The organism is Actinoalloteichus caeruleus, assembly GCF_049311605.1.
Classification (GTDB): Bacteria; Actinomycetota; Actinomycetes; order Mycobacteriales; family Pseudonocardiaceae; genus Actinoalloteichus_B; species Actinoalloteichus_B caeruleus.
This window is the reverse complement of sequence record NZ_CP186005.1, coordinates 749,731-1,211,103: the sequence shown is the minus strand read 5'-3', so window position 1 is coordinate 1,211,103 and position 461,373 is coordinate 749,731. Positions and strand designations below refer to the sequence as shown.

At 72.5% G+C, this 461,373-nt stretch carries 400 protein-coding genes, 7 tRNA genes, 3 rRNA genes, 2 other RNA genes, 1 pseudogene and 1 riboswitch (2 of these 414 cut by a window edge); of the genes and pseudogenes, 149 read left to right on the top strand and 264 right to left on the bottom strand.

The window, feature by feature from the left end:
- The 4 genes from ACOJVX_RS05410 to ACOJVX_RS05395 form a co-directional block, all read right to left on the bottom strand.
- Window positions 1-766: the 5' portion of a branched-chain amino acid aminotransferase gene (locus ACOJVX_RS05410; protein ID WP_026418203.1), read on the bottom strand. Its footprint begins 335 nt before the window's first position; only the first 766 of its 1,101 coding nucleotides appear in the window; its start codon is at window positions 764-766; its stop codon lies beyond the left edge, outside the window.
- 109 nt (window positions 767-875) lie between these two features.
- Window positions 876-1,550 carry a DUF402 domain-containing protein gene (locus ACOJVX_RS05405; protein ID WP_026418202.1) on the bottom strand — a complete coding sequence of 225 codons (675 nt, stop codon included), beginning with the start codon at window positions 1,548-1,550 and terminating at the stop codon, window positions 876-878.
- Entirely contained in the window at window positions 1,547-2,719 is a 1,173-nt protein-coding gene (gcvT, locus tag ACOJVX_RS05400) for a glycine cleavage system aminomethyltransferase GcvT (protein WP_081715337.1), read from the bottom strand. The genes ACOJVX_RS05405 and gcvT overlap by 4 nt, the downstream gene beginning before the upstream one ends.
- Before the next feature lie 76 nt (window positions 2,720-2,795).
- Entirely contained in the window at window positions 2,796-4,136 is a 1,341-nt protein-coding gene (locus tag ACOJVX_RS05395) for a hypothetical protein (RefSeq protein WP_155886077.1), read from the bottom strand.
- A 139-nt stretch (window positions 4,137-4,275) separates the two neighbouring features.
- Between ACOJVX_RS05395 and ACOJVX_RS05390 the strand changes: the two genes are divergently transcribed.
- Window positions 4,276-5,772, top strand: a complete 1,497-nt coding sequence (locus tag ACOJVX_RS05390) for a leucyl aminopeptidase (protein ID WP_026418200.1) — start codon at window positions 4,276-4,278, stop codon at window positions 5,770-5,772.
- 113 nt (window positions 5,773-5,885) lie between these two features.
- Here ACOJVX_RS05390 and ACOJVX_RS05385 read toward each other — a convergent pair whose 3' ends face one another.
- Window positions 5,886-6,239, bottom strand: coding sequence for an oxidoreductase (locus ACOJVX_RS05385; protein WP_026418199.1), 354 nt, complete (start codon window positions 6,237-6,239; stop codon window positions 5,886-5,888).
- Between the two features lie 281 nt (window positions 6,240-6,520).
- Here ACOJVX_RS05385 and lpdA point away from each other — a divergent pair, with 281 nt between their 5' ends.
- From lpdA to lipB, 4 genes are all read left to right on the top strand, one after another.
- A complete protein-coding gene (gene lpdA / locus ACOJVX_RS05380; protein WP_026418198.1) occupies window positions 6,521-7,903 on the top strand; it encodes a dihydrolipoyl dehydrogenase in 1,383 nt (460 codons plus the stop codon).
- A 56-nt stretch (window positions 7,904-7,959) separates the two neighbouring features.
- On the top strand, window positions 7,960-9,684 hold the full coding sequence (gene sucB, locus ACOJVX_RS05375) for a 2-oxoglutarate dehydrogenase, E2 component, dihydrolipoamide succinyltransferase (protein ID WP_026418197.1): 1,725 nt from the start codon (window positions 7,960-7,962) through the stop codon (window positions 9,682-9,684).
- A 225-nt stretch (window positions 9,685-9,909) separates the two neighbouring features.
- Window positions 9,910-10,800, top strand: coding sequence for a TIGR01777 family oxidoreductase (locus ACOJVX_RS05370; RefSeq protein ID WP_026418196.1), 891 nt, complete (start codon window positions 9,910-9,912; stop codon window positions 10,798-10,800).
- 96 nt (window positions 10,801-10,896) lie between these two features.
- A complete protein-coding gene (gene lipB, locus ACOJVX_RS05365; RefSeq protein ID WP_422647302.1) occupies window positions 10,897-11,685 on the top strand; it encodes a lipoyl(octanoyl) transferase LipB in 789 nt (262 codons plus the stop codon).
- Between the two features lie 9 nt (window positions 11,686-11,694).
- Here the strand turns inward: lipB and ACOJVX_RS05360 are convergent, their stop codons facing one another.
- Window positions 11,695-12,630, bottom strand: coding sequence for an LLM class F420-dependent oxidoreductase (locus ACOJVX_RS05360; protein ID WP_026418194.1), 936 nt, complete (start codon window positions 12,628-12,630; stop codon window positions 11,695-11,697).
- A 152-nt stretch (window positions 12,631-12,782) separates the two neighbouring features.
- On the opposite strand from ACOJVX_RS05360, the gene ACOJVX_RS05355 reads away from it, so the two are divergent.
- From ACOJVX_RS05355 to ACOJVX_RS05345, 3 genes are all read left to right on the top strand, one after another.
- On the top strand, window positions 12,783-13,709 hold the full coding sequence (locus ACOJVX_RS05355; protein WP_026418193.1) for an oxidoreductase: 927 nt from the start codon (window positions 12,783-12,785) through the stop codon (window positions 13,707-13,709).
- Between the two features lie 88 nt (window positions 13,710-13,797).
- Window positions 13,798-14,799 (top strand): lipoyl synthase, encoded by a 1,002-nt coding sequence (lipA, locus tag ACOJVX_RS05350; RefSeq protein ID WP_026418192.1) that lies wholly within the window; start codon window positions 13,798-13,800, stop codon window positions 14,797-14,799.
- Between the two features lie 127 nt (window positions 14,800-14,926).
- Complete coding sequence (locus tag ACOJVX_RS05345; protein WP_026418191.1) at window positions 14,927-15,688, top strand: DUF4191 domain-containing protein; 762 nt, start codon at window positions 14,927-14,929, stop codon at window positions 15,686-15,688.
- 397 nt (window positions 15,689-16,085) lie between these two features.
- Here the strand turns inward: ACOJVX_RS05345 and ACOJVX_RS05340 are convergent, their stop codons facing one another.
- Window positions 16,086-16,565: an RDD family protein gene (locus ACOJVX_RS05340; RefSeq protein WP_026418190.1), complete on the bottom strand. Its 480-nt coding sequence runs from the start codon at window positions 16,563-16,565 to the stop codon at window positions 16,086-16,088.
- 232 nt (window positions 16,566-16,797) lie between these two features.
- On the opposite strand from ACOJVX_RS05340, the gene glnA reads away from it, so the two are divergent.
- From glnA to ACOJVX_RS05325, 3 genes are all read left to right on the top strand, one after another.
- Entirely contained in the window at window positions 16,798-18,222 is a 1,425-nt protein-coding gene (gene glnA / locus ACOJVX_RS05335; protein WP_026418189.1) for a type I glutamate--ammonia ligase, read from the top strand.
- A 251-nt stretch (window positions 18,223-18,473) separates the two neighbouring features.
- Complete coding sequence (locus tag ACOJVX_RS05330; RefSeq protein WP_026418188.1) at window positions 18,474-19,301, top strand: NAD(P)H-binding protein; 828 nt, start codon at window positions 18,474-18,476, stop codon at window positions 19,299-19,301.
- 265 nt (window positions 19,302-19,566) lie between these two features.
- Window positions 19,567-20,493: an ion transporter gene (locus tag ACOJVX_RS05325; RefSeq protein ID WP_081715336.1), complete on the top strand. Its 927-nt coding sequence runs from the start codon at window positions 19,567-19,569 to the stop codon at window positions 20,491-20,493.
- Here ACOJVX_RS05325 and ACOJVX_RS05320 read toward each other — a convergent pair.
- From ACOJVX_RS05320 to ACOJVX_RS05285, 8 genes are all read right to left on the bottom strand, one after another.
- On the bottom strand, window positions 20,478-23,630 hold the full coding sequence (locus tag ACOJVX_RS05320) for a bifunctional [glutamine synthetase] adenylyltransferase/[glutamine synthetase]-adenylyl-L-tyrosine phosphorylase (protein WP_422647301.1): 3,153 nt from the start codon (window positions 23,628-23,630) through the stop codon (window positions 20,478-20,480). The two genes, ACOJVX_RS05325 and ACOJVX_RS05320, sit on opposite strands and share 16 nt — an antisense overlap.
- Window positions 23,631-23,796: 166 nt before the next feature.
- Window positions 23,797-24,555, bottom strand: coding sequence for a type 1 glutamine amidotransferase (locus ACOJVX_RS05315; RefSeq protein WP_026418186.1), 759 nt, complete (start codon window positions 24,553-24,555; stop codon window positions 23,797-23,799).
- 279 nt (window positions 24,556-24,834) lie between these two features.
- Window positions 24,835-24,951 (bottom strand): 5S ribosomal RNA (gene rrf, locus ACOJVX_RS05310).
- A gap of 89 nt (window positions 24,952-25,040) precedes the next feature.
- Window positions 25,041-28,161: ribosomal RNA gene (locus ACOJVX_RS05305) — 23S ribosomal RNA — on the bottom strand.
- Between the two features lie 373 nt (window positions 28,162-28,534).
- Window positions 28,535-30,049, bottom strand: a 16S ribosomal RNA gene (locus ACOJVX_RS05300).
- Together the 16S, 23S and 5S rRNA genes form the textbook arrangement of a ribosomal RNA operon.
- A gap of 1,342 nt (window positions 30,050-31,391) precedes the next feature.
- Window positions 31,392-36,353 (bottom strand): FkbM family methyltransferase, encoded by a 4,962-nt coding sequence (locus ACOJVX_RS05295; protein WP_422647300.1) that lies wholly within the window; start codon window positions 36,351-36,353, stop codon window positions 31,392-31,394.
- Window positions 36,354-36,419: 66 nt separating this feature from the next.
- On the bottom strand, window positions 36,420-37,763 hold the full coding sequence (locus ACOJVX_RS05290; protein WP_026417037.1) for a glutamine synthetase family protein: 1,344 nt from the start codon (window positions 37,761-37,763) through the stop codon (window positions 36,420-36,422).
- Between the two features lie 70 nt (window positions 37,764-37,833).
- Window positions 37,834-39,417: an alpha/beta hydrolase gene (locus tag ACOJVX_RS05285; protein ID WP_418154200.1), complete on the bottom strand. Its 1,584-nt coding sequence runs from the start codon at window positions 39,415-39,417 to the stop codon at window positions 37,834-37,836.
- A gap of 166 nt (window positions 39,418-39,583) precedes the next feature.
- Between ACOJVX_RS05285 and ACOJVX_RS05280 the strand changes: the two genes are divergently transcribed.
- The gene (locus ACOJVX_RS05280; RefSeq protein ID WP_418154201.1) at window positions 39,584-41,311 is read left to right on the top strand and encodes an NAD+ synthase; all 1,728 of its coding nucleotides are present in this window, start codon (window positions 39,584-39,586) and stop codon (window positions 41,309-41,311) included.
- Window positions 41,312-41,375: 64 nt separating this feature from the next.
- On the opposite strand, the gene ACOJVX_RS05275 is transcribed toward ACOJVX_RS05280, so the two are convergent.
- Window positions 41,376-41,900 carry a DinB family protein gene (locus ACOJVX_RS05275; protein WP_422647299.1) on the bottom strand — a complete coding sequence of 175 codons (525 nt, stop codon included), beginning with the start codon at window positions 41,898-41,900 and terminating at the stop codon, window positions 41,376-41,378.
- 235 nt (window positions 41,901-42,135) lie between these two features.
- Here ACOJVX_RS05275 and panB point away from each other — a divergent pair, with 235 nt between their 5' ends.
- On the top strand, window positions 42,136-43,008 hold the full coding sequence (gene panB / locus ACOJVX_RS05270; RefSeq protein WP_026417041.1) for a 3-methyl-2-oxobutanoate hydroxymethyltransferase: 873 nt from the start codon (window positions 42,136-42,138) through the stop codon (window positions 43,006-43,008).
- A 129-nt stretch (window positions 43,009-43,137) separates the two neighbouring features.
- On the opposite strand, the gene ACOJVX_RS05265 is transcribed toward panB, so the two are convergent.
- From ACOJVX_RS05265 to rnpB, 13 genes are all read right to left on the bottom strand, one after another.
- Window positions 43,138-44,130, bottom strand: coding sequence for a glutathione S-transferase family protein (locus ACOJVX_RS05265; protein ID WP_026417042.1), 993 nt, complete (start codon window positions 44,128-44,130; stop codon window positions 43,138-43,140).
- 684 nt (window positions 44,131-44,814) lie between these two features.
- Window positions 44,815-45,588: a helical backbone metal receptor gene (locus ACOJVX_RS05260; protein WP_026417043.1), complete on the bottom strand. Its 774-nt coding sequence runs from the start codon at window positions 45,586-45,588 to the stop codon at window positions 44,815-44,817.
- Window positions 45,589-45,635: 47 nt separating this feature from the next.
- On the bottom strand, window positions 45,636-45,827 hold the full coding sequence (locus ACOJVX_RS05255) for a hypothetical protein (protein WP_026417044.1): 192 nt from the start codon (window positions 45,825-45,827) through the stop codon (window positions 45,636-45,638).
- Between the two features lie 104 nt (window positions 45,828-45,931).
- Window positions 45,932-46,432, bottom strand: coding sequence for a hypothetical protein (locus ACOJVX_RS05250; RefSeq protein WP_026417045.1), 501 nt, complete (start codon window positions 46,430-46,432; stop codon window positions 45,932-45,934).
- A gap of 23 nt (window positions 46,433-46,455) precedes the next feature.
- Window positions 46,456-47,439: a C40 family peptidase gene (locus ACOJVX_RS05245; protein WP_026417046.1), complete on the bottom strand. Its 984-nt coding sequence runs from the start codon at window positions 47,437-47,439 to the stop codon at window positions 46,456-46,458.
- Between the two features lies 1 nt (window position 47,440).
- The gene (locus tag ACOJVX_RS05240; RefSeq protein ID WP_418154205.1) at window positions 47,441-48,097 is read right to left on the bottom strand and encodes a hypothetical protein; all 657 of its coding nucleotides are present in this window, start codon (window positions 48,095-48,097) and stop codon (window positions 47,441-47,443) included.
- Between the two features lie 13 nt (window positions 48,098-48,110).
- Entirely contained in the window at window positions 48,111-50,120 is a 2,010-nt protein-coding gene (locus ACOJVX_RS05235; protein WP_422647298.1) for a hypothetical protein, read from the bottom strand.
- Window positions 50,117-52,900 carry an ATP-binding protein gene (locus ACOJVX_RS05230; protein WP_245588656.1) on the bottom strand — a complete coding sequence of 928 codons (2,784 nt, stop codon included), beginning with the start codon at window positions 52,898-52,900 and terminating at the stop codon, window positions 50,117-50,119. The genes ACOJVX_RS05235 and ACOJVX_RS05230 overlap by 4 nt, the downstream gene beginning before the upstream one ends.
- A gap of 91 nt (window positions 52,901-52,991) precedes the next feature.
- The gene (locus tag ACOJVX_RS05225) at window positions 52,992-53,450 is read right to left on the bottom strand and encodes a hypothetical protein (protein ID WP_026417048.1); all 459 of its coding nucleotides are present in this window, start codon (window positions 53,448-53,450) and stop codon (window positions 52,992-52,994) included.
- Between the two features lie 3 nt (window positions 53,451-53,453).
- Window positions 53,454-53,723, bottom strand: coding sequence for a hypothetical protein (locus tag ACOJVX_RS05220; RefSeq protein ID WP_026417049.1), 270 nt, complete (start codon window positions 53,721-53,723; stop codon window positions 53,454-53,456).
- Window positions 53,724-55,117: 1,394 nt separating this feature from the next.
- Window positions 55,118-55,306 carry a hypothetical protein gene (locus ACOJVX_RS05215; protein WP_030107235.1) on the bottom strand — a complete coding sequence of 63 codons (189 nt, stop codon included), beginning with the start codon at window positions 55,304-55,306 and terminating at the stop codon, window positions 55,118-55,120.
- Between the two features lie 77 nt (window positions 55,307-55,383).
- A complete protein-coding gene (locus ACOJVX_RS05210) occupies window positions 55,384-55,977 on the bottom strand; it encodes an ArsR/SmtB family transcription factor (RefSeq protein WP_103055652.1) in 594 nt (197 codons plus the stop codon).
- Window positions 55,978-56,399: 422 nt separating this feature from the next.
- Window positions 56,400-56,796, bottom strand: an RNA gene (gene rnpB, locus ACOJVX_RS05205) — RNase P RNA component class A.
- Window positions 56,797-56,961: 165 nt separating this feature from the next.
- Between rnpB and ACOJVX_RS05200 the strand changes: the two genes are divergently transcribed.
- Window positions 56,962-57,438 carry a universal stress protein gene (locus ACOJVX_RS05200; RefSeq protein WP_035291326.1) on the top strand — a complete coding sequence of 159 codons (477 nt, stop codon included), beginning with the start codon at window positions 56,962-56,964 and terminating at the stop codon, window positions 57,436-57,438.
- Window positions 57,439-57,461: 23 nt separating this feature from the next.
- Here ACOJVX_RS05200 and ACOJVX_RS05195 read toward each other — a convergent pair whose 3' ends face one another.
- From ACOJVX_RS05195 to ACOJVX_RS05185, 3 genes are read right to left on the bottom strand one after another with little or no spacing between them, the layout of a single operon-like run.
- On the bottom strand, window positions 57,462-58,649 hold the full coding sequence (locus ACOJVX_RS05195) for a bifunctional RNase H/acid phosphatase (RefSeq protein ID WP_422647297.1): 1,188 nt from the start codon (window positions 58,647-58,649) through the stop codon (window positions 57,462-57,464).
- The gene (locus tag ACOJVX_RS05190; protein ID WP_026417052.1) at window positions 58,646-59,383 is read right to left on the bottom strand and encodes a zinc ribbon domain-containing protein; all 738 of its coding nucleotides are present in this window, start codon (window positions 59,381-59,383) and stop codon (window positions 58,646-58,648) included. Before ACOJVX_RS05190 ends, ACOJVX_RS05195 begins: the two co-directional genes overlap by 4 nt.
- A gap of 50 nt (window positions 59,384-59,433) precedes the next feature.
- Window positions 59,434-60,306 carry a Nif3-like dinuclear metal center hexameric protein gene (locus tag ACOJVX_RS05185; RefSeq protein ID WP_422647296.1) on the bottom strand — a complete coding sequence of 291 codons (873 nt, stop codon included), beginning with the start codon at window positions 60,304-60,306 and terminating at the stop codon, window positions 59,434-59,436.
- 214 nt (window positions 60,307-60,520) lie between these two features.
- Here ACOJVX_RS05185 and ACOJVX_RS05180 point away from each other — a divergent pair, with 214 nt between their 5' ends.
- From ACOJVX_RS05180 to ACOJVX_RS05170, 3 genes are all read left to right on the top strand, one after another.
- A complete protein-coding gene (locus ACOJVX_RS05180) occupies window positions 60,521-60,973 on the top strand; it encodes a low molecular weight protein-tyrosine-phosphatase (protein ID WP_418154227.1) in 453 nt (150 codons plus the stop codon).
- A complete protein-coding gene (locus ACOJVX_RS05175; protein ID WP_081715171.1) occupies window positions 60,970-61,914 on the top strand; it encodes a fructosamine kinase family protein in 945 nt (314 codons plus the stop codon). Before ACOJVX_RS05180 ends, ACOJVX_RS05175 begins: the two co-directional genes overlap by 4 nt.
- A gap of 128 nt (window positions 61,915-62,042) precedes the next feature.
- Complete coding sequence (locus ACOJVX_RS05170; protein WP_422647295.1) at window positions 62,043-62,882, top strand: SURF1 family protein; 840 nt, start codon at window positions 62,043-62,045, stop codon at window positions 62,880-62,882.
- On the opposite strand, the gene ACOJVX_RS05165 is transcribed toward ACOJVX_RS05170, so the two are convergent.
- The gene (locus ACOJVX_RS05165; RefSeq protein ID WP_422647294.1) at window positions 62,814-63,797 is read right to left on the bottom strand and encodes a cobalamin biosynthesis protein; all 984 of its coding nucleotides are present in this window, start codon (window positions 63,795-63,797) and stop codon (window positions 62,814-62,816) included. The genes ACOJVX_RS05170 and ACOJVX_RS05165 overlap by 69 nt on opposite strands.
- Before the next feature lie 424 nt (window positions 63,798-64,221).
- Between ACOJVX_RS05165 and ACOJVX_RS05160 the strand changes: the two genes are divergently transcribed.
- The 3 genes from ACOJVX_RS05160 (at window position 64,222) to ACOJVX_RS05150 (ending at window position 71,520) form a co-directional block, all read left to right on the top strand.
- Window positions 64,222-65,949, top strand: coding sequence for a DUF2397 family protein (locus tag ACOJVX_RS05160; RefSeq protein WP_030146965.1), 1,728 nt, complete (start codon window positions 64,222-64,224; stop codon window positions 65,947-65,949).
- Window positions 65,946-67,211, top strand: a complete 1,266-nt coding sequence (locus ACOJVX_RS05155) for a TIGR02678 family protein (protein WP_248783984.1) — start codon at window positions 65,946-65,948, stop codon at window positions 67,209-67,211. Before ACOJVX_RS05160 ends, ACOJVX_RS05155 begins: the two co-directional genes overlap by 4 nt.
- A gap of 91 nt (window positions 67,212-67,302) precedes the next feature.
- Window positions 67,303-71,520, top strand: a complete 4,218-nt coding sequence (locus ACOJVX_RS05150) for a TIGR02680 family protein (RefSeq protein ID WP_422647293.1) — start codon at window positions 67,303-67,305, stop codon at window positions 71,518-71,520.
- 384 nt (window positions 71,521-71,904) lie between these two features.
- Here the strand turns inward: ACOJVX_RS05150 and ACOJVX_RS05145 are convergent, their stop codons facing one another.
- Window positions 71,905-72,717 (bottom strand): SDR family NAD(P)-dependent oxidoreductase, encoded by an 813-nt coding sequence (locus tag ACOJVX_RS05145; RefSeq protein ID WP_422647292.1) that lies wholly within the window; start codon window positions 72,715-72,717, stop codon window positions 71,905-71,907.
- 108 nt (window positions 72,718-72,825) lie between these two features.
- On the opposite strand from ACOJVX_RS05145, the gene ACOJVX_RS05140 reads away from it, so the two are divergent.
- Window positions 72,826-73,446: a TetR family transcriptional regulator gene (locus tag ACOJVX_RS05140; RefSeq protein ID WP_035276052.1), complete on the top strand. Its 621-nt coding sequence runs from the start codon at window positions 72,826-72,828 to the stop codon at window positions 73,444-73,446.
- Between the two features lie 56 nt (window positions 73,447-73,502).
- On the opposite strand, the gene ACOJVX_RS05135 is transcribed toward ACOJVX_RS05140, so the two are convergent.
- The 3 genes from ACOJVX_RS05135 to ACOJVX_RS05125 form a co-directional block, all read right to left on the bottom strand.
- Window positions 73,503-74,786, bottom strand: a complete 1,284-nt coding sequence (locus ACOJVX_RS05135; protein WP_422647291.1) for an MFS transporter — start codon at window positions 74,784-74,786, stop codon at window positions 73,503-73,505.
- Window positions 74,783-75,247 (bottom strand): MarR family winged helix-turn-helix transcriptional regulator, encoded by a 465-nt coding sequence (locus ACOJVX_RS05130; protein ID WP_418154229.1) that lies wholly within the window; start codon window positions 75,245-75,247, stop codon window positions 74,783-74,785. Before ACOJVX_RS05130 ends, ACOJVX_RS05135 begins: the two co-directional genes overlap by 4 nt.
- Window positions 75,248-75,944: 697 nt before the next feature.
- Window positions 75,945-76,757, bottom strand: coding sequence for an SGNH/GDSL hydrolase family protein (locus ACOJVX_RS05125; RefSeq protein ID WP_422647290.1), 813 nt, complete (start codon window positions 76,755-76,757; stop codon window positions 75,945-75,947).
- 123 nt (window positions 76,758-76,880) lie between these two features.
- On the opposite strand from ACOJVX_RS05125, the gene ACOJVX_RS05120 reads away from it, so the two are divergent.
- The 3 genes from ACOJVX_RS05120 to ACOJVX_RS05110 are packed head-to-tail and all read left to right on the top strand — an operon-like array spanning window position 76,881 to window position 79,545.
- Entirely contained in the window at window positions 76,881-77,555 is a 675-nt protein-coding gene (locus ACOJVX_RS05120; protein ID WP_418154217.1) for a response regulator, read from the top strand.
- Window positions 77,552-79,069 carry an ATP-binding protein gene (locus ACOJVX_RS05115; protein ID WP_418154218.1) on the top strand — a complete coding sequence of 506 codons (1,518 nt, stop codon included), beginning with the start codon at window positions 77,552-77,554 and terminating at the stop codon, window positions 79,067-79,069. The genes ACOJVX_RS05120 and ACOJVX_RS05115 overlap by 4 nt, the downstream gene beginning before the upstream one ends.
- Complete coding sequence (locus tag ACOJVX_RS05110) at window positions 79,066-79,545, top strand: GerMN domain-containing protein (RefSeq protein ID WP_418154219.1); 480 nt, start codon at window positions 79,066-79,068, stop codon at window positions 79,543-79,545. Before ACOJVX_RS05115 ends, ACOJVX_RS05110 begins: the two co-directional genes overlap by 4 nt.
- A gap of 50 nt (window positions 79,546-79,595) precedes the next feature.
- On the opposite strand, the gene ACOJVX_RS05105 is transcribed toward ACOJVX_RS05110, so the two are convergent.
- The 4 genes from ACOJVX_RS05105 to ACOJVX_RS05090 all read right to left on the bottom strand — a co-directional run bounded on the left by ACOJVX_RS05105 (window position 79,596) and on the right by ACOJVX_RS05090 (window position 83,002).
- Window positions 79,596-80,903, bottom strand: a complete 1,308-nt coding sequence (locus tag ACOJVX_RS05105) for an acyltransferase family protein (protein ID WP_422647289.1) — start codon at window positions 80,901-80,903, stop codon at window positions 79,596-79,598.
- Window positions 80,904-81,910: 1,007 nt separating this feature from the next.
- Window positions 81,911-81,982: transfer RNA gene (locus ACOJVX_RS05100), tRNA-Val, on the bottom strand.
- Window positions 81,983-82,027: 45 nt separating this feature from the next.
- Entirely contained in the window at window positions 82,028-82,492 is a 465-nt protein-coding gene (locus ACOJVX_RS05095; RefSeq protein WP_026417062.1) for a peroxiredoxin, read from the bottom strand.
- Between the two features lie 90 nt (window positions 82,493-82,582).
- Window positions 82,583-83,002, bottom strand: a complete 420-nt coding sequence (locus tag ACOJVX_RS05090; protein ID WP_026417063.1) for a DUF3052 domain-containing protein — start codon at window positions 83,000-83,002, stop codon at window positions 82,583-82,585.
- 245 nt (window positions 83,003-83,247) lie between these two features.
- Between ACOJVX_RS05090 and aceE the strand changes: the two genes are divergently transcribed.
- The gene (gene aceE / locus ACOJVX_RS05085) at window positions 83,248-86,043 is read left to right on the top strand and encodes a pyruvate dehydrogenase (acetyl-transferring), homodimeric type (protein ID WP_026417064.1); all 2,796 of its coding nucleotides are present in this window, start codon (window positions 83,248-83,250) and stop codon (window positions 86,041-86,043) included.
- A gap of 26 nt (window positions 86,044-86,069) precedes the next feature.
- On the opposite strand, the gene ACOJVX_RS05080 is transcribed toward aceE, so the two are convergent.
- Window positions 86,070-86,411 (bottom strand): hypothetical protein, encoded by a 342-nt coding sequence (locus ACOJVX_RS05080; RefSeq protein ID WP_030107254.1) that lies wholly within the window; start codon window positions 86,409-86,411, stop codon window positions 86,070-86,072.
- A gap of 91 nt (window positions 86,412-86,502) precedes the next feature.
- Window positions 86,503-86,805 carry a hypothetical protein gene (locus ACOJVX_RS05075; protein ID WP_155886001.1) on the bottom strand — a complete coding sequence of 101 codons (303 nt, stop codon included), beginning with the start codon at window positions 86,803-86,805 and terminating at the stop codon, window positions 86,503-86,505.
- 186 nt (window positions 86,806-86,991) lie between these two features.
- On the opposite strand from ACOJVX_RS05075, the gene ACOJVX_RS05070 reads away from it, so the two are divergent.
- From ACOJVX_RS05070 to map, 7 genes are all read left to right on the top strand, one after another.
- Window positions 86,992-87,858, top strand: a complete 867-nt coding sequence (locus tag ACOJVX_RS05070; RefSeq protein ID WP_418154223.1) for a helix-turn-helix domain-containing protein — start codon at window positions 86,992-86,994, stop codon at window positions 87,856-87,858.
- Window positions 87,851-88,042 (top strand): DUF397 domain-containing protein, encoded by a 192-nt coding sequence (locus tag ACOJVX_RS05065; RefSeq protein ID WP_026417066.1) that lies wholly within the window; start codon window positions 87,851-87,853, stop codon window positions 88,040-88,042. The genes ACOJVX_RS05070 and ACOJVX_RS05065 overlap by 8 nt, the downstream gene beginning before the upstream one ends.
- 218 nt (window positions 88,043-88,260) lie before the next feature.
- Window positions 88,261-88,452 (top strand): DUF397 domain-containing protein, encoded by a 192-nt coding sequence (locus ACOJVX_RS05060; RefSeq protein WP_030107257.1) that lies wholly within the window; start codon window positions 88,261-88,263, stop codon window positions 88,450-88,452.
- Between the two features lie 244 nt (window positions 88,453-88,696).
- Window positions 88,697-88,885 carry a DUF397 domain-containing protein gene (locus tag ACOJVX_RS05055; protein WP_026417069.1) on the top strand — a complete coding sequence of 63 codons (189 nt, stop codon included), beginning with the start codon at window positions 88,697-88,699 and terminating at the stop codon, window positions 88,883-88,885.
- A gap of 262 nt (window positions 88,886-89,147) precedes the next feature.
- Window positions 89,148-89,921 (top strand): glyoxalase, encoded by a 774-nt coding sequence (locus ACOJVX_RS05050; protein WP_035291244.1) that lies wholly within the window; start codon window positions 89,148-89,150, stop codon window positions 89,919-89,921.
- 386 nt (window positions 89,922-90,307) lie between these two features.
- Window positions 90,308-90,562, top strand: a complete 255-nt coding sequence (locus ACOJVX_RS05045) for a DUF397 domain-containing protein (protein WP_081715172.1) — start codon at window positions 90,308-90,310, stop codon at window positions 90,560-90,562.
- A 654-nt stretch (window positions 90,563-91,216) separates the two neighbouring features.
- Entirely contained in the window at window positions 91,217-91,984 is a 768-nt protein-coding gene (gene map / locus ACOJVX_RS05040; RefSeq protein ID WP_026417071.1) for a type I methionyl aminopeptidase, read from the top strand.
- Between the two features lie 6 nt (window positions 91,985-91,990).
- On the opposite strand, the gene mgtE is transcribed toward map, so the two are convergent.
- From mgtE to ACOJVX_RS05020, 4 genes are all read right to left on the bottom strand, one after another.
- A complete protein-coding gene (mgtE, locus tag ACOJVX_RS05035; protein WP_026417072.1) occupies window positions 91,991-93,322 on the bottom strand; it encodes a magnesium transporter in 1,332 nt (443 codons plus the stop codon).
- A gap of 145 nt (window positions 93,323-93,467) precedes the next feature.
- Complete coding sequence (locus ACOJVX_RS05030; RefSeq protein ID WP_026417073.1) at window positions 93,468-94,814, bottom strand: M14 family metallopeptidase; 1,347 nt, start codon at window positions 94,812-94,814, stop codon at window positions 93,468-93,470.
- Between the two features lie 289 nt (window positions 94,815-95,103).
- Window positions 95,104-95,742: a nicotinamide mononucleotide transporter family protein gene (locus ACOJVX_RS05025; protein ID WP_103055658.1), complete on the bottom strand. Its 639-nt coding sequence runs from the start codon at window positions 95,740-95,742 to the stop codon at window positions 95,104-95,106.
- 76 nt (window positions 95,743-95,818) lie between these two features.
- Window positions 95,819-95,961: riboswitch (FMN riboswitch) on the bottom strand.
- Complete coding sequence (locus ACOJVX_RS05020) at window positions 95,921-96,652, bottom strand: GNAT family N-acetyltransferase (protein ID WP_422647570.1); 732 nt, start codon at window positions 96,650-96,652, stop codon at window positions 95,921-95,923. It overlaps the preceding riboswitch by 41 nt.
- Before the next feature lie 278 nt (window positions 96,653-96,930).
- Between ACOJVX_RS05020 and ACOJVX_RS05015 the strand changes: the two genes are divergently transcribed.
- The gene (locus ACOJVX_RS05015) at window positions 96,931-98,136 is read left to right on the top strand and encodes a PucR family transcriptional regulator (protein WP_051313240.1); all 1,206 of its coding nucleotides are present in this window, start codon (window positions 96,931-96,933) and stop codon (window positions 98,134-98,136) included.
- A 342-nt stretch (window positions 98,137-98,478) separates the two neighbouring features.
- Here the strand turns inward: ACOJVX_RS05015 and ACOJVX_RS05010 are convergent, their stop codons facing one another.
- Window positions 98,479-99,417 carry an aldo/keto reductase gene (locus tag ACOJVX_RS05010; RefSeq protein ID WP_026417076.1) on the bottom strand — a complete coding sequence of 313 codons (939 nt, stop codon included), beginning with the start codon at window positions 99,415-99,417 and terminating at the stop codon, window positions 98,479-98,481.
- Window positions 99,418-99,798: 381 nt separating this feature from the next.
- Here ACOJVX_RS05010 and ACOJVX_RS05005 point away from each other — a divergent pair, with 381 nt between their 5' ends.
- From ACOJVX_RS05005 to ACOJVX_RS04985, 5 genes are all read left to right on the top strand, one after another.
- Window positions 99,799-100,749, top strand: a complete 951-nt coding sequence (locus ACOJVX_RS05005; RefSeq protein WP_026417077.1) for an ACP S-malonyltransferase — start codon at window positions 99,799-99,801, stop codon at window positions 100,747-100,749.
- Window positions 100,746-101,732, top strand: a complete 987-nt coding sequence (locus tag ACOJVX_RS05000; RefSeq protein ID WP_026417078.1) for a beta-ketoacyl-ACP synthase III — start codon at window positions 100,746-100,748, stop codon at window positions 101,730-101,732. Before ACOJVX_RS05005 ends, ACOJVX_RS05000 begins: the two co-directional genes overlap by 4 nt.
- Window positions 101,733-101,892: 160 nt before the next feature.
- Window positions 101,893-102,132, top strand: coding sequence for an acyl carrier protein (locus ACOJVX_RS04995; RefSeq protein ID WP_026417079.1), 240 nt, complete (start codon window positions 101,893-101,895; stop codon window positions 102,130-102,132).
- Window positions 102,129-103,352 carry a beta-ketoacyl-[acyl-carrier-protein] synthase family protein gene (locus ACOJVX_RS04990; RefSeq protein WP_026417080.1) on the top strand — a complete coding sequence of 408 codons (1,224 nt, stop codon included), beginning with the start codon at window positions 102,129-102,131 and terminating at the stop codon, window positions 103,350-103,352. Before ACOJVX_RS04995 ends, ACOJVX_RS04990 begins: the two co-directional genes overlap by 4 nt.
- A gap of 52 nt (window positions 103,353-103,404) precedes the next feature.
- Complete coding sequence (locus ACOJVX_RS04985) at window positions 103,405-104,859, top strand: acyl-CoA carboxylase subunit beta (protein WP_418156005.1); 1,455 nt, start codon at window positions 103,405-103,407, stop codon at window positions 104,857-104,859.
- A gap of 301 nt (window positions 104,860-105,160) precedes the next feature.
- Here ACOJVX_RS04985 and ACOJVX_RS04980 read toward each other — a convergent pair whose 3' ends face one another.
- Complete coding sequence (locus tag ACOJVX_RS04980; protein WP_156038738.1) at window positions 105,161-105,760, bottom strand: hypothetical protein; 600 nt, start codon at window positions 105,758-105,760, stop codon at window positions 105,161-105,163.
- 615 nt (window positions 105,761-106,375) lie between these two features.
- Window positions 106,376-106,879 (bottom strand): DUF3145 domain-containing protein, encoded by a 504-nt coding sequence (locus ACOJVX_RS04975; RefSeq protein ID WP_026417083.1) that lies wholly within the window; start codon window positions 106,877-106,879, stop codon window positions 106,376-106,378.
- On the opposite strand from ACOJVX_RS04975, the gene ACOJVX_RS04970 reads away from it, so the two are divergent.
- Both ACOJVX_RS04970 and ACOJVX_RS04965 read left to right on the top strand, forming a co-directional pair.
- The gene (locus ACOJVX_RS04970) at window positions 106,872-107,102 is read left to right on the top strand and encodes a hypothetical protein (RefSeq protein WP_418156003.1); all 231 of its coding nucleotides are present in this window, start codon (window positions 106,872-106,874) and stop codon (window positions 107,100-107,102) included. The two genes, ACOJVX_RS04975 and ACOJVX_RS04970, sit on opposite strands and share 8 nt — an antisense overlap.
- Window positions 107,103-107,220: 118 nt before the next feature.
- Window positions 107,221-108,531 carry a hypothetical protein gene (locus tag ACOJVX_RS04965; protein ID WP_026417084.1) on the top strand — a complete coding sequence of 437 codons (1,311 nt, stop codon included), beginning with the start codon at window positions 107,221-107,223 and terminating at the stop codon, window positions 108,529-108,531.
- Between the two features lie 121 nt (window positions 108,532-108,652).
- Here ACOJVX_RS04965 and ACOJVX_RS04960 read toward each other — a convergent pair whose 3' ends face one another.
- The 3 genes from ACOJVX_RS04960 to ACOJVX_RS04950 all read right to left on the bottom strand — a co-directional run bounded on the left by ACOJVX_RS04960 (window position 108,653) and on the right by ACOJVX_RS04950 (window position 111,444).
- Entirely contained in the window at window positions 108,653-110,083 is a 1,431-nt protein-coding gene (locus ACOJVX_RS04960; RefSeq protein ID WP_026417085.1) for a dihydrolipoyl dehydrogenase family protein, read from the bottom strand.
- An 85-nt stretch (window positions 110,084-110,168) separates the two neighbouring features.
- Window positions 110,169-110,468 carry a DUF6343 family protein gene (locus ACOJVX_RS04955; protein ID WP_026417086.1) on the bottom strand — a complete coding sequence of 100 codons (300 nt, stop codon included), beginning with the start codon at window positions 110,466-110,468 and terminating at the stop codon, window positions 110,169-110,171.
- A gap of 184 nt (window positions 110,469-110,652) precedes the next feature.
- Window positions 110,653-111,444 carry a hypothetical protein gene (locus ACOJVX_RS04950; protein ID WP_051313244.1) on the bottom strand — a complete coding sequence of 264 codons (792 nt, stop codon included), beginning with the start codon at window positions 111,442-111,444 and terminating at the stop codon, window positions 110,653-110,655.
- Window positions 111,445-111,903: 459 nt separating this feature from the next.
- Here ACOJVX_RS04950 and ACOJVX_RS04945 point away from each other — a divergent pair, with 459 nt between their 5' ends.
- Window positions 111,904-113,091, top strand: coding sequence for a DUF2382 domain-containing protein (locus ACOJVX_RS04945; RefSeq protein ID WP_422647288.1), 1,188 nt, complete (start codon window positions 111,904-111,906; stop codon window positions 113,089-113,091).
- Between the two features lie 522 nt (window positions 113,092-113,613).
- On the opposite strand, the gene ACOJVX_RS04940 is transcribed toward ACOJVX_RS04945, so the two are convergent.
- From ACOJVX_RS04940 to ftsY, 8 genes are all read right to left on the bottom strand, one after another.
- Entirely contained in the window at window positions 113,614-114,204 is a 591-nt protein-coding gene (locus ACOJVX_RS04940; protein WP_418156044.1) for a DUF3558 domain-containing protein, read from the bottom strand.
- Window positions 114,201-114,626 carry a hypothetical protein gene (locus ACOJVX_RS04935; protein WP_418156043.1) on the bottom strand — a complete coding sequence of 142 codons (426 nt, stop codon included), beginning with the start codon at window positions 114,624-114,626 and terminating at the stop codon, window positions 114,201-114,203. Before ACOJVX_RS04935 ends, ACOJVX_RS04940 begins: the two co-directional genes overlap by 4 nt.
- A gap of 435 nt (window positions 114,627-115,061) precedes the next feature.
- A complete protein-coding gene (locus ACOJVX_RS04930; RefSeq protein ID WP_081715175.1) occupies window positions 115,062-115,601 on the bottom strand; it encodes a DUF3558 domain-containing protein in 540 nt (179 codons plus the stop codon).
- Window positions 115,602-115,654: 53 nt separating this feature from the next.
- The gene (locus ACOJVX_RS04925) at window positions 115,655-116,080 is read right to left on the bottom strand and encodes a hypothetical protein (protein ID WP_081715228.1); all 426 of its coding nucleotides are present in this window, start codon (window positions 116,078-116,080) and stop codon (window positions 115,655-115,657) included.
- Between the two features lie 863 nt (window positions 116,081-116,943).
- Window positions 116,944-117,282, bottom strand: coding sequence for a P-II family nitrogen regulator (locus ACOJVX_RS04920; protein ID WP_026417092.1), 339 nt, complete (start codon window positions 117,280-117,282; stop codon window positions 116,944-116,946).
- Window positions 117,279-118,616 carry an ammonium transporter gene (locus ACOJVX_RS04915; RefSeq protein WP_081715176.1) on the bottom strand — a complete coding sequence of 446 codons (1,338 nt, stop codon included), beginning with the start codon at window positions 118,614-118,616 and terminating at the stop codon, window positions 117,279-117,281. The genes ACOJVX_RS04920 and ACOJVX_RS04915 overlap by 4 nt, the downstream gene beginning before the upstream one ends.
- Window positions 118,617-118,854: 238 nt before the next feature.
- Window positions 118,855-119,586, bottom strand: a complete 732-nt coding sequence (locus tag ACOJVX_RS04910; RefSeq protein ID WP_026417093.1) for a D-Ala-D-Ala carboxypeptidase family metallohydrolase — start codon at window positions 119,584-119,586, stop codon at window positions 118,855-118,857.
- A gap of 300 nt (window positions 119,587-119,886) precedes the next feature.
- Window positions 119,887-121,410 carry a signal recognition particle-docking protein FtsY gene (gene ftsY / locus ACOJVX_RS04905; RefSeq protein ID WP_026417094.1) on the bottom strand — a complete coding sequence of 508 codons (1,524 nt, stop codon included), beginning with the start codon at window positions 121,408-121,410 and terminating at the stop codon, window positions 119,887-119,889.
- A 207-nt stretch (window positions 121,411-121,617) separates the two neighbouring features.
- Here ftsY and ACOJVX_RS04900 point away from each other — a divergent pair, with 207 nt between their 5' ends.
- The 3 genes from ACOJVX_RS04900 to ACOJVX_RS04890 are packed head-to-tail and all read left to right on the top strand — an operon-like array spanning window position 121,618 to window position 124,747.
- Window positions 121,618-122,826: an anhydro-N-acetylmuramic acid kinase gene (locus ACOJVX_RS04900; RefSeq protein WP_418155647.1), complete on the top strand. Its 1,209-nt coding sequence runs from the start codon at window positions 121,618-121,620 to the stop codon at window positions 122,824-122,826.
- A gap of 12 nt (window positions 122,827-122,838) precedes the next feature.
- A complete protein-coding gene (locus ACOJVX_RS04895; RefSeq protein ID WP_016699529.1) occupies window positions 122,839-124,410 on the top strand; it encodes a sodium:solute symporter in 1,572 nt (523 codons plus the stop codon).
- Between the two features lie 52 nt (window positions 124,411-124,462).
- The gene (locus ACOJVX_RS04890) at window positions 124,463-124,747 is read left to right on the top strand and encodes a GNAT family N-acetyltransferase (RefSeq protein WP_026417096.1); all 285 of its coding nucleotides are present in this window, start codon (window positions 124,463-124,465) and stop codon (window positions 124,745-124,747) included.
- Window positions 124,748-124,760: 13 nt separating this feature from the next.
- Here ACOJVX_RS04890 and ACOJVX_RS04885 read toward each other — a convergent pair whose 3' ends face one another.
- Complete coding sequence (locus tag ACOJVX_RS04885) at window positions 124,761-125,180, bottom strand: hypothetical protein (protein WP_155886005.1); 420 nt, start codon at window positions 125,178-125,180, stop codon at window positions 124,761-124,763.
- A 299-nt stretch (window positions 125,181-125,479) separates the two neighbouring features.
- Between ACOJVX_RS04885 and ACOJVX_RS04880 the strand changes: the two genes are divergently transcribed.
- Window positions 125,480-126,340: a helix-turn-helix domain-containing protein gene (locus tag ACOJVX_RS04880; protein WP_418155644.1), complete on the top strand. Its 861-nt coding sequence runs from the start codon at window positions 125,480-125,482 to the stop codon at window positions 126,338-126,340.
- Window positions 126,341-126,427: 87 nt separating this feature from the next.
- Window positions 126,428-126,628: a DUF397 domain-containing protein gene (locus ACOJVX_RS04875; RefSeq protein ID WP_026066128.1), complete on the top strand. Its 201-nt coding sequence runs from the start codon at window positions 126,428-126,430 to the stop codon at window positions 126,626-126,628.
- 36 nt (window positions 126,629-126,664) lie between these two features.
- Here ACOJVX_RS04875 and smc read toward each other — a convergent pair whose 3' ends face one another.
- Window positions 126,665-130,324 carry a chromosome segregation protein SMC gene (gene smc, locus ACOJVX_RS04870; RefSeq protein ID WP_081893324.1) on the bottom strand — a complete coding sequence of 1,220 codons (3,660 nt, stop codon included), beginning with the start codon at window positions 130,322-130,324 and terminating at the stop codon, window positions 126,665-126,667.
- 434 nt (window positions 130,325-130,758) lie between these two features.
- Window positions 130,759-131,076, bottom strand: a complete 318-nt coding sequence (locus tag ACOJVX_RS04865; RefSeq protein ID WP_030103974.1) for an acylphosphatase — start codon at window positions 131,074-131,076, stop codon at window positions 130,759-130,761.
- Between the two features lie 88 nt (window positions 131,077-131,164).
- On the opposite strand from ACOJVX_RS04865, the gene ACOJVX_RS04860 reads away from it, so the two are divergent.
- Window positions 131,165-131,947 carry a CAP domain-containing protein gene (locus ACOJVX_RS04860; protein ID WP_337662164.1) on the top strand — a complete coding sequence of 261 codons (783 nt, stop codon included), beginning with the start codon at window positions 131,165-131,167 and terminating at the stop codon, window positions 131,945-131,947.
- Window positions 131,948-131,950: 3 nt separating this feature from the next.
- Window positions 131,951-132,604 (top strand): hypothetical protein, encoded by a 654-nt coding sequence (locus ACOJVX_RS04855; protein WP_155886006.1) that lies wholly within the window; start codon window positions 131,951-131,953, stop codon window positions 132,602-132,604.
- 217 nt (window positions 132,605-132,821) lie between these two features.
- Here ACOJVX_RS04855 and ACOJVX_RS04850 read toward each other — a convergent pair whose 3' ends face one another.
- The 13 genes from ACOJVX_RS04850 to ACOJVX_RS04790 form a co-directional block, all read right to left on the bottom strand.
- Window positions 132,822-133,184 carry a response regulator transcription factor gene (locus ACOJVX_RS04850; RefSeq protein WP_051313253.1) on the bottom strand — a complete coding sequence of 121 codons (363 nt, stop codon included), beginning with the start codon at window positions 133,182-133,184 and terminating at the stop codon, window positions 132,822-132,824.
- Window positions 133,185-133,190: 6 nt separating this feature from the next.
- Window positions 133,191-135,809: an ATP-binding protein gene (locus ACOJVX_RS04845; RefSeq protein WP_422647287.1), complete on the bottom strand. Its 2,619-nt coding sequence runs from the start codon at window positions 135,807-135,809 to the stop codon at window positions 133,191-133,193.
- A gap of 38 nt (window positions 135,810-135,847) precedes the next feature.
- Window positions 135,848-136,516, bottom strand: a complete 669-nt coding sequence (locus tag ACOJVX_RS04840; protein WP_026417103.1) for a potassium-transporting ATPase subunit C — start codon at window positions 136,514-136,516, stop codon at window positions 135,848-135,850.
- Between the two features lie 5 nt (window positions 136,517-136,521).
- Window positions 136,522-138,615: a potassium-transporting ATPase subunit KdpB gene (gene kdpB / locus ACOJVX_RS04835; RefSeq protein WP_026417104.1), complete on the bottom strand. Its 2,094-nt coding sequence runs from the start codon at window positions 138,613-138,615 to the stop codon at window positions 136,522-136,524.
- Window positions 138,612-140,273 carry a potassium-transporting ATPase subunit KdpA gene (kdpA, locus tag ACOJVX_RS04830; RefSeq protein ID WP_026417105.1) on the bottom strand — a complete coding sequence of 554 codons (1,662 nt, stop codon included), beginning with the start codon at window positions 140,271-140,273 and terminating at the stop codon, window positions 138,612-138,614. The genes kdpB and kdpA overlap by 4 nt, the downstream gene beginning before the upstream one ends.
- The gene (gene kdpF / locus ACOJVX_RS04825) at window positions 140,270-140,380 is read right to left on the bottom strand and encodes a K(+)-transporting ATPase subunit F (protein WP_026417106.1); all 111 of its coding nucleotides are present in this window, start codon (window positions 140,378-140,380) and stop codon (window positions 140,270-140,272) included. The genes kdpA and kdpF overlap by 4 nt, the downstream gene beginning before the upstream one ends.
- Before the next feature lie 302 nt (window positions 140,381-140,682).
- A complete protein-coding gene (locus ACOJVX_RS04820; protein ID WP_422647286.1) occupies window positions 140,683-142,332 on the bottom strand; it encodes an HAAS signaling domain-containing protein in 1,650 nt (549 codons plus the stop codon).
- A gap of 2 nt (window positions 142,333-142,334) precedes the next feature.
- Window positions 142,335-142,655, bottom strand: a complete 321-nt coding sequence (locus ACOJVX_RS04815) for a PadR family transcriptional regulator (RefSeq protein WP_026417108.1) — start codon at window positions 142,653-142,655, stop codon at window positions 142,335-142,337.
- A gap of 274 nt (window positions 142,656-142,929) precedes the next feature.
- Window positions 142,930-143,850 carry a bifunctional DNA-formamidopyrimidine glycosylase/DNA-(apurinic or apyrimidinic site) lyase gene (gene mutM, locus ACOJVX_RS04810; protein ID WP_103055668.1) on the bottom strand — a complete coding sequence of 307 codons (921 nt, stop codon included), beginning with the start codon at window positions 143,848-143,850 and terminating at the stop codon, window positions 142,930-142,932.
- Between the two features lie 47 nt (window positions 143,851-143,897).
- Window positions 143,898-144,662, bottom strand: coding sequence for a ribonuclease III (rnc, locus tag ACOJVX_RS04805; protein ID WP_422647285.1), 765 nt, complete (start codon window positions 144,660-144,662; stop codon window positions 143,898-143,900).
- 24 nt (window positions 144,663-144,686) lie between these two features.
- A complete protein-coding gene (rpmF, locus tag ACOJVX_RS04800; RefSeq protein ID WP_016698863.1) occupies window positions 144,687-144,869 on the bottom strand; it encodes a 50S ribosomal protein L32 in 183 nt (60 codons plus the stop codon).
- Between the two features lie 2 nt (window positions 144,870-144,871).
- Window positions 144,872-145,471 carry a YceD family protein gene (locus ACOJVX_RS04795; protein ID WP_035273127.1) on the bottom strand — a complete coding sequence of 200 codons (600 nt, stop codon included), beginning with the start codon at window positions 145,469-145,471 and terminating at the stop codon, window positions 144,872-144,874.
- Window positions 145,472-145,651: 180 nt separating this feature from the next.
- A complete protein-coding gene (locus tag ACOJVX_RS04790) occupies window positions 145,652-146,407 on the bottom strand; it encodes a DivIVA domain-containing protein (protein ID WP_026417112.1) in 756 nt (251 codons plus the stop codon).
- A 174-nt stretch (window positions 146,408-146,581) separates the two neighbouring features.
- Between ACOJVX_RS04790 and ACOJVX_RS04785 the strand changes: the two genes are divergently transcribed.
- Complete coding sequence (locus ACOJVX_RS04785; RefSeq protein WP_051313412.1) at window positions 146,582-147,067, top strand: GNAT family N-acetyltransferase; 486 nt, start codon at window positions 146,582-146,584, stop codon at window positions 147,065-147,067.
- Between the two features lie 175 nt (window positions 147,068-147,242).
- Here the strand turns inward: ACOJVX_RS04785 and coaD are convergent, their stop codons facing one another.
- The 5 genes from coaD to ACOJVX_RS04760 all read right to left on the bottom strand — a co-directional run bounded on the left by coaD (window position 147,243) and on the right by ACOJVX_RS04760 (window position 156,282).
- Window positions 147,243-147,737: a pantetheine-phosphate adenylyltransferase gene (gene coaD, locus ACOJVX_RS04780; RefSeq protein ID WP_026417114.1), complete on the bottom strand. Its 495-nt coding sequence runs from the start codon at window positions 147,735-147,737 to the stop codon at window positions 147,243-147,245.
- Window positions 147,738-147,869: 132 nt separating this feature from the next.
- Window positions 147,870-148,430 carry a 16S rRNA (guanine(966)-N(2))-methyltransferase RsmD gene (gene rsmD / locus ACOJVX_RS04775; RefSeq protein ID WP_030103989.1) on the bottom strand — a complete coding sequence of 187 codons (561 nt, stop codon included), beginning with the start codon at window positions 148,428-148,430 and terminating at the stop codon, window positions 147,870-147,872.
- A 78-nt stretch (window positions 148,431-148,508) separates the two neighbouring features.
- Entirely contained in the window at window positions 148,509-151,886 is a 3,378-nt protein-coding gene (locus tag ACOJVX_RS04770; RefSeq protein ID WP_422647284.1) for a pyruvate carboxylase, read from the bottom strand.
- A 294-nt stretch (window positions 151,887-152,180) separates the two neighbouring features.
- On the bottom strand, window positions 152,181-154,430 hold the full coding sequence (gene recG / locus ACOJVX_RS04765; RefSeq protein WP_026417117.1) for an ATP-dependent DNA helicase RecG: 2,250 nt from the start codon (window positions 154,428-154,430) through the stop codon (window positions 152,181-152,183).
- A 187-nt stretch (window positions 154,431-154,617) separates the two neighbouring features.
- Window positions 154,618-156,282: a DAK2 domain-containing protein gene (locus tag ACOJVX_RS04760; protein ID WP_026417118.1), complete on the bottom strand. Its 1,665-nt coding sequence runs from the start codon at window positions 156,280-156,282 to the stop codon at window positions 154,618-154,620.
- 301 nt (window positions 156,283-156,583) lie between these two features.
- On the opposite strand from ACOJVX_RS04760, the gene rpmB reads away from it, so the two are divergent.
- Complete coding sequence (gene rpmB, locus ACOJVX_RS04755) at window positions 156,584-156,775, top strand: 50S ribosomal protein L28 (RefSeq protein WP_016698642.1); 192 nt, start codon at window positions 156,584-156,586, stop codon at window positions 156,773-156,775.
- 213 nt (window positions 156,776-156,988) lie between these two features.
- On the top strand, window positions 156,989-157,741 hold the full coding sequence (locus ACOJVX_RS04750) for an SDR family NAD(P)-dependent oxidoreductase (RefSeq protein WP_026417119.1): 753 nt from the start codon (window positions 156,989-156,991) through the stop codon (window positions 157,739-157,741).
- 85 nt (window positions 157,742-157,826) lie between these two features.
- Here the strand turns inward: ACOJVX_RS04750 and ACOJVX_RS04745 are convergent, their stop codons facing one another.
- From ACOJVX_RS04745 to ACOJVX_RS04730, 4 genes are all read right to left on the bottom strand, one after another.
- Complete coding sequence (locus tag ACOJVX_RS04745) at window positions 157,827-158,504, bottom strand: uracil-DNA glycosylase (RefSeq protein WP_081715181.1); 678 nt, start codon at window positions 158,502-158,504, stop codon at window positions 157,827-157,829.
- A 75-nt stretch (window positions 158,505-158,579) separates the two neighbouring features.
- Window positions 158,580-159,101 carry a gamma carbonic anhydrase family protein gene (locus ACOJVX_RS04740; RefSeq protein WP_103055672.1) on the bottom strand — a complete coding sequence of 174 codons (522 nt, stop codon included), beginning with the start codon at window positions 159,099-159,101 and terminating at the stop codon, window positions 158,580-158,582.
- A gap of 64 nt (window positions 159,102-159,165) precedes the next feature.
- On the bottom strand, window positions 159,166-159,666 hold the full coding sequence (locus ACOJVX_RS04735; protein ID WP_026417123.1) for a GNAT family N-acetyltransferase: 501 nt from the start codon (window positions 159,664-159,666) through the stop codon (window positions 159,166-159,168).
- Between the two features lie 81 nt (window positions 159,667-159,747).
- Window positions 159,748-160,713 (bottom strand): thiamine-phosphate kinase, encoded by a 966-nt coding sequence (locus ACOJVX_RS04730; protein ID WP_026417124.1) that lies wholly within the window; start codon window positions 160,711-160,713, stop codon window positions 159,748-159,750.
- Between the two features lie 102 nt (window positions 160,714-160,815).
- On the opposite strand from ACOJVX_RS04730, the gene ACOJVX_RS04725 reads away from it, so the two are divergent.
- On the top strand, window positions 160,816-161,049 hold the full coding sequence (locus ACOJVX_RS04725) for an Lrp/AsnC family transcriptional regulator (protein WP_026417125.1): 234 nt from the start codon (window positions 160,816-160,818) through the stop codon (window positions 161,047-161,049).
- 49 nt (window positions 161,050-161,098) lie between these two features.
- Window positions 161,099-161,674: a DUF3515 domain-containing protein gene (locus tag ACOJVX_RS04720; RefSeq protein ID WP_030103999.1), complete on the top strand. Its 576-nt coding sequence runs from the start codon at window positions 161,099-161,101 to the stop codon at window positions 161,672-161,674.
- 163 nt (window positions 161,675-161,837) lie between these two features.
- On the opposite strand, the gene ACOJVX_RS04715 is transcribed toward ACOJVX_RS04720, so the two are convergent.
- Window positions 161,838-162,092, bottom strand: a complete 255-nt coding sequence (locus ACOJVX_RS04715; RefSeq protein WP_418155868.1) for a hypothetical protein — start codon at window positions 162,090-162,092, stop codon at window positions 161,838-161,840.
- A gap of 281 nt (window positions 162,093-162,373) precedes the next feature.
- Between ACOJVX_RS04715 and ACOJVX_RS04710 the strand changes: the two genes are divergently transcribed.
- Complete coding sequence (locus tag ACOJVX_RS04710; RefSeq protein ID WP_026417128.1) at window positions 162,374-162,772, top strand: STAS domain-containing protein; 399 nt, start codon at window positions 162,374-162,376, stop codon at window positions 162,770-162,772.
- On the opposite strand, the gene ACOJVX_RS04705 is transcribed toward ACOJVX_RS04710, so the two are convergent.
- Both ACOJVX_RS04705 and ACOJVX_RS04700 read right to left on the bottom strand, forming a co-directional pair.
- Window positions 162,764-163,858, bottom strand: coding sequence for a D-alanine--D-alanine ligase family protein (locus ACOJVX_RS04705; RefSeq protein ID WP_030104001.1), 1,095 nt, complete (start codon window positions 163,856-163,858; stop codon window positions 162,764-162,766). The genes ACOJVX_RS04710 and ACOJVX_RS04705 overlap by 9 nt on opposite strands.
- 58 nt (window positions 163,859-163,916) lie before the next feature.
- Window positions 163,917-165,316, bottom strand: a pseudogene (locus ACOJVX_RS04700) (PLP-dependent aminotransferase family protein).
- 74 nt (window positions 165,317-165,390) lie between these two features.
- Between ACOJVX_RS04700 and ACOJVX_RS04695 the strand changes: the two are divergent.
- Entirely contained in the window at window positions 165,391-166,062 is a 672-nt protein-coding gene (locus tag ACOJVX_RS04695; RefSeq protein WP_418155870.1) for a pyridoxamine 5'-phosphate oxidase family protein, read from the top strand.
- A gap of 184 nt (window positions 166,063-166,246) precedes the next feature.
- Here the strand turns inward: ACOJVX_RS04695 and ACOJVX_RS04690 are convergent, their stop codons facing one another.
- The 4 genes from ACOJVX_RS04690 to ACOJVX_RS04675 all read right to left on the bottom strand — a co-directional run bounded on the left by ACOJVX_RS04690 (window position 166,247) and on the right by ACOJVX_RS04675 (window position 170,494).
- Window positions 166,247-166,741 carry a cysteine dioxygenase gene (locus ACOJVX_RS04690; protein WP_026417132.1) on the bottom strand — a complete coding sequence of 165 codons (495 nt, stop codon included), beginning with the start codon at window positions 166,739-166,741 and terminating at the stop codon, window positions 166,247-166,249.
- Window positions 166,742-167,484: 743 nt separating this feature from the next.
- A complete protein-coding gene (locus tag ACOJVX_RS04685; RefSeq protein ID WP_026417133.1) occupies window positions 167,485-168,633 on the bottom strand; it encodes a cystathionine gamma-lyase in 1,149 nt (382 codons plus the stop codon).
- Complete coding sequence (locus ACOJVX_RS04680; protein WP_422647283.1) at window positions 168,624-169,643, bottom strand: NAD(P)H-dependent glycerol-3-phosphate dehydrogenase; 1,020 nt, start codon at window positions 169,641-169,643, stop codon at window positions 168,624-168,626. Before ACOJVX_RS04680 ends, ACOJVX_RS04685 begins: the two co-directional genes overlap by 10 nt.
- Window positions 169,640-170,494: a lysophospholipid acyltransferase family protein gene (locus ACOJVX_RS04675; protein WP_422647282.1), complete on the bottom strand. Its 855-nt coding sequence runs from the start codon at window positions 170,492-170,494 to the stop codon at window positions 169,640-169,642. The genes ACOJVX_RS04680 and ACOJVX_RS04675 overlap by 4 nt, the downstream gene beginning before the upstream one ends.
- Window positions 170,495-170,618: 124 nt before the next feature.
- On the opposite strand from ACOJVX_RS04675, the gene cofC reads away from it, so the two are divergent.
- From cofC to ACOJVX_RS04655, 4 genes are all read left to right on the top strand, one after another.
- Complete coding sequence (gene cofC / locus ACOJVX_RS04670; protein ID WP_081715182.1) at window positions 170,619-171,299, top strand: 2-phospho-L-lactate guanylyltransferase; 681 nt, start codon at window positions 170,619-170,621, stop codon at window positions 171,297-171,299.
- 96 nt (window positions 171,300-171,395) lie between these two features.
- Complete coding sequence (locus tag ACOJVX_RS04665) at window positions 171,396-171,752, top strand: hypothetical protein (protein ID WP_155886008.1); 357 nt, start codon at window positions 171,396-171,398, stop codon at window positions 171,750-171,752.
- Between the two features lie 18 nt (window positions 171,753-171,770).
- Window positions 171,771-174,107, top strand: a complete 2,337-nt coding sequence (locus ACOJVX_RS04660; RefSeq protein WP_372492971.1) for an RNA degradosome polyphosphate kinase — start codon at window positions 171,771-171,773, stop codon at window positions 174,105-174,107.
- An 80-nt stretch (window positions 174,108-174,187) separates the two neighbouring features.
- The gene (locus tag ACOJVX_RS04655; RefSeq protein ID WP_422647281.1) at window positions 174,188-175,111 is read left to right on the top strand and encodes an NUDIX hydrolase; all 924 of its coding nucleotides are present in this window, start codon (window positions 174,188-174,190) and stop codon (window positions 175,109-175,111) included.
- 31 nt (window positions 175,112-175,142) lie between these two features.
- Here the strand turns inward: ACOJVX_RS04655 and ACOJVX_RS04650 are convergent, their stop codons facing one another.
- The 3 genes from ACOJVX_RS04650 to leuC all read right to left on the bottom strand — a co-directional run bounded on the left by ACOJVX_RS04650 (window position 175,143) and on the right by leuC (window position 178,179).
- Window positions 175,143-175,862, bottom strand: coding sequence for an HU family DNA-binding protein (locus ACOJVX_RS04650; protein WP_026417139.1), 720 nt, complete (start codon window positions 175,860-175,862; stop codon window positions 175,143-175,145).
- Window positions 175,863-176,112: 250 nt separating this feature from the next.
- On the bottom strand, window positions 176,113-176,715 hold the full coding sequence (gene leuD, locus ACOJVX_RS04645; RefSeq protein ID WP_026417140.1) for a 3-isopropylmalate dehydratase small subunit: 603 nt from the start codon (window positions 176,713-176,715) through the stop codon (window positions 176,113-176,115).
- 36 nt (window positions 176,716-176,751) lie between these two features.
- Window positions 176,752-178,179: a 3-isopropylmalate dehydratase large subunit gene (gene leuC, locus ACOJVX_RS04640; RefSeq protein ID WP_026417141.1), complete on the bottom strand. Its 1,428-nt coding sequence runs from the start codon at window positions 178,177-178,179 to the stop codon at window positions 176,752-176,754.
- A gap of 79 nt (window positions 178,180-178,258) precedes the next feature.
- On the opposite strand from leuC, the gene ACOJVX_RS04635 reads away from it, so the two are divergent.
- Window positions 178,259-178,960: an IclR family transcriptional regulator gene (locus tag ACOJVX_RS04635; RefSeq protein ID WP_051313255.1), complete on the top strand. Its 702-nt coding sequence runs from the start codon at window positions 178,259-178,261 to the stop codon at window positions 178,958-178,960.
- Window positions 178,961-179,086: 126 nt separating this feature from the next.
- On the opposite strand, the gene ACOJVX_RS04630 is transcribed toward ACOJVX_RS04635, so the two are convergent.
- The 5 genes from ACOJVX_RS04630 to ACOJVX_RS04610 all read right to left on the bottom strand — a co-directional run bounded on the left by ACOJVX_RS04630 (window position 179,087) and on the right by ACOJVX_RS04610 (window position 182,473).
- A tRNA-Glu gene (locus tag ACOJVX_RS04630) sits at window positions 179,087-179,159 on the bottom strand.
- 446 nt (window positions 179,160-179,605) lie between these two features.
- Window positions 179,606-179,678 (bottom strand) — tRNA-Glu (locus tag ACOJVX_RS04625).
- A gap of 46 nt (window positions 179,679-179,724) precedes the next feature.
- Window positions 179,725-179,796: transfer RNA gene (locus ACOJVX_RS04620), tRNA-Gln, on the bottom strand.
- Between the two features lie 179 nt (window positions 179,797-179,975).
- Window positions 179,976-180,707 (bottom strand): HAD family hydrolase, encoded by a 732-nt coding sequence (locus ACOJVX_RS04615; protein ID WP_418154358.1) that lies wholly within the window; start codon window positions 180,705-180,707, stop codon window positions 179,976-179,978.
- A 122-nt stretch (window positions 180,708-180,829) separates the two neighbouring features.
- A complete protein-coding gene (locus ACOJVX_RS04610) occupies window positions 180,830-182,473 on the bottom strand; it encodes a glutamate--tRNA ligase (RefSeq protein ID WP_026417144.1) in 1,644 nt (547 codons plus the stop codon).
- Between the two features lie 209 nt (window positions 182,474-182,682).
- Between ACOJVX_RS04610 and ACOJVX_RS04605 the strand changes: the two genes are divergently transcribed.
- Entirely contained in the window at window positions 182,683-184,002 is a 1,320-nt protein-coding gene (locus tag ACOJVX_RS04605; RefSeq protein WP_418154359.1) for an FAD-dependent oxidoreductase, read from the top strand.
- Here ACOJVX_RS04605 and ACOJVX_RS04600 read toward each other — a convergent pair.
- From ACOJVX_RS04600 to ACOJVX_RS04560, 9 genes are all read right to left on the bottom strand, one after another.
- Window positions 183,953-184,732 (bottom strand): fumarylacetoacetate hydrolase family protein, encoded by a 780-nt coding sequence (locus ACOJVX_RS04600; protein WP_026417146.1) that lies wholly within the window; start codon window positions 184,730-184,732, stop codon window positions 183,953-183,955. The genes ACOJVX_RS04605 and ACOJVX_RS04600 overlap by 50 nt on opposite strands.
- Window positions 184,733-184,812: 80 nt before the next feature.
- A complete protein-coding gene (gene cimA, locus ACOJVX_RS04595) occupies window positions 184,813-186,480 on the bottom strand; it encodes a citramalate synthase (protein ID WP_026417147.1) in 1,668 nt (555 codons plus the stop codon).
- A 627-nt stretch (window positions 186,481-187,107) separates the two neighbouring features.
- Window positions 187,108-188,172, bottom strand: a complete 1,065-nt coding sequence (locus tag ACOJVX_RS04590; RefSeq protein ID WP_026417148.1) for a 3-isopropylmalate dehydrogenase — start codon at window positions 188,170-188,172, stop codon at window positions 187,108-187,110.
- Between the two features lie 252 nt (window positions 188,173-188,424).
- Window positions 188,425-191,727: a S8 family serine peptidase gene (locus tag ACOJVX_RS04585; protein ID WP_418154361.1), complete on the bottom strand. Its 3,303-nt coding sequence runs from the start codon at window positions 191,725-191,727 to the stop codon at window positions 188,425-188,427.
- An 874-nt stretch (window positions 191,728-192,601) separates the two neighbouring features.
- Window positions 192,602-194,206, bottom strand: coding sequence for a phosphoglycerate dehydrogenase (gene serA / locus ACOJVX_RS04580; RefSeq protein ID WP_272500033.1), 1,605 nt, complete (start codon window positions 194,204-194,206; stop codon window positions 192,602-192,604).
- Window positions 194,207-194,422: 216 nt separating this feature from the next.
- The gene (locus ACOJVX_RS04575) at window positions 194,423-194,689 is read right to left on the bottom strand and encodes a DUF397 domain-containing protein (protein ID WP_081715185.1); all 267 of its coding nucleotides are present in this window, start codon (window positions 194,687-194,689) and stop codon (window positions 194,423-194,425) included.
- A gap of 168 nt (window positions 194,690-194,857) precedes the next feature.
- Complete coding sequence (gene ilvC, locus ACOJVX_RS04570; RefSeq protein WP_026417153.1) at window positions 194,858-195,871, bottom strand: ketol-acid reductoisomerase; 1,014 nt, start codon at window positions 195,869-195,871, stop codon at window positions 194,858-194,860.
- 58 nt (window positions 195,872-195,929) lie between these two features.
- On the bottom strand, window positions 195,930-196,436 hold the full coding sequence (gene ilvN, locus ACOJVX_RS04565; RefSeq protein ID WP_016697868.1) for an acetolactate synthase small subunit: 507 nt from the start codon (window positions 196,434-196,436) through the stop codon (window positions 195,930-195,932).
- Between the two features lie 61 nt (window positions 196,437-196,497).
- Window positions 196,498-198,243, bottom strand: a complete 1,746-nt coding sequence (locus tag ACOJVX_RS04560) for an acetolactate synthase large subunit (protein ID WP_051313418.1) — start codon at window positions 198,241-198,243, stop codon at window positions 196,498-196,500.
- 558 nt (window positions 198,244-198,801) lie between these two features.
- On the opposite strand from ACOJVX_RS04560, the gene ACOJVX_RS04555 reads away from it, so the two are divergent.
- Window positions 198,802-199,380, top strand: a complete 579-nt coding sequence (locus ACOJVX_RS04555; RefSeq protein ID WP_418154362.1) for a PH domain-containing protein — start codon at window positions 198,802-198,804, stop codon at window positions 199,378-199,380.
- Between the two features lie 338 nt (window positions 199,381-199,718).
- On the top strand, window positions 199,719-201,563 hold the full coding sequence (gene ilvD / locus ACOJVX_RS04550; RefSeq protein WP_422647280.1) for a dihydroxy-acid dehydratase: 1,845 nt from the start codon (window positions 199,719-199,721) through the stop codon (window positions 201,561-201,563).
- Between the two features lie 105 nt (window positions 201,564-201,668).
- Here the strand turns inward: ilvD and ACOJVX_RS04545 are convergent, their stop codons facing one another.
- On the bottom strand, window positions 201,669-202,232 hold the full coding sequence (locus ACOJVX_RS04545; protein ID WP_162147262.1) for a DoxX family protein: 564 nt from the start codon (window positions 202,230-202,232) through the stop codon (window positions 201,669-201,671).
- A gap of 93 nt (window positions 202,233-202,325) precedes the next feature.
- Complete coding sequence (locus tag ACOJVX_RS04540; protein WP_418154378.1) at window positions 202,326-203,237, bottom strand: 2-hydroxyacid dehydrogenase; 912 nt, start codon at window positions 203,235-203,237, stop codon at window positions 202,326-202,328.
- Between the two features lie 126 nt (window positions 203,238-203,363).
- On the opposite strand from ACOJVX_RS04540, the gene ACOJVX_RS04535 reads away from it, so the two are divergent.
- A complete protein-coding gene (locus ACOJVX_RS04535) occupies window positions 203,364-204,548 on the top strand; it encodes a PQQ-dependent sugar dehydrogenase (protein ID WP_035273159.1) in 1,185 nt (394 codons plus the stop codon).
- Window positions 204,549-204,740: 192 nt separating this feature from the next.
- Here ACOJVX_RS04535 and gatB read toward each other — a convergent pair whose 3' ends face one another.
- The 6 genes from gatB to gatC are packed head-to-tail and all read right to left on the bottom strand — an operon-like array spanning window position 204,741 to window position 210,467.
- Window positions 204,741-206,246 (bottom strand): Asp-tRNA(Asn)/Glu-tRNA(Gln) amidotransferase subunit GatB, encoded by a 1,506-nt coding sequence (gatB, locus tag ACOJVX_RS04530; RefSeq protein WP_418154364.1) that lies wholly within the window; start codon window positions 206,244-206,246, stop codon window positions 204,741-204,743.
- Window positions 206,243-206,482: a hypothetical protein gene (locus ACOJVX_RS04525; RefSeq protein WP_030104022.1), complete on the bottom strand. Its 240-nt coding sequence runs from the start codon at window positions 206,480-206,482 to the stop codon at window positions 206,243-206,245. Before ACOJVX_RS04525 ends, gatB begins: the two co-directional genes overlap by 4 nt.
- Before the next feature lie 49 nt (window positions 206,483-206,531).
- The gene (locus ACOJVX_RS04520) at window positions 206,532-207,185 is read right to left on the bottom strand and encodes a hypothetical protein (protein WP_422647279.1); all 654 of its coding nucleotides are present in this window, start codon (window positions 207,183-207,185) and stop codon (window positions 206,532-206,534) included.
- The gene (locus tag ACOJVX_RS04515) at window positions 207,186-208,610 is read right to left on the bottom strand and encodes an AAA family ATPase (RefSeq protein WP_422647278.1); all 1,425 of its coding nucleotides are present in this window, start codon (window positions 208,608-208,610) and stop codon (window positions 207,186-207,188) included.
- 25 nt (window positions 208,611-208,635) lie between these two features.
- Entirely contained in the window at window positions 208,636-210,171 is a 1,536-nt protein-coding gene (gene gatA / locus ACOJVX_RS04510; RefSeq protein ID WP_026417161.1) for an Asp-tRNA(Asn)/Glu-tRNA(Gln) amidotransferase subunit GatA, read from the bottom strand.
- Window positions 210,168-210,467 (bottom strand): Asp-tRNA(Asn)/Glu-tRNA(Gln) amidotransferase subunit GatC, encoded by a 300-nt coding sequence (gene gatC, locus ACOJVX_RS04505; RefSeq protein ID WP_026417162.1) that lies wholly within the window; start codon window positions 210,465-210,467, stop codon window positions 210,168-210,170. Before gatC ends, gatA begins: the two co-directional genes overlap by 4 nt.
- A 400-nt stretch (window positions 210,468-210,867) precedes the next feature.
- On the opposite strand from gatC, the gene ACOJVX_RS04500 reads away from it, so the two are divergent.
- Window positions 210,868-211,527, top strand: coding sequence for an amino acid-binding protein (locus tag ACOJVX_RS04500; RefSeq protein ID WP_026417163.1), 660 nt, complete (start codon window positions 210,868-210,870; stop codon window positions 211,525-211,527).
- Between the two features lie 65 nt (window positions 211,528-211,592).
- Here the strand turns inward: ACOJVX_RS04500 and ACOJVX_RS04495 are convergent, their stop codons facing one another.
- The 4 genes from ACOJVX_RS04495 to ACOJVX_RS04480 all read right to left on the bottom strand — a co-directional run bounded on the left by ACOJVX_RS04495 (window position 211,593) and on the right by ACOJVX_RS04480 (window position 216,546).
- Window positions 211,593-212,114, bottom strand: a complete 522-nt coding sequence (locus ACOJVX_RS04495; RefSeq protein WP_026417164.1) for a GNAT family N-acetyltransferase — start codon at window positions 212,112-212,114, stop codon at window positions 211,593-211,595.
- Window positions 212,115-212,229: 115 nt separating this feature from the next.
- Entirely contained in the window at window positions 212,230-214,308 is a 2,079-nt protein-coding gene (gene ligA / locus ACOJVX_RS04490; RefSeq protein WP_051313420.1) for an NAD-dependent DNA ligase LigA, read from the bottom strand.
- 351 nt (window positions 214,309-214,659) lie between these two features.
- On the bottom strand, window positions 214,660-215,367 hold the full coding sequence (locus ACOJVX_RS04485) for a hypothetical protein (RefSeq protein WP_035291263.1): 708 nt from the start codon (window positions 215,365-215,367) through the stop codon (window positions 214,660-214,662).
- Window positions 215,368-215,472: 105 nt separating this feature from the next.
- Window positions 215,473-216,546, bottom strand: a complete 1,074-nt coding sequence (locus ACOJVX_RS04480; RefSeq protein WP_422647277.1) for a methionine synthase — start codon at window positions 216,544-216,546, stop codon at window positions 215,473-215,475.
- Window positions 216,547-216,700: 154 nt separating this feature from the next.
- Between ACOJVX_RS04480 and ACOJVX_RS04475 the strand changes: the two genes are divergently transcribed.
- Window positions 216,701-217,588, top strand: a complete 888-nt coding sequence (locus ACOJVX_RS04475) for a serine/threonine dehydratase (protein ID WP_422647569.1) — start codon at window positions 216,701-216,703, stop codon at window positions 217,586-217,588.
- A 72-nt stretch (window positions 217,589-217,660) separates the two neighbouring features.
- Here the strand turns inward: ACOJVX_RS04475 and mnmA are convergent, their stop codons facing one another.
- Both mnmA and ACOJVX_RS04465 read right to left on the bottom strand, forming a co-directional pair.
- Window positions 217,661-218,758 carry a tRNA 2-thiouridine(34) synthase MnmA gene (gene mnmA, locus ACOJVX_RS04470; RefSeq protein ID WP_422647276.1) on the bottom strand — a complete coding sequence of 366 codons (1,098 nt, stop codon included), beginning with the start codon at window positions 218,756-218,758 and terminating at the stop codon, window positions 217,661-217,663.
- Window positions 218,759-218,761: 3 nt separating this feature from the next.
- The gene (locus tag ACOJVX_RS04465) at window positions 218,762-219,997 is read right to left on the bottom strand and encodes a cysteine desulfurase family protein (protein WP_030104036.1); all 1,236 of its coding nucleotides are present in this window, start codon (window positions 219,995-219,997) and stop codon (window positions 218,762-218,764) included.
- Between the two features lie 615 nt (window positions 219,998-220,612).
- Between ACOJVX_RS04465 and ACOJVX_RS04460 the strand changes: the two genes are divergently transcribed.
- Complete coding sequence (locus tag ACOJVX_RS04460) at window positions 220,613-221,794, top strand: helix-turn-helix domain-containing protein (protein WP_026417170.1); 1,182 nt, start codon at window positions 220,613-220,615, stop codon at window positions 221,792-221,794.
- A 342-nt stretch (window positions 221,795-222,136) separates the two neighbouring features.
- On the opposite strand, the gene ACOJVX_RS04455 is transcribed toward ACOJVX_RS04460, so the two are convergent.
- Together ACOJVX_RS04455 and ACOJVX_RS04450 are read right to left on the bottom strand one after the other, a co-directional pair.
- Window positions 222,137-223,096 (bottom strand): electron transfer flavoprotein subunit alpha/FixB family protein, encoded by a 960-nt coding sequence (locus ACOJVX_RS04455; RefSeq protein ID WP_026417171.1) that lies wholly within the window; start codon window positions 223,094-223,096, stop codon window positions 222,137-222,139.
- A gap of 24 nt (window positions 223,097-223,120) precedes the next feature.
- Complete coding sequence (locus ACOJVX_RS04450) at window positions 223,121-223,903, bottom strand: electron transfer flavoprotein subunit beta/FixA family protein (protein ID WP_026417172.1); 783 nt, start codon at window positions 223,901-223,903, stop codon at window positions 223,121-223,123.
- A 278-nt stretch (window positions 223,904-224,181) separates the two neighbouring features.
- Between ACOJVX_RS04450 and ACOJVX_RS04445 the strand changes: the two genes are divergently transcribed.
- On the top strand, window positions 224,182-225,762 hold the full coding sequence (locus tag ACOJVX_RS04445; protein ID WP_051313425.1) for a 1,4-alpha-glucan branching protein domain-containing protein: 1,581 nt from the start codon (window positions 224,182-224,184) through the stop codon (window positions 225,760-225,762).
- Between the two features lie 85 nt (window positions 225,763-225,847).
- Window positions 225,848-227,248 carry a glycosyltransferase family 4 protein gene (locus tag ACOJVX_RS04440; RefSeq protein WP_030104040.1) on the top strand — a complete coding sequence of 467 codons (1,401 nt, stop codon included), beginning with the start codon at window positions 225,848-225,850 and terminating at the stop codon, window positions 227,246-227,248.
- Between the two features lie 136 nt (window positions 227,249-227,384).
- On the opposite strand, the gene ACOJVX_RS04435 is transcribed toward ACOJVX_RS04440, so the two are convergent.
- A complete protein-coding gene (locus ACOJVX_RS04435; protein WP_026417174.1) occupies window positions 227,385-228,164 on the bottom strand; it encodes an acyltransferase in 780 nt (259 codons plus the stop codon).
- A 215-nt stretch (window positions 228,165-228,379) separates the two neighbouring features.
- Between ACOJVX_RS04435 and ACOJVX_RS04430 the strand changes: the two genes are divergently transcribed.
- Complete coding sequence (locus ACOJVX_RS04430; protein WP_103055686.1) at window positions 228,380-228,745, top strand: hypothetical protein; 366 nt, start codon at window positions 228,380-228,382, stop codon at window positions 228,743-228,745.
- A gap of 25 nt (window positions 228,746-228,770) precedes the next feature.
- On the opposite strand, the gene ACOJVX_RS04425 is transcribed toward ACOJVX_RS04430, so the two are convergent.
- The 3 genes from ACOJVX_RS04425 to ACOJVX_RS04415 form a co-directional block, all read right to left on the bottom strand.
- Window positions 228,771-229,949, bottom strand: coding sequence for a THUMP-like domain-containing protein (locus ACOJVX_RS04425; RefSeq protein WP_026417176.1), 1,179 nt, complete (start codon window positions 229,947-229,949; stop codon window positions 228,771-228,773).
- A 70-nt stretch (window positions 229,950-230,019) separates the two neighbouring features.
- A complete protein-coding gene (locus ACOJVX_RS04420; protein WP_051313427.1) occupies window positions 230,020-231,024 on the bottom strand; it encodes a class I SAM-dependent methyltransferase in 1,005 nt (334 codons plus the stop codon).
- A 32-nt stretch (window positions 231,025-231,056) separates the two neighbouring features.
- The gene (locus ACOJVX_RS04415) at window positions 231,057-231,836 is read right to left on the bottom strand and encodes an enoyl-CoA hydratase/isomerase family protein (protein ID WP_422647275.1); all 780 of its coding nucleotides are present in this window, start codon (window positions 231,834-231,836) and stop codon (window positions 231,057-231,059) included.
- A 503-nt stretch (window positions 231,837-232,339) separates the two neighbouring features.
- Here ACOJVX_RS04415 and ACOJVX_RS04410 point away from each other — a divergent pair.
- Complete coding sequence (locus tag ACOJVX_RS04410) at window positions 232,340-233,206, top strand: murein hydrolase activator EnvC family protein (RefSeq protein ID WP_026417178.1); 867 nt, start codon at window positions 232,340-232,342, stop codon at window positions 233,204-233,206.
- Window positions 233,207-233,261: 55 nt separating this feature from the next.
- Here ACOJVX_RS04410 and ACOJVX_RS04405 read toward each other — a convergent pair whose 3' ends face one another.
- Window positions 233,262-234,029, bottom strand: coding sequence for an ABC transporter ATP-binding protein (locus ACOJVX_RS04405; protein WP_051313430.1), 768 nt, complete (start codon window positions 234,027-234,029; stop codon window positions 233,262-233,264).
- A gap of 629 nt (window positions 234,030-234,658) precedes the next feature.
- On the opposite strand from ACOJVX_RS04405, the gene ACOJVX_RS04400 reads away from it, so the two are divergent.
- From ACOJVX_RS04400 to ACOJVX_RS04390, 3 genes are read left to right on the top strand one after another with little or no spacing between them, the layout of a single operon-like run.
- The gene (locus tag ACOJVX_RS04400) at window positions 234,659-235,240 is read left to right on the top strand and encodes a YbaB/EbfC family nucleoid-associated protein (RefSeq protein ID WP_422647274.1); all 582 of its coding nucleotides are present in this window, start codon (window positions 234,659-234,661) and stop codon (window positions 235,238-235,240) included.
- Entirely contained in the window at window positions 235,237-235,551 is a 315-nt protein-coding gene (locus tag ACOJVX_RS04395; RefSeq protein WP_035273165.1) for a WXG100 family type VII secretion target, read from the top strand. Before ACOJVX_RS04400 ends, ACOJVX_RS04395 begins: the two co-directional genes overlap by 4 nt.
- 9 nt (window positions 235,552-235,560) lie before the next feature.
- Window positions 235,561-237,489, top strand: a complete 1,929-nt coding sequence (locus tag ACOJVX_RS04390; RefSeq protein ID WP_422647273.1) for a hypothetical protein — start codon at window positions 235,561-235,563, stop codon at window positions 237,487-237,489.
- 209 nt (window positions 237,490-237,698) lie between these two features.
- Here ACOJVX_RS04390 and ACOJVX_RS04385 read toward each other — a convergent pair whose 3' ends face one another.
- From ACOJVX_RS04385 to ACOJVX_RS04375, 3 genes are all read right to left on the bottom strand, one after another.
- Window positions 237,699-237,953 carry a DUF397 domain-containing protein gene (locus ACOJVX_RS04385; RefSeq protein ID WP_418155904.1) on the bottom strand — a complete coding sequence of 85 codons (255 nt, stop codon included), beginning with the start codon at window positions 237,951-237,953 and terminating at the stop codon, window positions 237,699-237,701.
- Window positions 237,954-238,206: 253 nt separating this feature from the next.
- Window positions 238,207-238,935, bottom strand: a complete 729-nt coding sequence (locus ACOJVX_RS04380; protein WP_418155903.1) for a GntR family transcriptional regulator — start codon at window positions 238,933-238,935, stop codon at window positions 238,207-238,209.
- Window positions 238,936-238,965: 30 nt separating this feature from the next.
- Window positions 238,966-239,466, bottom strand: coding sequence for a GntR family transcriptional regulator (locus tag ACOJVX_RS04375; RefSeq protein WP_418155905.1), 501 nt, complete (start codon window positions 239,464-239,466; stop codon window positions 238,966-238,968).
- Window positions 239,467-239,767: 301 nt separating this feature from the next.
- On the opposite strand from ACOJVX_RS04375, the gene ACOJVX_RS04370 reads away from it, so the two are divergent.
- The 8 genes from ACOJVX_RS04370 to ACOJVX_RS04335 all read left to right on the top strand — a co-directional run bounded on the left by ACOJVX_RS04370 (window position 239,768) and on the right by ACOJVX_RS04335 (window position 246,409).
- Window positions 239,768-240,454, top strand: coding sequence for a 6-carboxytetrahydropterin synthase (locus ACOJVX_RS04370; RefSeq protein ID WP_418155902.1), 687 nt, complete (start codon window positions 239,768-239,770; stop codon window positions 240,452-240,454).
- Window positions 240,451-241,155, top strand: a complete 705-nt coding sequence (locus tag ACOJVX_RS04365; protein WP_418155901.1) for a 7-carboxy-7-deazaguanine synthase QueE — start codon at window positions 240,451-240,453, stop codon at window positions 241,153-241,155. The genes ACOJVX_RS04370 and ACOJVX_RS04365 overlap by 4 nt, the downstream gene beginning before the upstream one ends.
- A 145-nt stretch (window positions 241,156-241,300) precedes the next feature.
- On the top strand, window positions 241,301-241,927 hold the full coding sequence (gene folE / locus ACOJVX_RS04360; protein ID WP_418155900.1) for a GTP cyclohydrolase I: 627 nt from the start codon (window positions 241,301-241,303) through the stop codon (window positions 241,925-241,927).
- The gene (locus ACOJVX_RS04355) at window positions 241,927-242,742 is read left to right on the top strand and encodes a hypothetical protein (RefSeq protein ID WP_422647272.1); all 816 of its coding nucleotides are present in this window, start codon (window positions 241,927-241,929) and stop codon (window positions 242,740-242,742) included. The genes folE and ACOJVX_RS04355 overlap by 1 nt, the downstream gene beginning before the upstream one ends.
- Complete coding sequence (locus ACOJVX_RS04350; protein WP_418155898.1) at window positions 242,742-243,809, top strand: hypothetical protein; 1,068 nt, start codon at window positions 242,742-242,744, stop codon at window positions 243,807-243,809. The genes ACOJVX_RS04355 and ACOJVX_RS04350 overlap by 1 nt, the downstream gene beginning before the upstream one ends.
- Window positions 243,810-243,828: 19 nt before the next feature.
- Window positions 243,829-244,524, top strand: coding sequence for a dTMP kinase (locus ACOJVX_RS04345; protein ID WP_418155897.1), 696 nt, complete (start codon window positions 243,829-243,831; stop codon window positions 244,522-244,524).
- Window positions 244,525-244,556: 32 nt separating this feature from the next.
- A complete protein-coding gene (locus ACOJVX_RS04340; RefSeq protein WP_418155896.1) occupies window positions 244,557-245,477 on the top strand; it encodes a DUF2797 domain-containing protein in 921 nt (306 codons plus the stop codon).
- A gap of 71 nt (window positions 245,478-245,548) precedes the next feature.
- A complete protein-coding gene (locus ACOJVX_RS04335) occupies window positions 245,549-246,409 on the top strand; it encodes a class I SAM-dependent methyltransferase (protein ID WP_418155894.1) in 861 nt (286 codons plus the stop codon).
- 545 nt (window positions 246,410-246,954) lie between these two features.
- Here ACOJVX_RS04335 and ACOJVX_RS04330 read toward each other — a convergent pair.
- The 5 genes from ACOJVX_RS04330 to ACOJVX_RS04310 form a co-directional block, all read right to left on the bottom strand.
- Window positions 246,955-247,470 (bottom strand): NUDIX domain-containing protein, encoded by a 516-nt coding sequence (locus tag ACOJVX_RS04330; protein ID WP_418155893.1) that lies wholly within the window; start codon window positions 247,468-247,470, stop codon window positions 246,955-246,957.
- Window positions 247,471-247,711: 241 nt separating this feature from the next.
- On the bottom strand, window positions 247,712-248,185 hold the full coding sequence (locus ACOJVX_RS04325; RefSeq protein WP_026065829.1) for a GNAT family N-acetyltransferase: 474 nt from the start codon (window positions 248,183-248,185) through the stop codon (window positions 247,712-247,714).
- Between the two features lie 219 nt (window positions 248,186-248,404).
- Window positions 248,405-248,587, bottom strand: a complete 183-nt coding sequence (locus ACOJVX_RS04320; protein WP_418155892.1) for a DUF397 domain-containing protein — start codon at window positions 248,585-248,587, stop codon at window positions 248,405-248,407.
- Window positions 248,588-248,783: 196 nt separating this feature from the next.
- The gene (locus ACOJVX_RS04315; RefSeq protein WP_418155891.1) at window positions 248,784-248,966 is read right to left on the bottom strand and encodes a DUF397 domain-containing protein; all 183 of its coding nucleotides are present in this window, start codon (window positions 248,964-248,966) and stop codon (window positions 248,784-248,786) included.
- Entirely contained in the window at window positions 248,963-249,478 is a 516-nt protein-coding gene (locus tag ACOJVX_RS04310) for a DUF5753 domain-containing protein (protein WP_418155890.1), read from the bottom strand. Before ACOJVX_RS04310 ends, ACOJVX_RS04315 begins: the two co-directional genes overlap by 4 nt.
- 702 nt (window positions 249,479-250,180) lie before the next feature.
- Here ACOJVX_RS04310 and ACOJVX_RS04305 point away from each other — a divergent pair.
- Entirely contained in the window at window positions 250,181-250,993 is an 813-nt protein-coding gene (locus ACOJVX_RS04305; RefSeq protein WP_422647271.1) for a cysteine dioxygenase, read from the top strand.
- A 7-nt stretch (window positions 250,994-251,000) separates the two neighbouring features.
- The gene (locus tag ACOJVX_RS04300; protein WP_030104052.1) at window positions 251,001-251,393 is read left to right on the top strand and encodes a rhodanese-like domain-containing protein; all 393 of its coding nucleotides are present in this window, start codon (window positions 251,001-251,003) and stop codon (window positions 251,391-251,393) included.
- A gap of 202 nt (window positions 251,394-251,595) precedes the next feature.
- On the opposite strand, the gene ACOJVX_RS04295 is transcribed toward ACOJVX_RS04300, so the two are convergent.
- On the bottom strand, window positions 251,596-252,216 hold the full coding sequence (locus ACOJVX_RS04295) for a hypothetical protein (protein ID WP_016700191.1): 621 nt from the start codon (window positions 252,214-252,216) through the stop codon (window positions 251,596-251,598).
- A 467-nt stretch (window positions 252,217-252,683) separates the two neighbouring features.
- Here ACOJVX_RS04295 and ACOJVX_RS04290 point away from each other — a divergent pair, with 467 nt between their 5' ends.
- A complete protein-coding gene (locus ACOJVX_RS04290) occupies window positions 252,684-253,844 on the top strand; it encodes a hypothetical protein (RefSeq protein ID WP_016700192.1) in 1,161 nt (386 codons plus the stop codon).
- Between the two features lie 89 nt (window positions 253,845-253,933).
- Here ACOJVX_RS04290 and glgP read toward each other — a convergent pair whose 3' ends face one another.
- Window positions 253,934-256,492 (bottom strand): alpha-glucan family phosphorylase, encoded by a 2,559-nt coding sequence (glgP, locus tag ACOJVX_RS04285; protein ID WP_026066244.1) that lies wholly within the window; start codon window positions 256,490-256,492, stop codon window positions 253,934-253,936.
- A 567-nt stretch (window positions 256,493-257,059) separates the two neighbouring features.
- Between glgP and ACOJVX_RS04280 the strand changes: the two genes are divergently transcribed.
- From ACOJVX_RS04280 to bcp, 5 genes are all read left to right on the top strand, one after another.
- Window positions 257,060-257,263: a hypothetical protein gene (locus ACOJVX_RS04280; protein ID WP_026417182.1), complete on the top strand. Its 204-nt coding sequence runs from the start codon at window positions 257,060-257,062 to the stop codon at window positions 257,261-257,263.
- A gap of 552 nt (window positions 257,264-257,815) precedes the next feature.
- Window positions 257,816-258,571: an ATP-binding cassette domain-containing protein gene (locus ACOJVX_RS04275; RefSeq protein WP_418155064.1), complete on the top strand. Its 756-nt coding sequence runs from the start codon at window positions 257,816-257,818 to the stop codon at window positions 258,569-258,571.
- A complete protein-coding gene (locus ACOJVX_RS04270; RefSeq protein ID WP_422647270.1) occupies window positions 258,564-259,814 on the top strand; it encodes a DUF7224 domain-containing protein in 1,251 nt (416 codons plus the stop codon). The genes ACOJVX_RS04275 and ACOJVX_RS04270 overlap by 8 nt, the downstream gene beginning before the upstream one ends.
- Window positions 259,811-260,407: a hypothetical protein gene (locus ACOJVX_RS04265; protein WP_422647269.1), complete on the top strand. Its 597-nt coding sequence runs from the start codon at window positions 259,811-259,813 to the stop codon at window positions 260,405-260,407. Before ACOJVX_RS04270 ends, ACOJVX_RS04265 begins: the two co-directional genes overlap by 4 nt.
- A 237-nt stretch (window positions 260,408-260,644) precedes the next feature.
- Window positions 260,645-261,118 (top strand): thioredoxin-dependent thiol peroxidase, encoded by a 474-nt coding sequence (gene bcp, locus ACOJVX_RS04260; RefSeq protein WP_026417186.1) that lies wholly within the window; start codon window positions 260,645-260,647, stop codon window positions 261,116-261,118.
- A 387-nt stretch (window positions 261,119-261,505) separates the two neighbouring features.
- On the opposite strand, the gene rdgB is transcribed toward bcp, so the two are convergent.
- Entirely contained in the window at window positions 261,506-262,156 is a 651-nt protein-coding gene (gene rdgB / locus ACOJVX_RS04255) for an RdgB/HAM1 family non-canonical purine NTP pyrophosphatase (RefSeq protein WP_026417187.1), read from the bottom strand.
- Window positions 262,153-262,908, bottom strand: a complete 756-nt coding sequence (gene rph / locus ACOJVX_RS04250) for a ribonuclease PH (protein WP_026417188.1) — start codon at window positions 262,906-262,908, stop codon at window positions 262,153-262,155. Before rph ends, rdgB begins: the two co-directional genes overlap by 4 nt.
- A gap of 244 nt (window positions 262,909-263,152) precedes the next feature.
- On the opposite strand from rph, the gene ACOJVX_RS04245 reads away from it, so the two are divergent.
- Entirely contained in the window at window positions 263,153-264,238 is a 1,086-nt protein-coding gene (locus tag ACOJVX_RS04245) for a magnesium transporter CorA family protein (protein WP_026417189.1), read from the top strand.
- Window positions 264,239-264,413: 175 nt separating this feature from the next.
- Here ACOJVX_RS04245 and ACOJVX_RS04240 read toward each other — a convergent pair whose 3' ends face one another.
- From ACOJVX_RS04240 to ACOJVX_RS04230, 3 genes are all read right to left on the bottom strand, one after another.
- Window positions 264,414-265,187, bottom strand: a complete 774-nt coding sequence (locus tag ACOJVX_RS04240) for an MBL fold metallo-hydrolase (RefSeq protein ID WP_418155060.1) — start codon at window positions 265,185-265,187, stop codon at window positions 264,414-264,416.
- Window positions 265,188-265,288: 101 nt separating this feature from the next.
- Complete coding sequence (gene murI, locus ACOJVX_RS04235; protein ID WP_035273341.1) at window positions 265,289-266,107, bottom strand: glutamate racemase; 819 nt, start codon at window positions 266,105-266,107, stop codon at window positions 265,289-265,291.
- Between the two features lie 35 nt (window positions 266,108-266,142).
- Window positions 266,143-266,784 (bottom strand): rhomboid family intramembrane serine protease, encoded by a 642-nt coding sequence (locus ACOJVX_RS04230; RefSeq protein ID WP_026417191.1) that lies wholly within the window; start codon window positions 266,782-266,784, stop codon window positions 266,143-266,145.
- A 301-nt stretch (window positions 266,785-267,085) separates the two neighbouring features.
- On the opposite strand from ACOJVX_RS04230, the gene ACOJVX_RS04225 reads away from it, so the two are divergent.
- A complete protein-coding gene (locus ACOJVX_RS04225) occupies window positions 267,086-267,958 on the top strand; it encodes an SMP-30/gluconolactonase/LRE family protein (protein WP_026417192.1) in 873 nt (290 codons plus the stop codon).
- Between the two features lie 467 nt (window positions 267,959-268,425).
- Here the strand turns inward: ACOJVX_RS04225 and ACOJVX_RS04220 are convergent, their stop codons facing one another.
- From ACOJVX_RS04220 to clpS, 8 genes are all read right to left on the bottom strand, one after another.
- Complete coding sequence (locus ACOJVX_RS04220) at window positions 268,426-269,376, bottom strand: PLP-dependent cysteine synthase family protein (RefSeq protein WP_026417193.1); 951 nt, start codon at window positions 269,374-269,376, stop codon at window positions 268,426-268,428.
- Window positions 269,377-269,438: 62 nt separating this feature from the next.
- Complete coding sequence (locus ACOJVX_RS04215; protein ID WP_026417194.1) at window positions 269,439-269,711, bottom strand: MoaD/ThiS family protein; 273 nt, start codon at window positions 269,709-269,711, stop codon at window positions 269,439-269,441.
- Window positions 269,712-269,782: 71 nt separating this feature from the next.
- A complete protein-coding gene (locus tag ACOJVX_RS04210) occupies window positions 269,783-270,238 on the bottom strand; it encodes a Mov34/MPN/PAD-1 family protein (RefSeq protein ID WP_026417195.1) in 456 nt (151 codons plus the stop codon).
- A gap of 9 nt (window positions 270,239-270,247) precedes the next feature.
- Complete coding sequence (locus ACOJVX_RS04205) at window positions 270,248-270,892, bottom strand: hypothetical protein (protein WP_030104066.1); 645 nt, start codon at window positions 270,890-270,892, stop codon at window positions 270,248-270,250.
- A gap of 2 nt (window positions 270,893-270,894) precedes the next feature.
- Window positions 270,895-271,143 carry a hypothetical protein gene (locus ACOJVX_RS04200; protein WP_030146987.1) on the bottom strand — a complete coding sequence of 83 codons (249 nt, stop codon included), beginning with the start codon at window positions 271,141-271,143 and terminating at the stop codon, window positions 270,895-270,897.
- Window positions 271,144-271,749: 606 nt separating this feature from the next.
- Window positions 271,750-272,829: a P1 family peptidase gene (locus ACOJVX_RS04195; protein WP_422647268.1), complete on the bottom strand. Its 1,080-nt coding sequence runs from the start codon at window positions 272,827-272,829 to the stop codon at window positions 271,750-271,752.
- The gene (locus tag ACOJVX_RS04190; RefSeq protein WP_026417199.1) at window positions 272,826-273,389 is read right to left on the bottom strand and encodes a DUF2017 domain-containing protein; all 564 of its coding nucleotides are present in this window, start codon (window positions 273,387-273,389) and stop codon (window positions 272,826-272,828) included. The genes ACOJVX_RS04195 and ACOJVX_RS04190 overlap by 4 nt, the downstream gene beginning before the upstream one ends.
- 192 nt (window positions 273,390-273,581) lie before the next feature.
- Complete coding sequence (clpS, locus tag ACOJVX_RS04185; RefSeq protein WP_026417200.1) at window positions 273,582-273,881, bottom strand: ATP-dependent Clp protease adapter ClpS; 300 nt, start codon at window positions 273,879-273,881, stop codon at window positions 273,582-273,584.
- Window positions 273,882-273,989: 108 nt separating this feature from the next.
- On the opposite strand from clpS, the gene ACOJVX_RS04180 reads away from it, so the two are divergent.
- The 4 genes from ACOJVX_RS04180 to ACOJVX_RS04165 all read left to right on the top strand — a co-directional run bounded on the left by ACOJVX_RS04180 (window position 273,990) and on the right by ACOJVX_RS04165 (window position 279,305).
- Entirely contained in the window at window positions 273,990-275,288 is a 1,299-nt protein-coding gene (locus ACOJVX_RS04180; protein WP_418155056.1) for a nicotinate phosphoribosyltransferase, read from the top strand.
- Window positions 275,289-275,369: 81 nt separating this feature from the next.
- Window positions 275,370-275,939: an isochorismatase family protein gene (locus ACOJVX_RS04175; protein ID WP_418155055.1), complete on the top strand. Its 570-nt coding sequence runs from the start codon at window positions 275,370-275,372 to the stop codon at window positions 275,937-275,939.
- 142 nt (window positions 275,940-276,081) lie between these two features.
- Window positions 276,082-276,678 (top strand): biotin transporter BioY, encoded by a 597-nt coding sequence (locus tag ACOJVX_RS04170; protein ID WP_026417203.1) that lies wholly within the window; start codon window positions 276,082-276,084, stop codon window positions 276,676-276,678.
- Between the two features lie 494 nt (window positions 276,679-277,172).
- Window positions 277,173-279,305 (top strand): ATP-dependent DNA helicase, encoded by a 2,133-nt coding sequence (locus tag ACOJVX_RS04165; protein ID WP_418155054.1) that lies wholly within the window; start codon window positions 277,173-277,175, stop codon window positions 279,303-279,305.
- Between the two features lie 58 nt (window positions 279,306-279,363).
- Here ACOJVX_RS04165 and ACOJVX_RS04160 read toward each other — a convergent pair whose 3' ends face one another.
- The 5 genes from ACOJVX_RS04160 to ctaD all read right to left on the bottom strand — a co-directional run bounded on the left by ACOJVX_RS04160 (window position 279,364) and on the right by ctaD (window position 284,916).
- Complete coding sequence (locus tag ACOJVX_RS04160; protein ID WP_422647267.1) at window positions 279,364-280,374, bottom strand: MsnO8 family LLM class oxidoreductase; 1,011 nt, start codon at window positions 280,372-280,374, stop codon at window positions 279,364-279,366.
- 70 nt (window positions 280,375-280,444) lie between these two features.
- Window positions 280,445-280,675 carry a hypothetical protein gene (locus ACOJVX_RS04155; protein WP_156038275.1) on the bottom strand — a complete coding sequence of 77 codons (231 nt, stop codon included), beginning with the start codon at window positions 280,673-280,675 and terminating at the stop codon, window positions 280,445-280,447.
- A gap of 116 nt (window positions 280,676-280,791) precedes the next feature.
- A complete protein-coding gene (locus ACOJVX_RS04150; RefSeq protein ID WP_103055703.1) occupies window positions 280,792-281,565 on the bottom strand; it encodes a peptidyl-tRNA hydrolase in 774 nt (257 codons plus the stop codon).
- A gap of 168 nt (window positions 281,566-281,733) precedes the next feature.
- Entirely contained in the window at window positions 281,734-282,939 is a 1,206-nt protein-coding gene (gene serB / locus ACOJVX_RS04145; RefSeq protein WP_030104072.1) for a phosphoserine phosphatase SerB, read from the bottom strand.
- Between the two features lie 198 nt (window positions 282,940-283,137).
- Window positions 283,138-284,916 carry a cytochrome c oxidase subunit I gene (gene ctaD, locus ACOJVX_RS04140; protein ID WP_026417209.1) on the bottom strand — a complete coding sequence of 593 codons (1,779 nt, stop codon included), beginning with the start codon at window positions 284,914-284,916 and terminating at the stop codon, window positions 283,138-283,140.
- A gap of 362 nt (window positions 284,917-285,278) precedes the next feature.
- Here ctaD and ACOJVX_RS04135 point away from each other — a divergent pair, with 362 nt between their 5' ends.
- From ACOJVX_RS04135 to ACOJVX_RS04120, 4 genes are all read left to right on the top strand, one after another.
- Window positions 285,279-286,043, top strand: a complete 765-nt coding sequence (locus ACOJVX_RS04135) for a LamB/YcsF family protein (protein ID WP_418155050.1) — start codon at window positions 285,279-285,281, stop codon at window positions 286,041-286,043.
- Window positions 286,044-286,396: 353 nt separating this feature from the next.
- Entirely contained in the window at window positions 286,397-287,053 is a 657-nt protein-coding gene (locus tag ACOJVX_RS04130; protein ID WP_418155049.1) for a 5-oxoprolinase subunit B family protein, read from the top strand.
- A complete protein-coding gene (locus tag ACOJVX_RS04125) occupies window positions 287,050-288,021 on the top strand; it encodes a biotin-dependent carboxyltransferase family protein (protein ID WP_418155048.1) in 972 nt (323 codons plus the stop codon). Before ACOJVX_RS04130 ends, ACOJVX_RS04125 begins: the two co-directional genes overlap by 4 nt.
- A 288-nt stretch (window positions 288,022-288,309) precedes the next feature.
- Window positions 288,310-289,431: a hypothetical protein gene (locus ACOJVX_RS04120; RefSeq protein ID WP_418155047.1), complete on the top strand. Its 1,122-nt coding sequence runs from the start codon at window positions 288,310-288,312 to the stop codon at window positions 289,429-289,431.
- 1,128 nt (window positions 289,432-290,559) lie between these two features.
- Here the strand turns inward: ACOJVX_RS04120 and ACOJVX_RS04115 are convergent.
- On the bottom strand, window positions 290,560-291,405 hold the full coding sequence (locus ACOJVX_RS04115; protein ID WP_418155046.1) for a putative RNA methyltransferase: 846 nt from the start codon (window positions 291,403-291,405) through the stop codon (window positions 290,560-290,562).
- A 288-nt stretch (window positions 291,406-291,693) separates the two neighbouring features.
- Between ACOJVX_RS04115 and ACOJVX_RS04110 the strand changes: the two genes are divergently transcribed.
- Window positions 291,694-292,956: an MFS transporter gene (locus tag ACOJVX_RS04110; protein WP_422647266.1), complete on the top strand. Its 1,263-nt coding sequence runs from the start codon at window positions 291,694-291,696 to the stop codon at window positions 292,954-292,956.
- Window positions 292,957-293,277: 321 nt separating this feature from the next.
- Window positions 293,278-293,353, top strand: a tRNA-Ala gene (locus ACOJVX_RS04105).
- Between the two features lie 504 nt (window positions 293,354-293,857).
- Here the strand turns inward: ACOJVX_RS04105 and ACOJVX_RS04100 are convergent.
- The 3 genes from ACOJVX_RS04100 to ACOJVX_RS04090 all read right to left on the bottom strand — a co-directional run bounded on the left by ACOJVX_RS04100 (window position 293,858) and on the right by ACOJVX_RS04090 (window position 295,994).
- Complete coding sequence (locus ACOJVX_RS04100; RefSeq protein ID WP_026417216.1) at window positions 293,858-294,598, bottom strand: MBL fold metallo-hydrolase; 741 nt, start codon at window positions 294,596-294,598, stop codon at window positions 293,858-293,860.
- A gap of 578 nt (window positions 294,599-295,176) precedes the next feature.
- Window positions 295,177-295,521 carry an ArsR/SmtB family transcription factor gene (locus ACOJVX_RS04095; RefSeq protein ID WP_030104082.1) on the bottom strand — a complete coding sequence of 115 codons (345 nt, stop codon included), beginning with the start codon at window positions 295,519-295,521 and terminating at the stop codon, window positions 295,177-295,179.
- A complete protein-coding gene (locus ACOJVX_RS04090) occupies window positions 295,518-295,994 on the bottom strand; it encodes an SRPBCC domain-containing protein (protein WP_422647265.1) in 477 nt (158 codons plus the stop codon). The genes ACOJVX_RS04095 and ACOJVX_RS04090 overlap by 4 nt, the downstream gene beginning before the upstream one ends.
- Window positions 295,995-296,065: 71 nt before the next feature.
- Here ACOJVX_RS04090 and ACOJVX_RS04085 point away from each other — a divergent pair, with 71 nt between their 5' ends.
- Window positions 296,066-296,449 (top strand): VOC family protein, encoded by a 384-nt coding sequence (locus tag ACOJVX_RS04085; RefSeq protein WP_418154312.1) that lies wholly within the window; start codon window positions 296,066-296,068, stop codon window positions 296,447-296,449.
- A 204-nt stretch (window positions 296,450-296,653) separates the two neighbouring features.
- Here ACOJVX_RS04085 and ACOJVX_RS04080 read toward each other — a convergent pair whose 3' ends face one another.
- Window positions 296,654-297,625, bottom strand: a complete 972-nt coding sequence (locus tag ACOJVX_RS04080) for a LysR family transcriptional regulator (protein WP_418154313.1) — start codon at window positions 297,623-297,625, stop codon at window positions 296,654-296,656.
- A 96-nt stretch (window positions 297,626-297,721) separates the two neighbouring features.
- On the opposite strand from ACOJVX_RS04080, the gene ACOJVX_RS04075 reads away from it, so the two are divergent.
- Complete coding sequence (locus ACOJVX_RS04075; RefSeq protein ID WP_422647264.1) at window positions 297,722-298,999, top strand: MFS transporter; 1,278 nt, start codon at window positions 297,722-297,724, stop codon at window positions 298,997-298,999.
- 158 nt (window positions 299,000-299,157) lie between these two features.
- Here the strand turns inward: ACOJVX_RS04075 and ACOJVX_RS04070 are convergent, their stop codons facing one another.
- Window positions 299,158-299,604: an RrF2 family transcriptional regulator gene (locus tag ACOJVX_RS04070; protein WP_016698686.1), complete on the bottom strand. Its 447-nt coding sequence runs from the start codon at window positions 299,602-299,604 to the stop codon at window positions 299,158-299,160.
- 141 nt (window positions 299,605-299,745) lie between these two features.
- Here ACOJVX_RS04070 and ACOJVX_RS04065 point away from each other — a divergent pair, with 141 nt between their 5' ends.
- On the top strand, window positions 299,746-300,867 hold the full coding sequence (locus tag ACOJVX_RS04065; RefSeq protein ID WP_418154315.1) for an NADH:flavin oxidoreductase: 1,122 nt from the start codon (window positions 299,746-299,748) through the stop codon (window positions 300,865-300,867).
- A gap of 218 nt (window positions 300,868-301,085) precedes the next feature.
- Here the strand turns inward: ACOJVX_RS04065 and ACOJVX_RS04060 are convergent, their stop codons facing one another.
- Window positions 301,086-301,970: an alpha/beta fold hydrolase gene (locus ACOJVX_RS04060; RefSeq protein ID WP_418154316.1), complete on the bottom strand. Its 885-nt coding sequence runs from the start codon at window positions 301,968-301,970 to the stop codon at window positions 301,086-301,088.
- A 590-nt stretch (window positions 301,971-302,560) separates the two neighbouring features.
- Between ACOJVX_RS04060 and ACOJVX_RS04055 the strand changes: the two genes are divergently transcribed.
- From ACOJVX_RS04055 to ACOJVX_RS04045, 3 genes are all read left to right on the top strand, one after another.
- Window positions 302,561-306,100 (top strand): BTAD domain-containing putative transcriptional regulator, encoded by a 3,540-nt coding sequence (locus tag ACOJVX_RS04055; protein ID WP_422647568.1) that lies wholly within the window; start codon window positions 302,561-302,563, stop codon window positions 306,098-306,100.
- Window positions 306,101-306,553: 453 nt separating this feature from the next.
- Entirely contained in the window at window positions 306,554-308,257 is a 1,704-nt protein-coding gene (locus ACOJVX_RS04050; protein WP_422647263.1) for a PQQ-binding-like beta-propeller repeat protein, read from the top strand.
- 434 nt (window positions 308,258-308,691) lie between these two features.
- On the top strand, window positions 308,692-310,269 hold the full coding sequence (locus ACOJVX_RS04045) for a PQQ-binding-like beta-propeller repeat protein (RefSeq protein WP_422647262.1): 1,578 nt from the start codon (window positions 308,692-308,694) through the stop codon (window positions 310,267-310,269).
- Window positions 310,270-310,597: 328 nt separating this feature from the next.
- Here the strand turns inward: ACOJVX_RS04045 and ACOJVX_RS04040 are convergent, their stop codons facing one another.
- Together ACOJVX_RS04040 and ACOJVX_RS04035 are read right to left on the bottom strand one after the other, a co-directional pair.
- A complete protein-coding gene (locus ACOJVX_RS04040) occupies window positions 310,598-311,458 on the bottom strand; it encodes a hypothetical protein (protein WP_155886011.1) in 861 nt (286 codons plus the stop codon).
- Window positions 311,459-311,664: 206 nt separating this feature from the next.
- Window positions 311,665-312,765 (bottom strand): substrate-binding domain-containing protein, encoded by a 1,101-nt coding sequence (locus ACOJVX_RS04035; protein WP_016699885.1) that lies wholly within the window; start codon window positions 312,763-312,765, stop codon window positions 311,665-311,667.
- A gap of 215 nt (window positions 312,766-312,980) precedes the next feature.
- On the opposite strand from ACOJVX_RS04035, the gene ACOJVX_RS04030 reads away from it, so the two are divergent.
- The 5 genes from ACOJVX_RS04030 to ACOJVX_RS04010 are packed head-to-tail and all read left to right on the top strand — an operon-like array spanning window position 312,981 to window position 319,132.
- Window positions 312,981-314,303 carry an ABC transporter substrate-binding protein gene (locus ACOJVX_RS04030; protein ID WP_016699884.1) on the top strand — a complete coding sequence of 441 codons (1,323 nt, stop codon included), beginning with the start codon at window positions 312,981-312,983 and terminating at the stop codon, window positions 314,301-314,303.
- Window positions 314,300-315,244: a carbohydrate ABC transporter permease gene (locus tag ACOJVX_RS04025; protein ID WP_016699883.1), complete on the top strand. Its 945-nt coding sequence runs from the start codon at window positions 314,300-314,302 to the stop codon at window positions 315,242-315,244. Before ACOJVX_RS04030 ends, ACOJVX_RS04025 begins: the two co-directional genes overlap by 4 nt.
- Entirely contained in the window at window positions 315,241-316,098 is an 858-nt protein-coding gene (locus ACOJVX_RS04020) for a carbohydrate ABC transporter permease (protein ID WP_016699882.1), read from the top strand. The genes ACOJVX_RS04025 and ACOJVX_RS04020 overlap by 4 nt, the downstream gene beginning before the upstream one ends.
- Window positions 316,095-317,171 (top strand): hydroxyacid dehydrogenase, encoded by a 1,077-nt coding sequence (locus ACOJVX_RS04015; RefSeq protein ID WP_245588664.1) that lies wholly within the window; start codon window positions 316,095-316,097, stop codon window positions 317,169-317,171. The genes ACOJVX_RS04020 and ACOJVX_RS04015 overlap by 4 nt, the downstream gene beginning before the upstream one ends.
- Entirely contained in the window at window positions 317,168-319,132 is a 1,965-nt protein-coding gene (locus ACOJVX_RS04010; protein WP_422647261.1) for a DUF2264 domain-containing protein, read from the top strand. The genes ACOJVX_RS04015 and ACOJVX_RS04010 overlap by 4 nt, the downstream gene beginning before the upstream one ends.
- A 147-nt stretch (window positions 319,133-319,279) precedes the next feature.
- Here the strand turns inward: ACOJVX_RS04010 and ACOJVX_RS04005 are convergent, their stop codons facing one another.
- The 10 genes from ACOJVX_RS04005 to ACOJVX_RS03960 form a co-directional block, all read right to left on the bottom strand.
- Entirely contained in the window at window positions 319,280-319,600 is a 321-nt protein-coding gene (locus tag ACOJVX_RS04005; protein WP_418154349.1) for a gas vesicle protein K, read from the bottom strand.
- Between the two features lie 218 nt (window positions 319,601-319,818).
- The gene (locus tag ACOJVX_RS04000) at window positions 319,819-320,037 is read right to left on the bottom strand and encodes a gas vesicle protein (protein WP_030104098.1); all 219 of its coding nucleotides are present in this window, start codon (window positions 320,035-320,037) and stop codon (window positions 319,819-319,821) included.
- Between the two features lie 5 nt (window positions 320,038-320,042).
- Entirely contained in the window at window positions 320,043-320,900 is an 858-nt protein-coding gene (locus tag ACOJVX_RS03995; protein ID WP_418154322.1) for a GvpL/GvpF family gas vesicle protein, read from the bottom strand.
- Entirely contained in the window at window positions 320,897-321,325 is a 429-nt protein-coding gene (locus ACOJVX_RS03990) for a gas vesicle protein (protein WP_026066153.1), read from the bottom strand. Before ACOJVX_RS03990 ends, ACOJVX_RS03995 begins: the two co-directional genes overlap by 4 nt.
- A 51-nt stretch (window positions 321,326-321,376) precedes the next feature.
- Entirely contained in the window at window positions 321,377-322,510 is a 1,134-nt protein-coding gene (locus tag ACOJVX_RS03985; RefSeq protein ID WP_418154323.1) for an SRPBCC family protein, read from the bottom strand.
- Window positions 322,507-323,253 (bottom strand): hypothetical protein, encoded by a 747-nt coding sequence (locus ACOJVX_RS03980; RefSeq protein WP_418154324.1) that lies wholly within the window; start codon window positions 323,251-323,253, stop codon window positions 322,507-322,509. The genes ACOJVX_RS03985 and ACOJVX_RS03980 overlap by 4 nt, the downstream gene beginning before the upstream one ends.
- A 7-nt stretch (window positions 323,254-323,260) precedes the next feature.
- The gene (locus ACOJVX_RS03975; protein WP_016699676.1) at window positions 323,261-323,506 is read right to left on the bottom strand and encodes a gas vesicle protein GvpG; all 246 of its coding nucleotides are present in this window, start codon (window positions 323,504-323,506) and stop codon (window positions 323,261-323,263) included.
- A gap of 14 nt (window positions 323,507-323,520) precedes the next feature.
- Entirely contained in the window at window positions 323,521-324,258 is a 738-nt protein-coding gene (locus ACOJVX_RS03970) for a GvpL/GvpF family gas vesicle protein (RefSeq protein ID WP_418154325.1), read from the bottom strand.
- A complete protein-coding gene (locus tag ACOJVX_RS03965; protein WP_016699674.1) occupies window positions 324,258-324,698 on the bottom strand; it encodes a gas vesicle structural protein GvpA in 441 nt (146 codons plus the stop codon). The genes ACOJVX_RS03970 and ACOJVX_RS03965 overlap by 1 nt, the downstream gene beginning before the upstream one ends.
- 142 nt (window positions 324,699-324,840) lie before the next feature.
- Window positions 324,841-325,161 (bottom strand): gas vesicle protein, encoded by a 321-nt coding sequence (locus ACOJVX_RS03960; RefSeq protein ID WP_016701351.1) that lies wholly within the window; start codon window positions 325,159-325,161, stop codon window positions 324,841-324,843.
- 449 nt (window positions 325,162-325,610) lie between these two features.
- On the opposite strand from ACOJVX_RS03960, the gene ACOJVX_RS03955 reads away from it, so the two are divergent.
- Both ACOJVX_RS03955 and ACOJVX_RS03950 read left to right on the top strand, forming a co-directional pair.
- Entirely contained in the window at window positions 325,611-326,306 is a 696-nt protein-coding gene (locus ACOJVX_RS03955; protein WP_418154327.1) for a TetR/AcrR family transcriptional regulator, read from the top strand.
- Window positions 326,303-327,211, top strand: a complete 909-nt coding sequence (locus tag ACOJVX_RS03950) for an alpha/beta fold hydrolase (RefSeq protein ID WP_418154328.1) — start codon at window positions 326,303-326,305, stop codon at window positions 327,209-327,211. The genes ACOJVX_RS03955 and ACOJVX_RS03950 overlap by 4 nt, the downstream gene beginning before the upstream one ends.
- A gap of 279 nt (window positions 327,212-327,490) precedes the next feature.
- On the opposite strand, the gene ACOJVX_RS03945 is transcribed toward ACOJVX_RS03950, so the two are convergent.
- On the bottom strand, window positions 327,491-328,291 hold the full coding sequence (locus tag ACOJVX_RS03945) for a TetR/AcrR family transcriptional regulator (protein WP_016701169.1): 801 nt from the start codon (window positions 328,289-328,291) through the stop codon (window positions 327,491-327,493).
- A 236-nt stretch (window positions 328,292-328,527) separates the two neighbouring features.
- Here ACOJVX_RS03945 and ACOJVX_RS03940 point away from each other — a divergent pair, with 236 nt between their 5' ends.
- The 3 genes from ACOJVX_RS03940 to ACOJVX_RS03930 all read left to right on the top strand — a co-directional run bounded on the left by ACOJVX_RS03940 (window position 328,528) and on the right by ACOJVX_RS03930 (window position 332,122).
- Complete coding sequence (locus ACOJVX_RS03940; RefSeq protein WP_418154330.1) at window positions 328,528-329,751, top strand: FAD-dependent oxidoreductase; 1,224 nt, start codon at window positions 328,528-328,530, stop codon at window positions 329,749-329,751.
- Window positions 329,752-329,920: 169 nt separating this feature from the next.
- A complete protein-coding gene (locus tag ACOJVX_RS03935; RefSeq protein WP_418154331.1) occupies window positions 329,921-330,904 on the top strand; it encodes a bile acid:sodium symporter family protein in 984 nt (327 codons plus the stop codon).
- Between the two features lie 453 nt (window positions 330,905-331,357).
- On the top strand, window positions 331,358-332,122 hold the full coding sequence (locus ACOJVX_RS03930) for a nucleotidyltransferase domain-containing protein (protein WP_035273192.1): 765 nt from the start codon (window positions 331,358-331,360) through the stop codon (window positions 332,120-332,122).
- A 55-nt stretch (window positions 332,123-332,177) separates the two neighbouring features.
- On the opposite strand, the gene ACOJVX_RS03925 is transcribed toward ACOJVX_RS03930, so the two are convergent.
- The 7 genes from ACOJVX_RS03925 to ACOJVX_RS03895 all read right to left on the bottom strand — a co-directional run bounded on the left by ACOJVX_RS03925 (window position 332,178) and on the right by ACOJVX_RS03895 (window position 341,295).
- The gene (locus ACOJVX_RS03925; RefSeq protein WP_422647260.1) at window positions 332,178-333,035 is read right to left on the bottom strand and encodes an SGNH/GDSL hydrolase family protein; all 858 of its coding nucleotides are present in this window, start codon (window positions 333,033-333,035) and stop codon (window positions 332,178-332,180) included.
- Window positions 333,036-333,417: 382 nt separating this feature from the next.
- Window positions 333,418-334,056 carry a response regulator gene (locus ACOJVX_RS03920; protein WP_026417235.1) on the bottom strand — a complete coding sequence of 213 codons (639 nt, stop codon included), beginning with the start codon at window positions 334,054-334,056 and terminating at the stop codon, window positions 333,418-333,420.
- A complete protein-coding gene (locus ACOJVX_RS03915) occupies window positions 334,044-335,282 on the bottom strand; it encodes a sensor histidine kinase (protein ID WP_418154335.1) in 1,239 nt (412 codons plus the stop codon). The genes ACOJVX_RS03920 and ACOJVX_RS03915 overlap by 13 nt, the downstream gene beginning before the upstream one ends.
- 163 nt (window positions 335,283-335,445) lie before the next feature.
- On the bottom strand, window positions 335,446-336,231 hold the full coding sequence (locus ACOJVX_RS03910; protein WP_030104112.1) for a DsbA family protein: 786 nt from the start codon (window positions 336,229-336,231) through the stop codon (window positions 335,446-335,448).
- A 246-nt stretch (window positions 336,232-336,477) separates the two neighbouring features.
- Window positions 336,478-337,809, bottom strand: coding sequence for an MFS transporter (locus ACOJVX_RS03905; protein WP_026417238.1), 1,332 nt, complete (start codon window positions 337,807-337,809; stop codon window positions 336,478-336,480).
- Between the two features lie 333 nt (window positions 337,810-338,142).
- Entirely contained in the window at window positions 338,143-340,008 is a 1,866-nt protein-coding gene (locus tag ACOJVX_RS03900) for a bifunctional metallophosphatase/5'-nucleotidase (RefSeq protein ID WP_245588666.1), read from the bottom strand.
- 270 nt (window positions 340,009-340,278) lie between these two features.
- Window positions 340,279-341,295: a tryptophan--tRNA ligase gene (locus ACOJVX_RS03895; RefSeq protein WP_026417240.1), complete on the bottom strand. Its 1,017-nt coding sequence runs from the start codon at window positions 341,293-341,295 to the stop codon at window positions 340,279-340,281.
- Here ACOJVX_RS03895 and ACOJVX_RS03890 point away from each other — a divergent pair.
- Window positions 341,294-341,491 carry a hypothetical protein gene (locus ACOJVX_RS03890; RefSeq protein ID WP_155886013.1) on the top strand — a complete coding sequence of 66 codons (198 nt, stop codon included), beginning with the start codon at window positions 341,294-341,296 and terminating at the stop codon, window positions 341,489-341,491. The genes ACOJVX_RS03895 and ACOJVX_RS03890 overlap by 2 nt on opposite strands.
- Before the next feature lie 97 nt (window positions 341,492-341,588).
- Here the strand turns inward: ACOJVX_RS03890 and ssrA are convergent.
- From ssrA to ACOJVX_RS03860, 6 genes are all read right to left on the bottom strand, one after another.
- Window positions 341,589-341,962, bottom strand: a transfer-messenger RNA (tmRNA) gene (ssrA, locus tag ACOJVX_RS03885).
- Window positions 341,963-342,156: 194 nt separating this feature from the next.
- Complete coding sequence (gene smpB, locus ACOJVX_RS03880) at window positions 342,157-342,633, bottom strand: SsrA-binding protein SmpB (protein ID WP_026417241.1); 477 nt, start codon at window positions 342,631-342,633, stop codon at window positions 342,157-342,159.
- 57 nt (window positions 342,634-342,690) lie between these two features.
- A complete protein-coding gene (ftsX, locus tag ACOJVX_RS03875) occupies window positions 342,691-343,593 on the bottom strand; it encodes a permease-like cell division protein FtsX (protein ID WP_026417242.1) in 903 nt (300 codons plus the stop codon).
- 62 nt (window positions 343,594-343,655) lie between these two features.
- The gene (gene ftsE / locus ACOJVX_RS03870) at window positions 343,656-344,345 is read right to left on the bottom strand and encodes a cell division ATP-binding protein FtsE (RefSeq protein WP_026066196.1); all 690 of its coding nucleotides are present in this window, start codon (window positions 344,343-344,345) and stop codon (window positions 343,656-343,658) included.
- 145 nt (window positions 344,346-344,490) lie between these two features.
- Entirely contained in the window at window positions 344,491-345,594 is a 1,104-nt protein-coding gene (gene prfB / locus ACOJVX_RS03865; protein WP_026417243.1) for a peptide chain release factor 2, read from the bottom strand.
- 166 nt (window positions 345,595-345,760) lie between these two features.
- Entirely contained in the window at window positions 345,761-346,261 is a 501-nt protein-coding gene (locus tag ACOJVX_RS03860) for a PadR family transcriptional regulator (protein WP_026417244.1), read from the bottom strand.
- A 393-nt stretch (window positions 346,262-346,654) separates the two neighbouring features.
- Between ACOJVX_RS03860 and ACOJVX_RS03855 the strand changes: the two genes are divergently transcribed.
- A complete protein-coding gene (locus ACOJVX_RS03855) occupies window positions 346,655-346,993 on the top strand; it encodes a hypothetical protein (protein ID WP_051313276.1) in 339 nt (112 codons plus the stop codon).
- Window positions 346,994-347,261: 268 nt separating this feature from the next.
- Window positions 347,262-349,274, top strand: coding sequence for an MFS transporter (locus tag ACOJVX_RS03850; RefSeq protein ID WP_422647259.1), 2,013 nt, complete (start codon window positions 347,262-347,264; stop codon window positions 349,272-349,274).
- A 75-nt stretch (window positions 349,275-349,349) separates the two neighbouring features.
- Here ACOJVX_RS03850 and ACOJVX_RS03845 read toward each other — a convergent pair.
- The 4 genes from ACOJVX_RS03845 to ACOJVX_RS03830 all read right to left on the bottom strand — a co-directional run bounded on the left by ACOJVX_RS03845 (window position 349,350) and on the right by ACOJVX_RS03830 (window position 354,427).
- A tRNA-Met gene (locus ACOJVX_RS03845) sits at window positions 349,350-349,423 on the bottom strand.
- A gap of 665 nt (window positions 349,424-350,088) precedes the next feature.
- Window positions 350,089-350,685, bottom strand: a complete 597-nt coding sequence (locus ACOJVX_RS03840) for a GNAT family N-acetyltransferase (RefSeq protein WP_422647258.1) — start codon at window positions 350,683-350,685, stop codon at window positions 350,089-350,091.
- Between the two features lie 462 nt (window positions 350,686-351,147).
- Window positions 351,148-351,224, bottom strand: a tRNA-Met gene (locus ACOJVX_RS03835).
- A 233-nt stretch (window positions 351,225-351,457) separates the two neighbouring features.
- Window positions 351,458-354,427 carry a UPF0182 family protein gene (locus ACOJVX_RS03830; protein WP_418154344.1) on the bottom strand — a complete coding sequence of 990 codons (2,970 nt, stop codon included), beginning with the start codon at window positions 354,425-354,427 and terminating at the stop codon, window positions 351,458-351,460.
- Window positions 354,428-354,587: 160 nt separating this feature from the next.
- On the opposite strand from ACOJVX_RS03830, the gene ACOJVX_RS03825 reads away from it, so the two are divergent.
- Window positions 354,588-355,118 (top strand): PPA1309 family protein, encoded by a 531-nt coding sequence (locus ACOJVX_RS03825; protein WP_035273200.1) that lies wholly within the window; start codon window positions 354,588-354,590, stop codon window positions 355,116-355,118.
- A gap of 18 nt (window positions 355,119-355,136) precedes the next feature.
- Here ACOJVX_RS03825 and ACOJVX_RS03820 read toward each other — a convergent pair whose 3' ends face one another.
- Window positions 355,137-356,198, bottom strand: coding sequence for a YlbL family protein (locus ACOJVX_RS03820; RefSeq protein WP_051313277.1), 1,062 nt, complete (start codon window positions 356,196-356,198; stop codon window positions 355,137-355,139).
- An 86-nt stretch (window positions 356,199-356,284) separates the two neighbouring features.
- Between ACOJVX_RS03820 and ACOJVX_RS03815 the strand changes: the two genes are divergently transcribed.
- Window positions 356,285-357,703 (top strand): zinc-dependent metalloprotease, encoded by a 1,419-nt coding sequence (locus tag ACOJVX_RS03815; RefSeq protein WP_422647257.1) that lies wholly within the window; start codon window positions 356,285-356,287, stop codon window positions 357,701-357,703.
- Between the two features lie 75 nt (window positions 357,704-357,778).
- On the opposite strand, the gene ACOJVX_RS03810 is transcribed toward ACOJVX_RS03815, so the two are convergent.
- Window positions 357,779-358,327: a M48 metallopeptidase family protein gene (locus ACOJVX_RS03810; RefSeq protein WP_026417249.1), complete on the bottom strand. Its 549-nt coding sequence runs from the start codon at window positions 358,325-358,327 to the stop codon at window positions 357,779-357,781.
- Between the two features lie 469 nt (window positions 358,328-358,796).
- On the opposite strand from ACOJVX_RS03810, the gene ACOJVX_RS03805 reads away from it, so the two are divergent.
- The 4 genes from ACOJVX_RS03805 (at window position 358,797) to ACOJVX_RS03790 (ending at window position 363,420) form a co-directional block, all read left to right on the top strand.
- A complete protein-coding gene (locus ACOJVX_RS03805) occupies window positions 358,797-358,949 on the top strand; it encodes a DUF5679 domain-containing protein (RefSeq protein WP_016696985.1) in 153 nt (50 codons plus the stop codon).
- Between the two features lie 210 nt (window positions 358,950-359,159).
- Window positions 359,160-360,302, top strand: coding sequence for a hypothetical protein (locus ACOJVX_RS03800; RefSeq protein WP_418154080.1), 1,143 nt, complete (start codon window positions 359,160-359,162; stop codon window positions 360,300-360,302).
- Window positions 360,295-361,608 (top strand): ABC1 kinase family protein, encoded by a 1,314-nt coding sequence (locus ACOJVX_RS03795; RefSeq protein ID WP_422647256.1) that lies wholly within the window; start codon window positions 360,295-360,297, stop codon window positions 361,606-361,608. The genes ACOJVX_RS03800 and ACOJVX_RS03795 overlap by 8 nt, the downstream gene beginning before the upstream one ends.
- A gap of 189 nt (window positions 361,609-361,797) precedes the next feature.
- Complete coding sequence (locus tag ACOJVX_RS03790) at window positions 361,798-363,420, top strand: alpha/beta hydrolase (RefSeq protein WP_418154078.1); 1,623 nt, start codon at window positions 361,798-361,800, stop codon at window positions 363,418-363,420.
- 529 nt (window positions 363,421-363,949) lie between these two features.
- Here the strand turns inward: ACOJVX_RS03790 and ACOJVX_RS03785 are convergent.
- The 8 genes from ACOJVX_RS03785 to ACOJVX_RS03750 all read right to left on the bottom strand — a co-directional run bounded on the left by ACOJVX_RS03785 (window position 363,950) and on the right by ACOJVX_RS03750 (window position 372,775).
- Window positions 363,950-364,189 (bottom strand): hypothetical protein, encoded by a 240-nt coding sequence (locus ACOJVX_RS03785; RefSeq protein WP_030104121.1) that lies wholly within the window; start codon window positions 364,187-364,189, stop codon window positions 363,950-363,952.
- Entirely contained in the window at window positions 364,186-364,593 is a 408-nt protein-coding gene (locus ACOJVX_RS03780; protein WP_422647255.1) for a WhiB family transcriptional regulator, read from the bottom strand. The genes ACOJVX_RS03785 and ACOJVX_RS03780 overlap by 4 nt, the downstream gene beginning before the upstream one ends.
- 113 nt (window positions 364,594-364,706) lie before the next feature.
- A complete protein-coding gene (locus ACOJVX_RS03775; protein WP_156038277.1) occupies window positions 364,707-364,964 on the bottom strand; it encodes a hypothetical protein in 258 nt (85 codons plus the stop codon).
- A gap of 98 nt (window positions 364,965-365,062) precedes the next feature.
- Window positions 365,063-367,174 (bottom strand): ATP-dependent DNA helicase UvrD2, encoded by a 2,112-nt coding sequence (locus tag ACOJVX_RS03770; protein ID WP_026417252.1) that lies wholly within the window; start codon window positions 367,172-367,174, stop codon window positions 365,063-365,065.
- A 142-nt stretch (window positions 367,175-367,316) separates the two neighbouring features.
- Entirely contained in the window at window positions 367,317-368,297 is a 981-nt protein-coding gene (nudC, locus tag ACOJVX_RS03765) for an NAD(+) diphosphatase (protein ID WP_245588667.1), read from the bottom strand.
- Window positions 368,294-369,679 (bottom strand): M16 family metallopeptidase, encoded by a 1,386-nt coding sequence (locus ACOJVX_RS03760; RefSeq protein WP_030104124.1) that lies wholly within the window; start codon window positions 369,677-369,679, stop codon window positions 368,294-368,296. The genes nudC and ACOJVX_RS03760 overlap by 4 nt, the downstream gene beginning before the upstream one ends.
- Window positions 369,676-370,983: a M16 family metallopeptidase gene (locus ACOJVX_RS03755; protein ID WP_026417255.1), complete on the bottom strand. Its 1,308-nt coding sequence runs from the start codon at window positions 370,981-370,983 to the stop codon at window positions 369,676-369,678. Before ACOJVX_RS03755 ends, ACOJVX_RS03760 begins: the two co-directional genes overlap by 4 nt.
- 91 nt (window positions 370,984-371,074) lie before the next feature.
- Window positions 371,075-372,775: a DUF2207 family protein gene (locus ACOJVX_RS03750; RefSeq protein ID WP_422647254.1), complete on the bottom strand. Its 1,701-nt coding sequence runs from the start codon at window positions 372,773-372,775 to the stop codon at window positions 371,075-371,077.
- 448 nt (window positions 372,776-373,223) lie between these two features.
- Between ACOJVX_RS03750 and ACOJVX_RS03745 the strand changes: the two genes are divergently transcribed.
- Window positions 373,224-374,303, top strand: a complete 1,080-nt coding sequence (locus ACOJVX_RS03745) for a neutral zinc metallopeptidase (protein WP_051712629.1) — start codon at window positions 373,224-373,226, stop codon at window positions 374,301-374,303.
- 141 nt (window positions 374,304-374,444) lie between these two features.
- Here ACOJVX_RS03745 and ACOJVX_RS03740 read toward each other — a convergent pair whose 3' ends face one another.
- Both ACOJVX_RS03740 and ACOJVX_RS03735 read right to left on the bottom strand, forming a co-directional pair.
- Window positions 374,445-375,353 carry a hypothetical protein gene (locus tag ACOJVX_RS03740; RefSeq protein ID WP_422647253.1) on the bottom strand — a complete coding sequence of 303 codons (909 nt, stop codon included), beginning with the start codon at window positions 375,351-375,353 and terminating at the stop codon, window positions 374,445-374,447.
- Between the two features lie 69 nt (window positions 375,354-375,422).
- Window positions 375,423-376,523 (bottom strand): potassium channel family protein, encoded by a 1,101-nt coding sequence (locus tag ACOJVX_RS03735; RefSeq protein ID WP_026417257.1) that lies wholly within the window; start codon window positions 376,521-376,523, stop codon window positions 375,423-375,425.
- A 325-nt stretch (window positions 376,524-376,848) separates the two neighbouring features.
- Here ACOJVX_RS03735 and ACOJVX_RS03730 point away from each other — a divergent pair, with 325 nt between their 5' ends.
- Window positions 376,849-377,373, top strand: a complete 525-nt coding sequence (locus ACOJVX_RS03730) for a hypothetical protein (protein ID WP_026417258.1) — start codon at window positions 376,849-376,851, stop codon at window positions 377,371-377,373.
- A gap of 628 nt (window positions 377,374-378,001) precedes the next feature.
- On the opposite strand, the gene ACOJVX_RS03725 is transcribed toward ACOJVX_RS03730, so the two are convergent.
- The 3 genes from ACOJVX_RS03725 to ACOJVX_RS03715 form a co-directional block, all read right to left on the bottom strand.
- Window positions 378,002-378,622, bottom strand: coding sequence for a hypothetical protein (locus tag ACOJVX_RS03725; protein WP_026417260.1), 621 nt, complete (start codon window positions 378,620-378,622; stop codon window positions 378,002-378,004).
- A 50-nt stretch (window positions 378,623-378,672) separates the two neighbouring features.
- A complete protein-coding gene (locus tag ACOJVX_RS03720; protein WP_418154071.1) occupies window positions 378,673-382,143 on the bottom strand; it encodes an ATP-dependent helicase in 3,471 nt (1,156 codons plus the stop codon).
- An 85-nt stretch (window positions 382,144-382,228) separates the two neighbouring features.
- Window positions 382,229-385,591 (bottom strand): ATP-dependent helicase, encoded by a 3,363-nt coding sequence (locus ACOJVX_RS03715; protein ID WP_422647252.1) that lies wholly within the window; start codon window positions 385,589-385,591, stop codon window positions 382,229-382,231.
- A gap of 134 nt (window positions 385,592-385,725) precedes the next feature.
- On the opposite strand from ACOJVX_RS03715, the gene ACOJVX_RS03710 reads away from it, so the two are divergent.
- A complete protein-coding gene (locus ACOJVX_RS03710) occupies window positions 385,726-386,043 on the top strand; it encodes an MGMT family protein (protein WP_418154069.1) in 318 nt (105 codons plus the stop codon).
- Between the two features lie 105 nt (window positions 386,044-386,148).
- On the opposite strand, the gene ACOJVX_RS03705 is transcribed toward ACOJVX_RS03710, so the two are convergent.
- The gene (locus ACOJVX_RS03705; RefSeq protein WP_422647251.1) at window positions 386,149-386,991 is read right to left on the bottom strand and encodes a uroporphyrinogen-III synthase; all 843 of its coding nucleotides are present in this window, start codon (window positions 386,989-386,991) and stop codon (window positions 386,149-386,151) included.
- 177 nt (window positions 386,992-387,168) lie between these two features.
- Here ACOJVX_RS03705 and ACOJVX_RS03700 point away from each other — a divergent pair, with 177 nt between their 5' ends.
- Entirely contained in the window at window positions 387,169-387,966 is a 798-nt protein-coding gene (locus ACOJVX_RS03700) for an SAM-dependent methyltransferase (RefSeq protein ID WP_103055725.1), read from the top strand.
- Between the two features lie 22 nt (window positions 387,967-387,988).
- On the opposite strand, the gene ACOJVX_RS03695 is transcribed toward ACOJVX_RS03700, so the two are convergent.
- From ACOJVX_RS03695 to ACOJVX_RS03680, 4 genes are all read right to left on the bottom strand, one after another.
- On the bottom strand, window positions 387,989-388,786 hold the full coding sequence (locus tag ACOJVX_RS03695; RefSeq protein WP_211237449.1) for a TIGR02569 family protein: 798 nt from the start codon (window positions 388,784-388,786) through the stop codon (window positions 387,989-387,991).
- Between the two features lie 91 nt (window positions 388,787-388,877).
- Window positions 388,878-390,047 carry an adenylyltransferase/sulfurtransferase MoeZ gene (moeZ, locus tag ACOJVX_RS03690; protein WP_026417267.1) on the bottom strand — a complete coding sequence of 390 codons (1,170 nt, stop codon included), beginning with the start codon at window positions 390,045-390,047 and terminating at the stop codon, window positions 388,878-388,880.
- 178 nt (window positions 390,048-390,225) lie between these two features.
- A complete protein-coding gene (locus tag ACOJVX_RS03685; protein ID WP_418154082.1) occupies window positions 390,226-391,329 on the bottom strand; it encodes a DUF3152 domain-containing protein in 1,104 nt (367 codons plus the stop codon).
- 27 nt (window positions 391,330-391,356) lie between these two features.
- The gene (locus ACOJVX_RS03680) at window positions 391,357-392,535 is read right to left on the bottom strand and encodes an alpha/beta fold hydrolase (protein ID WP_026417268.1); all 1,179 of its coding nucleotides are present in this window, start codon (window positions 392,533-392,535) and stop codon (window positions 391,357-391,359) included.
- Between the two features lie 193 nt (window positions 392,536-392,728).
- Between ACOJVX_RS03680 and ACOJVX_RS03675 the strand changes: the two genes are divergently transcribed.
- Complete coding sequence (locus ACOJVX_RS03675) at window positions 392,729-393,364, top strand: TetR/AcrR family transcriptional regulator (RefSeq protein ID WP_026417269.1); 636 nt, start codon at window positions 392,729-392,731, stop codon at window positions 393,362-393,364.
- Window positions 393,365-393,443: 79 nt separating this feature from the next.
- Here the strand turns inward: ACOJVX_RS03675 and ACOJVX_RS03670 are convergent, their stop codons facing one another.
- Window positions 393,444-393,671 carry a DUF3107 domain-containing protein gene (locus ACOJVX_RS03670; RefSeq protein ID WP_026417270.1) on the bottom strand — a complete coding sequence of 76 codons (228 nt, stop codon included), beginning with the start codon at window positions 393,669-393,671 and terminating at the stop codon, window positions 393,444-393,446.
- 186 nt (window positions 393,672-393,857) lie between these two features.
- Complete coding sequence (locus ACOJVX_RS03665; protein WP_026417271.1) at window positions 393,858-394,565, bottom strand: ferritin-like fold-containing protein; 708 nt, start codon at window positions 394,563-394,565, stop codon at window positions 393,858-393,860.
- A 458-nt stretch (window positions 394,566-395,023) separates the two neighbouring features.
- On the opposite strand from ACOJVX_RS03665, the gene ACOJVX_RS03660 reads away from it, so the two are divergent.
- From ACOJVX_RS03660 to ACOJVX_RS03650, 3 genes are all read left to right on the top strand, one after another.
- Window positions 395,024-396,688: a DEAD/DEAH box helicase gene (locus tag ACOJVX_RS03660; RefSeq protein WP_035291288.1), complete on the top strand. Its 1,665-nt coding sequence runs from the start codon at window positions 395,024-395,026 to the stop codon at window positions 396,686-396,688.
- Window positions 396,689-396,744: 56 nt separating this feature from the next.
- Window positions 396,745-397,956: an Rv3212 family protein gene (locus ACOJVX_RS03655; protein WP_337662181.1), complete on the top strand. Its 1,212-nt coding sequence runs from the start codon at window positions 396,745-396,747 to the stop codon at window positions 397,954-397,956.
- A 227-nt stretch (window positions 397,957-398,183) separates the two neighbouring features.
- Window positions 398,184-399,038, top strand: a complete 855-nt coding sequence (locus ACOJVX_RS03650) for an alpha/beta fold hydrolase (protein WP_030104332.1) — start codon at window positions 398,184-398,186, stop codon at window positions 399,036-399,038.
- A gap of 159 nt (window positions 399,039-399,197) precedes the next feature.
- Here the strand turns inward: ACOJVX_RS03650 and ACOJVX_RS03645 are convergent, their stop codons facing one another.
- From ACOJVX_RS03645 to ACOJVX_RS03620, 6 genes are all read right to left on the bottom strand, one after another.
- The gene (locus tag ACOJVX_RS03645; RefSeq protein WP_211237450.1) at window positions 399,198-399,569 is read right to left on the bottom strand and encodes a hypothetical protein; all 372 of its coding nucleotides are present in this window, start codon (window positions 399,567-399,569) and stop codon (window positions 399,198-399,200) included.
- Window positions 399,566-400,399, bottom strand: a complete 834-nt coding sequence (locus tag ACOJVX_RS03640) for a RecB family exonuclease (RefSeq protein ID WP_422647250.1) — start codon at window positions 400,397-400,399, stop codon at window positions 399,566-399,568. The genes ACOJVX_RS03645 and ACOJVX_RS03640 overlap by 4 nt, the downstream gene beginning before the upstream one ends.
- 106 nt (window positions 400,400-400,505) lie before the next feature.
- On the bottom strand, window positions 400,506-401,366 hold the full coding sequence (locus ACOJVX_RS03635; protein WP_026417275.1) for a PHP domain-containing protein: 861 nt from the start codon (window positions 401,364-401,366) through the stop codon (window positions 400,506-400,508).
- Between the two features lie 21 nt (window positions 401,367-401,387).
- The gene (locus tag ACOJVX_RS03630; RefSeq protein WP_026417276.1) at window positions 401,388-401,957 is read right to left on the bottom strand and encodes a PH domain-containing protein; all 570 of its coding nucleotides are present in this window, start codon (window positions 401,955-401,957) and stop codon (window positions 401,388-401,390) included.
- 127 nt (window positions 401,958-402,084) lie between these two features.
- Window positions 402,085-402,243, bottom strand: coding sequence for a hypothetical protein (locus tag ACOJVX_RS03625; protein WP_169533952.1), 159 nt, complete (start codon window positions 402,241-402,243; stop codon window positions 402,085-402,087).
- Between the two features lie 527 nt (window positions 402,244-402,770).
- Window positions 402,771-403,898 (bottom strand): DUF2332 family protein, encoded by a 1,128-nt coding sequence (locus tag ACOJVX_RS03620; protein WP_026417277.1) that lies wholly within the window; start codon window positions 403,896-403,898, stop codon window positions 402,771-402,773.
- A gap of 1,392 nt (window positions 403,899-405,290) precedes the next feature.
- Here ACOJVX_RS03620 and ACOJVX_RS03615 point away from each other — a divergent pair.
- The 4 genes from ACOJVX_RS03615 to ACOJVX_RS03600 all read left to right on the top strand — a co-directional run bounded on the left by ACOJVX_RS03615 (window position 405,291) and on the right by ACOJVX_RS03600 (window position 408,578).
- Window positions 405,291-405,815 carry a SigE family RNA polymerase sigma factor gene (locus ACOJVX_RS03615; protein ID WP_026417278.1) on the top strand — a complete coding sequence of 175 codons (525 nt, stop codon included), beginning with the start codon at window positions 405,291-405,293 and terminating at the stop codon, window positions 405,813-405,815.
- The gene (locus ACOJVX_RS03610) at window positions 405,815-406,960 is read left to right on the top strand and encodes a hypothetical protein (protein ID WP_422647249.1); all 1,146 of its coding nucleotides are present in this window, start codon (window positions 405,815-405,817) and stop codon (window positions 406,958-406,960) included. The genes ACOJVX_RS03615 and ACOJVX_RS03610 overlap by 1 nt, the downstream gene beginning before the upstream one ends.
- A 94-nt stretch (window positions 406,961-407,054) precedes the next feature.
- Window positions 407,055-407,714 carry a metallophosphoesterase family protein gene (locus tag ACOJVX_RS03605; RefSeq protein WP_026417280.1) on the top strand — a complete coding sequence of 220 codons (660 nt, stop codon included), beginning with the start codon at window positions 407,055-407,057 and terminating at the stop codon, window positions 407,712-407,714.
- 18 nt (window positions 407,715-407,732) lie between these two features.
- The gene (locus ACOJVX_RS03600) at window positions 407,733-408,578 is read left to right on the top strand and encodes a hypothetical protein (RefSeq protein ID WP_026417281.1); all 846 of its coding nucleotides are present in this window, start codon (window positions 407,733-407,735) and stop codon (window positions 408,576-408,578) included.
- Between the two features lie 34 nt (window positions 408,579-408,612).
- On the opposite strand, the gene ACOJVX_RS03595 is transcribed toward ACOJVX_RS03600, so the two are convergent.
- From ACOJVX_RS03595 to ACOJVX_RS03570, 6 genes are all read right to left on the bottom strand, one after another.
- Window positions 408,613-409,791 (bottom strand): ABC transporter ATP-binding protein, encoded by a 1,179-nt coding sequence (locus tag ACOJVX_RS03595; protein WP_026417282.1) that lies wholly within the window; start codon window positions 409,789-409,791, stop codon window positions 408,613-408,615.
- A 7-nt stretch (window positions 409,792-409,798) separates the two neighbouring features.
- The gene (locus tag ACOJVX_RS03590) at window positions 409,799-410,644 is read right to left on the bottom strand and encodes a carbohydrate ABC transporter permease (protein WP_026417283.1); all 846 of its coding nucleotides are present in this window, start codon (window positions 410,642-410,644) and stop codon (window positions 409,799-409,801) included.
- Complete coding sequence (locus tag ACOJVX_RS03585; protein ID WP_026417284.1) at window positions 410,644-411,666, bottom strand: carbohydrate ABC transporter permease; 1,023 nt, start codon at window positions 411,664-411,666, stop codon at window positions 410,644-410,646. Before ACOJVX_RS03585 ends, ACOJVX_RS03590 begins: the two co-directional genes overlap by 1 nt.
- The gene (locus ACOJVX_RS03580; RefSeq protein ID WP_026417285.1) at window positions 411,663-412,931 is read right to left on the bottom strand and encodes an ABC transporter substrate-binding protein; all 1,269 of its coding nucleotides are present in this window, start codon (window positions 412,929-412,931) and stop codon (window positions 411,663-411,665) included. Before ACOJVX_RS03580 ends, ACOJVX_RS03585 begins: the two co-directional genes overlap by 4 nt.
- A gap of 342 nt (window positions 412,932-413,273) precedes the next feature.
- Entirely contained in the window at window positions 413,274-413,798 is a 525-nt protein-coding gene (locus tag ACOJVX_RS03575; RefSeq protein WP_026065638.1) for a general stress protein, read from the bottom strand.
- A gap of 161 nt (window positions 413,799-413,959) precedes the next feature.
- Entirely contained in the window at window positions 413,960-414,817 is an 858-nt protein-coding gene (locus tag ACOJVX_RS03570; protein ID WP_026417286.1) for an LLM class F420-dependent oxidoreductase, read from the bottom strand.
- A gap of 1,033 nt (window positions 414,818-415,850) precedes the next feature.
- On the opposite strand from ACOJVX_RS03570, the gene ACOJVX_RS03565 reads away from it, so the two are divergent.
- Entirely contained in the window at window positions 415,851-416,225 is a 375-nt protein-coding gene (locus tag ACOJVX_RS03565; protein ID WP_051313290.1) for a hypothetical protein, read from the top strand.
- Window positions 416,226-416,262: 37 nt separating this feature from the next.
- Here ACOJVX_RS03565 and ACOJVX_RS03560 read toward each other — a convergent pair whose 3' ends face one another.
- Window positions 416,263-416,754, bottom strand: coding sequence for a MarR family winged helix-turn-helix transcriptional regulator (locus ACOJVX_RS03560; RefSeq protein ID WP_026417287.1), 492 nt, complete (start codon window positions 416,752-416,754; stop codon window positions 416,263-416,265).
- A 194-nt stretch (window positions 416,755-416,948) separates the two neighbouring features.
- Between ACOJVX_RS03560 and ACOJVX_RS03555 the strand changes: the two genes are divergently transcribed.
- Window positions 416,949-418,130 carry an Mrp/NBP35 family ATP-binding protein gene (locus ACOJVX_RS03555; RefSeq protein WP_418154055.1) on the top strand — a complete coding sequence of 394 codons (1,182 nt, stop codon included), beginning with the start codon at window positions 416,949-416,951 and terminating at the stop codon, window positions 418,128-418,130.
- 96 nt (window positions 418,131-418,226) lie between these two features.
- On the opposite strand, the gene tatB is transcribed toward ACOJVX_RS03555, so the two are convergent.
- The 5 genes from tatB to sigE all read right to left on the bottom strand — a co-directional run bounded on the left by tatB (window position 418,227) and on the right by sigE (window position 426,034).
- Window positions 418,227-418,631, bottom strand: a complete 405-nt coding sequence (gene tatB, locus ACOJVX_RS03550; protein WP_026417288.1) for a Sec-independent protein translocase protein TatB — start codon at window positions 418,629-418,631, stop codon at window positions 418,227-418,229.
- A gap of 83 nt (window positions 418,632-418,714) precedes the next feature.
- Window positions 418,715-419,941 carry a S1C family serine protease gene (locus tag ACOJVX_RS03545; RefSeq protein WP_422647248.1) on the bottom strand — a complete coding sequence of 409 codons (1,227 nt, stop codon included), beginning with the start codon at window positions 419,939-419,941 and terminating at the stop codon, window positions 418,715-418,717.
- A 664-nt stretch (window positions 419,942-420,605) separates the two neighbouring features.
- A complete protein-coding gene (gene hrpA, locus ACOJVX_RS03540) occupies window positions 420,606-424,520 on the bottom strand; it encodes an ATP-dependent RNA helicase HrpA (protein ID WP_418154053.1) in 3,915 nt (1,304 codons plus the stop codon).
- A 111-nt stretch (window positions 424,521-424,631) separates the two neighbouring features.
- Window positions 424,632-425,453 carry a zf-HC2 domain-containing protein gene (locus tag ACOJVX_RS03535; RefSeq protein ID WP_422647247.1) on the bottom strand — a complete coding sequence of 274 codons (822 nt, stop codon included), beginning with the start codon at window positions 425,451-425,453 and terminating at the stop codon, window positions 424,632-424,634.
- On the bottom strand, window positions 425,450-426,034 hold the full coding sequence (gene sigE, locus ACOJVX_RS03530) for an RNA polymerase sigma factor SigE (RefSeq protein ID WP_422647567.1): 585 nt from the start codon (window positions 426,032-426,034) through the stop codon (window positions 425,450-425,452). Before sigE ends, ACOJVX_RS03535 begins: the two co-directional genes overlap by 4 nt.
- A gap of 384 nt (window positions 426,035-426,418) precedes the next feature.
- Between sigE and ACOJVX_RS03525 the strand changes: the two genes are divergently transcribed.
- Window positions 426,419-427,066: an O-methyltransferase gene (locus tag ACOJVX_RS03525; protein ID WP_026417292.1), complete on the top strand. Its 648-nt coding sequence runs from the start codon at window positions 426,419-426,421 to the stop codon at window positions 427,064-427,066.
- On the opposite strand, the gene ACOJVX_RS03520 is transcribed toward ACOJVX_RS03525, so the two are convergent.
- Complete coding sequence (locus tag ACOJVX_RS03520) at window positions 427,038-428,333, bottom strand: MFS transporter (protein WP_422647246.1); 1,296 nt, start codon at window positions 428,331-428,333, stop codon at window positions 427,038-427,040. The two genes, ACOJVX_RS03525 and ACOJVX_RS03520, sit on opposite strands and share 29 nt — an antisense overlap.
- Window positions 428,334-428,396: 63 nt before the next feature.
- Here ACOJVX_RS03520 and ACOJVX_RS03515 point away from each other — a divergent pair, with 63 nt between their 5' ends.
- On the top strand, window positions 428,397-429,308 hold the full coding sequence (locus ACOJVX_RS03515) for a LysR family transcriptional regulator (RefSeq protein WP_418154048.1): 912 nt from the start codon (window positions 428,397-428,399) through the stop codon (window positions 429,306-429,308).
- 64 nt (window positions 429,309-429,372) lie between these two features.
- Here ACOJVX_RS03515 and ACOJVX_RS03510 read toward each other — a convergent pair whose 3' ends face one another.
- The 6 genes from ACOJVX_RS03510 to ACOJVX_RS03485 all read right to left on the bottom strand — a co-directional run bounded on the left by ACOJVX_RS03510 (window position 429,373) and on the right by ACOJVX_RS03485 (window position 434,551).
- On the bottom strand, window positions 429,373-429,807 hold the full coding sequence (locus ACOJVX_RS03510) for a hypothetical protein (RefSeq protein ID WP_155886019.1): 435 nt from the start codon (window positions 429,805-429,807) through the stop codon (window positions 429,373-429,375).
- Window positions 429,808-429,863: 56 nt separating this feature from the next.
- On the bottom strand, window positions 429,864-431,288 hold the full coding sequence (locus tag ACOJVX_RS03505; RefSeq protein WP_422647245.1) for a hypothetical protein: 1,425 nt from the start codon (window positions 431,286-431,288) through the stop codon (window positions 429,864-429,866).
- A gap of 43 nt (window positions 431,289-431,331) precedes the next feature.
- Window positions 431,332-431,658, bottom strand: coding sequence for a hypothetical protein (locus tag ACOJVX_RS03500; RefSeq protein WP_026417295.1), 327 nt, complete (start codon window positions 431,656-431,658; stop codon window positions 431,332-431,334).
- Window positions 431,659-431,839: 181 nt separating this feature from the next.
- Window positions 431,840-432,406, bottom strand: coding sequence for a hypothetical protein (locus tag ACOJVX_RS03495; RefSeq protein ID WP_026417296.1), 567 nt, complete (start codon window positions 432,404-432,406; stop codon window positions 431,840-431,842).
- A 235-nt stretch (window positions 432,407-432,641) separates the two neighbouring features.
- Window positions 432,642-434,180 (bottom strand): leucyl aminopeptidase family protein, encoded by a 1,539-nt coding sequence (locus tag ACOJVX_RS03490; protein ID WP_422647244.1) that lies wholly within the window; start codon window positions 434,178-434,180, stop codon window positions 432,642-432,644.
- Window positions 434,181-434,383: 203 nt separating this feature from the next.
- Window positions 434,384-434,551, bottom strand: a complete 168-nt coding sequence (locus ACOJVX_RS03485) for a DUF3117 domain-containing protein (protein ID WP_016699112.1) — start codon at window positions 434,549-434,551, stop codon at window positions 434,384-434,386.
- A gap of 173 nt (window positions 434,552-434,724) precedes the next feature.
- On the opposite strand from ACOJVX_RS03485, the gene ACOJVX_RS03480 reads away from it, so the two are divergent.
- Both ACOJVX_RS03480 and ACOJVX_RS03475 read left to right on the top strand, forming a co-directional pair.
- Window positions 434,725-435,525 (top strand): PaaX family transcriptional regulator, encoded by an 801-nt coding sequence (locus ACOJVX_RS03480; protein ID WP_418156092.1) that lies wholly within the window; start codon window positions 434,725-434,727, stop codon window positions 435,523-435,525.
- A gap of 64 nt (window positions 435,526-435,589) precedes the next feature.
- Window positions 435,590-436,393 (top strand): enoyl-CoA hydratase-related protein, encoded by an 804-nt coding sequence (locus ACOJVX_RS03475; protein WP_026417299.1) that lies wholly within the window; start codon window positions 435,590-435,592, stop codon window positions 436,391-436,393.
- A gap of 63 nt (window positions 436,394-436,456) precedes the next feature.
- Here ACOJVX_RS03475 and ACOJVX_RS03470 read toward each other — a convergent pair whose 3' ends face one another.
- The 6 genes from ACOJVX_RS03470 to dapE form a co-directional block, all read right to left on the bottom strand.
- A complete protein-coding gene (locus ACOJVX_RS03470; protein WP_026417300.1) occupies window positions 436,457-436,909 on the bottom strand; it encodes an SRPBCC family protein in 453 nt (150 codons plus the stop codon).
- Window positions 436,906-437,304, bottom strand: coding sequence for a DivIVA domain-containing protein (locus ACOJVX_RS03465; RefSeq protein WP_418156090.1), 399 nt, complete (start codon window positions 437,302-437,304; stop codon window positions 436,906-436,908). Before ACOJVX_RS03465 ends, ACOJVX_RS03470 begins: the two co-directional genes overlap by 4 nt.
- 78 nt (window positions 437,305-437,382) lie before the next feature.
- Window positions 437,383-437,721, bottom strand: coding sequence for a PadR family transcriptional regulator (locus ACOJVX_RS03460; RefSeq protein WP_026066040.1), 339 nt, complete (start codon window positions 437,719-437,721; stop codon window positions 437,383-437,385).
- 347 nt (window positions 437,722-438,068) lie between these two features.
- Complete coding sequence (folP, locus tag ACOJVX_RS03455; protein ID WP_418155420.1) at window positions 438,069-438,908, bottom strand: dihydropteroate synthase; 840 nt, start codon at window positions 438,906-438,908, stop codon at window positions 438,069-438,071.
- Between the two features lie 104 nt (window positions 438,909-439,012).
- A complete protein-coding gene (locus ACOJVX_RS03450; protein WP_026417303.1) occupies window positions 439,013-439,804 on the bottom strand; it encodes a TIGR00730 family Rossman fold protein in 792 nt (263 codons plus the stop codon).
- 165 nt (window positions 439,805-439,969) lie between these two features.
- Complete coding sequence (gene dapE, locus ACOJVX_RS03445; protein ID WP_418155398.1) at window positions 439,970-441,046, bottom strand: succinyl-diaminopimelate desuccinylase; 1,077 nt, start codon at window positions 441,044-441,046, stop codon at window positions 439,970-439,972.
- 130 nt (window positions 441,047-441,176) lie between these two features.
- Here dapE and dapD point away from each other — a divergent pair, with 130 nt between their 5' ends.
- Entirely contained in the window at window positions 441,177-442,160 is a 984-nt protein-coding gene (dapD, locus tag ACOJVX_RS03440) for a 2,3,4,5-tetrahydropyridine-2,6-dicarboxylate N-succinyltransferase (RefSeq protein WP_026417305.1), read from the top strand.
- Window positions 442,161-442,477: 317 nt separating this feature from the next.
- On the opposite strand, the gene dapC is transcribed toward dapD, so the two are convergent.
- Complete coding sequence (gene dapC, locus ACOJVX_RS03435; RefSeq protein WP_026417306.1) at window positions 442,478-443,590, bottom strand: succinyldiaminopimelate transaminase; 1,113 nt, start codon at window positions 443,588-443,590, stop codon at window positions 442,478-442,480.
- 4 nt (window positions 443,591-443,594) lie between these two features.
- A complete protein-coding gene (gene fdxA / locus ACOJVX_RS03430; RefSeq protein ID WP_026417307.1) occupies window positions 443,595-443,915 on the bottom strand; it encodes a ferredoxin in 321 nt (106 codons plus the stop codon).
- 215 nt (window positions 443,916-444,130) lie between these two features.
- On the opposite strand from fdxA, the gene ACOJVX_RS03425 reads away from it, so the two are divergent.
- Entirely contained in the window at window positions 444,131-444,979 is an 849-nt protein-coding gene (locus tag ACOJVX_RS03425) for a GNAT family N-acetyltransferase (RefSeq protein ID WP_422647243.1), read from the top strand.
- Window positions 444,980-444,999: 20 nt separating this feature from the next.
- On the opposite strand, the gene ACOJVX_RS03420 is transcribed toward ACOJVX_RS03425, so the two are convergent.
- The 12 genes from ACOJVX_RS03420 to ACOJVX_RS03365 form a co-directional block, all read right to left on the bottom strand.
- On the bottom strand, window positions 445,000-445,410 hold the full coding sequence (locus tag ACOJVX_RS03420) for a hypothetical protein (RefSeq protein ID WP_026417309.1): 411 nt from the start codon (window positions 445,408-445,410) through the stop codon (window positions 445,000-445,002).
- Window positions 445,407-446,321, bottom strand: a complete 915-nt coding sequence (gene mshB, locus ACOJVX_RS03415) for an N-acetyl-1-D-myo-inositol-2-amino-2-deoxy-alpha-D-glucopyranoside deacetylase (RefSeq protein ID WP_418155402.1) — start codon at window positions 446,319-446,321, stop codon at window positions 445,407-445,409. The genes ACOJVX_RS03420 and mshB overlap by 4 nt, the downstream gene beginning before the upstream one ends.
- 138 nt (window positions 446,322-446,459) lie before the next feature.
- On the bottom strand, window positions 446,460-447,512 hold the full coding sequence (locus ACOJVX_RS03410; protein WP_026417311.1) for an ABC transporter ATP-binding protein: 1,053 nt from the start codon (window positions 447,510-447,512) through the stop codon (window positions 446,460-446,462).
- A complete protein-coding gene (locus ACOJVX_RS03405) occupies window positions 447,509-448,645 on the bottom strand; it encodes an ABC transporter ATP-binding protein (RefSeq protein WP_418155403.1) in 1,137 nt (378 codons plus the stop codon). Before ACOJVX_RS03405 ends, ACOJVX_RS03410 begins: the two co-directional genes overlap by 4 nt.
- The gene (locus tag ACOJVX_RS03400; RefSeq protein WP_245588670.1) at window positions 448,645-449,571 is read right to left on the bottom strand and encodes an ABC transporter permease; all 927 of its coding nucleotides are present in this window, start codon (window positions 449,569-449,571) and stop codon (window positions 448,645-448,647) included. Before ACOJVX_RS03400 ends, ACOJVX_RS03405 begins: the two co-directional genes overlap by 1 nt.
- On the bottom strand, window positions 449,564-450,559 hold the full coding sequence (locus tag ACOJVX_RS03395; RefSeq protein ID WP_026417314.1) for an ABC transporter permease: 996 nt from the start codon (window positions 450,557-450,559) through the stop codon (window positions 449,564-449,566). The genes ACOJVX_RS03400 and ACOJVX_RS03395 overlap by 8 nt, the downstream gene beginning before the upstream one ends.
- Before the next feature lie 144 nt (window positions 450,560-450,703).
- Window positions 450,704-452,500: an ABC transporter family substrate-binding protein gene (locus ACOJVX_RS03390; RefSeq protein WP_418155406.1), complete on the bottom strand. Its 1,797-nt coding sequence runs from the start codon at window positions 452,498-452,500 to the stop codon at window positions 450,704-450,706.
- Between the two features lie 343 nt (window positions 452,501-452,843).
- Window positions 452,844-454,598 (bottom strand): ABC transporter family substrate-binding protein, encoded by a 1,755-nt coding sequence (locus ACOJVX_RS03385; RefSeq protein WP_422647242.1) that lies wholly within the window; start codon window positions 454,596-454,598, stop codon window positions 452,844-452,846.
- Window positions 454,599-454,853: 255 nt separating this feature from the next.
- Window positions 454,854-456,755, bottom strand: coding sequence for a translational GTPase TypA (gene typA, locus ACOJVX_RS03380; RefSeq protein ID WP_026417317.1), 1,902 nt, complete (start codon window positions 456,753-456,755; stop codon window positions 454,854-454,856).
- A gap of 108 nt (window positions 456,756-456,863) precedes the next feature.
- Entirely contained in the window at window positions 456,864-457,292 is a 429-nt protein-coding gene (locus tag ACOJVX_RS03375) for a hypothetical protein (RefSeq protein WP_418155409.1), read from the bottom strand.
- Between the two features lie 262 nt (window positions 457,293-457,554).
- Window positions 457,555-457,752: a DUF397 domain-containing protein gene (locus ACOJVX_RS03370; protein ID WP_051712638.1), complete on the bottom strand. Its 198-nt coding sequence runs from the start codon at window positions 457,750-457,752 to the stop codon at window positions 457,555-457,557.
- Window positions 457,752-458,597, bottom strand: a complete 846-nt coding sequence (locus ACOJVX_RS03365; RefSeq protein WP_418155410.1) for a helix-turn-helix domain-containing protein — start codon at window positions 458,595-458,597, stop codon at window positions 457,752-457,754. Before ACOJVX_RS03365 ends, ACOJVX_RS03370 begins: the two co-directional genes overlap by 1 nt.
- A 741-nt stretch (window positions 458,598-459,338) precedes the next feature.
- Between ACOJVX_RS03365 and ACOJVX_RS03360 the strand changes: the two genes are divergently transcribed.
- The gene (locus tag ACOJVX_RS03360) at window positions 459,339-459,821 is read left to right on the top strand and encodes a hypothetical protein (RefSeq protein ID WP_422647241.1); all 483 of its coding nucleotides are present in this window, start codon (window positions 459,339-459,341) and stop codon (window positions 459,819-459,821) included.
- 130 nt (window positions 459,822-459,951) lie between these two features.
- On the top strand, window positions 459,952-460,452 hold the full coding sequence (locus ACOJVX_RS03355) for a hypothetical protein (RefSeq protein ID WP_418155412.1): 501 nt from the start codon (window positions 459,952-459,954) through the stop codon (window positions 460,450-460,452).
- A 500-nt stretch (window positions 460,453-460,952) separates the two neighbouring features.
- Here the strand turns inward: ACOJVX_RS03355 and ACOJVX_RS03350 are convergent, their stop codons facing one another.
- On the bottom strand, window positions 460,953-461,373 hold the end of the coding sequence (locus ACOJVX_RS03350) for an NUDIX domain-containing protein (protein WP_103055740.1). Its footprint extends 443 nt past the window's final position; 421 of the gene's 864 nt are visible here — the last part of the coding sequence; its start codon lies beyond the right edge, outside the window — the gene reads right to left on this strand; it ends in the stop codon at window positions 460,953-460,955.

Here is a 461,373-nt window from a genome sequence, read left to right as displayed (position 1 = left end):
GTCGCGCCCCCGCCCCCTCGCCGAAGACGAAGGCGAGGTTCATGCCGCCCATCTCCTCGATCCAGCGACGCTCCACGGCGTCCAACCAGACGACCTGGTCGCAGCCCTGCGCGGCCGCCTCGGCCTGCGCGAGCAGCGAGGCCGCGTAGTTCCCCGCGAACTTCGCGGCGCCCGTCCCCCCGGGGGCGGCCCGCACGTACTCGGTGGACAACCAGACGCTGACCGGTTTCACCCCACCCGTGAAGTACGCCCCCGCCGGCGAGGCGATCAGCAGGTAGGAGTAGCGGTTCGCCGGTCGCACGCCGAGCCCCACCTCGGTGGAGATCATGAACGGCCGCAGGTACAGCGACTCCTCCCCGCCGAGGGGAACCCAGTCGCGGTCCACGGTGACGAGTTCGGTGAGCGACCCGAGGAACAGCTCGTCGGGGAGTTCGGGCATCGCGAGCCGGCGGGCCGAGGCCCGGAACCGCTCGGCGTTCAACCCGGGGCGGAAGGTGGCGACCGAACCGTCGGGCTGGTGGTAGGCCTTGAGCCCCTCGAAGACCGCCTGCCCGTAGTGCAGCACCATGCTCGCGGGGTCCAGGGCCAGGTCCTGGTAGGGCAGCAGCGCCGCGTCGTGCCACCCGAGGTCCTCGTCCCAGTCGACGCGCACCATGTGATCGGTGAAGAACCGACCGAAACCCGGGTTCTCCAGTACCTTCGCCCGCTCCGCGGCAGAGGCCGGTCGGTCGGTGAGGGTCCTGGTGAAGGGCGTCTCGGGCGTCATGGCGTGCAGACTAGTACTTTCTCCCCTCTCCGAGAATCGAGTCTCGGAGTGTCGGAGGTCCGAGTATCCCGTCGTGCCCCGAAGGCGCTGGTCACCGCCCTGGTGCGGCTCAACTCGGCAGCGGGTCCACCTCCGGGGGGCACGTCCACGCCGGCAGCTCGGGACGGGGCCAGTCCGGGTCGGGCGGATCGAGGTGGCTGCCGTCGAAGGGGAACGCACCGGCCTCGGCGAGCGCGATCATGCGTTCGCCCTCCGCCCGCAGCAGCACCGCCTGCTCCTCGGTCACCCGCCCCGCCGCGAGGGCGGCGACCAGTTCGTCCTCGTCCTTCCACTCCCACGTCCGATCCGGTCGGACGAAGACGTCGAGCACCCCGTCGAGGCGGTCCACGCCGAACGGCGTCCGACCACACGGGATCTCCAGGTTCACGTACCAGCCGAGGAAGTCGCCGTCAGGGCCGAAGAACCACCACACCGAGGCCCACTGGCCCTCCGGTACCCAGCGGAGGGTGGAACTGCCCGTCCAGTGCGACCGGCAGGGACGCCGACCCAACACGAAGCGCTGCTCGAGCGGCGCCTCCCGCACCAGCCGGCCGTCCGGCAGGCGGGTCGCGACGATCTCGGTGCCGCCGAGTACCCAGCAGAGCACGGCGGCACCGTCGTCGGAGACGACCCGGGCCGGGTGCACCGCGCTGACGGTGCCGTCGGGGCGCAGGAAACGGAACAGGATCTCCGCGCCGGCGGCCCAGCGCGTACCCGGCCCCGGTCGTCCCTCGTTCGTCCTCATCGGACGTGGGACGGCACGAACGGAGGCTTGACCACCTCACACGGCAGCGGGCGGCCCCGAACGTCGACCACGACCTCGGCACCGAGGTCGACACCGGCGGCGGAGTCCACCAACGCCAGGGCGATACCGACCCGCAGGGACGGGGAGAAGGTCCCCGACGTCGTGCGGCCGATCACCGCGCCCTGCCCGTCCAGCACCGGCATCCCCGAGCGGGGGATGCCCCGACCGGTGGCCCGGAGTGCCCGCAGCCGGCGCCTCGGCCCCTCGGCCTTCTCCCCGAGCAACGCCTCCCGCCCCCAGAACGCGTCCTTCCGCCAGCCCACCGCCCACCGGGCACCGCCCTGCAGCGGGCTGATCTCCCGGGACAGGTCCTGGCCGTGCAGCGGGTAGCCCATCTCGGTCCGCAGCGTGTCCCGCGCGCCCAACCCGCAGGCCCGGCCGCCCTCCTCGCCGGCGGCGGCCAGCAGGGCCTCGAAGAGGTCGGAAGCCCCGTCGCTGTCGACGACCAGCTCGTAGCCGTGCTCCCCGGTGTAGCCGGTGCGGCAGATCCGCAGTCGCCGGCCCCCGTGCTCGACGTCGACGAAGGCCATGTAGTCCAGGTCGGCCGGCAGGCCGGTCGCCTCCAGCACCGCCCGCGAACGGGGCCCCTGCACCGCGAGGACGGCGAGGTCGGTGTGCTGGTCGGTCACGCTGATCCCGTCGGGGGCGACCCGGCGCAGCCGGTCGGCGACCTCGGCGGTGTTGGCGGCGTTGGGCACCAGGAACACCTCGTCGTCGTTCACCAGGTAGGCGATCAGGTCGTCGACGACCCCGCCGTCCTCGGCGCAGCACAGGGTGTACTGGGCCTGCCCCGGTCCGATCCGGCCGAGGTCGTTGGTCAGGCACGCGTTGACGAAGTCCGAGGCCCCCGCGCCGGCCACGGTGGCCTTGCCCAGGTGGGAGACGTCGAACACGCCCACCGCCTCGCGGACCGCCGTGTGTTCGGCGACCACCCCGCCGTCGGCGTACTGGATGGGCATCTCCCATCCGCCGAACGGGGCGAAGGTCGCGCCCCGCCGCTCGTGGTTGGCGTGCAGCGGCCCCCTCCTGGGCCCCCGCGCTGAGTGCGTCCCGGCGGGCTGGCCGGTGTCGTCGGAACGGGACTCGGGCGATGGTGTTGGCGAAGTCACGGGCCGAACGCTACCCGTGGCGCGCCACGCGGCGCCTCCCCCGGAAAGTCGAAGGTCGTGTGACCGCGGAGGTGCGTCACGGGCTCCGGTGCCGCCACCTCGCCCACAGGGCGAGGACGGCCGATCCCCCCAGCAGCACCAGCCCGCTCGTCACCAGCGCCACCACCGGAAGGCTCAGCGCGAGGATGACCGAACCGAACATGCCGGTGCAGGCGAGACGCATCGGCCAGTTCCGCTCATCGGCCATGAGCACCCGTGCCGCGGCGTTGACGAAGGCGTAGTGGACGAGCAGGAGGCACGCGGCCACCGCCATCGAGATGGCCGGGTCGAGGACCAGCAGCGGCGGTAACACCAGGACCGCCACGGCGAGTTCGGGAGGCCGAGCGGCGCCGCCCCGCCCCCGCCCCGCCAGGACCAGGGGGAGGTCCCGTTCGATGGCCAGCACCCGCACCCCGTCCCGGAGCCGGCGCAGCACCGGGACCAGGACGGCCAGTGCCGCCAACGCGGCGGCCAACCGCACGAGACGGGACAGGGGCGTGGCGTCGGACGCGACCAGCAGGTCGAGCAGCGGAGCGGGCGCCAACGCCAACCGGTCCGCGCCGAGCTGGTGCAGCGCCCCGGCCAGCACCGCCGCCTGGACCAGCCCGACCACCCCCAACCCGAGGGCGACCGCGCCCCTGCCCGGCATCCCGCCGCCGAGGACGGATCCCTCGTCCTCGGGGCCGGACGGGCCGTCGTCCCGCCGCTCGGTGGAGGGAACCACCCGGTCGAAGCCGGCGATGGCGAAGAACCACAGCCCCGCCGCGCCCGCCACCCCGCCGAGCAGCGAGTCGTAGTCCCTCCCGACGACGGTGGCCGAACCGGACGCCACCGGGTCCACCCCCACGGCGGCGGCCACCACCAGGCCGAGGACGCCGACCACGAACAGCGGGAGACCCCAACGCACCCCCCGGGGCCGTTCGAGCCGGGCCGCGACTCCCGACAGGGCCGCCACCACGAGGCCCGCCGACGCGATCAGCGGCCGCTCCGGCCAGACGTACCGGCCCGCCGCGCCGGCCACCGCGGCTCCGGCGAGGCCGTACCCGACCAGGAAGGCGACGTTGCCCAGCCGGGACGGCACCTCCCCCAGCTGGTCCCGGGTCGACAGGTAGTCCCCCGAGGAGTGGGCCACCGAGGCCCGCATGACCAGGGCGGAGGAAGCGCAGCACAGGGCCACCAGGAACGCGACGGGCAGACCGGCCAGCGCCCACCACCCGGCCGCGCCGGCCAGCGAGGCGACACCGAGCAGGGCACCGGCCCCGACCGACGCCGCCACGAGGTCGGCGACCACTCCGGGCGAGCCCCACCGCCGGCCGGAGCGACGCCGCGACCTCGTCCCCGCGTCCACGGCCCCACCCCCTCGCGCCTCGCGGTCCATGTTCCCCACTCCCCCACCGTTCTCGTCGGCAACGGTCTCACCAGCTCACGGCTGGTCCGGCGCTAACATTCGCAGATCCGCCGGCCGGCGCCCACGGCGCCGACGGCGGATGACCAAGACGACAAGCGAAGGAGCCGCCGTGACCGCACCCACGCTCGCCATCACCGACAGTGACCCTATCGGTGCCAGTGCCGACGCCCTGATCATCGGGACGCTCGCCGGACCGGACGGGCTCACGCTCGCCCCGGGTTCCGCCGAGGTGGACTCGGCCTTCGGCGGTGGACTGGTGGACCTGTTGGCCGCGGTCGGCGCCAAGGGCAAGGCCGACGAGGTCGTCAAGATCCCCGCGCGCGGCGCGGTGCCGGCCACGGTGGTGGTGGCGACCGGTCTCGGGTCGTCGTCGGGGCCCGAGGAGCAGGTCACCGCCGAGCAGGTGCGGCGGGCGGCCGGGGCGGCCGCCCGCGCGCTGGCCGGCACCGGCCACGCGGTCAGCCTGCTGTCGCTGCTGGACCTCGGGGCGGCGGCGCAGGGCACGCTGCTCGGCGCCTACCGCTTCACCCGGTACCGCACCGAACCGGGTGATGGCCCGGTCGGGCGGGTGGAGTTCGCGCTCCCCCCGGGCGTCGAGGGTGACCCGCAGGCCACGCTGAAGGCGGCCACCGCCATCGCCTCCGCCGTGAACACCGCCAGGGACCTGGTGAACACCCCGCCGAACGACCTGTTCCCCGAGTCGTTCGCCGAGCGGGCCGCCGACCTGGCCAAGGAAGCCGGGGTCGACATCGAGGTCCTCGACGAGAAGGGCCTGCGCAAGGGCGGGTACGGCGGCATCCTCGGCGTGGGCGGCGGCTCGACGCGCGGGCCGAGGCTGCTGCGCCTGCGCTACGCCCACCCTCGGGCCGTGAAGAAGGTCGCGCTGGTCGGGAAGGGCATCACCTTCGACAGCGGCGGCATCTCCCTCAAGCCGCCGGCGGACATGGACCAGATGACCTCGGACATGTCCGGCGCCGCCGCCGTGGTGGCCAGCGTCGTGCTCGCGGCGCGGTTGAGGTACCCGCTGGAGGTCATCGCGCACGTCCCGCTCGCCGAGAACCTCCCCTCCGGCACCGCCTACCGGCCCGGTGACGTGCTCACCATGTACGGCGGCAAGACCGTCGAGGTGCTCAACACCGACGCGGAGGGACGCCTTGTCCTCGCCGACGCCATCACCCGGGCCGCCGAGGACGACCCCGACTACCTGATCGAGACCTCCACCCTGACCGGCGCGCAGGTCGTGGCCCTCGGCAAGCGCACCCCGGGCGTCATGGGCGAGGACGAGTTCCGCGACCGGGTCGCGGAGATCGCCAGGGCCACCGGTGAGGGCGGGTGGGCGATGCCGCTGCCGGAGGAGCTGCGCGGGGACCTCGACTCCAAGCTCGCGGACCTGGCGAACGTCACCGGCCACCGCTGGGGCGGGATGCTGTCCGCCGGCCACTTCCTCCGGGAGTTCGTGAAGGACGGCCTGCCCTGGGCGCACATCGACATCGCCGGCCCGGCCTTCAACGACAAGGGCCCCTGGGGCTACACGCCCAAGGGCGGCACCGGGCTGCCGGTGCGCACCATCGCCGCCGTGCTCGCCGACATCGCCGAACACGGCTGACCCGACCCGCCGGCGGCACGCCCGGGGTCGCGAAGTTGAGCCAGATCACTTCGCGACCCCCGCCACCCGCCGCGTGGTCGTCCCCTCGGGGTTCGGGAGGGCGGACCGGGCGTTCAGTCGGTCCGCCCCTCCCGCTCGGATCGCTTGCGTAAGGCGCGCTGCCGGGCCGTGTAGTCGCGCATCCGCTGCGGATACCCGACGAGGGCTACGTCATAGACCGGCATGCTCAGCTTCCTGGCGAACTGCTTCGCGCCCTCGGGGCCGTCGATGCGTCTCCGCGTCCACTCCCCGTCGTGCGCGATCAGGACCACGGTCGTCTCGGTCACCGCCGTCCTCGGCTCCACGTACGCCTCGACGCCGCGCCGGGACGCCGCCCACTCCTCCAGGTGGCTGGTGTCGGCTTTGGACGAGGTACGCAGCGTCCCGGGACGCTGGCGACGACGTCGGAACCGATCGAAAAGACCCACAACGGACACCTCCTGTTCGCTTGTCCCGATCCTGCCAGCAGGGCTCGGGCCACGGGTCCCTCCTCCGCAACGGTTTCGGCGGACGGCCCGTTCCCGTCGACCACCACGCGCACGACCCGGCGCGTGCACCCTGGGTGATCTGATCCCGCCGAGGGGGGCCGCCCAGCCGGACCCCTTCGCCAACTGGCGATACGTGGTGACAAGATGGCACCGGGTACCCCGCCGACCGGCCTAGGGTGTATCCGTAAGCGATTCGCCAACCTGCCTGTCAAGGAGATCCCGTGACTGACACCTCCGCCGATCTGGTGATCCTCGGCGGCGGCTCCGGCGGCTACGCGTGCGCGCTGCGCGCGGCAGAGCTGGGTCTGTCCGTTGTCCTGGTCGAGAAGGACAAACTCGGAGGAACCTGCCTGCACCGCGGCTGCATCCCGACCAAGGCGCTGCTGCACGCCGCCGAGGTGGCCGACTCGGCCCGGGATGGTGATCAGTTCGGCGTGAAGAGCTCCCTGGAGGGCATCGACATCGCCGGGGTCAACTCGTACAAGGACGGTGTCGTCAACCGCCTCTTCAAGGGCCTCCAGGGCCTGGTGAAGTCGAGGGGCATCACCTACGTCAACGCCGCCGGCACGCTGACCTCCCCGACCACCGTCGAGGCGGAGGGCGTCACCTACACCGGCCGCCACGTCGTGCTCGCCACCGGTTCCTACGCGCGCAGCCTGCCCGGCCTGGACATCGGCGGCCGCGTGGTCACCAGCGACCAGGCGCTGAACCTGGACTTCGTGCCGGAGCGGGTCGTCGTGCTCGGTGGCGGGGTCATCGGCGTGGAGTTCGCCAGCGTGTGGCGGTCCTTCGGCGCCGAGGTCACCGTGGTCGAGGCCCTGCCCCGCCTGGTGCCCAACGAGGACGAGTACCTCTCCAAGCAGTTGGAGCGCGCGTTCCGCCGCCGGGGGATCACCTTCAAGACCGGGGTGCGCTTCACCGGGGTCACCCAGGACGACACCTCGGTGTCGGTGAACCTGGAGTCCGGGGAGCAGCTGGACGCGGACCTGCTGCTGGTCGCCGTGGGGCGTGGCCCCAACAGCGCGGGTCACGGCTTCGAGGAGGTCGGCGTCGCGACCGACCGGGGCTTCGTGGTGACCGACGAGCGCCTGCGGACCAGCGTGCCGGGCGTCTTCGCCGTCGGCGACCTGGTCCCCGGTCTCCAGCTCGCGCACCGGGGCTTCCAGCAGGGCATCTTCGTCGCGGAGGAGATCGCCGGGCTGAACCCGTCCACCATCGACGAGGCCGGTATCCCCCGGGTCACCTACTGCGAGCCCGAGGTCGCGTCCGTCGGGCTGACCGAGACCGCCGCGAAGGAGAAGTACGGCGAGGTCCAGACCCTCGTCTACGACCTCGGCGGCAACGGCAAGAGCCAGATCCTGAAGACCTCCGGGGCCGTGAAGCTGGTCAAGGCCGGCGCCAAGGGCCAGGACGGTCCCGTGGTCGGCGTGCACATGATCGGCGCCCGGGTCGGCGAACTGATCGGCGAGGCACAACTGATCTACAACTGGGAGGCGTTCCCCGGCGAGGTCGCCGAGCTGGTGCACGCCCACCCCACCCAGAACGAGGCTCTCGGGGAGGCACATCTCGCCTTGGCCGGTAAGCCCCTGCACGCGCACGGCTGAAGCCGGAGCGAGGAACTAAGTCCCACGAGCGACTAGCACGAGGAGTCAGCGAAAAGATGGCCTTCTCCGTCCAGATGCCGGCGCTCGGTGAGAGTGTCACCGAGGGCACCGTCACACGGTGGTTGAAGAAGGAAGGCGACCGGGTCGAGGTCGACGAGCCCCTGCTCGAGGTCTCCACCGACAAGGTCGACACCGAGATCCCCTCCCCCGCCGCCGGAGTACTGCGGCGGATCATCGCCCAGGAGGACGAGACCGTCGAGGTCGGCGCCGAACTGGCCCAGCTCGACGACGGTTCGGGTGAGGAGCCGGCTTCCGCCCCCGCCGCCCAGGAGCAGCCGGCCGAGTCCCCAGCGCCGACTCCCCAGCCCGCCGAGCAGCCCGCCCCGGCCCCGCAGCCGGCGGCGTCCGGGGCCGGCAACGGCGGCGGCTCCGCCGAGGGCACATCGGTGGAGATGCCCGCACTGGGTGAGAGCGTCACCGAGGGCACCGTCACCCGGTGGCTGAAGAACGTCGGGGACAGCGTCGAGGTCGACGAGCCCCTGCTCGAGGTCTCCACCGACAAGGTCGACACCGAGATCCCCTCCCCGGTCGCCGGCACGCTGCTGGAGATCGTGGCGGGCGAGGACGAGACCGTCGAGGTGGGCGGACGACTCGCGGTCATCGGGTCCGGCGCGCCGGCCCAGGCCGCCGCCCCGGAGCCCGCCCCGGCGCCCGTTCAGGAGGCCCCCGCCCAGGAGGCCCCCGCCGAGGCACCGGCTCCCGCCCCTCGGCCCTCGGCCCCGTCGGAGGAACCCGCTCCGGCGCCCGCTCCGGCCGCGCCGCAGCAGGCGCAGCCGAGCGCGGACGGCGGGGGGAACCCCTACGTCACCCCGCTGGTGCGCAAGCTCGCCAACGAGAACGGCATCGACCTGAACACCCTCCAGGGCTCGGGTGTCGGTGGCCGGATCCGCAAGCAGGACGTGCTCGCCGCCGTCGAGGCCAAGAAGGCCCCCGCGCAGCAGGCGCCCGCTCCGGCCACGGGCTCCGCGCCCACGCCGGAGCCCGTGCGGGAGAGCGAGCTCCGGGGCCGGACCGAGAAGCTGTCGCGGCTGCGGCAGGTGCTCGCCACCCGCATGGTCGAGTCGTTGCAGACCGCCGCGCAGCTCACCACCGTCGTCGAGGTCGACGTCACCCGGATCGCCCGGCTGCGGGCCAGGGCCAAGGCGGCCTTCGCCGCCCGTGAGGGCGTGGGCCTGTCCTTCCTCCCGTTCTTCGCCAAGGCCACGGTGGAGGCGCTCAAGCAGCACCCGCAGCTGAACGCCTCCATGAACCTGGAGAAGAAGGAGGTCACCTACCACGGTGCCGAGCACCTGGTGATCGCGGTGGACACCGATCGCGGCCTGATGGTCCCGGTGGTGCACAACGCTGGTGACCTGAACCTCGCCGGGCTCGCCCGCAAGATCGCGGACGTCGCCGAGCGGACCAGGACGAACAAGATCACGCCCGACGAGCTCAGCGGTGGCACCTTCACGCTGACCAACACGGGCAGCCGGGGCGCGCTGTTCGACACGCCGATCTTCGCCCAGCCGCAGGTCGGCATCCTCGGCACCGGGGCCGTCGTGAAGCGGCCCGTCGTGGTGAGCGACGAGTCCGGCGGCGACACCATCGCCATCCGGTCGATGGTCTACCTCGCGCTGTCCTACGACCACCGCCTGGTGGACGGCGCCGACGCCGCCCGGTTCCTGGCGACCATCAAGCAGCGGCTGGAGGAGGGCGCGTTCGAGTCCGACCTCGGTCTCTGACGCCGCCACCCCGCTGACCCCGGGCCCCGCCACCACCGGTGGCGGGGCCCGGCGCCGTTCGATGCCGGGACGGCGGGAGGGCCACCCCGACGCTGTGCTCCGACAGCGGTCGACCGGTTCGCCTGCCCGCCACGATCCCGTCGCTCCCTCCGTGCCCGCCGGCGGGGCGACCGACCGGAGCGGGACGGAGTCGCGTCGACGACGCCGATGCGTCACGATCAAGGAATGCGCGTCGTGGTCGCTGGTTCCTCAGGTCTTGTCGGCTCCGCCCTGGTCTCCGCTCTCGAGGACACCGGTCACGAGGTGGTGCGCCTCGTCCGCCGACCGGCGAGGGCGGCCAGCGAACGGAGTTGGGACCCGCCCGCCGGCCACGTGCCCCACGACGCGCTGGAGGGCGCCGACGCGGTGGTGAACCTGTGCGGGGCGTCGATCTTCGGGCGCCGGTGGAACCACGCCAGGAAACAGGTGCTGCGTGACAGCCGGCTCGTGCCCACCGAGGTCCTCAGCACCGCCGTCGCCGAACACCGGATCCCGGTGCTCGTCAACGCCTCCGCCGTGGGCTACTACGGCGACACCGGGGACCGCGCCGTGGACGAGACCGCCCCGCTCGGGTCGGGGTTCCTCGCGGAGCTGTGCCGCGACTGGGAGGACGCGGTGCGCCCCGCGCGGGAGGCCGGCGCCCGCGTCGTCCTGGCCAGGAACGGCATCGTGCTCAGCTCCGGAGGTGGACTGCTCGGCACGCTGCGGCCGCTCTTCTCCCTGATGCTGGGGGGCCGGCTGGGCAGCGGCGGCCAGTACCTGTCGTGGATCGGCATGGACGACGAGCTGGCGGCGCTCCGGTTCGTACTGGAGACCGACGGCCTCGACGGCCCCGTGAACCTCACCGCGCCCGCGCCGGTGACCAACGCCGAGTTCACCCGCGTGATGTCGACCGCGTTGGGGCGCCCGGCGCCCTGGGTCGTTCCCGGGGTGGCGCTGCGCGCCCTCCTGGGCCAGATCGCCGACGAGTTGGTGCTCACCGGCCAGCGAGCCGTGCCGAAGGCCCTCTCCGAACACGGGTTCCACTTCCACCACCCCGCGCTGAACTCCGCCCTCGTGGCCGCGTTGAACGACTGAACCGGGAACGCGGTCGCACGTCCTCGCCTGTGGCGTCGGGCGCACCACGCCGGCCACGCCTGCGACCCGCGCGCGGCCGGGCGTAGGGTCAGGTCCGTGCGCAGCAACGACGAACCCCTCCGCTCCGCCCCGTCCACCTCGTGCCGGTCGGCGAGCGACCAGGTGGTCGTGCGGCATCTCGGGCTCATCGAGTACCAGCGGGCCTGGGACCTCCAGCGCGAACTGGTCGCTGCCAGGCAGGCCGGTGACGGGCCCGACACCCTCCTCCTGCTCGAACACCCCTCCGTGTACACGGCGGGCAAGCGGACCCGGCCGGCGGACAAACCGCAGGACGGCACCCCGGTCATCGACGTCGACCGGGGCGGGATGATCACCTGGCACGGCCCCGGTCAGCTGGTCGGCTACCCGATCGTCGAACTCGCCGAACCGGTCGACGTCGTGGACTACGTCCGGAGGTTGGAGCAGGCGCTGATCTCGGTGTGCGACCAGCTGGGCGTGCGCACCGGGCGGGTCGAGGGCCGCAGCGGCGTCTGGGTGCCCGCCGACGAGCGGGGTGGCGAACGCAAGATCGCCGCGCTCGGCATCCGGGTGCAGCGGGGCGTGACCATGCACGGCCTGGAGATCAACTGCGATCCCGACATGTCGGCGTGGGACCGCATCGTGCCCTGCGGGATCAGCGACGCGGGCACCACGTCCCTGACCGCGGAGCTCGGGCGGACCGTGAACGTCGCCGAGGTCCTGCCGCTCGTCGAGCGGGCGGTGCTCGACGCGCTGGAGGGCGCGCTGCCGGTGACCCACCGACCCGCCCGGCCGGAGCCGGCGGAACCGGCCGGGGCCGGAGCGGTCACCTTCGCCCTCGACTCCCGGATCCAGTCCGCCGGCTGAGGCGGGCCATCACCCGAGCTGGGGCGCCACCTCCGAGGCGACCAGCTCCAGGTGGTCGAGGTCAGCCAGGTCGAGCACCTGGAGGTAGAGCCGACGGACACCGGTCCGCTCGCGCCACTGCCCGATCCGGTCGACGATCTCGCCCGGCGTGCCGGCGAGCCCGTTCTCCCGCAGTTCCGGCACCTCCCGGCCGATCGCGGCGGCGCGGCGGGCCACCTCCGGCTCGTCCCGGCCGACGCACAGCACCAGCGCGGCCGACCGGAGGATGTCGCCCGCGCGCCGCCCGGCCGCGACGGCGGCCCGGTCCACCCGTTCGAACTGCTCCGCCGCCGTCTCCATGTCGACGAAGGGCAGGTTGAACTCGTCGGCGAACCGGGCGGCCAGCTCCGGCGTGCGCTTCTTGCCCTTCCCGCCGAGCACGAGTGGCGGCCGTGGCCGCTGCACCGGCTTGGGCAGCGCCGGCGAGTCGCTGATCTGGTAGTGCCGTCCCTCGTAGTCGAAGGTCTCACCCTCCGGCGTGCCCCAGAGACCGGTGATGATCTCCAGCTGCTCCTCGAAGCGGTCGAACCGTTCGGCCAGCGGCGGGAACGGAACACCGTAGGCGGCGTGTTCCTCGGCGTACCAGCCGGTGCCCAGGCCCAGGTCCACCCGGCCGCCGGACATCTCGTCGACCTGGGCGACGGTGATGGCGAGCGGACCGGGCAGGCGGAAGGTCCCGGCGGTCACGAGGGTGCCCAGCCGGATCGTGCTGGTCTCCCGCGCGATGCCGCCCAGGGTCACCCAGGCGTCGGTGGGGCCGGGCAGGCCGGAGACCGAGCCCATCTTCAGGTAGTGGTCGGAACGGAAGAAGGCGCCGTAACCGGCCGACTCGGCGCACCGCGCGACGCGGAGCAGGTCGGTGTAGGTGGCGCCCTGCTGGGGTTCGGTGAACACCCGGAGTTCGATGCGATCGTTCACGGGCTCCAAGGGTGCAGGGCGGCCGGAGCGAGGGCCAACCGGGGGCCTCGACACGGCGGAGGGCGCGGTCCCGGCACGGCGGTGGTCTCCGGTGCCGGGCCGCCGTGGCACCACGGATCGCCACACGGTAGTTGTGAGCTATGTCCAGATGGAGCGCAACCCAGATCCCCGACCAGACCGGCCGCAACGTCCTGATCACCGGAGCGAACTCCGGGTTGGGGCGCTACTCGGCGGTCACCCTCGCCAGCCGTGGCGCACGAGTGTTGTTGGCCTGCCGCTCGGCCGAACGCGGGCGGCCGGTGGTGGACGAGATCCGCGCCGCCGGCGGTGAGGCCGAACTGGTCGAGCTAGACCTCGCGGACCTGTCCTCGGTGCGGCAGGCCGCCAGCACGGCCAGGGCGCTCTGCCCGGAGGGCATCGACATCCTGATGAACAACGCGGGCGTGATGGCGCCGCCGTTGACGCGGACCCTCGACGGGTTCGAACTCCAGATGGGGGTGAACCACCTGGGCCACGCCGCGTTGACCTGGTTGCTGATGCCCAGCCTCATGCGGCCGGGGGCGCGGGTCGTGACCCTCAGCTCCATCGCCCACCGCGCCGGTTCCCTCGATCTGAGCGACCTGAACTACGAGTACCGCAAGTACAACGCGGGCCGGGCCTACGGGCAGTCGAAGCTCGCCAACCTCCTCTTCGCCTTCGAGCTGGACCGCCGTGCCAGGGCGGCTGGCCTGGACCTGCTCAGCGTGGCCGCGCACCCCGGCATGACGGCCACCGAGCTCGGCGGGAACATGGCCAGGGCCCGGGGCAGCTCCTGGATGGAGAAGGGGTGGGGGCTGGTCAACCGCGTGATGACCCAGCCCGTCGCCGACGGGGCCAGCCCGCAGCTGTACGCGGCGACGATGCCGGACGTGCGGTCCGGTGACTACTACGGACCCGACGGCCCCGGCGAGGCCAGGGGCGGTCCGAAGAAGGTGTCCTCCACGGCGGCGGCCCAGGACACGCGGGTCGCGGCCGAGTTGTGGGACCTCACGGCGACGCTCACCGGAGTGACGCCCGATCCACGCTGAGCGCACGCCTGGTGCCGGGTCCACGTCCTCCGCCGGATGCCCGACCGGATGGCGTGGACCACAGCACGACGACGCGTAGGGTGGGCGTGTGACGGTCGCACCGGAGGGGCGCAAGCTGTTGCGACTTGAGGTCCGCAACAGCCAGACGCCCATCGAGAAGAAGCCATCCTGGATCAAGACGCGCGCGCGCATGGGTCCGGAGTACCGCGAACTGAAGGGCCTGGTGCGGCGCGAGGGCCTGCACACGGTCTGCGAGGAGGCCGGCTGTCCCAACATCTACGAGTGCTGGGAGGACAGGGAGGCCACGTTCCTCATCGGCGGTGACCAGTGCACCCGCCGATGTGACTTCTGCCAGATCGACACCGGGCGGCCGGCGGCGCTGGACCGCACCGAACCGCGCAAGGTCGCCGAGTCGGTCCAGGCGATGGGCCTGCGGTACTCCACGGTCACCGGAGTGGCCAGGGACGACCTGCCCGACGGCGGCGCCTGGCTGTACGCCGAGACCGTGCGCCAGATCCACGAGCTCAACCCGGGGACGGGTGTCGAGCTGTTGATCCCGGACTTCAACGCCGACCCGGACCAGCTCGCCGAGGTCTTCTCCAGTCGTCCGGAGGTCCTCGCGCACAACGTGGAGACCGTTCCTCGGATCTTCAAGCGCATCCGGCCGGGCTTCCGCTACGAGCGGTCGCTGCGGGTCATCACGGAGGCGAGGAACGCGGGTCTGGTGACCAAGTCGAACCTGATCCTCGGCATGGGCGAGGAGCCCGACGAGGTGACCGAGGCGCTCCAGTCGCTGTACGACGCGGGTTGCGAGATCATCACCATCACGCAGTACCTGCGTCCCAGCGTCCGCCACCACCCCGTGGAGCGGTGGGTCAAGCCCGAGGAGTTCGTGGCGCACAGCAGGACCGCCGAGGAGATCGGCTTCACCGGGGTCATGGCCGGCCCGCTGGTCCGCTCCTCCTACCGCGCCGGTCGGCTGTACGCGGGCGCGGTGCGCCGCCGAGGCGAGGAACTGCCCGAGAACCTGAGCCACCTGCTCAGTGAGAGCCCCGCCGCGCAGGAGGCCAGCGCCCTGCTGGCGCGGTGAGAACCCTGGCCGCCCCCGTGCCGCACGGGGGCGGCCCGTTCCGGGCCGGCTGAGGGCGAGGCTCCGGTCCCGGCTCGGCCGTCTCCCCACGGGCGGCCGGCCGCGACCTCCCCCGTATCCTGGTCGTATGGCCCCCAAGCAGGAGAAAGCGGCTGGAAAGCCGGACAAGGCGGCCGCCAAGGAAGCGTCCAAGGCGGCGAAGAGCGCCCGGCGGCAGGCATCGAGGGAACGCCGCAAGCAGATCTTCGAGGCGTTCAAGATGCAGCGCCGCGAGGACAAGCGGCTCATCCCGTGGATGCTGGTCGCCTTCCTCGGCACCGCGCTCGTCGTCTTCGGCCTGGGCTTGCTGCTGGGGCTGCAATGGTTCTTCCTGCCGGTCGGCATCGCCTTCGGCGCCCTCGCCGCGGTCATCGTGTTCGGCCGCCGCGTCCAGCGCACCGTCTACCAGCGCGCGGACGGGCAGCCGGGTGCCGCCGGCTGGGCGCTGGAGAACATCCGCGGCCGCTGGCGCGTGACGAATGCCGTCGCCGGCACCACCCACCTCGACGCCGTGCACCGGGTCATCGGGCGCCCCGGCATCATCCTGGTCGCGGAGGGCGCCCCGCACCGCGTGCGGGGACTCATCGCACAGGAGAAGAAGCGCGTCGCCCGGGTGGTGGGCAGCACTCCGATCTACGACTTCACGGTCGGTAACGGGGAGGGGGAGGTCCCGCTCAAGAAGCTCCAGCGCCACCTCATGAAACTCCCCCGTAACATCAGCGTCGCGCAGATGGACGTGTTGGAGACGAGGCTCGCCGCGCTGGCCAGCAAGGGCAACGCCATGCCCAAGGGGCCGATGCCCCAGGGGGCGCGGATGCGGAACATGCAGCGGGCCATCCGCCGCCGCTGAGCTCCTCCCACGGGCCAGGGCCACGCATCGAGGCGGGGAACGCCCTCCGGACCAGGTTCCGGGGGGCGTTCGACCGTCTGGAGGGGCCGACGTCCCTCGCGCGCGGGAGAGGGACCCGGCGACGAACCGGGGCGGTCTCCTCGGACGGCCTACGCGGGCACGTGCGGAACCGACCCGTGGAGCGCGATCGGCGCGGCCTCCTCGACGGCCCGCCTCCGAACGACTCGACCGAGCCGGCGCGTCAGCGAGCCCGCGGTCGCGGGGACGGACGATGTGACAGGTGCGCGGCGGTCGGCACCACCGGTCCCCCGGACCCGGTCCAGGACGCCCCCGGGGAGGCGGGACGCTCCGTCGGCGCCCGGGTCACGATCACAAGGACATCGGCCGGACGACCAGGTCAGCGGGTGTTCACCACGACCGTGCCCAGTGCCCGGTCGTGCAGACCCCGGTAGTCGAGGTCCCACACCACGGCGGGGATCAGGAAGAAGATCATCACGGTGCGACCGGCGGCTCGGGGCAAGCCCACCCGGGCGGCCCCACCGAGCCGAGCGACCCGGATGCCCAGCAGCGCCATGCCCGGCGTGAAACCGGCGACGGCGACCGGGACCACGGTCAGCAGCACCCAGGCCAACAGGCTCCAGTTCCGGGGCAGTTCGGGGGCGGTGAACAGACCGGCCACGAGGGCTGCCATGATCAGGTCGACGAGCAGCGCCGCGAGCTTGCGCCGGGGTCGGGCGACTGAGCCCGGACCCGTCTCGGGTAGGCCGAGGCGCTCGCCGCGCCACCGCTGGTTCTCTGCCTCCGCCGCGGCCCGCCGACCCTCCGGGTCGAGCGCCGCGCTGGGGCCGGACAGCCACGAGCCGGTCCACCTGTTCACGGACCCCAGCGTAACGACCGATTCGCGGCGTTTCGGTCCGGGGCCAGGTCAGACGGCCGCACATATCATGTCAGTCACATCCTGCTGTGTTAACAGCCGCGAAACATGCGGTTGATGGCAGGGCAATACGTCCCACTTAGCGTCGCTGGCGCACTGCTGCTAGCGACCGGTGATGGCTTCCGCCAACTGGGGGCCACTCGATGTGTCTGACCCGTGTAAGGAGCCAGCGAGGGTGTTCAAAAACTCCGACGAGGTCCTGAAGTACCTCTCCGACGAGGACGTGAAGTTCGTCGACATCAGGTTCTGCGACCTGCCCGGCATCATGCAGCACTTCACCGTGCCCGCCGCGGCGTTCGACGCGGACACCTTCGCTGACGGCCTCGCCTTCGACGGTTCGTCCGTCCGCGGCTTCCAGTCCATCCACGAGTCGGACATGCTGCTGCTCCCCGACCCGTACACCGCGCGCCTGGACCCCTTCCGCGCCGAGAAGACCCTCATCGTCAACTTCTTCGTGCACGACCCGCTGACCCGCGAGCCCTACAGCCGGGACCCGCGCAACGTCGCCCGCAAGGCCGAGGAGTTCCTCGCGGCGTCCGGCATCGCCGACACCGCCTTCTTCGGCCCCGAGGCGGAGTTCTACGTCTTCGACTCGGTGCGGTTCGACACCACCGCGAACGCCTCCTTCCACGAGATCGACTCGGAGGCCGGCTGGTGGAACACCGGCGCCGACGAGGAGGGAGGCAACAAGGGCTACAAGGTCCGGTACAAGGGCGGCTACTTCCCGGTGTCACCCACCGACCACTTCGCCGACCTGCGCGACCGGATCTCCCTCCAGCTCATGGAGTCCGGTTTCACGGTGGAGCGCGCGCACCACGAGGTCGGTACCGCCGGCCAGGCCGAGATCAACTACAAGTTCAACACCCTGCTCCACGCGGCCGACGACCTGCAGCTCTTCAAGTACATCGTCAAGAACGTCGCCTGGCAGGCCGGCCGCAGCGCGACCTTCATGCCCAAGCCGCTGTTCGGCGACAACGGCTCCGGCATGCACTGCCACCAGTCGCTGTGGGCCGGCGGCAAGCCGCTGTTCCACGACGAGTCCGGGTACGGCGGCCTGTCGGACACCGCGCGGCACTACATCGGCGGGCTGCTCCACCACGCGCCGAGCCTGCTGGCCTTCACGAACCCGACGGTGAACTCCTACCACCGCCTGGTCCCCGGCTACGAGGCCCCGGTCAACCTGGTCTACTCGCAGCGCAACCGGTCGGCGTGCATCCGCATCCCGATCACCGGCAGCAACCCGAAGGCCAAGCGGGTCGAGTTCCGCTGCCCGGACTCCTCGGGCAACCCCTACCTCGCCTTCGCCGCCATGCTGATGGCCGGCCTCGACGGCATCAAGAACAAGATCGAGCCGCCGGCCCCGATCGACAAGGACCTCTACGAGCTGCCGCCCGAGGAGGCCAAGAACGTCCCGCAGGTGCCGGCGACGTTGTCCGAGGTCATCGACAACCTGGAGCGGGACCACGAGTACCTGCTCGCCGGCGGGGTCTTCACGCCCGACCTGATCGAGACCTGGATCTCGCTGAAGCGGGAGCAGGAGATCGACCCGATCCGCCTGCGGCCGCACCCCTACGAGTTCTCGCTGTACTACGACGTGTGACGGGAGGGGGTGTCCACCACCCGCGTGGTCGACACCCCGTCCCATGGATCGCCGGCTGAGGGCCGGGTGACCGCCGTGGTCACCCGGCCCTCGCTGTCGTCGGCCCCGGGCCGGCTCCCTGGTGACCGAGCTCCACCTCGGTCCCCGTGGCGGAACCGAGAGACGTGCCTTCCTCCTAGGCGAGACGATCGGACATCGCACCAAGACCTTGAACGGTTCCGAGTCTCGGTACGTTCGGATTGACTCGTCCCATGACAGCGAAAACGATCCTGGTGCTCGGCGGTACGGGGAAGACCGGCCGCCGGGTCGCCGCGCAGCTGACCGAACGGGGCCACACCGCGCGCGTGGCGTCCCGCGGCGCCCCCACCCGATTCGACTGGAACGACGACACCACCTGGCCGGCAGCGCTGCGCGGCGCCGACGGCGTGTACGTCGTCCCCGACGACGCCGGGCCGCTCAGCCACTTCGAGTCCTTCATCAGCCTCGCCACCCGGGAGGGGGTGCGCCGCCTCGTGCTGCTGTCGGCGCGGGAGGGGATCGAGACATCCAACCCAGCGGTGATCAGCCGGGAGGACACCGTGCGCGGGTCCGGCGTCGAGTGGACGCTGTTGCGCCCGGTCTGGTTCGCCCAGAACTTCAGCGAGGAACCGTTCCTGGCCGAGGGCGTGCGCGAAGGTGAGGTCCGCTACGGCACCGAGGACGGTCGGCACCCGTTCATCGACGCCGAGGACATCGCTGCCGTCGCCGTCGCCGCCCTCACGGAGGACGGGCACGCCGGCCGGGTGTACACGATGTCCGGTCCTCGGGCCCTCAGCATCCCCGAGGCGCTGGACACGATCGCGGCGGCGACCGGGCGCACGATCCGGAGCGTCCCCCTCCCCCTCGACGAGTACGAACGCCACCTCACCGACCGCTACTACCCGGCCGGTGCGGCGCGGGCGGTCACCGGTCTCAGCGAGCTGGTCCGCCGACATGCGGACGACCACCTCTCCGACGGAGTGCGGGAGGCGCTCGGCCGGGAGCCCCGCGACTTCGCCGACTACGTCGCCACGACCGCCGACGCCGGCGGCTGGGGATGATCACGGCCCGTCCCCCCGCCACGGCGGGGGGACACCCGTGCCCATCCGGCGCCCCGCCGCTCCCCACCGAGGCGAACTCCCGTAAAACGCCGACCCACCATTCCTGGACGACGGTCGTGTGCTTCTCCCAACCGGTCCGGAAACGGTTCAACGGTGGTTCACGCCAATCAGTGCACTAGTGGTTCACCATTTTATCGACGCGTTTTCCCCCGCGTTCTCCAGTAAGCTGGCGTCCCGTTCACGTGCACGGGACAACGGGGGATGCATGGCGCTTCGCGACCGGGTCCGCGCGGTGGTGGAAGCCAGGAGATTCAACCAGTTCATCATCACCGTCATCCTCGTGAACGCGGCCGTGCTCGGGATGGAGACATCCCCGTGGCTGACCAGCCGGTACGGCGAGACGATGCTGCTCATCGACCACACGGCGGTCGCCGTCTTCACCGTCGAGCTCCTGGCCAGGCTCTACGTGTACCGGACCGGCTTCTTCCGCAGCGCGTGGAACTGGTTCGACCTGATCGTGGTGAGTGTGGCCCTCGTCCCCACCACGACGTCCTTCAGCGTCTTGCGGGTGCTGCGCGGTCTGCGACTGATCTCCGCGGTCCCCGCCATTCGTCGGATCGTCTCCGCGTTGTTCAGCGCCGTCCCCGGCCTGCTTTCCGTCCTCTCCCTGCTGTTGCTGGTCCTCTACATCAGTGCCGTGATCAGCGTCCACCTCTTCGGCGATATCGCCCCCGAACTCTTCGGGCACCTCGGTATCGCCCTGTTCTCGTTGTTCAAGGTGCTGACCACCGAGAACTGGCCCGACATCGCGGACACCGTCATGGTGGACCAACCGATGGCGTGGATCTTCTTCGTCTGCTACATCGTGTCCACCACCTTCGTCGTGCTCAACCTGCTGATCGCGGTCCTCGTCAGCGCGGTGGAGATGCAGCTGTCGGCCGCCAGGTGGGCGGAGGACCAGAGCCTGGAGGCGGTCCAGCACGCGGCGGTCATGGCCGAGCTCCGCGCGCTGCGCGGCGAGCTGGCCACCCTGCGGGCCAGCACCGGCCCCGGGACCGCTGCTGGCACCAGCGCTCCTGCCCAGGGCACACCGGACGGCGAGCCCCCGCCCGCGCCACCCGCACCACGACGGCCGGAAGGGGACGGGACCCGCGCCGACGAGCCCGGGGGCCCGGGTCAGCCCGTTCCGTAGAAGACCCGTTCCATCACGGCCCTGGCCCGCCGCGTCACCCGCCGGTAGTCGTCGACGAACACCCCGGGGTCCTCGGAGACCGAATATCCCAGCGTCCTGGCTACCGCCGCGAGGTCCCGACCGTGCCCCGGCAGCTGGTCCGACGCCTTGCCCCGGACCAGCGTCGTCGCGTTCCGCGCCTGGCTGGCCATCGTCCACGCGGCCCGCAGCGCCTCGGCGTCGGCCTCGTCCAGCAGTCCAGCCGCCGCGGCGCTCCGCACGGCTCCCAGGGTCGAGGTCGTGCGGAGCCCCGGCACCTCGTGCGCGTGGCCGAGCTGGATCAACTGCGCGGTCCACTCCACGTCGGACAGCCCGCCCCGGCCGAGTTTGGTGTTCGTGGTCGGGTCGATCCCCCTGGGCAGGCGTTCGTGCTCCACCCGAGCCTTGATCCTGCGGATCTCGATGGTCGAGGCCTCGTCGAGCCCACCGGCCGGATACCGCACGGGGTCGATCAACTCGGTGAACCGGCGGCCGAGCTCCTCGTCCCCGGCCACCCGTCGTGCCCGCAGCAGCGCCTGCGCCTCCCAGGTGTCCGACCACTTCTCGTAGTACATGCGGTACGACTCCAGCGTCCGCACCAACGGGCCACTCCGGCCCTCGGGACGCAGGTCGGTGTCGACGTGCAACGGGGGGTCCTGGCTGGGTGCGCTGAGGAGCCGGCGCAGCGTCTCGGCCACGGCGGTCGCGTAACGCACGGCGTCGTGGTCCTCGACGCCCTCCACGGCCTCGCACACGAACAGGACGTCCGCGTCCGAGCCGTACCCGAGCTCGTCACCCCCCAACCTGCCCATGCCGATGACTGCGACCCTGGCCAGCGGCTCGGGACCGAAGCGGGGCGCGACGGCGCCCGCCGCGGCCCGCAACGCCGCCTCCAGGACGGCGGACCAGATCCGGGACAGGGCGTGGGACACCGACGGGAGTTCCATCAGCCCCAGCAGGTCCGCGCACCCCACCCGCAGCAGCTCGTGCCTGCGCAGCGACCGGGCGGCCAGCACCGCCTGTTCGGGGTCGCCGTGCCTGGCGACGGCGCTGCCCAGCGAGTGCGCCACCTCCTCGGGGTCCCGCCCCACCAGCTCCGGGGTGTCGACCAGCAGCCGCAGCACCTCGGGCGCGCGGACCAACAACTCGGGGACCATCCTGGACGTCCCCAGCAGGAAGGCCAGGCGTTCCGCGACCGCGCCCCTGTCCCGCAGCAGCCGCAGGTACCAAGGAGTGTCCGTCAACGCCTCGGACACCCGGCGGTAGGCGAGCAGGCCGCCGTCGGGGTCGGTGGTGTCGGCGAACAGGTCGAGCAGCACCGGCAGGAGCGCCCGCTGGATCGACGCGCGGCGCGACACCCCCTCGGTGAGCGCCCCGATGTGGCGCAACGCGCCCTCCGGGGAGGTGAACCCGAGGGCGGCCAGCCGGGCGGTCGCCTCGTTCGGGGTGAGCCGCAGCGCCTCCGACGGCACCCGGGCCACCGCCTCCAGCAGCGGGCGGTAGAACAGCTTCTCGTGGAGTCGGCGGACCCGGGCGGCGTGCCGGCGGAACTCCGACAACAACACCTCCCCCGGACCTCGCCGACCGTCCGAGCGCAGGCCGGCCGCCCTGGCCAGCCAGCGCAGGCCGGCGACGTCGTCGAACGCGGGGAACAGGTGGGTGCGCAGCAGGCGCTGGAGCTGGAGCCGGTGTTCGAGCAGCCGGAGGAAGCAGTACGACTCGGTGAGTTCGGCGGCGTCGACCCGCCCCACGTACCCGCCGGACCCCAACGCGCCCAGCGCCGGCACCGTCCCGGGAACCCGCAGTTCCTCGTCCGAACGACCGTGCACCAGCTGGAGGAGCTGGACGGCGAACTCCACGTCGCGCAACCCGCCGCGCCCCAGCTTCAGCTCCCGCTCGGTGAGCTCGGCCGGCAGGTTGTCCTCCACCCGCCGGCGCATCTCCTGGACGTCGGAGACGAAGTCGTCCCGGTCCGCCGCCGTCCACACCATCGGCGTGACGGCGTCGAGGTACGCCTTGCCCAGCGCGGCGTCACCGGCCACCGGCCGAGCCTTGAGCAACGCCTGGAACTCCCAGGTGCGCGCCCACCTCCGGTAGTAGCTGAGATGCCCTTCCAGGGTCCGCACCAGGGCACCGGCCTTCCCCTCCGGGCGCAGTGCGGCGTCGACCTGGAAACATGCCTCACCGGCGATCCGCATCGCCTCGGCGGCGACCCTGGTGGCGGTGGCGAGCGCCCGGTGCGGCGCTGCATCCCCCTCGTCCCCCGCACTCCCGGCGTCCACCTCCTCCGCCGGGGGGCGCGGTTCCGCGACGAAGACGACGTCGACGTCGCTGACGTAGTTCAACTCGCCCGCTCCGCACTTGCCCATCGCGATGACGGCCAGGCGGAACGGCAGCTCGGCGTCCGACGGGTCCTCGTCCTCGGAGGGTGGGCCCAGCACCTCCGTCACCGCGACCGCGAGCGCGGCACGCAGCGCCGCGACCGCCAGGTTGGACAGCGCGCCGGCGACCAGGCGGTACCGCTCGGGTTCCCAGCCGATGCCGCGCTGGCTCAGGTCGGTGGCCGCGATGTCGAGCATCATGCCCCGGTAGGCGGTGCGGAGGGCGCGGACCGCCTCGATCCCGACCAGGGTGGAACGTACGGCCCCGGCACCCGCTCCCCACGCGGGTGCCGGGTCCCCCGGGTCCTCCGAGCGGGTTCCCGGCCCCACCGCCCCGACGGAGGACCACAACTCGGTGGTCAACTCGCGCTCGCTGGGTGGGTCGTCGAGCAGTTCACCGTCGAGGCGCCGCCACTCCGCCGGGTGAGCCACCAGGTGGTCGGTCAGGGCGGTGCTGGCGCCCAGCACCGCGAACAGCCGCACGGCCAGGTCGTGGTCCGTGCGCAACGCCTCGTCCAGCTCGGGCCAGTCCGCGCCGAGGGACTCCCGCAGCCGGTCCAGACCGCGCAGCGCGAGGTCGGGGTCGGCGGAGGCGGACAACGCGCCCAGCACGGGCTCCAGCCCGGGGGGAACGCGGTCGGCCTCCCACCACCCCGCCGCCGCGAGCATCGGGTGGGTTCGGGCGTCGGTCAGCCCGAAACGGCCCAACCAGGGTGCTGGTCGCGATTCCTCCGCCATCACAGGTCCTCCAGACTGCCGTCCCGCCGGATGCCACGTCCCGGGGCTCCGCCGGTTGTCCTGCACTCGGGATCGGGCGGCCTCGGTGTGCCGGCGGCCCCGCCGACACCGGCGCGCGGCCGGGAGCACCGAGGCCCGCTGTCCTCCGCCACCTCCGGGTCCGCCGTCAGACCAGCGGGAGGCGACGCGGGCCCGGCTCCCGGGGTTCCAGTCCGGCGCGTCGCGCGGCGATGCGGACGAACCGGGTGACGATCGGCTTCCAGGTGGCCTCGATCTCCTCGTGCGCCTCGGCGAGCGCGGCGGTGGAGTGCGCCCGGGCCGGCGCCGCGGCGGCCAACTCCGGGTCGGCGTCGAACCAGTCGCGGATCATCTCCGGGGTCGTCTCGATGTGGAACTGCGTGCCCCAGGCCGCCGTTCCCACCCGGAACGCCTGGTGTGGGCAGTTCGGTGAGGCGGCGAGCAGCGTCGCCCCGGGAGGGAGGCGGGTGACGATGTCGCGGTGCGCCTGCACGACCAGGGGCATCAGGACGAGGTCCTCGAACAACTCGTCCTCGACGGCGGCGTCCCGCTTCGCGACGAGCGTCGGCCCAGCCGCCGGGCCGGTGGGGCTCGCCTCCACCCGGCCACCGGCGGCAGCCGCCAGGAGCTGAGCGCCCAGGCAGACCGCGAACGTCGGTAGTCCCTTCCCGACCGCGGTGGTCAGCCGGGCCCGCACGTCCAGCAACCACGGGTGCGCGATGACGTCCTCGGCCTGAACCCGCCCTCCCAGGCACACGAGGGCGTGGTACTCGCCGAGTTCGGGCACTTCCTGCTGATCCGGGTGGATGATGTCGAGTTCGGCACCCGCGGAGCGCAGCCACTCACCCAGGCGGGCGGGCGGATCGGACGGGTCGGGTTGCAGAACAAGAACTCGCACACTCGTCACGACGACGATGCTATGCCCGACGGCCCCGAGAACGCCGCTGCCCCCGACGCCCTCCACCACATCGAATTCAGAACGTTGCCGTCGTGGGACGAGAGAGCGGTCCAACCGCCCGCCGAAAGCCCGTCGAGAAGCCGCACCCGCCGCGAACGAGGGACCACCGCGTTCCCGGCCCCGGTCGGTGGCGGGTGCCCTGGGCGCACAAAAAAAGTGGGTGGAGAAGAACCGGGAGCACCCACCAGGTGCTCAACCACATTCCCCTCCACCCACCGGTGAAAGAAAGTTCGGCGGCGTCCTACTCTCCCACACCCCCACAGGTGCAGTACCATCGGCGCTGAAAGGCTTAGCTTCCGGGTTCGGAATGGGACCGGGCGTTTCCCTCTCGCTATCACCACCGAAACACTCTAACCAACACCCCACCCCAACCAACCCCAGGGCAGGGAGCCAGTTGCACTCCCAGAATCACACAGTGGATGCGTAACACCTTCGTAGACAAGCCCTCGGCCTATTAGTACCGGTCAACTCCACACGTTACCGTGCTTCCATCTCCAGCCTATCAACCCAGTCGTCTACTGGGGGCCTTACCCCAACAAAGTGGGTGGGAGACCTCATCTTGGAACAGGCTTCCCGCTTAGATGCTTTCAGCGGTTATCCCTTCCGAACGTAGCCAACCAGCCATGCACCTGGCGGTACAACTGGCACACCAGAGGTTCGTCCGTCCCGGTCCTCTCGTACTAGGGACAGCCTTCCACAAGTCTCCAACGCGCGCGGCGGATAGGGACCGAACTGTCTCACGACGTTCTAAACCCAGCTCGCGTGCCGCTTTAATGGGCGAACAGCCCAACCCTTGGGACCTACTCCAGCCCCAGGATGCGACGAGCCGACATCGAGGTGCCAAACCATGCCGTCGATATGGACTCTTGGGCAAGATCAGCCTGTTATCCCCGGGGTACCTTTTATCCGTTGAGCGACACCGCTTCCACCAGCCAGTGCCGGATCACTAGTCCCGACTTTCGTCCCTGCTCGACCCGTCAGTCTCACAGTCAAGCTCCCTTGTGCACTTACACTCAACACCTGATTGCCAACCAGGCTGAGGGAACCTTTGGGCGCCTCCGTTACCCTTTGGGAGGCAACCGCCCCAGTTAAACTACCCACCAGGCACTGTCCCTGAACCAGATCATGGTCCGAGGTTAGACACCCAGTACGACCAGAGTGGTATTTCAAGATTGACTCCACGACCACTAGCGTGACCGCTTCCCAGTCTCCCACCTATCCTACACAAGCCGAACCGAGCACCAATACCAAGCTATAGTAAAGGTCCCGGGGTCTTTCCGTCCTGCCGCGCGTAACGAGCATCTTTACTCGTAGTGCAATTTCGCCGGGCCTGTGGTTGAGACAGCGGAGAAGTCGTTACGCCATTCGTGCAGGTCGGAACTTACCCGACAAGGAATTTCGCTACCTTAGGATGGTTATAGTTACCACCGCCGTTTACTGGCGCTTAAGTTCTCAGCTTCGCCCCGAAGGACTAACCGGTCCCCTTAACGTTCCAGCACCGGGCAGGCGTCAGTCCGTATACATCGTCTTACGACTTCGCACGGACCTGTGTTTTTAATAAACAGTCGCTTCTCCCTGGTCTCTGCGGCCACACAACGCTAGCCCGCGAAGGGCTTCACGCCACACGGCCCCCCTTCTCCCGAAGTTACGGGGGCATTTTGCCGAGTTCCTTAACCACAGTTCACCCGATCGCCTTGGTATTCTCTACCTGACCACCTGTGTCGGTTTGGGGTACGGGCCGCGTAGACACTCGCTAGAGGCTTTTCTCGGCAGCATGGGATCACCCTACTTCGCCTCATTCGGCTATGCATCACGTCTCACCATTAACAGAGAAGCGGATTTGCCTACCTCTCCTGGCTACACGCTTACACCAGTACTACCACTCACTGGCGGGGCTACCCTCCTGCGTCACCCCATCACTTGGCTACTACCAGCTCAGATCCCGCGCATGGCCACCACCCCACCCGAAAGCAGGACAGCACCACGGGCGGTTAGTATCACCAGCCTCGCCAGGGACGCATCCACACGGGTACGGGAATATCAACCCGTTGTCCATCGACTACGCCTGTCGGCCTCGCCTTAGGTCCCGACTTACCCTGGGCGGAATAACCTGGCCCAGGAACCCTTGGTCATCCGGCGGCAGAGTTTCTCACTCTGCTTTCGCTACTCATGCCTGCATTCTCACTCCCACACCGTCCACACCCGCTCACGCGACTGCTTCACCCAGTGCAGGACGCTCCCCTACCCATCCACACACCTACACCCACCCCCCAAAAGGGACAGATGGAGCTCTACATGTGAATGACACGGCTTCGGCGGTGCGCTTAAGCCCCGCTACATTATCGGCGCAGGACCACTTGACCAGTGAGCTATTACGCACTCTTTCAAGGATGGCTGCTTCTAAGCCAACCTCCTGGTTGTCTGGGCGACCCCACATCCTTTTCCACTTAGCGCACACTTAGGGGCCTTAGCCGGCGTTCTGGGCTGTTTCCCTCTCGACTACGAAGCTTATCCCCCGCAGTCTCACTGCCGCGCTCTCACACACCCGCATTCGGAGTTTGGCTGACGTCAGTAACCTTGTCGGGCCCATCGGCCATCCAGTGCTCTACCTCGGATGAGAAACACACGACGCTGCACCTAAATGCATTTCGGGGAGAACCAGCTATCACGGAGTTTGATTGGCCTTTCACCCCTACCCACAGCTCATCCCCCAGGTTTTCAACCCTGGTGGGTTCGGGCCTCCACGCGGTCTTACCCGCGCTTCACCCTGGCCATGGGTAGATCACTCCGCTTCGGGTCTAGGACACGCGACTCTGACGCCCTGTTCAGACTCGCTTTCGCTACGGCTACCCCACCCGGGTTAACCTCGCCACGTATCACTAACTCGCAGGCTCATTCTTCAAAAGGCACGCCATCACCCCACAACGGAGGCTCTGACGGATTGTAGGCACATGGTTTCAGGTACTATTTCACTCCCCTCCCGGGGTACTTTTCACCTTTCCCTCACGGTACTAGTCCGCTATCGGTCATCAGGGAGTATTTAGGCTTAGCGGGTGGTCCCGCCAGATTCACAGCAAATTCCACGAGCTCGCTGCTACTTGGGATCCCCTCCAGGAGACACAGTGCTTTCACGTACGGGAGTATCACCCTCTACGCTGACGCTTTCCAGACGTCTTCCGCTAACACCATGTTTTCTGACTCCTCGCCGAGATGGCAGCCTCGACCGGTGGGTCCCACAACCCCGCATACGCAACCCCTGCCAGGTATCACACGTACACGGTTTAGCCTCATCCGCTTTCGCTCGCCACTACTCACGGAATCACGGTTGTTTTCTCTTCCTACGGGTACTGAGATGTTTCACTTCCCCGCGTTCCCTCCACACACCCTATATATTCAGGTGTGGGTGACCAGACATGACTCTGGCCGGGTTTCCCCATTCGGAAATCCTCGGATCACAGCTTGGTTGACAGCTCCCCGAGGCCTATCGCGGCCTCCCACGTCCTTCATCGGCTCCTGATGCCCAGGCATCCACCATGTGCCCTTACTTACTTGACCACAAAGATGCTCGCATCCACTGTGTAATTCTCAAAGAACAACCGGCCACCACCCCCACACTGAGTACCACCAACCCCGCACACCCACCAGGGGCACGCCAGACGGTATGGCACTCGGGGACAGCACCACCAGAAGACCCACGCACCACGCGTGTTCCCTCAGGACCCAACAGTGCACCGACCACACCACCACCCCACCACACAGCAGCTTTCCCCACCCCCACCCGAAAGCAGGAGCCGTACTCACCACCACACAGCAGAACAGCCATGCGGGTAACCAGCAGTCCACAATTCCACTGAGCAGTCACCCCCAGAACACACGCCTGAGACAGTGACCACCCCACCACCGAAGCAGTGGGATACATGCTCCTTAGAAAGGAGGTGATCCAGCCGCACCTTCCGGTACGGCTACCTTGTTACGACTTCGTCCCAATCGCCAGTCCCACCTTCGACCGCTCCCCCCACAAGGGTTGGGCCACGGGCTTCGGGTGTTACCGACTTTCATGACGTGACGGGCGGTGTGTACAAGGCCCGGGAACGTATTCACCGCAGCGTTGCTGATCTGCGATTACTAGCGACTCCGACTTCACGGGGTCGAGTTGCAGACCCCGATCCGAACTGAGACCGGCTTTAAGAGATTCGCTCCACCTTGCGATTTCGCAGCCCTCTGTACCGGCCATTGTAGCATGTGTGAAGCCCTGGACATAAGGGGCATGATGACTTGACCTCATCCCCACCTTCCTCCGAGTTGACCCCGGCAGTCTCCCATGAGTCCCCACCATTACGTGCTGGCAACATGGAACAAGGGTTGCGCTCGTTGCGGGACTTAACCCAACATCTCACGACACGAGCTGACGACAGCCATGCACCACCTGCACACTGACCTTACGGAAACCCCATCTCTGAGGCGATCCAGTGCATGTCAAACCCAGGTAAGGTTCTTCGCGTTGCATCGAATTAATCCACATGCTCCGCCGCTTGTGCGGGCCCCCGTCAATTCCTTTGAGTTTTAGCCTTGCGGCCGTACTCCCCAGGCGGGGCGCTTAATGCGTTAGCTACGGCACGGAGGACGTGGAAATCCCCCACACCTAGCGCCCACCGTTTACGGCGTGGACTACCAGGGTATCTAATCCTGTTCGCTCCCCACGCTTTCGCTCCTCAGCGTCAGTATCGGCCCAGAGACCCGCCTTCGCCACCGGTGTTCCTCCTGATATCTGCGCATTCCACCGCTACACCAGGAATTCCAGTCTCCCCTACCGAACTCAAGTCTGCCCGTATCGACTGCACGCCCACAGTTAAGCTGTAGGTTTTCACAGTCGACGCGACAAACCGCCTACGAGCTCTTTACGCCCAATAATTCCGGACAACGCTCGCACCCTACGTATTACCGCGGCTGCTGGCACGTAGTTAGCCGGTGCTTCTTCTGCGCCTACCGTCACTTTCGCTTCTTCGGCGCTGAAAGAGGTTTACAACCCGAAGGCCGTCATCCCTCACGCGGCGTCGCTGCGTCAGGCTTTCGCCCATTGCGCAATATTCCCCACTGCTGCCTCCCGTAGGAGTCTGGGCCGTATCTCAGTCCCAGTGTGGCCGGTCGCCCTCTCAGGCCGGCTACCCGTCGTCGCCTTGGTAGGCCATTACCCCACCAACAAGCTGATAGGCCGCGGGCCCATCCTGCACCGCCGGAACTTTCCACCCACCCCCATGCGGGGGAAGGTCGTATCCGGTATTAGCCCCGGTTTCCCGAGGTTATCCCAGAGTGCAGGGCAGGTTGCCCACGTGTTACTCACCCGTTCGCCGCTCGTGTACCCCGAAGGGCCTTACCGCTCGACTTGCATGTGTTAAGCACGCCGCCAGCGTTCGTCCTGAGCCAGGATCAAACTCTCCATAAAGGTTTGATTCTGTTACATTCGACGCATGACACTCACACCCACCCCGGAGGGCAGGGAATGCCACCGTCACTCAAAGGAACTCCTCTAACGAGGGTTCATATTTAGCTCTACTGGCTATTATATCGGTACACTGTTGAGTTCTCAAAGAACACACGCCACACCAGAACCCCACACCCACATCGTGGGCCCGTCGTCCTGGGACGCACTCTTCTCGTATCTGAAGCTTGTGTCCGGCAACCCCCACCACCACGTTCCCGTGGTGTCCCATCCGGTGTTTCAGAGGGTTTCCGTTTTTCGCTGGAACCAGCCTAGCATTTCCGTTTCCACCGGGTCAAATCCGGGGTTTCCGTGGAAACCGCCGTTTTCTCAGCGGAACCGGAATCACCGTTGACCACCCTTCCAGGAAGGCCGTCGCTGTTTCCGTCGTGTTGTGTTGTCAACGCTACCAGACCGTGTTTCCGGTGTTTCCCGGGGGGTGTCGGTGTCACCGTGGTGAACCGTGCACCGTTTCCGGTGGACCGGTGTTTCTTTCCGGTCTGGCCGTTCCACCGTATCGGTCGGTGTTTCCTGGTGTCAAATCCGGTGTTCACCGGGTTTGGCCTGGTCACGACCGTTTCCGAATATCGTGGAACTGTGTTGTCAATGTGTGGTTCCGGGCAGCACCGTGTGTGCGGTGTTTTCCGGTTCCGGGTCAACGTAACCGATCTTCGTTCGTTCCGTCAACTCGGCGCTTTCGACCGGTTGGCGGTGAACTCCTGGCTTTGTTGTTGTCAATGTGGAGCCTAGTGGAGCGTACTGGGCTGCTTTTCCCTGTCGCGTTCGGGGGCCGCGTCTTGGCCTCGCCAGATCCGTGTCAGGTCCGAGCTGCTCAGTGGTGTTGCTGTTTTCAACGCCCGGGAACGCTACCAGGCGGAGATCCTCACCCCCGATGGGGGTGGCCCCTCCTCCGAGTACCGCACCCGACGAGTAGCACCGCTCACGCGATGTCCTCGCACTGGACGAGATACGCCAGTCAGGTGGACCACGCATGACGATCCCGTCCCTGTCGAACCTTGGGAGTGGGAGTCGCCAGTCCGTGCTCATCCCACGACTACCGTCGTGGTCCCTGCCTGGCTGCCGCGCAACAATACCGGGTCCGTGATCGCGATGTCAACCCGCTCGGCCCCAGTCGCTCGTCGCCGTCCTCGCCAGGCTCCGAAGTCCTGTTCCGTCCGACGCGTTCGCGGCGTGGGCAAGACTAGCCAGCCAGCCCACTCCCCGTCAAACCGACCGCCGCTCCGACCGCCTCCCGGCCGGTCGGAGCGGGTCCCGGGGCAGCGCGTGCCCCGGGACCCGCTCCCCCTCACACGCCTGGTGCCCGCGTCTCCCGGGGACGCAGCAACAGGCGAACCCGGCCGCCGGCCTCCCGCCCCCAGCGGAGCACCTCCGCCGGTTCCAGCGCCGGGCCACCGTCCAACCGGGCCAGCTCGTACCCCCAGGACCGCATCTCGTCCAGGGCGGCTGCCGGGTCGTCTCCCAGCTCGCTCCCGTCCACGACCGACATCGAGCAGACGACCGAGGGGTGGTCCCGCCGGAGCAACCGCGACAGCCCGCGCAGCGCGCGCCAGGTGCTGCCCGGGGTGTCGACCCGCACCACCGACAACCGGCCGTGTTCGAAGGCCTGGAGACCGACCAACTCCTCGTCGAGCCGCACCCCGCGCACGGTCTCGGGGACTGGCACCGCACCGGGAGCCGTGGTCCCGGTTCCGTCCGGAGTGGACGCGGGGCCTTCGGCGGGGAACCCGTTCTCGTCCCGCTCCGGGTCGCCCGGTGAGGTGGTCGGCACCCCGTCCGCCCCGGAGCGCACGCGCAGCCCCCCGCCCGGGTCGGGCTCGGCGACCAGCCGCGTCGCCTGGTCCCACGCCGCCGCCTCGACGACCGTCAGCCTCCCCGCGTTCTCCGGCACGATGTTCAGCTCCACGTTGTGCCGCAGGAGCGCGCCCGCCTCCGGGCAGGGCTCGACCGCCACCACCCTCCCGTTCGCGCCGAGCCTGCTCAGCACCCTCGTCGTCTGGTACCCGACGTGCGCTCCCACGTCGAGGAACACCCCGTCGGGTTCGAGCAGCCCGTCCAAGGCGGTGGAGACGTCCGGTTCCCACACGCCGTGGCTGGACAGCCACGGCAGCATCACGCCGTCGTGGGCGGGCAACCGGAACAGCCCGGCGTCGCAGAGCACCATCGAGGTGGCGCCCTCGACGGGTGCGGGGTGTTGCCGCTGGTGCTCGCGCACCACCACGCGCCGCAACGCGTCCGAGGTGCGCACGGCGTGGTCGACGTGGCGCATCCGGGACTCGAGGCGACCGTCCCGGTCCCGCATGGCCTCGGTCAACCGCGCCTCGACGGCGTCGATCCGGTCCAAGGTCCGGTCGAGGACCCCGGCCAGCCCGTCGAGGCGTTCGGCGAGCAGCTCCACCTGGCGATCGCGGCGCTCCGAGTCGGTGGTCACCGCCTCCTCCACGACACGCAGCCGCTGCTGCTGGGCGGCGAGGTCGGCCCGCGCGCGCACCACCGCGTCGTCGGCGCCGACGAGGTGCTCCGCGAGGTCGCCCTGCCGGCCGACGACGGTGGCGAGCTCGGCGCGCAACGCCTCGACGTCGACGGCGTTGGTGTCCCGGTCGGCGTCGTCCTGCCGGGCGACGAGGTCGCGGGCCGTTCGCTCCACCCCGTCCACCAGCGCCGTGAGCAACTCCCGCATGTGGGTGTCGTAGTGGTGGAGCACCCGGAGGACCGCCTTGCGGAGGGCCGGGGCGATCGGGACCTTGCTCGTGGTCCCCCCGACGTCGACGGGACGCAGCAGCGCGTGGCGCGCGACCACCAGCGCCCGCAGCGGGTCCTCCGCCACGACCGGCGCCTGTGCCCGGCCCGCCCGCCACGCCCGGTAGGTCTGCTCGACCATTCCCCGCACGGCCTCCCCCGTCGGGTGAGCCCCGTACCGGGCGGTGACGTCGGAGCGCCCAGCCTGGCCCAGTTCCACCCGGACCTCGGGGCTGTCCGCGAGGTGCCGGAGCAGGTCGGCGGCCGACCGGCCGTCCGGCTCGGCCCCGCCGTCCAGGCAGGGCACGAACGCCGCGCTCCGCCGGCCCAGCTGCTCGGTGGTCGCGCCCTGGTCGGTGCAGACCACGGGCACTCCTCGGGCCGCGACCCCCAGGAGCCAGGCGGCGACCGCGTCGCCAGCCCCGTCGCCACCGCCCCGGTGCAGGGAGACGACGCAGTCGGCGATGTCGACGAGGTCGTCCGCGGTCAGGTCCGCCGCCGCGAAGAGGAGGACCCTGGGATCGTTGGCGGTGGCCAGCCGGAGCCGTTCGGCGGACTCGGGGAAGTCGGCCGCGCCGGACACCCGGAGCACCAGACGGACGTCCCTGCGGTCCGGGAAGGCCGCGAGGAAGGCCGCGACCACGCCGAGCGGGTTGGTCCGCCGTTCGTCGGCGTGGTCGGCCGACGAGCAGAACACGGTCCCCTCGGGGATGCCCCACCGTGCCCGGGCCGCGGCGCGGGCCGTCTCGTCGATCTCCCCCCGGTCGGCGACGGGGAGCACGACCGTGCGGACGGGCCGGTTCGTCCCCCGGGCGGCCAGCCGGCGGGAGGCTTCGGAGAGCACCCACAGCTCGGACACCCCAGGGGCGAAGGGCGCCCCGTCCGCACTGATCCGGATGACCGAACGGTCCGAGGGGACCGGGGCGTCCGGCCCGCAGGCCAGCACCACCGGGTACAGGGGTTCGTCGGCGGTCGGCAGGCCGGAGTGCTCGACCGCCAGCCGCACGCGGTCGGCGAGTTCCCCCGCACCGAGGACGCACACCCCGAGCTGGTCGAGCAGCGTCGGACTGGCGCCGGCCCCCGACGCGGGCAACACCTCGGGGTGGATCCGCCCGGCCGCGACTCCCGGCCCGGCGCACCAGTCCCGGTAGGCGGCGCGGTCCGTTCCGCAGGGGTCGGGGAAGTCAACCTGGAGTCGGCGGTCGGCGAGCCAGACCGCCCAGGTCCACCGGCTGACGCCCGAGGTGTCGCGGCGTCCCGTCCGGTCGTCCGGCTCGGGGGGCTGGGCGGCCCACCGCAGGAACGCGGTGGCAGCGGCCACTCCGCCGCTGGGAGCGCCGAACGCGGGTGGTGGGGCCTCACCGCCGGTGGCCAGTGCCCGTCGCCAGCACTCGTGGAACTGCTGTCGCAGGTGTGGCGGGATCTCCAGCCCGCTGCCGTCCGGCACCTCCCGGAACCCGAGGTGCGCCTCGGCGGGATCGGCCGCGCGCACCAGGCGAGCGCGGTAGGTGGCGCACAGCGCCGCGAGTTCCGGGTGTTCGGAGAGGAGGACCCGGGGCCGGTCGCCGAAGACCGTGGACAGCAGCCAGGGGCGGTGCGGGTCGAACCCTCCGAAGTGGATGGTCCGCAGTGGTCGCCCGTCCACCGTCACCCGGCCGTCGATGTCCCGTCCCAGCGGTCGACGGTCCGCGTTCCACACCGACAACCCGATGCCCCGGTCGCGCAGTACCCGGTGTTCGACGAGTCCGGGTGCCGCGTCGAGGGCGCTGGACGCGCCCGGCACCGCCCGAAGCTGCGCGGCCCAGTCGGTCAGGAACCGTTCGGCGCCGGGACCGACGGCCACGAGCCCCGGGTCGAAGGTGCCCGCGGAGGCGAACTCAGCCGGGGTGGGACGGAGTCCGTCCGAGGGCACTGGGTCCAGGGTCCTGGGCACCAGCACCACCGGGCGCTCCGCGACCGCCTCGGCCACCGCGTCGAGCACCGGGCCCACGACCAGCACCCAGGGGTCGAGGCACAGCACCGGTTCGCCGCCGCGCACCAGGTGGGCGAGCAGGCGGGGCCGGAGCACGGCTCGCAGCTGCTCGGGATCGCAGGACGTGGCGAGGCGGTGGAACTCCTCCACGCCGAGTCCGATGTCGGTGGGGGTGAGCACGGGGTCGTCGCCGGTCTCCGGTGGGGCCGTGGAGATCGTGAGGGTGACGAACCGGGCCTCTGGGTGGTGGTCCCGAAGGGAGTCCCGGAGCACGCTGGCCGCCGCCCGCTCACCGGGGAGCGCGACCGTGCACACGGTGACGGGACGTCGTGGCGTGTCCCGGGGGCGGTCCGCGGGTTGCTCGGCCAGTTCGAGGCTGTCCTCCGTGGAGTCGTCCTGGGAGTCGTCCAGGGAGTCGACGTCCGCCGGCGGCCACCGGCGCAGCATCTCGGTGCGGGGTTCCGGTTCGGAGCTCACCTGCTCCGGCTCGGGCGGCCGGGTGTCCTCGGTGGGCACCGGTCCGGCCGCTGCGCCGGCCGAGGGCTGGGCGGGCTGGGCGTCCCGCACCTGCCCGTTGCCCGTCGTCCCCTCCCGGGGCGCGGGGGGTGGGGCCGGCTCGGCCTGGTGCGGCGCGGTGGCGCTCGGTCGCGGTGCCGCCGGGGGCGGCGGGGTGGGCGGCACCGCCCCGGTGTGCGGTGGGGTGGCGGGTGCCGCCGTCGCGTTCGTCGGAGCTGCCGGTGGAGCCGCCGGCGGCGCGTTCGTCGGAGCGGCGACGTCCGTCGTCGTCGCGGGTGGCGCGGCCGACGCTGCCGGTGGCGGTCCAGGCACTGCCGGTGGCGCGGCGGGGCGCGCAGTGGGCTGGGCGCCCGGGGTGGCCGGCGTGGCGCCGCCGGGACCAGGGCGCGGTTCGGTGTTCCTCGGCGCGGGAGGGGCGTGTTCCTCCCTGGACGGTGGGGGGACCACCGGCGTCGGGGGGAAGGCGGGCAACGGCTCGGTGGGAGCCGTTCCGGTCGCCAGCGGTGGCTCCGGGCGCCGCGCACCCCGTTTGGGCAGCGGCGAGGTGACGGCGTCGGGCGGCGGTTCCACGGGGGTGGGCGGCCGGGACGGCGGACCGGCCGGGGCTGGCCCCGGTGGCCGACCCGCCGCGCGGGCCGGTGGGGCCTGCTGGGGCGCGGGACCGGGTGGGGCGGGCAGCCCGGGCCCCGGAACGGTGCCGGGCGGCGGGGGCATGGGCGGTCCGTCGACGGGCATCGCCGGGGTGAACAGCGAGGACGTCCGCTGCTCCTGCCTGGGATCACCGCCCTGCTGGTCGGCGGGTGGGCGCGGTGGCAGGGTTCGTCGCAACGCGCCGAAGGCGTTGGGCGGTGTCCCTGCCGGCCCCCGGTGCGCTCGGTCGGCTGCGGGTTCCCCGTTCGGAGCGGTCGAGTGGTCGAACCAGGCCGCCGACTCGTCGTCCGTGGTCGGCTGGTCGGCGGGCACGGGTGACGCCGAGGGCGACGCCCCGGCGGGATTCTTGCCGTTGGCAGGGAGCTCGCTCACGGCGCCGAATCTATCGTCCGCGCGGGACCGTTGGTCGTGCTGAGCCGGTTTCCCCTGGTCCGCCCCTCACAGCACCGGCAACAACGTCCTCAGCTCGTAGGGGGTGACGTGGCTGCGGTAGGCGTCCCACTCGGCGCGCTTGTTCCGGAGGAAGAAGTCGAACACGTGCTCGCCGAGCGTCTCCGCGAGGAGTTCGGAGGACTCCAGCTCGCCCAGGGCCTCGTTCAGGTTCTGCGGCAGGCTGGCGTAACCGGCCGCCCGGCGCTCCGACTCCGTCAACGACCACACGTCGTCCTCGGTGGCCGGTGGGAGCTCGTAACCCTCCTGGATGCCCTTGAGCCCGGCGGCGAGCGTCACCGCGTAGGCGAGGTACGGGTTGCACGCCGAGTCGAGGCTGCGGATCTCCACCCGCCGGGACGAGGCCTTCCCCGGGGAGTACATGGGGACGCGGACCAGCGCGGAGCGGTTCGCGTGCCCCCAGCAGACGGCGGTCGGGGCCTCTCCCCCGGCGACGAGCCGCTTGTAGGAGTTCACCCACTGGTTGGTGACGGCGGTGATCTCCCTCGCGTGGCGGAGCAGCCCGGCGACGAACGCCTTGCCGGTGCCCGACAGTTCGTAGGGGTCCTCGCTGTCGTAGAAGGCGTTCCGGTCACCCTCGAACAGGCTCATGTGGGTGTGCATCCCCGAGCCCGGGTGCGCGGTGAACGGTTTGGGCATGAAGGAGGCGCGGACCTGCTGTTTGATCGCGACCTCCTTCACCACGTAGCGGAAGGTCATCACGTTGTCGGCCATGGTGAGCGCGTCGGCGTAGCGCAGGTCGATCTCCTGCTGGCCGGGTGCCGCCTCGTGGTGGCTGAACTCGACGGAGATGCCCATGTCCTCCAAGGCCTCGATGGCGTGACGCCGGAAGTGGGGGGCCGCGTTGTGGCTCGCCTGGTCGAAGTAGCCGCCCGAGTCGGCGGGGACGGGCTCGTTGCCGTCGTCGGGCAGGTCCTTGAGCAGGTAGAACTCGATCTCGGGGTGGACGTAGCAGGTGAAGCCGGACTCGGTGGCCCGGGACAGCGTCCGGCGCAGGACGTGCCGGGGGTCGGCCCAGCAGGGGGAGCCGTCCGGCATCGTGATGTCGCAGAACATCCGCGCCGAGTAGTGCTGGCCGTCGGCCGTCTCCCAGGGCAACACCTGGAAGGTCGAGGGGTCCGGCCTGGCGACCATGTCGGACTCGTACACCCGGGCGAAGCCCTCGATGGCCGATCCGTCGAAGCCGATGCCCTCGGCGAAGGCTCCCTCGAGCTCGGCCGGCGCGATCGCGACGGACTTGAGGAAGCCCAGCACGTCGGTGAACCAGAGCCGCACGAAGCGGATGTCGCGCTCCTCGAGCGTCCGCAGCACGAAGTCCTGCTGGCGATCCATGGGGGCAGCCTAGGCAATGGCGGTTACCCGGGTGTTGCGCCCCGCCGAGTCCGGCGGGGCGGCACCCGGGTCAGCAGGTGACGTCCTCGGCGGGCGCGTCGAGGTCGACCAGGTAGTCGGTGGCGATCTCGTCGACGCAGTCCGACCCCTGGAGGACGACGCCGTGCTGGTTGCCCTCGTAGGTGAGCAGTCGTCCGCCCAGGGCGTCGGCGAGTTCGACCCCGGCCTCGTAGGGGGTCGCCGGGTCACCGGTGACCGAGACGACGAGCGTGGTCGGGAGCCGCTCGGCGTCCGGGGCGGGCGGGGCCTCGTTCGGGGGCACCGGCCAGAACGCGCAGGCGTCCCGCAGCGGGCCCGGCTCGCCACCGTCGTCGAGGAACGGGGCCGCCTCCCGAGCGCGCCGGTCGAGTTCGGTGAGGACCTCGTCGTCGGTGATCGGCGGGTCGTCCACGCACCGCACGGCGGTGAACCCGTCCATCATGGTGCTGTAGGAGCCGTCCGTCGGCGATCGCCCGTTGTAGACGTCGGCGAGCAGCAGCAGGGTGCTGCCGTCACCGACGGAGAGCTGCATCAGCCCCTGGTTCAGCACCGGCCAGAAGTCCTGGGCGTACAGGCTCTGGATGGTGCCGGTGATCGCGTCGGGGTAGGACAGCAGCCGCTCGCCGGCGGCCGCGGGTTGGTCGGCGAGCGGGTCCACCAGCTCCCGGAACACCTCGACCGCCTGGTCGGGGTCGGAACCGAGCACGCACGGGCTCTGCTCGGCGCACCAGTCGGCGAAGGCCTCGAAGGCCTGTTGGAAGCCGGCCTGCTGGTCCACGCGCTGTTCGACCGGGTCCGCGTCGGGGTCGAGGGCGCCGTCGAGGACCAGGGCGCGCACGTTGTCCGGGAAGAGGGCGGCGTAGGTGCTGCCCAACCGGGTCCCGTAGGAGTAGCCGAGGTAGGTCAGCCCCTCGTCTCCGAGGGCGGAGCGCAGGACGTCCAGGTCGCGGGCGACCGTGGTGGTTCCGAGGGAGGCGAGGAACTCGGCGCCGTTGCGCTGTTCGCAGGCCTCGGCGTAGGCGCGTTGGTCGGCGTCGTTGCGGGCGACGGCCTCCGGGGAGGCGTCGGCCACCTGGTCGACCCGGTAGGCGTCCCGTTCCTCGGTGGTCCAGCACCGGAGGGCGGGTTCGCTGGTGCCGAGGCCTCGCGGGTCGAACCCGACGAGGTCGAAGCGGCGTCCGAGTTCGGTGTCCGCGACCTCGGGGGCCAGTGCGGCCGCCGTCGGGACCCCGCCCGCGCCGGGGCCGCCGGGGTTGACCAGGAGCGACCCGATGCGGGTGCCGGGGTCCTCGGCCGGCCGCCGCAGCACCCCGAGGCGGATCTCCTCGCCCTCGGGGTCGTCGTAGTCCAACGGCACCCGCAGGTGGGCGCACTCGAGACCGTCCGCGCCGACGGCGGTCTCCTCCTCCGGGCTGGTGGCGAAGTCCTCGCAGCCCCGCCACTCGACCGGCTGGCCGTAGTAGTCCTCGAGGCCGTCGGGCACCGCTCCCGCCGGGCCCGGCTGCGCGGCCGAGGGCTCCGGCGTCTGGTCGTCTGTCGGCTGGCTGGTGCACGCGACGCACACCGCCGCCAGGGCTATCGCGCCCCATGTCCGGATCTTCCCCACCCGGCTCATCCTGCCAGGGTGGCACGCACGTCCACTGGCGCGGCGAAAGGTCCACTGGCCCCCGATGTGACGACGACGGACCGTGGGACCGTCGAACGGACGAGCCGGCCATGAGGTGGGCCACTCCTCGCCGCCCGGTAGGCCGGCCGTCCCCCGACTGGCGGAAGATGAACGCATGGCGCAGCTCCGGATAGCCCTGGCTCAGGTGAACGCTCAGGTCGGCGACGTGACGGGTAACGCGGGATTGGTCCTCGACTGGTCCCGCCGGGCGGTGGCGGCCGGCGCCCACCTCGTGGCCTTCCCGGAGATGGTCCTCACCGGGTACCCGGTGGAGGACCTGGCGTTGCGGTCCTCCTTCGCCGCCCGCTCCCGGGGCGAGCTGGACCGGCTGGCCGTCCGGCTGCGGGAGGCCGGCTGCGGCGAGGCCCTGGTGGTCGTCGGCTACCTGGACCGCGACGAGGAGGGGCCGAGGAACGCGGCGGCACTACTGCACGGTGGTGAGGTCGTGGCCCGCTACGCGAAGCACCACCTGCCCAACTACGGCGTGTTCGACGAGTTCCGGTACTTCCGCCCAGGCCGCCGACTGCCGGTGGTGCGCTTCCACGGGGTCGACCTCGGCGTCGTGATCTGCGAGGACATCTGGCAGCGCCCCGGACCGGCCGACGCCCTGGCGGCCGAGGGCGCGGACCTGGTTGTCTGCGTCAACGGCTCGCCCTACGAACGCGCCAAGGGGGACGCGCGGGGGGACCTGGTCTCGGGCTACGCGAGCAGGACCGGCGTCCCGATGGCCTACGTCAACCTCGTGGGCGGTCAGGACGAACTGGTCTTCGACGGTGACTCCCTGGTGTGCGGTGGGGACGGCGCCGTGCTCGCCCGGTCCCCCCGCTTCGAGGAGGACCTGCTGGTGGTGGACCTCGACCTGGCCAGCAACCCCGGAGGGGGGCCGGACGGGGAGGGCTTCGAGGTCGTTCGCCGGGTGATCGGCGACGACCCGCTCCCCCCGTACCCGGCGGCGGCCGCCCCCACCCCCGCGGCGCCCCTCTCGGAGTCCGCCGAGGTGTGGGGCGCGCTGGTGACGGGCCTGCGGGACTACGTGGAGAAGAACGGGTTCCGCACCGTCCTGATGGGGCTCTCCGGCGGGATCGACTCCGCGGTGTGCGCGGCGCTGGCGGTCGACGCGCTCGGCGCCGACCGCGTGCACGGCGTCTCCATGCCCTCCAGGTACTCCTCCGGCCACTCGAGGGACGATGCCGCCGACCTGGCTGAGCGCACCGGCCTGCACTACTCGTCGCAGCCCATCGTCGACAGCGTCGCCGTCTTCGTCGACCAGCTCGGCCTGACCGGGCTCGCCGAGGAGAACGTGCAGGCCCGCTGCCGAGGGGTCACGCTGATGGGGCTGTCCAACCAGGACGGCCACCTTGTGCTCGCGACGGGCAACAAGTCCGAGCTGGCGGTCGGCTTCTCGACCATCTACGGGGACGCGGTCGGCGGCTTCGCCCCGATCAAGGACGTCCCCAAGACGATGGTGCGGCGGCTGGCGCTGTGGCGGAACGAGGAGGCGGAGCGCCGGGGGGAGACCCCGCCGATCCCGCCGAACTCGATCAGCAAGCCGCCGTCGGCGGAGTTGCGCCCCGGCCAGGTCGACACCGACTCGCTGCCCGACTACGAGCTGCTGGACGCGGTCCTGGAGGGCTACATCGAGGGCGATCGGGGGCTGGCCGAGCTGGTGGCCGACGGGTTCGACGCCGAGCTCGTGGAGCGGGTGGTCCGGTTGGTGGACCGGGCGGAGTACAAGCGGCGCCAGTACCCGCCGGGGACGAAGACGACCTTCCGGGCCTTCGGTCGGGACCGGCGGCTACCGATCACCAGCGGCTGGCGGGAGCCGCTGCCGAACGGGTCCTGACCCGGATCGGCCCCCCGCACGGGTGGTGGGTGGGGAGGGCGGGCGGCTGCCCGGTGGCCGCCAGTCACTCCCCGACCGTGCCGTCCAGGGCCTCGCGGAGCAGGTCGGCGTGGCCGTTGTGCCGGGCGTACTCCTCCACCACGTGGACCAGGATCCAGCGCAACGAGACCTGGCGGCCGTCCCCGGGCGGGCACTGGCGGAGCGCGTCGAGATCGGTCGCCTCGACCAGGGACCTGGCGTGGTCGACCTCCTCCCGCCAGGCGGCCCACGCGCGCTCCACCTCGGCCTCGGTGACGTTCTCCGGGGTGATGTCGAGGAAGTCCCCGTCGCGGTTGGCGGTGGAATAGAAGCGCGCGGGCAGGTCCTGCTGGCCGAGGACGCGGCGGAACCAGTACCGCTCGACGTCGGCGAGGTGGCGGACCAGGCCCAGCAGGGACAGCACCGAGGGCGGGGCCGAGCGGGTGGCCAGCCGATCCGGGCTCAGCCCGTCGCACTTGAGCCGCAGGGTCGCCCGGTGGAAGTCGAGGAACTGCGTCAACAGCTCCCGGTCGGTACCCGATTCGGCGGGGTCCTGCCGGTCGAGGGTCACGTGTCCTCCTCTGACGTGCGCGGAGGGGCCCGCCCCGCCGCCGGGGACACGAGGCTAGTCGCACGGACCGTCCCCGGACGAGGCTTTTTCCCCTCCCCTTCCTGCCCGGGTCGACCCGTGCTGTGAGGTCCCTCGCAACCCGGGCGTAGGGGGCGCGCGCCCGTGCCACCCTTCGGGGGAACCACTTCGCGACGACCCAGGGACCCGTGGTGGCCTTGAGGGAGGACGGTCGACGATGACTGCTGTTCGTGATTCGGCGGAGCGGGAGCAGCCCGCTCCGTACGGGACGGGCGCCGGCGCCAGGAGCAGGCCCCACCGCCGGGTGCGCATCCACCACCTGCGGGAGATGAAGGAGCGCGGCGAGACCTGGCCGATGCTCACCTCCTACGACATGTACACCGCCCGGATCTTCGACGAGGCGGGTATCCCGGTGCTGTTGGTGGGTGACTCCGCGGCCAACAACGTGTACGGGTACGAGAGCTCCCTCCCGGTGAGCATGGAGGAGATGCTGCCCCTGGTCCGGGCCGTCACCCGCTCGGTGAGCAGGAGCCTGGTGGTGGCGGACCTGCCGTTCGGGACCTACCAGGCCTCGCCGGAGCAGGCGATGTCCAACGCGACCCGTCTGATGAAGGAGGGCCTCGCCCACGCCGTCAAGCTGGAGGGCGGTCGGCCGTTCGTCCGCCAGGTCGAGGCGCTCGTGGCGGCCGGCATCCCGGTGATGGGACACCTGGGCTTCACGCCGCAGAGCGAGCACGGCCTGGGCGGCTACCGGGTGCAGGGCAGGGGCGACGGCGCGGAGGAGCTGCTGGCCGACGCGCTGGCCCTCCAGGAGGCCGGGGCTTTCGCGGTCGTCCTCGAGATGGTGCCGGCCGACGTCGCGCAGCGGATCACCAAGGAGCTGGCCGTGCCCACCGTCGGCATCGGCGCCGGACCGCACTGCGACGGCCAGGTGCTGGTGTGGCAGGACATGGCCGGCCTCAACCAGGGCCGGAAACCCCGTTTCGTGAAGCGGTACGCGGACGTGGCCGGGGTGCTGGGTGGCGCGGCGGCCGAGTTCGCCGAGGAGGTGCGCTCGGGGCGGTTCCCGGCGGAGGAGCACTCCTTCTGACGTCACGTCCCGGTCCTCGGGCCTGGCCCCCGTCCGGGCCCGGGGACGGCACCGCCGTCCCCGGCTGGCCGAGGCGGCCAGCGGCAGGCGCACCGGGGCCAGGGGCGCCAGGTCACGGCCGACCCGCCGTCAGATCAGCGAGAGCCCGGTCGGCGGGGTGCCCTCCCCGAAGGGCGTGCCGCCGAGGGAGGCGCGGCCGTGGGGGTCGTGCCAGCGGGTGAGGTCGGGCCCGGCCGGCACGATGCGGTTCGGGTTGAGCTGCTCGTGGGTCTGGTAGTAGTGCCGCTTGATGTGGTCGAAGTTCACCGTCTCGCCAAACCCGGGGGTCTGGAACAGGTCCCTGGCGTAGGCCCAGAGCACCGGGAGCTCGCTGAGCTTCTGCCGGTTGCACTTGAAGTGGCCGTGGTAGACGGCGTCGAACCTGACCAGGGTGGTGAACAGCCGGATGTCGGCCTCGCTGATCGAGTCACCGACGAGGTAGCGCTGGCCGAGCAGCCGGTTGGACAGCCGGTCGAGCTCGCCGAAGAGGTCGTGGAAGGCGGCCTCGTACGCCTCCTGCGAGGTGGCGAACCCGCAGCGGTACACCCCGTTGTTCACGTTCCGGAAGATCGGCTCGCTCACCTGGTCGATCTCCGCGCGGAACGGCGCGGGGTAGAGGTCGGGCGCGCCGGGCCGGTGCAGGTCCCGCCACTCGGTGGCGAGGTCCAGGGTGATGCGCGGGTAGTCGTTGGTGACGACCTGGCCGCTGCGCACGTCGACCAGGCAGGGCACGGTCACCCGCCCCTGGAATTCCGGGTCGGTGGCCAGGTAGGCCTCGGAGAGGTACTCGATGCCCAGCACGGGGTCGCGGCCCCCCTCGTCCAGGCTGAAGCGCCAGCCCCGCTCGTCCCGGATCGGGTCCACCACCCCGAGCGAGATCGCTTGTTCGAGGCCGAGCAGGCGACGCACGATCAGTGCCCGGTGGGCCCAGGGGCAGGCCAGGGACACGATGAGCCGGTACCGCCCCGCCTCGACCGGCCAGGGGGACGAACCGTCCGACGTGATCCGGTGGGTGAACCTGTTCGGCTGACGGACGAACTCGCCCCCGGTCGAGGTCTCCGCACCGAATTGCGCACGCGCCATGTCCTCACCTTACGTTCGCGCCGGTGGGAACGCTGGCGGCAGCTCCGGTCGCACCCCCGCGACCAGGAGCTCATCACCACTGGTCAGCAGCGGTCACTCTCCGTTCGCGGGGTGGCGCTGCGCCGGCCGGGCGCGGCGACCACCACCGCTCGGAGCAGCGCGCCCGCGCGATCGACGGTCGTCGGCCCGCCAGCCGGAGCAACCGAGTCGCCCGCACCGCGCTCGTCCGGTTCGCTCGGGGACGCCGTCGCGACCCCGGCGCGGCGGCGCGCCAGCCAACGGCCGGCTCCCGATCGCGGACCTCGGCGGGGCCGGCGGACCCCGGGGGCGTCCGCGACGGCTGGCACCCCGGGGCGTCGTCCGGCGGCTGGACCCCGGCCGTGCCCTCCGGCAGAGCCCCCAGCACGCCCGTCGCCGTCCCGAGAACGGCGTCGCGACCTGGCGGCCTCCTCTGACCGCCACGCCAGGGGTCGGCGGCGAGCCACGCCGTCCTCGCGGGCGACCGCGACCAGGAGGCCCGGCTGCGGGAGGAGCGCGGGGGCAGGTGCCGCGGGTCGCCAGGCCGCGTTCGGTGCGCGAGCCGAGGGGACTCGGCCACGGCGACGCGGGGCGGGCCACCGAGGCCACCACCCACGAACCGTCGTCCCGGCCACGGGGACCCCGTCCCGGCGGAGCGCCGGCTCCTCAGCGGCCGGCGGCGGCGAGCTGGTCGAGCAGGACGTCCGGTGCCTCGACCAGCGAGGGCCCGTACCAGGTCAGGTGGCGTCCCGACACCAGGGCGCTCGGCACCCCGGGGAAGGCCTCCGGGCCGTCCGTTCCGGTGAACCGGTAGGGCTCGTCGGGCAGCACCAGCAGGTCGGCGGCACCGCTGTCGAACCGGGCGACCAGCTCGGGCAGCTTCGGCCGGGGATAGCGGTCGGCCAGGTCCGCGTAGGCGTTGGCGACGCCGAGCCGCCGGAGCACGTCGGTGGCGAAGGTGCGACCGCCCAGCACCACCCAGGGACGTCGCCACACCGGTATGACGGCGGTCCAGCGGCGGACGAGCGTGCCCTCCCAGCGGGACGCCGCCTTCCACCACCAGTCCGGCACCCCGAGCCCGAGGCAGTCCACCAGGACCCGGCGGAGGGACTCCAGTCCGGCGGGCACGCTCTCCGGCGCGGCGGTCACGAAGACGGGCACACCCCGCTCGCGGAGGCGCGCGACGTCGTCGGGGCGGTTCTCCTCGGCGTTGGCGAGGACCAGGTCGGGGGCCAGGGCCAGCACCGACTCCACCACCGGGTACTTCGACCCACCGACCCTGCTCACGTCGAGGTCGGCCGGGTGCGCGCAGTACTCCGTGGCCCCGACCAGCCGTCCCGGCGCGCTGACGGCGACCGCCTCGGTGATCGAGGGGACCAGTGACACGACTCGGCGGGGCGGGCCGGTCAACGGCACCTCGGCCCCCAGTTCGTCACGCACCCGCCGCCCCCTCCGCGCCACCCGTCGGCGTACCGGAGCCGGGCGGCTCAGTCCTCGTCCTCGTTCCAGGCCCGGTCCGCCTCGTCCGCCTCCTCGGTCCGGCGGCGCGCGATCTCCAGGGCGTTCGCGGCGCTCGCCGCGTCGGGGTACGGACCGAGTCGGTCCAACGCGCGACACCCGGCGCCGCGCTCCACGTCACGGTGCTTCAGGCAGTAGTACCAGCCCTGCGGATCCACCACGCGCTCCAGCGTGGCACGGGCGGAGCCGGTTGTCAGCCGACGCACGGCCGCCCGCCGGGCAGCGGGCGGCTGGACGGGCGCCCCGCGTCGCGGCGGGGCGCCGGTCACCAACCCGCGGCGGGGGCGTGGTCGCCCTGTTCCGGGATGCCCCCGGCCGGCGTGGCGGCCCCTCGCCCGGGGGCCGGTCGGCCGGAGGTCAGGGGATCCGGGCAGGCGACGAGGACCTGCTGCTGCTCCGGCTCCTCGATGCGACGCCCGTTCCGCTCGCGGTAGACGATCTCACCGACGGCGTCGATCTCGACCAGGGCACCGATCTCGGCCAGTTGCTCCTCGTCGAGATCCACCAGCCGCTCCGACCGGGACGGCACGACCCGGTAGAGCGGCCAGGGGCGGTGCCCGGTGGCCTGGTGGAACTCGGCGAGCAGGTGGACCATCTGTTGTTGCCAGGGCAGGGGCATCGACTCCACCAGGACCCGGGGCAGCACGGCGTAGGCCGGGTCGACCCCGGTGTTGGCCCGGGCCTGCGTCGAGGCCAGGTAGTCCCGGAGCGGTGAGCTCGACGCCGGCGGGCTCGGCGGCCGGGACAGGGGATCGGACGGGAACATGCGCCTCCTCCAGTCAGGTGCGATTACACAAGGGACACGTTCGGCCCGGGACGGATGGCGGTCGCGACGAGCTTGCCGCCGTCCCAGATCTTGGCCCGCTTCACCACGTCACCCGGCTGCGGGGCGTGGATCACCTCGTCGTTGCCGATGTAGAGGGCGACGTGGTCGATGCTGGAGGGCTGCCGACCACCGCCCCAGAAGATGAGATCGCCCGGTCTGGCCTGGTCCAGCGGGATCTTGGTGCCGCCCTGGAAGTACTGGCTCTGCGAGTACTTGGGGATGGTGACCCCGGCGGCCTCCCAGGCCCGCATGGTGAGCCCGGAGCAGTCGAAGGTGTTGGGGCCGGCGGCACCCCACACGTAGGGCTTGCCGATCTGGTCGACCGCGTACTGGATGGCCAGCGTGGCCCGCTCGTCGGCGGGCGGGAGTTCCTCGCAGGTGGAGATGTCGTCCACGCCGCCGAGCTGGTCGATCAGGAAGACGGCCATCGACTCCCAGCGGTGGTACTTGTCCGGGTAGGCGGATCGTTCGACGGCCTGCGCGGCGTCACCGGGGCGCATCGCCTCCCACCGCTCGACCCGCTCCAGGGTGTCGTAGAACCAGGTGATCTGCCAGGCGATGTCGAGCCGGTCCTCCAGCGACCCGTGCATGCCCCGGATCTGGAAGATGCCGACCGAGTCGCGGTCGCCGTAGGTCAGGTTGCGCAGCCGCGACTCCTGCATCCCGGCCTGGATCGCGATCTGCCAGGCCCGGGGGGAGAGGTCGCGCTGCTTGCCCATCGTGATGATCTGACCGGTGATCGTCAGCGACTCCTCGGTGAGACCGGCGGCGTCCCGCTCACCGAGGCCGGCGTCGGTCCCGCCCCAGGTGCCGAGCGCGGGACCGCAGTAACCGTAGGTGCCGGCCTGGGCTGCGATGTTCTGCCGCATCACCGTGTTCAGGCCGTACACGACGACACCGGCCGCGATGACGACGACGGCCAGCAGGGAGATGATCGCGGTCTTCATGTCACTCCACCGGGTTGTGGCCGGACACCCGCCACCCCTGGTCCGTGGTCATCAACAACAGTTCGACCTCCCCGACGTCGGTCGGCACCCGCACCCGCATCGAGGTGGTCGTGGACTCCACCGGCACCGGGTCCCCGGTGACGGCGTCCGCGAGCACGCTGTCCGGATCGGACAGACCGACGATGGTGAGGTACTCGTCGGTGGTGTACTCCTCCATCCCGGCCAGCCACTGCTCGGTGGTGTCCCCGGGTGCGTGTGTGACCCAGGCCCGCATCCACGCCTCGGCGACCGCCAGCCCCTCGGGGTCGGGAGCGGCTGACTCCGGGGGCAGGTCCGGCACGGAGATGCTGGGGGGCTCGGCGCTCTCCCACGGCGTGGTGGTCGTCGTGGCGGGGGGCTCGGCGGTCCCGATGCGGGTCGGGAACGGCCCAGCGCCCGGTTCCTCCCCGGCCGGCGGGGTCGGGCTGGCTGAGGGGCCGGCCTGCCCCTGGTCGGCGTCGCCGGCGAAGGGCATCCCGTCGGAGACGACCACCCCGACACCGACGACGGCGGCCAGCAGCAGGACGACGGTCGCCGTCAGGTGGCGGGGTGACCGCAGCGGCCACCCCCACAGCTTGCGGTAGACGGCGGCGCGGCCGCGGTTGGTGCGGATGGGCACGGTCGCTCCTTCCTCAACTCGGGTGACTGCCGCCGTCGTCCCTGACCTCCAGTCCTCTGGACGGGCGGTAGACGACGAACACCGGGCGCCCCGCGACCATCTCCATCTCCGCCCGGCGGGGCTGGCGGGCGGCGGGCGAGGTCGGGTGGGTGGGTCCGGGGCTGGTCGGGACCTGCGAGGGGATGATCACCGCGTCCTCGCCGACCCGGTCCCAGCCGCGGTCGGTGACCGGGGAGGTGTCGGTGATCCGGCTGCGCCGCCCCGGTGGCAGCGCCGGTGAGCTGGTACTGGCCCGGACTCCTCCCTCGGGGGGGACGTTCGGGTCCGCGCGCGCCGCCGTGGCACCCACGGGCAGGGCCGCGGCAGCCGCCCGGCGGTCCAGCCGTTCGACGGCGGCGTTGACCGGGGGCACGGTCCCCTCGGGACGCACCCGTCCACGGCCCTGGGCTGGCCCCGGCGTGGCGTCGTCCTCGCCTTCCCTGACCTGTTCCCAGAACCGGTCCTGCGGAGTGGTGTCCGGACGTTTGCGCCACCGGGAGAGGAGCCCCTGGGGGGCGCCGGGGACACCGGCGCCCACGGCCCCGGCGGAGAGCTCGATCATCTGCCAGATCCGCCGGACGGGTTTGGCGATCATGAACAGGACCAGGGTGATCAGGCCGGCCAGCAGCATCTGGGTGAGCAGGTCGAACCCTCGGGCCGGGCTGAACAGCCAGTTGAGCACCATGGTGTGCAGGCCGGCCAGCGCGGCCACGACCACCACGTTGAGCAGGGTGGCGCCGGCGGCGCGTCCGATCCGCCGGAGGATGTCGTGGTGGATCATGGCGACGAGACCGATGATCGGCCCGGCGAGGATGAGCACCCGCAACAGCACCTGGGCGAGGAGGATCGCCGCCTTGGCCAGCAGTTGGAACAGGGCGTAGGCGACGGACTGCACCATCGCCAGGAACCCGGCGCCCATCCGGCTGCCGTCCACGCCCTGGAAGTAGCCGTAGGTGCTGCCCATCTGGGTGGCCAGTTCGTGGAACTCGGCCTTCTTCTCGTCGGGCGAGCCCGCGTCGAGGTTCTGGGCGACCTCGTCCTTGGTCCAGGCCTGGGCCCGCACCAGGTCCCTCCCGAGCTCCTCCGCCTGCGGCGCGTCGTTCGCCCCGAACTCCCCGCGTAGCCAGTTGTCGTAGATGACGTGTTGGTGCAGCACGCTGGGCAGCGCGTTGCGCTCGTCGACCCCGACCTCCTCCAGGAAGCCGCCCTGGATGGCGGAGGTGCCCTTGATGAGCAGGTCGTCGAGCAGGTGGGTGTAGATCAGCGGGGTCAGGTAGGTGGCGGCGGCCAGCCACATGCCGGCCAGCGCCCAGAGCCCCCGTTTGCTGATCGTGGCCAGTTCGCCCCGCCAGATGTACCGGAACAGCAGCACGCCCAGCACGACGGCGACCAGGCCGAACCAGGGGGTGTAGACGGTGTTGTAGAGGGCGTTGGTCCCGGTGACCACGAGGTCGTCCAGGGGGGCCATCATGGTGCCGGTGAGCAGGGCGTAGTGCAGGCCGATGGTGGCGCCGACGATGTTCTTGCCCACGTTGAAGAGCTGGTTGCCCGCCCAGGTGTCGATGACCGCGTTCGGGTTGCGCATCCCCTCCGGGCCGCAGCCGAGGTCGTAGGTGTGCCAGACCAGACCGGCGTAGCCGACCTCGTCGTAGACCGTCCCGGGAACGCCTCGCCCGATCGGCGCCGGGTCGAGGGCGCCCACCATGCCGGCCCCGGGCCGCTCCGGGTTGGGGGCGATCCGGCAGCCGCTGTCCTGGGCGTGGGCCTGGCCACCGAGCACGACCTGCCCGGCGAGGATGAGGACGACGACGCCGAGCACCCCCCGACGGCGTCGTCCGGTGCGCCGTGCCAGCACTTCCTCCGGGGCCGGTGCGGTCGTGCCCGGCGGCGGGGCCTCCGCCCGCCGCGTGTCCCGTGCCCGCGTCCGCAGGGCCGCGAGGGCGACCAGCGCCCCCACGACCGCCAGCACGAGAACCGCCGTCACGTCGGATCCCCGCGGTTGTCCCGGCGGGGCCGGCTGCCGGTGGACGGGGAGCCACCCGCGCCGACTCCGTTGAAGTACATGCTGTCCAGGCTGTCGTCCGCTCCGCCCGGCACGGTCGGGTCCAGGCCGTCCGTCTCGACCGGGTCCACCGCGGGTCGCGCCGCCTTCGGTTCCGCGGTGTGCCCCGGCGTGGTGTCCAGGGCGTCCCGCAGGTGCGCGAGGTGGGGGCCGGAGAAGTCGATGCGGATGCGCTCGACGCCGCCGGCACCGTCACCGAAGATGAACTGCCGGGGCGCCTGGTCCCGTTCGGTCGCCATCCGCTCGCCGCCCGGCCGGCGGCCCAGGCTGGCGACCACCTGCTCGTAGCCGGCTCCCACCGGCACCTTGAGCAGTCGCAGGGCGTCGGCCTGGGCGTCCTCGTCGTCGAGCCGTCCGATGAAGACGGAGTCCAACAGCGAGACGAATCCCTGGATCTTGAGGAAGTCGCCGGGGATCTGGCTGGACAGCAGCACCCGGACGTTCCACTTGCGGGAGTCCCGGGCGAAGCGGTTCATCAGCACGCGCCCGGTGGGCACCTCGGAGAGGAAGAAGGCCTCGTCGATCCAGACGCCCTTCCGTTCGGCCTTGGGGCGGTCGTAGATCGAACGCTGGGTGAGCCAGGCCGCGAGGTTGAGCAGCTCGACGCCGAGTGCCTCGGCGTCGGTCCAGTGCTCCCGGCCCACCCCGTCCTTCGGCATGGTCAGCCCGGCCATCGTCAACACGGTGAGCCGGTCGTCGCGCTGGTGGGAGTAGGGGTCGTCGTCGTACTCCGGGATCAGCAGCGACATGCGCTCACGCATCTCGTCCAGGAAGTCCGCCACGGCGAGGGCGTGTTCGCGGTGTTCGGTGGCGTCCCGCCGCAGGGCCTCGAAGACCAGGCCGGGGTGGGCGTCCGGCCGGCCGCCCACGTTCCGGACCGCGCGCAGCAGCACGATCCTGGTCTGGGCCAGGCGGGACACCTCGTAGGGCAGCAGTCCGGTGAGGACGTCCAGGACGAGGCGCCGCCTGGTCGCGGCGGACAGCGCGCGTTCCCTGCGCCAGGCCCGCTCCGGGTCGTCCTCGTCCGCGAAGTGTTCGAGCTGCGGCTCCGCGACCACCCGGTAGGGGTTCAGGATGCCGGGCTGGGCGTTGAGCAGGTTGATCGGCCGGGCGTACGGGCGCAGCTCGGGGAGTTCGCAGAGCGCCGCCAGCGGCCCGGACGGGTCCAGCAGGGTCCAGTGCGCGCCCGCGCGGAGCGTCTTGTAGACGACGCCGCCGCCCAGGAAGGACTTGCCGCCGCCGAGCCCGGCGACCAGGGCGGACAGCCCGGAGCCGTCCCGCACCTCCTGGGCCATCCAGGGGTCCCAGGCGACGGGGCGGCGGGTCGCCGTGCAGGTCTCGCCGAGCAGGATGCCCCGGCGGTCGCCGACGTCGGCGGTGGCGGCCGGGACCGCCGAGGCCGCCCAGATGACCGAGCCCCGGCGGAGGTAGGCGCTGGAGGCCAGCGGTTCCCCGGGGATGAACTCCCTGGCGAGGGCGTACTGCCCCTCCGGGTGCTCGATGGCGATCTTGGGCTTGTAGAGGTCGAGGATCTGCTGGGCCAGCCGCAGCGCGTCCCGTTCGGTCGGTCCGGACACCGCGAGCCGCCACCAGGACCGCACCCGGGTGGCCAGGGCGGTGAACCCGGTGGTCATCTCGTCGTCGATCTCCAGCACCCTCGACGCCTGCCGGGCCAGCGACTGGGGCGGCTCCAGCTCGTGCTCGTCGGTGTAGTGCCGGACCTGCGACCGCACCTTGTTCATCTGGCGCTGGAGTTCACCGGAGACGTCCTCCGGGCGCCGCACGTAGATCCGCGCCGACCACTCCACCGGGGCGGGCAGCCGGTCGGAGCGCTGCATCCACGGGTCGTCGACCTCGGGGATCTGGAGGCCGTGGGTCATCCCCACCGTCAGGACGGCGACGTGCCGGGTCATCCCCGCGTTGGACCCGGTGCGGCCGCGCACGGTCACCGTCGGGGAGTAGGGCTCCTGGTGCAGGTCGGCGGCGTCGGTGAAGGAGGCGAGGTCCTCCGGCTCCCAGGTGGAGCCCGGCACCGCGGGCATGTTGCGCGGTGCCGGCAGCCCCAGCGAGCAGGAGCGGTGCATCAGCCAGGACATCTCCTCGGCCGTGACGGGAGCGCCCTCCAGCCCGCTGCCGCCGATCACCTGGTCGAGGTGTTCGATCTCGCTGTCGAGTGCGACGAGCTCGGCGTCCACGGCCTCGGGGAAGATCCGGCGGAGCACGGGGGCGGCGCGTTCGACGGCCCGGTCGAGGGCGTTGCGGGTCTGCACCTGGACTCCGATGTAGACCTCCTTCTCCGCCATCGACCGGCCCATCAGCTGCTGCTGCTCGCCGACCATGTAGTCGTCGAAGGACATCGCGCCGGGGCTGTCCGGCGGCCGGCCCACCGCGTTGTGGACGTGCGCCTCGGCCCACATCCGGATGGGGTAGGGCCGGGTGGTGACGCGCAGGTGCAGCCACCGGCCCTGGAGTTCGGAGTACTGGCCGGCGATGGCCTGGATCAGGTCCTGCCGCTGCGAGTCGGAGCGGAAGGACCACCGCTGCGGGGCGAGCCGGTACCACGCGTAGACGTCCTGCCCGGTGCGCAGCAGGTGGCCGTCGATGCTGCGCGCGTTGATGGACGGCGTGTAGCTGGGGATCACCGTTTCCCCGGGCAGCCGGCGCGCCTTCTTGCCCGAGGGGCGGCCGCGCTGCTGCTCCACCGGTGGCAGCGGTGGCTCCGCGTGCCGTCTCGCGGTGTTGCCGCCGCGAGCGGTCTGCCGCTGGGCGGCGCCCCCTCGGGAACCTCGGTTCCTATCGCGCCGACGTCGGAACACCACGAACCTCCTTGGTCCGGGAGCGGCCGCGCGCCTGGCGCCGGCGGGCCGACTTCCTGGTGGCCCGCTTCGGTCGCGGGCGGCCGTTCCTGACCCTCACCCGCGACGCGCTCACCGCGCCGCCCCTTCCGGAATGTCGTTGTCTGGGTGCGGTCAGTTCTCGCGCCCACAGCGCCATGACCGAGCCGAACGGCCGTTCGTGGCTGATCCGCGAACAGATGATCTTGGTGAGCACGATCGTGATCACCACGGCCCAGGCCGTGGAGAAGAACCCGAACCCGATCCCCATCTGCCGTTCGACGGTCAACACCGCGAGGAAGACGAACAGGCCGACTCCCCACGCGACGTACCGCGCGCGCCAGGGGAAGGTCGCGCGGGGCGGGCCGAGCCAGACGGCATCGACCCGGTAGATCTCGTCGTCAGTGCGGATGCGCACGGCTCACCCTGGGCTGGCGGCGAACAGGCCCGCGATCCACTCACCGATGCTCACACCGGCTCCCGTCACGGCGAGCCCGATGACACCGAGCGCGATCAGGACACCGCCGACCCGGCGCATGACACCGGCGTTGTCACCCTGCCCGCCGCCCAACCACAGCATCAGGATGGCCACGGTGAGCAGCAGGAGCGGAACGATGTTGCCGATGATCCAGTCGGTGAGCCCGGTGGTCTCCAGGCTGGTGGCGATCATCGTGGAAGCCGTGGCGGTCATGGTCCTAACTCCTGAAGGCGAGGAGCGCTGTCGGCGTCACCGGGACTGGTGGCCTCGGCGACTGTGGGCACTGTCGAGTACAACACGCCACTGTGACAAGGGGTAGTGGCGCCAGTGCCGGCTGTCGGCCCAACGGCGTCCCCTCCGACCCAGGTCACATGCATTTCTGGCTCCACCCATCATCGGCACGGCGGACGGCGACGTCACTGCTCGGCCCGGGATTCTCCCGACTGCCGGGCGGTTTCACTCACTTGCGAGCTGGTGGTGACCCACCGTGGTAGGACCGGGTGGCTCGTGGTGTGGCGGCCAGAACGCCGCCGCATCCCCTGCCACCGCCAGTCGTCCACAACGGCCTGGTCGCGGACGCGCGCGGTTGTTTCGGGCACCCCGAAGCCGTGGAACGATCGGGGTCCCCGTGCGTCCCACTGGTTCCGGATCCCCTGCCGGGCAACGACGGGAGGCCGTTCCTCCGGCCGGGAACGGTTCCAGGCTACCTGAGACGATCTTCACACCGCACGACTCCAACCAGGGCTACCTGGTCCCGATGGGACGGTCACGGCGGGCGATGTCCGGCGGCGGTGGGGGTATCCGCGCAGTTCCCGGGCATGCCGGCGCTCGCTCGGCGGCGGATCGTCCCGAGTTCGGCTTTGAGCCAGCCCACACTCAACCACCCGGATGGCCCAGTACACCGGGCCGGACAGCGCATTCGGTGCTGATCCACCGCACCCGGGGGAGCTCGTGGTCGTCGGGAGCCTCGGGTGGGACGGCCCAGCCGCCCGCTCCCGGTGGGACGCGGAGACCGGGGGAACCGGCGGGCGGTGTCCTCTGGGGCCGAACCCGGGCCCGGGAGACCCGGCCGACACCACGCCGGGCACGCACCGCCCCGAGGAGGAACCGGCTTCGGTGGGCCGGGGACGGCGTCCGCCAACCTGGATGCCGAAGGGGCGACCACCGTGGTCGCTCCCTCGTGCCTCGGTAGGAAAGCGGTGCTCCGAGGGCCGCGTGACCGGAACCGCCTCCGCCTCGACGCACGTCCCCGGGATGTCGGGTGCCGGCGGGCGGCGGGCGAGAGGTCCCGGCACGTGGCCGACCCCTCGACCCGGGCCCCGACGGCCCCGGACCGCGTCATCGGGAACCGCTGGACCCGGTCCTCGGGGGTTCGGCCCGGCACACCGGCCCGGCACACCGGCTCGGCACACCGGCGCCGTTCCCGGGGCTGGGCCGCGCGGCGGCGGGCCTCCTCGTCGGGGTGCGCCGTCTCCCCCGGTGGGCACGGTTCTCGCGCTCCCTCCCCGGGCGGCGGTGCGTCTCGTCGGCGGGGACCGAGCCCGGCGGGGAGGGGACGACGCGGACTCCAGCGCGGAGTTCCCGGGGCGCGAGGAACGAGCTGCCGGTCAGAGCGCGAGTCGCCGGGCGTGCCACCACGACCACTGGTGGTGCGCCGGTCTCTCCTCCCTGTCCCTCGTCGCTCGGGGAGTGCGACCGGGGCCGCCGTGCCCACCGCGCGCGTGCGCGTCGCTCATGGGCCGGTGGTGCCGGCTCGTGGTGGCGTCGATCAGGGCGAGTTCCGTCCAGGCGTCCATGGTTCTCTCCGGTTTCTCCGGTGTGGGGTGGCCCCGAGTGGGTGCCACGGTGGGCAGGGGTGTCGAGGGGGCGCGGTTCAGCCGCCGTTGGGCGGCGACGGCTCCGGCCCGACACCGGGCCGGCGCGTCATACCGAGGACGAGGCGCACCTGGCTGGCGCCATCGGGGCGGGCGTCGCGGTTCTCCAGCCGGTCGGTGAAGCGTTCGAGGACCCGCATCAGGTCCCGGCGGAGCTCGCGCATCTCCTCGAGGGTGACGAAGGTGGTGGCGCTGACGACGCCCGTCGCCTCCCGCCACCCCTCCGGCTCGCGGGCCCGGGTGCGGATGCCCTGCCGGAGGATGTCGAAGTCGTGTTCGAGGAACGCCTCGGTGGCCGCCTCGCTCGCCAGGTCGGACTCGTCGTCGGCTCCGTCGATCACCAGGGTCTGGTGGAAGCTGGCGAGCCGCCAGGGCTTCTCCCTGCCGCCGTCACCGGCCTGCTCGACGTAACCGTGCCTGGCGAGCGTGCGGAGGTGGTACGAGCAGTTCGCCACGCTCTCCCCCAGCACGACCGAGCACTGGGTGGCGGTCCGATCGCGTTCCGCCAACAGGTCCATCAGCGCGATGCGGACGGGGTGCGCCAGTGCCCGGAGCGCCTTCGGGTCTCGGCGACCCTCCCTGTTCTCTGCCATGACCACAGACTACTTCTCGCAACACTTGTTGCGCAACACTTCTTTCGCAACAGGTGTTGTTCATGCCGGTTCCCCTCCCCAGGAGGGCACGGAGGGGAGCGCACCGGGGACCGGCCAGGAGACGCGACCACTGCTCACCACCACCGACGCGCGGTGGGACGTCCGGCGGACCGGCGGAGGTGGGACACGGGGGCGACGGGGGCGGCGATCCGCGGCCGCGGTCGACCCGCCGCCGCCCGAGGGGCCGCGCCGCCAGCTCCCGCACGGCACGGGAGGACGACGGGGGGAGCACGGGGGGTCGACGGGCACTCGGCTCACGGCGGGGCCGGGGAACACTCCCCTCGGCACCAGGCCGGCCGCCACCCGGCGACGGACGACGGCGGGCGATCGCCCGCCGCTCGCGGGCGCACGGACCGAGAAGGGGGACGAGTCGACCTGTAAGCCGGATTCTGTGACCACCGGACCTCTCGGTCCGACGGCCGGCGGCCATCCATCTAGACCTGCCGTCACCGACAGGCTCCAGCGGCCTACCCGCGAACTCGGGCGGGCAGCCCTCGAACGTTCGCGCAGGCGGTCTCCCGCCCTCTTGGCCTTGCTCCGGGTGGGGTTTACCGAGCCACCCCGGTCACCCGGGGTGCTGGTGGTCTCTTACACCACCGTTTCACCCTTACCCGGTCCGCCGAGGCGGACCGGGCGGTCTGTTTTCTGTGGCACTGTCCCGCGGGTCGCCCCGGGTTGCCGTTAACAACCACCCTGCCCTGCGGAGTCCGGACTTTCCTCGACGACGCGGCGCGCCGTCGCGGCCGCCCGGCCGACTCATCCCCCCGTTCAGTCTAGTGGCCGGGCGCGGAGCGAGCGGCACGCGGCCGACCGGCCCACCCCGCCAGGAGATCCGACGCGGAGCGGCGGACCGCGTCACAAGGCCGCTGCGATCCGACCGTTCACCCTGTGGATGGTCCGACCCGGTGCGGCAGGATGACCACCATGAGGCGAATCGTGATCTGGGTCACCGATTCGGGGTGGCGATCGTGTCTGTCCGCCGCCACCCACTTCACCCACGACGCGGAGTCCGTGGTGCTCCTGCACGTGATTCCCCCCGACGGGGACACCCCGGCCGGTGGGTTGCGCGGGTTCCTCGGCCGGGGACAGGAACGCGTGCCGACCCAGCAGGTCAACGAGCTCGCCCAGGCAGCCGCGCACCGCCTGCTCGCCAGGGGGCGCCGCCTGCTCGGACGCGGCTGCGAGACGGTGTCCAGGGTCGGCCGCCCCGAACGGGAGGTCCTGTCGGTCTGCGCCGGAGCGGACCTCCTCGTGTGCGGACGGGACGGGCGGTTGCGGCTCACCGGCCCCAAGAGCCTCGCACCGGCCACCCGCTTCGTCGTGGGTCACGCGCCCTGCGCGGTGTTGCTGGTGTGGCCGGACGAGGAGGTCCCGGCCGCCCGCCCCGGGCGCTGCGGATGAGCGGCGGGGCGGACCGGCGGCGGTCAGCCGAGGGCCGGGTGGAAGGTCGTGTCGTTGACCAACGTCACCGAGGCGTGCCCGTCGGGGTAGAAGTTGGCGACGGAGATCGAGGCGACGTCGAGGTGCAGGCGGTACATCAGGCTCGGCCCCACGTCCAGTGCCATCCGCAGCAGCGCCTTGATCGGTGACACGTGGCTGACCACGACCACGGTGCGCCCACCGTGCTCGGCGATCAACTCGTCCCTGGCCCGCCGCACCCGGCGGTGCACCTCGTCCAGGCTCTCCCCGCCGGGCGGTGCGACGCTCGCGTCCCGCAACCACCTCGCGTGGAGGTCCGGGTCCCGCTCGGCCGCCTCACCGAAGGTGAGGCCGTCCCACTCCCCGAAGTCGCACTCGACGAGCCGCTCGGACACCGTGACCTGCCCGCGTACCGCGTCCGCCACGAGCTTCGCGGTGTCCAGGGTCCTGCTGAGCGGGGAACTGACCACCGGGACCGGCGCCGAGTCCCCGTCAGCCACCAGCCGCGCGACGCGGCGACCGGCCGCGGCGGCCTGCTCGTGACCGAAGTCGGTGAGGGGGACATCCCCTCGTCCCGCGTACCGCCGCTGGCGGGAGTACTCGGTCTCCCCGTGCCGCACCAACACCAGGCGGGTGGGCACCCCGGTGGCCCCCGACCACCGCGCGGCGGTCGGCGCCGCCCGGGCGCTCCCTCGGTGGGCCTCGTCGTCCCGACTGGACGGTGCGCGGTCCCGGGCGGGGGCACCGCCGCCGGCCGACTCCCTCGCCGCGCCCCGACCGTTCCCGGCCTGGGCGTCCATCGCCTGGTTGGCCAACCGGTCGGCGTGCGCGTTGCGGGCCCGGGGGATCCACTCGTAGCTCACCCGGTCGAACCGGCGGGCGAGGTCCCGCGCGGTGAGCGCGAGCGGCTGGAGCTGCGGGTGTTTGATCTTCCAGCGACCCGACATCTGCTCGACCACGAGCTTGGAGTCCATCCGCACCGCCACCTCGGCGGCCCCCAGCTCGTCGGCGGCCCGCAACCCGGCGATCAGGCCCTGGTACTCGGCCACGTTGTTCGTCGCGACACCCAGCGCCTCGGCCCGCTCCACGAGCACGGCACCCGTGTCGGCGTCGAAGACGACGGCACCGTAGCCGGCGGGCCCCGGGTTGCCCCGTGAACCACCGTCGGCCTCGACGACCACCCTCGAGGTCACAGCCCGGACTCCCCGGTGCGCACCAGGATCACACCGCACTCCTCGCAGCGGACCACGTCGTCGGGGGCCGCCTTGCGCAGTTCCGACAACGCGGTGCGGTCCAGTTCCAACCGGCAGGCGCCGCAGCGGCGGGCCCGGAGCAGCGCGGCCCCGGTTCCCTTCTGGGCGCGCAACCGCTCGTACAGCGCCAGCAGGCCCTCGGGAACGGACCCGACCACCGCCTCACGGGCCTCGGTCCGCCGCGTCTCGACCGTGCCGAGGTCGGCGAGGGCCTCGTCGCGGCGGCGTTCGGCGTCACCCAACCGTTGGCGGACCTCCGCCAACTCGCCCTCGGCCACCGAGACCTGCGTCTCGGCCGCCTCGATGCGTTCCATCAGCTCCAGCAGCTCGTCCTCCAGCAGGGCCTGCCGGCGGCGCACCGACTCCAGTTCGTGCTCCAGGTCGGCGACCTGCCGGGCGGAGACGTTCCCCCCCTTGAGCAGGTCCTCGTCCCGCTTGCCCCTGGCCCGGACCTGGTCGACCTCCTTCTCCAGCCGGTCGGCGTCCCGGCGGAGGTCGGCGAGCACGGTCGCGGCGGCGGTCACCGCGTCCCGGCTGGTCGCCGCCTCGGCCTCGATCCCGGTGATCTCGGTGAGCTCGGGGAGTGACCCCCTGCGGTGGGCGACCCGGTTGAGTTCGATGTCGATCTCGGCGAGATCGAGCAGTGTGCGTTGGACCGCGGGGGCTGCTTTCACGCGACGTCCTCCCTGGTTCGAAAGCGGGCTGGGGCGACCGGACGGAGGAGTCAGCCTGTCACATCCCGGACGTCGGGCTCCCGGGACGGTTCGGCGCGCAGCGTCCACGGATCGGTGCGCAGCAGGGAGACCTCCACCTCGACGTCCGAGGGCAGTCCGGCGCTGATCACCTCGGCCGCCTGAGTACACCAGGGCCACTCGCTGGCCCAGTGCGCGACGTCGACCAGCGCGGGCGCCCGCCCACCCGGCACCGTGCCGGCCGCGAGGTGGTCGGAGGCGGGGTGGTGCCGCAGGTCGGCGGTGACGTAGGCGTCGACGCCGGACGCGGCGGCCAGGCCCAGCATCGAGTCGCCCGCGCCGCCGGAGACCGCGACCGTGCGGATCACCCGCTCGGCGTCGCCGGCGGCCCGCACTCCCCAGGCGGTCGTGGGCAGGGACTCCGCCACCAGTTCCACGAAGCGGGCGAAGGGCAGCGGCTCGGGCAGTTCACCCACCCGGCCGATGCCCAGGGGCCGGGGCGCGCCAGGGTCGCCGACCGGCCGCAGCGCCGAGGTGACGCGCAGCCCCAGGGCCGCCGCCAAGGCGTCGGACACGCCGGGGTTGGCCGCGTCGGCGTTGGTGTGGGCGCAGAACAGGGCGACGTGGTGGCGGATGAGGCGGTGCACGAGGGAGCCCTTGACGGTGTCGGCGGGAACGCCGTGCACGCCCCGGAGGAGCAGGGGGTGGTGGGCGACCACCAGGTCGACGCCGCTGTCGACCGCCTGCCGCACCGTCTCCGGGGTGACGTCCACGACGACCAGCACCCGCCGGACCGGTTCCGCCGGGTCACCGCAGACGAGACCGACCGCGTCCCAGTCCTCGGCGAGTTCCGGCGGGTAGGCCGCCTCCAACACCTCGACGACGTCCGCGACCCTGACCGTCACCCGTCGACCTCCTCCGGCGGCGCGTGCCGCCTGCCGTTCTCTCCTGCCCGGCTCCGAACCGGCTCCGGTGCGCCAGCCTAGGCCGGAACGCGCCGGCCCCGGCGTGCCGACCGCTCCCGTCGAGGCGTTCGGCCGGTGTCGGTGGCCGTCGGGCCGGCCCGCACCCGCCGGCCGGCCCTTCCCGGCGCTGCCCCTGCCTAGGGTGGTGGGCGTGGTGCACGTGTGCTTCGTCTGCAGCGGGAACATCTGCCGGTCGCCGATCGCCGGTCTCGTCCTCGAGGAACGGTTCAGGCGGGCCGGCCTCGCCGACCAGGTCCGGGTGAGCAGCGCCGGCACCGGGTCCTGGCACGTCGGGGAACCCGCCCAGCCCCACGCGAGGGCTGTGCTGGCGCGCGCCGGCTACCCCACGGCGCACTCGGCCCGCCAGATCGGGGGCGAGCAGTGGGACGCCGACCTCCTCGTGGCGCTGGACTCCGGCCACCAGCGGGCCCTGCTCCGGCGTGTGCCACCCGAGCGGGTCCGGCTGCTCCGGTCCTTCGACCCGTCCGCCGACGGCCCGGACGTCCCGGACCCCTACGGCGGGCCGGTGGAGGACTTCGAGGAGGTGCTGGCCATGGTGGAGGCGGCCGTTCCCGGCCTGCTGGACTGGATCCGGGAGCGGACGTGACCTCGGCCGAGGCGGCCAGGAGGGCCGTCTCGCACCTGCTCGGCGCCGACGCGGTGACCGCTCGGTCACTGCCCGGCGGGGACATCGGCGCGGTCTTCGTCGTCGACCTGGTGGACGGCGCCCGCGTCGTCGCGAAGCTCCCGGTCCGCCCTGGCTCCGAGGCGCCGGGCGAGGCCCCGGAGGTCCACCGGGACCGGGCCGGTCGGGCGGTGGCGGCCGAGGACGCGGGGCTGCGGTGGATCGCCGACGCCGTGCCTGGCCTCGCGCCAGGGGTGGTGGCGGCCGGCGAGGGGTGGTTGGTGCTCGACTTCGTCCCACCCGGTGCGCCCAGCGCGGCGGCCGCCGAGGAGCTGGGCCGTGGGCTGGCGGCCCTGCACGCGGCCGGCGCTCCCGCCTTCGGCGCCGCCCCACCCGGCGGGCCGGGGCGGGCGGTGGTCGGCGCCCTGGACATGACGAACGAGCCGGCCCCCGACTGGCCGACGTTCTACCGGGAACAGCGCCTCGAGCCCTACCTGCGCCGCGCCGTCGATCTCGGTCGGCTCGACGCCTCCCAGCGGGCGGTGCTGAGCCAGGTCCAGGAGCGGTTGCCCGACCTGGCCGGCCCCACCGAGCCGCCCGCGCGGCTGCACGGCGACCTGTGGAGCGGCAACCTCCTCTGGACGGAGCGGCGGCGCCGTCCTGGTGCGGTGCTGCTGGACCCGGCCGCCCACGGAGGCCACCGGGAGACCGACCTGGCGATGCTCCGCCTCTTCGGCGCTCCCCACCTCGACCGGCTGGTGGACGCGTACGCGGAGGTGCGCCCGCTGGCGCCCGGGTGGCGGGACCGCGTCGGCCTGCACCAGGTGTTCCCACTGCTGGTGCACGCGGTGCTCTTCGGTGGCGGGTACGGGGCGCGGGCGGCCGAGGCCGGCCGGGCCGCGCTGGGCGGGAGCCGGCACTGACCGCACCGCCACCCGTGCCCACGTGGTGGGGTCGCGGCGGGGTGGCCGGGCGGGCCGGGGGCGTGCCGCGCGCCTCATCTGGCGGGACGCGGTTCGGGCCGGTCCTGGCGGTGACCTACCGTAGGGGCGTGCGTTTCCGGTTCATGCTGCGGCCGGGGTGGCTCGGGCTGACAGCCGGGGTCCTCATCTTCGCCGCGCTCTCCTTCGCGCTTCTCGCGCCGTGGCAGTTCGGGCGGCACGCGGACAAGCGGGCCCAGAACCAGGCGATCGAGTCCTCCCTGCACGGTGCCCCGGTACCGGTGGAGGACGTCCTGCCGGGGGGTTCCGCCCCGGGGCCGGAGGAGGAGTGGCGCCGGGTCGTCCTGACCGGCACCTACCTGCCCGAGCACGAAGGCGTGGCCAGGCTGCGCACCGTGCACGGCGAGCCCGCCTACGAGGTGCTGACGCCGTTCCGGCTCTCCGGCGGTGACGTGGTGCTCGTGAACCGGGGCTATGTCCGTCCCGTGGAGGGGACGGACGTCCCCGACTACGCACCGGCGCCCGGTGGGGAGGTGAGCCTGACGACCCGCGTCCGCCTGGACGAACGGGACGGGCGGGGCCGCCCCGGGTTCGAGGAGGACGGCCACCTCCAGCTGTACTCGGTCAACGCCACGACCCTCGCGGACTCGACCGGCGTGGACATCCGGCCGGGCTACTTCATGCTCGCCGCCGAGCAGCCGGGCGTTCTCGGCGCCCTCCCGCTGCCCCGCCTGAACTCCGGCCTGAACCTGGCCTACGGCTGGCAGTGGTTGGCCTTCGGGGCGATGGCCCTGGGCGGGCTCGTGTACTACGTGTGGCGGGAGGCCTACCCGGACCGCCAGCGGGCGGGCGGCCGCCGCTCCGCCCGCGAGGAGCTGACGCTAGCCCTGCGGGAGGACGAGGCCGCGCCGGCGGCGCAGCTGGCCCAACGCTACGGCCGCGGCCGCTGACCCCGCCGCCGCGACGATCCCGACCACGCGGGAGAGCTCGACGCCCCGGGTGACGTCACCCGCGTCGGGGGTCCGGCCGTCGCCCAGCATCGGTCGTTCCTCCGCCCCTTCGTGGTAGGCGGCGCCGCCACCCAGCCGGACCTCCAGGGCGCCGGCGAAGGCGGCCTCCGCCTGTCCGGCGTTCGGGCTGGGGTGCGCCACGGCGTCCCGCCGCCACGTCCGCCACGCTCCAGGCCCCGAGCCGCCGACGACCGGCGCGCACACCGCCGTCAACGCGGCGGTCAACCGTGACGGAACGAAGTTGGCGAAATCATCCGAACGAGCGGCAGCCCACCCGAAGTTGCGAAAACGCGCCGTCCGGTGGCCCACGCGCTCGTCGAGCAGGGTGACCACGCGGTGGCCGAGCAGTCCCGGCACGCCGGCGAGCGCGCCCCACCACAACGGGGCCACCGAGGACTCGGAGGCCTGGCGGGCCACGGTCTCCACCGCCGCCCTGGCCAGCGCCGGGCCGTCCAGCTGGCCGGGCGGGCGTCCCCACAGCGCGGCCAGGCGCGCGCGGGCCTCCGGCAACCGGCCGGCGTCGAGGTGCCGGGCGATGGACGTCCCCTCGTCGGTCACCGCCGTGGCGCCGAGCACGGCCCAGGTGGCGGCGGCGGTGGCGGTGGCCTGCACCAGTGGACGTGACCGACCGACGCGTTCCACGGCGACGCCGAGGGTGACGGCCCCACCGGCGAGCAGACCGACGTAGGCGAGGCCCCGTCCCCTGTCGTCGGCGTGCAGCCGGCGCTCCGCACCGGCGGCGAGCCTGCGGAGGGCCGAGTTCACCCCGTGCTTCCTGGCATCCGCGAACGCCGCGTCGGCGGCGACTCCCAACAACAGTCCGATGGCGCGCGCCGCGCTCAACCCTGCCCCCATTTCCCGGTCCGCCGACGGGGTGGCCGGCCCCGGCCCCCGGCCTACGGGCGAACCCCACTCGGCGCACCGCTCCCAAGCCGACGGGGACGCGGCGCGTCGCCGCATCACCCCAGGCGTCCTCGCAGTGCGTCACCGTAGCGTGGCGTCGTCAGCCGATCGGTGGGGAGGTCCGGCGGGCCGACGCCCCCGGTGGGGCGATCGTCTAGGGTGACCTGCCGTGCCGGGTCCGGGCCCGTCACCTCTAGATTGTCCTGACAGCGGGCCTCGGCGCGGTGGGCGGCCGGCGCGGTGTCCGGGAACGGGCCGCTGGTTCCACGGTGGCCGCGCCGGACGGCGGGGACGTGCCCCGGAGTGCGATCAGCGAGCCGGGTCACCGCACGGCGACCCCACGGGCAGGACGACGACGAGATTCCAGGACGGCGTGATGGATCAGGCGGTGCCCCCCGCGACCCCGGTCGACGCGTCTCCGGGGGCGGCACCGGTCGCGCCCCCCGCCGCCGAGGTCAGCGCGTCCCCGTCACCACCCGAGACCACCGACGCCACGTCCGAACCGGGCGCGCGGACGACCGGGCGGCGGGCACCGGGCGGGCAGGCCGCCCGGCTCCAGCTCTACGCGTACCTGACCGCCCGCGACTACCGGCGCACCTACCTGGCCATCATGCGGCTGTTCTCCTCCACCCTCCTCGCCGACCTCTCCGCCGGCGAGGTCGCCGGGGCCCTGGCACCGGCCGAGCGGGCCGGGCTGATCGACGAGGGCGAGCACCGCATCGACAACGTCATCGTGCGGCTGCGCCAGCTGGTGGAGTGGGGCAACCTCGTGCACGGCCGGCGCGAGATGGTGGCGGCGAGCATCGCGGAGTTCCAGCACGGCAGCGTCCGCTACCAGATCAGCAAGCTGGCCCTCCGGGTCCAGCGGGAGGCCGACGCGTTGCTCCAGGTCCCCGAGGGGGCCCGGGAGGTGTCGCGCGAACTGCTGCCGGCGATCGAACGCGGACTGGACCAGCTCGGCTCCACCCTGGCGCGGACCCTGCTCGCCGAGACCGAGGACCCCTCCAGCCGGGCTGCCAGGCAGGGGCGGGAGGAACTCGCGGAGCAGGTCACCACCCTGTTCCTCCAGCACGCCGAACTCGCCGACACGGTCCGCGACTTCTACGCCTACCTGGGGCAGATGGTCGCGCGCCACCAGTTGGAGCCGGCGGACATCTCCGGGTTCCGCTCCGTCCTCGTCGAGTACATCCAGATGGTGGTGGAGGACGTCCTCCGCTACACGCCCGGCATCGCCGACGCCCTGGCCGGGCTGCGGCAGGCCAGGAGCGAGCTGTTGCGGCTGGTGGGCCCGGCGCGGAGCTGGACCGAGCAGTGGGGCGACACCGTCGAGCGGGGCCGCGGGCGCACCGAGGCCGACTGGCGGGAGTTGACGGACTGGTTCGTCGACGGCCCCGGGCGTCCCAGCCAGGTGACGGCGCTGCGGGAGGCGACGACCCGCGCCATCGGCGCCCTGCTGGCCAACGTCAAGCGGGCGACCACGGGCAGCGCCGGGCTGCCGGGCCGGCGGTCCGACCTCCTCCGGCTGGCGAGCTGGTTCGACGGCGCGGACCAGGCGGGGGCGGACACGCTGTACGCGGCGGCCTTCGGCCTGTACCCGTCGCGGAACCTGCTGCCCTCGCCGGAACTGGACGGGGACGACGAGCACACGCCGTGGCGGGACGGGCCGGTCATCGACGTGACGGTCAGCGTGCGGTCCAGGGGCGACCGGGGGGCGCGGGGGCGCACCTCCCGGGTCGTGTTCGACCCGATCACCGAGCAGACGTTGCTCGCGCAGGCGAGGACCCAGGCACGGGAGCAGGAGGACGCCGTGGCGGAACTGGTCGCGGCGGCTCCCCGGCTGACCGAGGTGCCGCTGTCCCCGCCGGCGCTGGGCGTGCTGTGCGAGCTGTTGACCCTGGCGATGGCGCAGCGGGAACGCGACGGCGACCCCGGGTCGGTGCGGGACCCGGTGCGGGGTCTGCGGCTCACCGTGACGCCGGAGGCCGACGCCCGCACCACGATCACCAGCACCAGCGGCTCGTTGACCCTGCACGGTTCCACCGTCAGCCTGTGCGCGGAACCGGCGGTCAGGGGCGGTTCCCACGGGGCGGGGGGACACCGGTGAGCGCGCCGAGGGGGGACCGCACCCGGCGGTCGACCAGCGGGCGGCACGCGGGTCTCGCCCTGTTGGACGAGTTGCCCGACATCGACGCGGCGGACGTGGCGCGCTGCGCGCGGGTGCTGCTGCGCCGCCCGCTGCTGCGGGCGGACGGCCCCGACGGCGACCTGCTCCCGCTCGTCTACCGGCACCGGGCGGTGCTGGTGGAGCTGTTCACGACCGTGCTGGGGTACCGGCTGGTGGTGGAGCGCCGGTTCGCCCGCCTGTACAAGACGGGGCCCGGCCAGGACGCCACCCGCGGTGAACCCGGCCTGACGCCCCGGGCGTACGCGTACTTCGCCCTCGCGGTGGCCTGCCTCACCGGCGCGGGTCGGCAGATCCTGCTGTCCCGGCTGGTCGCCGACATCAGGGCCGCCGCCGTCGAGGCGGGCATCGCCGTCGTCGACGACTACGCCGACCGGCGGGCGCTCACGGCGGGTCTGCGGCACCTCGTGGCGCTCGGCGTCATCACGGAGACCGAGGGCACGGTGGGCCCGTGGAGCAACGAGGCCCCCACCGAGGCGCTGATCACCGTGGACACCGACCTGCTCGCGCTCCTGGTCGCGGGCCCGCTGCGGGAGGCCGAGGACGGCGCGGACCTGGTCGTGCTGGCGGCCCGGCCGGGAGCACGGGGAGTCGAGCACACCCTGCGACGTCGGCTCGTGGAGGACCCGGTGATCACCCACGCGGAGCTCACCGACGCCGAGTCGACGTGGCTGCGCCGCAACCAGCGCCGGGAGTCGGTGCTGCTCGACCGGGCCTTCGGCCTGATGACCGAGACCAGGGTCGAGGGGGTGGCGGTCACCGACCCCGAGGAGTACCTGACCGACGTCGTGTTCCCCGGCACCGGAACGGTGGCCCGCATCGCGCTGCTCGCGCTGCCCGAGCTGCTCGGCCTGCGGGAGCCGGACGCCGACGGCACCCACGCGGTGACCACCGCCGAGGTCTTCCAGACCTGTGACGACCTGGTCAACGCCTACCCGGCGGCCTGGTCGCGCCAGGCGACCGAGGACCCGCACCAGCTGTGCCGCGAGGTGCTGGCGCTGCTGGAACGGCTGGGGCTGGCGACGAGCGACGGCCGAGGTGGGTGGTCGCTGAGCCCGGCGGCGCACCGCTGGGCTCCGACGGCGGACGACCAACCCCTCTCCTCGGGTGCCGGCCGGGCGCTCCGGGAGCCAGCCGAACCACCGTCCGCCCCACCGGTCTGGTCGCTCTTCGACGAGGGGTGAGCACCGTGCGGCAGCAGCTTCCCATCAGCACCAGCACGCCTCGCGGCGTGTCGAGGCCGGCGAGCACCGCGCCGGCGGCAGGAGGTCAACAGTGAGCGAGCCCGACCGCTGGCGGCTCAACCGAGGCGGGATCGTCAACATCTGGCAGTACGCCGAGCAGACCTTCGACTTCTCCGGTGGCCGCGCCATCTTCCAGGGCACCAACGGGTCGGGGAAGTCGCGGACGCTGGAGCTGCTGCTGCCGCTCTGCCTCGACGGTGATCTCCGGCAACTGGGGTCGAAGGGTTTCGACACCGTCAGCATGCGGCGGCTGATGCTCGACGACTACCAGGGCGGGCCGAACCGGATCGGCTACGCGTGGGTGGAGCTGGTTCGCCGCACTCCCGTCGGCCCCGAGTTCCTGACCTGCGGCCTGGGGGTCAAGGCGTCGAAGGCCGCGCAGCAGATCACCGACTCGTGGCGGTTCATCACCCCCCGTCGGGTGGGTTTCGAGCTGCGGCTGGTGGGCGCCGACGAGGTCCCGCTCGGCCCGGCGCAGCTGCGGGAGACCCTCGGGGCGGACCGGGTGCTGGACGATGCCGGGTTCCGGGCCCGCGTCGCCGACCTCGTCTACCAGGTGCCCGCCGCTCGGTACGCGGACCTCCTGCACCTCCAGCGCACCCTGCGCAACCCCGACGTCGGGCTGAAGGTGTTGGAGGGGCAGCTGGAGCAGATCCTGTCCGACGCGCTCCCCCCGCTCGACCCGGCCGTGATCGACAACCTCGCCACCTCCTTCGACGACCTGGAGTCGATCCGGGAGAACATCGCGCGGCTGAGCACCGCGGACGACGCGCTGGGAGCGTTCGTCACCACCTACGCCAGCTACGTGCGGGGTGCCCTGCTGGGCCTGGGCCAGCGGATGACCTCGGCCGACCGCGCCCTGGCGTCGCTGCGTTCCGAGATCAGGCGGCTCACCGAGCAGCGGAACGAGGCCGACCAGGAGTGTTCCCTCGCCACGGCCAGGGTGGCCTCGGCCGAGGACCGGGAACGCGAGCTGGAGTCGGCGATCGCGACCCAGATGGCGTTGCCCGGCTACCAGGGCCTGCGTGATCTCCGCGACCGGGAGGCACTGGTGACCTCGGCGGGTCGGGCCGCCGAGGCCGCGTTGGAGGGTGCCGCTCGGCAGCGCGCCCAGGAGGACCGGGCGGTCGACGCGGTGCTGGCCGCGACACGTCGGCTCACCCAGAACCGGGACGCGGCGGCCGAGCTGGCCAGCGCGGCCCGGACCGGCCTGCGGCACGCCGGCCTCGACCCCGAGATGTGCCCCCGGGTGCCCGGCCTGCCCTCGGCACGCGTCACGGTGCGCCAGGAGTCCGTCCTGGCCAAGCCCGACCCGGACGCGGAGCCGGTGGTGGTGGAACGCCGGCTGCCGCCCGTCGTCGACGCCGAGGAGCTGGCGGCCGGGTTCCGCTCGGCGGCCGGGGGCGCCGATGAGGTCGCTGGTGCGGGTCGCCGCCGGGCCGCGCTGGTGTCGACGCTGCACCGGCAGGCCGTGGCCCTCGACCAGGAGGCGTCCCGGGTCGAGCACGCGGCCCGGGACGCCCGCGCCGCCCAGGTGGCGGCGACCGAGGCCGCCGGCCGCCGCAACGAGGCCGAGCAACGGCTGGTGGAGTCGGCGGAGCTGTGGCGGGAACGGGCGCTGAGCTGGTTCTCCGAGTCCGTCCCGCTCTCTGGTGCTCGACAGCCGGACGCGGCCGTGCTCGAACTGGTGGAGGTCGAGCACCTGCGGGCGGTGCGGGACGGGGCGAGGTCGGCGGCGGAACGCGCCCGCCTCTGGCTCACGCCGTCGCGGCAGGCCGCGTCGCAGTCGACCGTCGAGGCGGAGCACGCGGTGGCCGAGGTCAGGCGCGAGGTCGACAGGCGCGACGCCGAGCTGGCGGCGCTGCGGAGTGGGGAGCAGCGGAGGCCGGCGGGATCCCCGGATCCGGACACCGCCCCGCCGGGTGCCTCCTTCGCGGAACTGGTCGACTTCCGGCCGGAGGTGGCTCCCCCGGCCCGCGCCGGCGTGGAGGCCGCCCTCGCCTCCTGCGGGTTGCTCACCGCGTGGGTTCCCGTGGACGCCCGTGCGGCGGACCCGGTGGTGCGGACCCTGCTGGCGACGGCGTGGTCCGACCCCGCACCGGAGGAACCGGCGGCCGACGGCCGCCGCACCCTGGCCGAGGTGCTGGTCCCGGCCGTCGATCCGAACGGCCCGGTGCCCGAGGAGCTGGTGCGGCGCCTCCTGTCGTCCGTACCGCTGACCGACCGGGCGCCGACGGGGCCGACCCCGCTGAGCGTGTCCGAGGACGGCAGGTGGTGGTCGGGGGTGCTGTACGGGGCGGGCGCGAAGGACACCGCCGAGTTCGTCGGCGCCGGCGCCAGGCAGGCGGCCAGGACTCGACGCATCGGTGCGCTGGAGGAGGAGCTGCACGAGCTCCGGGGGGCGTTGGCCGCCGCCGAACGCACCGAGTCCGAGGCACGGGCGAAGGTGGAGCTGCTGGACCGGCAGCTGGCGGCGTTCCCCGACTACGGTGAGCTCGTCGCGGCGCACGCGGCCCTCGCGGGGGCGGCGGGCGCCGCCTCGGACGCCGAGGACAGGGCGCGGCGGCTCCGCGAGGAGCACCGCCGCGCCGAGGAGCGGTGGGGCGCGGCCGAGACCGAACTCCGGCAGCGGGCCACCGAGGCGGGGCTGCCCTCGGACGCCGCCGGTCTCGACGCGGCGCACCGGCACGCCACCGAGGCCAGGGATCGGGTCGAGCAGTTGCGGGACGTGCTGGTCGGTCGGTGCGTCGGCGCCGTGGACGACCTGGCGGAGGCGGGCACGCACCACCAGGCGGCCGTCGCGGACCGCGCCGAGGCCGAGGAGCTGGCGCTGCGCGCCTGCCGGTCCTACGGGGAGCAGCGGCGGTCACTGACCGAGTTGACCAGCAGCGTGGGTGGCGAGGCTGAGAACGCCGCCCGCCGGATGTCCGATCTGGAGCGGCGGCGGGCCGAGGTCCGGGAGGAGCTGCCGGCGGCGCGGGAGGCGGTGATGACCGCCAGGGAACGGCTGGCCACGTTGGCCACCCTGTTGGAGACGAAGCAGGGCCAGCTCGGGGAACGGGAGACCGAGGCGGACCGCGCGTCGACGGCCTTCACGGCCGCGCTGCGTTCCCCCGGCACCTGGGCTGCCGCCCTCACGACGACCTCGCGGACCCGAGGGGACGCGCCGGTCGGCGCCCCGGGCACGGAGCGGGCCGGGGCCGCCCCGGCCGAACCGCCGCCCGACCCCCGCGCCGCGCTGGCGCTGGTGTCCGAACTCGCCGAGAGCCGCCCGGCGAGCGAGACCACCGTCATCACCCGGCTCCAGACCCTCCAGGTGGCGTTGGCCGGGACCCACGACATCACGGCGGCGGAGAACGCGGGCGTCCTGGGCATCACCGTCAGCGGGGAGGACGGCCCCCGGCCGGTGGCGGTGGCCGCGCGGCAGGTCCGCGACCGGTTGGCCACCCAGCGCGGCTACCTGAACGAGCGGTACCAGACGGTGTTCGCTGACTACCTGATCCGGGACCTCGCGGAACGGCTGCGCGGGCAGATCGCGGTCGCCGAGGACCTGTGCGCGCGGATGAACGCGGTGTTGGACCGCGCTCGTTCGTCGCAGGGGGTGCACGTCCAGCTGGAGTGGAGCCCCTCCCCCGCCCTGGACGACGCCACCCGTCAGGCGCTCGACCTGGTGCGCACGCCGTTGGGTGAACGGGACTCCGACCAGGACGCGCTCCTCCGCAGGGTGGTGACCGAGCGGATCGAGTCGGAACGGGACGCCCACGCCAGGGGGTACGCGGAGATCCTGACCCGCGCGCTGGACTACCGGGGGTGGCACTCCTTCACCGTGCGGGTCCGGGACGACGGGCCGGACGGCCGGCCCCGGGTGCGCCGGCTGCGGCAGTTGTCCTCCGGGGAGACCCGGCTGGTGTCCTATGTCGCCCTCTTCGCCGCCGCCGCGTCCTTCTACGACGCGGTGGACGTCGGCGAGGGTGACGGTGCGGGAGCCGGCGGCGCGGGTGCGCCGCTGCGGCTGGTGCTGCTCGACGAGGCGTTCGAGCGGCTGGACGATCCGACGATCGCCCGGATGCTCGGGCTGCTGGTGGACCTGGACATGGACTGGTTGATCACCTGGCCCAGCGGCTGGGGTGTCTCCCCCAAGATCCCCCGCATGCACATCTACGACGTGCTGCGCCCGAAGAGCGGCGCTGGCGTCGCCTGCACGCACACAACCTGGGACGGGGCGGACCTCACCCAGCACGACGCCTGAGCCCCCGGTGGCGGGTCCGGTCCGTCTCCGCGGGGTCCTCGCCGTGCGTGGCGGGTCCGCCGGGGGCGCGACGTGTAGGAAACGTGTAGCCGGGTTTGCGAGGCTGGGCCCGGCTCGGTGGTGATGGGGGTCATCGCCGCGTCATGGCCGGTGGGCCAGCGGAGACGGCGGGCCGCCCCCGGCCCGCCCATCCGGACGCCCTACCGAGCCGGGGTTGGCCGGTCCGGCCCCCTGTGGACGGTCGTGCGAGGCCACCGGTCCCTGGGGGCGCGGTGGTGTCGGGCCGGTCATCGGTTCGCCCGGCCCGTTGCCGGCGCACCGGCGACGGCGCGCGCGGCGTGGTCGCCAGCCACATCCGCGCGACGCCGTGGCCGTCGGTGGTGCTCAGTCCTCCGCCACCAGGTGGCGGGTGAGGTCGAACAGGCGCCGGGCGTCGTCGGGGTCGAGGGTGCGCAGGCCGAGGTCGACGGGTTTGGTCCGGTCCCAGGCGATCAGCCGTTGGTCGGAGGGTTCGTCGATCAGCCTGATGATGGGGACGATGCTCCTGGACACGGACCGGGCGAAGAGCGCGCCCATCACCGCCATCAGGGCCTTGGTCGGCTGCGGGACGCCGTTGAGCCCGCTGTTGGTGTACCCGGGGTGGACGAGGACGAAGCGCGTGCGACCGTCCGGGTGGTTGAGCGGGTAGCCGACGCCGAGGAGGTCGTTGGCGCGGCCGCCCTGGAGGGTGGCGCGCAGGATGCCCCAGCCGTTCCGCAGCGCGAGGTCGTCCCAGTGCAGTCGTCCCTTGGTCATTCCCGTGCCGCCGATGCTGACGATCGCCGGGTTGTCGCCCTTCTCGAGCAGGTCGGTCAGGCCGTAGCTGAGCAGGAAGCGGCTGACGTAGTAGAGGGAGAAGGCGCCCTCGTACCCGTCCGGCGTCTCGACGCGGCGCTGGAACGGCACCATCGCCGACAGGACGAGGGCGTCCAGCGAGTCGTGCCGTTCCCGGATCTCGCTGATCACCCGCCGGTTCTCGGCCACCGAGGTGAGGTCGGCCCTGATGGCGTGCGCCCGCTCGCCCGCCCCCATGCTCGCGGCCTCCTCGAGGAACCGCCGGCCGCGTTCGGGGTTCCGGCCCACCACGGTCACCCGCGCGCCGGCCGCCAGGTAGTGCCTCGCCAGTGCCGCGCCCATGCCGGTGGTGCCGCCGGACACGACTAGATCCTTGACCATTTCCACCCCAAAAGTCATCGGTCGATGACTTTGTACGCTAGTCAGAACCAGCCACATTTGTCAACGCTTGATGACTTATGGGAGGACGCCGTGGCCGAGCCGCGCAGAAGGAACCGTTCCGCGACCCGGCAACGCCTCCTGGAGGCCGCTCGGCACCGGTTCGCCAAGGAGGGCTACGAAGCGGCCAGCGTTCGGGACATCGCGGGGGACGCCGGGGTCGACGCCGCACTCGTCTTCCGCTACTTCGGCTCGAAGAAGGGGCTCTTCGAGGAGGCCGCCGCCGCCAGGACGCCCACGACCCCGCTCGACGGGCCACCGGAGGAGCTGCCCGCCCGGCTGCTGCACTCACTGCTCTTCGAGGACTGGTCCGCGTACGCCGGCGAGCACCCCCTGGTGGCGATGCTGCGCTCCTCCGCGCACGACGAGGCGCGGGACCACCTGCGGGAGGAGTTGTGCGGCACCTACGTGCGCGCCCTCGAACGGCTCTCGGACGCGCCGGACGCGGCACTGCGGGCGGAGCTGTTCAGCGCCTGGATGCTCGGCATCGGCGTCCTGCGGTCCGTGGTGGGCACCCCCGCCATCAGCGCCGCGACTCCGCAGGACCTCGCCCCGCACCTCGCGGCCGTGGCGTCCGCCCTGTTCGACCGACCCGTCCTCGGCACACCACCCCCACCACCGGAGGCCACCGACCACCCCGGGTCTCCTGGCTGAGCGACCAGGGCCGTCCCGGTTCCGGTGGGATCGCGGCCCGCGCCGTTCCATCGTCGTCAGGTGCCCGGTCCCGCCCCGGCACCGGCGGCCGGGGTGGTGCCCTCCCGCCGCTCGCTGACCCGGAAGGAACGCAGCTCCCGGTTGCGCAGCCCGATCCACAGCACGCCGACGACGCAGAGCAGGCCGCCGGACACCAGCGCGAACGAGGCCGAGGTCAGCCCCATGACCACGCCGGCCCTGGCGTTGCCGAGGTCCGGGCCGGCCGCGCCCACCACGTGCTCCGCCGAGGAGACCCGACCCCGGAGGCCGTCGGGGGTCGCCAGCTGGACCAGCGCCGCCCGCGAGACCACCGAGACGGTGTCGGCGGCACCGGCGACGGCGAGCATGGCCAACGCGAGCCACAGCGGATCGGCCAGCCCGAAGCACGCGAGGGCCACCCCCCACGTGCCGGCCGCCCACGACTGGACAAGGCCGGGCCGGTCCGCCCTGGTGACCAACCCCGACACCAGGCCGGCCGCGACTCCCCCGACCGCGACGGCGGACAGGAACAGCCCGAGCGTCTCCGGGGCTCCCCCGAAACGGGCCTCGTTCACGACCGGGAAGAGCGCGATCGGCATCGCCAGCAAGGTGGCGAAGAGGTCGGTGCCGAACGCGCCGCGCACGACCGGCGTTCGCGTGATGTGGCGCACACCCTCGACGATGGACCGGATCCCCGGCCGGTGCTCCTCCGCTCCCCTCGGCGGCAGCGACGGCAGACGCAGGACGGCGTACAGGGAGACGAGGAAGGCGACCGCCTCGACGGCGTAGCAGGCCGTCAGCCCCCACCGGCCGATGACGAACCCGGCCACGGCGGGCCCGAGGAGCATCGCGGCCTGGAAACTGAGGTGCTGGAGGGCGATCCCGGCGGAGACGAGGTCACGGGGCAGCAGCCGCACCGGGAACGTGCGGCGGGCGGGGGCCCCGAGCGCGGCGGCGGCCGACTGCGCGGCGACCAGGCCCAGCAGGACGGGCAGGCTCTCCAGCTCGACGAGCGCCTGCCCCGTGAGACCGAGGACGACCACCACCTGGGCGAGGGTCGTCCAGCGCACCAGGGTGCGGCGGTCGAGCGAGTCGGCGAGGGAGCCGCCGACCACGCCGAACAGGACGAGCGGAATGGCGGAGGCGAGCCCCACGACGCCGGTCCACACCGGGCTCCCCGTCATCCGCCACACCTGGAAGAGCACGGCGACCACCGTCATCTGGTGACCGAGCGAGGTCAGCGACGTCCCCACCCAGAGCCGGCGGTAGGCGGCGCTGGCGGCGAGGGGGCGGAGGTCGACCAGTCCGGACCTCCGACTCATCGCCCGGCGCCGTCGCCGTCGGTCCGGGACGTCTCGCCGATCCCGGAGCGCCAGTCCAGGTGGTCGAGCAGGCGGGCGTGGAACCCGCGTTCGGTGAGCCGCGCCCGCATCGCCGCCACGTACTCGGCCAGGCCCGAGGCGAGCTCCGCGTCGAGCTCGGCGCAGGCGTCCTCGGTGGCGTTCCACTCCGCTTCGAGGAAGGGCAGCAGGTCGCGGGCGCGGTCGGTGAGGTGGATGACCCGGGTGCGGGCGTCGGGCCCCGGCTCGGTGGTCACCAACCCCTCGCCCCGCAGCGCGGTCACGGTCTGGCTGACCGCCGAATGGGTCCGGCCCAGGCTCCGAGCCAGTTCGCGGATGGTCATCGGGCCCTGGTGGGCCAGTCGGATGAGCGGGTAGGCGAAGCGGGGGCGCACCCCGGCGAGGTCGTGCTCGGCGTAGAGACGCGCGATCTCCTCGTCCATGTCCTGCTGGAGGGCGATGAGATCGCGCCAGTAGCCGCGAGTGGTCGGGTCAGGTGATGTCACAGCGCTAACATAACAGCACTGTTGCGTCTTGGGTATCACGCGGACGGCCAGGGGGCATGGGGTCGGGAACGGTGTCTCCCGCGCTGCCCGTCGGACGCCCCTGCCGCCCGACGTCCGGTCCCGCGTGGGTGAGGGAACGACGGCCGCGCTCCACCGCGCGGTCACGACCTCGACGTGCGGGGAAGCGCTGGCTGGCGCAACGGCTGCCCGGAACCCCCCAGGACCATGCGGTACGTCGGCCACGACCGCGAACTCCTGACCAGGACGACCCCCGTGCCGTGGCCACCGCGCAACCTCGGGGCGGCGGGGAACACGGCCTCGGAACGGCCCGCCGGCTTCGGCACCTGCCGGCCGGGGAGCGCCGGGTCCAGCGGTGGGACGAACGGCGCCGGCGGTGGGACGAGGACACGGGACACCGCGCCCTGGGCCGGACGGTCCGGTAGAAGGGGGCCTACGACTCGGGCACGACCTCCCCGCGCGGTACCACCTGCCCAGGTCCGGGGACGCGGGTCCGCCCGAGGCGCGGCCCCGCGAGCCGGCGTCGGCGATGCGGTTTGCGGAGAGGCCGGACGGCCATCCGCCAGCCGGCCCGCGCCGATCCGCTACCGGTGCCGCCGGCACCCCCGGGACCGGGTCAGCAGCCGTGGAACACGTCGCTGTCAGCCCAACCCGTGTTCGCCCAGGTGTCCGGTTCGGCGGGGACGAAGCCGTCGTAGAGGTCGGCGAGCCGCGCGAGGGCCCAGTTGGTGAACCGAGCGGCGCCCTGGGGGCAGGTGTGGATCCCGTCCTCGCTGCGGTCGATCCTGCCATCCCGTTCTCTGGTGTACTCCTCGCCCCAGACCTCGGAGGCGTCGAGGTACTCGACCTCGTCGAGGTCGTCCGCGACCTGCCGCGCGGCCTCCCCGGCCGCAGCGAGCTCGTCCATGTGCGGTTCGTAGAACTCGTCCGGCCGGATGGGGGGCATGGACACGAGGAGCAGATCGGCGTCGAGATCGGCGGTGCGCTCCGCGAGGTCCTCGTAGGCGGCGCGCTGTTCGTCAGGAGTACCCCAGTCGTAGGTGGTGATCTGGTAGATCACGACTCCTCCCGCCGCCTCCGGGAGTTCGGTGCCCAGGCGCTCCCGCCGTTCCTCGGCGTTGGGGCCGACGACGTTCCCGCCCCCCGTCGAGGTGGCGTCGATGAACTTCACGCCGCTCTCGGCGAGGCCCTGGCGCAGCGCGACCGCCTGACCGGCGGCCACGGAGTCACCGAGGAAGAGCACGGGCGACAGGCCAACCTCGGCGGTCTGGAGATCTTCGGTCCACCCCTGGCCACCCGCGTCGTCACCCTGGCTGGCGCCACAGGCGGTGAGCGTGACCGCCATGACGGCGAGCGCCGCGATCCCGATCGGTCGTCCCGGCTGACGTCGGCGGCCCGTCGAAGAGGTGTGAGCTGTTCGTGTTCGCATTCCCCGACTCTCACAGGCCGGTGTCGCGGCGGGTGGCCAGCCATGTCGCAGTCGTGTCGCGGAACGCCGTCATCCGCTCCTGGACCCCGGTCCGCGACGGGTGCCCCTCCTAGGATCGACGGCATGGCCGCTGTCCTGCTGGTGGAAGACGACGCTCTGGTCAGACGCGGGTTACAACTCGCCCTGGGACGTCACGGGCACCGCGTCGAGGTCGCCGACGACGGCGAGGACGGTCTGACCCGGTTCGCCGCCGGCGAGGTGGACGTGATCGTGCTGGACCTGATGCTCCCCGGCCTCGACGGTTTCGAGGTCTGCCGCCGCGTCCGCACCTCGTCGCAGGTACCGATCATCATGCTGACCGCCCGAGGCGACGACTTCGACGTGATCACCGGGCTGGAGGCCGGCGCGGATGACTACGTCGTCAAACCCGTTCGCCCGACCGTGCTGGACGCGCGGATACGCGCTGTCCTGCGCCGTGCGGTGGGCGGCTCCGACGGTGTGCGCGTGCACGGTGGTCTGCGTATCGACACCGAGTCGCTCAGGGTCACGGTGGACGGCCAGGAGGTCAACCTCACGCCGACGGAGCTGCGCCTGCTGCTGACCCTGTCGCGGGCCCCGGCGCGGGTGTTCACCCGTGAGCAGTTGCTGGAGGAGGTGTGGGAGCACGGGTACCTGGGTGATTCGCGGCTGGTGGACAACAGCGTGATGCGGTTGCGGGCGAAGATCGAGCGGAACCCCGCGCGCCCGGAGTACGTGCAGACGGTCCGCGGATTCGGCTACAGGTTCGGCCCGGTATGAGACCGCCGTCGCCACGACGGTTCCCGCGCGCCCCCACCGGGCTGCGGGGACGGCTGCTCATCACCGTCGTCAGCGTCACGGTGCTCGGGGCCATCGGCGCGGCCTGGGCGGGTGTGCAGCGGTCCGAGACCGCGCTGCTCAAGATCACCCGGGAGCATCGCGCTGAGGACCTGGTCAGCCGGGTCACCCAGGTCGCCCCGTCCGTGCGGTACCCCCCCGACGCCGACGCGCTCGACCAGCTGCGGAGGGAGATCGGGGAGAACGCTCTCGTCGTCTACCAGGACGCGGCCGCCGGAGAGGGCATCTTCGCGGCCGGCGCGGCCCCGGTTCCCGCTCGGCTGCGCGAGACGATGGACGCCCAGGCCGCCGGGAACCACGGCCGCGTGCTGACGCAACGCGTGGAGATCGACGGGACCTCGTGGTTGGTGGTTGGCGCCCCGGTGATGGTCACGGGGCCCGACGGAGCACGATCCCCGTCCGGGATCGAGGTGTACTCGGCCCACGACCTCACCTCCGTGCGAGAGCAGGTCGACGCCCTCGTCCGGGGCGCGGCCACCACGACGGCGGCCATGCTGCCGTTGGCGGTGCTACTCGCGCTGCTGGCCTCCCGGAGCGTCCTGCGCCCCGTAGCGCGGTTGCGGGAGACCGCTCAACGCCTGGCGCGGGGGGAGCTCGACGCGCGCCTGGAACCAACCGGGGTCGACGAGCTGGCCCAGCTCACCCGCACGATCAACGAGATGGCCGCGTCCCTGCAGAACTCCATGAACTCGATCGCCGCGATGGAGGAAGGGTCCCGTCGCTTCGCCGCGGACGTCTCCCATGAACTCCGCACACCCCTGACGACCCTGACCGCCGCAGTCGAGGTCCTCCAGGACGTGCTGTCGCACGCCGAGGCCTCGGGGGCCTCGGACGAGGCGGAGGCGCGGGAGTCCGCGCACCTGGCGGTCACCGAGACGCGACGGCTGATGGAGCTGGTCGAGGACATCATGGAGATCGCCCGGTTCGACGCCGGTACCGCTCAACTGCGGTGGGAACACACCGACCTGGTCGAGGTGATCACCGCCTGTGTCCGCCATCGGGGGTGGGGTCGAGACGTCGTCATCTCCGCACCGGACGCCGAGGACGATCGCACGCTCGTGGCCGATCGCCGCCGCGTCGACGTCATCGTGGCCAACCTCGTCGGCAACGCGCTCACGCACGGGGGAACTCCGGTGCGGGTGGACGTCCTGGCCACGGACGAGGGGCTGACCGTCCGGGTCACCGACCGCGGGCCGGGGATACCGGAGGACGTTCTGCCGCATGTCTTCTCCCGGTTCTACAAGGCCGACGCCTCGCGCTCCCGCACACCCGGCAGCGGCCTCGGACTGGCGATCGCCCGGGAAAACGCCCTCCTCCACGATGGGGTGATCAGCGCCGCGAACGCCCCGGACGGCGGTGCGGCCTTCACCCTCTGGCTCCCCCGACATCCGACGAGAGCCACCGGCCACCTCCGCGACGAGGAGCAGGACACGTGAGACATCGACCGTTCACCTCGGCCTGGGCTGGACTCGCCCTGATCGCGTTGACGAGCTGCGGGCCACAGCGCGCGATCGTCGAGGAGGGCCCATCCGCCCCGACCGGGATCGCGGCGGGAACCACCCTCTACTTCCTCGACGATGACGGGCGGCTCACCGCTCAGCACCGGGAGACCGGCCGGTTGGGGACGGTCGCCGAGGCCGTCTCCCTACTGCTGACCGGCCCCGGCGGTTCCGGACTGCGCACCGGCATCGGGCCGACGGCGGTGACCAGGACGGAAGTGACGATCAACGGGGAACTGACGAACGTGCGCGTGCCCCTCTCCTCGGCGGAGGTGAGCGCCGAGGGCATCGACCAGATCGTCTGCACCACATTCGCCAGCCGAGTCCAGTCCGGCGGTTCCGACCGGACCCGCGTCGGCATCGAGTTCACCGACCGCCCCGAAGCACCGAGGAGCTGCCCCGCCCTCGGTTGAGGTGGTCCCCGGTCGTCACCGGCCGGGGTGTCCACGCCGATCGGCCGGTGTCACAGCTCATCGATGTCGATCGGCGGGGCGGAGGGTGCGGGCAGCCCGAACCACAAGAGCAGCAACGCGGCCGAGGAGGCGCCGAACAAGACCAGGCCGGTGCGTCCGCGCGCCCACCGGGCCCGGAACCGGATCGGGTCCTCCACCAGGCGCTTCGACGCGACGGCGAGTGCGAGCGAGATCCCGATCACGAAGGTGGCGTGCGCCCAGGCCGGCAGGGCCGGGTACTGGTGCGGGGGCATCAGGACGATCACCGGCCAGTGCCACAGGTACAGGCTGTACGAGATGCCGCCGACCCACGTCATCGCGCGCGCCCGCAGAACCCGTACCGGAAGCGGCGAAGGCGGCATCGCCCCCGGGTCCCGCTCACCCGAGGTCGTCACCGCCGCGCACAGGCCGACGAGCACCGCACAGGCGGCCGCGTGCCCGAACAGGCCTCCCGTGAACAGTCCCGGCGTCGCGGTCCCGTCGGCGAGCACCCAGAACACGAGGATCCCCAGCGCGAGCGTTCCGATCAGCCACCCGGACAACGCGTGGTGCGCCTCCACGAGGTGTTGGAACCAGCGGCGGGCGGCAGCGGTGGCCGCCGCGCCCCCCAACAGCAGCGAGAACGCGCGGGTGTCCGTGCCCGTGTAGACCCGCGTGGGGTCGGCGGGATCGACCATCATGATCATCAGCAGCAGCGAGACCCCGGCGCCGGCGAGGGTCAGGGTGAACACGGCGCTCGCGGACCTTCCCGGGCGGCGCGACCAGAACCGCGACACCGCCCAGAGCACCGCGCCGACGAGGACCGGCCACACGAGGTAGAACTGCTCCTCGACCGCGATGCTCCACAGGTGCCCGAAGACGCGCGACTGGCCGAACGCGTCCCAGTAACTCGCGTCCTGGGCCAGCAGGTGCCAGTTCACCAGGAACGACTGGGACCACAGGGCGTCGGACAGGGTCGTGGAGACCATGCCTCGGTCCGCTACCGGGGCACCGAGCCGCTCCAGCACCCACACGACCAGCGTCACCCCGGCCAGCACCAGCGCCAGCGCCGGGAACAGCCGCCGTAACCGCCGCCCCCAGAACGGCACCAGGGCGATCCGGCCCGTGCTCTCGACCTCACGGAGGAGAAGCCCCGTGATGAGAAACCCCGAAAGCACGAGGAACAGGTCCACGCCAAGGAAGCCACCGGGCATCGCGCCGGTGTGGAACAGCAGCACACCCGTCACGGCCGCTCCACGCAGCCCGTCCAGAGCCGGGACGTGGGAGGGACCAGGACCAGTGGGCGGGCGGGGGGAGGTCGGGTACGCCGGAGAACGCATGTCCGCGACGGTGCCGCCCCTGGTTCACCGTTCCGCCCCCGTCGCGTCGCGATCCTGTCGCAGGGCCGGCGGCCGCGCGGACCAGCCCGGGACCGCCCACTCGGTGGTGGTGCTGCCTCCCCGGGTGCGCGGCCTGGGGGCCGGGTCCAGTGCCGGCGCGCCTACCAGGAAGGTGTTCCGGAGCGCGGGCGCGCTGTTCCCCGGCGCTCCTCCCGGTTCGGGTGGTCGGGTGCGCGCGGGGGCCTCGCGGGAGTTCTCCGCACCGCGGGCGCGGGCGCCTCCACGGCCCGTGACGACCACCGCGACCACGTGCGCGGTTCCGCCCGCCGCCCCGCGGCCCGGGGATACCGACGGGCGGGGACCCGCGTGCCGGAGGACTTCGGCTGAGCCCGGCACAGGATGGTCCGGGAGCCGGCCAGGGCGGCTCCCGCTGGGAGCCGAGCAGGTGAGCGCTCCGCGCCGTTCGCTGGCTCTCCGCCCACGACGCGGTCCACGCGGCGTGCCGCATCGGCCACGAGGTCGACGGCCCGCCCACAGCCGGGGGGACGACGCGAACCGCCCCGCCCCCGGAGGAGCGGGCGTGCCGAGGGGCCGCCCACCGCGAACACCGGCGGCACGTCACACACGATCGCGAAGTACCGCTCCAATGGCCGAGCCCACGAGGTCTCCACGGGACGCGCCAGCACCCGGCACCGACCGTGGGCCGGGCCCCGGCGAGTTCGTGCGCGCTCGGCCCGCTGCTCGCCTGACGTCCCTGGTGGTGATCCCGGCCGCCCGGTCGGAACCGGCTGGAACTGGCCCGGCCACCGGTGTCGGTACACGCCGTGTCCCTCGGCCCCCTCGGGCGCGAACGGGACCGCCCCGAGGCGAGGAGGAACACCGCCAACGGGGCTGGGACTGGGGCCGTTCGACGTGGTGACCGTGGCTTCGGGCGAGGTGCCAGCCAGCGCCGCGCTCACGGCAGCCCATGGAACCACCCTCGGTTCCCGCAGGCCAGGACGTGTTTGTGGGCGCAGTAGGGTTCGAACCTACGACCCCTCGCTTGTAAGGCGAGTGCTCTCCCACTGAGCTATGCGCCCGATCGACGCTGGACAGGTTACCGCCCGCCCAGCGCCAGTCGGTCATCAGGCCGGCAGCGCCGCGATGGCCTTCTTCCAGGCTTCCTGGTCCCGGGGCTCGCCCGGCTGGTTCACCTCGGCGAAGCGGATGACACCGGCCTTGTCGATCAGGAAGGTGCCCCGGTTCGCCAGGCCACCGGCCTCGTTGAAGACGCCGTAGGCCTTGGCGACCTCGCCGTGCGGCCAGAAGTCCGAGAGCAGCGGGAAGGTGTAGCCCTGCTGCTCGGCCCACACCTTCAGGCTGAAGGTGGTGTCCACCGACACACCGAGGACGGTCACGTCGGCGTTCTGGTACTCCTGGAACTCGTCCCGCACCTGGCACAGCTCGCCCTGGCAGAGGCCGCTGAACGCGAACGGGTAGAAGACCAGCAGCACGTTGCTCTGGCCGCGGAACGACGACAGGGTGACCTGCTGCTTGTTGTAGTCGTTGAGCGTGAAGTCCGGGGCTTCCGAACCGACGTCGAGCGCCATGAGGCCGCCTTCCGAGGTCTAGGGGTGCGGTGGGGCACGTCGACCCGACGTGCCCCAACCACCCTAGTCATCGCCCCCGGCGGCTGATGTTCACCGCTTCGGGCGTACCAGGCGCGTCGCCGACCATTCGCCCGGCAGGCTGACCGTCGAGGTCTGCGACAGACCGGCCGTCGTCACCGCCTCGGCGACGACGGAGGGCTCCACGTGCCCGTCACGGCCCGTCTTGGGTGTCAGCACCCAGATGAAGCCGTTGTCGGCGAGGGGGGACGTCGCGTCGACGAGCGCGTCGTCGACGAGATCCCCGTCACCATCCCGCCACCACAGCAGGATGACGTCCACCACTTCCTGGGCGTCCTCGTCGAGCAGCTCACTGCCACTGCGTTCCTCGACCGCCGCACGAAGCGCGTCGTCGACGTCCTCGTCCCAACCGATCTCCTGGACGACCATGTCGGGCTCGATACCGAGCTTTTCGGCGACACCGACCTTTGCGGCGTCTCCCGCGGCGACCACGGCTTCCTCACTCCTCCAAGTCGTGTGGTTGCGACGGCCGGCAGGCCCCCGCACACGTGCTGTTGCGATCGTTGCGATCCCTGGCCACTTTTTCAAGCGGCGGGTCCAACCTAGTGCGGTTACTTCACCACAACTACCCACCGGTAGTAGTGACGCCACGCGCGGGTAACGAGGAAGATGGTGGAGGATGGGACAGTTGGGTGAATCCCAATGACCAGGACTGTCGACGTTGGCGAGGAGATCCCTTGGCCCCGCAGAGCAACGGCAAAGGTGCCGCGGACGCCCCCCAGCGGGTACGTGTCATCCGTGACGGCCTTGCCGCACACCTTCCGGACATCGACCCGGAGGAGACCACCGAGTGGCTCGAAAGCTTCGACTCGGTGCTCTCCGCCGCTGGTAAGCAGCGTGCCAGGTATGTGATGTTGCGGCTACTCGAGCGGGCTCGGGAGAGCGGCGTCGGGGTGCCGCCGCTGACGAGCACCGACTACGTGAACACGATCCCGACCGAGGTCGAGCCGTGGTTCCCGGGTGACGAGGAGACCGAACGCCGCTACCGGGCCTGGCTGCGCTGGAACGCCGCCATGACCGTGCACCGCGCCCAGCGACCGGGGGTGGGTGTCGGAGGACACATTTCGACGTACGCCTCATCGGCGACGCTGTACGAGGTCGGCTTCAACTGGTTCTTCCGAGGGAAGAACCACCCCGGAGGCGGCGACCACATCTTCATCCAGGGCCACGCCTCGCCCGGCATCTACGCCAGGGCGTTCCTGGAGGGCCGCCTGTCCGAGGACCAGCTCGACGGCTTCCGGCAGGAGTTCTCGCACGCCGGCCCCGGCGGCGGACTGCCCTCGTACCCGCACCCCCGGCTGATGCCGGACTTCTGGGAGTTCCCCACGGTCTCGATGGGCCTGGGTCCCATGAACGCCATCTACCAGGCGCGGTTCAACCGCTACCTGCAGGCCCGGGGCATCAAGGACACCTCGGAGCAGCAGGTCTGGGCGTTCCTCGGCGACGGCGAGATGGACGAGCCGGAGTCGCGGGGCCTGATCCACGTCGCCGCGAACGAGGGCCTGGACAACCTGAACTTCGTCATCAACTGCAACCTGCAGCGGTTGGACGGGCCGGTCCGGGGCAACGGCAAGATCATCCAGGAACTGGAGTCGTTCTTCCGGGGCGCCGGCTGGAACGTCATCAAGGTCATCTGGGGTCGCGAGTGGGACGGCCTGCTGCACGCCGACAAGGACGGCGCGCTGGTCAACCTCATGAACACCACCCCCGACGGTGACTACCAGACGTACAAGGCCAACGACGGCGCGTACGTCCGGGAGCACTTCTTCGGCCGGGACCCGAGGACGAAGGAGCTGGTCAACGACTTCTCCGACCAGCAGATCTGGAACCTCAAGCGCGGTGGGCACGACTACCGGAAGGTCTTCGCGGCCTACCAGGCGGCGGCCAACCACCACGGCCAGCCGACGGTGATCCTGGCCAAGACCATCAAGGGCTATGGCCTCGGCCCGTCCTTCGCCGGTCGCAACGCCACGCACCAGATGAAGAAGATGACCCTGGACGACCTCAAGCAGTTCAGGGACAGCCTGCGGATCCCGATCAGCGACGAGCAGCTCGAGGCCGACCCGTACCGCCCGCCGTACTACCACCCGGGCAAGGACTCGGCGGAGATCCAGTACCTGCTCAAGCGCCGCCAGGAGCTGGGCGGGTTCCTGCCGGAGCGCCAGGTCAAGGCCAAGCCGCTGGTGCTGCCGGGCGACAAGGTCTACGACGTGCTCAAGCGGGGTTCGGGCAAGCAGGAGGTCGCCACGACGATGGCGTTCGTCCGGCTGCTGCGCGACCTGGCCAAGGACAGCGAGATCGGCCCGCGCCTGGTGCCGATCATCCCGGACGAGGCCAGGACCTTCGGGATGGACTCGATGTTCCCGACCCAGCGGATCTACAACCCGCAGGGCCAGATGTACACGTCCGTGGACGCCAAGCTGATGCTCGCCTACCGCGAGAGCGAGCAGGGCCAGATCCTGCACGAGGGCATCAACGAGGCCGGGTCCACCGCGTCGTTCACCGCCGCCGGCACGTCGTACGCGACGCACGGCGAGAACATGATCCCGATCTACATCTTCTACTCGATGTTCGGGTTCCAGCGGACCGGCGACGGGCTGTGGGCGGCGGCCGACCAGATGGCCAAGGGCTTCGTGCTCGGCGCCACCGCCGGCCGCACCACGCTGACCGGTGAGGGCCTCCAGCACAACGACGGCCACTCGCTGCTGCTGGCCGCGACCAACCCGGCCGTGGTCGCCTACGACGCGGCCTGGTCCTTCGAGCTGGCGCACATCGTCAAGAACGCGTTGCAGCGGATGTACGGGGAGAGCGAGGACTACCCGAACGGGGAGGCCATCTTCTACTACCTCACCGTCTACAACGAGCCGTACCAGCAGCCGGCCGAGCCGGAGAACCTGGACATCGACGGCCTGCTCCGGGGTCTGTACCGCTACGCGGACGCCCCGGCCGGGGAGGGCCTGCCCGCGCAGATCCTCGTCTCCGGTGTGGCGATGCCCTGGGCGCTGCGCGCCCAGGAGATCCTCGCCGAGGAGTACGGCGTGCGGGCCGCGGTGTGGTCGGCCACCTCGTGGTCGGAGCTGCGCCGCGAGGCGGTGGAGACCGAGAAGGCCGCCCTGCGCGACCCGGGTTCCAGCCGGCACGTGCCGTACGTGACCAAGGCCCTCCAGGGGGCCTCGGGTGGCCCGGTCGTGGCGGTGTCCGACTGGATGCGTGCCGTGCCGGACCTGATCCGCCCCTGGGTGCCGACGGACATGCTGACCCTGGGCACCGACGGGTTCGGCTTCTCCGACACCAGGCCGGCCGCGCGTCGCTTCTTCAACGTCGACGCCGAGTCGATCGTGGTGGGAACGCTGTTGGCGCTGGCCAGGCGCGGCGACCTGGACTACTCGGTGGCGGCGGAGGCCGCGCGCCGGTTCCAGATCGACGACGTGCAGGCCGCCGGTCCGCAGACCTCGGACCCGGGGTCCGCCTGATCCCACCCACTGATCGCGCTGCGTGATCAGTGCGCTACACTGTGCAGCAGAAGCCCCCTCGGGCGCACGGAGTCCGAGGGGGTTTCGCCATGTTCGGGCCCGGACGCGCCGCCCCGCGGGCGGACCGGCGCGCGTTCGTCCCAGTAGCCGGGAGAATCGTGTCCGGTGCCGGCCACTCCCGGCGACCGACCGAAGTGGACCGGGGCGCGGACCAGGACCTCCGACCCCAGCTCCAGCTCCAGGGCCAGGGCCAGGCCCAGTAGCCGGGAAGCTGCCGCCGGCCGGAGACCCAGGGGCACCGGCGCGACCCGCCCGCCCAACTCCAGGGAACGGTCGTCGGCGACCGCGTGGCCCTCGGGCCAGGGCATCGTGCCCCGACCGCGACGGACCACACCACCCGAACGGCCGGCCGCGCACGGGCGGAGCCTGGCTCGCACCCGCCCCGCCCGTGCCGCCGTGTCAGGAGTGCGGCCAGACGAGCCGGGTGGGCCGCACGATCGCGGCGAGCCGGCGGGCTTCCTCCGGTGTCCCACTGGAGGCGAAGAGATTTCCGTTGGGGAAGGCCAGCAGCGAGGAGTCGCCCAGCGACATCCCCCAGTACCGGACCGAGGACGGGTCGGGGTCGACCGTGGAGCGGTCCGCGTCGCACAACGCGAACACCCGAGGCGCACAGGCCGCGAGTTGCCGAGCCGTGGGGACATCCCCGCCGAACCAGCGACGACCCAGCCAGGCCAACGAGCGGTGAGGTGGCAGATCCGACATGACAGGAACCCTTCCAGTCGTGGATGTGCTACTCCGATCAAGCATGGCGAACCTATCGCGAAACGTTTCGTGGAACGATCACCCAAACGAGCGGTGGTGTGATCCGCATCCCGCACGCCAGGCTGAGTGCGCCAGCCACGTCGGCTGCGCGAAGATCTGGTGATGCGCGAAGGGGAGATCCGACCCATGGCTGACCGCACCGACCCGTCGGCACTGCGTTGGTTGATCGGCGTGGAACTCGCCAACTACCGGCGGCAGACGGGACTCTCGCTGTCGAAGGTGGCCGCTCAGCTTCCGTTCACGAAGTCGAAGCTCGCGCACATGGAGAGCGGCAACCACCAGCAGTACCCGGACGACGTGGCCACGGTCCTCGCCTTCTACGGGGTGCCGCAACGGGACATCGACCGCTTGTGCTCGCTCGCGGGCAGCTCGGACAGCCGCGCCTGGTGGGCCCCTTGGTCCCATGTCATGCCCGACTGGCTTCGGACCTTCATGGGCCTGGAAGGACTTGCCGAGTCCGAGTTCGTCTACGAGCCGACGGTCATCCCCGGACTGCTGCAGACTGAGGAGTACGCGCAGGAACTCACGCGCGCGACCGGCTTCGTCCGGGCCGACCACAACGAACGCTTCTCCGGGTTCCGACTCGCCAGGGCTCAGCGGCTCACCGGGCCGGCTCCGCTGAAACTGCAAGCGGTTGTTGGCGAGGCCGCCCTCCGCCTTGCCGTTGGCACCGAGCAGACGAGGCAGGACCAGTACAAACACCTGCTCGAACTCGCTCGACTCCCCAACGTGACGCTCCAGTTCGTGACACCCGAGCGCGGACCACACGCGGCCCTCCTGGGGCCGTACTACACCTTCGACTTCACCCTGGCCCGATCGATCGCCTACGCGGAGCTGCTCGACGGCGCCGTCTACGTGCAGGATTTCGACCAGGTCACGTCCTATAAGATGGCTGCGGAGAGCGCACGGTCCGTCGCGCTCTCCCCGGACGAGTCCATCACTCTCCTCCAGGACATGATCGAGGCAAGTGAGCCAGGAGGCCACCATGAATAGCACCAACCTTGCTGATGCTTTCTGGCGCAAGTCCTCCCGCAGCACCAATAACGGAACATGCGTCGAAGTTGCTGGTGGGGTTGGCTGGGCGGCCATCCGGGACTCCAAGAACCCGGAGGGTGGCGCACTCATCCTCCGCCCCGCCCAGTACCGGAGCTTCATCCACTCCGTCAAGCGGGGCTAACCGAGTCCACCTACGACATCCGCCGGGAAGCCGTTGCCCGCGTATCAGGGGCAGGAGCGCGACCGAGAACGCACGATACGGGCTTCCCGGCGGCGGTCCTGCTGCCGCACACTGGGATGTGCCCTGCCCGCACCGCGCCCCGAACGGCGAAGCCACGGTCGCGTTAGCGGCATCCCGCTGACGAGGCCGGTCTCGCAGCAGGAAGGACGGCAGCCGACATGCATCCCCTCCAGCTCCCCACCGCACGCTGGCGGAAGTCCAGCCACAGCACCAACAACGGGAACTGCGTCGAGATCGCCACCGGCACCCGCTGGGCCGCCATCCGAGACTCCAAGAACCCGGACGGCGGCGCACTCCTTCTCGGCCCCACCCAGTACCGGAACTTCCTCCGCTCCCTCAAGAACAGCTGACCGAAGCTCGGCGTCGACAACAGCAGGAAAGCGGCCCACACTGCCCGCCCCGCCGACAGCGGCGCGGGTCATGAGCTTTCCTCCTGCCTCCCCAGCACCGGGAGCCGTCCCGTCCTGCCCACCCGGCGACGCCGCCCACTCGCGATCGCCCGAAGCCGGGGAGGCACCGGTAGGGGCGAGCCTTCGTCGCCGACGACATCCCGCAGCCGCGTCCCCATCCACACCAGGAAGGGCGGCAGCCCACATGAACCCTCCCCACCTCCTCACCGCCCGCTGGCGGAAGTCCAGCCACAGCGCCAACAACGGCGCGTGCGTGGAGATCGCCACCGGCACCGACTGGGCCGCCATCCGAGACTCCAAGAACCCCGGCGGCCCCGCCCTCCTGCTCACCCACACCCAGTTCCGGAGCTTCCTCGCCGCCCTCCGACGCTGACGGGGAAAGGCGAGCACCCGGCAGGCGAACGGCGGCCGCCCGCGTGCGCGGACGTGGTGGCCACGGCCGGGCCCGCCTCCCCGCTCTGCCGCCCCCGCGCCTCCTCGGCTCCCGCCGCGAACGAGCGGCAACGCGACGCCTCCGGCGCCGCATCCTCCCCGCTCGTCCGTCCTCAATGGACTCTCTATGTGCGCGACGGCACCCTGGCAGGCCAGACTGGCCGCCGGCTCGCCCCTGGGCCACGAGCGGAAGGCGGACGAGAGTGACCGAGACGACGACACGACCCACCGAGACGATGGTGCCGACACTGCCCTGCGTCTCCGTGGACGAGACGGCGGACTTCTACGAGGCGATCGGCTTCACCGTCACCTTCCGGCAGACCAAGCCCTACGTCTACCTGGCGATGAACTGGGGCGGCGTGGTGGTGCACTTCGGTTCCGCGCCGCCCGGCACCGACCCCGCCCGGGAGGACGCCGGCGGTTGCCTGGTCATGGTCGACTCGGTGGCCCCGTACCACGCGGCCATCACCCAGGCCATGCGCCAGGCCTACGGGAAGGTGCTCGCGAAGGGGCGGCCGAGGATCACCCGCTACCGGCCGGGCGCGACCCGGTTCACCCTGGTCGACCCCACCGGGAACTCGCTCATCTTCATCCAGCGCGACGAGCCGGAGGAACTGGAGTACGGCGGCTCGAAGAAGCTGACCGGGCTGGCCAGGGTGTTGGACAACGTGCGGAACTTCCGCGAGTTCAAGAACGACGACCAGGCCGCCGTGCGGGCCCTGCGGTCCTGGCTTCGCCGGCACGGCGACCAGGCCCCGCCGGTGGAGCGGGCGCTCGCCCTGGCCACCCTGGTGGAAGCACTGGTCGCGTTGGAGTCGCGCGAGGAGGCGGAGGACGCGATGGCGACGCTGCGGACGATCCCGCTCGGCGAGGAGGAACGTCGCCGGGTGGAGGCGGAGTTGGCCCACGTGGCGAACCTGAACCGCTGGCTCGACGGTGACGAGCCGACCTCCGGCCCGGACACCGGGAAAGACTGACCCCGATCACGGGCCAGGGCCGCCCGCCGGGGCACCCGCGCCCGGCACCGACTCGTCGTCGACCTCCGTGCCGGCGGCGGGGTGGTGGGAGTAGCGGCCCTGACCGGGTTCCCGGCTCCGCCGGCACTGCGACCACGTCCCGTGCCGGCGGAACGGGTCACCTCGTCGCCGCTCCGCTGGGCGTGGCCACGGGGTCGGTGGTCGAGGAGTCGAACGACAGCCGCTCCACCCGACCCGCGTCCCCAGGGATGACGCGGGCCGTCGGACGACGATCTCACTCTATAGATACTGGTAACTGGCGGTAACACTCTGGTAACACAGAGGGTGTTAAAATCCCTGCCCCCTGCTGACGGCGTTGTCAGCAGGAAACCGATCAGGAGCCCGCCATGGCCGTCCTCTCCGCCGCCACCACCCGCCCCCTGTCCGCCACCGCCGAGCAGACATCCCGGACGACCGACGGCCACCACTGGCGGAAATCCTCCCGGAGCACCAACAAGAGCGCGTGCGTGGAGATCGCGACCGATCCACGCGGAGCGGCCATCCGGGACTCCAAGAACCCCTCCGGCGGCATCCTGACCCTCACCGCCACCCAGTACGGCCAGTTCCTGGCCGCCGTGAAGGCGGGCCACGCACTGCGCTGATCGAGCCGTCCTCGGGGCCGCCGCGCTTCGGCGGCGGCCCCACGCCGTGTCGACCTCGCCCGAGTCCTCAACGACCACCCCCCTCAACGACCCCTTCGACCACCCGACCCTCGACCGCCCGGGGCTCGGCGGGCCGGTAGCGGGAACGCAGTCAGCGCTGTCCGGCCCCCACCCCGGTTGGCCGGGTGCCGCGCACCAGCTGGTCCGGCGCGAGGCCGCTCGGAGCACCTCCCCGACTCCCACGAGTCCCGTCCACCCCGGGCTCCGGAGGGCCGCCGCACCCGATTCCCGGCCCGGACGCCCAGCGGTGGGGCGGGAGCGCCCTCCGGGCGGCGGCCCGGCCTCCACCCCCTGGTCCCGTGATCGCCGCCGGGAGCCGGCCAGCGGGGCACCGCCCCCGGCCGACGTCCGAGGCAGACCGGGCCGGGTCGCCGGCCGCCGACCCGACGCGGAAGGCGATCACGACGATGCGACCGACCCCGGACCGCCCCATGCCCCACCGGCGGTGGCGCCCGCTCCGCGACCCGCCCCGCCCCGATCGGCACGCGGCCCAGCCAGCCGCGCGCTCGACCACCCCGTCCGAACGGCGGACGCCCTCCGCGCCTCGGCGGTACCGGTACTACTGTTCGCCTGGCGACGAGGAACGGGGAGAACGTGGTCGAGCTGAAGACACCCGGCGAACTGGAGGCCATGCGGGAGGCCGGCCGGGTGGTGGCCAGGGCGCTCGCCGCCGTCCGCCAGCACGTCCAGCCGGGGGTGCACCTGCTGGAACTCGACGCGATCGCGCACACCATGATCAGGGACGCCGGCGCCCAGCCGTCCTTCCTCGGCTACCGCCCGCACTTCGCCCCCACCCCGTTCCCCGGCTCCATCTGCACCTCGGTGAACGACGTCATCGTGCACGGCATCCCGGACCGCTCCCGGCTCGCCGAGGGCGACCTGCTCAGCGTCGACTGCGGGGCGGTGCTCGACGGCTGGCACGGTGACTCGGCGATCAGCCTCGTCGTCGGCGAGGCCCGCCCCGAGGACCTCGAACTCATCGACAACACCACCCGTGCGATGGAGGCCGGGATCCTGGCGGCCCGGGTGGACGGGCGGCTCGGCGACATCTCGGCCGCGATCGGGGCGATCGGTCGGAAGGCCGGGTACGGCATCCTGCGGGACTTCGGCGGGCACGGCGTCGGTCGCGCGTTGCACGAGGCCCCGCACCTGCCGAACGACGGGACGCGCGGGCACGGTCCCCTGCTGCGGCCCGGTCTGGTGCTGGCGATCGAACCGATGTTCACCGCCGGTGGTTCCCACGACCACACCACGGACGCGGACGGGTGGGCGCTGCGCACCGCCGACGGTTCCCGCGCCGCCCACGTCGAACACACCGTCGCGGTGACCGACGACGGGCCCGTCGTCCTCACTCTCCCGTGAGGACGATCAGAGCCCGAGCACCACGCGCGCGGTCATGAAGTAGATGATCAGCCCGGTGGCGTCGACCAGGGTGGTGACCATCGGGGCGCTGACCACCGCCGGGTCCACCCCGAGCTTCTTCGCGAGCAGGGGCATGCTCCCGCCCACGATCGCCGCCCAGGTGCACACCACCACCAGGGACACCGCGACGACCGCGGCGAGGTCGAAGCCCACGAGCAACCCGCCGATCAGCAGACCGATGAGGGCGAGCGCGACACCGAGGAGCAGGCCCACCCGGCCCTCCCGCCACACCACCTTGGGCAGGTCGCCCAGCCGCACGTCGCCGACGGCGATCGCCCGGACGATCGAGGTCGCCGACTGGGAGCCGGCGTTGCCGCCGCTGCCGGTGATGAGCGGGATGAACAGGGCCAGCGCGGTGACCTCGGCGAGGTTGTCCTCGAAGTACTGGAGGACGTTGACGGTGAGGGTCGCCGCGACGATGAGCAACAGCAGCCACACGACCCGGGACCGGGCGAGCTTGACGACGCTGGCCGACAGGTAGGGCTGGCCCAGCGGGCTGGCACCGGCCTGCCGTTCGACGTCCTCGGTGTCGGCCGCCTCGATGACCTCCAACGCGTCGTCGAAGGTGAGCAGCCCCAGCAGCCGGTTCTCGCTGTCCACCACCGGCAGGGCCAGCAGGTTCGCCTCCTGCATCAGCCGGGCGGCGGCCTCGGCCTCATCGGTGGCCGCGGCGGTGGGCACCTCCACGTCGGTGAGGTCGTCGATCCGTTGCTCGGGGTGCCCGGTGACCAGGCTCCGCAGTGAGATGACGCCGATGAGGTAACGGCCGTCGTCCACCACGGGCAGCGTGTAGACGGTCTCCGCCGAGCGGCCCTTGGTCCGGACTACGCGCAGCGCCTCGGAGACGTCGAGGGTGCGGTGCAGCGCGACGACCTCGGGCGTCATCACCCGGCCGACGGAGTTCTCCGGGTAGCCGAGCAGGGCCGCCGTCATCTGCCGCTCGCGGAAGCTCAGCCCGGCGAGCACCTTCTTCGCGACCTTCGCCGGCACCTCGTCGATCAGGCGGGCGCGGTCGTCGGGGTCCATCCCCTCCACCAGCTCGCGGGCAGCGCTGTCCCGGAGCCCGGTCAGCACCTCCTGCTGGTGGACCGGATCGAGTTCCTCGAAGACGTCGAGGGCACGTTCCTTGTCCAGCAGCCGGAACGGGACCGCCATCTCGGCGGTGTCCAGCCTGGACAGTTCGGCCGCGATCTCGTGCGGGGGTTGCTCCCGCAACCAGCGCTGGAGTCCGACCAGGTCCTGTCGGTCGAGAAAGTCACGCAGCTGCTCGTCGGTCACGATCTCGCCTCCCGTGTGCCCCAGGGCCAGTCTCCTGCCGTACTGGCCGTCGTCCCGCCAACCGGGCCGCGAGGCGTGGCGCACCGGTCGGGAGCTCGTCAGTGCTCCCGACCGGCAGGCGTCGTCGTCCGCCGAGGTGGTGCCGTCAGCAGCGGCTCAGGGGTTCTCCCACGGTGAGAGAGAAGTCGGCACGCTCGTCGAGCAGCAGCGGAACGAGATTCCGGAGTTGCTGTGCGAGCGGAACCACCGCGCCGTCCGAGTCCTGCCGGACCCGGAGGCCGTGGAGTTGGAGCACCTCACCGTGTTCAGCGAGCTGTTCCGAGGTGAGCCGGTACCCACAGATGCGGTCGCGCTCGATCTCCTCCGGCGCGGGTTCCTCGTTGTCCGCACCACCGAAGTAGACCGGGCCTCGGTTGGCGATGCCCAGGTTACGCGCCATGCCCACCGTCGCGGCCGCTCGGGCACCCCGTTCGAGGACGAACTCGAACGCGCCGTCGATCCCGGACAGCTGGGAGTCGACGCGCCGGCGGTTGTTCAGGGCGGGGTCGGCCAGCTCCTCCTCGGTCAACGCCCTGGTCCGGGTCTCCACGAGCAGCCCGACGGCGTTCTTCACCCCCGCCGCGTTGCGGAGGATCCGCTCCTGGCCGTCGCCGGCGACCTGCCGGATCGGCTCGCCGGTCTCCGGGTCGGTCCACAGGCCGTAGACGCCGCTGGAGAAGCCGTCGGTCTCCACCCGGGGGCGGACGTAGTCCTCGGACAGCTCCTCGGCGAGCGCCCGCACGTCCGGGTGGGCGTTGAGGTTGCGGGGCCAGAGGGAGAGGAAGTCCCGGTCGTAGTAGGGCGGGGTGGGGCCGTACTCGTGGAGGTCGTAGACGATGTCGGGCTGGTGGTCCCGCAGGACGGCCGCGATGGTGCGCGCCTCCCCCGTCTCCAGGGCCAGGTGGTCGCGGTTGATGTCGACGCCGTCGCCGTTCCCCCGGGTGTTGGCGGCACGTCCGTCGGGGTTCGCGGTGGGCATCACCAGGACGGAGGCGGTGCTCAGCAGCCGTTCGACGGCCGGGTCGTCGCTGAGCGCGAGGTCTCGGACCGTCGTCAGGCAGGCCTCCCGTCCGGAGGGCTCGTTGCCGTGCTGGAGGCAGAGCAGGAGGACGGACACCCGCCCCTGGGTGCCGCCCCGGCCCGCCTCCGGCACCGGGTCCCCGATGCGGACGAGGCGGATCGGCCGGCCCTGCTCGGTCGTGGCCAGGACGTCCAGCTCGGCGCGGTCGCTGGTGGCGACGACGGTGTCGAGGAAGGCGGTCTCCTCGTCGAGGGTGGTCCACCGCTCACCACCGGACAGCTCGAAGCCGGTGCGGGGCGTGCCGTCCACACCGGTGTCGCCGCCGGTGTCCTGGGCCGCGGCCGGACTGACTCCGGCCAGGGCGAGGGTGGCCGCCACCGCCACGGTGGCGCTGAGGGAACGGACCTGGGTTCTCCGTGTCGGGATCCGCACGATGTGCTCTCCTCTCCGTGACCGCGCGCTGGGACGATCACGGAGCAAAGCCACCAAACCACGGGGTTCGGGTCAAGACTTGACGCGCACCACACGCTGTGCCTGACCCGCCACCCACCACTCAGGTGAGACCGGCATCACATCCCGGGTTGGGTCGGTGGGGTGCCGCCGGCGGGCGGGCGGCACCGCCGAGCACACGCGCCCGCGCACCCTCGGAGGACGTCACTCCGGACCCCAGCCCGGTCCGCCAGGGTGGGGTCCGCGCGCATCACCCGCGGCGGCGGGACGCTCAGCCGGACGCCGCCGGGGAGGCCGCGCTCCGCTCGATCGCGGACGCGCTGCGCCGCCAGCTCAGCCAACCGCGCACGACCAACACCGCGAAGACCACGTAGACCAGCGCGCTGAACCAGAGCCCCGACGCGAACTGGAGCGGGACACCGACCGCGTCGACCGCCAACCAGACCAGCCAGAACTCGGTGAGCCCTCGGCCCTGCGCGGCGAAGGCGACCACGGTGCCGACGAAGATCCAGGCGTCGGGCCAGGGCGCCCACGAGGCGTCGAGCGCGTCGAGCAGCAACGCGACGGCCGCCGTGCCGCCGACCATGGCGAGGGCCAGCACGACCCGTTCCACACCGGTGGCCGAGCGGACCGTCACCCCGTAGACCGGGTCCCGGCGCCTGGTCCACGCCCACCAGCCGTAGACCGAGATCAGCAGGATCACCACCTGGCGGACGGCCAGGCCACCGAGCTGCGCCGACAGGTAGACGCTGAAGAGCAGCACCGTGGCCGCCACCTGGACCGGCCAGGTCCACAACGTCCGCCGCTGCGCCAGGTACACCACCGCCAGCGCGCACAGCTGCCCGATCAGCTCCGCCCACGAGACCTGCTGCCCGAACAGCGTCAGCTGGTGCTCCACCAGAACGTTCACGCGTCCTCCTACGGCCGTCCCCGGCGGTCGGCACGACGCGACTCGGGCACGCCGATGGCACGACGACACCCGCCCGCGTGCGCTGCCTCCCATCCGGACTGTCACCGTCGGTTCCGGAATCCCACCGGATCAACCGGCATCCCGTGCTGGTCGCACGGCGACGCCGGGTCGCGGACTCTCACCGCCGGTTCGGAATTCCACCGAGCCCCGGAGCGCACTCTGCTCGGCATCTCGAACCCGTGCCGCGCCTCCGATATTCCACGGTCCCCCGTGACCGCGGCCACGGGTCGACGTGCGCGCCGCGACGGGGACGCGAGGACGGCGGCCATCCTCCGTCCCTGCCACCAGGACGGGGACGAGTGGACCAGGCCGGGCCAGCCGCCGGGCGCGCCGCGGAACACCAGGATCGGGAGCGGGACCATCGGGCACGACGGGAGAAGTCCACCACCACACGGTCAGCGCGCCACCAGGGGCGGGAGAAGGGTCGGCGACGACGCGACAGGGCACTCCCCCTGGGTGAACCGTCCTCCCGCCGCCCGCTCAGCCAGCGGCCCCGGCACCGCCCCACCGCTCGGTCCACTCCTCCCGGAGCACACCCGTGATCACCGCGTCGTGCACCCAGCCCGCCCACCGCCGGGCCCGCCACGGGCGGCGCTCCTCCCGGTAGCCCCAACCGCTGGCCCACCCGGATCGTGCCGGGGTTGCCCGAGTAGGTGGCGTAGTCGAGGCGGAGCGCGTCGGTCGCGGCGAAGAGGTAGTCGGTCCACAGCCGCAGGGCGGTCGTACCGCACCCCCGGACCCAGCTCGTCTCGTCGAAGAGCAGCGGACCGAGCCGACGCCAGTCCGTCAACTCGCACTCCCGGTACCAGCTGACCTGGCCGAGGAGCTGGTCGGTGCCGCCACCGGCCACCACGAGACCGCTCCGGGGCGTCGGTCTCGCCGCCGGGTCCGCTCGGCCACCCGGCGCGCCGGTCGACCCACCGCTCGGCGTCCCCCGGCGTCGGCGGACCGCCACCCCCGCGACGCCGGGAGGTCGTCGATCCGCCAGCCACGCAGCACGACGCCGTCGGTGTCGGCACCGAGTCGAAGGTCCATCGCGTCATCGCCACCCCGGCCCCACCTCGGGGAGGACCGGGTCCGCGATGCCCCTGCCGCAGCGGTCACCGGCGACGTGGGATTCTGGCCGTTATGCGCACGGCCGACGACCCCGGGCACTCCGCGTCCGGAATGTCCGGGAAGACGATGCGGAGCCTGGAGTACGCCTCCGGGGAACTGGCCACCGCCAGCGTCACCGCCATGGAGCGGAAGCTCCCGTGGTTCCGACGGCTGCCCGCCGACCAACGCGCCAGCGTGCTCCTGATCACCCAGATCGGGGTGTCCGGTTTCCTCGAGTGGCTCCGCAGCCCCGACGCGGCCCTCCGACTGAGCACCGAGGCGTTCCGCGCGGCTCCCCGCGACCTGTCCCGCTGGATGAGCCTGCGGCAGACGGTGGAGCTGGTGCGCACCGCGATCGACACCTTCGAGAAGCGGTTGCCGGAGTTCGCCGGCAACGCCGAGGAGAAGGCCGTCCTCACCGACGCGATCCTCCGCTTCGGCCGCGAGATCGCGTTCTCCGCCGCGACCTCCTACGCGGCCGCCGCCGAGGCCAGGGGCGCCTGGGACGCCCGGCTGGAGGCGTTGATCGTGGACGGCATCGTCCGGGGCGACGCCGAGGAGTCGCTGCTCTCCCGGGCGTCCGCGCTGGGCTGGGACCAGCCGGTCGCGGCGACCGTGCTCGTCGGCAACCCGCCGTCCACCGATCCGCAGGAGGTCCTGTACGAGGTGCGGAGCCGGGCGGCCCGGTTGGGGCGGCCGGCCCTGCTGGGCGTGCAGGGCTCCCGCCTCGTCGTGGTCCTGGGTGGGACGATCGACGAGGCCGACGCCGACGCGGTGCTGCCCCGGATCAGTGAGGCCTTCGGTGAGGGTCCGGTGGTGGCCGGCCCGACGACCGACAGCCTCGCCGAGGCGCACCGGTCGGCCGACGACGCGCTGTCCGGGCTGCGCGCCGTGGTGGCCTGGCCCTCAGCTCCCCGCCCCGTCCGGTCGATCGAGCTGCTGCCGGAACGGGCCCTCGCCGGCGATCCGGAGGCCGAACGGCAGCTGGTCGAACAGGTGATGCTGCCGCTCGTGGACAGCAGCGGCGGGCTCCTCGACACCGTGGAGGCGTACCTGGAGGTCGGTGGCGTGCTGGAGAGCTGCGCACGCGCGCTGTTCGTCCACCCCAACACGGTCCGCTACCGGCTCCGCCGGATCAGCGAGGTCACCGGCTACAACCCGGCGGACCCCCGCGACTCGCTCGTGCTCCAGGTCGCGTTGAAGGTGGGACGGCTGGCCCAGGCGCGGGGGCTCTGGTGACCCGACCCCGAGGCGCGGACGGCCGCACCAGCCGCGCGACGGGACCACGGACGGCTGATCGACGTCCTCCACCCGGCCAGCCCGGCCCCCGCGCGAACCGCTGACACGAACGCCGGGGTGACCTGGTGCCTCGCCGACGCCCCGCACCGGCACCGGGCGGGAACCGCGCTCCACCCCGAGCCGCGCTCCACGACGAGCCTCCCGTCGCTCCGACGCGGCGCCCGACCGGGCGCCCGGGCCGGGGCGGTGGGGCACCCGGGCGACCGCCCCCACCGGCCGCTACCCCGGTCGGTGCGCGAACCTGGACGGCGGCACAACCCCGGCAGCCAGCCCGAACCGGGCTCAGGACGAGGCGCTGGTGAGCGCGGCCACCTCGTCCTCGCTCAGCTCGACGTCGGCCAACGGCAGCAGCTCGGCGAGCTGCCCGGCCGTCCGGGCACTGGCCAACGCCGAGGTGACGGTGGGTTGGGCCACCAACCACGCCAAGGACACTGCTGCGACGGGGACACCCCGGTCCGCGGCGACGCGGTCCAGCTCGGCCAGGACCCGCTCCCCCCGTTCGTCGAGGTAGGCGAGCGCCCCGGACGCCCTCGGGCTGGAGTGCTCCTGCCCCGACGCGGACCGGTACCGGCCGGTGAGGAAACCCTTGGCGAGGGAGAAGTAGGGGAACACCGCCAGCCCCTCCCGCCGCGCCAGCGCCTCCAGCTCCCCCTCGAAACCCGACCGCTCCACCAGGTTGTAGTGCGGCTGGAGCGCGACGTACCGGGCGAGTCCCGACTCGTCGGAGATCCGCAGCGCCTCCGCCAGCCGGTCCGCCGTGTGGTTGGACGCGGCGATGTGGCGCACCTTGCCGGCCCGGACGAGCTCGTCGAACGCGGTCAGCGTCTCCTCCAGCGGCGTCTCCTGGTCGTCGACATGCGCGTAGTAGAGGTCGATCCGGTCGGTGCCCAGCCGGCGGAGCGAGTCCTCCGCCGCCGCGCGGATGTTCGCCGCCGAGAGGCCGGGACGTTCCGACCACATGCCCACCTTGGTGGCGATGACCAGGTCGTCGCGGTTGCCCCGGGACGTCATCCAGCTACCGAGGACCCGCTCCGACTCTCCCCCCTCGTGACCGGGTATCCACGCCGAGTACACGTCGGCGGTGTCCACGAAGTTCCCGCCCGCCGCCACGTAGGCGTCGAGCACCTCGAACGAACGCCGCTCGTCGGCCGTCCAGCCGAACACGTTCCCGCCCAGGTTCAGCGGGTGCACCACCAGGTCCGTGTCACCGATTCTCCGCATGCCGTCACCCTACGGACGGAGATCACGACCAGAGCCGTGCCCGCCGGCCGGCCCACCCGACCCCGCCGTTCGCCCGCCCGTCCGAGGCGCCACGCCGGGTGGGGACCAGAAGCCCTGGTGCCGCTGGCCGTCGCGCGCGGAGCCGGCGCACCGGGCCGGGGCGGCCGGGATCCCCTGGCGCGCTGCCGTGGTGGCGCGGACGCCCGGCGGCGGTCCGAACCGACCCCAGCCCAGGACCCCAGGGCGTGACCCCTGTCACCCCTGAGTCACCTCCCCCGGCTCCCCTCCCAGGGAGGACGGAGGGGTTGTAGGTATTCCACAACATCGCGGGACGGACTTCGTCTCCCCCGGCATCCCAGCCGCCCGGGCGTGCCGTGTTCAGTGAATGACGTGATCGCGCTCCTCGCTCCGGGACAGGGCTCCCAGGCCCCCGGCATGCTCTCGCCGTGGCTGGAACTGGACGGTGCCCGTGACCGGATCGAGGCCTGGTCGGAGGCGACCGGCCTCGACCTCGTCCGGCTGGGCACGGAGGCGGACGCCGACGAGATCAAGGACACGGCCATCACCCAGCCGCTGATCGTGGCGTTGTCACTGCTGGCGCTGGAGGAGCTGCGGCGTCGCGTGGACCTGCCGCCCGGCGTGCCCGTCGCCGGCCACTCGGTGGGCGAACTCGCGGCGGCGGCCGCCGCCGGGGTGCTCTCGCCGGCGGACGCCGTCGAGCTGGCCGCCGTGCGGGGCCGGGAGATGGCCGGTGCGTGCGCCCTGGAACCCACCGGGATGTCCGCCGTGCTCGGCGGGGACCGCGACGAGGTCCTCTCCGCCCTGGCCGAACTCAGCCTCGACGCGGCGAACCACAACGCGACCGGCCAGATCGTGGCGGCGGGCAAGATCTCCGCGTTGCAGGAACTGGCCTCCGAACCCCCTTCGGGTGCCCGGGTCCGCCCGCTGGCCGTCGCCGGCGCCTTCCACACCCGCTTCATGGCGCCCGCCGAGGAGGCCCTGCGGCTCCGGGTCGAGGCCCTGTCGGTGTCCGACCCGGTGACGCCCCTGTTGTCGAACGCCGACGGCCGCCCGGTGGAGAGCGGCGCGGACATGATGTCCCGGCTCGTCGCGCAGGTGACCCGTCCGGTGGACTGGTACTCGTGCATGGCCACGCTGGTGGACCTGGGAGTGGCGGCGGTGGTGGAGCTGCCGCCGGCCGGCACGCTCGCCGGGCTGGTCAAGCGGGAACACAAGCTCCCCACCCTGCCGTTGAAGACGCCGGACCACCTGGACCGGGTGGCTGCCTTCATCCACGACCATCACACCGACCTCTCTGGTGGTAACGCGTGACCAAACAACGTCCACGGCTGAGTCTGCGCACCGGACCGGTCGGCACCCGCCTCCTCGGCTTCGGCAGCAGCACCGGGAACCGGGTCGTCACCAACCACGATCTGACGAAACGACTCGACACCTCCGACGAGTGGATCCGCGAACGGGTCGGCATCGTCAGCCGAAAGCTGGCGGACCCGGACCAGTCGTTGGTGACGATGGCGATCGAGGCGGGTTCCAAGGCGATCGCCGACGCCGGTCTGTCGCCCTCCGACCTCGACGCCGTCGTCTTCGCGACCTGCACGATGCCCGGTCCGATCCCGAACGCCGCCGCCCAGACCGCCGACGCGATCGGCATCAAGGCGGGAGCGGCCTTCGACCTGAACGCGGCCTGCGCCGGCTTCAGCTACGCCGTGAACACGGCCTCCGACCTCGTCCGCGGCGGCTCCGCCCGCCGGGTGCTGGTCATCGGCGCCGAGCGGTTCACGGACTGGGTGGACTGGGACGACCGCGCGAACGCCATCATCTTCGCCGACGGCGCGGGCGCGGCCGTGGTGGGCCCGGCGGACGAGCCGATGATCGGCCCGGTGTCCTGGGGCAGCGCGGGTGACCTGTCGCACCTGATCTACCTGCGTGAGGGCCGGTACATCTTCCAGGAGGGGCAGTCGGTGTTCCGCTGGGCGACCACCCAGGTGGCGCCGGTCGCCGAACGCGCGGTCGAGGCGGCGGGGCTCCAGCTGTCCGACATCGACGCGCTGGTCCCGCACCAGGCGAACGCGCGCATCGTCGACGCGATCGCCAAGCGCCTGCGGTCGAAGGGCGCACGGGAGGACCTGGTGGTGGCCAAGGACATCCAGCACACCGGGAACACCTCCGCCGCCTCCATCCCCATCGCGATCGACCACATGCGGTCCGCGGGGGAACTGAGCAAGGGCGACGTCATGTTGCTCGTCGGCTTCGGCGCGGGCCTGTCCTACGCCAGCCAGGTGGTGGTCTGCCCGTGAGGCGGGTTCCTCCGACGACGCGCCGGGCGCCCCGCGGCCGGTGAGTCCCGCCGGGGCGCACCGCCCCGTTCTCCGTGCGGGTCACCGCACACCACGGACAGCCGAGTCGGGCCACCCGAGCGCCCGACCAGCGGAAAAGCAAGCAGGAAGGACAACGCCAGTGGCGAACGAGGACATCCAGAAGGGTCTCGTCGACATCCTCGTCGAGGTTGCGGGTGTGGAGGCCAACGACGTCGACTTGGACAAGTCGTTCGTCGACGACCTGGACGTCGACTCGCTGTCGATGGTCGAGGTGGCCGTCCAGGCCGAGGACAAGTTCGGGGTGAAGATCCCGGATGACGAGCTGGCCAACCTGAAGACCGTCGGCGATGCGGTGAACTACATCGCCAACAACGCATGACCTCTCCCGAGGTGGTCGTGACCGGGCTCGGCGCGACGACCCCGCTCGGCGGGGACGTCGCGTCGACCTGGGACGCCCTGCTGGCCGGCCGCAGCGGGGTGGGACCCATCAACGCGGACTGGCCGGAGCGGTTCGACCTGCCGGTTCGGATCGCGGCCTCGCTGGCCGTCGAGCCGACCGACGTGCTCGCCAGGGTGGAGGCCCGCCGCTGGGACCGCTGTGAGCAGGTCGCCGTCGTCGCGGCCCGCGAGGCGTGGTCCGACGCCGGCGCCCCCGAGCTGGACCCCGAGCGCCTCGGCGTGGTCGTGGGCACCGGGATCGGCGGGGCCAGCACCCTGCTCGCGCAGGACGACCTGCTGGAGACGGCGGGGCTGCGCAAGGTGTCCCCGCTGACCGTCCCGATGCTCATGCCGAACGGCCCGGCCGCCTGGGTCGGCCTGGAGCTCGGTTCCAAGGGCGGCGTGCACGCCCCGGTGTCGGCCTGCGCCTCCGGCGCCGAGGCCATCGCCTGGGCGTACCGGATGCTGGTGGCCGGTGAGGTGGACGTCGTCGTCGCCGGTGGCGCGGAGGCCGTGATCACGGCACTGCCGGTCGCGGGCTTCGCCCAGGCGCGGACGATGAGCACCCGCAACGACGAGCCGGAGCGGGCGTCGCGGCCCTTCGACACCGGTCGGGACGGGTTCGTGCTCGGTGAGGGCGCCGGGATGATGGTCCTCGAGCGGGCCGAGTTCGCGGCCGCGAGGGGCGCGAAGGTCTACGGGCGGCTGGCCGGCATCGGTACCAGCGCCGACGCCCACCACATCACCGGCCCGGAACCCACGGGTGAGGGCGCGGCCAGGGCGATCCGCAAGGCGATCCGCACCGCCGGTCTCAGCCCGGAGGACGTGGGGCACGTCAACGCCCACGCGACCTCCACCCCGGTCGGCGACGTGGCCGAGGCCGCCGCGATCCGGTCGGCGATCGGCGAACACCCCGTGGTCACCGCCCCGAAGTCCGCGCTCGGGCACATGTTGGGCGCGGCGGGTGCCGTCGAGGCGATCGTGACCGTGCTGTCGCTGCACCACGAGGTCATCCCCCAGACGCTCAACCTCGAGGACCTCGACCCCAAGGTCCAGCTCGACGTCGTGGCCGACGAACCGAGGAAGGCGGGCCTGACGGCCGCCGTGAACGACTCCTTCGGGTTCGGCGGGCACAACGTGGCACTCGCGTTCACCCCGTGATCACCCGTCGTGTCGGGGCGTCGAGCCCCAACACCTGTCGCGAGGAGATTCGATGACCGCCCTGGCAGCTCGTCCGGAGCCGGTGGTTCCCGCCGCCGACTCGGACCCGAGGGACCCGGAACTGCGGTTGTCGCAGCTCCTCGACGCCGGCACGCTGGCACCGATCACGACCCGCGACGCCAGCGGCGTGTTCACCGCCCGCGGTCGGATCGACGGGGTCGACGTGATCACCTACTGCACCGACGCGGCCAGGATGGGCGGCGCGATGGGCACCGAGGGGTGCCAGCGCATCGTGGACGCCATCGACACCGCGCTCGAGGAGGGGTGCCCCGTCATCGGGCTGTGGCACTCCGGCGGAGCGCGGCTGGCCGAGGGTGTCGAGGCCCTCGACGCCGTTGGGCAGGTGTTCGCGGCGATGATCCGCGCCTCCGGCAAGGTGCCGCAGATCTCGGTCGTGCTCGGCCCGGCGGCGGGCGGCGCCGCCTACGGCCCGGCCCTGACCGACGTGGTGATCATGGCGCCGGCCGGCCGCGTGTTCGTCACCGGCCCGGACGTGGTCCGCAGCGTGACCGGCGAGCGGATCGACATGGAGGCGCTCGGCGGTCCGGAGGCGCACGGGAAGAAGTCCGGCGTGGTGCACGTCGTCGCGAACGACGAGCCGGACGCCTACCGGCGGGCCCGGCGCCTGACCGGCCTGTTCTCCCGCCCGGGGGTGCACGACCCGGAGTCGGTGCGGGAGGAGGACGACCTCCGGGCGCTGCTGCCCGAGCAGGCGAAGCGGGCTTACGACGTGCGTCCCCTGGTCCGCGCCATCCTCGACACCGAGGAGGACGACGAGGGCGTGGTGGGCACCTCCTTCGAGGAGCTCCAGGCCAAGTGGGCGCCCAACATCGTCGTCGGGCTGGGCCGGTTGGGTCAGCGGTCGGTCGGCGTCATCGCCAACAACCCGCTGCGGCGGGGCGGCTGCCTGGACTCGCTGAGCGCGGAGAAGGCGTCCCGTTTCGTGCGGATGTGCGACTCGTTCGGCATCCCGCTGCTGGTGCTGGTCGACGTGCCCGGCTACCTGCCCGGCGTGGGCCAGGAGTGGGACGGCGTGGTGCGGCGCGGCGCGAAGCTGCTGCACGCCTTCGGGGAGGCGGTCGTCCCCCGGGTGACCCTGGTGACCAGGAAGGCGTACGGGGGTGCCTACATCGCGATGAACGCCCGGTCGCTGGGCGCCAACACCGTCTTCGCCTGGCCGGAGGCCGAGGTCGCGGTGATGGGCGCGAAGGCGGCGGTGGGCATCCTCCACCGCAAGGCGCTGGCCGCCGCGGCGGAGGAGGACCGCGAGGAGCTGCACGAGCGGCTCGCCGTGGAACACGAGCGGATCGCCGGCGGCGTGAACCGCGCGATGGCGATCGGGGTCGTCGACGAGGTGATCGAGCCCTCCCAGACCCGACGTCGGGTCGCCGAGGCGTTGGCGGCGGCACCCGCCGCACGCGGCCGGCACGGGAACATCCCGCTCTGACCGCCGCGCGGGGTTCGTCGGCCCCGGTACGGCCGTGCCGGTGAGCCGCCCTCCGCGTTCGTGGGTGGGTGGGGCGATGCCCGGGCCGTCCCGGTGCGCGCCCGCCCTCCGCATGGCCGTCCCGCGCGCGGCCGTGGGGTGTCGGGGAACTCGGCCGACCACGCCCCCGTCTCGGCGCGCTCACGGGGGTCAGCGCACCGGGATCCCCCGCCGGACCCACCTCCTTGCCGTGGGGATCCCCTTCCACCGTCCGCCGCGAGCGGCGGGACCACGACCGCGCCCGTCCGCCTCGTCGCCGTGCTCAGCCGCAGGCGCCCGGGCTCGAACTCCCCGGGCGGCCGCTGTCGAGGCGCAGCTCGCCGCCCTCCACGACCAGCGGGTACACCACCCGCCAGTGGACGCACTCGGCGGGCATCTCGGGTGGGGCGTCGGCGAGGTCCTGACCGCTGACGAAGGTCATCAGAACCCGCAGGCTGTCCTCGGGGCCCTGTTCGACGCGGTGGACGACGACGTGGTCGTCCCGGGTCGACCGGTACCTGCTGAGCCAGTCCTCCTCGGAGGTGTCGCGGACCCGGCGTTCCACCACCGTTGTCGCCCACGAGCCGTAGTCACGCGCGTTGATGGACTCGAAGTGGGCGCTCACGAGAGCGAGGATCGCCTCGTGATCCGGATGTGCCCGCGCGTCGGGGGTCAGCTCGACCCGGACCGGGCCGTCCGGTGCGGGGGGTTCGACCGGCGAGGTGGCCTCGCCCGCTGGCGCCTCGCCCTCGTCGTCCCCCGCGTACCAGCTCCGCCCGAGAGCGCCGACGAGCGCTCCGAGCACCACGGCGATCACCGCGAGCGACACGATCAGCAGGGGAAAGCCGCTGGTCCTCGGGCCGGCTGACTGTCTGGGTGCCACCGGCAAAGGGTGTCACACGTGGCGGGCCCCCTCGATGGACGAGTCGGGGTCCGGTGGATCGTCCGCCCGCCTCGCGGCGTGGGGCGGCCTGCGTCGGCGTCGCGCGGCTGGACCGTGCCGGGTGCCTCCGTTCCTTCCGCGTCGGGCGGACCCGGACGAGGGAGTGGCGGGACGGGAACCGCTGTCGTGCTGGGGAATCCCCCGCTCGGGTGGTCCCGGGCCATCCCCGGTCGGGGGGCGTCCACATCGGGTTCTGGCGCGCTCGCGTCGGCAGGACCGGAGTAGGGAGGTGAGGTCCGCGCCGAGGAACGCGGGCAGCGTCGGACGGGACGGTCGGCGATGGCGGGGCCGCCGGCCGCCGGGGCGGCACGGGAACGGGCACCTGGGTCCTTTCCCGCGCCACCACCGTGCGGGGCAGGACGAGGTGGCGGGGCCGGCGGTGCCAGGACGGGGACCGGTCGCGGCTCGGGCCGGTTGCCCGGTGAGGGCCGCCGGGCTCGCGCCGCCCGTGCGGACCGACGGGACGGGAGCACGCTCGGCGACGGGAGACTTGGTCGGTCACGGGGGACTGATCGGTCACGGGAGCCCGCTCGCTCCCCGCGCGGGGAGTGGGGCTCAGCCGACCCGGTGCAGCCAGCGCACGCCGGCGCCGTCGGCGGCCCGGCGGAACGGCTCCAGGGCGTCGTCCCATGCGGTGCCCAGCACCTCGCCCACCCGGTGGTTGAAGCGCTCCGGGGAATCGCTGAGCGCCGTCATGGACCTCAGCTGGTCCTCGGTGACCATGATGTCGCCGTTGGCGCTGGTCCGGGCGCGCCACAGGCCGAGGCCGGGGACGTAGCAGAACCGTTCGCCGTCCACGTGCCGACTGGGGTCCTCGGTGACCTCGAACCGGAGCATCGGCCACGCGCGCAGCGCGGTGACCAGGCGACCGGCCGTGCCGGCTGTCCCGGTCCACTCGTGCTCGGCGCGCAGCTGACCCGCGACGGCCGGCTGCGCCGTCCACCGCAGTTCCACCCGCCCACCGAGCGCGCCCGACAGCGCCCACTCGACGTGCGGGCAGACCGCGGACGGCGACGAGTGGACGTAGATGACGCCACTGGTGCTGCCACTGGTGCTCACTGCTGACCTCCGCTGCTCGACGAGGGACGTCTTCCCCTACGACCTCTTCGAGCGGGCGTTGGACCACACCGATGGCCTAACCGCTCGGTCATTCTGCACCGGACGGCGCAGTGCCCGCCACACGAACGCGATCGAGGGGCGGCGCGACAACCCCGAACCGTCCCCCGGTCGCTTCACCCTCTGCTGGCCCATGTACCCCGGTGGTTCACTGTCGAACCAGTGATCACGAGCACAGAGATCGGTATACCGGGCAGTAACATGAACCGTCCTCATGTCAGCGCTACCGTGAGACGGCCCGCGCGAGGTCGGGGCGGGAAAACGACGTCCGAGGAGGTGGCCGCGTGAGGCTGGTCAGACTGGGCGAACCCGTCAGCGCCGTCGGCAACGACCTGCGAGCGGCGCTCGTCGCGTGTGGAACGGGGCGCGCCCTGCTCGGCGGCGTCGGAGTCCTCGGCGGACGCCCGGCCGGTTCGGCCGGCCAGGTCGACGCCGTGCTGGTGCTGCCCAGGGCGGTCCTGGTGGTCGTCGGTGTCGACCTGCCCGAACCGGTGCGGGCACTGCGAGCCCCCCTGGACGCCCCGTGGAACCTGGACGGCACTCCCCTGCCCACCCAGGCAGGAGGACCACATCCGGCGGCCGCCGCGCGGACGCTCACCGCCGAGATCCAGTCCCGCCTGAACCGGCTACCCGGCACCGTGCCGCCCGTCCGGACCCTGATCGCGGTTGGACCGTTCGTCGAGCGGGTGGAGCAGGCCCCCGGCGACCGCGACGCGGGCGTCCGGGTGTTCCACCCCAGCCCCGCCACGGTTCTCGGAGCGGCCCGGGAGCTGGCCGACCACCCCGCGCCGTGCCAGCCAGCCGACGCCAGACGCGTCCTCGACCTGCTCTTCCCACCCGGGTCGGGTCTGGCCGCCGGCATGACCGACCTGGCCGGCCTCACGGAGGAGGACCTGGCACGCGAGGGTTTCGGGTCCGACGCGACCACGACGGGAACGACGTCGACCGGCCGGTCGGGTGTGGGGCCGACTGGCACCACGCGAGAACCCCCGCCGAGCAGCGGCCCGCACCGCCCCACCACCGGCCGCACCAGGCTGACCTGGCAGGGCTGGGCCGCCGCCGTCGTCGGGGTCGGGGTCCTCGCTGCTGGCGGAGTGGTCCTCGCCCTGTCCGGCTCGGACCAGGACGTGAACGCCGACCAGCCCGAGAGTTCGGCCGGCGAGAACACCGCCGAGTACCGCGAGGTCGCCGCCGACTCGGGCACCGGGTGCGCCGACAACGCCTTCGGGGACGTGCGGACCTGGTTGCGGGAACACGACTGCTCGACGCTCTCCCGAGGTCTCCTCGACCTCTCGGTGAACGGTCGAGCCGTCGGGGTCTCCCTCGCCGTGGCCACCTTCGCCGACGAGGACACCGCCGGTGCGTTCCAGGACCTCGTCGAGTCCCCCGGCCGAGGCGGGGTGGACGACCTGCTGCGCGACGGGCACGAGTGGCCGACCGGGCCCGACGACTTCCACGGCGCGGCCTTCGTCACCTCGCGGGAGGGGGCCGAGGTCAGGATCGCGCAGGCCGTGTGGTCCGAGGGCGGGGCGGATCCGCAGGACGCCACCCTCCAGGCCGCCGCCAGGAACGCGTTGCGGGTGAACCTCCGCTGAGCCCGGCCCCCTATCGTCCTCGGAACCCTGATCTCCGTGCCGTGCCGCCCGCTGGCCCGGCATGCCGCGCGCCGGGTCGCGCGGCGTCCACGAGAGGCGGACCCGGGTTCGGCTGCCCGGGTCAGAGACCGTAGCTCTCCAACAACCGCAGCCACACCTCGCTGATCGTGGGGTAGGCGGGAACCGCGTGCCACAGCCGGTCCAGCGGGATCTCGCCCACCACGGCCACCGTGGCGGCGTGCAGCAGCTCCGCCACGTCGTAGCCCGCGAAGGTGACCCCGACCAGCACCCGCCGCTCCTCGTCGACCACGATCTTCGCGGTGCCCCGGTAGTTCGCCGCGTGCAGTGCCGAACCACCGACGGCGATGTCCAGTTCCACCACCCGAACCGGCAGGCCCGCTCTCCGCGCCTCCTCCTCGGTGCGGCCCACGCTCGCCACCTCGGGGTCGGTGAAGACCACCTGCGGTACCGCGACGTGGTCGGCCGACGCCCGGTACCGCGTCCACGGCTCCGGCTGGTCGGCCTCGCCCACCCCGGAGGCGCGGGCGGCCACCACGTCCCCCACCACCCGGGCGTCGTACTTCCCCTGGTGGGTCAGCGGAGCTCGCCCCGTCACGTCACCGGCCGCGTACAACCACCGGCCCGGCACGCCGTGCACGAGCCCGCTGTCGTCGACGGTCAGCGCGCCGCCCTCGGTGAGCCCCACCGAGTCCAGGCCGAGGTCCGAGGTGGCCGGCCGTCGTCCCGTCGCCACGAGCAACTGGTCGGCCGCGACCTCGCGGCCGTCCGAGAGGTGCAGGAGGATCCCTCCCCCGCTACCGCTGACCCGGTCGAGCTCCGTCCCCAGCAGCAGTTCCACCCCCGACGCCCGCAGACCCTCCGCCACCAGCTCACCGGCGAAGGGCTCGAAACGGTTCAGCACCCGCTCGCCCTTGACCACCATCACCACCTGCGAGCCCAGCGAGGCGAAGGCCTGCGCCAGTTCCGTACCGGCCACACCGCCTCCCAGCACCGCGAGGCGGTCGGGAACGGTACGGGCGCTCGTCGCGTCGCGGGTGGTCCAGGTGGGGACATCGGCCAGCCCGGGGACGGGCGGCGTGACCGGCTGGCTGCCGGTGCACAGGATCACCGCGTGGCGCGCCGACACCTCACGTCGCTCCCCACCGGTGACGACCTCCAGTTCTCGCTCACCCACCAGCCGGGCCCGTCCGCGCAGGACGGTGAGCCCGACGCCCTCCGCCCACTCGACCTGCCCCCCGTCGTCCCAGTGCGAGGTGAAGGAATCCCGGTTGGCCAGGACCTCGGCGACGTTCAGCCCGTCCCCCGCGGCCTCACGCGCTCCGGGGACCCGACGCGCCGCCGCCAACGCCTGTCCGGGGCGGAGCAACGCCTTGCTGGGCATGCACGCCCAGTAGGAGCACTCCCCGCCCAGGAGCTCCGCCTCCACGATGGCGGTGCGAAGACCACCGGCCGACGCCCGAGCGGCGGCGTTCTCCCCGACCGCCCCACCACCGACGACCACCACGTCGAACTCGTCCCTGCCCGCTGCCATGCCCAGCACCTCTCCCCTCGACAGCCCGGCGTCGCGCGCTGGGCCTCGTCGTCGCTCGCCGGCCCCGAACGGCCGGCGCGGTCCCTCAGCCCGGCTCGCCACGCCGCTTCCGGTGCAGGACCCAGCCGAAGTCGACGACCGCGACGACCGCGAGAACGACGAGGACGACCCCGAACGCCACGAACCCGTTGAGGAGGAGCAGCACTCCCACGACCCCGCAGAACAGCACGCCGAACCCGGCCAGCCACAACCTGAGGGTCAACGCGCTGCGAGCGGGAGCCGCCCCGCCGAACCCCCCGGTCGGGTCGTGGTAGTCGTACAACCCGCGCTCGTACTCCTCCCGCGTCCGGCGCTTCCTCGAACCGTCGTCATCCCGGTGTGTCATGGTCCTCGGCTACCCGGGAGCACGGCGGTCGATACCTCCCGTAGCTCCTGGCCCCGACGCGCCGCTCCCCCGGCCGGCCGGCACGACCTGACAAGGGCACGGGGTGCGGCCCCGACCGCACGGAGGTGTGGGAGTTCGCGGAGGAACCGCCCCCTGCCTGTGACGCGGGCACCAGGAACTCGACTCACCTGTCCGGGGAGTGGGGAGCGCCCTCGGCGGCCCCGTCCGGGAAAACCGCCACGATCTCGCCGGACCCCGGGTCCCGGGGCCGGACGAACCCCTCGTTCGCCGTCACCGGCGGTGACGGATCGACGGGGATGGGCTCCTCCGCCGGCGGACGTGGCGTGGGGACCACGGGAGGCAGGTCGGCCGACCGCAGGCGAGGTGGCAACGTCAGGTAGGGGCGGAGCACCCGGCGCAGGACGGCGGCGGGGAGCAACAGGGGAACGACAGCGGCCAGTGCGGCGGCGAGCGACCCCGCCGACAGGACGTCCGGGGGGAGCAACCGGGCGGTGCGGTCGACCACGGCACGCCGGAAGGGGAGCGCCGCCAGGTAGAGCACGGTCATGAACAGCAGCATCCCGAGCACCGCTCGGTGCACCGCCGCGTGGTAGCCCAGTCCCTCGGCGGACACCATCACCGCGACCCACCCGAGCAACGCGGAGAACTGCGCCCGCCGGGTCGTCGCGGCCCAGGCCACCCCCGCCAACCAGCCCAGGGTTCGCAGCAGCGGCGCCCTGGAGTCCTCCGCCAGCCACCCGCGCACCGCCGAGGACACCCCACCCAGATCGGCGCCCAGACCGGCCAGGGCAGCCTCCGGCACCCGCAGCGGACTCCAGCCGTCGCCGACGAGGTAGTGACCCACGATCCAGGCCAGGGTCCAGGCCGAGATCAGCAGGGCGAGGGCGAGGTGCCAGGGCGGGCGGCGCAGGGCGATGCGGAACAGTCGAAGGACATCCTGCCGGCTCGACCACATGGCTTTCCTCCCCCTCACCCCGCCCGTCGGTCACCTGGGCGCTGTGATCGATAGTGGCCCTGCGGGGCGAGGTTGGGAAGGCACTCAGCCGACCGGCGGCGCGGCCGCCGACATGGTCACCGAGAGTGATCGCGGGCGTGGGTGGGAAGCCGTCGCACGGCATCCGGGGCCGGCGGCACGCGCCCGCGACACGCGCGCGGAACAGCGATCACGGGCCGGCCTCACCGCTCCCGGGCGCGCGGCCCGGGTGGGCTCGGCGTCCGAGTCCCCGGCCGCGTCCCCACCACCGGGTGGGTGTCGGGAGGAGGCCCGGCGTCCCCGGCCCCGGAGAACCCCTGTCACGGCAGGAGGACGAGGTCCCCCGGAACCACCGACGGCTGCTCACACCTTCGGGTATTTCGCCTGGCAGAACCACCCCGCGGGTACTCCAATCAGAGTAGTCGTCTGGAGGTGGCAAACATGACCAGTGACGTGCAGGACATCAGGGAGCTTCCCGGCCGGACCGTCTACGGGGCGGACGGTCAGAAGATCGGCAAGGTCGCGCAGGTCTGGTTGGACGGCCCATCCGGCGAACCTTCCTGGCTGACGGTGCACACCGGCCTGTTCGGCATGCACGAGATCTTCGTGCCGATGGCCGGGATGCACATGACCGAGAACGGCGGCATCGAGGTGCGCTACAGCAAGAACCAGGTCAAGGACGCGCCCCATGTCTCCCCGGAGCGCGGCGAGCTGCCCTTCGAGGAGGAGCGCAGGCTGTACGACTACTACGGCCTGCCGCGACAGCGGGAGAGCGGCGAGCAGCTGTCCGGCGCCGAGGAACGGACCGCGACGTCGCAGGACACGGCCACCGAGCCGCCAGGACCCGTCCACGCGCCCACCCCGCCCCAGCAACGCTCCGAGAGCGGCGAGGTCGCCGCAACACCCCCCGTCGGGCCGCCGCCCCCTGGGGAGGCCACCGCCGGGGAACCGCTCCAGACGCCGAGCCAGCGGCCAGCCGAGGCGTCCGCGGCCGGAGCGACCACCCCACCACCGCCGCCCGCCGCCGACGCCATGGCGCAGGCCGCTGACATGCCGCTGGCCACGAACCGGGCCGAGACGTGGCCGGAGCGCAGCACCGAACGGACCGCACCCACCCCGACCGTCGCCCCGCCACCGCCGATCACTGCCGACGCCCCCGGCACGCCCGTCGACCCGGGGGCCGTCACGGCACCCGTGCCGGTCGAGGAGGCGACCGGTAGGGAACAGGCACCGTTGACCACCGACGAGGAAAGCACCATGACCCGCTTCGAGGAGCGGCTCCTGGTGCGGACCGAACGGGTACGGGTCGGACGCGCCCGGCTGCGCAAGTACGTGGTCAACGAGACCGTGCAGGTCAACGTGTCGCTCAAACGGGAACGCGCCCGCCTGCGGACCGAGGCCGTGTCGGAGACCGAGCGAGCGGCCTACGGAGAGCACCTGGACCTCGGGGAGGAGGAACAGGAGATCGTGCTCTACGAGGAGCGGCCGGTCATCTCCCGCGAGATCGTGCCCGTCGAGCGCGTGCGGTTGGCCAGTGAGGTCTACCTGGAGGAGGAGACCATCACCGAACGCGTGCGCGCCGAGCGGATCGAGGTGGAGGAGGAGACCACGGAGACCCGCCCACGCTGACCCCGGGACGGGGCCCGTCCGCCTGATGCTGGGACGGGTCCCGCAAAGGCCAGTCGGAACGGCTCCTCCACCCGAGGGCGCGAGGAACACGAGGCGCGAGCTGGCTCCGGTCGCTGTTCAGGGGATCACCCGCCCGTCGGCCCTCGCCGAGCGGGAACCAGCAGCCGAACACAGCGGTCTCGGGTGCCTGTCACACCTCGGCGATGCCCCCGCTCACCTCCTGCGCCAGCGCGGAAGGCAGGCTTCGGTTCGCACCCGCGTCCCACCCCTACCGTGAGCCCCCGGCCTCGTCACCGAAGTGGACCAGCCTCCCAGGGCGGTGAGGCTCGCCAACCACCGCCCGCGAGGTCACCTCCGCCCGCCCCGCTCCACTCCTGCGCACGCGCGTCGCGCACCCCGTACGGGACATCGACCAGCGACCGCGCCGCAACCACCGGAACAACGGGGCAGTGGCACCGTTACCCCTCGCGCCGCGGACGGCGCCACCCCCACCAGTCTCGGACAAGCCGCCGATCGGCGGGACTACCGCGCCTCACGCGGCAGTTCTGGTTCGAGGACTCCGGCCACCCGCTCAGCGGACTCACACGCCTCCTCCCGAGACTCCGTGAAGCTGACCACGACCGTCGCGTGGGCTGATTCCCCGAGTTCCATCGAGATCTGGCATTTATTCGGCTCACGGTCATCCGTAATCAACAACGCGCGCAGCGGACCAACCTGGTATTCGGTCAGGTTGTAGTCGGTCAGGTTGAGCTCGTCCAAAGCTCGATCAACGCGAATGTTGATAGACAACAGCGGGGTCTCCAACGGCGCCACCGTATAACTACACGCATAAATAACGCCGACGTCTTCGAAGTCAGCAGTAGAAGGGTCGAACCCCAGGTCAGTAACTTGCTCGGCGTCGAGGACCTCGCAAGGCAGCACGCTCGCCAACTCCTCCTCAGACGACGGCCCATCTTCAACAGCCCTACCCGCCGTATCAGAACTACCTGGAACCGGCGTGGGGACGGAGAGAGCTTGCCCAGGGGTTTCCGAGGTGCAGCCCGTCACAACGGCGAGCAGGGCAACACCAGCAGTAGCCACAGCACAGCGATGACGGGGTGTCCAACCGATCATGGAAGGTCGTCTCCGGTGTTGGTCAGCAGGGTAGCGTTCTCAGCATCCCGATTCTGGGTGTTACGGGCGGAAGCCCTGATCGCTGCGGCAAGGTCCTCGAGCGCCTTGATGTAGAGCACGAGGTTCTCCCTGGCCGAAGTAGGCGTGCCCATCGCTGTCACCCGGTCCTGCTTGGCCATCGTCAACGCCACCGGACTGGAACCAAGCCGAACGTCCTGCTCCAGAAACTCGAAGTACCTGAGCCGCTTGCGGGCTCGGACGGCGATGGCGTCGATCTTGGCGGCCATGCTCTCGGCGCTCTCCGGGTCGATCGAGACCTTGCCCGCCGCAGCGGCCGCGCCGAACGCCGCGACACTGCCCGTCATCTTCGCCGTCGAGGGAAACGCGGAACCAGCACCGCCGCCGTCGCTCTCGATGTGCACACTGCCTCCCACATCCTCCTCGCGGACCGACCTCAGCCGGCACCGCACCGGCCAACGCTACCAACGGCGGTACCACGAACCGGAGAAAATCGGTTCACCTCCGCCGAACGGAGCAGGGACGGGCGAACAGCGCACCCAGATCAAGCGCAATCCTCCCGGCCACCCGAACCGAGAGACCGCCCCCCACCAGCCGGCATCACCGTCGCGGTGATGACGTGGCTCTCCAGCACCACAAGGAGCACGCACCCGAAAGGAGCGGAGACGCCGAACCGCGTGCCGCTCGGGCAAGGGTCCTCAGGAAGCACTGCCGCCCTCGGCCGCCATCCAACAACAGTCATGCCCCCACAGCACAGGGGTAGCCCGGTTCGAACACCCAGTTGCCTTGCGTGTCCTTACCCTCAGTGCCGCCGACGACTCCACCAGCCCGACGGGGAATCACGGCGTCTCGCGGGGCAGTTCGGGCTCCACGGCAGCAGCCAGCCGCTCTACTGCCTCACACGCCGCTTCCCGTGAGTCGGTGAACATCACGCGAACCGTGGCGTGGGCGTTTTCCCCGAGTTCCATCGAAATCTGGCACTTGTTCGGATCACGGTCGTCCGTGATCAACAGTGCTCGCAGTGGGCCGACCTGGTGATCAATCGCGTTGAAGTTGGTCAGATTCAGCTCATCCAATGACTGGTCCACGCCGATGTTGATAGACATCAAAGGACGCTCCGAAGGAGCCGGCCTGTACTGACAAAGGTTGAGAATGCCGACATCATCGAACTGGGCAGTCGAGGGGTCAAACCCCAAGTCGATTATCTGATCGTCAGCAAGAATACCACAGGGCAAGATGGCCGCCAACTCATCGTCGAAGTTCGCCCCGGCCTCGACAGGGGATGCGTCCGCCGGATGAGGACTATTCGGCGCCGATTCGGAGGCAGAAAGAGCTTTCCCAGGGATTTCCGAGGTGCAGCCCGCCACAACCACGAGCATGGCAACAACTCCCATAACACCCGCAGCTGAATTCTGACGGCGTGTCCAACCGGTCATACGAGGTCGTCTCCGATATTGGTAAGCCGGGTGGCGTTCTCAGCATCCCGACCTCGGGTGTTACGGGCGGAAGCCCTGATGGCCGCGGCGAGATCCTCGAGTGCTTTGATGTAGAGCACGAGGTTCTCCTTAGCCGAGGTGGGCGTGCCCACTGCCGTCACCAGGTCCTGCTCGGCCATAGTCAAAGCTACTGGACTGGAACCGAGACGAACGCCCTGCTCCAAAATCTCGAATCTGCCAAGACGCTCCTCGGCGCGTGCCGCGATCGCGTCGATTTTGGCGGCCATGCTCTCGGCGCTCTCGGGGTCGATCGAGACCTTGCCCGCCGCAGCGGCCGCGCCGAACGCCGCGATGCTGCCCGTCATCTTCGCCGTCGAGGGAAACGCGGAACCGGCACCGCCGCCGTCGCTCTCGATGTGCACACTGCCTCCCACATCCTCCTCGCGGACCGACCTCAGCCGGTACGCCGCACCGGCCAACGCTACCAACGGCGACGCCACGAACCAGCGGGAATCGGCGCACCTGCGCCGAACGGAGCAGCAACGCCGAACAGCAAGGAGCGGAGACGCCGAACCGCGTGCCGCGATGACCCGGGTCCGCAGGAGGCACGGCCGCCCTTGGCCCGCACGGGTGTGCCGACGGACGGTTCCCCCTTCGCACCATCCGTCGGCCCCTTCCCACACCCTCACCCCTCGCCCCGACGCCTTTCCGCTGTCGGGGCCGTGGTCGTGTCGGACGTCCCGTCGCCGCCCACCCCCCGGTGGGACAGCGGGTCCGCCGGCACGACCGGGGCCCGGCACCCCGGGGTGACCGACCCCTCGTACGGCCACCCCGGAAGCAGACGCCGGTTCGACAGGGCGGTGGTCCTCCTCCCCCGGAGGACCCGCCCGGTCACCGCGCCGTCAGGCCGCGACCGGTGCCGTGCGGGTTTCGCCCCACCCCCTGTGGGGGCGAAACCCTCGGCTCCCTCGCAGGCCCGGCTTCCCGGCCTGACGTGATCAATGGTGGCGTCCGCGATCTTCTGGGGGCAGCGTGAAGGCCCTTCATTCGGGCTGTGTAGTCCTACGCATCCGGGTCTGGGGGCGGTCACCGGGGTCGCCGTGCGGAGTCCGGGCGGTGTTGTCACCGTAGACCGCCGAACGGCGGAACGGGGCCAGGCGCGCGGGCTCGTCCAGGAGGACGCACCGCCGGGACGTGGAGGACGGCGGACGTGGCAGGGCCCCGTTCCCTGGACGGGAACGGGGCCCTTCGGGTCTCCTGGCGGCGGTGGTCGTCGCGCGACGGTCTAGATCGCCTCGGAGTCGCGTTCGCCGGTGCGGACCCGCACGACGGTCTCCACGGGTGTCACCCAGACCTTGCCGTCGCCGACCTCACCGGTGCGTGCCGCTTCGACCACGGTCCTGATGACGTCCTCGGTCCTGGTCTCGTCGACCAGCACCTCCACCCGGAGCTTGGTGATGTAGTCGACGGCGTACCCCGCACCCCGGTACACCTCGGTGCGGCCCTTCTGCCGGCCGTAGCCGCGCGCCTCGCTCACGGTCATGCCGAGCACGCCGAGGCGGTCGAGGCCCGCCCTGATGTCGTCCAGCGCGGCCGAGCGGACGATGGCGGTGACCAGCCTCATCGGGAACTCCTCTCGGCGATCACCGGGCCGTCGGTGGAGCCCGAGGGTGCTGCTCCAGGGGACTCGGTCCGGCTCGCGGTCGCGGGTCCGGCCAGCGCGTACGCGCTCTCGGCGTGTTCGGTGCGGTCGACGCCGAGGTCCTCGTCCTCCGGCTTGGCGCGGAACCCGATCGTCGCCTTGATGGCGAGTGCGAGCAGGAGGCTCACGACGAACGAGAAGGCCAGGACCGCGAGGGCGCCGACGGTCTGCCGCCAGAGCAGGTCGAGGCCACCGCCGTAGAACAGCCCGGCGACTCCGCCCGCCTCCTCCGAGGCGAGGAGGCCGATCATGACGGTGCCGATCATGCCGCCGACCAGGTGGACGCCGACGACGTCGAGCGAGTCGTCGTACCCCAGCCGGTACTTCAGACCGATGGCGAGCGCGCACACGGCGCCGGCGAGGACACCCAGGGCCACCGCGCCCACCGGGCTGACCGAGGCGCCGGCTGGGGTGATCGCCACCAGACCGGCGACGATGCCCGAGGCGGCGCCGAGGGTGGTGGCGTGGCCGTCGCGAATCCGTTCGACCAGCAGCCAACCGAGGATCGCGGCTCCCGTGGCGACCAGCGTGTTCACCATGACGAGTCCGGCGGTGGCGTCGGCGGCCAACGCGGAACCCGCGTTGAAGCCGAACCAGCCGAACCAGAGCAGGGCGGCGCCGAGGACGACGAACGGCAGGTTGTGCGGTCGCCCGGGGTCCTGCGGCCAGTTGCGGCGGCGGCCGAGCACGAGCGCCAGGGCGAGTGCGGCGGCCCCGGCGTTGATGTGGACGGCGGTCCCACCGGCGAAGTCGATGGCCTCCAGGCTGTTGGCGATCCACCCGCCGACGTAGCCGGTCTCCTCGTCGTCGAAGGAGAAGACCCAGTGCGCGGCCGGGAAGTAGACCAGGGTCGCCCACAGGCCGGCGAAGACCAGCCAGGGGCCGAACCGGGCGCGGTCGGCGATGGCGCCGGAGATCAACGCCACCGTGATGATCGCGAACATCGCCTGGAAGGCGACGAACACGATGGTGGGGATCGAGCCGGACATGGCCGATCCGTCGATGAGACCACGGAGCCCGAGGAACTCGGTGGGGTCACCGAGCAGGCCACCGCCGACGTCCTGCCCGAACGCGATGGAGTAGCCGTAGAGAACCCACAGCACGCCCACGACGGCCATGCTCCCCAGGCTCATCATGATCATGTTGAGCACGCTCTTCGCGCGGACCATCCCGCCGTAGAAGAACGCCAGGCCGGGCGTCATCAGCATTACCAGGGCAGCGCTGGTGAGCACCCACGCGGCATCGCCACTATCCATGTCGCCTCCATTAGACCGAACTGGCGCGAGCATTGATGCCGGCTATTTCCGTCGTCGTCCCTGGAGGTTTCGGCGCCGTGAAGTGTGAATGTTCCTCGTTACGACGGCGTGTCCCCTGATCGTCTTCCTCCGGGCGTCGATCTCCGCCGCGCGGGGGCGGGGCACGCGACGGGGCGGGAGCGCCCCGCGCTCCCGCCCCGCGACCTGGTACCCGGTCCCACCTGGGGTTCCCCGTGGGTCAGACGGCCCAGTAGTACCCGCCACCGCCGTAGGAGTACTCCACCCTGCTGTCCACGTGGGTGAAGGTCGAGTACCGGATGATTCCGGAGAAACCGGACGTCTGCGCGTAGCCGATGACCTGGCTGACGGAGCGTCCGCTCACCACGATGTCCGCGGCGATGCCGTAGGTGTGCTGGCTGTTGGCCGCGCCACCGACGGCCGAGTTGTGCGACCGGCTGCGGAAACCGGAATTGATCGTGATGGGCCGGTCACCCGCCTTCTTGCGGATCGCTTCCAGCTTGTACATCAGCCGCCGGACGTTCTCCCGAACGGTGGATGCCCCGACGTTCCCGCCGCTGAACCCGGCCCCGTCCTTCGAGTGGAACTCGGAGAAGTTGAAGTGCCGGGTGGAGCCGTCCGAGGCCTCGAGCCAGTTCAGCTGGGCCTGGGTCGCCGGGCCGACGATGCCGTCCGACGCGAGGCCGTATGCCGACTGGAAGCGGCGGACCGCCCCCTCCGTCGCCGGGCCGAACTGACCGTCGATCGCGATGTGGGTGCGGGAGGAGCTGCCCGCAGCCCATCCCGCGACGCGGATCTGGAGTTCGCGGACGTCGGCGCCGCTGTCCCCCACCCGCAGTGTTCTCGTCCAGTTGTAGGCGTGCGCCTCCGGCGCCGTGGCCACCGACACGGTGCCGGTGAACAGGGTCAACGCCAGCAGCGCGACCGCGACCCGCCCCAGTATTCGCAACATTCGTCCGTCCTCCGTCGTGAGGTTGGACCGCCGTCACCCAGCCGGTGCCGGCGGGTGGACCAACACTGCACACCTGTTCCCGGTAAGGACAGACCGGACGGCGAGAATTCACGGTGAGATCACCGATTCGGCGGAGTAGTCACCACGGACGGAGTAGGGACACCCGGCAGATGACGGAACGCCGTGCCACCGCACGGCGTCAGCGGTTCACCGGAGGATGACGCGCTGCTCCTCAGCCACTCGCTGGAGGGCGACACCGGTGGAGGGGCCCGCGACCGCCTCCACCGGTGTCGTCATCGCTCAGTCGAGCAGCGCACGCACGAAAGCACCGGGTTCGAAGGGCGCGAGGTCGTCCGGCCCCTCACCGAGGCCGACCAACTTGACCGGGACGCCCAACTCCCGCTGGACCTGGAAGACGATCCCGCCCTTCGCCGTGCCGTCGAGTTTGGTGAGCACGATCCCGGTGACGTCGACGACCTCGGAGAACACCCTGGCCTGCACCAGCCCGTTCTGACCGGTGGTCGCGTCGAGCACCAACAGCACCTCGTCGACCTCGGCCTGCTTCTCCACGACCCGCTTGACCTTGCCCAGCTCGTCCATCAGCCCGGTCTTGGTGTGCAACCGGCCCGCGGTGTCGACGAGGACGGCGTCGGCCTCCCGCTCGATGCCCTGGCGCACGGCGTCGTAGGCCACGCTGGCGGGATCGGCCCCCTCACGTCCCCGGACGACGACGGACCCGACCCGTTCCGCCCAGGTGGCGAGCTGGTCCGCCGCGGCGGCCCGGAAGGTGTCCGCCGCGCCGAGCAGGACCTGACGCCCGTCGGCGACGAGGACCCTGGCGAGCTTGCCTGTCGTGGTGGTCTTGCCCGTGCCGTTGACCCCCACCACGAGGACCACGGCCGGCCGCCCGCTGTGCGGCAGCGCGCGAACGGACCGTTCCCAGCCCGGCTGGAGGGCCTCGACCAGCACCTCGGACAGCATTCGCCGCACCTGGTCGGCGTCGCGCACCCCGCTGGTCGCGATCCTGGCGCGCAGCTTCTCCACGATCTCGGCGGTGGCGGAGGCCCCCAGGTCGGCCAGCAGCAGCGTGTCCTCGACGTCGGTCCAGGAGTCCTCGTCGAGATCACCGGCGCCGAGCAGGCCGAGCAGGCTCTGCCCGAGGGTGGACCGCGACCGGGACAGGCGTCCTCGGAGCCGCTCCAGTCGGCCGGTGGTGGGTGCGATGGGCTCGGTGGGAGCCGAGGGCTCCTCCGGCTCGGTGACGGAGGTCTCGGCCGGGGGGACCGGGGGGGACGGCGGCTCGACCGCCGGTGGCGTCGTGCTCGGCGGTTCGGGGGCACGGCGCGGTGGGATGTCCGTGGTGGTCCCGGGGTCGGTGGTCGCCTGGTCACCGTCCTCCGGGAGCTCGACGTCCACCACGTCCCGGCGGGCGGTGTCGCGGGGAACCGAGGCGTCGTCGCCGACCCCGGGTTGGCCGTCGGTCTCCGTCCGCTCGGTCACCGGGTGCTCGGCGGCCTCGCTGGGCGCCTCCGCCGTGGGCGGTGGCGTCGGCGGCCGTTCCTGGTCGGTGGCGGGAGCCGTGGCCGGGCGGTCCGGGGACTCCGTCGTCGGCGGGGCCGCCGAGCCCGAGGACAGGCTCACTCCCCCGCCGGCCTGGTACCCGCCGCCCCGCGCGCCCGGGCGGCCCTGATCGAGCTCCTCGGAACGCCGGGCTTCCTCGCGCAGGCTGATGCGCCTTCGGCGTGCCAGGAGCAGACCGGTCACCAGCGCGACGACCAGCACCACGGCAACAGCGGCAATGATCCAGATCAGGGTGGTTGACACCGCCCCATCCTCGCACTGGACGCACGTCACCCGCCGCACGGTCGGGGGCGGGGTGGGTGTGGTGGGCCGGGGGCCGGGGGCCATCAGGCCGGAAGCCCCGCCCGGGGTTCACCTACCGCGATCAACCACTTGCGCGAAGCAGCGAAGTGCTCTAGACCACATCAGGTGAAGAGTTCTCGGGTGGTCGGGTTGATCTCGGGGACGTCGATGGACGCCGTCGACGTCGCGGTGGTCGACCTCGCCCTGTCCGGGGACGCGGTGCGGCTGGACACCCTGGGGACCGACGCGGTCGAGTACCCCCCGCGGCTTCGTGCGCGCCTGGCTGCGGCCCTCCCGCCCGGCCGGTGCGACACGGCCGAACTCTGCCAGCTGGACACGGAGGTCGGGCAGGCCTTCGCCGCCGCCGCGCGACATGGCCTCGCCCGGTGGGGAGGCGGCGCGGCCGGGCTGGTCGGCTCACTCGGGCAGACGATCTACCACTGGGTGGACGGGGGCCGCTGTCGCGGGACGTTGCAGATCGGGCAGCCAGCCTGGATCGCCGAGGCCACGGGCCTTCCGGTGATCTCCGACCTCCGTGCCAGGGATGTCGCGGCAGGGGGGCACGGTGCGCCGCTGGCGGCCCTGCTGGACTCGTGGTGGTTGGCGGCCGTGTCGGCCGGCTCCGACCAGCCACCCAGCCGAGGGACCACGGTCGCGCTGAACCTCGGTGGGATCGCCAACATCACCGTGGCCTCGGGCCCGGACGTCGTCGCCTACGACACCGGCCCGGCGAACGCACTGCTGGACGCGGCGTGCCTCGAGTTGACGCGGGGCCGGCACGACCACGACCCGGGGGGAACCCTGGCGGCGGACGGCAGGGTGCTGGACGGGCTGCTCGACCGGCTGCTGGCCGATCCCTACTACGCGGCCCCGCCGCCGAAGTCGACCGGCAAGGAGTACTTCAACGGCGACTACCTGCGCACCGCGCTCGCCTCGTGGTGGGGGGACCGCCATGATGACGGGCGGCCCGGGACCGCTGACCTGCTGGCCACCCTGGTCGAGCTGACGGCTCGCACCGTCGCGGACGCGTGCGCGCGGCACCGGGCGGACCGGGTGGTGGTCTCGGGCGGCGGCGTCGGCAACCGCACCCTGATGTCCGCCCTGGCCAGGGCCGTCGCACCCGCCGAGGTGGTCACCGCCGAGGCTCTCGGTCTCCCCTCCGACGGCAAGGAAGCCTGCCTCGCGGCGCTTCTCGGGTTCCTCGGCTGGCACGGCCTCCCAGCCAACCTGCCGTCGGCCACCGGTGCCTCCGGTCCGAGGCTGCTCGGGTCCATCACCCCGGGTGCGGACCCGTTGACCCTGCCCCAACCACACCCCCAGCGGCCCCGACGCCTCCTACTCGGTGAGGTCGACCGGCAGCTCCCCACCGCGATCTGATCGGGAGGCACCGTGCACACCCTGGACCTTGCCGTCATCGTCGGATACCTGCTGCTGATGCCGGTGCTCGGCGTCCTGTTGGCGGGCAGGCAACGCTCATCCTCCGACTACTTCGTGGGTGGCCGGAACCTGCCCTGGTGGGCCGTGTGCTTCTCGGTGGTGGCCACCGAGACGTCCGCGCTGACGGTCATCAGCGTGCCGACCGTCGCGTACCTGGGGTCCTTCACCTACCTGCAGTTGGCGATCGGTTATCTGATCGGTCGCATCGTGGTGGCCTTCGTGCTGCTGCCCCGCTACTTCCGGGGGAACCTGGTCAGCGCCTACGCCTTCCTGGGGAAGCGCTTCGGCGGCGGGCTCCAGGGCGCGACCTCGGTGACCTTCCTGGTGACCCGGCTGCTGGCGGACGGGGTGCGCCTGTTCGCCACCGCGATCCCGGTCAAGATCCTCCTGGCGACCTTCGGCGTGGAGGCCGAGTTCTGGCAGATCATCCTCGGCCTGTCCCTGTTCACCGTCGTCTACACCTACCTCGGCGGGATCAGGGCCGTGATCTGGGTGGACCTCGTGCAGATGGCCCTCTACACGGCGGGCGGGTTCGTCGCGGTGGCGCTGCTCGCCGGTCGGCTGCCGGACGGGTGGTTCTCGGGGCTGGTGGAGGCGGGCAAGCTCCAGTTCCTCGACTTCGGCTCGCACGTCCTGACCAACCAGTACGCCTTCGTCACCGCGGTCCTGGGCGGGGCGGTGTTCGCGATGGCCTCCCACGGCGCGGACCAGTTGATGGTGCAGCGGCTGCTCGCCTGCCGCGACGTCCGCGACTCCCAGCGCGCCCTGATCGTCAGCGGCGTCGTGGTGTTCTTCCAGTTCGCCCTGTTCCTGCTGGTCGGGGCCATGATGTGGATGTTCTACCGTGGCGCGGCGCCGGCCGAGCTCGGCATGGCCACCAACGACGACCTGTTCCCCACCTTCGTCATCACCGAGTTCCCGCCCGGCCTGTCGGGGTTGTTCGTCGCCGGCATCCTCGCCGCCGCGATGAGCACCCTGTCCTCGTCGCTGAACTCGTTGTCCACCTCGACGGTGAGCGATCTCTACCAACGGTTCAGCCGGCGACCGCTGGCGGACTCCGTGATCCTGCGGCACGGCAGGATCTGGACGCTGGTGTGGGCGCTGGTCTTCGTCGTCTTCGCCTCGCTGTTCACGGGAACGGACAACCCCGTGGTCGAGATGGGTCTGAGCATCGCGAGCTACACCTACGGGGCGCTCCTCGGCGCCTTCCTGCTGGGGCTGCTGGTGAAGCGGGCCCGTCAGGGCGACGCGCTGGTCGCCTTCGGTTGCACTGTCGTGGGGGTACTGCTGATCGCCTTCGGGGTGAAGATCCCGGTCGGGGGAGAGGACCTGGCGCTGGCCTTCCCGTGGTACACGCCGCTGGGCGTGCTCATCACCCTGGTGGTGGGTGGCCTGCTGTCGTTGCGGCACCGCGACGACGTCCCCGCTCCCGCCTCCGGCGACGACGACCCAGTCTCGCCCGACGGCGGAACGGGGACCCGCCCCCGGGTGTCGGACGCCGACACGGCGGGTACCTCCTCCTGACGGGACGATCGGGGTGGGGCCGCGCGGGAGCGACGGGAAGGGGTGGCACGGCGTGGACATCGAGGTGCGGGACGTGTGGGAACGATCGCGTTACGAGGTCCTCGTGGACGGGAGGCCCGGCGGCTTCCTCGACTACCAGCGGGAACCCGGGTTGTTGGTCCTCACCCACGCCGAGGTGCGACCGGAACTCGGGGGCCGAGGCGTCGGTGGGGAGCTGACCAGGCGCGCGCTCGACGACATCCGGGGCCGGGGCCTCGCCGTGCGCCCGCGGTGCCCCTTCGTGGAGCAGTGGATCCGTCGGCACCCCGAGTACGGGGACCTGGTCGCGGGCGGGTGAGGTCTGGCGGCTCTCACGGGCCGCGCAGCAGGTCCAGGCCGCCGCGCAGGTGCCCGAGCAGTTCCTCCCGCTGGTGGGAGGTGAACACCACGCTGATCTCGTCGTCGCCCGGTGCGAGGGTGAGCGTGACCGCGCGGCCGTCGGCCGGGCGCGTGACCCGCATCCGCATGACGCCGTGAAGATCGTGCGTGCCCGTGACATCGCTCGGTGCGGGTCCGGCGGTGTCCGCCACCGCGTCGATCAGTCCAGTGACACCTGATCGGTTCAGAAGGATGGAGAATCGCGCGGTGGATGCCAAACGTAAGAACAGTCCACGTCTGTCCTCACTCAACTCCACCTGATTGGTGCAAGGACCACTGCGAATATCACTGCCTGTCACACGTCGGTAGAAAGTGAAGGTGCGCGTCTCAGCCATTCGCATGATGCCTGTCACCTCTTCTGGTTACTGACCTAGTCAGTACCGCGAGCCGCGCAGCCGACCCTCTAATGTGGTGGCGCGTCGAACGGGACCGACGGGTGACGCGCAACGCGGGATCGCGGTTGTCGACCACCCCGCGAATGCGGCGCACCCGGCACCGACCTACCATCCCGTGAAATTTTCAACCAGACAAGAGCCCAACGGACACTTTCGATGGTTTCACCCGAACGAGTAACGCGATGGGGTCCCACCCCTCCGTAGAGTCCAGTAGGAACGGGGCTTGATCATTCGTAGGGGTGACAAAGGAGGCACGGGTGACCCAACGTGGCAACCCGACCGCACGGAGGCGCCAACTCGCCCGGGAGTTACGGCGACTCCGCGAGCAGGCCAGGCTCACCCTGGAGGCCGCGTCGCCGCTGCTGAACTTCTCCCCGGCGAAGCTGTCCAAACTGGAACGCGCCCAGCAGGCGGCCCACCCCAACGACGTCACGGTGATGCTCGCGGCTTACGGCGTGACGGGCGACCGCGCCACCTCCCTGGTCGAGCTCGCGAAGGAGGGCCGGCGGAAAGGGTGGTGGGAGATCTACGGCGACGCCGTGATCGACTGGTTCGAATCGTACATCGGGCTGGAATCCGACGCGTCCGAGATCCGCACCTTCGAGATCGACCTCATCCCCGGGCTGCTCCAGGCCGAGGACTACGCGCGGGAGGTGATCCAGGCCTGGCGCTCGGACATCGACGTGGACACCATCGAGCGCCGCGCCAAGCTCCGCGCCGCACGGCAGTCCCGGCTCAGCGAGGAGGACCCGCTCGCGCTGCACGCGATCGTCGGGGAGGCCGCGTTGCGGCAGCTGATCGGCGGTGCGAAGGTGATGGCGCGTCAGCTGGAAGGGCTCCTGGAGAAGGCTGAGCTGGACAACGTCACCATCCAGGTGCTGCCGTTCAGCGCCGGAGTGCACTCCTCCCTCGGCACGGCCTTCACCACTCTGTCCTTCCCCGACGACGAAGGCGATGTCGTGTACCTGGAGACCCTGAGCAAGGGGCTCTACATCGAGGTCGCCGAGGACGTGGCGCGGTACAACGAGATCTTCGACCACCTTCGCGACACGGCGCTGTCGCCCGGGGACTCCGCGAGCCTGATCCAACGTCTGATCGACGAGTTCCTGGAAGGCTAGCTCGTGTGGCGGGGCGGCCTCGGACGGTGGTCCGAGGCCCGTTCTCTGCTGCCGCCCGCGGACGAGGGATAGCAAGGAGGAGAGTGAGTGAGCACACAGTTGCCCGGTGTGCGCTGGCGGAAGAGCAGCCGAAGCAACGGGGGCGGGAACTGCGTCGAGATCGCACGACGGCCCGACGTCATCGACGTCCGGGATTCCAAGAACCCCACTGGGCCGGTGCTGACCTTCGAGTCGGCGGAGTGGCGTCGCTTCCTCAGCGGCATCGCCACCACCCGCTGCCTCGGCTGAACCGAGGGACCCACCGGAGCGGAGCCGGAACGACCCTCACCCGCCAGGCGTCCCCACGCCGGTCTCCTCCCCACCCGAGTCGAGTGTCGCCGCCACCGCGGCGAGCGCGCCCGCCCGGTCGGTGGCATCCCGCAGCCGCTGCGAGATCACCGTCGTGATGCCGTCGCCCCGCATGCTCACCCCGTAGAGCGCGTCAGCGATCTCCATGGTCGGCTTCTGGTGCGTGATGATGATCAGCTGCGAGGTCTCCCTGAGCTGTTCCAGCAGGCCGATGAGCCGGCGCAGGTTCGTGTCGTCCAGGGCCGCCTCGACCTCGTCCATGACGTAGAAGGGCGAGGGCCGGGCCCGGAAGATCGCGACCAGCATCGCCACGGCGGTCAGGGACTTCTCCCCGCCGGAGAGCAACGAGAGCCGTTTGACCTTCTTCCCCGGGGGGCGGGCCTCGACGTCGACCCCGGTGGTGAGCAGGTCGTCGGGGTCGGTGAGCACCAGTCTGCCCTCGCCACCGGGGAACAACGTGGCGAAGACGACCTCGAACTCCCGGGCCACATCGGTGTAGGCGGTGGAGAAGACCTCCAGGATCTTCTCGTCCACCTCCTTCACCACGGTCAGCAGATCGCGGCGGGTGGCCTTGAGGTCCTCCAGCTGCGTCGACAGGAAGCGGTACCGCTCCTCCAACGCGGCGAACTCCTCGAGGGCGAGCGGGTTGACCCGGCCCAGCAGGGAGAGGTCCCGTTCCGCCCGCTTGGCGCGCCGCTGCTGGGTCGCCCGCTCGTAGGGCACCGGGGCCGGCGCGACCACCTGCTCACCGCGCTCGCGCGCGGTCTCGAACTCGGCCAGTTCCGCCGGGCTCGGCGGAACCGGGACCGTCGGGCCGTACTCGGCGACCAGCTCGTCCAGCCCGATGCCGAAGTCCTCGGCGATCTTCGCCTCGAGCTGCTCGATCCGCAGACGGCGCTCGGCCCGCACCACCTCGTCCCGATGGGCGGCGTCGATCAGCTTCTCCAGCACCGTCCCGAGTTCCCGCGCCCTGTTGCGGACGGCGGTCAGCGCCTCCTCGCGTTCGGCGCGCCTGGCCTGGGCGACGTCCCTGGCGTGCGCGGCGGCGGTCACGGACACCGCGAGCCTTCCCAGGGCGCTCTCACCCGCCCTGGCGACCACCCTGGCCACCTCTGCGGCCCGCGCCCTGGCCGCCCGGGCGGCCTCGGCCCGAGCCCGGGCCTCCCGCTCGGCGTGGGCGGCGCGCCGCAGCTGGTCGGCCTTGCCCTGGACGGAACGGGCTCGCTCCTCCGCCGTGCGCACGGCGAGCCGCGCGTCCAGCTCGACCTCGCGCGCCTCGGCCAGGCGCCGGGCCGCCGCGTCGCGTTCCTCGGTGTCCGGCTCCTCGGCCTCGGGTTCGCCCTGCGCCGAGGACAGCCGCCGTTCCAACTCCTCCAGGTCGCGCACCGCGTCCCGGCGCGCCTGGTCGGTCTTGTCCCGCTGCGTCGTCAACCGGCCGACCTCCGCCTGCGCGGAGGACGCCGCCTGGCGCAGCCGGTTCAGCCGCTCCCCACCCCGGGCCCGGTGCACGCGGGCCTCGTTGACCGCCTCCTGGGTGCTCCTGACCAGGTCGCGGGCCGCCTGTTCCGCCTCCCTCGCCTCCGCGACGGCGGCGGTGGCCCGGTCCACCCGCTCGGCCGCCGCGTCCCGCTCCCGGCGTGCCTCGTCGAGCGCCGCCTGCACCTCGATGACGCTCTGGTCCCGTTCCGAGCCACCACTCGCCCAGTCGCCCCCCAGGACGTCGCCCTCGGAGGTGACGGCGGTCAGCCCGGGCAGCGCGTCGAGCACCGCACGGGCGGCGGGCAGGTCCGCCACCACCACCACGTCACGCAACGCGCGTTCCACCGCGGGCCGCAGCGACGCCGGGCCGCTGATCCGGTCGGCCGCCCAGGTCGCCCCGGCGGGCAGGGGTGGTCGCGGCGACGACCCGGTGGGTGGTCCGCCGGCCAGCAGGAGCCCGGCCCGTCCGGCGTCCTCCTCCTTGAGCAGTCGCAACGCCTCGAGTGCCTCCTCGCGGCCGGCCACGGCGACCGCGTCGGCCACCGGGCCGAGCGCCGCGGCCAACGCGACCTCGGCGCCGCTGTCCACGGTGAGCAGCGATGCCACCGACCCGAGCAGCCCGGGGACCCGGTCGGCCGCGGCCAGCAGGGCCCCGGCGCCGTCCTTCCGGCGGAGCCCGAGGGACAGCGCCTCGACCCTGGCCCGCCACGAGGCGACCTCGCGTTCGGCTGTCCTCTCCTCGGCCACGAGTTCGGCCACCCGGTCCCTGGCCAGCTGGCGTGCCCGGGCGGCCTCGGTGGCCCGGTCGGCGAGCTCCCGCTGGTCCAGGGCGGCGCCGTCCTCGGAGGACTCGTGTTCGGCGTGCTCGGCGGCGGCGAGCTCGGCGCGCTCGACGGCCTCCTCCAGGGCCTCGGAGAGCCGCCCGAGCTCCTCGGTCGTGTCCCCGACCTTCCCCCGGAGCGCGTCCACCCGACCGCTGAGTCGCGCCAACCCCTCCCTGCGGTCGGACACGGCTCGGACGGCGGCGAGGTGCGCGCGTTCGGCCGCCTTCACCTCGGCCTCCAGGTCGGACCGGACGAGTTCGGTCTCGGCCATCCTGGTCCGCGCCTCGACGACCTCCTCACGCAGCTGTTCCTCCAGCTCCGCGGTCCGCTCGGCCTCGGCCTCCAGTTCCTCCGGGTCCCGTCCCGGGCGCTGGTCGGCGCTGGCGGAGGACAGGTGCCGCAGCCGCTCCTGGGCGAGCCGGACGGTGCCGCGCAGTCGTTCGTCGAGTGCGGAGAGCTGGTACCAGGTGTCCTGTGCCCTGGTGAGGCGCGGGACGTCGGCCGCCAGCCGTTCCTCCAGCTGGGTCTGCTCCGCCTGCGCGTCCTGGAGCATCCGCTCCACCTCGGACCGGCGGTCGCGGACGGCGGCCTCGTCCTGCTCGTCCCTGGCCAGCTCGGCGCGGGCGGTGACGAGGTCGTCGGCGACCAGCCTGAGCCGGGCGTCCCGGAGCTCGGCCTGAACGGTCTGGGCCCGGCGGGCGATCTCGGCCTGCTTCCCCAGCGGCTTCAGCTGCCGGCGGAGTTCGCTGGTCAGGTCGGTGAGCCGGGTGAGGTTGGCCTGCATGGCGTCGAGTTTCCGCAGCGCCTTCTCCTTGCGCTTGCGGTGTTTCAGTACGCCCGCCGCCTCCTCGATGAAACCCCGCCGCTCCTCCGGTTTGGACTCCAGGATCGACGACAGCTGCCCCTGTCCGACGATCACGTGCATCTCCCGCCCGATCCCGGAGTCGGAGAGCAGCTCCTGGATGTCGAGCAGCCGGCAGGAGTCGCCGTTGATCTCGTACTCGGTGGCGCCCTCGCGGAACATCCGGCGGGTGATGGACACCTCGGTGTACTCGATCGGCAGCGCGCCGTCGGAGTTGTCGATCGTGAGCGTCACCTCGGCGCGACCGAGCGGGGGGCGCCCGGAGGTCCCGGCGAAGATGACGTCCTGCATCGTCGCCCCGCGCAGGGCCTTCGCGCCCTTCTCCCCCATCACCCAGGTCAACGCGTCGAGCACGTTGGACTTCCCGGAGCCGTTGGGACCGACCACGCAGGTGATCCCGGGTTCGAACCGCAGGGTGGTGGCCGAGGCGAAGGACTTGAAGCCCTTCAGCGTCAGGCTCTTCAGATGCACGGGGAAACGGACCTCTCGATCGCCACCGGGGGCGTCGGCGCGCCCTGCTCGTCACGGAGCCGGCTGCACGCCGGTCCCGGTGGACGGGAGCGGCGGGCCGGTCGTCGACGGCCGCCGCGGGAGTGCCCTTGCCGGGCGCCTCACCCACGCTGACCTGGCGGAGCGACCACGCCTCTTCGGCCGTGGCGCGGGTCGGCACCGCGCTGCGAGCATACCCATTGAGCCCGAGGTGAGCGTCGTCGAACGGGCTCCGCGCCGCTCGGCGTCGGCTGTCAGAGGACCCACTCCCACGGTCAGGCGTCCTTCGGACCGGTGAGCGGGTACACGGCCCGCAGTCGCCACCGGGTACCCCCCGCCGTCGCGCACCCGGTCCGGGCGCACCGGTCGGACGGCGGTGGTCCCGGTGTGCGCGGATTCCTCCGGCCCGTCTCGGCTCAGTCCCGCTCCGCCCGCTCCTCGAAACCGGTGAGCCCGCCCGCCGCCTCGGCCCAGCGCACCACCACCGTGTCCACCGCCCCGGGTGTCGTGCCGGATCGCAGCGACTCGAGCAGTCGGACGGCGGCGGCCCGGTCCCCCTCGGCGACGACGGCCACCCGACCGTCCGCGAGGTTCGTCGCATGACCGGTCAGCCCCAGTTCCAGGGCCCGGCACCTCGTCCACCACCGGAAACCGACGCCCTGCACCCGTCCGGCCACCCACGCGTTCAGCCGGACGGCGTCCTCCCTGTCCCGCGTACTGTCCACACCCGACATGCTGCCTGATCGAGTCCACTCGAACCGGGTGGAGTACGCGACGCTGAGTCACTGCATGGTCGCCTCATCCGTGGTACCGTCCCTGCCCGTGATCGGGCCACCGAGCAGACGCGGCGCCAGCACCACCGCCGGTCTGGTCGCTCTCACGATCGGCGCACTCACCGCGGGAGCGCTGTCCCTCCCCTCGCTGTTGACCGGTGAGGGGGACGGTGAGGCAGCCGGACCCGACGTCGCCGCCTTAGCCACGGTCGAGCCACCGGCTCACACCACCTCCCCCGCACCTGTCTCCTCGACGGGGAACGAGCCCAGCGGAGAGCCGTCGGCCCCGGCCAGCGGCATTCCGGCGAGCCAGGAGCCGGAGGAGACGACGGGAGCGGCGGAGGACGGGGAGACCACCGAGGTGACGCCCGAACCCCCGGCGGCTCCCCCCGTGCGCGAGCCCGCCGACCCGCCGGTGACCGAGCGGCCGCCGGAGCCGGAGCGACCGGCGCCCCCTGGTGGCGGCCCTCAGGTGGCCACCGTGGTCGACCTGGTCAACGAGGCCCGGCGGGAGGCCGGCTGCGCCACCGTGCAGGTGGATCACCGGCTCGTCGTCGCGGCGCAGCGGCACAGCGAGGACATGGCCAGTCAGAGCTACTTCTCGCACTCCTCCCCGGACGGCCGCGGTTTCGTGGAGCGGGCGAACGAGGCGGGGTACCCGCGCGCGGCGGGCGAGAACATCGCCATGGGGGCTCGCGACGCGAGACAGGTCATGGACATGTGGATGGAGTCGCCGGGCCACCGGCAGAACATCCTCAACTGCTCGGTGGTCGCCATCGGAGTCGGCCTGGACACCGACGGTTGGTACTGGACCCAGGTTTTCGGAGGATGACGCTTGTCCACTCCCACTGAGGACGAGGAGCGGCCGACCGCCGCTCCCAAAGTGCTCCTGGCCGCGGTCGGCGTGGTCACCGCGACCGCCTTCGCGACCATCGCCGCGCTCGGTTCGAACTCCGGCCAGCTGGCCGAGCCCGAGCCGGTCAACCGGCACGACGTCGTCGTGCGCAGCGACTTCCCCCAGCCGTCCTCGCCGCCCTCGGCGACGCCGAGCCGGAGCGCCGCTCCCTCGGCGCCACCGTCGTCGCAGCCGAGCGGCTCCGCCGTCCCCTCCACGGTGGAGGCTCCGGCGAACACCCAGGACGAGACGGGGGTGGGCGAACCCGGCGGCGGGGAGGCCGACACCGGCCGCCAGCCGGGTTCCCCCCACCAGCCGCCGCCCGACCCGCCCCCGAACACCGGCGGTCCCGGCGGCGGTTCGACCAACCCGGGCCCGACGAACCCGGGGCCGAGCAACCCCGACACGAGTGACCCCGAGCCGGACCCCGACCCGGAGGAGCCGCCCGGCGGCGACGACGGGGGTGGTGGCGGGGACGACAGCGGGGCGCCCCCACCGCCCGACCCGGGTGCGCCCAGCAGCAGTGGGGCCAGCCTCCCCTCCGTGAGCACCGGTCCGGGAGCGCCGGAGACCGACGGCGCCGACGAGCGCTGACCCGGGCGTTGCCCCTGGCGGGGACACCTCCGGGGTCGAGGCCCGGTGCCACCCACCCTCGACCCCGGCCGCGTCCCCACCGACCGCTCGCCCGGCGGGGCACCCCGAACCGCACGGTGCCCGACCACGCCCCTCGGACCGGTACCGCGCCGAGGGGATCGGTCCTCGCGCACGCCTCCCACCGCGGGGAGGCCCGGGTGCCCGCGTGCCAGTCTGGTCAGTCCTGGGGTGTGGCGGCGGCTCCCAGCACCGCCAGCAGCTCGGCCACCGCGAAGGGTTTCACCAGGCAGCCCACCGCCCCGGCGTCGAGGATCCGCGCCTCGTCGCGAACACCGGGTGGCCCGGTGAGCACGACCACCGGGCAGTCCACGGCGGACCGCAGGGACCGCACCGCCTCCGACCCCGAGTCGCCCGGCAGACCGATGTCCAGCAAGGCGGCGTCCGGCGGGTCCTCGTCGGCTAGGTCCCGGACTCCTCCCAGGTCAGCGGTGCTGACGACCCGCAGGCCGTGCGCGTCGAGGGTGATGCGCAGCGCACGGACCAGGAGTGGCTCGTCCACGACGAGCAGGACCGTGGTCATCGCTCGTCACCCACCTCGGCTCGTCGCTGGGTCCGTGGTGTCCCCCGCACCGGCGGGCGTGGGCCCGGAGCCGCCGCGTCCCACGTCCCCGGGCCCCGCTTCCGGCGCCGCCTGGGCCACGGGCAGGACGATCACCACGGTGAGACCACCTCCGGGGGTGTCCTCGGCGCGGATCGACCCGCCCATCGCCTCGACGAAACCCCTCGCCACGGTCAGCCCCAGGCCAGCCCCGATCGGGCGACGAGCGCCGTCGGGGTGCGGCAGCCGCCGGAACGGCGCGAACACGGTGTCCACCGCCTCCGGGGGCAGGCCGGGCCCGGTGTCGACGATCCGCAGCTCCACCCGGTCAGCCAGCCGGCTGGCGCGGACCGCGGCGTCGGGAGGCGGTCCGCCCCGGCCGTGGCGGAGCGCGTTGTCCAGCACGTTCGCGACCACCCGGCGGAGCAGGTCGGGATCGGCCGACACGGCGGGCAGGTCGTCGGTCAACTCCACGGACACCCGGTCCGCTCCGGCGATGCCGGCCGTGGCCCGGTCGAGCACCTGGCCGAGCCGCACGGGACGGGACACGGGGTGGACTCCGCCGACCGAGAGCCGGGCGGTGTCGAGCAGGTTGTCCGCCATCCCCACCAGCTGGTCGGTCGCGGCGACGGCGGTGTCGAGCAGTTCGGCGCGGTCCGCGTCCGACAAGCCGCGGCGGTCGCCGGAGAGCGTGTCGAGCACGGTGCGCACCGTCGTCAGCGGGGTGCGCAGGTCGTAGCCGAACGCGGCGAACAGTGAGGCGCGGAGCTCGGCCGCCGCCGCCTCCTGCCGCGCCTCGGTGGCCGCCGCCTCCGTGCGGCGCTGGCGGAGCGCGCCGAGGGCCTGCCCCGCGGCGGCCTCCAGCACCTGTTGGTCCTCGGCCGGCAGCGGGCGGCCCCGCAGCACGAGGCGGACGGTGTCGGTGAGGGCGAGTGTGGCGTCCACGTCCTCGGGGTGGCCACGCAGCTCCTCCCCCGACGCGGCGACCTCGACCCACTCGCCGTCCACCCGCTCCACCAGCGCCGCGGAGGAGAGGCCGAAGCTCTCCCTGATCCTGCCCAGCAGCAGCTCCGGGGAGTCGGGTCTGGAGAGGACCGTGCGGGCGTAGGAGGCCAGCAGGGTCGCCTCGGTACGAGCGCGGGCCGCCTGCCTCGCCAGCCGTGCGGCTTGGTTCACGACGGCGGCGACGAGCACCGCGAGGACGACCATCGCGAGCAGGACGACGAGCTGTTCCTGGCCGTTGAGGGACGAGGGGCCGCCACCGGGCCGGACCCCGACCAGGACCCCGCCGAGCACCGCCGCCAGCAGAGCGGGGGCCACGCCGCCCACGAGGGCGACGACCGTGACGGCGAGCAGGTGCCCGACGACGTCGGAGACCAGGCCGACCCTGCCCGCGACCACCGACGCGAGGACGCTCACGACCACCGGCAACCCGGCGGCGAGCACCCACCCGGCGAGGCGCTGGTGGTGGGAGACCAGCCCGTCACGCCGGTCGCGCCGTCCCCGTCGTTCCTCCCGGTGGGGCACCAGGTGCACGTCGATCGTTCCCGAGCGGGAGACGACGGCCCGCCCGACGCCCTCCCGGAGCAGCCGTGCGAGCCGGGACCGACGGGAGGCACCGAGGACCAGCTGGGTGGCGTTCGCGCCCCCGGCGAAGTCCAGCAGCGCGTCCGTCACGTCGTCTCCCACGACGGTGTGGAACGTGCCGCCCAGGTCGGCGGTGAGCTGGCGGTAGCGGTGCAGCCGTTCCATCGGCGGATGGACGAGACCGTCCCCCCGCAGCACGTGGACGACGAGCAGGTCCGCGCCGGCCCGGCTGGCGATTCGGCGGCCGCGCCGGATCAGCGTCTCGCTCTCGGGCCCGCCGCTGACGGCGGCGACAACTCGTTCCCGTGCCTCCCAGGTGTCGGTGATGTGCTGGTCGGAGCGGTAGCGGAGCAGCGCGACGTCGACCTGGTCGGCCAACCACAGCAGGGCCAGTTCCCGCAACGCCCCGAGGTTCCCGGGCCGGAAGAAGTGGGAGAGCGCCGCATCCACCCTGCTCGCCGGGTAGATGTCGCCCTGGGCCATGCGCCGCCGCAGTGCCTCGGGGGTGAGGTCGACCAGTTCGATCTGCTCGGCCTGGCGCACGACCGAGTCGGGCACGGTCTCCCGCTGCCGGACCCCGGTGATGGTCTGGACGACGTCGTTGACGCTCTCCAGGTGTTGGATGTTGACGGTGGAGAGCACGTCGATGCCCTCGGACAACAGGGTCTCGACGTCCTGCCACCGCTTGGGGTGGGGGCTCCCCGGCTCGTTGGTGTGCGCGAGTTCGTCGACCAGGACGAGTTCCGGCCGGCGCCGCAGGACCGCGGCCACGTCGAGTTCCGCGAATCCCTGTTCCGGCCCTCGGGGCAGCCGGACCGGGAGTGCCTCGAGGCCGGCGGCGAGGCGCCGCACCGCCGGGCGGTCGTGCGTCACCGCCAGGCCGACGACGACGTCCACCCCCTGGTCCCGCCGCCGGTGTCCCTCGGCGAGCATGGCCGTAGTCTTGCCCACGCCCGGCGCCGCGCCGAGGTAGATGCGGAGCTCCCCTCGACGGGTGTCGCCGTTCCGCCGTCCGTCCACGTGTCCAGTCTGCTCCCTCCTGGGGTGTTCGCCGCTGGTCAGCGGCCCCCGACCTCGTCGTGGCCGCCCCGTCGTCCGCCCTGGTCCGCGGCCAGCTGGACGGCCAGGTTCAACAGCGGGACGTTCACCGTCGGCTCCCCGAGGAAGCCCAGCCGGCGGCCCCGGGTGTGCTGGGCCACCAGCTCGTGGACTCGGGCTTCGGGTAGCCCGTTCGTCCTGGCGACCCGGGGGACCTGGAGGGTGGCGTACTCGGGCGAGACGTGGGGGTCGAGCCCCGAGGCGGAGGCCGTCACGGCGTCGGCGGGCACCTCCTCGACGGGGACCCCCTCGCGGTCCGCGACGAGTCGGCGGCGTTCCTCGACGAGCGAGACGAGTTCCGGCGCGGTGATCGAGTAGGGCGTCGCCCCCGAGCCGTCGGGTCCTCCTGGGCCCAGGGGCGTGGCGGCGTTGCCGGCGGGCCGCGTGTGGAAGTACCGGTCGGCGGTCGGTTCGGCTGCGAGCGGGTCGACCGGGTCGACCCCGAGCAGCGCGGAACCCACCACCGTCCCGTCGTCGGTCACGGTGGGGGAGCCCTCCGCGGCGGCGCGCAGCGGAGGCAAGCGGCTGACCGCCCACACCGCCGCCGGGTAGCACAGGCCGGTCAGCGCGGTGAGCACGAGCAGCAGCCGCAGGGCCGCCACTGCCGGACGCGGTAGCCAGGCGGGCACGGTGTTCACCCCAGCCCTGGGAGGTGCCTGACGGCCAGGTCGAGCGCCCAGATGCCGAGGAAGGGAGCGACCAACCCGCCCACGCCGAACAGGAGCAGGTTCCTGCGCAGGAGGGTGGCGGCACCGAGCGGCCGGTACCGCACGCCGTGCAGGGCCAGGGGGATGAGAGCGACGATCACGAGGGCGTTGAAGACGACAGCCGACAGCACGGCCGAGTTCGCGGAGGCCAACCCCATGACGTTGAGCGCCCCCAGCCCGGGGTGCACGGCGGTGAACATGGCGGGGAGGATCGCGAAGTACTTGGCGAGGTCGTTGGCGATGCTGAAGGTCGTCAACGCCCCCCGGGTGATCAGCAGCTGCTTGCCCACGCCGATCACGGCGATCAGCTTGCTGGGGTCGGAGTCGAGGTCGACGAGGTTCCCGGCCTCCTTCGCGGCGGTGGTGCCGCTGTTCATCGCCAGCCCCACATCGGCGGCGGCCAGTGCCGGTGCGTCGTTGGTGCCGTCGCCGGCCATCGCCACCAGCCGTCCGCCACGCCGCTCCTCCCGGATCAACCGCATCTTGTCCTCCGGGGTGGCTTCGGCGAGGTGGTCGTCCACGCCGGCCTGCTCGGCGATGGCCGCCGCCGTGACCGGGTTGTCCCCGGTGATCATCACGGTGCGAACCCCCATGCGCCGCAGTTCGGCGAACCGCGCCGGCATGTGCGGTTTGACGACGTCCGCGAGCCGCACGACTCCGAGGATCTCGGCGTGTCCCCCCTCGGCTCGTGCGCACACCAGGGGCGTGCCCCCCTGCCTGGCCACGGCGTCCACGATCCCCGGGAGGCCGGCCGGCGGGTGCCCGCCGCGGTCCCGCACCCACTGGACGACCTCGGCGGCGGCGCCCTTGCGGATGAGGACCGGTTGGTCCACCGCACCGGAGGGCAGGTCGAGGCCGCTCATCCTGGTCCTGGCGGTGAAGGGCACCCGGACGGCCGCCCGCTCGTCGGAGGTGGTGTCCGCGCTCAACCCGTGCTCCCGGGCGCACAGCTCCACGACGCTGCGCCCCTCGGGGGTGGGGTCGGCGAGGCTCGCGAGACGAGCCGCGGCCGCGAGCCGCTCCACCCCGACGCCGTCGACCGGGACCAGTTCGGTAGCCATGCGGTTGCCGAAGGTGATGGTTCCGGTCTTGTCGAGCAGCAGCGTCGCCACATCGCCGGCGGCCTCCACCGCCCTCCCCGAGGTCGCCAGCACGTTCCGCCGCACGAGCCGGTTCATCCCGGCGATCCCGACGGCGGGCAGCAGCGCTCCCACCGTGGTGGGGAGCAGGCACACCGCGAGGGCGACCAGGACGAGCACCGGCTGGCGGGCACCCGAGTAGGCCGCGATCGGCTGGAGCGCGGTGACCGCGGCCACCAGCAGCACGGACAGGGTGGCCAGCAGGACGGTGATCGCCACCTCGTTCGGGGTTGGTTGGCGGCGGGCTCCCTCGACCAGGCGAATCATCCGGTCCACCACGGACTGGCCGGGAGCCGCCGTGATACGTACCAGCAGGCTGTCGGAGAGCACGGTGGTGCCGCCGGTGACCGAGGACCGGTCGCCACCCGCCTCCCGCACCACCGGGGTGGACTCGCCGGTGATGGCCGATTCGTCCACTGAGGCCAGACCGCTGAGGATCTCGCCGTCACCGGGGACGACCTCGCCGGGGCCCACGACGACCAGGTCGCCCGGGACCAGGTCCCCGGCGGGAACGCGATCACCGGAACCGGCGGGCGGGACTTCCTCCACGTCCGGGGAGACCCGCCGGGCGACGGTCTCGGTGCGGGAACGCCGCATCGCATCCGCCTGGGCACGACCCCGACGCTCGGCGACCGCCTCGGCGAGGTTGGCGAAAAACACCGTGAGCCACAGCCAGGCGGTGACGAGCACCCCGAAGACGTTGGGGGCGAGTGCGACGAGGACCGTGACCAGCACCGAGGCCACCCAGACCACGAACATCACCGGGCGACGCACCGCCGACCTGGGGTCGAGCCGCCGCACCGCGTCGGGGACCGCTCCGAGGACCTGACCGGCGGTGATGGCGGTACCCGGCGGGGTGTGCGGGCGCACGTCGGTGTTCATCCCAGCGCCCCGGCCAGCGGGCCGAGCGCGAGCGCCGGCAGGAAGGTGAGCGCCGCGACGAGGACCGCGACTCCGGCGAGGAGTGCCCCGAAGAGCGGGCCCGTGGTGGGAAGGGTTCCAGCGGTGACCGGGCTCCGGCCCTGTTCCGCGAAGGCGCCGGCGAGGCGGAGCACGGCCAGTGCGGGCAGGAACCGGCCGAACGCCATGACGAGTCCGACCGTCACCTGGACGTAGCCGCCCCCGACGTCCAGACCGCCGAAGGCGCCGCCGTTGTTGTTGGCGGCCGAGGCGTAGGTGTAGAGGACGGCGGTGACACCCGCCGGCCCGTCCTCCGCGAGGGCGTCCCGCGTGGTGGGGAGCGCGAGGGCGGCGGCGGTGCCGGTGAGGACCAGCAGTGGCATGGTCAGGACGGCGACCGAGACCGCGCTCAGCTCCACCCTGCCGATCTTCTTCCCCAGGTACTCGGGCGTGCGCCCGACCATCAGGCTGGCGAGGAACACCGCGAGCAGGGCCACCACGAGCAGCGCGTGGAGGCCGTTGCCGACGCCACCCGGCGCGATCTCGCCGAGCACCATGTTCACCAGCAGCCCGGCGACGGCCAGGCCGCCGAAGGTGTTGTGCGCCGCGTTCTCGGCCCCGGTGGAGGTCCCGGTGGCCGCGACCGCGAACAGGGCGCTCCCGAAGACGCCGAAACGGCTCTCCCTCCCCTCCAGAGCGGCCCCGGCCACCTGGGCGGCGCCCCGCGGTACGCGGGACTCGACCGCCCAGACCAGGCAGAGCACCGCGGCGGCCACGACCGCCACCACGGACACCAGCGGCCGGCTCTGCCGGTGGTCCCCGACCATCACGCCGAAGGTGCGCAGCAGCGCGACCGGGACGAGCAGCATGAGGTAGACCTGCACGAGGTTGGTCAACGCCGAAGGGTTCTCGAAAGGGTGGGCCGAGTTGGCTCCGTAGAGGCCGCCCCCGTTGCTGCCGAGCAGCTTGACCGACTCGATCGCCGCCACGGGTGCCAGTGGCACCCTGTGTTGGGCGCCGTCCAGCGCGGTCACCACCACCGGCCCGGCGAAGCTCATCACGACGCCGCCGACCAGGAGCACGACCGCCCCGAGGAACGCCAGAGGGAGGAAGACCCGCACGACGCCCCGGGTGACGTCGACCCAGACGTTGCCGATCCGGTCGGTACGTTCCCGCGCCAACCCGCGAACGAGGGCCACGGCGACAGCCACCCCGACGGCGGCGGACAGGAAGTTCTGCACCGTCAGCCCCGCGAGCAGCAGGGTGTTCCCGGTGGTGACCTCGGGAGGCTGGGACTGCCAGTCGGTGTTGGTGGCGTAGCCGATCGCCGTGGTGAAGGCCGTGTCGGGTGGTACCGCCGGACGTCCCTGCCCTCCAGGCAGGACGCCCTGCGCCCGCTGGAGGGCGTAGAGGAGGAATGCCGAGACGCCGAACAGGCACAGCACCCCGGTTGCGTACCCGGTCCACCGCTGCTGGGCCTCGGGGTCGACACCGCAGATCCGGTACACGACCCGCTCCGCCCGGTTGTGCACCGGGCTGTCGTACACCCGGGCCAGGTAGGAGCCGAGGGGCCGGTAGGACAGCGCCAACGCCACCAGCAGCAGCGCGATCTGGAGCAGACCGGCGGTCGCGGGGTTCATCGGAAGCGGTCTGGTCGCAGGAGCACCCGGACCAGGTAGGCGATGAGCGCCAGCGCGAGCAGCCCACCCACGACGTTGGCCGGGGTCCCGGCTGCGATCCCGCTCACAGCCGGTCCAACCCCCGGAGGGCGGCGAACAACGCCACCTGCACCGCTCCGAGGATCAGGAGGTAGGCCACGTCCCCCATCGCCCGGACTCCCTTCTCCGCCCCGTCCCCTCTATGGAGGGGGTGGAGGAGGGAGTCCGCAGCGCGAGTCACCCCAACGGGCGGGTGGGGATCCTGGTGACGATGTCACTGGTCCCGGTGGACGGACAGGCGAGCGTCCACCGGCACGTCCCTCGGGGGCCCGCTCGCGGTGCGCCTGGCGTCAGCCGGGAGAAGGGGACCGAACGGACCACCCGCCGGAGGTCAGGGCGCCTCGACGTCCCCCGTCCCGGGCTCCCCGGAGGACGGCGACCGGCGGTCGTCCTCGGGTCGTGCGTCTCGCCCGGAGCCCTCGTCGTCCTCGGGCCGCGCACCACTCCCCGACCCCCCGTCCTCCTCGGCCGGGTCGTCGGTGGCCAGGGGGCCGTCCTCGGGGTCGCCGTCCACCGCGGTCCCCTCGTCGCTGGTTCCCACCGGTTCGTCCCCGTCCTCGTCGGCGGAGGGAGCGTCCTCCGACGCCCCCGGCCCGCCGGTCGCCCCGGCGCCCTGTTCCTCCCGGTCGTCGTCGGCCCCGCTCACCTCGGAGTTCGCGGGCGCGTGGGGCACGTCGGGGATGATGGCGGCGGGCCGGTCGACGGGCCGTTCCACGCACTCCCCGTGGAGCAGGATCTCCACCTCGGGACGGGGGAAGAGGTTGTCCCATGACCGCTCCGACCACCCGTACCTGGTGCAGTACTCCCTGGCGAGCTCGATCGGGTTCCCGCTCCCGTCGAACAGGTACACCTCGTCGAGCAGCTCACCGTTCCGGTCGAAGGGCAGGATGTTGCCCGACTCCGGGAGAACCCACCCGGCGCTCTGCTGGTGGCTGGCGTGCTGGATCGGCGTGCTCGGCGACGGGTTCACCGCCACGGCCAGCAGGCCGCAGAACAGCCCGACCGCCAGCCCGTTCAGCGGAGCCGCCACCCAGCACAGCCGCCGGTCGCGCTTCGACCGTTCGCCCAGCACGACCGAGAGCGGCAACAGCAGCGCGGTCGCGACCAGGACGCCGAGCACACCGGACCCGGTCAGTACCGCTCCCGCCCAGCCCAGGAGCACCGCACGGATCAGCCACCACCCCGGCTGCAGCCTCACGGCGAAGGCGGCCACGGGGGAGAAGGAGGAGGAGGAGGAGGCCGCGGCGGCGAGCAGGAGCGCTCCCCGCCGGGCGGCGGGGGTGTCACGGGCCGAGGGCACCTCGGGTTCCTGCCTGGCCAGCCAGCGAACCGGGAGCGCCCCCAGCAGGGCGCCCACCGCGGTCAGGACGCCCATCAGTTCCGGTTCGGTCGGTCCCGCGACCCCGGCACCGACGAACACCAGGGTGGCGAGGGCTCCGGACAACAGGGCGAGCGACGCCGGGGACGGCCCCCGCCGCGACTCGTCCGGCCCCCTGGCCGCCGCGCGGGCACGGTACGCGACGACGAGGCGACCGGCCGCGATCCCCAGCCCCGCCAGCAGGACCACGACGAGGAAGATGGCGGTCCACTGGCGGAGGGTGTACCTGTCGAGGAAGAAGGGGATGTCGTGGATGGAGAGGACATCGGTGAGGAACAGGACCAGCACGGTCGCGGCGATCCCGCAGGTCACCAGCGCGAGCCCAGCGGACACCGGCAGCCTCCGCCGTGGGGCGTCCTGGCCGGCGGCGGAGTACCCGCCGGCGGCGAGCAACTCCCGCGCGTAGCGCTCGGGTGGCCCCATCCGGGACTCCAGGCGCTCGGCGTCCACGTCCGGGCCCAGTTCCGCCACGACCTCGGCCAGGTTGAGCTCGACGTCCTCCAGGACCTCCTCGCGTTCGGGCTCCCCCAAGCCGCGCAATCCGGCCGCGACCCGATCCCGGTAGTCGACCGCCGCGGCCGGTAGCTGTGTCCTCGCTGGCACGCTCATTCCTCCTCGACCAGTCGCGCCATGATCCCGGCGAACCGCCGCCAGGTGTCGCCCGACTCCTTCAGCCGGGCCCGCCCGGCGGTGTTCAGGCTGTAGTACTTCCGATGCGGCCCCTCGTCGCTGGGCACGACGTACGAGGTCAACAGACCGGCCTGGTAGAGCCGGCGCAACGTCCCGTAGACCGAGGCGTCCCCCAGCTCGGTCAATCCGGCCGTCCGCAGACGACGCAGGACCTCGTAGCCATAGCCGTCCTCCTCGCGGAGCACCGCGAGCACCGCGAGGTCAAGGACACCCCGTAGCAGCTGACTCGTATCCACGACCGCACCTCCGCTCCGGACACTACCACGCACCGCGCAGTAGTTCGGGCCGGAGAATCGACGGACGGGTTCCCGCGCCACCACGAGGGACGCGAGCACGACGGAGTGCGGGGCAGGGAAGGGAGCGCCGAGCTGGGCCGCGCTCAGCTCACCTCGGGAACCGCGCGGTCACAGCCGGGGCCCCGTCCACGCGGGGGCGAGCGAGGCACGGTGAACCACGGGCGCCGCGCGACACCGGAGAGCGCAAGGCCGGCAACTTCGCTGGGGACCCGCGTCAGAAGTGGGCGTCGGCCGGCACCGGTTGGCAGGCCGGGCAGGAGAAGGAGGAGCGGTTCATGAACGGGTCGCGGCGGACGGCGGCCCCACACCGGCGGCAGGGGCGGTCCTCCTGCCCGTACACCGCCAAGGTCCGGTCGAAGTAGCCGGACTGACCGTTGACGTTGACGTACAGCGCGTCGAAGGAGGTTCCGCCGGCGGCGAGCGCCGCCCGCATCACCCGCGCCGCCTCGTCCAACACCCGACGGCAGTCGGCGGCGGACAGCACCGAGGTCGGGTACGCCCAGTGCAGCCCGGCCCGCCACAGCGCCTCGTCCGCGTAGATGTTGCCCACACCCGACACCAGCGTCTGGTCGAGCAGGGCGCGTTTGATCCCGGTACGACGCCGTTGGATCGCCGACACGGCGGCGTCCAGGTCGAAACGGGGGTCCATCGGGTCACGCCCGATGTGGGACAACGGCACCGGGAGCGACTCGCCGTCCACGGCCACCGTCTCGGCGAGGAAGAGACCGCCGAAGGTCCGCTGGTCGACGAAACGCAGTTCCGGCCCGCCATCGGCGAAACGGAACCGGACACGCAGGTGCTTCTCGTCCGGGGCGGCCCCGTCCTTGACCAACAGCTGCCCGCTCATCCCGAGGTGGACCAGCATGGCCGTGGTCGCGTCGGCCCGGACGGCGGTACCCGCGAGCTCCGACCCGGTCACGGAGTCGGCCTCGTCCAGTTCCAGCCACAGGTACTTGCCACGCCGCCTCGCGGCGGCCAGCACGGCCCCGGTGAGCCGCCCCTCGAAGTCCGCTGGCCCCGGCAGGTGCCGGCGGACCGCCCTGGGGTGCAGCACCTCGACCTCGGACACCCGGCGGCCGACCGCGTGCTCGGCGACACCCCGCCGGACGACCTCCACCTCGGGCAGCTCTGGCACGCGACACGTCTCCCGGTCCTGGGCGGCGACCCCGCCGGACCAGCGGGTCAGTCCCCTTCGGTCGGCTCGGCGCCGGCGCCCTCGTCCTCGCCGCGCAGCTGGTCCGAGAGCAGCCGCCACGCGGCCTCGGCCGAGCGCTGCTCGGCTTCCTTCTTCGTGCGGCCCACACCACTGCCGGAGGGTTTCCCAGCCACCAGAACAGTGGCCGTGAACTCCTTGCGGTGGTCCGGACCTTCCTCCTCGACGCGGTACTCGGGCACCCCGAGACCCGCGGCGGCGGTCAGCTCCTGAAGGCTGGTCTTCCAGTCCAGGCCGGCGCCACGCAGCGGCGCCTCCTCGAGGAGCTGGTCGAACATGCGGTGCACGGTCTGCCTGGCGATCTCGATGCCGTGTTGCAGGTACACCGCGCCCAGCACCGCCTCCAGGCCGTCGGCCAGGATGCTCGCCTTGTCGCGCCCGCCGGTCAGCTCCTCACCCCGGCCGAGCAACAGGTGGGCACCCAGCCCACCCTCGCCCAGCTGCCGGGCCACGCTGGCCAGGGCCTGCATGTTGACCACGCTCGCGCGCAGCTTCGCGAGCTGCCCCTCGGGCAGCTCCGGATGCCTGCGGTAGAGGTGATCGGTGATCACCAACCCGAGCACCGCGTCGCCCAGGAACTCCAGCCGCTCGTTCGGCGGCAGCCCCCCGTTCTCGTAGGCGTACGACCGGTGCGTCAGAGCCAGCATCAACAGCTCGGCGTCGAGCTCGACGCCGAGCGCGTTCAACAGCAGGGCTGGGTCCACCGACCGGCCCCTGTCTGCCTTTCCCCCCACGAACTACTCGTCGGCTGACAGCGGTCAGGCCGGACGAGCGACCTGACGGCCGTCGTAGGTGCCGCACTCGGGGCAGACGACATGCGGCAGCTTCGGCTGGCGGCAGGTGCGGTTGGAGCAGGCGACCAGGGTCGGCGCGGTGGTCTTCCACTGGGCGCGACGGGAGCGCGTGTTGGACCGCGACATCTTGCGCTTCGGGACGGCCACGGCTAGTTCTCCTCTGGTTTGTCTTCTTGGCCGCTGGTCCGCTCCAGCAGAGCGGCCCAGCGAGGGTCAATCGTCTCATGGCGGTGGCCGGGCTCGAGTTCGGCCCATCTCCGACCGCATTCCACGCACAGACCCTGGCAGGTCTCCGCGCACAGCGGAGAGGATGGTAGCGAAAGCAGCAGCGCGTCCCGGACGACGGGTTCCAGGTCGACGAGTTCGTCCACCATCCGCGAGACCTCGTCGGGGTCCGTGCTCTGTTCGGTGGCGCTGTCCGGGTAGGCGAACAGTTCGGTGATCTCCACCTCGACCGAGTCCTCGATGGGCTCCAGGCACCGCGAGCACTCACCGGTCAGCGGCGCGCTCGCCGTCCCCGCGACGAGGACGCCCTCCATCACGGAGTCGACGCGCACGTCGAGGGTGATCTCCTCGCCCCTCGGAACCCCGATCATGTCGAGCGAGAAGCTGTCCGGCGCGGGGATGGAGCGGTGGTAGCGCCGGCTCATGCCAGGGCGTCGACCGACATCACGGGTGTCGATCACCCAGGGCCCGGTCGGCAGCGCGCCGCCACCGGAGGAGGAACGGGATACGGGTTTCTGCGACATAGTGGTTGCCATCATGCACGTAGTCGGGTCGGGTCGGTTGCCGACCGTCCAGCGTACCGCCGCCGAGGGTGCCAGGGCCAGGTCCCGGCGCGGGCGAACGACCTGGTGGCCGGGGCCGTCGGGCCCGCAGACGAGCGGACCGGGCTCCCGTGGGGGCGCGCCGAGGAGCGGCGGGGGTGCTCAGTTCGAGACCGTGGGCGTGTTCTGCTCCCAGTCGGAGGGCCCCCGGTCCCAGTCCCCGTAGTCGAAGCTGGTGCGCGAGGGAGCCCGCAGCTGCTGGCGCCCCTTGCCCACCGTCCGCAGGGTCCGGTTGAGGAGTTCCTCGAAGTCGGCGAGCTTGGCGTCGACGTAGGCGTCGCACTCCGACCGCAGGCGTTCCGCCTCGGTGTTGGCGCGGTCCACGATCTGCGTCGACTCCACGTGCGCCGCGTGCACGACCTCGGTCTGGGAGACCAGCCGGGACTGCTCGGCCTGCCCCTCGGACACCGCCTGCTCATAGGCGGCCCGGCCGGCCTGGATCATCCGGTCGGCCTCCGAGCGGGCCCTGGCCACGTACTCCTCGTACTCGTGGTTGCCGGCCTTGACGACCATGTCCGACTCGGAGTGGGCCTCGGCGAGCATCCGTTCCGCCCGCATCCGGGCCTCGGTGACGAGGCGGTCGGCCTCGGCGCGAGCCTCGGCGAGGGTCTGCTCGGCCTCGGCCCTGGCGGTCTCCACCGACTGCTGGGCGCCCTGGGTGGCCTCGTTGACGATCTGGTCACGGTGGTCGAGGACGTCCTGCGCGTCGTCGAGCTCGTTCGGCAGGGCATCCCTGACCTCGTCGAGCAGCTCCAGGACATCGCCACGGGGGACGACACATCCCGAGGTCATGGGGACACCGCGAGCGTCCTCGACGATCGTCACCAACTCGTCGAGCGACTCGAACACCCGGTACACGTCTGTCTTCTCCCCAGCGACCCAGTCTGTGATCCAGCGTCCAGTCTGCCCTGACAGGACGCGGATGTCAGGGATGTGGTGGGAATGCGCGTGTCCGATACCGTCCTACCCCCCGAACGGAGCAGTCAGGCGAGTTCGGAGCACCCCGTCGTCGATGAGGAGCAGGAGGACGCCATGTCGTCGTCATCACCGGCCCGGACCCCGGCCACGTCACCGCCGGTGTTCCGCCGAGCCAGGAGCGAGGACCTGCCGGCGATCATCGGCCTCCTGGCCGACGACGAACTCGGCGCGGGGAGGGAGGCGCCGGGGGACCCGGTCTACCGAGCCGCGTTCGAGGACATCGACGCCGACCCCAGGCAGCTCCTGGTGGTCGCCGACCTCGGGGGCGAGGTGGTCGGCACCCTCCAGCTCACCCTCATCAGCGGGCTGTCGCGGCGAGCGGCGACGCGAGCGCAGATCGAGGCGGTGCGCGTGCGGGAGGACCAGCGGGGCGGCGGGTTGGGCAGGGCGCTGCTGGAATGGGCTCTCGACCAGGCGCGGCAGCGGGGGGCCGTCCTGGCCCAGCTCACCACGGATGTCCGGCGGGTGGACGCGCTGCGCTTCTACGAACGGCTGGGTTTCCAGGCCAGCCACCACGGGCTGAAGCTCCCCCTGATCTGACCCGAGGTCCGGGTGCCAGGAACGACCGCTCGCCGGGGCGGCACCTGGTCGTCGCCGCGTCGGGACCGTCGCCGGCACCTCCCGGTGGGCGGTGTCGCCCACGACCGCCGTCGCGGTGGGGCGGCGCCGTTCCGGGGGCAGCGCCTCGGCGTCGCCCCGCACGGCGCACCGGTGGTCAGTCGCGCTGCGCCGCCCGCTCGGCGAACCGTGCCCGCAGCCGGCGGTCCACCTTCGGCGGCACCAGCGGGGAGACGTCCCCGCCGTAGGCGGCGACCTCCTTGACCAGCGAGCTGGCCAGGAAGCTGTAGAGGGGGTTCGTCGGCATGAACAGGGTGTCGACCCCGGAGAGCCGCTGGTTCATCTGAGCCATCTGGAGCTCGTAGTCGAAGTCGCTGACCGCGCGCAGTCCCTTCACGATGGCCTTGATGTCGTGCTCCTTGCAGTAGTCGACCAGCAGGCCGGGCCAGGAGTCGATCCTGACGTTCGGCCAGCGCGCGGTCTCCTCGCGGAGCATCTCCATCCGCTCCTCGACGCTGAACAGGCGGTGCTTGCTCGTGTTGTAGAGGACCGCGACATGGACCTCGTCGAACAGCCCGGCGGCCCGTTCCACGATGTCCAGGTGGCCGTTGGTCACCGGGTCGTACGAGCCTGGGCAGACGGCACGTCTCATGGGCCGGACGCTAGCAGCAGGAACCGGGGAAACCCCGGTTCCCGACCGCAGGGTGATCGGCATCACCTCCGCCGAGGACGGGCCGCCCGGGCCGCCGGGCGACGCGGGGGCGCCCCGACCCCCTCGGCGCCCTCAGCCGTCCCGTTCGGCCCAGTACAGCACCGTGTCGCCGTACTTCGCGGCGCGGAGGGCGCGGTGGTCGGCCGGCCACTCCGGTTCGGGCGAACGCGCCGCGCGCTCGATGACGAGCAGCCCCTCTGGGACCAGCCAGCCGCCGGCCGCGAGCGCGGCCAGGGTCGCGTTCAGGTCGCCGGGCGGGAGGTCGTAGGGCGGGTCGGCCAGGACCAGGTCGTAGCCCTCGGCAGGTGGACCGGCCAAGGCCGCCGGCACGGTGCCCAGCACCACCTCCGACCTCGCCCGCAACCCGAGGTCGGCGACGTTCCGCCGGAGCACGTCCGCCGCGCGCCGGTTGGCCTCCACGAAGGTCACGTGCTCGGCGCCCCGGGACAACGCCTCGAGCCCCAGCGCTCCACTGCCCGCGTAGAGGTCGAGGACCCGGGCTCCCTCCAGTTCCATCCGAGCGGCGAGCGCGCTGAAGAGCGCCTCCCGCACCCGTTCCGAGGTGGGTCGGGTCCCCCTGGGCGGAACCGCGATCCGCCTACCTCCGACTGTTCCGGCGACGATCCTGGTCACCGGCCCATCATCGCCGGCCGGGCTCGCCGCTCCCGGCCGGGGCCGGCCCGGGTGCGCCGGGTCCGGCCCCGCCGCCGGTCACGACAGCTCGATCAGCAGGTCGCCCCCTTCGACCTGCTGCACCCCGCCGATGGCGAGCCGACGGACCGTTCCGCCCTTCGGGGCGGTGATGCCAGCCTCCATCTTCATCGCCTCGATGGTCGCGACGGTCTGACCGGCCTCGACGGTGTCGCCCTCGACGACCGAGACCGTCACGACCCCGGAGAACGGCGCCGCGACGTGACCGGGGTTCCCCCGGTCCGCCTTCTCCGCGGCGGGCACGTCCGAGGCGATGGACCGGTCCCGGACCTGGATGGGCCGCAGCTGCCCGTTGAGGGTGGCCATCACGGTCCGCATGCCGCGCTCGTCGGCCTCGCCGATCGCCTCCAGGTGGATGAACAGCCGGACACCGCGTTCCAGGTCGACCGAGTACTCCTCGCCCGGGCGCAGGCCGTACAGGAAGTCCTTGGTCCGCAGGACGCTGGTGTCACCGAACGCCTCGCGGTGCTGGGCGAACTCCTTCACCGGCCCGGGGAACAGCAGCCGGTTCAACGTCGTCCTCGGGTCCGAGCCCAACCCGGCCCGGTCCTCCTCGGTGAGATCCACCACCGGGCGGGGCTCGGCGCGGCCCGCCAGCGCCTTGGTCCGGAAGGGCTCCGGCCACCCGCCGGGCGGATCGCCCAGCTCTCCGCGCAGGAACCCGACGACCGAGTCCGGGATGTCGAACCGCTGCGGGTCGGCCTCGAACTCGGCCGGGTCGACACCCGCCCCCACCAGGTGCAGGGCGAGGTCCCCGACGACCTTGGAGGAGGGGGTGACCTTGACCAGGTGGCCCAGGATCCGGTCGGCGGCCGCGTAGGTGGCCTCGATCTCCTCGAACCGGTCGCCGAGCCCGAGGGCGATGGCCTGTTGCCGCAGGTTCGACAGCTGCCCACCCGGGATCTCGTGCCGGTACACCCGCCCGGTCGGGGACGGGAGCCCCGACTCGAACGGCTGGTAGACGCGGCGCACTGCCTCCCAGTAGGGCTCGAGGTCGCAGACCGCCCGCAGGTCGAGGCCGGTCGACCGCTCGGTGTGGTCTGTCGCGGCGACGATGGCGGACAACGGGGGTTGGGAGGTCGTGCCAGCCATCGAGGCCGCGGCCCCGTCCACCGCGTCGACCCCGGCGTGGACGGCCGCCAGCAGGGTGGCGAGCTGCCCGCCCGGGGTGTCGTGGGTGTGCAGGTGCACCGGCAGGTCGAACTCGCGTCGCAGCGCCGAGACCAGGGTCGCCGCCGCCGGTGGGCGCAACAGCCCCGCCATGTCCTTGACCGCCAGGACGTGCGCCCCCGCCGCCACGATCTGCTCGGCGAGCCGGAGGTAGTAGTCCAGCGTGTAGAGGCGCTCACCCGGGTCCGAGAGGTCACCGGTGTAGCAGAGTGCGACCTCGGCCACGGCGGAACCGGTCTCCCGCACCGCGTCGATCGCCGGCCGCATCTGGCCCACGTCGTTGAGCGCGTCGAACACCCGGAAGATGTCGATGCCGGTGGCGGCGGCCTCCCGGACGAAGGCGTTGGTCACGTCCGTCGGGTACGGCGTGTACCCCACGGTGTTCCGTCCCCGCAGCAGCATCTGGAGGCAGACGTTGGGCACGGCCTCCCGCAGCGCGGCCAGCCGCTCCCAGGGGTCCTCGGAGAGGAACCGCAGGGCCACGTCGTAGGTGGCTCCGCCCCAGGCCTCCAGGGAGAGCAGCCGCGGGGTCATCCTGGCCACGTGGGGAGCGACGGCGACCAGGTCCCGGGTCCGGACCCGGGTGGCCAGCAGCGACTGGTGCGCGTCCCGGAAGGTCGTGTCGGTGACCGCGACCGCGTCGGAGGACCGCAGCCACCGGGCGAACCCGACCGGCCCCAACTCGGCCAGCCGCTGCCGGGAACCCGGCGGGGCCGGTTCGGAGAGGTCGGTCTCGGGCAGCTTGTGCGCGGGGTCCAACAGGGACGGCCGCTCCCCGTGCGGACGGTTCACGGTGACGTCGGCGAGGTAGGTCAACAGCCTGGTGCCCCGGTCCGCCGAGTGGCGGGCGGTCAGCAGGTGGGGGCGTTCCTCGATGAAGGAGGTGGTGACCCGGCCCGCCCGGAAGTCCGGGTCGTCGAGGACGGCCTGGAGGAACGGGATGTTGGTCGCGACGCCCCTGATCCGGAACTCGGCGACGGCCCGGCGGGCCCGGGAGACGGCCGTGGGGAAGTCGCGTCCCCGGCAGGAGAGCTTCACCAGCATCGAGTCGAAGTGGGCGCTGATGTTGGTGCCGGCGAAGGTCGTTCCCCCGTCGAGGCGGATGCCCGACCCACCGGGCGAACGGTAGGCGCTGATCAGGCCGGTGTCGGGGCGGAAACCGTTGGTCGGGTCCTCCGTCGTGATCCGGCACTGCAGGGCCGCGCCGCGCAGGCTGACCGTCTCCTGGCTGAGCCCCAGGTCCGCCAGGGTCTCGCCGGAGGCGATCCGGAGCTGGGACTGGACGAGGTCGACGTCGGTGACCTCCTCGGTCACGGTGTGCTCGACCTGGATCCTCGGGTTCATCTCGATGAACACGTGCTCGCCGCGTTCGTCGAGCAGGAACTCCACCGTGCCGGCGTTGACGTAGCCGATCTGCCTGGCGAAGGCGACCGCGTCGGCGCAGATGCGCTCCCGCAGCGCCGGGTCGAGGTTCGGGGCCGGCGCGATCTCGATGACCTTCTGGTGCCGTCGCTGCACCGAGCAGTCCCGCTCGAACAGGTGCATGACCTCACCGGTGGCGTCGGCGAGGATCTGGACCTCGATGTGCCTCGGGTTGACCACCGCCCGCTCCAGGAAGACGGTGGGATCACCGAAGGCGGACTCGGCCTCCCGCATGGCGGCCTCCAGCGCGTCGCGCAGCGCCTCCGGCCGTTCCACCCGGCGCATACCCCGCCCGCCACCGCCCGCCACCGCCTTGACGAACACCGGGAACGTCATGTCCTCCGCCGCGCGGAGGAGGTCCTCGGTGCGCGAGGAGGGCTCCGACGACGCGAGCACCGGCAGGCCGGCGGCGCGGGCCGCCGCGACCGCCCTCGCCTTGTTCCCCGTCAGCTCCAGCACCTGCTGGGTGGGGCCGACGAAGGTGATCCCCGCCTCGGCGCAGGCCCGCGCGAGTTCCGGGTTCTCCGAGAGGAACCCGTAGCCGGGGTAGACGGCGTCGGCGCCCGCCCGGCGCGCGGCCTGCACGATCTCCGGCACCGACAGGTAGGCGCGCACCGGATGGCCGGGCTCGCCGATCTCGTAGGCTTCGTCGGCTTTCAACCGGTGCAGGGAGTTGCGGTCCTCGTGCGGGAAGACGGCCACCGTCTTCGCTCCGAGCTCGTAGCCGGCTCGGAATGCCCGGATCGCGATCTCCCCGCGGTTGGCGACGAGGACCTTCCGAAACATGCGCGCTCCCTCCGATGGGCCAGTGTCGCGAGCAGGGACGTTACCCGCTTCGTCCTACTTTTCGGGAGTGCCGTTCCAGTGGCCAGACGCGGCCGGAGTGGTGCGCCCCCGGCCACCGGCGCGTCGGGGGAACCGGGTGGCGGCGGAGGCGCGTGGTCGGGGACCGTGCTGGTCCCACCTCCCGTGACGCCCTGGTCAGGGCCCCGGTCGGCGGGCGGCGTCCCGCCCGGTCTGGCGGGCTCGTCGCCCGGGGTGGTGGGGCGGTCGCCCACCCGAGGTCGGGATGCGGCGAGCTCAGGTCTTCTGGAGGTACTCGGCCCGTTCGTCGTCGACCATCGCCGCGACCAGCCGGGCCAGCCCGGGGTGGTGGGTGAGGTGCGGGTCCTCCCCCACCAGCCGTTCCGCCTCGCCCCGCGCCTCGGCGATGAGGTCCTCGTCCGAGATCAGGGACAGCAACCGCAGGGTCGAACGGCGGCCGGACTGGGAGACGCCGAGGATGTCGCCCTCCCGACGCAGTTCCAGGTCCAGGCGGGCGAGTTCGAACCCGTCGGTGGTGGAGGCGACCGCGTCCAGTCGCTGCATGGTCGAGGTGCCGGACGGTGCCTCGCTGACCAGCAGGCACAGTCCCGGCGCCGAGCCTCGGCCGACGCGGCCCCGCAGCTGGTGCAGCTGGCTGACGCCGAAGCGGTCGGCGTCGAGGATGACCATGACCGTGGCGTTCGGGACGTTGACGCCCACCTCCACGACCGTCGTCGCCACCAGCACGTCGAGCTCGCCGGCGGCGAAGGCCCGCATCGCGGTGTCCTTCTCCTCGGCGGGCAACCTGCCGTGCAGGACCCCGATCCGCAGGCCCAGCAACGGCCCCTCCGCGAGGCGGGGGGCGACGTCGAGCACGGCGACCGGTGGTCGCCGCGCGCCTCCGCCCTCGTCCGGCGGGGCGAGCTCGTCGAGGTCCTCCTCGGCGTCCCCGCCGCGTCTGCCGCCCTGTCCCGCCGTTCCCGCCGCTCCGTCCTCGCCGATGCGGGGGCAGACGACGTAGACCTGGTGGCCGGCGGCGACCTCCTCCCGCACCCGCTGCCACGCCCGGTCCAGCCAGGACGGTTTCTCCGCCACCGGCACGACCGAGGTGCTGATCGGGGAGCGCCCGCTGGGGAGTTCCCGCAACGCGGACACCTCCAGGTCGCCGTACACGGTCATCGCGACCGTCCGGGGGATCGGGGTGGCGGTCATCACCAGCAGGTGCGGGCTGGTCCCGCTGTCGTCCCTGCTGCGCAGCGCGTCACGCTGTTCCACCCCGAACCGGTGCTGCTCGTCGACCACCAGCAAGCCGAGGTCGGCGAACCGCACGCGGTCCTGGATGAGGGCGTGGGTCCCGACGACGATGCCGGCGGCGCCGGACACCGCGTCCAGGAGGGCCTGCCTGCGCTTCGCGGCGGGCAGGGAACCGGTGAGCAGGGTGAGCCGGGTGGCGTGCTCAGGGGCGCCCAGCTCGCCCTCGGACGCCAGGTCTCCGAGCAGTTCCGCCAGCGACCTGGCGTGTTGGGCGGCGAGCACCTCGGTCGGGGCCAGCAGCGCCGCCTGCCGACCGGCGTCCACCGCCTGGAGCATCGCCCGCAGGGCCACCACCGTCTTGCCCGACCCCACCTCGCCCTGGATCAGCCGGTTCATGGGGTGCCGGGCGGCGAGGTCCTGGGCGACCGCGCCACCCACCTCCCGCTGCCCCGCCGTCAGCGTGAACGGGAGCCGCTCGTCGAAGGCGGCCAGCAGGCCGTCGCCGACCGGGGGGCACGGCGGGGCGGGCCGCTCCTCGACGAGGTGCCGACGTCCCACCAGCGCGAGCTGGACGGCCAGGGCCTCGTCCCACTTGAGCCGCTTCCTGGCGACCGCCAGCTCCCGGTGGTCGGCGGGCCGGTGGATGCGCCGGATGGCCTCCTCGAAGCCCAGCAGGTGGTGCCGGCGGCGGAGGTCGGCGGGCAACGCGTCCTCGCTCCCCTCCCACACGTCCAGCACCTGGCGGACGCAGCGGGCGATGGACCAGGAGGGGAGCCCCTGGGCCGCCGGGTAGACGGGGATCAGCGCGGCGGCGAACTCCTCGGCCGCCGCCTGTTCGTCGCCGTCGGCTCCCCCGGCCTCGGGAACCCCGATCAGCTGGTACTCGGGGTTGGCGAGTTGGAGCGCCCCCCGATAGCTGGTGACCTTCCCCGCGAAGAGCCCGCGCCGGCCCGGGAGCAGCTCGCGTTCGCGCCAGGCCTGGTTGAAGAAGGTGCAGTTCAGGGTGCGTTGCCCGTCGGTGATCCTGACCTCGAGGATCGTCCCGCGCCGCGAGCGCATGGTGCGCCTGTTGACCCGGTCGACCTGGGCCAGGACGGTGGCGTGCTCGTCGGTCTCCAGCCCGGCGATGCGCGTCAGCTCGCCGCGCTCGGCGTACCGCCGAGGGAAGTGGTAGAGCAGGTCACCGACGGTGCCGATCCCCAGCGCCGTCTCCAGGGCCTTGGCGGTCTTGGCCCCGAGCAGGGGCTCCAGCGGGGCGTCCATCGAGGTCACTGTCCCACCTCCCGCCGACACCACCGTGACGAGGTGCCCGGTGGTCGCCGCCGCGTCCGACCAGCGCCGGCGACCGCGGCGGAACGCCGTCCCGGCGGCCGGCGGGCGCTGGGGGCCCGTGCTGCCCGGGGACGCCCGAAGGCGCCGGCACCGGAGGCCGAGCCGGTGGTGGTCGGGCGGGCCGGGGTCATTCGACACCCACCAGGAGGATCGCGTCCGGGACCCGCACGTCGTACCCGGTCAACTCCACCTCCGGGTGGTCCGCCCGCAGCCGCCCGGTGATCGAACCGAGCAGCGTGGGGGGCGCGTCCTGTCCGGTCAGGGCGGTCACGATCTCCGCTCCGTTGGTCAACATGCGGTCCAGCAGCCGGGCGGCGGCGGAGGGGACGTCGTCGGCGATGAGCACGACCTCGCCGTCCACCAATCCCAGCACGTCTCCCGGTTCGCAGCGACCGACCCAGGTCAGGGCGGCGCGCCTGGCCACCATGAGTTCTCCCCTCCTGGTCGCGGCGGCGGCCTCGGCCATGCTGACCGCGTCATCGGCGGGACGTCGACCGGGGTCGTGGACCGCGAGCGCCGCGAGGCCCTGCACCGGGGAGGCGGTGGGTACGACCACCACCTCCCGGCCCCGTTCCCAGGCCCGGCCGGCCGCCTGCTCCACGGTTGCCGTCAACCCCCGGCCGTTGGGCAGCAGCACGACGTGCCGGGCGCCCGCCTCGAGCAGCGCGTCATCCAGTGCGGCGTCCAGCTCGGGCCCCGCGCTGTTCCCCGGCACCACGACAGCCCCCTCCGCCCGGAAGAGCTCAGCCAGCCCCTCACCGGCCACGACCGCGACCACCGCCCTGCCCTCGGTGACGCCGGACGTCGACGTCGGCGCGCCGGCCCCGGCGGCCGCCGCCCCGGAGGCCGTCACCAGACGACGGACCCGCACCCGGTGTGGTCGACCCAGCTCGATGCCACGCTCGACGGCGGCCCCGACGTCCGCGCAGTGCACGTGCACCGCCCAGTGGCCCGCGCCGTCCCCGGCCACCGACACGCAGTCCCCGATCGCGGTGAGCGCCACGCGCAGCTCGGCCACGCGGTCCTCGTCGGAGTCCGCCAGCAGGTACATCACCTCGTGGTCGTAGTCATCCCCGAGCTCGTCCGCGTCGGGAGCGGCCCCTCGGGTCGTGGAGTCGCCGGAGCCGGTGCGCAGCGGAACGCGGGACAACGCGTCCCGCCTGGCGCCGTCCGCGCTCGGTGGCCGGTCCTCGACCAGCGCCAACAGGGCGTCGAGGATCACCAGGACACCGCAGCCACCGGCGTCCACCACTCCGGTGGCGGCGAGCGCGTCCTGCTGCCCGGGGGTCGCCAGCAGCGCCCGTTCCGCTCCCGCCACCGCCGCCGCGAGCACGTCGAGCAGGGTGTTCCCCGAGGAGGTCTCCACGGCCTCGACGCACCCGGCCAGCACGGTGAGCATCGTGCCAGGAGCGGGTTCGGTCACGGCTGTCCTCGCGACCCGCTCCACGCCGGCCAGGGCGTGCGCCATCCGAGGCGCGTCGACCAGGTCGAGGTCCCGAACCGCCTCGGCGAGCCCTCGCAGCATCTGGGACAGGATGACGCCGGAGTTGCCCCGCGCGCCGAGCAACGCGCCGGTGGCCAGGGCGGACGCCACCTCGCCGAGGGTGGCCCCGCCGGGCAGAGGGGCGACCCGCTCCGAGGCGGCGCGCATCGTGTTCAGCAGGTTGGTGCCGGTGTCGGCGTCCGGGACGGGGAACACGTTGATGCCGTCGATCCGCTCCCGGTGGAGCTCCAACGCGGCGACACAGTCCTCCGCCCACCTCCGGAGTAACAGCACGTCCAGGTTCCGCACCGAGGAGCTCCTCCGCTTCCACCGTCCCGGCCCGTCGCGGGGACCGGGAAACTGGGCTCGGTCTTACACCATCCTCGCCGGCTCCTCACCTCCGCGCCCCCGCCCGGCCGGCGGGCGTTTCCCCGGGGTGCCCCAGCTTCGGTGCTGGCCACCCGGCCCTGGTGCGGCGGGGTCCCGGTTTGGAGCCGCTCGCGGACAGCGGTTAACCTGTTGTGGTTGCCCGGCCCGGCCCGGGTTCTCATATCGCCTCCGGCGGCACGACCGCCGGGAGCGCGCGTACCCAACGTAAGGAGTGTCTGACGTGGCTGCCGTCTGCGACGTCTGTGGCAAGGGGCCGGGCTTCGGCAAGTCGGTCTCGCACTCGCACCGCCGTACCAACCGTCGGTGGAACCCGAACATCCAGACCGTGCACGCGAAGGTGGGCGTCTCCCAGCGCCAGCGCCTGAACGTGTGCACCGGCTGCCTGAAGGCAGGCAAGGTCGTTCGCGGCTGACAGGCCGAGTGCTCGACGGGAGCCCGGAACTCGGACGTGCCAACGTCGGAGTTCCGGGCTCCCGCGCGTCCGGGGGTGGGTGGGGGCCGGCGCGCTCCGCCTCCAGCGCCCGCCCAGGCCAGGCGGTCCCAGGTCCCCGGCTCCGGCCCTGCGCCGTCGTCGCTTCGCTGTTACACAGGTGGGCAGCGGTCCCGACCGGTCGGAGGGCAGGCCATGCGGTTCGAGAACAGGGTCGTGTTCGTCACGGGCGGGGCCTCGGGCCTCGGACTCGCCATCGCCAGCCGGTTCGGCGCGGAGGGCGCCCGGGTCGTCATCGCCGACATCGCGCTGGACGCGGCCAGGGAGGCCGCGCGGAGCGTGGGTGACGCGACCGCCGTCCGGGTGGACGTGTCCGACCCGGAGTCGGTGCGGCAGGGGTTCGAGCACGTACTCGCCGAGGAGTTGCGGGTGGACGTGGTCGTCAACAACGCCGGCATCGACGGGGAACAACGCATCACGCACGAACACCCGCTGGAGAACTGGCGCCGGGTGATGGCGATCAACGCGGACGGGGCGTTCCACACCCTGCGGTACGGGCTGGACGCCCTGCTGCGCTCCGGCGGTGGCTCGGTGGTGAACATGGCCTCGACCGCCGGGCTGACGGCGTTCCCGAACATCCCCGCGTACACGGTCGCCAAGGCCGGGTTGGTGGGCCTCACCAGGGCGACGGCGATCGAGTACGCGGACCGGCACATCCGGGTGAACGCGGTCGCGCCGACGATGGTGCTCACGGCCCTGGTGGAGAACTTCATCGAGAACGCGGAGGACCCGGCGGCGATGCGGGCCCAGCTGACGGGGATGAACCCGCTCCCGGGTGCGCCGGAGCCGGCCGACGTCGCGGCGGCGGTCGCGTTCCTCGCCTCGGAGGAGGCCCGGTTCATCACGGGCGTGACCCTGCCCGTCGACGGCGGTTACACCGCCCGCTGAGCGCCGGCAGCCGGCGAGGACCCCGGCCGGCGGGCCGCACCGCCGTCCCGCGCACCCGGTCTCGGACCGCGCCGGGAACGCCCGGTCAGGGCAGCTTCCAGTCCACCGGCTGCGCCCCCTGCTGCTCCAACAGCGCGTTGACCCGGCTGAAGGGACGGGATCCGAAGAAGCCGTAGTGGGCGGAGTTCGGGCTGGGGTGCGGCGACTCCACGCAGGGCACGTCGCCGAGCAGCGGCGCGAGGCTGCGGGCGTCGCGCCCCCACAGCACGGCGACCAGTGGGCCACCCCGCGCGGCCAGGGCGCGGATCGCCTGCTCGGTCACCTGCTCCCAGCCCTTGCCTCGGTGGGAACCGATCCGGCCCGCCTCCACGGTGAGCACCCGGTTCAACAGCAGGACGCCCTGCTGCGTCCACGGGGTCAGGTCTCCGTGGGACGGCTTGGGGTGGCCGAGGTCCGAGACGTACTCCTTGAAGATGTTGTTCAGGCTCGGGGGGAGGGGGCGGGTGTCCTCCGCGACCGAGAAGCTGAGGCCCACGGCGTGGCCGGGACGCGGGTAGGGGTCCTGGCCGACGATGAGCACCCGCACCTCGTCGAAGGGCTGCTGGAAGGCGCGCAGCACGTTCGGCCCCGGCGGGAAGTAGCCCCGTCCGGCGGCGACCTCCTCGCGCAGGAAGTTCCCCATTCGGGCGATCTGCTCGGCGACGGGTTCGAGAGCGGCGCTCCACCCGGCTTCGACAACCTCGTTCAACGGACGTCCAACCACGGCCGGGACTCTAGCGATCAGGGCCGACGGCTCCGCGCACCGCCCGGGTGCCCGCCGCCGGAGCGGGGGCGTCGGTCAGTCGAGGCGTCGAAGGCCCTTCCGGTAGCGGGCGGCGTTGCGGACGTACTTCTCCACGACGTGCCGCCACGCCCCGGGGGGAACCTCGCGCTCCGGGCAGATCTTGGCGGGCACGCCGAGCACCATCGCCCGAGGCGGCACGACCATGCCGAAGGGCAGGACGGCGCCCGCTCCCACCACGGCACCGGCTCCGACCTGGGAGCCGTTGAGCACCACCGCGCCGGAGGCCACGAGGGCACCCTCCTCGACCACGGCGCCCTCGATGTGGGCGTTGTGCCCGAGAACGCAGTCCTGCCCGACCAGCGCCGGGTGTTCCTCGGTGCAGTGCACCACCGTGCCGTCCTGCACGTTGCTGCGGTCTCCGATCTCGATCCGGCCGTAGTCGCCGCGCAGGACGGCGCCCGGCCACACGGAGGTCTGCGCGCCGAGCCGGACCTGTCCGATCACGGTCGCGTCGGGGTGGACGAAGGCGGTGGGGTGGATCTCGGGCACGGCGTCGTCCAGGGCGTACACGGTCATCCGGTCGTCCTCCTCGGACTGGCTTCTCGGTCGGCCCCGGGACCGACCCGACCGCTGCTGGCGGTCAGCCGACGGCGGGCAGACCGGCCACGTCGAGGAGGGACTTGGCGAAGCAGCGACTCAGCGGGTGTTCCCGGTAGGTGCCGAAGTTCGGGATGGGCTCGTACCCTTCCGAACGATAGAGGGCCATCGCCTCCGGCTGCTCGGTTCCGGTCTCCAGCACCATCCGGTGGCAGCCGGCGTCGCGTGCGGACACCTCCAGGTAGACCAACAACGACCTGGCGAGACCGCGCCCCCTGGCGTCGGGGAGGACGAACATCCGCTTCAGTTCCGCGTCGTCGGGCCCGACCCCGTCCTCCGCCTCGGCCACCCGCCGCCACCCACCGCAGGCGACCGGTCGGTCGTCGAGGTACCCGACGGCGAACAGCCCGTTGGGCGGGGCGAACTGCGCCGGTTCGACCGGCGTGACGTCCTCCTCCCCGTACCGGACCACGTACTCCCGTTGCACGGCGGCGGTCAGCGTCAGGGAGTCGGGGTGGTCGAAGGCCAGGAGACGAAGCTGCATGCGTGTCAGCCTACGTATTTCGACACGCCGTCCACCACGGGCGTTCGGTTGGGCGTGTCCAACCTCCGGCGCCGGTCGTGGTCAGCGCCAGTGCTCCCAGCCGACGGGCCGTTCGTAGGCCCGTCCGTTCACGGTCACCCCGCTGCCCTCCTTGACCGTGCCGACCACGCGCCACCCCGGGGGCAGCGCGGCCGCCGACGGGAAGGTCGCGGCCAGCGCGTGGTCCTCGCCGCCGGTCAGCACCCAGTGCAGGGGATCCGAGCCCAGGGCGGAGGCCACGTCGACGAGGCGCTGGTGCACCTCCATCCGCTCCGCCCAGACGTCGATGGCGACCGACGAGCTGACCGCGATGTGCCCGAGGTCGGCCAGGAGCCCGTCGGACACGTCGATCATCGCGGTCGCGCCGGCCAGGGCCGCCTCGGGGCCTGCCTGGTAGGGGGGCTGCGGGCACCGGTGCGCACCGACGACCGTTCCCGGCGAGCGGAAGCCTCGGCTGAGCACGGCCAGGCCGGCGGCCGACCAGCCGAGTCGCCCTCGGACGGCGACCACGTCACCGACCCGGGCGCCCGACCTCGTGACCGGCTCCCTGCCCTGCAGACTCCCTAAGGCGGTGACAGAGATCACAATGCTCCCGGCGGAGACGACGTCACCGCCGACGACACCCACGCCCGCCCTGGACGCCTCCTGCCACATGCCCTCGGTCATGCGGTCGGCGATCTCGGCGGTGAGCGTGGGCGGGCAGGCCAGCCCGACGAGCAGCCCGGTGGGAACGGCTCCCATCGCGGCCACGTCGGCGACGTTGACGGCGACCGCCTTGGCCCCGACCTGCTCGGGGCTGGACCAGTCCAGCCGGAAGTGCACCCCCTCGACCAGGACGTCCGTCGACGTCACCACCCGCCCGTCCGGCGCGGCGACCACGGCGGCGTCATCGCCGGGGCCGAGCAGGGTGGTGGACGGTTGCGGCCGACCGCCGGTGATGCGCTCGATGAACCCGAACTCTCCGAGCCCGGCGACCGTGTCCGGGTTCTGCGCCGGTTCCGGCTGCACGCGGACCTCCAAAGTCTCCAAGCCCCGACCGCGTCGGCGGCTGGGGTACCTTGCTGCTCACGTTCCTACCCCGAGCACACTGACGACACGAAGGGGCACGCCGTGGTCAAGGCATACATCCTCATCCAGACCGAGGTCGGCAAGGCAGCCGCGGTGGCTGAGCAGATCTCCGGTATCCCCGGTGTCACGACCGCCGAGGACGTGACCGGCCCCTACGACGTCGTCGTCCGGGCGGAGGCGCCGAACGTGGACGAGCTGGGGCAGCTCGTGGTGGCCAACATCCAGAACGTCCAGGGGATCACCCGCACGCTGACGTGCCCGGTGGTCCGCCTCTGACCCTCCCCCGCCGTGGTCGCGACCCACTCGGCGTGCTGTCATGGATCCCATGTCGGACAAGCCGTCGAGTGGGTTCCCCCGTGCGGTGGTGGTCGTGGCCATCGCGCTGCCCGTCGCGCTGGGTGTCGGCGCCGCCGGCATCGCGATGTCCTCGCCCCCCGTCGAGGAGGCCACCGACGAGTACGACGGACAGGGCCAGCGCCGGACGGGTCCGCTACCGCTCTCCAGCGTTCCCGCTCCCGACGCCGAGTCGGCCGAATGCGCGGCCCTGCTGGCCGAGCTCCCCGAGGAGACCGTCTCGGCCGGGCAGACCCTGACCGTCCGGGAGCTGATGGATCCCGCCCCGGCCGGCGCGATGGCCTGGGGCAACGCCGACCACGACCCGGTGGTCGTGCGGTGCGGGCTGGGGGCACCGGCCGATCTGGAACCGACCTCCGAGCTGGTGGAGGTCTCGGGTGTCCAGTGGCTGGAGATGCCGGGGGACGGGATGACGACCTGGGCGGCGGTGGACCGGCCGGTGGGGGTGGCCCTCACGGTGCCGGACGACACGGGAAGCGGTCCGATCCAGGACGTCTCCGAGGCCATCTCCGCCGTGCTGGAAGCGGTCGACGTCGAGGTGGGGTGACCCCGACCTCGGGTGCGGTCCCCCGGGCGGCGGAGCGCCACCGGTGGCGGGCGGCTTGTCCGGGAGGTCCTCGTCCACCGGCCAGCGCGGTTCGCCGGCTCGTCCCGCGCCGCCACGCGCCGTTCCAACTCCCCCGACCCGCCCGGTGCCAGCCGCACCGTGGTCAGACCCCGGCCAGCCGGGCGAGCACCGGCGCGACCGCCATCGCCGACCGACCGCCCGCCGGGTCGCCGTGCGCGGCGCTCCACAACGCACCCTCCACCGTCCTGGCCAGCGCCCACGCCGCCACCCGGGCGGGATCCAAGCCCAGGACGTCGGCGAGCAGTCGGAACCGGCTGGCCAACACCGACGGCCGGTCACGTGGGTCGTCGACCTGCTCGACCAACGGCCAGAGCTCGTAGGCCGGGTCGCCGAGCACTAGCCAGCGCCAAGCACCGGGCCCAGCGCCGAGCAGCCTCACTCGGGAGGGTGGGTTCGGCCGAGGGGATCGCCCCACCGGTCCCGGTGCCCCGGACACGGCGCACCGACCGTCGAGCACGTCCCGGTACCACGAGCCGCCAGGGACCGACGGCGGGCGCGCCCCTCGCCGGCTCGCCCCGACCGAGTGAGGACACGGTTCGGGAAGGGCGCGAGCGGGCACTTCTCATCACAGGACGGGGTGCCACGGTCATCTCGCCCCGGTGGTGTGAGGAGGCGGGTATGACGACGCGGCCGATGGTGGACGAGGCGGACGGGGACACCTGGGATCTGCGGCTCCGCCACGGACTTCGGTACGGCTGGGTCGTCGTCGAGGTCGTCGGCGAGCTCGACACGACCAATGCCGAGATGTTCTGGGGATTCCTCGCCGACTGCCTGCGGACCGGGGCGACCCGCATGGTGGTCGACCTGGGCAACGTCGACTTCGTGGGCCGGGCGGGCGTGTACGCCCTGGTGTCCACCTACCAACGGCTCCGGCGGCGCGGCGGGGAGCTGAACGTCATCTCCGACGACGCCAACACCCTGCGCCGCTTCCACCAGGCGGGGCTCGGCACCCTGATCACGGTGTTGCCGAGCGTGCCGTGGCCGTCCGACGCGCCCGCCGGCCCACCCTCACCGTAGGCCGGTCCCCCTGGCCAGGGCGGTGTCCACGAGGATGTTGGTGAGCGTGCCGATGTCGATGCCGGTGTGCTGCCACATCTTCGGGTACATCGAGATCGGCGTGAAACCGGGCATGGTGTTGAGCTCGTTGACGATCAGCTCGCCCTCGTCGCTGACGAAGAAGTCGACACGGGCCAGTCCCTGGCAGTCCAGGGCGGTGAACGCCGTCACCGCCTGGTCCCGAAGCCGTTCGACGACCGCGTCGTCGAGCTTGGCGGGGATGTCGAACTCGCACACGTCGTCGAGGTACTTCGCCTCGAAGTCGTACCAGTCGACACCCTCGGCCACCATCCGGATCTCGGCCGGCAGCGAGGCACGGACCTCCCCGTCGGGGAACTCCAGCACCCCGCACTCGACCTCACGGCCCCGGACCGCGGCCTCGATGATGACCTTCGGGTCGGTGCGCCGGGCCTCCGCGATGGCCTCGTCCAACGCGGACCAGTCGGTGACCCGCGAGATGCCCAGCGACGAACCGGCCCTGGCGGGCTTCACGAAGACGGGGAGACCGAGGTCCGCCCGCTGGTCCTCGGTCAGCGTCGCCTGGTCGCGGCGGAGCACGACGTACCGCCCGACCGACAGCCCGGCAGCCGCCAGCAGCTTCTTGGTGAACTCCTTGTCCATCGCGGCGGCGCTGGCGAAGACACCCGGTCCGACGTAGGGGACCCCGGCCATCTCCAGCAGCCCCTGGATGGTCCCGTCCTCGCCGTAGGCGCCGTGCAGCACGGGGAACACCACGTCCACCCCGGAGAGCAGCTCCCCCTCGCGCCCCGGGTCGAGTCGGACGAGGTCACCACCGGCTCCTCCAGGCAGGACCAGGGACGCGCTGGTCCCGTCCACCTCGGGCAGCGCCCGGTCCCGGATCGCCAGCTGCTCCGGATCGTCCCCACCCAGCACCCAGCCACCCTCGCGGGTGATGCCGACGGGGACGACCTCGAAGCGTTCCCGGTCCAGGTGCGCGAGCACGCTGCCCGCCGACACGCAGGAGATGGCGTGCTCGTTGCTCTGGCCGCCGAAGACGACCGCGACCCGGATCTTGCGCTGCGTCATGGCTCTGGACCCTACCGGCCGGTCGCTCCACCCACTCGGCGCAATCCGGTATTCCGCGTCACCACGCCCTGGCGACGAGGTGGGTCAGAACGGGGATGGCCGAGGCCAGTTCCCGGGGGGAGCAGGCCGCGTATCCGAGGGCGATTCCGTAGTGCCCGGCGGGGCCCTGGTGGTGCCGGCCGAGCCCGTCCAGGGCGAGGCCCGCGCGCCGCGCCGAACCGATCACCCGTTGTTCCTCGGCGGCCGAGGGCAGCGGGAGCACGAGGTGGGCACCCGCCTCGTCCCCGAGCACGGGAAGGCCGGCCGAGGTGAACGCCTCCACGAGAGCGCCGCGGCGGCGGGCGAACTCCCGCCGCGTGCGGCGCAGGTGCCGGCCCAGGTCTCCGTGCCTGGCGAGCTCGACCAGCACCCGTTGGCCCGCCGCGGCGGGGCCCACGCCCGACCGGTCGCGCGCGTCCAGCACCGCCCGGCGCACCGATCCGGGGGCCACCATCCACCCCACCCCCAGCGTCGGCGTGAGGATCTTGCTGGTGGTGCCGAGGTGGACGACGTGTTCCGGGGCGAGCGCGGCCAGCAGGGGCAGCGGCGCGACGTCGTAGCGCAGCTCGCCGTCGTAGTCGTCCTCGATGACCAGGAAACCGTCGTGCCGCGCCCGTTCGACCAGGGCGACCCGGCGCGCCGCCGGGAGCCGCCCCCGAGCGGGTACTGGTGTGCCGGCGAGCAGTACACGGCCCGCACGCCGGCGGGGACGCGGTCGACGAGCAGGCCGTCCCCGTCGACCGGCGCGGGCACGACGCGCAGACCCGCCGCGAGGAGCGCGCTGACCGCCCGCTGGTACCCGGGCTCCTCGACGGCGACGACGTCCCCGGGCCGCAGGACGGCGCGGACGGTCTCGACCAGGCCGGCGGTCGTTCCCGCGGTCGCGATCACCGGGCTGTCGACCTCGTGAGCCCTCGGGACCGCCAGGCCCCGGTGCCGCAGCAGGTGTTCGGCGACGGCGGCCCGGTACTCGGGCAGCCCGGCCCGCCGGGGCCGGGTCATCGGCGGGACCTCCGCCGCCGCGCGCCAGGCCCGCCGCCACGCGGCCCGGTCGATGCCCTCCGACCACGGGGCTCCCGGGGTGAGGTCGACCAGCTCCCCCACTTCCGGCTCGGCGGCGTCCACGGTGGTCTCCTGGGCCGCGCCGCTCGGGGGGCTGGTGGTGACGTAGGTGCCCGAACCGTGCCGCCCGGTCAGCCAGCCCTCGGCGTGCAACTGTTCGTAGGCGGCCGTGGTCACCGTCCGGCTCACCCCGAGGTGGGCGGCCAGCCTCCTGGTCGCCGGCAACCGGTCCCCGGCCCGCAACAGGCCGTCCACCGCGGCCGCCCGGAGCGCGTCGGCCAGCTGCACCGCCAGCGGCGTTCCCGCCCCTCGGTCGAGGCTCACCGGGATCTCGGTCGCGGGTTCACCACGCGTCATCGACGAAGTGGCCTTTCCAAATCGCTGTTCTGTGGCCCTTCCAGAATGCCATTCGGGGTCAGCACACTCGTGCCATGACCACACAGCCGCTGTCCCCCACCCCCCGCAGCACCGTACGACGCGGCCGGCGGCGGTCCGTCACCGACCGCGAGACCCTGTACTCGATCCTGGACGCCGGCCTGGTCTGCCAGCTCTCACTCGTCCTCGACGGGAGCCCGGTGGTGCTCCCGACCTGTTACGGACGGGTGGGGGACACCCTCTACCTGCACGGATCCACGGGCGCGGCGAGCCTGCGCGCCCTGGCGGAGGGCGCGCGGGCCTGCGTCGCGGTCACCCTGCTCGACGGCGTGGTGTACGCGCGTTCGGTGTTCCACCACTCCGTGAACTACCGGTCGGCCGTCATCCACGGCACGCCCGCGCTGGTGGACGACCCGGGCACGAAGCTGGCGGGGTTGCGCGCGGTGACCGAGCGGCTGGCTCCGGGCTCGTGGGACCACGCCAGACCTCCCACGCAACGGGAACTGGCCGCGACGGCGGTCCTCGCGCTGGATCTGGCGGAGGCGGCGGTCAAGGTCCGGGCCGCTCCTCCCGGCGACGACGAGGAGGACGTCGCGGACGGCACCCGGTGGGCCGGGGTGCTGCCCCTGGACCAGCGGTGGGGCGAGCCCGAGCCCTGTCCGCTGCTCCCCGGGGACAGCGGTGTGCCCGACCACGTCCGGCGGCGAGCCGGCCAGGCCCTGGGCTGAGGGCCGCGTCACGGCGGGCACGGGGGAACGGAACGCCACCACCAGCCCGGACCTCTCCCTCGGCGTCCGCTCCTCCCCCACGGCGGGTCCCGCCCGCCGCCGAGGGGCCGGGCGGCCGTTCCCACCCCGGGCCGCCCGGGTCCCGGTGGTCAGGCGGGCGGCGCCGGGCGGTGGTGGCGGGTGCTCACCAGTTCCGCCGACCGGTCGGGACGAGCCCCGCGACCGGGTCGAGGCGGTACTCCGACATCGGCTGCCGGGCCCGCCGGTAGACGTGCACCGACACCGCGGGGTCCGGTCCCTCGTTGACGACCTGGTGCACGTAGTGCGGACCGAACACCCGGGACTGGCCGGCGACCAGCGGGGAGATCACCTCCAGGTGGTTGTCACCCGGCTGTTCCCGGACCACCCGTTCGGTGAGGACACCGTTGACCACGGTGAACGCGCCGACCGCGCCCCCGTGGTCGTGCAGCTCGGTCCGCTGGCCCGGGAGCCAGGACAGCAGCCAGATCTCCTGGTCGTCGGTGCGTTCCAGCAGGTCCGACCAGCGGCGTTCCGGGTCGTAGCGCAGGCGGTGCGCCCAGTGCGCGCGGTTGGCGACGGTCTCGAGTGCGACGCGGACGGGGTGCGCGGCCGACCGCTGTGCGGGCGGCGCGATGGTGTTTGCAGGCACGGCGAACAACAGAAGTCCTCTGCTCGGTAGGGAAGTCTCATCCCCGGTGGCCCCGGGGGCGGGCGAAAACGGTCCGGCCCTGCGCCGGCGGACGAACGTCAGCCCTGACGACACAGCGCGCTGGCGGCACGGCCGAGGTCAAGGGGACCTCTCCGCTCACGACCACCGCGCTGGTGCATGTTCCTCCTCGGATGCGGCCCGAAGCCCCGTCGACCGCACGGGGGCGGGGTCCTGGTGACGCCGTCCGTGACCGGGCGGGCTCCTGGGCCGTGACTAAGAAAACCAAGACCGGGGTTGGGCGTCAACCTGGCACACGCCAACCTGGTCAAGAATCCTCCACTTTGGTGACTAAACCTCGAACGGGCGAGAAACTGATCACCGGGAGTATCGGTGGCCGACGCGGGTGACCCGCCGGCTCGGCCCCCCGGGATCGCACCGCCGGCCACCCGGCGGCCACGCCCGTCGTCGCTGGTGGAACCACCGCACAGCCTGTCCCCGCACCTCTCGCGCGTCCGCCCTGTCACTCGCGCGGTCATACCCGTCGAGGACCGAGCCCAAACCACCCCGAGGCCAGGAAGATCACCCTTCCGGCAGCGGCACGCGCGAACCGGCCTCCCGCCAGGTGGGACAGGACGGCCGCCACCGCTGCCGGCGGGTCGCGGGCGCACCCGGGGCACCCTGCGCCTCGGCCCCACCACCAGCGCCCCGGAGCCCCTTGGCAGGCCGGGTCGGACCCCGGGCCCGCCGGGCGGTCAGTCCCGCGCCACCCCGTCGAGCGCGGCCACCACGTCCCGGACGAGGTCGTCCGAATCCTCGCAGCCGGCGGAGAACCGGACGAACCCCGGCGCGACGGCGTCGCCCCACTGGGCTCGTCGGTCCACCGTCGAGTGCACGCCGCCGAAACTGGTCGCCTCGGCGAGCAGCGAGCTGCGCCGGACCAGCTGGGAGACGCAGGAGGCGTCCGGCAGTTCGAAGCGGAACACGCCGCCGAACCGGCGCATCTGCGCCCTGGCCACCGCGTGGGACGGGTCGCCGGGAAGCCCTGGCCACCGCAGGTTCGTGACGAGCGGATGTCCCTCGAGCGCCGCGCACAGCGCCGCCGCGTTCTCCGCCTGCCGGGCCAGCCGGAGGTCGAGCGTGCTCAGGCTGCGGTGGGCGAGCCACGCCTCGAAGGGGCCGGGCAGGGAACCGTCCCGCCCGCGCCCGGCCCGGAGCCGGTCGGCCAACTCGGGATCGGCGGTCGACACGTGCCCCAGGAGCAGGTCGCTGTGCCCCGTCAACGCCTTGGTGTCACTGGCGACGACCACGTCCGCCCCCAGTTCGAGCGGCCGCTGGCCCAGTGGCGTCGCGGTCGTGTTGTCGACGGCGACCAGGGCACCGACCCGCCGCGCCATCGCGGACAGCGCGGCGATGTCGCACACGTCGAGACCGGGGTTCGCCGGCGTCTCCAACAGCACCAGGCACGCGCCGGCCAGGACCTCGTCCGACCAGGGTCCCCTGGCCGGTACCTCCCGGACCGTGACGCCGGTCCTGGCCAGGTCGGCCGCGGCGAAGTTCCTCGTCCCGTAGTACCCGTCAGCTGGCAGCACGACCGTGTCCCCTGGCCGGGGGACCGCGCGGAGCAGGGCGCTGATCGCGGCCATCCCCGACGGGAACAGCACGCACTGCCCACCGTCGAGCGAGCCGATGGACTCCTCAAGAGCGGTCCAGCTGGGGTTTCCCGACCGGCCGTACTCCACCGCACCGGGGACGGCGGGCATGTCCTCCGCTCCCGCCAGGTGGTACGGGGCCGCGAAGACCGGCCCGGGGCGCAACGGCGCGCCCGTCCTCGGTGGTTCGTGCCCGGCGTGCACGCACCGGGTCCCGTCGCCCCACTCCGCTGCCCCTGAACTCACGACCACTCCGCCTTCCTCGCCCTACCGAGCAGGGCGGACGCCATCGCCCGAGGAGCGAGCCCCTCGTGGCAGACCCGGTGCACCGCGTCGGTGATGGGCATCTCGACGCCGTGGCGCATCGCGAGTTCCCGGATCGACGAGCACGACTTCACACCCTCGGCGACCTGTCCGTTGCCGGCGGCGGTGGCCTCGGTCAGCGTGGCGCCGCCGCCCAACCGGCCCCCGAAGGTGCGGTTCCGCGACAGCGGGGAGGAACAGGTCGCGACGAGATCCCCCATGCCGGCCAGGCCCGCGAAGGTCTGCGGGTCGGCGCCCAGCGCGGCACCGAGGCGGGCGATCTCGGCGAGACCCCGGGTGATCAGCGTCGCCGCCGTGTTCTCCCCGAAGCCGAGGCCGCCGGCGATCCCGCAGGCGAGGGCGATCACGTTCTTGCAGGCGCCACCGAGCTCGCAACCGACGACGTCGCTGTTGGTGTAGGGCCGGAAGTAGCCGGTGGAGCTGGCGCGCTGGAGCGCGAGCGCCAACGCCGGGTCCTCGGCCGCGACCACGCTGGCCGTGGGCTGCTCGTCGGCGATCTCCTTCGCCAGGTTCGGCCCCGTGACGACCGCCACCCGGTCACCACCCACCCCGGCGACCTCGCTGATGACCTCACTCATGCGTTTCAGGCTGCCCAGTTCGACGCCCTTGGCCAGGCTGACCAACGGAGCCGCCGGCGGCAGCAGGGAGCGCCACGACTCGAGGTTGGCCCGCAGCGTCTGGCTCGGCACGGCGAGCACCACCGCCTCGGCGCCCCCGAGCGCGGCCTCCGGGTCCGCGGTGGCCGTCAGGTTCGCCGGCAGCGGGACCCCGGGGAGGTAGTCGGGATTGGAACGGCTGGTGGTGACCGCCTCCGCGACCTCGGTGCGGCGCGCGCACAGCACGACCTCCCGACCGGCGTCGGCCAGCACCTTCGCGAACGCGGTACCCCAGGACCCGGCGCCGAGCACCGCGACGCGGTGCGGGACGGGGGCGTTCACGCCCGCTCCACCGGGGAGTCCCCGTCCTTCCCCGGCCGTCGTTCGGCGTCGGTGGCCGCGTCGGCCGCGCCGTCCACCGGGTCGGTGGCGCTCCCGGCGGCGTCCCCGTCGGAGGCGGCGGAGTCGGTGCCGCTCCGGCCGCCGGGCCGGTGGAAGGCCACCGGGGGTGTCTCGTTCCGCACGGACCCCAACAGGTCGCGCACCCCGCTCATCACGGCGTCGGTCACCTCGCGGAGCAGCGCCGCGTCCCGGGGGCGTCCCCGGTAGGCATCGAGGTCAACGGGTTCCCCGAACTCGACGACCACCCGACGACGGCGCGGGGAGGGGCGGAACTTCTTGGTCTGGTAGTCGTGCACCTCGTGCGTGCCCCAGTTCACGGCCGGGATCACCGGGACGTCGGTGTCCAGCGCGAGCCGCGCGACACCGGTCTTGGAGTACATCGGCCATCGTTCGGGGTCCCGCCCGACGGTCCCCTCCGGGTAGATGACGACCACCTTCCCGGCACCCAGTCCCTCGACCGCCGCGCGCAGGCTCCGCTGGGCGTCCCCGGAACCCCGGTACACCGGGATCTGGCCGGCACCGCGCAGGAGCGATCCCACCACGGGCACCTTCCACAGGCTGTGCTTGGCCATGAACCGCGGAACCCGGCCGGCGGAGTGCACGGCGACGGCGTCGTACACCGGGTCGATCTCGGAGATGTGGTTGAACACCACCAGGGCGCCGCCCTCACGGGGGAGACGATCACCACCACGGAATTCGTTGCGGGAGAACAACCGGATCGCCGGGTAGAACACGGCTGCGGCGAACCCGACCCAGAACCCCCCCTTTTCCCTGGTCACCTTGGTGGTCACCCAGCCCTCCCTCGTCCTCGGCCGGCGGTGGGTCGCGCATCGGCCTGCCGCGAGTGTGCCCACCGCCTGTCCGACAGGTTAGGCGGGGGTCTCGCCAGAACACCACGACGTCGGTCAGGATGGTGTGGTGGATGGCGGTGTGGACCTGTTGATCCCGGTCAAGATGCTGCATGCGGCCAAGTCGCGGCTGCTCGGCGCGCTCGATGGCGGCGCGCGGGACCCGCGCCTGCACTCCTCCCTGGTCATCGCGTTGGCGTTGGACACGGCGACAGCGGCCAGGGAGGCGGTGGGCGTGCGGCGAGTGCACGTGTTGACCGCGGACTCGACCACGGCGGCGGCGGTGCGGGCGGACGGGTTCTCCGTCGTGACCGATCACCACGACGCCGGGCTGAACGCGGCGCTCAGGCACGGGTCGGAGTGGCTGCGCAACCACGTCGGGGCGGACCGGATCGGCGCGTTGCAGGCCGACCTGCCGGCCCTGACGGCGCTCGAACTCGGTGCCGCCATCGCGGCGGCCGGCCAGAGCCGGGGGTTCTGCCCCGACCGACAAGGCACGGGCACGACCTTCCTGCTGGCCGCGCGGGGTGAGGCCCTGGACCCCCGGTTCGGGGTCGGTTCGGCCCGCCGGCACCGGGAGGCGGGAGCGGTGGAGCTGCGCGGGAGCTGGCCGACGCTGCGCTGCGACGTGGATACCGCCGCCGACCTGGGTGAGGCGGCGAGCCTCGGGCTGGGCCCCAGGACGGCGGAGCTGTTCGAGCGGGCGGACCAGGTGGGCGCGCGTCGGCCGGCGCGCCGGGGAGCATGACCGGCCCGGCGCCCACCGGACGGCGGGGCGAGCGGCCACGGCCGCCCCTCGCCGCCACCCGGAGCGGTGCGCACCGGGGCTGGCTACGGTGGCGCGGTGGCCACCTCACCCACCCCGCCGCCGGGAACCTCGCCCACCGGTGGGACGACCTCGCCCCACCACCCCGACGGCACCGGGTCCCCGTCACCGCCGCCGAGGCGGGCCGAGCAGGCCACGGTGTGCGACATCCTCGACGACGGTTCGCTGACGGTGCTGCGGGACGACGGACTCCTGGTGGACGTGCCGGCGGTCGCGGTGACCTCGGGCGGCTGGATCGCGCCGCGGAGCGGCCAACGCGTCACGGTGTGGCGCGCCGCCGACGGCACGGTCGCCCTCGTTCTCCCACCCGCCGTGCCGCCGTCGCCGGATGTTCACCCCAATGCGCGTATCTCCTGGCCCGTTGGGGGTCGTTGAGGAGGACAATGGGGACTCGTGGAAGCGGAGCGTGGGACGGGTCGACGGGATCGGGCGGACGAGCGGACGGACATCGGCGCGGGCGCCGAGGGGCGGTCGGAGCGGACCGGTCCATCGGGTTCCCCGGCTCCGGGGGCCGACCTGGCGGCGGTGGTCGCGCCACGCCCCGTCGCCGCCGGAGCGGAGCGACCGCGTCCCGCCGGTGACGCCCAGAGCGCCGCGATCTCCCACGGCGGCCACTCCGGTCGCGCCTTCCCCCCGGCTCCCCCCGCGGCGACCCCGACCGAGCCGACCTCGACCGGGCTGCCGGAGGACCGCTACCTGAACCGGGAGCTGTCCTGGCTCGACTTCAACGCGCGAGTGCTGGCGCTGGCCGAGGACGACTCCCAGCCGCTGCTGGAACGCGCGAAGTTCCTGGCGATCTTCGCCGAGAACCTCGACGAGTTCTACATGGTGCGGGTCGCCGGCCTGAAACGCCGCGACGAGACGGGGCTCTCCGTCCGCAGCTCCGACGGGCTGTCGCCCCGCGAACAGCTCGCCAGGATCTCCGCCCGGACGCAGGAACTGGCCGAGCAGCACGCCAACGCCTTCCTCGACGACATCCGCCCCGCGTTGGAGACCCACGGGTTGCGCATCGTCCGGTGGAGCGACCTCAGCAGGGCCGAGCAGCACCTCATGTCGATCTACTTCGGCGAGCAGGTGTTCCCGGTGCTGACGCCCCTCGCGGTCGACCCCGCCCACCCGTTCCCCTACATCTCCGGGCTGTCGCTGAACCTCGCCGTCATCGTCCGGGACTCCTCCAGCGGCGCTCCCCGCTTCGCCCGGGTCAAGGTGCCGAACAACGTGCCCCGGCTGATCCAGGTGCAGCCCAGCGGCGAGACGACCGCGATCACCTTCCTCCCGCTGGAGGAGCTGATCGCCGCTCACCTCGACCGGCTCTTCGCCGGCATGGAGGTGATGGAGCACCACGTGTTCCGGGTGACCCGCAACGCCGACCTGGAGGTGGAGGAGGACCGCGACGAGGACCTCCTCCAGGCCCTGGAACGGGAACTCGCCCGTCGCCGGTTCGGACCGCCGGTGCGGCTGGAGGTCTCCGACGCCATGAGCCCGCACACCCTGGAGCTGCTGCTGCGCGAACTGGACGTCGACCCGAACGACGTCGTCCGGGTCCCGGGGCCGCTCGACCTGTCCTGCCTGTCGTTGCTCCACCGGGTCGACCTCCCCCAGCTCAAGGACCGCCCCTTCGTCCCCGCGACCAACCCCGCCTTCGGCGAGGGTGAGACGCCCAAGGACGTCTTCGCGATGCTGCGCCGCCGGGACATCCTGGTGCACCACCCCTACGAGTCGTTCTCGACGAGCGTGCAGCGCTTCGTCGAACAGGCCGCGGCCGACCCGAAGGTGCTGGCGATCAAGCAGACGCTGTACCGCACCTCGGGCGACTCCCCGATCGTCGACGCCCTGATCGACGCGGCCGAGGCGGGCAAGCAGGTCGTGGCGCTGGTCGAGATCAAGGCGCGCTTCGACGAACAGGCCAACATCCGGTGGGCCCGGGCGTTGGAGCGGGCCGGGGTGCACGTGGTGTACGGGCTCGTCGGCCTGAAGACCCACTGCAAGGTGGCGTTGGTGGTGCGGCAGGAGGGCACCACGATCCGCCGGTACTGCCACATCGGCACCGGGAACTACAACCCGAAGACGGCGAGGACCTACGAGGACATCGGGCTGCTCACCTCGGAACCCGACCTCGGCGCCGACCTCACGGACCTGTTCAACTCCCTCACCGGCTACGCCAGCCAGACCGCCTACCGCAGCATCCTGGTCGCGCCGCACGGTGTCCGGCGCGGCATCATCGAACGAATCGACGGGGAGATCGAGCGGGCCAGGGCCGGTGAGCTCAGCGGAGTCCGCATCAAGGTGAACGCCCTGGTGGACGAGCAGGTCATCGATGCCCTGTACCGCGCGTCCCAGGCGGGCGTCCCGGTGGAGGTCGTGGTGCGCGGCATCTGCGCGCTCCGGCCGGGGATCCCCGGGTTGTCCGACCGGATCCACGTCCGATCCATCCTGGGCCGGTTCCTGGAGCACTCCCGCATCTACCACTTCGTGGGCGCGGGTGAGCGCTGGATCGGCAGCGCGGACATGATGCACCGCAACCTGGACCGGCGGATCGAGATCCAGGTGCGCATCACCGACCCGGACCTCGTCGACCAACTCGACTCGGTCATGCGTTCGGCGTTGCACCCGTCCGTCCGCTGCTGGGTGCTGGGGCCGGACGGGGAGTGGGACCCCTCACCCACCGAGGGCGAGCGGGTCCGGGACCACCAGTACGAACTGCTGCGCCGGTACCAGGCCACCGGGTGAGACGCGCGCTCCCCAGGTAGGTTCTCGTCGGCGCGGAGGAGCGCGCCGGACGGGTTGGCGCACACGGGCTGGTAGGGGCAGTGGCGAGCAGCAGGGATACGCGAACGGTGCGGGCGGCCGGCGCGGTGGTGTGGCGCTGGCGGTCGACCGGGCACGGGGCGGAGGTCGCCGTGGTGCACCGCTCCCGCTACGACGACTGGTCGTTGCCCAAGGGGAAGCGGAACCCCCGCGAGACCCGGCAGGCCACCGCCGTCCGGGAGGTCGCCGAGGAGACGGGTATGGCGGTCGCCCTGGGCAGGTCGCTCGGCTCGGTCCGCTACCGGGTCCTCTCGCCGGACGGCGCGGGGCGCAAGGTGGTCGAGTACTTCAGCGCCCACGCCCTCGGTGGGGACTTCAGGCCGGGGGACGAGGTCGACGACCTGCGGTGGCTTCCCGTCCACGAGGCGAGGGCCGTCCTGACCAGGGAGGCCGACCGGCAGGTGCTGGACCGCTTCGCCGCCGCGCCACCAGACCTGCGGACGGTGCTGCTGGTCCGGCACGCCAGGGCGGGGAGCCGGGAGGAGTGGGCGGGCGCCGACGAGTTCCGGCCGCTCAGCGGACGTGGCCGGAAACAGGCCGAGGCGCTGGCGGACCTGTTGCCGGTGTTCGGGCCGACCCGGGTGCACTCGGCACCGATGACGCGGTGCCTCGACACGGTGTCGCCGGTGGCGAGGGCGCTGGGCGCGGCGGTGGTCGCGGAACCCGCGCTGACCGAGGAGGCGTTCGCTCGGGAGCCGGCTGCGGCCGAGGACCGCCTGTTGGCGTTGGTCGGGCTGCCGGAGACCGTGGTGGTGTGCAGCCAGGGCGGGGCGATTCCCAGCCTGCTGTCCCGGCTGGCGGCCGACGGCGGGGTGGAACTCCAGGCCCCGCGCAGCCGCAAGGCGAGCACCTGGGTGTTGTCGTTCCTGCCCTCGCGGCCGGTGCTGGTGGCGGCCGACTACATCTCCAACCCGAGGGGCTGGTGACGGGCCGACCGGCCGCGAGGGCGCCGAACGCTCAGCCGCCGCTGCGCGAGGTGGTGCGCCGGCTGGAACCCCCCGTGCGGGACTTGGTGCCCCCGGAGGTGGACCGGCTGCCCGACGTGCTCCTCGTCGACGTCGACGTGCTCCGGGTGGTGCCGGACGAACCGGAACGTCCGCTGCCGCTCTTCGTGGAGGACGAGCGGGGCTGGGGCACGCTGGACCGGGTACCGGTGCTCGTCTTGCGCCCCGTGGTCGACGTGGTGGACCGGCTCGAACCGCTGGTCCTGGTCGTCCCGGTTCGCCCCGTCGTCTGCCGGCTGGTGGTGGACTTCGTGGCCGTGGAGCGGCCGGTGCTCGTCCGCCCGGGCCCGGTCTTGCCGGTTCCCGTGGTCTTCGTGGGGGTGGTCCCACCACGGCCCCGGCCCGTGGTGGTCGTGGTGGTCGTGGTCGCCCTGGCGGCGGGCACCCTGGGCAGTTTCCGCTGCCCGCCCACGACCTCCCGGAAGTTGGTGCCGGGCCGGAACGCGGGAACGTTGGTGCGCTTCACGCGCACCGCCTCCCCGGTCCGGGGGTTGCGGGCGGTGCGTGCCGCCCTGGCCCGCTTCTCGAAGACCCCGAAACCGGAGATGTTGACCTTCTCGCCCTTCTGCACGCGGCGGACGATGAGGTCGAGGACTCCGTCGACCGCCGCGGTGGCGGTCTTGCGGTCGCCGATACGCTCGGCGAGTGCGTCGATGAGTTCGGCCTTGTTCATCTTCAGTCCCTCTCCCGAGACAAACACAGCGCCCTCGGCGATGCGCCGATTCTGTGCCTGTCAGGACAGGCACCTGCGCCACGGTAAGCCGAGGTCGCGGGGGTCGCCATTCTGCGACAGGGGAAAACCGCGGTCATCGGGGCGGGAGTTGGCCCTGGCAGCGGGGAGTTCCGCCTCGCCTCGGCCGTGATCGGGACGCCCGGTGGACGCCGGTTCCCGTTGCGGCACAACGAGAACCGGCGCCAGGCCCTCAGGAACCGGCGACGGGGGTGGTGGTCGGCAGCCAGCCGGGCCGACTCCCCTCGAAAGTGTCGATCGTGCCGACCTCGCGCAGGGTCAGCGCGATGTCGTCGAGACCTTCCAGCAGCCGCCACCTCGTGTAGTCGTCGATGGTGAACGGCAGCACGAGTTCCCCGGCGGTGACGGTCCGCTCCCGCAGGTCCACGGTCACCTCCGTCCCCGGCTCCTGCTCCAGCAGCTTCCAGAGCAGTTCCACGTCCGACTGGGCGCACTGGGCCGCCAGCAGGCCCTGCTTTCCGGCGTTGCCCCGGAAGATGTCGGCGAAACGGCTGGAGATGACGACCCGGAACCCGTAGTCCCCCAGCGCCCAGACGGCGTGCTCCCGGGAGGAACCCGTGCCGAAGTCGGGGCCCGCCACGAGGACGCTCCCGGCGGAGAACCTCGGGTCGTTGAGGACGAACCCCTCGTCGGACCGCCAGGCGGCGAAGAGGCCGTCAGCGAATCCGGTGCGGGTCACCCGCTTCAGGTAGACGGCGGGGATGATCTGGTCGGTGTCGACGTTGGAACGGCGCAGCGGCACGCCGACCCCGGTGTGCGTGGTGAATGCTTCCATGTTCGGTCACCTCTCCTGGGAAGTGGTCGGGTGCGCTCAGCTCGCCGCGGCCAGGTCGGCTGCCGGCAGGTCCTCCGGCGAGGACAGCGTTCCCCGCACCGCGGTCGCGGCGGCGACCAGGGGTGACACCAGGTGGGTGCGACCGCCCTTGCCCTGGCGGCCCTCGAAGTTCCGGTTGGACGTCGAGGCGCTGCGCTCACCGGGGGCCAACTGGTCCGGGTTCATCCCCAGGCACATCGAGCACCCGGCGGACCGCCACTCGGCCCCCGCCTCCAGGAACACCTCGTGCAGTCCCTCCGCCTCGGCCTGGCCCCGCACCCGCATGGAACCGGGTACGACGAGCATGCGCACCCCACCCGCGACCTTCCTGCCCCGCAGCACCTCCGCGGCGGCGCGGAGGTCCTCGATCCGGCCGTTGGTGCAGGAGCCGAGGAAGACGGTGTCCACCGCGACCTCCCGGAGCGGGGTGCCCGGCGTGAGGTCCATGTAGCTGAGGGCCTTCTCCGCCGCGAAGCGCTCGTTCTCGTCCGCGATGCCGGCGGGGTCTGGCACCCGCTCGCCCAGCGGGAGGCCCTGCCCGGGATTGGTGCCCCAGGTGACGAAAGGGGTGAGGGCGTCGGCGTCGATGGTCACCTCGGCGTCGAACTCGGCGTCCGGGTCGGTCCGCAGCCCGCTCCAGTACTCGACCGCCGCGTCCCAGTCCGCTCCGGTGGGCGCGTGCGGCCGCCCCCTGAGGTACTCGAAGGTGGTGGCGTCCGGGGCGATCATGCCCGCCCGCGCGCCCGCCTCGATCGACATGTTGCAGACGGTCATCCTGGCCTCCATGGACAGCGCCTCGATGGCGCTTCCCCGGTACTCCAGGATGTAGCCCTGCCCGCCGCCCGTTCCGATCCTGGCGATGACGGCGAGGATGATGTCCTTGCTCGTCACTCCGGGCCGGAGCGTTCCCTCCACGTTGACCGCCATCGTCCTGAACGGCTTCAGCGGCAGCGTCTGCGTCGCGAGGACGTGTTCCACCTCGGAGGTGCCGATACCGAAGGCGATGGACCCGAACGCACCGTGGGTCGAGGTGTGGCTGTCCCCGCACACCACGGTCATCCCGGGCTGGGTCAACCCGAGCTGCGGCCCCACGACGTGCACGATCCCCTGGTCGACGTCGCCCATCGGGTGCAGGCGAACCCCGAACTCGGCGCAGTTCCGGCGCAGGGTGTCCACCTGGGTGCGGGACACCGGGTCCGCGATGGGCAGGTCGATCCCGGTCGTGGGGACGTTGTGGTCCTCCGTGGCGATGGTCAGGTCGGGTCGGCGCACCGGCCGACCGGCCAGCCGAAGACCGTCGAAGGCCTGGGGGCTGGTGACCTCGTGCACCAGGTGGAGGTCGATGTAGAGGAGGTCTGGCTCGTCACCGCTCCCCCGACGCACCACATGGGCGTCCCAGACCTTCTCCGCGAGCGTGCGGCCCATTGCTCCTCCCAGCACGAGATGTCGACGTGGTGATCCCAACATCTGGACATCCCAGATGACGAGATATTAGTATCGGGACGTGGGACAGCATAGCGGCATCGGCGTGCTTGACAAGGCGGTGGCCGTCCTGAGGGCGGTCGCCCAGGATCCGTGCGGGCTCGCGGAACTCTGCACCAGGACGGGCCTGCCCAGGGCCACCGCGCACCGCCTGGCGGTGGGCCTGGAGGTGCACCGCCTCCTCCGGCGGGGAGCGGACGGCCGCTGGCGGCCGGGAGCGGCGCTCACGGAACTGGCCGGGGCGACCAGCGACCCGCTCATCGAGGCCTCCGCCACGGTACTTCCCAGGCTTCGGGACATCACCGGCGAGAGCGTGCAGTTGTACCGGCGCGACGGGATGCAGCGGATCTGCATCGCGACCGCCGAACCGCCCAGCGGGCTCCGCGACACCGTTCCGGTCGGCAGCCGGCTACCGATGACCGCCGGCTCGGGAGCGAAGGTCCTGGCGGCGTGGTCCGACCCCGGAACCCAGCGGGCCATCCTCGTCGACGCGGTCTTCGGCGAGCGCACGCTCCTGGAGGTGAGACGTCGCGGGTGGGCCCAGAGCATCGCCGAACGCGAGGCGGGGGTGGCGAGCGTCTCCGCTCCCGTCCGGGACGCCAACGGCGTGGTGACCGCGGCCATCTCGGTGTCCGGCCCGGTGGAACGGATCGGGCGCAAACCCGGCGCACGGTGGGCCGCCGACCTCCTCGGGGCGGCCGAGGCCCTGCACGTGAAGCTTTGAGGCGACCGGGGAAGGGCGCGGACGAGGTCCCGGTTGCGCGCAGGGCGGACGCCGGAGACCGGCGGGACCTCCCCGAACGGCGAAAAACCCGGGGCTCCGTCACGGAGTCCCGGGTCCTTCGTCCTGTAGCCCCGACGGGATTTGAACCCGCGCTACCGCCTTGAGAGGGCGGCGTCCTAGGCCGCTAGACGACGGGGCCTCGAACCAGGTGGAAGCCTAACAGAGCGGTTCCTCCGCCCCACACCGGCCCCCTCGGCTCGCCGCGACCGGGGAAGGGGCGCGGGGACCGGTCCGGATCGGGAGTGGTCCTCGCACGGGGATCACCAGCTCGGCAGCGCGGGCCGGGGTACGTCCGGCGGGCCAACGGTGCGGCGGGGGAGGTCGACCAGTGAGCCGGTCCGCCCACGGTCCGGCCGGAGCCCCGCACCCGCGCGACGAGTGGCGGACCACACCCGCGAGAGCGGGGAACGGGTGAGGGCGTTCGGCCGCACGACGCCGTCGCGGGCCGTCACGTCCTCTCCTGGCGAGCCGATCGACGAATAGCGATCGGGAAATCGTCGTACCGGCGGCGTGCGTCGCGCGGCGAAGCGGAGGGAAACGACGAAAAACCGGGGATTCCGAAAACGGAATCCCCGGTCATCACCGTAGCCCCGACGGGATTTGAACCCGCGCTACCGCCTTGAGAGGGCGGCGTCCTAGGCCGCTAGACGACGGGGCCGTAGAACCGAGAGCGATCCACACGGTATCGCGTGGAACTCTCTCCGCTGGGGTACCAGGACTCGAACCTAGACTAACAGGGCCAGAACCTGTCGTGCTGCCGATTACACCATACCCCATTGCCCGGAGGACAATTGCTTCGAACTCCGGCCTGCCTCAGCATACCAAAACGTTCGGAGCTTCTTCCGGTCAGACTCTCTCGACTCTCACCGGGGGACTCACCCTGCCGTTGGTGAAGATATTAGACCACCCGCCAGAGCGAACGAGAACCGGGTCCCCCCAAGCGGGGAAGGTGCCGTCAGGAGGCCGGGGTTCCGAGCCGAAACAGCAGGTCGGGCAGCTCGGCCAACCCGGAGATCACCGAGATGCCCGACGGCACCGGGTCGCCCAGGGAACGCCGGTCCAGCCACACCCCGTGCAGACCGGCGTCGCGCGCCCCGAGGGCGTCGAGCGTCACCTTGTCCCCGACGTGCACCGCCTCCTCCGGTCGGACCCCGAGCTCGGCGCAGGCGGTGTGGAAGATGAGGGGGTCGGGCTTGGCCACTCCCAGCTCACCGGAGATCACCAGGCGGTCGAAGGCGTCGCCGAGACCCACCGCCGCGAGTTTGCGGCGCTGGTACGCCCCAGCTGCGTTGGTGATGGCGGCCACCCGCAGACCCGCGCTCCGCAACCAGCGCAGGCACGGCACCGCGTCGTCGAAGAGGGTCCAGGTGCGTTCCGTGGCGGTGAGGCGCCGCTGCTCCCATGCCGCGGCCTCCTCCTCGTCGACCTGGCGCCCCAGGTCGGTCAGGAAGGCGCGGGTGCGCTGACGGCGCATCGTGTCGAAGTCCACCTCGCCGGCGGCGTACCTGGCGTGGTGCCGTTCCGAGGTTCGTTGCCACATGGGCCAGGACTGGTCGTCGCCCAGCAGTTCGACCAGACCGGTCCGCGCGGACGTGCAGTAGTCGACCAGGGTGTCATCGATGTCGAGGCAGACCGCCCGAACGCGGTGCAGCCGAGTGCCCGAGGAAGTCGCAAGCGCGGATGTCACCCCGTGAGACTAGGTACTGGCGCAGCGTGCGAATGCCCCCCAGCGGAGTGATTTGGCCCCGACCTGCATCGATCCAGGGAATCACCGCCCGTGACCGGCCTTCCGGCCGGTCACGGGGTGGTTCACGCGGCGAGGGCGCGGACCCGCCGCAACACCTCGTCCGACCCGAGCGCACGGGCCACCGAGGCCAGGTCCGGGCTCCTGGTGGACCCGGTCAGCGCGACCCGCACCAGCTGGGAGGCTTCCCTGATCGAGCCGGGGTAGGCGTCCGGGTCCTTCTTGAACTCCTTGGCGTTCCTCGCGAAGCCGTGCCGGGCGGCCAGCTCCCTGATCTGCCCGAACCACTCCTGGGGATCCTCAAGGGGCTGGTATCCGTCCGCGAAGTCGGCCGCCAGCGTGCGCACCAGTTCGGGGTCGAGGCCGCCGAGGCGCTCGTCGGCCGGGTCGTCCACCACCGCGAACAGCTGGGGGAAGAAGAAGCCGTACACGGGGCGGAAGTCCGACCACTTGCGGAGGTCCTTGCGCGGGTTCTCCACGCCGTCCCGCTCGACGGAGAGCGCCCGCAGCGCGAGGTCCCGGTCAGCGTCGAGCACCGCGACCAGGTCGGGGTCGTGGGTGGCGGCCCACGCCGACACCGCCTCGACGATGGTCTCGCCGGACAACGTCGCGATGTGGTCCGCGCTGATGTCCTCCAGTTTGACGAGGTCCACCAGCGGGCCGGCGACCCCGCACTCGGCCAGCCTGATGGGCTCGGCCAGCGCCTGCTCCAGCGGCAGCTCCGCGAGGCGCCCGTTGGCGAGTCCGCGCAGGTAGTAGCGGACCGCTTCGGACGGGTACCCGGCCTCGACGTAGAAGTCGACAGACGCCTCCGGGTCCTTGCGCTTGGACAGCTTCCGCCTGCTCCCCCCCTGCTGCTTCATCAGGGGAGCGATGTGGGCGTACTCGACCTGGTCGAAACCGAGGGCCTCGAAGAGCTGGAGGTGCAGTGGCACCGAGGAGATCCACTCCTCGCCGCGGATGACGAGGTTGACCCGCATCAGGTGGTCGTCCACCGCGTGCGCGAAGTGGTAGGTCGGCAGCCGGAGGGGCTGGTCCGAGGACTTGAGGATGACCGCGTCGTTCCTGTTGGCCTCGTGTTCGAGCTCACCGCGGATGGCGTCGGTGTAGTGGACCCGGTCCTGGGGGCCGGCCTCGGCGCGGAACCGCACCACGTACGGCTCACCGGCGTCGAGCTTGGCCTGGACCTCGGCCGGGTCGGCGTCCCGCCAGATCGCCCACCGCCCGTAGTACCCGGTGGGGAGCTTCGCCGCCTGCTGGGCCGAGGTGATCTCGGCGAGTTCGTCCTTCGTGGCGAAGCACGGGTAGGCGCGGCCCCGGCGGAGCATCTCCCGCACGTAGGTGAGGTAGATCTCCGAGCGCTGGGACTGGTGGTAGGGGCCGTAGGCGCCCGAGTCACCGGCCTCGTCGGGCTGGATGGCGAAGTACTCGAAGGCGCGGTCGAACTGCTCGACCGCCCCGGCGACCTCCCGGGACTGGTCGGTGTCCTCCACCCGCACCAGGTAGGTCCCCCCGCTGTGCTGGGCGACGTCACTGTCGATGATGCCGACGTACACGCCGCCGATGTGCATGAAACCCGTGGGCGAGGGACCGATCCGGGTGACCTTGGCCCCCTCCGGGAGGGCACGGGGCGGGTAGCGCCGCTCCCAGTGCTCCGGCTCGGGCAGATCGGACGGGAACAACGCGTCGACGGTGGCTCGATCGAGCATCAGCGGAGATCTCCAACACACACCTGCGGAACGGACACGTGAGGCTATCAACTCCGCTGGTGGGACGGGCGGACGCTCGCGCGGTCCCGCCCCGCGACCCCGCCCCGACCGGTGGGATGGGCTGGCTACCCATCCGACGATGAATTGACGGTCCTCGCGACCGCTCAGGACACTGGTAGGTCCGAGGGGCGGCGGAGGCGGGGGGCCGGATGCGGACCACGGACTGCGTGGTGATCGGCGGCGGGCCGGCGGGGATGGTGCTCGGGCTGCTCCTGGCCCGGGCGGGCGTGGAGGTCACCGTCGTGGAGAAGCACGGCGACTTCCTCCGCGACTTCCGGGGCGACACCGTGCACGCCTCGACCCTCCGGCTGCTGGACGAACTCGGTCTCGGACCCGCGTTCGAGGCGGTGCCCCACCGGTTGGTCGAACGCTTCCAGCTCCTGACCGACTCGGGTCCCGTCGTGCTGGCGGACCTGCGCCGGCTGCCGGGGCCGCACAAGCACATCGCCTTCGTGCCGCAGTGGGACTTCCTCGACATGCTGGCCGCCTCGGCCTCTCGGGAGCCCACGTTCGAGCTGCGGATGAGCACCGAGGCCGTCGGCCTGGTCCGACGGGGCCGGCAGGTCACCGGAGTGCGGGTGCGGGAGGCGGACGGTCGGGTGCGGGAGATCGCGGCCCGGCTCGTGGTGGGCTGCGACGGGCGGGACTCCCGCCTCCGCGAGCAGGCCGGCCTCCGGGCCCGTTCCTTCGGTGTCCCCCTCGACGTGCTGTGGTTCCGGCTCCCCCGACGACCCGGCGACGTCGAGGGAGCGACCGGTCGGTTCGGGCGGGGCCGCGCGATGGTCCTGATCGACCGGGGCGACTACTTCCAGTGCGCGTTCCTCATCCGCAAGGGCGAGCACGACCGCGTCCTCGCGGAGGGGCTGCCGGCCTTCCGAGGACGGGTGAGCGATCTGCTGCCCTGGCTCGGCGACCGGATGGACTCGCTGACGTCGCTGGAGGAGGTGCGGCTGTTGTCGGTCCGCCTGGACCGGCTGCGCACCTGGGAGGCGCCCGGCGTGCTCTTCATCGGGGACGCGGCGCACGCCATGTCGCCGGTGGGCGGGGTCGGCATCAACCTCGCAGTCCAGGACGCGGTGGCCGCCGCGCGGTACCTGGCCGCCCCCCTGCTGACCGGGCGGCCGCGCACCGCCGACCTCCGCAGGGTCCGACGCCGTCGGTGGTTGCCCACGGCGGTGACCCAGGGCATGCAACGGACGCTGCACGCCGGGTTCCTCCAGGACGCGCTGGACAGCGACCCCCGCGCCCCCTCGACACCCCCGCCGCTCCTGGTGAGGGCGCTCCGCCGGTTCCCCCTGTTGCGGGCCGTCCCCGCCTACCTGGTGGCCGTCGGCCTCGTGCCGGAACACGCGCCACCGTTCGCCCGCAGATCACCCGCGCGGCGGGACGGGGCGGTGGACCGAACGGCCACCAGACCCGTCAACGGGAGACGACCGGGTTGGTCAGTGTTCCGATTCCCTCGACGGTGATCGACACCGACTGCCCATCTCGGATCTGACCGACCCCGGCCGGCGTTCCGGTGAGGATCACGTCGCCCGGCAGCAGCGTCATCACGCGGGACACCCACTCGACGAGCGCCGGAACGTCGTGCAGCAGCTGCGAGGTGCGGCCGTCCTGGCGCAGCTCGCCGTCGAGCTCGGTCCGGACGGCGAGGTCGGAGGGGTCGATCTCCGTCTCGATCCACGGGCCCAGCGGGCAGAAGGTGTCGTGCCCCTTGCCCCGCGTCCACTGCCCGTCCGCCCGCTGCTGGTCCCGCGCGGTGACGTCGTTGGCCACGGTGTAGCCGAGGATGACGTCCTTCGCCTTCGCTCGGGGGACGTCACGGCACGGCTGCCCGATGACGACGGCGAGCTCGCCCTCGAAGTCGACGTGCGTCGAGTCGGCTGGCAGCCGGATCGGCAGCGCGGGGCCGACGACGGAGGTGGACGGCTTGAGGAACATCACCGGGTCGGCCGGGGGCTCGCCCCCCATCTCCCTGGCGTGCTCGGCGTAGTTCTTCCCGATGCACACCACCTTGCTCGGCAGGATGGGCGCGAGCAGGCGAACGTCGGCGAGCGGCCACTGCCGGCCGGTGAAGTCGGGCGTGCCGAAGGGGTGCTCCCTGATCTCGGCCGCGACCTCGTCGCCTTCGTCGTTCCGCTGGATTGCGACGAAGGGAAACCCGGTCCCCTCGGGATGAGCGATCCGCCCCAAACGCACGTGTCGTCCTCCTGTTCCAAGTGCTGGCACGACCTGCACACCGTAGGACAGCGCGCCGGCGCCGCCCACGGCCGCCACGTCTAGCCCACCGGCTGGCGCGTCGACCGGTAGACGAGCGCGTCGCACAGCGCGAGCCAGCTGGCCTCGACGATGTTCCCGTGCACCCCGACCGTCGTCCACTCCCGCTCGCCGTCGGTGGAGTTCACCAACACCCTGGTGACGGCGCCGGCGCCCCCCTCGGCGACCGCGTCCTCGGTGAGGATGCGGACCTTGTAGTCCACGAGTTCCACCTCGTCCACCCAGGGCAGTCGGCCGGCGAGTGCCTTGCGGAGCGCGGCGTCGAGCGCCTGGACCGGGCCGGTGCCCTCGGCGGTCGCGATCACCCGCTCGCCCTCGACGTGCATGCGCACCGTCGCCTCGGCCACCACGGTCCCGTCCGAGTGGTGGTCGAGGACGACCCGGTAGGACTCGAGGCGGAACGGCTGTTCCAGCGGGGCAGTGGCGTGCTCGGCGCCGCCGGCCAGCTCCTCGTGCTGGTCCCGGTCCAGTTCGCCCCGGAGCAGCAGTTCGAGCGAGGCGTCGGCCGACTCGAAGGACCAGCCCCTGGCCTCCAGCTCCTTGACCCGGCGCACGGTGCGCCCCACCGCGTCGGAGCGGCCGGCCAGCGACAGCCCGAACTCGCGTCCCTTGAGTTCGATGCTGGACCGGCCGGCCATCTCCGTGACCAGGACCCGCATCCGGTTGCCGACCACCTCGGGGTCGAGGTGGTTGTACAGCTCGGGATCCACCTTGATCGCGCTCGCGTGCAGCCCCGCCTTGTGGGCGAAGGCCGAGGACCCGACGTAGGCCTGGTGGGTGTCGGGCACGAGGTTGGCGATCTCGGCGATGGCGTGCGAGACCCTGGACAGCTCCGCCAGCCGGCCCGGGGGCAGGGCGGGGACGTCCATCTTGGTGACGAGGTTGCCGAGGACGGCGAAGAGGTCCGCGTTGCCGGCGCGTTCCCCGTAGCCGTTCGCCGTGCACTGCACGTGGCTGGCGCCGGACCGGACGGCGGCCAGCGAGTTGGCCACCGCGCAGGAGGTGTCGTCCTGGCAGTGGATGCCGACCCGGAACCCGGTGCGGTCCACCACCTCGGCCACCGCCTCCCCGATCCGACCGGGCAGCCAGCCGCCGTTGGTGTCGCAGAGCACCGCCACGTCCGCGCCGGCCTCCACGGCGGCGGTGAGCACGCCGAGGGCGCAGTCGGGGTCGTGGGCGTAGCCGTCGAAGAAGTGCTCGGCGTCCACGAAGACCCGCCGGCCCTCGGAGACCAGGTGCCGCACCGTGTCGGCGACCATCGCCTCGTTCTCGGCGACATCCGTGCGCAGCGCCCGTTCGATGTGGCGGCGGTCGGCCTTGGCCACGAGGGTGACCACCGGCGTCCGCGCGTCGAGCAACGCGGCGACCTGCTGGTCCTCCGCGACCGGCACCCCGGGGCGCCGGGTGGCCCCGAAGGCGACGAGCACCGCGTGCCGCAGCGGCAGTTCGCCCGAGGCCGCCCTGGCGAAGAACTCGGTGTCCTTGGGGAGGGCGCCCGGCCAGCCGCCCTCGATGAAGCCCACTCCGAGCGAGTCCAGCAGGCGAGCGACCGCCAGTTTGTCGTTCACCGAGTAGGAGATGCCCTCGCGCTGCGCGCCGTCACGCAGCGTCGTGTCGTAGACGTGGAACGAGTCACCGAGGGGCGTTGCTGCCGGGGCGAAGCGGGTCACGGGGAACTCCTGCCGTGCTCATCAGGGATCGCGGTTCGGGTTCTGCTGCGGTCAGGGCCGGGAAAAACAAAAGACCCCTCGCCGGAATGCGAGAGGTCTGCGCGCCGAGGTGCTTGTGCAAGCACTTACTCGGCGCGCCGGGGAATAATGATCACGCTGCGGTGAGACATGCGGAGCATGATGTCACACGGAGTGCTCGGGGTCCACATGGGGGTCACGAGTTCCCAGTATCCGGGAGGCGGTCGCGTCGGTCCCGGCGGAGGTGGCGGGGGTGCCTCTCTCGGCGGGCGAACGCGTCCGGTGCCCGCGCGCCCACGGGACGAGAACCACCGGGGCCGCCGGCCGGCGGCCACCTCGAACGGAGCTGCTCGCTCGACGGGCGGGTGTCGGTCCGGCTCCGCGGCTGGCCGGCGTGAGCGGGTTGGCCGTGGTCGACGACGGGCGGTCGGGCTGGTCGCCACGACGGGGATTCCCGGGGACGCCGCCGGGGTGCCGAACGCGGTGATCCGGTCATGGTGGTCACGTCGGACGAGCCGGGTGGCGTGGCGTGGGGCCGGCGACGACCAGCCCCGGCATCACCGCCGGGGCGCGGTCCGTCCCCGGCGGCGCCGGGGACGGACCCGCCGATCACGCGCTCGGCGGCAGCTCGACCGAGCGCGAGACCCGGTCGTTGGACGAGACCAGCGCGGCCAACCGGTCACCGATGGCGTAGGTGGCACCGGGGGACGCGTGGTCGCGGGTGGCGAGGTCGAAGGCCACCGAGGCCTCGATGCGCTTCGCCGACTCGCGGTAGCCGAGGTGGTCGAGCATCAGCGCGACCGAGAGCACCGCGGCGGTGGGGTCGGCCACGCCCTGGCCCGCGATGTCCGGAGCGCTGCCGTGCACCGGCTCGAACATGCTGGGGTTGCGCCGGGTGACGTCGAGGTTCCCGCTCGCGGCCAGGCCGATGCCCCCGGTGACCGCCGCCGCGAGGTCGGTGAGGATGTCCCCGAAGAGGTTGTCCGTCACGATGACGTCGTACCGGCTCGGGTCGGTCACCATGTGGATGGTCACCGAGTCGACGTGCTGGTAGCTGACCGACACCTCGGGGTGCTGGAGGGAGATCTCCTCCACCACCCGGGACCACAGCGAACCGGCGTGGGTCAGGACGTTGGTCTTGTGCACGAGGGTGAGGTGCTTGCGCGGCCGACCAGCGGCACGCGCGAAGGCGTCCCGCACCACACGCTCCACGCCGAAGGAGGTGTTGATGCTCACCTCGGTGGCCACCTCGTGCGGCGTGTCCTTGCGCAGGAGCCCGCCGTTGCCGGCGTAGAGTCCCTCCGTCCCCTCGCGCACCACCACCATGTCGATGTCGGACGGATCCGCCAACGGCGACCGCACGCCCGGGTACAGGCGGGCCGGTCGCAGGTTGACGTGGTGGTCGAGCTCGAAGCGGAGGCGCAGCAACAGGCCGCGCTCGAGGATGCCACTGGGTACCGACGGGTCGCCGACCGCGCCGAGCAGGATCGCGTCGTGCTGCCGCAGTTCGGTGAGCACCGACTCGGGTAGCAGTTCCCCGGTGGAGTGCCAGCGCGCCGCCCCGAGATCGTAACGAACGATCTCGGCATCCGGAACAACCTCGCCGAGCACCTTCAACGCCTCGGCGACGACCTCGGGCCCGATCCCGTCGCCTGGGATCACAGCGAGCCGCATCCACACACCTCCTGGGTCGCGATCCCATTTCACGGGACCATTTCGCACCGCGCAGGCTACCTGCCCGGCAATTGCCACTCACATACCGGACACCCGTTCGAGGTGATCTTTCCCGCGCCGCGGGCGATCACTCGACCAACAATCCCCCTTCCGAGTTAACACAGCAAGGGTGCTCGGGCCCGCGACCGGACCCGAGCACCCCCGCCGGGTGAGAGTGGCGGCCGCTGGGGGACCGTCCACTCGGTCAGGTGATCAGGACACGATCGGCGGGGTGCTGCCGACCGTCACGACCTGTGCCCGCTGGCCACTCGCGTTGTGCTGGTGCAGCAGGAGGAGGCTGGCGTCCCCGGCCACCTCCGCGTCCCGGTTGACCACCAGGGCGGTTCCGGGCCTCGCGTGGTAGGACACCGCCGCGTCGCCGCCACCCTGCACCCACAGGCCCGGGTTGAGCGGGTCGAAGGCCATCGGCTCGTCGATGAGGTCGATCAGGGTGGACCCCGCCTCGTACTGGCCGTACCGCCCGGAGACCCCCGCCGTGTAGGACAGCGGGGCGGCCTCGGCGGTGGGGTCGATCCCCAACGCCGCCAGCGACACCGGCAGCACCAGCACGTTGGTGTCGAAGACGTTGGTGTCCACGTCACCGAACCGCGTGTTGACCGGCTGGACGTCGACCACCGGGTGGTTGGGGGCGTTGAGGTCGACGGTCGCCGCGACCAGCACGTCGCTGCTGGTGTACTTGGTCACGTAGGTCTCGAAGTCCGGCACCCCGTCGCCGTCGACGTCGATGTCCACGAAGGGCGTCGTGTTGCTCCCGACGTTGTACCAGTTGCTCCACGTCGTGATGCCGAAGGCGAGCATCGCCGACTCCGGCCGTCCCTGGGCCACGGCGAGCGGAGCGGTGGAGGTCGCGCCCACGTACCGGAGGTCACCGCCCTTGGCGGTCTCGTTGACCGTGCAGCCGACGACGACCTCCTCGGTGCACTCGGGGAGCCGAGGGCTCTCCCCGTGGAGCTCGAGCGCGGTGACCAGCGAGCGGTAGGCCTCGCTGCCCTCACCCTGGTCGAGGCCCGTGCCGGTCAGGTTCAGCACCCCCTGGTCGGCGCCCTCGGGCACGCGGACCCAGGACGAGGCCTGGATCTCGGCGACCGGCTTCGGCGCCGCGTACACCGGCACCCGCAGGTCGACGCCGTTGCGGCTCTTGGGAGTCAGCAGCAACCGACCCGAGGCGTCGGAGACGTACTGGCGGGCCTCGCCGGCCTGCTCCAGGGCGATGGTCGGATCGGCGGTCCTGGTCAGGGCCGAGGGATCGTCGATCCTCAGGGTCACGTCCAGCCGGACCTGGCCCCCGGGCGGGACCGTGACGTTGCGGCGGGACAGCTCGTAGCGGACGCCGGGGATCTCGGTGGCGGCCTCGTAGGACACGTCGTAGCTCTCGGCCCGGCCGCCCTTGTTCTCGATCTTGACGGTCTTGCTCCGCGCGATGGGGCCGGCGACCTCGACCACGCCGAACGACACGCTCACCGCGCCGGGGTCGTCCTCGACGTAGGCGAGGACCTGGTTGTCCAGGGCGGCGGCCGCGTCGATGCGCCCGGAACCGACACGGTTGGGCCCGTAGACGGTCCCCTCCGCGCCACCGGTGGTGATGTCCGCGCCGGCGGTGTTCATCAGCGCGGCCTTGATCTCCTCGGGCGTCCAGTCCGGACGGGTCTCGCGGAGCATCGCGGCGACACCGGTGGTGTGCGGAGCGGCCATCGACGTTCCGCTGAGGACGGCGGGCTTGTCGCCGCTGCCCGAGAGCGCGGAGGCGATGGTGTCACCGGGGGCGGCGATGTCCGGCTTGACGACCGGACCACGTGTCCCCCGCGAGGTGCTGGGGCTCGGGGTGTCGGTGAGGGCCTCGTCGTAGGTCTTCACCGAGGTGCGCAGCTCCTCGGCGAACCGCATCTCCAGCTCGCCGCTCTCCAGCGCCGGCCGCAGCCGCTCGGTCGCGGTCCCGGTGAACTGGATGACGGGGATCCCGGCGTTACCGGCGATGCCGGCCGAGAAGTGCTCCTCGGTGGAGGAGAAGATGGCCCCGGCGGCCCCGGCGGCCTCCGCGTTGTCCGTGCGGCCGGCGGACCCGCAGCGCCGGGTGCTGTCGTCGTCGTCCCACTCCAGCCAGGCGATCTTGCCCGCGACCTCGGCCGCGTCGGCCTCGGAGAACGGCTGGCAGCCGTCGAGGTTGGACTCGGTGGTCAACGGCACGACCGGCGCGGTCAGGTCGAGGCCGGCGTAACCGGCGTAGTCCTGGCTGTACTGGCCCGCGTAGTCGCCGGCCACCGACTCGGGGGCCGTGGCGCGCGCGCCGTCCCGCAGGACGTAGGAGTCACGCGTGTTGGCGACGGTGATCGCCTCGGCGGTGTTCCCGGGCGAGCCACCGATGTCGTAGAGGTCGGAGCCGTTGCCGGCCGAGAAGACCGTGACGACGCCGTGCTGGTTCAGCTTGCGGACGAACAGGCTGTTGGGGTCGTCCGGCGCGCCGTAGTTGCTCCCCAGCGAGAGGTTGACGATGTCCAGCCGGTCGCCGAAGTCGCCGTCCTGGTCGGGGTCCAGCGCCCAGTCCAGGGCCTGGGCGGTGACCGCGGTCGATCCGGCGCAGCCGAAGACCTTGATCGAGTAGATCAGCGCCTCGGGCGCGGTGCCCGGTCCGATGCGCATCTCGTCGAGTGCCTCGGGAGTCAGCTCGGAGTAGTCGCCGTCGAAGGTGCTCCCGTCGGCGTTGACCCCGAAACCGGCGGCGCTACCGGCCACATGGGTGCCGTGCCGGCCGCAGGAGATCGGGTTGTCGTCCGGTTTCGGCGTGTTCAGCGCCGGATCGGCGCTGCTCGCGTCGTAGTCATCCCCGACGAGGTCGATACCACCGACGACCTTGTCCGTGGGGTAGTACGCGGGGTCGGCGACGTCCCGGTCGACGGCCTCGTAGGCCTCGCGGGTCCCCGGCCCGCCGAACATGGCGTGGGTGTAGTCCACGCCGTCGTCGATGATGCCGATCCGGATGCCCTCACCGAAGCGCCCGGTGTTCTGCCAGGCCTTGACGGTGTTGGTGAGGGCGGTGGCGGTGGAGTTGGTGCGTTCCTCCGGCGTGATCTGCCGGATCGACCGGACGTCCTCCCGTTCGGCGAGCTGGCGAACCCGCTCGGCGTCGGCGGTGACCGCCACCCCCGGGACGGCGTTCGAGGTCGTGTAGAGCACCTGGGCGCCCTGGTCGCGGGCGGCCAGGTCGTCCACCACGATGTCCGCGGTGCGCTCGGTGCGGGTCCTGGCGCGGACGGCGGCGTCCTGCGCCGCGTCGTCCCCCGCCCCCGCCTGCTGCTGCTCGACGAAGACGTCGACGGCGGCCCGGCTCTCCAGCTCGATGAAGACCGCGATGTCGCCGGCCGCGGCGGCCACGGCGGGCGCCACCTTGTCCAGCGGCGTGTCCGTCGAGCCGCCGGCTGCGGCGGCGAGGCCGTCGGCCAGCGGCAGGTCGGTCTCCACCGAGTCCTGCGCGACCGCGGTTCCACTCAGGCCGGTCACCGCCAGGACGGCGGTGAGCGCCACGGCGGACCGCGCCCCCCGCCGTGGTCCGGCGGCGGCGGAACCCGTCCGGGCTCTCAGCCCTGTTCTTCGGGTACGACTCACTCTGGATACCCCTAGCGAGGCCTTCTCCGACCATCGCCAGTTCGCGACGTGTCACGACGTCGTTCCCGAACGGACGCCCTCGTCAGCGGGAACTGGCCCGGCGTCGCGCCCTCTACGACACCTGGTCCTGCCTCAAGGAGGGAACTTAACGCGATTGCCAGGCCCTTCAGCTACGCCGAAAGGGTGAATACTCCACACTGATTTGAACAGAATTGTCACGGCTTGAGGCAGAATCCGTGGCACAGCCGGCCACCGGGTGATCACGGTAGTGGGAGCGAGGACGACCGGAACTGGTCGAGCGCCGGACCGCCCCTCACCCGGTGGTGGGGCCGCTCTCGGGGGACGCGCCGAAGGGGGGCCACCCGGTCGGCCGAGCCGGCGACGACCGCGCAGCTCACGGCGGGCGGCGCGACGACCGCGCCGCGCCGCGCCCAGGAGCGGGCGCAGCCGAGGCTGGCGTGGTGGGCGACGACCTCCACCGGCCGCTCGACCGAAGAGGACACCGCGCTGACCGGGGCGGGGCGAGCGGAAACCCGCCATCTCGTCACACCGACCCGGCGCGGGCGGTCCCGGGCGGGCGGCCGTGACCGCCGCCGCGCGGTCCGACTAAACCGCGCCCGCGACGGCATGGCGGCGCCGGCGACGGACCGGCCCTGGGTGCCGGGGCCACGCGTCGCCGGAGAAGGTGCCCGGGCGGGGGACGCGTCCACTCGCGGACCGCGAGTCCCGGCCGGGACGGCAGTCCCGCCCCCGCCCAGGCGGCCCGGTCTCAGTCGAAGGACACCGCGTGCACGGTGCGGGCGCCGATGGCGGCGCCGGTGGGCTCCAGGACGTTGCCGGTCACGGGGCGGTCCACCCGGAGGAGCATCGTGGCGTCGGTGCCCTCCGTGGTCTGCGAGATCTGCGCGGCCTCGATGTTCACCCCGGCCTCGCCGAGCAGCGTGCCCACGGTGCCCATCACGCCGGGCCGGTCGCTGTACTCCAGCAACACGATGTTGCCCTCGGCGCGGAGGTCGAAGTGGCGGCCGTTGATCTCCACGAGCTTCTCCACCTGCCCCCGGCCGGTCAGCGTGCCCGAGACGCTCAGGGAGGAGCCGTCGGGCAGCGCGGCCCGGAGGGTCACCAGGCTGCGGTGGTTCGCGCTCTCGCTCTCCTTGCGCACGTCCACGGCCACGCCCAGTTCGGCGGCGAGCCGAGGCGCGTTCACGAAGGTGACCTGGCTCTCGACCACCTTGGAGAACACGCCCCGCAGGGCCGCGAGCGGCAGGACGCTGACGTCCTCGGCCGCGAGCTCGCCCCGCACCTCGACGGTCACCGAGGCGGGGGAGGCGGCGGCCAACGCCGTCAGCACGACCCCGAGCTTCTGGGTCAGCGGCAGGTAGGGCCGGACCTCCTCCCCCACCGCGCCCTCGGTCTGCACGTTCACCGCGTCCGGCACGAAGTCGCCGCGCAGGGCGAGCAGCACCGAGCGCGCCACGTCCGTCCCGGCGCGGTCCTGCGCCTCGGCGGTCGAGGCGCCCAGGTGCGGGGTCACCACGACCTGGGGCAGCTCGAAGAGGGGGCTCCGCGTGATCGGCTCCGTCGAGAAGACGTCGACGCCCGCGCCACCCACCTGACCGGACCGCACGGCCTCGGCCAGGGCGTCCTCGTCGACCAGGCCGCCCCTGGCGGCGTTGACCAGCAGCACGCCCTTCTTGGTCCGGGCCAGTTGCTCCGCACCGATCAACCCCTTGGTCTCGGGGGTCTTGGGCAGGTGGATCGAGATCGCGTCGGCGCGGGAGAGCAACTCGTCGAGGCTCACCAGCTCGATACCGAGCTGCGCGGCCCTGGCCGCCGAGACGTAGGGGTCGTAGGCGATCAGCTCGGTGTCGAAGGCGGCCAGCCGCTGCGCGACGAGCTGACCGATCTTGCCGAGGCCGACGACACCGACGGTCTTGCCCCGCAGCTCCACCCCGGAGAAGGAGCTGCGCTTCCAGGCGCCACCACGAAGGCTGGCATCGGCCGCCGGGATCCGGCGCGCGACGGAGAGCAGCAGCGCCACGGCGTGCTCCGCGGCCGAGACGATGTTGGAGGTCGGGGCGTTGACGACCATGACGCCACGCTCGGTGGCGGCGGGGACGTCGACGTTGTCGAGACCGACGCCCGCCCTGGCCACCACCTTCAGCCTGGTGCTCGCGGACAGCACCTCCGCGTCGACCTTGGTCGCGGAACGCACGAGCAACGCGTCCGCCTCGGCCACCGCGGACAGCAGCGCCGGCCGGTCGGTCCCGTCGACGTGACGGACCTCGACCTCGTCACCAAGCGCTTCCACCGCCGAAGGAGCCAGCTTCTCGGCGATCAGGGCAACAGGACGGCTGGGGGTGCTCACAGACATGCTCCAGGGTTGCGATCCTCGGCCACCCCGTCGGTGGAGCGGCACGGGCAGCTTAGCCCGAGCTTGTGAAAGGATTCTCAAAGGGTGACGGAGCTGACTGCCCACGACCACGACCCGTCCACATGCCGGGACGAACGACGGGGAGAACCGGACTCCCAACCGGAAACGGGACGGACCACGCCCTCCCACTCCCTGGGAAACCCGGCCGACCGCCGATCACGGTTCGTCGAACTCGCCGTCCTTGGCGCCCTCCACGAAGGCGTCCCACTCGGCCTGGGTGAACACGAGCACGGGCCCCTCCGGGTCGGCTCCGTTGCGCATGAGGATGTACTCCTCGACGAAGGCGATCTCCACGCCCTTCTGGTCGTCGTCCTCCGTGCTGGTGATCCACTCCGCGTTGGAGATGTCCAGCTTGCCCCGGACATGCGCCTTGTCGTCGTAGATCGGGACCTCGTTGCCCTCGCGCTGGATCTCGTGACTCACCGGGCACTCTCCCTGCGTTGGCGGTGGAGGACGTCCTCGGGACGGCCCACCGGAGCTGTCACCTTGCGCGACGAACCGTATACCCGCAGGAGATGGCTCCCGCACGAGGTGCCGGCGGTCCGGGGGTGACCACCCGTCCGGACCGCCGGCTGATGACCACGACCGGGGTCAGTTGGTCTCGGTGATCGGGCGGTCCACCCAGGACATCAGGCCGCGCAGCTTCTTGCCGACCTCCTCGATCGGGTGAGCTTCGCCCTCGGCCCGCAGGCGCTTGAAGTTCGGGCGCCCGGCCTCCTCCTCCGCGACCAGTTCCTTCGCGAAGGTCCCGTCCTGGATCTCCCCCAGGATGCGGCGCATCTCCTCCTTGACCGCCGGCGAGATGACCCGGGGACCCCGCGTCAGGTCGCCGTACTCGGCGGTGTCGGAGATCGAGTACCGCATCCGGGAGAGGCCACCCTCGTAGAGCAGGTCGACGATGAGCTTCAGCTCGTGCAGGACCTCGAAGTAGGCGATCTCCGGCTGGTAACCGGCCTCGGTCAGCGTCTCGAACCCGGCCTGGATCAGCGCCGTGGTCCCCCCGCAGAGGACGACCTGCTCACCGAAGAGGTCGGTCTCGGTCTCCTCCTTGAAGGTCGTCTTGATGACACCGGCGCGGGTGCCGCCGACGCCCTTCGCCCAGGCGAGGGCGAGGGCCTGCGCGTTGCCGGTGGCGTCCTGCTCCACGGCGATGAGCGCGGGCACGCCCTTGCCGTCGACGAACTGCCGGCGCACCAGGTGACCGGGGCCCTTCGGCGCGACCATCGCCACGTCCACGTCCGCCGGGGGGGTGATGAGCCCGTAGCGGATGGACAGGCCGTGCCCGAAGAACAACGCGTCGCCGGGCTTGAGGTTGGGAGCGATGTCCTTCTCGTAGATCCCGGCCTGGAGGTGGTCGGGAGCCAGGATCATGATCACGTCGGCCTCGGCGGCGGCCTCCGAGGTCGTCACGACCCGGAGCCCCTCCTCCTCGGCCTTCACCCGCGACTTCGAGCCCTCGGCGAGGCCGATGCGGACGTCGACGCCGGAGTCGCGCAGGCTCAACGCGTGGGCGTGGCCCTGGCTGCCGTAGCCGATGACGGCGACCTTCCTGGCCTGGAGCACCCCGAGGTCGGCGGCGTCGTCATAGAAAATCTCGGCACTCATTCCTGGTTCCTTCTCTGTGGTGTTCTGTGGTGTGCTTCCACGAGCGCGAGCGGTCGGCTCAGCGCACCGCGGAGGCGGTGATGGACCGCGCCCCCCGACCGAGCGCGACCATGCCCGACCGGACCATCTCGCGGACGCCGTAGGGTTCGAGCATCCGCAGCAGCGCGTCCAGTTTGTCCGCCGTCCCGGTGGCCTCCACCGTCACGGCCTCCGGCGCGACGTCGACGACCTTGGCGCGGAAGAGCTGCACGGTCTCGAGGACCTGCGTGCGCACCGTGGCGTCGGCGCGGACCTTGACCAGCAGCAGTTCACGCTGCACCGAGGCCACCGGATCCAGTTCGACGATCTTGATCACGTTGACCAGCTTGTTGAGCTGCTTCGTGACCTGTTCGAGCGGCAACTCGTCCACCGCGACGACGATCGTCATCCGGGAGATGTGCGGGTACTCGGTCTCCCCCACGGCGAGCGACTCGATGTTGAAGCCCCGTCGGGAGAACAGGCCGGCCACCCTGGCCAGCACACCCGGCTTGTTCTCCACCAGCACGCTGAGCGTGTGCCGACTCATCTGCCCTGCTCCTGTTCCTCGGAATCCCGTCCGGCTGTCCGACCGTGGCGCGTGTGCCGGCTCATACGTCCGACTCGTCGAAGTCCGGCCGGATGCCCCGGGCCGCCTGGACCTCGTCGTTGCCCGCGCCAGGGCCGATCATCGGCCACACCTGGGCGTCCTTGCCGACGACGAAGTCGAGCACGACGGGGCGGTCGTTGATCTCCAGCGCGCTGGTGATCGTCGCGTCGACCTCCTCCCGGGACTCGCAGCGGAACGCGGCGCAGCCCAGTGCCTCCCCGAGCTGGACGAAGTCCGGGATGCGGTGCTTGTGGGTGCCCAGGTCGGTGTTGGAGTAGCGCTCCGAGTAGAACAGGCTCTGCCACTGGCGGACCATGCCCAGGTTCCCGTTGTTGATGACGGCGACCTTGATCGGGATCCCCTCGATCGCGCAGGTCGCCAGTTCCTGGTTGGTCATCTGGAAACAACCGTCGCCGTCGATCGCCCACACCTCGGTGTCCGGCCGGCCCATCTTGGCGCCCATCGCCGCCGGCACCGCGTACCCCATCGTGCCGAGGCCGCCCGAGTTGATCCAGCTGCGGGGCGACTCGTACCGGATGAACTGCGCCGCCCACATCTGGTGCTGCCCGACGCCGGCCGTGTACACGGCGTCGGGCCCCACGAGCGCACCGATCCGCTCGATCACGTACTGCGGCGACAGGGTCCCGTCGGCCGGCCACTCGTAGCCGAGCGGGAACCGCTGCTGCCAGTTCGCGACCTGGGCGCGCCACGGGGCGAGGTCCGCCCGTCCGCCGTGGTCGAACTCGTCCCGCAGCGCGTCGAGGAGGTCGACGATCACCTCCCGGCAGTCACCGACGATGGGCACGTCGGCACGGCGGTTCTTCGAGATCTCGGCCGGATCGATGTCGGCGTGGATGACCTGCGCCTCGGGCGCGAAGGAGGAGAGCCGGCCGGTGACCCGGTCGTCGAAACGGGCTCCGAGCGCGATCAACAGGTCCGCCCGCTGCATGGCGGTGACCGCCGAGACCGTGCCGTGCATCCCGGGCATGCCCAGGTGCAGGGGGTGCGAGTCCGGGAAGGCCCCCCGGGCCATCAGGGTGGTGACGACCGGGATCCCGGTCAGGTCGACCAGGTCGCGCAGCTGCGCGACGGCCTCGGCCTTGAGCACGCCGCCGCCCACGTACAGCACAGGTCGGCGGGCGGCGCTGATCATCCTGGCCGCCTCGCGCACCTGCTTGCCGTGCGGACGCGAGGTGGGGCGGTAGCCGGGCAGCTTCATCTCCGGCGGCCACGCGAAGGAGGTGGTCTCCTGGAGGACGTCCTTCGGGATGTCCACGAGGACCGGCCCCGGGCGTCCCGTGGAGGCGAGGTGGAACGCCTCCGCGATCGTCCTGGGGATGTCGGCGGGGTCGGTGACCAGGAAGTTGTGCTTGGTCACGGGCTGCGTGATCCCGCAGATGTCCGCCTCCTGGAAGGCGTCGGTGCCGATCAGGCCGCGCGTCTGCTGGCCGGTGATCGCCACGACCGGGACGGAGTCCATGTTCGCGTCCGCGAGGGGCGTGACGAGGTTGGTGGCGCCGGGACCCGAGGTGGCCATGCACACCCCGACCCGCCCGGTGGCCTGCGCGTAACCGGTCGCGGCGTGACCGGCGCCCTGCTCGTGGCGCACGAGCACGTGGCGCACCTTCCGCGAGTCCAGCAGCGGGTCGTAGGCCGGGAGGATGGTGCCGCCGGGGATTCCGAAGACGACCTCGCAGCCCACCTCCTCCAGGGACCGGACGAGCGACTGGGCGCCCGTCACCTGCACGGGCGCGCCGGTGGGCGGCGCCGGCTTGGGCCTGGCCGGACCGGCGGGGGCCGGAGCCGGGGCTGGTCGTGCGTTGGCGCTGGTCATGTGCTCTGCCTCGTTGATCTCGAGAGTGCGGGGCCGTCAAACAAAAAACCCCCGGTAGCCCCGGAGGGCCACGCGAGGGTTGGCGCGTCGACGCTGCGATTCCCTAAGCGTCGACGCGCCAGGGAAGTACGAGAACGTCAATCAGTCGCAGCACGGGTCGTAGGTTGCCACAGTCGGTCAGTGGCGTCAACTCTGCGGGACACCGTCCCGAATGGTGGACACCACGGGCGGGACGCGACTCGCCGACCTGCGCAAACTCCCCTCACCGGCAGTGAGGACGCTCCGCTGACCGGGCGACCCACTCATCCCCGGAAGGCCGAACCCGCTGCTGGACCAGCCGTGCGCCCCCGGGCGCACGCGGCACGTCGTCACCGCCCCCGGTGGTGTGCGTCGCGCGGGGGCGGGACGGGAGCACCGGGCGGGTCGGGACCAGGCCGTTCCCGGGCCCGGCACCGGTGGGAGTATCGGGGCATGAGCGCGGTGGACGAGAAGCAGCCAGCCGAGACGGACGTCGAGCGGAGGCCGGTGACGTTCCGCCTCTCCCCCGTGGCCTACCTCGGCATCGGATTCCTCGCGCTGTGCGCGACGCCGGTCGCCTTCGGGGCACCCGGCCTCCAGGTGGTCTACCTGGTCCCCCTGGCCCTGGCCTTCGCCCTGCACCGGTGGCGGACGGTCGCCACGACCTCCGGGCTGACGGTGTTCCGGATGATGGGCACCATCGAACTGCACTGGTCCGAGGTGACCTCGCTGCGCATCGTCGGGGAGTCCACGGTGCGGGCGGTCCGGTCCGATGACTCGGAACTCCCACTGCCGGCCGTCCGGCCACGGGACCTCCCGCTGCTCTCCCTCGCCAGCGGCGGCCAGGTTCCCGACCCCCTCGCCGCCGCCGACACCGACACGAACACGTCCCCGGCGGGCGAGAACGCGGAGACCCCCGAGGCTCCGGCCGGCGACGCCGAGGCCTCCCCCACCGAGGGCGGCTCGGGCGAGGCCGCCCCGGACTCCGCCGGGACCGCCCCGACCTCGAGGACCGGGGACTCCGGACGCTGAGAGCCCGCACCGGGCGCGACCGGCCAGGACGCCCCGCGCCCCGACCGGAGTAGTGTCGGGGACACCGCCCATCCACCACTGGGCTGTCGGTGACCGGCCGGTCGCCCCGGGTCACCACCCGGGCACGGGTCGGTGCGCGGTGGAAGAGCGACCCCCGGAGGGATCGCCGGTCACCGCGTCCGCTCATGGGTACCGCCCCGGCGGCGCGCCTGGCCCCACCCCCGCCCGGGGAGCCACCGCCCCAGTCCGACAGTTCGACACCGAGCCCACCTCCGGGCTCCCGGGCCGGCGAACACGTCGACCCGGACCACGACAGACGCTGGTTCCTGGGAGGAGCTGTGCCCCAACTCCGCTCCCGCACCACCACCCACGGCCGCAACGCCGCGGGGGCTCGTGCGCTGTGGCGTGCCACCGGCATGACCGACACCGACTTCGGCAAGCCGATCGTCGCCATCGCCAACTCGTACACCCAGTTCGTGCCCGGCCACGTGCACCTCAAGGACATGGGCGACCTGGTGGCCGGCGCCGTACGGGAGGCCGGCGGGGTCGCCAGGGAGTTCCACACCATCGCCGTCGACGACGGCATCGCGATGGGCCACAGCGGCATGCTCTACTCGCTGCCCTCCCGCGAGGTCATCGCCGACGCCGTCGAGTACATGGTCGAGGGACACCAGGCCGACGCGCTCGTCTGCATCTCCAACTGCGACAAGATCACGCCGGGCATGCTCAACGCGGCGATGCGGCTGAACATCCCCACCGTGTTCGTCTCCGGTGGTCCGATGGAGGCCGGCAAGGCCGTCGCCGTCGACGGTGTCACCCGGGCACCCACCGACCTGATCACGGCGATCTCGGCGTCGGCGAGCTCCGAGGTCGACGACGCCGGCCTCTCCGAGGTGGAACGCTCGGCCTGCCCGACCTGCGGCTCCTGCTCCGGCATGTTCACCGCGAACTCCATGAACTGCCTCACCGAGGCGCTGGGCCTCGCCCTGCCCGGCAACGGGTCGACCCTGGCCACCCACGCGGCCCGCCGGGAGCTGTTCCTGGCCGCCGGTCGCACCGTGGTCGAGATCTCCCGACGCTGGTACGAGCAGGACGACGACTCCGTCCTGCCCAGGTCGGTGGCCAGCAGGAAGGCCTTCGAGAACGCGATGGCCCTGGACATGGCGATGGGCGGCTCGACGAACACCGTGCTGCACATCCTGGCCGCCGCCCAGGAGGGCGAGGTCGACTTCGACCTCGCCGACATCGAGGCGATCAGCAGGCGGGTGCCCTGCCTGTCGAAGGTCAGCCCCAACTCCGACTACCACATGGAGGACGTGCACCGGGCGGGCGGCATCCCCGCCATCCTCGGTGAGCTGGACCGGGGTGGGCTGCTCCACCGGGACGTGCGCTCGGTGCACTCGCCCACCCTGGCGAGCTGGCTCGCCGAGTGGGACATCCGCTCCGGCGAGGCGTCGGAACGCGCCGTCGAGCTCTTCCACGCCGCACCAGGCGGCGTGCGCACCACCAGGGCCTTCTCCACCGAGAACCGGTGGGTCTCCCTGGACACCGACGCCGAGGGCGGCTGCATCCGCGACGTCGAGCACGCCTACACCGCCGACGGTGGCCTCGCCGTGCTGCGCGGCAACCTCGCCGAGGACGGCGCCGTCATCAAGACCGCCGGGATCGACGAGGAGCTGTGGCGGTTCCAGGGGCCGGCCCGGGTGGTCGAGAGCCAGGAACAGGCGGTGTCGGCGATCCTGTCCCGTGAGATCCAGCCGGGAGAGGTGCTGGTCGTCCGGTACGAGGGGCCGGCCGGCGGCCCGGGGATGCAGGAGATGCTGCACCCGACCGCCTTCCTCAAGGGTTCCGGGCTCGGCAAGAAGTGCGCCCTGATCACCGATGGCCGCTTCTCCGGTGGTTCCTCGGGCATCTCCGTCGGCCACATCTCCCCGGAGGCCGCCGGTGGCGGGTTGATCGGCCTGGTGGAGAACGGTGACCAGGTCCTGATCGACGTGCGGGAACGCAGGTTGGACCTGCTCGTGGACGAGGCCGTCCTCGCCGAACGACGCGCCAAGATGGAGGCGTCCGAACGTCCGTGGCAGCCGGTGGACCGGCAGCGGAAGGTGTCCACGGCGCTGCGCGCGTACGCGCGGCTCGCGACGCCCGCCTCGATGGGAGCCGTGCGCGACCCGCGACTCTGAGCCCCCGCACCGGGCGAGGACCTGGAACGGCCCGGTCACCCATGATGGGTGACCGGGCCGTTCCTCGTGGTGGGGGGTGGACGGCGGCCGGGGCCGCCGACGGCGTCACCGGAAGACGAACAGCACGACGGCCGTGGCGATACCACCGAGCACCAGGAAGATCAGGGCCGTGCGGAACGGGAACCGGAAGTAGGGCCGCCCGCTGTCCAGGGAGAACCGTCCCGGCCCCGTGAAGACCAACGCGGCCGCGGCGGCGGCCAGCAGCAGCTTGTACTCGAAGCCCCCGGCCTGGGTCAGGAAGAAGCCCTCGTCGAAGGTGAACACCACCGACGCCACCGCGAGCCCGAGCAGCGGCACCGAGGCCAGCGAGGCCAGCAGACCGATGACCAGCAGCCCGCCGGCCACGATCTCGGTGATCGCCGTCGTCATGGCGAGCGCGTCGGTGTTGGTGAAGCCCATGTCGGCCAGGCTGTCCGCGAAGCCGTCGAGCCCCGGGGTGCCGGCCCAGGTGAAGAACTTCTCCAGTCCGTGCGCGATGAAGATTCCCCCCACCACCAGGCGGAGCAGGAGCAGACCGAAGGCCGGCCCCGGATCCGCGCCCGCGTGGTCCGCCGCGCCGGGAGCCCGCATCGGAGTGGTGTTACCGGAATCGCCATCGTTGTAGTGCACGAGGCCAGGGTAGACACCGGTGATCGGCGGTGGCGCGGAGAACCACCAGATCGCCATGAACCCGTGACGCCCCTCCGCCGGCCGGGCGAGGGGTCAGTAGGCGCCCCGCACGACGTTCGTCGGCTCCTCACCCGCCACGAAGAGCTCGATCTGCCGGGCGGCCACCGCCCAGCTCCGCTCCCGCGACCCGCTCACGCTGCCACCGACGTGGGGTGTCAGCACCAGCCCCGGTACCTCCCACAACGGGTGCCCCGCCGGCAGCGGCTCGGGGTCGGTCACGTCCAGGGCGGCGCGCAGCCGCCCCGAGGACAGCTCGGCGACCAACGCGTCGGTGTCCACCACCGGGCCCCTGGCGGCGTTGACCAGCACTGCGCCGTCCGGCATCGCGGCGAGGAACGCGGCGTCGACCAGCCCGGTGGTCTCGGGTGTCAGCGGCACCATCAGCACCACCGCGTCGTGCCGGGGGAGTTCCGCCGGCAGGGCGTCCAACCCGAGGACTCCCGCCCGTGGGGTGCGCGCCACGAAGGTGCAGCTGGCGTCGAAGGCGAGGAGCCGGCGTTCCAACTGCCTGCCGAGGTCCCCCGCACCCACGACGAGGACCCGCTTCCCCTGCACGGTCTCCGTCGGGTGGTAGTCCCACTCTCCCCGGGCCCGCGCGTCCTGGAACCGGGGCAGGTCGCGGTAGATGGCCAGCAGCACCGCCATCGCCCACTCCGCGGTGCTCCCCCCGTGGGCGCCCCGACCGCTGGAGAGCGTGACCCCGGAGGGCAGTCGACCAGCCAGCGGCTCGACCCCCGCCGTCAACAGCTGCACCAACCGGAGCCTCGGTAGCCTCCCGACGAGGTCCAGCACCCCCTCCGCCGCGAGGAAACCGGGCACCAACACCTCCGCCTCGGCGGCCTCCGCCGGCAGCTCGGTGGACTTCGGGTCGAAGAGCACGGGGACGACACCGGGAACCCGGCCGAGGACCTCGGCGCCGAACGCGGTGGGAACCAGCACGGTCACAGTCACCCGAGCACCCTAACGAGTGAGCGGCGGGCTGACACCTCCGAGGATCGGCCGGGTTCGACGGGCGACCGCCGGGAGCACGCTCACCACGCGCTCACCGTCCAACGCCTAGGCTGCGTACCTATGCTCCGCAGCTCACGACCACCGCGTCCACGCCGCCAGGCGACGTGGGGCCTGCTGTGCGCACTGCTGGTGACCGCCGGCTGCGCCGACTTCTCGGAGCAGGACCAGCGAGGCGCCGAATGGTCGGAGCCGAGGACGCCGACCCCGGTGCAGCCCACCCCGTTCGACTCCACCCCGGAACGCCAGCGGCGGGACCAGCCGGACGAGTCGACTCCCGTGCCACCACCGGAGGGGTGCGTCGACCACCACGTCGCGGTCGTCGCCACCTGCCTCGACCCGGTCGGCGGCATCGCCGTGCTCCCCGACGGGGAGCACGCGCTCGTGGGTGAGGCCACCACCGGCCGGATCGTGCGGGTCGCCATCCAGGACGACCCGGAGCGCAAGGACCGGTACGAGGAGTTCGCCACCGTCGACGTCGACCCCTCCGGGGGCGGCCTGCTCGGGATCGCCCTCTCCCCGGACTACCTGGAGGACGAGCTCGTCTACGCCTACGTCAGCACCCCGGAGGACAACAGGGTGGTGCGCGTCGCGCGCGGGGACAGCCCGAGACCGGTTCTCACCGGGATCCCCCGCGGCGGGCCGGAGACCGGTGGGGCGCTCGCCCTCGACCCGGCTGGCGCGCTGCTCATCGCCACCGGGGCCCCCTCGGGTTCGGAAGCCACCGACCCCAGCTCCCCCGCCGGCAAACTGCTGCGCTTCACCCCGGGCACGGACACGCCCGAGGGAACGGCGGGCACGGCATCGCTGGCCGTCGCCAGCGGCCTGAGCTCCCCGCGCGGGATCTGCGTCGCACCCGAGACCGGTCAGACCTGGGTGACGGACCGGGCCGACGGGCTGGACCTGCTGCACCGGGTGGAGTTCGACGGCCCGCTCGGGGAGGCGGCGTGGAACTGGCCGGAGCGGCCCGGGGTCGCCGGGTGCGCGGCCTGGGAGGACATGGTGGTGGTCCTGCTCACCGAGGACTCGGCGGCGGCGAACTTCCCACTGGGCCCGGAGGGCGACTTCCTCGGTGCCCCCGAGCCGAACATGGTCGACCTCTTCGGCCGGCTGGGGCCACTGGTGAGGAGCGGTCAGGACGAGATGTGGCTGGGCACCCGCAACAAGGAGGGTGGGGAACCGGAGTCGTCCGACGACCGCGTCCTGGTCACGATCCGGCCGGAGACCGCCGTGGGCGGTCAGGACTGATCGGACCCGGCACCGGCCGGGGTCGACCCCCTCGCCCGGGGCGGCACCACCCGGCCGGCCGGAGCCCTCGGGTGGCGGCCGACCCCGAGATGCCGGCACCAGCCGGCTCGTCCACCGACGCCGCGCGGACGAACACCGGGCCGCGCCCCGGGCCACCGATCCCGGCGGTCGGGGCACGACCCGGCGACCGGCTCAGGCGGACACGGCCTCGACGACCAGCTCACGAACGCGTTTGGCATCAGCCTGGCCCTTGGTGGCCTTCATCACCGCGCCGACGATGGCCCCGGCGGCCTGGACCTTCCCGCCCCGGATCTTCTCGGCCACGTCCGGGTTGGCCGCCAACGCCGCCTCGACGGCGGTGCGCAGCGCCGACTCGTCCGAGACCACCTTCAGGCCACGGGCGGCGACGACCTCGTCGGGCTCGCCCTCACCGGCGAGGACACCGTCCACCGCCTGCCGGGCGAGTTTGTTGGTCAGGGTGCCCGTGGTGACCAGTTCGATGACCCTGGCCACCTGGACCGGCGTGATGGGCAACGCCGCCAGCTCCTCGCCCCGCAGGTTCGCCTGCTGGAGCAGGTAGGACACCCACCAGGACCGGGCCTCCGCCGAGGACGCGCCCGCCTCGACGGTCGCGGCGATGAGGTCGACGGCCCCCGCGTTCAGCAGGTCCCGCATCTCGGCGTCGGACAGCTCCCACTCCTGTTGGATGCGCCGACGGCGCTCCCACGGCAGCTCGGGCAGCGTGCCCCGCAGCTCCTCCACCCACTCCCGGGACGGCGCCACCGGCACCAGGTCGGGTTCGGGGAAGTAGCGGTAGTCCTCCGAGGTCTCCTTGCGACGGCCGGCCGAGGTGCTGCCACTGGACTCGTCGAAGTGGCGGGTCTCCTGCACGATCGATCCGCCACCCGAGAGCACGGCGCCCTGCCGGGACATCTCGAACCGCACCGCCCGCTCCACGCTGCGCAGCGAGTTCACGTTCTTCGTCTCGGTGCGGGTCCCGAAGGTGTCGCCGCCCTTGGGCATCAGGGAGACGTTCGCGTCGCACCGCAGCGAGCCCTGGTCCATGCGCACGTCGGAGACGTCGAGCGCGCGGAGCAGGTCACGCAGCGCGCTCACGTACGCCCTGGCGACCTCGGGTGCCCGCTCGCCGGCGCCCACGATCGGCTTGGTGACGATCTCGATGAGCGGAACACCGGCCCGGTTGTAGTCCAGCAGCGAGTGCGCCGCGCCGTGGATACGACCGGTGGCACCGCCGACGTGCAGCGACTTGCCGGTGTCCTCCTCCATGTGGGCCCGCTCGATGTCCACCCGGAAGGTCTCACCGTCCTCCAGCACGACGTCGAGGTAGCCGTCGAAGGCGATCGGCTCGTCGTACTGGGAGGTCTGGAAGTTCTTCGGCTGGTCCGGGTAGAAGTAGTTCTTCCTGGCGAAGCGGCACCACTCGGCGATCTGGCAGTTCAACGCCAACCCGATGCGGATGGCCGACTCCACCGCCTTGCCGTTGACCACCGGCAGCGCGCCGGGGAGGCCGAGGCAGGTCGGGCACACCTGCGTGTTGGGCTCGCCACCGAAGTCGGTGGGGCAGCCGCAGAACATCTTGGTGTTCGTGGACAGCTCGACGTGCACTTCGAGCCCGAGGACCGGGTCGTAGGTGGCCAGGACGTCGTCGTAGTCCATCAGGTCAACGAGAGCGCTCACTTCTTCCTGCCCCTCCGCACGCTCCGGAACAGCAGGCCGGCGGAGGTCACCAGCGCTGCCAGGTGCAGCACGGCGTTGACCAGCGACAGCCGGTCCGACTCCTGCCGGGCCTTGCGCAGTTCCGACAGCGAGCCCACCGCGCCGAACACCAGACCCCCGAGGTTGAACAGGATCTTGATCAGGCTCTGCCGCTCGTCGTCGTCCAGCTTGTCGGTTATCTCGCGGTCACCCGCCACTTGTGCGTCTCCTCATCCCATTCGGTCCGACTGTCGACCCTTCACGACTTCACCGGAGAAAGCCCAGGTCGCGGAGCTTGTCGGCGGTACGTCGCCGCCACCTATCGTAGGAGGGAACCCGGCTGAGCTCAGTGTGGCGGGCCCGCTCCGCCAGCAACGGCAGGTACTCCTCGACGTCCCGCCTCCGACGACGCCCACGCCCGGCGTTCATCGCCTCGGTGAGGGTCTTCTTGGGGTCGCTGAGCCGCTCGACATCCCGAAGCCGGTCCGCCTCGAAGACGTCACCCGCGCTCGGCGCGCGGCGGGCGAGCCGGTTGACCAGCTCGGTGTCGGCGAGCGCCCACGCCTCCATCTCCCGCACCGGGGCCAACTCCACCAGCGGCGGCAGCCCGGGACCTCCGCCGCGCCCCGCCGTCTCCCAGCACGACAGCATCGGGGCCCAGCTTCGCTCACGTTCCTCGCCGTTCTTGTCGTCGTAGTGGAAGAACACCAGGTCGGGGCGGGGAGTGAGCTCGGCCACCTGCTCGGTGAACCGCTGCCAGGGCCTGTCCCCCCGCCGTTGGAAGGTGAGGGGTTCGGCCAGGTCGAAACCAGCGCTGGTCCCGGTACTTCCGATGTCACGCAGGGCGCGGAACACGATCACGCGGAAGAACGTCTCGTCCGTGGGCCCCTCCACGAGGATCGCCGTGTTGAGCGGGCGCACTCAGTCATCCTCCAGCAACTGCCGAGCGTGCTCCCGGTCGATCCCGGGCAGCGCGCGTCGCTCGTGCCGCGACACCGGATGAACCCCGAGGTCGAGCTCGGCCTGACCGGCCCGGCCGCCACCCCGGCTCCTACTCACCCGGGAGGGTTCGTCCAACGAACGGGCCCGCGAGACCCGGCTGCTCCCGCCGCCGGGCTCGACCCTGCTCACCCAGTCCATGACGATGATGTCCGAGGGATCGACCACGAACAGCACCAGCGGCGAGTGACTGGACAGCACCAGTTGCGCGAGGGGCTCCTCCCCCGCGTCCGCCTCCGCCGGGTGCGTGACGAGCTTCCGGAGCAGCTGCACCAGCGCCCTGAACCGCTGCGGGAAGATGCCGTTCTCGGGCTCCTCGAAGCAGATCAGGCCCCGGTACTTCGGGTCGTGCAGCGCGGCGAGCAGGGCCAGCACCCGCATGGTGCCGTCCGAGGCGATGCGCGCGCTCACCCGGCCCTCGTCGCTGGTGTCGAGGTGGATCTCCCACTGACCGGTCGCCGGGTTCTCCTCCACCTCCACCCCGCTGAACCCGCGCACGACCCGGGCGAGGTCCACGGTGATGTCGTCCAGCACGCTTCCCTGGTCGAGGGTGGTCTCCCGTTCGATCCTCCGGAGCACCTTGGCGAGGTTCCCGCCGGCTGGTTCGAGCTGGTCGCCCCGTTGCTCCGGGGTGCTGGGGCTGCGCAGGGCGACCGGGTCGAGCTGGAGGAAACGCCACGACTCCATCTCGCGGCGCAGCGCGTAGAGCAGGGGGAACTCCACCGTGGAGGTGATGCTGGAGAGCACGGTGGCCTCCGCCGCGTGCGCCGGCAACTGCCGGGCCCGTCCCTGGTTTCCCTCCTGCCGGATGGAGAAGACCGCGTCCCCCGCGCTGTTGGTCTCGGTGACGAGGAGGGCCGAGGTCCGCCGGTACGCGAGGTTGGCGTCGCGGAACTCCCGGCTGACCCGCTGGTCCCGGACCCAGTCGTCATCCTTGCGGCGGATGGGTCGCGCCTCCTCGGAGACGACGAACAGGCGGGGAGAGCCGTCCTCGACGGTGCGGCGCTCGATCTCCAGCTCGTACCGCAGCCGGGTGTGCGTGACCCGCACCTGCCGGCCGAAGGGGTCGACGACCGTGGGCTCCAGCAGCACCTCGACGGCGAAGCGCATCTGGTTGACGGCCGTCCCGTCGCCCTTCCAGCGGAACAGCTCGGAGAGGTCCCCCCTGGCCCCGGTACAGGCGTCGTAGAGGGACGGGGAGCTGGCGAGCCGCCCCAACAGCTGGATCGCGTCGAACAGGTTGGACTTCCCGCTGGCGTTCTGGCCGAGGATGGCCAGGAACGGCGGGATGTCCAACCCGAAGTCGGCGAACGACTTGAAGCCGTCGACCTCGATCCGGGTCAGCACGACGGCCGTCCCGGAACCGGAGCCATCAGGCGGTCACCGCCAGGTCGGGGACCCGGTGGATCAGCGGCCCGCCCTGCGCGGCGTCCCGCGCCACCTCGAAGGCGGCGCTGACCCGGTACATCCGGTCGTCGGCCTGCGCGGGAGCCATGACCTGGAGGCCCACCGGCAGCCCGTCCTCGTCCGAGAGCCCGGAGGGCACGCTCATGGCGGCGTTCCCGGCGAGGTTCGCCGGGATGGTGCACAGGTCCGCCAGGTACATGGCCAACGGGTCGTCCACCCGCTCCCCGATCCGGAACGCGGTGGTCGGGGTGGTCGGCGACACCAGCACGTCGACCTTCTCGTAGGCGGCGGCGAAGTCGCGGGCGATGAGGGTGCGGACCTTCTGCGCCTGCCCGTAGTAGGCGTCGTAGTAGCCCGAGGACAGCGCGTGCGTCCCGATCATGATGCGGCGTTTGACCTCCGGGCCGAAGCCGGCCTCCCGGGTCAGCGACATGACCTCCTCGGCGGAGAGCCTGGCCCCGTCGTCGCCGACCCGCAGGCCGTAGCGCATCGCGTCGAACCGGGCGAGGTTCGACGAGCACTCGCTGGGCGCGATCAGGTAGTAGGCGCCCATCGCGTAGTCGAAGTGCGGGCAGGAGACCTCGACGATCTCGGCGCCGAGTTCGGCGAGCAGCTGCACGGCGGCGTCGAAGGACCGCAGCACTCCGGGCTGGTAGCCCTCCCCCGCGAACTGGGTGACCACGCCGACGCGGACGCCGGTGAGGTCGCCGCTGGCGCCCTGCCGGGCCGCCGCCACCACGGGCGGCACGGGCGCGTCGATGGAGGTGGAGTCCAGCGGGTCGTGGCCGCCGATGACCTCGTGCAGGAGCGCCGCGTCCAGGACCGTCCGCGCGCAGGGGCCGGCCTGGTCCAGGGAGGACGAGAAGGCCACCAGCCCGTAGCGGGACACGCCCCCGTAGGTGGGCTTGACGCCGACGGTGCCGGTGACCGCGCCGGGCTGGCGGATCGAGCCGCCGGTGTCGGTCCCGATGGCCAGCGGGGCCTCGAACGCGGCCAGTGAGGCCGAGGAGCCGCCGCCGGAGCCGCCGGGGATCCGGTCCCGGTCCCAGGGGTTCCTGGTCACGCCGTACGCGGAGTTCTCGGTGGAGGAGCCCATCGCGAACTCGTCCATGTTCGTCTTCCCGAGGACGACGACGCCCGCCTCGCGCAGCCGGCGGGTGACGGTCGCGTCGTAGGGCGGCAGCCAGCCCTCGAGCATCCGGGAGCCGCAGGTGGTCGGCACTCCCTTGGTGGTGAGGATGTCCTTCAGCGCCAGGGGGACGCCGGCCAGCGGGGACGCCGGCGCCTCACCCGAGGCGAGCGCCGCGTCCACGGCCTCCGCCGCCGCGAGGGCGCCCGTCCCGTCGACGTGGAGGAACGCGTTGATCTCGGGGTCCACCCCCGCGATGCGGTCCAGGTGGGCCTGGGTCACCTCGACGGCGCTCACCTCGCGGCGGTGGATGCGCTCGGCCAGCTCGGCGGCCGTGGACCGGGTGATCTCGTCGGACACGGGGTTGCTCACTGCTCCTCCCCGAGGATGCGCGGAACGCGGAAACGGTTCTCCTCCACGGCGGGGGCGGCGGCGAGCGCCTCCCGCTGCGTCAGGCCCGGGCGGACCTCGTCGGCGCGGAAGACGTTGGTGAGGGGCACCGCGTGCGAGGTGGGGGGGATGTCCCCGGCCGCCACCTCACCGACCTTGGCCACCGACTCCAGGATCACGCCGAGCTGGGAGGCGAAGGTGTCCAGTTCCTCCTCGGTCACGGCCAGCCTGGCCAGCCGGGCGAGGTGCGCGACCTCGTCACGGGAAATGGCGGGCAAAACGAGAACCCCCTGATCGTGGTTCGCGATGGTGGACAGGGAATGACCTCGCCATTCTATGGGTGGGCGGGTCCCACCCCGTACCGGCCCGCGTCCACCGCCACGAGCGTCGGGAAGGGGGCTGACCGGCCGGCCCCGCCATCACCCGTCCTCGTCGAGCTGCCAGACTGGACGGGTGGACGGCCCCGCCCGAACACGCGCCCGAACAACGGGTCACGGCGATTTCACACGAATTCGCGGCGGGGGCCTTTTCCGCGTTGACGGCGAGTGGGATGCTTGATCGACAGCGCGGGCGGCGATCCCGTCCCAGGGCGCTGATCTGTCACCATTCGGCGGCGACGTGCCGTGCACCGCGCGGGCGGCGAGGTTCCGCGCACAGTAGCAGGAGGCTGTGGATTCAGTGTCCTTCCTGATCCGCGTACAGCTGCCGGACGAGCCCGGCAAGCTGGGCGCGGTGGCCACCGCTCTGGGAGAGGCGGGGGCCGACATCCTCAGCGTCGACGTGGTGGAGCGCGGCTCCGGCGTCGCCATCGACGACCTGGTGGTCGAACTGCCCTCGGGTCGGCTGCCGGACGTGCTGATCACCGCCGCCGAGTCCATCGACGGCGTCGAGGTCGACGCGGTCCGCCCCTACGCGGGGGTGCTCGACACCTTCCGCGAACTGGAACTCGTCGAGGACATCGCCTCCGATCCCAGCACCGGTCTTGACGTCTTCGTGCAGGGCGTGCCACGGATCGTCCGCTCCGGGTGGGCGATGATCGTGGGCGACAACGGCGAGGGCGCGTTCCGCCTCGCCGCGAGCGCCGCCGCACCGGAGACCAGGGCGCTGCGGCTGCCGTGGTTACCACTGGACCACGCCGCCATCCTGGACGGTGAGGAGGAGTGGGTGCCGGCGACCTGGCGGGAGCTGGGCACCGAGCTGGCGGCCACCCCGCTGGGCAAGCCGGACCGGGTCCTGCTCGTCGGGCGGCCCGGCGGGCCGATGTTCCGGGCCTCGGAGCTGGCGCGGCTGGCCCACCTCACCGGCATCGTCGCGACGATCCTCGTGGACGGGCGCTAGCCCGGCCGGAACCCAGACGGGCGGCCGCTGGCCGCCCGCTGGTCGTCCGACGTCCCGAACGCTGCTCAGTTCCCCCCGCCGAGCGGGTGTTCGAAGGACAGCAGCCGGATTCCGTCGACCGACCAGTCCCGTGCCGGCAGGCGGCGGAAGCCGAGGCGTTCGTACACCCGGTGCGCGGTGGTCATGCGCTCCTGGGAGCAGCACACCACCCGTTCCACGCCCAGTTCACCAGCCCTGGCCAGCACCGCCCTGGTCAGGGCCGCTCCCACCCCGCGCCCCCTCGCCTCGGGGCGCACGGCGAGCATCCGGAACTCGAGCTCTCCGTCGCGGGCCATCTCGGCGAAGGGGGTGCCGGCGGCGGCGACGGTGACGGTGCCGAACACCCGGCCGTCGACGACGGCGACGAGGAGTTCCGCCTCCCGGTCACGGCGGCCGGTGTCCCGGAGCTCCTCCGCGTACTCCTCGTTGCCGACGAGGAACCGCTCCTCGTCGTAGGCGGCGACGGTGAGCTCGCCCACCTCCGCCAGTTCGGTCGCCAGGGGGCGACGGATCACGGGTAAGCCGCTGTGCACCATGCTCCGCATCATCGTTGTCCTCGTTCCGTGCCTACCGGCAGGTGTGGGGTCGGCCGGCGCCGGACCCGTGTCCGGCCGGTCCTGGTCCTCAGCCGCCCGGGAGCGACCCGGGCGGTACGGGCCCGGGTCAGTCGGCGGCGTCCCCCGACTCGTCGGCGCGCTCGGCCAGGGCCGCTGCCGCGTCCGGCCCGTCGTCGAGCAGCACCCGGAAACCGGGTTCCCGCAGCACGGGCACGCCCAGCTGAACCGCCTTGTCGTACTTCGACCCCGGGGAGTCACCGACGACCACGAAGGCCGTCTTCTTGGACACCGATCCCGCCGCCCGGCCGCCCCGGGCCATGATGGCCTCCTTGGCCTCGTCACGCGACAGGGTTTCCAACGAGCCGGTGACCACGATGGACAGCCCCTCCAGGTGGCGGGGGACGCTCTCGTCCCGCTCGTCCTCCATGCGCACCCCGGCCCGCCGCCACCGGGCGACGACCTCGCGGTGCCAGTCGACCGCGAACCACTCGCGGACGGAACGCGCGATCGCGGGGCCGACGCCGTCGACGGCGGCGAGTTCCTCCTCGGAGGCGTGCTCGATGCGGTCCACCGTGACGAACTCGCGCGCCAACGCCTGCGCGGCGGTGGGTCCGACGTGCCGGATCGACAGGCCGACCAGGACCCGCCACAGCGGCTGTTCCTTGGCCGTCTGAAGGTTGCGCAGCAGTTTGTGCCCGTTCGCGGACAACTCGCCGGCCTTGGTGCGGAACAGGTCGACCCGGAGCAGGGTGTCGGCGGTGAGGTCGAACACCTCACCCTCGTCCTCCAGGACGCCGGAGGCCAGCAACGCGGTGGCCGCCTCGTAGCCGAGCACCTCGATGTCGAAGGCCCCGCGCCCGGCGAGGTGGTGGAGCCGTTCCCTCAGCTGCGCCGGGCAGGAGCGGGCGTTGGGACAGCGGATGTCGACATCGCCCTCCTTCTCGTACCGCAGTTCCGTACCGCACTCGGGGCAGTGGGTGGGCATCGTGAACTCGCGCTCCGTGCCGTCGCGGGCCTCGACGACCGGGCCGAGCACCTCCGGGATGACGTCCCCGGCCTTGCGGATCACCACGCGGTCCCCGATGAGCACCCCCTTGCGGCGGACCTCGTCTCCGTTGTGGAGGGTCGCGAGGCTGACCGTCGACCCGGCGACCTTCACCGGTTCCATGAGCGCGAACGGGGTCACCCGGCCGGTGCGGCCGACGTTGACCCGGATGTCCACCAGCTTGGTGGTGGCCTCCTCCGGCGGATACTTGTAGGCGATCGCCCAGCGGGGCGCCCGGGAGGTGCTGCCGAGGCGCCGTTGGAGGGCGACCTCGTCGACCTTGATCACCACGCCGTCGATCTCGTGCTCGGCGTCGTGGCGGTGTTCGCCCCAGTAGGCGATCTCCGCGCGGACCTGCTCCACGGTGTCGAGGACCTTCGCGTTCGCCGAGGTGGGCAGGCCCCAGGCCTCCAGCGCCGCGTAGGCCTCGGACTGGCGGGTGGGCTCGAAACCCTGCCGGCGGCCCATCCCGTGGCTGATCATGCGCAGCGGGCGGGTGGCCGTGACCCGGGGGTCCTTCTGCCGGAGGGAGCCCGCCGCCGCGTTGCGGGGGTTGGCGAAGGGCGCCTTGCCCGCCTCGACGAGCCGGGCGTTGAGCTCCGCGAACTCGGACACGGCGAAGAAGACCTCGCCCCGGACCTCGACGAGGGCGGGCACGGGGAACTCGTCGCTCGGGCTGAGCCGTTCGGGGACGTCCCGCATGGTGCGCACGTTCAGGGTGACGTCCTCACCGGTGCGGCCGTCACCCCTGGTCAACGCCCTGACCAGCACGCCGTCCCGGTAGAGCAGGTTGATGGCCAGCCCGTCGATCTTCAGTTCGCACAGGTAGTGCGCCTGGTCCCCGACCTCGCGGCCGACGCGGTCCGACCAGGCGGAGAGCTCCTCGTCGTCGAAGGCGTTGTCGAGGCTCATCATCCGTTCGAGGTGGTCGACGGCGGTGAAGTCCGTGGAGAACCCTCCCCCGACGGCCTGCGTCGGCGAGTCCGGGGTCGCCAGGCCCGGGTGGTCCTCCTCCAGGCGGAGCAGTTCCTGCCAGAGCCGGTCGAACTCGCCGTCGGCGATGGTGGGCGCGTCGAGGACGTAGTAGCGGAACTGGTGCCCTCTGATCTCCTCGGCAAGCCGCTGGTGGTGCTCACGCACCTCGGTGGGAACGTCCTCGACGCCCTGCCGCTCGGCGACCTCCGGCTGGTCGACGGTCGTCGGCGAGGCCGGGTCGGCGGCGACCGGGCTGGACGTCGCCGGGTTCACGGGTTCCTGGGGCAGCTCGCTGGTCACGCGAAGAGGCTAGAACGAGCACCTGACACCGGCTGGGTGACGTCGGGGCGAGCCGCCGCGCGGGTCGACGCGAGCGGGGTCCGCCGGGCCTCGGGTCGGGCCCGTCCCGGCCCGGGGAGGGGCGGCACGCCCGGCCGAGCTCTCGACGAGCTCACCGGCACACCCGGGCCGGCCACCCGGGTTCGGCCGGCCGTGGGGCGGGGCGGGTGACGCGGATCAGGTGGGTCGGCGCTGGCTCTCGTCCAGCTCACGCACCATCTCGCGGAACTCGAGCAACCCGATCGCTCCGTGCGGCTCGCGCTCGGCGGTCTCGACCCGGCCGAGGCGGTCGGCCGCCAGCCGCTCCCCGAGCGTGGCGTCCAGGGGGAGGAAGGTCATGGCCGCCTTCGCGGCGTCGGCGAGCTCGGCCATCAGGGGGTGGAACACCGCGACGTCGACCAGCCCCGCGGACTCGTCGACCAGCGGAGCGACCCGGACGTCGGCGAGTTCGATGCGGTGGGCGCCGAAGTTGACGGTGACACCCGTCGGGTCGGGGACCGGCGGAACCGCGTCGTGGTATTCCCAGATCGCGCTCTGCGGCGGCGCGGCGGCCATCCAGGCGTCGGTGTAGGTGCGCAACGCGGGGTCGCCCTGGCCGCTGATCACCAGCGCGTAGATGGCGTGGACGCCCCGCTCGACCGAGAAGTGCAGGTCGGGGTGCAGCAGTTCGACGGCGGAGCAGAGTTCGTGCTCCACGCGGTGGGGTTCGCCGTCACCGAGTGCGGAGCTCAGGACCGGCAGCAGTTCCTCCCAGCGTCGCCAGAAGGCCGCGGCCGCCACCTCGGGTTCGGCGCCCGTACTGGACGGATCACCGTCGGACAGTTGGTCGCCTGGGTCGGGTTCGGAGGACCAGACCCGGCGGAGGAACCTCTTCACAGCGCCCATTGTGCGCGACCTCGGCGCCGATGGCACCACCCTGTCGTGCGGCCCGCCCAACTCGTCGGCCGTGTCACCCGTTCCGGTCGCCGCGCCCTGGTCCCGTCGCGGGCCTCACCCGCCCCAGCTCTCCGGCGGCTCGACGAAGGCACGTCCGAGGTCCCGCACCAGGGTGAGGGCCGTCCGCGCCCAGTCCCGCGTCGCGCCGGCCAGCCCGCACGCGGTGGCGGGGACCAGCAGGTCAGCCAGCCGTGGCCGGGCGAAGCCGAGGCGGTCGGCCAAGGCCAACGCCGGTGCCGCGGCGGACCGGAGGTCGAGCGGACCGGTGGGCGGGGTGCCCGGGACCAGGCCGAGGGCCAGCCTCGTCCCGCCGTCCCAGGTCTCGCCGAGCTCGTCCCAGAACGCGGTGTCCGCGCCGTCGAGGGAGGCCGCGTCGAAGGACACGACGTCCACCCCGGCCTCGGCGAACAGGCGCACGGGAGGACGCCGGGCGCAGCAGTGGGCGAACACCGGCGCGCCGGTCGCCTCCCGGGTCGTCTCGACCACCTCGTGGAGGAGTCGGACGGCGTCCGGCTCGGAGACGGCGGACACGGTCCCGTACCCGGAGGGGGTGGGCAGGCTCCCCCGCAGGACCGCCGGCAGCGTGGGCTCGTCGAACTGCACGACCAGGTCCGCGCCGGTGCGGGACCGCAGCTCGCCGAGGTGCTCCCGCAGTCCCTCCAACAACGACTCGGTGAGGTCCCGCAGTGCCCCCTGGTCGGTGAGGACCCGGTGGCCCCGGGGGAGTTCCAGCCCGGCTGCGAGCGTCCACGGGCCCGCCACCTGGACCTTCAGCAGGGACGGGCGGTGCCCGGCCTCCTGGAGCGCCTGGTCCAGCCCGTCGAGGTCCCGGTGGTGGAGGTCGACGGCGCGCCGGTGGTCCGCCCCGGGGCGTCCGGTGAGGCGGTAGCCGGAGGGCACCGATTCGAAGGGCATGCTGACGAGGAGCCCGGCCGCGCGGCCGATCAGGTCGGCGCCGAGTCCCCTGGCCGGCAGTTCCGGGAGGTGGGGGAGGTCGGGCAGTTCCCCCAGGACCGTTCTCGCGGCCTCCACGGGGTCGGTGCCGGGCATCGACCCGACGGCGGTGGCCGTGCCGGCGGGCCAGGGGGCGGTGCGAGCTGCCGAGTTCACGATCGCACTACCTACCATCCGGCGGGAACCACCGGAAGGGCGGCCCCCGCCCCCGGTTGCCGTTTCCCGGCGGCGCGCCTGGCAGAGTGTGCCGATGAGCACCAGCCAGTCCGCCGGTCATCGCGCGTCCGCGTCCCGTCCCGCCCGGTCCGGGCCGGTCCCCACCAGGGAGATGGTGTGGGCCGCGGCTAGCCGCATGCGCCCGTACCTGCGCCGCACCCCGTTGCTCCGGGTGGAGGTCGACGGGCGTCCCCTGGTGTTGAAGTTGGAGCACCAGCAGCTGACCGGCTCGTTCAAGCTGAGAGGCGCGCTGAACGCGCTGCTCGCGGGCGACCGGCCGCGCCGGGTGGTCACGGCCTCGGGCGGCAACCACGGCCTGGGCGTGGCGACGGCGGCCCGGCTGCTCGGGGTGCCGGCCGAGGTGTACGTGCCCACGACCGTCCCCGACGGGAAGGCGCGGCGGATCGAGGCGACCGGGGCGACCCTGGTCCGGCACGGGGACCGGTACGCGGAGGCCGCTGCGGCGGCCGTGCTGGCCGCCAGCGGCGAGGGCGTGCGGTACGTGCCGGCCTACGACGACCCGGAGGTGGTCGTGGGCCAGGGGACGGTCGCCGCCGAGGTCGTGGCGGACCTCCCCGAGGTGGACACGGTGGCGGTGGCCGCCGGAGGTGGTGGGCTCGCGGCGGGGACGGTGCTCGCCGTCGGGCCGGAGCGGACGGTGGTGGCGGCGGAGCCGGTCGGCTGCGCGTCGCTGGGCCACGCGTTGGAGGCCGGCGAGCCGGTGGACGCCCCGGTGAACTCCGTCGCCTCGTCAGCGCTGGGGGCGACCCGCGTCGGGGACCACCCCTTCGCGGTGCTCGGGTCGGCCGAGAACCTGCGGTCGGCGCTCGTGGAGGACGCGCGGCTGTTGGCGGCGCGGGACCGGCTCTGGGAGGAGTTCCGCATCGCCGCCGAGCCGGCGGCGGCCGTTCCCTTCGCGGCCTGGCTCGACGGGGACGTCCCCGGCCGGCTGCCGTGCGTGGTGGTCTGCGGCGCCAACACCGACTGGGCCCCGGTCTGACGGTCCGCGCGCCGCGCCGTGGGCGGTGGGCCGGCTCCGAGGGGTCCCGTCCCAGCGCCCGGCGGGGTGACCTCAGGAAGTGGCGCTGATGCGGCCCGCGCCCAGCACCAGGTCACCGGCGTCCGCGTCCGGCCGGTACAGGACGGCGACCTGCCCGGGAGCCACCCCTCGGACGCTGTCCCGCAGCCTGATCCGCACGCGGTCCCCGTCCCGTTCGGCCACCGCCGGGGCGACGCCGCCGTGCGCCCGGATCTGCACGACGCACTCGACCAGCCCGTCCAGCGGCCGCCCCGTCGGCCACACCGCGTCGTCGGCGACGATCTCCGTCACGGCCAGCCGTTCGGAGGCGCCGACCCGGACGGTGCCGGACACGGGTTCGAGCGAGAGCACGTAACGCGGCCGCCCGTCGGCCGAGGGGCGGCCGAGCCCCAGGCCCTTGCGCTGCCCGACGGTGAAGCCGTGCACCCCGCCGTGCTGGCCCAGCACCTCCCCCGTCTCGTCGTCCACGAGGTCACCCGAGCGGTTGCCGACCCGGGCGTCGAGGAACGCCCGGGTGTCGCCGTCGGGGATGAAGCAGATGTCGTGGCTGTCCGGTTTCCTGGCCACGGCGAGGTCCTGCCGTTCGGCCTCGGCGCGGATGTCCGGCTTCCGCGTGTCCCCGACCGGGAACAGCGCGTGCCGCAGCTGGTCGGGGCGGAGGGAGGCCAGGACGTACGACTGGTCCTTGTCCGGGTCCACCGCCCGGCGCAGCTCGACGCCCGCCCCGTCGGCGGTGGGCGCGATCCTGGCGTAGTGGCCGGTGCAGACCGCGTCGAAACCGAGGGCCAGGGCCTTCTCCAGCAGGGCCTCGAACTTGATGCGTTCGTTGCACCGCATGCACGGGTTCGGGGTCCGCCCAGCCTCGTACTCGGCGACGAAGTCGTCGATGACGTCCTCGCGGAACCGCTCGGCGAAGTCCCAGACGTAGAAGGGGATGCCGAGGAGGTCAGCCGCGCGGCGCGCGTCGCGGGAGTCCTCGATGGTGCAGCACCCCCTGGCCCCGGTGCGGAGGGTGCCGGGTTTGGCGGAGAGCGCCAGGTGCACGCCGACCACGTCGTGGCCGGCCGCGACCGCCCTCGCCGCGGCCACCGCCGAGTCCACTCCCCCACTCATCGCCGCCAGGACTCGCAAGGTTCACACCTCCGCCGAAGTTCGCAGTGTCCGTCCGCCGCGCCGCCGCGCCCCGGCCAGGCCCGCGCTGCGCGCCCGGGCCACCACGGGCCCGATCGCCTCCCGCACCGCGGCGATGTCCTCGGCCGTGGAGGTGTGCCCCAGCGAGAAGCGCAGGGAGCCCCGCGCGGTGGCCGGGTCGGCGCCCACGGCGAGCAGCACGTGGCTGGCCTGGGCGACGCCGGCCGTGCAGGCCGAGCCCGTGGAGCACTCGATGCCCTTCGCGTCGAGGAGCATCAGGAGGCTGTCGCCCTCGCAGCCCGGGAAGGTGAAGTGTGCCAGCCCCGGCAGCCGCCCCGGGTGGGGCCCGGTGGCGGGGCCGTCGCCGTCCCCGTTGAGCACCGCGTCGGGGACGGCGACGCGCACGGCGGCGACCAGGTCGTCCCGCAGGGCCGCGAGCCGGGCGGCCTGTTCCCGCTGTTCGCCGACCGCCTCCCGGACCGCCACGGCCAGGGCGCTGATCGCCGGGACGTCGAGGGTCCCGGAGCGGACGTCCCGTTCCTGCCCTCCTCCGTGCAACAGCGGGGTACACGAGGTCTGCCGGTCGAGGAGGAGCACGCCCACGCCGGCGGGGCCCCCGACCTTGTGCCCGGTCAGGGTGAGGGCGTTCGCCCCGCTGGCCGTGAAGTCGACCGGGACGGCTCCGACCGCCTGCACGGCGTCGGTGTGCAGCGGGATCCCGTGCGCGGCGGCGGTCCTGGCGAGGTCGGGGACGGGGTTGACCGTGCCGATCTCGTTGTTGGCCCACATGACGGTGGCCAGGGCCACCGCGTCCGGGTCCTCGGCGATGGCCTCGGCCAGGACCTCGGCGTGCACCCGCCCGGTCGGGTCGACGGGCAGCCAGGTGACGTCGGCGCCCTCGTGGTCGGCCAACCACTGCACGGCGTCGAGCACGGCGTGGTGTTCGACGGCGGAGGCCAGGATGCGGCGCCGGCGGGGGTCCGCCGCGCGGCGCGCGTGGAAGATCCCCTTGACCGCGAGGTTGTCGCTCTCCGTCCCACCGCCGGTGAAGATCACCTCGGAGGGGCGGGCGCCGAGGGCGTCCGCGATCGCCTCCCGGGACTCCTCCACGGTGCGGCGGGCCCGACGACCGGAGGCGTGCAGCGACGAGGCGTTGCCCAGGGTCAGCAGCGCCGCGCTCATGGTGGACACCGCGCCCGGTCGCATCGGGGTCGTCGCGGCGTGGTCGAGGTAGGCCATCGTTGACCCAGCCTAACGGGGGTCGCGGGCCGCTCGGCAGGCACGCGACGGCCGACGGGGGCGAGGCGGGTCACCCACCGAGGGTGGGACGGCCCCCGCCCGACGCGGAACCGGACTGGGGCCGCCGACTGGGTTGGGGGAAACAACGTTGCTCGGGCGTGATGATTCATCTTCCGAGTCTGTCGGGCACCTCACCCTCTCGGTCGGCAGACACCGCTCCTCGATGTCGCCGGATGCGGCGAGGCAACCCGCACCCCCGAGGAGGGGGACAACCCGTGGCCGGCCGAGCGTGTGACCTCACCCGACCCGGCCTCCGCTCGCCCGCCGGCCCGTTACCGCAGTCGGCCGAACTGACCGGCTGCGCGGACTGGCACCGGCGGGCGTGAACCAGGGCGGAGCACGAACGGAGCACGAGCGGAACGCCCGCCCGAGCCATCAGGAACGGCAAGAGTCGAAGTCCGGCCTGCTTCATGAACCGCGCGATGGAACCTGGACGAGCTTCTTTCGCTCCGCTCCCCCGTGGGTAGCCTGTTCGCGAATCCCCGCCCAACGTGACCGCTACACGCGACCAGGTGGAGGCACCGGCGGGGACGATTCCGGGGAGAAGAGGGAATCATGCCCGACTTCGGACGGATGTTGCGGCGCCTGCGCCAAGAACGAGGCTGGACACAGACCGAACTAGCACGCCGTGTGCACGTCGGGCAATCCGCTCTCAGTCGTTACGAATCCGGGCGCTCGCAGCCAAGTCCTGATGTCGTGGAAGCACTCGCCGAAGTCCTGGGAGACGCACTACGCACCGCCGCACCCGCAATGGCCCTCAACCAGGTCGACGGTGGCGCTGGTGATGCGCTCGCCGCGATCGAACTCGCCCGCCGCGTCGAAGCCTCCGATGTTGGCGACAGCACTCTCCAGCAGTTGGAGGAGGGGTTCGACCAGATGGCCATCGCCTATTCGTCCGCCGCTCCGTCGCTGCTGCTACCTCAGGTCACCAGTCACCTCGGGTACGTGTCCGAACTGCTGGACGGCCCCAAACTCTCGCTGTCCGCACACCGGCGGCTGGTCGTTGCCGGGGCCTGGTACTCCCTGCTGGCCGCGACGATCCACATCGACCTGAACCAACACGACGCGGCCACGGCCAGACTCCGTGCGGCAGCGTCACTGGCGAGACACGCTGGTCATGACGAGATCCGGGCATGGGCGGCGGAGACCGAGGCCTGGCGTCAGCTCACTGCCGGCCAACTACGTCGCGCCTACGACCTCACGAAGGCCGCGCGGTACCTCGCTCCGGTCGGTTCGTCGATTCATGTCCAGGCCACCGCCCAGCAGGGCCGCGTGCTCGCGCGCCTCGGTGATTCCGAGAGTACCTACCACGCCGTCGACTCCGTGAACTCCCTAGCTGCTGATCTGCCGACGCTCGACGCGGACGAACGGGAACACCATTACCGGTACGACGGAACGAAACGCCGCGCCTACACCGCGACCACCCTGTCGTGGCTGGGAGATCCGGCAGCAGCGGGACACGCTGAGCATGTGATCGACCAGTTGACACCGAAAGCTGGTGAGTCAGGCCGATGGCCCAGGAGACTCGCCAGTGCCTACCTGGATCTGGCTTTGGTGCAGGTGAAGACTGGAGAGGTCGACTCGGCGGCCGACTCCGCGCTGACCGCGATGCGTACGGGCAGCGTCGTGCCCTCCAACTTCTGGCGGGCTGCCGAAGTCGTGCGCGCGGCCGAGGCTCGCCGGATGCCGCAGGCTCGGGAACTTCAGGCCGCCTACAGACTGATGACCCAGAGCTGACGGCACTATGCGCGCTATGCGACCACGACGCCCTTAGGCCTATTACAAGGTTAATCGTCCGCTGGGCTCACCTCCTCCTACGCGCCCGCCCGGATCAGCCGACACCGACACCGGAGCCGCGAAAGGCGCCCACCCGTCCCCGGTCAGTACGGACTCGATGACATCCGTGGCAGGACGAGCCGAGGGGCGTTCGCCCGGCTCGGGGTGGGCTCACGTCGTGAGCGCCCGTTCCCCGGCGAGCGGGGCGGGAGCGGGAAGCACCGACCGCGTGCGCACGACGTGGCCCCGGGCGGCGGGACGCCGACCGGGGCCACCGGGGTGCTCGTCACCGAGCGGCGGGCGTCAGCCGCGCCGCTTGGCGACCTCCTGCGACAGCTGCGGCGCCACGGTGAACAGGTCGCCGACCACGCCGAAGTCGGCGATCTCGAAGATCGGCGCCTCCGGGTCCTTGTTCACGGCCACGATCGTCTTGGAGGTCTGCATGCCGGCCCGGTGCTGGATGGCCCCGGAGATGCCGAGCGCCACGTACAGCTGGGGCGACACGGTCTTCCCGGTCTGGCCGACCTGGAACTGGCCGGGGTAGTAGCCCGAGTCGACCGCCGCCCGGGAGGCTCCGACGGCGCCGCCGAGGGCGTCGGCGAGTTCCTCGACCACCGAGAAGCTGTCGGCGCTGCCCACACCGCGCCCACCCGAGACGACGACCGACGCCTCGGAGAGTTCGGGGCGGTCACCGGCGACCACGGGTTCGCGTCCGGTCACCCGGACCGGCTTGGAGGCCTCCGCCACGGGCACCTCGACCGCTTCCTCGGTCGCCGCCCCCTCGGCCGCCTCGGCGTCGATCGCGCCGGGTCGCACGGTGATGACCGGCGTGCCGGTGGTCACCTTCGACTTCACCACGTAGGCGCCGCCGAACACCGACTGGGTGGCGACGCCGTCGGCCGCGATGTCGTCGACGTCGACCAACCACCCCGATCCGGTGCGCAGCGCGACCCGGCCGGCGATCTCCTTGCCCTCGGCGGTGGCGCTGACGAGCACCGCCGCCGGGGAGGTCCGCTCGGCCAGCAGGGCGAGCGCGTCGACCTGCGGCGTGACGAGCAGGTCGGTGGCGGTGTCCGACTCGACGACGTACACCTTGGCGGCGCCGTGGCCGGCCAGGCTCTCCCTGATCTTCGCCGAGGTGCCGGGGGCGCCGACCACCACGGCCGAGGGCTCACCGAGCCGGCGGGCGGCGGTGAGCAGTTCCAGGGTGGACTTCCTCACGGCACCGTCGACGTGGTCCACGAGGACCAGGACTTCGGACATGACTGCCTTCCTCTCCTCGTTGGGTCAGACGAGCTTCTGCGCTGCCAGGTACTCGACGATGCGCACGCCACCGTCGCCCTGGTCCTCGACGCGCTCTCCGGCGCCGCGCGGGGGCTTGGGTGCCGACTCGACCACCGAGGTGAACGCGGCGGCCAGCCCGACCTCGGAGGGGTCGATGCCGAGGTCGCCAAGACCGAGGGTGGTCACCGGCTTCTTCTTGGCCGCCATGATCCCCTTGAACGAGGGGTAGCGCGGTTCGTTGATCTTCTCGCCAACGCTGACCACGGCGGGCAGTTCGGCGGCGAGGTGGGTGATGCCGTCCTCGGTCTCCCGCTCCACCCGGACCTCGGTGCCCTCGACCTCGACCCGGCGGGCGTGGGTGAGCTGCGGCAGCCCGAGGAGTTCGGCGAGCATGGCGGGGATGGCGCCGGCCCGGCCGTCGGTGGCCTCGTTGCCCGCGACGACGAGGTCCACGCCCTCGATCGTCCGGATCGCCGAGGCGAGCACCTTGGCCGTCTGGATGGTGTCCGAGCCGTGGAGGGCGGCGTCACTGATGTGGACGGCCTCGTCGGCGCCCATCGACAGCGCCTTGCGGATGGCATCTGTCGCCCGGTCGGGGCCCATGGAGACGACGGTGACCTTGCCGCCGTGGGCCTCCTTGAGCAGCAGCGCCTCCTCGACGGCACGCTCGTTGATCTCGTCGATGACGGCGTCCGCCGCGTCGCGGTCGAGGGTGTGGTCGGTGTCCGTCAGCTTCCGCTCGGACCAGGTGTCGGGCACCTGCTTGATCAACACGACGATGTTCATGGTCTCCATCGACCTCCTGCGGGTCACGGGGTGTTCGCGCACGGCGGATCAGTTGGGCATGACCCTGCCAGGTCGGCACCCCCCTGGCACAGTGGCACTGTCCGTCACCTGGTGGACATCAACACCACTCATGTTACTCACCGGTAGCTTCTCGCGGTGACGAGCGGCACGCCACCAGACGTGACGGTGCTCACTGCCTCGTTCCGGGTGCCGGTGCCGTCACCACCCCGCCGGTCGACCGGGCCGGGCCGGTGATCTTCTGCCGGTACGGTGACCCGATGAGTACGACCGCGCGGCAGCCGATCGGCAGTGTCTGCCTGGTCCTGCACAGCCACCTCCCGTGGCTGGCCCACCACGGGCGTTGGCCCGTGGGCGAGGAGTGGCTGCACCAGGCCTGGGCCGCCAGCTACCTCCCCGTGCTCGACGTCGTCACGCGCCTCGCCGAGGAGGGGCGGCGCGGCCTGCTCTCGCTCGGGGTCACCCCCGTGCTCGCCGCGCAGCTCGACGACCCGCACTGCCTCCGCGAGTTCCACTCCTGGCTGGGGAACTGGCAACTCCGCGCCCAGTACGCCGCCGGCCGCTGGCGCGGCCACGACCCGGCGCTGCGGGAGGTGGCCGCCGCCGAGTACCGGCGCTCGGCGTGGGCGCTGGACCGCTTCGAGTCGCGGTGGCGGCACGGCGCCAGCCCGGTCCTGGCCGGGTTGCGCTCGGCCGGGGCGCTGGAGGTGCTGGGCGGACCGGCCACCCACCCCTTCCAACCGTTGCTGGGTCGCCGGCTGCGACGTCACGCGCTGCGGGTGGGGTTGGCCGACGGCCGGCATCGGCTGGGCGGGACGCCGGGCGGGATCTGGGCGCCCGAGTGCGGTTACGCGCCGGGCATGGAGCACGACTACGCCGCCGAGGGCGTCACCCACCTCGTGGTAGAGGGCGCCGCGCTGCCGGACCTCGCGGGGGACGACATCCCGGTGCGGCTGCTCGGGGACTCCGAGGTCGTCGCCTTCGCCAGGGACACCGAGCTGTCGCTGCGGGTGTGGTCGGACGACGGATACCCCGGGCACGCCGACTACCGGGACTTCCACACCTTCGACCACCCGTCCGGTCTGAAACCGGCCAGGGTCACCGGGCGGGACGTCGCCCCGGAGGACAAGCTCCCCTACGACCCGGCGCGCGCCCTCCACCGGGTCGGCGAGCACGTCGACGACTTCGTGACCTCGGTGCGGGACCGGCTGCTCCGCCAGGCCGAGGCCACGGGTCGGCCCGCGACCCTGGTGGCGGCGTTCGACACCGAACTGTTCGGGCACTGGTGGCACGAGGGCCCCCAGTGGTTGGAGGGGGTGCTGCGGGCGCTGCCGGAGGCGGGGGTGCGGGTGCGCACGCTGGGCGAGGTGGTGGCCGAGGACGAACCGGGGCCGGCCATCCAGCCGCCGCCCTGCTCCTGGGGCGTCGGCCGGGACTGGCGGGTGTGGAACGGCGACCGCGTCGCCGACCTGGCCGCCGCCAACCGGGAGGTCGAACGGCGGCTGGTCGACCTCAGCGACCGGCACCGCACCCCCTACCGCGACCCGGTGCTGGACCAACTGGACAGGGAGGCGCTGCTGGCGGTCTCCAGCGACTGGGCCTTCATGGTCACCGGCGACTCCGCAGCCGACTACGCCCTCCACCGGGCCCACGAACACGCCGGGCACTTCCACCGGCTGGCCGACCTCGTCGAGCGCGGCGACCGGGCCGAGGCGACGCGCCTCGCCGAGCGGCTGCGGGGACACGACGGCCCCTTCGGCCACCTCGACGCCCGCGACCTGGGCGCCGCCGACCGTTCCGTGAGGTCGTTCCCGCCGTCGGTGGTGGGCCTGACGGGCTGATCCACCACCCCGACCGGGCGTCGGCCGACCAGACGACCCTCCACGCGGTCCGCGACGGACCGGACGCCGGTGGGAGGATCAGCGGGTGCGGGTCTTGATGCTGTCGTGGGAGTACCCCCCGGTCGTGGTCGGCGGTCTGGGGCGGCACGTGCACGCGCTGGCCACCCGCCTGGCCCGGCAGGGACACGAGGTGGTGGTGCTCGCCCGGCATCCGGCGGGCAGCGACGCGACCACCCACCCCACCGTCGAGGAGCGGCGGGAGGGGGTGCGGGTGCTGCGCGTCGCGGAGGACCCACCCCACCTGACCTTCGAACGGGACCTGGTCGCCTGGACCCTGGCGATGGGCCACTCGATGGTCCGGGAGGGCATGCGCCTGCTCCGGGACTGGCGGCCGAGGGTCGTGCACGCCCACGACTGGCTCGTGGCGCACGCCGCCACCGCACTGGCCGACGCCGCCGACGTCCCGCTGGTGGCGACCCTGCACGCCACCGAGGCCGGCCGGCACAGCGGCTGGCTCTCGCACAGCCTGAACCAGCAGGTGCACTCGGTCGAGTGGTGGCTGGCGAACAGGGCGGACCTGCTGATCACCTGCTCGGCCGCGATGCGCCGCGAGGTCACCCACCTGTTCGACGTGGACGCCGAGCGGGTCGTGGTCCTGCACAACGGCATCGACTCGCACCGCTGGACCGGGCGGCCGGGAACGGCGGCCCTCGCGGCTGCCCCGCCTCCGGTCCCCGCGACCGGCGGTGCTGGCGCGTCGCGTGACGACGCCGGCGGCCAGCGGCCCTCCGCCACCCGAGTCGCCCCCGGCACCCGAACCGCCCTCCCCGCGCCCGACGGCGCCGGTTCCCCGGTCCGGACGGCCGCCGGGCGGGCGCGACCGGCCACCCTGGTCTTCTTCGGACGGCTGGAGTGGGAGAAGGGCGTGCAGGACCTCATCGCCGCGCTGCCCGAGATCCGCCGCCACCACCCGGGCACCACGCTCGTCGTGGCGGGCAGCGGCCGGCACGCGACCGAGCTCGTGGCCGACTCCCAGCGGCACGAGGTGGCCGAGGCCGTCCGGTTCGTCGGGCACCTCCCCGACGAACAGCTGGCGGCCGTGCTGTCCACCGCCGACGCCGCCGTCTTCCCCAGCCGGTACGAGCCCTTCGGGATCGTCGCCCTCGAAGCGGCGGCCGCCCGCGTGCCGCTGGTCACCTCCACCGCCGGCGGCCTCGCCGAGGTGGTCCGGGACGGGAGCACCGGCGTCTCCTTCCCACCCGGGGACATCCCCCGGCTGGCCGAGGCGGTCCGCCAGGTCCTCGACGACCCGGCCGCCGCGCGCCAGCGAGCGGACGCCGCGTTCGCCCGCCTGGCCACCGACTTCGACTGGGACCGCATCGCGGCGGACACCGCCCGCGAGTACGAGGGCGCCAGCCGGCGCCCCGCCACCGTGCTGGGACGTCCGAAGATCCCCTCGGGCAACGTGTTCGGCGCCGGGGCCTGACCGGCCCGGGACGGGGCAGGCCGGGCGCGCCCCGCCACACGCCGCCTGGGGCCAGCGCGGACGCCCACCTCGACGGAGTGGCGCGGCGTCGGCCACCAGCCGGCGGGCCCGCCCTCGGGGAGCTCGGTCCGGTCGGTCAGCCCGCGACCGGTGTCCCCGCGACGCCCTCGGCCCCGGCCCCGCCGGCGGCCGAACCGCCAGTGCCCTCGGCGCCACCACCGGCCGAACCGCCGGTGGCCTCGTCGCCACCGCCTGCCGGCCCGTCCGGGACCCGGCGACGCACCACCCGGGCGGGGATCCCGGCGGCGACCGCGTAGGGCGGGAGCTCGCCCCGGACGACCGCGTTGGCCCCCACCACCGACCCCCGGCCGATCCGGCTGCCCCGCAGGACGGTGGCCTTCGTCCCCAGCCAGCAGTCCTCCCCCACCCGCACCGGGGTCTTCACGATGCCCTGGTCCTTGATGGGGCGGTGCGGGTCGGTGGTGACGTGGTCGAAGTCGCAGACGTACACCCCGTCGGCGACCAGCGAGGCGGCCCCGATCTCCACGTCGAGGTAGCAGTTCACCGTCACCCGCTGGGCGAGGACGGCCTTGTCCCCGATCCGCAGGGATCCCTCGTGGCACCGCACGGCCGTCCCCGCGCCGACGTGCACCCAGCGCCCGAGCTCCAACCGCCCGTGGCCCGCGCGGCACTCGATGCTGACCCCCCGGTCGAGGAACACCATGCCGCGCAGGACGACCTGCGGTCGGCTCACCCGGAGGCGGAGGAGCCGCAGGTAGCGCACCAGGTACCACGGGGTGAAGGCCCGGTTCCGGATCACCCAGCGGAGGGATTCCCGGGTCAGGAACCTCGCCTGCTCCGGGTCGCGGCGGAACCACGACCGGATCGACACCAGGGACTCCCAGAGCGCGCTCACCCAGCGGAAGATACGCGCCGGCCTCCGCCGCCCCAACCTCCCCAGGGGGCCACGAGCCCGGCGGGGCGAGCACCGGGGGCGGGTCGGAGGACTTGATCGGCTCCTCCGGGGCACTCCCCAACCGGCGGACGTGCCCGGACACGGGTCCCCCCGGGGCCGCCCCGGGTGGAGGTCTCCGGGACCACCGAGTCACGACCAGCGGAAAGGGGTCCAGGATGCGTATCGGCCCTCGGGGGCTCGCCCGGTGCCAGGGCGCGTTCACCCTGCTCGGCGGCCTGTGGCCGCTGGTGAGCATCAGGAGCTTCGAGAGTGTCTTCGGCCCGAGGAAGGTCGACGACTGGTTGCAGTACACCACCGGTGGGCTGCTGGTCGTCGCGGGACTCGGGCAGCTGCGGACGGGGCGGAGCCGGGAGAGCCACCGCCAGGCGCGGATCCTCGGGGTGGGCACCGCCGCGACCCTGCTCGCCGTGGACCTCGTCTACGTGCGCCGCGGTCGCATCTCCCCCGTCTACCTGTTGGACGCCGTTGCCGAGACGGGCTGGCTGGTGGCCTGGGCCTGCCAGCGCCGGCGGGAACGGTAGGAGGGCCGGTCGACCGGGAGCGGCGTCAGGTGCGTTCGGCCTCGCACAGGAAGGCCACCGGGGTATCCCCGATCCGGGTGAGCACCGCCGTCGCCTCCGCCGGGCCTCGGAGCCGCAACCGCTTCCGCAGGGCGTCGGGGTCCACGGACACCCCTCTGGTGAGGATCTCCAACCGCCCGACCTCCCGTTCGCGCAGCCGGGCGCGCAGGGTCCGCTCGCCGTAGCGGCCGTGCTCCAGCACCCGGAACGCCCGCACCCCCTGGGGCGGCCGGTCCCCGGTCAGGTAGGCGATCCGGGGGTCGAGTTGGCCGAGGCCGTGCCGGGCGGCGTAGTGGCGGACCAGTCCGGCCCGCACCACCGCGCCGTCCGGGTCGACCAGCCACTCCCCCGGTTCCCGGACGGGGCATTCGTCCGGATCGGCGTCGGTCAGCTCCCAGGCGCTCCCGTCGCCGCCGAGGACGCTCGCGCGGCGGCGCACGCCCGGTGTCGCCAGCCCCTCGGACCACAGGGCGGCCTCCCGCACCCCGCCGTCGAGGGAGACGAGCTCCACCTCCCTGGCCCACGGCACCAGGTCGGGGTCCAGCCCCGGGGCCGCCTTGACCACGAGGTCGCGGCCCCGGGCCGCGGCGACCAGCTCCGGGAGCGGCGGTGCCAGCTCCTCGGGGCGCCAGGTGCGGCGGCCACCGGCCTCCCGCCTCGCCGGGTCGGCGAGCAGCACCGCGTTCCGGCTGACCGGGCGCACGGCGTCGGCCCTGACGAGCAGCGGTGCCACCCCGGCCACGGCCGCGTTGTGGGCGGCCATCGCCAGGCGCACCGGGTCGAGGTCACTGCCGAGGCAGCGGCGCGCCGACGCGGCCAGGGGCACGAGGTCCGCACCGACCGAACAGGTCAGGTCGTGCACGTCGCGGTCGGCGAGTCGGCGGGCGCGGTGTTCGGCCACGACGGTGGCGGTGGCCTGTTGGACGGCGTCCTCGGTGAACAGCCAGTCGTCCGCCCACCGCAGCCGCCCGGCGGCCCGGCGGCGCAGCACGGCGGTCTCGAGCAGCGCGGCGGCCCGGTCGTCCCCGACCAGCGACCTGGCCGCGGCGACGTCCGCCAGCCGGGTGGCCGCCGTGAGCGGGCGGTCGGCGAGCGCGGCGAGCGCGGCCCGCCCCCGTTCGCAGGCCAGGAACCGCACGTCGTCGAGGGTGAAGGTGTAACCCATCAGCGTTCGGTGCCCCACCGGCGGTGGAACGGGTGCGGCGGGCGGCGGGCGGTGCCGCGCCGGGGGGCGCTCACCCGCGCAACCGGACGGGCCGGTCCGGCTTCACCCCCGTCACGGACACGTTGTAGAAGAGTTCCCGGGGCAGGACCCTCGCGAGCACCCGTTCGTCGAAGCGGCTGAGCCGCTGCCAGGTCCGGTAGGCGAACATCGCCCAGTCCCACCCGAGTTTGCCGGGGGGCACGGCGGCCTCGAAGGTCCGCACCGGCCACCCGAAGAGGGCGGCGGTGAACTCGTCGGTGCTGGCGCGGACGTCGACCGCGCCCGCCGCCAGCGCGGTCCGCTCCAACTCGGTGGGATCGAAGGTGTGGAGGTCCACGACCGCCTCCAGCGCGGCGGCGCGGGAGGACTCGTCGAGCTCCCGCTGCGGCCGGCGCCAGTCCCGCAACGCGGGCAGCCGGGTCAGGTTGGTGGTCAGCCACCAGGTGGCCCGTCCCAGCCTCCGCGCGTAGAAGTCGCCGATGCGGGTCGGGTCGCCGGCGAACACGAAACGGCCGCCAGGGCGGAGCACCCGCAGGACCTCCCGCATGGCCGCCCGGACGTCCGGGATGTGGTGCAGGACGGCGTGGCCGACGACGAGGTCGACGCTGTCGTCGGGGTAGGGGATGCGTTCGGCGTCCCCCACCCGGCCGTCGACGTCCAGCCCCAGCCGGTCGGCGTTGGCCAGCGCCGCCTCGACCATCCCCGGGGACAGGTCGGTGACCGAGCCGCGTTCGATGACGCCGCCCTGCATCAGGTTGAGCAGGAAGAAGCCGGTGCCGCTCCCCAGTTCCAGCGCCGTCGGGTAGGGGCGGCCGACGTCACCGGCCACGGCCCGGAAGCGGGAGACCGCGTAGTCGATGCAGCGCTGGTCGTAGGAGATCGACCACTTGTCGTCGTAGCTGGCCGCCTCCCAGTCGTGGTACAGCACGTTGGCGAGCTTCGGGTCGTTCCAGGCCGCGTCGACCTCCTCCGCGCTGGCGTGCGGGTGGGGACGGGGTTGCTGGGCGTCCGGTTCGCCGGTGAGCTGATCGGTCACGTCGACCTCCCTGGTCGTCCCGCGCGGGCGGGTCACTTGCCGTCGAAGACGGCCTTGCCCGGCCCGTTCTCGACGAAGGAACGCATTCCGGTCTTCTGGTCCTCCGTCGTGAAGAGCCCGGCGAACACCTGGCCCTCCAGGCGGAGCCCGCTGTCGAGGTCGCCGTCGAGGCCACCGTCGATCGCGGCCTTGGCGGCGGCGAGGGCGACGGCCGGCCCGGTCGCGAACTGGCCGGCCCACTCCACCGCCCGCGCGTGGACCTCGTCGGCCCCGACGACCCGGTCGACCAGTCCCATCTCCCTGGCCTCCGTCGCGTCGACGTAGCGGCCGGTGTAGATCAGGTCCTTGGCGCGGGCCGGGCCGACGAGGCGCGCCAGCCGCTGGGTCCCGCCCCCACCGGGGATGACCCCGAGCAGGACCTCGGGCAGGCCGACCCTCACGTTGTCGCCGGCGATGCGGTGGTCGCAGCACAGCGCCAGTTCCAGCCCGCCGCCCAGCGCGTACCCGGTGACGGCGGCGACCGTGGGCTTGGGGATGGCGGCCACCGCGTCGAGCGCGGCGGCGAGGTTCCGCTGCCCAGCCAACGCCTCCGCGTACCCGGAGTCGATCATCTCCCTGATGTCCGCGCCGGCGGCGAAGACCTTCTCCCCGCCGTACACGACCACGGCCCGGACGTCGGAGCGTTCCGAGGCGTCCTCGGCGGCGGTGCGCAACTCCCGCTGGAGCACCCTGTTCAGGGCGTTGAGCGGTGGGCGGTGCAGCCGGATGGTCCCCACCCCGGCAGTGGCCTCCAGTGTGACGAACTCACCCACGCCAGTGTCCTCCTCACGAGCCCTGGGCCGTCCGATCTCCGGCCCCCGCCGGGACGAAGGTTACCGTGCGGTAGAGCGTTCGTGGCCCCCGGCGACCACCGGGTGGAGGGGCGGCACGGTCGGGGCCGGCGGGCGCGGGACGCGGTGGCGGGCGACTCGGGATCCCGGGCCGACGCCCGGGGATTCGGCGGTCCCCCCTCGATCGGCGGTCCGGCGAATCCGTCGGGCGTCGGTCCCCACCGCCGGACCGCCCCCGTTATCCCCGCGTCGAGCGCACGTCCCCCACGGAACCGCAATTCCCCGGCCCGAACGGTCGAATTCCGCCGCTCACTCACGCGTGCTCCGGCGTGGCGCGCGGAACACGCTGCTCGCAGACTGGTTGACGCGGAATTCCAGCACAGCCGACTGGCGCCATATCGACTTCCTGCACGGCACCTCCTGCTGAGAAGGACTGATCGATGAACCCAGAAAACTGTTCGGGCCGTGGGAGCACGAGAAGACGGATGGGAATCCTGGCGGCCTCCGCCGCCGTCGTCGCCGGCCTCGCGACGGCACCCACCGCACCGGCCGTCGACGGCGGGGCACGCGCCGTGTCCGCCCCCCACCCGCTCTTCCACCTCCCCTTCCCGTGCGGGGAGACCTGGCGGGCCTACACCCACACCGGGCACGCCTACCCGGACGCGCAACTGGACTTCGGTCAGGGCAGCCCGCCGGACGGCCGGCAGGTCGTGGCCGCCAGGGCCGGGACGGTCGCCGAGAACGGCGTGTACGGCGACGGGTCCTCGTACCTGGTCCTGGACCACGGGGACGGGTGGTCCACCCGGTACGTCCACATGCGGACGGCCTCGATGGCGCGGACCGGCAGCGTCGTGCGGTCCGGCGATCCGATCGGCGAGGTGGGTGATGTGGGCTCCGCCGGCCAGTTCCACCTGCATTTCGAACAACGGCACGACGGCGTCCCGGTTCCGATCCGCTTCGACGACGAACCGGTGACCTACAAGTACTTCCCGGAGTACGTGACCCTGGTGAGCGGGAACTGCGGCGGAGAACCCTCGGAACCGGAGCCGGTGGCCCCGCCGGAACCGGCTCCGCAACCGCCGGCCCCGGAACCGGTCGCCCCGCCCCGGCCGGCGGACGACCAGGTCCAGGACGCCCGTCCTCCCGCCCCGGCGGCCCCGCTCCCCGCCCACCGCCCGACGTCCGCTCCCGAACCCGACGTGCCCAGCGGGGCCGGAGCCGGTGGCGACACGGCCCCACCGGCCGCCCCGGCCCGGCCGGCCCTCGACCACCTTCTGGGCCAGCGCGACGCCTACCGCTTCACACCGACGATGCCCGAGTTCGCGCGCCCCTGGGAGGGGACGGAGGGCTGACCGGCCGACCGGGGTGGGACGGCGGCGCGCCGTCGTCCCACCGGCTCGTCCTCGCTCAGCCCCGGCGGCGGGCGAAGAACCGGTCGCCGGACCGTTCGAGGCTCAGGTCCTGCCCGAAGGTCGCGCTCAGGTTCTCCTCGGTGAGGACCTCGTCGAGCAGGCCCTGCGCGACCACCGCGCCGTCCCGCAGCAGCATCGCGTGGGTGAACCCGGGCGGGATCTCCTCCACGTGGTGGGTGACGAGCACCATCGCGGGGGCGTCCGGGTCGAGGGCGAGCTGGCTCAGCCGCGCGACCAGGTCCTCCCGGCCGCCCAGGTCGAGGCCGGCCGCCGGCTCGTCGAGCAGCAACAGCTCCGGGTCGGCCATCAGCGCCCTGGCGATCAGGGTCCGCTTGCGCTCCCCCTCCGAGAGGGTGCCGAACGGGCGGTCGGCGAGGTGCCCGACGCCGAGCGCGGCCAACAGCTCCTCCGCCCGACCGGTGTCGAGCTCGTCGTACCGCTCGCGCCACCGCCCGATGACGGCGTAGCTGGCGCTCACGACCACGTCCCGGACGATCTCCTCGCCGGGAACCCGCTGCGCGGTCGCCGCCGAGCACACGCCGATCCTCGGTCGCAGCTCGAAGACGTCCACTCCGCCCAGCCGCTCCTCCAACAGGTGGACCGTGCCGCTGGACGGGTGCATCTCCGCCCCGGCCAGCCTGATCAGCGTGGTCTTGCCCGCGCCGTTCGGCCCGAGGACCACCCACCGCTCGTCGAGTTCGACGCTCCAGTCCACCCCGGACAACAGGTCGTTGCGGTTGCGCCGCACCCCGACCCCGTCCATCCGGATCACGAGGTCGGTCACGTCCACCGCCTCGGCGTCGCTGCCCTCGCCGCGCTGCCGCGGCCCTACGTTCGTCGCGCCCTGCAAGCCCCGGTCGGTCACCCACCCATTGTGACGGCCGGGCCCAGCGCACTTCCCGATCGGGTGCCCCACTGCTCCAGGTAGCCGCCCCGACACGCCGCCGCACCGGCGCGGCCCCCGGTGCCCCCGCCGGGCCAGGCGCGCGGGCCCGACGGCACCGGACCGCTCCACCCCCGCGCCAGGAGCCGGCGACGGCCAGCGACGGGGACGCCGCACCAGCACGCCTCCCCCCGCCCTGCCCACGAAGAGCGGCCACCCGCCCCGGGGTGGCACCCGGAGTCGCGGTCACGGAACGGAGCCGGGCAACCGCACCGCGAGAAATGGGAACAACGCGGAACGGGTGTCGGACGAACCACGTCCCACCCGAGAACGACCGCCGCGAAACACGACCCCGGTAGAAACGGCCACCACACCGGCCACGTCGTCGACTCGACGCACGGAGCGCTGGATTCCGGCACACGAACAGGATCACCGGACCAGCAGGTCACGGGCCCGGAACAGGCACGACCTGCCCACCAGGTCACCACGAACGACGGAAAGGACGCCGTGTGGAAAACCACGGGAACAACATCGCGAACCTGGAGGCGCGCAATTCCGCGATGCGTCAGACGATGGATTCCCTCCTGAGCACTTTCCGCCAAAAACAGGAGGAGATCAGGGAGGTCCAGGAACAGGCCGCCCAGGCGAACGCGGAGGTCACCTCGCGGGACGGGCTGGTGACGGTGCGGGTCGGCTCGACCGGGACCGTGGAACAGATCGTCCTGGCCCCGACCGCCTTCGGCAGGAGCACACCCGAGAAGCTCTCCCGCACGTTGACCGAGGTGATCCAGCAGGCCGGCGACCAGGTGCGGCAGCAGGTGAGCGACCTGTTCGCGCCGCTGCACCGGGGTGTCCCCGACCTGCCGGACCTGGTGGAGGGGGCCCCGTCCCTGCGGACCCCCGGGACGCTGCCCGAACCACCGCCGGAGCGCGCCGAGCGGGCCGAGGGCGGCCCCGCGCCCAGCCCCTCGACCAGCCGAGGAGGAGTTCCACCGAACGTCGGCGGCGCGCCCCTCACCTCGCGCGGCAGGCCCGAGGACGATGCCGAGGACGACACCGGCGGCTCCGTCATGCGGGGAGGCCGCTGGTGAGCGGCGGGTACGAGGTCCGGACCGCCGAGATCCGGACGGAGAACACGAAGTTCGAGAGCACGGCAGCGCAGCTGGAGGACGTCCTCACCACCCTGCGGGCCGCGATCGACGCCGAGGGCGACTGCTGGGGCGCCGACGAGTCCGGCCAGGCCTTCGCCCAGGAGTACGCCCCGACCGCCCCGGCCGTCGTCGAGTACTTCGGGACGCTCGTCGAGGGGATCCGGGAGATGCGGACGCAGATCGACGCGTCCGCCGACACCTGGGACCAGATGGACGAGGAATCAGCCGACCACTTCGACCGGATGGCCTAGGAGTTCGACATGTCCAAGTGGGACAACCTGATCCCCGAGGAGTGCCGGTGGCTGCTGCCGATCGTGGTCGGCTCCAACTGGCCGGAGGGTGACGAGGAGGCGCTGCGCCGGCTGTCGCAGGCGTGGGTGACGGCAGCCGACGGGGTCGCTGAGGTGGCCGCGAGCGGGGACGCCGCCGCGACCGCCGTGCTCGCGCAGATGGAGGGCGAGACCGCCGAGGCGATCCGCGCGGCCTGGACGGAGTACACCGGTGGCGGCGAGGAGCGGCTGCCGACGCTGGAGGAGATCTGCCGGGCACTGGCGGAGAAGTGCGACGCGGGCGCGCTCAACGTCGAGTACACCAAGATGATGATCATCGCCCAGCTGGTCATCCTCGCGATCGAGATCGCGATCATGATCGCCGCGGCGGCCGGGACCTTCGGCGGCAGCACCGCCGGTATCCCCCTCGCGCAGATGGCCACCCGCGAGATCGTCAAACAGCTGTTCATCCTGCTGGTCAAGGAGCTGACGAAGGCATACCTGAAGAAGGTGCTGCCCGACGTCGTCATCCAGTCGATCCAGATGGCCGAGGGCAACCGGCAGGAGTGGGACTGGGGGCGGACCGGGACCGCGGCCGCCGAGGCGACGGCCGACGGGGTCGTGAACGCCGTCAGCGGGGGCGCCGGGCAGCTCACCGGCGGCGGGGGCGGCGCCACGGACGGGGTGGCCAACCAGCTCCTGGACGCGGCGGGCAAGCCGATCACCGAGGGCATCAAGGCCGGTGCGAAGACCGCGCTCGGCGACGCCCTCCAGGGCAACTTCGACGCGGACCGGATCACCGAGTCGGCGGCGGGGGGCGTCGTCAGCGGCGCGGTCGGCGCGGCCAGCGGGTCCCTCTTCCCGAAGGGCGACACCCCCGCGCCCGGCGGCTTCGACGCGATGGCCGAGGGAATGGCCCGGGGCGCGGCCGAGAAGGTCGCCTCCAACGCGCTGAACGAGGTCCGCCAGGGCAACAACCCGTTGAGCATGGACTCCCTCAGCGGTGCCGGGGGATCGGCGGTGAGCGGTGGCACGTCGGCGGCGAACAGCTGGCACCAGACGGCCAACGAAGCGCGGTCCACCCCGGTGCCGGCGGTCACCAACCTCACGCCGGACGCCGGGTCCAACGAGACGCACACGTTCCAGCGCGGCGGTGAGGCGCCCTCCCAGGTCCCGCACGTGCAGAACCTGACCCCGAACGCGGGGGCCAACGAGACGCACACCTTCCACCGGTACGAACCGTCCGCGCCGTCGGTCAGCCCGCAGGGCGCCTCCGACGCCCCATCGGTCAGCCCGCAGGGAGCGGGCTCCGGTGCCCCTGGGGTCAGCCCGCAGGGCGCGGGAGCGGCTGGGCCTGGCGTCGGGGCACCGGCCGCCGCACCAGCGTCGACCGGCCCGGCGGGGGGCGCGGCCGGCGGGATGGGCTCGTCGTTCGGGTCCGCCCCTCCCGGGCAGGGGCCTGCCCGGCGGATCCCCCAGCCCGGGAGCGGCGTGCCCGCCGGCCCACCGGTGCGCGCGCCTCGCCCGAGCGGGCCTCCCAGAACGATCCCCGGCGCGCCTCCCGGTTGGCGCGGCGCGGAGCCGGCGGCACCCGCCGCGCCCCCGGGCCGGGCCGGCGGGCCGCCACCGGGTTCGTGGTCACCGGCTCCCGCGCCACCGCCGGCCGGGTGGGCGGCCCCCGCCCCGCACACCTCGCCGCCGGCCGCTCATCCCTCCACTGCTCCGGGTCCCGTTCCCGGCGCCACCCCGGCGGCCGGATTCGAACCGGGCGGGTTCGGGCCGGGTCGTTTCGGACCGACCGGCGTGGGGCCGGGCGAGTTCGGACCTGGTGGTCCGGAGGACGTCGGGCCCGCGGGTGCCCCGCTCGACTTCGGGCCTCTCGGCTCAGAGCCCGACTCCGGGCACGGCACCCGGCGGTAGTCCACGTGGGGCGGAGGTCCTCCTCCGCCCCACGCGCCCGTGTGCCGCTCCGGCGTTGTCCGCCGGTGCCGGGCACGGTGGCGACATGTGGGGTCGGGGTGCCCTCTCCGTGCGACCGCGCCGCACGCCGTGTTCCTACGGATGGGACGAGAACCCCTCGGGGCACCAGCACAGCCCCCCGGCCCGGAGTCGGGGGGCTGCTGGGACTGTCAGCGCAGACGATCGGCCTTGACGGCGTCGACCAACGCGGCGAAGGCAGTCCGGGGGAGGAGGAGTGTTCCGCCGTCCCGGTTCTTGGTGTCCCGGATGCCGACGACCACGCTCGCTGCCGTACCGATCTCGACGCAGTTGGCCTGCACGCCGCTGCGCGTGCTCGTCCGCCACGTGGACTTGCCCTGCCCTGGCTGAAACCGACATCGCCCGTTTGACCACCGCGTGGCGACAGTTGCTCGACCAGCACGCACTCGACGCCCGCGGCCAGTGCGCCCGCTGCTCGTGCCGATGGCGGCACAGCGAGTGCACCGTGTGGGAGACGGCCCACCAGCAGCTCATCGGCGACGAGGCATCGTCCGGCGCTGATCGAGCCGGATGACACCGGCTCCGCCTCCTGCCGCGTTGAGGTCTCGGACCGTTTCGTAATTCCAGGGCGCGACCGATGAGGAGGTTGTCACCGATGCAGTAGCTATGGCTGAACTCCAAACCGTTGCCATCGTGGCCCTAGCCCAACTCGGTCTCTACGGTCTGCCGGTACAACAGCTCGTACAGGTGTGCGCCCTTGATGAGGACCGAGGCTTCGACGGGGCGTTCGTTGTCGCTGTAGATGACACGCAACTGCCGGATGACCGGCGTCCCATCAGGGAGGTCCAGCGTCTCGGCTTCCTCCGTCGTCGGGGGGCGTGCCGAAATCCGATCGACGAAGGTCCGCTGAGGAAGGCCGAGGTCGGCGAGGGCATGAGGTGCGCCGCCGCGGATCTTCGCGGCCTTGGCCAGGCTGCTGTTGGCGGCGATCTCGGCGGGATAGTACGACGCGGACAATTCCACGGGCTGCTCGTCGTGAAGGAGGATTCTGGTGCGGACGATCGCGGGAGCGCCCGGTGCCAGTCGCAATCCGTCGGCGATGTCCGCCGGTGGGACGGCGTTGTCGACGTTGAGCAACTGGTAACGGAACCGGCCGGGTTCAGGCTTGATGTAGGCGGAGGCGTCAATGATGAACGGCTGCCGATCGCGGACGTAGACGCCTTTGCCGACACGGCTGTCGAGGAAGCCTTCGTCCTTGAGCGCCTTCAGTGCGCGCTGGATGGTGGCGTTTGCCGCGCCGTACCGCTCGACGAGTTGCGCGGTGGACGGCAGTTGCGTACCTGGGCTCAGCTCGCGGCGCATGATGAGATCGCGCAGTTCCGCTGCGATCTGCTGATGCCGGGGCCGGACGTCATGGGTGCGAGGCAAGTCCGACTCCTGGGGACGCGGTCGGGACGGTCATGGCGTCAGCTCGTATCGCAACCTTCGCCCGTTGGCCACCATCGTCATCACGCTGGCTTCGACGGGCAGATCGTTCCCGGTAACAAGCGCACGGGCGAGCAGCAGCACACATGACGGGTCGTCTAGCTCCAGCATGGCCCGTTCGTCTGGTGTGGCCAGGCGTGCGCTGACGTCTTCGCGGACGCGGCGAGGTGGATGTCCGAGGTCGACCAGGAGAGCGACAGCACCGCCGGGGATCTTGCGGGGCTCGGCCAGCCGGGTGCCCCGAGCGATGTTCGCGGGGTAGTACGAGTCGACAAGTTCGACCGGATGGTCGTTGAACAGCATGAGGCGGCGCCGGACGACCACCGCCTCGCCCTCATGCAGACCCAGCATGTCGGCGACCGTCGCGGAGACGGCCGTCTCGTCAACGCTCAGCAGCTTCTGAGTTCCCGTACCGCCGTGCTCTGCTGCCTCGGCGCCCCAGGCGTTGCCCCTTTGGCCGCTCACGTAGGGCATTGACACGCTCGTCCACGGGCCCGCGCTCGTCATCGCTCGCCCTCCTTGTGCCTCGCGGTGGGAGGTGCTCCACCCGTTGACCTTAGTCGTAAGGCAGCAAGGCGACGCTCCACGCCCGTCCGCCTTGTCACCTTTCAGATATCGCAGTAAGGTTGCTGTAGTGAGAGAACTACAGATCGTCACCGAATCCGTTCAACCTCCAACCATTCCGGCCACTGCGCCATCCGGGCCGGCAAGACAGTTCGCCCGCCAGCGCACATCGTCCGAGTGCCGTTCGGCATGACCGAGGAGGGAGGGCTACATGAAGGCCACTGAAGAGAAGCATGTGGCGAACAGCCAGATCACCATCTCGCAGTCGTTCGGTTTCAGCGCCAGCCACGAGCTGAGGCAGCTACCGGCCAGTCACAAGTGTCGCCGCAACCACGGCCACAACTACACGGTGACCGCTTCGGCGCTCGTGCACGATGACGCCCCCGGAGACCTGTCGCCGCTCGGGGACCATCTGGCCGCGACATTCGACCACCGATTGCTCAACGAACAGGTCACCTTCCATCCGACGAGCGAGCTTCTCGCTACGCACCTTGCCGAGTGGTTCCGGGACAACATGGAATCGGCGATGCCGATCACGCTGGTCGAGATGGTGGTGTCGGAGACCGCGACCACGTCAGCGCGCTGTGACGGCGTCACCGGCGAGGTAACGATCTCGAAGACCTTCAAGACCAGGAACGGCGACGTCGCGCTGGTGCTGGGGGCGGACGGACTCAACGAGGTTGGATTCATCACTGATTTCGGTGATCTAAAGCCGTTCGGGACGTACCTCCAGGCACCTGACGCCGACGCGCTACGTGCTGCTGGCCCTGCATTGGTCGCCCAGCTGGCTGGCTGGTTCGTCGACAACGTCGAGCCCAAGATCCGCGGTTGGCTCGTATCGCTACGGGTCGACTCGGGGACCATCACCGGCCTGTGGGAACGAGGCGATGCCTCATGAACACGCTGACCTTGACTCCCGAACGGGTAGAGGGTTCCGCGATTCTCACGGAGAAGTTCGAGTCGTTCCAGGGCGAAGGCCCCTGGACAGGACAGCGCTGTGTGTTCGTCCGATTCTCCCGCTGCAACCTCCGGTGCGGCTACTGCGACACCCCGGAGAGCTGGGACTGGAGCAGGTACAACCCGGCCGAGGTCAGCAACCGAGTCCCCGTCGCCGAGCTGGTGTCATGGGTGCGCGAGCGCGGCGTCGACATGATGGTGATCACCGGCGGGGAACCGATGTTGCAGCAGCCGGCCATGACCGCCCTCGCCCGCGGCCTGGCCGGCACCCGGGTGCAGGTCGAAACCAACGGCACAGTCGCACCCACAACGGAACTCACCTCCTTGGTCGATCTCTGGGTGGTGAGTCCGAAACTCGCGAACTCCGGCATGACTTACTCCACCCGCATCGAGCCCGACGCCCTCTCGGCGTTGGTCGCGACAGACCGTGCAGTGTTCAAGTTCGTTGTCACCAAGCCGGACCGCGACCTCGACGAGATCGCCCGGCTCGTCGAGGAACACCAACTGGCTCCGGTGTGGGTGATGCCCGAAGGCACCACCCAGGAGAAGGTTCTGGCCGGCATGGACGCGCTCTACGACCGGGCTACTGAACGCGGATGGAACGTCTCCACCCGCCTGCACATCCTGACCGGAGCGCGGTAACACCGAGCCCTGGATCGCGGCGATCGCGGTCACTGTCGCTGCGCCCGACATGTCGTTCCCGCGCCTGGGGGCAATGGCGCTATCAGGAGCCGCCGCCGCTGACGTCCTTGACCCATTCACCACCTCCGGAAGCGAGGCGAAGTCCGTGACCAACACCCTCGACACGCTTACTCCCCGCGAAAGCCAGGACCTGGTGTCGCCGGGCCCGGTCGACACTGAGCGCGTCACCGACCTTGTTGGCCAGCTCCTCGCCGCGATCGGCGAGGACCCCGGACGGGAGGGCCTGTCGGACACTCCGGCCAGGGTCGCCGCTTGGTGGCGCGGGTTCTTCTCCCCGGAGCCATCGGCCGCCCCGACCTGCTTCCCCGAGCAACACCTGGTTGGCCAACTGGTCGTGATCGGCGGCATGAGCACTTGGTCGCTGTGTGAGCACCACCTGCTGCCCATGAACCTGGACGTGGCCATCGGTTACGTACCAGACGGCGAAGTAATGGGCCTGTCGAAGTTCGGTCGAATCGCACAGCAGTGCGCGGGCCGCCTTCAGGTGCAGGAGCGCTTCACCCGGCAGGTAGCCGACGAGATCGCCGTCGTGATCGGCAGTACCGACGTGGCCGTCGCGGTCTGCGGCACGCACCTGTGCATGAGCGCGCGGGGAGTACGGATGGAGGCAGCTCGTACCACCACACTGCAGGCCCGCGGCCGATTCGAGAGCGATCCTGTGCTCTCCCAACAATTCCTCACCCTCGCCACCGACAGGTGGAGGGCCGCCTGATGGCCAAGAGCATCGCCTTCTCCGCGATCGCCCCACCCGACTACCTGAACGACTTCGTCGCCCAGGAACCCGCCAGCGTCCACCACGTGGCAGCCCACCGTGTTCTGACCGACGCCGCCTACCGCGCGTTCTTCCACCGCGAGGCCCAGCGGGGTGCAGAGATCATTGTCGACAACGGGGTCTTCGATCTCGGCCACGCCCTGCCGGCCGCCGACCTGATCGCGGCGGCCCGCATAGTCGATGCCCGCGAGATCATCCTCCCGGACGTCATGCGCGACGGGCTCGCCACCATCAAAGCCAGCGACGAAGCCGCCCGCGAACTCCTCGACCTCAGCGACGAATTCCGCCTGTGCGTCGTGCTGCACGCGGTCGACGATCAAGAGTGGCTGCGCTGCTACGATTACTTCGCTTCCAGCGACTACGTCGGAGCGATCGCGCTACCGGCCTCCCGGCGCCCCGCGCCCGAAGACCAGCTCTGCCGCACCCGCTGGGCGGCCACCCGGTACCTGGAAGACCACGGCCTGATCGAAAACAGCATTGTTTATCGGCTGCTCGGGCTCGGCCGCACCGGGCACTTGGAACTCGTCGAACAACGCGAGCACGTATGGATCGCCTCGGTCGACGGCGCCGCCCCGGTCATCCTCGGCGCGATGGGCATCGAGATGCTGCCCGACGGCCCCTACGAGAAACCCCCAACCCCTAGAATCGAGAATCTAGGTCGGATCCCCGAAGAGCGGTTCGACTTGATCCGACGGAACATCGCCGTCGTGCGTGAAGCGGCGGGTAGTAGCGTGCGGATCCCGGAGGCAGCCTGATGAGCTTCCTCGCCAACACAGTCCCGACCACGGGAACCAGCTCGGCGTTGCAGACGTCCCCCATCGCGGTGGACGGGCACACGATGGCCCCGGACCGCCTTCTGCGCTACCTACAGATCAAGGTCCACCACCTCATCCAGGACCACGATTGGGACAACGTCCACGTCATCGGCGGCTACGACCGCGAGGCCGTTATTTCCACGCGCGAGAAGACCGGCAAGCTGTTCAACTTCGAGCGCCCCACCGCCGAGGTCCACGGCCGTGACCTCATCGTCAAGGCATTCCCCGGTGCCGACTACGTCCACCACTACGCGCTGATCATCGCCACGTACCTGTCCATGACTGGAAAACCGACCGATACGGTCACCTACGAGTTGCCCGACCCGACGTTGTCTCGCGAGGCGGTGGCGAAGCTCGACCTCGAACTTGATGGGGACCTCGTGATCGTCGGCTGGGGCCTGGCGCACCTCGCCCCTACCGACGGAGCGTGGACATACGGGCACGGCTATGCCTGGCAACGCGCGCAGATCCACGGCCGACGAGTGGTCTACCTCGGGTTCCTCCACAGCATCTGGGGCGACGTCGCCGGACGCGTGGTCACGCGCCTGGCCGAGATCGGTGCCCGCGACGTCGTCTACGTCGGCAAAGTCGGTGCGCTGAACCCCGACATCGAGCCCAACACGTGGCTGGCCACCGGAAACACAAGCCTCGTAGGCGGCAGCCTCGTCACGTGGCCCGACTTCTTCGGTGACTTCGCCACCGCTGAACCAGGCGTGCACACCGGCATCCACGTCACCTCACCCTCGACCCTGCTGGAGAACAGGGACTGGTTGAGCGAGCACGCCGAGCACGCCTTCGTCGATCCCGAGATCGGCCCCATGGGAGTCGCAGCACGCGATGCCGGGATCGATTTCGGCTACCTGCATGTCATTTCCAACAACCTCGCTCGCCACTACCCTGCGGACTTGTCCAACGAGCGTCACAGCGACGTTGTCCGGCGGCGCACCATCCTCATTAGCCAAGTTCAGGACATCGTCGCCAACCGACTGGCCGCCCGGCCGATCTGAACCCCTTGGAGCGCACCACATGACGAACGCAGCACCACTTTTCAACCCTGCGCGCGGGCGCGAGATCACGGTCGTCGGTATCGACGGCGCGGGCAAGTCCACCCTCGCCACCCGCCTACACCAAGCGCTCAACGAGGCCGGCCACGAAACGATCCTGATCGGCAAGCACAGCACCGAAGTCCCGATGGACGCTGAGTTGTCGGCCTACGTCAATCAGCTCAACGCGCTGGTCTATCGCCGCGACGCGCGCGTCGCCCAGGCATGCGGCGATCACTACTGGCTGCTGGCGCTGGCCGCCTGGTACACCCTCCAGGACAAACTCGTCATCCAGCCCGCTCTCGCCGCCGGAACCCACGTGATCCTCGACAACGCCCACCACAAGATCCTCGCTCGCTACGCGGTGAATCCCGACGTCTCCACCAGCCTGGCCGAGCAGGTCTTCGCCCACCTCACCGAACCCGACTTGGTGTTCTTCCTACGCATCAGCGCCCGCGACGCGCTCGCCCGCAAAGGCGAATTCAGCTCCTTGGAAACTGGCCACTCCGGCGGCGCGGACGATGACTTCATCCGCTACCAGGACACCGTCCTCACTAAGCTGCGCGAGCACGAGCAGCGCGGCGGATGGCTGTCGATGGACGTGACCGACATGGATCGCGACGCGGTCTTCAGGACCGCTGCCGACGCGCTCGCCGACCGCCTCCAGCTCGCCATCTGACCCCCACCCGCAGCTACCACGAGGAACGCACCATGCCAGCGACCCGACCAACCGACGGCGAGTACGTGTGCCACGGCATCACCTGGGCGCAAGGAGATTCCCGGCTGTTGCTGGCCCCGTTGCCCGACGGGCCGCTGGTCTACGCCGAGTTTTTGAACCAGCGACTCGGCTTTGGGGTCGGTACTGGCCGGTGGTGCACCGGGCGGTACCGGTTCGCCGACACGGTGCGCGTCGAGGCCCTCGCCTGCCCAGACCGCGCGCCGACCGAGCAGAGCGACCAGTGCGCCCGGTGCCTGCGCCAGGACGAGTTCCGCTTCGCCCACCAGTTCCACCAGGACGGCAACGTTCCCAAGGCCCTGCGCCAGTACATGGACCAACCACACTGGCTCTACCTCGCCACCTTCGCTGACGGCGCCACCAAGATCGGCACCGCAGCCGAACCACGCAAGCAATCCCGCCTCGACGAACAAGGCGCCCTGATCGCCACCTACCTCACCAAAAGTCCCGACGGCCGCGCCGTACGCCACCTCGAAGACGCCATCACCCGTGGTCTGCAGATGCCCCAGACCATCCGGGCCTTAACCAAGCTCAAGGCGCTGGCCAACCTGACCGACCTGACCACCGCGCGCGCAACCCACGACCGGCACGTCTCCCGCGCCGCTGACGCGCTCACCGCGATGAACATTCCGGCAATGCTGGAGAAGTGGACTCCTCCTGCCGAAGGCGACCGAATGCGCGTCGCCAACGGTGTACGGATGCTGTATCCACACGATCTGCGCGGTGGTGAGCACGGCTTCACCGTCGTCTCGTGCGTCGGCACCCAGGTGCTGGCCGTCCTGGACGGTGACGACGAGGTGGACTATGTGCTCGACCTCGGCACCCTCAAGGGTCGCCGAATCACGCTCGGCCCGTTCACCTCGCCCGCCGTCGCCTTTCAGAACTCCCTCTTCTAACTGCCCCCGGCTGACTCGTCGCGTCCGTCCACCACGAGCCTGGCCTGCGCCCCTGAAGCGAGGTACCCGCGATGGCACCCCTGGACGCCCTTCTCGGCTGGGACGAGGACACCACCGCAGAGGCGTACGCCGCCTTCACCCATGCCTTCCCCATGTATTCGGCCACCAGCCGGGACCTTGCCCACCGCGCCGATCTCACCGACAGCCGACTGGTGGTCGACCTCTGCGGCGGAGCCGGCGCGACCGCGGAGGCCATCCTCGAACTCGTCCCGATCGACGCCCAGGTCATCTCCCTGGACAATGCCGCTGCCATGCAGCGCGTTGGCCGACGCACCTTGGTCCACCCGCGCCTGACCTGGGTCACCGCACCAGCCGAAGACCTGGCCGACCACATTCCCGGCACGGCGGACGCCGTGGTGTGCAACTCCGCGATCTGGAAGACCGACGTGCCACATGTGTTCGCCGCCGTCCACCAGGTCCTACGGCCCGGCGGCCGGTTCGTGTTCAACGTCGGAGGCGGCTTTGCCGGCGTCCGCCACCCCGACGAGACCAACGTGCGCACCGGACCCTCCCTGAACACCTTGATCCGTCAGGTCGCGGCCCGTGTCTACGGCTACGCCCCGCCTTCAGCCGCCGAGCCAGCTCCGAAGCTGCCGCTGGACACGATCGCCGACCACCTGTCGGCCGCCGGACTGACCGTGCTCGACACCGAAGTCGTCACCCAGCGCAGCACGATGGCCGAGAAGAAGGCGTGGTTGTCGATTCCGGTCTTCGCTCGCCCCGAGGGGGACTTCACCCACGCTCAGCGGATGGACATCCTCGACAAGGCGTACTCGCTGACCACGCCCGACACACCTACCGTGACGAGCTGGCTCGTGGTGGTCGCACAGCGACCAGGGAACTACGTTGACCGCCCCGCCGCCGACCAGTAGCCACGGCAGCGGGACCAAGTACTGCGACCACGCGGCCGTCGGCGTGCTCATCTCGTCACCGAACGGGCTGCTGGTCTTCGAACGCGCGAGGCCCCGTGGGGATCGCGCCAGTCGCTGGTCATGTCGACCAGCACGGAGGCCTCGAGCAAGCCGCCCGCATCGAGGTCGCCGAGGAAGTCGGCCTGACCGTCACCTCACTTTGACGTGCTCTTGACCGCATGCGGCCTAACCACCGCCGGCCAACCGTCGACCACGTGGGCCATCCGTGGTGGATCTATCCGGCCCAGACCTCTGGACCGACCCGACCGTCTGCTCAAGAGGTGCGTGCCCCACGATGGCTGCACCAAGACCAGCTCCAGCAGCACGCGCACCGCACCGCACCGCAGCCTACGCCGAAGGGCAGCTGAGCGAGGAACAGTTCACCGCGAAGCCCGGCTTGGAGCCGGTGTGGGTTCGATTCCTTCACGACTCCAACTGGTCACGCTGCCCGAGAACATCCTGAGTCTGATCGACAAGGCCCCCTGATCGTGCACCGGCGACGGGTCTCAGCGCGCCCCCACCACGTTCCCCGCTGCCAATCGGCGTACGTACGCGCGAATACGTTCACGGTCCTCGGGGAACACGCTGTCCCACGTCTCGTCCAGATCGACCCACCTCGATGGCTGCCCAGTCTCCCCGCCGAGCGGCACGTCGCGGTCGACGACGGCGACGTAGGACAGGCTCAGCGTCGGCGCCCAGTCGGCGTGGAAGGAGCGGACAGCCACCGCGGCCGGCACAGGCAGCAGTTCGCCCGCTACGCCGGCCTCCTCCACGAGTTCACGGGCTGCGGCTGCCCGCGGCGTCTCGCCCGGTTCGACCTTGCCGCCAGGCGGCACCCATCCGCGCACGCGGTGCCGTACGAGCAGGACGTGGCTGTACGTCGGGTCTGTGACCCAGACCTCGGCCGCGAGCGGCTCCATCAGCGTCTGGTGGGTGCGGAGCCAGGCCTGGGCGTCATCGAACTCCATCGCGGCAAGGTGAGCGTCGGCGACCGCCGCTTCCACGGTCAACTGGTCAATCACCTGGCACAGCCTAAGCCTACGTCGCAGTCGCCACAGAGAGTGCAGGGTGCACGCCGGCCGTGTCTGAGCCAGCTGATGAACGCCCTGAAGGCGAATGCCACCCAATGATGGAATCTCATTCAACCTGCTGGTTGGGGACTGCCTCCGCGCAACGACTGGTCGGCCTGCGGCGTGTCGGGGTCGCGGTGCGGATGAGGGATCGCGGCGTGGTGAGCCTGACAGCAACGTTCTCCTGAACCGGTCAGATCGAGAGCTGGTAGACGGCACGGTCCTTGCCGGGTCCCTTGAAGTTGGCGATGACGGGGACCCCGTTGACGATGCGATCGCCGCCGGCGTTGGAGAAGCCCATCGATTCCCACGTGGCCTGTGCGGCCGTGTTCTCGGGTTCGGAGGTGAGGTAGATCCGTGTGCAGTTCCAGGCGGTTGCCTGGTCGCGGACGTGGCCGATCAGGGACTGGGCGATGCCGGCTCGGCGGTGGCCGGGATGGGTCATGACGTCCTGGATGTAGACCTCACTCGGGGCGTCCTGGCTGCGAAAAGCGATGACCGCTCCGACGAGTTCATCGTTGATGAGGGCGGTGGGGCATGTGGAGGAGAACAGGGTGGCGTAGAGCCAGTAGTCGGAGGCAGTGCGCGCCCTGACGTAGGGCGCCCCGCGGTCCATGAGCGCGAGGATCTGTGGGATGAGGTCTACGCGCAGCGGCGTGATCTTCATGGTGCTCCTGGTGTCGTATCGCTTCCGCCACGTGAACACCGTTGTTCCTCTGCGTGCCTGGCAAGGCACTTCTCGACTGAGCCAAGGCCGACGGATCGAGAGTCGCAGTCACGACACTAGCCGTCGCGACCCCACAAGCCGACCCGATGCAGGGGACGTTCTCACGGATGGGTGGCCGGGAGACAGAGCTGCGCGCGGAGTCGGGGGCTGCTGGGACTGTCAGCGAAGACGATCAGCCTTGACGGCATCGACCAACGCCGAGAAGGCGGGCCGGTCGACGACGAGGGTGCCACCCGCGCGGTTCTTGGTGTCACGGATGCCAACGACGTCAGGCGCGCTGCCGATCTCCACACAGTTCACGTTCGGGTCGCTGCGGCTCGACTTCCGCCACGTGGTGAACATAATTTCTCCTCTGCGTGCCTGGCACTGCACTTCTCGACGACCACAGCCGAGGCCGACAGATCGAGACTCGCAGTCACGACACTAGCCGTCGCGACCCCACAAGCCGACCTGATGCAGGAGACATTCTCACGGATGGAGTAAAACCCCTCGGAACACAACACAGCCCCGGCACGGAGTCGGGGGCTGGTAAGGGCTGTCAGCGCAGGCGGTCCGCCTTGACGGCGTCGACCAAGGCCGCGAAGGCGGACGGGTCGACAAGGAGGGTTCCGCCGTCGCGGTTCTTGGTATCCCGGATGCCGACCAGGTCAGGCGTTGACCCCACCTCGACACAGGCTGTCTGCTGGCCGGACCGCCTCGACTTCTGCCAATTGCTGATCATGGCTGCTCCTCTGCTGCGTGTCGGGCTGCGTACTCCCGCACCATCCCCAGTGAGGCGGCGGGGTCGGCGCACGCAGAGATCAGGTTATCCGTCGCAGCGACGTAGGCCGCCACGTCGCCCTCCGCAAGGACGAAGACCGCAGCACGGTAGTGCTCAAGGTGCACGACGCGGCGGCCGTTGCGCGGGGTGATCAAGACCCATCCGCCGTTCTGCGCGATGGTCAGCCCAGCCGTGTAGGGCAGAACGTGCACGGCGGCCCGACCTGCCTCGGCTACCTCCGCTATGTGCGTCAGCTGCTCAGCCATGATTGCGGGTCCCGCCGGCCGCGCGAGAACGCTTTCGTCGAGGACGAACGTGCAGCGCGCGGTCTCCAACACACGTTGTCGGGCTAGCCGGATCTGTACCCAGGACTCGGCCTGGGACGGCGGCGTGAGCGTGGCGCGCATCACTGCTTCCGCGTAACCGCGCGTTTGCAACAGTCCGGGGAGATGCGATAGGCGACGACCCGCCACGACACCGAGGTGCTCGCCGGGCCGTCCACCACGACCGGCGGGCCGCTCGCCATCCCCAGAACCCGCCTTCGGACCGGAACGGGTGAGCGCGAGGGGCGTCGTGCCGGCAGTGCGATGCCCGGCGCGGACGCGGCGACCGCACCCCGTCCCCCGCTCGCCGGGTGCGAGTTCCGGCAACGCGGCCTGGTCTCTTAACGAATACGCGCCACACGCAGTGGTTCCGCGCGCCCGATCCGACGACACGACCGCAGCACTGCCCACCCAAGCGACCAGGACGAGGCGAGCATGGCGCGACGCCCGGTAGGCAACATCCCCCTTTCCAGCGGATATTCGCCTGTTCAGGGGAAGATTTCCCGCCTGGTGGGCGCCGTGGCGCGACCACTGTTCCGAGTCCACGCCCACTGGAAGACTGCGGGCGTGACCGGCGCCAAGCTGATGTGGCGGGACCGCCCCGTCGACCTGCTCCTGGTCGCGTCCGCGGTGTGTAGGGGGACGCGCCCCACCGGCTGACGTCCACCGCCCGACTCGTCGATCGGGCGTCCGGGTTCCTCATCCCACCCACGCCGGGTGGTCCACCCCGGACCGCGCCTCCTCCCGTTCCCGAGGTCAGCACCAGGGTTCGTCGGTTGCCGCGCGGACAGCGCGGCCGGTGTGTCGCGTCTGCCTCGCGCCCCGTCCACGCCCAGCCCCAGGAGTACCGCCATGTCCGCTCCGACCACCACGACAGCCGCCGCGCCCTCCCCGACCAATGCGGCGGGCACCAGCGCGAACCGGCCGCATCCGTCCCCCACCGACCCCGCCACCACCCGGGTCATCGACGCCACCAGCCCAGACGCCACCGACCCCGACGCCACCAGCCCGAACGGCACCGGCACGGCCGACCCGGCCGCCACACCACCCGCACCCGGCGAGGTCGACGTCCACGAGGCGTTGGACGTCCCGGCGTTCCGGCGACTCCTGCGCCCGGACCGCCTCCGGTGGTCGGCGGGGGAACTCCGCGACCTCACCCGCTCGACGGCCCTCGACCTGGCCGCCCCACTGCTGCGCCTCGCCAGGTACGTGCCGGCCCAACGCTGGTGGGCGCGGCTCGCGCTGACCGAGGGCGTGGAGGTGTGGCTGCTGACCTGGATGCCGGGCCAGGGCACCGAACCCCACGACCACGGCGGGGCGGCGGGCTCCTTCACCGTGCTCGCCGGGGAGGTGCGGGAGGACTACCGGTACCCGAGGGGGCCGGTACGGGCCGCGACCCGCCGTGTCGGGGACGCCCTCGGCTTCGGGGCCGGGCGCGCGCACCAGGTGCGCAACACGGGCGCCCGTGACGCGGTCACCGTCCACGCCTACTCACCGCCGCTCGTCCCCACCCGCGAGTACCGGAGCCTGGCCGACATCCCCGACCGGATCGCGGCCCTCCCCGCGCCGGCACGACGGTCGACGGCCTCGGAGGAGCCGAGCCGCTCCCCCGGCGTCCTCGCGCCCGCGCCCCTCCGCGCCCATGCCAACGTGCTCGGGAAATGAGCCGGCGATGAGCGTCGAGGAGTTCCTGAAGGCGGCCCGGGCCGGGCTGGACCGGTTGGAACCGGCGCGGGTCGAGCGCCTGCGCACGGGAGGCGGGTTGCTGGTGGACATCCGGCCGATGGCCAACCGCCGGGCGGAGGGCGAGATCCCGGGGGCCGTCGTGGTGGAACGCATCGTGCTGGAGTGGCGGCTGGACCCCGAGGGCCAGCACCGGCTCCCCGGGGTGGTGGCCGACCGCCCGGTCGTCGTCTTCTGCAACGAGGGCTACGCCTCCAGCCTCGCCGCCCGCGACCTGCGGACGCTGGGGCTGCGGGCTGCCACCGACATGGTGGGCGGCTTCCGCGCGTGGAAGGCCACCGGCCTGCCCGTGGTGCCCGGCGGTTCCCCAGCCGTGCCGTGACACCCCGCGCCGCGCGCCCGACCGGGGCGTGCGGCGCGCACGCGGGACTCGGTCGGCCCCTCCGCGCGTGCCCCCGGGCCCCGCGCGGAGCCACCGGAGCCCTGGGACGGCGGGCCGGTGGCGTCCTCGGCGAACCGCCCGCCGTGGTCGTACCGCGCTCGGGAACCGTCCTCGGCGCACCACCTCCGGCCGGTTGGCCGGTTCAGGGCCGGAAGACCGGGTTCGGGAGCACCGTGAACGTGGCGCCATCCCAGTAGTCGCAGTCGTCGGCCTCGACCGCCAGGGTGATCCGGAACCCGGCGGAGACGTCGACGGTCACCTCGGACAGCACTCCCGGGACGACCTTCGTCCGTTCGACCGGCCCGTCATCCACCTGGGTCAACAGGGTGCGGCTGGTGTTGGGCGAACTGTCCGAGAGGGCCACCTCGGTGTGGAACTCCCCCACGTCCGCCGGGATGTTGTAGGTGATCGCGGCCTCGCACGGTCCGCTCTGCACCAGCGCGTCCGGGTACTCCTGCCGCAGCACCGTCGCGGACCCGATGTCGAAGTCGTACCCGCCGTCCACTGCGGTCTGGTCCACCAACCGGATCTCGCCCACCGCCGCGACCGCCGTGTTCCGGCCCTGCTCGTCTCCGGCCGCGTCCGTTCCCCCGGCACCGGTGTCCGTGACCGCCGGTGGGTCGGGGGCGGCCGTCTCGGTGACCGTGACGGTGGCCGCCTCGTTCCCCCCGACCTCCCGACCGGCGAAGTACGCCGTGAACACCCCGGCCACCGCCGTGATCAGCGTGGTGACGATCGCGCCGACGAGTCCGATCCTGGCCACCCGGACCTTCGGGTCGTGCTGGCCTCCGCCTCCGCCAGCACCCGGCGGAGGCGCGGGATATCCGCCGGAAGTGCCGCCTCCCCCCGGAGGTCCTCCCCTCCCGGGGCCACCCGGAACCACCATCGCGAATCCCCCAGTGCCTACGGTGTGACCGACAGTTCACCCTCTGGCACTGTATCCAGCTTGTGGTCCGCACCACAGGGATTCCGCCAGTCCCCCTGCTCCGCCCCGCGCGCGGCCACCCCACGACCTGCCGGTTCCGCGACGAGGTCGTGGCTTCCCGGGCCTGCCGGAGAACCCGTGACCATCGAGCTCGTGTGTGTGCGACGGCTCGACCGTCACCCCCGGTCGGCGCGGCGGCGCGCGTCCCCGGGGGTCGGGGGCGTCCGGGCGGTCGCGCTCCCCGGCCCAGGAGTAGGGCGAAAACGCACCACCGGGGCGGCGGGCCCGGCTAGCGTGCCGGTCCTGTGAGACCGTTCACCGCGCTGCGCCGCCCAGGGGTCCTGCTGGCCGTCCTCGTTCCCCTGGCGCTGCTGCCGATGACCCTGGCCGACGGGGTGCTCGCCGTCCTGCTGGCCTGGTCCGGCGCGCTGCTGGGCCTGTTGGGGGTCTCCCTCGCGCTCCAGCTGGGCATGTTGCTCGGGGCGTCGCTCGGCGGCGGGCGGGTGACCCGCGTCGGTGTCGGCGTCGGCCGGCTGGTCCGGGAGTGGAGCACGCCGCGCCGGGTGGTCGCGGTGCGGGCCGTCCCCGTCTCGCTGTCGGTCTCGATCAGCCCGGACCGGCTCCCGGTGCGCCTCCGGTTGTGGGCGACGGGTCTGTGCTCCGCCCTGGCCGGAGCGACGGCCGCCGCCCTCCCGCTGCTCGGTGTGCCCGATCCGTTGTGGACCGGGGCTCTCCTCGGCGGGGTGGCGCGGATCGTCCACGCGCTGCTCCCCCGCGACACGGCCGGCAGCACCTCCACCGGGTGGCTGCTGTTCCGCCTGCCCCGGGTCTCCGGTGCCCGGCTCGCCGAGATGGAGGCGGCCCCGCTCGCCCGCGAGGTCACCGAGGCGGTGCTGGCCGGTCAGCTGACCGAGGCCGCCGCGGCCGCCGACCGGCTGGCGCGGGCGCGGCCGGGGACCTGGTCGACCTCCGCCTGCCAGGTCAGCGTCCTGGAGGCCACCGGCCGGTACGCCAAGGCGGTGGCGGTGACGATGGGCATGGTCCAGCGCGGTGGGGACGACCCCCGCCGGATGTCCTTCGCCCTGGCCGGGCTGGCCGGCCTCGCGGTGTCCGCGGTGGAGGTCGGCCAGGTGGAACCGGACACCGGGCTGCCGGTGGCGCGCAGGGCCATGTCGGACGCCGTGCGGCTCGGCTACCCGGAACACCGGCTGAACGGGACCCGTGCCGCGCTCGCCCTGCTCGACGGGGACGTGGCGGCCTCGGCGCGGCTCGCCGCGCTGGCCGCCGACCAGAGCCAGGGCCCGTTGTCCCGCGCGGACGACCTGGCCACCCTCGCCCGGGCCCGGATGGCGGCCGGCGACAACGCGGGAGCCCGGGAAGCGCTCGGCCGGGCCGAGGAGCTCGCCGCCTGGTGGCCCCGGGTCGCGGCCGTGCGGGAACGCCTCGACGTGGGGGCGGTCCGCTGAGGGCGGCCGCGCCCCCGGAAGGGCGGTGAACCCGCGAGCCGACCGCGCGCTGGGCCGCCGCGTGCTGGGCCGCGCCGCGCGTCGGGACGTCAGCCGGCCAGCACCACCAGGCCCAGTTCGGCCGGTTCGGTGAGCAGCCCGTGGCGGGGCAGGACCCGGACCGTGTAGCCGGTGGCCCCGGCGTGCGGCAACACCACCTCGCCCCGGAAGGAACCGTCCTCCGTCCTGCGCATGTCGGCGGTGACCACCTCGTGCAGCTCGCCGTCCTCGTCCACCCGACCCACGACGGCCTGCACCATGACGTCCTCGTCGGTCAGCCCGGCCAGCTCGACGCGGCTGGTCACCGTCACCTCGGCCCCCAGCAGCGGCACGGACTCGCCGTCGTAGGACAGGTCGCTGTCCAGCACCCGCACCTCCGGCCACGCGGCCTCCACGCGGGAGCGGAACCCCGCCACCTCCCGGGCACCCCGGTAGTCGTCGGCCGACATGGTGCCCGCCGACCGGGCCGCCGGCAGGTAGCAGCCCTCGACGTACTCGCGCACCATCCGGCTGGCCTGCACCCTGGGCCCCAGCGTGGTCAGGGTGTGGCGCACCATCGACATCCACCGCGTCGGCACGCCGTCCTCCCGCCGCTCGTAGAACAACGGGGTCACCTCGTCGGTGAGCAAGCGGTAGAGCGCGGAGGCCTCCAGGTCGTCCCGCCGTCGGGGGTCGGTGACCCCGTCGGCGGTGGGGATGGACCAGCCGTTGCGACCGTCCTGGAACTCGTCCCACCACCCGTCCCGCACGGACAGGTTCAGGCCGCCGTTGAGCGCCGCCTTCATCCCGGACGTGCCGCAGGCCTCCAGCGGGCGCAGCGGGTTGTTCAACCACACGTCGCAGCCCCAGTAGAGGTACCGGGCGAGGGACATGTCGTAGCCGGGCAGGAAGACGATCCGGTGCCGCACCTCGGGGTCGTCGGCGAAGCGCACCACCTGTTGGATCAGTGCCTTGCCGCCCTCGTCGGCGGGGTGGGACTTGCCGGCCACCACGAGCTGCACCGGCCGGTCCGGGTCGAGCAGGATGGACCGCAGCCGGTCCGGGTCGCGCAGCATCAGCGTCAGCCGCTTGTAGGTGGGGACGCGGCGGGCGAAGCCGATGGTGAGGACGTCCGGGTCGAACACCGACTCGGTCCAGTCCAGTTCCAGTTCGGACGCTCCCCGGTGCAGCCAGGCGTCCCGCAGCCTCCGCCGCACCTCGGCGACGAGCCGTTCCCGCAGGGTGCAGCGGATCTCCCACAGCAACGCGTCGGTGATCGGTTCGACCCCGCGCAGCCTGCTGGCGTGTTCCAACGCCGAGTCGGCGTCCCCGAAGAGCCGGTTGATCTCCCGGGCCGACCAGGTCGGGCCGTGCACACCGTTGGTGACGGAGGTGATCGGCACCTCCTCGGCGTCGAACCCGGGCCACCGCCCCCGGAACATGTCCCGCAGGACCCGGCCGTGGAGCTGGGACACCCCGTTGGCCCGCTGCGCGAGCCGCAGCCCCATGTTGGCCATGTTGAACATGTTCGGGTTGTCCTCGGCGCCCAGCGCGAGGACCCGCCGGGTGCTGACACCGGGCAGCAGGTCGTGGTCGCCGCCGTCGCCGAAGTAGTGGCGGACCATGTCGACCCGGTACCGGTCGATGCCGGCCGGGACGGGGGTGTGGGTGGTGAAGACCGTTCCGGCGCGGACGGCGGCAAGGGTCTGGTCGAAGTCCAGACCCTCCTGTTCGGTGAGTTCCCGGATGCGTTCCAGGCCGAGGAAACCGGCGTGCCCCTCGTTGGTGTGGAACACCTCGGGTTGGGGGTGGCCGGTGAGCTGGCAGTAGGCGCGAACCGCCCGCATCCCGCCGATCCCGGCCAGGATCTCCTGCTGGATGCGGTGGTCCTGGTCGCCCCCGTAGAGCCGGTCGGTGATGCCGCGCAGCTCCGGCTCGTTCTCGGGCAGGTCGGTGTCCAGCAGCAGCAGCGGCACCCGCCCGACCCTCGCCTGCCAGATCCGCGCGCGCAGCACGCGGCCCCGGGGCATCGCCACCCGCACCAGGACGGGAGCGCCCTCGGCGTCGGTGAGCTGTTCGAGGGGCAGCGCGCGGGGGTCGATCAGCGGGTAGTGCTCGACCTGCCACCCGTCCGGCGACAGCGACTGGCGGAAGTAGCCGGACCGGTAGAGCAGGCCCACGGCCACCAGGGGGACGCCCAGGTCGGAGCAGGCCTTCAGGTGGTCGCCGGCGAGCACGCCGAGCCCACCGGAGTAGTTCGGCAGCGCCTCGGTGACGCCGAACTCCATCGAGAAGTAGGCGACGGCGGCCGGCAGGTCACCCAGCTCCTCCTGGCGGCGCTGGTACCAGCGCTGCTCGGTGAGGTACCGGCGCAGGTCGTCGTCGAGGGCGCGGGTCTGGGAGAGGAAGTTCTCGTCGCGGGCCAACTGCTCCAGGCGTTCCGCCCGCACCTCGCCGAGCAGCCGCAGCGGGTCGCCCTTCACCGTCGCCCAGGCCCGGGGGGAGATCGAGGCGAACAGGTCCTGGGTCGGCGGGTGCCAGGTCCAGCGCAGGTTCGTGGCCAGGGTGCCCAGGGCGCGCAGGGGCTCGGGCAGGTGAGCTCGGACGGTGAAGCGACGCACAGCTTTCACGAATGCGGACCCTATCTGTCCGGTAGCGGACGTGGTGGTGACGCGGGAGTGACGGGCGCCGCCTTTCCCGCGCTGGTGTGGCGACCCGGGTGGAGCGCGGCCCGGGGTGGGCGGTCGGCGCGCTGGTGCGGCGGGGCGGCGCCTGCCACGACGTCGCGACCGTCCACCCGGCGCACCATCCGCCCCAGGCGCCCGTTCCGTCTCACCCGCTGCCTACCAGATGGGCAGAGTGCCACCACCGGGTTCACCCGTCCGACGCGCTGCCCCCCTTTCGTGTTCTCGGGGAGTGATCGGCGGCCGGGTGGGTACGGGGTTCCGCCGCACCCGGCGCGGCGGACGCGGCGCCGCCGGCGGAGGCCGGCGTCTCCCCCTGCGTGGGCGCGGTGGATGCGCTCGCGGGCCCCCAGCGCGGGGTGACGGTCGGCGACCAGCCCTTCCAGCACGACGTTTGCGGGTGACCCACCCGGGGGTAGTCGCGGATTCGAGTAGCCATCGCCGCCTGACGGGGTGACGATGTCTTACCTAGAGCGACCGCACGGTCACCGGAACTCACTGGGGAGGTCGGGCATGGGTCTACGTTTCTACGTGATCAGCGCTGCGGCGCTCATCACCTCCGCGGTCGTGGGAATCCTGCTGGGGGCGGTGGTGACCACGCTGCACTCGGACGTGACCCGCATCGAGACGTCCGTGATCACCCCGGCCGCCGACCACGACGTCCCCAGTCAGGAGAACGCCCCGGAGCCCCGACTGGCCACCGTGCCGGAACGCTGACCCGCCCCCGGCCGCACCGCCGCCCGCCCCGGCGTCCGCCGACCAGCCGCCCGCCCCAGGGCACTGGGCTCCCCCGTTCCCGCGTCGCCGTGCTCCCGCGCTGGCCCACCCGGTGCCACCGGTGGGCCGCGATCGCCCACCACCCCGGCTGACCCGAACACGCGCTGCCGCCGCACCGACCGCGACCACAGGCCTCGACCCACTCCCGCGTCGCCGAGCCCCCGGTTCCCGGCTCCGACACGGTGCCGTTTCCGGGCGCCGGCCTCCCGATCGTGAAACCGAGGCGTGCGGTCCTCCGCCGACCGCGAGCGGGCGCACGACGGAGCCAGCGGAGTGGGCCACGAGTCGGGGCGTGCGTGCTCCCGAATCCACCGCCCCCCTCCCCGAGCCCCCGCCCTCTCCGCGCTCGATGGCGCTGGCCGACCCGAAGCCTCCGGAGGACGACGGTCGGGTCACCGGAAACCCTCGGACGCCCCGAATTTCCCCGGACCGAATTCTCGCCGAGGCCTGGTGGATAACCTGTGGGAAATTCAGGGAAAGGCATTTTCGACAATGTTGACGGCACACGGGATAACCTTCTCCTACAACGGGAGGAAATCGACCCTGACCGATGTGAGCATTCACGTGCGCTCCGGACGAACCATTCTTCTTGGGCCGAACGGCGCAGGGAAGACGACGTTGTTGAACGTCCTCGCGGGCAACGTGAGCGCACGTGCGGGCAGTGTCGCGCTGTCCGTCGGCGACGGTGTTCCACCGGTCCAGCCCCGCGACCGCGCCCGGTACGCCCGCGCGGTGGGGTGGTTGCCGCAACGGGCCACCCCGGTGCGGGGCCTCCGCGTGCGCGAACAGGTCGCCTACTCGGGCTGGCTGAAGGGCATGTCCAGGACCACCGCCTGGGAGGCGGCGCTGCCCGCGCTGGACCAGGTGGGGATGGCCGCGCACGCCCAGGACAGGGCCAACCGGCTCTCCGGCGGGCAGCTCCGCCGGGTCACCCTCGCCCAGTGCCTGGTGCACGGGTCCCGGGTGCTGCTCCTGGACGAACCGACCGCCGGGCTCGACCCGCGAGAACGGGACCGGTTCGCCGAGATCCTCCTCGGGTTGCCCGCCGAGGTCGCGGTCGTCGTGTCCACCCACGATGTCGTCGACCTCGTGGAAGTCGTCGGCCAGGTGGTGGTGCTGAACGGGGGTCGGGTCGTGTTCACCGGATCTCCGGCCGAGTTCCTCGACCACGGCGACCCGTCGCTGCCGGCATCCCGCCAGGCGGCCTCCGCCTATTCGGCGCTGGTCGAGGAGCGGACCCATGCCTAGGACCCCGGTGCTCTGGCGCGGCTCGCTGTTCCCGCTGGTCGCCCCGGCCCTCGCGCTCTTCTCCTGGCTCTGGGTCAACTCCCAGCTGGCGACCGAGGACCGGTACTGGGCGGCTGGCTCGGCCACCGCCACCTCGGCCGCCTTCCTCCTCGGCCCGCTGACCGCCGCGCTCGCGGCCCGCGAGGTGGGGCGGGTCCGAGATGCCAGCGCGGTGTTCGGGCGTCCGGTCCGGACCCCGGCCCGGGTCGTGGTGGACGCCGTCGCGCCCGCCACCGCCGCGGGCCTGGTCGGGGTGCTCGCCGCCTACCTGACCGCCTCCTGGCACCTGCTGGGAGTTCCCGGCGGGCCCGACGGACGGTTCGTCCTGCTCGCCGTGCTGGTGGTCGTCGCGCACACGGCCGTCGGCGCCGCGTTCGGTTGGTGGTCGCGGCCCCTCATCGCCATCCCCTCCTGCTTCATCCTGCTGTACTGCTGGATGGCGCTCCCGATCGGCGTGGAGCCGATGTGGCTCCGCCACCTCACGGGTTTCACCGACTGGGGGCTCGCCGTCTACCTGGAGGTGGATCCCGCCGGGGTGTGGGCTCCGATCCTCGTCAACGGTGGCGTCCTCGTCGCGTTCGCCCTCGCCCTCGCCTGCTCCGCCCCCGACCGGAGCCCGAGGTCCACCGCCACGGGTGCCGTCCTCTGCGCGGCTGTCCTCGTTCCCGCCCTCGCGGGCGGGATCTCCACCGCGAGGCACCTCGGCCCGGACCCGGTCGTTCTCCGGGCGGCTCCCGACGAGTGCTTCGACGGTCCCGTCACCCTCTGCGTCTACCCCGAGGACCTCGACAGGGTCGAGGAGATCCGGGCGGGCGTGGATCTCGCCGTGGCCGAGCTGACCTCGCGGGGTTTCCCGGCACCCACCCGCGCGATCCACGGCGTGGGTGCCGACGACGAGGAGACCTGGACGTTCACCATGAACGCCTTCTCGTCCCCGGAGAGCCTGGCCAGTTCGATCGTCGCCGCTCAGGTCCCCTCCATGCCGGAAGGCTGCGGCGGCATGGGCACGTACCTCACCTACTACCTGGCCCTGGACTGGCTGACCACCGCTGAGGACGAGTTCGACGATCCGGAGCTGAACGAGCACTGGGCGGCGCTGCACCGGCTCCCCGAGGAGGACCAGCTCGCGTGGTTCCACGGTGCCCGGGACGCGGTGGCCGCCTGCGGGTCCCACCTGGACGCGCTCGGGCCGGAGGTGTCGTGAGGTTCTGGGCGACCAACCGGGCCCTGCCCGTCGTCACCGGGATGTGGTTGGTGACGCTCGTCCTCGTGGCGCCCTTCGGGTCCACCCTCGTCCCCACGCCCAACGTCCTGGGCGGCATCGCCCTCGCGCTCCCGGCGGCGGTCCTGATCCCCCTGCTCTGCTCGGGGTCCGTCGCCTACCTGCTGTCGAGGGCACCCCGGGACTGGGAGGCGAACGCGGTGCGTCCGGTTCGGGTGTACGACAGCGCCTTCCTGGTGGCGCTCGGCGGCCTGTACGGGGTTCTGTGCCTGGCCCTCCACGTCACGGACCTCCAACCGACGGCGGTGATCGCCGCCCGCAACGCCCTCGGGTTCACCGGGCTGGCCCTGCTGGTGTCCCGGTTCTCCACCGCCGTCTCGGCGGCCACGGTGCCCACCCTGTACGCGGTGGCCGCCATGGTGTTGGGCGACCGGGGGCGGTCCTGGTGGGCGTGGCCGGTGTCCGACGTGTTCTCGGTGCGGGCGCTGGGCCTGGCGGTGCTGGTGTTCGTCCTCGGGGTGGTGGCGCACGCCTGGCTCCCCGGTTGGCTCCGGCGCCGCCAGGTCGCCCGCTGACCAGCCCGCCAGCGCGGGGGCGCACGCGGTCCGACGCGTGCGCCCCCGCCGGGTGGCACGACCCCGGTGGACCGCCACCGCGCATGCCCGGGGCGCGGGTCGAACGCCAGGTGCCCCGGGGCCGGAGGCCGTGGAGACCCGCACACCCGCGTGGCACGAGTCGCTGACCGACCGCCGCGAGGGGAGCCCAGGAGGCGGGTGGGCCGGCCGGGGCACCCGCCCTCTACGGTGGCCGGCATGAGCGAGCAGCAGCGGCTGGCCGACGGCGACGTCGCGCCCGACTTCACCCTCACCTCGGCCGACGGCGACCAGGTCTCCCTCTCCGACTACCGGGGCCAGCGGGTGCTGGTGTACTTCTACCCCGCCGCCGGCACCCCCGGCTGCACGAAGCAGGCCTGCGACTTCCGGGACAACCTCGCCGAGCTGTCCGAGGCCGGCCTGTCGGTGATCGGGATCTCCCCGGACAAGCCGGAGAAGCTCGCGAAGTTCCGGGACGCCGAGAACCTGACCTTCCCGTTGCTCTCCGACCCGGAGAAGGCGGTGCTCACCGCCTGGGGCGCCTTCGGGGAGAAGCAGATGTACGGGAAGACGGTCACCGGGGTCATCCGCTCCACCTTCGTGGTGGACGAGGAGGGCCGGATCGCGACCGCCCTGTACAACGTGCGCGCCACCGGCCACGTCGCCAAGCTCCGGCGGGACCTGAGGATCTGAGGGCGAGCACGCCGGAGGCGGGCCGCCACCACCCGGTGCGCGGTCCCGCCGGCCAGGCCTCCCGTTCCCGATCAGGGATCTCGACCGCCGACCTCGCCGGCCGGGCCTGCCGAGGAACGCGGCCGCCCACGTCGGCGGGCGCAGCCCGGGCGGGAGCGCCGACCCGGCCGGCGAGGCGCGCGGGCGGTCAGCGGGAAGCACCCCGCGGTCACCGCCGGCGCGGCGCTCGGCACGAGCGGCCGAAGACCCCTGCCGACCGGGACGCCGCTGGTCGAGCCCGGGCCGGGCACCGCCAGGACCGACCGGGCTGGACCCGCCCACTCCCCTCGGGGCGTGCTGGGCGAGCGCGAGATCCGGTGATCCGGCGCCAGCGTCGTGGTTCCCCGATCAGCTCTCGGCGAGGGCGAGCAGGGCTGGCAGCATCGCGCGCAGGGCGCGCCCCCGGTGGGAATGGGCGTCCTTCTCCTCGGCGGTGAGCTCCGCCGAGGTCCGCCCCTCACCCTCCGGCTGGAAGATCGGGTCGTAACCGAACCCGTTCCCGCCCCGGGGCTCCCGGGTGAGGCGGCCCCGCCACTCCCCGCGCACCACGATCTCCGAGTCGGTGCCCTCCGGCCCGCCACCGGGAACGACCAGGGCGGCGGCGGACACGAAGGCCGCCCCCCGGCGTTCCTCCGGCACGTCGGCGGTCTGCGCGAGCACGAGTTCCAGGTTCGCCAGGTCGTCGCCGTGCCGCCCCGCCCAGCGGGCCGACAACACCCCCGGCATCCCGTTCAGCGCGTCCACCGCGAGCCCGGAGTCGTCGGCGACCGAGGGGAGCCCGGAGGCCCGCGCGGCGGCCCGCGCCTTGATCAGCGCGTTCTCCTCGAAGGTCGCGCCCGTCTCCGGTTCCTCCGGGAACTCGGGCACGTCGCCGAGGCCGACGACCACCAGGTCCCGCACGTGCGCGGTGAGGAGGATGCGCCGCAGTTCGTCGAGCTTCTTCGTGTTGCGGGACGCCACCAGCAGCCGGTGCGCCGACCCCGGGTCGCGCCCCGTCACTTCGCCGCCCCCGGCAGCTCCCCCGGGTAGGGCAGGGCCAGCGCCTCGGCCTGGATCTCGGTCAACCGCGCGCAACCCGCGATCGCGTAGTCGAGCATGGTGTCCATCGTGGACCGGGTGAAGGTCGCGCCCTCGCCGGTGCCCTGCACCTCGATGAGCGTCCCGGTGTCGGAGGCGACCACGTTCATGTCGACCTCGGCGCGGGAGTCCTCCTCGTAGGGCAGGTCGAGCCGGACCCGGCCGTCGACCACGCCGACGCTCACGGCGGCCACCGCGCAGGACAGCGGCTTGGGGTCGGCGAGCCGTTTCGCCGCGCCCAGCCAGGTGATCGCGTCGGCCAGCGCGACGTAGGCGCCGGTGATCGCGGCGGTCCGGGTGCCGCCGTCGGCCTGGATGACGTCGCAGTCGATCGCGATCGTGTTCTCCCCGATCGCGGACATGTCGAGGCAGGCGCGCAACGCGCGGCCGACAAGCCGGCTGATCTCGTGGGTCCGGCCGCCGACCCGACCCTTGACCGACTCCCGGGAACTCCGGGTGTGGGTCGCCGAGGGCAACATGGCGTACTCGGCCGTCACCCAGCCCAGCCCGGAACCGGCACGCCACCTCGGCACGCCCTCCTGCACGCTGGCGGCGCACAGCACCCGGGTCCGCCCGAACTCCACGAGCACGGAACCGGCGGGCCACTGCTGGTATCCCCTGGTGATCCGAACATCCCGGAGAGCGTCGTCCTGTCGACCATCCGCACGAGCCATTCGGTCACCCTAGGACATCGGCGGCCCGCGACCGGAGTCGACTCGACGGGCCGGCACGCGCCCCCGCGCCCCGACCACCAGGCCCGGGGACCACCCACCGCCACGCCGGCGGGAGCGACGTCGAGCGAGCCAGCCGGGGTCGCCGGCCTCGGCGTCGCACCACACCGGAGGGGGGCCACCCCGGTGACACACCCGCTGCCACGGTCCGCGTCGATCCGGTCACCGGGGGCTAGCATCCGCTGTCGTGGCCGCGAACCGGGTGTACCGGGACGGGGTCCTGGCTGGGGAGGACGTCGCCGAGGACGAACTGGCGGCCCTCCTCCGCGAGGGCTCCGCCCTCGTCTGGCTCGACCTGCCAGCCCCCAGCCGTTCGACCCTGGAGCGGCTGGCGGACAAGCTCGGCCTGCACGAGCTGGCGGTGGAGGACGCCGGGCAGGAGCGGCAGCGCCCGAAGCTCGACCGCTACGACAACCACCTGTTCCTCGTCGTCTTCGCGACGAGCCTTCGAACGGCGGTCAGCGGACCGGCCGGGGCCGCCGGCGACCGCACCGGGATGGACACCGCCCCCGTGGCGCGGAGCGGGCCGGGCGGGACGACCCCGGCACCGGGCCAGCAGGGCGATGACGCGGAGGGCCGCGTCCACCTCTCGGAGGTGGACGTGTTCGTGACGGCGAACGCGCTCATCACGGTCCGCCGGTCCCCCGGGCTGGACCTGGACCGGCTGCGGGACCGGTGGGACACCGGCCCGGGGCGTGACGCGCAGACCGTCGACTCCCTGCTGTACGGGTTGCTCGACGTCGTCGTCGACGGGCACTTCGACGTGGTCCAGTCCTTCGACGACCAGCTGGAGGACCTGGAGACGATGCTCTTCGAGGAGCACACCGACATGCGGCGCGCGCAGCGCGTCTCGTTCCGCACGCGGAAGGACATGCTGGCGGTGCGGCGGGTGGTGCTGCCCATGCGCGAGGTGCTCGGCGGCCTGATGCGGGACTCGACCGGGCTCGTCGGGGACCGGATGACGCCCTACTACCAGGACGTCCACGACCACGTGCTCCGGGCCACCGAGTGGTTGGAGGGGGTGCGGGAACTGGCCAGCACGCTGCGGGAGACCCAGTTGGCGCTCCAGGGCAACCGGCTCAACGTCGTCATGAAGAAGGTGACGAGCTGGGCGGCGATCATCGCCGTGCCGACCGCCATCACCGGCTTCTACGGGCAGAACCTGCCCTACCCCGGGTACCTGGACCACGGCGGCGTCGTCACGTCCTCGATCCTCATCGTGGTCACCTCCGTCGCGCTGTACCTGCTGTTCACCCGGCGGGGCTGGCTCTGACGGAGCCGAGAGGGCCGGCGCGGCCCGCCGGTCGTTCCCACCGGTCGTTCCCACCGGGTGTCGGAGCGGGGACCCGACCACCTCCGCCCGGCTCGGCGCCGCTCCGCCGCGCCGGGGAGCGCTCCGCCGGTCGCTCCTCGCGGTGGTGGCGCGGCGGCTCGGCCGGCGGGCTCCCTCACACCTCGTGGCGCGCGCCCGGCTCCGCCAGTTCGGTGGGCCCGCCGAAGGCCAGCGAGGCCTCGGCGGCGACCTCCGAGGCGTCCTCCCAGGGGGCGACGTGGGTGACCAGCAGCCGACGCGCCCCCGCCCGCCTCGCGAGTTCCCCGGCCTGCCGGCCCGACAGGTGCGGGCCGGGCGGGGCGCCCTGGCGGTGCGGCCAGGTCGCCTCGGCGAGCAGCAGGTCGGCCTGTTCCGCGAGACGTCGGACGGTCGGACCACCGCCCGTGTCCCCCGTGTAGGCGAGGACCCGGTCGCCGTGCCGGACGCGGAACCCGAACGCCGGGCAGGAGTGGGGAACGGGGAACGCGCTGACCTCCAGGTCACCGATCACGGCCGGGGTCGCGGTGAGGTCCTCCAGGTCGTGGAAGTCGAGGACGTCGGTCAGGTCCGTGGTCGCGGCCGACTCGGGTTCGGCGGCGTAGAGGCCGGCGAGCCGCCGCGCGGCGCCGCGCGGCGCGTGGACGGGCAGGCGCCGCGCGGGCCGGGGACGGCGCGGCTGGTGGCGGAGGGCGACGACCAACGCGGCCAGGTCGGCGCAGTGGTCGACGTGCAGGTGGGAGAGCAGGACCGCGTCCAGCTCGAACGGGTCGACGTGGCCGGTCAGCGGGCCGAGGGTGCCGTTGCCCAGGTCGAGGGCGATCCGGGTCCGCCCGGTCGTCACCAGGTAGCCGGAGGCGGGCGAGGTGGGTGAGGGCACGCTGCCGGCGCAGCCGAGGACCGTCAACAACATGCCCCCAGCCTGCCGGAACCGGGCGGCCCGAGCCGCACGACCCGGACCCGCGTCCGACGCGGGGTGCCGTCGTGGGGGACGGGGTCCTGCCGAGCGGCGGTTCAGCCGGCGGCGGCCGGCACGGCCGTGCCGGTGCCAGCGAAGTGGGGGCCGAGGAACCGGCGGGCCAGCCGCGCGAAGGGTTCCGCCGGGCCGGTGGCCGAGTAGGACCGCACGGCGGAGTCCACCAGCTCCGAGGGGCGGAGGAGGTCCCGTTCGGTGAGCACCCGGACGACGTCCTTCGCCGTCTCCTCCGCGCTGGACACCAGGGTGACGTCCGGTCCCATCGCGATCTGGATGACGCCGGTCAGCAGCGGGTAGTGGGTGCAGCCGAGCACCACGGTGTCGACGTCGGCGGCCTGGAGGGGTTCCAGGTAGCCCTGCGCCAGACCGAGGACCTGCCGACCGGAGGTGACGCCCCGCTCCACGAAGTCGACGAACCGGGGGCAGGCCGCGCTGGTCACGGTGACCCTCGGGTTCGCGGCGAAGGCGTCCGGGTAGGCCCGGGACCGCACGGTCGCCTCGGTGCCGATGACGCCGACCCGGCCGGACCTGGTGGCGGAGACGGCGCGGCGGACGGCGGGGACGACCACCTCCACCACCGGGACCGGGTAGCGTTCCCTCGCGTCGCGCAGGCAGGCCGCCGAGGCGCTGTTGCAGGCGATCACCAGCAACTTCACCCCCTGGTCGACCAGGGTGTCTGCGACGGAGAGCGCGTGCTCCCTGATCTCCTCGATGCGCAGCGGACCGTAGGGGCCGTTGGCGGTGTCACCGACGTAGCGGACGTGCTCGGCGGGCAGCTGGTCGGTGATGGCCCTGGCGACGGTGAGCCCACCCACCCCGGAGTCGAAGACGCCGATGGGCGCGTGCGGGTCGGTGATCTCCCGCCACCCCCGGTCGCCGGGTGGTCGGGGCGTCACGGGGACCCGCCGTGGACCCTCGGGCGCGCCGTCCCGGCGCCGGCGCCGCGGCTGTTCGCCCTGGCGACGAACCAGGCGGCCACCAGCCCGCCGATCGCGCCGAAGAGGTGGCCCTGCCAGGAGATCCCCGGCGTGGTGGGCAACACGCCCCACAGCATCCCGCCCCAGACGAAGAAGAGCACCAGGGACACCAGGACCTGGCCGAGCGCCCGGTTCAGGATCCCCCGGACCAGCAGGAACGCCAACCAGCCGAAGATGAGGCCGGACGCGCCGACGTGGGCGGTCCCCACGCCGCCCGTGACCCAGGTGCCGAGCCCGCCCACCAGCCAGATCACGCCGGTGACGGCCGCGAACTGCCCGAACCCGCCGGACATCGCCAGGAACGCCAACACCAGCACCGGCACCGTGTTGCCGAGGAGGTGCGGCCAGCTGCCGTGCAGCAGTGGCGCCCACAGCACCCCGTCGAGGCCGGCGAGCGACAGCGGGAGGATGCCGTGCCGCACCAGCCCACCCCCGGTGAGGCTGTTGACGAGCTGCACCACGTAGAGGAGCGCGACGAACGCGCCGACCACGACGGCGGCCTGTCGGGGATTGGGGGGCAGCACGCGTTTCGCGGGCGGGCGGGGAGAGCTCACCACAGGATCCACACCTCGAGGGTACGCACCGGACCGACTTCGCCCCTCCGGGACGACCCGGGTGCCACCCTGGTTTCCTGGCCGCTCCCCGGTCCGACCGGCGAGGAACGACCCCGTGCGGCGTCGACCTCCGCCCGCACCGCCGCTCCGGTGGAAAACCCCTGAGCAGGGCGCCTGGGCCACCGGGTTGGTGGCAGGTCGACGGCGGACCGTTCACCGCTCGCGACCCTTCCGTCATGATCAGCCGATAGGCTCAGCCGGGTTGACAGGGCTGGTTGACCGCGCGGGGGCGGAGGGTCTGGGCGTGACGGAAACGACGACGTGCGAGGTGGCGGTGGCCGCCCAGGCGGTGCTGGGCGCCGCTCCGACCTGGGACGCGAGCGCCGACTCGCTGTTGTGGGTCGACTCCTTCAGCCAGGAGGTCCACCGGTACCAGCCGGCGAGGGACCAGGACGACGTCCTGTCCGTGCCGCAGATCGTCAGCGCGGCCCGCCCCCGGTCCCGGGGTGGCATCGTCACGAACCTGCGGGACGGGGTCGCGTTGATCGACACCGACAACACCCGCACCTGGCTCGTGTACTGGGCCAGGGACGGGGTGCGTGGCGGCGAGGCGGCGGTGGACCCCTCGGGGCGGCTCTGGGCGACGACGACCCGCGCGGACGGCGGCGGCACCGACGGCTGGCTGGTCAGCGTCGAACCGGACGGGGCGGCGCGGGTCGCCCTCCACGGGGTCGGCCTCGGAGCCGGCCTGGGCTGGAGCCCGGACTGGCGGCTCATGTACTTCGTGGACGCCACCAGCCGTCGCATCGACGTCTTCGACTTCGACGCGTCCACCGGCGCCTTGGGGAACCGCCGGGAGTTCCGGGCCTTCGACCGGTCCGAGGGGCTCCCCGGTGGGATCGCGGTGGACGCCGAGGGCTGCGTCTGGGTGACGATGTACGGCGCGGGCTCGGTGCGGCGCCACACGCCGGACGGGGCGTTCGACCGGGAGTTCCGCCTGCCGGTGAGCCGGCCGACGGCCTGCGCGTTCGGCGGTATCGGGTTCACCGACCTCTACGTCACCTCCGCCCGGCACGGGATGGGCGACCAGCAGCTGGCCGACGAGCCGGAGGCGGGGTCGTTGCTGGTCCTGCCCGACGTGGGTGCCGGACAACCGTCGACGGTGTTCCCGGGCTGAACCGTCCCGGCCTCCGGTCGACGCCGTCCCGGCGGGGCGGCCGCGGAGGACCGGCGGGCGCGCGAGCCCTCGTCGACGCGGGTGCCACGCTGAGCGCCGCCCCGGGGGCGTCGCCCCGGCGGGCTGTCGGTCGAACCCCGGCCCAGCGATCGCCCCATCCGGCGGCCGGTGAACCAGGGCGGCCCGAGGACACCGTGTGATGGAGGGCGCCGCGGGGAGGACGCGAACGCGTCTCCCCGCTCACCGACCTGCCAAGGGGGCGGCGGAACAGCTCGGTCACGTCGCCGGGACCCGCCTCCCGGGGAACCGACATGGGTCCGGCTCCAGGGGCCGTCCCACGAGGACGCCGCCCCCCTCCGGACGGACCCGACCGCCACCACGGTCCACCCTCCGCGTGCTGCCGGGCGGACCGCCGCCGTCCCACACCGCCGGTGGGGCCGGTCCACGGCTGAAGGAGCAGCGGGCGGTCACGCCCAGAGCTGGGTGTCCAGGCGTTGGGCCGCGTCGGTCAGGTCACCGCTGTAGGCACCGGTGGACAGGTACTTCCAGCCGCCGTCGGCCACCACGAACGCCACGTCACCGGACTCACCCGCGCCGGCGACCTTCTCGGCCACGCCCAGCGCGGCGTGCAGGACGGCGCCGGTGGAGATGCCGGCGAAGATGCCCTCCTCCGTCAGCAGCTGCCGGGTGCGGCGGAGCGCGTCGTAGGAGCCGACGGAGTAGCGGCCGGTGAGGACCTCGGGGTCGTACAGTTCGGGGACGAACCCCTCGTCGAGGTTCCGCAGGCCGTAGACCAGTTCCCCGTAGCGGGGCTCCGCGGCGACGACCTGCACGCCGGGTCGGTGTTCCCGCAGGTAGCGGCCCACGCCGACGAGGGTTCCCGTGGTGCCGAGCCCCCCGACGAAGTGGGTGATCTCCGGCAGGTCGCGCAGGATCTCCGGCCCCGTCGTCGAGTAGTGGGCCTCGGCGTTCGCCGGGTTCCCGTACTGGTAAAGCATGACCCAGTCCGGGTGTTCCTCGGCGAGTTCCTTGGCCACCGCGACGGCCTGGTTCGAACCGCCGGCCGCCGGGGAGAACCTGATCTCCGCGCCGTAGGCGGCCAACAGTTGCCGACGCTCCACCGAGGTGTTCTCCGGCATGACGCAGATGATCCGGTAGCCCCGGAGACGAGCGGCCATCGCCAGCGCGATCCCGGTGTTGCCCGAGGTGGGCTCCAGGATCGTCGCGCCGGGAGTGAGCCGACCGTCCCGTTCGGCCGCCTCCAGCATGGCCAGGGCCGGCCGGTCCTTGATCGAACCCGTCGGGTTGCGGTCCTCCAGCTTCGCCCACAACCGGACGTCCTCGCTGGGTGAGAGGCGGGCGAGCCGCACCAACGGCGTGTCGCCCAGCGCGTCGAGCAGGGAGTCGTATCTGGCCACGGACTGCTCCTTCGTGGGTTCGCCCCGGGGAGGGCGGCGGCGGCCGGCGGGAGGTGACCCCGTCAGCCGCCGGCGACCGCGGGAAGGATGGTGACGTTGTCGCCGTCCTTGACCTCGGCGTTCAGCCCGCCCGAGAACCGCACGTCCTCGTCGTTGACGTAGACGTTGATGAAGCGGTGCAGCGCGTCCTCCTTCACCAGCCGGGCCTTCAGGCCGGCGTGCCGGGACTCCAGGTCGTCGATGACCTGTCCCAGCGTGCCGCCACTGGCCTCGACGGACTTCTCACCGCTGGTGTGCGTGCGCAGGATGGTGGGGATCGAGACCTTGACTGCCATGGTGGTACCTCCTGATCGGTGCCGTGTTCGGGGAGGGGACGCCGATCCGCACGACGTCCGGCCGGGTCGCCTCAGTCGGCGTCGGGCACGTCGTCCGCTCCCGTGTGGGAGAACATGTACGACTCGACGACGTCGACCTGTTCCTCGGTGACCACCCCGTCGACGATGCGGTAGGAACGCAGTTCGACGTCATGGGCGTCCCGAGTGGACACCAGCACGTAGTGCGCGTCCGGTTCGGACGCGAAGGACACGTCCGTCCGCGACGGGTAGGCCTCGGTGGCGGTGTGCGAGTGGTAGATGACGACGGGGACCTCGTCGGCCTCGTCCATCGCCCGCCAGACCCGCAGCTGTTCCATCGAGTCGAAGCGGTAGAAGGTGGGCGAGCGTTCGGCGTTGACCATCTCCACGAGGCGCTCGGGACGATCCGAGCCCTCCGGTCCGGCGATGACGCCGCACGCCTCGTCGGGGTGGTCCCGGCGGGCGTGGGCCACCATCGCGTCCACGAGGTCGCGTCGGATCACCAGCACAGGTCAATCCTACGGCCGCTGTCGAGGCGATCCCAGATCGTGGGCAGGGGGCCGGCGGTCGTCGACCGGACCTCGCGCGGCCGCTTCGGCGGCCAGTTTCCGCAGCTCGCCGGCCAGGCTGGGGAACACCGTGGTCACCAGGAGACCCCGCACGAAGGCCAACCAGGTGACCGCGACGGCGTCCGGGCGACCCCGGCGGGCGCGGGCCGCGACCCGGAGGTCATCCCGCCGGGCCAGGCGGAGTTGCGCGTGACCGAGCACGGAGATCCAGTCGGGCACCTCGGCCGGGTCGATCCGCACCTCGGCGAAACCGCCGGCCGCCAACACCCTGCGGGCGGCGGCCAACACCTCGGCGCGCAGCCCGGCCCGCCGCTCGTCCCCGTACCGGGCCTCCACCACCGGGTCCGGGTGGACGGCGGGGAACAACCGGCGGTCCAGGTCCTGGTCGTCGCGGTGCTGCCACCACCGGCGCGCGGGAGCGGCCGGCCGGCTCGGCCCGGCGAGTTCGGCGGCCAGTTCCACCACGAGGTGCCGCAGGACCTCGGCGGTGTCCTCGGACATCGTGAGGACCACCCGGCCGTCGTGCAGGGCCGCCGCCGCGTGTCCGCCCGCCTCCCGCGAGGGAACCGGTGGGGTCATCGCGGGAGTGCTCACCCTCATGCCTCCTGGAGCAGAGTCGGGGACAGCCCGAGGAACTGGAGGCGGGAGGCGATCGCCTCGGCCTCCTCGACGTCCTCGGCACTGGCGATCTCGGCGGAACCGAGCCCTCGGACGGCGAGGGTGCGGCGCAGGGCCTCGTCCGCGCTGACGTGCAGGGTCAGCATCAGCGCCGAGGCAACGGTGGCGATGTCGTTCCTGGCATCGTCGCGAAGCAGCACGGACCACCTGGCCCCTGGTGCGTTCATGATCGGATCATCGGTCGGGTGCCACGGAGTGTTAGCGGCCTCGACGGTGAACTTCCGCCATACGCGGGAGGGAACGACACCGACTCCTCCGGACGGCCCAGTGGTTCCGTGCCCGGCGTCAACGCGTGCCTCGCTCCCGTCGCCCCGGCGCCGGTACCCAGGCCCCGGCCGGTCGCCTCGGGCGCGGGGACCCCGGCCCCCGACGACGGGACCGCCTCGGGCGGGGGCGTCCTTGCCGACATCCAGGCCAAGGAACACCCCGGAACCGCTGTTCGTCCACCTGCCGTTCACTCGCCGCGAGTGGTCACCGGGCAGGGCGTCGACGGCCGGCACCCCCGTGACGACGAGACCTCCCGAGCCGGTGGCCGTGTCCCCATCAACGGTCTCGACGCCACCAGACCCGGTGACACCACCCCCGGATCATGCGCTCGACTCGGGCCGCCGGTCATGCCGGGCCTGGCGACGACGACTCCTTGACCAGGAGCTCCGACAACGGTGACGGGGAGGCGGGGCACCGGGTGGGTGCTGGGGAGCCCGGCGAGCTGGGAGACCAGGCGGACCCCGAAGCCGGCGGGAGCGCCCCCGGACCCCGACCCCGCCCCGGCCTCAGCCGAGGGCCGAGGGGTAGAGCTCCCGGTAGCTGGGCACCACACCCCCCGGCGCGGCGGCGAGCACCGCGTGCACCACGGCCCGGGCCACGACGTCCGCCGCGGCCTGCGCGAGTTCGTCCACCAGGGCGGTGCGGGCCGGTCCGGTGGGCAGCGGCCGGCGTCCGGTCGCCAGGGTGAAGAGGGTGTCCCCGTCGAACACCGAGTGCGCGGGGCGGACACTCCTGGCGATGCCGTCGTGGGCGACGGCCGCGACCCTGCCGCACTCGGCGCGGGTCAGGTCGGCGTCCGTGGCGACCGCGCCGATCAGGGTGTTGAGGGAGCGGGCCGGTGCGCGCCGGGCCGCGGCGCGGCGGATCTCGTCCGCCGACGGGGGGACCAGGCCGAACTCGCCGGGGAAGCCGAGGGGCCAGTCGAACGGGAGGCCGGTGGCCGGGTCGACCACCTCACCCGCCGGGTTCGCCACCGTCAACGCTCCCACCGTCCACCCCGTGGGGAGCAGGACGCTGGCGGTGCCGACGCCGCCCCGCAGCGAGCCGGCGGCCGCGCCGGCACCGGCGCCGACCGACCCGGTGGCCGGTGGTTCCCCGCTGGCGTCCTCGCAGGCGTGGTGGCCGAACCCGGCGTCGGGGACCCGTCCCCACGCGGTCTCCTCCAGGTCGAAGAGCACGGCGGCCGGCACGATGGGCACGACGTTGGGCACCGGCCCGTCGACGGCGCCGCCGGTGTTCCCCGGTTCGGGGCCCACCCGGAACCCGTGTCCCCGCGCGCCCAGCCAGCGCATCACCCCGTCGGCGGCGGCGAGCCCGTAGGCGCTCCCGCCGGCCAGGCAGATCGCGTTGACGCGTTCCACCAGGCGACCCGGGGCCAGCAGGTCGGTTTCGCGGGTGCCCGGGGCGCCGCCCCGCACGTCCACACCGGCGGTGACGCCCTCCGGGGTCAGCAGCACCGTGCAGCCGGTCGCCCAGCCGGCGTCGAGGCGGTGGTGGTGGCCGACCAGGACGCCGGGCACGTCGGTGACGGCGTTCCCGGGCCCCGGGGTCGGCGGCGTGACGTCGGCGGTCCCGGCCCCGGTCACGAGGTCAACGCCTCCACGAGCGTTTCCTGGACCACCGTGAGCCAGTGGTAGACACCCAGGTGCGGGGCCCGGGGGTCGTCCTGCGCGACCTCCTCGGGGCCGTCCTCCCTGATGTCCAGGGCGGTGCCCAGGGCGAGCCGCACGTCGTTCAGCGCGGCCAGCCAGGCGTCGGCCTGCTCGTCCGCCAGCTCGATGCGACCGCCGGACTCCGGGCAGGTGTCCAGCACCACCTGGGCCACCCCGGTCTTGTGCTCCAACAACTCGGGTTCGTGCACCGACCGCAGGGCCGCCGCCGAGTCGCTGTCCCGCTCGCTGAGCTCGCCGTCCTCCTCCTCGGCCCGGTGGAAGTCCGGCAGCAGCCGGCGGAGCACCGGGTCGTCGGGGGCGGTCGAGTGCCCGGTCCGGATCCCGGTGAGCTCGGCCAGCTCGTCCCTGGGACCGTCGTCGGCCCGCCCGGACAGCATCTCGTGGACCTGCCCCACCAGGCCGCGCAGCACGGCGGCCTCCTGCCTGGAGAAGTCGGTGACCAGGACCGTTCCCCGTCGGCTCCACCCGTTCATCGCGCTGTTCCGGCGCACCGCCGACGACCGCCGGCCGCGCCGATCCCCCTTCTCTCCGTGCTCAGTGATCCTGGAAACGCGGTGGTCGCGTGCCGATCCGCGCCGGTCGCCGCGCGCCCGCCGCTGGCGGCCCTGGCGCGGGACGGTGCGCCTGGACGGGTCCGACCGGCACCGCCGGGACAGGCGGGTGGGTCAGGAGTCGCGTTGCATCGTGGCCCACAGGCCCGCGGCGTGCAGCTTCGCCACGTCGGCCTCCACCTTGTCCTTGCCCCCGGAGGACACCACCGCTCTGCCCTTCTGGTGGACGTCCAGCATGAGCTTCGTGGCGTGGTCCTTGCTGTACCCGAACAGCTTCTGGAACACGTAGGTCACGTACGACATGAGGTTCACGGGGTCGTTCCAGACCACGGTCATCCACGGCCGGTCCTCGGAGCCGACCTCGCGACCCAACGGATCGACCTGGGCGCGCTCCAGCTCGACTGGGCTGTTCATGCCTCCATGGTGACATGAGCCATTCGTCCGACCTGTCACGCACCTCACCTCGCGGGTGCGGACGCGAGCAGGGCACGCGGTCAGGTCCCCGACGTAGGCTCCTGCCTTATGTCGACGGGACTGCCCTCCGCGAGCACCGCGCTGTTCACCGACCGCTACGAGCTGACGATGGTCTCCGCGTCGCTCGGCGACGGCACCGCCGCCCGGGACTGCGTGTTCGAGGTCTTCGCCAGGAACCTCCCGCTGGGCCGGCGCTACGGCGTGGTCGCCGGACTCGGGCGCCTGGTGGAGGCGCTGCGCGACTTCCGCTTCGGCGAGCGGGAACTGGCCTGGCTGTCCGACGGTGGCGTGGTCGACGAGGCGACGCTGTCGTGGCTGGCGGACTACCGCTTCAGCGGCGAGATCGACGCCTACCCGGAGGGGGAGCTGTACTTCCCGGGTTCGCCGATCATGACGGTGCGCGCCCCCTTCGGGGAGGGGGTGCTGTTGGAGACCCTGGTGCTGTCGGTGCTCAACCACGACAGCGCGGTGGCGTCCGCGGCGGCCCGGATGGTGAGCGCCGCCAACGGGCGCCGGCTGATCGAGATGGGCTCGCGGCGCACGCACGAGGAGTCGGCCCTGGCGGCGAGCCGCGCCGCCTACCTCGCCGGCTTCCACTCGACCTCCAACCTCGAGTGCGGCCGGCGGTACGGAATACCCACGACCGGCACCTCGGCGCACGCGTTCACCCTGCTGCACGACGACGAGGCGACGGCGTTCCGTTCCCAGCTCGCCGTGCTCGGCACCGGCACCACCCTGTTGGTCGACACCTACGACATCGCCCGGGGCATCGAGACCGCCGTGGCGGTCGCCGGACCGGAGCTCGGCGCGATCCGCATCGACTCGGGAGACGTCGGAGTACTGGCCAGGCAGGCCAGGGACCAGCTCGACCGGTTGGGCGCCACCGGCACCAAGATCGTGGTGTCCGGGGACCTCGACGAGTACTCCATCGCCGCGCTGCGCGCGGAGCCGGTGGACGCCTACGGGGTCGGGACCTCCGTGGTGACCGGATCCGGTGCGCCGGCGGCCGGCATGGTCTACAAGCTGGTGGAGGTGGAGGGCAGGCCGGTGGAGAAGAGGAGCGCGCACAAGACCTCGCGGGGCGGGGGGAAGGCGGCGCTGCGCCGGCACCGGCCGACCGGGACCGCCACCGAGGAGGTCGTGTTCCCCACCGCCGGGCCGGTACCGGAACTCGGCCCGCACGACCGGTTGCTCCAACGGCCGGTGTGGCGGGACGGCGGCCCCGTGGCGGACGCGCCCACGCTGGAGGACGGTCGGGAACGGCTGCGCAGGGCGTTGGTGAGCGTCCCGTGGGAGGGACTGACCCTCTCCCGGGGAGAGCCGGCCATCCCGACGGTCTTCGCCTGACCGCGAACGCGCCACCGGACCGGGTGGGACACGCGGCCGGGTGGGAACCCCACAGACGGGCGAGGAGAACGAGGTGAGGACATGACCAGCGCGCTGATCGTCGTCGACGTGCAGATCGACTTCTGCGAGGGGGGAGCGCTCGCCGTCGCCGGCGGGGCCTCGGTGGCCAGGGCGGTCTCGGACCTGATCCGGGGTGGCGAGTACGACCACGTGGTCGCCACCCGGGACTACCACGTGGACCCCGGCGGCCACTTCAGCGGGGACCCCGACTTCGTCGACACCTGGCCGGTGCACTGCGTGGCGGGGACGGCCGGCGCCGCGTTCCACCCCGAACTGGACGTGAGCCGGATCGAGGCGGTGTTCTCCAAGGGCGCCTACTCGGCCGCCTACTCGGGGTTCGAGGGCACGACCGAGCAGGGCACGCCGCTGGCGGACTGGCTGCGCGGCCACCAGGTCGACCGGGTCGACGTGGTGGGGCTGGCCACCGGCCACTGCGTCCGGGCGACCGCCCTGGACGCCGTCGCCTCGGGGTTCCCGACCCGGGTGTTGTTGGGCCTGACCGCCGGGGTCTCCCCGGAGTCCGTCGCCCAGGCCAGGGAGGACCTTTCCGCCGCCGGGGCGGAACTGGTGGGGGATCCGCTGACCGTGTGACCCCGCGTGAGGACCCCCGCCCCGACCTACTCGCTGGTAGGGGCGGTGAGGGAGCTCGTGCGTCTGACCACAGCACTACCGGGGGTCGAGCCGTCCCGGTTAGGCTCGCGCCGACAGGCTTGTTCGTGCCAGGGAGGTTTCCGTGTCCGTTGCCGCTTCACCGACGACTACGCCTCGTTACCGAGTGCTCGCCGACGTCGTGCCGGGAGCACTGGCGAGGGACATCGTCCTCGTTCTCGCCGCCGCCGGTCTGGTCGGGCTGACCGCTCAGGTGGTGTTGCCGGTTCCGGGCAGCCCGGTCCCGATCACGGGCCAGACCTTCGGTGTCCTGCTGGTGGGATCCGCGCTGGGGTGGCGGCGCGCGGCGGCGGCGATGGGCGTGTACCTGGCGGTCGGCGCGATGGGCGTGCCGTGGTTCCAGGGCGGCACCGCCTACCTGACCGGTGCCACCGTCGGCTACCTGCTGGGCATGTTGCTCGCCGGCGCCCTGGTGGGGGCCCTCGCGAGCCGTGGCGGCGACCGCACCGTGCTCCGCACGGTGGGGACGATGGCCCTGGGAAACCTGGTGATCTACGCGGTCGGCGTGCCGGGGCTGATGATCGCCGGTGGTCTGAGCCTGGGTGCGGCGCTGACCGTCGGCGTGGTCCCGTTCCTGGTGGGTGACGCGCTGAAGACCGCGCTGGCCGCCGGCGTGCTGCCCGGCGCCTGGTCGTTGGTGAACCGGGGTCGCAAGTCCTGACCTGGCCGCACACGGGCTTCCGGGGGCCGCCGTCGCGACGTCGACGGCGGCCCCCGGCATGTTCGGCCCACCCGGGGCCGCCCAGCACCTGGCCGACCGAGGGGCTGGGGTCCACGACTGGCCGGGAGGTCCCCACCGCTCGGATGCGGGGGACACGGACCCGGCTCGCCGTCCGAGCTCGTCAGGGCGGGGTGCGGCGCGCCCCGCTCGTACCCACCCGGGGCCGCCCAACGCCCGGCCGACCGAGGGGCGGGGGTCCACGACTGGCCGCCAGGTCCCCACCGCTGTCAGCCCGAGGGCACCTCAAAGCACGCCGCCCCGGCCCCCGGAGTCGCCCCACCGCACACACACCGGAACACGAGCCCGAACGCGGGCATGACCGCGCCCCCGATCCGCCCGGTCGCGGCGCGGCCCGGCGGGACGCGCGGGGTGGACGGCGCGGTTCGGGGACACTCCGACCGGGCTGACGGCACCACCGGGTAGCGTCTCCCGCTGTGTCCGACGCGCCCGCCAGCATGACCTCGGCCGGGGAGGCCGGCACCGCCACCCTCGACGATCCGGAGCGGGAGCCAACCCCCCGGTCCTCCGACGACGGCGGGCTCCCACCCGTCGACGAGCTGCTCACGGCGGCCGTGGCCGCGCTGGGCGGCGCGCCCCGCCCCGGCCAGCAGCGGATGGCCCAGGCGGTCGCGCGGGCCGTCGACACCGGGGAACACCTGGCCGTGCAGGCGGGCACCGGGACGGGGAAGTCGCTCGCCTACCTGGTTCCCGCGCTCCGCCACGCGGTGGCGCACTCGACGACCGTGGTCGTGTCCACGGCCACCATCGCCCTGCAACGGCAGCTGGTGGACCGCGACCTGCCCCGGCTGGCGAAGGCGCTCGCCCCGCTGCTGGGCAGGGAACCGACCGTCGCGATCCTCAAGGGACGGCGGAACTACCTGTGCCTGAACCGGGTCCACGGCGACGCCCCGGACGAGCCGGAAGGCACGGCGCTCTTCGACGCCTTCGAACTGTCGGCGCTGAGCAGGCAGGTCCGCCGACTCCACGAGTGGTCGTCGGACACGGAGACCGGGGACCGCGACGAACTGGTCCCCGGCGTTCCCGAGCAGGCGTGGCGCCAGGTGTCGGTGACCGCCAAGGAGTGCCTGGGCATGTCGAAGTGCCCGGTGGGGTCGGACTGCTTCGCCGAACGCGCCCGCGCCGAGGCCTCCCGCGCCGACATCGTCGTGACCAACCACGCCCTCCTGGCGATCGACGCGATGGGAGACGCTCCCGTCCTCCCCGAACACGAGGTCGTGATCGTCGACGAGGCGCACGACCTGGTGGACCGGGTGACCTCCGTGGCCACCGTGCAACTGACGGCCGCCGAGATCGCCACCGCCGTCCGGCGGTGCGGCCGGCTGATCCCCGAGGACATCGCGGATCGGCTCGCCGAAGCCGGTGACGGCCTGGCGCTCACCTTCGAGGACCTCTCCCCCGGCGAGCTGTTGGCGTTGCCGCCCGCGTTGGGCGGGGCCGTCGCGGCGGTCCGCGACGCCGCGCACGCCTGCCTGTCCGCGTTCGGTCCGAACCGCCGGGAGGACGCCGAGGCCAGCGCGGCCAGGAAGATGGCGGTGTCCGGTCTCGACGAGCTCCACGACACGGCCGTCCGGCTGCTCGACGCCTTCGAACCCGAACTCACCGAACGACGGGACGTGGTCTGGCTGACGCGTCCGTGGGGCGACGGCCCGGCCACCCCACCCGCGCTGCGGGTCGCTCCGATCGGGGTCGGCGGCCTGCTGCGGGAGAAGCTGTTCGGCCCGCGCACGGTGGTCCTGACCTCCGCGACCCTGACGCTGGGCGGGTCCTTCGACACCCTGGGCCGGCAGTGGGGGCTCCCCGCCGGGCCGCGCCCGTCCGCCCAGGTGGACGGCGTGGCCACCGAGGAGGAACCACCCCGGTCCGACGGGCCGGCGTGGAGCGGCCTCGACGTCGGGTCGCCCTTCGACCACCCCCGCAGCGGCATCCTCTACGTCGCCAGGCACCTCCCCAAACCAGGCCGGGACGGGCTGCCCCCGGAGTACCTGGACGAGCTGGCCGAACTCGTCACCGCCGCCGGCGGCCGCACCCTGGGCCTGTTCTCCTCCACCCGGGCGGCGAAGCAGGCCGCCGAGGTGTTGCGGGAACGGGTCGACGTCCCACTGCTGTGCCAGGGCGACGACAGCACACCCCTGCTCGTCCGCGAGTTCAGCGAGGACCCCGCCGCCTGCCTGTTCGGCACGCTCTCGCTGTGGCAGGGGGTGGACGTGCCGGGGCCGTCCCTGCAACTCGTGGTCATGGACCGCATCCCGTTCCCCCGTCCGGATGACCCGTTGGCCACGGCACGGCAGCGCGCGGTGGCGGCCAGGGGCGGGAACGGGTTCCTCTCCGTCGCGGGTACCCACGCCGCGCTGCTGCTCGCCCAGGGAGCCGGCCGGTTGCTGCGGTCCGTGCACGACCGGGGCGTGGTCGCGGTCCTGGACCCCCGGCTGATGACGGCCGGCTACGGGGGATTCCTGCGGGCGTCCCTGCCACCGTTCTGGCCCACCACCGACCCCGGGGTGGTGCGGGGCGCCCTGGAGCGGCTGCGCCGGGCCGCCGAGGACTGACACCGCCGCGACGTCACCGGGGCGCCTCCGGGGCGGGCCTGGCGCCCGGCCGGCCGCGTCAACCGGGGAGACTTCCCGGGGACTGGGCTCCGAAGATCTCCGCGAGCAGCTGGTCCGAACGCCGCAGGGCGTCCCGGTCGTAGGTGCTGGTCGAGGCGAGCAGCTCGTCCGCCCCCGTCACCGCCAGCAGCCGGCCGAGGTGCTCGGCGACCTCGGTCCGGTCGCCGTGGATCGCCCCGGAGCGGGTCTCCTCCAGGTAGCGGCGTTCACGGTCGGTCAGGTCGCGGGCCAGGACGTCGGACACCGGTTCCAGCGGTGGGAACTCGCCGCGCGTCCGGGCGGCCGCCATCGCCCACGCCTCCGGCAGCAGCAGGTGGGCGGCCTCCGCCGCCGAGTCGGCGACCATGACGTCCAGGGACACCACGACGTGGGGCCGGGGCTGGCTCGGGGACGGCCGGAACGCTTCCCGGTAGCCGTCCAGGACCGCTCGGGTCCGGCCCGGGTCGCGGTCGATGTCCAGCAGTGGCCCGGCGACCACCACGGGCAGGCCCGCCTCGGCCGCCAGCCCCACCCCGCCGCCGCCGGTGAGCACGAAGAGCGGCACGGTTTCCTCGGGCGCCGGCCGCAGCGTCACCGCGCCCGTCCCGGACAGGTAACCGGCGAGTTCCGCCATGTCGTCGGCGAAGGTGTCGGGGGCGTCCCTGTCCCGCCGCAGGGCCCGCCGGACGGGAGGCGTGAAACCCAGCGAGCGCCCGAGCCCGAGGTCCACCCGGCCCGGGTACAACGCGGAGAGCGTGGAGAACTGCTCGGCCACCACCAGCGGTGGGTGGTTGGGCAGCATCACCCCACCCGCGCCGACCCGGATACGCGAGGTCCTGGCCGCCACCGCACCGACCAGCACGGCCGGGCTCGCCCCCGCCACCCCGGGCACGGCGTGGTGTTCGGCCACCCAGAAGCGGTGGTACCCGAACCGCTCCGCCCAGTTCGCGCGCTCCACGGTGTTCCACACCGCCCGCGAGTCGGGCGAGCCCGCGCGCGTGCGGGAGCGGTCCAGCAGGGACAGCCTCACCGTGTCGAACCCCATACCGGGTACAACCCGGGGCGCCGGTGATTCCTGCCGGGTGCTCGTGTCGCCTGGGTCACGTCGAGAGCGGGGAGCGCTCGGCTCGTGGCATCCGGGCTACCCGGCCACGGATGGCGTCGATCCTGGCTGCCATGCTCTCGGCCCTCTCCGGGTCGATCGAGACCCTCCCGGCGGCGGCCTCGGCCCTGAAACGGGCGACGCCGCCCGCCATCCTGCCGGTCGCGGCGTCACCGCCGCCGGCTCCACCCGTCTCGACGTGCACGGCGAACCGCCCCCTCCTCAGCACGGTTCGGACCCGATCAACCCAGCATGCCGGCAGGCTCTCCGCCCCGGATTCCCACCGGCGAGGACCTGCCGGCTCCGGGGCTGGCCGAGCCGGCACCTCGGCCGGACGGCACCGGGTCACCGCCACTCGGCGATGACGGTGACCGTGCCCGGCGCGATCTCGGTGAACCCGGCGTCCCGGACCGCCACGACCCCCCGGTCGCGCCAGGCCGACGCCGGGTCCGCGCCCGGTGACACCCGTCGCCAGGTCGCGTGGTCGGCCTGGCGCACCGCGCAGCGGAAGTCCCGGTCCGCCCATTCCCGCAGCCGGGTCACCCCACCCGTGTCCTGCTCGGTCAGTGCCGCCAGCAGCATGGAGGCGTGGCCCACCTGGGCCGCCGCCTTGCCGGCCGTCATCGTCGTCTCCGGCGTCAGCCAGAGCACCGGGACTCCGGGTTCCGGCGGGCCGGGTTCGTCGACCGGCACCTCGCTCCCGGAGATCTGGAGGCGGGTCAGTTCCCGTGGCATGTCCGCGACCCGGCTCGGCAGCAGCGCCCTCGCCGACCCGGTGGGCAGTTCCACCGTGTGCCCCGGGAGCTGCTGGACCGCCTGCCAGTGCGCCCCCCTCGCCCGGCGGGACACCTTCCTGATGCGCCCCGACACCCAGGTGGCGACCGCCTCGTGCCACTCCCCGCCCGGCGCGGCGCGGTCGTCCAGGGTGACGGCGAGGGCAGCCGAGGCGGCCGCCTCCAGCAGCGCGGTGCGCGTCGGGGGGTCGCCGCGTTCGATGCGCAGCACCACCGGCATCAGGACGACCCGATCGGGGTCCTCCTCCGTGGTGTCTCCGGTCGACTCGGCCGGCAGGCCGAGCCAGTGCGCGTACCTGGCGGCCAGGGGTGCGAGGACGGACATGCCCCAATCCTGCCAACTCACGCCACGTCACCGGTCAGGCGCGTCCGCTCCTCGGCCTAGGGACGCCCGTACCCGGTGCGGCTTGGCGCGGCTGGCAGTAGCGACCCGGCGGGCGGGCCGGCTGGCACCGCCCCCCGGTCGCACGTCCTCGCGGCGGGCCCGGCCGGCTCAGGGCTGGAGCGGGACTCGGCTGAGGACGCCGTCCTCGCTGTCGGCCGCCTCGATCTCCGACCGGGTCACGCCGAGCACGAACAGCACCGCGTCCAGGAATGGCGCGGACAGCGAGGTGTCCGCCACCTCCCGCAGGGCCGGTTTGGCGTTGAAGGCGACCCCGAGGCCGGCCGTCGTGAGCATGTCGATGTCGTTCGCGCCGTCACCGACCGCCACGCACTGCGACAGGGGGACGTCGAACTCGGCGGCGAACCGGCGCAACGCCGCCGCCTTCTCCGCGCGGTCGACGACGGGACCCACCACCCGCCCGGTGAGACGTCCGTCGACCACCTCCAACTGGTTGGCCATGCTGAAGTCCAGGGAGAGGTCGTCGACCAGGTGTGCCACCACCTGGGCGAAGCCACCGGACACCACCCCGCAGCGGTAGCCGAGCCGTTTCAGGGTCCGGACGGTCGTGCGGGCACCGGGTGTCAGTTCGAGGGCGCCGGCGACCTCGTCGAGCACGGACACGGGCAAACCCGCCAACACGGCCACCCTGCGGTGCAGCGACTCGGCGAAGTCCAGTTCGCCCCGCATCGCCGCCTCGGTGACGGCCCGCACCTCCGCCTCCCGACCGGCGTGCGCGGCGAGCATCTCGATGACCTCGCCCTGGATGAGCGTCGAGTCCACGTCGAAGACGACGAGCCGCTTGGCGCGCCGGGCGAGCCCGGTCCGTTCCACGGCGATGTCCACCCCGACCCGCGCGGACACCTCCGTCATCGCCGACAGCAGCCGGGCGTCGGTGTCCTCGCCGGTGTCCTCCGCGCTGACCATCAACTCCAGGCCGGTGACCGGGTAGTCGGCGACGCGGCGGATGGCGTCGATGTTCACGTCCAGCACGGCGAGCGTCCTGGCGACGGAGGTGAAGGCGCGGGCGGACAGCGGGCTGCCCAGCACCACGACGACATGGGTGGAGTCCGGCCCGGTGGCCGTGCTGGCCCGCTCCCCGATGACCACGTCGATGCGCATGCCCACCGACGCCATCGCCTGCTCGACGGCCTCCTGGAGACCCTCGGGGTCGTGCGGCGTGGACACCGACACCCCGAGGACGAGTTGCCCCCTGATGACGACCTGGTCCACGTCGAGCAGGTCCACCCCGTGCCGGGTGAGCGCGGCGAACAGCACGGAGCTGACTCCGGGCCGGTCGGGTCCCGTCACGGTCATCAGCACGGTGGTGTCGGCTGCGCTCACTGCTCCGGTGCTCCTCGTTCGCTCGTCCACCCGCCGGCCGTGCGGGACGGCGGGGACCTCCGGTCCGGCCGGGTCCGGATCGACCGTACTCACCGTCCCGGTCCACGAGAAGAGCCCCGCGCCTCCCTGTGGCGGGAGTCGCGGGGCTCGTCTCGGATGGTGGATCGTGGGTCACTTCTCGCGGGGGTCCTCCGACCGCTCCTCCGGCGGGACCACCTTGTTGGCGGTCCGCTCGGACGGCGCCGCCGGGCCGTCCTCGTGGCGCCCGTGCCTGCCGCCGGTGTGCGCCTCCAACCGCATCCGCTCCAACATGTGCGGGTAGTGCAGCTCGAAGGCGGGCCGCTCGGAGCGGATCCTGGGCAGCTCGGTGAAGTTGTGCCGGGGCGGCGGGCAGCTGGTGGCCCACTCCAGGGAGTTCCCGTAGCCCCACGGGTCGTCCACGGTCACCCGCTCGCCGTACCGGTAGCTCTTGAAGACGTTCCAGATGAACGGCAGCGTCGAGGCACCGAGGATGAACGCCGCGATCGTCGAGATCACGTTGAGCGTGGTGAACCCGTCGGTCGGCAGGTAGTCGGCGTAGCGGCGGGGCATGCCCTCGTTGCCCAGCCAGTGCTGCACCAGGAAGGTGCCGTGGAAGCCGATGAACGTCGTCCAGAAGTGGAACTTCGCCAGCCGCTCGTCCATCATCCGGCCCGTCATCTTCGGGAACCAGAAGTAGATGCCGGCGAACACGGCGAAGACGATGGTGCCGTAGAGCACGTAGTGGAAGTGCGCCACCACGAAGTAGCTGTCCGACACGTGGAAGTCGATCGGCGGGGAGGCCAGCAGCACGCCGGACAGACCACCGAAGAGGAAGGTCACCAGGAAGCCGACGCTGAACAGCATCGGGGACTCGAAGGTGAGTTGGCCCTTCCACATGGTGCCGATCCAGTTGAAGAACTTCACACCTGTCGGTACCGCGATGAGGAACGTCGTGAAGGCGAAGAAGGGCAGCAGCACCGCGCCGGTCGCGTACATGTGGTGCGCCCACACCGTCACCGACAGCGCCGCGATGCCCAGGGTCGCGAAGACCAGGCCCTTGTAACCGAACAGCGGCTTGCGGCTGAAGACCGGGAAGATCTCACTGACGATGCCGAAGAACGGCAGGGCGACGATGTAGACCTCGGGGTGGCCGAAGAACCAGAACAGGTGCTGCCACAGGATCACGCCGCCGTTGGCGGGGTCGAAGACGTGCGCGCCGAGGTGCCGGTCCGCCATCAGGCCGAACAGCGCGGCCGTCAGGATCGGGAACGCCATCAGCACCAGCAGGCTGGTGACCAGGATGTTCCACGTGAAGATCGGCATCCGGAACATCGTCATGCCCGGCGCCCGCAGGCACACGATCGTCGTGATCATGTTGACCGCGCCGAGGATGGTGCCCAGACCGCTGACCAGCAGACCCGCGATCCACAGGTCGGCGCCGAGGCCCGGGGAGTGGATGGCGTTGGACAGCGGGGTGTAGGCGAACCAGCCGAAGTCGGCCGCGCCACCCGGCGTCAGGAAGCCCGCGACGACGGTGAGACCGCCGAACAGGTAGAGCCAGTAGGACAGCGAGTTCAACCGGGGGAACGCGACGTCCGGCGAGCCGATCTGGATCGGCATCAGGTAGTTGGCGAAGCCGAACAGCACGGGTGTCGCGAACAGCAGCAGCATGACGGTGCCGTGCATCGTGAACAGCTGGTTGTACTGCTCCTGGGACAGGTACTGCATCCCGGGCAGCGCCAGCTCGGCGCGCATCAGCATCGCCATCGCACCGCCGATCAGGAAGAACCCGAACGCGGTGACCAGGTACATGATGCCCAGCTGCTTGTGATCCGTGGTGCGCATCATCCGGAGCAGGACGGAACCTTTCGGCTCCCTCCGCGCCTTGTACGGGCGCGTGGCTATCGGCTGTGGAGCGACGGCCGTCACGGTGCCTCCTGCACTGGCATGTAGACCCTTCTCACCTGCGCGGGCGACCCACTGACGGGCGCTCACGACACCACGGATCGTAAACCGGAGCCTCGTTCACCTCTCACTTGGGCTGTAGGCGTACTAGACATCGCCAGCCGGTCGGGTACCAGAACCGCAGGTGGCGGGAGGACGTCACCGTTCCGACGGGTGAGGGACGCACCGGATGGCTCGCGGGGCGCGGTCCGTGCCCCGGAGTAGCCGTCGGCGGCGGCACCCACCACGCCGGCGCGGGCGGCGCCCGCGGTCTGGTCGTCGCCCCACGGGGCCGGGTCCGCCGCCCCTAAGGTGGGCGCAGTCAGGGCACGGGAGGTGGAGCGGCCGTGGAGCGACCCAGGGTGGACCTCAACAGCGACCTCGGTGAGGGCTTCGGTGTGTGGCGCCTCGGCGACGACACCGCGCTGCTGGACGTCGTGAGCAGCGCGAACGTCGCATGCGGCTTCCACGCCGGGGACCCCTCCACCATGCGCCGGGTGTGCGCGGCGGCCGCCGACCGGGGCGTGACGATCGGCGCGCAGGTCTCCTACCGGGATCTGGCGGGCTTCGGGCGCCGCTTCGTCGACGTCGAACCCCGGGAACTCGCCGACGAGGTCGTCTACCAGCTCGCGGCCCTCGACGGGTTCGCTCGGATCGCCGGAAGCCGCGTCCGCTACGTCAAACCGCACGGCGCGCTCTACAACGCGGTGGTGACCCACACCGGGCAGGCGGAGGCGCTGGTCGCGGCCGTGCGGGACTACGACCCGGACCTGGCCGCCCTGGGGCTGCCCGGCTCGGAGTGGTTGCGCCTCGCCGAGGAGGCGGGGCTGCGCACGGTGCGGGAGGCCTTCGCCGACCGCGCCTACCGCCCGGACGGCTCGCTGGTCCCGCGTCGCGAACCCGGTGCGGTGGTGCGGGACGGGGACGAGGTCGTCCACCGCGGCCTGCGCATGGTCACCGAGGGCGTGGTCCGGGCCGTGGACGGCACCGACGTGGCGGTACGTCCCGCCTCGCTGTGCGTGCACGGGGACACTCCCGGCGCGGTGGCCCTGGCGACGCGCGTCCGGGACGCCCTGCGGGACGCCGGGGTCGAGGTCCGCGCGTTCGGCTGACCGGCGGCGCGCTGGCCCGCCGCCCGGCCCTGGGCCGACGTGCGGCCGGTGTGCCCGACCGACGGTCCCACCCGCGCGGAACCCGTCCGCGCCGGACCGCCCGGTGGCGGGGCGCCGCCCCACCCACGCCTGCCCGCACGACGCGCTGAGCGCGCCCCGTCACCCGGCACAGCCAGGACCCGCTTCCGTTGTGCGGCCGCACGACCTCCGGCCCCGGGCCGCGCCCTCCCGCTGGCGGGGGACTCCTCGGAGGCGACGGCGAGCGCGACATGGGGGACGATGGGAACGGACACCCAGCGACGACGCCGAGCCGGGAACGTGGTCCCGGTCCTCGCGGACGAACGGGAGGGGCCATGCCACCATCCCCCACGTCGACGGCACGAGATCTGGTGCGCGCCACCCGGGCGGTGGGTGACAGGGCGTTCCTCGTGGAGGTCGACTCGCTCGACGAGGTGGAACGGCTGCGGCGGGCACTCGCCGACCGCCCGCCCACCGGGATGACCGAGTGCGTCCCGGCGGCGCGCACCCTGCTGCTCCGCTACGCAGACGCGGGCACCGACCGGGCGGCCCTGCTGTCCGAACTCGACGAGATCGAGGTTCCCGCGCCCTCCCCGGCCAGCGAGGGCGAGGGACTGCGGGTGCCCGTCCGGTACGACGGCGCCGACCTCGACGAGGTGGCGGAACTGACCGGTCTCACCAGCGCGGAGGTCGTCGCCAGGCACACCGCCGCCCGCTACCGCGTCGCGTTCTGCGGCTTCGCCCCCGGTTTCGGCTACCTGGTCGGCGGCGACCCGGTGCTGCGCGTGCCCCGGCTGCCCTCACCCCGCGTCCGGGTTCCCGCCGGAGCGGTGGCGGTGGCCGACGAGTTCTCCGCCGTCTACCCGAGGGAGTCCCCCGGTGGTTGGCGGCTGCTCGGCCACACCCAGCTGCCCCTGTGGGACGCGCAGCGCGACCCGCCGGCCCTGCTGACGCCGGGCACGGTGGTCCGCTTCGAGGAGGTGGCGTCGTGACCGCACCGGAGTTTGGTCGTGGGAGTCCCACCACCGAGGACACCGGGGAGGGGGCGGTGCCGGTCCCACGCGTCCCCGCGTCCCGGCGAGGGGAGACCGAGGCCGCCGGGTTCGACGTCCTGGTGGCCGGCCCGTTGACGACCGTGCAGGACCAGGGCCGCCCCGGCTACGCGGCGATGGGCGTTCCGCGGTCGGGTGCCGCCGACCAGCCGAGCCTGGAGCTGGCGAACCGGCTGGTGGGCAACCCCGCGTCGGCCGCGGCGCTCGAACTGACCTTCGGCGGCCTGGCGGTGCGGTTCCGCCAGGCGGGGCTGGTCGCGCTGACCGGCGCGTCCTGCCCGATGTGGCTGGACGGCAGGCCCGTCGGCATCCACTGCGCGGTCCCGGTGCTCGCCGGGCAGGTGCTCAGGGTGGGCGCCCCGATCGCGGGCCTGCGCGCGTACCTGGCCGTGCGGGGAGGGGTGGCCGTCGAACCGGTGCTCGGCTCCCGGTCCACCGACCTGCTCTCCGGGCTGGGGCCACCGCCCCTCTCGACGGGCCAGGTCCTGCCGGTGGGCAGTGCGGGCGGCTCCTGGCCGGCCGACGTCGTCGCCCCGGTGCGGTGGCTGCCGTCGCCGGCGGACCTCGTCGTCCTCCGAGTGAGGCTGGGTCCCCGCGACGACTGGTTCCCGCCCGAGGCGCTCACGCGCCTGGCGCACGAGGAGTTCCGGGTCACCGGGGAGTCCGACCGGGTCGGCATGCGCCTGGCCGGCCCAGAACTGCGGCGCTCCGACGGTCGCGAACTGCCGTCCGAGGGGATGGTGGCGGGAGCGGTCCAGGTTCCCCCCGGCGGCCACCCCGTGCTGTTCCTGGCCGACCACCCGGTGACCGGCGGCTACCCCGTGGTCGCGGTCGTCGTGTCCGAGGACGTGCCGCTGGCCGCGCAGTGCGTTCCCGGTCAACGGGTGCGGTTCCGACCGGTCCGCTGAACGGGGCCGGCCCGCCCCGACGCCCTCCCCACCGCCCCGGCCCACGACCGGGCGCGGTCGTCCTCGGCCGTCCCGCCCAGTCGTCGAACCCGCCGGGTCTCCCGGAGCAGCGCCCGTTCCACGCCCCATAGCCCTGGCCGTCCCGCGCCGCCACTGGGCACCGGTGGTTGTCACCGATCAGGTGGCTGGCCGCCCGGATCGGTCCTCCCGATCACTCCGTGATCGACGAGGGGCCGTGCCCACCGTTTCGGGGGCGGCGAACAGCGGGACCGAGGAGACGAACGACACATGACGCCGCGGCGGTGGTTGCTGGTCGGGTCCACCCTGTTCTTCGTGTTCGGGGTGGTCGCCGGCATCACGTGGACCGACCCGGACGGGCTTTCCCAGGGAACGGGCGCCCCGCCGGCCGGCCGAGGCGTGCCGTCGGCGGCCGATCCGAGCGGCGACCCGGGGGCGCTCCCCGGCGAGCGACCGGAGGCGCTCTCCTCGGGGAGCGCCGGGTGGACGCGGCCGCTGGCTCCCGCCGAGCGGGCGCCCCAGCTCGTCCTGCTCGCGGCCGAGGGCACCCCCTCGCCGGCGGAGTGGCGGCGGATGACCGAGGTGGCGACCACCACGGGTGCCGGTCTCACCGTGTTCCTCCCCGCCTCGGCGATCGACGACGCGCACGCGGAGCGGCGCGCGGGTAGGGCGCCGAGCAGCGACTCCCCGGTGTTCCGCGCGCTGGGTGAGGGACACGAGGTGGGGCTGCTGGTGCGGGGCGCGGACTGCGCGAGCCCCCGGCACCCCGCCAACCCGGAGGCGACGATCCGGCGCGCCGTCTCCCAACTCGCCGAACTCGGCGGGCAGGACTCGCCGTTGCCCGCGCGCACCGGTGTCCTCCTGCGGTGCGCGGAGGCGACCTCGCCCACCCCGGGACTACCGGCCCGGGTCGACTACACCATCTGGGGCCGCACGTCGCTCCCCCAGTGGCCGGAACGGGAGGACGGACGTTGGGTGCTGCGGGCCCTCGACCTCGGCCACGACGGAGACGCCGACGGCGCGACCGGGGCCCGTCCGAACAGCGCGACCGCCCCCGTGGCCACCGTGCCGGCCCGAACCCGCATCAGGGACCTGCACGACTCGACCCGGGGCTCCAACCGGGCGCCCCTCGTCCTGACGACGCGGTCCACGCGGTGGTCGGACGAGCTGTTCGTCTCCGCTCTGCGGGAGGAACTGCTCGGTGTCTGCCCGGCCGAGGAGACGGTGTGCGCCACCCACGCCCAGGCCGTGGAATGGCTGGACCTCCAGAACCGGGACACCCTGCTGGCCTACCAGCGGATGGTCGTCCCGCACGCCGACCAGGCACCGGGGACGCCTGCCGGGGACGAGGCGGAGGACCGAGGGCGTCCCGGCGGAGCGGGAACCTGGTGAGGCGGGTGCGGCCGCGAGTGTCATCGGCCGCACCCGCCGTGGACGCCGACGGTCGCGGATCGGCTCCCAGTGTCACGCGACCCGGCGCCGGCCCCGTCAGGCCGCGTAACGCGGTGCGGGGAGCTCGCCCACCAGCGTGCCCGGCTGGTCCTCGCCGATCACTCCGATGACCTGCGTCGGCCAGTCCGAACCCCGGTGGGACCGAACCGCCGGCCGCACCCGAACCTCACTCGCCCGACAGGAATCACAGCACGCGCATTCGTAACGACGAAGGGTGGCGCTCGCGAAACGCGCCACGGAAACCACCGCGAACTCGTGGCTCCCGACCACGCAGGAACAACCGTTCCCCAGGACAGCGCGATCACGCGCCGAGCGGACTTCATCGCCCAAGGTAACGTCCATGCCCTCTCCTACCGGTCCCGGAGGACCGAAATCGTGACGTCGCCGCCCGGACGTGCCGCGAGAACGGCACACGGAGCGGTCTCACCGCCCCGCCGCACGGAGACCTGGAATGGAAACTTCCCCTCAACGCCCTGACCAGAGCACCTGGCGAGCGATTCGACGGTTCACCGGAGCCGCGCCGGGCCACCACACCACCGAACAAAGAGGACTCCGCCGCAGAATATCCCACCAACCAAGAAGCACACAAGACATCGGGAATCACTTGCGTTCACATCTACTTCACGTCGACGAACCAAGCACGTGACCTGCGCAATTCGAAGGAAACCGCGCGGACGACCCCGACCACAACCCGCATCCGCGCCGAGGTTCCCGTTCTCGACCACCGCCACCGAAGGGCGAACCCCAGAAAACGAGAAAACCAGGTGATTCACTTCACAACGGAGCAACAATCGGGCTCGACGCTTATCGGGGGACGAATCCACTGCGGACGGCGATCACCCTGTTCCGCTCCGTTCCCGAGAAGCCCGAGGGGCACCGGCGCGAAGGTGCTCCGGACCGCGACCGTCCCGATCTGGGACGGGACCCGGGAACGCGACCCCGACACTCCTGACTCCCGAACGGGCCACCGGCTCCCGGAGAGGACACCGCGCCGGCGACGGCACGGAGCCTCGGATCAGCGCCCCCGGACGGCGCCCCGGAGCGCCCACCTCGCCGACGGGAGGGCGGTCACCGCGGGTGGTAGACCGAGAGCGCCACCGCGCCGGTGACCGCCACCACCTCGGGCCGTCCCGCCAACCACGACGAGACCTCCACCTCCTGGACGTGGTGGGCGCTCGGCCCCATGCCCACCAGCCGCCGCACGTCCGCGTGACCGAGGGCCAGCCCGAACTCCACCTGCTCGCGCTCCACCAACCGGAAGTGGGCGCCGAGCTGGTCGTCCATCCGCTCCTGCTTCCTGCTGTCCACCCCGACCAACCCCAACGGCCCCACCAGCTCGGCGAGGTGGTGGTCCTCGGGCGTGACCACCAGCAACACGCCGTCCGCCGCCAGCACCCGGCGCATCTCCGCCGGGTTCCTCGGCGCGAACACGTCCAGCACCAGGTCGACCGCGTGGTCCCGCACAGGCAACCCCGCCCAGGCGTCGGCGACCACCGCGCCGGCCCTCGGGTGGCAGCGGGCCGCGCGCCGCGCCGCGTACCTGGACACGTCCACCGCGACGCCCCGGGAGCCGGCCAGCCGATCGAGGACACCCGCCAGGTAGTAGCCGGTCCCCGCGCCCACCTCCACGACGCACGCGCCGTCGCGCCCCGGCTCGACGGCTGATCCCGCGGCGGAGGCGACCAGGTCGCGGATCGGCGCGTAGTGGCCAGCGGTGAGGAAGTCCGCCCGGTCGGCGACCATGCCCGCGGTGTCCCCACCGTGCCCGGAGTGGCGTCCGGTCAGCAGGCTCACGTAGCCCTGCCGGGCCACGTCGAAGTGGTGCCCCTCCCCACAGCGCAGCCCCGACCGGGTCGTTGAACAGGCCCGATGGCAGTGCGGGCAGGCCAGGACATCCACGACGTCGGAAAGCACGGGACGGGAACCTTCAGGGACTGGGGGACGGTGACTCGCGCCGCTCAGCCTAGGCAGCGGCGGCACCACCCCCGTGACGGGCATCCGGGCGGCTCGCGGTGGCTCGGCTCACAACCGGTTCTGGGAAGCGCGCGATCTCGTGCACGGTTGGGGAGAGGGTGCCTCAGGGTCGAGGTCCCGCACTCGGAAGTCCTCCCCTCCCCGGGTGACCTCCCCACCGCGCCGGTCACCCACGTCGTCACCCGCACGACGGGCCACCACTCGCCTCACCACCGATCTGGAGAAGTCGTGCCACTCGCCCTCCTCGCCCTGGCCGTCGGCGCCTTCGGCCTGGGCACCACGGAGTTCGTCATGATGGGCCTGCTGCCGGAGATCGCCGCCGGCAACGAGGTGTCCATCCCCACGGCGGGCCACCTGATCTCCGGCTACGCCCTCGGGGTCGTGATCGGCGCGCCCGCGCTCACCGCCGTGGGGGCCCGCCTGCCCAGGAAGACGATGCTGCTCGGCACGATGGCGTTGTTCACCGCGTCGAACCTGGTATCGGCGCTGGCCCCCAACCACGAGACCCTGCTCGCCACCCGGGTCCTCGCCGGGCTGCCCCACGGGACGTTCTTCGGAGTGGGCGCCGTCGTCGCGGCCAGCCTGGTCGCCCGCGAACACCGGGCGAAGGCGGTCTCCATGATGTTCGCCGGGCTCACCCTCGCGAACGTCGTCGGCGTGCCACTCGGCACCCTGCTCGGGCAGCAGGTCGGTTGGCGGTGGACCTTCGTCATGGTCGGCCTGGTGGGCGCGGCGGCGCTGGTCAGCGTCGCGGCCCTGGTCCCCCGGCAGCCCGCGCCACGGGACGCGGGCATGCGCCGGGAGCTCGGGGCGTTCCGCCGGCCCCAGGTGTGGCTGGCGTTGGGCATCGTCACCTTCGGCTTCGGCGGGACCTTCGCCTGCTTCAGCTACATCACCCCGATGATGACCGACGTCGCCGGTTACGACGCCGGCAGCGTGACCTGGCTGCTGGCGTTGTTCGGCGTCGGCATGACGATCGGCAACCTGCTGGGCGGCCGGCTCGCCGACCGGGCGTTGATGCCCAGCCTGTACGGGTTCCTCGCCGGCCTGGCCCTCATGCTGGGCCTGTTCGCCTTCACCGCGCACGACAAGGTGCTCGCCGCCGTCACGATCTTCCTGATCGGCGTGACCGGCTTCGCCGCCGGTCCGACGGTGCAGACGCTGATCCTGGACCGGGCGGAGGGCGCGCCGAGCCTGGCGGCCGCCAGCATCCAGTCCGCGTTCAACATCGCCAACGCGATCGGCGCCTACCTGGGTGGGCTGGTCATCAGCGCTGGGCTGGGCCTCACCGCTCCGAACCTCGTCGGCGCGGGGCTGGCCGTGGTGGGCCTGGGCATCGCGGTCGTCTCCGGGGTGTTGGCCCGCCGGGAGAACGCGCGCGAGGGCGGCGGACCGACCCCCTCCGAGGGTGATGGCCCCACGGGTGCCGAGCTGCCGGCCGCCCCGGCTGGCGGGTTCGGGGAGCGGGCCACCTCCCCGATCGGCCGCTGAGCGACCCCCGGGGCACCACCCGCCCGCCGGCGGCCCCCAAGAGGGGAGGACCCCACCTCGGGCGGCGCCGAGGGAGGCGGCGGCCGGGCCCGGGCTGGGAGGAAGGCGGCGAGCCCGGCAACCGCACGTGTCCGGGCCCCGCAGCGGGCGCCCCTTGGCCTTAGGACCGCCCGCACGCCGGACCGTCCTCGTTCCCGCAGCTCAGGGCGGTTCTCCCCCAGCTCGACGACGCCGAGGCACCCCCCTGCGCACACCCCTCCAGGGGTGTTGTACTGTATCCCTGCGAGCGAACGGAGGCGGTCCTCCGGGAGCGAGTAACACGGGGCTGTGGCGCAGCTGGTAGCGCATCACACTGGCAGTGTGAGGGTCAGGGGTTCGAGTCCCCTCAGCTCCACCACCATCGAAACCCTCCTGATCGGGATCACCATCCAGGTCAGGAGGGTTTTTCGTGGTTCGCGGACAGTTGCCGTTGACATTGACCCGCTGGCGCTGGGTCGGTCCAGCCGGTGCGGATGGCGCCCGTCCGGGTCCTCACCGGCCGCCGTCCTGAAGGACCGCGACATCGTTCCGGCCGCGACGTCGACGAGGATGCTGACCACCGTCTCACTAACGACCGTCAGGGTCAGTCCGCGTCGAGAGGATGGTGACGTGTCCGGTGCGCACCAGTTCCTGGTCCTGGCGGATGCGGACGCGGATCGACTCAGTCATCCGCCACCACCCGGCGGGATCAGGGCGTGGACGCGGAACCCGCCGTCCGACCCGGGACCGGCCACCAAGTCGCCAACGGGTGCGCTGGAGGAACGGGTTCGGCCTCGGTGACCCCGCGCCACGGCGCCCGCCCGCGGCTAGCCCGCCCTGACGTGACGGGACGCGGACGACGGGCATGCGGGTGCTCTCCCAGCTAGGAGGGGCCGTGCCGCCGGGCCAGCTCCACCAGACGTTCGGCCCCCGCCGTCCAGTCGTCGCCGTGCCCAACCAGCACGGTCCGCGCGCTGGTCTCGGCTATCGCGTCCAACGACTCCAGCGCGCGTTCGGGGTCGACGGTGGCGGCCCCGGAGACGATCTGCGGGCCCGTCGTACCCCGGTACGGGTTGAGGGTCACCACCGCGTCACCGGCGATGACCGCGTCTCGCTCGGGGAAGTGGAACGCGCAGTGGCCCAAGGTGTGGCCGGGGGTGTACAACACCCGAGGGCCTCCCGGGACCACCAGCTCGGTGTCCCGGATGCGGTGCACCTCCTCCACCGGTTTCGGCCACCACGCGCGGTTCCTCACGAATCCGGCGACCAGCGGCGCCGCCCTGAGCTGGGTGGCCAGGTACCAGCTGAGCGGCCGGGATCGGCCGTACTGGCGGGGGTGCCGGGTCAGCGGGACGTCGTTGTCGTGGACGAGGACGGGAACCCCCAGCTCGGACCGCATCCGCTCGGCGAAGCCGAGGTGGTCGAAATGCCCGTGGGTCAGCACCAGCGCCTCGACGTCCTGGAGACGCCTGCCCAGGTCGGCCAGCGCCTGCCGCAGTGGTTCCCACGAGGTCGGGAGCCCGGCGTCGACGACGGTGAGGCCGTCGTCATCCTCCACGATGAACCAGTTGGTGTGGGCGTGCTCCACGCGGTGGATACCGTCCGCGACGTTCCTGCGCAACATGTCGCTCTCCTGGGTCGGGGCTCGCGTCGGTCCTCACGGCGCCGGATCACGGCCGGGGGCGAGCCACGCCGGCCGCTCTCGCCGTGAACCCATGCACGGGGGCTACCCGAGGACTCCCACCACATTCCGGGCTCGCGGAACCGGCGGAGGCGAGGCGCATGCCAGGAAGGACCTCGCTCTCCCGTCGCGCCTCACGTCGACGCCGCCCTCCGCCACCCCGAGGAGGGAGTGCGACGCGCGGTCGTCCGTGGCGAGTCCGACGTGCCCAGGGCGGGGCAGCCGCTGCTGGTCCGCCACGGAGGCCGGTCGGGGGGCCCGCGGCGCGAGGTCGGGCGGGGTGATGTCGATGTCCTGTGAGCGGACGCGGGATGTCGTCCCCGCATGGCCGTGAGGCGGGGCCGTATCCGCCCTGCCTTTCCGGCGTGGCGACCCCTGTCATGGCGCGGCCCCTCTGGATCGGGAGGTGACCCCGAGGGGCGGCTGCCAGGCCAGGAGGCCTGATCAGCTGGTGGGCCGTGGGTTGGTCGGGCCGTGGCGGCCCAGTGGCGCGACGCACTCGCCGAAGCCCGGACCACCGCTCACCCCGGCTCCCCTGGCTCGGCTCCCGAGATCGCCCGCTCCCGGAGGAGTTCCAGCCGCCGGTCCCAGGCCGCGGCCATCAGGCCCAGCTGGTTGGCAGCGGCACCGAGCCGTGTTCCCACCGCCCTGTACCGCAACTCCCGACCGTGTCGCTCCCGCTCGACCAGGCCGGCTCCCCGAAGGATCTCCAGGTGGCGGGAGATCGCCTGCCGGGTGACGGGCAAGCCCTCGGCGAGGGCGGAGGCGGAGGCGGCACCGGCCTCCAGCCTGCGGAGGATCGCCCACCGCGTGTCGTCCCCAAGAGCGGAACAGATCTCCACGACCGTCCGGTCGGGCCCGTTCACCGCGCCGTCCGTCCGACGTGCCGGTGGAGCGCCGCGAGTTCCTGCCGCCAGCCCTCGGTGTTGTCGTCGAGCATCCTGCGCCGGAGCAGTGCGGTCTCGTCCAGCTCCGCGAAGCCGCTCTCCACCACCCGCAGCCGGACCGAGGAGGTACCGACGGGTCGGAGGAGGAACTCGACGAGCGTCGAGTTCCCAGGCCCGAGGGCGGCGACGCGCCCAGCCTCCGAAGGGCCGCCGTACCAGCGGAAGGCGATGTACTCGTGGGGACGGCTGTCGACGGTCTCCACGGCGAAGACGCCGTGCTCCGGGTCGCGGACCAGGACCCGGGCGTCTCCGTCGGCCTGGATCTCGTGCGGGGTGATCTCGCCGCCGTTGATCCACCAGCCCGGTTCGGACACCAGGTCCCAGACCACTCGAGGCGGCGCCTCGATCAGGATGTCCCGTTCGATCCGGTCCGCGTTCCCATCCAGCGACATGCAACCAGCCTATTGCATCAACGCTCGTTTTAGTGCAACCATCTCGTTGCACTTCACTCCAGGAGGTACCAATGCCCAGTCCCCGGTTCCGCGGTGGCCCCAACATCGCCATGAAACTGCCCGCCGCGCGCTTCGACGACACGGTCGCCTTCTACCGGGACGTGCTCGGTCTCGACGTCACCGAGGAACCATCGGCGGCGACCGGGATGGTCTCGCGCTCGGTGCGGGTCGATTTCGGCGCCTACGCCCTGTGGCTCGACCGGGTGGACAACTACGCGCGCTCCGATATCTGGCTGGAGCTCACCACCGACGACCTCGACGATGCCGTCCGACACCTCGCGGCGCACGGCGTCGGCACGAACGACGAGCTGGAGGAACTCCCGACGGGAAGCCGAGCCCACTGGGTGTGCGCGCCGACCGGGGTGCCGCACATCCTGCACCCGCACACGTCATGACCAACCGCCACACCACCTCGGCCAGTCAGCGCGCTGCGTGACGGTCCGGGTCCGACGGCCCGGCGGGCTCGTGGGCTGCCGCCGCCCCGGGACGGAGGGCCTCAAGCCCTCGCCCACGCCCCCTCCTCCGGAGGCGCGGCGCGGCCCGCCGCCCCACCCGAGCGGAAGCCCCGGTGGTGGCCGGTGGCCCACCCGGCACCCGCGTCAGCCCACGACGACCGGGGACGCCGACCTTCCGGGCCCCTCCTCGGCCGCTGTCGCCGCCCGGGCCTCCGGTGAGGCGATCGTGAAGGCGGTGCGCAGCAACCGCGCCAGGGTGACCAGCTGGTCGCCACCCCGATCACGACGCCACACCAACCCGAGCTGGGAGGACGCCTCCATGCCCGTCACCGGCAGGAAGCGAACGTCCCGGCGCGCCGCGCGGTCCGCGAGCGGACGGCAGACCAGCATCACGTGCTCTCCGCCGGCGACCGTCGCGAGACCCTCGTGGATCGTGGAGATGGCCACGGACGAGGAGATCGGCAGGCCCGCCGGCGTCGCGCGCGGCACCCTCGCGGCCATCCAGTAGTCGGGTGCGTCGCCGAGGGGGCGGACGACGTCCCACTCCGCCAGCTCCTCGACCGTGACCGACGTCCGGCGGGCCAGCGGGTGGTTCGTCGAGACCGCCAGCAGCCGGTCCTGCGGGGGGAACCGGTACCCGACGGTGAGCGCGGCCTCGTGGCATGGCAGCTCCACCACCGCCGCGTCGACCCGACCCTCCACAACGGCGGTGAAGGGCGAACCCAGCGGTACCTCGCTCAGCGCCATCGACACCCCGTGCTCGGCGCGTAGCGACCGGAAGGCCTCGGTGATCTCCTCGTAGACGTCGCCGTGGAAGCCCACTCGCAGCTCACGCAGCTCACGCCTCCGCGCGCGATCACGCGCTCGGGAGAAGACCGCCGTCAGTTCCTCGTAGGCGGGACGCACCTCGTCCACGAACTGGACCCCGAACCTCGTCAGCGCGACCCGCCGGCTGGTGCGCTCGACCAGCCGGACCCCGAGCCGCCGTTCGAGTTCGGCGACGAGCTGGCTGGCCCGGCTCTGCGAGTACCCGAGCCGCTCGGCGGTGCGGCCGAAGTGCAGCTCCTCCGCCAGCGTGAGCAGGCACTCGATCTGGTGCAGGTTGGCCTGGTGCACGGCACCCCCCTCCGACCACGTTCGATCAGCTCAGCTTATCGATCGGCGAGGAGATCGCCGTTGTTCGGCTGCCGTCCCGTTGCTTGCCTGGGGAGCATGAGTTCCTCCGCTTCCGCCGGGACCGGCTCCCACCACACGACCGCCTGGCAGTGGGTGGCGCTGGCCGTCCTGTCCCTGTCCACCTTCGTGGTCGTCACCTCGGAGATGCTGCCCGTGGGCGTGCTGACGCCCATGGCCGAGGGCTTGGGGGTCGGCTCGGGAACGGCCGGGTTCAGCCTGACGATCACCGGCCTGGTCACGGCGGTCACCGCGCCGGTGGTGCCCCGCGTGCTGGGTGGGGTGGACCGGCGGTGGGTCCTCGCGGTGTCGATGGTCGTGCTGGCGGCCGGGAACGCGCTCACCGCGGTCGCGGACGGGTTCGGGCTTCTCGTGGTCTCCCGCGTCATCCTCGGTCTGGGGATGGGAGCGGTGTGGGGGCTGGCGGCGGCGGTGGCCCCGCGCCTGGTCGGGCCCCGTCATGCGGCGCTGGCGGTGTCCTGCGCCGTCAGCGGGGTCGCGGCAGCCTCGGTGGCCGGCGTGCCCGCCGGCACCGTCATCGGCGACGCCTTCGGGTGGCGGGCGGCGTTCGTCGCGCTGGCCGTGAGCGCCGTCGTCCTGGCCGCCGCCCTGCTGGTCACGCTGCCCCGGTTGCCCAGGCCTCGGACCGGGCCGGCCGTTGGGGTGCCGGCCGGCCGGTCACCACTGGCTTCGAGGGCGGTCGTCGGCGGACTGGCCGTGGTCGTCGTCCTCGTCACCGCCCACTTCGCCGCCTACACCTACGTGCGCCCCGCCCTCGAGGGGCACGGGATGACGGCCGGCGGGATCGCCGTGGCGCTCCTCGTCTACGGGGTGTTCGGACTGGTGGGGAACTTCGCGGCCGGGGCCCTCGCGGCGCGGCGGCCGCGCGCGACCGTGCTGCTCCTGGCCGGCGGCATCGCCGCCTCCGTCGCCCTGCTCGCGCTGTCGGCGGGCCTGACCGGGGTCGCCGGGGTGGCGATGGGCCTGTGGGGCCTGGCCTACGGTGGTCTCTCGGTCGCCGGCCAGCTCTGGATGCAGCGGTCGGCTCCCGACCGCGTCGAGGAGGTGACCGGCCTCTACGTGGGCCTGTTCACGGCCGCCATCGCGCTCGGCGCCCTCCTCGGGGGAGGCCTGGTCGGAGCCGTCGGCATCGTGCCGCTGCTGTGGAGCGCGTCCTGCCTCGCCCTCGCCGCCCTCGCCATCGGCCTGGCGGGACCCCGCGCCGTTCCTCCCTCCGGGAGCGGGACCGACGGGAACGGCTCCCGGATGCCGGCCGAGCTGGCGAACCACCCCGGCACCACGGGTTCGCGCACCTGAACTCGCCGGCCACGGGTGCCCCGCCGGCCGGCCAAGACCAGGACCCAGCGACGAGGGCGAGCCCGACCAGCGGAGCGCGTCCCGCCTCCCAGGGCACGGGCGGTGGTCACGGCGGAGAGCCCCCTCGGCGCCCTCGCCAGCGGGCAGGGAGGGCGGGGTCAACCGGCGTGACCGGGGGCGCAGTGGCTTCGGCTCGCTCGCAGGCCGTCGGCGAGCGTCTCCTGGTTGAGCATGGCCAGCACCGCGCCTTCGGCTCGTGCGGTGAGGTCCTCGAAGTAGGCGGAGGCGTGCGCGGCACCGACGCACCCGCTCTCGACCTCCGGCCGGCACACCCACAACGGCTTGTCCCCGACTGCACAGCGATAGATCTCGGCCAGCGTGATGGCCTCGGCCGGTCGCGCCAGTCGGGTGCCGCCGGCCCGCCCCTTGATCGACTCGACCAGACCAGCGTGCCCCAGGGGGACGAGGAGCTTGCGGACCAGGCTGGGGTTGGCGCCGACGCGCTCGGCGAGCTGGCCGCTGCTCACGACCGGCGCGCCCTCCTCCTCGGCGATGGCCAGGAAGAACATGACGGCCAGCGCACTGGAGAACCTGATGTCCAGCACCGTCGCACCTCCCCGTTCGTCCCCGCAGCCTACTCGGCCACCACATGCCGAGCCGAAAACGTCACAGACACAGTTGCGTTTTCTGGCAGAAACTGTATCTTTCAAAGGAGCAATTCGTCGACCTCCCGGGAGTCCAGCCCCATGTCCACTCGCGTCGCCCAGGCCCTCGCCCGCCCGCTGACCCTGGGTTCGGCGGAACTGCCGAACCGCCTCGTCATGGCCCCGATGACCAGGGCTTTCTCACCGGGAGGCGTCCCAGGAACGGATGTCGCCGACTACTACGCCCGCCGGGCCGCGGCCGGCACCGGGCTGATCATCACCGAGGGCACCTACATCGACCACCCCTCGGCCGGGGACGTGGAGAGCGTGCCCCGCTTCCACGGCGAGGCGCCGCTCGCCGGCTGGCGCCGCGTCGTCGAGGCCGTGCACGCCGCCGGCGGCCGGATCATGCCCCAGCTGTGGCACGTGGGCATCCAACGCCCCGCCGGCAACCCGCCCTTCCCGGAGGCCCCCTCGGTCGGCCCGTCCGGGATCGCGCTGGACGGCACCGAGGGAGCCGGTGAGGCCCTCTCCCCCACCGAGATCGACCGCGTCATCACCGCGTTCGCCGAAGCGGCCCACCAGGCCGAACGCATCGGTTTCGACGGGATCGAGCTGCACGGCGCGCACGGCTACCTGATCGACCAGTTCCTCTGGGAGCGCACCAACCGGAGGACCGACGGCTACGGCGGCGACCTCGTCGCCCGCACCCGCTTCGCCACCGACATCATCACCGCCGTGCGCGAACGCGTCGCTCCCGACTTCCCCGTCGTCCTCCGCTTCTCGCAGTGGAAGGCGGACAACTACGACGCGCGACTGGCCGAGACCCCCGACGAGCTCCAGCGGCTGCTCACCCCGCTGTCCGAGGCGGGCGTGACCGCCTTCCACGCGTCCACCCGCCGCTTCTGGGAGCCCGAGTTCCCCGACTCGGGTGTCGACCTGAACCTGGCAGGGTGGACCCGCAAGCTGACCGGGAAGCCCGTGATCACCGTCGGGTCGGTCGGCCTCGACTCCGTCTTCGAACCCGCCGCCCTCTTCGCGGGTCAGGGCGCCGGGGTGGAGAGCGTCAACCGGCTGCTGGACCGGCTGGAGCGTGACGAGTTCGACCTCGTCGCCGTCGGCCGCGCGCTGCTGGCCGACCCCGAGTGGGCGCGCAAGGTCCTGGAGGGACGCGAGGAGGAGCTCACCCCCTTCAGCGCGGACGCCCTGGGCACCCTGCGCTGACCGGTTCCCCGAACGCCGTCGTCGCCCCTGGCCGGCCCGAACGGTTCGGTTCGCGCCGATACCGGTCCCGTCGGGCCAGGCGGTGGGAAGGGGCGACGACGGCCCGGCCGGTAGCACGCCGTCGGCGGGACGCCGCCGGGATGGCACGGAACGCCGGCAGGGGTGACGCCGGCACCAGGGGGCAGCCCTCCTCGTCCGCCGCCACACCGGTCGGCCGTTCAGCGCGCCAGCAGGGCGCGCAGCGCGTGGACGACCTCGCCGGGCGACTCCTCGGCCATGAAGTGCCCGGCGGACACCGTCGAGTGGGCGAGGTCGGGGGCCCACCGCCGCCACACCTCGCCGGCGTCGTAGCCGAGCGCGGCGCCCCAGTCCTGCTGGAGGACGGTGACGGGCATCCGCAGCTGGTTGCCGGCCAGCCGGTCCGCCTCGTCGTGCTCGATGTCGACGGTGGCCGAGGCCCGGTAGTCGGCGACGATGGAGGGAACCGCCTCCCGGGAGGCCCGCAGGTAGGCGGCCCGCACCTCCGCCGGGACGGCGTCCGGGTCCTGGCCCCACACGTCGAGGAAGTGGCCGAAGAAGGCGTCCGGCGCCGCCCCGATCAGGGCCTCCGGGAGCCCGGGCGGCTGGGCCATCAGGTAGAGGTGGAATCCGACGGCGGCGCTGACCCCACGCAGCACGTCCCAGGTGTCGAGGGTGGGGACGACGTCCAGCGCCGCCAGGTGGGTGACGGCGTCGGGGTGGTCGAGTCCCGCGCGGAACGCCACCAGCGCCCCCCGGTCGTGGCCGGCCAGCGCGAAGCGTTCGTGCCCGAACGCGCGCGCGAGGGTGACGACGTCCTCGGCCATGCGTCGCTTCGCGTAGGTGGTCCCGTCCGTGTCGGCGGGCTTGTCGCTGGCCCCGTAGCCCCGCAGGTCGGGGCAGAGGACGGTGTGGTCGGTGGCCAGGTCGGCGGCCACGTGCCGCCACATGAGGTGGGTCTGGGGGAAGCCGTGGAGGAGGACGACCGGGCTCCCGGTGCCCGCCACGGCGACGTTCAACTCCACTCCCCCTGCGACGGGGACCCGCTGGTAGTCGAATCCGGTGATGCGGACGTCGCTGTTCATCTCGTGCCTTCCGCTCGGGTGCGGCGTCCGGGTGACGCCGATGCCCCGAGCGTGTGCCGAGGCGATGAGCACCACGTCAGCGTTGGGTCAGCGCGGGATGAGCGTGGCCCGCGCGGCCATGCGCCACCGCGCTGGTCTCGGCGGCTGGGTGAGAACGAGCCGGCCCACCCGGCGGGGTCTGGCGCCGAATTCGGGTGCCGGATCCGAGGACGCCTGGGCTACGTGCTCTCCCCCCGCCGGGGAACTCCCCCAGAACGAGGTCGACGTCCTCCGCCGGCTCCAGCGCGAGGGCCGGGTGGTGGCCATCGGGCCCCGCCCGAGACAGCGGCCGGGTGCCCGCTCGGCGGCGCGGTGGTCAGGGCCAGCCGACTCCCGCCCACGGGCCGGCGCACCGGTCCGGCGTCGGCGGCACCGATCACGCGTCCCTCGATGGTGGAGGTGGCGCGCGTGGCCGCCGGTGCTCCCGGCCGGACCGCGACGGTGCTCGTCGACCATGCGGCGGCGGAGAACGACTTCCTCGGGGTCACCACACCCCGGCTGCTGTGCCGCCGCGGCGCGGTTACAGTGCCGGACCGGTGGCTGCGGAGAGGATGTCGGTGACCTCGTCGGTGTGGTTCTCGGTGCTCGGTCCGCTGGCGGCCGGGAACGCGGGAGGACCGCTGGCCCTGCCCGGCCCCCGGCACCGCGCGGTGTTGGCCAGGCTGCTGGTGGCGCGGGGTCGCGTCGTTCCGGTGGACCGCCTGGTCGATGACCTGTGGGATCCCGCGCCCGCCGGTGCCGTGGGAGCGTTGCGGACCTTCGTCTCGGCGTTGCGCCGCGTGCTGGAACCCGACCGGCCTCCTCGGGCCCCGGCCCGGCTGCTGGTCACCTCCCCTCCCGGGTACGCGCTGCGGGTGGACCCCGACGCGGTGGACGCGCGACGGTTCGAGGCGGCCGTCGCCGACTCCGGTGAACTGCTCGCCTCCGGTCGGCCCGCTTCGGCCCTCGCGCTGCTCGACGAGGCGCTCGGGTGGTGGCGCGGTCCGGCGTACGCGGGGTTCGAGGAGTACCCGTGGGCGCGGGCGGAGATCAACCGCCTCGACGAGTCACGGCTGGTGGCGGTGGAGCGCAGGGCCGCCGCCCTGCTCGCCGGGGGCCGGGGGCCGGAGGCGGTGCCCGACCTGGAGGCGCAGGTGGTCGGGCACCCGTGGCGGGAGGAGGGGTGGCGGCTCCTGGCGCTGGCCCTGTACCGGGGCGGGAGGCAGGGCGACGCCTTGTCCGCCCTGCGCCGCGCGCGCCGGGTGCTGGCCGAGGAGCTGGGAGTGGATCCGGGGCCGGAGTTGCGCCGGCTGGAGGCGGACGTGTTGGCGCAGGCCGAGCACCTGCTGCCGGCGGAGCGGCCGTGGGAGCGTGACACCGGCGGTTCCGACCCGGGCGGCCCCTCCTCGACAGGACGGGAGAGCCCGGTGGCACCGGCGGCGGGACCCGTCGAGCCCCTCGGTACCGATCGGGCCGGGGGGCGGTCGGGTGCCTCGACGCCGAACCGGCGCGGGCGGGCGGCCGCCGCCTCCTCAGGCCCGGCGGCGGCCGACTCGGCGCTGGGCGGCCCCGGCGGTGGTGGCCTGCCCGGTCCGCACGCGTGCCCCCGCCTGGTCGGGCGGGCGGGTGAACTGGCGGCCGTGGATGGCGCTGCGGCGGAGGCGGTCGCACGGGGCGGCCTGGTCCTCGCGCTGATCACCGGGGAGGCGGGCGGAGGCAAGACCGCCCTCGCGGAGGCCCTGGCCGCCGCGGTCGCGGGGCGGGGGTGGCTGGTGGCCTGGGGAGCGAACCCGGAGGAGACGGGCACGGCGGAGGACTGGGCATGGGAGCAGGTCCTGAACGCCCTGGTCGCGACGGGTCTCGGCACCGCGCCCACCAGGGGCGGGGCGGCAGCCGGTGACGCGGTGGCCGCCCGGTTCCGGTGGCATCGGGAGGTGGCGCGGTTCCTGGCGGAGACGGCGGCGCACGGGCCGCTGCTGGTGGTGCTGGACGACCTCCACCATGCGGGTGAGGAAACCCTCCGCCTGCTCTCCACGCTGGTGACCGGAGGAGTCACCGGGCCCGTGCTGGTGGTGGGCACCTACCGGACGACGGACCCACCGCCGCCCCTGACGAGGTTCCTGGGGCAGGTGGCGCGAGCCGAACCGGTCCGGGTGGCGCTGGGCGGGCTGGACCGGGACGAGGTGTCGGGGTTGATGGGCTCGATCACCGGGCGCCCTGTCGACGCCGCGACGGCGGCGGCGGTGCGCGGACGCACGGGCGGCAACCCGTTCTTCGTCCGTGAACTGGCCCGCCTGCTCCTGGCGGAGGGGACGGAGGCGTTGGCCGAGGTCCCACCCGGGGTGCGGGACGTGGTGCGCTACCGGGTCACCCGGCTGCCCGCGTCGGCGGCGTCGGTGCTCTCGTGGGCCGCCGTCATCGGGACCGAGTTCGACGTGGCGGTCCTGGTGGCGGTGGTCGGGGCCGAACAACGGGTGTTGGACGCCCTCGACCTCGCGACGGGCGCCGGGTTCCTGGTCGAGGGCGGCGCCGGTCGGGTGAGGTTCGCGCACGCCCTGGTGCGCGACGCGGTGTACGAGGAGCTGTCGGGGCCGCGACGCGCTCGCGCGCACGGCGCCGTCGCCGACGTCGTGGAACGGCTGCGGCCGTGGGAGGTGACGACGATCGCGCACCACCTCGTGCTGACGGGTGACCGGGAGCGGGCGGACCAGGTGGTCCGGTACGCGCGGATCGCCGCGACGGACGCGGCGGCCCGGTTCGCCTCGGAGGAGGCGGCCCGGTGGTGGCGGCACGCCCTGGACTCGCACGACTCAGCGGTCCGTCTCCGGGGGGCCTCGGCGGAGGACGAGGCCGCCCAGGAACGGCTCGACCTCGTCCTGGGGCTCGTGCGGGCGCTCGCGGTCGCCGGCGATCTCGCCGGGGCGCGTTCCTGCCGGTCGGAGGCGCTCGACCTGGCGGAACGGCTGGGGGACGACCAGGTGGTGCGGGCGCTGACCGCCTTCGACGTGCCGGCGGTGTGGACGACGAGCGACGACCAGCGGCTGGCCCGGCGAATCGCGGACCTTGTCGACAGGGTGGTGGTCCGCCTGCCGGTCGACCGGGTGGTCGACCGCGCCAGGCTGCTGGCCACGCTGGCCCTGGAACTCCGGGGCGGCCGGGACAGCCGCCCTCTGGCGGCCGCCGAGGAGGCGGAACGCCTGGCGAGGGAGTCGGGGGATCCGGCCGTGGTGGCCCTGGCGCTGAACGCGCGCTTCATGCAGACCTTCTGGCGTTCCGGCCTGGCGGACCAGCGGGCCGCGCTCGGCGGGGAACTGGCGCTGCTGGCCCGGGACCACTCGTTGGTGACCTTCGAGATCCTCGGGGAACTCGTGTCGCTCCAGGCACGCTCCGCGTTGGGGGATTTCACCGCCGCCGACCGCCACGCGACCGAGGCGGACCGGCTGGGCCGGGAGTACCAGTCGCCGCTGGTCGGCGTCCTCACGGACTGGTACCGGGCGATGCGCACCTCCGTCTCGGGCCGGGAGGCAGCCGGGGCCGCCGCCTACCGGTCGGCGGCGGCGCGGCTGGCTGGGACGGGCATGTTCGGGCTCGAGCGGGGTCTGCGCGAGTTCGCGTCGTTCTGCCACCAACTCCGGTGGGATCCACCGGCCTCCGCCGGCGGGGAGGTCCGGGTGGCGGCGGCGGGCGGCGACGCGGACGACTACGAACCCTGGTGCCGCCCGCTGCGTCTCCTGGCCGCCGGGCGGATCGCCGAGGCGCGGGAGGCCGCGTGCCTCGTGCCGGAGTCGCCTCACGACCTGTTCCTTGAGGCCCGGTTGTGCCTGCGGGCGGTGTCGGCGTCGCTGCTGGCGGACCGGGAGACCTCGGACCGGCTGTACGAGGAACTGTCGCCGGCCGAGGCGGAGATCGCCGGGGCGGGCAGTGGCCTGGTGGCGCTGCGCCCGGTGGCCCACCACCTCGGCGACCTGGCGTGGACCCTGGGGCGTCCCGGCGCGGCGGTCGAGCACTACGACCGGGCGCGTGCCCTCGCCGAGGGGGTGGGCGCCCCGCACTGGGCGCGGGCCGCCGAGCAGGCGCGGGCGGCGGTCCGGAGCCGGTCGAGCCGTGGGTGAGACCAGCCCCCGGGGCTTGCGCGCGGACGTGGTCGCCGGCTCGGCTCCCCGGGCCGGAACCGAGGTCGGACCGCGCCGGGTCGAGCCCTGCCGGGTGTCGGCCGTGCCCGGCGGGGCGAGCCGGGTCGGGGGCGGATCATCCGTCTGGCGGAGATGCCGGGGCCGGGGGCACCGGCGAAACGCGGGTTTTCGGCCACGGTTCCCCCGCACGGGCGGGAAGGTCGCCCGCCCGGGGGTGGGGCGGGGCCTAGATTGCTCCGGAAGAGCGCCCGCAGTGGGCCCCACCGGTTTCCGTGGGGGCGGGGCAGGCGTCGGAGTTCGACCCGAGCGCCCCGTCCGTTCTCCCTCCACGGACGAGTAGGACCAGAGGAACATGTCCGTCTTTTCCCAACCCGGGTCGGTGACCCGTGTCGTTGCCGCGATGGCGTGCCGAGGCGTGCGGAGGTCGACGCGGTGACCGACCCCGAGAACACTCCCCCGTCGCCCCGGCCCGAGAGTTCGTCGGCCACCCCGCCACCGTCCTCCGAGGACCGCGAGGCGCACCCCACCCCCGGCCCCGACCAGCCCCCCGGCGAGACCGGGGGAACGCCGTGGTCCGGGTCGCCGATGCCCGGCGCCGTCCCGCCACCGCCGGAGGCGGCCGCCGCGCACGGTCACGCGTTCCCACCGCCGGGCGGGGACCAGCCCCAGGCCGGGACCGGGTGGCAGCCGGTGCCCCCGCCGCCGGCGCCGGGGCCCTGGGCGCCCGGCTACCCCGCGCCCCAGCCGCCCCGTCCGCGTCGGACCGGTCTGCTCGCCGCGCTGGTCGCGGTTCCCGTCGTCGTGCTGGGCATCGTGCTGACCGTGGTGTTGACCCGAGGCGGGGACGAACCGTCCGGGTCCCCGGCAGCCGCCGGCACCGAGGTGGAGGACGGGGAGGGCGTCGACGGCGCGGTGCCGGTCGGCGAAGCCCAGGAGCCGAGGTGGCACGTTCCCGTCGCCTCGGAGGACCCGTTCGCGCACGGGCTGCTGGGCTCCTGGGTGACGGGGACGACGGCGGTCCGCGCGGAGGCCGGTTCCGTGATCGGCTACGACCTGGCCAGCGGGGATGTCCGCTGGGAGCTGCCGTCCTCCGGCGACGAGCGGTACTGCGGGTTGAGCGCGGAGACCCACGAGAACGGCATCGTCGTGTCGCACGGCGTCGGGCACGTCTGCGACCAGCTCTCGATGGTCGACCTGGACAGCGGGGAGACGCGCTGGCAGGTCGCACCGGAGGCCGACGAGGCGGACCCCGGCGCGGTGCTGCGGCCCGTGGTGGCCAACGGTGTCGCCCTGACCTCCGTCGTCCCCGAACGGCTCACCGCGCACGACGCGGGTACGGGTGAGATCCGGTGGGAGGTCGAACTGCCGAACCCGATCGCGGCCGATGCCGAGGCCAGGCCCTGCCGTGCCACCGAGGCCGCCCCGGCCGAGGGGTTCCTCGTCGTCAGCGGGCACTGCGCCCCCGAACGGTTCGCCTTCGGCGAGGCGCAGCGCTTCGTCGCCAGGGTCGCGCCGGAGACCGGGGCGGTCGTCTGGCAGACGGTGGTCCCCGGGGACGTCATCGAGGAGGGCACGACCGGCTCGGTGCGGTTGCTCTCCGCGAACCCCCCGGTGATCGGGCTCGTCGTGCGGGGTGAGGAGTCGGGGCCGATCGCGGTCTTCGACCCGGAGAACGGCACGCTCACCCATGACCTGGTGGTGGACGGCCTTCCGATCGGGGTGGACCCCGAACCGGAACAGGGCGCGGCGCCGCCGGTGCCGACCTGGTCCGACGGGAGCGGGCTGGTGCTCAGGTCCGCCGTGGGGGAGTGCGAGGAGACGCTGACCAGGGTGGACCTGAACTCCGGTTCGATCGCCTGGGAGACGGACGAGACCACCTGTGGTCAGCTGCCGGTCGCAGTGGAGGGCGAGGAGCCGTTGCTGGTGTCGGTGGGTTCCTCGAACGGTGCGCCGACCCTGGCGACGGTGGCGCTGGCCGACGGCCAGGTGCGGCACCTGGGCGCGCTCGGGGGTGACCCGGAGTCGGTGTGGCTGCCGCTGACGGGCCGCGCGCACCGGAACGGGGACAGCGTCGTCGTCTTCCCGGTCGACTCGTCGATGACGAGGACCGCCGTGCTCGCGTTCGACGCGCCCTGAGCCCGGATCGGTTCGCGGAGGCCGTGGGTGCCCGGCGGCCGGCCTCCGCGAACCGTCTCGTCCTGGGTCCGCGTGCTCCCAAGGACGCCGTCGGCCGAGCGCCCCGAGCGCTGGCCTCAGAGCCCACCCCCTGGCTCGGGGACGCGGCGGAGCCCCACCCGCGTCACCGTTGGTGACGTTCCTCGTCGGAGCAGGCTCCGCCGAAACCACCCCATCGGGTCCGCCCCTGGGGCTAGAGTCCGGTCGGCATCGGCACGGCGGGTGACCGCTCGCGCCGGATACGTGGTCGAGCCGGGACGGTGGGGGGAGTTCCCCGACCCGGCCGAAGGACAACGACGGGGGCACCAGGAACGGATGGACACCACACCTCGGCCGGCGCGCGGCGCGTCGGCGACCAGCACCGCCGCGTCAGGGGACAGCCGGAGGGGGAGACGGTGAGCGGCGGTGGCGACCAGCCGGGTCCGGGCCCCTGGCAGGGCGGCGGCCAACCGAACCCGTGGCAGGGCGGCGGCCAACCCGGCCCCTGGCAGGGCGGAGCCAACCCCCAGGGCTGGGCGGGAGCGCCCCCGGGCTCCGGCGGGCAGGCACCGCCCCCCTGGAACCACGGGCAGCCCGCCGGGCCGCCGCCCCGGAAGCCCCGGCGACGAGGCCTGGTCATCGCGCTCGTCACGGTGCCAGCCGTCGTCCTGGCCGGTGTGGCCGCCGTCGTCCTGACCCGGGGCGGCAGCGAGGACCCCCCGGCGCCCGATCCCGCCGCGGGCGGTGTGGCCTCGGAACCTCCAGGTGCGCCGACGGAGCCGCTGTGGGCGGCACCGGCTCCCGTCACCCAGCCCTACGAGAACGACCTGCTCGGCAGCTGGGTCACCGAGAGCACCGCCGTGCGGGCGGAGTACTGGACGATGGTCGGCCACGACCTGGGCACCGGCGAACCGACGTGGGAACGGCCGGCTCCGGAGGGCAGCTCGTACTGCGCCGTCAGCGCCGAGACGCACGAGAACCGGGTGTTCGTCGTGCACGGCGAGGCTGGCGAGCTGTGCAACCTGCTGTCCTCGGTGGACCTCGACACGGGAGAGACGGTGTGGGAGGTCGAACAACACCCTGCGCAGCCCGACGAGATCGGTCTCCGTCGACCGGCCGTCACCAGCGGTGTGGTGTTGGCCGACTACGACGGAGGGAGGATGCGCGCCTTCTCCGCCGACTCGGGCGAGGAGCTGTGGGACCTGATGCGGATGCCCAACCCCGTCGCGGACCCGGAACAGCCGGCCCGGTGCTCGGTGTACGGCTTCACCCCGGCCCCGGACAGCTTCTACGTGCACGGCGACTGCCGACCGAGGAACCTGACCTTGGGCGATGACCACCGGTACGTGGCCCGGATCGACGCGGCGACCGGGGAGGTGCGGTGGCAGACCCTCGTCCCGGAGTCGGTGATCCCGCTGGGGGAGCCCACCGGCACCGAGCTGTTGTCCACCGATCCGCCGGTCCTCGGGCACTTCCCCCTGAACTCGACGGCCAGCCCGGTGGTGGTGTTCGACCCCGACGACGGGAGCATCACGCACGACCTCGTGCTGGAAGGTCCACCGCCGGCGCTCGGGCAGAGCCCGCTGCGAGGGGACGCCCCGCCGCACACGGTCCTGACCACTCCGGACAGCCTGCTGCTGCGCATCGTCACGCCCGGCGGCGGCTGCGAGCACAACCTGACCCGCATCGACGTGACGACCGGCGCCGTGGCGTGGGAGGGCGTCGCCACCAGCTGCGAACACGTGCTCCTCGGCGTCGAGGACGGGGAGGCCCTGGTGATCTCCAACGGGGGTTCCGCCGGCGAGGAAGCCACGCTGATCGCCGTCGCGCTGGCGGACGGTTCGACCAGGGAGATCGGCCCGCTGGCCGCCGACCCGGGCAGCACCGGGCGGGCCCTGTCCGGCCGGACCCACCGACACGGCGACAGCATCATCGTGTTCCCGGACTTCATGCTGGGCACGGAGACCGGCGTACTGGCCGTCGCCGCACCGTGACAGGGGGAGCGGTCGTGGGGCCCGGCTGACCTCGCCGTTCCCGGTAGCCCCGGCCTCCTCCACCGCGACAGCTCGCCGGGGCCGCCGTGGCCGGCCCTCCTCCCCTGCCGCCCCCACCCGAGGACTCGACCAGGGCGGCAGCCCGCCGGATGACGACGTGGGTCCTCCCCCGGATCGACCCACCGTCCGCCCTGCGGCCTCCTCCCGGCTCCCTCCGGGCTCGCGCCGCGCGTCCGGAGGGGTCAGGGCGGGCGTGGGTCGTCGTCACCTCGTCCGACCGGTCCCAACCGTCGATGGGGAGGCGGGCCCAGCCCGCCACTCAGCCCGGCTAGTTCGACGGTTGCCGGTAGCGTCCGCCGTCCGCCTCGAAGCGGGGAGGCGGTTCGGCGGGGAGGTCGACGAGGACGACGGCCGGATCCGACGGGTCCGTGGTGACCAGGACCGCGCTGCCCAGGCGGGGGACCTGGTCGGGTGTGGTCACCAGGTGGGCGCGGATCGTCCGGGAGGGTTGGGCGCCGGGGACCTCCACGGTGGCGGCGAAACGTGGGTTGCCGCCCGACCACTCCCGGTGGAACTCGACGGCGGTGAGCACCCCGGGTTCGGATCGGCCCCACTCGCGGAGGGCCCGGATGGTCCGCTGGCGGGTCCGCACGTAGCGGAGTCGGCGTCGCGCTCGGAGCGCGGACACTCCGGCGAGGAGGAGGCACAGGGCGCCGAGGGCGCCCGGCAGCGCACCGAGCACCACGTCGAACGGGGCGCCGTCGGCGGGAGGCCAGGGGCCGAGCAGCAGCGCTGAGGTACCGACGCCGGCGGCGGCACAGCCCGCCAGGGCGGGCACCTCGGCGATCCGCAGCGCGGTGGCGCGCTGCCCGTAGATCCGGTGGGCGGCGTCGTAGGTGATCTCGGTGACCACCGCGGCCAGGAACACCAGGAGGACACAGGGAAGCGCCCACCACCACGGGACGTGCCCTGCTCCGAGCAGTTGGCTGAGGAGGGGCATCAGGGCCAGTGGCCACAGCAGGGCGGCGGTGGTGGCCCAGCCGAGGATCTCCCTCGGCAGGTGGTCCGGGACCGGAACGGGGGTCTCGGCCACGATGTCGTCGCCGCGCTCCGCCACCGAGAACACGGGCCAGGGCGTCGGTCCGTCTCCGGGCAGCGGGTGGGTCGAGGGGGTCGGTCGTGCACTCATGGGGGCCTCCGACGAAGAACGACCTGCCCGGCCGACGCTAGCGACTCCGCGCCGCTCCCGAGGCAGCCTCACCAGAATCGGTGCCCTCTGCGCCGGGGCAGCACGCGCCGAACCGCGGGGGTGGGGCAGGTGCCGCGCGGAGCGGTGGCGGCCGCGTTCCGGGCCACCGGGCCACCGGGCCAGGCGGGCCGGAGCGGGCGGGGCCCTCAGAGCTCGCTGGCGGGGGCGGCGGCTCCGCAGGACTCCCGGACCTCCAGGGTGGGCCAGAGCTGGACGCGGTGCACCGGTCGCCGGTCGCCCTCGGCCGCCCTGCCCAGGGCCAGTTCGACCGCGAGCTGACCGAGGCGGTGCTTCTGCGGGCGCACGGCGGTGAGCGGGGGGTCGGAGGCGGCGGCGACCTCGTCGTCGTAGGAGACGACCGCGAGGCGCCCCGGCACGTCGATGCCCAGGTCCCTGGCCCGTTCGACCATGCCGATCGCCTCCCGGTCCGCGTGGACGAGCATCGCCCGCACCCCCCGCTCCGCGCAGTGGAGCAGGACCTCGTCGTAGACGGGTGGCCAGCCGGGCGTCCCGTAGCTGGGCACCTCGATGTCCAGGTCGGTGTCGTGGGGGAGGCCGAGTTCGGCGGTGGTGGCCGCCCACCCGGCGCGCAGCGCGGTGCTGGTGGGGCTGGTCCGGGAGGTGACCAGGGCGACGGCCCGGTGCCCCAGGGCGGTCAGGTGGCGCACCCCGAGGCCCGCGCCGAGGGCGTGCGCGGTGGTGGCCGCGTCGAGCGCGAGGGTCGACAGCTCCGGCGGCGGTAACCGCTCCATCAGGACCACGGGCACCGGCAGGCTCCCCAGCCAGCGGAGCAGGTCGAGGCCGGCGTCCCCGTGGACCACGGGGGCGGCGAGGACGACGCGGACGCCGTGGTCGACCAGCGCGCTGATCTGCCGGCGGTCCTCGGTCGGGTCGTAGCTGGACACGCGCATGACCAGTCTGCTCCCGGCCGAGGCCACGGCCGCCTGGGCGCCCTGCACGACGTGCGGCCAGTAGTACTCGACGGAGGGCACCACCATCCCGACCAGGGTTCTGCCGGACGCCCCGCCGAGGGCTGGGCGGGGTGCGGTGGGGGTGCGGTTCGGCCGGTGCGGGCGGGTGATCCCGCCGTGGACGCGTTGCACGAGACCTCGGTCCGCCAGGGCCGTGACGTCCCGGCGCACGGTGACCGCCGTGACCCCCATCCGTTCGGCGAGATCGGCCAGCCGGACGGTCCCGTGCCGCTGCACCAGGGCGAGGATCAGCTCCTGCCGCTGTGAGGCCAGCATCGTGGTCCTCCTCCGCGTGGGTCGTCGGCGGGGGCGTCGGCGCGAGCCCGACCGGGGCCGGTCCCCTCGTCGGCGGGAGCCGGTCCCGCCGGTGACGAGACCCCGGTCACTTTCGTTCCTGTTCGTTTCCGTTCGGTTCCGCTCGCAACGATTGACGTCGAACTCTCTCACACGGTGGAGTGACGCGAACCACCGCCAGAAGGGACATCCAAGCAATGGTGCTTGATACCGGCTGGTCGCGGCGTGCCTTCCTGCGGGCGACACTGGGCGCGGCGGCCCTCGGCGCGGGCGGCGCGACGCTGTCCGGCTGTTCCTCCTCGACCACCGCCTCCGGCGCGACCAGGGTGCGGATCTGGTCGTGGCTGACCGGGATGGACCGGTACGTCGCGGCCTTCAACGCCGCCCAGCGCGAGGTGCACGTCGAGCTCAGCGTCATCGCCGCCGGTCTGGACGGCGGCTACGCGCAGCAGACCAACGCGATCCGGGCCCGCAACGCGCCGGACATCCTGCACGTGGAGTACCAGGGCCTGATCCAGGTCCTGGCGACCGGCGGGCTGCGGGACATCACCGACGACATGAGCGATCTCGCCGAGGGGTACTCGGACGCGGCCTGGCGCGGGGTCCGCCCGGACGGCCGTACCTGGGCGGTGCCGATGGACCTCGCCCCGATGGTCTTCTACTACCGGGCGGACCTCTTCGACCGGCACGGCATCGCCGTCCCCCGCACCTGGGACGAGTTCCGAGTGGCCGCCGAGGCGGTGCGGGAGGCGGACCCGGCGGCGAGGCTGACGACGTTCCCGCTCAACGACGGCTCGTTCTTCGCCGGGATGTCCTGGCAGGCGGGCCAGCCGTGGTGGCGGATCGACGGGGACACCTGGGTGGTCGACGTCGACGGCGAGGGCACGCTGCGGACGGGTTCCTACTGGCAGGACCTGATCTCCTCGGACCTGGTCGGCAGCGGTGGCACCGGCACCCAGGACTGGATCGCGAGCATGCACGAGGGCCGCCTGTGGGGGCTGCTCGGCGCGTCCTGGAGCGTGGGGACGTTGCAGAAGTCGATTCCCGACGACACCGGCCGCTGGGCGGTCACCACGATGCCCACCTGGGGCGGCGAGCCGGCCAACGGGATGCAGGGCGGCACCGCCTTCGGGGTGTCGGAGGACAGCCAGGTCCCGGAGGCGGCGATGACCTTCCTCCGCTGGTTGAGCACCGACCCGGAGGTGCCGAGGATCGGGGCGACGTTCACCTCGCCGTTCCCCGGCTACCTGCCCAACCGGGAGGTGGCCCGCGACGAGGTCGGGTTGGACTACTTCGTGGGCGACCCGGTGTTCGACGTGTTGGAGGAGGCGGACCGGCGGGTTCCCGAGTGGACCTGGGGGCCGAACGCCCTGGGGCTGTTCTCGAACATCACCGACTCCTTCGGCGGGGTGCCGGCCGGGCGGACGACGATCCCGGACGCGCTGCGCCGGGTGCAGGGCGTGGCGTTGTCCGGGTTGCGGGAACGCGGGCTGTCCGCGCGGGCCGGTGGTGCGGCATGACCGTCGTCACGGACCGGGGGGACTCCTCCGCTCGTCGCCCGGCTCCCTCCCCCGCCCCCCGCCGGATGGGCGGGCGAGCGGGTCGGGCCAGGTTGGCCCCGCTGCTGCTGGTCGCCCCGTTCGCGCTGCTGCTGCTCGCCACCGTGCTGGTGCCGATCGGGTACGCGCTCTACCTGAGCCTGTTCACCGAGCGGTTGTCCGGGTTGGGTTTCTCCGGCCCGGAGGACGTCTTCGTCTGGCTGTCGAACTACGGCGCGGTGCTGTCGGACCCGGCCTTCGCCGAGTCGGTGTGGAACGTGGCCCGCTACGCGCTGGTGCACGTCCCGCTCATGCTGGGCGCCGCGCTGGTCCTCGCGCTGCTGTTGGACGGGGCCGTGGTGTGGCTGCGCCAGGTGTGGTCGCTCGCGGTGTTCCTGCCCTACGCGGTGCCCGGCGTCATCGCCGGCCTGGTGTGGGCCTACCTGTTCAGCCCGGGGATCGGCCCCCTCAACGACGTCCTGCCGTGGGATCCGCTGGGGTCGGAGGGCGTGCTGCCCTCGATCGTCACGATGGCCACCTGGCAGTGGATGGGCTACAACATGATCATCTTCTACACCGCGTTGCGCACCGTGCCCCGTGACGTGCTGGAGGCGGCGCGGATCGACGGCGCCGGCCCGGTGCGCACCGCGCTGTCGGTGAAGGTGCCGATCATCCGACCGACGATCTTCGTCGCGCTCGTGTTCACGGTCATCGGTTCCCTCCAGCTGTTCACCGAACCGCTGGTGCTCCGTTCGTTCACCGGCTCGGTGACCAGCACCTGGACCCCGAGCCTGTACGTCTACGAGGCGGCGTTCATCACCAACGACTACGGCCGGGCGGCGGCGGCCTCGCTGCTCCTCGCGTTGGCCTGCGCGGTGCTCTCGGCGCTGGTGATGCGGCTGTCCACGAGGAGGTCCGGATGAACGGGGCGCACCGGAACGGCAGCAGGTGGACCTCCCGGAGCGCGGTGCACGTCGTCCTGGTGTTGGCGACGCTGTACAGCGTGCTCCCGCTGGTCTGGCTGGTGACCTCCTCCACCAAGAGCCTCGGTGACTTCTCCACCACGGGGGCGTTCGAGCTGGGCGAGTGGAACCTCGGCACCAACGTCGGGGACCTCCTCGCCGAGGAGGACGGCGTCTTCCTGCACTGGGCGGTCAACTCGCTGCTGTACGCGGGGGTGGGCGCGCTGCTGGGGGCGCTGATCTGCTCGGCCTGCGGCTACGCGATCGCCAAGCTGGACTTCCCCGGTCGTCGGGCGTTGTTCGCGGTCACGCTCACCGGAGTGCTGGTCCCCACCACCGCGCTGGCGCTGCCCCTGTACCTGTTGGCGTCCGAGCTGCGGATCGTGGACACGTTCTGGGCGGTGTTCATCCCGTTGCTCACCAACCCGTTCGGGGTCTACCTGGCCAGGGCGTACGCGGAGGCCGCGATCCCCGGGGAGCTGCTGGAGGCCTCCCGCATGGACGGCGCGGGGGAGCTGCGCACGTTCTTCACCGTGGCGCTGCCCCTGATGCGCCCTGGGGTGGTCACGATCCTGCTGTTCCAGTTCGTGGGCATCTGGAACAACTTCTTCCTCCCGTTGGTCATGCTCACCGATCCGAAGCTGTTCCCCATCACCCTCGGTCTCTACCAGTGGAGTTCGCGCGTGACCCAGTTCCCGTCCTACACCCCGCTCGTCATCACGGGCTCGCTGCTGGCGGTGGTCCCGCTCATCGTGGCCTTCGTGGTGCTCCAACGCCAGTGGCGTTCCGGGCTGGCCGCCGGGAGCGTCAAGTGAGCGCGCCGGAGGGGCCGGTCCTGCCCGGCGAGCACGGGACCGACGGCGGTGGACGGCGCCCCCGGTCGCGGCCGGAGACGACGCTGGTGCTCGACCCGTCGTGGTTCGACACCCTCTTCGGGGCGGAGGAGCTCGCCCGGCTGCGGGCGGCGGCGTCCCTGGGTGACCCGGTGGTCGCCCACGACCTGTCCTCCCCGGCGGCGCTGCGCCGGCTGGCCGAGACGGAGGTGCTCATCACCTCCTGGGGTTGTCCGCCGTTGACCGCCGAGGTGCTGGATGCGGCTCCCCGGCTGCGGGCGGTGTTGCACGCCGCGGGCAGTGTTCGGGGGCACGTCACCGACGCCGTGTTCGACCGGGGCGTTCGGGTCACGACCGCCGCCGACGCGAACGCGGAGCCGGTGGCCCAGTACACGCTGGCCGCCGTGTTGTGGGCCTTCAAGAAGATCCCGTTCCTGGCGGCGGACGCGCGGGTGCACCGCGCCGACTGGGGCTACCGGGAACGGCACGGCGAACTGTCCGGTCGGGGTCGGGTGGTGGTCCTGGTCGGGTTCTCCCGGGTGGGCCGCCGGGTGGCGGAACTGCTGACCCGGCTGGACCTCGCCAGGGTGCTGGTGGTGGACCCGGTGGCCGACCCGGCGGCGGTGCGGGCGGCGGGGGCGGAGCCCGTGCCGTTGGCGGAGGCGCTGCCCCTGGCCGACGTGCTCAGCCTGCACGCCCCCTCCCTGCCGGAGACCCGGCACCTGGTCGGCGCGGCCGAGCTGGCGGAGCTGCGGGACGGCGCGGTGCTGGTCAACACCGCTCGCGGTGCGCTGGTGGACACCGAGGCGTTGGAGCGGGCGTGCGCGGGCGGTCGCCTGTACGCCGTCCTGGACGTCACCGACCCGGAACCGCTGCCCTCGGGTTCTCCGCTGTACACCCTGCCCAACGTGGTGCTCACCCCCCACGTCGCGGGCTCGCTGGGCTCCGAGACGCGGCAGCTGAGCGCGGCGGCGCTCACCGAACTCGAACGCTACGCGGCCGGGTTGCCGCCGCTGGCTCCCGTCACCCGCGAGTCGCTGGCGGTGCAGGCGTGATCCCCGCCGAGGACAGGGACCTCTCACCGCGCACGGGGTGGACCCGCCGGCACTGGGAGGCGGTCGCCGACGACATGCTCACCGCCGTCGCCCGCCACCGCTCCCCGCTGGGCGCGCGGTACGACCTGCCGGGGCCGGCGAGCCGCAACGGCGTGCTCTCCGACGGGTTGGAGGGTTTCGCCAGGACCTTCCTGCTGGCCGGGTTCCGGGTGGCGGGGGCGGGCGGCGCGGACCCGACGGGCCTGTTGGAGAGGTACGCCGAGGGCCTGGCCGCCGGCACCGACCCGGCGTCACCGGAGCGCTGGCCCCGCCCGGACGAGCTGGGGCAGGCGAAGGTGGAGGCCGCCTCGGTGGCGCTCATCCTCCAACTCACCCGACCGTGGTTGTGGGATCGGCTGGACGACGGGGTGCGCCAGCGGACCGTCGAATGGCTGGGCACCGTCGTCGGCCAGCCGTACCCGCCGATCAACTGGGTGTGGTTCCGGATCGTGGTGGAGTCGTTCCTCCGCGAGGTCGGCGGCCCCTGGTCCAGGGAGGACGTCGAGGCGGACCTGGCGGTGCACGCGTCGCTGCGACGACCCGACGGGTGGCTGAGCGACCACGCCGAGGAACGCGCCTACGACCACTACACCGGGTGGGCGCTGCACCTGTACCCGCTGTTGTGGGCCGAGTGGTTCGACGTCGTCGGTTCCCTGTGCCCGCCCGCGTTGCGCGAGACGTGGGCCGGCGACCTGCGCCGGTACCTGCGGGACGCCGTCTCGCTGGTGGGCGCGGACGGTTCCCCGCTGCTCCAGGGGCGCAGCCTGGTCTACCGGTTCGCCGCCTCGGCGCCGTTCTGGGTGGGGGCCCTCGCCGGTACCGGCGGTGTCGCCCCCGGCCAGGCCCGCCGGGCCGCGAGTGGCGTCCTGCGGCACTTCGTCGACCGGGGGGCGTTGGGCGGGGACGGGCTGCTGTCCCTGGGCTGGCACCACGGGTGGCCGGGGATGCGGCAGTCCTACTCGGGTCCGGCGTCCCCGTACTGGGCGGCCAAGGGGATGCTCGGGCTGGCGCTGCCCGCCGACCACCCGGTGTGGACGGACCAGGAGCTGCCGTTGCCGGTGGAGACGGCGGACGTGTCCTCCGTGGTCACCGCCCCCGGGTGGTTGGTCACCGCCCGGCGGCGCGACGGCATCGTCACCGCCGTCAACCACGGGACCGACCACGCGGTCCTCGGCGCTGAGGTCGCCGACTCCCCGCTCTACGCCCGGTTGGGGTACTCGACGGCCACGGTCCCGCCGCTGACGGGTCGGACGGTGGCGGACCCGCTGGACAACTCGGTGGTCCTGCTCGATGCCGGGGGACGCGCCACCCACCGCACGGGGTTCGGGACGCTCCTCGCCGAGCACCGGTCACCCGACGTGCTGGTCGCCGCCTCCTCCGGCCGGGTTCGCTGGGTCGACTCGACGGGCGACGCCTCCCCCGACCACGGTTCGGGCCGGACCGGGCCGGTGACGGCGGGACCGGTGGTGACGGTGGCCTCGGTCGTGCGGGACGGCGTGGAGGTGCGGATCGTCCGGGTGGCGCCACCCACTCCCGGCCAGCGGTGGCGGGCGGTGCGCCTGGGCGGCTGGCCGGTGGCGGACGACGACCAGCCGACGGCGGGGTGCGGTGCGCGGGTGACGACCGCGCGGCTCAGCTCGGAGGTCCGCCCGCTGGTCGGTCTGCCGCACGCCGGGGTGGTGGTGGAGCGCGGCACCAGCCCGCTCGCGGACTGGACGGCCGTTCCGTGGCTGGCCGCGCGGGGTGAGTCGCCGCACGGGGTGTTCGCGGCGGTGGTGGAGCTGCGGGGCACCGGCGGTGGCCACGGCGGGACGCCGCCCGACCCGACGGTCGACGTCGGGCCGGAGTCGGTGGCGGTGCGCTGGCCGGACGGCGTCCGGACCGAGGTCGCCATGCCCGCGTCCTCCGCGCGGGCGGACTGATCCCCGCGCGCCTGGCCCTCCCTCTCGGGTGCGCACGGGCCGCCGTGCCGGTGGGCGCGGATCGGCCGGTAGCCGCGTGCCCGCCGCACCGGCCCGCCGACCCGGCCACCGGTTCCGGCGATGGGGAGGGCGCGCCCACGCCGCCACCTACAGCAGGGAACCGAGGGGGCCCAGGTCGAGGTTCAGGTCGGAGGCGCGCAGGCCGTAGCGCTCACGCAACTCGGTCATCCTGTCCTCCAGCAGCATGAGCGTGAGACCCATGCGTTCCTCCTGCTCCTCGGTGAGGTCGCCCTGGTCGACCCGGCGCAGCGCCTGCCGCTCGACGAGCTGCCGCAGCAGCTCGACGATGGTCAGCACGAGCTTCATCAGGTCGCGTTCCACCGTGTCGGGGTGGGCGTCGACGCGGTTGGGGAGTTCCCTGGCCACCTCGGTGAGCGCGGCCGTGACCCCGGCGCCCACCCCGTCCATGTCCGCGCCCCCGCCGGCCGCGGTGTTCGCGGCCCGCCCGCCGGGCTGGGTCCCACCGATCCTGATCGTCGAGGGCCCGCCGCCGGTCGTCGGGCCGTCGTCCGTGTCCGCCACACCGCCTCCTTCCACTCCACCACCGCTCCGGTGGTGCCCGTCGTCGGGCCGCCGCGCCGCCGGCCAGGAGCCCCGACCAGGCCTCGGGTGCCGTCCAGTTCGCCTCACCGCTCCCACGGCGAGGGGACGTCCGGCCGCACCGAGGTGATCAGCGCCCGCAGCGAGATGTGCACGAGGTCCACGTCCGCGATCGCCAGCGTCAGGTCACCGGTGAGCACCACCCCGCCGGCGAGCAGCCGGTCCAGCAGGTCCACCAGTGAGACGTCCCGGTTGGCCAGCGGGAGGTCACCGTCCTCGTCGCCGGGCACGAGTTCGGTCGCCATCACGGTCACCGCTCCACGGTGGACGGGGAGGGGTCGGGCGAGGTCCGTTCGTCCAGGCCATCGGGGACGAACGAGTAGGGCACCCAGGGGCCGGTCAGCTCCACCCGCACCCCGGCTTCGGCCCGCGACCACCGCTCCACCTCCGCGGCGAAGGCCCGCGTGTTCTCCTCGGACACCAGGAACGCCGCGTTGAGCACGTTCCTGCCCCGGGCGCCGGACAGCTGGTTGTCCTGCGCGCGGTGCCTCCGCCGGGCCTCCGCCAGCTGGTCGAGGCGGTCGACCAGCCGGGTGGAGAGGTCCGACGCGCGTTCCCAGGCCCGTTCCCGCGCCTCGCGCCGCTGGATCCGGCGGCGCAGGTAGGCGCGTCCGGCGCCCCCACCGCCCGGGGTGGTGGGGCGGGAGGGCGCTGGTGCCGCCCGGTCACCCTCGTCCGCCGGGGCCGGGGTGTCGTCGGTGAAGACCTTGACGCCCCATTCGGCCCGACCGGCGAACCGGTCGAGGGCGGAGAGGAACTCCCGCGCCCGACCTCGCACCATCTGGCGGACCCGTTCGTCGTCGTCGTAGATGGTGGCCAGCCGCAACGGCAGCACCGGTCGGTGGGCCGCCATGTCGGACACGACCGTGTGGTGTCCCCTGGCGACCGCTTCCAGCCGGCCGAGGTCGTTGAGGCTGTCCTTGAGGGCAGCCTCGCTGAAGTGGTCGCGCGGCAGGGAGCTGACCACCGCCGTCAGCGGGCCGACCGGCAGTGCCCGGACCGACGCGCCGTCGATGCCACCGGAGGGCGGTGTGTGCCCCTGCCCGCTGTCCGGTTCGCTCGTGGTGACGGCGTAGACGTAGGTGATGGTGGCGAGCGTGGCCGTCATCGGGCATCCTCCTCTGTCTCCGCCACCGCACCGGACCGGGGAGCCGAGGGACCGTCCCGTTCGGCCTCGGTCCGACCGGAGGGGGCGAGGGTGGGGCGTTCACCGGCTTCCAGCGCCCGGATCCGGTCCCGCAGGCGTTCGTTCTCCTCGGCCAGGTCGCCTCGCCGGGCGCCGGAGGACAGCGTCGGGTCGTGTTCCCACCAGTCGATGCCCATCTCCTTGGCCTTGTCGACGGACGCGACCAGCAGGCGGAGCTTGATGGTGAGCAGCTCGATGTCGAGCAGGTTGATCTTGATGTCGCCGGCGATGACGACACCCTTGTCCAGGACCCGTTCCAGGATGTCGGCGAGGTTCGCCCCCGTCGACTGGGACTGGGTGCCGGCGACCCGGGAGGGCGCCCCGGGCCAGGCCATCGGTTCTGTCATCGCGCTGCCCCCTCCTTCCTCGTCGCGAGACCTTCCGGTGCCGGTGCGTGCTCAGCGCCGCGCCGAGGTCCGGTGCCGCCCGGCGGCCTCGTCCTCGTCGGCGTCGTCCTCGTCCTCGTCGGCGTCGTCGGCGTCGTCGACCTCGTCCTCCGGTCCCAGGTCGTCCTCGTCGGCGTCGTCCTCGAACTCGGGTCCGTCCTCGGCGTCGTCCTCGGCGCGCGCCTCACCCCGGTGGTCGTCCTCGTCGGCGTCGAACTCGTCCCGCCGTCCGGCGGTGGCGTCGTCCGGTTCGGAGGAGCGGTCCGCGTCCGACGGGGTGGCCCCGTCGTCGGGACGGTCCTCCTCGTCGCGGTCGACGACCGCGCCGTCGCGCACCTCGCCACGCCACCCGTCGGGCCGTTCCTCCCGGAGGGAGACGAAACGCCGGAAGTGGGCGAGGTCCCGCCGCACCCTGCGCCGCTGCGCGCCGAAGGCGTTGCCGAGCCGCTCCAGCAGCCCTCGGGGCCGGTGGTCGAGCACGAGCAGGACCCGGGTCAGGTCGGGGGTCACGTCGTGGAAGGTCACCGTGCCCCGCGTGGTGCCCTTGGTCCCGTCCGAGGTCCAGCGGATGCGTTCGTCTGGCACCTGTTCGAGGATCTCCGCCCGCCACGTCCGCCGGGAGAACAGGATCCTGGCCGACCAGTCGGTGGTGGTGTCGTCGACCTGGTCCACCTCGCGGACACCCTCGGCGAACCGGTCGAAGTCCTGGAACAGGGTCCACTGGTCGTAGACGTCCCGCACCGGCAGGCCGACGTCGAGGTCCTCGACGATGGTGACGGACCGGCCACCGCCCTTCTTCCTGGCGCGGCGGTCGAGCACGCGCCGGGTGGCGGTGCGCAGGCGGCCGCCGAGCGTGGAGAGGCCGGAGCGGACCGCGCCGAGCGGTCCTCGGCCGCCCTTCCCGTCGCCGGTGTCGTCGGTCGACACCGAGCGGTCGCCCCCGCCGGCCAGGCGCTGGGTGGCGGCGCCCATCCGGTGCCCCGCCCAGGTCAGCGCGTGCCTGGCCCGTGCCTGGAGGTGGCGTTCCACCTCCAGGAGGAGGCGTTCGCCGGAGGCGTTCCTGCTGGCGAGTTCGCGGAGGTTGGCCAGTGGCCCCTGCTCGTCCGCGCGCCCGGTCCTCTCCTTGACGTCGCTGGTCCTGGTCATGCTCCACCCCGCTTGGTCCGCGTGCTCCGGCCGCTCGACCCGCCGGTCGTCGTCCCGCTCGTCGTCCTGCCTCGTCGCGCGCCCTCGGCCCTGGTGGTCCGGCCGGTCGGCCCGCCGGTGCCCCTGGACTTCGAGTCCTCACCGGACGAGGACGACTTCCTCCCTGGGGAACCCCCGGTCGTGCTCGAGCGCGACCGGGTGCTCGGTCGCCCGCTGGACCTGGTGGGTGCCGCGCCGTCGTCCTCGGCGGACCGGGCGTCCTCGCTCTCGCCGTCGACGTCCTCCGCGTCGGGTTCGCCGTCCCCGCTCCCGGAGGCCCGTCGCACCGACCTGCCCGCGTCGCGCGCCGACTCCCCCACGTCCGTCACGGTGTCCTCGGCGCGCTCGCCGGCGTTCGTGGCCGCCTCCTCGGCGGTGCCGGTGGCGTCCCGACCCTGTTCGGCGAGGGCGCGGGTGCGCTCGCCGAGGGTGTCGGCGAGGCGGTCGGCGCGGTGGGTCAGCGCGGCCTGGGCGGCGGTCTTGCCGGCCTCCCACAGGCTTTCCCTGGCCTGCTCCCGCAGCTCGTTGAGGTCGGCGGAGGTGCCGATCTCCTTCGCCACCGTGACCAGCATGCGTTTGGGGTCGAGGTCGAGCTTCTTGCCGACCAGCCACAGCCCGAGGCCGATCGCGAGTTTCGCCTTCCGGCGGCGACCGAGCAGGTATCCACCCGCCACGGCCACCGCCACCTTCGCTCCGGTGTTCACCGTCGTCTCACCCTTCCGTTCCGCCCGGCCGGGGTCCGGCCAGCCGGTCCAGCAGCTCGTCCTCCCGGCTGTCGAACTCGTCCTCGCTGATCAGGCCGGCTTCCAGCTGCCGTTCCAGTTCGACGAGTTCCCGGCGCACCGCCTCCGGTGCGTGGTACTCGCGCTCGGCCGCCGCCAGCACCTGCCGGAGGGTCCAGCCGACCCCCCGGGCGGGTGCGAGCGGCAGTCCCAGCACCATGCCCAACAGACCCACGGGTCACCCGCTCGTCACGCCGCCGTGGACGCCCGGAGGTCCACGAAGCTGTAGGGCGGGAGGGGGCCGACGACCCTGATCTCCAGCCATTCCCCGAACCGCCTCTCGGCCACGGCGACCTGGTCGTGGAAGGACTCCATGCCGTCGCGGGGCACCAGGAACGAGGCGTTGAGCAGCGGGCCGCCCACCTCGCTCGGGACCGTGCTGACCTGGTGGGCCGCGGGTCCCAGGACGTCGAGGACGGCCGAGGCGTCCTCCCGCCGGCGCACGTCCAGGGCACCGGCGACCAGTTCTCCCAACCGGAGCCGGTCCTGGTGGCCCGCACCCTCCCTGGTCCGTTCGTTGAGCCTCAGCAGCTCCGGGTCGGCGAGGAGGATCTGGCGGAGGACGACGTCCTCCCGGTGGGTCACCTTGACGTTGATCTCCACCATCTGGTCGACCTCGTCGAGCAGCCGGGAGAAGTGGGCGGCACCGCCCGCGAGCTCGCCGAGGACGGTGCCCTCGTCGGGGGAGACGACCCCGAAACCGAAGGGCAGCACCGCGCCCTGCTCACCGAGGGCGTCCAGGACCCGCTGGTGCGCGATCAGGTCGCGCCGTTTCCCCCGCAGGTCGCGGGGGGCCTCGCTGACCACGACGGCCAGTCCTCCGTCGCGCAGGACCCGCAGGGGCGGCCGGTCCGGGCCCACCCCGTGGTGGGAGGACAGGTCGGCGGGGTGGTCACCTCGGATGATCCCGTACAGGTAGGACGTCATCAGCTGGCCTCCTCCTTGCGGCGAGCGCTCCGACGGCGTGGCTGCTCCTCGTCGTCACGTCCCTTCCCGGAGGCCTCCTCGCGACCGTCCCGGAAGGACTCCGCGACCGTCTCCACCGCCCCGGAGAGCGCGCCCTTGGACTTGCCCTTGGCGCCCTTCTCGGTGATGCTCCCGATCATCTCCGGAAGGGTCTCGGACTTGGAGTTGTGCGTCAGGTCGAGCCGGTTGCAGGCCTCGGCGAAACGCAGGTAGGTGTCCACACTGGCCACCACCACCCGAACGTCGATGGTCAGCAGTTCGATGCCGACCAGGGACACCCGGACGAAGGCGTCGATCACCAGTCCCCGGTCCAGGATCAGTTCCAGGACGTCGTACAGGCTGCCGGACCGGCCGCCTCCCGAGCCGCTGGCCTGGCTGTTCTGCTGTGTCGCGACGGTCATCGTGCGCTGCCTCCTCTTCTGCCTCGGCGATCGTGCGCCGTGGAGCGTCTCGGCATGTCGTTCCCGTCGGCTCCGCGCCCGGTCGGCGCGGAGTGGCGGTGGCGGGGGCGGGCGGGGGCGGGTCGGGGCCGCCCGCACCGGGTCACCGGTCGGCCTGCCCCCGTGCGTAGCGCGCGATCCGCTGGTAGCCCAGGAGCTCCCCGTCGGAGTCCACCTCGACCCGGTAGGTGGCAAGCAGGCTCATGGTGTCGGGGACCCTGGCGAGCTCGACGACCTCGAGGGTCACCTGCCAGCCCTCATCGGCGCGGGACAGGCCGGAGACGCTTTCCGGGACGAGTCCGGTGATGTCCTGGAACTGGTCCCGCGCCGCCCGCACCCGCTGGGCTGCTCCCAGCCGCCGGCCGGCGCGGGGCGCCTCCTCCTCGTCAGCGGTCCTCGGCGTGTCCGCGTCCTTCTCGGGCATCTCCGCTGCCTCCCTCCCACCCACCGCCCGGTATCACCGTGCGTGTCGCTGCGCTGGTCCGTCGTCTACCCGAACGAGTGAGAGGCGAAACGGCCGAGGAAGCGCCCTCCTCTCGACGCGATGGACGGGAGCGAGTGGGGAACGCCCGGTCAGCGAAGTCCTCACAGGACTTCTCCGGTGGCGGAACTCCCTGGTGACGAGCACCGGGTCGGCCGGAGCGGCGACCCTCGGCCGCCCGGGGGCGGGGCGGCCGGGGCGGCGCCGCCGGGGGCGGGGAGGCGGGACGCGCCAGACCTTGGGCACGGGGCTCACGGCCACCACCGGCCGACCCCGTCGCCGCCCCACGCACCCCGCCGTCGAGGACGCCCCCACCCCTCCGCCCGAGACACCCCGCCCCCGTAGTGACCAAAGTATGTATTGTGGTCACTACGACGTCCCCAGGAGAGGCGATGCCCCGACCACTGATCCCCAACAGACCGGACGCGATCCTCGACGCCGCCGAGGCCCTCGTCCTGGAACACGGCTACGACCGCATGACGATCGACCGCATCGCCGCTCGCGCCGGGATCGGGAAGGGCGCCGTCTACCGGGAGTACGACAGCAAGCCCGCCGTGCTCGACGCACTGCTCCGCCGGTCGATGCGACGACTCGTCGCCACCGTGCGACGTCGGGTCGTCGAGCACGAGGGGACGGTGGGGCTGAGCCTCGCGTGGCGCCTCGGCCTGAACGCGTTGCGGGCCGACCCGCTGATGCTGCGCTGCTACCTCGGTGACACCGACCTGCTCGGCTCCTACGTCCGCTCCGTCGAGGACGACCGGTACGTCTCCCGGCGGCGGTGGCTGGTCGAGTACCTGACGGCCATCCAGCGGGCGGGCGCCCTCGACGCCGAGGTCGATCCGGACGCCCTGGCCATCGTGCTCAGCTCCATCAGCATCGGTCTCATCTCGGCGTCCTCGGTGGTCGGGCCCATCAGCCCCGAGCAGTTCGACCAGGCGGTCGAACTGGTCATCACCCTCGTCGAACGCGGCCTCGAGGCGAACACCGCTCCCGACCCGGAACGGACCCGCCAGGCCCAGTTCGGACAGCTCGACCTGATCTCCCACCAGCTCGACCCCGCCACCACGACAGAGGAGCACCCCTCATGACACGGTCCATCTTCGAGTCGTCGGCGGACCTCAGCCTGGCCGGCGGACCCATCCGGCTGCACCAGGCCGGACCCAAGGGCGCTCCCCCCGTGCTGCTGCTGCACGGCGCGATGCTGGACACCTCCGAGTACACCTGGCGCGGGATCCTGCCGGGCCTGGCCAGGGCGCACCGGGTGCACGCGATCGACTGGCCCCGGCACGGCGGCAGCCGCCCCTGGCAACGAGGTCGCCGCATCACCCAGGAACTCCTCGAACAGATCATCACCGAACTGCTCGACCACCGGGGCATCGCGAAGGTGACGTTGGTCGGCCTGTCCATGGGCGGCGGCGTCGGGCTCGGCTACGCGTTGAACAACCCCGACCGGGTCGAGCGCGTCGCGGCGTTGGCGCCGGGCGGTGTCGGCGCGCGCCGCCCCTGGCAGTTCCTGACCTGGCTCACGCTGCGCACCCCGGGCATGCTGCGGTCGACGAGCTGGTTCCTCGCCCGCGACACCACCTACCTCCGGAAGTCGATGCGTGGTTTCCTCACCGCCGGTGAGGACACCCAGCACTTCGAGACCCTCCACGAACTCGCCCACGCCGAGTCGGTGGCCAAGCACCGGCACCGCGAGCCGGCGTTGGACGACTGGCAGGTGCTCTCCTACGGCCCGTGGCGGATGGCGCTCGACCACACCCCGCGGCTGCCGGGGCTCCGGATGCCGGTCCTGTGGATCCGGGGTGACGAGGACCCGCTCGTCGGCCACTCGGAGCTGGCCACCGCCCACCAGTTGGCCCCCGACTCCCGCTTCGTGACGCTCACCGACGCCGGCCACGTGGCCCCGCTGGACAAGCCCGCCGAGGTGACCACCCTGCTGCTGGACTTCCTCGCCGAGGAGCGCGCGGAGGACACCGCACCCCGGGCCTGACGCGCCCTTCGGACCAGCTGACCCGCGCGAGCGGTGAGTGACCGACGGACGCCACGTGGACCGGCCACCGCGTTCCTCTCGCGGGCTGGCCGGGGAGCCGGTGCGCGCGTCGCGGAGCGCGCGGCTCCCCTCGCCGGGGCTCCCGCTCGACGTCCGCACCCCTCCCGGTGCCACCCCGGCGCCGGGAGGCAGGGGCTCGGCGGGTCGGCGTGCCGCACGAGCGGCGGACGGCCTGGGGCCGGGCGGTCCACCAGCCGGCGAGCCGGGCCGCCGCTCGCGTCACCCCGGGGGTTCGGCCACGCGGGTTGATCGCAGGAAGGCCGCCGTGAACTCCTCCACCGCCCGGTCGGTGGAGGGCAGCTCGTCACCGAGCGACGGGGCCAGCACGGGTCGCAGCAGCAGGTGCATGAGCATGGGGCCGACCAGCAGTTGGACGAGCAGCGGCATCGGCAGTGGCCGCACCCTCCCGGCTCGCACCTCGCCCATCACGAGTTCCCCGACGCTGCCGAAGAGGCGGGGGAAGTTCTCCTGGAGGAACTCGCCGGCCGGGCCGCCGGGCCGGCTGAGCATGTCACCGAAGATCGCCGGGATGACGCGCGGTTCCCGCTGGAACGCCGCGACCACCGCGCGGTAGATGGCGCGGACGGTGTCCTCCGTGGTGGCGGGCGGGTCACGCCGGAGGGAGTCGAGCGCCAGCACCGGGCTGTACCTGTCGAACACCGCCCCGAGCAGACCGTCCCGCCCCCCGAACACCGTGTGCAGGCTGGGCAGGGAGCAGCGCGCCTCCGCGGCCACCGCGTCCAGGGTCACCGCGCCGAGCCCCCGCTCGCCGATGAGGGTGGCCGCCGCCTCCACCGCCCGCTCCCGCACTGGTCGGCGACCACCGGGGTCGATCCCCGCATCGCGGACCGCCTCGTCCAGGCGAGCGCGGGTGCCGCCCAGCCGCCGCAGCAACGTGCTGCGGGAGATGCCGGCCGCCTCGGCGATGGCGGTCAGGGGTACGTCGGCGACGTCCTGCCCGCGCTCCCGGCTCGCGGCCAGCGCCGCCTGGACGAGTTCCGAACCCACCTGCTCCGACATGGTCCCCTCCTCGGCGCACCGCGACCCTACCGTTCGTCGCACGGGCACGAGCGGACTCGGATGACCGGGCACGGGGGGACCGCGTCGGCGCGATCGACCACGGCTCGCCGCCGCACGACATCCCCGCGGCCTCGCCGGAGTCGGGCGGTCACGACAACCTCGGGGTTGACACGTGGCACTTCGATATACATATCATCGTTCCAGATTCCATCGACGACGACGGTGAGGGGACGACGATGACGACGAGCACGGTTCTCATCGCGGGGGGTGGACCGGCCGGCATGACGCTGGGCCTGCTCCTCGCCCGCGCGGGCATCCAGGTCACCGTGCTGGAGAAGCACGCCGACTTCCTGCGGGACTTCCGGGGCGACACGGTTCATCCGTCCACCCAACGCCTGCTCGACGAGTTGGGTCTCGGAGACGCCTTCCGGGCGCTGCCGCAGACCCCGCTGGGGAACCTCCTCCTCCCCGGTCCGGGTGGCGCCCCGATCACGATCGCCGACTTCACGCTCCTCCGGGGGACCCACCGGGAGGTGCGGATGGTGCCGCAGTGGGACCTGCTGAACCTGCTGGCGGAGGCGGCGAGCCAGGAACGCACCTTCACCCTGCGCCGGAACACCGAGGTGATCGACCTGGTCCGGTCACACGGGAAGGTCGCGGGAGTGCGGTACCGGACCAGCGACGGCGAGGAGGGCGTCCTCCACGCCGACCTCACCATCGCCTGCGACGGCCGCGCCTCGGTGCTGCGACGCGCGGCCGGGCTGCGTCCCGTGGAGTACCCGGTGCCGCTGGATGCGTGGTGGTTCCGCCTGCCCCGCACCGACGACGGCACGGCCGTCCCGGCCCTCATCCCGAGGTCCGTGGACGGTGCGATGCTGCTCGTCCTCGCCAGGGAGGGTTTCCAGCAGCTCGCCTTCCTCGCGGCCAAGGGGCGGGATCCGGAGCTCCGGGCGGAAGGTGTCGAGGCGTTCCGGCGGCGGATCGCCGCGATCCGACCCGACCTCGCCGAGGAGTCGGGAGCACTGCGGAGCATGGACGACGTGCACCTGCTCGACGTCAAGCTGAACCGGCTCCGCCGGTGGTCGGTCCCCGGCCTGCTCTGCATCGGCGACGCCGCGCACGCGATGTCCCCGGCGGGCGGTGTGGGCATCAACCTCGCCGTGCAGGACGCCGTGGCCACCGCCCGCCTGCTGGCCGACCCGTTGCGACGGGGTCACGTCACGCCCCGCGACCTCGCCCGCGTCCAGCGACGACGCTGGATGCCCACGGTCGTGATCCAGGCGTTGCAACGGGTGCTGCACCGGTCCGTCATCGCGCCGGCGTTCTCGGGGAGGCGGACGAACCCTCCCCGGCCGCTGGTCGCGGTGGTGCGCCGCTTCCCCGCCGCTCGGCGGGCGCTGGCAGCGTTGATCGGCTTCGGCCCGCGCCCGGAGCGGGCGCCCGCGTTCGCCCGACGTTGAGAGGGACGGGACACGGGGGCGAACAGCTCCCTTCCCACCCACTGGGAAATGACCGCCGCCACCGGGCACTCTTCCGTCCCACCGGTCTCGCTATCGCCCGAACGGGGGATACCCTTCGGCTCGGCCCCGGTGCCGGTTGGCGGACGGGGACCCGGCGGAGAGGACGATGATGTCGACACCACCACAGGGCGCGGTCGCCCGCGTCGCCGAGCTGGCCGGTCGCTGGTTCGGTGTCCTCGTGATCCTCGGCGCGGCGGTCGGGCTCGCCCTCCCCGGCCCCACCGCGACGCTCGCCCCCTCCGTTCCGCTGCTGCTCGGCGTGATCATGTTCGGGATGGGCCTCACCCTGCGGCCCGCCGACTTCGCCCTGGTGCTCCGGAGGCCGTGGGCGGTGGGGATCGGGATCGTGGCCCAGTTCGCGGTCATGCCCGTCGCCGGCTGGCTGGTGGGCACGCTGCTCGGGCTGACCGGCGCCCTGCTGGTCGGCATGGTGCTGGTCGGGTCGGCACCGGGAGGCACCTCCTCCAACGTCATCGTGTTCCTCGCCAAGGGGGACGTGGCGCTCTCGGTCACGATGACCTCGGTCTCCACCCTGCTGGCTCCGGTGATGACCCCGCTGCTCGTGCTGTGGCTGGCCGGGTCGAGCCTCCCGGTGGACACGGCGGGGCTGCTCTTCTCGATCGTGCAGACGGTGCTGGTGCCGGTGGTCGCGGGCATCCTGCTGCGGGTGTTCGCCAGCCGCCTCGTCGCCCACATGCTGCCCGTGCTCCCACTGGTCTCGGTGACCGGTGTGGTCCTCGTGGTCGCCAGCGTCGTCGGGGCGAACGCGGACGCCGTGATCAGCAGTGGCGCGCTGCTGATGCTTGCCGTGGTCCTGCACAACGGCATCGGCTACCTGCTGGGCTACCTCGCCGCGCGGGCCGCCCGCCTGGACGAGGCCTCCCGGCGCGCCGTCAGCGTGGAGATCGGCATGCAGAACTCGGGCCTGGCGGCGAGCCTCGCGACCGTGCACTTCACCCCGCTCGCGGCCCTGCCGGCCGCGCTGTTCTCGGTCTGGCACAACATCTCCGGCGCGGCCATCGCCTCGTTCTGGGCCCGCCGGCCGACCAGGGACGACCGGGACGACAGGACGTCCGCCACCGGGACCGGCTGAGGTGACCGAGGTCGGGTACGCGTCCCGCACGGCGCCGAACGGGTGAAGGGCGAGTCCTCTCCCCTCCACCACCCCTGACCGGGGCACGTACCGCTCGGGCGCCCGAGGCACCCCGGCCTGGCCCGCTCCCCGGAGCGGCGGCACCGGGCCGCTCCTCCTCCGCGCCGAAGCAGCCACGGCACGCGCCCACCCACCCGCCGAGGACACCGTGCCAGCGGGAACCGGGGCCGGGCTCGGCATCACTGGTCGGTCTCCGCGACCGCCCGAGCCGGGCCGTGGCGGACGGACCACCGGGGCGATCGGCCCCGGTTCGACGAGGCCTGGCACGCTGCCAGGACCAGCCCACCCGGTCGGGGATCGTGGGACGTCGCACGGTCAGCGGAGCGGTGGCCCCGCCCACGGCGACCGTCCCCGGTCCGGACGACCCGGCCCGATCTCGAACAGGGGTACCCCGTGACCGACAGCGCGTTCCTCACCGCGATCGCCGACACCCTGCACGCCCTCCCCGGCGTCCACGCCGTCTCCCTGGGCGGGTCACGCGCCCAGGGGAGGGAGCGCCCGGATTCCGACTGGGACCTGGCGCTCTACTACCGGGGGGCGTTCGACCCCGAGGACCTGCGATCGGTGGGCTGGGAGGGCGAGGTCTCCGAGCTGGGCGCCTGGGGCGGCGGCGTGTTCAACGGCGGCGCATGGCTCCGGGTGGAGGGCAGGGCCGTCGACGTGCACTACCGCGATCTCGACGTCGTGGACGCCCAGGTGGCGCGCGCCAGCCGGGGCGAGTTCGACATCGAGCCCCTGATGTTCCACCTGGCCGGTATCCCCACCTACCTGGTGGTCGGCGAACTCGGCCTGCACCGCGTCCTACGGGGGACCCTCCCCCGCGTGGACTACCCGGAGGCGTTGCGCCGCTCGGCGCCGGCGGTGTGGTCGGCCAGGGCGGACCTCACGCTCGACTACGCCGAGCACAACCACGCCCGCGCCGCCCGTGCCACCCAGTGCCTGGGTGGCATCGCCGTGGCCGCGACCCAGTACGCGCACGCCATCCTCGCCGCCCGGGGCGAATGGGTGACCAACGAGAAGGACCTGCTCTCCCGGGCGGGTCTCGACGTCCTCCACGGGGAGGTGCTGGCCGCGCGGGGCGAGCCGGACGCGCTGCGCGCCCTGGTCCGGGACACCAGGGTCCGGGGTCAGGCCCTGGTGCGCGACGCGACGGGCTGAGGGCGCGTGCGCGGCGTCCTCGGGGCGGGCACCGGGAGCCGTCGTGGAGCCCAGGTCACCCCGCGCCGCGCAGCCAGTCGCCGACCAGGCGGACGAGCACCGTGCCGCCCCGGTCGGTCAGGTGCAGGTTGTCCGAGTACACCCCGCCAGCCGACGACGAGACGCGGGCGGCGGTGCTGACGGCCGGACTCGCCGCACCCTCCGGTGGGGTCGGGCGCACCGCCCCGACCCGCTCGGCCCGCTCGCCAGGGGAGGGCGGTGGGGGGGTCGTCCACCCCAGCATCTCCCGGACCTCGGCGCCCACCGGCAGCAGGGTGACGCCGTGCTGTTCCGCGAGGTCCCTGATCACCTCGTTGTAGCCGGGCAGGCGGCGATTCGCGTCGCTGTCCCGGTCCGGCCCGAGCGGGGGGAGGGTGCCCACCGCGAGGCGCGCGTCGGTTCCCTCGCGGGTCCGTGCCAGGATGGCGTCCAGGTTGGCCCGGTAACGGTCGAGGGGGACGCCGGTGCGGACGTCGTTCGTGCCGATCAGGACGGTGACGGCATCCGGATCGCAGGCGACGACATCCCGGTCCACCCGGGCCAGCAGGTCCGCGCTCGTGTCACCGTTCACGCCGGCGTTGACGAAACGGATCCCGGCCGGGCCGAGACGCTCGCGGAGCGCGCCGACCCAGTCCGAGCTCACCGACCCCCGGGTCATGCTCGCGCCGGCCGTGACCACCAGGTAGTCCTCGGACGTGCCGCACCTGGCCGCGTTCGGGTCGGTCGGCGGCGAACTCGCCTTCCCACCGAGGCCGGCCACCCCGAGCAACAGCGCGCACAGGGTGAGCGCGGTCGCGACGGGGCGGGACCGGGGTGGGCTCGGTGGTCCACTCCGCGTCTCCGCGCTCGTCCGGGTCGAGTCGTCCTCTCGCACCACGACACCTCCGCCGACGGTCGGATCCGCCGTGTCGACATACGGCCTCCGCACGGGTTTCCCGAGCGGCCGCACCCCAACCGGTTCATGGCTCCCGCCACAGCGCCGTTCCGCCGCCGCTGGCTCTCCGCCGGCGGTGGCTGGTCAGAGGGTCGCATGGACCGGCGTCCGCCGCCGGACGTCGGGCCGGGGGCTGGCGGAGCCGCGTCGACGGCCGCGAGCCGGCCCGACGGGTGGGGAACGGGCACGGCGCGAATGCCGTCCGGCTGCTCGCCGAGCCGTCCCCGGTCGCGACCCCATCGTCGGGTGGCGGGAGGCCCCGACGCCACCGCCACGCCCTGGACGTCCTCGGCGTCCGCCCGCTCTCGCGGCAGGGGGAGGGTCAGCCCTCGAGGTAGGCGAGCACGGCCAGCACGCGACGGTGCCCGCTGTCCCCCGGCGGGAGGTCCAGTTTCGCGAAGATGTTCCCGACGTGCTTGTGCACGGCGCGGTCGGTCACGACGAGGCGTTCGGCGATCTCCCCGTTGGCGTAGCCCTGCGCCATCAGGCCCAGCACCTCCCGTTCGCGTGGGGTCAGCGTGACCAGCGGCCCCGCACGCCGCGCCAGCAGCTGCTTGACCACCTCGGGGTCCAGCGCGGTGCCGCCGGCGGCGACCCGGCCCAGCGCGTCCAGGAACTCCCCGATCCGCGCGACCCGGTCCTTGAGCAGGTAGCCGACTCCCCGCGCCCCGTCCGCGACCAGCTCCCGCGCGTAGGTCCCCTCCACGTACTGGGAGAGCACCAGCACGGGGAGGTCGGGCCGGTCACGACGGGCTCGCAGCGCCGCCCGGACGCCCTCGTCCCGGAACGACGGCGGGAGCCGGACGTCGACGACGGTGACGTCCGGCCGGTGCTCGGCGACGGCCCGGACGAAGCCATCACCGGTGGTGACCCGGGACACCACCTCGTGCCCCGAACTCGTGAGCACCAGCGACAGCCCTTCGGCCAGCAGCACGTTGTCCTCGGCGATCACCACTCGCACGGGCAGTCCACGAGCACCGTGGTGGGTCCACCCAGCGGGCTGTCGATGCGCAACCGGCCGTCCAGCGCCTCGACCCTGCGACGCATCCCCACGATCCCGGTCCCCGCTCCCTCCACGACGCCACCGGCGCCGTCGTCCCGGATCTCGGCGCGCAGCGAGCGGCCCTGCCTGCTGACCGCGACGGTCACCAGGGACGCGCCGCTGTGCTTGGCCGCGTTGGTGAGGGCCTCGACGACGACGAAGTACACCGCCGCCTCCACCGGGTCGGGCACCTCACCGAGCTCCCCGACGGACAGTTCGGTGGGTACCGCGCAGTCCGAGGCGACCGAGGCCAGCGCACCGGGCAGTCCCCGGTCGGAGAGGATCGGCGGGTACATCTGCCGCAGCACCTCACGCAGTTCGACCATGGCGTCCTCGGCCCCGGCGCGCGCCTTCGCGACCAGTTCGCCCACCGCCTGCGGGTCGTCGCCCAACCGGCGCTCGGCCAGGCCGAGGTGCATCGCGATGGACACCAGGCGGGCCTGGGTTCCGTCGTGCAGGTCCCGCTCGATCCGCCGCAGCTCGGCGTCGTGCGCGCTCACCGCGCCGCTGCGCGTCGCCCGGAGGGTGTCCACCCTCGCCGCCAGGCGTTCCCGCTCGCCGGGGTGCAGCAGCACCCGGTTGATCCACCCGAGCAGCGAGGCGGCGGCCACGGGGACCACCACGGCGAGCACGACGGCGAGCACGAGGGTCGTGCCGCCGAGGAGCCCGGCGCTGCCCCAGCTGTCCACCGGTTGCCCGGCCAGCATCCGCATCGGCTCGTCCTCGGGGAAGACCCACCAGAAGCCGGTCGCGACCAAGGCCACCAGCGGCGTCACCGCGACGCCGAGCCCCAGGACTCCCATCACGGTGCCCGCGACCATCGACGCCGGAAGCCACCGCAGGTCGCGCCAGGTCACCGGGTCGCCCAGCAGGTCGACCAGCCGCTGACCGCCGGTGCGCGGGACCTCCGGGGCCGAGCGGTCGGTGAACCGGTCCGTCTCCCGCCTCGCCACGTCCGCGAGCCGGGCGAGCACCCGAAGCCCCGCCGGCAGCAGGAACAACCCCACCCCCAGCAGGCAGAGCGCGGCCAGCAGGAGGAGTACCGGGAGCAGCGCCATGCTGGCCACCCCGAGACCCACCCCCACCGCGCAGAACCGGAGGGCGCGGGGGACCCGTGCCAGTCCGGAGCTCGACTCGTCACTCACCGGGCGCACCCCTCGTCTCGTCCTCGTTCCACGCGCCGATTCTGTCCCGGCGCGGGACGGGAGCGCGGTGGAGCGGGCTACACCCTCTCACCGGGCACGCGGTCATCGACCGGCGTGCGGAGGTGGGCCGACCGGCGGGTGCGGCGACCAGCGCGAGCCGTGGTCACCGCCCCGAGGCGAGCACCTGGTCCAGCCAGTCGGGCTGGCCCCAGTCGATCATCCGCTCCCCGACGGCCACGGTCGGCGTGCCGAAGCTCCCGTCCTGCAGGAGGTAGCCGCGGTTGGGGATGTCCTCCATCTCGGCGTCCACCTCGGCGCGGTGCTCACCCTCCCGCACGCAGGTCGCGAACTCGTCACCCTCGATACCCAGGTCACGGCCCAGCTCGACGAACTGGTCGGCGTCGTACCCGCGCCGGCCCTCCGTGGGCTGGGCGGCGAACAGGCTGGCGTGGTAGTCCGGGAACTGGCCGGCGTCGGCGGCGCACAGGGTCGCGTTGGCCGCGTCGCCCGAGTAGCCGGCGGGGTCCGAGGCCGCGTCGAGGAACGGCAGCATGTGGTACCGGACCTGGAGGTTGCCCTGGGCGATCTCGGACTCGATGCGCTCGGCGTAGGCCTCCTCGAAAGCCCCGCAGCCGGGGCACAGGAAGTCCTCGTAGAGGTCCATCGTCACCGGTGCGGTGTCCTCACCGGCCACCACCACGGCACCGTCCCGCTGGGCGGCGAAGTCGACGCTGGCCGAGCCGGCGGGGATCGACTGCTCGGCCTGCTGCTCGTCCTGGTTCCTGGTGAACAGCACCCCGCCGATGATCACGGCGGCGACCACGAGCACCACCACCACGCCAACCACGACGGGTTTGGCGTTGCGGTTCGACGCGCGGGCGGCGCTGACCGCCTTCGCCCCCTGGTTCGCCTGCCGCTTCTTCCGCGCGTTGCGCTCCGCGCCTCCCACGTCCACGTCCCTTCCGTGCCGACCCGCGGCCGCGACCGTCCGCTCCGCGCGGGCCGTCGAGCCGATCGCCCAGCAGGGTACTCAGCGGTCCTGAGAGCGAGCTGAGGACAGTCGAGGGCAGGGTTGACGGCGTCCGCGCAGGTGCCAGGGGTTCCGCCGCCCGCCTGGGCGCCCGTTCCACGCCGGCCGGCCGCCCCCGGTGCGTCCGATTTCACCCGATCGACTGGGCTCACCGGTGCGATCGGATCAGCGGGGCGGCGTGGGTTCGGCGACCCGTTCCCCGCTGGGCGGTTCCGGCCCCTCGTCGAGCGCCCCGGACTCCGCGGCCACCGTCGAACCGGTCTCGGCCGGGTCCCCGCCGTCCTTGGGCAGGGTCTCCGGGGCGAAGGCCCAGAACAGGGAGGCGACCACGGCGACGGCCCCGGTCACCCCGAAGGCCAGGCCGTAGGAGGAGACGTCCACGAGCAACCCCGCGAGCAGGGGGCCCACGATGGCACCGACGTCGGCGGCCATCTGGAAGCCGGCGAGCACCGGTCCGCCCCCTCCCCGTCGGCCGATCACGTCCGCGACGGCGGCACCCTGCGGCGGGCTGAGCAGGCCGGCACCGAGCCCGGCGACCAGCGACGCGGCCAGGAAGGCCGGGACGGTCGTGGTGAACCCCAACCAGGCCGTGCCGCCGGCCGAGACCAACAGCCCGGCGAGCACCAGGGGTTTCCGCCCGATCTGGTCGGCCAGTCGACCGGAGAACAGGAGCACCACGGCGTTGCCAGCGGCGAACACGGCCAGGGAGATCCCGGCCATGCTCTCCCCCACCCGCAACGCCTCGACGACGAAGAGGGGCAGGAGGGAGATCCGCACGCCGAAGACGGCCCAGCCGTGGGCGAAGTTCGACACGAGCGCGGCGCGGTAGGTGGCGTTGCGCAGGGCGTCCCGGACGCTCATCGGGTCGCTTGAGTCCTTGTCCTCCCGCGCGGCCAGCGCCGAGTTCCGGAGGAAGAACCAGGTGCTGAGGACGGCGAGCAGCGTCATCCCGGCGTAGATGAGGAACGGCGCGCGGATCGAGGTCTCGACGAGACCGCCGCCGATCAGGGGGCCCGCGATGTTGCCCAGCAGGAAGGAGGTCGCCCACAGCCCGGAGGCGCGGCCACGCATCGTCGACGGGGCGAGTCGGATCAGCAGCGCGATCCCGGACACGGTGAACATGGTGGAGCCGATGCCGCCGAGCGACCGGAAGAGCAGCATCTGCCAGTACTCGGCCGCGAAGGCGCAGGCGCCGGTGGCCACGCCGGTGATGCTGAGCCCCACGAGGTAGACGGGGCGCTCACCGAGCCGTGTGACGAGGCGGCCACCGAGGGGGGCGAAGAGCAACCGCATCGCGGCGAAGGCGCTGACGATCATGGAGACCGCGGTCACGCCGACGTCGAAGCTCGCGGCGAAGGTGGGCAGCGCGGGCGCGACGATCCCGAACCCGACCGCGATCACGAAGTTCGCGACGCAGAGGACCCAGATCTCCACGGGTAGCCTGCCGCCGGTCTCCGGAGTCCGTCTCTTCCGTCGTTCCCCGGCTGCCGACCGCACTGTGTGCCTCCTCAATCTTCTTAGCTTGGCTAAGAATACAGACGGGGAAGTGCTTTCCCCAATCCGACAATCCGGTCGGGTACCAGCGTCGACCCGACCCCGCCCACCGGCCGTGGTCAACGCCGACGGCCCTTCCCCGCATTCCCGACCGCGCCCGCGCCGGGACCGGTGGTCCGGGTGGGACCGGCTCCGACCAGGGGAACGTCCGCTCCCGGCCACCTGGGTGCCGGAAGCCGCGACGCGTCCGAACGAAGGCCGGCGGGCCGACCCCCACGAGGGGATCGACCCGCCGGTCACGTCCACCGGCCACCTCGTCGGGCGACCGGACGACCGTCAGCCCACCGAGACGATGCGGCCCTCTCCTCCGGACGGGTACCGCTCCGAGGAGACCGTGCCGCCCAGCCCCTCCCGCAGGTAGCCGCTGAGCGCCTGCTGGTCGGTGCGCCCGACCACGGTGAAGTCCAGGCCGACGAAGGGGTAACCGTCCCCGCCCCGAGCGGAGAAGTCGTTCACCGCCACCGACACCGCCGGGCCGTCCACGACCTCACCGTCGGCCACCAGCACCGTCCCGTCGTCGAGGACGACGTCCCGAACCCGCTCGCCCGGTGTCAGGACCTCCCCGGTGTTCACCTCGACCACCTGCGCCGTCTCCTCCACGTCGTAGGTGAACCTCATCCCCGACACCTGCATGAACTGGCCCGCCTGCCCCGGCAGCGCCGCCACGCCCCGCTCCAGCAGCTGGCGCAGCCGGTCCCGGGGCACGTCGGGCACCACGGACACGAAGTTGCCGAACGGCGAGACCTCGAACGTGTTCAGCTCGCTGACGGGGCCGGCCGGGATCACCGTGCCGTTGCGGATGCCGCCCCCGTTCTGGATGGCGACCTCGGGCACCGGGACGTCGTACTCGTCGGCCTGCTCCGCCGCCTGCCAGCGCACCGCGTCGGCCAGCAGGTTGCCCAGGTTGGTCTCCCGGGACCGGACGTTCTCCCGGACGCCGTCGAGCGGGACCTCGCTCGTCGCGACGACCGTCTCCGCCATGTTCTCCAGGTAGGCCAGCACCGGCTCCTCGACGTGCCGCCGCACCCAGGGATCGGGCTCCACCGCGTCCTCGCCGACACCGGCGACCCGCACCGGCCCGGTCCTCTCCTCGTCCCACCCGAGCAGGTCGCCGGCACGGTCGAAGTTCAGCACGATCCGACCGATGTACTTGTAGTCGCCGGTGGTGGTCACGACCGGCACCACCCGGCCGTCCCTGTCCTTCTCCACCAGCGGGAACTCCCGCTCGGCCACGTCGCCCGGCACCAGCGGATCGCCGTCGTTGGCGAGGATCTCCCCACCGCCGGCTCCGACCACGACGTCGACCCCGGAGAGCTCCGGGACGAGCGCCAGCTCGTTGTCGATGTCCTGGAGGTGCGAGACCAGGACGACCTTGGTCACCCCCCGCTCGGCGAGGCCCTCGGCCAGGCCGTTGGTGATCTCCGCCAGCTCCGGCAGCACCCGGACACCGCGCGGGCTGGAGAGCGCCGGCAGGTCGGGGGTGGTGAGCCCGATGATGCCGATCTGCTCACCGGCCTCGCGGAACACCCGCGTGGAGACGATCGTGCCGTCGTCGGTGTGGGCGGTCAACGAGGGTTCCGCCGTGAAGTCGAGGTTCGAGCTGACGAAGTCGAGGGTGCCGTCGAACCCGTTGATGAAGTCCGCGAGCACCTCGGGGCCGAAGTCGAACTCGTGGTTGCCGATGATGGAGGCGTCGTAGTCCATCGCCTTCATCGCCAACGAGTCGTAGTACGGCGCGCCCTTGTCGATGCTCGCCGCGAACTCGGGTCCGGGCAGGAAGTTGTCACCACCGGACAGCAGCAGCGAGGCCCTGCGCGGAGAGCCGGTGCGGTCCGTCGCCGCCTCCACGCGCAGTTGGTCGACGAGTGTCCTCGCTCGTGCGACACCGCCGAAGCTGCGCTCCTCCTCCGGGCTGATCTGGCCGTCACCGTCGATGTCCGCGTCCACGCCGAGCAGGGCGGACTCGCCGTCGTTGGTGAACAGCAGGGTGAGCGTGAAGCCGTCACGGGGGGCGGGGGCCGAGGCAGCGGCGACCGTCTCGGTGGCGGCGGCGGGAGCGGCCACCGCGGCCAGGGTCACCGCGCCGAGCGCGAGGGCGGCCAGGGCGCGGGGCCGGCGACCGGCAGGTCTGGGGGCGGGCACGGTTCTCCTTGCGGTTCGGAGGGTTCGGGACGTCACAACCCGGAGGTATCGAACCAACCCCGGTGAACCGTGTCGAGAACGCGTGCTTGATTCACGGGAAATTCGTCGTGATGTTCGCACCGCCGTGATGACGGGACTCCCGTCCGCTACCACGCGTGCGGCCAGCGGCCCCCTCCCGGCCCGCCCCGGGTGAATCACCCGGCTGCCGCTCCGGCCCGCCCGGGACGGTGGCGGGTCGCCCCGCCACCGCTGACGGCCGCTGACGGCCGCTCACATCCCGACGGCGGCCCGGACCTGGTCGAGCAGCGGTCGCGCCCGGCGACGCGCCTTCTCGGCACCCTCCGCGAGCGCGCGGTCGAGTTCACTCCCTGGCGCCATCAGTTCCTCGTACCGGGCACGGAGATCCCGCAGTTGCTCGTTGAGGACCTCGAAGAGCTGGTTCTTCAGCTCACCCCACCCGACGCCGCCGGCCTCCAGCCGCTTCCGCGTCTCCGCCACGGTCTCGGCGTCGGCGAACTGCTCCAGGATCCGGAAGACGGGCGACGAGTCCGGGTCCTTCGGCTCCTCGACGGGAACGCTGTCGGTCGGGATCCGCCTGATCAGCTTCCGCAGCTTCGGCTCCGGGAGGAAGAGCGGAATGGTGTTGTCGTAGGACTTGCTCATCTTCCGACCGTCGGTGCCGGGCAGCGTCCGCCCCGCCTCCGCCTCGGGTACGACGGCCTTGGGCACGTGGAACCGGAACGACGCACCGTAGTGGTGGTTGAAGGAGCCGGCGATGTCGGCGGCGATCTCCACGTGCTGCGTCTGGTCCCGACCGACCGGCACCAGGTCCGAGTTCATCAGCAGGATGTCGGCGGCCATCAGGATCGGGTAGTTGTACAGCCCCATGTTGACGCCGGAGTCCAGGTCGTCACGCCCGGCCTCGGCGTTGCGGTCCCGGATCGCCTTGTAGGCGTGCGCCCGGTTCATCAGCCCCTTGCCGGTCAGGCAGGACAGCACCCACGCGAGCTCGAAGGTCTCCGGCACGTCCGACTGCCGGTAGAAGATCGTGCGCTCGGTGTCCAGCCCCGCCGCCATCCACGTCGCCGCGACGCTCCGCGTGTACTCACGGACCTTCTCCGGGTCCCGGATCGTGGTGAGCGCGTGGTAGTCGGCGATGAAGTAGATCGAGTCGTGCTCCTCCACCAGCGACAGGGCGGGCCGGATCGCACCGATCAGGTTGCCGATGTGGGGGTCACCGGTCGGCTTGATTCCGGTCAGGGAGACCTTGCGTGCGGGCGCTGCCATGACAGGGCATGTTACCCGGGCGGTCGTGGACGGCATCGCTGGTTTCCCGCCGCCCGGCCGGCCCCGCGAGGGGTCCACCTCCCGCGACCGATTCGCCGAGCTCGACGTCACCTCCGTCGACCTGCCCACCAACCACGGGCCGATGCTGACCGAGCCCGAGGAGCTCGCCCGGGTCCTCCTGGCCACCGCGCGGTGAGGGAGACGTCCTCACCGCACTCGGAGGCCCACCCGGGGACGAGGGGCCAGGACGCACGAAGGGTGGCCCGCGTGTCGCGGGCCACCCTCTGGGTTTCGAGTGGAGGTGCCGGGAATTGAACCCGGGTCCTCCGACGCTTCCTCAGGACTTCTCCGTGCGCAGTCCGCTCAGCCTCTACTTGACTCCACCGGTCACGCGAACCTGCCGGTGTGACGAGCCCAGCTACTGTGAGATGTCCTGCCAGTTCCCGTAGCCAGTCCTAGCAGTTGAGCCTTCTCAATGATGCCGGGGTCCGGGACGAAGGCGTTCCCGGTCCGACAGAGTTAGTCCTCGCTCAGGCGGCGAGGGCGAACTCGGCGCGACTCTTGTTGTCGGCGCTTATTTGTTGTGCGGCGACGCTCTAGGTGGTCTCCCGCCTGCACCTGCACGCTTCCCCTGACTCACCGTCCGGAGTCGAAACCGTTCACCCCCTTGTCGTGACGCGTCCAGCATAACGCGTGAGCCCACCCGGTTCATTCCCATTTCCGGAGCTGGCCCTCCCGGGGACCGTACCCACCGGGTGGCGCGCCGGCACCCGGCGGCGCCCGGACAGGACCCCACCGGCGACCGCGCAGGTCAGCGGCCCCGCCACCCCGGATCGTGACCCGCGCCACTCCACTCGCGGGTCACCACTTGCCCTTGCGGGCCCGCCCCACGGCCCGCTCCATCTCCCGCTCGGCGTCCCGTTTGGCGATGGCCTGCCGCTTGTCGTGGGCCTTCCGCCCCCTGGCCAGCGCCAGTTCGACCTTGACCTTGCCGTCCTTGAAGTAGAGGGAGAGCGGCACGAGGCTGAGCCCGCTCTCCTTCGTCTTCCCGATCAGCCGCAGGATCTCGGCCTTGTGCAGCAGCAGCTTCCTGGTCCGCCTCGGGGTGTGGTTGGTCCACGTCCCCTGCGCGTACTCGGGGATGTGCAGCCCCCGGAGCCACACCTCCCCGTCGTCGACGGTGGCGAAGGCGTCCACCAGCGAGGCGCGTCCGGCCCGGAGGCTCTTCACCTCGGTGCCCATCAGGGCGATCCCGGCCTCGTAGCTGTCCAGCACGGAGTAGTCGTGTCGCGCCCGCTTGTTCGACGCGATCACCTTCTGGCCTCGTTCCTTCGCCATGCGATGAACTCTACGGGTCCTCGCAAACCGTTTCCCCGGACCGCCGCGCCACCACCACTAGTTGCGCACGTAGAGCCGCAGCGTGACGTAGCCCGTCACGGCCGAGACGGCCGCCGCCACCCCGAACAGCACCGGTGAGATGAGCAGCACGTCGGCCAGCGACAGCTCGGGGATGATGTTCGCCTCGATCGGCCCCTGCAACACCCGGTCGATGAAGCCCAGCTTCGCCACGACCAGGCCGCCGACCGCCAGGAGGGCACCGATCAGGCCGGCGACCACCGCTTCCAGGAGGAACGGGAGTTGCGTGTACCAGCGCGTCGCGCCGACCAGCCGCATGATCCCCACTTCCGTCCGCCTCGTGAACGCCGACACCTGGATGGTGTTGGAGATCAGCAGGAGCGCGGCGATGGCCTGGACGAGCGCGATGGCGAACGTCGCGTTCCGGACGCCACCGAGCAGGTCGAACAGGCGGTCGAGGAACTCGGCCTGGTCCACCACCCGGTTCACGCCCGCCTGGCCGCTGAACTCCTCCTCCAGCGCCGCGAACCGCTCCGGGTTCTCCAGCTTCACCCGGAACGACGCCGGCAGCGACTCGGGGCGGGTCAGGTCGACCAGCTCGGGCTGGCCGGCGAAGATCTGCTGGAACCGGGCGTAGGCCTCCTCCCTGCTCTCGAACACCACCGACTCGACGCCCGCGGCGTTCTGCAGGGAGGACTGGAGGCCGGCACAGGGTTCGTCCGAGCAGGTCGCGTCGCTCTGGCTGACGTCGTCCGTGAGGTGCACGTACACCTCGAGGTGGTCGAGGTAGTTCTCGCCCATCCGGTCGATCATGCGAACGACGAGCAGACCGCCGCCCAGCAGGCCGAGCGAGATTGCGGTCGTGAGGATCATCGCGATGGTCATCGTGACGTTCCGGCGCAAGCCGGTGAGGACCTCGCTGAACACGAAACTGGCGCGCATCGGGGGAAGCGATCCTTGCGAATTCGGGGGAGGAGGGCGGGGTGGTTCAGCCGGGGCCGGGGCTAACGGCCAACGCCGTAGACACCCCGGGAGTCGTCACGAGTCACCTTGCCGAACTGCAGCTCGACCACCCGGCGACGCATGGAGTCGACGATCGAGTGGTCGTGGGTGGCCATGAGGACGGTGGTGCCGGTGCGGTTGATCCGCTCCAGCAGCAACATGATGTCCTGGCTCGTGTCGGGGTCGAGGTTACCGGTCGGTTCGTCGGCCAACAGGAGGAGCGGCCGGTTCACGAACGCACGGGCGATGGCGACGCGCTGCTGCTCGCCACCCGACAACTCGTTCGGCATCCGCTCGGCCTTGCCGTCGAGCCCCACCAGCTGGAGCACCTCGGGCACCACCTTCCGGATGGTGTGCCTCGGCTTGCCGATGACCTCGAGCGCGAAGGCGACGTTCTCGGCGACCGTCTTGTTGACGAGCAGCCGGAAGTCCTGGAAGACGCAGCCGATGCGTTGCCGCAACCGGGGCACCCGGCGCCGGGGCAGCTTCGTCAGATCCCAGTCGGCGACGTGGATCTCGCCCTTGGTCGGTACGTCCTCACGCAGCAGCAATCGCAGGAAGGTCGACTTCCCTGACCCGGACGGGCCGATGAGGAACACGAACTCGCCCTTGTCGACGCTGACCGAGACGTCCTCCAGGGCCGGGCGCGGTGAGGTCTTGTAGACCTTGGTCACGTGCTCTAGCCGGATCACGGCTGGCCAGTCTACTCACGCCCGTGCGGCGGCCCGGACGCGTCCCGTCCCAGCTCACGACGGTCACCGAGGGTGTCTGACATGCGCGAAGAGTCAGCGGGCCACCGGTGCCGCGCGAGCGGGACGAGGACGGTCGAACCTCCGGTCAGCTCTCGGACTGCCGGCGCCAGCGGATGCCGGACTCCAGGAAACCGTCGATGTCGCCGTCGAGCACGGCCGTCGGGTTGCCCACCTCGAAGTCGGTCCGGAGGTCCTTGACCATCTGGTAGGGGTGCAGCACGTAGGAACGCATCTGGTTGCCCCAGCTGGAGCCGCCGTCACCCCGGAGCGCGTCGAGCTTGGCCCGCTCCTCCTGGCGCTGCCGCTCCAACAGCTTGGCCTGAAGGACGCCCATCGCCGTGGCGCGGTTCTGGAGCTGCGACCGCTCGTTCTGGCAGGACACGACGATCCCGGTGGGCAGGTGGGTGATCCGGACGGCGGAGTCGGTGGTGTTCACGCCCTGCCCGCCCGGCCCGGAGGACCGGTAGACGTCGATCCGGAGGTCCTTCTCGTCGATCTCGACGTGGTCGGCCTGCTCGACGACCGGGACGACCTCCACCCCCGCGAACGAGGTCTGCCGGCGCCCCTGGTTGTCGAAGGGCGAGATCCGGACGAGGCGGTGCGTCCCCTGCTCGACGGAGAGGGTGCCGTAGGCGAAGGGGGCGGTGACCCGGAAGGTCGCGGACTTCAGCCCGGCCTCCTCCGCGTAGGAGGTGTCGTAGACGTCGGTCTTGTACCCGTGGCGCTCCGCCCAGCGCAGGTACATGCGCAGCAGCATCTCGGCGAAGTCCGCGGCGTCGACCCCGCCGGCCTCGGCGCGCAGGGTGACCAGGGCGTCCCGGTCGTCGTACTCGCCGGACAGCAGGGTCCGGACCTCCATCGACGCGATGTCCTTGCGCAGCCGCGCCCGTTCGTCGTCGGCCTCGGAGGCCGAGCCGGCGTCGGCTTCCTCCTCCGCGAGCTCGTAGAGCACCTCCAGGTCGTCGAGGCGCTGCCGCAGGTCGGAGACCCGACGCAGTTCGCTCTGCTTGTGCGAGAGCTTGCTGGTGACGGTCTGGGCGTGCTCCACGTCGTCCCACAGGCTCGGGGACTCGGCCTGCTTCTCCAGCTCGGCGATCTCGGTGCGCAGGCCGTCCAGGTCCATGACGGCCTCGACGCTGGACAGCGTGGTGGACAGGTCCTTCAGGTCAGCGGCGACGTCGGGGTTCACGAACACGAAGCGTACGCGTCCGGCGGGGGCCCGCGCTCAACCGGGGAGCAGGAGGCCTGGACGCCCGTGGGCCGCGCGTCGGCACCGCCCCGGGTCGGGCGGTCGAGCTCGACCGCCCGGTGGACGGTCGCGCCCGAACCGGCCCGCCTCCCACTCGTGGTGGGGATCAGTCCGTCGGCACGGTGTCGAGCAGTTTCAGCAGGGCTCGGCTGTGCGCGACCGCGAAGTCGGCGACCGCCTTGGTGAAGGGGTCGTCGGCCGCCTTCGCGTCCTGCTTCGCGGCGTCCAGCCTGGCGGCGGCGTCCGGTCGCGCCGCCTCCACCAGGGCGCGTCGCTGCCGAGCCGTGAGAGACCCGGCGTAGGCGAGCCTGAGCACCAGCGGACTCCGGAGGTTGTCCGGTCCCGGTTCGGTGTTCAGCCATGCCTTGAAGGCCCGCTTGCCCGCGGCGGTGATCACGTACTGCTGGCTGGAGCGTGGGCCCTGTTTGCCCAGCCGCAAGAGGCCGTTCTGCGCCAGAGCCGGAAGTTCCCGGTAGACCTGGCTCCTGGTGACGCTGAAGAACCCACCAAAGCGTTCGGCAACCGCCGCGACGAGCTGCCCGCCGGTCATGGGACCGTCGTGCAGCAGGCCGAGCAGTGCGGCAGACGTTGAGTTCAACTCGGACACGGCTCCACGGTGCCACGGCGCGCGCGGCTCGTCCACAATGGCCGAGGCCGGGCCGGGGCCTGTCCTGGCTGGTCCCCCCGACGATGCCCCGAAAGGGTCAGCGGCGGTACGGCCCGTGGCACGCCGCGCCTTCCTCCGGACCCGCCACCGGGCCTTCCGGCCCCGGACATCGCCTGGTCAGGGGCGGCCAGCGGCGCCTACCGCACATCGCCGGTCCGCGCCAGCCGGAAGCCCGGGACTCCCGTCACCCACTTTCGCGGCCCGACGGGGAAGGGCCATGCGATCGGGCGGAAATCGCGCACTCGCCGCGCGCGTTCCGGGCGCCCCGTCGAGCATGACGAGGTCCGGCCCCCTGGCCGAGCACAGATTCCCCCGACCGGAGGTAGTCGTCGAATGCACCGCAGCTGGCTGCGAGACAGGGCCGCCGCCCGGAGCGCCGAGGTACGGGACCAGGTCGCCGAACGCGCCCGCACCCTGAGGACTCGGTTCCTCCCCCCGCCGGCCGACGACGGCGAACGGTGCGGGGTGTGTGGACGCGCGCTGCGGGGACAGCACCGGCGCTCGGGTACCGAACGGGCCTGTTCGGCCGCCTGTGCCCGTCGGTGGGCGGAACGCGTGGAGGAGGCCGAACGGGAACGGGCGGAGCAGGAGGAGACCGAGCGCGCCGAGCGGCGCGCCTGGGAGCGGTGGCGGGCGGTGGTGGCCGAGGCGGAGGGGCCGACCTCCTCCTGAGGCGGGGCGGCCCTCAGCACCACCGGCCGGGCCACCCGCCCGGTCACCCACCTCCGGCGGGTCACCGGGTCCCGACGGAGGTGCACGGCGGTCCCGGTCGTCCGTTCGTCTCCTCGGCCACCACCGGGGCGGCGGGTGCCCGGTCGCGGGGGCGCGCCCAGCCCCGTCGAATTGCCGCCACCCGCCGCCCGGACCACACTGGCGGACCGACGAGCCGGGACGGTCCGTCGGCCCGTGGCCGGGCGACCCGGGAGGTGGCATGGCGTCGGTGCCGGCAACGCGCGCGGCCGCTGGTCGGCCGGGCGACACCACGCTGCCGCTGGTCCTGAGCGCCCTGATGTTGACGGTCCTGTTGGCGGCCCTGGACCAGACCATCGTGGCCACGGCGCTCCCGACGATCGTCAGCGACCTCGGGGGGCTGGACCACCTCTCCTGGGTGGTCACGGCGTACATCCTCGCGTCCACCGCCTCCACCCCGCTGTGGGGCAAGATGGGGGACCAGTACGGCCGCAAGGGTCTGTTCCAGGCCGCGATCATCGGGTTCCTGGTCGGCTCGGCGCTCTGCGGCATCGCCCAGACCATGACCCAGCTCATCGCGGCCCGAGCCTTCCAGGGCCTCTTCGGGGGCGGCCTCATCGTGCTCGCGCAGGCCCTGATCGGGGACGTCGTGCCCCCTCGGGAACGAGGCCGCTACCAGGGCGTCTTCGGCGCCGTGTTCGGCCTCGCCTCGGTGGCCGGCCCCCTCCTCGGCGGCCTGTTCGTGGACCACCTCTCCTGGCACTGGGTCTTCTACATCAACCTGCCGCTCGGCGTGCTGGCGTTCGCCGTCGTCGCCGTCGTGCTGCCCAGGACCGCCCACGCCGGACGGCACCGGATCGACTACCTCGGCACCACCTTGTTGGCGGGAGCGGCGGTGTCCCTGGTCCTGCTCACCACCTGGGGTGGGACGACCTACCCCTGGGGTTCCCCGGTGGTCCTTGGCCTGGGAGTCGCGGCGGTGGTGCTCCTGGTGCTGTGGGGCCTCACGGCCCGGCGGGCGGCCGAGCCGGTGCTGCCGTTGCGCCTCTTCCGCGACCCGGTGTTCCCCGTGGCCGCGGCGATGGCCTTCGTCGTCGGCTTCGCGTTGTTCGGCACCGTGACCTACCTGCCGCTGTTCCTCCAGATCGTGCACTCCGTCTCCCCCACCCTCTCGGGGGTGCACCTGCTCCCGATGGTCCTCGGGATCTTCGTGACCTCAGTCGGCAGCGGGAACCTGATCAGCCGGACCGGCCGGTACAAGGTGTTCCCCATCGTCGGCACCGCCCTCATCACGGTGGCGATGCTGCTGCTCAGCACGATGGACCAGCGCACATCGACCCTCGTGATGTCGCTGTACTTCGCGCTGCTCGGCGCCGGTCTCGGCTGTGTGCTCCAGGTCCTGGTGACCGCCGTGCAGAACAGCGTCGACTACGCGGACCTCGGAACCGCCACCTCGGGCAACACGTTCTTCCGCATGATCGGCGGGTCCTTCGGGGTCGCGACGTTCGGCGCGGTGTTCGCCAACGGGCTCAACACCCGACTGGCCGAGCGCGGAGGTGACCTGCCACTGCCGCCCGGTGTCGACGCGACGACGCTGGAGAACGACCCGAGGGCGGTGCGGCAGCTGCCGCCCGAGCTGGCGAACTCCTTCATCGACATCTACGTCGACGCGCTCAGCCCGGTGTTCCTGATGGCGGCCCCCGTCGCGGCGGTGGCGTTCCTGCTGAGCCTGTTCCTCCGGGAGGTCCCGCTCCGCGACTCGGTGCGGGGCGGTCACCCGGGCACCCGGTTCGGGGCGGCGCCGAGCGCACGGGACTCGCGGGAGGAGCTGCGACTGGCGATCTCCCGCTACGCCGACCGGGACATGCGGCACGACTACTACCGCAGGCTCGCCGCGGCGGCCGAGGTCGACCTGAGCCCGGCGTCCTGCTGGATCGTGGCGAACCTCGAGCGGGAGGGGCCGAGCACCCGCGCGTGGCTGGCGGACCAGGCCGGGGTGGAGCCGGGAACGGGTGCCCCGTACGTGTCCGAGCTGGTCGACGCGGGGCTGGTGCGGGAGCGGGACGGCTACCTCATGTTGACGGCGGCGGGCAAGAGGCTCGCATCGGCGTTCGTCCGGTCGCGTCGTCGTGGGTTGGAGGAGTTCCTGGCGGACTGGTCGCCCCGCCTCCACCCGGAACTGCGAGAACTGCTGGAACAGGAGTCGCGGCGGTTGCTCGGGGACCGCGCGGACCGGCGGGTGTTCACCGGCAACAGGGACTGATCTCCCGTCCACGGTCAGGGGACGCCCCGGAACGCCGAACGGCCCCGGTCCACTGGACCGGGGCCGTTCCACTCGTAGCGGGGGCAGGATTCGAACCTGCGACCTCTGGGTTATGAGCCCAGCGAGCTACCGAGCTGCTCCACCCCGCGCCGTTCGGGATCTGGCCTTGGGCCAGCCGCTGCGGTTCCCACCACCGCTCCTCCCGACATGGAAGAGCTTAGAGGATGCCCGAAACGGCGGCAAACCCGGGGGTACCCCAGGCTGGCGCACCCGCACGAAGCACGCTCTGACCCGCGGTGACACCCACGATGTGCCCGACAGGCGCGCACCGCCCCCGGGAACCCGCGAACGGGTCCGGTCAGCCGCCCGACGCCACCCCCGCCGCCAATCCGCGCGAGGAGGGCCCGGGAGCCGTGGTCGACGACCCCGACTCCCTGAGCCCGGTCGGAGTGGACGGCCAGCTCCGCCCGGGGCGGCACGCGGCGCGCTCCGTCCGGTGCGACGCGGACGGCCGTGGGAGCCGCCTGAGCCGTGAGTGCGCCACCGGCCCGAGGGACCGGGCGAGCCGGTGGCCCGCGACGGTGTCGCGGGGAGGGCGGAGGTGCTGTGGGGCCCGGGACCACGCTCCGCGCGGCCCCTGCGCTCCCCACCCCGGGACCGGAGGTCGTGGCCGCGCTCCTCGACGGGGCGTCCACCTCGGCGGCCCACCACCGCCCGGGCCCCGATGGCGGAAGCCCGGAACACACGCGGAGGGGCACCGACTGGTTCCGTCCCGGTGGAGGTCGTGTGCCACCCGGGCGGCGCTCCCTCCGCCTCAGCGGTGCCCAGGTCCTCCCTGATCACCCGGAGCTGGCGGGTCCGCCTCCGGGCCGCGGGTCGGCCGGTCGAGCCGGTGGACGTGGTGGCTGCCGTCGTCGAGGGGATTGTCCGGGGTGAGGTACCCGGTGCCGATGGCGGCGTACCCGGCGCGGCGCAGGGCCGACCAGGACGGCGTGTTGGACGTGGCGACGGGGACGATGATCGCGCTCGCCTCCGGGTGGTCCCGCCAGCAGAGCTCGGTGAAGGCCTCGATCAACAGCGTGCCGAGACCCCGCCCCAGCAGCTCCGGCTCGCCGATGAAGTAGTCGATGGTGAGCGCGTCGGACGGGACGTCGACGAGCTCGATCAGTTCGCGATGCCCTTCCGGGTAGTCGTGGATCCGGCACCGCTGCGCGAACCCGATGGGGCTGCCTCCCCACAGCACGAGGAAGTCCTCGGACGGCTCCGTGCCCCGCAAGCTGCCCGCGAAGTCGCGCTCCACCCCCGCGTCGCTGGTGTCGTGCACCCAGTAACGGGCCACGTGCGGGCGGCGGAGCCAGGTCTGGATGAGCCGAAGGTCGTCGTGCCGGTTCCGACGGAACTCGAGCGCCATCCGGCCACTCTCCCAGCCCGGTCCGACACGCACCCCGAGCGTGCCCTACCGGGAGACCAACTCGTGACCATCCGCGGCGTGCCCGAGCCGCCAGCGGTGGGACTCCCGACAGCGTGGACGTCCACCGTTCCCGAAAGGGCCGCGTGACGGCGTCGCCGGGACGTCACCCTCGCGACCGGGGATGCTTCTCCCTCCCCCGGGGCCGACGAGGTCCGCCCGGGAGCTGGATGGTGCCACGCCCCGCCCGTCCCGGCGGCTCTCGGCCCTCGCCGCGCGCCCGCGTCCAGGTGCGCCCGCCGTGGATCACCGGCGGATACGGGTTCCTCACCAGCCTCGGCCCCCGGCCAGCCGAGCCGCCAGCCGCGGCGGAGGACGGCGCCTGCCGCCCACGGACGCTCGACCAGGCCGGACCGACCCCGGGATGCGAAAAGTCCCGCACACCTCGCGGTGTGCGGGACCTCGTGGTAGCGGGGGCAGGATTCGAACCTGCGACCTCTGGGTTATGAGCCCAGCGAGCTACCGAGCTGCTCCACCCCGCGTCGCTCAGGACCTGGCCTCCGGCCACTGCGGAGATGACCTCCGCTTGCCCTGACTTCAATTACTTTAGAACGGATCAACCTCGAACGCAAATCGCGGGGACCAGATCCAGCCGTGACCCCCGTCTCACTCCGCTCGGCCCACCGCACCCGGACGAGGACGACGCCCCGGGGGAGTGCCCCCGGGGCGTCGCTCACGGAGTCAGCGCCGCCGGCCGGAACCGGCGGCTGGACTGTCAACCACCGTCTCCCCGCAGGGACTCGTACTGCTCGATGGCCTCGGCGAGATCCTGGTAGGCCTGCCCGATCTCGGCGAAGTCACCGGAGCGCTGCGCCGACTGGAGCCGTTCGAGGGCCGAGTCCATGCCCTGGACCGCCGAGTCGACCGAGTCGGCGGGCGGAGCCTGCGGAGTGGTCGGCGTGCTCGTGTCCTCGCCCGCTCCCTGCTCCTCGGTCTCCGGTGGGGTGGGTGTGTCGTCGGTACCCGAGGGCTCGTCACCCTCGGCGACCTCCACGTCCTCCCCGGTGGGGTCGGTGGCCCCCTCACCGGCACCGGTGCCGAACACCTCGTCGAGCGCCTCCGCGAGGGTGGGCGCGTACCCGACCCGGCCCTCGAAGCTCACCAACACCTTGGCGAGCTGCGGGAACGAGGAGTCCTCGTTCCTCCGCTCGATGTACACCGGTTCGACGTAGAGCAGACCGCCTCCCACCGGGAGGGTCAGCAGGTTCCCGAAGAGCACGTCGGTGGCCTGCTGCCGCAACAGGTTCAGCTCCGTGCTGACCTCGGTCGAGGAGACGAACTGCGTCTGCACCTGCTGCGGGCCCTGCGTCTGGCTGTCGACGGGGAGTCTGAGGACCGTCATGTCCCCGTAGTTCTCCGGATCGGAGTTCACCGACATGAAGCCGGAGAGGAACTGCCGTTGGAGGAACACCTGGGCGCTGGTGAGCTGGAAGGTCGCCTCTCCGGTGGCCGGGTCCTCCGCCAGGATGTAGTACGGCGGCTGCGGCGTGTTCGCCTCACCCGGGTCGTCACCCACGGTCGGGTCCGACGGCACGTTCCAGAAGCCGACGTTGGCGTAGAAGTCGCTCGGGTTGTCGACGTGGTAGCGGGTCAGCAGGTCCCGCTGCACCTTGAACAGGTCCTCCGGGTACCGGAAGTGCGCCCGCAGGTCGTCGCTGATCTCGCTCTCCGGCTGCACGGTGTCCGGGAAGACGCTCTGCCACGCCTGGAGGACCGGGTCCTCCTCGTCGACCGCGTAGAGCGTCACGGTGCCGTCGTAGGCGTCGACGGTCGCCTTCACCGAGTTCCGGATGTAGCTGATCCGCTCGTCCAGCTGTTCCGGCACGCCCCGGGCGTTCGTGAGGCTGTCGGTGGTCGCCTCACCCAGTTCCGTCTTCTCCGCGTACGGGTAGTTGTCGAGCGTGGTGTACGCGTCGACGATCCAGGTGATCTTCCCGTCCACGACCGCCGGGTAGGGGTCGCTGTCCACCGTCAGCCACGGCGCGACGTCGGCCACCCGGTCCCGGGGGTTCTGGTTGTAGATGATCTTGGAGTCGGGGCTGATCGCCTGGTTGAACAGGATGTTGCGTTCCGCGTGGTAGGCCGCGAACACCAGCCTGTTGAACCAGTTCCCGATCGGGACGCCACCCTCACCGGTGTAGGTGTACCGCTCGTTGTCGGTGTCGTACTCGTACGGGTTGCCCTGGTCGTCGGTGGTCCCGACGATCGCGTAGGCGGTGCCCAGCTCCCCGAAGTACGTCCTCGGGTTCTCGACCGGGACGAAACCGTCCGGTGTCGCCAGATCGCTGACCTTGAAGTTCGGGTAGCCGCCCTCACCGCCGGTGTCCGCCAGCGCCGAGTTCACCTCGTTCGCCGGGGCGGCGACGATCCCGTTCCCGTGGGTGTAGACCAGGTGCCGGTTGATCCAGTTCCGCTGGTTCTCGGCCAGGCCCTCGGTGTTGATCTCCCGCAGGGCGACGATGTAGTCCTGCGTCTCACCGTCGATCGTGTAGCGGTCGATGTCGAGCTTGTCCGGGAAGCCGTAGAAGTTCCGGCGCTGCTGGAGCTGCGTGAAGGTCTGGGTCAGGATGTTCGGGTCGAGCAACCGGACGTTCGGGATCGTCGCGGTGTCCTCGCGCAGGTCCGCCGGTTCGAGGTCGCTCTGCCCCTCGTAGTCGATGTAGTTGATGTCGTCGATGCCGTACGCGGCCCTCGTCGCCTCCATGTTGTTCGCGATGGAGGGCGCCTCCCGCTGGTTGGCGTTCGGGCGGACCGAGAACTGCTCGAGCGCCGCGGGCCACAGCGAGCCGAGCAGCACGCTGGACACGACGAGCAGGGCCGTCGCGATGGCCGGCCACTGGAGGTTGCGGCGCACCGCGCCCACGAAGAAGGCCGCGGCGCAGAAGACCGCGATGCACAGCAGGATCAGCTTCGCCGGCATCACCGCGTGCAGATCGGTGTAGGTGGCGCCGACGAAGTTGTCGTTGCGCTCCGAGGTCAGCAGGGCGAACCGGTCGAAGTAGTAGGCGACCGCCTTGAGCAGGACGAAGACGCCGGCCAGCACCGCGAGCTGGACCTTGGCGGCGCCGGTCAGGTCGCCACCCCGCCCGGCGAGCCGGATGCCGCCGAACAGGTAGTGCGCCACCAGCGCGCCGACGAACGCCACCGCCACCGCGACGAACGCCCAACCGAGCAGCCACTGGAAGAACGGCAGCTGGAACGCGTAGAAACCGATGTCCCGCTGGAACTGGGGATCGGTCACCCCGAACTCGCCGCCGTTGAGGAAGAGCTGCACCGCCTGCCAGTTGCCCTGGCCAGCGACACCGGCCACGATGCCCACGAGGACGGGGATACCGAAGGCGAACAGCTTGATCCTGGCCGTCACCGCCGTGCGGTAGCGCGCCACGGGATCGTCGGGACCTGAGGCGGGCACGAACACCGGACGCGACCGGTACGCGAGCCACAGGCTGAGCGCGAGCACGGTTCCGACCAGAACACCGACCGCCACGAACAGCACGGCTCGGGTGAACAGGACCGTGGTGAAGACCGACCGGAAGCCGACCTCCCCGAACCACAGCCAGTCCACATAGGTGCTCAACAGCCGCGATCCGCTCAACAGCAACAGCAGCAGCACCGCACCGACAGCGATGAGGATCCGCGCTCGCCTGGAAAGTTTGGGCATGCCGACGGGACTCCGCATCGCCACAGCGCACTCTCCCGGGTTGAGGACAAGGGACCAGGGGCCGGACGTGACCACACCGGGGTGGGGTGTGCGGTCCGTCCTGCGATGTCCAACTCTACGTGGGCGTCTCGCGCGTTCGGAGCCCCCCGTCGTGGGGTCCCCTCCCGACCGGAACGATGGACCCGTGGACGCAGAACACGACGCAGAACTGCCCCGGTCGCTGCCAGCCGCCGCTCGGGAGGTGGAGGAGTTCGTGGCCTCCGGGGGCTGGGACCAGCCCATCCAACTGTTCGCGCTGGTCAGCACCAGTGCGTTGTTGGCGAGGGAACCCAACCTGGTCGGTCAGGTTGACCCCGGGTCGACACTGACGCCGATCGCGCAGGACGCCCTGCCCGACGGTGACCTCGCCGAGGCGCTGTCCGGGATCGAGTGGCCCGACGCCGTGGATGGCTGCGCGTTGGCGCAGGAGATCGTGGTGCTGCCGCCCGGCGCGGACGGCGCGGAGTCCGAGGAGGGCCTCGCCGTCAGCCCGGAGGAGGCCGCGAACCACCCGGAGCGCCGGGAGGCACGCCTGGTGGCGGCGGTCCTGCGCGACGGCTCGGCGGCCTGCGTGCTGCGGCTTCGGGCGGACGACCTCGTGCCCGAGGAGATCGTCGAGCACCCGGAGCTCGCCCCGAACCTGGTCACGGCGTTGCGGGCGACGCTTCGCCCCTGAGCGGCGGCGGCCGGACGGTCAGTTCGGGGAGCAGTCCGGTGGCTGTTCCCCGGCGCGGACCTGGCGCAGGGCGTCCACCGCCCCCTCCAGGGTCTCGACCTCCACGAGCTGGAGGCCGTCCGGCGCGTTCGCGACGGCCTCGGCGCAGTTGCCCGTCGGCACCAGGAAGACCGTGGACCCGATGTCCTTCGCGGCGCGCATCTTGAAGCTGATGCCGCCGATCGGCCGGACCGCGCCCTGGGTGGTGATCTCGCCGGTGCCCGCCACGTGGGTCCCGCCGGTGATCTCCCCCGGGCTGAGGGTGTCGATGATCGCGAGGGCGAACATCAGCCCGGCGGAGGGGCCACCGACCTCGTCGAGTTCGATGTCCACGTCGAAGTCCACGTCGGGCTGGTCGAGGGGCGCGACGCCGAGGTACCCGCTCTCCCGGTCGTCCCGGGCCCCGAGTTCGACGGTGAGGTCCCGCTCCACGCCGTCCCGGCTGATGACGATGTCCACGCGGTCCCCTGGCGCGGTGTCGGCCAGCGACTCCACCACCGCCTCGGCCGAGTCCGCGTCGACGCCGTTCACCGTCACCAGTTCGTCCCCGGGTTCCAGGACGCCGTCGCTGGGGCCGTCCCCGAACACCTCACCGACCAGGACCTTCCTCGGGTAGCCGAGGTAGAGCAGCGCGGCGGTCTCCGCGCTGCTCTGGGATGCGGTGAAGGACTGCCTGTTCTCCTGCTCGATCTCCTCGCGGGTGCGGTCCGGCGGGTAATACTCCTCGCGGGGCGCGAGCGCGTAGTTGCCACTGGCCCACAGCCCCAGGGCGCCGAACAGGGTCACGTCCGTCGTGAGCTGCACGGTCGTCAACCGGAGTTCGCCAGGGTCGGGTTCCGCGCCCGTCTCACCGGGGAGCGCGTCCCCCTCCTCCAACAGCGGCGGCGGAGCCACCTCGCCGCTGGTGGCCACGAGACCGAGGGTGTCGTAGGTGTGGCCCGGGCCGAGGGCCACGTAGGGCACGGTGACGAAACCCCCGAAGGCGGCGAAGACGCCGACCAACGCGACACTCACCAACAGGGACCAAGTACGGCGGCTCACGAGGGCCCAGCCTACGGAACGGGTCACCACCGACCCCGGCGGACCGATCCCACGCTGGTCGGCCCATGCCGCGTACGGTTGACGGCATGACCGATCTACCCTTCGGGTTCAACTCGCAGGATCCCGATGACCGTGGGAAGCGCGACGATCCCTCGGGCCGGTCCGGAGGCGAGTCGCCCTTCGGAGTCGGTCCCGGGGGGATGCCGGGCTTCGACATGGGCTCGTTGGGCCAGATGCTCAGCCAGCTCGGCCAGATGCTCAGCCAGGCCTCGCAGCACTCCAGCGGGCCGGTGAACTACGACCTGGCCAAACAGCTCGCCCTCCAGCAGATCAACAGCGGGGGTCGGGACCAACCGCCATCGGCCGGACAGCACGACGCGACGACGGAGGCGTTCCGGCTGGCCGAGCTGTGGCTGGACCCGGTCACCACCTTCCCGGTCGGCGCCCAGAGCGTGCGCACCTGGTCAGCCAAGGACTGGGTCGACAGCACCCTCCCGACCTGGCGGCGCCTGTGCGACCCGGTGGCGCGCCAGGTGTCCTCGGCCTGGACCGACATGCTGCCGGCGGAGGCGAAGCAGAACGCGGGTCCCCTGCTGTCGATGCTCGGGCAGATGGGGGGCATGGCCTACGGCTCCCAGCTGGGCAGCGCCCTGGGGCAGTTCGCCTCCGAGGTGCTCACCTCGACCGACATCGGGCTGCCGCTGGGAGAGCCGAGGACGGCCGCTCTCCTGCCGAGCAACATCGACCGCTTCACCCAGGGCCTGGACCGCCCGGCGAACGAGGTCCTCGTCTTCCTCGCGGCCCGCGAGGCCGCTCACCTCAGGTTGTTCTCCCACGTGCCGTGGCTGCGCCAACGGCTGCTGGCGACCGTCGAGGAGTTCGCCCACGGGATCAGGGTCGACCCGAACGCCATGGAGGAGCTGGCGGGCAAGGTCGACCCCAGCAACCCCGCCTCCCTGGAGGAGGCGATGCGCTCGGGCCTGCTGGAACCGCGCAGCACTCCGGAGCAGAAGCAGGCGCTGACCAGGCTGGAGACCCTGCTCGCGCTCATCGAGGGCTGGGTCGACCTGGTGGTCGGCGAGGCGTTGGGCGATCGGCTGCCCGGGGCGGACGCGCTCCGGGAGACGCTGCGTCGCCGCCGGGCGAGCGGAGGCCCCGCCGAGCAGGCCTTCGCGACCCTCGTGGGGCTGGAACTGCGTCCCCGGCAGCTGCGGGCGGCCGCCACGCTGTGGCGGGGGCTCACCGACCGGCACGGCGTCGAGCAGCGGGACTCGGTGTGGAACCACCCCGATCTGATGCCCACCTCGGCTGACCTGGACGATCCCGTCGACTTCGTGGAGCACTTCGGTCGTGCCTCCTCCGAGTTGGACGACCCGCTCGCGGCGCTCCGCCGCGCGGAGGAGAGCGCGGCGGCGGGGGACGCGTCCTCCGGCGGCGAGGAGCGGACCGACGACGACCAGGACGGCCAGGACGGCCAGGGGCGGGGCGGCGGGGAGCGGCCCTGACACCGGGTGATCCCGGGGCGCCCGAGCCAGTGGGCGTCCCGGGGCCCGACCACTCCCGCCCTGTCAGGAGCGCGCTCAGTCGACGGGCGCCGAGTCGTCGGCGGGTTCGATGGCCAGCCCCGCCGCCGCGCTGACCCCTTCCAGGAAACCGATCGCGCGTTCGGCCCTCGGGTAGCGGTGGACCAACCGCCAGAAGTCCTCCCCGTGGCCGGGCACGAGCAGGTGGGCCAGCTCGTGCACGAGGACGTAGTCGAGCACCCAGGTGGGCATGTCCCGGAGTCGCTCGCTCACCCTGATCGTGCCCTCGGCCGGGGTGCAGGAGGCCCAGCGGGTGCGCATGGGTGGGACCCAGCGGACGCTGGCGGGCTCGGGGCATTCGGGGAGGTGGCGCCCGAGGAGGTCCCGGGCGCGGACCGCGAGCGACGCGTCGGACTTCCGGGCGCGTGACCGCCGCCTGCTCTCGCCGCGTTCCAGCCGCCGCAGCATCTCCCGCACCCAGCGTTGCTCGTCGGCGGCGGAGAGCCGGGCCGGCACCAGCACGACCACCTTGCCACCCTCGCGGAACGCGGTGACGGTGCGCCGCCGGCGCGCGCTCCTCCTGACCTCCACCTCGGGCGGGGCCATCCCCGCTGGCGGCATGTCCGGGACCCGCGCCAGCGGGCCGTCCTGGGGGCTCACCACGGCACCACGGTAGGTCGCCGCCCTGCCCGCGCGTCGCCCGGGCCGGGGGCGCCCGGACCTCGTGGGACTGGCCCGACCAGGCCAACAACGGCCGGGAAACCCCGCCGGCGAGTGGTCCGAGGTGACCTGTGGTCGCATTGGCCAGCTGCTGACGCACCACTTTCCGCCGTAGGTGCGAGCGCGTACCCCCGACCAGGGGTTCGCCGATCACCCAACGTACCGGAAATCGTCGGCCCGCTTGGCGGGCGGAATCGCCGTGACCTGCCAATACTGGACACGCTCCGCGCCGCATACCCGATGACGGAAGCGGCCACATATAGCGTGGCTTGACGTCGCCTGGGTGAGCAGAATAGGCCATTCGGCCCAACGAGGTCAGGCGGATTCGGGGCACGTCGAGCGTAGGGAGGCAACCGTGGCGGACAGCTACAACGGGTACTGCGTGAAGTGCCGGGAGAAGCGGGACTTCACCGGTACCGTCGAGGAGACGAACGGCCGTCGGATGGCCAAGGGAACCTGCCCGGTCTGCGGCACGAAGATGACGCGGATCCTCGGCAAGGCCTCCTGATCGCGACCCGCCGGGCCCACGGTCACGTGGGCCCGGCGCTCGCTGACCCCGGTCGCCCGCACGGCCGGCGGTGCTCGGTACCGGTGCGCGCGGGGGACTCGCCCCGGCGCGACCGCGCGGTGGCGCCGGTCCGGAAATCGTCGGCCCCCACCGGCCGCGCCTGTGGACACCGGTTTGCCCGCCGCCGACCCACCCGAGAGCATCACGTCCGTGAGCACACCACCGGAGCGGCCAGCCCCGGCCACTCCCCCTCCGCTCCCCGTTCCGACCCTGCCCCGCGTCCGGGCCGGCCTGCCGGTGCTCCGCCGGGGTACGGCCTCCGTGCAGTTCGGCCTGACCGCTGGTGCGGCACTCGTCGTCGAGGGGCTCTCCCCGGCGTTGGTCGCGCTGTGCCTCCGCCTCGACTCCCGCGCCTCCGGCGGAGGCCTGGCCCCCACCCCCCACCCCGGCGTCGCCCCGAGGGCCGAGCCACCCGCCGCGCTGGCCTTCCTCGACTGGTTGGCGCGGCACGGGGTGCTGGAGGACGCGGGCCCCGCCACGCCCGACCCCGCCGGTGATCGCGTCCACGCGACGGGGCCTCCTGGCCGCCCACCGGCCCTCCGGGACGCCCGCGTGCTGGTGCGGGGGGACGGCCCGCTCGCGCCGGCCGTCGCCGTCGAACTCGCGCGAGGCGGCGTGGGCCGGGTACGGGTGGCGGCGAAGGGCACGGTCCGCCCGGAGGACACCACGTTGGGGTACGGGCTCGCCGACGTCGGTCGTGACCGCACGAACACGGCGAACGCCCTGGTCGCCGAGGCGGTTCCCGGGGTGCGGACCGGCGTCCTCGCTCCGGGCACCCCTGATCTCGTCGTGCTGGCGGACGTCCCCCTCCCCGACCCCGTCGCCGTCCGCGAACTGATGGCGGACGGGGTGCCCCACCTGCCCGCACGCGTGTGGGACGGCGTCGGCGTCGTGGGCCCGCTCGTCGTCCCCGGCCGCACGAGCTGCCTGCGCTGTGCCGACCTCACCAGGACCGACGCCGACCCCTGCTGGCCGCTGCTCGCCGCGCAACTCGCCGAACGACCCGTACCGGTGGACGGCCCGACCGGTACGGCGACGGCCGCGCTCGCCGCTTCGCAGTGCCTGCTCGCCCTCGACCGGGGCGCGTCGCCGCGGATCGACCGCCCACGGGTGTGGAACACGACCTTGGAACTGGACCTGCGGTTCGCGACCCTCCAGGCGCGAGCCTGGGAGCCCCACCCCCGGTGCGGATGCCGTCCCGCCGTCGACCGCGCCGGCACCACCCGTTCCGACAAGCCGGCCGAATGGGTGTCGCCGAGTGGCCGTTCCGGGGGACAATCGCCAGGTGAGTGAGATCCCGCGTCGGACCGTTCAGCGCACCGCAAAACTCGCTGGCCTGCCGCTGGGAGCGGCGGGGCGTTTCGCCGCCGGCTGGGGCAAGAGGCTGACCGGCCGGGACGCCGACGAGGTGAACGCGGAGATCTCGGCCAGGACAGCCGAACAGTTGTTCGCCGTGCTCGGCCAGCTCAAGGGCGGGGCGATGAAGTTCGGCCAGGCACTGAGCGTCTTCGAGGCCGCCGTTCCGGACGAGTACGCCGAGCCCTACCGCGAGGCGTTGACCAAACTCCAGTCCGCCGCTCCTCCCATGCCGACGCGGGACGTCCACCAGGTCCTCACCGAGCAGCTCGGCAGCGCGTGGCGAAGCCGGTTCTCGGAGTTCGACGACGTCCCCACCGCCGCGGCCAGCATCGGTCAGGTTCACCGGGCGACCTGGCACGACGGCCGGGAAGTCGCGGTGAAGGTCCAGTACCCGGGGGCCGGGGAGGCCCTGATGTCCGACCTGCGCCAGCTCCAGCGGTTCAGCCGCCTCATCCAGGGCATCGTGCCCGGCACCGAGGTGAAACCGCTGCTCACCGAGCTCCAGGAACGGATGTCGGAGGAGCTCGACTACCGGGTGGAGGCCGACGCCCAGCGCCGGTTCGTCAAGGCGTACACCGACGACCCGAACGTCCGCGTCCCCCGCGTGCTCGCGAGCGCGCCCCGGGCGCTGGTCACCGAGTGGGTCGAGGGAACGGGACTGGCCGGGATCATCCGCGACGGCTCCCAGGACGACCGGGACCACGCGGGGACGCTGCTGTCGCTGTTCAACTTCTCCGCGCCACACCAGGCGGGTCTCCTCCACGCGGACCCGCACCCCGGCAACTTCATGCTCGACGGCGACGGGCGCCTCATCGTGATCGATTTCGGCGCGGTCGCGCGCCTCCCCGGCGGGCCGCCGCCGACCTTCGGTGTGCTGCTCCGGTTGGCCCTCGGCGACGACCCGGACGAATTACTGCGGTTCCTGCGGGCCGAACGCTTCCTGGGGCCGAGGACGGAGCTCGCGGCCGAGGACGTCCTGGCCTTCCTCTCCCCCCTGGTCGAGCCACTGCGCACCGAACGGTTCACCTTCACCAGGGGCTGGATGCAGGGGCAGGCCGACCGCGTGGGCAACCTGCGGGGGACCGACTTCCGCACCAGCCGCTCGCTGAACCTGCCGCCCGAGTACCTGATGATCTACCGGACCACGATGGGTACCACCGCCATCCTCTGCCAGCTGGGCGCGACCGTTGCCGCCCGGCGCATCGTCGGTGACTGGCTCCCCGGCTTCCGCACCGACTGACCCTGCTCGCCACTCTCGGGACGGTGGCGCGTTCGCCGCTCCCGGCTCGGCCACGGGCGGGATTCGGCGAGCCGCCGTGCTGACACCTGTCACGAGAACCGATGACGCCGAGGACTGCCGTTCCCGCCTGGCGACCGGTCACGCTGCCTGCTGACCAACCACGCCCACCCTGGTGGAGGAGTTGTCAGCATGAAAGGTCACATCATGACCGCGACGGTGGTCGTGGGCGTCCTCGCGTTCTCCGCGGCCTGTGCGGGGGCGAGGGAACCGACATCGACCGAGCGAGGAAGGGAGGCGTCAGGGACGCACGTCACGGATGCATCACCCGACCTCCGATGGGTCCCGTGCGTCCAGACGCCCCGTCTTGAGTGCGCGGAGCTGCCCGTACCACTGGACCACGCCGATCCCACCTCCGGATGGCTGACCCTAGCGCTGGCGAGGAGGCCCGCGAGCGAACCCGGCAGTCGGACCGGTTCCCTCGTCATCAACCGGGGCGGCCCCGGCTATTCCGCGATCGACTACCTCACCGCCCTCGAGGACGACATGGTCCCGCCGCCGGTGTCCGACGACGTCCTGACCGCCTACGACCTGGTGGCGGTGGACATCCGGGGGAGCGGGCACAGCACCCCCACCGTCACCTGCTTCGACGACGACCAGGAGGCGGTGGAGTTCGCGCGGTCGATACCGACCGTGCCCACCACCGAGGCCGAACGCCAGGCACGGGCCGCGGCCGACGCGGAGTACTCCCGACGGTGCCGCGACCGCAGCGGGGAACTGCTGGACCACATGTCCAGCACGGCGATCGCCCGCGACCTTGACATGCTGCGGACCGCGTTGGGTGAGGACCGACTGGACTACCTCGGGCAGTCGTACGGCACCTTTCTGGGAGCCGTCTACGCCGCGTTGTTCCCCGAGCGGACCGGTCGCCTCGTGTTGGACGGCGTCCTCTCCCCGCTCAGCCGGGACACCGGCGAACCCGAAACCACACCGTCCAGCCGGGTCGGTTCCGACCTGGCGACCCGCGAGACGCTGGAAGAGTTCTTCCGGCAGTGCGTCGCGGCGGGCGAGCGGTGCGCGTTCGGTGGTGGCGACCCGGCGAAGGCCTTCGACCGGATCGTCGACCGGCTCGACGAGGGCGGGGTTCCGCTGACCACGTCGGACGGAGCGGAGGTCACCCTCACCTACTCGTACTTCCTGACGTGGACGGGCCAGTGGCTGTACCAGCCGATCGTCTGGAACGCCCCGGGTGGCGCGTCCTTCCTGAACGCGGTCGAACAGGCCTTGGCGGCCCCGGACGGCCCGAACGCGGCGGCACTGGCGGAGGAGATCAAGACGAACCAGGACGCGGGCCTGATGGTCGCGCCCTACGCGGGTCTCAACCCCGTGTACCACGCCGTGACCTGCCTGGACACCGACCACCCGAGCACGGTCGACGCCCTGGCGGACCACGTCGCCGCACGCGAGCGGGAGGTTCCCCACTTCGCCGCGCTCCGCGCCTGGCAGACCAGCCCCTGTTCGCACTGGCAGGCGGGGACCAACGAGCGGTACGAGGGGCCTTGGGACACCCGGACGGACGAGCCGGTTCTCCTCGTCTCCAGCGAGTTCGACCCCGCCACACCCGTGTGGTCGGCAAGGGGACTGCACGAGACACTTCCGCGCAGCACCCTCCTGATCAGCGAGGGCGCCGGACACATCGCCGCACAGCAGTCGACATGCGTCGTCCGGGCCATCTCCGAGTACCTGGTCGAGGGCGACTCCCCCGCCGAGGGTGCGACCTGCGCCCGGGAGGGGGACCCGTTCGCCCCGTCCTGAGTTCGTCAGGCCGAACACGGGTGCCGACCCCTTCGCGTGAGAAGGGCGGACCGGGCGGGCCGATGCCGGGAGGGCGGCCGCACCAGCCTCGCCACCCCCACGACGCGCTCGTCAATGCTCCCCCTACGGCAAGCACGAGGTCTCCCGCTGGTTCACCGGTCGACGACAGCGGTGGGACGTCACCTCGATCCAGGCGGCGCCGACGGCGAGCCTCCAACCGCCGAGCCGGACCGGCAGATCGTCGTCCGGGTTCGAGGACGGGAGGTTCGGCACGCGATCCGGCCCCCTTCCCGATCAAGGAACCGCCGGGTACCGCGCCGGCAGGGGGGCGGGTGGAGGGACGGGCGAGGCGGTGCCGGCCGCGCACCAGCCGGTTCCGTCGGTCGAGCAGCCGGGTCGTGGCCGCGTCGAGCCTCCGGGGCACCGGGGCGGACGCCCACCCGCACAGTCAGCCGGGGAACGGGCGAGCGCCCGTGGTCATGCCAGGGCGGCCCCGGCACACGTGCCGGGGCCAGGGCCCTTCGTGTCGTCAGGCGGCGTCGGCCGCGTCCGCCCGCCGGACGGCGAACGCGGCGAGCCACCGCCAGCGACGTGCGCGGCGGACTCGCTCCGCCGCGCGTTGATGTCGCCACTGGGACTCCCGTCGACCCCGTATCTGGGCTCTGGCCAGGGATTCGTGGAGCAGTATGGCCTCGCTAGCCTGGTCGGCGCCGATGAGCCTGACCCTGGGCACCAGCTGGTCCTCGTGCCAGATGTTCGAGCCGTTCATGCTGCCTTCTCCTTCGCGCCGTTCAGTGCGGTGGTGGTCGTGTCGGACTTGCGGGGACGGCCCCTCGGCCTCTTCCTGGCGATGATGTCGCCGCGTTCGAAGATCTCCCCTCCCCAGACGCCCCAGGGCTCACGCCGGGCGATCGCCCCGGCCAGGCAGGCTGCCCGCACCGGACAACCGCCGCAGAACTGCTTGGCGCGCTGGAGGTCGGCGGGGCTCTCGGCGAACCAGAGGTCCGGGTCCTCGGTCTGGCAGGGCAGGTTGGCCTCCTCGGGAACGGTGGTGAACAGCTCGCCGATCCCGAGCTGGGACTCACCGGCGGACGGCAGGGGAACCGACGTGGGCCGGCCGGTCAACGAGTGGGCAGGTGAACCATCCGACAGTGGGACGGTCACGGTGGACATGCGTTCTCCTCTTGTAGTCGGCCACGTCGGGGCCGTTGGGTGGCGGAAAAAACACGAAGGCCGCGGATCCGTCGACACGGGTCCGCGGCCTCGGTAAGCCTGAGAGTCCTGACCTAGGTCAGGCGCACTCCTGTGCGGATGTCGACAGGATTGATGGGAGACGGCGCGAACGCGCTGGGGAAGGTCTGGCGATCGATGGCGTCGTAGCGGAAGCCGAGGCGTGCTCGTACCGAGGCGGGAAACACCCCGAGGGCTGCCAAGGGAAGGCGCCCCACTGCCCAGGAGGTCGGGCAGCCGGGCTCACGATTGCTCATCAGCGAAGTCGTCACCGGGACCACCACCTCTCCACTACGCAGCGCCACCGGGCTCACCAGTGGCTCCAGGTCTTCCGACCCGGGCATGTGCAGGTTATTGGGCGGCCCGTCGGCCGCGCAACTGATTTTCCGACTTCATTCGGACGAGTGAGTACCTAGCCGTTGAGCTGCGTCTTTTCCCGGACAACCGCCAACAGGTCGGCGCCGTAGCTGTCGAGCTTGGTGGCCCCGATCCCGGGAATCGCGACCAGGCCGGCACGGTCCGAGGGACGCTGTTCGGCCACCGCCAGCAACGTGGCGTCGCTGAGGACCACGAACGCCGGCACCCGCAGCGACGTCGCGCGTTCGGCGCGCCACCGGCGGAGCCGTTCGAGCAGGTCCTGGTCGACGTCGGAGGGGCAGTCCGCGCACCGGGTCAGCTTCACCTCGGACGCCCCGACCAGGGCGCGGCCGCACACCCGGCACGTGGGGCGCGGGGCGGTCCCGACCGCGTTCCCCTCCTCCCGCCGGCGGGTCCGGCTCGCCAGCGAGACCGGGTGCCCATCGGGTATCACGCCGTGGAGGAACCTGCTCCGCCTCCGGTAGCGACGGCCGCCCTCCACCTTGGCCAACGACCAGGACAACCAGAGCCGGTCCCGTGCCCGCGTCACGCCGACGTACAACAGCCGCCGTTCCTCCTCGATCGCGGCGTCGTCACCCTCGGCGTGCTGGATGGGCAGCGTCCCGTCCACCAGACCCACCAGGAAGACCGCGTCCCACTCCAGTCCCTTCGCGGCGTGCAGCGAGGCCAGGGTGACGCCCTGGACGGTGGGCGGGAACTGGGCCTCCGCCCGCATGTCGAGGTCCGCGCAGAACCGGCGCAGATCCGCCTCCGGCACCGCCCTGGCCAGTTCCACGGCCAGGTCGGCGAGGGCGCGCAGGGACTCCCACCGTTCCCGGGCGGCCTGGCCAGGCGGAGCCTCGGCGGTCAGCCCGAGCGGGGCCAGCACCACCCGCACCCGTGCCGGCAGGTCGGCGTCCGGTCGGCCCCCCGGGTCCCGTCCGGGGTCCTCCTCCCCTGCGGCGGCGCGGAGGGCGCGCACGGCCTGACGCACCTCCTGCCGGGCGAAGAACCGTTCCCCGCCCCGCACCTGGTAGGCGACCCCCACCTCGGACAGCGCCTGCTCGTACGCCTCGGACTGGGCGTTGATCCGGTACAGGACGGCGATCTCGCTCGGTGCGGTCCCCGACTCGACGAGCTCCCGGATCCGACGTGCGACGGCCCTCGCCTCGGCCGGCTCGTCGTCGTACTCCCCGTAGGTGGGTTCGGGGCCGTCCTGGCGCTGTCCCACCAACCGGAGCCGGCTACCGGCCGGGCGCTCCTTCGCCCGGTCGATGAGCCCGTTGGCCAGCGCGACGACCTGCGGGGTCGAGCGGTAGTCCCGTTCGAGCCGCACCACCGTCGACCCCTGGTAGCGGCGGGAGAAGCCGAGCAGCCAACGCGGCGAGGCCCCGGCGAACGAGTAGATGGTCTGGTTGGCGTCGCCGACCACAGTGAGGTCGTCCCGGTCGCCGAGCCAGGCGTCCAGCACCCGCTGTTGCAGGGGGGTCACGTCCTGGTACTCGTCGACGACGAAGCACCGGTACCGGTCCCGGAACTCGCCGGCGACCTCCTGGTGCTCCTCCAGAGCAGCGGCGGTGTGCAGCAGCAGGTCGTCGAAGTCGAGGAGACGCGCCTCGTTCTTCAGCCGCTCGTAGCCGTCGTAGACGCGGGCGGTGAGCTCCGCCGCCACCGGCGGGGTGCGGCGCGCCGCGGCACGGGGGTAGTCGCCGGGTGTCACCAACGTCCCCTTGGCCCACTCGATCTCGGCGATGAGGTCCCGCAGTGTCTCCCGCTCGGTGTCGACGCCCAGCCGGTGGGCTGCCTGGGCGACGAGGGTGGGTTTGCGCTCCAGCAGCTGCCAGGGCGCGTCGCCCACCACCCTGGGCCAGAAGTACCGCAGCTGGCGGAGGGCCGCGGCGTGGAAGGTGCGGGCCTGGACCCCGCCCACTCCGAGGTCCCGCAACCGGGTCCTGAGCTCGGCGGCGGCCCGGGCGGTGAAGGTGACCGCCAGCACCTGTCCTGGCGCGACGTGGCCCTGGTGGACGAGCGCGGCGATCCGCCGGGTGATGGTCCTGGTCTTGCCGGTACCCGCGCCGGCGAGAACGCAGACCGGGCCGCGGGGAGCGAGCACCGCGGTCCGCTGCTCGGGGTCGAGGCCGTCCAGGAGTCGCCGCTCACCCACCATGCGGGCATCCTCTCAACCGCTCGTCGACCGGCGGCGGCAGGTGGCACCCGGATGGGGGTGCGCGGTCCCTGCCGCCCCGGCGGTCCCGACGCCACGTGTGAACGCCCGCTCCGGGGCGCGCGGCGGTCGAGCTGGGCCGGCCTCAGCCGGCCGAGGCCCAGGCCTCCAACATGCCCCTGGCGATGGAGGACGCGCCGGGCAGGATCAGGCCCGGGACGCCCCCGCCCGCGCGCAGCGCGGTGCGCACCCGGTCCCGGGGGACCCAGTGCGCCTGTTCGATCTCCCCGTCGGCCGGGTGCAGCGGCGCCGAGGGTTCGGCGAGCGCCGTGAAACCCATCATCAACGACCGGGGGAACGGCCAGGGCTGGCTACCGAGGTAGCGCACCTCGCCGACCTGGACGCCCACCTCCTCCGCGACCTCGCGGACCACGCAGTGCTCCAGGGACTCCCCGGTCTCCACGAACCCGGCGAGGATGGAGTACCGGTCGGCTGGCCAGGTGGGCTGGCGTGCCAGGACCACGTTGCCCGCACCGTCGTGCACCAGGCAGATGACCGCCGGGTCGGTGCGCGGGTACTCCTCCCGGCCGCAGCCCGTGCAGTGCCGGGTCCAGCCGGCCTGGGAGGCCACCGAGGGCGCTCCGCAGTTCGCGCAGAACGCGGCGCGCCGGTGCCAGGACAGCAGCCCGACCGCCGTGGTGAGCAGGCCGGCGCCGGTGTCGTCGAGCAGCGCTCCGGTGAACCTGAGGTCCAGCCATTCCCGCTCGGACTCCGGGACCCGTTCGGCCCAGGCGTCGGCCTCGCCCTCCGAGACCGGCACCGCCCAGTACCCCGTCTCGCCGTCCGCGCCCAGCAGCACCGCCTCCTCGGGCGGTTCCGCGTCGGTCACCGGCCGGTCGACCAGCCGTCGACGGTGCGGAGCGGCCTCCTCCCTCGTGACCAGGGCCCGACCGAGCGGGTCGACCGCCAGCATCCGTCCGTTCTCCCAGAGCGCCCGCAACAGACCGGGGTCACCTCGGACGAGCTCCCTGCGGTCCACCGTGGAGCGGGACAGGGCTGGAGAACCGGTCAGCTGGAAGTCGACCTCACCACCGGGCCGCGCTGACGAGTGTTGTGACGACCTCACGGCAGGACGACATCTCCCAGTGCTCGTAGCGGTTCGCCGAGGACGGCGGCGTCCCCGACGACGACCCCGGTGAAGTTCGGCGGCGCCAGGTACCGGCGGGCCGCCTCGGACACCTGCTCCACGGTGACCGCGCGCAGGCGATCGGGGTGCTCGCGGAGCCAGTCCAGGGACACCCCGGCCGTCGCCAGGTTCTGGAGGTTCGCGGCGAGCCCGCTCTGTGAGGACGTCGAGATCAGCAGCAGACCGATCAGGTAGTCCCGCGCCGCGGTCACCTCCTCCTCACCGATCGGCGCGACGGCCATCCTGGCCAGCTCGTACCGGATCTCCATCAACGCCGCGGCGGTCACACCGCTGGCGGTGTCGGCCTCGCACAGGACGCCGGCGGTGTCCCCGGTGAACTCGAAGGTGGAGTGCGCGCTGTAGGTGTACCCCTTGTCCTCCCTGATGTTCTCGACGAGGCGGGACGAGAAGTAGCCACCGAAGACGAGGTTCGCCAGTTGCAGCGCGGGGTAGTCCGGGTGGTGCCGGGGGATGGCCTGCCCCGACAACCTGATCTGCGACTGGACCGCACCAGGCCGGTCGACGAGCAGGACGTCCCCGCCCTCGATGCGCGGCACCTCCGGCAGACCGCCGGTCGCCGGCCCGGGGCGCCACCCGGCGAGGCGGTCACCCACCTGGTCGGCCACCGCGTCCAGGTCGAGGTCACCGACCATCACCAGCACGCCGCCCGAAGGGCGCACCAACTGGTCGTGCAGCGCGCGCACCTGGTCGGCGTCGACCGCGCGCACGGCGTCCGTGGAGGGCAGCTCCCTGGCCAGCGGGTGGTCGCCGAAGCGGCGCCGTTGCAGGGCTTCCCGCGCGATGGTCCCGGGCTGGCTGCGGGCGACCCCGATGCGCTCGACCAGCCGGTCGCGTTCCCTGTCGACCTCGTGGTCCCGGTAGGCGGCACCGGTCACCGCGTCGGCGAAAACGTCGAGGAACGCGTCGAGGCCGCTGGCGAGGGCGTTGCCCGCGATGCTGAGCCGCTCGGGGTCGACCCCGGCGCCGAGGTCCGCGCCCACCATCGCCAGGTCGGTGTCCATCGCCACCCGGTCGCGGCGCTCGGTCCCCGTCAGCAGCGTGGAGGCGAGCAGTTCGGAGCGGGCGGCGTGGTCCCGTTCGGTGCCGGCGAAGGGCAGTCGCAGCCGCAGCTCCACCATGGGCACCGTGGGCTGTCGGACGGCGACGAGCCGGAGCCCGTTCGGCAGCATGGTGTCGATGCGCGGTGGCTGCTCGGCGAACCGAGCCGTCCCCAGCGCGGGCAGCGGCCGGGGGCCTCGGTCGGTGCTCCCGATCTCCTCCGCGGTGCGCCGCCGCGGGCTCTCGACGTTCTGGCCGGTCACTGTCCACCTCCGTCGGTGTCGTCGTTGGCGGCGGAGCCGGGGCGCACGGTGAGCACTGCCCGGGACTCCGGCCGCAGGGCCTTGGCCGCCGCCGCGACGTCCGAGGGGCCGACCACGCCCAACCGCTCGGGGAGTTCGGCGGCGAGCTCGGCACGTCCGAACAGCAGCTCGAAGGCGCCCAGTTGCAGGGTTCGGGACATGAGCCTGTCGTGCTCCCGGTGCAGGGAGGCCGCCCACCGCGCGACGACCCTGGTGACCTCCTCCTCGGTCGGACCCTCGACGGCCAGCCGCTCCAGTTCCTCGTCGATCGCGGTCAGGAGCCTCTCCTGGTCGACCCCCTGCGCGTGGACCACGGTGATCAGGAAGGTGTCCGGGTCGCGCGCGTCGAGCGGCGCGAACAGGCCGCACCGGCAACCGACCTCGATCGCCAACGGTTCGGCGTGCACCAACCGCTGGGTGAGCCGGGACGAGTCGCCGTCGGCGAGCACCCCGGACAGCACCAGGTGGGCCAGGTAGGCGTCGAGGTCGGCGTTCGGGTCGGGCAGGCGGTACCCGGCGGCGAACGCCGGCAGCGGCGCGTGCGGGTCGTCGTGCTCGCCACGCCGTTCCTCGGTCGGCGCCGGTTCCGCGAAGGAGGGCCGTTCCGGGGTACGGCGGGCCGGCACGTCGCCGAAGTGGCGTTCGACGAGTTCCCGCGCGTGGTCGACGTCGAGGTCTCCCGCGATGGTCAGCACCGCGTTGCTCGGCGCGTAGTAGGTGTCGAAGAACGCGGCGCAGTCCTCCACCGTGGCCTGCTCGAGGTCGGTGAAGTCCCCGTAGCCGTTGTGGGCGTTGGCGAAGGTCCGGTACAGCACCGGCGGGAGGGTGATCCACGGGAACCCGCCGTAGGGGCGGTTCAGCACGTTGAGGCGGATCTCCTCCTTCACCACGTCGACCTGGTTGCGCAGGTTCTCCTCGGTGATCCTGGGGGCGCGCATCCGGTCGGCCTCGAGGAACAGGGCCCGTTCCAGGCCGGCCGAGGGCAGCAGGATGTGGTAGTCGGTGTAGTCGGGGTGGGTGGACCCGTTGAAGGTGCCGCCGGAACTCTGGATGTGCCGGAAGTGCGCGAGCTTCTCCAGGCTCTCGCTGCCCTGGAACATCAGGTGCTCGAACAGGTGCGCGAAACCGGTTCTCCCCTCCGGTTCGGAACGGAAACCGACGTCGTAGTGGACGCTGACGCCGACGACGGGAGCCGCCCTGTCGGGTGCCAGGACCACACGCAGCCCGTTGGGCAGGGTGAACCGGTGCAGCAGGTGGTCGACCATGCCCCGCAGCCTACGACTCGGGGCGCGACCGCCCACAATCGCTACGGCGTGTTGCCGACCGGTCGCGGCGCAGCACCGGTGGCCGGTCCGTTCACCGCAGCGACCTGAGGTGCCCCGACTCGGCGAGCACCCCGTCCAGCTCGGCGAGGAAGCTCGGGAAGTGGGTCGCGAACCGGTCGAGCTCCGGGGTCACGTGGCGGTCCTCCCCCAGGTCCTCGCCGTACCAGTACAGGCCCGGGGTGCCGTCGGCGTCGACGTCCACCGAGGCGAACTCGGTGAGCCACCGGTCGGTCTCGCCGAGCACCACCGCGTAGGGCAGCGAACGGGAGAACACCACCTCGCGGTCCTCGGGTGGGACGGTGCTGACCGGAACGGTGTCCAGGTACTGCCGCAGCCCCCGGACCTGCGCGACCAGGTCGCGACCGCGCCGGGTCCGGGAGGGGATCCACCGGGAGAGCGCCGTGACCACGACGCCGGCGGCGAGCACGCCCAAACCGACCAGCGCGAGGTCGGTGGTGAAGACCAGGACCGCCGTCGCGGCGACCCCGACGGTGGAGAGGGCGGCACCGGCCCACCACCACCGGTTGCGGGCCCGGTCGGGCCGCACGGAGAACCAGTGCTGGCGGACGACGTCGTCGTACAGCTCGTCCCGCACGCGGGCCAGGTCGATGCGCTGACCTCCCCGACGCCAGTCGCTGAGCCGGACCTCCCGCAGGGGTGCGCGGTCACCGCCACCGCCGAGCAGTGCCTCGTACACGGCGAGCTCGTACGGGTGCAGCGCCTCGTCCGGCTCGTTGCGGCGCACGATCCGCCAGTCGAGGACGCCGTCGTCGACGTGCAGCTCCTCGATCCACAGGTAGTTCCGGACGGCGAGGTCCACCACGGTCGCGGTGACGTCCACGACGTCGACGTGCTCGTCGACGACGGTGCCCACCTGCCCGGGCAGCACCCCGTCGGGGCTGGCGAAGCCGACACCACCGCCCTCCTCGGCCACCAGCACCTCGACCGGGTCGCTCTCCCGCGCGAGGGCCAGGGCGTCCCGGCGCCGCGCGTGGAACAGCCACCCCACCGCGCCGAGGGTGAGGGCGAGCACCACACCGAGGCCGGCGGCGCTGCCAGGGTGGAGGGAGAAGGCCCTGGCCAGGTCGAAGGTCTCCTCGAACCGCGCGGTGGCCGGCGTCGTCCCGGGTTCCAGGCCGACGGTGAGGTCGATGCGGTCACCGGGCTCCACCCCGATCTCCCGGGCGCTGGCGGGCTGCCCGACGTCCAGTTGGGACACGGTGCAGTTCGTGCTGGTGCCTGGCGGCCCGGCCAGGCAGGTGATGGTGCGGGGCTGGGTGGGGGAGACGAAGGAGATCGTGACCGAGTCGACCGGGACGTCCCACCCGCCGAGCCGCCAGTAGGCCTCCTGACCGGCCCCCGCGTCGGCGACGGCGCCGTCCACGGTGTACCGCACCGTCGACTCTCCCGGTTCGGCCGTGTAGCCGAACCCGTCGTCCTCCCGCACCAGGGTCGCCGCGCCCTCGGCCACCGGGTCACGCACCTCGAAGACCCGGTCCAGCCCCTCCCCCGAGGGCAGTCGGAGCGGCACCGCCCTCGACGCGGACATCCCGTCCGGGACGAGGACGTGCTCGACGACCATCAGCGATCCGTCCCGCTCCAGCCGGAGGTCGACCTGGGCGCTCACCGTGCCCGGCAGCCCGGGTGGCGCCTGGGCGGGCGCCGGCGCGCCGAGACCGGCGGCACCGGCCAACATCAGGGCGGACGCGGTGAGCCCCCAGTTAGTCAACACGGCAGCGGAGAATAGCGGAGCCGACCTATGCTCTGGGCCGGTTCACCGGAGCGCTCCTCGAGGAAGTGCGTTCCGCGGACGCGTGGACGGTCCCGGAGCCGTGGTGGATCGGCACCGGTCGGCGGTGGCCAACCGCCGACAACCGTGAGCGCGTACAGGGGGAACCAGTCATATGTCGCAGCCGAACCCGCCTGACGGGTCCTGGCCGCCGCCTCGTCCCGTCGCGCCCCCGCCGGTGGCGCGACCGTTGGGCCGTCCCGGGACCGGCCGGGGGGCCCGCGCCACGCAGCGGGGCGCGGACCCCTCGCGGCCCGACCAGCGGGCCCAGGGCGTGGCGAGGCCACCGGCGGACGGGGGCCGCGCCGCTGGTGGGACGGGGGCGATGCCGGTTGCCGGCCCGACGGGGCCGGGACGCCAGCCGCTGCCGCCACCCAGGCCGGCGGCACGGATGCCGACCCACCCCCTGCGCGGCGCCCGCCCGGCGCCGCCGACCGGCGCCCGATTCGCCGACAGCGACGCCCCGTTACCCCAGCGCCCGGGCCGGGGAGGTAACGGGTGGCCTGGCTGGCTGCTGGCCATCGGCCTGGGTGCCACCGTCGTCGCCGTCGTCGCCGTCGCCTCGTCCGGCAGCGGACCCCGGTCCGGCCAGGAGGCCTCGGAACGCCGCACCGAGTTCGTCGTCCCCACGCCACCGCCGACACCGCCGCCGAGGGACCTGCCGGTCCCTCCCGAACGCCCCGAACGCCCCGAACCGACCGAGGACACCCCGCTGGTCGAGCCGACAGAGGAGGCGCCGCCGCCTCCCCCGCCCGCGCCTCACCCGGTGCTGCTGCTCGCCGACAACCCGATCCACGCGGGCGGTCTGCGTGCCGCCGACACCACCGCCTGCCAGCTGGCCGGCTTCAGCCCGGACGCGGCGGGGCAGGAGACCTACTACCGGTCGGCCATGCCCTGCGCGGTCGACTCGTGGTCCCACGCGCTGGAGGCCGTGAACCTCCCGAGCACCGAACCGGCGCTGGTGGTGATCAACGGGCCCGTGGACACGCCGTGCGGCACCGCGCAGTCCTCCTACTACTGCAGCGGCAACCAGACCATCTACATGGCCGCCGCGGTGCACGCGCAGCAGGAACGGCTCGGTGACTCCCCCGGCCCCTACCTGAGCGTCTTCGCGCACGAGTACGGCCACCACGTCCAGGCGTTGGCCGGGATCATGCAGGCCGCGTGGGACGACCGGTACGAGGTGGGCGTCGACTCCGCGGCGGGGCTGGAGATCTCGCGACGGATGGAACTCCAGGCATCCTGCTTCGGCGGGATGTTGATGGCGGCGATGAACCGGACCGGCGTGGTCGACATCAACACCGCGACGGCGGCGCTCAACGACGCCGCCAACCGGGGGGACTGGCCGCAGAACGGGTCCCGCGACCACGGTGCCCCGGAGCGGAACGGCGCGTGGATGCGGCACGGCTACGAGATCAACCTGACCTTCGAGTGCAACACGTGGGCCGTGGAGTCCGGCCAGGTCAGCTGATCCGACCGCCCTGACGCGGCCCCCCTTCCCACCGGGAACGGGCGCGGCGGGGTTCGGGGCGCCCGTCGAGGGAAGCCGGATCACGCAGCGCGGCCACCCTGGCCGGCCAACCCGGTGGGGGCGACGCGCGGAGGCGTGGTGTCACCTCGGCGTGCCGGGAGGCGGCTCCGGTGGCGGTCCCTCCGGGTGGGCGCCGTCGGCTGGTGGGAAGAACGCGGTCCCCTCCTGACCACGAGCACCGGTGTCCGACTCGCCGGCGCCCACGGGCGGGAAGAAGGCGGTTCCGGTGCTGGGCCCCGGCGGTGTCGGCTCGTGGTCCACGGGTGCGAAGAAGGCGGTTCCCGCCGGCGCCTGTCCTCGGTGGTCGTCCAGCCCGCCCGGCGGGGTCTCCGGATCGCGCGCACCGCCGGTGTCGGACCGGGGCGGGTCCTGGCCGCTCGCGCCGGACCCGAGCCCCCATCCCTCCCGGTACGCGGAGTCCTCGCCGGGTGGGTCCTGGGTGGCGTCCGGCGTGCCGGCGCGGGCGTTCGGTACCTGTCCAGCGGCGCCCAGCCCGCGCTTCCCGCGACCGGTGGGGCCGGGCGCCGGGGTGGCACCGCCCGCGCGGCGGGCCCGCATCCGCCGGATGTCGCGGGTGGTCTGCCGGAGCAGGAAGGCCAGTCCGGCTCCGCCCACCGCCGCGATGGTGAGCAGGACCGCCGAGACCCGGTCGTTGGTCTCCCCCACTCCGGCGGGGCTGGTCCCCGCGAGCCAGACCCGGTACTGGCCGGAACCGAGCCGCACCACCTCGACGTCGAGTTCCCGTTCCTCGTGGTGGCCGCAGGCTTCGAGGTCCGCGACGTGCTGCTCGCCGTCGACGGTGAACATCACCTTGTCGTTCTGGTCGGCGGCGCACTCCCCGGAGACGAGGACGGTGGCGGTCGTCTCGCGGAGTTCACCGGTCCCGGCGTTGAGGGGGAGGATCCTCGTGGCGGCGAAGACGACGGCAAGCCCGAGCACGCCCATCGCGATCATCACCAGCACCCATCGAGCGGGTCCACGCCTCACCACGGTGTGCCATGCTTCCAGACGCTCGGTGTGCGCCGGGTGTGTGTCCCGTCGGCCGAGTCGACCCGGTGTTCAGCCCTGCCCGCCGTCGCCGGGCGGCCGCGCCTGGCCCGACCCGCCGTCGCGCAGGTAGATCACCCGGTCCGCGGGGCGGAGCACCGCCGCCTCCGGCGAGTCGACGGGGACCAGTCCGGCGTCGCGCACGACGGCGAGCACCGGTCCGGTGATGTCCCGGGGGGACCGCCCGTACTCGTCCGGGGTGAGGGCTCTCTCGGCCAACACGACCTCCGCGTCGGAGCTGATGATCGTCTCGAAGAGGTCGACCAGGGAGGGCGACAGGGTCGCCATGCCCAGCAGCCTGCCGGCGGTCTCGCTGGACACCACGACGGAGTCCGCACCGGACTGCCGGAGCAGGTGGACGTTCTCGGACTCGCGCACCGCCACCACCACCTGCGCGTGGGGCGCGAGCTCGCGGGTGGTCAGGGTCATCAGGACGGCGGCGTCGTCGCGGTCCGGCGCGATCACGACGGACCGGGCTCGATGGACCTCGGCCATGCGGAGCACGTCCGACCGGGTGCCGGACCCGTGCACGGCCACCAGCCCGTGCGCCTCGGCGCTTTCCAGCACCCGGGGGTCGGTGTCGACGACGACGAGTTCCGACACGTCGACGCCGTCGTTCATCAGGGCCGCGATCGCGGACCTGCCCTTGGTCCCGTATCCGATGATGACGACGTGGTCCTTCACCCGCGACCTCCAGCGTTGGATTCTCAGGGTCTGCCGGGACCGCTCGGTGAGGACCTCCAGCGTGGTGCCGACGAGAATGATGAGGAAGAGCACGCGGAGCGGGGTGATGACGACGACGTTCACCAGTCGCGCCCCTGGGGAGACCGGCACGATGTCGCCGTACCCCGTCGTGGACAGGGACACGCTCGCGTAGTAGAAGCAGTCCAGCAGGGACAGACCACCGCCGGTGAAGTCGAGGTAGCCGTCCCGCTCGACGTAGACCAGTGCCACGGAGACGAGCAGTGCCGCGAGTGCGACGACGAGGCGGCGAGCGATCGACCGCAGCGGACTCACGCCGGCGTGGGGCATTCGAATGATGCCGACCAGATTGTCCGGTTTCGCGGCGAGTAGCCGCTCCGGGCGCCTCACTCCCCGCCACGCGGCCCGCATGCTCGCCCTCACGGCCTCTCGCATCCCGTCGTGGTCGACCCGCCGAAGTGGGCGCCGGCCGGGGAACCGGCGCCGTCGGGCGGGATCTCCGCTCGACCACCGTAGGGCGGTCGCGGCCGCCGTACTGACAGGACACCCCGTCGCGACCTGGTGAAAGAACGGATTTACCGGGTAGTCGAGAATGTGCGCAGCGCTGTCGAGGAGAATGCGTACCAGCGATTTCGAGTGGCTCCCTGTCCTCGTTCGATGAAGAGTTGAGCCGCTGTTGGATAAAGATTCAGACGCGCTGTAACGACATCGCCAGCACAGGTGATTAGATGTAGGGGTGCCGTCACTCCAGCAGGCTGCCACTGCGCTCGGTTGGCGCGGTCAGCTCATCACCGAGGTTTCCGTTCTCGGCCAGCGCGTCTCCGCCCTGGTACGGGTGCGCGAAGACGTGCACCGCTGGCGGATGGAGAACGGCTGGCCCCCGGAACCCGACCCTTCCTGGTTCCGTTCGTGGTTCGAGCCGACACTGCACGACCAGATCCCGGTGCCCGCGGTGGACCTCGTCGGGGTCCTGGTCACGGAGTCCCGGGCCGGCAGGGCGTTGCGGTCCTGCGGCACGCTGATGACGCTCGCCCCGTGCGCCGTCGTGCTGCCGTCCAGCCAGACCTCCGACCCCTGGCCGCTCGTCGAGCTGGACTTCTACGGGATCGGCGTCGTCACGATCGACGAGGAGGGGGACGCCTCCGTCGCGATCAGCCCGGAGGACAGGTCCCAGGAGTTCGGGGGTTCGGTCTTCGGACGCTGGCTGCTCGAACTGCTCTACCACCGGGTCATGACCAGCGTGCTGTCACCCCCGCGCTGAGGAGCCCCCACCCGCCTCCCGGATCCCCGGTGTTCCGCCGGGTGGTCGGCGGTGCCCTCCGGCGAACTCCGGTCCGTGATGGGAACGGGGACCGCGTCGCACGCCGTCCACCTGTCCCGCTCGCCGCGTCGGCCCACGCCGCACACGGTGTCGGTCAGCAGCCCTGGGATCCGGGCCCCTGGCGCGGCGAGGCGCCCGTCCCGTCGAGCGGCGACCGCCGCGGGATGGTGGCGTCCACCGGATCCGGCCACGCGCAAGCCGAGTGGTACCGCCGTCGCCCGCCCTGGGTGGGCCAACCGGCCGACGTCACCCGAGCTGGGGCGCGGGCGGCCACCGCCGGCCGTCGGCACTGGTGCGCGGCACTTCTCGGGATCCGAGGGGCGCCGGGAGGCGCGGGCTTCGTCGACCGTGCCTGACGGTGCCCGTCGTGGGATCGACAGGCAGTGCGCCGGGCCGTGGCCCGGGCACCTCGGCACTCCCGGGAACCCGGGAGGGATACCGCGTCCGTCCCGTCCACACCGTCGGCACGGGTAACGGAACTGGGCGGTGGAGCCCCCGACAGGGAAGGGGACGTCGGTGCGGGGAACTCTCCCCCGCTCCGTCCTCCCCACCGCCGCCACGAGGCCGATCAGGCCGGGACCAGCTCGTACTCCTGCCAGTTCAGCGCCTCGGGATTCCACTCCATCCCCCGGCCCTCCTGGAGCGCGCGCAACGCGTGCATGCTGTGCGGCCACCGGCGGACGACATCGACGATGGCGATGGCCACCATCTCCTCCGCTGTCCGCTGTTGCTCACCCGGCCCCAGGACGAGCAGGTTCCCGTCCTCCTGCCGGAGATCGGACAACCGGACCTCACCGGAGAGCACCCTGCGCTCGACGAGCACCGGCCGGTTGGGCGGCAGCGCGTCCGGCCAGGACTGCCGGTCGAGGTCCGCCGCGACCGGGTCACTGCACTGACCGCAGGTGCAGCCGCCGCCCACGGCCCAGCCGTGCTGGGCCCAGTGCCACACGGCCGAGCTGCCGTTGTTCAGATCAGTGAGCCCTGCGACGTGCGGCCACGCGTCCACCACACCGCCGAGGGTGGTGGACCGGGTGGACGTCTCGTCACTGCCGGGACCGAAGAACGACCAGGTGCCGTCCTCGTCCCGGTCAACACGAACCAGGGGCGCCTTGAGCGCCACAACATCCTCTGCGACCTGGACCTCCGTCGTGGGAGACGTGGCCAGCTTCCAGTGCGTATTTTCCGACATCGCGGGCATCGTCGCGAGGAAACGCCCGGGGTACAAGGACCGCCACTCGATCAGGTGTCACCCGAAGAAGGGATTTTGCGCACCAGGTCCCGGAGGCCGTCAACGTCCAACAGATCCGCAGGTCGCAGGGTCCTGTTCTCGGGTACGAAGTGGAACGCCGCCCTAACCCGATCCAGTGGCGAACCGGTCAACGCGGCCCACGCGAGCCGGTACGCGGCGAGCTGGACCGCCAGCGCCGGCACCCGGTCGGGAGCCGGCGCCCGCCCCGTCTTCCAGTCCACGACGGTCCACCCCCCATCCTCGTCGGCGAACACGGCGTCCATCCGCCCTCGCACCACCACCCCGTCGACCGTGGTCTCGAACGGGACCTCGACCTCGGCCGGCGTACGAGCGGCCCAGTCGCTGTCGAGGAACGCCGCCTGGAGGTCCTCCAGGCCCGTCTCCAGCAGCTCCTCGTCCGAGGCCCCCGGGAGGTCGTCCACGTCCAGCAGCCTGGTCGCGCCGAACCGCTGCTCCAACCACTCGTGGAAGGTCGTGCCCCGCCGGGCGTGCCGGTCCGGCTTCCGGGGAAGCGGTCGGCGCAGCCTGGCCGCCAGCTCCTCGGGGTCGGCGGCCAGCTCGACGAGCTGGCTGACCGACAACTGCCCGGGCAGCCGCACCTCCTCGCGGCGGGTCCCGGCCGCGGCCCGCTCCGCGAGCAGCACCCGGACGTCCCGGTGCCACCCCTCGGGGTCGTGGACGGGGTCGATCCGGGACGCGGGAGGGCCGGCCCGCCCGTCCTCCCCGATGGAGGCGTGCCCCGCCCTCCTGAACGAACCCATCTTCCGGCGCACCAGCTCCGCGCCCGCCGCCACGACCGGGCGGCGGTCACCGAGCGGGTCGCTCGGCCAGACGTCGGTCCGCCCCTCGGAGGTGAGCGGGTTGACGTCATCCCGCTCCGGTGGGGGAGCCCACCCCTCGACGCGCCCGCCCGGGTACACCCCCACCGGCGAGTCCCCGCCGGCCCGGCCGTCACCGACGACGGCGGCCAGCACCTCCTCCAGGAACTCCGAGGGGCCCCTGGGCGCAGCCCCGGTCTCGCCCCACCAGTGCCCGGACACCAGCAGGACCCGCTCCGACCGCGTCAGCGCGACGTAGCAGAGCCGGCGTTCCTCGGTGAGCCGGCGCTCCTCGAACTCCTCCGCGTGCCGCGCCAACTCCTCAGCCACCTGCTTGCGGTCCGAACAGCCCGCGAGCGCCAACCGGGGGAGATCGGCCGCGTCGCCGCGCAACTCGGCGGGCAGCTCCGACACCGAACCCAACCAGCTCGTGGACCTCCTCGCGCCGGGGAAGACCGTGCGCACGAGGTGCGGCACGGCGACGACCTCCCACTCGAGCCCCTTGGCCGAGTGCGCGGTCACGACCTGCACCCGGTCCTCCGCGACCTCGATCTCGCCTGGCTCCAGGCCGTCCTCCGCGTGTTCGGCGGTACGGAGGTAGTCGATCAGCGAGGGGAGCGTCGCCGAGGGGCTGGCGGAGGCGAACTCGGCCACCACGCCGGCGAAGGCGTCGAGGTGGGCGCGGCCGGCCCGGTCCAGTCTGGCCAGCCCCTCGATGTCGAGCAGCAACGTGCGTTCCACGTCGGCGACCAGGTCGGGCAGCGGCTGGTCCAGCCGGCGCCGCAGCGCCGCCAGTTCCGAGCCGAACCCGCGAATCCTCCGGTACCCCTCCCGCGAGTACTGACCCGGCGGTCCGGGATCGTCGACCGCGTCCACCAGCCCGGTGCGCTCCGCCGACTCCGCGGCGCCGACCAGCGATGGGCCGCCGTCCCCCGCGTCCCCCTCCCGCCGGGAACCGTCGGACCCGTCCTCGGCCCCGGCGCCCGAGGACGCCGTCGCGGTCCCGGCCGTCGCCTGTTCCCCACCAAGGGAGCGCGCGCGCCGCCACAGGGCGGCCAGGTCGGCCGCGCCCAGCCGCCACCGCGATCCGGTGAGCAGCCGCGCCGCCGAGGTCCCCGCGAGGGGGTCGACCAGGACGCGCAGCGCGCTCACCAGTTCGCGCACCTCGGGTTCGTCCAGCAGACCGCCCAGGCCCACCACCTCGACCGGAAGCCCCCGAGCGCGCAACGCCGCTGCGATCCCGGCCATGTCGGCCCGCCGCCGCACCAACACCGCGGCGGTCGGCGGCGCCCCCGTCTCGGCGACCGACCGTTCCCACTCCTCGCCGATCCGGTTGGCCACCCACTCCCGTTCGGCCCGGACGTCCTCGGTGAGGGCGACGCTGACGGCACCGGGACCGGCGTCGGCGCGGGGGCGCAGCCGGGGGACCCGCAGCGCCGGGAGCGCCCCGTCCGCGTCGGTCCCGTTCCTGGGCCCGGCACTCGACGCGCCGCCCCGCAGGGGCTCGGAGATCGCGTTGGCGAGGTCGAGCACCTCGGGCGGGTTGCGGAAACTGGTGAGCAGGTGGTGCTGCCGCGCGGGGCCTGCCCCGCCGTGCTGGTCGAGGCGGGGGAAGTCGCTGGCGAACCTGGGCAGGTTCGCGGCGCTCGCGCCCCGCCACCCGTAGATCGCCTGGACAGGGTCCCCCACGGCGGTCACCGGCATCGGGGCCGCCCCGCCGAACAGCGCTCGCAACAGGACGCGCTGGGCGTGCCCGGTGTCCTGGTACTCGTCGAGCAGGACGGCGCCGAACCTCGACCGCTCGCCGGAGACGACCTCCGGGTGGTCGGTGGCCAGGCGCGCCGCCAGCGACATCTGGTCGGCGAAGTCGACGGCACCCGCCCGCCGCTTCCGGCGGGCGTAGTCGGCGAGCAGGGGCAGCAGGGCGACCCGGAGCCGTTGGGTGGCCAGGATCCGCTGGAGGTCCTTGGGCAGTCCGGCGCGTTGCCGCGCCGCGCGCGGGGCGTTCTCCACCGCGTCCAGGAAGCGGGTCGTCCAGCGGACGAGGTCGTCGGGGTCCACGAGGTGCTCGGCGAGTTCTCCCGACAGGTCCAGCACCAGGTTGGTGATGGTCGCGGGGACCTTGTCGGTGTCGATGTCCTCCGTCCAGGTGGAGACGACCCGGTGCGCGAGCTGCCAGGCCGCGGTCTCGGTGAGCGGACGGGCTCCCGGTTCGACCGGGACCCGCAGACCGTGCTCGGCGACCAGCCTCCCGGCGTAGGCGTGGTAGGTGAGGACCGTCGGGTCGCAGGCCAGGAGCGCGGCCCTGCGTTGCCCGCCCGGGTCGAGGCGGTCCAGCAGCGGCGAGGCGGCCAACCGCCGCAGCCGGGCCCGCACCCGGTCACCCAGCTGTCCGGCGGCCTTCCGGGTGAAGGTCAGCCCGAGGACGCGCTCCGGGGCGACGATGCCGTTGGCGACGAGCCACACCACCCTCGCGGCCATCGTCTCCGTCTTCCCGGCCCCGGCACCGGCGATCACCAGGGCGGGTTCGACCGGGGCCGCGATGACGGCGACCTGTTCGGGGGTGGGAACGGCCAGCCCGAGTTCGCGGGCCAGCTCCACCGGTCCGATCAGGTCGCTGCCGCGTTCCGCCGTGACCGTCATAGCCCGATTCTGGACCCCGGGCGCGAGCTCCTCACGCCGACTCCCCGTCTCGCGGGCACCTGCCCCAGCGCGGGACGGGGTGCCGTCACTCCCCGACCTGGCGGCCGGAGGGGTGGAGGGGACAGCTGAACCGCGCGGGGCACCGGTCGCAGTCCTCGCTCTCGTTGACGTCGTAGCGCGGGCCACGGCTGGCCTCCCCGGCCGCGCGGACGGTGCCCAGCCACTGGCGGACGCCCTCGTCGTCCAGCGGTCGCTGGGTCCGTTCCGTCGCGGAGCCGGATCTGGCGTCCGGTTTGGCCACGTAGAGCAGGCGCGCGCCACCGGGGGGGACGACGCGTCCCCCGGTCTCGTCGTCGTCCGCCGCGCCGAACTCGCTGAAGGCACCCAGGGCCGCCGCGAGCTGGTAGACGGCCAACTGCGGATGCCCCTCGGCCACCTTCGCGGTGACGGCGGCCCGAGCGGTCTTGATGTCCACCACGACGGGACGGCCGTCGGCGTCGACGTCGAGCCGGTCGACCCGGCCCCGGACGAGCAGCCACGCCCCGCCCGGTCGTTCCGGGGGGATCTTGAGGTCCATCGGGTGTTCCACCGCCACCTGCGTGAGTTCGGCGCGGCTGCTGGTGAACCAGGCCAGGAACGAGTCGAGCATCGCCTCGACCCGGCGGCGTTCACGTCGGGAGAACCAGGGCGCGCCCGCGTCGACCGACTCCCAGGCCCGGTCCAGCTCCGCCCGCAACTCGTCCGGCGTGGCCCCCGTCGCCGCCCGTTCGACCAGGGCGTGCACCAGGGTTCCCGTCACCGAGGCCAGCTGCGCCTCGTCCTGCCCCCCGTGGCGTTCCACCACCCAGCGCAACGGGCACCGGGTCAGGACGTCCACGGTGGAGGGGGAGACGCGCAGCGCCTCGCCGTCGGGCCACAACGGGTCGTCCGTGGAGGGTGCTCCGAGCCCGTACCAGGAGGCGGGGTCCGCTCCGGGGACCCCGGCCACGGCGAGTTCGGCGAGGGCGGCCGCCGCCCGGTCACGCCGGTCCGGGTCCTCGTCCTCCGCTACCGGAGCGCAGACCACGCTCCGGAGTTCGGCGACGAGTTCGGCCAGTCCGAGGCCGCGGGGAGGCCGGAACAGCTGGCGCTTCCCCTCCTGGTCCGCGTCGGTGTCCGTCCCGTCCACCTCGTCGAGGAACCGGGAGGGTTGTTGGTCCTCCCCCCGCACCGCGCTGACGAGCAGGGTGCGGGTCGCCCGGCTCGCCGCCAGCAGCAGCAACCGACGTTCCTCGGCCAACAGGGGGGCGGTGGGGGACACCGGGACGTCGAGGGGCAGCCCGGCCAGGAGGTCGACGAGCCGTTCGACGCGCAGGAGCGAGCCCCGCTGCCGGAGGTCCGGCCAGGTCCCCTCCTGCACGCCGGGGACGGCGACCACCGTCCACTCCCTCCCGGCTGCGGCGTGCGCGGTGAGCACGCTCACCGCCTCCCCCGTCGGCGCGGTGGGCGCGAGGGAGTCGCCGACGATCTGCTGGTCGATCAGCTCCTCCGCGAACGCGGCCGGCCCCTTGCCGACGCTGCGGTGGGTGAAGCGCGCGGCGGCGTCGAAGAGGGCCAGGACGGCGTCGAGGTCCCGGTCGGCCTGGGCCCCCACCGGACCGGACCGGCGGGACCAGGCGAGCCACCGTTCCTGCAGCCCGCTCGCCTCCCAGGCCCGCCACAGCGCCTCCTCGACGTTGGCCCCGTCGGCGACCGCCGTCCTGGCCGCGCCCAGCACCTCGGCGACGGCGTGGACCGGGGCCGAGGTGCGCTCGTCCAGCCCGACCAGGGAGTCCCGGTCGAGAAGCGCCTCGACGAGGAGTTCGCCCGAGGGCCGTTCCACCCCGGCGGCGGTGGCGAGCCGGCGCAGTTCACGTCGGACCCGCTTCATCGTCAGCGGGTCGGCTCCGCCCAGCTGCGATCCCAGCAGGTACGTGGCCGTGTCCTCGGTGAGCGCGTCAGGGTCACCGGCGCAGCGCAGCACCTCGACGAGGGGGCGGACCGCGTGCTGTTGGGCGAGGGGGACCTCACTGGCGGACATGGCCAACGGAACCCCGGCGGCGGCGAGTGAGCGCCGCAGCACGGGCAGCGCTCGGGTGGCCGAGCGCACCACGACGGCCATGCTGGACCACGGGACGCCGTCAAGGAGGTGTGCCCGCCGGAACTCGTCCGCGATCCAGGTGGCCTCCTGCGCGGCGGTGCCCAGCACCCGGACCCGCACGCTCCCGGTGTCGGTGTCGGTGTCGGTCCCGGAGGGTGCCCGCGACGGCGCCGGTGAGGTGCGGGACGCGCGCGGTGCACCGTCGGTCGCCTCGCGGGCGGGGACCTCCTGATCGCCCCCGCCGTCGGTGTCCGCCTCGGCGGGCCCGCGCAGGTCGCGCTGCGGCCCGGTACCGGGGAGCCTCGCCGCCAGTCTGCGCACCGCCTCCCGGACGGCGGGAGCCATCCGGTGGTCGGTGGTGAGGACGGTGGTGCGTCGCCCGTCCGGGTCCGCGTCCAGCAGTCCGCGGGGATCGGCGCCTCGGAACGAGAAGACCGTCTGGTCGGGGTCGCCGGCCAGCACGAGCTCCCGCGCGCCGTCACCCACCTCCCGGACGAGGCGGTACTGGAGCGGGTCCAGGTGCTGGGCGTCATCGACGAACAGGTGGTGAACCCTGGCCCGTTCGGTCGCGAGGAGTTCCTCGTCCGCCCCCAGCGCGCCCAGGGCGCTGGAGACGAGTTCCGCCGCGTCCATCGCCGGTGCCGCCTGCGGCGACGCGCTCCCCGACGCGGCGCGCAGCAGGTTCACCTGTTCGTACTGCTCCCCGAACCGCCCGGCCGCGACCCACTCCCGAACGCCGTGCCGTTCCCCCAGCTCGGCCAGGTCCTCGGGGCCGAGGCCGCGTTCGGCGGCGCGCAGCAGCAGGTCGCGGAGTTCGGCCGCGAAGCCGGGGAGCAGCAGCGCCGGCCGGAGGTGCGCCGGCCAGTTCGTCGCTCCGGCGCCCACATCGCCGGCGAGCAGGTCACGGATCACCGCGTCCTGGTCGGGGCCCGACAGCAACCGAGGCGGTGGGGCACCGACGAGGAGCGCCTCACGACGCAGGATGCCGAAGGCGTAGGAGTGGACGGTGCGCACCATCGGCTCCCGCACCGTCACCGGCGAACCCGCCTGCCCGGACCGGGACGCGACCAGGCCGGTGATCCGGGTCCGCAACTCCGAGGCGGCCCGCCGCCCCGAGGTCAGCACCAGCACGCTTTCCGGATCGCTCCCGGACAGGATCCGGTGGGCGGCGGCCTCGGCGAGCAAGGTGGTCTTCCCGGTGCCCGGTCCGCCCAGCACGCGGAGCAGGCCGGATCCGTGGTGGAGGACCCGCAGCGCCGCCTGGTCCCACCGGTGCGGCGTGCCGTCGTGCCGGCGGGCACGGACCAGGGAGGCTGCTGGCGCGCTCATACCCCGATGCAACCACGACACCCCGACGCCGGTGACACCCGCGTCGGCGTGTCGGGCGCGTGACGTGGTCCGGGCGCCGCCGTCCGGAGTTCCTGCCCCGATGGCGGCGCCGGCCCCTGTGGTAGGCAGACCGGGTGAACGACGAACTGGTGGAGCGGGTCCGCGAGGTGGTCCGGTCGATCCCCGCCGGACGCGTGCTCGGTTACGGCGATGTGGCCGAGCTCGCGGGTGCGCCCTCCCCGAGGCTGGTGGGACGGATCCTGTCCGAGGACGGCGCGGACCTGCCGTGGCACCGCGTGCTGCGTTCGGACGGGACCGTCGCCTCCCACCTCGCCGGTCGTCAGCTCGAGCGGCTGCGGGCCGAGGGCGTCGCCGCCCGGGACCGGCGGGTGGACATGCGCCAGTACCGGTGGCGGCCGGCGCCCCCGGGCCAGTCGGGGCTCTGGGAATGACCGGGCTCCGGGACTGACGGGGGCCCCGGGACTGACGGGGCTCTCCCCCACCCCGTTCGGTGTCGTGTCCGGTCGAGGCACCGGGCCGCCGGGCGCGCGGCGGGATCAACCGGCGCCCAGCGCGGCGACGAACTCTGGGAGTTCCCGTTCCAGCTGGCGCGCGAGCGCCCCGGTCCTGGGCCGGTCCGGGGTGCGGACGGGCAGCCCCTCCCGTTCGAGGGGTGCCGCGGTGACCGGACCCACGCAGGCCACGAGGCACGAGGTGCGCAGCGCTCGGCGGAGCGGCTCGCCCCTGCCGGTCCGCTCGGCCCGGCGGAGCAGGTTGGTGGCGGCCGGGGCACTGGTGAAGGTCAGGGCGTGGACCTCGGCCCGGGCCACCGCGTCGATCAGCGAGTCGAGGGGGCCGACGTCCTCCGGGTCGGTCCACCGGTAGACACCGACCGGGATGACCTCGGCGCCCCGACGACGGAGTGCCTCGCAGAACTCGGTCATCGGCTCCCCCTGCTCCTGAACGGCGATCCGCCGACCGTCGAGGTCCCGGCGGAGGAGCTCGTCGAGGACCTCGGCGACCGTCTCGGAGCCGGCCGTCCACGGATCGGGCAGGCCGGCCCCCCGGACGGCGCCGCGTGCCTTCGGCCCGCGGGCCAGCACCTCGGCGGCTCCGAGCCGGCCCAACAGGCCCTCGCGCCGCCCTCGGCCCTCGGCGGTGTCCAGCCAGCCCCGGAAACCCACACCGGTGATCGCCACCACCAGGTCCACCGGGGCGGCGAGCACCGCATCCGTCGCGGCCGCGAGCCGGTCGTCGTCGGCGAGGGCGACGCTGCGGATCGCCGGCCCGTACACCACGCGGGCTCCTCGGCGCTCCAGCAGCCCGCCCAGTTCCTCGGCCCGGCGGGCCGCCGTCACCCCCACGGTCAGCCCGAGCAGCGGGCGGTGGTCCTGCGCCATCGGCCCATCCTCGTCTCTCCTCGGCCCGCTGAACAGGGGGTCGTCCCCGGTTCCGACCCCTGGGCGCACCCCGCCGCGCACCCCGCTCACGTGAAGATCGAAAATTTCACCTGAGCGGGTGAGCCGCCTAGGATTTCGGCGGTTGCGTCGTCAACGTTCGGCTGACTGGGGTGTTGGATGGACTCGGATGGCCCTGACCTGGCACGAGTTGATCTCGGTGCTCCAGGTCTGGCCCGCGTCGTCGACCACCTGCTCGGGGGAGCGCACAGCTTCGCCGTCGACCGGGAGGCCGCGGACGTGCTCGAGTCGGAGATCCCGGGCATCCGGCAGGCGATCCACCAGACCCGCTCCTTCCTGGGACGCGCGGTGCGGTACCTCCTCCGCCGGGGTGTGCGCCAGTTCCTCGACCTCGGCGCGGGGCTGCCCGGCGTGGGCAGCGTGCACGAGATCGCCGCCGCCAGCGGCCGGCCCGCACGGGTGGTCTACGTGGACAACGACCCGATGACGGTGGCGCACGCCAGGCACATGGTCCGGCTCGTGCCGCACACCGCCGCCATCCTCACCGACCTCCGGTCGCCGGCCCTGGTGCTCGACCACGCGGAGTCACGGGCGGTGATCGACCCGGACGAACCCCTGGGCGTCCTGTTGTCCGACGCGCTGCCCGCCGTGCCGGAACCGATCGGGGAGGTGCTCGACGGCTACCTGGACCGCATGGTCGACGGCAGCTACCTGGCGCTGGCCCATCCCACCAGCGAGGGATGGCCCGGAGACGGGAGCCGGTCGAGTGGGGCCTGGGCGCCGGTGGTGCTGCGGACGGCGGCCGCCGTGCACGCCCTCTGGGATCGGCTCGACCTGGTACCGCCCGGCGTGGTGCCCGTGCAGGACTGGCGGCCGGACACACCCCTCGACGAGGTGAGCCAGGAGTGCCCGGTGCCGGTGCTGGCGGGTCTGGGACGCGTGCGCCCCCGGGTCTGAGCGCGGCTCCGGCCGCGCGTCCTCAGAGGACCTCGAGCACCAGCTGGGTGGCTCGTTCCAGCCCGGCGAGCGACTGAGGCGTGGACCTCGGGTGCAGGGCGTTGACCGCGAGCCTGAACAACAGGGCGTGCAACAGGGACTGCTCCCACTCGGGCAGGTGGGACCACCTGCGGATCAGGCCAGGATCCGCTCCTCCCCAGGCGAGCCCGTCGACCACCACGACCGCGGCGGCCCACTCGGCCGGCCGCCAGTAGGGCGTGAAGTCGATGACGCCCGGCGAGGAGTCCCGGCTGAACAGGACGTTGCCGAACAGGTCGCCGTGCACCACCTGCGCCCGGAGCCGGGAATGGCGTCGGGACCCCAGCAGCACCTCGAACAGCCGCCCGCCCCGGTCCGGGTCGAGGGTGGTCTCCTCCTCGCCCCACGCCATCCGGTCCGCGACCGAGAAGACGTCACGGCGTTCGTCGAGGAACCGGGGCCGAGCGAGCCCGGCGGTGGCGTCGTGCAACCGGAGGGAGACGGCGACGACCTCGTCGTGGCGGGCCTCCGGCTGCCCGGTCAGGAACCGGGACGCCGCCCAGCCGGACACGACCCACCGCCCGTCCGAGGACCGAACGGACCGGGAGAGCCGCAGGTCGTCCGGGTGCAGTGCCCCGAGGATGGTGGCCGCCCACGCCGCCTCGGCCGGGTTGGACACCGGTCTGAGGACGATCTCACCGCACCGCCACACGCCGGCCGGATCCAGTGGTTCCGGCTCGTCATCCCTGGCACCGAACGCCGCACGCACGTGCAACGGCGGCGGCTCGGGGGTCACACTCACGGGTAGGCACGCTACCGTGGGTGGCCCGGGACGCGGTAGAAACCCAGGTCCGCCCGGCGTGGGGGCTGGTGGGTCACCCCCGGCCGGGTGGTCAGTACGTCGGCAGACCGGGGTCCACGTCCCTGGCCCAGCCGAGCACGCCTCCCCCGACGTGGCTGGCGTCGGAGAAACCAGCCCGGTGCAACGCGGCCAGTGCCTCCGCGGACCGCATCCCGGACTTGCAGTGCAGGACGATGGGCTGGTCCTGCGGCAGTTCCGAGAGGGCCTCGCCGGACAGGATGCGGTCCTTGGGGATCAGCACCGAACCGGGGATGCGGACGATCTCGTACTCGTGGGGCTCCCGGACATCGACGAGGCTGAACTTCTCGCCCCGGTCGAACTTCTCCTTGAGCTCCCTGGGCGTGATCGTGTGGTCGGCCGCCGCCTGCTGGGCGTCCTCCGGGACGACTCCGCAGAAGGAGTCGTAGTCGATCAGCTCGGTGACCGGCTCGGCGTTGGGGTCGCGCCGGATCCGGATCGTCCGGTAGCTCATCTCCAGGGCGTCGTACACCATCAGGCGTCCCAGCAGGGTCTCGCCCACCCCGGTGATCAGCTTGATCGCCTCGGTCACCATCACCGAGCCGATCGAGGCGCACAGGACGCCGAGGACGCCGCCCTCGGCGCAGGACGGGACCATCCCGGGGGGCGGCGGTTCCGGGTAGAGATCGCGGTACTGGGGTCCGTGCTCCGCCCAGAAGACGCTGACCTGCCCCTCGAACCGGAAGATCGAACCCCACACGTAGGGCTTGCCGAGCAGGACGGCCGCGTCGTTGACCAGGTAGCGGGTCGCGAAGTTGTCGGTGCCGTCCAGGATGAGGTCGTACTCGCGGAAGATGTCCAGCGCGTTGCTGGAGTCCAGGCGGACGCGGTGGACGTTCACCGTGACGAAGGGGTTGGTCTCCGCGATCGACTCGCGGGCCGACTCGGCCTTGGGCTTGCCGAGGTCTGACTGGCCGTGGATGATCTGCCGTTGCAGATTGGACTCGTCGACCTCGTCGAAGTCGACGATGCCGAGCGTGCCCACCCCGGCCGCGGCCAGGTACAGCAGCGCCGGGCTACCCAGGCCACCGGCCCCGATCACCAGCACCCTGGCGTTCTTGAGCCGCTTCTGCCCCTCCATCCCGACGTCCGGGATGATCAGGTGCCTGCTGTAGCGGGCGACCTCCTCCCTGGTCAGTTCCTCGGCGGGTTCGACAAGCGGCGGTAGCGTCGCCCCTGGCATTGGCTGTCCTCCTCGTCACCGGCGAGACCGGCACAGTGTGCCTCTCCCGGGGAACGCGCGGACAGGCCACCGGAATTCCCGTCCCAACCAGTGGACGGCACCGGGGTACCGGGCGGTGGCTCCGCCTCGTCCATGCCATGCGGACGCCGGGGGACGCCACGGACACCGGCGGCCGTGGTCACTCGACCGTCGGGTGCGGCCAGCCGTTGGGCTTGCACACCTTGCCGTCCGCCGGGATGGCCTGGCCGCCCTGCCCGGTTCCCTCGATCAGCTCGTGCAGCTCGTCGTTGCTCGTGCTCCAGCTCTGCTGCATCATCACCGGCGCGAGGCCGCCGTCGATGTCGCACGGGACGTGGCCGTGTCCGAAGTAGTGGCCGACCTCGTGGTTGATCAGGTAGGCCTGGTACTGGGCCATCGCGCCCTCGAAGGCGCGGCCCCCGCGCACCCAGCGGGCGGCGTTGAGGAACACCCCCTCGGGGCGGCGGCACGACGCCTCGAAGTCGACGCCGCCCCCGCACTTGAGCTTGGCGTGCGCCTGGGAGATCAGGATGACCCGGAAGTCGGCCTCCTCGACGGTGTCCACCCGTTGCACCGAGATGGCTTCGCTGCCGATCCAACTGCGGGGGTCGGAGAGGGTGGCCTCCACCGTGTTGGCGTAGGCCTCCACGTCGAGGGGGACGTCGAAGCCGACCTCGTACTCCACGGTGTAGCGGTGGAGGGAGTCCCCTTCCCCCACCGGCTCGGAACGCCCCGGCACGATGTCGTAGGTCCCCGCGCCCGTCGTCGGGAAGGGGCCGCCGTTCGGGAGTTCCGCCGAGATGACGTCCGGGTCGAAGGACGGGTTGGCGTCGAAGCTGACGCTGGGCTCCGCCGGTTCCGTGCCCGGGGTGCCGCCCGCTCCTCCGGTGGCGTCGGAGTTCGGGGCCTCCTCCGCCGTGTGCTCGGCGTCCTCACCCGGGGTCCTGGCCACGTCGACCGCGACGATGATGGTCAGGACGAGCAGCACGGGCAGGGCGTACACCCGCCAGCTCGGTGCCCGGCGGGACCGGGTACGACCTGAGGAGCTCCCCTCGCCACCGTCGACGGTCCTCGGCGTGTCCGCCTGGTCCTCGTCCCGCGCTCCGGCCTCCGGGGCCCAGGAGGCGGCAAGCGGTTCTCCCGTGGTCCGCCTCGAGTCCCGCTGGTAGCGCTTCTCGCTGGGGCGCCGCCGCGCCGGCCTCCGATTGTCCGATCCTCGGGAGGTGGGCCGGGGGCGGCCGGGACCACCGGCGTCGGGGTTCATCGGTGCCACGCCGCAAAGCGTGCCACATCAGGCACCGAGAACATTTCCTCCTACCCTGGTGTCGGCGGTCGATGTGGGTGAATTCCCACCGTCGGGCTCCCACTGGTCCTCGGCCAGGGCGTCGATCATCCCGAGGACCGCTCGACCCACCGCCATCGGCTGTTCCATCTGCGCGACGTGCCCGGTCCTGGGGAGCACGAGCAGCCGAGCCCTCGGGAGCGCCAACGCCGTACGCGTGGCCTTGCGGACGCTGACCAGGCGGTCCTCCGCACCCCAGACCACCAGCGCCGGGGCTGGCACCCGGCGAAGCACCCGCCACGGCGAACGCGCGCCCGAGGCCAACCAGCTCCTGACCATGTTGAGCGAGGTCTCCCCCATGGCGACACCGGCCCAGGGGTTGCGGCCGAGTTCCGCGAGCTCGTCGGCGAGCTCGGCGAGCCGGTGGGTGGGCACGAGTTCCGGCCTGGCGAAGCACAACCGGCGCAGCTGCTCGGCGCGCCGCGCCGGGGGCACCCTGGCCAGCGCGCGCCGCACCCTCGGGCCGAGGAGCGGGAGGAAGGTCAGGGGGTAGCGGGGCTCGGTGAGCCGCCCCGGGTTCGGCCTCAGGTCGGGCACCGCCGGTGACACCAGGGTCAGGGTGCTGACCAGCTCGGGCCAGCGGGCGGCGACCTCGGCGCACACCAGTCCGCCGAAGGAGTTGCCCACGAGGTGGGCCGGCCCGCCGGCGAGCCGCCGCAGGCTCTCGGCGAGGAAGTCGGCGTGCTCGTCGAGGCCGTACCCGAAGTGGGCCGGGGGTTCCGAACGGCCGAATCCGGGGAGGTCCACGGCGAGGGTCGGGTGCCGGACGGCGAGCACACCGGCGAGATCGGTCCAGTTGGTGGCGGAACCGGCCAGCCCGTGCACGCACACGACGGGTGCCGCCTCCTCGGTGGAGGTGCTCGGGGTCTCCCGCACGTGCACGCGGCCGCGCCCCACCTCGACCTGCCGCCCTGGCCAGGGAGGTCGCCGGTGGTCGATGGCGGGCACCTCCCCGGTGAACATGGGCACCCAGGTCAGTGACCTCCTCGGGTCCGGCCGGCGGCCGTCGACCCGACCGGCGGTCGCCTCCCGGTGCCGGTCACCCTGCCACCGGCCGAGCTGCGCCCAGGCCGCCGTGAACTGGCTCCGCACCCGGGCGCTCAGCGCCCCCCACGTCGGCACCGTCATACGTCCAGGATGCCAAGGGAGCGCTGGGGCGGCAGCGCCACCGAGTCCGCCCGAACGGGTGCCGCCCACTCGGACAGGTGACGCCCCGTCCGCAGCCGTGCCGCACAACTGCGACTACCAGCGAGTAAGGTCAGGCAACTGGCGGAGCCAGGACCACCGCACGGTGTGCGGGACATGCTGGAGGCGAGAAGACATGACGGAAACCACGCGCGAATCCGCGGAGCAGGCGGGCCGCGGGGTCCGGTTGCCCCGCACGGAGAGGCGGGCGCAGCTCCTCGCCTCCGCGCAGGACGTGTTCGTCGCCAACGGGTACCACGCCGCGGCGATGGACGAGATCGCCGACAGGGCCGGCGTCAGCAAACCCGTCCTCTACCAGCACTTCCCCGGCAAGTTGGAGCTCTACCTCGCCCTGCTCCAGCAGAAGGTGGAGGACATGGTCAGCCGTGTGAACACGGCGATCGAGTCGACGACGGACAACAAGCTCCGGGTGCACGCGGCCGTGGCCGCGTACTTCGACTTCGTGAACGCGGAGGACGGGTCGTTCCGGTTGGTCTTCGAGTCGGATCTCCGGGGCGAGGCGGCCGTGGAGCAGACCATCGACCACGCGATGTCCCGCTGCGTCGAGCTGATCGCCGAGGCCGTCACCGCCGACGCCGGTCTCGATCCGGAACGCGCGAGCCTCGTCGCGATGGGCCTGGTGGGGCTGAGCCAGGTGACCGCGCGCTACTGGCTGACGAGGAACCGGCTCGTCCCCCAGGAGGAGGCGATCGAGCTGATCGCCAGCCTCGCCTGGCGCGGCATCAGCGGCTTCCCCCTCCAGCACCCCTGACATCCACCGGGGGTCGCCAGCTCATCCGCTCCGGCGGCGGGCGGGCCGCGCCCCGAGCTGGGACGCGGCCCGGCCGAGATCAGGCGATGCCGAACCCGACCCGCCTGGTGTCCGCGGGGCCGATCTCGACGTAGGCGACCCGCGCGGTCGGTACGACGAAGCGACGCCCCTTGTCATCGACCAGGCTCAGCAGCTTCTGCTCGCCGCTCAGCGCGTCGCTGACCGCCGTCTCCACCTCGTCCGGTGTCTGCGAGCTGGTGAGGACGAGCTCTCGTGAGCTGTCCGCCACACCGATCTTGACCTCCACGCCGACCTCCGGTCGTCGATCCTGAACCAACCGGGTCAGGCTAATGGAATTCGCGGTCCGCCCGGCGCGCACCCGTTCGTCGGGAGGGCGGCCGGGTCGGGCCGGCGGCCCCGCTGTTCCCGCCTCGCGGCCAGGGCCACGACCACCCCCTGGACCCCGGCTGGCGCCGGGCGTCGCGGCCAGGCCTCACCCCAGGCCCAACGCTCCCATCCGCTTGGTGTGGGTGGTCTGGAGACGTCGCAGCAACGCACCGATGCCCGCCAGGTCCCCCGACCCCCGGATGACCAGCTCCGTGAGCCCGTCCCGCTCGGCGGCCACCCGCTGCGCCTGGGTGACGGCCTCCCCCAGCAGGCGGCGGGCCCAGAGGGTGAGGCGGTCGCGCAGCGACCGGTCCCCTTCGCAGGCCGCCCGGACCTCGCGTTCCGCGAAGGCCGAGTACCCGGTGTCGGCCAGCACCTCCAGGACGAGGTCCCGGGTGCGGGGGTCGAGCCAGTTCGCCACCTCGCGGTAGAAGTCGGCGGCGAGGCCGTCACCCACGTAGGCCTTGACCAGGGACTCCAGCCAGGACCGGGGGGCCGTGGAGGTGTGGAAGTCGTCGAAGGGCTTCGCGAAGGGCCGCATCGCGTCCTCGATGGGGACGCCCACCGTCCCCAGGTGCTCCTCCAGGCGCCGGTAGTGCCCCATCTCCGCGGCGGCCATGTTCGCGAGCGCCGCCCGTCCCGCCAACGTCGGCGCGGTTCTGGCGTCCTCGGCCAGCCGGTCGAAGGCCGACAGTTCCCCGTAGGCCAGCACCCCCAGCAGGTCGACGACCCCGTCCGCTACCGGGGTGGCGTCGGGTCCTCGGTCGGTGCGGACGTCCCCCTGCTCGGGGGCGGGCCGATCAGACGTGGTCATGGTCGCGGAGCCTAGTCGCGGGGTCCCCGCTTTCCCACCCGCGCGGCGGTCCGCGGCCCCCGGAGGGCGGCCCTGTGAGCGACGCGACCAGGACTCGGGTCCGGCGTACTGGGGTTGGTTGCCCTCTCGGGGTAACCTGACGGTGATGCATGTGCCGGTCATCGCGCACCGCCAGCCAGCCGGTCCCTCGCGCGGCGGCGTTCACGAGCGGCGGTGCTACCGGATGCACACCCGAACTGTGGCGGCCACGCCGCCATGTGCACAGAGTGCGCGCACTGAAACCTCGGCCCTCCCGCGCCGGACACCGACGAGCACGTCGCTCACGTGTCGTGACCGTGGTCGAGCGCCCTGCCACAGCCGTGCGCGCTGGTACGAGAGAGGCGATCACTCTGACAACGAACAACGACACCGACACACCGGGGCCCTCGGCCTCCGCTGAGACCGGTTCCCCCGACGAGGTGCGGATCGACCACAGCGAGACCGGCGCCGAGAACGCCCAGCCGGCGCCCCACCCCCTGCACGCGTCGGCGCCACCCGAGCCGGCGGCACCCACGTTCGCCGAACTGGGGGTGCTGCCCGCGATCACCCAGGCGCTCGACGAGGCGGGCATCACCCACGCCTTCCCGATCCAGCAGCTCACGCTGCCACTGGCGCTGGCCGGCGACGACGTCATCGGCCAGGCCAGGACGGGGACCGGGAAGACCCTGGCCTTCGGCGTGCCGATGCTCCAGCGGGCCGAGCTGCCCGGTGACGGGACGCCGCAGGCGCTGATCGTCGTTCCCACCCGGGAGCTCTGCACCCAGGTGACCAGGGACATCACCGACGCCGCCCAGCACCTCGGGGTGCGGACGCTGGCCGTGTACGGCGGCCGCCCCTACGAGCCGCAGATCGCGGCGCTGCGGGCCGGCGTCGACATCGTGGTGGGCACCCCCGGGCGGCTCCTGGACCTCGCGGAACAGCGCCACCTCGTCCTCGGCAAGATCCGAGGGCTGGTCCTCGACGAGGCCGACGAGATGCTCGACCTGGGCTTCCTGCCCGATGTCGAACGCATCCTCAGCATGGTCCCGGGCGAGCGGCAGACGATGCTGTTCTCGGCGACCATGCCCGGTCCGATCGTCACCCTGGCCAGGACGTTCCTGCGCCAGCCGACCCACGTCCGGGCCGAGGAGGTCGACGCGGGTGCGGTGCACGAACGGACGAAGCAGTTCGTGTACCGGGCGCACGCCCTCGACAAGACCGAGCTGATCGCCCGGGTGCTCCAGGCCGAGGACCGGGGGCTGAGCATGATCTTCACGCGGACGAAGCGCACCGCGCAGAAGATCTCGGACGAGCTCGCCGAGCGCGGGTTCGCCTCCGCCGCCGTGCACGGCGACCTGGGGCAGGGCGCGCGGGAGCAGGCCCTCCGCGCGTTCCGGGCCGGCAAGGTCGACATCCTGGTGGCCACCGACGTCGCGGCCCGGGGAATCGACGTGGCGGGTGTCACCCACGTCATCAACTACCAGTGCCCGGAGGACGAGAAGACCTACGTGCACCGCATCGGCCGGACGGGCCGCGCCGGCCGCGAGGGTGTGGCCGTCACCCTCGTCGACTGGGACGAGGAACCCCGCTGGAAGCTGATCAACGACGCGCTCGACCTGGGCCGCCCGGAACCGGTGGAGACCTACTCCACCTCCGACCACCTCTTCGAGGACATCGGCATCCCGCGTGACGCCTCCGGTCGCCTCCCCCTGGGCCGCCGCACGAGGCCGGGTCTGGACGCCGAGCCGGTGGAGGACCTCGACCGCAACGAGCGGGCCGGCCGGAACCGTCGGCGCCGGGGTGGGACCGCCACCCGGGGTCGCGGCGGTGACCGCGCGGCCGCCAACGCCGAGCGGACGTCCGAGGGCTCTGCCGACCGGCCCGCGCCGAGCCGCAGGAAGCGCCGGCGCACCCGGGGTGGCGTCGCCGTGGGCGGTGAGAACGGCCCGCAGAGCAAGGAGTCGCAGGCCGTGAAGGAGACCGGCTCAGCCGACCAACCCTCGGGTGGGGGCGCTCCGCGCCGCAGGAGGCGGCGGCGCCTGGGCTCGGCCGGGGAGTCGACCACCGCCGGCGGTTCCGGGCAGCAGGGTGAGAACGCCGGCTGATCCGGCGACGTGGGATCACGAGCGGCCGGCTGGTGCCCGGGGCGGAGGGGCGGGACGTGGTGAAGCCTGAGCGGCGGACACGCGGGGACGTCGTCGTGGCCAGCCTGCTCATGGTGGGCGTGCTGGCGGTGGGAGCGGTGCTCTGGCGCACCAGCGACCTCGCCGGGACGACGGCTGAACCGTCCGTGCTCCCCGTCGTGGCGCCTGACCCGGCGGTCGCGCTGCCCGCCGGGCTCCAGGAGCTCTGGCGGGCGGACAGCCCGGCGACGAGTTCACCGGTGGTCGCGGGGCCCGCCGTCGCCACCGCCTCGGGCGGCGAGGTCGTGGGCCGGGACGCGCTCACCGGGGAACCCCGCTGGCGTTACGCGCGTGACCTGGAGCTGTGCACGGTGTCGGCGGCATGGGAACGCGCCGTCGCCGTGTACCGGCGCGGCGACTTCTGCTCGGAGGTGACCACGCTGGACGGGGCGACCGGGGACCGGGCCGGGCAACGGCACGGCGACTCCGAACCGGCCACGGAACTGGTCACCGACGGCCGCTACGTCGCCACGACGGGCGAACGGTTCGTGGAGGTCTTCGGCTCCAACATGGTGATGACCCTGGAGTACGGGGACGTGCCAGCCGTGGTGAACCCGAACCGGCAGCCGAGGAGCGACTGCCGGTACCTGTCCACCCTGCTGGCCGAGGGCCGGCTGGCGCTCATCGAGCGGTGCCCCACGGACGTGACCGACCGGGTGACGCTGTTGACCGCGAAACCGGACGACAGCGACCGCCCGGAGGAGACGTACAGCCAGACCCTGGACGACGTCGGTGCTCGGCTCGTCGCGCTCACCGACGACCACCTGGCCCTCTGGCTGCCGAACCCCTCGCGGATCGTCGTGTACGACACCGAGCGGGGCGACCGGCTGGCGGAGCACCCGGTCGACACCACGGCCGAGGACCTGGACCGGGCGTCGTCCCAGGTGCCCGAGACCACGGCGTCTCCCAGCCACGTCTACTGGTACACGGGTCGGAGCACGGTCGCCCTGTCGCTGTCCGACCTGAGCCCGTCCTGGTCGGTCCCGGACACCCTGGGGTCCGGGGCGGTGCTCGCGGGCCGGTTGCTCGTTCCCGAGCCCGGCGGTCACGCCGTCGTCGACACCGTGACCGGCGAACGGGTCGCGACGCTGCCCGTCGACCGGGGCGGGCACGCGGGTCCGGTGCGGACCTCCGTCCTCGGCCCGGTGCTGCTGGAACAACGTGCCAGCGAGGTCGTGGCGCTCGGCTGACCCGCGCACCTCGGTCCGGCCGCGCCCGCCGGGGCGTCCGCTCCCGAGTCCGCACCGCTCGTCGAAGCGGGGGGGCCCGCCCGCGCGGGCCGCACGCGGTGGGTTCGCGACCAGGTCGGGGGACCTCCGGCGGCCTCGGGAGTGTGGTGGGCGAACCCGCCCGGGGCAGGCGTGATCGGCCCGGGATGGGGCACACTGATGCAGTGACTGTTGTGCGTGGATCCGAGATGAGTCCGCACCGTGCGATCCCGGTCCAGCTCCCGACCGAATACGGCGAGCTGTCAGGTCTGCACGGAACGTCACAGGCCCGCACCGTGCTGGCCACCGCCGTGCTCCTGCCCGGGTACACGGGCTCCAAGGAGGACTTCGCCGCGCTGATCGACCCGCTCACGGAGGCGGGTTTCGACGTGCTCACCATCGACCTTCCCGGCCAGTACCAGTCGGACGGGCCCGACGACGAGGACGCCTACCGACCGTCCCGGCTCGGGGTGGTGATCGCCAACCTCGTCTCCCGCCTCCGGTCCGAGGGACGCCGGGTCCTGCTGCTCGGCCACTCCTACGGCGGTCTGGTCGCGCGGGCCGCCGTGCTCTCCGGGGCCGAACCCGTGGGTCTCACCCTGCTCGCGTCGGGGCCGTCAGCCCTGCCCCCCGGCCCGAGGCTCTCCCTGATCGAGTTGTGCGAGCCGGCGCTGCGCCTGCACGGCGTGGAGGCGGCGGCCCAGATCTACGAGGCGCACGACCCGGCCTGGTCGGCCAGACCGCGTGAGCTGCGCACCCTGCTGCGCGCCCGGTTGGTCTCGTCCATGCCCGCCGGGCTGCTCGGGATGGCGACCGCGTTGCGCACCGAACCCGATCTCGTTCCCGAACTCGCCGCCCGGATCCAGGAACACCGCATCCGGGGCTTCGTGGTGTGCGGCGAGCAGGACGACGTGTGGTCGGTGGAGACCCAACGCGAGATGGCCGAGAAGCTCGGCGTCGACTTCGTCACCGTCCCGGACTCGGGCCACAACCCCAACAAGGACAACCCGCAGGGGCTGCTGGACGTGCTCGTCCCCACCTGGCAGCGCTGGCTGCTCAGCTAGGCGGCCGCCCCCGGCGACGCCCCGTGCGACCCCGGCCGGGCGGCACGCCCCGAGGCCGCCCCGCTGCCGGCCCTTGAGTCGCCTCGTCCCCGCTCCGCCGCCCCGGCCCATCGAGGCGCGGCACCGCCCGGCGACGGGGATCAGCCCCCGGGTGGGGGGTCAGTGCCACCACCCGGTCCAGAGCAGCCACCCGGCGACGAGCACCACCAGGACCGGCGCCCACCACCGGGCGGAGCGGGCACTGCGGTCGGCGTACGCCTGCAGCCCGACGGCGACCACGCTCGCCCCCAGGTGAAGTGCCACGAACCCGTACCCCGGCCCGGGGTAGCCGCGGTGCAGCGCGAGGACCTGGAGGCCCAGCACGACGAGGGCGAGCACCACGAGCCCGGCGGCCACGGCGCCGCTGAACCCGCGCCACCCCCGGTTCGCCACTCCGCCTCGGGTCGACGGGGGAACCACTCGAAGGCCGAGGACGTCGGTGTCCTCAGTGGAGTTGGTGATGGGCCGGGGTAGCCGGTGAGTTCCGCTCACGGTGCCAACAGATCCCACGGTTCCAGGTCGGGCGCGGCGGCCCTCCCCTCCGGACAGGAGCGCCGGAACTCGCAGACCGAGCAGCCCCGCCCTGGACGCGGCGGGAAGTGCTCGTCGGGGTCAGCTCCCCGGTCGAGGGCCGACGCGGCGGCGGAGAGTTCCTCCGCGATCCGTTCGGCGTGCCTCCGGTGATCGGCCAGCGTTTCCTCGTCGTGGTCCCACGCCACCACCCGGCCGGTCGGGAGGTGGTGCAGCTCCACCCGGCTGCCGGGTCGGCGCAGGGTGCGCCGGGCCGCCATCAGGTAGAGGGCCAGCGCCCGCGAGTCGCGGGCGTCCTCCGTGGTGAGCACGTGCCGCCCGGTCTTGTAGTCGACGACCACGAGCTGGCCGTCCCGGTCGTCGATCCGGTCCACCCGGCCCTCGACGATCAGCGCACCGGTCGGGGCGGACACCCAGCGTTCGAGGGCGACCGGTTCCCCGGCCGCCTCCGGGCGACGGGCGTACTCGTCCAGCCACTTCGCCGCCCGCGACCGGTACTCGGCCGCCTGCTCCCGGTCGCGGAACCCGTCGCCCTTCCAGTACCGGCGGAGCAGGACCGGCAGGTCCTCGGGGTCCCGCTGGTCCGGCGGGCTCTCGAAGTAGGCGCGGAGGACGTTGTGCACCACCGCCCCGAGGGTGCTGTGGGCCCAGGCGCCGCCCCGGGCCGGGGCGGGCCGGTCCAGGTACGTCGCGCGGTACCGACGTGGACAGTCCTCCCAGCGTTGGAGCCTGGCCGGGGTGACCCGGACCAGCTCCTTCGGCATGCCTTCCAAGCCCAACTGCCCTTGCACGCTGCCACGGTACGCACACCCGCCGGAACGGCTCGCGGTGACCCGCCGACCTCGGTCCTGGTTCGGGACGCGCGGAGCCCTCCGCCGGACCGGCCGACCCGAGCCGTCAACCACCCCGGACGTGGTTACCGGTCGCCGAGGAGATCAACCGTTCGAACTGCTCCGGGTCGGTCGTCTCCTGGCCGATGCGGAGCGACTTGTGGACCCCGTGGTAGTCGCTGGAGCCGGTGGTGACGAGGCCGAGTTCGCGGGCGATACCGGCGAGCTCGGCGCGGGTCTCCGGATCGTGGTCGGGGTGGTTGACCTCCAGCCCCGCCAGGCCGCACTCGGCGAGGTCCGTGATCACCCCGGCCGTGACGACCGGGCCCCTCGCCCTGGCGAAGGGGTGGGCGAGCACGGTGACGCCGCCCGCGCGCCTGATCATCTCGATCGCCCGGCGCACCGGGGTGTCCGCCCGGCGGAGGTGGTAGGGGCTGCCAGCGCCGAGGTAACGGGCGAAGGCCTCGTCCACGCTGGACACGACACCCGCGCGGACCAGTGCGGCGGCCAGGTGCGGCCGCCCTGCGGACGAGCTCTCCGGGAGCTCGGCGAGCAGCAGCTCGGGATCGACTGGGAACCCGTCCTCCCGCATCATCACGGCCATCCGCAGGAGGCGCTCGCGGCGTTCCGCGCGCAACCGGAGCTGCTCGTCCGCGAGCTCGCCCGAGGTGTCGTCGAACAGGTAGGCCAGCAGGTGGACCGTGACGTGGCGGCCGTTGCCGTCGGGGGACACGCAGGACAGCTCGGCGCCGGGGACGAGTCGCAGGCCGGGCGGGAGGGCGGCGGTGGCTGGCGCCCACCCGACGGTGGTGTCGTGGTCGGTGAGCGCCACCACGTCGAGTCCCGCGCGTGCCGCGGCAGCGACAAGCTCTTCTGGGCTGTCGCTGCCGTCGGACGCGGTGGAGTGGGTATGCAGGTCGATGCGCACCACTCCAGTCTGACCGAGGACCTAGCGTGCCTTCACCGCGCGCCGACGGCCCAGCGCCGCGCGACGGGCCTTCATCATGGTGAAGCGGTCCTTGTCGGTCTTCTTCTCACCGAAGACCAGTTCGGAGATCGCGTCGTTGATCTCCTCGGGGTTGGGCGTGTACTCGATCCGGTCCAGGCCCTGGACCTGGCCCGCCGACTCCACGACCACGGTCCCGTAGCCCATGAGTCGACCGCCCAGGGTGCGTTGGAAGGTCAGGTCGGTCACCTTGCCGATGGGCATCATGGCGACCTTGGTGGTGAACACGCCGGTGGTGAGCATGAAGCGCTTGTCCGTGATCACGATCCGCTCCACCCACCACTCGAGGACGTAGTAGGAGAAGCGGAGCACGACCGCCAGCCCGGCGTACCAGAGCATGTTCTGGATCAGAGCCGAGTCCTGGGGGGCTAAGTAGGACACGAGCATCAGGCCGACGAGCAGCGCGCCGGCCTCGAAGACGTCCCACATCATGCTCGCCCAGTGCCTGCGAACCCGGATCACCCGTCGCTCGGAGTCGAGCAGGTACTCGTCCGGATCTCGTGGTGCCAGCACCGCTACATCCCTCGCCTGACTCTCAGAACTGCCTCGGACCTGGTCAGCGGCCGATGGGTCGACCGCCGGAGGAGGTGCGCACCGCCTGGCTGGTCATCACCTCGACCAGCCGGACACCCGACACGTCTCAGAACAGGTTGCGGACGAAGGTGATGATGGCCTCGGCCGCCTGGCGGAGCGAGTTCAGGATGTTGTTGACGACATCTCCTGACCCGACAGGATCGCTGATCAAGAAGAACAAGAGCAACGCGATCCCAGCGAACGTGAGGATCTTCTTGAGGTTCACGATGACCATCCCCGTCTGCTAGCCGCACCTGGCTGGTGCCTGCTGATCCGTTGTACCGCACTCCACGGGTGTCCCGCAGAGCGCCTAGCGCGCTTGAGTCAGCGTTTCGCGCTCAAGCCTGAACCCGATTACGCTCTGTGCCAATGGGCGAACCGGGTGAACTATACGTGCGCCACGCCGGCACCGTGTTACTGGACGCGCCCGACCGCCTACTCCTCGTGCTTCACCCGCATCCGCCGAACGCCGGACGCTGATCCGTTCCGGGCAGCCGGCCGGAGCACGGGGCGGGGTCCCGTCGGCCCTGTCGGGGAGTTCTGGCTGGACAACGGCTCACGCGGAGCTCACGCGCTCCTCGCCCGGGTCGACGCGCCTCGTCCGACCGCGCGGCCCTCGGCTCCCGGACCACGGGCCCGGCGCTCCCGGCGCCGGCCGGTGCGAGCTTCACCACAGTGGGCAGCGGTGGAACGGCGGGTGCGGCGGCCCGGACGGGTCGACGGGCCAGGGTCAGCGAGCACGTCGCCCGGTGGTCAGGCCGCCAGCCACCGCATCCGGCGGCCGCCACGATCCGTCGCGGCGAGCACCCTGGCCTCGGGGCGGCCCTCCGACCAGCGGGTGAGCCCGAGGAGGTGGCCCTGACCTGCGGCCCGGGCGGCACCCGCACCCTCGGCGGAGTCGATCACCGTCAGTAGTCCCGCCTGAACCGGGTCATGGCTTAGCCACCACAGTGGACGCTGCCGGCCGAGGGTCGCCAGCTCGGTGGCCAGGGCGGTCAGGTGCACTGTCGCGGTCGCTGGTTCCGCCCACCAGGGATCACTGGTCAGCACCACGGGAACTGCGTCCGGGGGAACCCTGTTGATCGCCGCCGCGATGCCCGCCACCGGATCGCTACTCACCATTTCGGGTGGGTTCTTACGCTGCGCGGCGAAACCCAAGGTCATCTTGGCCAACCAGTCGGGTTGGTCGGCCCACACGCACGCCTCCAACCAGGCGACATCCTCGTCATCGTCGAGGTCCGGCGGCCGCGAATCCACCCCGATCGTGGCGGCGAGCGGCAGCGTCCTGGGCAGGGTGGGGAACCTGGCACCGGGAGCCAGTTCGAGCGCGCACCGCAGCCGGACCCGTGCGGCGGCGGGACCGGCGGACAGCTCGCCGACCTCCGCCCCCTGGTACCGGTGGTGGTAGTGGTTGACACCGAGCAGCAGCCCCGCCTCGGCGCCGAGGTGCACCAGCCCCAGCTTCCTCCCGGTCTCGGAGGCGAGCACGGACAGGGCCGGGTAGAGCAGCGCGGACCTGGTGATCTCGTTGTGCCGCACCGGGCGGCTGGCCGCCAGCGCGCCGATCCGCTCTGCCCGGGCCAGGACGAACTCCCGGAAGAGCGGCCAGGTCGAGCCGTCGGGGCCGGAGGTCCCACCGAGATCCGGGTAGTAACCCGCCAGCGGCAACCACGGCTCGGCGGTCAACAGCCGGTGCGCCGCCGCGAGCAGGGCCTCGGGACGGGGCTGTTCCGAGGGCAGCCCGGCCACCGTGCGGAGGACCTCGTCGTCGTTGGCGGCGTTCTCGGCGAGAACGGCGTAGAGCGGTGACACCCCCGCGGCCTGCCGGTGCGCGAAGTCGCGGAAGCTGTCCCGCACGGACCCGAGTCCGGCGTCGTCCATCTGCTCTCCCCACCTCGGTCGGGCGGCCGGGGCGTCGATCGGGTCACCGGCCGCCGGCGGCGTCGCCGTGATCAGCCGCCGATGGCACCGAGTCTGCCGGGTGCCGACCCGCCCTCGCCGGTCGGTGTGGGCGACCCCACCGGTACCAGGGTGTCGAACCGGGTCGTCCGACCGCCTCGCCGCGTCGAGGCCGGCCGTCGTCCGGGACGTCCCGGTGGGGGTCGGGGTGCCGGACACGGGATCGTTCCCCTCGGGGCGGCCCGGGAGGACGACGCTGGCTGGTCCGGGCCGAGGGCCCGGTGGGGTTCGGGGGCCGGCCGGGCGCCCTCCGCGCGCGTCGGCGAACCGGGAGCGGGAGGGAACGCCCTCCCCGAGAACGAACGTGTGGCACCGGAGGTGGGGTGACGCGGTCCCAGCGGAAAGAAGGGCGGAAACCGTACGAGCGGTGGTTCGGCCGCGATGCTCTCGCCGGCATGTCGGACCAGCGGGGCGGGCAGCGGTGTCCGGACGGCGGGAGCGCAGGGGGAATGCGCGGATTCCCACTCCCCCCGGAATGACGAATCCCGCCTCGTCCCGGTCGACGGGAAGCGAGCGGGCGGCGGTTCCCACTTCCGGGCCACCAGCGCCCGCGGAATGGGGGCGGTGGTCGGCACGCTTGGCGGCACTCGGAGCAGGCGACCCGAGATGCGCGCGATCGGCCGCGCTCCTCGGGATTTCGCCGTTCGCCGCGTCGGACTCGGACTCGGACTCGGACTCACCGAAATGGCGACCCGGTCCGAGGACATCGTGGTGTGCCGAGGCGCCGGACGACATCCTCCCTGGCAGGACGGGCGCGGGAGCCCGCGGGGCCGACAGGGCGACGAGCGGGGTGGGAGCAGGTGGAAAGCACGACGCGCGACGGTCGAACGTCACGTCCCTCCTTTCCACGGAGCCCTCCCTCGGATCCTCGCGGACGAGGAATCGGGCCACCCGAGCGGGGACCGCCGCGACGGCCCCCGTTTCCCTCGGTGGGGACCCATCCGATCCCGGTATCCCGCACCGCCGAGTGGGACTCCCGCGATCGTGTCATGATCTTTCTCCCGTGTACAGCTCCACTCGCGCTCCGCAGTGACCCCGCGGCACCGTTTCCCCACTGTTCGCCGGCAGGGATGAATACGCTCGCCCGAACAGCGGGCGGTGTGGGATTCACGTGAGGCCATCAGATTCGAGAAACGGGTACGGAACGATCGGCCACGCGTTCCGCACCGGCACCACCGGATGTCGGGGCGCCCGGCGTGTGCCGGGGACCCGCGAAGGACCGCCGCTCCCGAGGTGACCGGGAAACGACATCCGGTGCGACGGAACACCTCGGCGAGCGCGTTCCAGGGGTAGCCAACCACGAAGGGGCGCACCTTGACGTTCGACGAGTTCGTCGCCCTCCGACTACCACGTCTGCTGAGGTACGCGACGGTCCTCACCTCCGACGCGCACCTGGCCGAGGACGTGGTCCAGGAAGTGCTGCTCCGAGCCCAGTCCCGATGGAGACGCATCGGACGGCTCGAGGCACCGGAGAGCTACGTGCGGAAGATGATCACCAACGAGTTCCTGTCCTGGCGGCGGAGACGAGCCTCGGGGGAGGTGGTCACGCCGCCCGACGCGATCGGGACCCTGCGCGAACGGGCCAGTCGCGAGCACGACGACGCCCACGCCCGGTACGACGAGCGCGACGCCATGCTCCGCCGCATCGCCCGGCTCCCGAGGAAGCAACGCGCCGCCCTGGTCCTGCGCTACTACGAGCAGCTGCCCGACCGGGAGATCGCCCGGCTGCTGCGCTGCGGCGTGGGCACCGTGCGCAGCCACGTCTCCCGCGCCCTGAACGGCCTCCGCTCCGAGGCACCAGCACCCGGAACCCGGCCAGCACTCCTGAAGGAGGCGTGATGAGCTCCGACCACGAACGGTTGATCAGGGAGGCGCTGCTGCGCCAGGCCGACGCCGGTCCGGAACCGGCCGAGGTACTGGCCGGCCTCGAACGGGCCGGGGAGCGCCGCCGGCGCCGGCGGCGCGGCACGCTCCTCGTCGCCGCCGCGACCGTCACGACCATCGCGGTACCGGTCGCGGTGCTCGCCCTGGCGGACGGGGAACGGGGACCAGGGGTGGTCGCGGCGCCGGACACGCCTCCCAGCGAGGAACCGCCCGACACGGAGTTCTCGGGAGAGACCGCCTCCCTCGGTTACGGACCCACCTGGGTGCCGGAGGGGTTCCTGGAGTACCGGCGGACCTTCGAGAGCACCCCCCCTCCCGAGCCGGTGGAGGGCGAGGGGCCCACCGAGTGGAGCCACACCCGGTCGTGGACCAGCGGGCCGGTCGAGGAGGCGGCGGTGACGGCGCCGACGGTCACCGTGTGGGTGCTCAAGTACGAGAACCCCCAGACGAACCACAACCTGGACGACCTGCCCGAGGTCCAGCTGGACGACACGACCACCGCTCACGTCAACGAGGACCAGCGGGGGTACCGCAGTCGCCTCTCGTGGTTCCCCGCGCCGGACGTGCTCGTCGTGGTCACCGCCTCGTCGATCGAGGATTCCTTCAGGGTGGCGACGGACGTCGCCCGGTCGGTCCGGGCCGACGTCCACGTCGAGTTCCCGATGCCGCTGGAACTCGACGGACCGAACCCGGCGCGCTCGGTCTCCCTGGGGGCCGAGCCCGGGGACGAACGGGCATGGTCGGCCCTGCTGTCCACCGGCGTGCCCGGCGAGGAGGACTACCAGGCGGAGCTGGAGGTCGAGTACCTCCCGGACCGCCCCGAGGTGGACCAGCCCTGGATGCCCGACGGCGCGCCGCCCCCGGTGGAGACCCCCGTCCTCGGTGGGACGGCGTTCTTCTACGCCCCGCACCACCCGTGGTCCTCCGGTGGCCGACCGGCGTCGCTGGTCGTCCCGGCCGCCGACGGGCGGTGGCTGGTCGTGCGGGACGGCCGGCCCACCGAGGGGAGCTCGGTGACGATGGACGACCTGGTCGACGTCGCCGACAGCCTCGTCGTGCACCCGGACGTCGACCGGTCGTGGGTGGGCACTCGTCCCTGAGCCCACCGGGACGGCGGTGAGGGGTCGTCGGCCCGGGCCGCGAGGCGCGGCCGTCGTCGCTGCTGGCACCCGGCCACCCCCCTATGCTCGCGGGGTGGTGCGGGTGCTGGCGGTCGCCGACGGGGTCGTGGAGAAGCTGTGGACCGAGCAGGTCCGGGCCTACGACGTCGCGCTGGTCCTCGGCGCCGGTGACCTCCCCTTCGACTACCTCGAGTACCTGAGCACCGAGCTCGGCGTGCCCTGCGTCTTCGTCCCCGGCAACCACGACCAGGACCTCGGCGGTTACACGAAGGTGCGGGGGATGTGGACCAGAGGGGGCATGCCGGTCTCCTGGCCCGGCCCCGCCGGCGCGGTCAACGCCGACGGCCGGGTGGTCGACGTCGCGGGCCTCCGGATCGCGGGCCTCGGCGGCTGCCTCCGCTACCGCGAGGGCGCGAACCAGTGGACCGAACGCGAGCAGGCCCGGCGGGGACGGCGGGTGTGCCGCCGGGCGGCGGCGCGGCGCTGGCGGGACGGCAGGGGGGTGGACGTGCTGCTGACGCACGCGCCCCCGTTCGGGTGCGGCGACCTCGACGACCCGCCCCACCGCGGCTTCCGCTGCCTGCACGACGTGGTGCGCCGCCTCCGGCCGCCGCTGCTGGTCCACGGCCATATCCATCCGGAGTACGGACCCCGCGCGCGCGAGGGCCATCTGGGTAACACTCTGCTGGTCAACGCCGCTTATCACCGTGTAGTCGAGATTCCCGTTCCATAGCCACCCCGGAGGTGGAACGTGCGCCGTGACACCGGCTTCCCCCACGCGGACGCCGAGAACGACTTCCTCCGCTCCCGGCGCCAACAGGTGCTGGCCCGGCTCTCGGCCTGGCTGCGACGGGAGCCGGACGACGTCAACATCATGCTGCCGTTCACCGAGGTCGTCGAAGCCCTCGGCCAGGTGGGCGAGCGGAGGCTGGGGTTGCGCGTCATCCGCTTGGACACCGTCGTCGGCAGCGTGGACCGGACCAGGGACTTCGACCGCCGGTTCCGCCCGACCTCGACCAGGGTGCGGGAACGGTGGGAGCGGCTGGCGCGGGCGCAACGGCGGGGTGAGGCCGTCCCGCCCATCGCCGTCTACCGGATCGGGGACCTGCACTTCGTCCAGGACGGCCACCACCGGGTCTCGGTGGCGATCGCGCACCACAACGACACGATCGACGCCTACGTCACGGAGATCATCACCAAGATCGACGCGGCGGGGATCCGTTTCCGGGGCGACCTGATGGTCAAGGCGGACCGCCGGCTGTTCCTGGAACGGGTCCCCCTGCCAGGGGAGGCGCGCGCGGCGGTCGTGCTGACGGACGCCTGGGAGTACACGGAGCTCAGCGAGACCGTGGAGGCCTGGGGCTTCCGGCTCATGCAGGACGAGGGCACGTTCCTGGACCGCACCACGATCGCCCGGCGCTGGTACCACGAGGAGTTCCGCCCGGTGGTGCGGCTGCTCCGCTCGGCCGAGTTGATCGCGGACCGCACCGAGGCGGAGGCGTACCTCCGCGTGGGTTGCGAGCGGTACCGGCTGATGCGGACGCACCGCTGGGACGACGAGATCATCGAAGCGGTACGACGCGGTCCCCGGCGCTGACCAGGGGGTCGGCGCCGGGGACCGGCGGGGTGCGTCATGCCTCCAGGGTCAGGTTCCTGCCCGTGGAGGGGTCGAAGAGCTGGACCTTGCCCAGGTCGAACCACACCTCGTGGTGGTCGCCCTCGCGCACCGGCGAGACCGCCGAGAGCCGGGTCACCAGCTGGCCCTCACTGGCGGGGACGTCCGAGCTGCCCGAGTCGGCGGCGAGTTCCTCCAGTTCGGCGGAGCGGGCCTTCTCGTCGAGCGCGTAGTAGACGTACTTGTCCGACCCCATCGACTCCACCACGTCGACCAGGCCGGTGAAGACGTCTCCCTCGGCGCGCATCCGGTCGTCGACCAGGCTGGCGTCCTCGAAGTGCTCGGGCCGGATGCCGAGGATGACCTCGCGGGGCGCGTCCGCCCGCTCCATCGCACGCCGCAGCCGGTCGGTGAGCCGGATCTCGCCGAGCGCGGTGGCGAGCCCGCCGTCCGCGACGGCGGCGGGGACGAAGTTCATCGCGGGCGAGCCGATGAACCCGGCCACGAACAGGTTCGCGGGGTGCTCGTAGAGGTGCTGGGGAGCGCCGATCTGCTGGACCACTCCCCCGCGCATGACCACGACCCGGTCACCGAGGGTCATCGCCTCGGTCTGGTCGTGGGTGACGTACACCGTGGTGGTGCCGAGCTGCTTCTGGAGCCGCGACACCGAGGTGCGCATCTGGACCCGCAGCTTGGCGTCGAGGTTCGACAGCGGCTCGTCCATGAGGAAGGCCTTCGGGTTCCGCACGATCGCCCGCCCCATCGCGACCCGCTGCCGCTGACCACCGGAGAGGTTCGACGGCCGCCGGTCCAGGTGCTGGGTGAGGTCGAGGATCCTCGCGGCCTCGTTCACCTTGCGGTCGATCGTGGCGGTGTCCAGCTTGGCCAGCCGGAGGGGGAAGGCCATGTTCTCCCGGACGCTGAGGTGCGGGTAGAGCGCGTAGGACTGGAACACCATGGCGATGTCGCGGTCCTTGGGAGCCCGGTCGTTGACCACCGTCCCGTCGATGCGCAGCTCACCGGAGGTGATGTCCTCCAGGCCGGCGATCATGTTCAGCGTGGTGGACTTCCCACAGCCCGACGGGCCCACCAGGATGATGAACTCGCCGTCGGCGATCTCGATGTTGACCTCCTGGACGGCGAGGGCGCCGTCCGGGTAGCGCTTGGTCACCCGGTCCAAGACGATGTCTGACATTGTCACCTCATCCCTTGACAGCGCCGGAGGTCAGGCCCGCGACGATGCGGCGCTGGAAGAACAACACGGCCACGATGATCGGCACCGTGATGACCACGGCCGCCGCGGAGATGGACCCGGTCGGGTCCTGGAACTGCGAGTCACCGGTGAAGAACGACAGCGCCACCGGGACGGTGCGTGACCGCTCGGTCGAGGTCAGGGTGAGCGCGAACAGGAAGTCGTTCCAGCAGAAGATGAACACCAGGATCGCGGTGGTGAAGACGCCGGGCGCGGCCAGCGGAGCGATGACCTTCAGGAAGGCCTGGCCGGGCGTGGCGCCGTCCATCTTCGCCGCCTTCTCCAGCTCCCAGGGGATCTCCCGGAAGAAGGCCGACAGCGTGTAGATCGCCAGCGGCAGCGAGAAGGTGATGTAGGGCAGGATCAGCCCCGGCCAGGTGTCGAACAGGCCGAGGGTCCGCTCGATCTCGAACAGGGGCGAGACCAGCGAGATCTGGGGGAACATCGCGATGAGCAGGGACACCCCGACGAGCAGCCGCTTCCCAGGGAACTGGAGGCGGGCGATCGCGTAGGCCGCCATCGTGCCGAGGACGACGGCGATCGCGGTCGCGATCAGGGCGATGCCGATCGAGTTCAGCAACGCCCGCAGGAACTCGGTGGTCGACAGGATCGACCGGTAGTTCTCGAGCGTCCACTCCCTCGGGATGAAGTTCCCGTCGTTGAGGGTGGCGGGTGTCTTGAACGACAACGACATGATCCACAGCACCGGAACGAGGGCGTAGACCACCACCAGGGTGTTCAGCAGGCTCCACCTGAGCTTGCGTGCCCGGGTGTCGGTGCCTCCGAACGCGGCCATCAGCGCCTCCCCTCGGTGTCACTGCCCGGTGCGGCGGTGCCGAAGAGCTTCACGAAGACGAACGCGATCAGGGCCACCGACAGGAAGATCAACACCGACATGGTGGAGCCGATCCCCAGGTTGAGCGCCTGGATCAGGTTCGTGTTCGCGAGGATCGACACCGAGGAGGTGTCCTGTGCTCCCGAGGTCAGCACGTAGATGTTGTCGAAGATGCGGAACGCGTCGAGCGTCCGGAACAGCAGGGCCACCAGGATCGCCGGCTTCATCACCGGGACCATGACCTTGATGAACCGCTGCCACGGGCCGGCCCCGTCCATGGACGCGGCCTTGAGCAGGTCGTCCGGTACGAGCGCCAGGCCGGCCATCAGCAGCAGGGCCATGAAGGGCGTCGTCTTCCAGACCTCGGCCAGCGTGATGATCGCCAGGGCGCTGGCCTGGTCGGTGAGCGGAGCGGAGCCGGGGGCGAACAGGTTGGCGAGGTACCCGGTGTCGGGGGTCCAGGCGTACCGCCAGGAGAAGGCGGCGACGACGGTGACGATCCCGTAGGGCACCAGCGCCGAGGTCCGCACCAGTCCTCGACCCACGATCGTCCGGTGCATGATCAGCGCGAGCGCCATGCCCAGCACCAGCTCGATCGCGACCGAGACGACGGTGATCAGCAGGGTCACCCCGAACGAAGTCCACCAGTAGCTGCTGGTGAGCACCTCGACGTAGTTGGCGAGGCCCACGAACTCCTGGTCAGCCGGGAACCGGAGGTCGTAGCGCTGGAGCGACAGCCAGACGGAGTAGATGATCGGCCAGCCGGTGACCGCGATCATGACGAGCGCGGCGGGAGCGCACAGCAGCAGGGCCAGGCGGCGCTCCGACCGCTGTCCCTCGGTGAGCGTCCGGCGCCCCGACCGGGTGCCACCGGTCCGCCCACCGCGTCCCGACCCGCCCGCCGGGCTCGGGCCCGGCTCGGCGGTCCCGTCCGCCGGGGAGCCGGGGGCCGCCTGGTCCTCGGAGAGGCGTTCCCCGCTCATGGCAGCACCCCCTTCGACTCCAGCGCCTTCTGCACGGACACCCGCAGCTCCTCCGCGGTTCGTTCCGGATCGATCGCCGAGGGCGGGGACAACGTGTGCGACAGCACCGTCGAGACGTTCTGGTAGGCCGGGGTCGAGGGCCGGTTCGCCGCGTTCTGGACGCTCTCGAGGATCGCGTCCTTCATCGGGTAGGCCTCGAGCATCTCGGGCTCGTCGTAGACGCTCTCGATCGTGGGGGGCACGCCGCTGTTGATCGCCGAGAACTTCTGGTTCTCCGCGTTGCGCAGGCAGAGCGCGGCGTCGAACGCCTCGTCAGGGTGTTCGGAGTAGGTGCTGACGGCCAGGTTGTACCCGCCGATGGTGGACCGGCTGGGGCTGCCAGGCTCCACCCCCGGGTAGGGGGCCCACCCGACGTTCTGGGCGAGCTCCGGTGTCTCCGCCTGCATGGCGGCGTAGACGAAGGGCCAGTTGATCTGGAAGGCGGCGTTGCCGGTCTGGAAGGCCAGGCGGGCGTCGTCCTCCATCGCGTTGGTCAGGCCCGGGTGCGCGAGGCCGGAGGTGGCGAAGTCGCGCAGCACCTGGAGGGCGCGGACGGCACCCTCGTCGAACTCCGCGCGCAGGCCGTCCTCGGAGAGCATGTGCCCGCCGGCCGACGCGGTGATGGAGTTGTAGTGGACGACCAGGCCCTCGTACTGCGCTCCCGTGATGAGGATGGTGTGCGGGTCCCCGGCGTCCTTGAGCTCCTGGGCCGCCTCCATCATGTCGTCCCAGGTCTCCGGCGGCTCGTCGACCAGGTCGGTCCGGTACCAGAGCAGTTGGACGTTGGTGTTCTTCGGAGCCGCGTAGAGCCGGTCCTCGTACCTGGCGGACTCGAGCGGCCCCTCCAGCGTGCCTTCCTCCGCCTCGGCCCGGTGCTCGCCGGTCCACTCCTGGATCCACTCGGCACCGGCGAACTCCTGGGTCCACATGAGGTCGAGTCCGAGGACGTCCATGTCACGGTCCTCGGCCGCCAGCCGCCGGACCATCTGGAGCCGCTGGTCGTCGGCGCCTCGGGGCAGTTTGTTGTAGACGATCTGGTACCGCCCGGCGGCCCGCTGGTTGCAGTTCTCCACAACCGTCTCCAGGCCGTCCTCGGGCGCGTAGTAGAGGTTGACGGTGATCCCCTGCTGGTCGGCGCCGCAGGCCGCCAGCGGTATCGCGAGCAACGCGACCCCCATAGCCGCCGCGGCCCGCCCCGGCCGCGCACGCATCGCGGGGCGCCCCATCGCTGCCTCCTCCCGGCGACGGCTGAGGCGACACCCCGGCACCGCGTCGACACCGCCCGGGTGACCACAGCCGGCACCACGTCGTGCCCGCACTGATCGCCGGTCGCCGCCCTGGCGGTGACCGGCCGCCTCGGGGTGCGTCTCGTCACACCCCGGGAACGGCGCATCGAACGTAAGGCCGTTGATCACCTTCCGCAACAGGTACTGCGCAAGATGCGAGATCTGTTATAAAAATGGGTCTCCAAGCAGCCCGATACTCGGCCAGGTTCTCACAGTCGGTGACTCCTAACCGGACAAATCCGGAATCAACCCCCACTAGGGTCATTCCCGTTCGTGGAAGCCTCAGGACGCGGACGGTGGCCGCATCGCCAACTTCGCGAGCAGATCCCTACCCTGTTCGGCGTTGCGCGGATGGCACAGGACGTCGTACCGCCCGGCGACCAGTTGGCTCGCGGAGACGAAGTCCCGCCGCCCCCGCGCCGAGCCGTAGGTGACCGCCGCGAAGAGGAGCCCGAAGAGCACGCCGGTCCCGAGACCGACGAGCACCGGCCCGATGAAGACGCCCTCCGTTCCGCTGAACAGGCTGAGCAGGATTCCGACGAACAGGCCGAACCACGCGCCCGAGGCGGCCCCGCCCGCGAGTACCTTGCCCCAGGAGAGCTTGCCGGTCACCCGCTCCACGAGCATCAGGTCGACACCGACGATCGTCACCTCCTGCACCGGGAAGTCGCTCTCGGCCAGGTAGTCGACCGCGCGCTGCGCCTCCTCGTACGTGCCGTACGAGCCGATCGGCCACCCGGTGGGCGGAGTGGGCAGTCTCGGCGCGCTGCGCGCGTCTCTGCCCGAGCTGCCGAAGGGACTGGTCACCGGTTCTCACCTCCGTGAACGGGAACTTCCATCCTGCCAACGATCAGGGCGACTGGCAGTTCCTGCGAATCGTTCGTGGCGACCATGATCCCTGTCTCGTTCCACGGAGGCGCGGCCGTCCCGGTCTCGACCCACCCCGCCCCGTCACCGCGCTCGTACCCTCACAGCGGGAGCACGGTCGCGAGGCGCCGGTAGGCCGGCCTCGGATCCGCTCCGTCCGCCGTCAGCACCTGCACCGACACGTGGTCGGCACCGGCGTCGAGGTGGGCCGTCACCTTCGCCGCGACCGACTCGTCGGTCCCCCAGGCCACCAGGTCGTCGATCAGGGCGTCGCTGCCGTCGTCGGCGATGTCCTGCTCGGTGTACCCCAGTCGCAACAGGTTGTTGGTGTAGTTCACGAGCCTGAGGTAGGGGTTCGCGACCGGGGGACGACCGACGGCCCGGGCGGTCGCCGGATCGCTCTCCAGCACCACCTTGTGCTCCGGGGCCAGCAGGACGCCGGCGCCCAGGACCTCCCGCGCCCGCCTGGTGTGCTCGGGAGTGGTCAGGTAGGGGTGTGCCCCGGCGGTGCGTTCACCCGCCAGCCGCAGGGCGCGGGGACCGAGCGCCGCCAGCACGCGGCGGTCCAGCGGAACGGGGCGGGCGGCGCTGTCCAGCTCGTCGAGGTACTCCACCAGCCGGGTGTACGGGCGGACGTACCCGGCGCCGACCGCCTCGCGGTGCCCGGCCCCGATCCCCAGCAGGAACCGGTTCGGGTACCGCGCCTCGATCCGGTGGAAGGACTCCGCGACGGTGTCGGCCGGGGAGTCCCAGATGTTGACGATGCCGGTGGCCACCACCAAGCGCGTCGTCGCCGCGAGCAGGTGCTCGACGACGTCGAGGTCGGCGGAGGGCGAACCACCCACCCAGAGCGTCCCGTATCCGAGCTCCTCCAGTTCCGCGGCGGTCTCCGCCCCCACCGCACCGGTCAGGAACGGGGCGGGCCGCCAGATGCCGATACGGCCGAGTCGTGGGCTCATGATCGTCTCCTTCCGTCCTCCGTGCGAACGTTCCCGGTCCCTGATCTCATTCCGCATCTCATCCCGAAGTTCCGGCGACGGCGAGTCGAGGCGGCCGGGAACAGCCAACCGGGGAGCTCGGACCGGGCACGTCGGTGGGTGGGTGGGTGGGTGGCGTCCCGCGCCGCCCCCGCCGGGTGACCAGCGGCCCCCTGGCCGCCGCGACCAACGCCCGCCCCGGGGCCACCTCGTCGATCGTCTCCGCGCCAGTCGATGGCGCGCCCGAGCCGCCACCCCCGAGGCGGTGTGCCACGCGGAGGCCAGGCCGGTGGTGCTCGTCCGCCACCCCCGGCAAGGACAAGGAGTGATCTCGTCGCTCTGGTCCGGGCGCGGGTCCCACCCGCCGTCGAGGTCGAACCCGACCCGAAGGGCGCGACCGCCGGAGTCCGTCCTGTTCGCGAAGGCGGAGGCGGGGACCGCCGACCGCCCGTACCCGCCGAACCGTCACCACCAGCAGCCGCGTCGGCACCGGGCGGGAGACACCGGCGCCCTCGTGGTCGCCAGCCCTCGCCCCGACGTCGGCGCACGCGTGCCCACCGACGCGGTGAGGTCCGCTGGCCCGAGGACCAGCGGCTCGAACCGTGGAGCGGAGGCCGCGACCACCTCCGGCCGGCTGGGGCCCTGGACCGCTCGGTCCGGCTCGGGTCGACGCGGCCCGAGGGGAGGCCGAGGCCCGCCAGCCGCGGTCGCGGTGCCGGGTCCCGCGCCGACGAGTTCCTCGAACGCTGCTGGTGGGAGCCAGGGCGGACCCGGGCGGCCACTCCACGGTGCCGCGCCGGGCGAGTGGGCTCACCGGGACGTCGTGGAAGGGGTGGCGGGCGCCGACGAACGACCGGACCGCCTGCGGGCGACCGAGGCGGAGCGGCCGCCCGCGTGCCGTGGCCGACCTGACCCGACCCGGGTGGCTTCTCGCTCCCCCTCGGATCCGGGGCCGGCACGGCAGCGGGCCCGGCACGCCCGCACGCGGTCCACCCCCTCCTGGGATGCTGGGGGGATGGCTGGCACCGCCGACACCACCCGCACGCTGGACCTCGCCCTCCGCAAGGCCGGGGCGGTGTGGGTGGCTCCCGGGAACCGGCCGGCCAGGCTGGTGTGGACCGTGTGGCGCGGTGGTGCGCTGTGGGTGGCGGTCGGACCGGGGGAACAGCAGGTGCCCGGCCTCGCCGACGACTCCCTCTGCCAGGTGACCGTGCGGTCGCCGAGCACCCGTTCGCACCTGCTGGAGTTGCGAACGCGTGCCCGGCTGGTCACACCCGACGAGGACACCCTCGCCGCGCTCACGGCGGCCCGCCGCAACCGGCCGCCCTCCTGGACGGAGGTCTACCGCCTCGTCCCGGAGCCGGGCGAGGCGGAGGAGGCCCCCGGATGAGGGCGCCCCCCGCCCTCGACGGGCGGGGCCGCCCGAATCAGGCCTGAGCCCGCTGACCGGCCGCCCTGGGTACCTGGCCGTCGGCCAACTTGGCGCAGGTGTCCGCCAGGGACCCGAGTTCCTCCCCTGGCAACACCGAGGTGAAGTACTGGCTGACACCAGCCAGGTGAGTGGAGACCGCCATGCGCAGGCGGTCCTTGCCCTGTTTCGTGAGTACCGCCATCACGCCGCGACCGTCCGTGTCGACTCTGACCCTGCGCACCAGCCCGACACGCTCCAGCCTGTCGACGAGTCGGGTGACACCCGACCTGGACAGCAGTACCGCGTCCGCCAGTTCGGTCATTCTGAGCCGTTGTTCGGGAGCCTCAGCGAGATGGACGAGCACGTCGTAGGCCGCCAGGGAGAGCCGCTGCTTGGCGATGAGGTCGGCCTCCAGGCACCGCGTGACGCGGGCGTGTGCCCGGAGGAAGCTGCGCCAAGCCGCGATCTCGTCTCCGTTGGGTAATCGGCCGAGAACGGTATCCGACACGAGATCGATGTTACGGAACGCGCGCGACCGTGCGCACAGCGCCCCCCGGGAATGATGACTCTCCGCGTTCGCCCGGGTACGACCACCCGGGGAACGGCGGGCGGGACCGGTACCAGCGGGTGCCCGCGCCGTAGCATGGAGGCCGCACCAAGGTCCAGCAGCCTCATCAACGACGAAAGGCCCGGTGTTCGCAAGTGACTCCTGCCCAACCGGCTGACACCGCACTCTCGCCGGAGACGGTGCGCGAGGCGCTGTCGCGGGTCGAGGACCCGGAGATCCACCGGCCCATCACCGAGATCGGGATGGTCAAGGACATCACCGTCGGTGAGGGCGGAGTGGTGGATGTCGGGATCTACCTGACGGTCGCCGGATGTCCCATGCGCGACCGCATCACCCGGGACGTCAAGGCAGCCGTCGAGGCACTGCCCGGCGTCTCCGACGTGCGCGTCGAACTGGACGTGATGAGCGACGAGCAGCGTTCCGAACTGCGCAGGACGCTGCGCGGTGACTCGGCGGAACCGAAGATCCCCTTCGCCGAACCGGGCTCCCTCACCAGGGTGTACTGCGTGGCCTCCGGCAAGGGAGGCGTCGGGAAGTCCAGCGTGACGGTCAACCTCGCCGCCGCGTTGGCCGCGCGGGGTCTCTCGGTCGGCGTCGTCGACGCCGACATCTACGGGCACTCGGTCCCGAGGATGCTGGGGGCCTCCGGCAAGCCCACCAAGGTCGAGTCGATGATCATGCCGCCGCAGGCGCACGGCGTGAAGGTCATCTCCATCGGCATGTTCACCCCCGGGAACTCCCCCGTGGTGTGGCGTGGCCCCATGCTCCACCGCGCCCTCCAGCAGTTCCTGGCCGACGTCTTCTGGGGCGACCTGGACATCCTGCTGCTCGACCTGCCCCCCGGCACCGGTGACATCGCCATCTCGGTCGCCCAGCTCATCCCCAACGCCGAGATCCTGGTCGTGACGACGCCGCAGCAGGCCGCCGCCGAGGTGGCCGAACGGGCCGGGGCGATCGCCATGCAGACGCGGCAGCGCATCGCGGGTGTGGTCGAGAACATGTCGTGGCTCGAACTGCCGGACGGTCAGCGGATGGAGCTGTTCGGCAGTGGCGGGGGCCAGCTGGTGGCGGACTCGCTCTCCCGGTCGGCGGGGGCCGAGGTCCCGCTGCTGGGTCAGGTGCCGCTGGACCAGCGCCTGCGGGAGAACGGCGACGCCGGCACCCCGCTGGTGCTCGCCGAGCCCACCGCCCCCGCCGCCCAGGTGCTGCTCGACGTCGCCAAGCGGCTCTCCGTGCGCGCACGCGGGCTCGCCGGTCAGATGCTGTCGGTGACGCCGGTCCGCCGTTCGAATCCAGCCGAGCGGAGCACAGGCTGAGCCGATCGGGGGAAGTTGGGTCGGGGCCGCCCTCGGGCGGCCCCGATCGCGTTCGTGGCCGGTCTCCCGCGCCTCCGGGCCTCCCCCGGCGTGGGCTCAGGTGGCGTCGGGGTCGATGGGGGGGCGCTCCCCCGGCCGCAGGGACGGCTCAGGTGGGCGGGCGGGCCCCGAGCCGGCGGTGGGGTGGCCGTTCGGCTTCTCCGGGGCGCCGTCCGCCAGCGGCCGGTCGTCGTCGAACAGCTTCCTGGCCTGGTCGGTGATGGCCGTCTTCGGGTTCAGGTTCCGGAGACCACGCAGGTCCTCCAGCGGTTTGCGCAGTTCGTCGAACTCGGGGCCCATCTCCGAGCGGATCTGCTCACGCGCTCCCGACGCGTAGTCGCGGACCTTGCGGATGGTGTTGCCCAACCAGGCGGCAGCGGCGGGCAGCCGTTCCGGGCCGAAGATGAACAGACCGACGAGCAGCAGCACGAACAGCTCCGGCCACCCAATGTTCTCGAACACCCTGGCACCTCCTCCGCACCCGCGAACAGCCTAACGGTTGCCCGGTCATGCGAAAGGGTCTCGGGTGGGACGGTTCCGGCCGGTCAGCGGTTCTGGTCCGAGTCGAGGATGACCGGGATCACCAGGACCCCGTCGCCCCGCACGATCTCCAGCTCGATCTCGTCACCGATCTGGCGCTGGCCGACCGCGAGGAGCAGTTCGTCCGCGCCGCCCACGGGCTGGTCGTCGACCTTGGTGATGACGTCGCCCTCCTGGACACCGGCCCGCTCCGCCGCCCCGCCCTCGCGCACGTTGGCCACCTCGGCGCCGTACTGGTTGCCCGACACCCTGGTGACCGGGTTCACCCCGAGGTCCGGGTGTTCCACCCGGCCGTGCTGGATGAGGTCCTCGGCGATCCGGCGCACCTGGTTGATCGGGTTGGCCAGCCCGATCCCGATGGAGCCGCCGCCCGGCGTGGCCTCCCGGATCGCGGTGTTGATGCCGACGAGGGCACCGGACGAGTTGACCAGTGCCCCACCCGAATTGCCCCGGTTGATCGCCGCGTCCGTCTGGATGGCGTTGATCACCGAGGTCTCCGCGGCTGGCAACCGGGACGGCCGGTCCAGGGCGCTGACGATGCCGGAGGTCACGGTGTTGGGGAGGTTCAGCGGGTTCCCGATGGCCAGGACCGTGTCCCCCACGGCGAGCTGGTCGCTGTCACCCAGCTCGATCACCGTCAGGTTGTCGACCTCGACCTTCAGCACGGCGAGGTCGGTGCGCTGGTCCCGGCCGACCAGCGAGGCCTCCGCCCTGCTGCCGTCGGAGAAGACGACGTCGATGTCGGGGGAGTCGGCGTCGGCGGCCGAGGCGACCACGTGTTCGTTGGTCACCACGTAGCCCTCCTCGTGGATGACCACGCCGGAACCCGCACCGTCGCCGGTGTCGACGGAGACCACGGCTGGCCGCACCCGGCTGACCACCTCCGCGAGGGAACCCGGCTCCCGTTCCACGGCGGTGTCGGCCTCGGCGAGCGTCACGTCGGGACGGTTCAACACGCTGCCACCCTCGGCGGTGATCCGGCCGAGGAAACCGCCGGCCAACCCGACGAGGAGGGCGGCCGCGAACAACGCGCCCAGCGCGGTCGGCTTCACCCGCTGCCCGAAGAGCACCTCGCGGGCGCTCAAGCGCGCGGCCGCGCGCGGGGGTTCGGCGTCGGGGTCACCGTCGCTGGTCCCGGCCTCCAGAGCGGGCGGCCCCAGCACGGCCGGCGCGCTCGGATCCCGCCAGGCGTCCCGTTCGTCGGCCCACATGGTCGGCTCGGGGGGCGTCACCGGCCGGGAGGGACCCGGCTGCCGCCGCGGACCTTCTCCCCCACCTGTGGGACGTCCGAACGCCGCCGCGAGCTCCGCGTGTTCGGGGGGCCGGAGCCGGATGGGCGGCGGGGCCGCCGAGCCGGTGGGACGGTCGAACGCGCCGGTCACATGGTCGGGCCGGCCGAACACCGCCTCCTCGGCGGACCGGGGCGCCCTCGGCGCGCTGACCGGAGCGGCCGATCCCGCGGGGGTGTCCCGCCGGACGGCCTGGTCGTCGTTCCGACCGTGGTCGGTGCCCTCGGAGTCTCGGCCAGGAGAGGAAGGCGGCAGCTGCTGACTCATCGCTTCCCGAGCGGTAGGGGTCGTGTCGGTCCGAAGCCGGCGACGTCCGACGCGCCGACGGTGGTCTCAGCTTAGGCCGTCGGGGCCGGGGAGGACTGTCGTTCTTCGTCGGTTGGCGTCGTCGACCGTCTCCGGCCGGGGTCGGGTGGTCCGTGCGGTGACGGCCGCGATGGCCGGGTTCGCCCGGTCCCAGGGCGAACACGAGCCAGGTCCGTCACGTGCGCTCCCAGGGTGCGGTACCACTGGTGAAGTGGGCGTATCCCCGGAGGGCGTCCCGTGGTCGGGCCGGCCGTCGGCCGGGGACGGGGAGCGACGACGCGGGGGGTCCGGACGGCGGCGGTCAGCGCCGCGCGTCCTCGACATCCGCGATCGCCCGCAGGACGCGCACGTCGGACACGCTGTGGGCGGTTCCGAGCGACTGGGCGAAGTAGCTGACCCGAAGTTCCTCGATCATCCACCGGATCTTCCGCAGTTCCCTGGCCGAGGTCGCGCTCCCGGCCAGGCGTTGACGCGCGTCGTCGTAGGCCTCGCGTACCGCCGCCACCTGGTCGGTCAGCTGGGCGTCCCTCGCGGGGTTCTCCGGGAGCTTCTCCAGGCGGCGTTCCATCGCCTGGAGGTACCGGGGGAGTTGGGCGATCCGGGCCGCCCCCGTCGCGGTCACGAACCCCGGGTACACGAGTTCCGCCAGCTGCCGCCGGACGTCCTCCCGGCCAGCGGCGAGGGCGGGCGCGGTGGAGGCGGCCAGCGCGCGCTCCACGGAGGTCGCCGCGGCGAGGGTGTCGCTCACGTGGCGTACGACGGTGTGCACCCGGGCGGGCAGTTCGCTCCGGAGCTTCTCCCGCAGCCGGTCGAAGGCGGCCGGGTCCCTGCCCGGGGCCCCCGCTCCCACCAGGATCGAGTCGGCCGCGCAGTCGACGCAGTCGTCCAGCAGGGCCGGCAGGCCGCCGTGCGGGTTGCGGGTCAGCGCGAGCTTCCGCGCGTTGCTGAGGCTGTTCTTGAGAGACCGCAGGGGAGAGGGCACGTTGAGCAGGACCAGGCGCCGGAAACCGCGCCACATGGCCCGCCGGGCCTCCCCTGGGGTCTCGAACATGCGGACGGAGACGGTGTCGCCCTCGTCGACGAGGGCGGGGTAGGCGGTGACGGTCAACCCGTCCTGGTCCTGGCGGTACTCGGTGGGCAGTTCACCCAGATCGTTCCAGCTGGTCAGCCCGGTGCGTTCCAGTGACCGGGCCGCGTGGGAGAGGGTGGCGCGCACCCGGCCGCGCAACCTCGCCTTGATCGCCCCGAGGTCCCGGCCCTCCGCGACGGTCCCACCGTCGCCGTCCACCACCCGGAACGTGACCCTGAGGTGGTCGGGGAGCTGGTCGGTTCGCCAGGCGTCGCGGGGAACGCTGACCCCGGTCAGCCGGTGGAGCTCCCGTTCGAGCGCCGGCAGCAGTGCCAGCTCCGAGTCGGGGCTGATCCGGGAGAGCACCGTCCTGGCCACGTCCGGAACGGGCACGAAGTTCCGCCGGACGTTCTTGGGCAGGGTGCGGATCAGCGCGGTGACCAGCTCGGACCGCAGGCCGGGCACCTGCCAGGTGAACTGCTCCGGCGTGACCTGGTTGAGGGCGGCCAGCGGGACGTCGACGGTGATGCCGTCGCTGGTGGTACCCGGCTCGAAGTGGTAGGACAGCGGCATCTCCAGACCCGGCTGCCGCCACGTGTCCGGATAGTCGGACTGGCTGACGCCCCCCGAGTTCTCGTTCACCAGCATCGACCGGTCGAAGGTCAGCAGGTCGGGCTGGGTGGTCCTGGTCTTCTTCCACCAGGTGTCGAAGTGCCGTGCGGAGACGACCTCCGCCCCGACCCTCGCGTCGTAGAACTCGAACAGCGTCTCGTCGTCCACGACGATGTCCCGGCGGCGCGCCCGGTGCTCGAGTTCCTCGACCTCCGCCAGCAGCCGGCGGTTCTCGTGGAAGAAGCGGTGCCGGGTCTCCCAGTCCCCCTCCACCAGGGCGTGGCGGATGAACAGTTCCCGGCTCACCTCCGGATCGATCCGCCCGTAGTTGACCTTGCGACCGGTGACGAGCGGGATGCCGTAGAGCGTGACCCGCTCGAGGGCCATCACGGCTCCTCGCCGCTTCTCCCAGTGCGGCTCGCTGTGGAAGCGTTTCACGAGGTGGCCCGCGAGGCGTTCCACCCACTCGGGTTCGATGCGGGCGACGACGCGCGCCCACAGCCTGGTGGTCTCGACGAGCTCGGCGGCCATCACCCACCTCGGCTGCTTCTTGAACAACGCCGAGCCGGGGAAGACGGCGAACCGGGCGTTGCGGGCACCCTGGTAGTCCTGCTTCGGCCCCTCCTTGAGCCCGACGTGCGAGAGCAGGCCGGCCAGCAGCGCGAGGTGGACGCGCTGCGGCTCCTCCCTCGCGGTGCTCATCGGCAGGTCGAGCTGTTTGGCGATCTGCCGGAGCTGGGAGTGCACGTCCTGCCACTCGCGCACCCGCAGGTAGTTCAGGAACTCGTTGCGGCACAGCCTCCTGAACCTGTTCGAGGTCAGTTCCCGCTGCTGCTCCCGCAGGTAGTCCCAGAGGTTCAGGTAGCTGAGGAAGTCGGACTCCTGGTCTGCGAACCGGGCGTGCTTCTCCGAGGCGGCCTGTTGCCGTTCGGCCGGGCGTTCCCTCGGGTCCTGGATGGAGAGCGCGGCGGCGATCACCAGGACCTCCTGCACGCAACCGTTCCGCTCCGCCTCCAGCACCATCCTGCCGAGCCGGGGGTCGACGGGGAGCTGGGCGAGTTTCCGCCCCAGCCTGGTGAGGCGGCGGCCACCGTCCTCGTCCACCTCCAGCGCTCCCAGTTCGTGCAGGAGTTGGACGCCGTCCCGGATGTTGCGGGCGTCGGGTGGTTCGACGAAGGGGAAGGCCGCGATGTCCCCCAGCTCCAACGCGGTCATCTGGAGGATGACCGAGGCCAGGTTCGTCCGGAGGATCTCGGGGTCGGTGAATTCGGGGCGGTTGTCGAAGTCCTCCTCCGAGTACAGCCGGACGCAGATCCCCTCGGCGACCCGACCGCAGCGGCCCTTGCGCTGGTTGGCCGAGGCCTGGGAGACCGGCTCGATCGGCAGACGTTGGACCTTCAGCCGGTGGCTGTACCGGGAGATGCGGGCGTTCCCGGTGTCCACCACGTAGCGGATGCCCGGCACGGTGAGCGAGGTCTCGGCGACGTTGGTGGCGAGGACGACCCGCCGGCCGGGGTGCGGGCTGAACACCCGGTGCTGCTCCGCCGCGGACAGCCGGGCGTAGAGCGGCAGGATCTCGGTGTTCCGGAGGTTCGCCTTCTCGAGCGCGTCGGCGGCGTCCCGGATCTCCCGCTCACCGCTGAGGAAGACCAGGATGTCACCCGGTCCCTCCTGGCTGAGCTCGTCGACGGCGTCGCGGATCGCCTGGGTCTGGTCCCGGTCGGGGTCCGGGTCGTCCTCGTCGAGGAGGGGGCGGTAGCGCACCTCCACCGGGTAGGTGCGGCCGGAGACCTCGATGATCGGTGCGCCGTCGAAGTGGCGGGAGAAGCGTTCGGGGTCGATCGTCGCCGAGGTGATGATCAGCTTGAGATCGGGTCGGCGGGGCAGCAGCTGCTTGAGGTAGCCGAGCAGGAAGTCGATGTTCAGGCTGCGTTCGTGCGCCTCGTCGATGATGATGGTGTCGTACTGCCACAGCATGCGGTCCTGCTGGATCTCCGCCAGCAGGATGCCGTCGGTCATGATCTTGAGCAGGGTGTCGTCGGTGGAGCGGTCGGTGAAGCGGACCTTGAAGCCGACCGTCTCCCCCAGCGGCGTGGCCAGTTCCTCCGCCACCCGCTCGGCGACGGTGCGGGCCGCGAGCCGACGAGGTTGGGTGTGCCCGATGGCGCCCCGAACCCCACGTCCGAGTTCCAGACAGATCTTGGGGAGCTGCGTCGTCTTCCCGGAGCCGGTCTCCCCCGCGACGATGACCACCTGGTGGTCGCGGACGGCGGCGAGGATGTCGTCCTTCTTCCGGCTGACCGGCAGCGCGTCCGGGTAGCGGATCACGGGAGTGGCGGCCCTGCGGCGCGCGACCCGCGTCTCCGCGGCCGCCAGGTCCGCCGTGATCCGGCTCAGGGCGCGCTCCCGCGCGGGTCCGCCACGCGCCTTGCGCGAGCCTTCCAACCGGCGCGCGAGCCGCTGCTCGTCCCGGAGCGTCAGCTCGGGGAGGCGGGCGGCGATCTCGGCCGTCGAAGTCACTGGAGGCGTTCCCATACCGGGGCAAGGATAGGCACACCGCGTCGGCCGGCCACCAGCCATTAACGGTCCGGGGCTGCCTGGCCTGCGTCGAGGAGCGGGCGACGTGACCAGCGCCACCCGGGGCGGTCAGGGACCGACCGGTGCGGGGGTGGTGCTCCCGTCGACGTTGGAGGGGGTGGAGTGGTCGCGCGCGGAAGGCGTCAGGTGCGCGCCCGGCGCCCGGGACCCGGCGCTGGGCGGGCTCGACCTCCCGACCACGGGCGCGTCTCCGGTGGCGGTGACGGTGGTCGCCAGGGGAGCGGGTGGCCGGCCGCCGGCGGCACCGGCGGGCTGGCTGACCGGTTCGCGCCCGTCCCTGGCTCCGGCCTGCTCCGGCACCTGACCACCGGGGGCTCCGGACGGCGTCGCCAGCATGACCGCCCCGAGCATGAGACCCGAGACGACGACGCCGGCCCCGTTGCGCAGCCGGCGGCCGCTGCGGGGCGAGCGGGCGCGCCGGGGCGCCTGGGCCCCGGGCGGTGCGGCGTTGAAGGTTCCCGCGCCGAGGACGGTGTCGCCCTGCCCGAGCGGGGTACCCGACCCGAACGGGGCACCGGAGCCGAGTGGAGGGACACCACCGAACCTGCCGCCCTGCCCGCCTGGCTGAGCGACGACCATCTGGCCGTCGGCGGTGACCGCGAGTTCGTCGGGCCCGGTCGGGAGCTGGGCGCTCTGCGGGATGGCGCGCAGGCTCTCCAGCAGGCCCGCCGGCATGGTGGGAGCGGCGGCGGAACGCAGCGCGGCCCTCGCCTGGCGTTGCGCGCTCGCCTGGCGGGCGCAGCGCACGCACCCGGCGAGGTGGCTCATGGCACGGTCGTGCGCGCCGGGGGTCAGTTCGCCGTCCACCAGCGCGACCACCGCGTCCACGGCGAGGCAGTGTTCGGGCAGCAGACCGTGCCGTTCAGTCATGCGGAGTCCTCCAGGGCGCCGGCTCGGCGACGCTCGAGTGCCGCCTTGAGCGCCTGCCGGCCACGGTGAATCCTGCTCCGAACCGTACCCAGCTTCACCCCGAGCGTGGCGCCGATCTCCTCGTACGAAAGACCTTCCACGTCACACAGCACCACGGCGGCCCTGAACTCCGGGGGGAGTTCGTCGAGCGCCGCCTGGAGGTCGGGATCGAGGTGGGTGTTCGCGAACACCTCCTCGGGGCTGGGGCCGCTGCCCGGGAGCCGGTCGGTGTCCTCGGGCAGGCCCTCCATCCGCAGTCGCGCACGACGGCGGACCATGTCGAGGAACAGGTTCGTGGTGATGCGGTGCAGCCACCCCTCGAAGGTGCCCGGCTTGTACGAGGCGAGCGACCTGAACACCCGGATGAAGGTCTCCTGGGTCAGGTCCTCCGCGTCGTGCGGGTTACCGCTGAGCCTGAACGCCAGGCGATACACCCGATCGGCGTGTTGCCGCACTACTTCGTCCCAGCTCGGCGGCGTCCAACCGGCGGCCTCCACCCCGTCGGAGGATGCGCTCGCCGTGTCATGGGGAACTGCGGTCATCGGCTGGGTAGGCATCGTGTGCAGGACACCTCCTACGGGCTAACTGCCATAGGGGAACGCTCACGCGTCCCGTGTTGTTCCCGCGCCTCGCGGGACACCACCGTCTTCGCTGGCGGCTTCACCCTCTCGAACCGGGATGAGGCGGTGGTGAGAACAGGCTGAGAGGACCCTGAGAATGGGGTACCCGCGTCGGCGGGTGGGACACCGTCCCGGGGGAACCGCGGGTCGGAGCGCGCCCCGGCGACTGGCGGAGACGCCGTGTACTCCGCGCGGGCGGTCCGTGACCGGCGGGCGGAAAGCGCGGCTCGGCGATCGGGTCAGGCACTGAGAATAAGGGGGCGCTTCGGGTTCCGCCAGGGCGGTGCGGCGCTAACCTCCTTGCTTGTGACACCCGAAACTCCGGCGGCCGACCTCAGCGTGGTGCAGGACTTCGTCGCGGACTACCTCGCGGAGGACGAGGTGCTGGCGGCCGCGCGGGCTCGCGGGGTGGCGCTCGGGTGCGAGCCGATCAGCCCCGGGAGCGGGGCGGCGCTGCGGTTCCTGGCCTCGTCCCTGCGTGCCAGGGCGGTCGTCGAGGTGGGGTCCGGGGCCGGTGTCAGCGGGCTGTGGCTGTTGCGGGGCATGTTGGGTGAGGGAGTGCTCACCTCGATCGACTTCGACCCGGAGAACCAGCGGGCGGCGCGGAAGGCGCTGGCCGAGGCGGGTGTGGCCGCCGGGCGCGCCCGCCTGATCACCGGGCGGGGCCTGGACGTGCTGCCCCGGCTGACGGACGGGGGCTACGACCTGGTCTTCGTCGAGTCGGGCTGGGTGGACTACGCGAGCTACCTGGAGGAGGGGCTGCGGCTGCTGCGTGACGGGGGAGTGCTCGCCTTCGGGAACCTGCTGCGGATCGCCGCCGCGGGGGGCACCCAGGAGGAACACGCCGGGTTGCGGCAGTTGACCGAGGTGATCCGGGTTGACCCCCGTCTGGTCCCGTTCCTGCTGCCGTTCGGCGAGGGCCTGCTCATCGCGGCGAAGCGGGACGTCCAGTAGCGTCCTCGCCGCTGCCCGGTGCCGCCGGGGGTGGCCCCGGCGGCGGCTCCCCCGCCCGGCCGAGGACCGCCACGCCCAGCGCCGCGACGAGGAACCACGGGCACACCACCGCCACCGTCCCGGGCCAGCCCCAGGCCCCGTAGGCCAGACCGCCGAGGGTCCCGCCGACGCTGCTGCCCAGGTAGTACGACAGCCAGTAGACGGCCGCGGCCTGGCCGCGCGCCCAGTCCGCCGACCGGCGACCCAACCACCCGTTCGCGGTCGCGTGGGAGGCGAAGAACCCGGCGGTCAGCACCACCAGGCCCACGACGACCACCAGCAGGTGCCCGGACAGGGTGAGCAGGGTTCCGGCCACGGTCACCCCGAGCGTGCCCCCGAGCACCCTCCTCGGCCCGAACCTGTCGGCCAGGCGCCCGGCGACGGGCGAACTCACGCTGCCGGCCGCGTAGGCCAGGAACACCAGCGAGGCGACCGCCGGGGCGACCAGGAACGGAGGCGCCGACAGCCGGAAACCGACGACGTTGTACAGCGCGACGAAGCCGCCCATCCCGAGGGCGGCCACCAGGTAGGGCCCGTACAGCTCCCGCCTTCCCAGCGCCGCGACCACCCCCGCCGCCAGCACGCGCCCACCGGTCCTGGCCGGCCGGGTGGGAACACCTTGGCGGGGCAGCAGCAGGACGAAGACGGTCGCGCAGGCGGCGGCCAGCAGCGTCACCACGGCGACACCGGTCCGCCAGTCGCTGAGCCCCGCCAGGACGCCGGCCACCACCCGCCCGGCCATTCCCCCAAGGGTGTTGCCGGCGATGTAGAGGCCGATCATCGCGCCGAGCCCCCGTCCCCGGCCGCGCTCGGCGAGGTAGGCGGTGGCGGCGGCCGGGAGACCGGCGATCGCCATCCCCTGCGCCGCCCTGGCCGCCACCAGCAGCTCGAAGGTGGGGGCCAGCGGCACGAGGAAACCGATCACGACGGCGGCGACGACCGCCGCGACCATCACCGGTCGGCGACCGAACCGCTCCGACGCCAGCGCCAGCGGGAGGACGGCGACGGCCAGGCCCGCGGTCGCCGCGGACACCGCCAGCGACGCCCCGCCCGGCCCCAGGCCGTACTCCTCGGCGAGCTGGGGAAGGACCGGTTGCGCGCTGTAGAGCAACGCGAACACCGCCAGGCCGGCCGCCAGCATCGCCACCGCGACCCGTCGTCGCTCTCCCTCGTCGGACCGCGTGGTCGGAGGCTCCGCTGCCGACGACGAGTCCCGCGTCCTGCCCACCCCGGAGACGCTAGGAAGCCAACACTCATTCGTCCAATGACTGGAACGGCCTACATTGATGCGATGGTGGATGATGGGCCAGCACGGCTGGCCAGCGGCCTGGCTCCCCGGCTGGCGCTGCTCCGCGCCCTGGCCGAGGAACAACACATCACCCGGGTGGCTGAACGGTTGCGTGTCCCCCAACCCACGGTGAGCCGGTGGCTCGCCCGCCTCGGGGAGGAACTGGGCACCCCGGTGGTGGTTCGGGCGGGGCGCGGGATCCGGCTCAGCAGGGCGGGGCAGGCGCTGGCCGAGTCGGCGGGCCACGCCCTGGCGGCCCTGGAGGCCGGTTGCCGTCGCGCGCTGGCCGACACCGACGAGGAGCGGGGGCTGGTCGCGCTCGCCTTCCTGCACACGTTCGGTGGACGCCCGGTACCCGAGCTGTTGCGGGGGTTCCGGGCTCGCCGCCCCTCAGTGCGGTTCAGCCTGGCCCAGGCGCCCCACGAAACCATCCTCGACCGCCTGCGGGAGGGAGCCGTGGACCTCGGCCTGACCTCGCCGACGCCGACCGGGGACCCAGGCCTGACGTCGTCCGTGCTGTTCCACCAGCCGTTGGTCGCCGCCGTCCCCGAGCGCCACCCGCTGGCCGGGCGGCGTCGGGTGCGGATCGGTGAGCTGGCCGGGGAGGACTTCGTCGGCCTGGAACCCGGTTTCGGGCTGCGGGCCATCACCGACGAGTTGTGCGCGGCCGCGGGCTTCCGCCCCCGGCTGGCCTTCGAGGGGCAGGAGACGGTGACCCTGCTCGGCCTGGTGGCGGCCGAACTGGGGATCGCGCTGGTCCCGCGGGCCGACGGCGGGCCTCCCGCCGGGGTCGTCGAGGTCCCGCTCAGCCCCGCGGCACGACGTACCGTCGGGCTGGTCTGGGCGGCGGGCCGCCCGCTGTCCCCCGCCGTCCGCGAGTTCCGGGACTTCGCCCTGAGCCGGGGGACGCGGTGACGGGGGTCCCGGTGGGGACGGTCCCCCCGCTCGTGCCGCCGAGGCGAGGCCGCCGGTCCACCGGTCAGCGCAGGAAGCCCCCGTCACCGTCCTCGCCACCGCTCTCCGCCTGCCGGCGGGCCTCGATCACGTCGTCGAGGGTGTGGCCCTCCTCGAACTGCTGGAAGATGTCCCGCATCTCGGTCATCTGGCTCTCCAACGCCAGGCGCACGTCCGGATCGTCGTAAGCCCGGCCCTCCAGGACGTCCCGCCAACTCAGCGTTCCGGCCTCCACCCTGGTCTGGAGCGCCCGCATCGCGGGATCGGCGTCGACCCGCTTCGCCGCCTCCTCCATCTGGCGGACATCGGCCTCGGTGACCTGAGGCGGAGCCGGTGGCTGGAGCCGCTCCAACTCCCTGATCAGCTCCCGGCTCCTGGCCATCGCCTCGCCCAGCTGCGCCTCGGCGGCACGAACCTGCGGGGTCTTCCAGCTGTCCTGGTCGAATCCAGGAGACGTCATCACACCGTCCTTCGTCATGGGTTCGGCACCGGCCCGACCTCACGGGCCGGCCAGGTTCAGGAGCCAGTGGGCTCGTCGCGCCCCCGGAACCGCTGCCACTCGTCGCGACCGAGATCCCGGAAGTTCCGCCCGGCCTCGCTGAGGTTGGCGCGTTCCCCCTCCGGCACAGCGTTCCACGCCTGCTCGCCCGCCGACCGCACAGCGCCGCCCGGGTCGCTGATCGCCGACTGCGTGGCGTTCCACGCCGTGGAGGCGCCGTCCCTCGCCGCGTTCCACGCCGAGCCGTCCCGCACCGCGTCGTAGGCGCCGCGCGCCCCGTCCCAGCCCTCGCGGGCCGCGTTGCCCACGTCGCGGGCGGCGTCGACGTGCTGACCGATCCGCTCCTGGTACTGGTCCCGCGCCCAGCCCGTGACACCGTCCCGGGCGGCGCCGTAGGCCGAGGACGCACCGTCGCGCACCGTCTGCCCCGGGTTCTCCCAGGCGTTCCTGGCCGCGTCACGCCCCGACTCGTAGCCGTCCCGGACCGTGTCCCTGGCGTTCTGGTAGTCCTGCCGCAGGTCGGCGCGCAGGTCGTCGGCTGCGTGTTGGAGGCCGCTGCGCCCGTCCCGCTCGTCGATGCGGCGGTCGCGGTACTCGTCGTAGTCGGACCGGAAGTCGCGGGCGTCCCGGCTCATGTCCCGGAGGTCCCTGGTCGCCGAGGAGGCGTTGTCCCGGATCGACGCGGCGTTGTCCCGGATGTTGCCGACCTCGCCGGAGATGTCCCGCACCTCGTCGCTGATGTCGGTCAGCAGGTCCACGGCGTCGGACACGCTCCGGACGTCCTTGATCTCGGCCAGCTTCGAGCCGATCGTCTGGACCGACTCGAAGATCGCCTGCGCGCTCTCGATGATCGCCTGGATCGAGTCGACGATCGCGATGATCTTCTGGTAGAGCTGGTAGGCGTCCCAGATCAGCTGGGCGGCCTTCACCCAGCCGTAGGCGGGGATCCAGATCTTGGCGATCGCGTCGATCAGCTTCTGGACCAACCAGTCCAGCAGGCGCAGGGCCTGTTTGGCGAGCGCCTTCGACCCCTCGGCGGTCTGGGCGAACGCCATGCCGATCAGCTTGGCGACGCCCTGTTCGACGAGCAGTCCCCCGCCCCAGACGACCTTGATGAACGTCTCGTGGGAGACCGCGGCCTCGCCGTCCCACTCCTGCCGGACGACCTCCACGTTGTCGTTCAACGCCTGGCGGAGCTCGCTGACGCCGTCGGCGACCTTGTTCCACGCCTCGCCGTTGGTGGCGATCTTGCCGAAGTCGCCCGTGATCGGCATGATCACGCCCTCGACGATGCTCTGACCGGTCACCTGTTGGAAGGCCCAGTCCACGCCGTAGACGCGCCAGCCGGCGTCCCGGACCATCTGCTCGATCGACTCGCCGGGGTCGACGGGCTCGGGTGGTGACGAGAGTGCGGCCAGCGCGCTGGCGTCCTGGTAGCTCATGGTGCGATTCCCCCAGTAGTGCGAAAGCTGCTCCGAGTGGCGGTCAGATGACCCGGTTCGCCTGTTCCATGATCTTGACCATGCGGTCCTGGACGGCCTGGTCAGCGGCGGCGTAGACCTCCGCGTTCCTCCGGATTCCGTCCGCGGTGCCGCCGAGCCGGTCCTGCCCGAAGTTCAACGTCTCGCCGAACAGGGTGCCGACCAGGTCGACGCCCGGGTGCAGCAGCGCGAGCAGACCGGTGAAGCCGGACTTGTCGCAGCCGTACCGCACGGCGTACTCGCGGAGCGCGTCGAAGGCGCCCTGGAGGTCGTCCAGGCTCCGCGCGTAGCCCTCCAGCGAGTCGACATCGACCTGGAACTGCTCGCTCATCCAATTCCTCCTCGAATTCGGCGGTCTGGGTCGGACGCGCCGCGCCGCCCCGCGGTGCCCTCCACGGGAGATCGCGCGGGGACCCCGGAACCCGGTCCGTGCCCCGGAGCGGACGGAGCGGCACGGGTACCCGCGCCGCGTTCCGCCCGGTGCCGCCGCGGACCCGGCGGTGGGGGTCGGCTCAGTTCGCCCCGCGCCGCCGGGACAGCGCCCCGGCCACCACGTGCGCGAGCACCGCCGCGAGCAGGGGGAGGACCACCAGGAGACCGACCCGCCAGGTCCAGCCCCGGGACAGCACCTCACCGGCCCGCTCGACGTCCTCCGAGTACACCCGCACCTGGGCCCGCTCGTTGTCCGAGCAGTGCAGTTCGCCCGGGGCGGCCACCTGGGGCGTCCCCCGCCAGGCGAGGTCGCCGTACTCCCTGGCGTAGGTGAGGCGCACCGTCTCCCAGGCGCCGTCGGCGCCCCGAACGGAACACTGGGTGAGGGTCCCCGCCTCGGACCTGTCGGCGGTGAGCAGCAGTTCGCCGCCGTCCCAGTCCAGGAACTCCATGCCGAAGCGCTGTTCCTCGCCGGTGTCCTGGTAGGCGACGCTCTCCTGGGAGCGGACGGCCCGCAGCGTGTCCCGCCCGAACACCGTCGGGACGTAGACGAGGAACAGCTGGTACACGAGCACCCCGACGGAGACGGCGACCATCGCCAGGGTGAACCAGATCGCGTACTTCGCGCGCGGGGTCGTCGTCGTCACCTGACCGCTCTCACTCACACGTCCCGGCCCGCCGCCGAGACCCCGGCGAACGGGGGCCACGCCGTCCTGAGTGGACCAGTGGCACCCGGGCAACCCTTTTCACGTCCCGGGTGACTCTAGGCACCCGGGACGGCGACCACGGGTGATACCCGAGCTAAGTGACCAGCGCCACAACAGGATGACGGGGAACCGGTCGTCGGACACCGGGTGATCGGTGGAGCGGTCAGGTCGACGATCAGCGCCGGGCGCGGTCCCGGGCGAGGCCGACCAGCGTCCGCGCCGCGAAGCCGCTCGCTCCCGTGGTCACCTCCGCGTAGTCGCGGTCTGACCGGGCGGGACCGGCCACGTCGAGGTGCGCCCACCGCGTCGCGCCGGTGAACTCCCGCAGGAAGAGGGCCGCGGTGATGCCACCGGGCCCCGGCGGGCACTGGCGCACGTCCCCGATCTCCCCCGTGACCTCGGAGGCGTACTCGTCGAGGAGCGGCATCCGCCACCACGCCTCGCCGACGGCCTCGCCGACGGAGACCAGCTCGCGGGCGAGTTCGTCGTCGTCGGTGAGGACCCCGCCGGTGCGCAGACCGAGCGAGACCTTCATCGCGCCGGTCAGGGTGGCGACATCCACCAGCACGTCGGCGCCGAGGTCGCGAACCGCGTAGGCGAGGGCGTCGGCCAGGACCAGGCGGCCCTCGGCGTCGGTGTTGGTGATCTCGGTGGTGGTGCCGCCGTAGTGGCGCACCACGTCCCCCGGCCGGTACGACGATCCCGAGACGTGGTTCTCGGCGCAGGGCACCAGCCCGGTCACCCGGATGGGGAGGCCGAGCCGGGCCACGGCACGCACCGCCGCGATCACGGCACCACCGCCGGCCATGTCCGTCCGCATGAGGTGCATGCCCTCGGCCGGTTTCAGGGACAGCCCACCGGTGTCGAAGGTGATTCCCTTCCCCACCAGCACGAGGTGCGGACCGGTGCCGCTGTCCGAGGGCCGCCAGGAGAGTTCGACGAGCCTGGGTGGGCGTCGGGACCCCCCGCCGACGGCGAGCACGCCGCCGAAGCCCCGGTCGCGCAACCAGGTCTCGTCCCGAACGGTCACGTCAAGACCGGGGACGTCCTCGGCGAGCAGCGCGGCCGAGTCGGCCAACCAGGCCGGGTCCTTCACGTTGGAGGGTGTGTTCGCGAGATCCCTGGCCACCGAGGTGGCCTCCGCCAGGACGCTCGCCTCGGCGAGTGCCTCCCCGGTGGCCACCGGGTCGAGGGCGGCCGGGGGGCGAACGAGGAAGGTCGGCGGGGTCAGACGGGGCTCGTCCGCGCTCACCCTGAACCGGTAGCCGCCGAGCAGCAGCCCGGTGGCCAGGGCGACGACCGCGTCGCCGTCGGTCTCCTCCGGGAGCAGGGCGGTCACCTGGTCGGCGACCGGTTGCTCGGGTTCCGCCGCCCGGCGGTCGCGGACCGCACGGGCGAGGACGGCGCCGGCCCGCCGCCAGTCCGAGGCCGTTCCCGCACCCACGCCCACGACCCACGCCGGTTCGGGGTCGGCGGGAACCAGCTGGATGGAGCCCGCCTTCCCGGTGAAACCGGCGGTGGTGAGCCAGTGCCGGACGCCCTGGTACGTTCCGGGCAGGTCCGGCAGGCGTACCGACTCCGCGTCGTCGGCGCCGACGACGAACGCGGCGATCGCGGTCGACCGGTCGCGGTCATCGCCCTCGAGGACGACGGTGGGCGAGGGAGTGGGGAACCGGCCGGTGAGGTCCGGGGTGGACGGAGGGGAAACGGACAACGGGAGATCTCCTCGTGACGCGGGTGTCGTCTACTCCTGCGGTGGCGAGCTGGTCGGCGGTGGGGCGCGGGTGGACCTGGCTGGTGCCAGCCTCCCGGGCCGGGAGATGCCGAGGGCCCCGGTCGTGGAGCTTTACCGGGGCCCGACTCGCGTACTCGGGCGTCGCGGCGGGTGGGTGGACCCACCGAGCCTCAGCCGCGACGTCAGCCCGTAGCGGCCTTCAGCGCGTCGCCCAGGTCACTGGCCTCCTCCGCCGACATCTCGACGACGAGGCGCCCACCACCCTCGAGCGGAACGCGCATGACGATCCCGCGTCCCTCCTTCGTCACCTCGAGGGGACCGTCGCCGGTCCGGGGCTTCATGGCCGCCATAGCGTGCTCCCTCCATCAACATCTTCCACCTGACGTACCGCACCGTCCGCCGGTGACCGGGTCATTCTCCCCTATCGGCGGCGACCGGTGAAACCGAACCGGTCTCTTCGTGTCGCGTGCGCTGATCCACAGGTGCTGGTAGGGCGGGCCCGAAGGTGCCAGACTCAGGCGTCGTGCGGGCACGCTCGGCGATCTTCGACCTCTTCGGCGGACACCTCCGCCGCCGGGGCGGAGCTGTCACGATCGCCGCGCTGGTCAGGTTGATGGAACCCCTCGGTTTCGCCGGTCCCGCCGTGCGAACGGCGGTGTCCCGCACCGTCAGGCAGGGGTGGCTGCGGCCAACACGCTTACCGTCCGGTCCGGGTTACGCGCTGACGCCGAAGGCGGAACGGCGGCTGGACGAGGCCGCCGGGAGGATCTACCGCACCCGCGACTGGTCGTGGGACGGGAACTGGCATCTCCTGGTGCTCACCGGCGTGTCGGACCGCCACCGGCGGGAGCGGATCGCCGCCTCGCTCGGGTTGCTCGGCTACGGCGAGGTGGAACCACTGGTGTGGGTCGCGCCCCGCCCGTCACCGGAACTCCCGGACCTGCTCACCGGTGAGGACCTCACAGCCCACGCGTTCCTCGCCGCCCACCAGGGCTCCGACCGTGACCTGGCCGGCAGGGCCTGGGACCTGGTGGGGCTCTCCCGCGACTACGCGGCGTTCGTGGCGCGGTGGCGGCCCCTGGCGGCGGCGGTCGACGAGTCACGGGAACCGGCGGCCTTCGCCGCCTCCCAGCGGCTGTTGCACGACTGGCGCAAGTTCCTCTTCCGGGACCCGGGGCTGCCGCCGGCCCTGCTCCCGGCCGACTGGACCGGCCACCGGGCGGCCGAGTTCTTCGACGGCGAGACGGCCCGGTTCGCCCCGGCGGCCGACCGCTACGTCGAGAGGTGCCTGGCCGCTCCGCCGCCGGCGCTCCCCACCCCGTGACGGCGTCCTCGCTCCCCCTCCCGCGACAGCGACACGAACAGGGACACGAACAGGAAGGCACCGCATGTCCGCTGAGAGCTCAGAACCGGTCCTGCTGGTCGACGACGCCGCCGGAGTGCGCACCCTGCTGCTCAACCGGCCGGCGGCGTTCAACTCGCTGACCCTGGAGTTGAAGGAGTCCCTGCTCGGTTCGTTACGGGCGGCGTCCCAGGACAGCTCCATCCGCGCGGTCGTCATCAGCGGCTCGGGGGACGCGTTCTGCGCCGGTCAGGACCTCAAGGAACACGTCGAGGCCCTCCAGCGGGGGGACGGCTCGTCCTCAACCACGGTGGAGCGCCACTACAACCCGCTGATCGAGACGATCACCGGTATGCCGAAACCCGTGATCGCGGCGGTGAACGGGGCCGCGGCGGGCGCGGGGGCATCGCTGGCCTGCGCCGCGGACCTCCGCATCGCCGACCGGTCGGCCAGGTTCCTGATGGCCTTCGCGAACGTGGGGCTCTCCGCCGACTCCGGGGCGTCGTGGACGTTGCCAAGGCTCATCGGGTACGGCAGGGCGATGGAGATGATGCTGCTGGCCCAGCCGGTCGGCGCCGAGGAGGCCCTGGCTGTCGGGCTGGTCAACCGGCTGGTGCCGGACGGCACGGCCCTGGGGGCCGCCCAGGAGCTGGCGGCCAGGATGGCGACCGGCCCGACCGCGTCCTTCGCGGCGCTCAAGGAGGCGCTGCGGCTGGGGGCGGCCAGCTCCCTCCCGGACGCGCTGGCGAACGAGGCCCGCCTCCAGCACGAGGCGGGGGGCAGCGCCGACCACCGGGAAGCCGTGGAGGCGTTCGTGGGCAAGCGCCCGCCCCGGTTCACCGGGAACTGACCGTCGGCGGGGCTCCGGCCGGGCGGACCGGCTCGGACCGGAGCCCACCGGCCATGCCGCCGTTCAGCCAGCCTCCCGCCGGCACAACTCGGCCAACCGCTGGCCCGAACGACGCAGGCCCCAGGCGAACCCGGGTCGCACGACCGGCCACCCGAACCGGCCGACCTGACCGAAGGGCAGGACCAGCCGTTCGCTCCAGAGGAAGGTCGACGCCGCCGGTCCCCGCGCCACGACCTCGAAGATGCCGTCGCCGCGCACGAGCCGCCCGGTGTGCCGGACGACGCAGCGGTGGGGCGGGGACCACTCGGTGATCTCCATCGAGTCCAGCGCGCCCAGGCCCGCGACCCCGGTGAAGGCGACCATGCGGGAGCCGACCCCGCGCCCGTCACCCGATACCAGGTGCACCTCGGTGCCGAGCATCCACTCCCGCTGCCGGGGCCAGTCGGTGACCACCGACCACACGACCTCGGCTGCGGCCTCGATGTCCACGCTCTCCCGTACCGTGGCCGTGTTCATCTGGCGTCGCCTCCCTCTTCCGTTCCCGGTTCCCGCTGCTGGCCGCCCCGATCGGCGCGCTGCCCCTCCACGGGTTCCGGTTCCCGCCGGAGGTCCTCGCACCGCGCGAGGCGCGCCTCCAGTCCGGCGACCCGCGCGCGCAGGCGGTCCAGCTCGTCCGCCACCTCCGCCAGCGCCCAGTCCACCTCGGTCATGCGGTACCCGCGGACCGCCTGTTGGAACCGCAGCGCCCGGACGTCGGAGCCGGTCGGAGCCCGCTCCGGCAGCGTGGTCGGCGTGACACCGGGCGGCAGCGGGGCGAGTTCCTCACCTCGGCCGAAGACCAGGGAAGCCAGCAGGAAGACCACGGCGGCCACCATCGCCACGATCAGGAAGTAGACAAACAGAGTGGTCACGGCACCACATCGTGGCACGAGCCGGGGCGGTCTCGCCGGGTGGCGGCGCGCTCGGCCCTCGGGTGACGGGCTGCCGGGTCAGGCGCGGGCGGCCTTCGACTCGGAACTGAGGACCCCCTCGATCGCGGCGGTGAACTCGCGCCAGGCGGCCCGCTCGGCGGTCAACGCGCGCTCTCCCGTCGAGGTCAGCCGGTAGGTGCGGCGCTTGCGCCCCGCCACCGTGCTCCAGGCGCTGCGTACGCACCCGGCCCTCTCCAACCGTCGCAGCGCCGGGTACACGGTGCCGGTGGGCAGGTCGAGGGCACCTCCGCTGCGCAGCTGCAACGCCTCGATGATCGCGTAACCGTGGAGCTGCCGACCATCGAGGGTGGCGAGCAGCAACGCGTCCAGATGTCCACGGAGTGCGTCCGACTTCACAGTGAGAAGTCTAATGCGTAGCGCTGCGTGGCCGGTAGCTACGCTACCCATACAGCGGTACCCGCGGGTCCGTCCGGGCGACGGTGGCCACGACCGGGCCAGCGGGGGCGTGACTCCCCCGGCCCGCGACGCCCACCGACCAGGTGGCCGCGGTCCACCGCCACCGCCACCCACCCCGGACTTTCCCCCGAAAGAAGGAATTTCTCGGACGTTCTGTAACTACTTCGAGTGAAGCACGCCAGGGGGTCCGCGAGACACGGGAACGCGGCGTCACCGGCACCGCGCCTGACTGGCGCGAGCACCGGAGGGCAGGGGCCTCCTCGGCCCCTCGCCGGTGCCGGCCCCGCTCAGCGCAGGGCCCGCAGCACGCTCGCGGGAGGACGGGTCCCCCTGATCGACGCCGTCATCTCCAGTACTTTCCTGGTGCGGGCCACCTCGTGCGCGCGGAAGACGGCGGCGCCCTGCCAGGCGGCCACCGCCGTGGCGGCCAGGGTGCCGTCCACCCTGTCCTCGGTCGCCGCGTCCAGGGTCTCGCCGATGAAGTCCTTGTTCGACAGCGCCATCAACACCGGCCAGCCGGTTCCCACCAGCCGGTCCAGCCCACGCAGCAGCGCGAGGCCGTGCCAGGTGTTCTTCCCGAAGTCGTGGGTGGGGTCGATGAGGATCCCCTCCCTCGGGACCCCGGCCCGGGCCAACGACTCGGCCCGAACGGCCAGTTCCGCCGCGACCTCCCCCACCACGTCCGCGTAGCGCACCCGGTGGGGATCCGTCCTCGGAGCCAGACCGCCGGTGTGCGAGCAGACCACCCCGACGCCGAACTCCGCCGCGACCTCGGCCAGCCGGGGGTCCGCACCCGCCCACGTGTCGTTGAGCAGGTCGGCCCCGGCCCGGCACACCTCCTCGGCCACCTCGTGGCGCCAGGTGTCCACGCTGATCGCCAGGTCCGGGTACCGCTCCCGCACCGCTCGCACGAACGGCACGACCCTGGCGGTCTCCTCCGCCACGTCGACCCGCTCCCCCTGGGCACCGGCGCGGACACCTCCGATGTCGACGATGTCGGCGCCCTCGTCGACCGCGCGGTCGACGGCGGCCATCGCCGCCGGCTCCGCGAACGTCGCCCCTCGGTCGTAGAAGGAGTCCCTGGTCCGGTTGACGATCGCCATGACCAGGGGCCGGTCGCCGTGCATCTCCCGAGAGCCGAGCCGTAACCGCACGGCATGATCGTGCCACGGGGGCGGGACGCCGCCCCGCCGCCCGTCCCCGTCGTCGTCGTCGGGAGTGACCGCGCCGGTCAGTGGGTCTCCTCCCATGCCTGGTACGCCTCCTCGACCACCCGGACGGCGTCGTCGATGTCGTCGGTCAGGTGGAGCAGCGCGAGATCGGGGACCCCGATCTTGCCGCCGCCCTGCACCGAGTCGCGGAGCCAGTCGTAGAGGCCCTGCCAGTAGCGGCGTCCGAACAGGACCACCGGGAACTTGGTGACCTTCTTCGTCTGGACCAACGTCAGCGCCTCGAACAGCTCGTCGAGGGTGCCGAAACCCCCGGGGAGCCCGATGAAGGCCTGCGAGTACTTGACGAACATCGTCTTGCGGGCGAAGAAGTAACGGAAGTTGACCCCGAGGTCCACCCACGGGTTCAGGCCCTGTTCGAAGGGGAGTTCGATCCCCAACCCGACCGAGTAGCCGCCCGCCTCGGAACAACCCCGGTTCACCGCCTCCATCGCGCCGGGACCGCCACCGGTGATGACGGCGAACCCCGCGTCCGCCAGCGCCGCTCCCACGGACCGACCCACCGCGTACTCCGGGTCGTCCCGCGCGGTCCGCGCCGAACCGAACACGGTGACCGCCTTGGGCAGCTCCGCGAGTGCCCCGAAACCCTCCACGAACTCCGCCTGGATGCGCAGCACCCGCCACGGGTCGGTGTGCACCCAGTCCGACGGACCCCGGGAGTCCAACAACCGCTGGTCGGTCGTCGTCGTCTCCCTGCCGCGCGTCCGTCGCACGACGACGGGACCCTGCTGCGTCTGGGCGAGCTCAGCCGGTTGTGTGCCGTTGCCAGGGGCGGACGCGTTCTCCGTGCTCATGCTGGTCACCCTACGGAAACCCGGTCGGGAACCGGGCGGTTCGACCTGTCGGGGAGCGGATGCCCCACCATCGGCGGAACGCCGATGGTGGGGCCGGGCCGGACGAACGCGGACGACCAGCACGTCGACATCCCCGACGGACCCCGGTGCGCGGTGGGACGCGCGTCAGGCCAGGAAACGCCCGAGCACGTCCGCGCACCGGGTGATGTCGGCGGCCCGCACGTGTTCCTCCCTGGTGTGCGCCAGCGTCGGGTCGCCGGGACCGAAGTTGACGGCGGGCATTCCCCTGGCGGCGAACCTGGCGACGTCGGTCCACCCCAGCTTCGCCACCGGGGTACCTCCGGCCGCCTCGACCAGTTCCCGGGCCGCCGGTGCCCCCAGGCCGGGCAGCGCGCCGCCGGCGCGGTCCACCACCCGGACACCGAAGCCGTCGAAGACCTTCCGCAGGTGCTCCTCGGCCTCGGCGACCGAACGGTCGGGGGCGAACCGGTGGTTGACGGCGACGACGCAGCTGTCCGGCACGACGTTGCCGGCGACACCGCCGCTCACCGACACCGCCTGGAGACCCTCGCGGTACTCGCAGCCGTCGATGTCCACCCTCCTGGGCTCGTACTCGGCCAGCCTGCGGAGGATCTCGCCCGCACCGTGGATGGCGTTCTCCCCCATCCACGCGCGGGCCGTGTGGGCGCGTCGACCCGTGGTGCTGACCTCGACCCGGATGGTGCCCTGGCAGCCCGCCTCGATCACCGCGTTCGAGGGCTCGGCGACGATGGCGAGGTCACCGTCCAGCCAGTCGGGGAGCTCCCGTTCGATCCTGGTCAACCCGTTCCGGCTGGCGTCGACCTCCTCGCAGTCGTAGAAGACGAAGGTGAGGTCCAGCCGGGGCGACACGCACCCGGCGGCCAGCCCGAGCAGGACCGCGTCACCGCCCTTCATGTCCACCGTCCCGCAGCCGTGGAGCACCTGGTCGGAACCGCTGCCCGTGCGGCGCAGCGGGAGGTTGTCGTTGACGGGAACGGTGTCGAGGTGCCCGGCGAGCACGACCCGGCCTGGACGGCCGAGGTTCGTCCTCGCCAGCACGGCGTCGCCGTCGCGCACGACCTCCAGGTGGGGCGCCTGGCGGCGCAGGGCGGTCTCCACCGCGTCCGCGATGGCCGCCTCCTCCCCCGACACGCTCGGTACGTCGACGAGGGCCGCGGTGAGCTCGACGGGATCGGCGGTGAGGTCCAGGTCTGCGGTCACGCCACCGGACAATACCCACCCGGGCGCACGCGGGACGGGCACGGGGAGGCCGGCACCGGGATCGCCGAACTCGCGCCCGGCCTCCTCGGCGCCCGGGGTGGGGTGCCAACGGTGGGTTACCGTTGCCGGCGTGAGCAGTGACGTCACTTCCCAGGAGAGCGGCGCCCACGGCGTCGGACTGGCCACCATCGCCGACGACGGGACCGTGTTGGACACCTGGTTCCCCTTCGTCAGACTCGCCGAGACCGACGAGGTCGGTTCGCGGGTCCTCACCGCCCAGGAATGCGGGGAGGAACTGGGCTCCGCCGCCGTCGACCTGCTCGGCCCCGACGAGGCGCGCGGCGTCCGGGTCGAGGCGGTCCGGACCACCATCGGTTCCCTCGGCGAGGCGCCCGTCGACACGCACGACGTGTACCTGCGGCTGCACCTGCTGTCGACGACCCTCGTGCGTCCCCACGGCCTGAACCTCGACGGCGTGTTCGGCCTGCTGGCCAACGTGGTGTGGACCAACCACGGGCCGGCCCGGGTCGAGGGCTTCGAGGCGACCCGGCTGCGGCTGCGGTCCCGGGGGCCGGTCACGGTGTACAGCCAGGACAAGTTCCCGCGCATGGTCGACTACGTCGTCCCGTCGGGCGTGCGGATCGGGGACGCGGACCGGGTGCGCCTCGGCGCGCACCTGTCTCCGGGCACGACCGTCATGCACGAGGGCTTCGTCAACTTCAACGCCGGCACGCTGGGCTCCTCCATGATCGAGGGCAGGGTGTCCGCGGGTGTCGTGGTGGGTGACGGTTCCGACCTGGGCGGCGGCGCCTCGGTGATGGGGACGCTCTCCGGCGGGGGCCGGGAGGTCATCAGCATCGGGGAGCGCTGCCTGGTGGGGGCGAACGCCGGCATCGGGATCTCGCTCGGCGACGACTGCGTGGTCGAGGCCGGGCTGTACGTCACCGCCGGCACCAAGGTCACCCTGCCCGACGGGGTGCTCGTGCGGGCCAGTGACCTCTCCGGTCGGTCCGGGCTGCTGTTCCGCCGGAACTCGACCACCGGTGCCGTCGAGGTCCGCCCCCGGGAGGGTGCCGCGGTGGAGCTGAACAGCATCCTGCACGCGAACGACTGACGGCTCCCCGCCGTCGACGCCGGGGCGGTGGCCGGACGGCCGCGCCCCGGCGTCCGAGCGCGACCCGGCCGCTCACCCAAGCCGCCGCTCACCCCGGTCCCGGCGCTCACCCTCGGGGGCCGCGCCGGCCGCTCCCACCGCCCGTCGGCCCGGGTGCCCCGTGTCCAGCCGCTCGGCGAACCGGTTCGCCGACATGCCTCGTCGGCCGCGGGAGCACGGCGAGGCCGGGTCCGGTCCCGCGCGGCGGAGCCGACCGGCGCCCACCGGTCGTCGCCGAGGCGCGCCTCCGGCCGCCGGGTGCGCGCGGGCCGCCCTCGTCAGAGGCGGGCCGCGCCGGCACGGATCCGTTCGTCGGAGGCGGTCAGCGCGACCCTGACGTGGTTCCGGCCCGCCGGCCCGTAGAAGTCGCCCGGAGCGACCAGGATCCCCCGGTCGGCGAACCAGGCCACGGTCCTCCACGCGTCCTCACCCCGCGAGGCCCACAGGTACAGGCCGGCCTCGGAGTGCTCGACGGCGAACCCCGCCGCGCGCAGCGCCGGTAGCAGGACGTCCCGCCGTGCCGCGTACCTGGCCCGCTGCTCGTCGAGGTGCCGGTCGTCCGACATCGCCGCCGTGATCGCCGCCTGCACCGGCCGGGGCACGATCATCCCCGCGTGCTTGCGCACCTCCAGGACCTCGGCGACCAACGTCGGGTCCCCGGCGAGGAAACCGGCCCGGTAGCCGGCGAAGTTGGAGGACTTCGACAGGGAGTGCACCGCGAGCAGGCCGGACAGGGAGTCGCCCACCCCCGAGGCGGCGAGCACGTCCGGGTGCAGCACGGACACGGGCTCGGTGTCCCAACCCAAGGCCAGGTAGCACTCGTCGGAGGCGACGACGGCCCCGAGCTCCCTCGCGGTGGCGACCGCATCGGCCAGCGCCGCCGCCCCCAGGACGCGCCCCGTCGGGTTGGACGGGGAGTTCAGCCAGACCAGACGCGTCCCGGGTGGTGGGCTTTCCCCGTCGGCGAGGCGGACGACGTCCGCTCCCGCCAGTCGCGCGCCCACCTCGTAGGTGGGGTAGGCGAGTTCGGGGATCGCGACGACGTCTCCGGGCCCGAGGCCCAGCAGCGTCGGCAACCAGGCGACGAGCTCCTTGGAACCGATCGTCGGCAGCACCGCGTCGGTGGGCACGGCCACCACGCCGTGTCGACGGGCCAGGCCCGCCACGACGGCCTCCCGGAGTTCGCGGGTGCCGTGGGTGGTCGGGTACCCGCCCTGGTCGGACACCGAGGCCAACGCGGCCCGCAGTTCCGGCGCGACCGGGTCGACCGGGGTGCCCACCGACAGGTCCACAAGGCCGTCCTGGTGCGCGGCGGCGCGCTCCCGCGACGCGCGCAGCGAGTCCCACGGGAAGTCGGGCAGCCGACGACCACCGGTCCGACTGGTGCTCACCCGCTCATTCCCCCTGCGGGGGCAGCTGCGCGATCCATGCGGGGTCGTCGCTGACCTTGCCGACCTTGGCCGCGCCGCCAGGCGAGCCGAGCTTGTCGAAGAAGTCGACGTTCGCCTTGGTGTAGGCCGACCACTGGTCGGGGACGTCGTCCTCGTAGTAGATCGCCTCGACGGGGCAGACCGGCTCGCACGCCCCGCAGTCCACGCACTCGTCCGGGTGGATGTACAGCATCCGGTCGCCCTCGTAGATGCAGTCCACTGGGCACTCCTCGATGCATGCCTTGTCGAGGACATCCACGCACGGCTCAGCGATGACGTAGGTCACGGCGGCTCTCCTGCTCATCGTCCAGTCGCCCGTGCGGACCTTCGACGCACGGCCGCTCCAGTATCTCTCGCCGTCCACCCTGGTGCCCTACCCCCCTCGGAGTCCACTCCTCCCGTTTCCGGCTCGGCCCCACCGGGGGTGCCCGCGGCCGCTGTTCGGCGTGAGCCGTCCCATATCGCCTTCCACGCGCGGAGGCGCCGCGACAGGATGCGTCGGTGCGTGAACGTGTCGTCGAGGAGCTCTGCGCCGACGCCTGGCCGGCGGTGACCGAGGAGCGCGTCCTGGGGTGGCGGTTCCGCGCCGCCGCCGGGTTCACCCTGCGGGCGAACTCGGGGATGCCCGGCGCGGAGGCGGCGGAGGTGTCCCGGGTGGCCCCCCTGCTGCTGGCGTTCGCCGGGACCCACGGGATCGTGCCCCGCGCCCAGGTGGTGCTGGGCGATCCCGTCGAGGCCGGACTGCGGGCGCTCGGATGGCGTCCCGACCACGACTCGGAGACGCTGGTGCTCAGCGGACCACTCGCCGCGCTGGCGGGTGGAGCGCGGACGAGCGGCGCGCCACCCCGGCCCGAGGGCGTCCCGTCTCGGTTGGTCTCGGTCGGTGGCGGCCGGAGCCACGCCGTCGGGGTGACCGGTCCGCCGGCGGCCGGTCCGGCCCACCGCGTGCACCTCGCCCCACCCGGCCCGGCCTGGTGGGAGCTGACCGCGGGCACCGGCGCCCCGGGGGCGGCGGAACGAGCGGTGCTCGCGCCCGCCCGTCGGGGGGACCACGTCGTCGGGTTCGGCGCGTCCACGGTGGACGGCGTGCCCGTCGCCGCGGTGCGGGGCCAGGTGGTCGGGGCCCGGGGAAACCGCTGGCTGCACGTCGCCCGCCTCGCGGTCCGGCCGGAGCACCGCCGGACGGGTCTGGCCCGAGCGCTGGTCGGGGCGCTCGCCGGCTGGGCGGCCGACCGAGGCGCGGAGCACTGCGTGCTCCAGGTCACCGAGGGCAACCGCGCGGCCCGCCGCCTGTACGAGGGGTTGGGCTGCGCCGAACACCACCGCTACCGGTACTGGTCCCCGGGCTGAGGCTCCTCCGCCCGATCGGATCAGCGGCGGGCGGGCGCGCCGGCGGCCCCGCCGCGCGACGCCCTGGTCGACGCCCGGTACCGCCCGCTGAGCGTGCCCAGCACCATCGCGGGCGGCAGCGCGCCCAGCGCCAGCAGGAGGAGACCCCGCCAGTCGCCCATGAGCACGACGTCGCCGCCTGGCCCACTGACCCCGAACACGATGACCACCAGCACCCAGGCGAACAGCGGGGCTCCGGCCACCCGCATCCGCCCCGAGATCCGCCCCGCGCCGAGCACCAGCAGCACGTTGGTGACGCCAGCCAGGACCGCGGTGAAGGGCACCGGGACGACACCGATCCGGAACGGCAGGAAGAACAGGGCGAGCAGCGCGAGGACCACGGCGTCGAGCACCAGCATGGCGAGCAGGAGCCAGTCAGGCACCGTCTTCATCGGCTGACCTCCCCCCGACCGCCCGGCAGGCCCCCGAAGAGGTCCGTCGCGGCGCCGGCCAGGTTACCGCTGGCCAGCACGTAGGACTCGGCCCGCGGCACCGGTTGGGCGATGTCGTTGGACAGGGCGTAGACGGCCTCGCCCCCGCCGCCGTGCCACACCTGGACCTGGGTGGCGTGCGCGCGCATCGCGTCGAGCTTCGCCGGGACGTGCTCGGCCACGTCGACCACCGAGTCCACCTCGTCGTCGGGGGTCGAGGGCACCTCGCCGACGGCGGGCACCTGGTAGGGGTGGGCGTCGCCGAGGGCGGCGATCTCGGCGAGCCCCTCCTTGACGGCGCTCGCCGCGTTGACGACGTGGAAGACGCGGAGGACCTCGGGCACCTGTGCCGTGGCCGACATGGTGACGTCGTGCGCCCGGACGTGGTCGGGGTGGCCGTACCCCCCGTCGGGGCCGTAGGTGACGACCACCTGGGGGCGTACCTCGCGCAGTACCTCCACGAGGGCGGCGGTCTGTTCGGCGAGGTCGCCGAGCGCGAAGGCGCGGGGGTGCGCGTCGGGCGCGGCGGTGGCGAAGCCGGGTGCGTCCCAGAGCATCCCCGAGTCCCGCCACCGGCCGATGCCGCCGAGGAACCGGTGGTCGTCCACACCGAGCACCGCGCAGGCCGCCCGGAGCTCACCGACCCGGTACCCGCCGAGCTGGTCGGCGTGGTCGGGGCCGAGGCCGCGCAGCGCCTCCGGGATGACCTCGCCCTGCTCGCCGAGGGTGCACGTCACGACGGTGACCGCGACCCCCTGCGCCGCGTACCGGGCGATCGTTCCCCCGGTCCAGATGCTCTCGTCATCGGGGTGGGCGTGTACCAGGAGTAACCGCGGTGTGGCGGTCGGGCGGGGCACTGGGGCAGTCGTCACCGAGCCAGCCTAAGGAACGTGTCGACCGCCGTGCGGCGACGGGGCACCTCGGGACCCGTGGTGGGCCGGGTCGACACCGCCGCCGCACCCCCGCCCGACGTGCCCGGAGCCAGCGGGGACGTCGGGCCGGGGCCCGGTTCAGCTCTCCCGGGGCCGGACCTCGGGGAAGTGGCAGGCGGACAGGTGCCCGTCCTCGCCCCGTGCCTCCAGCTTCGGCTCCTCGCTGGCGCAGATGTCCTGGGCCTTCCAGCAGCGGGTGCGGAACCGGCAGCCCGAGGGCGGGTTGACCGGGCTGGGGACGTCACCGGTCAGGACGATCCGCTGGCGTTCCCGTTCCGCCTTCGGGTCGGGCAGCGGCGCGGCGGAGAGCAACGCCTGCGTGTACGGGTGGGTGGCGCGCCCGTACACCTCGTCCCGGGTGCCGATCTCCACGATCTTGCCCAGGTACATCACGGCGATGCGGTGTGAGATGTGCCGCACGATGGACAGGTCGTGCGCGACGAACAGGTAGGCGAGGTTCAGCCGCTGCTGGAGTTCCTCCAGCAGGTTGACGACGCCGGCCTGCACGGACACGTCCAGCGCGGAGACCGGTTCGTCGAGCACCAGCAGTTTGGGTTCCAGGGCCAGTGCCCGCGCGATGCCGATGCGCTGCCGCTGACCGCCGGAGAACTCGTGCGGGAACCGGTTGCGGTGCTCCGGGTTGAGCCCCACCAGCTCCAGCAGGTTGTTCACCTTGCTCTGGATCCTCTTGTCACCCCAGGAGGAGTGGTGGATCTCCAGCGGTTCCCGGACCACGGAGTTCACGGTCCAGCGCGGGTTCAGCGAGGCGTAGGGATCCTGGAACACGATCTGCATGTCCCGGCGGACCGCCCGCAGCTGGCGGGCCGTCTGACCGACCAGTTCCCTGCCCTCGAACCGCACCGACCCGGAGGTCGGCCGGTGCAGCTGGAGGATGGCCCGGCCGGTGGTGGACTTGCCGCAGCCGGACTCCCCGACCAGTCCGAGGGTCTCCCCGGCGCGCAGGTCGAAGGAGATGCCGGCGACCGCCTGCACCTGGCCGACGGTGCGGGGGATGATCCCCTTCCCCCGCACGGGGAAGCTCTTCACCAGGTCGTTGACCTCGAGCAGTGGCTGGCCGGTGTCGGCCCCGGCTGGTGCGGTGTCCGAGGGGGACGTCTTCGCGGTGGTCATGGGGTGCTGCCCTCCTCGCGGGCCATGCGCTGCTCGACCTCGGCCGCGTCCTCGACGACGGCGAGTTCCGGATCCGCCTGGGTGAGCGAGGCCGGGTTCTCCACGGACCCGATCTCCTCGTGCTCGAACAGGTCCCGGCTGTCGTCCCCGCCCCCGAGCTCGTCCCACTTCAGGCACCGGCTGGTGTGCCCGGACACGCCGACCGCCACCAGCTCCGGCTCGGCCTCGTCGCACTCCGGTCCGGCCAGCGGGCAGCGGGGCGCGAAGGCGCACCCCGGCGGCAGGTTCATCAGCGACGGCGGCGCGCCCTTGATCGGGGTCAGCCGCTTGCCGAGCAGGTCGGGGTGCGGGATGGAGCCCAGCAGGCCCACCGTGTAGGGCATCCTCGGCCGTTCGAACACGGCGTCCACCTGGCCCGACTCGACCACGGTCCCGCCGTACATCACCTGGACCCGGTCGGCCATCCCGGCCACCACGCCGAGGTCGTGCGTGATGATCATGATGGCGGCCGAGGTCTCGTCCCGGATGCGCAGCAGCGTCTCCAGCACCTGGGCCTGCACGGTCACGTCCAGCGCGGTGGTCGGCTCGTCCGCGATGATCAGCGTCGGATCGTTGATGATCGCCATCGCGATCACCACCCGCTGCCGCATCCCGCCGGAGAACTCGTGGGGGAACTGGGACGCCCGCCGGTCCGGCTGCGGGATGCCGACCAGTTCGAGGGACTCCACCGCCTTGGCCCAGGCGACCTTCTTGGACACCTTGTGGTGGGCCCGGTAGGCCTCCGACAACTGCCAGCCCACGGTGTACACCGGGTTCAGCGAGGTCATCGGGTCCTGGAAGATCATCGCGATGTCGTTGCCGCGCAGCTTCTCCAGCTGCCGCTGGCCGAGACCGACGATCTCGGTGTCGCGGAACCGGATGGACCCGCCGATGCGGGCGCTCCGCGGCAGCAGGCCCATCACGGCCATCGAGGACACCGACTTGCCCGACCCGGACTCGCCGACGACGCCCAGCACCTCGCCCTGGCGCAGGGTGAAGGACACACCTCGGACCGCGCGGACCACCCCGTCGTCGGTCGGGAACTCGACCGTCAGGTTGTCGACGGTGAGCAGGTCACCTGCTGTCGTCGTCATCAGGCACGCACCTTCGTCTGCTTCGGGTCGAAGGCATCCCGGATGCCGTCGCCGATGAAGTTCACGGTCAGCGAGATCAGCACGATCACCAGGAACGGCGCCCAGAACAGCCACGGCCGCAGCTCCAGCTGGGCGTAGTTGTTGTTGATGATCAGGCCCAGCGAGGTGTCGGGGATGTTGACCCCGAGGCCGATGAACGACAGCGCCGCCTCGGCGAGCACGGCCGTCGCCACCGCGAGGGTCGCGTTGACCGTGATGACTCCGGTCAGGTTGGGCAGGATGTGCTTGACCACGATCCGGGTGTTGCTCGCGCCCATCGCCCTGGCCGCCTCGACGAACTCCTGGTTCGCCAACGACAGGGTGAGCCCCCGGTTGATCCTGGCCACCGACATCCAGCTGAACAGGCCCAGCGCGATCGCCACCAGGTACCAGCTGCTGCCGAAGGCGCTCGCGGCCAGGGCCACCAGGGCCAGCTGCGGGATGATCAGCCAGAGGTCGACCAGCCGCATGAACAGCGTGTCCACCCAACCGCCGAGCAGTCCGGCGACCGCGCCGAGGGTCACCCCGATCACGGTGGCCATCGCGGCGACGACCACGGCGATGAGCAGCGAGAACTGGGTTCCCCGCACGAGCATCGCCAGCATGTCCCGGCCGAGGTTGTCGGTGCCGAGCGGGTGGTCGGGCCCGGGGTCCTCGTAGCGCCCGCCGCCGGTGTAGGTGTGGTCGTACTGGAGGAACCAGGGCAGCACGATGGCCGCGAGCACGATCAGCACCAGCACGCTGAGGCTGATCATCGCCATCCGGTGCCGGAGGAAGCGCCGCAGCACGATCTTCCACTGCTTGCGCGCCTCGGTGTCGAACTCGTGACCCGCCCGTGGCGTCGTGTCCGGGTCGTCCGGCGTCGTCTTCGTCACTGTGTCAGCCAAGGCGAATCCTCGGGTCCAGGAAGCCGTACACGATGTCGGCGACCAGGTTGAATGCGACTGTCAGCACGGCGGTGACCATCAGCCAGCCCATGAGCATCGGCGGGTCCTTCTGGCCGACCGCGTCGACCAGCAGACTGCCCATGCCCCGCCAGCCGAAGACCATCTCGGTCATGATCGCGCCGCCGAGCACCGCGCTGAAGTTCAGGGAGACCATCGTGGTCACCGGGATGAGCGCGTTGCGGAAGGCGTGCCGGAAGATGACCCGGGACGGGCGGAGCCCCTTCGCCCGCGCGGTGCGGACGTAGTCGGAGCTCAGCGTCTCCAGCATGGAGGCGCGCTGGAAACGGCTGTAGGCGGCGAAGCTGATGAGCATCAGGCTCAGGGTGGGGAGGAGGTAGACGCCCACGTACTGGCTGAACTGCTCGAAGAAGGACCCCTGGAACCCCTGGGCCGGTGGGATCGTGCGGATCCACCGCTCACCGCCCATCGACACCAACAGGTCGTTGAAGCGGATGCCGTACATCTTCAGCACGATCGCCACGCAGAACAGCGGCATGGAGAACATGACGAAGGCGGTGGTGGTCGCCACGTAGTCGAAGATCGTGTACTGGCGCACCGCGGCGAGCACGCCGATGGCGACACCCAGGACGATCGCGAGGATCTCGGCGCCGATGACGAGTCGGAAGGTCACGCTGAACGCGCGCATGACCTCCTCGTAGACGTCGGCCTTGGCCGAGCCGAGGGCGAGGCTCTCGCCCCAGTCCCCGGTGAGGAAACCAGTGAGCCAGTCCCAGTACCGGGCCCAGATCGGACGGTCGAGCCCCAGCTCGATCATCAGGTTCTGGACGTCCTCCTCGGTGACACCGGGGGTGGCCCGGTACTCGCCGATGGGGTTACCGGCCGCGGACACCAGCAGGTAGGCCAGGAAGGAACCGATCCCGAGGATGGGGATCGATATGAGGATTCTGCGGATGATGTAGCGGAGCACGATGTCGTCCTCGATACGAAGCCAACGTCAGTCCCAGGCGGACCGGCCGCGGGCTGCACCGGCAGGGGCCACCGGTCGGTGCCACCCTCGGGTGGCACACGGGGCCGGACCCTGTCGGCCCGGCCCCGTGTCACGCGACCGATGTCAGGAAGTGACCTCCCACTCCGCAGCGTTCCAGGTCACACCGTCGGAGCCCTGGTAGGTGACGTGGTCCACGTTCTCGGCGTAGGCCCAGGCGTCGGGCACCTGGAAGAGCGGGATGGACAGGACGTCCTCCGCGTAGGCCTTGTCGGCCGCGGACAGCGCGGCGTTCCGCTCGTCCTCGTCCAGGCTGTTCTTCACGGTCTCGAACTGGTCGGTGGCCTCCTGGTTCTCCCAGCCGCTCCAGTTCTGGCCGCCGCCGATGCTGTACAGCGAGGCCTTGGAGGCCTTGTACGGGGTGCCGACCCAGGCGAACAGGGCCACGTCGTAGTCACCCTCGCTGACGCGGGTGTCCAGGAAGTTGTCGTCGGTGTCGTTGATGACCTCGATGCCGGCCTCGGCGCAGGTGCCCTGGATGAGGGCGACCGAGTCGGTGCGGCGGTCCAGCGCGGTGTGGCTGATGGTCAGCGAGGCGCGCTCGCCGTCCTTCTCGTAGACGCCGTCCTCACCCTGGGTCCAGCCGCCCTCCTCGAGGATCTCCTTGGCGGCGTCGGCGCCCTGGCCGGTGATGTCGCTGTAGAGGTCCTCGTAGCCGGGCTCCTCGGGCAGGAACAGCAGGCTGCCCAGCGGGGCGGCCTCCGGGTCGACGCTCTTCAGCAGCTTGTCGACCAGTTCCTCGCGGTCGACGCAGGCCGCGAAGGCCTGGCGCAGGGCGAGGTCCTGGAACTTCTCCCTGGCGAGGTTGATGTCGAGGTGCTCGAAGGTCAGACCGGCCTTCGCCTCGTAGGTGACGCCCTGCGAGGTCAGCGCCTGGAGCTGCTCGGCGGTCTCGCTGTTGGCCTGCGGCGCGATGACGTGCACCTGCTGGTCCTGGAGCGCGGTCACCTGGGCGTTGGCGTCGGCGATGTTCTGCAGGGTGATGCTGTCGGGCCCGCCGGGGTTGCCGATCCACTCAGGGTTGCGCACCACGGTGACCGAGGTGCCCTGCTGCCAGCTGTCGAACATGTACGGGCCGGAGGAGGGCATCAGGTCCGGGTTGAACCCGTTCCAGCCCTCGTTCCAGAACTCGGCGGCCGCGTCCAGCTCCTCCTGGGGGCTGTCGGCGCTGAGCTCGAGGACGTCCTCGATGCCGGTCTCCTGCTCGAGGATGTGCGACGGCAGGATCGCCTTGCTGCCGAACAGCCCGGTCCAGTCGGCGTAGGTCTCGGAGAACTCGCCGACGAAGGTGCGGTCGTCCTCGCAGCTGCCGGTCATGATGTCGTAACCGGTGGTGGAGGCCGGGGCGAACAGCTCACCGCCGTCCTCGGTGGTGGCCAGCCTGCTCTTGGAGAACCAGGACAGGTAGAAGTCGCTGCAGTCCCAGGGCTCACCGTCGGACCAGGTGACGCCCTCGCGGATCTTCCACTCGACGATCTGCGGGTCCTCGCTGGTGACCTCCGCCGATTCCATCACGTCGGCGTTGAGCAGGATCTCCATCGTGTCGGTGACGACGAACGGCTCGGAGATCATCGTGTTCAACACGAGGGTGTTGTTGAAGTTGTTGGCACTGCGCGCGCCGTTGTTGTACGACGTGTAGGCCGCGTCGTGGGTGACGGTGACGGTGCCGCCCTGCTCGACCTCCGGCACGTTGTAGGTGCCGTCGCCGTTGTTGCCCTTCCCACCGGTCGCGCTGGAGTCGTTGAGGCCGCCCCCGCCACCGCCGTTGTTGTCGCTGTCGCCGCCTCCGCCGCCGCAGGCGCTCAGCACGAGCGCGGCGCTCATCGTCACCGCGACCGCGGCGACAGACCTCGTTCTCCTCATTGGTGTGCCCTCCTAGCACTGGGTCAGCGGACCGCAACCAACGGTCATGACCCGAACCACCCATCAGCGGCCCAACCCGGAAGCCGGTTCGCCATTGGCGGAACGGTAAGAACTGCGACAGGTGGCGGTCACCTGGGAACACTGGATCGTGACCAAAAGGTGACTCCTCGCACGCGGAGGGTTATCGTCCACTAACCGAACGGACACGTCCGTTTTTTGAACACTGTTGCCCTGGTGTTACGGGCGTGTTCTTCTCACCGCCCGATCCCAATTCCGCGCCCGGTTCCCCTCGACCCTCCCGGGGCGCGCGGCGAACGGGTTCCCGAGGCGGAGGCGAACTCCGTCAGGCCCCGACCCGTCTCCAGTGGAGGGCGCTGGAGAACGGCCCGAGGAACGGTCTGGTGTGCGCCAGCCCGTCGAGCTCCTCGGTGGCGACCACCGTCTCGGCCAGTTGGAAGAGCGGGAGCGTGACCGCCCGCTGCCAGAGCGCGCCCTCGAGCTCGGCCTCGACCTCGGACAGCGGGGTACCCCCGGTCAGGACCGAGTCGATGACGGGTTGGAGCTGGGGATCGCAGAAGCCCGCCGGGTTGCCGGGGAGCACCGGGGCGCCGTCCACCGCGGCCGGCACGCAGCCGAACCAGGAGGCCAGTTCCGTGGCGACGTCGCCGCCGGTCGGGCGGGGCACCACCGCGACGTCCACGATCGGCCGGTTCTCGCCCTCGCCACCGGCCGTGCCGGCGCTCGCGCCGCCGCCCTGCTGCCCGCTCATCAACATCTGGTACAGCTCGTCGGCGGGCGGGGTGACCAGGCTGGTCTCCACCCCGAGGTCCCGCAGCTGGCGTGCCACGTGCCCGGCCAAGGAGGTGTACGGCTCCTGCTCCCTCGGCGCCGCGACCACCAGCTCGAAGGGAACGCCGTTGCGCAGCCACTGCCCGTCGACCAGGGCGTACCCGGCCTCGGACAGCTGCTCTACGAGCAGGTCGGGATCGCCGCTGCCCAGCACCGAGTCCTCGGGGAGGGTCGACGCGAACGCCGGGTCGACCGGGGACCGCAGCTGCGCGTCGGCGCGCAGGTCGGCGGAGGGACCGCTGCGGGCTCCGGCGGCGATGAGGAAGTCGCGGTCGAGCGAGGCGGCCACCGCCCGCCGCACCCGTTGGTCGCTCAGCTGTGGGCTCGCCGGCCGGAACAGCACCTCCACCCGGTGGGACCGGGGCACCGTCCACCGGTCCAGCGGTGTCCCGATGCCGGCGAGCAGGCCGGTGGCGATGGCGTCGGCCCGCAGCATGGCCGCCTGGTTGTCGTCACTGTCCAGCGCGGACGCCAGACCGCTGTGCGAGGCCTCCCGGAACACGATGCGGTCCAGCGACGCCGGGTTGTACCAGTACTTGTCGTTGCGCTCCAGAATGAGTTCACCGCGTTCCAGGTCCATCACGTTGACCGTGAACGCGTTTCCCGAAACCGGAAACGTGTTCGAGAACGCCCCGGTCCACCCGCCGGGAGCATCCTTGAGCAGGTGTGCCGGCAACAGATCGGAGAAAAGCGAACGCCACGCCGGGTACGGTTCGGAGAAGGTGACCTCGACGACCTTTCCACCATTCCGCGAAGTGAGTTCGTCGATCAACCGGTAACCGGCCGAGTCCACCACTCCTGGTTCGGCGCGCATCCGCTGCCACAGGTAGTCGAAGTCCTCGGCGGCGATCGGAGCCCCGTCCGACCAGGACGCGTCCTGCCGGAGGACGTAGCGGACGGTGAACGGTTCGGCGTCCACCACCCGCGCCGAGGTGGCCACCGACCGGTCGAGCCGGGGATCCCCGCCGGGTCCCGGCCGGAACACCGAGGGCAGCAGCAGGCTGGCGAGCACGGTGGTGGTGGCGGAGAGATCGGAGAGCAGGTGCGGGTTGAAACCACCGGACAGCTCGTCGACGCCCACCACGACCTCGTTGGGCACCGGGTCGCTGGGCACCTGGTCGGTGTGCGTGGGATCGACGAGCGGGGGCGGTGGGGTGTTGGTGCACGCCGCGACGAGGACGACTGTCACCAGCGCCGAGAGGAGCGCGCTGACCCGGCACCGCGACCGGTGCGGCGCTGACCCGGCCATCGAGCTCTCCTCTGGTTCTGCGCTGGTCGACAGTGGCACCGACGGGTGACCGGTACCTGTCCGCTGACCGCCAGCGGTGGACGCGGGTCAGGGGTCGGGCGCACGACGGCAGCCCGAGCGTAGCGGTGACCGTATCCGGCGTGGTGTGTTCTCCCGGTTGCGTCCACGGCCACGCCGCGCCGGTCCGCCCTTCCGGGGCCGGACGCACGGGGTCGGCGGCCCCGCTGGGGGACCGCCGACCGCCGGGTGGTGCGCTCAGCCTCGGGTCTTGGCGCGGGCCCGCTCCCTGGCCCGCTGCGTGGAGTCCAGCACGGTCTTGCGGACCCGGACCACGTCCGGGGCGACCTCGACGCACTCGTCGGCGGAGCAGAACTCCAGGGCCTCCTCCAGACCGAGCTTGCGGGGTCGGGCCAGCCGCTCCAGCTCGTCACCCGTGGAGGACCGCATGTTGGTCAGCTTCTTCTCCCGGCACACGTTGACGTCGAGGTCCTCGGCGCGCGGGTTCTCCCCCACGACCATGCCCTCGTACACGGCCGCGCCTGGCTCGACGAAGAAGGTGCCCCGGTCGGCCAGCTGGATCATCGCGTAGCTGGTGACCGCTCCCGTGCGGTCGGCGACCAGCGAACCGCTGTGCCGGGTGCGGAGCTCGCCGGCCCAGGGCTCGTAACCGACGAAGACGTGGTTGGCGATGCCGGTGCCCCGGGTCTCGGTGAGGAACTCGGTGCGGAAGCCGATGAGCCCTCGGGCCGGGACGATGTAGTCGATCTTGATGCGGCCGGAACCGTCGTGGTCGCCCATCTGCTCCATGGTGCCCTTGCGGTTGGCCATGAGCTGCGTCAACGCCCCGAGGTGCTCCTCGGGGATGTCGACGGTGAGCCGCTCGAACGGCTCGCACAGCTTGCCGTCGACGGTCTTGGTGACCACCTGCGGCTTGCCGACGGTCAGCTCGAAGCCCTCCCGCCGCATCTGCTCGACGAGGATGGCCAGGGCCAGCTCGCCACGGCCCTGCACCTCCCACACGTCGGGACGCTCGGTGGGCAGCACCCGCACGCTGACGTTGCCGATCAGCTCCGCGTCCAGCCGGCCCTTGACCAGCCTCGCGGTGAGCTTGCCGCCCCCGTTGCGCCCGGCCATCGGGGAACTGTTCACCCCGATCGTCATGGAGATCGCCGGCTCGTCGACCGTGATCCTCGGCAGCGGCTCGGGGTTCTCGGCGTCGGCGAGGGTGTCGCCGATGGTGATGTCGGGGATGCCGGCGATGGCGACGAGGTCGCCAGCGGCGGCCTGCTCGGCGGGGACCCGGTCCAGCGCCTCCGCGAGGAAGAGCTCGGCGACCCGCACCTTCTGGGTCGAGCCGTCCTCCCGGCACCACGCCACCGTCTCCCCCTTGGAGATGCGGCCGGCGTGCACCCGGCACAGCGCCAGCCGCCCGAGGAAGGCCGAGGCGTCGAGGTTCGTCACGAGGGCCCGCAGCGGGGCCTCCGGGTCACCGGTGGGCGCGGGCACGTGGTTGAGCAGGATCTCGAACAGCGGGTCGAGGTTCTCGCTGTCGGGCAGCGCGCCATCGGCCGGCTGCTCCAGGCTGGCGCGGCCGGCCCGGGCGGAGGCGTAGATGACCGGCAGGTCGAGGACCGAGTCGTCGGCACCGACCTCGGCGGCCAGGTCCAGCAGCAGGTCGTGGGTCTCCTCGACGACCTCGGCGATCCGGCTGTCCGGCCGGTCGACCTTGTTGACGACGAGCACGACCGGCAGGCCGGCGGCGAGGGTCTTGCGGAGCACGAACCGGGTCTGCGGCAACGGCCCCTCACTGGCGTCGACCAGCAGCACGACCCCGTCGACCATCGACAGGCCGCGCTCCACCTCGCCACCGAAGTCGGCGTGGCCCGGGGTGTCGACGACGTTGATGGTGACCGCGCCGTCCGGGGTCTCCCGGCGGATGGCCGTGTTCTTGGCCAGGATGGTGATGCCCTTCTCCCGTTCCAGCTCACCGGAGTCCATGACCCGGTCGACCGGTTCGGAGCGGGCGGAGAAGGCCCCCGACTGGCGCAGCATGGCGTCCACCAGGGTGGTCTTGCCGTGGTCGACGTGCGCGACGATCGCGATGTTGCGCAGGTCTGTCCTGGTGAGCTCACCGGCGACGGCACTGGGAGCAGGCACGCGAAGACTCCTGACGATGTTGGTGGAGGAAGAGGACCGCCGGCGGACCCGCACGCGCGGCCTGATCCAGTCTAGTGCACGTGAAGTGGCCGAACGCTGTCCGCTCGGTCACTGCGGGGGCGGCTGCTGGCCCGGCTGGTGGTACTGGTAGCCGGCGGGCGCAGCGGGCGCACCCCCGCTCGGGGGCCCGGCGGCGCCGCCGGGCTGGGCGGTGGATGGAACCCCACCAGCGTAGTACGAGGACTGGGCGGGTGGCCGGGGCACGCCCGCCGACGCGGGCCGGAGGGCGATGGCGATGACCGCCATGAGCAGGCCGAACAGCCCGATTCCCAGGGCGCCGAGCAGCAAGGACTGGTCGGAATCGCACGAGAAGCTCAGATCGACGGCGTTCGGTTGACCCACCCGGCTCATCTGACTGCCACGGCACTGGAGAGGGGACAGGCGGAAGGACTCCTCCATCCGCACGAAAACCATGATCAGCGACGCGAGTCCCGCCACGCCGGCCAGCACGAGGAGCGCGCCACGCAGGAAAGCCATTCCGGGAGGCTGTCGGGGCGCTACTCACCGTCGTCGCCGTTCCGGCGGAGTGCGACGCGGCTCCAGTCGCGGGACGACCGGCGTGCCCGGTCGAGGACAGGCGCCCGGGAGCCCCGCCGGCGGCTGCCCGGCGCCCGACCGATCAGTCGTGAACTCCGCGCGGCAAGGGCCGCCGCCTACCGGAGACGCTGGTCACCACCACCCGGCCACCCTCGGCTCCGCCCTGCCCCGAAGGGCCCCTCGGGCGGGGTTCCGAACGCGCTCAGCCCAGCTGGCCGGAGCGCACCGCGTCGACGAAGGCGGCGAAAGCACCCCGTCCCACCACGATCGTGCCCCCACCACGGTTCTTCGTGTCCCGAATCCCCACCACCCCCAACTCCACCGACGACCCCACCTCGACACAGTTGGATTCGGCACCGGACCGGCTGCTCTTCCGCCAGCCGCTCAACCTTCCGCGCATCATGTCTCCTCCATGGCGTGGCGCTTGGCGTAGCCCCTGACGAGTTGGACAGACCGCTCCTCGTCGAGGCTCGCACGACGCACAGTAGCTGTCGCTAGTTCGAAGGCAGCGATGTCCGCTTCCGAGAAGACCCAGATACCGGACCGAAGGTGCTCCAGATGGACTGCCGGACGTCGGTTGTGCCCGGCAAGGATGACCCATCCACCGTTGAGGGCGACCGTTCCACCCACATCGAACGGGAGTATCCGAACCGCAGCTCGTCCAGCTTCGGCGATGTCCGCGACGTGGTCGAGCTGCTCGGCCATCACAGCGTGCCCGCCAACTGGTCGCACCAGCACCGCTTCGTCAAGGAGGAACTCGCAGACCGCCTTGTCCAAGGCGGCCTTCCGGCGAATGCGAATGTTCACGCGTTCCTCGACAAGACCCGGGGCGGTGCCGGAGGACTCGAAGACAGCGGTGGCGTAAGCCCGCGTTTGGAGCAGGCCGGGAACCAAGAGCGGGCTGACATCTACGATGGCCTGCGCACTGCGTTCGAACTGGATGAGCATCTCGAGCGCCTTGGGAAGGGCGGATCCCCGCGCGAGCCATGCCTGATCGTCGTCCGGGCGCATCATGTCGAGGATTCGTGCGCGTTCCTCGTCCGCGACACCCAAATGGGCCAGAGCGCCGAGGACGAAAGTGCGGGCGATGGCTGAGTGCCCGTTCTCGATACGGGACAAAGTGCTTTGATTGATCCCCAACAGGCCCGCGAACTCCCGTCCCGACATCCGCCGCGCGAGCCGGATCCTGCGGAGCTCGGAGCCCACCGCTTGAGCGACGGGTGTCCTGCCTTCGATGCTACTCACGCATCACAACCTAGCGCCCTACATCTGATGCGTACATCACTCGCACGGGTCATTGCACCCTTCGGATTGCGCCGGCATGCTTTCGGACAAGTGCGTTGCACGCATCAGATCACAACAACTAATGCGAGCCGCATTCGACTCTTCCGACACGAAAGAAACGAGTCCCGGTCAATCACTTCAGCGGGCCCCCTTCCGCGTTGGCCCGCTAAGACGAGTAGGGGTCCGCATGATGACAGCACTCACCTTGCCCGGCCTCAGGCCGCTAGCAACAGAAGTCCCCACCTTGCACACCTTCCTTCACGAGACGGGAAAGGTCTTCAACTGGGCGGCACGTTTCTCATCCTGTTCAGCCACCGTCCCGAGAGGAGATGTCGTTGAGCTGACTGCCGTACGCGCCCGAAGTGGGGGCTTGTCGAGCCGACCGAGTCGCCCAGGCGTCTCGGATCGCCGGAACGTGGTTCTCCTCGCCGTCACATGCGGGCAGCTCCTCCAGGACGTTACCGACGAACGACAGAAGCCCCGGAGGTTGCTGCCAGGCCCGCGAGTACCCACGCTCGTTCTGATGTCGCCCGTGAGAACAAGGGGGAGTTTGTCCCCATGCGCCCCGTCCTCGCGGCTTCGCCACAACCGGCGCTCCTGCCTGGCATCTCGAACGCACTCGTATAGCGCCATCCGGCTTGGTCATGCTCGCGGTACACGACGTGCCCGCCGCACAGGTCAACTCACGTTCGGCGACGAACGGTGAACACGGACCTGTCGCCGCTGGACGAGGATCGTTTCCGCTGGTACCACCGCGTGACCGGCTGGGACGTGGAACGGCGGTCGACCTCCACCTGCCAGGTCGAGCTGGATCACAGCCGCACCAGGGTCGTCCTGCGCCTGGGCTCCACCAGGGCGGGAAGCATCGGGCTCGCACGTGACGAGGCCCGTCGACTGGCGACGGCGCTGCGCACGGGTACCGCGACGCGCCTCCCCGTCGCACACGAGATGAGCCCCCGCTGCTCCCTCGTCGTGACGCCGGAGGAGGGCATTTCGGGGACGATGTGGCGCCTGCTCCCCGCCTCCGCCGGAGTCGCGGACTGGACGACCCGGTTCGACATCGACGCTGCTCAGCGGATCGCGACCCTCCTCACGGAGGGAGTCGCTCTGTTGCGCCTCAGCACCCCCCACGCCCATTCGGCCGTGAGTACCGCACCACCCGATCTCGACCGGCCGCGCCCCTGAGGGTCGCGGCATCACAGGGCCACGGTCGCCACGAACCCTGCGATCTCACCTCCTCGCCTTCTCTCGGACCGCCCCGAAGTGGGCTTCTCCGCCGCCCCGCCCCTCCCTCCCGACAGCTCTGGAGATTCCGATGCACCACACCACTCCCCCACCGCCCAGGTCCCATGACACGGACTGGCGGATCACCGTGGCCGCCGACCTCGTCCAAGCCGGCTCCATGACGGCCATCACGTGCCGGTTGGAGATCGACCCGCTCCGGCTGCTGGCCCTCACCCTGCACACGACCACCATCGCCCTCGCGCCGTCCCAGGCCCGGACACTCGCGGAGCTCATCACCGACGCCCGGTCGGGCACGGTCGTCGGACTGACAGCGGAAAAGTGTCTGGTCACCCACCTCAACTGCGTGCCGGGGGGCAAGCTGGTCCGGCCGGGGGCAGGAGGGGACGGTGACCTCGTCGCGCTGGACACCCTCGACACCGAGCACCCGGTCGCGCTCCTCCTCGCGCGGACCGACGCGAACGAGCTGGCTCACGGCCTGCTCGAAGGTTGCTCAACCCTGGACGGCCTGGACTGGCGAACCATCCACCCACCCCAGGTATCCGCATCCCACGGCGACCACGAGACGACGTGACGATGTGACGATGTGACGATGTGACGATGTGACGACGCACCCCTAGCGGGACCTCCCCGAGGCAGCACTGGGACTCACCGCGTCCCACTACGCCAGCGGTACCCGCACCACATTCCCGTCGCGTCGTGGAGACAGGAAACGGACGGCCAGTCGGACCGCCTTCAACCCCACGTCCCATCGGTCTCGAACGCGGGAGGAGGCGACCCGAAGGGACCACCAACGCCCGGACCGCGACGTTGACGAGGACGTCGTACAGCGACACCACCCGGACCGTCGGGAATGCCACCGGGCACACATCCGAGGAGGACGGAGGCGTTCCCACCACCAGGGTGATCGCGGGCGATGGCGCGCAGGTTCGCGAACCGAAGGGGCAGCAGGGCGCCCAACGGGACGAACAGCAGTACGTCACCGGCCGCGGCGACGTCCTTCGCCTTCGGCGACCAGCTGCCGCCACCCTCCCAGGCGGCGGGGGCGGCGGGCCGCTCACGGGCGATGAGGGGTCAGCCCACCTCGCTGTCCAGGGGACGGAGGAGGGCGTGCAGCTCGGGCAGCACGATCCGGTCCGCGTCCAGCCAGTCCAGTCCGTCCAGTTCCTCCCCGGACACCCAGCGCAGCCCCTGGTGCTCCACGGCGGTGGGCTCCGCCGAGCCCTCGGCCAGCACCGCCTCGTACAGCCGGAGGACGGACCCGCCGGGCAGCGGGAGATCCGGTCCGACCCGGTCGAGCACGGTCACCTCCGCGCCCAGCTCCTCCGCGCACTCCCGGCGCAGGGCGTCCCAGTCGGTCTCGCCGCTCTCCACCCGCCCGCCCGGGAGCTCCCAACGTCCCGCGACCTCGACGGGGAACGAACGCCGCTGGGTGAGCAACCGACCGTCCCGCACGATCGCGGCACCCACCACCCGCCGGGCCGCCCCGAGTTCC

What these genes read in the sequence shown, in the direction of transcription:
- ACOJVX_RS03665 (WP_026417271.1), bottom strand. Translation starts at nt 394,565, where the DNA reads ATGACCACGTCTGATCGGCCCGCCCCCGAGCAGGGGGACGTCCGCACC.
- ACOJVX_RS04770 (WP_422647284.1), bottom strand. Translation starts at nt 151,886, where the DNA reads ATGTTTCGGAAGGTCCTCGTCGCCAACCGCGGGGAGATCGCGATCCGG.
- ACOJVX_RS04605 (WP_418154359.1), top strand. Translation starts at nt 182,683, where the DNA reads ATGCGGACCACGGACTGCGTGGTGATCGGCGGCGGGCCGGCGGGGATG.
- ACOJVX_RS05075 (WP_155886001.1), bottom strand. Translation starts at nt 86,805, where the DNA reads ATGTCGGATCTGCCACCTCACCGCTCGTTGGCCTGGCTGGGTCGTCGC.
- ACOJVX_RS04300 (WP_030104052.1), top strand. Translation starts at nt 251,001, where the DNA reads ATGAGCGTCGAGGAGTTCCTGAAGGCGGCCCGGGCCGGGCTGGACCGG.
- ACOJVX_RS05080 (WP_030107254.1), bottom strand. Translation starts at nt 86,411, where the DNA reads ATGCCCTGGCCCGAGGGCCACGCGGTCGCCGACGACCGTTCCCTGGAG.
- ACOJVX_RS03745 (WP_051712629.1), top strand. Translation starts at nt 373,224, where the DNA reads ATGCCGACCCACCCCCTGCGCGGCGCCCGCCCGGCGCCGCCGACCGGC.
- ACOJVX_RS04940 (WP_418156044.1), bottom strand. Translation starts at nt 114,204, where the DNA reads ATGATCGGTTGGACACCCCGTCATCGCTGTGCTGTGGCTACTGCTGGT.
- ACOJVX_RS03705 (WP_422647251.1), bottom strand. Translation starts at nt 386,991, where the DNA reads ATGGCGCAGGACCACCGCCCGCTGCTCGGGCTGACCGTGGGGGTGACG.
- ACOJVX_RS04030 (WP_016699884.1), top strand. Translation starts at nt 312,981, where the DNA reads ATGGTGCTTGATACCGGCTGGTCGCGGCGTGCCTTCCTGCGGGCGACA.
- smpB (WP_026417241.1), bottom strand. Translation starts at nt 342,633, where the DNA reads ATGGCGAAGGAACGAGGCCAGAAGGTGATCGCGTCGAACAAGCGGGCG.
- ACOJVX_RS03715 (WP_422647252.1), bottom strand. Translation starts at nt 385,591, where the DNA reads ATGAGCGCGCCAGCAGCCTCCCTGGTCCGTGCCCGCCGGCACGACGGC.
- ACOJVX_RS04325 (WP_026065829.1), bottom strand. Translation starts at nt 248,185, where the DNA reads ATGAAGATCACGCCGCTGCGCGTAGACCTCATCCCACAGATCCTCGCG.
- ACOJVX_RS04035 (WP_016699885.1), bottom strand. Translation starts at nt 312,765, where the DNA reads ATGCTGGCCTCACAGCGGCAGGAGCTGATCCTCGCCCTGGTGCAGCGG.
- ACOJVX_RS04460 (WP_026417170.1), top strand. Translation starts at nt 220,613, where the DNA reads ATGCCCGACTTCGGACGGATGTTGCGGCGCCTGCGCCAAGAACGAGGC.
- ACOJVX_RS05015 (WP_051313240.1), top strand. Translation starts at nt 96,931, where the DNA reads ATGCGCACGGCCGACGACCCCGGGCACTCCGCGTCCGGAATGTCCGGG.
- ACOJVX_RS05215 (WP_030107235.1), bottom strand. Translation starts at nt 55,306, where the DNA reads ATGGACGCCTGGACGGAACTCGCCCTGATCGACGCCACCACGAGCCGG.
- ACOJVX_RS03475 (WP_026417299.1), top strand. Translation starts at nt 435,590, where the DNA reads ATGTCCGCTGAGAGCTCAGAACCGGTCCTGCTGGTCGACGACGCCGCC.
- ACOJVX_RS04650 (WP_026417139.1), bottom strand. Translation starts at nt 175,862, where the DNA reads ATGAACAAGGCCGAACTCATCGACGCACTCGCCGAGCGTATCGGCGAC.
- ACOJVX_RS05285 (WP_418154200.1), bottom strand. Translation starts at nt 39,417, where the DNA reads ATGAGCCGGGTGGGGAAGATCCGGACATGGGGCGCGATAGCCCTGGCG.
- ACOJVX_RS04915 (WP_081715176.1), bottom strand. Translation starts at nt 118,616, where the DNA reads ATGGATAGTGGCGATGCCGCGTGGGTGCTCACCAGCGCTGCCCTGGTA.
- ACOJVX_RS05370 (WP_026418196.1), top strand. Translation starts at nt 9,910, where the DNA reads ATGCGCGTCGTGGTCGCTGGTTCCTCAGGTCTTGTCGGCTCCGCCCTG.
- ACOJVX_RS05395 (WP_155886077.1), bottom strand. Translation starts at nt 4,136, where the DNA reads ATGGACCGCGAGGCGCGAGGGGGTGGGGCCGTGGACGCGGGGACGAGG.
- ACOJVX_RS03650 (WP_030104332.1), top strand. Translation starts at nt 398,184, where the DNA reads ATGAGTCCGCACCGTGCGATCCCGGTCCAGCTCCCGACCGAATACGGC.
- ACOJVX_RS03390 (WP_418155406.1), bottom strand. Translation starts at nt 452,500, where the DNA reads ATGAGGAGAACGAGGTCTGTCGCCGCGGTCGCGGTGACGATGAGCGCC.
- ACOJVX_RS04465 (WP_030104036.1), bottom strand. Translation starts at nt 219,997, where the DNA reads ATGGCCTACCTCGACCACGCCGCGACGACCCCGATGCGACCGGGCGCG.
- ACOJVX_RS03535 (WP_422647247.1), bottom strand. Translation starts at nt 425,453, where the DNA reads ATGACTGAACGGCACGGTCTGCTGCCCGAACACTGCCTCGCCGTGGAC.
- ACOJVX_RS04025 (WP_016699883.1), top strand. Translation starts at nt 314,300, where the DNA reads ATGACCGTCGTCACGGACCGGGGGGACTCCTCCGCTCGTCGCCCGGCT.
- hrpA (WP_418154053.1), bottom strand. Translation starts at nt 424,520, where the DNA reads ATGGGAACGCCTCCAGTGACTTCGACGGCCGAGATCGCCGCCCGCCTC.
- ACOJVX_RS04590 (WP_026417148.1), bottom strand. Translation starts at nt 188,172, where the DNA reads ATGCGGCTCGCTGTGATCCCAGGCGACGGGATCGGGCCCGAGGTCGTC.
- ACOJVX_RS04850 (WP_051313253.1), bottom strand. Translation starts at nt 133,184, where the DNA reads ATGACCACGGTCCTGCTCGTCGTGGACGAGCCACTCCTGGTCCGTGCG.
- ACOJVX_RS04355 (WP_422647272.1), top strand. Translation starts at nt 241,927, where the DNA reads ATGGCCAAGAGCATCGCCTTCTCCGCGATCGCCCCACCCGACTACCTG.
- ACOJVX_RS04740 (WP_103055672.1), bottom strand. Translation starts at nt 159,101, where the DNA reads ATGACCGTGTACGCCCTGGACGACGCCGTGCCCGAGATCCACCCCACC.
- ilvN (WP_016697868.1), bottom strand. Translation starts at nt 196,436, where the DNA reads ATGAGTCGGCACACGCTCAGCGTGCTGGTGGAGAACAAGCCGGGTGTG.
- ACOJVX_RS03995 (WP_418154322.1), bottom strand. Translation starts at nt 320,900, where the DNA reads ATGACGGCCACGCTCGCCACCATCACCTACGTCTACGCCGTCACCACG.
- ACOJVX_RS05070 (WP_418154223.1), top strand. Translation starts at nt 86,992, where the DNA reads ATGGCTGACCGCACCGACCCGTCGGCACTGCGTTGGTTGATCGGCGTG.
- ACOJVX_RS03370 (WP_051712638.1), bottom strand. Translation starts at nt 457,752, where the DNA reads ATGCGCGGAAGGTTGAGCGGCTGGCGGAAGAGCAGCCGGTCCGGTGCC.
- ACOJVX_RS03985 (WP_418154323.1), bottom strand. Translation starts at nt 322,510, where the DNA reads ATGACCAGGACCAGCGACGTCAAGGAGAGGACCGGGCGCGCGGACGAG.
- ACOJVX_RS05115 (WP_418154218.1), top strand. Translation starts at nt 77,552, where the DNA reads ATGAGACCGCCGTCGCCACGACGGTTCCCGCGCGCCCCCACCGGGCTG.
- ACOJVX_RS05320 (WP_422647301.1), bottom strand. Translation starts at nt 23,630, where the DNA reads ATGGCGGAGGAATCGCGACCAGCACCCTGGTTGGGCCGTTTCGGGCTG.
- ACOJVX_RS04720 (WP_030103999.1), top strand. Translation starts at nt 161,099, where the DNA reads ATGTCGGACAAGCCGTCGAGTGGGTTCCCCCGTGCGGTGGTGGTCGTG.
- folP (WP_418155420.1), bottom strand. Translation starts at nt 438,908, where the DNA reads ATGCACGGCGACCGGCCCCTGGTCATGGCGATCGTCAACCGGACCAGG.
- ACOJVX_RS04480 (WP_422647277.1), bottom strand. Translation starts at nt 216,546, where the DNA reads ATGGTAGGTAGTGCGATCGTGAACTCGGCAGCTCGCACCGCCCCCTGG.
- ACOJVX_RS04990 (WP_026417080.1), top strand. Translation starts at nt 102,129, where the DNA reads ATGACCTCTCCCGAGGTGGTCGTGACCGGGCTCGGCGCGACGACCCCG.
- ACOJVX_RS04320 (WP_418155892.1), bottom strand. Translation starts at nt 248,587, where the DNA reads ATGTTCACCACGTGGCGGAAGTCGAGCCGCAGCGACCCGAACGTGAAC.
- ACOJVX_RS04955 (WP_026417086.1), bottom strand. Translation starts at nt 110,468, where the DNA reads ATGACACACCGGGATGACGACGGTTCGAGGAAGCGCCGGACGCGGGAG.
- ACOJVX_RS03965 (WP_016699674.1), bottom strand. Translation starts at nt 324,698, where the DNA reads ATGACCGTCGCGACACAGCAGAACAGCCAGGCCAGCGGCTCGGGAGGC.
- ACOJVX_RS04710 (WP_026417128.1), top strand. Translation starts at nt 162,374, where the DNA reads ATGACGACGCGGCCGATGGTGGACGAGGCGGACGGGGACACCTGGGAT.
- ACOJVX_RS05330 (WP_026418188.1), top strand. Translation starts at nt 18,474, where the DNA reads ATGACAGCGAAAACGATCCTGGTGCTCGGCGGTACGGGGAAGACCGGC.
- ACOJVX_RS04055 (WP_422647568.1), top strand. Translation starts at nt 302,561, where the DNA reads ATGTCGGTGACCTCGTCGGTGTGGTTCTCGGTGCTCGGTCCGCTGGCG.
- ACOJVX_RS04280 (WP_026417182.1), top strand. Translation starts at nt 257,060, where the DNA reads ATGGGTCTACGTTTCTACGTGATCAGCGCTGCGGCGCTCATCACCTCC.
- ACOJVX_RS03570 (WP_026417286.1), bottom strand. Translation starts at nt 414,817, where the DNA reads ATGAGCCCACGACTCGGCCGTATCGGCATCTGGCGGCCCGCCCCGTTC.
- ACOJVX_RS05345 (WP_026418191.1), top strand. Translation starts at nt 14,927, where the DNA reads ATGGCCCCCAAGCAGGAGAAAGCGGCTGGAAAGCCGGACAAGGCGGCC.
- ftsX (WP_026417242.1), bottom strand. Translation starts at nt 343,593, where the DNA reads ATGCGCGCCAGTTTCGTGTTCAGCGAGGTCCTCACCGGCTTGCGCCGG.
- ACOJVX_RS04450 (WP_026417172.1), bottom strand. Translation starts at nt 223,903, where the DNA reads ATGAACATCGTCGTGTTGATCAAGCAGGTGCCCGACACCTGGTCCGAG.
- ACOJVX_RS04535 (WP_035273159.1), top strand. Translation starts at nt 203,364, where the DNA reads ATGCTCCGCAGCTCACGACCACCGCGTCCACGCCGCCAGGCGACGTGG.
- ACOJVX_RS05160 (WP_030146965.1), top strand. Translation starts at nt 64,222, where the DNA reads ATGGATCAGGCGGTGCCCCCCGCGACCCCGGTCGACGCGTCTCCGGGG.
- ACOJVX_RS03450 (WP_026417303.1), bottom strand. Translation starts at nt 439,804, where the DNA reads ATGAGCACGGAGAACGCGTCCGCCCCTGGCAACGGCACACAACCGGCT.
- ACOJVX_RS04120 (WP_418155047.1), top strand. Translation starts at nt 288,310, where the DNA reads ATGACGCCGCGGCGGTGGTTGCTGGTCGGGTCCACCCTGTTCTTCGTG.
- ACOJVX_RS05045 (WP_081715172.1), top strand. Translation starts at nt 90,308, where the DNA reads ATGGCCGTCCTCTCCGCCGCCACCACCCGCCCCCTGTCCGCCACCGCC.
- ACOJVX_RS04150 (WP_103055703.1), bottom strand. Translation starts at nt 281,565, where the DNA reads ATGTCCGTCCTCGCACCCCTGGCCGCCAGGTACGCGCACTGGCTCGGC.
- ilvC (WP_026417153.1), bottom strand. Translation starts at nt 195,871, where the DNA reads ATGAGTGCCGAGATTTTCTATGACGACGCCGCCGACCTCGGGGTGCTC.
- ACOJVX_RS05135 (WP_422647291.1), bottom strand. Translation starts at nt 74,786, where the DNA reads ATGAGTCGGAGGTCCGGACTGGTCGACCTCCGCCCCCTCGCCGCCAGC.
- kdpA (WP_026417105.1), bottom strand. Translation starts at nt 140,273, where the DNA reads ATGAACCCCGCGACCGCCGGTCTGCTCCAGATCGCGCTGCTGCTGGTG.
- ACOJVX_RS03620 (WP_026417277.1), bottom strand. Translation starts at nt 403,898, where the DNA reads ATGGACGACGCCGGACTCGGGTCCGTGCGGGACAGCTTCCGCGACTTC.
- sucB (WP_026418197.1), top strand. Translation starts at nt 7,960, where the DNA reads ATGGCCTTCTCCGTCCAGATGCCGGCGCTCGGTGAGAGTGTCACCGAG.
- ACOJVX_RS04945 (WP_422647288.1), top strand. Translation starts at nt 111,904, where the DNA reads ATGACCAGTGACGTGCAGGACATCAGGGAGCTTCCCGGCCGGACCGTC.
- kdpB (WP_026417104.1), bottom strand. Translation starts at nt 138,615, where the DNA reads ATGAACACCGACGTGCGCCCGCACACCCCGCCGGGTACCGCCATCACC.
- ACOJVX_RS03410 (WP_026417311.1), bottom strand. Translation starts at nt 447,512, where the DNA reads ATGACCACCGCGAAGACGTCCCCCTCGGACACCGCACCAGCCGGGGCC.
- ACOJVX_RS03515 (WP_418154048.1), top strand. Translation starts at nt 428,397, where the DNA reads ATGGTGGATGATGGGCCAGCACGGCTGGCCAGCGGCCTGGCTCCCCGG.
- ACOJVX_RS03785 (WP_030104121.1), bottom strand. Translation starts at nt 364,189, where the DNA reads ATGAACGGCTCGAACATCTGGCACGAGGACCAGCTGGTGCCCAGGGTC.
- ACOJVX_RS04555 (WP_418154362.1), top strand. Translation starts at nt 198,802, where the DNA reads ATGAGCGCGGTGGACGAGAAGCAGCCAGCCGAGACGGACGTCGAGCGG.
- ACOJVX_RS05130 (WP_418154229.1), bottom strand. Translation starts at nt 75,247, where the DNA reads ATGGACGAGGAGATCGCGCGTCTCTACGCCGAGCACGACCTCGCCGGG.
- ACOJVX_RS03595 (WP_026417282.1), bottom strand. Translation starts at nt 409,791, where the DNA reads ATGTCAGACATCGTCTTGGACCGGGTGACCAAGCGCTACCCGGACGGC.
- ACOJVX_RS04190 (WP_026417199.1), bottom strand. Translation starts at nt 273,389, where the DNA reads ATGAACGGGTGGAGCCGACGGGGAACGGTCCTGGTCACCGACTTCTCC.
- ACOJVX_RS04390 (WP_422647273.1), top strand. Translation starts at nt 235,561, where the DNA reads ATGTCCAAGTGGGACAACCTGATCCCCGAGGAGTGCCGGTGGCTGCTG.
- ACOJVX_RS03780 (WP_422647255.1), bottom strand. Translation starts at nt 364,593, where the DNA reads ATGTCCACCGTGACCGTCCCACTGTCGGATGGTTCACCTGCCCACTCG.
- ACOJVX_RS03895 (WP_026417240.1), bottom strand. Translation starts at nt 341,295, where the DNA reads ATGGCAGCGCCCGCACGCAAGGTCTCCCTGACCGGAATCAAGCCGACC.
- ACOJVX_RS04175 (WP_418155055.1), top strand. Translation starts at nt 275,370, where the DNA reads ATGACCAGCGCGCTGATCGTCGTCGACGTGCAGATCGACTTCTGCGAG.
- ACOJVX_RS03420 (WP_026417309.1), bottom strand. Translation starts at nt 445,410, where the DNA reads ATGAAGACGGTGCCTGACTGGCTCCTGCTCGCCATGCTGGTGCTCGAC.
- ACOJVX_RS03770 (WP_026417252.1), bottom strand. Translation starts at nt 367,174, where the DNA reads ATGGTGGGTGAGCGGCGACTCCTGGACGGCCTCGACCCCGAGCAGCGG.
- ACOJVX_RS05010 (WP_026417076.1), bottom strand. Translation starts at nt 99,417, where the DNA reads ATGCGGAGAATCGGTGACACGGACCTGGTGGTGCACCCGCTGAACCTG.
- ACOJVX_RS04410 (WP_026417178.1), top strand. Translation starts at nt 232,340, where the DNA reads ATGGGAATCCTGGCGGCCTCCGCCGCCGTCGTCGCCGGCCTCGCGACG.
- ACOJVX_RS05120 (WP_418154217.1), top strand. Translation starts at nt 76,881, where the DNA reads ATGGCCGCTGTCCTGCTGGTGGAAGACGACGCTCTGGTCAGACGCGGG.
- ACOJVX_RS04060 (WP_418154316.1), bottom strand. Translation starts at nt 301,970, where the DNA reads ATGAACAGCGACGTCCGCATCACCGGATTCGACTACCAGCGGGTCCCC.
- ACOJVX_RS04200 (WP_030146987.1), bottom strand. Translation starts at nt 271,143, where the DNA reads ATGAACGCACCAGGGGCCAGGTGGTCCGTGCTGCTTCGCGACGATGCC.
- ACOJVX_RS03810 (WP_026417249.1), bottom strand. Translation starts at nt 358,327, where the DNA reads ATGGCCCCGCCCGAGGTGGAGGTCAGGAGGAGCGCGCGCCGGCGGCGC.
- ACOJVX_RS05290 (WP_026417037.1), bottom strand. Translation starts at nt 37,763, where the DNA reads ATGGATCGCCAGCAGGACTTCGTGCTGCGGACGCTCGAGGAGCGCGAC.
- ACOJVX_RS04950 (WP_051313244.1), bottom strand. Translation starts at nt 111,444, where the DNA reads ATGTGGTCGAGCCGGCAGGATGTCCTTCGACTGTTCCGCATCGCCCTG.
- ACOJVX_RS04485 (WP_035291263.1), bottom strand. Translation starts at nt 215,367, where the DNA reads ATGGGCGCTGTGAAGAGGTTCCTCCGCCGGGTCTGGTCCTCCGAACCC.
- ACOJVX_RS03585 (WP_026417284.1), bottom strand. Translation starts at nt 411,666, where the DNA reads ATGAGCGGGGAACGCCTCTCCGAGGACCAGGCGGCCCCCGGCTCCCCG.
- ACOJVX_RS03685 (WP_418154082.1), bottom strand. Translation starts at nt 391,329, where the DNA reads ATGAACCCCGACGCCGGTGGTCCCGGCCGCCCCCGGCCCACCTCCCGA.
- ACOJVX_RS04215 (WP_026417194.1), bottom strand. Translation starts at nt 269,711, where the DNA reads ATGGCAGTCAAGGTCTCGATCCCCACCATCCTGCGCACGCACACCAGC.
- ACOJVX_RS03855 (WP_051313276.1), top strand. Translation starts at nt 346,655, where the DNA reads ATGCACCGCAGCTGGCTGCGAGACAGGGCCGCCGCCCGGAGCGCCGAG.
- ACOJVX_RS04375 (WP_418155905.1), bottom strand. Translation starts at nt 239,466, where the DNA reads ATGCCCTACGTGAGCGGCCAAAGGGGCAACGCCTGGGGCGCCGAGGCA.
- ACOJVX_RS05200 (WP_035291326.1), top strand. Translation starts at nt 56,962, where the DNA reads ATGAGGCGAATCGTGATCTGGGTCACCGATTCGGGGTGGCGATCGTGT.
- ACOJVX_RS04425 (WP_026417176.1), bottom strand. Translation starts at nt 229,949, where the DNA reads ATGGGTTACACCTTCACCCTCGACGACGTGCGGTTCCTGGCCTGCGAA.
- ACOJVX_RS04315 (WP_418155891.1), bottom strand. Translation starts at nt 248,966, where the DNA reads ATGATCAGCAATTGGCAGAAGTCGAGGCGGTCCGGCCAGCAGACAGCC.
- ACOJVX_RS03505 (WP_422647245.1), bottom strand. Translation starts at nt 431,288, where the DNA reads ATGAGCTACCAGGACGCCAGCGCGCTGGCCGCACTCTCGTCACCACCC.
- ACOJVX_RS04785 (WP_051313412.1), top strand. Translation starts at nt 146,582, where the DNA reads ATGTCGTCGTCATCACCGGCCCGGACCCCGGCCACGTCACCGCCGGTG.
- ACOJVX_RS04065 (WP_418154315.1), top strand. Translation starts at nt 299,746, where the DNA reads ATGTCCACTCGCGTCGCCCAGGCCCTCGCCCGCCCGCTGACCCTGGGT.
- ACOJVX_RS04705 (WP_030104001.1), bottom strand. Translation starts at nt 163,858, where the DNA reads ATGACGCAGCGCAAGATCCGGGTCGCGGTCGTCTTCGGCGGCCAGAGC.
- ACOJVX_RS03945 (WP_016701169.1), bottom strand. Translation starts at nt 328,291, where the DNA reads ATGTCGGAGCAGGTGGGTTCGGAACTCGTCCAGGCGGCGCTGGCCGCG.
- leuD (WP_026417140.1), bottom strand. Translation starts at nt 176,715, where the DNA reads ATGGAAGCATTCACCACGCACACCGGGGTCGGCGTGCCGCTGCGCCGT.
- ACOJVX_RS03510 (WP_155886019.1), bottom strand. Translation starts at nt 429,807, where the DNA reads ATGACGTCTCCTGGATTCGACCAGGACAGCTGGAAGACCCCGCAGGTT.
- ACOJVX_RS04365 (WP_418155901.1), top strand. Translation starts at nt 240,451, where the DNA reads ATGAACACGCTGACCTTGACTCCCGAACGGGTAGAGGGTTCCGCGATT.
- ACOJVX_RS03500 (WP_026417295.1), bottom strand. Translation starts at nt 431,658, where the DNA reads ATGAGCGAGCAGTTCCAGGTCGATGTCGACTCGCTGGAGGGCTACGCG.
- ACOJVX_RS04275 (WP_418155064.1), top strand. Translation starts at nt 257,816, where the DNA reads ATGTTGACGGCACACGGGATAACCTTCTCCTACAACGGGAGGAAATCG.
- bcp (WP_026417186.1), top strand. Translation starts at nt 260,645, where the DNA reads ATGAGCGAGCAGCAGCGGCTGGCCGACGGCGACGTCGCGCCCGACTTC.
- ACOJVX_RS05125 (WP_422647290.1), bottom strand. Translation starts at nt 76,757, where the DNA reads ATGCGAACACGAACAGCTCACACCTCTTCGACGGGCCGCCGACGTCAG.
- ACOJVX_RS05405 (WP_026418202.1), bottom strand. Translation starts at nt 1,550, where the DNA reads ATGAGGACGAACGAGGGACGACCGGGGCCGGGTACGCGCTGGGCCGCC.
- ACOJVX_RS05060 (WP_030107257.1), top strand. Translation starts at nt 88,261, where the DNA reads ATGCATCCCCTCCAGCTCCCCACCGCACGCTGGCGGAAGTCCAGCCAC.
- ACOJVX_RS03940 (WP_418154330.1), top strand. Translation starts at nt 328,528, where the DNA reads ATGACGACGAGCACGGTTCTCATCGCGGGGGGTGGACCGGCCGGCATG.
- ACOJVX_RS03720 (WP_418154071.1), bottom strand. Translation starts at nt 382,143, where the DNA reads ATGACGGTCACGGCGGAACGCGGCAGCGACCTGATCGGACCGGTGGAG.
- ACOJVX_RS05250 (WP_026417045.1), bottom strand. Translation starts at nt 46,432, where the DNA reads ATGTTCCCGTCCGATCCCCTGTCCCGGCCGCCGAGCCCGCCGGCGTCG.
- ACOJVX_RS03755 (WP_026417255.1), bottom strand. Translation starts at nt 370,983, where the DNA reads ATGGTCGACCACCTGCTGCACCGGTTCACCCTGCCCAACGGGCTGCGT.
- ACOJVX_RS04270 (WP_422647270.1), top strand. Translation starts at nt 258,564, where the DNA reads ATGCCTAGGACCCCGGTGCTCTGGCGCGGCTCGCTGTTCCCGCTGGTC.
- ACOJVX_RS05325 (WP_081715336.1), top strand. Translation starts at nt 19,567, where the DNA reads ATGGCGCTTCGCGACCGGGTCCGCGCGGTGGTGGAAGCCAGGAGATTC.
- ACOJVX_RS04795 (WP_035273127.1), bottom strand. Translation starts at nt 145,471, where the DNA reads ATGTCGCAGAAACCCGTATCCCGTTCCTCCTCCGGTGGCGGCGCGCTG.
- ACOJVX_RS04960 (WP_026417085.1), bottom strand. Translation starts at nt 110,083, where the DNA reads ATGGCAGCGGGCAGGGACGAGTTCGACGTGGTGGTCGTCGGTGGTGGG.
- ACOJVX_RS04985 (WP_418156005.1), top strand. Translation starts at nt 103,405, where the DNA reads ATGACCGCCCTGGCAGCTCGTCCGGAGCCGGTGGTTCCCGCCGCCGAC.
- ACOJVX_RS04005 (WP_418154349.1), bottom strand. Translation starts at nt 319,600, where the DNA reads ATGGACGGGGTGGGCGCCGGGGTCACGGCCGCGCTCACCGAGGTGGCC.
- ACOJVX_RS03405 (WP_418155403.1), bottom strand. Translation starts at nt 448,645, where the DNA reads ATGACGACGACAGCAGGTGACCTGCTCACCGTCGACAACCTGACGGTC.
- panB (WP_026417041.1), top strand. Translation starts at nt 42,136, where the DNA reads ATGACTGCTGTTCGTGATTCGGCGGAGCGGGAGCAGCCCGCTCCGTAC.
- ACOJVX_RS03725 (WP_026417260.1), bottom strand. Translation starts at nt 378,622, where the DNA reads ATGTCGGAAAATACGCACTGGAAGCTGGCCACGTCTCCCACGACGGAG.
- clpS (WP_026417200.1), bottom strand. Translation starts at nt 273,881, where the DNA reads ATGAACAGCCCAGTCGAGCTGGAGCGCGCCCAGGTCGATCCGTTGGGT.
- ACOJVX_RS03790 (WP_418154078.1), top strand. Translation starts at nt 361,798, where the DNA reads ATGAAAGGTCACATCATGACCGCGACGGTGGTCGTGGGCGTCCTCGCG.
- ACOJVX_RS03565 (WP_051313290.1), top strand. Translation starts at nt 415,851, where the DNA reads ATGGCTGGCACCGCCGACACCACCCGCACGCTGGACCTCGCCCTCCGC.
- ACOJVX_RS04040 (WP_155886011.1), bottom strand. Translation starts at nt 311,458, where the DNA reads ATGAGTGCACGACCGACCCCCTCGACCCACCCGCTGCCCGGAGACGGA.
- ACOJVX_RS03470 (WP_026417300.1), bottom strand. Translation starts at nt 436,909, where the DNA reads ATGAACACGGCCACGGTACGGGAGAGCGTGGACATCGAGGCCGCAGCC.
- ACOJVX_RS04930 (WP_081715175.1), bottom strand. Translation starts at nt 115,601, where the DNA reads ATGCTCGTGGTTGTGGCGGGCTGCACCTCGGAAATCCCTGGGAAAGCT.
- ACOJVX_RS04370 (WP_418155902.1), top strand. Translation starts at nt 239,768, where the DNA reads ATGAAGGCCACTGAAGAGAAGCATGTGGCGAACAGCCAGATCACCATC.
- ACOJVX_RS04475 (WP_422647569.1), top strand. Translation starts at nt 216,701, where the DNA reads ATGGTGTGGGCCGCGGCTAGCCGCATGCGCCCGTACCTGCGCCGCACC.
- ACOJVX_RS04920 (WP_026417092.1), bottom strand. Translation starts at nt 117,282, where the DNA reads ATGAGGCTGGTCACCGCCATCGTCCGCTCGGCCGCGCTGGACGACATC.
- ACOJVX_RS04075 (WP_422647264.1), top strand. Translation starts at nt 297,722, where the DNA reads ATGAGTTCCTCCGCTTCCGCCGGGACCGGCTCCCACCACACGACCGCC.
- ACOJVX_RS03375 (WP_418155409.1), bottom strand. Translation starts at nt 457,292, where the DNA reads ATGGCTTTCCTGCGTGGCGCGCTCCTCGTGCTGGCCGGCGTGGCGGGA.
- ACOJVX_RS03680 (WP_026417268.1), bottom strand. Translation starts at nt 392,535, where the DNA reads ATGACGGTGCCGACGTGGGGGGCGCTGAGCGCCCGGGTGCGGAGCCAG.
- ACOJVX_RS04130 (WP_418155049.1), top strand. Translation starts at nt 286,397, where the DNA reads ATGCCACCATCCCCCACGTCGACGGCACGAGATCTGGTGCGCGCCACC.
- serA (WP_272500033.1), bottom strand. Translation starts at nt 194,206, where the DNA reads ATGTCTGTGAGCACCCCCAGCCGTCCTGTTGCCCTGATCGCCGAGAAG.
- ACOJVX_RS04100 (WP_026417216.1), bottom strand. Translation starts at nt 294,598, where the DNA reads ATGTTGCGCAGGAACGTCGCGGACGGTATCCACCGCGTGGAGCACGCC.
- ACOJVX_RS05055 (WP_026417069.1), top strand. Translation starts at nt 88,697, where the DNA reads ATGAACCCTCCCCACCTCCTCACCGCCCGCTGGCGGAAGTCCAGCCAC.
- ACOJVX_RS05210 (WP_103055652.1), bottom strand. Translation starts at nt 55,977, where the DNA reads ATGGCAGAGAACAGGGAGGGTCGCCGAGACCCGAAGGCGCTCCGGGCA.
- ACOJVX_RS03610 (WP_422647249.1), top strand. Translation starts at nt 405,815, where the DNA reads ATGAGCTCCGACCACGAACGGTTGATCAGGGAGGCGCTGCTGCGCCAG.
- ACOJVX_RS03950 (WP_418154328.1), top strand. Translation starts at nt 326,303, where the DNA reads ATGACACGGTCCATCTTCGAGTCGTCGGCGGACCTCAGCCTGGCCGGC.
- ACOJVX_RS04085 (WP_418154312.1), top strand. Translation starts at nt 296,066, where the DNA reads ATGCCCAGTCCCCGGTTCCGCGGTGGCCCCAACATCGCCATGAAACTG.
- ACOJVX_RS04610 (WP_026417144.1), bottom strand. Translation starts at nt 182,473, where the DNA reads ATGCTCGATCGAGCCACCGTCGACGCGTTGTTCCCGTCCGATCTGCCC.
- ACOJVX_RS05280 (WP_418154201.1), top strand. Translation starts at nt 39,584, where the DNA reads ATGGCGCAGCTCCGGATAGCCCTGGCTCAGGTGAACGCTCAGGTCGGC.
- ACOJVX_RS04900 (WP_418155647.1), top strand. Translation starts at nt 121,618, where the DNA reads ATGGACGCCGTCGACGTCGCGGTGGTCGACCTCGCCCTGTCCGGGGAC.
- ACOJVX_RS04735 (WP_026417123.1), bottom strand. Translation starts at nt 159,666, where the DNA reads ATGCAGCTTCGTCTCCTGGCCTTCGACCACCCCGACTCCCTGACGCTG.
- rph (WP_026417188.1), bottom strand. Translation starts at nt 262,908, where the DNA reads ATGGCTCGTGCGGATGGTCGACAGGACGACGCTCTCCGGGATGTTCGG.
- ACOJVX_RS04340 (WP_418155896.1), top strand. Translation starts at nt 244,557, where the DNA reads ATGCCAGCGACCCGACCAACCGACGGCGAGTACGTGTGCCACGGCATC.
- ACOJVX_RS03355 (WP_418155412.1), top strand. Translation starts at nt 459,952, where the DNA reads ATGCACCACACCACTCCCCCACCGCCCAGGTCCCATGACACGGACTGG.
- ACOJVX_RS03890 (WP_155886013.1), top strand. Translation starts at nt 341,294, where the DNA reads ATGACAGGGCATGTTACCCGGGCGGTCGTGGACGGCATCGCTGGTTTC.
- ACOJVX_RS04865 (WP_030103974.1), bottom strand. Translation starts at nt 131,076, where the DNA reads ATGTCGGGTGTGGACAGTACGCGGGACAGGGAGGACGCCGTCCGGCTG.
- ACOJVX_RS03735 (WP_026417257.1), bottom strand. Translation starts at nt 376,523, where the DNA reads ATGCGGGCCGCGTGGCGGGGAGTGAGGCGCCCGGAGCGGCTACTCGCC.
- ACOJVX_RS04430 (WP_103055686.1), top strand. Translation starts at nt 228,380, where the DNA reads ATGCGTATCGGCCCTCGGGGGCTCGCCCGGTGCCAGGGCGCGTTCACC.
- ACOJVX_RS05165 (WP_422647294.1), bottom strand. Translation starts at nt 63,797, where the DNA reads ATGGGGGCAGGGTTGAGCGCGGCGCGCGCCATCGGACTGTTGTTGGGA.
- ACOJVX_RS04350 (WP_418155898.1), top strand. Translation starts at nt 242,742, where the DNA reads ATGAGCTTCCTCGCCAACACAGTCCCGACCACGGGAACCAGCTCGGCG.
- ACOJVX_RS03815 (WP_422647257.1), top strand. Translation starts at nt 356,285, where the DNA reads ATGACCGATCTACCCTTCGGGTTCAACTCGCAGGATCCCGATGACCGT.
- ACOJVX_RS05065 (WP_026417066.1), top strand. Translation starts at nt 87,851, where the DNA reads ATGAATAGCACCAACCTTGCTGATGCTTTCTGGCGCAAGTCCTCCCGC.
- ACOJVX_RS04240 (WP_418155060.1), bottom strand. Translation starts at nt 265,187, where the DNA reads ATGTTGTTGACGGTCCTCGGCTGCGCCGGCAGCGTGCCCTCACCCACC.
- ACOJVX_RS04180 (WP_418155056.1), top strand. Translation starts at nt 273,990, where the DNA reads ATGTCGACGGGACTGCCCTCCGCGAGCACCGCGCTGTTCACCGACCGC.
- moeZ (WP_026417267.1), bottom strand. Translation starts at nt 390,047, where the DNA reads ATGCCAGGGGCGACGCTACCGCCGCTTGTCGAACCCGCCGAGGAACTG.
- ACOJVX_RS03675 (WP_026417269.1), top strand. Translation starts at nt 392,729, where the DNA reads ATGACGGAAACCACGCGCGAATCCGCGGAGCAGGCGGGCCGCGGGGTC.
- ACOJVX_RS05245 (WP_026417046.1), bottom strand. Translation starts at nt 47,439, where the DNA reads ATGAAGACCGCGATCATCTCCCTGCTGGCCGTCGTCGTCATCGCGGCC.
- ACOJVX_RS05355 (WP_026418193.1), top strand. Translation starts at nt 12,783, where the DNA reads ATGTCCAGATGGAGCGCAACCCAGATCCCCGACCAGACCGGCCGCAAC.
- ACOJVX_RS03990 (WP_026066153.1), bottom strand. Translation starts at nt 321,325, where the DNA reads ATGACAGAACCGATGGCCTGGCCCGGGGCGCCCTCCCGGGTCGCCGGC.
- ACOJVX_RS04305 (WP_422647271.1), top strand. Translation starts at nt 250,181, where the DNA reads ATGTCCGCTCCGACCACCACGACAGCCGCCGCGCCCTCCCCGACCAAT.
- ACOJVX_RS03960 (WP_016701351.1), bottom strand. Translation starts at nt 325,161, where the DNA reads ATGCCCGAGAAGGACGCGGACACGCCGAGGACCGCTGACGAGGAGGAG.
- ACOJVX_RS03840 (WP_422647258.1), bottom strand. Translation starts at nt 350,685, where the DNA reads ATGGCGCTCGAGTTCCGTCGGAACCGGCACGACGACCTTCGGCTCATC.
- ACOJVX_RS03935 (WP_418154331.1), top strand. Translation starts at nt 329,921, where the DNA reads ATGTCGACACCACCACAGGGCGCGGTCGCCCGCGTCGCCGAGCTGGCC.
- ACOJVX_RS04445 (WP_051313425.1), top strand. Translation starts at nt 224,182, where the DNA reads ATGAGTACGACCGCGCGGCAGCCGATCGGCAGTGTCTGCCTGGTCCTG.
- ACOJVX_RS04695 (WP_418155870.1), top strand. Translation starts at nt 165,391, where the DNA reads ATGACCACACAGCCGCTGTCCCCCACCCCCCGCAGCACCGTACGACGC.
- ACOJVX_RS04750 (WP_026417119.1), top strand. Translation starts at nt 156,989, where the DNA reads ATGCGGTTCGAGAACAGGGTCGTGTTCGTCACGGGCGGGGCCTCGGGC.
- ACOJVX_RS05105 (WP_422647289.1), bottom strand. Translation starts at nt 80,903, where the DNA reads ATGCGTTCTCCGGCGTACCCGACCTCCCCCCGCCCGCCCACTGGTCCT.
- ACOJVX_RS03385 (WP_422647242.1), bottom strand. Translation starts at nt 454,598, where the DNA reads ATGGCCGGGTCAGCGCCGCACCGGTCGCGGTGCCGGGTCAGCGCGCTC.
- ACOJVX_RS03700 (WP_103055725.1), top strand. Translation starts at nt 387,169, where the DNA reads ATGGACTCGGATGGCCCTGACCTGGCACGAGTTGATCTCGGTGCTCCA.
- ACOJVX_RS04910 (WP_026417093.1), bottom strand. Translation starts at nt 119,586, where the DNA reads ATGTTGCGAATACTGGGGCGGGTCGCGGTCGCGCTGCTGGCGTTGACC.
- ACOJVX_RS03485 (WP_016699112.1), bottom strand. Translation starts at nt 434,551, where the DNA reads ATGGCGGCCATGAAGCCCCGGACCGGCGACGGTCCCCTCGAGGTGACG.
- ACOJVX_RS04335 (WP_418155894.1), top strand. Translation starts at nt 245,549, where the DNA reads ATGGCACCCCTGGACGCCCTTCTCGGCTGGGACGAGGACACCACCGCA.
- ACOJVX_RS04495 (WP_026417164.1), bottom strand. Translation starts at nt 212,114, where the DNA reads ATGATGCGGAGCATGGTGCACAGCGGCTTACCCGTGATCCGTCGCCCC.
- ACOJVX_RS04455 (WP_026417171.1), bottom strand. Translation starts at nt 223,096, where the DNA reads ATGTCCGAAGTCCTGGTCCTCGTGGACCACGTCGACGGTGCCGTGAGG.
- ACOJVX_RS05265 (WP_026417042.1), bottom strand. Translation starts at nt 44,130, where the DNA reads ATGGCGCGTGCGCAATTCGGTGCGGAGACCTCGACCGGGGGCGAGTTC.
- ACOJVX_RS04020 (WP_016699882.1), top strand. Translation starts at nt 315,241, where the DNA reads ATGAACGGGGCGCACCGGAACGGCAGCAGGTGGACCTCCCGGAGCGCG.
- ACOJVX_RS05095 (WP_026417062.1), bottom strand. Translation starts at nt 82,492, where the DNA reads ATGGCGCTCGACGTCGGTTCGGAAGCCCCGGACTTCACGCTCAACGAC.
- coaD (WP_026417114.1), bottom strand. Translation starts at nt 147,737, where the DNA reads ATGAGACGTGCCGTCTGCCCAGGCTCGTACGACCCGGTGACCAACGGC.
- ACOJVX_RS04000 (WP_030104098.1), bottom strand. Translation starts at nt 320,037, where the DNA reads ATGGCGACCGAACTCGTGCCCGGCGACGAGGACGGTGACCTCCCGCTG.
- sigE (WP_422647567.1), bottom strand. Translation starts at nt 426,034, where the DNA reads ATGACCGCAGTTCCCCATGACACGGCGAGCGCATCCTCCGACGGGGTG.
- leuC (WP_026417141.1), bottom strand. Translation starts at nt 178,179, where the DNA reads ATGGGCCGCACGCTCGCGGAGAAGGTCTGGGACGCCCATGTGGTGCGT.
- ACOJVX_RS03580 (WP_026417285.1), bottom strand. Translation starts at nt 412,931, where the DNA reads ATGGGGCGCCCCGCGATGCGTGCGCGGCCGGGGCGGGCCGCGGCGGCT.
- ACOJVX_RS03590 (WP_026417283.1), bottom strand. Translation starts at nt 410,644, where the DNA reads ATGGCCGCGTTCGGAGGCACCGACACCCGGGCACGCAAGCTCAGGTGG.
- ACOJVX_RS04345 (WP_418155897.1), top strand. Translation starts at nt 243,829, where the DNA reads ATGACGAACGCAGCACCACTTTTCAACCCTGCGCGCGGGCGCGAGATC.
- ACOJVX_RS05220 (WP_026417049.1), bottom strand. Translation starts at nt 53,723, where the DNA reads ATGACCGCCACGGCTTCCACGATGATCGCCACCAGCCTGGAGACCACC.
- serB (WP_030104072.1), bottom strand. Translation starts at nt 282,939, where the DNA reads ATGACCGTGACGGGACCCGACCGGCCCGGAGTCAGCTCCGTGCTGTTC.
- ACOJVX_RS04090 (WP_422647265.1), bottom strand. Translation starts at nt 295,994, where the DNA reads ATGTCGCTGGATGGGAACGCGGACCGGATCGAACGGGACATCCTGATC.
- ACOJVX_RS03955 (WP_418154327.1), top strand. Translation starts at nt 325,611, where the DNA reads ATGCCCCGACCACTGATCCCCAACAGACCGGACGCGATCCTCGACGCC.
- ACOJVX_RS03970 (WP_418154325.1), bottom strand. Translation starts at nt 324,258, where the DNA reads ATGACGTCCTACCTGTACGGGATCATCCGAGGTGACCACCCCGCCGAC.
- ACOJVX_RS04405 (WP_051313430.1), bottom strand. Translation starts at nt 234,029, where the DNA reads ATGGACGGGGTCGGGGTGCGGCGCAACCGCAACGACCTGTTGTCCGGG.